A 451699-nucleotide genomic window follows, 5' to 3' on the forward strand; every position below is an offset into this window, starting at 1 on the left:
GCGTCATAGCGCCACGGCAGACCACCCTCCGCGACCTGGGTGCCACCACCGGTCGCGGTGAAGAACGCCGCGATCCCAGAACCACCCGCACGCATCCGCTCGGCCAACGTGCCCTGCGGGGTCAGCTCCACCTCGAGCTCACCGGAGAGGTACTGGCGCGCGAACTCCTTGTTCTCCCCCACGTAGGAGGCCACCATCCGCCGGATCCGCCTCTGCCCCAGCAGCAGGCCCAGCCCCCAGTCATCGACCCCCGCGTTGTTCGAGAACGCCTCCAGATCGGTCGTCCCGGCCTCCAGCAACGCCCCGATCAGCACCGACGGGATCCCGCACAGGCCGAACCCACCCACCGACAACGACGCACCATCACCAATGTCCGCGACCGCCTCAGCCGCACTACCCACAACTTTGTCCACTGTGACCTCCCAGCTCAGGTCCCCGATCCTGCCACGTCTCGGCCGTCCTGACGTGGCCCACGTCACTCGGCAGCGCGGCACGCGCGGCTACCCTCGACCCATGCCCGTCCAGCCGACGCCGCCGTCCGACCCCAAGCGGCCGGGGCGACGACCCGAGGAGCAGCGTTCCGGCTCCGGTCCCGACTCCGCTTCCGACTGGCCCGGCGTGCAGCTGCACGTCGTCACCGGCAAGGGCGGCACCGGGAAGACCACGGTCGCCGCGGCCCTGGCGCTCGCCCTCGCCGCCCGCGGCAAGAGCGTGCTGCTCTGCGAGGTCGAGGGTCGCCAAGGGATCGCGCAGCTCTTCGACGTACCCCCGCTGCCCTACGAGGAGCGGCTGCTCGCCCGGGGCACCACCGGGGCCGGCGACGTCTACGCCCTCTCCATCGACGCCGAGTCCGCCCTGCTGGAGTACCTCGACATGTACTACCGGCTCGGCCGGGCCGGCAAGGCACTCGACCGGTTCGGGGTGATCGAGTTCGCGACCACGATCGCCCCCGGTGTGCGCGACGTGCTGCTCACCGGCAAGGTCTACGAGGCCGCCAACCGCAACCGCCGCAACAAGGGCTCGCGGCACTACGACGCGATCGTGCTGGACGCACCGCCCACCGGCCGGATCGCCCAGTTCCTCAACGTGAACAACGAGCTGGCCGGGCTGGCCAAGGTGGGCCCGATCAAGTCCCAGGCCGACACGGTCACCACCCTGCTCCGCTCTCCGCGTACGGCGATCCACCTGGTCACCGTGCTCGAGGAGATGCCGGTCCAGGAGACCGGGGACGGCATTGCCGAGCTGCGCGCCGCGGACCTGCCCGTCGGCGGCGTGATCGTCAACATGGTCCGGCCCCAGGACCTCGACGCGACCGCGCGTGAGCAGCTGCTCGAAGGCACCGTGGACCGCGGCCAGCTCGTGACCAGCCTGGACAAGGCCGGGATCCCGGCCGAGGACGAGCTGGTGGACGCGCTGCTCACCGAGGGGCGCCACCACGCCGAGCGCCGCCGCCTCGAGGACGGCCAGCGCGAGCTGATCGAGGCGCTCGACGTCCCCTCCTACGAGCTGCCGCTGCTGCCCGGCGGTATCGACATGGGCGGGCTCTACGAGCTCGCCGAGGTTCTCACCGAGGAGGGGATGGCGTGATGGCCAGCCGTGCCGCCACTCACCGCAGCAGCCGCTCCAGCGCCCGGATCGGACCGCTCGTCGCGGGGCACGACCCCGAGACCACCCTCGACGTCGACGCCCTGCTCGACGACCCCGCTCGCGGGATCATCGTGTGCTGCGGCTCAGGAGGGGTGGGCAAGACGACCACGTCGGCCTCCCTGGCGCTGCGCGCGGCCGAGCGCGGCCGCAAGGTCGTGGTGCTGACCATCGACCCGGCCCGGCGGCTCGCGCAGTCGATGGGCATCGAGGCGCTGGACAACACACCCCGGCCGGTGCCGGGGGTTTCGACAGGCTCAACCACCGACGGTGGCTCGCTGGACGCGATGATGCTGGACATGAAGCGGACCTTCGACGAGGTCGTGCAGAGCCAGGCCAGCCCCGAGAAGGCGGCGCAGATCCTGAGCAACCCGTTCTACGTCGCGGTCTCCAGCTCGTTCGCGGGCACGCAGGAGTACATGGCGATGGAGAAGCTCGGCCAGCTCGACCAGGACGCGCGCCGCACGGGTCGCTGGGACCTGATCATCGTGGACACACCCCCCTCGCGCAGCGCCCTGGACTTCCTGGACGCGCCCGACCGGCTCTCCAGCTTCCTGGACGGGCGGTTCATGAAGCTGCTCCTCGCGCCCGCCCGTGGCCCGGCCCGGCTGATGACAGCAGGCTTCGGGCTGGTGACCAACGCGATCACCAAGCTCATCGGCGCTCAGGTGCTGATGGACATGAAGGCGTTCGTCGCCGCCTTCGACACCCTCTTCGGCGGCTTCCGCCAACGGGCGCAGCGGACCTTCGAGCTCCTCCAGGACCCGCGTACGGCGTTCCTCGTGATCGCCGCGCCGGAGCCCGACGCGTTGCGCGAGGCGGCGTACTTCGTCGAGCGCCTCCGCCAGGAGCAGATGCCGCTGGCCGGGCTGGTGATCAACCGGGCCAGCACCGAGCCGCCGGGAGACCTCTCCGCACACGCCGCCAGCACCGGAGTGGAGAAGCTGCGCTCACAAGGCGAGGGCCAGGGCCTCGCCGCGGGGCTGCTGCGCCTGCACGCCGACCGGCTGGTCGTGGTCGCCCGCGAGAAGCGTCTGACCGACCGGTTCCGGACCAGCCACCCCGACGTACCCACGGCCGTGCTGCCGGCCCTGTCGACCGACGTGCACGACCTCGACGGTCTGCGGCGCATCGGCGACCTGCTGGCTGACCAGCAGGGCCGGGCCGGGGAGTCCGAGAGTGCGTGACCCTCGGCGACGCCCGCCCCGACGACCTGCCCGAGGCCCCGAGCAGCAACCCGACCAGCGACCCGCACAGGGGTCCGGTCAGGCAGTCTCGACGGCGCCCGCGGTCTCGTGCTCGGACTTGGCGGTCTCCAGCAGCTGGCGCCACGAGGTGACGTTCGGCCGCTTGCGCAGCAGCGCCCGGCGCTCACGCTCGGTGAGTCCACCCCAGACGCCCCACTCGATCTGGTTGTCCAGCGCCTCGGCCAGGCATTCGGCGCGCACGGGGCACGCCCCGCACACGGCCTTGGCCTTGTGCTGCTCGGCTCCGCGGACGAAGAGCTCGTCCGGCGACGACTGCTGGCAAAGGGCTACATTGGCCCACATTTCGTTCCAGGACATGTTACCTCCACAGTTCAGGTCCTGGGCATTTCCGGCTCGTCCCAATACGTCCGTTATCAACCCATCTAGAGACTAAAGAACACGAGCGTCTCGATACAGACACATGGGCGTCATTCTCGTATAGTCCGAAATGACTAGATCTTCCGAGCCATCCGGTCGAAAGTCAGGGCCCGCCACTAGGATTGTGATATGCCACGACGCCGCCCCCCGCTCACCTTCGGCACCGTGATCTCGCACCTGGGGGTGGTGGTCGCGGTCTCCGTGGTCCTCGGTGTCCTGACCGCCGGGCTCGCGGTCCCGATGCTGGCTGCGGTGGGCTACGGGGCCGGGGCGACCAAGCGCTCGATCGAGAACCTGCCGGCCGAGCTGAAGGCGGCACCGCTGGCCCAGCGCACGCGCGTGCTCGACCGCACCGGCAAGCAGGTGGCGATCTTCTACGACGAGAACCGCGTCAACGTCTCCCTGGACAAGGTGGCGCCGGTGATGAAGAAGGCGATCATCGCGATCGAGGACTACCGCTTCTACGAGCACGGCGCCCTGGACCTCAAGGGCACCCTGCGCGCCTTCGTGAGCAACCAGACCTCCTCGAGTGGCACCCAGGGTGGCTCCTCGATCACCCAGCAGATGGCCAAGCTCACCCTGCTCTCCCAGGCCAGCACCCCCGAGGAGCGCAAGGCGGCCACCGAGAACACCTACCAGCGCAAGATCCAGGAGCTCCGGCACGCGATCGCCTTCGAGGAGAACTACTCCAAGGACTGGATCCTGGAGCGCTACCTCAACCTCGCCTACTTCGGCGACGGCGCCTACGGCATCCAGGCAGCGGCCCGGCACTACTTCTCGGTCAACGCCTCCCAGCTCAACCTGGTGCAGGCCGCCACCCTCGCCGGCCTGGTGAAGAACCCGGTCGGCTTCGACCCCACCCGGTTCAAGGACCGTGCGTTGGCGCGTCGCAACATCGTGCTGAACCGGATGGCCGAGCTCGACATCGTCGACCAGACGGCCGTGATGAAGCTGACCAAGCAGCCCCTGGGACTGAAGGTCAGCCGGAGCCGCAACGGCTGCCTGGGCACCGAGGCCGCGTTCTTCTGCGACTACGTACGCCGCTACCTCCTCCTGGACCCCGCCCTGGGCAAGACGGTCGCCGACCGGGCACAGCTGCTGACCAGCGGCGGGCTGACCATCAAGACGACACTCGACCTGGAGAGCCAGCGCGCGGCCGACGCCGCGACCAGCGCCGCGGTCAACCCCCAGGACCAGGCGATCGGCGCCCTCGCGATGGTGCAGCCGGGCACCGGGGCGGTGCAGGCGATCTCGCAGTCGCGGCCGATGGGACGTGCGGCCAAGGAGGGCCAGACGTTCCTCAACTACATCGTGGACAGCAAGTACGGCGACTCCGGCGGCTTCCAGGCCGGATCGACCTTCAAGGTCTTCGTGCTCGCTGCCGCCCTCGAGCAGGGCCTGCCGATCTCGACCAGGTTCCCCTCCCCCGAGCGGATCAGCATCCCGCAGAACGACTTCAGGACCTGCAACGGCGCCTACCCGGTCTACTCGGCCTGGAACCTCGGCAACTCGACCGGCAGCGGCACCTTCGACATGGTCAGCGGCACCCGCAAGTCGGTGAACACCTACTTCGCCCAGCTGGAGCGCCGGACCGGGCTGTGCGAGCCCTACGCGCTCGCGAAGGCCATGGGGGTCGACCTCACCTCACCGCAGACCGAGCGGGTCCCCTCCTTCGTGCTCGGCGTGGCCGGGGTGAGCCCGCTGGAGATGGCCGGCGCCTACGCGACCTTCGCCGCGCGCGGCGAGCACTGCGAGAACCGTCCCGTCAGCCAGATCCTCAACAGCGACGGCAAGGTCTTCAAGGACTACCCGAAGAAGTGCACGCAGGTGATCAAGCAGACCACCGCCGACACGGTCAACGCCATCCTCGCCGGCGTGCTCGCCCCCGGCGGGTTCGGCCAGGCGCTGGCCCTGAGCCAGCCCGCCGCCGGCAAGACCGGCACGATCAACAGCAACATGGCGGTCTGGTTCAACGGCTACACCCCCAACATGTCGACCGCAGCGATGATCGCGGGCGCCAACTCCAAGGGGGAGCCGATCTCCCTGAACGGCCAGAGCGTGGGCGGCCGCACCATCGGGCAGGCCTTCGGGTCCACCGTCGCCGGCCCGATGTGGGCCTCGGCGATGCGGGCGATCCAGGGCAAGCTCCCCAACGAGAGCTTCGTGCGACCCGGGACCGGCTCCAGCGCCCCGGTCAAGCTGGAGATCCCCGACGCGGTCGGGATGCCCACCCGCCGCGCGGCCCAGGTCCTCGCCGAGCAGGGGTTCTACGTCAACATCGAGGGCGACGACGCCGGTGACGCCCCGGGCACCGTCCGGGAGATGCGCCCCGCCGCCGGCGAGAGCGCCTCCCGCGGCCAGACGGTCACCCTCGTCCCCACCCGCGGCTGACCCGGCGCTCCCTCTCCAGAACCCGCCGAGACGTCACATCTGAAATCCCACAGCCCGCCGAGACGTCGCGTCTGAAAGCCGACAGCCCGCCGAGACGTCGCGTCCGGAGGGCTTTCAGCGCCCGAGCGCGCCCATGCTGGGCGCCGGGCTCAGGAGGAGAGCTGGGAGCGCACGGCCGCGGCCACGGCCCCGCCGTCGGCGCGACCCTTGGTCTTCGGCTGCAGTGCACCCATCACGCGGCCCATCGCCTTCATCCCGTCCGCGCGCACCCCGAGCTCGTCGATGGTGGCGGCGACCAGGGCCTCGATCTCCTCGCCGCTGAGCTGCTCGGGCAGGTAGCCCGCGATCACCTCGGCCTCGGCCCGCTCCTTGGCGGCCTGCTCGGTGCGGCCGGCGGCGTCGAACGCCTCGGCTGCCTCGCGTCGCTTCTTCGACTCGCTGGTGAGCACCGAGAGCACGTCCTCGTCGCTGAGCTCGCGCGCCTCCTTGCCTGCCACCTCGGCGTTGGTGATCGCGGAGAGCACCATCCGCAGCGTGGAGGACCGCAGGGCGTCACGCGCCTTGATCGAGGTCGTGAGGTCGCTACGCAGCTGGTCCTTGAGAGCACTCATGTCGGCCATTGTGGCAGCCTTGCCCCATGCCTCTCCCCTCGGTTTCCGGGCCCGCCGTGTCACGCACGCTGCGCTCGATCGGGTACGGCGCCGGGCTCGTGACCCTCGCCGGCGCGGGCACGCTCGCCTACTCCGCCGGGATCGAGGTCCGCAACTTCGCCGTACGCCGGGTGGAGGTCGCCGCCCTGCCCCCGGGGCGCCGGCCGCTGAAGGTCCTGCACCTCAGTGACCTGCACCTGACGCCGTCCCAAGGACGCAAGCAGCGCTGGCTCAGCTCCCTGGCCGACCTGGAGCCCGACCTGGTCGTCAACACCGGCGACAACCTCGCCCACCTCGACGCCGTGGAGCCGGTGGTGGCGAGCCTGGGCCGGCTGCTGGACCTGCCGGGCGTCTTCGTGTTCGGGTCCAACGACTACTTCGCCCCCTCGATGCGCAACCCGCTGTGGTACCTCTTCCCCGACGACGGGCGCCGGAACACCGCTACCTCCAAGCTGCCGTGGGGTGACCTGCGGGACGAGTTCGAGTCCCGGGGGTGGACCGACCTCACCAACACCTCGGCGCGACTGGAGGTTGGCGGCAGCTCGCTCGCCTTCGCCGGGGTCGACGACCCGCATCTGGAGTACGACGACCTCGGCTCGGTCGCAGGGCCCGCCCCCGCCGATGCGGACCTGCGCATCGGGGTGGCGCACGCTCCCTACCTGCGGGTGCTCGACCAGTACGCCCGCGACGGCTACGACCTCACCCTCGCCGGGCACACCCACGGCGGCCAGGTCTGCCTTCCGGTCAAGGGCGCGATCGTCACCAACTGCGATCTCGAGCCGGCCCGGGCGAAGGGTCTGCACCGGCATCCGGCGGACTCCCGGCCCGGCGATCCGGGGAGCTCGTGGCTGCACGTCTCCGCCGGTGCCGGGACCTCGCCGTACGCTCCGGTGCGCTTCTGCTGCCGCCCGGAGGCCACCTTGCTGACCCTCCTGCCGCGGACGCCATGACCCGGTTCGGCGCCGCCGTCATGCTCCGGTAGACTTCCCACGCCTTCGGGGTGTGGCGCAGCTTGGTAGCGCGCGTCGTTCGGGACGACGAGGCCGCAGGTTCAAATCCTGTCACCCCGACCGTGTGATGTCGCAAGACATCACGAGGGCCCGGACCCACCTGTGGGTCCGGGCCCTCGCCGGTTCTCCGGCCGGCTCTCGCGGGCCCGCTCTCCCCGGCTGGTCTCGTTTTCGAGCGTTCCTGGGCCGGATCGAGTCGATCCGGAGCCCTGTCATGGCACCATTCGCAGCATGGCTGACGAACCGGACAAGGGTGGGCTGGAGCCGAACCTGGAGTTGCCGCCCCTGCTCGGGTTCGGGCGGAGCAAGAAGAGGAAGCGCTCGCGCGACCTCGAGCAGCAGCCCGCACCGGCATCCGGCCCGGGGCCCCGCGGCAGCGAAGCCCCCGCCGAGGAGCCCACCGAGGTCACCGACCCGTTGGTGGCCGACCCGGTGGCCCCACCGCCGGGACCCGAGGAGCCGTCGGCCACCCGCGCGCCCGGCACCGGGACCGGTCTCGCGCCGGCACCCGGGGCTGCCAGGCGGCTGCCACCGGTCCCACCCCCGCCACGCCTGACCGAGGACCAGTCGCCGCCCCAGCCGGTCGAGCCCATCGAGCCGCCCGAGCCCAGCGAGCCCGTCGCGCTGGCTGAGCCCATCGAGACGGCCGAGCCGGTCGAGCCGGTCGAGCCGGTCGAGCTCGTCGAGCCGGTCGAGCTCGTCGAGCCACCCGCCGCGCTGGCTGAGCCCAGCGAGCCGGCCGAGCCGGTCGAGCTCGTCGAGCCACCCGCCGCGCCGCCCGAGCCCATCGAGCCGGCCGAGCCGGTCGAGCTCATCGAGCCACCCGCCGCGCCGCCGGAGCCCATCGAGCCGGTCGAGCCGGTCGAGCTCGTCGAGCCACCCGCCGCGCAGCCGGAGCCCAGCGAGCCGCCTGAGGCGGTCCAGCCACCCGAGCCGATCGAGCCGCCGGAGCAGGCGCCCGAACCCATGCCCGAGCCGGGGCCTGCGCCGCACACCCCGGTCACCGCGTCCTCCTACGACCCGTTCCCGGCGCCAGACGCGGACACGGACACGGAGGAGACCACCGTGCTGCCGAGCCTGCTCGTGTCCTCGCCACCCGAGAACGAGGCTGCGGCCGCCCCTGCGCAGGCAGCGAGGGCCGAGACCGTCCCGATCCCCCCGATCGCGCCGGCCACCCCTGCTGGGCCGGCCGACACGACCGCGCCGGCAGCCGCGAGCAAGTCTCGTTCGGTGCGGCTCCCCAGGATCGACGCCCGGATCGCGGTGCTGGTCACCGGCGCGCTGGTGGGACTCGCAGCGGTCCTCCTCACCGCGCTGGCGAGCCGGGGCTGCGAGGCCGTGCGTGGGGTCGGCTCCTGTGGGGGGATCGGCCTGGTGGCACTGCTGGCGATCACGGCCGTCTCCATCGTCCTGGGCGCCGTGCTCCTCGAGGCCTGGCGGATCCCGGACCCGACCAGCACCAGCTTCCTCGCCGTCGGAGTCGCCGCCGTGTTCGTGCTGCTCTTCCTGCTCGGGTCGCTGGAGTCTCCGTGGATGCTGCTGGTGATCCCGGTCCTGACAGCGCTCACCTACCTGCTGTCGCTGTGGGTCACCAGCACCCTGGTCGAGAGCACCGAGACCGGGACCCCTCCGCGCTAGGCGCGAGGAGCCCCTCGATAGGCTTGGCACATCGCGATGCCGTCATCCGACGTCGGCCGGCTCGATCCTCGATGAGAGCCCAGGAACCACGTCAGCGCAGAGGATCGCCCGCCCCCATTCCTTAATTCGGACAAAAGCCTAATACCACCCTTTTTCAGGTCTTCGTCGGATATCTTGGTATTGATTCCCCCGACGTACGACCTGGAGACGACGATGCCCAACGTGCGACGCAGTGCCCTGGGTGCTGCCCTGACCGTCCTGCTCGCGATCGGGATGCTGCCCGGCAGCCCCGCCTCCGCGACGTCCGCCGCCCGGACCGCACCCGCCCAGGCGCCCGCCGTACAGGGCGCGACGGCCCTGACCGCGGCCACGATGGTCTCGGCGCGCAAGAAGAAGAAGGCCAAGAAGAACAAGCGCAAGGCGCGCAAGAACAAGGCCCGCAAGAACAAGGCCCGCAAGAGCAAGGCGCTTGCCCGGCCCCAGAACTTCGCCCGCCGCACGGTGCGCACCGTCCGCGGGGTCAACCAGATCACGGTGAGCTGGCCCCAGCGCCTGAACACCACCGGCTACACGGTGACGTGGTCCCCCCTGATCAACCGGATCCCCAAGTCCCCGGCCACCTGCTACTCACCGTGCAAGCGTCGGTTCACCCGGGGCACCTCGATGACCCTGTCCGCGGCCGACCTGAGCTCCTACGCCCGCCGGGTCTCCTCGAACTCCGGCAACGCGGTGCACTTCAAGATCTTCTCCCACAACGCCACCCTGCTGAACTGGACCGGCACCACCTACCCCTACGACGCCTGGATCTCGCCGGCCAGGGCCGCGGCGGTGGACTGGCTGCCGACCATGAGCTCGCAGATGCCGCTCCCCCTGCCGCCCGCCAAGGGGCGCGACGTCGCCGTGACCAGCTTCAACGTGCTCGCGGCCAGCTCGACCGGCGTGCCCTCGTGGCCCAGCCGGGCGCCGAAGATCGTCAAGCAGATCAACGGCACCGGCGCCTCGATCGTCGCGACCCAGGAGAACTCCAACTCCCACACCGGCGTGGGCAGCGGCGTGGGTCAGTACACCGACCTGGCCAACCGGCTCCGGCCCAGTGGCTGGGCCCTGGCCGACGGCCGGGACTGGGACCTGGCGAGCGGCCTGTCCCGCTCCCACTCCACCCAGGCCGTGCGCACCTACTACAAGACCGGCGTCTGGCAGCAGGTGGCCAACGGCGCACTGATGACCCACGTCCCCATCGGCGGAAAGAACTCGGGCACCAACGTGGACCGTTGGGTGTCGTGGACCAAGCTGCGCGCCCGGGACAACGCCTCGACCCAGATCTGCGTGATCAACGCCCACCTGCTCTCCAACCAGGGCAACTACGACAAGGCGTCCGCTGCGCACCGCAACACGGAGACCGGGCAGATCCTGTCCCAGCTGAACAACCCGAAGAGCAACCTGCGCCGGGTCGGGACCCGGGTCGGGCAGGCCTGTGCGGGGACTCCCACGGTCTTCGCGGGCGACCTGAACTCCGCCCAGGAGCACGTGTGGGGCAACCAGCCGCAGGCCATGATGACGGCCAACGGGTTCGTGGACACCAAGAACGCCGGCCGGCGCTACAACACCCGGCTCAGCGGTCCCGGGCCGGTGACCGGCTGGCACCCGACCTGGGGGACGCAGATCGACTACCTGCTCACCAAGGGCATGGGCGGGGCGAAGAGCTTCCGGGTCGACATGATGCACCCCAGCAGCACGGGTTCGGACCACTACCCGGTCACGGCCGTGGTGAGCGTCCCGAACTCCTGACCCAGGGGCTCCAGCGCGGAGAACAACGACGGCGCGGGCACACCGAGAGGTGTGCCCGCGCCGTTGTTCGTGCGTGTGTGGGTGCTAGCGGGCGGCCAGCAGCTCGGCGATCTGCACGGTGTTCAGGGCAGCGCCCTTGCGCAGGTTGTCGTTGCTGATGAACAGCGCGAGGCCACGCTCGTCCGGCACGCCCGGGTCCTGCCGCAGCCGGCCGACGTACGACGGGTCCTTGCCGGCCGCCTGGAGCGGTGTCGGGATGTCGCTGAGCTCCACGCCGGGCGCGTCCCGGAGGATCTCGCGAGCGCGGGCCACGGTCATCGTGGAGCCGAACTCGGCGTTGATCGCCAGGGAGTGACCAGTGAAGACCGGGACCCGCACGCAGATGCCGGAGACCAGCAGTTCGGGCAGGCCGAGGATCTTGCGGGACTCGTTGCGGAGCTTCTTCTCCTCGTCGGTCTCGCCGAGCCCGTCGTCGACGATGCTCCCGGCGACCGGGACCACGTTGTAGGCGATGGTGCGCTCGTACTTCACCGGGGCGGGGAACTCGATCGCCTCGCCGTCGTAGGAGAGCTCGCGGGCCTTGTCGCCGGCGGCCTCGACCTGACCGGCGAGCTCGTCCACGCCGGCCACGCCGGACCCGGAGACAGCCTGGTAGGTCGACGCAATGAGCCGGACCAGGCCTGCCTCGTCGTGCAGCGGCTTGAGCACGGGCATCGCGGCCATCGTGGTGCAGTTCGGATTGGCGATGATCCGCCGCCCCGACAGGGCGAGCTCGATCGCCTCGGGGTTGACCTCGCTCACCACCAGCGGCACGTCGTCGTCCATCCGGAAGGCGGAGGAGTTGTCCACCACCACGGCGCCGGCCTCGGCGAACCGCGCCGCCTGGGCCCGCGAGGTGGTCGCCCCGGCGGAGAACAGCACGATGTCGAGCCCGCTCGGGTCGGCGGTGGCCGCGTCCTCGACGGTGACCTCGCGGTCGCCGTACGGCAGCACCGTGCCGGCGGAGCGGGCGGAGGCGAAGAACCGGATCTCATCGGCCGGGCCGATCGAATTGAACGGGGCGCGCTCGAGCAGGATCTGGCGCATGGCGACGCCGACCTGCCCGGTGGCGCCGACGATGCCGAGGCGTACGCCGCTCATCGTCCGGTCCCGCCGTAGACGACCGCCTCGACGTCCTCGGAGTCGAGGTCGAAGGCGGTGTGGGTCGCGACGACGGCAGCGTCGACCTGGGCCTCGTCGACGACGACCGAGATGCGGATCTCCGAGGTGGAGATCATCCCGATGTTGACCCCGGCCTCCGCGAGCGCGTTGAAGAACTTCGCGGTCACCCCCGGGTGGGAGCGCATGCCGGCCCCGATCAGGGAGACCTTGCCGATCTTGTCGTCGTAGAGCAGCGAGGCGAACCCGATCTCGTCCTGGAGCGCGGCGAGCGCCGCCATCGCGGTCTGCCCGTCGGTGCGCGGCAGGGTGAAGGAGATGTCGGTCAGGTTCGTCGCGGCGGCCGAGACGTTCTGCACGATCATGTCGAGGTTGATCTGCGCCCGGGCGAGCGCGTCGAAGATCCGGGCGGCCTCCCCGACCTTGTCGGGTACGCCGACGACGGTGATCTTGGCCTCGCTGCGGTCGTGTGCGACGCCGGCGATGATCGCTGCTTCCATGGTGGCCTCCTGGTGGGCCTCGTCGTTGATGCTGCCCTTCACGAGGGTGCCCTCGAGATGGCTGAACGATGAGCGGACGTGGATCGGGATGTCGTAGCGGCGGGCGTACTCCACGCAGCGCAGGTGCAGGATCTTGGCACCGCCGGCCGCGAGCTCCAGCATCTCCTCGTAGGTGACCTGGTCGAGCTTGCGTGCCGTCGGCACGATCCGCGGGTCCGCGGTGAAGACGCCGTCGACGTCGGTGTAGATCTCGCACACGTCGGCACTCAGGGCGGCCGCGAGCGCAACCGCCGTGGTGTCGGTGCCGCCACGACCCAGGGTGGTGATCTCCTTGGTGTCCTGGCTGACGCCCTGGAACCCGGCGACGATCACGATGTGCCCGTCCTCGAGCGCGGCGGAGATCCGCCCCGGGGTGACGTCGATGATCTTGGCCTTGCCGTGCACGGAGTCGGTGATCACCCCGGCCTGCGAGCCGGTGAACGAGCGTGCGGTCAGGCCGAGGTCGGAGATCGCCATCGCGACCAGCGCCATCGAGATGCGCTCACCGGCGGTGAGCAGCATGTCGAGCTCACGGGCCGGGGGCAGTGGGCTGACCCCCTCGGCGAGCTCGAGCAGCTCGTCGGTGCTGTCACCCATCGCGGAGACCGCCACCACGACGTCGTGGCCGTCCTTCTTCGCCTGCACGATCCGCCGGGCCACCCGCTTGATGGCCGAGGCGTCTGCCAGCGAGGACCCGCCGTACTTCTGCACCACGATGCCCACGGCGCTGCTCTCCTCCTGGTGGTCGGATATGAGGCCCGGCTCCGGAGAGCCGACTGCTGGCCGCCGACGATTCTACGTGGGGTCAGGCGGTGCCGACGCCACGGTCCAACGCGGCCGCCGCCGCGGCGATCTGGTCGCTCTCGTCCGCGAGGTCCGCGTCGAGCCGGTCGTGGGCGATCACCGACTGCAGCGCCCGCAGCGCCGCGCTCGCGTTGTCCCCCCAGCTGGCCAGGTAGGAGAACTGCCACCACCACAGCGCCTCCGAGACGTCACCGGAGCGGAAGTGCCGCAGCCCGTTGGCGAGGTCGGTGGCGATGCTGGTGAGGTCGTCGGAGAGCTGGCCCTGGACGATCTCGGGGACGTAGGGGTCGAAGTTGTAGGTGTAGGTGTCGACGGCATCGAGCAGCCGCGCCAGCCGTAGCCGCATCGCGTCCAGGTCGGGGTCGGGACCGACGTCGGGCTGGTACTCCAGCCGCGGCGCGAAGTCGCGCTGCGCGCCGAGACGCGCGCCGGCCAGGAGGATCTGGCTGACCTCGACGAGGAGCAGCGGCAGCACCGTCCCGCCGTTCTCCTCGCGCGACATCGCCTGCAGGGAGACCAGGAAGGACTCCACCGCGTCGGCGATCTGCTGCGCGAACTCCTCGAGCTCGGCATCCACCACGATCTCAGTCACCTGCGTTTCGCCTTCCTGCGAATGCCCGGCCGAGAGTGACCTCGTCGGCGTACTCGAGGTCTCCCCCCACAGGCAGTCCACTCGCCAGACGCGTCACGCGCAAGTCCATGTCCTTGAGGAACCTGCTCAGGTAGGCCGCGGTCGCGTCCCCCTCGATGTTGGGATCGGTCGCCAGGATCACCTCGGTGACCACTCCGTCGGCCAGCCGGGCCATCAGCTCGCGGATCCGCAGCTGCTCGGGGCCGATGCCCTCCAGGGGCGAGATCGCACCGCCGAGCACGTGGTAGCGCCCGCGGAACTCGCGCGTGCGCTCGATCGCCACGACGTCCTTGGGCTCCTCCACCACGCAGATCAGCGCGGGGTCACGGCGCGGGTCGCGACAGATCCGGCACAGCTCCTCCTCGGAGACGTTGCCGCAAACCTTGCAGAACTTGGCCTTGGCCTTCATCTCCATGAGGGTGTCGGCCAGACGGCGTACGTCGACCGGGTCGGCCGCGAGCAGGTGGAACGCAATCCGCTGGGCGCCCTTGGGGCCCACGCCCGGGAGCCGCGCGAGCTCGTCGATCAGGTCCTGGAGGACGCCCTCATACACCGGGGCTGCCCAGGCCTCCCGGCAGTCCGCCCGGCTGGTCCCCCGGGCCACCGAGGGCGCCACCGGCCAGCGGCCCCAGGGTGCTTGCGGCGAGCGCGTCGACCTGCGTCTTCGCGTCGCGGTAGGCGGCGACCACGAGGTCGCCGAGGTCGGCCAGCGACTCCGGGTCGGTGCCGTCGAAGGAGCCCGGGGTAATCGTGACGCCGGCGAGCTCGCCGGTGCCGGTGACGGAGACCGCGACGCCTCCGGCCGAACCCTCCAGGGTGGTGGCGGCCAGCTCCTCCTGGGCTGCGACGAGCTGGGCCTGCATCTGCTGGGCCTGCTCGAGCATGGCCTGCAGGTCGAAGCCGCCCTCGCCTGCGAGGTTGCCGAAGGGGTTGTCCGTCATCTCATCTGCTCCCGGTGTTCGCTCTGGTGTCACAACTCTGGGTCGCGGTCGCGCCGCGGTCAGTCATGGGGGATCTCCTCGATCACGGTGGCTCCGAGCTCGCGCTCGAGGAGCTGCGTGGTGTCGATCCCGTTGTCCTCGTCGGAGGGGTCGTCGCGGCTGGCGTCGGCGTCGAGGTCGGGGCCCTGGGCGTGGGCGGGGACCGGCTCGTCGCCCCGGCGGGTGGGGGCGATGTTGTTGCGCGCCGCGGCGACACCGGCCGGGCGGACCCGCTCGGCCGCGGGCTGGCCTTCACCGCGGGCCTCGTCGCCGGCCCAGGCCGGCGGGCCTCCGGGCGAGCTGTCGGCGCCCGGCTCGGGGGCGCTCGCCGCGGCGGGGCGGATGACCCGAGGGGCTGTCTCCTGGCCCGGCTGGGCCGAGGGGTCGACGGCCACCTCGACCTTCCAGTCGACCCCGATCATGTCGATCGCCGCCTGGCGCAGGATCTCCTGGCTCCCCCCGCCGACGAAGGAGTCGCGTGCACCCGCGGTCTTGAAGCCGATGGTCAGGCTGGTCGCGTCCACCCCGATCACCTGGGCGTTCTGGCTGAGCAGGATCCAGGTGAACCGCCGCATCTTCTTGACCGCCTCGAGCAGGTCGGGCCAGATCCGGCGTACGTCGGCCAGGGACAGGGTCCCCGAACCGGCGCCACCGCCATCGGACGCCGCGGCGACAGCAGGCTCGGCTTGCGGTGCAGGCGCCGACGCGGACGCAGCCGGTGCGGCGGGCGCCTGAGGAGGCGAAGCGGGTGCAGGGGGCGCTGCCGCCGGCTGCGGCGGAGCAGGCCGGGTGGGTGGGGAGGGCGGGGTAGGCGCAGGCTCCGCCGGCGCCGGGGTGGACGGCCGCTGCGGCTCGGCGCCACGTCCGCGGACGTCCTCGGCGGGTGCCCCAGAAACAGAACCGGGAACAGAACCGGAAACAGGACCGGTGACGGCGGCCCGGCGCTCGAGCCGGTCCAGCCGGGCTCCGAGGCCCAGCGAGTCGTGGTCGGCCGCCGGGAGCAGCAGCTTGGCGCAGATGAGCTCCAGGAGCAGCCGCGGCGTGGTGGCCCCGCGCATCTCGGTGAGGCCGCTGGCCACGATGTCGGCCGCGCGGACGAGCTCGGCCCTGCCGAACCGGGCGGCCTGGGAGACCAGCCGTTCGGCCTGGTCGGCCGGCACGTCGATGAGGCCGGTGGTGGCCGCGTCGGGGACGGCGGCGACGATGACGAGGTCGCGCAGGCGGCGGAGCACGTCCTCGGTGAAGCGGCGGGGGTCCTGCCCGGTCTCGATCACCTTGTCGACCACCCCGAAGACACCCGCGCCGTCGACCGCGGCGAACGCGTCCACCACCTCGTCGAGCAGGTTGTCCGGGGTGTAGCCGAGCAGGCTGGTGGCCACCTCGTAGGTGACCCCGTCGGGGCCGGCCCCGCCCAGCAGTTGGTCGAGCACCGAGAGCGAGTCGCGAGCCGAGCCCGCACCGGCCCGGACGACCAGCGGCAGGGCGGCCGGGTCGATCCGGACGCCCTCCTTCTGGCACAGGTCGGCGAGGTAGTCCGAGAGCGTGCGCGGCGGGATCAGCCGGAACGGGTAGTGGTGCGTGCGCGAGCGGATGGTCGCGATGACCTTCTCCGGCTCAGTCGTGGCGAAGATGAACTTCAGGTGCTCCGGAGGCTCCTCGACCAGCTTCAGCAGTGCGTTGAAGCCCTGGGAGGAGACCATGTGGGCCTCGTCGATGATGTAGACCTTGAACCGGCTGCTGACCGGCGCGAAGAACGCCCGCTCCCGCAGGTCACGGGCGTCGTCGACGCCACCGTGGCTGGCCGCGTCGATCTCGATGACGTCGATGGAGCCGGGGCCCCCGCGGGCGAGGTCGCGGCAGGACTGGCACTCCCCGCACGGGTCCGAGATCGGAGCCTTCTCACAATTCAGCGCTCGCGCCAGGATCCGGGCGCTGGTGGTCTTGCCGCACCCACGCGGTCCCGAGAAGAGGTAAGCGTGGTTGACCCGGTTGTTCGCCAGTGCCGCTCGGAGCGGCTCGGTGACATGGTCCTGACCGATCACCTCGGCGAACGTCTCCGGCCGGTAGCGGCGGTAGAGCGCGAGGGTTGGTTCCACACCTGAACCCTAGACGGCCGGGACGACACCTGGCACAGGTGGCGACCACGGCTGCTCCTCCTGGACCGCACGGATGATGCGGAGGAGCCCCTGTTCGCCCCTGCGGACCCCGCCGGGCACCCCTTCTGCATCTTCGTGGCCTGAGGCCGGCACCGGGCGGCCGTCTAGGCTCGCGACCGTGAGCGACCACCAACTGCGACAGATCCTGGACCGACTACCCCCGGAGCCGCGCGTCGTGGTCTCCGGCAACTTCGCGACACCGTGGCACCTCGTCGCCGAGGTCGACCGGCTGCTCCCGACGTACCGGCTGTGGGCCCTGAACGGACAGCCCGGCCTGCCCGACCGCGAGGGAGTCGTCCTGGAGACCTCGTTCGTCGGCGCCGGGATGCGGCGCAGCCCCCGGCTGCGCTACGTGCCGTCGCGGCTCTCGATGGTGCCGGCGCTGTTCAACCGCAACATGGCGCCCGACCTCGTCGTGCTGCACACCTCGCTGCCACGCGACGGCATGATCTCGCTCGGCACGGAGGTCAACGTGCTCCCCGCCGCGATCGAGGCCGTACGCCGGACCGGCGGCGCCGTGATCGCACAGGCCAACCCGCGGATGCCGTTCACCTTCGGCGACGCGGTGATCGCGCTCGAGGACGTCGACCTGGTCATGGAGGTCGACCAGCCCCTCGACGTGCACCACCAGCTCGCGGTCGACGAGGCCTCCGTCGCGATCGGTACCGCCGTGGGGGCACGGGTCCCGGACGGCGCGACCCTGCAGGCCGGCATCGGCGCCGTGCCCGACGCCGCGCTGCTCGGGCTGACCGACCGTCGCTCCCTGCGGGTGTGGACGGAGATGTTCAGCGACAGCGTGCTCACCCTGGAACGGGCCGGGGCGCTCGACCGGGACGTCCCGATCGCCACCTCGTTCGTGTTCGGCTCCGAGGAGCTCTACGCCTGGCTGGATCGCAACGAGCGCGTGCACATGACCCGTACCGAGGTCACCAACGACCCCTCCCGGATCTCGGCGAACCCGGCGATGTTCAGCATCAACTCCTCCCTGGAGGTGGACCTGTACGCCCAGGCGAACGCCTCGCGCGTCCGCGGGCGGATCTACTCCGGGCTCGGCGGTCAGGCGGACTTCGTCGTGGGCGCGATCCACAGCCCCGGCGGCCAGGCGCTGATCGGGCTGCGCTCGTGGCACCCCCGCGCGGGCCGCTCCACGATCGTGCCGATGGTCTCCGCTCCGGTGACCTCCTTCCAGATGACCGCGGTGATCACCGAGCAGGGCACCGCGGAGATCCTCGGGCACGACCAGGAGCGCCAGGCAGCGAACCTGATCACCTACGCCGCCCATCCCGACGCCCGCGAGGAGCTCACGGCCGCCGCAGGCGACCTCTTGCTGCGAACCAGCCATCAGGGTGACCGCTAGCCAGAGCGGTCTGGGTCACCGACACAGACAAAGGCCCCCCATGCACCCGGTAGAGCTCGCCTGCCCTTGCTGCCTTCCGGCCCTGGGGGATTCAGCGAGGTACCGCCGCATGGGGGGTTGGCAGGAAGTCTAGGAGGTCGATTTCGCTACGGCCAATCGGGGCAGGTAGCCTTCGCGACGGAGGATTCGCCTAGTGGCCTATGGCGCTCGCTTGGAAAGCGGGTTGGGTTAACGCCCTCAGGGGTTCGAATCCCCTATCCTCCGCCGATCGACGCCGGCCGAGCCCCCCGAGGGCTCGGCCGGCGTCGCTGTTCGTGGCGGGCCCACGAAGACCCGTGACCACCCCGCGTCCGGCCCCTGCTCTCAGAGCGTGAACGCCTTCCGGAAGGCCTCGACCGCGGCGTCGCTGTCACCGCTCGCGAAGGCCTCGAGGCCCACGACCCCGTCGTACCCCTCGGCGGCCAGCGCACGGGCGACCGCCGCGTAGTTGATCTCCCCGGTGCCCGGCTCGCAGCGCCCGGGTACGTCGGCGACCTGGATCTCCCCCACCCAGGGCAGGGCCCGGCGGACCAGCTCGATCAGGTTCCCCTCGCCGATCTGGGCGTGGTAGAGGTCGAGGTTCATCCGCAGGTGCGGGCTGTCCACGGCGCGGACGAGGGCGAGCGTGTCGGCGGCCCGCGCGAACGGGGTGCCCGGGTGGTCCACTTCGCGGTTCAGGTTCTCCAGGGTGAACACCACGTCGTGGCGCCGGCCCAGGTCGGCGACCCGGTGCAGCGTCTCCAGGGCACGCAGCCACATCTCGCCGGTGACGACCTCGACCGGCCGGACCGGCAGGCCACGGCCGTCCAGACCGGTGCCGTGCAGGTTCAGGCTGGGCGAGCCCAGCGCGCGGGAGGCCTCGATCGAGCGCTCAGCGGTGCGCAGGAGCGTGTCGGCCCCGTCGGGATCGACCAGCTCGCCCTCGACGTACCCGGTCATCGAGGTGAACCGCGCCCCCGTGGCCGCCAGTGCGGGGAGGTCCTTGGCCGTCCAGTCCCAGATCTCGACGGCGAAGCCCTGGTCGCGCAGCCGGCACACGCGCTCGACCAGCGGCAGGTCGAGATGGACCATCTCCGCGCTGACCGCGAGCACGAAGCTCACTGGACCACCGGCACCGGCGCGTTGGCCCGGACCGAGTCCACGCACGCCAGCGCCACGGCGAGCGCCCGCCGCGCATCCACCCCGGTCACGGCCGGCGCCCTGCCCTCGCGCACGGCGTCGGCGAACTCCACGAACTCGGCCACGTAGGCATCACCGAAGAGCTCGACGTCGCCCCGTGGGGTCGGTGCGTGCCGACCACCGGCGTCGTAGTGGGTCACCGGGGCCAGCGCCGCGCCACCGGCGGTCACCATCCCTGCCGACCCGAACACCTCCGCCCGGACGTCGTAGCCGTACGCCGCCGAGAAGCTCGCTTCCGCAACGGCCCGGGTGCCGTTGTCGAAGGTGATCACGACCACCGCGGTGTCCAGCAGGCCGGAGTGCTTGTGCTCGGGAGCCACCAGCGCGTCCGCGGTCGCGTAGACCTCGACGGCCGCGGCGCCCGGGTTGAGCCACAACAGCGTGTCGAAGTCGTGGATCAGGGTCTGGGTGAAGATCGTCCACGGCGGTACGCCGCCGGGGTCGGCCAGCCCCGGGTCACGCGTCAGCGACCGCATCAGGTGGGGGGCGCCGATGCCACCCGCCATGACGAGGTCGTACGCGGCAGCGAAGTCGGCCGCGAAGCGCCGGTTGAAGCCGACCTGGAGCGCCACTCCGGCCTTCTCCGCCGCCGCGATCGCCCGGTCGGCCTCCGAGAGGGTCATCGACATCGGCTTCTCGCAGAACACCGCCTTGCCGGACCCGGCCGCGGCCACCACGAGCTCGCAGTGGGCCACGCTGGAGGCGGCGATCACGACTGCCTCGACGTCGTCGGCCGCGAACAGCTCCTCCGGGGAGGTCATCGCCCGGGCGCCCAGCGGCGCCCCGAGCGCCTCGGCGACACCGGGGCGGGGATCGGCGACGGCGACGAGGGTCGCTCCCGGGACGTGCCTGGCGATGATCTCCGCGTGGGAGGAGCCGATGCGCCCGGCACCGACCAGCCCGACGCGGACCTGACGAACTGGCTTCACGGCCGTACCCACCTCTGCTCGGAGATCGAGGTCTGCATCGCGTCTACGAGCTCGGCTGCCCGGAGCGCGTCCTGCACGGTGGCCCCCACCGGGTCGCCCGACTGGATCGACTCGACCAGCCGGAGCGCCTCGATCACCTTGAGGTCGTCGTACCCCATGGCGATGCCGCCGCCCGGCTGGAACGCGGCGAGCTCACCGTGACGGGGGCTCACCAGCACCGTCGAGTACGCCGCGTCCTGGTAGTCAGACCCCAGGCACAGGCGCAGCTCCCCCATCCTGCGGAAGTCCCACGCGAACGCACCGAGGTCCCCGTGGACCGAGATCTCGTAGCCGCACTGCTCACCCACGGCGGTGCGGCCGGCCACCAGGGTGCCGCGGGCTCCGGAGGCGAACCGCAGCAGCGCTCCCACGTAGTCCTCGTTCTCGACCTCGCCCAGGGTCCCCTTCACCCCGCGCGCGAAGTGGGAGCCGGCGCCGGCCGGCAGCGGCCGCTGCGTGACGAACCGGCCCTCGTCGGCGACGAGCTCGACCACCTCGCCCGCGATGTGGCTCGCGAGGTCCACCGCATGGCTGGCGAGGTCCCCGGAGACCCCGCTGCCGGCCTGGTCCTGGAGGAAGCGCCACGACAGGGCGCCCTGGGGGTGGGCGGCGTAGTCGGCGAGGAACCTGACCTCCACGGTCTGGAGGCTGCCCAGCGCTCCTTGGAGCACCAACTGCCGGGCGTGCTCGACCGCGGGGGCGTTGCGGTAGTTGAAGCCGGCAGCCGACCGCACACCCGCCTTCTCGACGGCCGCGACGATCTCGGCGGTCTCCGCCGCGTTCCGCCCGGCCGGCTTCTCGATCCACAGGTGCCGGCCCGACTCCGCCACCGCGACCGCCATGTCCCGGTGCAGGTGGTTCGGGCCGCAGACCGAGATCACGTCGAGGTCGGCACGCGCGATGAGGCTGCGCCAGTCGCGGTGCAGCTCGGCGAAGCCGTGCCCGCGCACGGAGCGTTCCAGCTCCGCGTCCGAGAGGTGGTCAGCCACCGCGACCAGCCTGGGACGGACCGGCAGCTCGGGGTAGTGCGCCGAGAGCCGGCTCCACGCGCGCGCGTGCAGCCGTCCCATCCAGCCGAAGCCGATCACGCCCACGCGCAGGTCGCGGCGTCCGGTCATGATGGCCTGCTCACAGCCATCGGACCTGCTCCTGCTTGGCCTCGTCGTAGGCCTCGCGACCGCTCAGGGAGCCCGGCACCCCGGTCTCCCACCAGGCGCCCGCCTCGGTCCAGGCGGCGGGGTGCGTGCGGCACACGACGACGGCCGGACGGCGCTTCTCCCGGGCAGCGTTCCGCGCGCGGTCGTACGCCGCACGCAGCTCCTCCACGCCGGCGTCGGCCGGCACGTCCTCGACGAGGCACCCGAGCGACCGGGCGTGGGCGGCGAAGTCGACGTGCACGCTGCCGTCCGCGCCGGGACCACGCGAGTCCGAGAGCAGGTTGTTGAACCCCTCGGCGCCCTGGTTGGTCTGCAGCCGGTGGATCACCGCGAAGCCGGAGTTGTCGCACAGCACCGCCACGAAGGGGTGGCCCGCGAAGGCGGCGGAGTAGAGCTCGGAGTTGAGCATCAGGTAGGACCCGTCGCCGAACAGGCCCGTGACCAGGCCGTGGGGGTGGGTCTGCGCACGCGCCATCGCCGCGCCCCAGGGAGCGACGACCTCGTAGCCCATGCAGGAGAAGCCGTACTCGAGGTCCATCGTGGCGCCGGAGGTCGGGGACTGGTCGTGCTTGACCACCCCGGTCCGCCAGCCGCCGTGCAGCTCGCCGGGCATCCCGCCGGAGGCGGTGAGCACGTAGTCCTCCGGGCCGCTGGCGTCGTTGACCACGCCGACGACCTGCGCATAGGTCAGGGACCCGTCCGGGGCGGCGCCCTCACGGAGCCGGTCGACGTGCGCGTCCCAGTCGGTGAGCCGGGCACCGGCCTGGGTGGACCACGCGGTGTCCGCGCTCCACTCGCCCAGCGACTCCGAGAGCTCCGCGAGCGTCACCCGCGCATCGCCCACGACCGCCTGCGCGGAGTGCTTCACGGCGTCGAACCGCGCGGCGTTGACGGTCACCAGGCGCACCCCCTCGGCGAACCCGGTCCACGAGGAGGTGGTGAAGTCCTGCAGTCGCGTGCCCACGGCGAGGACGACGTCGGCCTGCGCCGCGAGCTCGTTGGCGGAGGTGGCGCCGACGATGCCGAGCGCCCCGCCGTAGAGGCGGTGGTCGTGCGGGACCAGGGTGCGGCCCGCCACGGTCTCGACGACCGGGACCCCGTGGGAATCGGCGAACGCGATCGCCTGCATCGCCGCGCCGGAGTAGCGCACCCCGCCGCCCAGGACCAGCAGCGGACGCTCGGCCTGCCGCAGCGCCGCCGCAGCCTCCTCGAGGTCGTCCCGGTCGGGGCGCTGCCGGGGGACGCGGTGCACCCGGGGCTCGAACATGGCGAGCGGGAAGTCGAACTCCTCGACCTGGGCGTCCTGCGGCATCGCCAGCACGACCGGCCCGCAGTCGGCCGGGTCGGTGAGGACCCGCGCCACCTGCGGCAGCGTGGCGAGCAGCTGCTCGGGCCGGGTGATCCGGTCGAAGTAGCGCGAGACAGCCCGGAAGGAGTCGTTGACCGAGGTCGTCGGGTCGCCGTAGTGCTCGACCTGCTGGAGCACCGGATCGGGCGCCCGCCCGACGAAGGTGTCCCCGGGGAGCAGCAGCACCGGAAGCCGGTTGGCGTGGGCCACCCCCGCCGCCGTCACGAGGTTGAGCGCACCGGGCCCGATCGAGGTGGTCACGGCCATCACCTGCCGGCGGTCCATCGCCCGGGCGAACCCGACCGCGGCCAGGCCCATCCCCTGCTCGGTCTGCCCGCGCCAGGTGGGCAGCTCCTCGCGGTGCTCGTGCAGCGCCGTGCCCAGCCCGAGGACGTTGCCGTGCCCGAAGATGGCGAAGATCCCCGGGAACAGCGGCACCTCGGTCCCGTCGAGCAGCTCCGAGCGCTGCGCGATCATCCACCGGACCAGGGCCTGCGCCGTGGTGAGTCGGATCGTGCCGGTCATCGTGCCTCCTCCGGGTGGGCTGGATCGTCGTACGACGGGACCAGGCCGTCGGCGCGCCCGGACGCCGAGGTGACCGGGCAGCGCGGATCGAGCTGCTGGTCGGCCCAGCCGTCCCGGATCCACGCGTGGTCGGGGTCGTCGCAGAACGCGAGAGCTCGCTCGGCCCCCGGGCCGGCCATCACGTTCAGGTAGTACATCGGGTATCCAGGGGCCGCCATGCACGGACCGTGGTAGCCGTGCGGGACGAGGACGACGTCGTGGTCGCGCACCTCGACGGTCTCGTCGAGCGGCGCCAGGCCGGCCTCCTCGTGCTCGGGGCCGGTGTAGGTCCGGTGGTAGCCGACGCCCGTCCGGGAGGGAGTCACCTGGTCCGGGCCGGCGATCCGGTAGTAGTAGATCTCCTCGTTGACCACCTCGCACGGCGCCGACGCGTCGTGCTTGTGCGGCGGGTGGCTCGACCAGTTGCCCGGCGGGGTGACCAGCTCGCAGCAGACCAGCTTCTCGGCGTGGTCCCACACCCCGGGGACCCCGAAGTTGTTCACCTGGCGGGTCGCCGTCCCCGCCCCGCGGACCTCGACCGGCACCTCGGCGGCGGCGCCGTAGCGCGGCTCGAGGCGGTGCTCGCAGCGTGCGGCCGGGAGGGCCACCTCGGCCACCGTCTCGGACCGCAGGGTCAGCAGGCTGTCCCGGCCCACGTAGGCGAAGTCCGTGACGGCGCTGAACACGCTCGCCCGGCCGTCGAGGTCGAACTTCGCCTCGCACGTCGCGGGCGACTCCGCGAGGGACACCTCCGCCCGCACCGAGCCCCGCAGCGGCAGCACGAAGACCTCGCTCGGCCCGGTCTCCACCTGCACCGCCTGGCCGGGGGCCAGCCGCAGGACGCGTAGCCCGGTCCACTCCCAGCCGGCGTCCTGCGGCGTCAGCGCCACCAGCTCGGCGGCGCCCCCGGCGGACCCGGGGAAGGGGCGGTGGAGGGTCACCTCACTCACCGTCCTTGGCGGAGCGGAGCACCTCGGCCGCAGCGTGTACGGCGGCGCCGACGTCTCCGTCGGGTGGGTAGAGCAGGCTCCGGCCCACGACGAGCCCACGCACCGCCGGGTGGGAGAGGGTCTGCCCCCAGGACTCGAGGGCGGCGGCAGGGTCCGAGCTCGGCACTCCGCCGAGCACGACACAGGGCAGCGTGGTCGACCCGAACACGGTCTCGAAGTCGTCGCAGGAGGGCATCTTGAGCCAGGTGTAGGCGCTCGTCGTACCCAGCCCCGAGGCGATCGTGACCGCGCGGGACAGCGCGGGCGCGTCCTTGCGCAGGAACGGGGTGCCGTCGGCGTCGCGCTCGTAGGGCAACGGCTCCACCATCGCGACCAGGCCCCGATCGGCGAGCTCGCTCACGGCGCGCGCGCAGGCCTCGATCGTGGTGGCCGTCCCGGAGTCGGTGTCGTCGATGCGCAGCAGCATCTTCCCGCCCTCCAGGCCCCACCGGGCGATGCTCTCGGCGTCGTAGCCCGTGAACCGGTCGTCCATCGTCCAGGTCGCCCCGTCGAGGCCGCCCCGGTTCATCGACCCGATCACGACCTTGTCGTCGAGGGCGCCGAGCAGCAGCAGCTCCTCGATCACGTCGGGGGTGCCGAGCACCCCGTCGACATCGGGGTGGTGCAGCGCCTCGACGAGCCGGCCGAGCAGGGACCGGCGATCGGCCATCGCCATCGCGTCGCCCCCGGACGCGAGCGCGCCGCGGGCAGGGTGGTCGGCGGCGACCAGGAACAGCGTCCCCCGCTCGGAGAGGAAGTGGGCCGGGCGTCGCCGGGCGGCATAGGCCTTGGCGACCGCACCCGGGTCGCGGGCGCGCAGCCGCAGCAGGTCCCGCCACTGCTCGGTGGTGATCTTCGGTCCCCGCCGCTCCACGATCGGCTCGACCTCGCTGGCACTCATCAACGATCCCCTCCCCGCGCGACGAGGTCGGTGAGCTCGGCGAGCGTCGGCATCGCGTCCGCGCACGCCAGCCGGGAGGCGACGATCGCCCCGGCCGCGTTGGCGTGCCGCGCGATGTCGGCCGGCCCCCACCCGGCGAGGAGCCCGTGCACGAGGGCAGCGCCGAAGGCGTCCCCGGCCCCGAGGCCGCAGACGACCTCGACGGGGTGGGGCGGTACGACGTCACGGCCCTCGGCGGTGGCGACCAGGACACCCTCGGCGCCCATCTTCACCAGCGCCAGCTCCACACCGCGGTCGAGCAGCCGGGTGGCCGCCCGGTCCGGGTCACCGGTGCCGACGGCGACCTCGACCTCGGCCCGGTTGCCGACGGCCACGGTGACGTGGTCCAGCATCGCGTCGTACTCCGCGCCGGCGTGCCCGGGTGAGGACCAGAACATCGGCCGCCAGTCGAGGTCGAGCACGGTGTGCCTGCCCGACCCGGCCTCCGGACGGCCCCGGTGCTTGAGCATGGTCAGCTGCGAGGTGCGCGCCGGCTCAGCGCTCACGCCGGTCCCGGTCACCCAGAACACCGGCACGTCACGGACCACGTCCCAGGGGATGTCGTCCTCGCCGATGGTGAGGTCGGGCGCGACCGGCTCCCGGTAGAAGACCAGGCCGGGGTCCTCGGGCGGGTCCAGCTCGCAGAACACCACGGGTGTGAGCAACCCGGGGGCGGTCCCGACGTACGACGCGTCCACCCCGAACCCGGTCAGGGCCTCCCGGACGAACTCGCCGAACCCGTCCGGGCCCACCTTGGTGAGCACGGCCGTACGCCGCCCCAGCCGTGCCGCGCCCACGGCGACGTTGGTGGCCGTGCCGCCGAGGTACTTGGCGAACGTTGCGACGTCCTTGAGGGGTCCGTCCTGCTGGGGGTAGATGTCGACCCCCACCCGGCCCACGGTGAGCAGCTCGAGCTCCCCCGCGACGCTCACCAGGACCCCACGTAGGAGTCGATGGTCTTGCGCATGAAGCGGCTGGAGTCCTGGGCCCGCTCCTCCCAGGCGAAGACGCACGAGGTCATCACGTTGCCCTCACGGGAGCCGAAGCCCAGCTGGTGCAGGGTCGCGAAGAACTCGTCCCAGCGGACCTCGCCCTGGCCGATGTCGAGGTGCTGGTGCACCCGGACCGGGTTCCCGGGCGGGTTGGTGATGTAGCGCAGGCCCGAGGACCCGGTGTGGTCGAAGGAGTCGGCCAGGTGCAGGTGGGTCATCAGGTCACCGGCGTAGGTCATGATCTCGGCCATGTTCCCGCCCATGTGGAAGGTGTGCGGCGCGCAGTAGAGGAAGGACACGAGCGGGGAGTTGATCCCGCGGATCATGTCGACCGCGACCAGCCCGTCCTCGACGAAGTCGTCGGGGTGGGGCTCGAGACGGAGCTCGACGCCCTCGCGCTCGAAGACCGGGAGCAGCTCCTCCATCGACCGCCAGAACTGCGCCTCGGACCTGCTCGCCGCCTCGGGGCGGCCGTTGAACTCCGAGTTCATCACCCGGCAGTCGAGGTCGACGGTGATCTCGATGGCGCGCTTCCAGTAGCGGACCGCGGCCTGGCGCTCGTCCTCGTCGGGTCCGGACCAGCGGTAGAGCGGCAGGTGCGAGGCGACCTTCACCCCGGCAGCGTCGAGGGCCTTCTTGAACGAGCGCACGGTGGCGTCGTCGGCGCGGGGGTGCAGGAAGAACGGGGTGAAGTCCTCGCGGGGCGAGAGCTCGAGGTGCTCGAAGCCGAGCTCGGCCACCACGCCGGGGAGCTCGAGCAGCGGGGTGCTGCGCAACATGTACGGGTCGAGCGCGATCTTCATCTGCATCTCCTGCCTGCTGCGGAGGTCATTTAGACGTCGGGAAGTGGAAGCTGGCGTCGCTGGCGTTCTCGCTGCGCGGCCAGCGGGAGGTGACGACCTTCGCCCGCGTGTAGAAGCTCACGCCCTCGGGCCCGTGCACGTGCAGGTCGCCGAACAGGGAGTTCTTCCAGCCCCCGAAGGAGTAGTAGGCCATCGGCACCGGGACGGGCACGTTGATGCCGATCATCCCCACGTGCACGCCGCGCTGGAACCGCCGCGCGGCCTCACCGCTGTTGGTGAAGATGGCCGTCCCGTTGCCATAGGGGTTCGCGTTGACCAGGGCGATGGCGTCATCCACCGTGTCGAGGCGTACGACGGAGAGCACCGGCCCGAAGATCTCCTCGGTGTAGACATCCATGGCCGTGGAGACGTCGTCGATCACCGTGGGGCCGACGAAGAACCCGTCCTCGTGACCGGGTACGACGTGCTCGCGGCCGTCGACGGCGATCCGGGCGCCCTGCTCCTCGCCGGCGCCGATCAGCCCGACGATGCGCTCCTGCGCGGCACGGGTGACCACCGGACCCATCTCGCTGTCGGCCTCGCGGCCGTCGCCGACCTTGACCGCGCGTGCCCGGTCGTTGACGGCCTCGACGAGGCGGTCCGCGACGTCACCGACCGCGACGGCGGCCGAGATCGCCATGCAGCGCTCGCCGGCCGAGCCGAAGGCCGCGGCGGCGAGGTGGTCGGCGGCGAAGTCCACGTCGGCGTCGGGCAGGACGATGGCGTGGTTCTTGGCCCCGCCGAGCGCCTGGACCCGCTTGCCGTTGGCCGTGCCGCGCTCGTGGATGTACTTCGCGATCGGGGTCGAGCCCACGAAGGACACGGCGGCCACGTCGGGTGAGTCCAGGATCGCGTCGACCGCGACCTTGTCGCCGTGCACCACGTTGAAGACGCCGTCGGGGAGGCCGGCCTCCTGCCACAGCTGCGCGAGCAGCATCGACGCGGAGGGGTCGCGCTCGCTCGGCTTGAGCACGAAGGTGTTCCCGCACGCGATCGCGACCGGGAACATCCACATCGGCACCATCGCGGGGAAGTTGAACGGGGTGATCCCGGCGACCACCCCGAGCGGCTCGCGGAACGAGAACGTGTCCACGTCGGTCGAGACCTGGTCGGAGTAGTCGCCCTTGAGCAGGTTGGGGATGCCGCAGACGAACTCCACGACCTCGAGGCCGCGCTGCACCTCGCCCAGCGCATCGGAGAGGACCTTGCCGTGCTCGCCGGTGATCACCTCCGCGAGCTCCGCGGAGCGGGCGTTGACGAGCTCGCGGAAGGCGAACAGCACCTTGGCGCGCTTGTTCACCGACGTCTGCGACCAGTCCTCGAACGCATCCCTCGCCGCGGCGACGGCAGCCTCCACGTCGGCCACGTCGGCGAGCAGGACCTCGGCCTGCTGCTCCCCCGTGGCCGGGTCGTAGACCGCGGACGCGCGCTCCGAGACTCCGGAGGTCGGCTTGCCGCCGATCCAGTGCTCGATGGTTCTCATACGGACCTCCTACTTTGTACTTACATTCTGACTTTAACAGTGGGTGCGCGTTCAGGCCACCCCTGCGTCCTCGGCCGCGGCGAGCAGGTGCTGCGCGGCGAACTCCAGCCCCTCCACCTGCCCGAACGAGGCGTCCTCGTGCTCGATGTTCACCGGCATCTCGGGGTCGACCTTGTAGATGGCGGCGAGGAAGCGCGCCCAGAAGCCCACGTCGTGGCCGCGGCCCACGGCGACGAAGGACCAGCCGGGCACCTCGGGCCACCTGGTCACCGTGTAGCGACCGCCGAGACCCACGGGGTCCTCCTCCGCCGGGATCCACTCGAAGCGGTCGTCGAGCACGCCGTTGACGGCGGCGGTCTCGTGGATCAGCGTGTCCTTGGCCGCGGCGAAGAACACCAGCGGGCCGAGGTCCTCGATCGCCCTGACCGGGTCGATGTGCTGCCAGAAGAGGTGGCTGGGATCCATCTCGGCGCCGAGGCGGTTCCTGCCGTCAGCAGGCGTGGTCCGCTCGACCAGTCGCTTCATCGTCGCCGGGTTGAAGACCAGGTTGTGCGGGTGCATCTCGATCGCGACCCTGACGTCGTGCTCGGCCGCGAGCTCCTGGATCTCCTTCCAGAACGGGACCGCGACCTCGTCCCACTGGTAGTCCAGGGTCTCCTTGTGGACGCTGTCCCACGGGATGACCGTCCAGGCCGGCCGCGAGCCGCCGGGGTCGGTGGCGGGCAGGCCCGACATGGTGATCACGGTCCTGATGCCGAGCAACCCGGCCAACCGGATGGTCCGCCTCAGGTCCTCGGCGTGGTGCACCTCCGGATCGGGGTGCAGCGGGTTTCCGTTGCAGTTCAGCGCCGTGAGCTCGATGCCGTACTTCGGGAAGATCGCGAGGTACTCCTCGCGCGCCTCCGCGCTCTCCAGCAGCTCATCCACGGGCAGGTGCGGCGTCCCGATGAACCCTCCGGCGTTGACCTCGGCGCTGTTCAGGCCGAGGTCGCGCATGATCGCCAGCGCCTCCTCGAGGGGCAAGTCGTGCAGGCAGGCGGTGTAGGCACCGATCTTCATCGCGGCCGACCTCTCTCTTGGTGGGGTGACGTCAGGCCAGGGAGACGGCCTGGCCGCCGTGGAGCGCGGACTGGGTGACGGCGGCGAGGATCTCCAGGTTGTGCAGGCCGTGCCGCAGCGTCGGAACGGGCGGCAGCCGGTCGAGCCCGGCGACCTGGTCGAGGAACGCACGCGCCTGCCAGGCGAAGAAGTCGTTCTGCCCGTGCCCCACCGAGGGGAAGTCCATCGGCAGGCCGCGCGCCAGATAGGGGTGCCCGGGACCGAGCAGCACCTGCCGGGGGCCGTTCACGAGCCCGTCCGGCCCCAGGTCGGCGAAGGTGAACTCCCCGGGCCGGCCCAGGTCGTACGCCGCCGAGCCGACCTCCGCGGACACCTCGAAGCCGAGCCCGTTCGGCAGGCCGTGGGCGACCCGCGAGACCGAGAAGGTCCCCACGGCACCGTTGGCGAACGTGGCGGTGAACGTGGCGATGTCCTCGTTCTCCACGGGCGCCAGCTCGTCGCTGACCGCGCCGCCGGCGTGGCCGACGGTGACGCCGAGGGGCACCGGCCGCTGGTCGGTGAAGGTCGCGAAGACGGCGCCGCTGACGCTGGTCATCGGCCCGCAGAGGAACTCGCCGATGTCGATCAGGTGGCTGCCGATGTCGGCGAGCGCACCGCTGCCCGGGCCGCCGCGGTAGCGCCAGCTGATCGGGTTGCCCGGGTCCTGGCCGTAGTCGCACCAGTAGTGGCCGTTGAAGTGGCGCACCTGCCCGATCGAACCGGCGATGACCTGCTCGCGGATCGCGTTGATCCCCGGCGCCCGGCGGAAGGTGAACCCGATGCCGGCATGCGTATCGGCGGCCTCGGCCGCGGCCACCATCGCCTTGGCGTCCTCCACCGAGGGGGCCAGCGGCTTCTCGCACAGGACGTGCTTCCCGGCAGCGAGCAGCGCCTCGACCACCTCACGGTGCAGGTCGTTGGCGACGGCGACGCTCACCACGTCGATGTCGGGCGCGTCCACGACGGCCTCCCAGGAGGTCTCCGCCCTCTCGTAGCCGAACCGCTTGGCCGCGTCGGCAGCCGCGGGCGCGTGCGCGTCCGCCACCGCGACGAGGCGGGTGTCGGGACGGTCGAGGTCGAACAGGGTCCCGGCGGTGCGGTAGCCGGCGGCGTGCGCTCGCCCGACCATGCCGACGCCGATCACGGCGACACCGATGGGGTCGATGGGGTGGGTCATCGCGGTTCCTCCTGCTGGTGACGAGGGAAGGGTCGGACGGTGGTCATCGGTAGAGGCCGGGTCGCTCGCCCAGCACGATCTCGACCCGCTCCCCGCCGTAGAGGGACTGCACGCCGGCGTCGCACACCTGCTGCGCGGCGTACCCGTCCCATGAGCTCGGGCCGGTCAGCGGCACCCCGCCGGCCACCTCGTGGATCCACTCCTGGAACTCCACGTCGTAGGCCGCCACGAACCGCTCACGCCAGTCCGCCGGGACCGCGACGCCGGCGCTGTTGTCGCGGCGGAGGACCACCTGCCCGGTGTCGGCCAGCGCGGCGGTGCCGTCCTCCCCGACCACCTCGCCGCGGATGTCGTAGCCGTAGCGGATGTTCACGGAGGTCTCCACGTTGACCAGCACGCCCGACTCCGTCTCCAGGATCATCAGCAGCGGGTCCTGCAGGTCGCCCCCGTGGCTGTTCGGCTTCGCCGCCACCACCCGGATCGCCCGGAGCTCCTCGCCGAGCAGCCACCGCGTCACGTCGAAGTCGTGCACGGCGGTGTCGACGATCGCCATGTCCCGCGTGTAGTGGTCGGGCACCGACGGGTTGCGGTGGCCGGAGTAGTAGATGAGGGGCGCCCCCACGGCGCCGGAGTCGATCACGCGCTTCAGCGCTCGGTACGACGCGTCGTAGCGGCGCATGAACCCCACCTGCACCAGGCGGCGGCCACCTGCCAGCTCCGCATCGATGATCCGGCGGCACGCGTCGGTGGTGGTCGCCAGCGGCTTCTCGCAGAAGACCGGCTTGCCCGCCTCGATGGCCGCGACGACGTACTGCTCGTGCGTCGGCCCCCAGGAGCAGACGATCACCGCCTGCACCCGGCTGTCGGCGATCAGCTCCTCGCCCGTGGCGTGCACCCGCGCGCCCGGCAGCCCTGCGGCCACCTCCTTGGCGACGACCTCGTCGGCGTCGCTGACCGCGACCACGTCCGCCCCCGAGACGACCTTGGTGAGTCGACGGACGTGGTCGCGGCCGATCATCCCGGTTCCGATGACGCCGACGTCGAGGGTCATGGCTGGCGCTCCTTCATCGATCCGCGGTCTCAGTAGGGCCAGCGGCGGACGGGACCGAGACCGCAGCCGACGTAGTAGCCGGCGGTGCGTGCACCGATGGGCAGGGGGATGTGCGGCTCGACCGGGTAGAGGTCCTGCTCGATCACCGCGTAGATCTCGCGGTCGAGCCTCCCGAGCTCGTCGAGCAGCGGCGGCATGTCCGGCTCCCCGTAGGGCGGCTCGCACATGATCCCGAGCTTGACCGACTCCGAGAGCGGCATCCGCTCCGCGAGCGCCCGAGCCCGTACGACGGGGTCCACCGACTTGAGGTGCACGTAGGTGATCCGCTCGGGGAAGCGCCGGATGATCTCGACGTTGTCGCCCTCGCAGTAGGCGACGTGGCCGGTGTCGAGGCACAGGTTGACCAGCTGCGGGTCGGTGTCCTCCAGGAAGCGCTCGATCCGGTCCTGGGTGTCGACGTGGGTGTCGGCGTGCGGGTGGAAGACCAGCTTCACGCCGTACTCGCCGGCGATGACCTTGGCCAGCTCGTTCGTGCCGGAGACCAGGTCGTGCCACGCCTCCGGGTCGAGCTCTCCCGACCCGGAGGCGGCCCCGGTGTGCTGGTCGGTGTACTGCTCCGGAAGGTGGACGAGGTACTGCGCCCCGACCGCCGCCAGCAGCGCCGCCTCCTGGCTGAACTCCGCGATCGCCGTCTCCAGCGCCTCCTTCCCCCGGTGCAGGCCGGCGAAGACCGTCCCTCCGCATGCGGTGAGGTCGCGCCGGGCCAGCTCCTCCTTCAGCTGCGCGGGGTCCTGCGGCATGAAGCCCTGCGGACCGAGCTCGGTGTACAGGTAGCCCGCCGCCGCGATCTCGTCGAGGTAGACGTCCCAGGTGACCTGGTGGGGATCGCGGGCGAACCAGACGCCCCACGAGTCGGGCGCGGTGCCGAGGCGGATCTTGGAGAGGTCTGACATGGCTGCTCCGAGCTTGTCCGGGTGGTGCGTGGGCGGGTACGGGCGAGGTGTGCCCCGCGTCACAACCATTCCACCGAGGAGCCGGAGTGCTGTCAAGGGTTTGTTCTTACATTCTGTCGGCCTAGCAAACTTCTCCACATGCTCCGAACTTAAGTATGTTAGAACAAAGTCTTGACAAGCCAACTTGGGCGGGACGACTGTGACGGAAGACACACTCCAGCCCCGCGCCGGGGCACTGCGGTCCTCGAGGAAAGGAACACCGACCATGAAGCAGACCCGAGCCCGAAGAGGCGGTCCCCTCGTCGTGGGGGCAGTGCTCGCTGTGATCCTGTCCGCCTGCGCCTCCGGTGGACGCACGGACATGGAGGACGACAGCTCCGAGGCCAGCGGTGGCGCCGGCGACAACTCCGGCTACACGATCGCGATGATCACCCACGAGACGCCGGGCGACACCTTCTGGGACAAGATCAAGTCGGGGGCCCAGCAGGCGGCGAAGAACTACGGCATCACCCTGAAGTACGCCAACGACCCCGACCCGGGCAAGCAGGCGACGCTGATCCAGAACGCCATCGACTCGAAGGTCGACGGGATCGCCACCACCCTGGCCACCCCGGACGCCCTGGCGTCGTCGGTGAAGGCCTCCGAGAGCGCCGAGATCCCGATCGTCGCGTTCAACTCGGGCATCGACCAGTACAAGGACCTCGGCGCCTCGATGTACTTCGGCTCCGACGAGGAGCTCGCCGGTGAGACCGCAGGGCAGCGGATCGTCGAGGACGGCGGCCAGAAGCCGCTGTGCGTGATCCAGGCCTCGGGCTCGGTGGCGCTGGAGACCCGCTGCGCCGGCGTGAAGTCCAAGGCGCCGGGCACCACCAACATCCAGGTCAACGGTGCCGACGACTCCGCGGTGGTCTCCTCGCTGCAGGCGAAGCTGGCCCAGGACAAGTCGATCGACTACATCGTGACGCTGGGCGCCCCGATCGCCCTCGACGCCATCAAGGCGAAGGAGGCCTCCGGCAGCAAGGCGAAGCTGATCACCTTCGACCTCAACGCCGACGCGGCCCAGCTGATCAAGGACAAGAAGATCGAGTTCTCGATCGACCAGCAGCCCTACGTCCAGGGCTACCTCGCTGTGACCTCGCTGTACCTCAACCGGAAGAACGGGAACGACATCGGCGGTGGTGGACCGGTCCTCACCGGCCCCTCGTTCGTCGACGCGTCGAACATCGACACCATCCTCCCGTTCGCGCAGAAGGGCACCCGGTAGGCGCCCCGCGGGTGGCCGGCCACCACGGCCGGCCACCCGCACCAACCGAACCACGGAGGAACTCATGAGTCAGACGTCTGAAAGACCGGCCGCCGAGGCCGCCCCGACCGAGGCATCGAACCGGGTCCAGCTCAGCTTCACCAACAGGCTCCTGGCCCGCCCCGAGATCGGTGCCCTCGTCGCCGCGGTGGTGATCGGCATCTTCTTCCTGGTGGTGGCGCCGCCCTTCCGCTCGGCGGAGTCCCTGGCCACCGTGCTCTACCAGAGCGCCACCATCGGGATCGTGGCCGTGGCCGTCGGCATGCTGATGATCGGCGGGGAGTTCGACCTCTCCGCCGGCGTCATGGTGACCACCGCGGGCCTGTTCAACGCGATGTTCTCCTACCAGTACAACCTCAACCTGTGGGTCGGCGCGGTGCTGAGCCTCGTCGTCGCGCTGGCGATCGGGTTCCTCAACGGCTTCCTGGTGATGAAGACCGGCATCGCCAGCTTCCTGATCACCCTGGGCACGTTCTTCGTCCTCCAGGGCGCCAACCTGGGCGTGACCAAGCTGGTCACCGGCTCGGTCTCCACCCCGAACATCAACCAGATGAACGGCTACGACCAGCTGCAGAAGGTCTTCGCCTCCTCCTTCGAGGTCGGCTCGGTACGCGTGAGCATCATCGTCATCTGGTGGTTCCTGTTCGTGGCCATCGCCTCGTGGGTGCTGCTGCGGACCAAGATCGGGAACTGGATCTACGCGGTCGGCGGCAACCAGGCCAGCGCCCGCGCCGTCGGCGTACCGGTGACCGCGGTGAAGATCGGCCTGTTCATGACCGTGAGCTTCCTGGCGTGGTTCATGGGCATGCACACGCTCTACAACTTCAACACGATCCAGGCCGGCAACGGCGTGGGCAACGAGTTCCTCTACATCATCGCCGCGGTCGTGGGCGGCACCCTGCTCACCGGCGGCTACGGGAACGCCATCGGTGTCGCGATCGGCTCGTTCATCTTCGGCATGACCAGCCTGTGCATCGTCTACGCCGGTTGGGACCCGAACTGGTTCCGCGCCTTCCTCGGCGTGATGCTCCTGCTCGCGGTCCTCGTCAACCTCTACGTCAAGAAGCTCTCGACCACCAGGAAGGTGGCCTAGCCATGACCGACACCATCACCGAGCACGCCGACGAGACGCTGAGCCAGGGCGAGCCCCTGGTGGAGATGAAGGACGTCGGCAAGAGGTACGGCGCGATCCGGGCCCTGCGCGGCATCAACCTGACCGTCCGCGCGGGAGAGGTGACCTGCGTGCTCGGTGACAACGGAGCCGGCAAGTCGACCCTGATCAAGATCATCTCGGGCCTGCACCCCTACAACGAGGGCATCCTCGAGGTGGACCGCAAGGAGGTGCACTTCTCCTCACCGCGCGAGGCCCTGGAGCACGGGATCGCGACCGTCTACCAGGACCTGGCGGTGGTCAGCCTGATGGAGGTGTGGCGCAACTTCTTCCTGGGCTCCGAGCTGACCAAGAGCCGGGTCCCGCTCTCGGGCCTGAAGGTCAAGGAGATGAAGCGGATCGCCGACGAGGAGCTCCGCAAGATGGGCATCGTGGTCAAGGACATCGACCAGCCCATCGGCGAGCTCTCCGGCGGCCAGCGGCAATGTGTGGCCATCGCCCGGGCCGTGTACTTCGGCGCCCGGGTGCTGATCCTCGACGAGCCGACGGCCGCCCTGGGGGTCAAGCAGTCCGGGGTGGTGCTGAAGTACACCGCCGCAGCCCGGGACGCGGGCCTGGGCGTCGTGTTCATCACCCACAACCCCCACCACGCCCACCTGGTCGGCGACCACTTCGTGATCCTCAAGCTGGGTGAGGCGGTGCTCGACAAGAAGCGCAGCGAGGTCACCCTCGACCAGCTGACGCGTCAGATGGCTGGCGGCGACGAGCTCACCGAGCTCTCCCACGAGCTGCACCGATGACCGTCGCGGTGGCACACCAGGTCTCGGAGACCGCTCGCCTCGCGTTGTCGCACGCGGTCCAGGAGGCGGTGTTCCGGGGCACCGACCTCGCCGTGCTGCACGTGGTCGACTCCGGGATCGACGCCGACCGCGAGGACGCCTACCGCGCGGGTGTCTCCGACGACATCGAGCGGGTGGTGGGCAAGGACGTGGAGATCAGCTGGCAGCTCCACCTCGCGACCGGGAGCCGGGACGACGTCGGCCAGCTGATCGTCGGCCTCGCCGACCGGACCCGGGCGGACCTCCTCGTCCTGGGCGCGCGGCGGCGCTCCCCGGTCGGCAAGGCGCTGCTCGGCAGCGTGGCGCAGACGATCATCCTGGAGGCCAACGTCCCCGTCCTCGTGGTGAAGGCACCCCAGAAGAAGACCCAGTCGCAGGGCAGCAGTGGGGCCCGCTGAGCTGACGCTCGGCGGGTGGTTGTGGCTGGCGGCAGCTGCGGTGCTGGTGGGCATCGCCAAGACGGCCGTCAGCGGGCTGGGGTCGGTCGCCGTGGTGATCTTCGCCGCCGTGCTCCCGGCCCGGGAGTCGACCGGCGCCCTGCTCCCCCTCCTGGTGTGCGGCGATCTCGTCGCTGTCACCTGGTACCGCCGGCACGCCCGGTGGAGCACCATCTGGCGACTGCTGCCCGGGGTGGCACCGGGCCTCCTGCTGGGGGCGTGGTTCCTGCACGTGGTCGACGACGAGGTGATGCGGCGCACGATCGCCGTCATCCTGCTGGTGATGTGCGTGCTGCAGCTGGGCCAGCTCACCCGTCGCACGGCACCCCTGGCCGGCGTACGGCCGCACCGGCTGACCACGGTCGCGGCCGGCGCGGGCGCCGGGTTCGCCACGATGACGGCGAACGCCGCGGGCCCGGTGACCACGGTCTACCTCGTCCGTGCCGGCTTGCCGATGGTCCAGCTGGTCGGTACCGGCGCCTGGTTCTACCTGATCGTGAACCTCGCGAAGCTGCCGTTCAGCGCGGGCGTGGGAGTGATCACCCCGGCCACGCTCGCCCGGGACGCGACCCTCGTCCCGGCACTCCTCCTCGGCGCGGCGGTGGGGATCGGGGTGCTGGGACGCCTGCGTCAGCGACAGTTCGAGGTCGCGGCCCTGCTGTTCTCCGCGGCCGCGGCGGCGTTGCTGCTCGTGTGACGGCGCTTGCGACACCCTCAGCCTTTGACAGTTAGTTCTGACATAATGAGCTCCATGTCCGTGTCAGCTCCCCGTGTCGACTCGCTGCCCCGCTTCGCGGTCGACCGCACCAGCCCGGTCCCCCTGTACTTCCAGGTGGCGCAGCACCTCGAGGACGCCATCCAGTCCGGTGCCATCCCCACCGGCACCCTGTTCCAGAACGAGGTCGACCTCGCGGCCTCGCTCGGCCTGTCCCGGCCAACCATGCGCCGGGCGATGCAGCACCTCGTCGACAAGGGCCTCGTCGTACGCCGGCGCGGCATCGGCACCCGGGTGGTGCAGCCCAAGCTGCGGCGGTCGCTGGAGCTCTCCAGCCTCCACGACGACCTCGCCCGTGCCGGCCGGACGCCCACGACCGAGCTCTTGGCCTTCGACCGGGTGGAGGCGGCCGACACGGTCGCCGAGCGTCTCGAGGTCCCCGAGGGCACCACCGTCCTGCGACTGGTCCGGCTGCGCCGGGCCGACGGCGAGCCGATCGCCCGGCTGACCAACTACCTGCCCGAGCAGGTCGCCGGGTTCGACGAGGCAGACCTCGTCGAGCACGGCCTCTACGACCTGATTCGCCAGCAGGGCATCTCCCTGCACTCGGCCACCCAGACGCTCGGCGCGCGGACCGCCACCGCCGCCGAGGCCCGGCTGCTCGACGAGCCCCGCGGCAGCGCGCTGGTGACGGCGCAGCGCGTGACCTACGACGACGGGGGCGTCGCGGTCGAGTACGGCACCCACATCTACGCGGCCAGCCGCTACACCTTCGAGATCAACCTGCTCACCTGAGAGGCCCCTCACCAGGCGAGCCAGCTTCAGCCCCAGCCGCAGCCCATGACGTGCGCCTCTGCGAGAAGGAATAGTCGTACCCATGGCTGATCGGCCGGGCCAGGAGCCTGAATATCTCGACCAGGTCGCGGAGCGCGTTGACGCGACGGTGGCTGCGGTGGCGGCCGGCTCCACGGGCCCGGACGGCGCCTGGCCGGTGGACGTCCTCAACCCCGAAGCGGGTCACCACCACATCACTGTCGACCCCGGGGAGCTCCGGGCGGCCCTGCGCGCCGGGGAGCAGAGCCGACGGCGTTTCGCCTACTACGAACGCAGGTACGGCGAGCGAGGGCGGCGCTTCACCCAGAGCGACAGTGCCTGGATCGTCACCCTGGTCACACAGCCCCGAGACATTGCCGAGGGCCAGCTGCGCTGGCTGGGTGCGCTGCTCGCAGCTCGGGGGATGCCCCGCTGGCTCCTGGAGGAGCACCTCGCCGTGCTGCACTCCGAGCTGGTCCGGGGCCTGCCCGACCGTCCGGCGGCGTACGACGAGCTGCGCCGCGTCTCGGTGGTGCTCCGGGACGAGCGACTCAGCCACCTGGACGCGGAGACGACCTCGGCACTCGTGCGGGACTTCGACCGTCGCGTCGACCCGGCCCCCGTGACCGGGGTGCCCGAGGCCGGCTCACTCCTGGTCGCGGCCGTCGCCGACGAGCTCGCGGGAGTGGACCGGGCCGTCGAGAGCCTGCTGGCCTGGCTCGCCGATCCAGCGCGCTTCCCCGAGCGGTGGGTCACCGCCGCGACCGCGGTCGTCGCGGCCGCACGCGAGGCGGGCAGCTGACCCGAACCCGGGTGCGCACGGCTCACCTCGAGGGTCTCGCCGAGAGCGACTCCAGCGCCGCCTCGACGGTGCGGTCGACGATGGTGTCGTCGACCGGCGGCAGGCCGGGCAGGACGGCCCTCATCAGGATCGGTCCGGTGAGCAGGTCGCAGATCCACTCCCAGTCGTCGTACGGCGCGATCTCGCCACGATTCGCGGCCCGGCGCAGGATGGCCGCGGTCGCGGCCCGTCGGGGCTCGAGGAACGTGTCCACGAAGGCATCGGCGAGAGCAGGCTCGGCCCGCAGGGCCACGAGGAGGCCGGGCAGTGCCCCGGTCACGACGGGGTCCACGAAGAGGTCACGTTGATGGCGCTGGAGCGCCTCCAGGTCGCCGCGCAGCGTCCCGGTGTCGCGCGTCGGGTCAGCACCGAAGCGCCCGACCAGGGCCGCGACGACCAGCTCGGCCGCGTTGCGGTGGCGGCGGTAGATCGTGGGCTTCGTGGTGCCGGCACGTTCCGCGACAGCGCTCAGGGTCGCGGCGGCGTACCCCCCCTCCGCGAGGAGCTCGCAGACCGCCTTCAGCACCGCTTCGTCGATGCGTGCGTCCCTTGGCCGACCACTCTTGACCACCATAGTTTACGCATCGTAACGTAATGAAATGACGACCACCGCGACGACCCGCGAGACCCACACCTTCGAGGGAGTCGACGGGGTCCCCCTCCACTGCTGGGTGCACCGTCCGGCCGCGCCGCCCTCGGGCCGGTTGCCCGTCGTGGTCCTGGCGCACGGCATCGGCGGGGTCAAGGCAGCGGGGTTGGCGCCCTTCGCCGAGGCGTTCGCCGCAGCCGGTCACGTCGCCCTCACCTTCGACTACCGACACTGGGGCTCATCCGGCGGGGAACCCCGCGAGATGCTCTCGATCAGGGCCCAGCTCGACGACTACCGCAGCGCCCTCGCCCATGCGCGGACCCTGCCCGACGTCGACCCGAACGCGGTCTTCGTGTGGGGCACCTCCTTCGCAGGGATGCACGTGCTCGAGCTCGCCGCCTCCGAGGACGGCCTGGCCGGGGCGATCGCGCAGTGTCCTCTCGTCGATGGGGTGGCCGGCATGGTGAACATCGCGCCGATCACCGGGCTCCGCCTCACCGCCTCGGCCGTGCGGGACCGCGTGGGTGCAGCCCTGGGCCGTGAGCCGCGCTACCTGACCCTGATCGCGGCACCCGGCGAGCAGGGCGTCATCACCACACCTGACGGTCTGCCCGGACAGGCCCAGATCGCCCCTCGTGACGGATCACCCTGGCCGAACCGGATCACCGCCCGCAGCCTGCTCGACGTGAGCTTCGCCCGACCGGTTCGTCGGGCCCGGCATGCTCGTTGCCCGCTGCTGCTCGTGGTGGCCGAGTCCGACTCGATGGCGCCGGTGGCTCCGGCCCTGCGCGCAGCGGCACGCGCTCCGCGAGGCGAGCTCTACCGCAGTGCAGGCGGTCACTACGACGTCTACGAGGGCGGAGCCGACCACGCCAACGTCCTCGCCGTGGAACTCGGCTTCCTCGCCAGGCACGCCTCCCGCACCTGAGGGCTGCCGCCTCAACCGAGCTGGTCGCGCAGCTCGCGGCGCAGGATCTTGCCGGTGGTGGTCTTGGGCAGCTCGTCGACGAACTCGACCGAGCGCGGGTACTTGTACGCCGCCAGCTGCTCCTTCGCCCAGGCGATCAGCTCCTCCTCGCTGAGCTGCTTGCCGGGCTTCAGGGAGACGAAGGCCTTCACGCTCTCCCCGCGGTACTCGTCGGCCACACCCACGACGGCGACCTCCCGCACGGCCGGGTGCCCGTAGAGCACGTCCTCGACCTCACGGGGCCAGACCTTGTAGCCGGACGCGTTGATCATGTCCTTCTTGCGGTCGACGAGGTAGAACCACCCCTGCTCGTCCATGAACCCGACGTCGCCCGTGCGCAGCTCCCCGCCGGGCAGTGACTCCTCGGTGGCCTCCGGCTTGTCCCAGTAGCCGGCGATCACCTGGGGCCCCGAGGTGCAGATCTCGCCGAGCTCGCCGACCGGGGCCTCGTTGCCCTCCTCGTCGCGGATCCGGACGACCGTGCTGCACACCGGCACGCCCACCGAGAGCGCTCCGGTGTTGGGGTCCACCGGCGCCTCGACGCCCCGCGGGACCGCGTGCGAGGGCGAGTTCGTCTCGGTCAGCCCGTAGATGTTGTGGATGTAGAGACCGGTCTTCTCCTGGAACGACTTCGCCACCGCCGGGGAGATCGGGGCTCCGCCGGAGTAGACGGTCCGAAACGACGACCAGTCGTCGCGGTCCGACCCCTCGATGCCTCCGAGCGCGATGAAGACCGTGATCGCCCCGACCGTGAAGGTCGGGCGCTGCTCCCGGATCGTGTCCAGCACGACGCCGGGCTCGAACCGGTGCGCCAGCACCAGCGGGCATCCGGTGAGCAGGGCGACCCCGACGTGCCCGACCAGGCCGGTGATGTGGAACAGCGGCGCGATCCCGAGCACGGAGTCGTCGGGGCCCAGGCCCATCCAGTCCCGGTAGACCTGGGAGTTGAACGCGAGGTTGGCGTGGCTGTTCATCGCCCCCTTCGGGACCCCCGTGGTGCCCGAGGTGTAGGTGAGCATCGCGACGTCCTCGCCCTTGATCGAGACGGGCGGCGGGCTCTGTCCGTCGTACTTCTCGAGGAGCTGGGACAGGTCGGAGGTCTGCTCGTCGCGGATGCGCTCCATCCCCCCGAACAGCCGCTCGTCGTCGCGCCCCTGGCCGTCGAGGGCCGAGCAGGTGATCACCGTGCGCACCCGCACCTCGTCGGCGTCCACGACCCCGCGGCCGACGTCACGCCACAGGTCGTCGAGGCAGAGCATCGCCGTGGCGCCGGAGTCGGCGAGGAGGTAGGTCAGCTCTCGCGACTTGTTCATCGGGTTGATCGCCACCCCGGAACCGCCGGCCTTCCAGGCGGCCAGCAGCCCGAGCACGAACGCAGGGTTGTTCTGCACGTAGACCGCCAGCCGGTCCCCTGCCGCGAACCCCTCCTCGCCCAGGGCCACCGCGAGCGCGTCCGACTGCCGGTCGAGGTCGGCGAAGGTGAGGTCGGTGTCGAAGTAGCGGATCGCGACCGCCTCGGGGTCCCGGGCCACCGTGGTCCCGAACAGCCCAAGCATGTCGGCGTACTCCTGCTCGAGGTCAGCGGGTACGCCGTCCTGGTAGAGCTTCAGCCACGGGCGGTCGTCGTAGACACTCACTTGATCGCGAGGGGGTTGACCGGTGAGCCGCTGGCCTCGTGCACCTTCAGGGGTGCCGCGGCGTAGAGGAAGGTGTACTGCTTGTCCTCGGCGCAGGAGGCCGCCAGCTTCTCGAGGTCGCAGATCTCGGTGAGGGTGATCCCGAGGTTGCGCATCAACGCGCAGTGCAGCGGCAGCGCGGTGCCGTTGTTGGGGTCGTAGGTGACCTCGTTGGCGATCGTGTCGGTCACCAGGTTCGGGATCTCCATGTCCTGGAACCACTGCACCAGCTCCGGGCTGTAGACCAGCCCGGCCTCGCAGAAGTCCTCGTAGAACGCGTCACCGAGCTCGAAGAACTGCTGGAGGAAGTTGGTGCGGATCACCAGGATGTCGTGCGGCTCGATCGTGACGCCCTGAGACTCCGCGCAGGCCATCAGGTCCTCGTGGTTGAAGGTCTCGGCCTTGTCGAGCATCTCCTTGCCGCGGAACCGCGCCATGTCGAGCAGGATCCCGCGACCGACCACGCCGCGCTCGGCGATGGGTGCGACGCTCGCCTTGTCGAGTCCCCCGACAGTGGTGCGGGCCTCGTAGCCGTTCCAGATCTGCCCGCCGTACCAGACGTGGCCGAGGGCGTCGTACTGAGTGGAGCCCTGCAGGAAGGCCGAGATCTTGTCGTCGGCGTAGTGCAGCCCGCCCGGGAACGCGGGAGCCTCGTCGCTGTCCCAGCTGGACTCGTCGAGGACCATCGTCTTCTCCGCCGGGGTCCGCCCCGGCCACACCGGGTCGCCCTTGGGGTCGCCGATCAGACGCTGGAGGGTGAACACCGTGCCCGAGGTGATGTGCCGGACACCGCGCATCACCTCATCGACCGTGAGGTAGTTCAGCGCCCCGACTTCGTCGTCGTCACCCCACTTCCCCCAGTTGGTGGGAGCGTCCTTGAGCAGCTCGGTCATGTCGGGTGCGTCGGTCATCTGGCCCTCCATCTGGCGGCCGGAGTCCGCCAGCTCGTGGCAGTTGTGGGGTGTGATCACCGTCACACGCGCTCGCGCGGGCTGTCAACGAGTCGGGTCAGCAAGGTTCCCCGGCCCCCGATCCGGCCCCCGGCCCGGCCCTCGACCCGGGGCTCACCAGAGCTGCAGCGAGCCTCGGAACACCGAGGCCAGGACGTCCTCGTCCACGTCGCGGGGGCAGGTCGCCAGCAGGCGCTGCTGCTTCATGCTGCCCTCGACGAGGTCGTCGATGTCCGCGGCCTCGAAGCCCACCGCCGCGATGCCGTTGGGGATCTCGATGTCGTGCATCAGGGAGATCACCACGTCGGCCAGGGTGTTCTCGTCGCCCTTCTCGGGATCGACCGAGGGGTCCAGGAGGTGGGCCGCCCGGAGATGCCGCTCAGGCGAGGCCTCGAAGGTGAACCGGAACGCCTCGGGTGCGGTCAGGGCAACCGACATCCCGTGCGGGACCATCGCCTCGTCGCCCGGGTACTGCGGCGGGTGGTAGCCAGTGACCCGGCCCGCGATCGGGTAGCCGTTGGCGTGCGGGATGTGCACCCCGGCGTTGCCGAACCCCATCCCCGCGAACGTGGCCGCCAGCGCCATGTTGGTGCGCGCCTCGCGGTTGTCGCCCTCGTGCACGGCCGTGCGGAAGGACTCGCCCAGCAGTCGCATCGCCTTCTCCGACCACATGTCCGCGATCGGGTTGGAGCCGCAGTAGGGGACCCGCTGCTCGGGGCGCTTCTTGTCATAGCTGGTGTAGGCGCGCGCCGTGTAGCTCTCCAGCGCGTGGCAGAGGATGTCCATCCCCGAGGACGCCGTCACCATCGGCGGCTGGGTCATGGTCAGCTCCGGGTCGATCACCGCCAGGGCGGGCCGCAGGCGGGGGTGGCTGATCCCGGTCTTCACCTTCAGGCTGAGCACGTCGAGCACGCACACCGTGGTGCTCTCCGCGCCCGTCCCCGCGGTCGTGGGTACGGCGACCAGCGGCTTGAGCACGTTGACCGGCGCCTTGCCCTCCCCGACGGGTGCGTTGACGTAGTCCATCAGCTCGCCGGGGTTGTTCATCAACAGGTTGATCGCCTTGGCGGTGTCGATGCTGGACCCGCCGCCCACCGCGACGTAGGCGTCGAAGTCGCCCTGGTCGCGGGCGAAGGCGATGGCGTCGCGCATGCTCTCGTCCGTCGGCTCGACCCGGGCACCGTCGTAGAGCACGGCCTCGATCCCGAACCCGCTCATCTGCTCCGCGACCCGGCCCGGCAGCCCGGTCTTCGCGAACTCGGCGTCGGTGACCACCAGGACGCGGGACGCACCGAGCTGGGAGAGGTCGTAGCCGATCTCGTCCGAGGCGCCCGGGCCGAACTTCAGCTGGGGGGCGCCGTAGGTGAAGACTGTCTCGGCTGTGCTCGTCATGTCGCTCTCCTCCGATGGGGTTCCTCGTGTCACCTAACCACTGGGCCCAGGTGTTGGCGAGGGTCGGGACGCCCCGGAGCGCGAGAGCTAGGAGTTGCGCCGTGCGATGGCGCTGTTGAGCACCGTGGCGAACCCGCACCAGGCCGGGTACGGCGCCAGCGCGGCACCCAGCGCCGGATCCACCGCGGCGACCCGCCGGGTCAGCGCCCCCGAATGGGCAGCGAGCACGCCGCACCACGCCGCCGAGAGCCACGGCCGGCGCACCCGCCAGAACAGCACGCTCCAGCCGGTGTTCAGCACCAGGTTGGTCGCGAGCGCCCGTCGCAGCGCGGCCACCTCGTCGTTGCGTCCCTCACCCTCGAGGATGGTCAGCGCGGCGGCGGTGGTCACCGCGATGTCGGCGTACAGCGGCGTCCAGACGAGCGGGAACACGATCGGCGGCGGGTCCCAGGACGGCTTGTCCAGCCCGGCGTACCAGTCGCTGTCAGGGGTGGTCGCCGCAGCGCCGAGCGCCGCGCTCACCCCGGCAGCGGCTCCGGTGCCGGCCAGGTTGCGCAGGCCCCGGGCCCGCCCCGGTCCCCGGGTGAGCTGCGTCCACGCGCTCACCGCGAGGCCTGCTCCGTGACCTCGGCGCCGGCTCGGTCGGCCGTGTCCCCGGGCGCCCGGTCCTCGAGCCCGGCCATCCCCCACCGCACCAGGGAGGTCGACAGCGAGCCTGCCCGCGAGGCCAGGGCGACGCCCGGCCCGTAGACCGGCAGCCGGAGCCCGGTCCGGGCCCAGGCCGGGAGCAGCGCCACGCCGCCGGCCGCGATCAGTGCGTACCCCGGCCGTGCGACCAGCGGCACCGGCGGGTTCAGCAGCATGAACCTCGTCGCCTCCCGCGCGGCCGCGGTGCTGGCCAGCTCGGGGCGGTACGCCGCGATCACCTCGTCGAGCTCGGCGACCGTGCTCGGCAGGTCGGTGGCGCCGAGCAGGGTGGCCGCGACGTTGGCCTGCTCGACGTAGAGGTCGGCCTCGCCCGGGGTCAGCGGCTGGGCCGAGTAGGCCTGGAAAGCGCGCAGGAACGACCAGATCTCGGCCACGTGCACCCAGCGCAGGAGGTGGGGGTCGCCGGCCGCGTAGGGACGGCCCCGCTCGTCGGTCCCCCGGACGAACCGGTGCACCGAGCGCACGTGCTGGATGGACCTCTCGGCGTCGGCCACGGTGCCGAACGTGGTCACGGCGAGGTAGTGGCTGGTGCGCTGCAGCCGCCCCCAGGGGTCGCCCTTGTAGCCGCTGTGGCCGGCCACCCCGGCCATCGCGGACGGGTGCAGCGACTGGAGCAGCAGCGCACAGATGCCGCCGGGGAACATCGCCGCGTCGGCGTTCACCCGCCAGATCGGGTCCTCGCTGGTGAACCAGCGCTCGCCCTCGCTGCCCCAGATCCTCCGCGCCCGTTCGGGGGCGTCGTCCCCGGCGACCCGGGAGCGCAGCGCCAGGCCCAGCCGGCGCTGGACGGAACGGGTGGCGGACGAGGCGATCAGGCGAGGTGGGACCACGTGCTCGACACTAACCAGCCGCCACAACGCTCAGGCGTCGTACGCCGTGCCGCGCTTGACCTGGTAGGAGGTCAGGTCGGCCGTGGACATGCTCATCTCATAGGTACGCCGGTAGCCGGTGTGCGCGATCCGCCAGCCGTCCGGCGTACGCACGTAGCGGTCGGTGTAGAACGCGGCCCCCTCCAGCACGAAGTCGAGCTCGGGGACGATCACCTTGTCCTCGAGGTACCAGACCCCGGTCGCCTCGTCCCCGTCGACGACGACCTCGGGGTGGTGGGCGTGGTGCATCGAGATCAGCCCCTCGCCGAGGTTCTCCCGCATGTAGGAGACCAGCGCGTCGCGGTTCTCGAAGACGAGCCCCGCGTAGTCGCAGGTCACCTCGGGCAGGAAGCACTCGGCGTACTCGTCCCACTGCTTGAGGTCGAGGGTGCGCAGGTAGCGGTACTTGAGCTGCTTGATCTGCTCGATGTCGTCGTGGGTCACACGATGCTTCTACCACTCAACGGCCACGATCGGAGCAGATCCGGCCTCGGGTCCTGGTCAGGAGCCCGGCCGGGGACCGGTCGCTGGATAGGGTGGCGGCGTGATCTTCAAGCGCGTGGGGGACGGACGTCCGTACCCGGACCACGAACTCGGGCCCCGCGAGTGGGCGTCCCTGCCTCCCCGCCCGGTCCGCCTCGACGAGCTGGTGACCACCAAGGACACCCTCCAGCTCGCGACGCTGCTCGACGAGGACTCCACGTTCTTCGGCGACCTGTTCGCCCATGTCGTGGAGTGGCGCGACGACCTCTACCTCGAGGACGGGCTCCACCGTGCCCTGCGGGCGGCCCTCCAGCAGCGCCACGTGCTGCACGCACGCGTCTTCGTGGCGGGGGACTGATCGCGGTGCGCGGGCGCAAGCTGACCACGGCGGTGACCATGACGGTCCTCGTGGCCGTCCTCGTCGCGATGGCGGTCTTCGGGTTCCAGGCCCTGACCCAGCCGGTGGACCGGCCGACGGCGGTCGAGACCTGCTCGGAGGTGGAGAAGGAGGTGCAGGACTTCCTGCGGCGCAGCGAGGTCCAGGTGAGCGTCTTCAACGCCGGCACCAAGAAGGGTCTCGCCAGCACGACGCTGGCCCGGGTCGAGGCGGCGGGCTTCCGCGCCGGCGAGGCGGGCAACGCGCCCCAGAGCGCCGAGGTCCCCCGTGCCGTCGTCTGGACCACCGAGCAGGACGACCCGGCCGCCGCGCTGGTGGCCCGCGCCCTCGGGCGCCGGGTCCAGGTGGAGATCACCGAGACCGATCTCGGCCCGGGGGTCGACGTCCTCGTCGGGGACCGCTTCCGCGGACTCGACCCGAAGGCGCCGCGAAAGATCCGGCTGGCCGAGCCGGTCGAGACCTGCGTCCCGGTCGACTGAGACCGGAGCGGGCCCGAGCCCTCAGCTCGGCGCCTGCTTGCCGTACCACTGCGCGAGGCGGCCGCCCACCGATACCGCCCGGAGGCGCTGCTCGGTGGCCTCCCTGCCCCGGCGGGGGGTGACCACGAGGACGTCGTCACCCCGGCGCAGGACCGTACGCCGCTCGGGCACCAGGGTCTTGCCCGCCCGCACGATCAGGGCCACCGAGGAACCGGGCGGGAGCCGGAGCTCGCCCACCTCGACACCGTGCATCAGCGACTCCGGGGAGATCGTCAACTGCAGCAGGTCGGCCGCCACCCGCTCCAGCGGCGCGGCCTCGACCTCGAGGTCGCGGGGCTCGTTGCGCCGGGCAACCCGGAGCAGCTTCGCGGCCAGGGGCAGCGACGGAGCCGTGAGCAGGGTGTAGATGACCACGAAGACGAAGACGATGTCGAAGAGCTGCGTGGCACCGTCGATCCCCTCCGAGAGAGGGATGGTCGCCAGGACGATCGGGACGGCCCCCCGCAGTCCCGCCCACGAGATGAACGCCAGCTCGCGCGCGCGCATCGGCTGCACCATGGCCGAGACGGCCACCGAGATCGGCCGGGCCAGGAACGTCAGGGCCAGCCCGGCGACCACGGCGGTGAGGACGGTGTTGAAGTCGATCCGGCTCGGGGTGGCCAGCAGGCCGAGCATCACGAACAGCCCGATCTGGGCCAGCCAGGCGACCCCCTCGGAGAAGGACCGGGTGGCCGCGCGGTGCGGCAGGTCGGCGTTGCCCAGGATCAGCGCCGCGACGTAGACCGCCGCGAAGCCCGAGCCGTGGAGAGCGGCCGACCCGGCGTAGGCCAGCACGGTGAAGGAGAGCACGGCGAGCGGGTAGAGGCCAGAGCTCGGCAGTGCCGAGCGGCGCAGCAGCCAGGCACCACCGAAGCCCACCACCAGCCCGCCCAGGACGCCGACGCCCAGCTCCAGGACGATCTCGCCGAGGAAGCCGAGCACCCCGTGACCACCGCCGACGCTGACCAGGGTCACCAGCACCACGGTCGGCGCGTCGTTGAGTCCTGACTCGGCCTCCAGGGAACCGGTGAGCCGGCGCGGCAGTGGCACCCGCCGCAGCACGGAGAACACGGCCGCCGCGTCGGTCGGGGAGGTGATCGCCCCGAGCAGCACCGAGAGCTGCCAGCTCAGGCCGAGGACGTAGTGGCTGAAGACCGTCATCACGATCACGCTCACCGCGACGCCCACCGTGGCCAGGGAGACCCCGAGGCGCATCACCGGGCGGATCTCGGGCCACTGGGTGGTGAGGCCGCCTTCGGCCAGGATCAGGATCAGGGCCGCGAACCCGAGCGCATGGGCGAGCTCGGCGTCGTCGAACTTCAGCCCCAGGCCCGAGGAGCCCAGGGCGACGCCCATCAGCAGGTAGAGCAGCAGGCTGGGCAGGCCCACACCCACGCTGAGCCGCACCGCCAGGATGCCCAGCAGGAGCACACCGGTCCCGACCAGGAGCACCTGGTCGAGCGTGTGTACGTCGAGCGTCATGAGGGCCCTCGGCGGTCGGTGGCGGAGTGCCCGAAGTCTATGGTCGCGGGGGGACCGAGACCGGCGGTGGACGACGTGGCGGGCAGGTGGCCTGCCACTTCGGTGAGGGTACCGGCCCCGCGGCCTCCGACGGGTTCTGGACAGCTGCTTCCGCGTGGCCCCGTGCGCTGACACGATCCTTGGGCATGGCCGGGACCTGGCTGCTGTGGACCGCGGGCGACGGGCCTGCGACCACTGCCCTGCGCAGCGGGCTCAACCGGATGCTCGGTGGCCTGCTCCTCCTGTCCGGGGTCGTCTGCCTCTCCGGGACGTGGCAGCTCGCCCTGGCCCCGGACCGGCTGGCAGCCGCGGCCGCGAGCGCCCTGCTGGGGATCAGCGCCGTACGTTTCCTGCGTGGTCCCGTGGTCGTCGCAGACCTGGTCCCGGCGGGGATCGCGGTGGTCGTCATCGTGCCCTCCGCCGATCCCACCGGTCCGGGCCCCGGCTTCACGGGTCACCTCGTGCTCACCCTGTGGCTGCTCGCCGTCGTGGCGAACCTGCACCCGCGGGTCGCGCGGTGGGTGCTCGCCCTCTCCGCCCCGACCTACCTGCTCGTGTACTGGGTCGGGGCCGGCGACTCGGTGGCCACCGTCGCCGGCCTGGTGATCCTGGACTTCGGGATGTGCATCGCCGGGATCGCCTTCCTGGGCGCCCTCGTGCGCAGCTCACGGTTGCGCGACGAGCTGGCGGAGCAGGCGACGGCGCTGGAGATCGCGGCCGCGCTGCGCGAGCTCGAGCAGACCTCCGGGAGTGCTGTGCGACGGCTCCTGCACGACGAGGTGATCAGCGCGCTGCGCGCGATCGCCGACCTGCCCCCTGAGCGGCAGGACCAGGTCCGTCAGGTCGCCGGCAACGCAGTCGCGGCCGTCCGCGGGCAGGTGGCCGAGCCGTGAGGGACCACGCCGGCCGCACCGAGTCCTGGCGGCGGCTGGCCGCGGCGATGACACACGACGCCGGCATCCCGGTCGAGACGCACCTCCACGTCTCGGCTCCCCGCGAGGGCGTCCCCGAGGACGTGCTCGACGCGCTGGTCGGCGCGGCTCGCGAGTCGCTGCGCAACGTCGCACGTCACGCGGGAGTGGGCCGGGCAGAGCTCGTCCTGCACGCCACCTCACGCGGCATCGGGGTGGAGGTGACCGACCAGGGGCGGGGGCTGCCCGCCGAGGCCCCCCACGGCTACGGCCTCAGCGAGTCCGTCCTCCGCCGGATGGAGCAGGTGGGGGGCAGCGCGGAGATCGGACCGGGCAGGAACGGTGCCGGCACACGCGTGCGGCTCCGCTGGCACGCCTCGGAGGAGACCCACGACGAACGGATCCGACGGGCGTACGCCCTCACCATGACCTCGACGGGAGGGGTGTCGATCCTGGCGATGGTGGCCGGACCGATGCTCGCGGCCCAGGTCACGGTCGCCGGGGGCGTCATGCTCAGCACCGCCGGGCACTGGACCGCCCACCAGTGGGCGACGCCGGGCGTCGTGGTCGCCCTCGTGGCCGCGACGATGGTCGCGAGGGGCCAGCTGGAGCGAGGGGCGCCCAGCCTGCTGGGGCTGACCGGGTGGGGCCTGGCGATGGCGGTCACGACCGCCACCGGACTCTGGGTCGCCGGTCCGGGGGCGATGGCCACGATCGAGTCCTTCGTGGTCGGGTTCGCGTGCCTGCCGCTGCTCTTCTTCGCCTGCGTGGCCCCGGTGCGATACGCACCGCTCCTGATCATCCCCGTGTTCGCGGTGGTGGCGCTGGACCCGCTGGTCGAGGTGCTGGACGCCCTCGGCTGCTTCACCCCGGCCGTGCTCGGTCCCGGCGCAGCGGCCGGCACCGGCGCGCTCATGCGCCGCTCCGCGGCGCAGACCGAGGGCCAGCGCGCCCGGGTCGTCCGCGCCCACCGGGAGGCGCAGCAGGTCGAGTACCTCGCGCGTGCGCGCAGCCAGTACCTCCACCACACCGAGGAGCGCATCCTGCCGTGGCTGGAGGAGGTCGCGTCCGGTGGCGCCGACTGCACCTCGGCCGCAGCCCGGGAGCGGGCGCGGCTGCTCGGCCTCGAGGCGCGCGACGACCTCTACGCTCCCGGGTTCTTCGACGGCGAGCTCCGCGAGCTGGTGACCGAGTACCGCCGAGGCGGCGGCGAGGTGGTCGTCCGCTCGGGGGTCGCCCCCGGTGCCTCCGAGAGGACCTCGGGCCGGGTGCTGCGTGGCCTCGTCGAGACGCTCCCGCCGTCGTACCGGCTCACGATCTCGGCGCAGCCCGGGACCGACGAGCTGCGGCTGGCGGTGGTCCCCGCCCTCCCCGCGGCCGTGCGGGCGCAGGTCGCGGGCCTCCCCCCGCGTGCCTTCATCACGGGCGACGGGTTCGTGACCGTGGTGCGCTTCCCCGACGTCCCCCTGAGTGGGGATCCCCGTGCGGTCACCGAGCAGGTATGACGTAATCGTGACCTCTCTCCCCCACCCCGGCCGGACGAGCCTGGTCGTGATCGACAACCACCCCACGATGCGGCGTGGGGTGGAGGCGCTGGCAGTCGAGCACCCTGAGCAGTTCGCGGTGGTGGGGTCCTACGACGACGTGAGCCAGCTCGACCTCGAGCGCGACCCGGCACCGGACGTGGTCGTCCTCGACCTCCGGCTCGGGCGCGACGACGTGCTGTCCACACCCTCGATCCCGAGCCTGCGGGAGTGGGGGGCGAAGGTCCTGCTGCACACCTCCGAGGAGAGCCCGGTCCTGCTCCGTGACGCCGTCGCCGCCGGTGCGAACGGACTGGTCCTCAAGAGCGACCGGCCCGAGTCGCTGCGCGAGGCGCTGCTGGCGATCAGCACGGCGGAGTACGTCGTCTCCAGCACCCTGGCCCAGGCGCTGCTCGAGGACCCGGGCCTGACGGCCGGGCTGACCCCCCGCGAGGTGGAGATCCTCCAGGCCGTCGACGACGGCCTGGCCCACAAGCAGATCGCCAGCAGGCTGGGGATCAGCCCAGAAACCGTCAAGAGCCACCTGAACAACGCTTGCCTGAAGTACCGCGAGCTCGGCCGCCAGGTCACCAACACCATCTCGGTGGCGAGGATGGCGCGCGACGACGGCTGGTTCGGCGCCTGAGCGGACGCCTCCGGCTGCCCGACGTCCGAACCTGCGGCGACCAGCCTGCTAGAACTTGTTCTAGTTTGTTCTACACTCCGCCCATGAGCCTCGACCTCCCCGCACCGCTCCCCGAAGCCGACGTGGACACCTGGAGCGACGAGACCGACGTCGTCGTGGTCGGCTTCGGCATCGCCGGCGCGTGCGCGGCGCTCGAGGCCGCCCGCGCGGGCGCCAGCGTGATCCTGCTGGAGCGGGCCGCGGAGTACGGCGGCACCAGCGCCATGGCCGGCGGTCACTTCTACCTCGGCGGCGGGACCGCGGTGCAGCAGGCGGTCGGCGTCGAGGACTCCGCCGAGGAGATGTTCAAGTACCTGATGGCGGTCAGCCTGGACCCCGACGAGGACAAGGTGCGGGCGTTCTGCGAGGACAGCGTCGAGCACTTCGAGTGGATCGAGGCGCTCGGGATGACCTTCGAGCGCTCGCTGTACGAGAAGAAGGCCGTGATCCAGCCCGGCACCGAGGGCCTGATGTTCACCGGCAACGAGAAGGTGCACCCGTTCCGCGACCTCGCCAAGCCGGCACCGCGCGGCCACAAGGTCCCCAAGCCCGGCGACACCGGCGGCGCGAAGATCGTGCTCGACCTGCTGGCCGAGCAGCTCACCAAGGCCGGCGTCGAGGTGCGCTACGAGACCGGCGCCAGCCAGCTGGTCGTGATGGTCGGTCCGGAGGGTGGCGGCAGCGTGGTCGGCGTCGCCTGGCGCCGGTTCGAGGAGCGCGGTGCCATCCGGGCCCGCTCGGTGGTGATCGCGGCCGGGGGGTACGTCGGCAACGAGACCATGGTCAAGGAGTTCACCCCCCAGCTCGGCTCCAAGCTGTTCCCGCTCGCCTCGACCTACGACGACGGCCTCGGCATCCGGCTCGGCGCCTCGGTCGGGGGCGAGCTGCGGTGCATGGACCAGGCGTTCATCACCGCCCCGTTCTACCCGCCCTCCAAGCTGGTCACCGGCCTGGTGGTGAACAAGGAGGGCAACCGGTTCGTCGCCGAGGACTCCTACCACTCGCGCACCTCCGGCTTCGTGATGGACCAGCCCGGCCAGGCGGCGTACCTGATCGTGGACTCCAACCACATCGAGCACCCCGACTTCCCGCTGTGCCCGTTCATCGACGGCTGGGAGACGCCCGAGGAGATGGAGCAGGGACTCGGGATCCCTGAGGGTGCGCTGCAGGCGACGCTGGCGGCGTACAACCAGAACGCGGCGCGCAAGGAGGACCCCGAATTCCACAAGCACCCCGACTGGCTCGAGCCGCAGGACACCGGGCCGTGGGGCGCCTACGACCTGACCCTGGGCAAGGCGATGTACGCCGGGTTCACCATGGGCGGCCTCAGCGTCAGCGTGGACGGGGAGGTGCGCCGCGAGGACGGCTCCGTGGTCACCGGGCTGTACGCCGCGGGCGCCTGCGCGGTCAACATCGCCAAGGACGGCAAGAGCTACGCCTCCGGGACCCAGCTGGCCGAGGGCTCCTACTTCGGCCGCAGGGCCGGACGCCACGCCGCCTCCTGAGCTCCGTCTGCTCGATCCACCCAAATCGGGGATGCCCCGGCTCCCCGACAACGACCTAGGTTCATCAGGACAACGAGAGGGGGGACGTTGTTGAGGTGTGGCGAGTGCTCGCGCTTCCTGGTCGACTGCGTGGTCTGCAAGGGAGGACGCCTGCCGCACGTCGACTGCGACGCGTGCGCGGGCACCGGCTCGGTGTGCCCGCTGCACGGCCTCACCCGGCCCCGCGAGCGGTGACGGTTTGGAGCCACGGTCGTCCTCGGCTGGAATGAGGGGATGGCCAACCCGCCCGCGCAGCAGCCCAGCACCGCTCCCCACCTCGTCGAGCCCCGGCTCGAGAACGTCACCGACGCGAGCTTCCAGGAGTACTGCGCCGCGGTCTCGCGGGGGTTCCAGGAGACCTACCACCCCGAGACGCTGGACCTCGACCGCGCGGTGTTCGACAACGACCGGACGTTCGGGTTCAAGGTCGGCCCGCGCTGGGTCGCGACCTGCGCCGACTTCGCCCGCAGCCTGACGGTGCCCGGCGGGGCCCAGGTCCCCGTGGCGGCCGTGACCGTGGTGACCGTGCACCCGCCGTACCGCCGGCGCGGGCTGCTCACGGCGATGATGCGCCACCAGCTCGAGCAGGTGGCCGGGCGCGGCGAGCCGCTGGCCGCGCTGTGGGCCTCGGAGTCCCTGATCTACGGGCGGTTCGGTTACGGCCCGGCCGTCAGCAGGAGCGTGCTGTCCGGCAGCACCCGGAGCCTCGGGTACCTGCCCGGCAGGGCCATCGCGGGATCCAGCGACGAGGTGAGCCGGGAGCAGTACCTTGCGGCCGCACCCGCCCTGCACCAGGCGATGCGCAAGGAGCGCCCGGGGGCGATGAGCCGCGATGACACGGCATGGCAGCTGGCCCTGTTCGACCTCGAGTTCGCCCGCCGCGGGTCCTCGGAGCTCCACTACGTCCTGCACTACGGCGAGGCCGGCGACCCGGACGGGTTCGCGACCTACCGGTTCAAGGAGAAGTTCGGGGAGGACCCCGAGGGGGAGGTCCAGATCAAGGACCTGTGGGCCGAGGACCCGCAGGCGTACGCCGGCCTGTGGCGCTACCTGCTCGACCTCGACCTGGCGCGGACCTTCCAGTGGTGGAACGGGGCGACCGACGAGCCGCTGCGCCACCTGGTCGCGGACGCCCGGGCGGTGCGGACCTCGGTCACCGACAGCCTCTACGTCCGGGTGGTCGACGTCGCGACAGCCCTCGCCGCGCGCGAGTACGCCGCGCCGGTGGACGTGGTGATCGCGGTCGAGGACCCGCTCCTGCCCGCCAACACCGGCTGCTACCGGGTGCGGGCCGGATCGCACGGGTCACCCGCCGAGGTGACCCGGGTGGACACCGACCCGGACATCTCGATGGGCATCCGCGAGCTCGGGACGGTCTACCTCGGCGGCGTACCCCTCGACCAGCTGCACCGCGTCCGCCGGGTCACCGAGCACACCCCCGGCGCCGTCGCCGCCGCCTCGGCAGCATTCGGCTGGTCGCGCGCGCCGTGGTGCCCCGACATGTTCTAGAGCCGCCCTGCGTTGCAAGCAGGAGTCGGGTGCTGCCTAGTCGGTGGTTCCCCGGCGGGCCTGCTGGCCGAACTCCTCCTCGAGGAGCCGGAGCACGGCGACCGAGTCCTCGGCGCCGTGGCCGGCGACCACGGCCCGGTCGTGCAGCTCACAGGCGGCCAGGCCCACCGACAGCTCGAGGCCGAGGCCCGCGGCGAGCTGGACGGCGAGGTCGTTGTCCTTGCGGACCAGGTCGAGGGAGAACGTCGGGGTGAAGTCGCCGTCCACGGCTCGCGGGGCGATCGAGCGGAACAGCCCGCTGACCGTGGCGGCGCCGGAGTCGACGACGGTGTCCACGAAGACACCGGGGTCGAGCCCGGCCGCCTTCGCCAGCAGCAGCGCCTCGGCCGTGACCGCGTTGATCACGCTGAACATCAGGTTGTTGGCCACCTTCAAGGTGGCGGCCGCGCCGACGTCCCCGACGTGGACCACCTTCTTGGCCAACGGCTCGAACACGTCGGCCACGGCGACGTACGCCGCAGCGGGACCGCCCATCGGGATGGTCCACGCGCCGACCACCTCGGGACGACCGAGCACCGGGGTGTCCAGGTAGGTCGTCCCCGCCCCGAGGGCGAGGGCCGCGATCCGACGAGTGTCGTCGGGGCCGATCGTGCTGGTGTCGAGGATGAGACGTCCGGGCGCGGAGGCGGCGATCTCCTCGACCACCTGCTCGACGATCTCGGCCGACGGCAGCGACAGCAGGATGGTCCGGCACTCCTGGGCGAGCTCGGCGACCGAGGCGGCGACGGTGACTCCGTCTCCGGCCGCGCGCTCACGGGCGGCCGGGACCGCGTCGTACGCCCTGACCGGACGCACGCCGGTGAGCGTGCGCGCGATCGGCAGGCCCATGGCGCCGAGGCCGACGACCCCGACCGGGAACACCCGGGCGGGGCCGTCGACTGCAGAGGCAGTGGTCACTGGGCTGTCCTCATTGTGACTGGGCCACCTCGATGAACAGGCTGGTGTCGAAGAACTCCTTGGGGTCGACGAACTTCGGGACGCCACCGAGCTCGACGTAGGCCTTCTCCGCGTCGCCGACCCACTTCAGGACGTCGCCGTTCTCGTAGGCGGCCAGCCACTCGTCGTTGGTGTAGTCCTTCTGGAACTCCACCTGGTGCTGCAGGTCGGTGAGCTTGGCCGCGTCCTTGTAGCCGATCTCGTGGACCTTCTCCAGCGATCCCTCGGGGTCGGCGCGGAAGGCCTCGTTGATCTTCAGCCAGGCGCCGATGATCTTCTTGATGGTCGGCTTGTTCTCGGCGTACCAGTCGTTGTTGGCGATCCAGCCGTCACCGACGCCCGCGTCGGGGTAGTTGCCGGCGTTGTCGATCTCCTTGGCGCCCTTGCCGGACTCGTTCACGCGGAGGTCGAAGGGAACCCACAGTGCGATGGCCGGGACGCTGCCGCCGATGAAGGCCTGCACGGCGTCGGGCATCTTGGCGTTGACGACCTCGACGTCCTCGCGGGTCAGCCCCGCCTTGGTCAGTGCACGGTGCAGGTAGATGTCAGCGGTGGTGCCGGTCGTGGTGATGACCTTCTTGCCCTTGAGGTCCTCAATGGAGTCGATGCCGCTGTCCTTCTGCACGAACAGGCGCGCCGTGGCGGTCTCACGCGAGTTCAGCATGAAGATCTTGCCCTGCCCCTGGGCCGGGAAGTTCGAGGTGACGCCACCCATGATCGCGACGTCGATGCTGCCGCCGGCGAGGGCCTGGCTGAGCTCGATGCCGGTGTCGAACTGGGTGGTCTTGAGCTTCAAGCCGGCGTCGGCCCACTGGCCCTCAGACTGCCCCAGCCACAGCTTGTCGTCGACCGCGATGGTGTGCAGGTAGCCGATCCTGACCTCCTCGGCACCGGAGTCGGCCTTCGCGGCGTCCGTGTTGTCACCGCCCTCGTCGAGCGCTCCGCAGGCAGCCAGGATCAGGGCGAGTACGGCGACAAAGGCCGTCCCGATCAGTCGTCGCAGGATTGTCATCGTCGTTCCTTCTCTCGGTGGTTCACACGGGTTCTTGGTTGAGGGGGCTGCCGGGCGTGCTGGCGGCGGAGCTCCTGACCGGGCGGCCGGCCATCGACCGCATCACCTGCTCGAGGTGCTTGCGCACCTCGATGAAGGCGGGTGTCGTCCGCGACTCCGGCGTGCGCGGCCACTCCACGTCCACGGGGACGATCTCGTGGACGGACGTGGGCCGGTTCCCGAGCACGACGATGCGGTGGCTCAGGAAGATCGCCTCCTCCACCGAGTGCGTGATCAACATGGCCGCACGCCGGTCCTGCTGACTTGTCTCGTGCAGCAGCTCCTGCATGAACTCGCGCGTCTGGGCGTCCAGGGCGGCGAACGGCTCGTCGAGCAGCATCACGTCGGGGTCGGTGGCATAGGCGCGGGCTAGCGCGACCCGTTGGCGCATCCCGCCCGAGAGAGTCTTGGGCAGCGCCTTCTCGAAGCCGCGCAGGCCCATCAGGTCGACGTACTTCGCCACCACCTCGGCGATCTCCGCGCGTGGGCGCTTGTTGCCCTTCAGCGTCAGCCCGAACGCGATGTTCTTCTCCACGGTGAGCCACGGGAAGATCGCGTACTGCTGGAAGACGACTCCGCGGCGGGCATCCGGTCCGGTGACCTGCGTGCCGTCGACCTCCACCAGGCCGGACTCGGGCCGAAGGAATCCCGCAGCCAGGTTGAGCAGGGTGGACTTGCCGCAGCCACTGGGGCCGAGCACGCTGACGAACTCCCCGGACCCCACACCGAAGCTGACGCCGTCGAGCACCTCGCGGCGCTTCTTCCCGGTCCCGAACCCGAGGCGTACGTCGGAGAAGCGGATGCGCTCCTCGTTCAGGTTGTTCATCGGACCACCCGCTCCTGCCAGCGCACGGTTCGCGCCATCGTCAGCTGCACGACCCGGTCCATCAGCAGGGCGCAGATGCCGATCAGGATGATCCCGGCGAAGACCTCGTCCTGACGGAAGAAGTTCTGGGCATCGCGCATCATCCAGCCGAGCCCCCGTTGGGCCGCCACCAGCTCGGCCGCCACCACGGTCGCCCAGCACACGCCGAGCGCGACCCGGACGGCGACGAAGATCTGCGGCACCGTGAGGGGGACGACGACGCGGTGGAACAGCTCGAACTGGGTGGCCCCGAGCGCCCGCGCCGCGCGAACGTAGACGTCGTCGACCGCGGTCACGCTCTCGTAGATCACGATCACCGCGGAGAAGAACGCCGCGTAGACCAGCAACGAGATGCGTGCCGACTCACCGATGCCGAGGTAGACGATCACCAGCGGGATCAGCGCGAGCGGCGGCAGCGCGCGGAAGAAGCTGACCAGCGGGTCGAACATCTCGCGCACCGGCCGGAACCACGCGAGGGCGAACCCGACGGGGATGGCGGCCGTGCAACCGATGGCGATCCCGATCAGCACCCGGAGCACGCTGAGCCGGGTGTCGAGGAGCAGCCCGTCGCTGGAGCTCAGGCCCGCGACGAGCTTGTCCAGGACCGCCGCCGGGCTCGGCGTACGGTCATCCACGGTGCTGGCGATCCACCAGACGCCGATCGCCAGGGCGACCCCCAGGACCGGCAGCACCACGCGCCGTACGGTGACCAGCACCAATGCCTCCCCCTGATATACAACAATTTCAGTGCACAATAGGGCCCACCCAGAGGAAAACTGCATGCGACTCGCCATCGAGTACGGCGACGGACACGTCGACGTCGAGCTTCCGGACGACACGACCGTGATCTCCCCGGACCACGCTCACCTGCTCACCCACCACGAGCCGACCCCGTTGGCGGACCCGGTGGCCGCGACCCGTGAGGCGCTGGCGAACCCGCTCGGCACCGGCCCGATCGGCGACCTGGTCAAGCGCGGCTCGACGGTGACGATCGCCTTCCCCGACCGGGTCAAGGGCGGCGCCCAGGCCACGGCACACCGCAAGGTGGTGATCCCACTGCTCCTCGACGAGCTCGAGGCGGCCGGCGTACGCACCTCCGACATCAGGCTGGTCTGCGCGATCGGGCTGCACCGCAAGAACCGGCGCGAGGAGTTCCTCGACTACCTCGGCCAGGAGGTCCTCGACCGGCTCCCCGCCCACCAGGTCGTCAACCACGACGCCGAGGACCCTGCCGGGATGGCCGACCTGGGGCTCTCCGCGCTGGGCGACCCGGTGCAGGTGAACAGCGCGGTCGTCGACTCGGACCTGTCGATCATGATCGGGCACACGGCGGGGAACCCGTACGGCGGCTTCAGCGGCGGCTACAAGATGCCGGCCACCGGACTCACCTCGTGGCGCTCGATCGCCTCCCACCACGCGCCGAAGTCGCTGTACCGCGACGATTTCGTGCCGGCCTCGACGCGCAGCCACTTCCGGGACCAGCTGACCGCGATCGGGCAGGGCATGGAGGCGCGGATGAGCCAGCCGTTCTTCACCGTCGACGCCGTGCTCGACTCCCGCTCACGCCAGCTCGGGGTCGCTGCGGGGCTGATCCCCGAGGTGGAGCAGGCGACCTGGCCGCTGGCGAGCCAGCGCACGGACCTGGTGGTGACCGAGGAGCCCGCCGACGTGCTGGTGGTCGGGATCCCCCGCAACTTCCACTACGGCCCGGGCATGGGCAGCAACCCGATCCTGATGATGCAGGCGATCGGGTCCTCGCTCGTGCGCGCCAAGCGCGCCTTGGTGGACCGGCCCATCGTGATCGCCGCGGCGGTGTGCGACGGCTGGTTCAACGACCTGGAGTTCCCGCCGTACAAGGCCGCCTTCGACCTGCTGCAGCAATGCCAGCACCCCGCCGACATGGTCGCGCACCAGGAGACGCTGGCGACCGACCCGGAGTGGGTCTACCGCTACCGCCACCACTACGGCTACCACCCGTTCCACGCGTTCTCGATGATCTACGTCGGCGGCATCGCCCGCGACCACTCCAGCGCGGTCTACATCGCCGGAGCCAAGCGCCCCGACCTGGCCCGCGCGATGGGCGCCCGCACGACGCCCACCGTCGAGGAGGCGCTGCGCGAGGCCGAGGCCTCCATCGGGCGCCGGCCGCGCGTGCTCGCCGTACCCGCTCTGTCGAAGCCCGCGTTCCACCTCGCGACCGGGGGCGGAACCACCTGACCCGCATGTAAATCGGGGTTATGGACGCTCATCAAGGCTCCTGCCGGGCTCCGACCGTCCATAACACCGCGTTACATGCCCGATGCCGCCCACCTAGCCTGAGTCCATGACCTCTCGACTCCAGGTGGCGCAGCGTGCCGACGTGCCTCCCTTCCACGTGATGGACCTGCTCGCGGCGGCGCAGCAGCGCCAGCTAAGCCACGGCGACCTGGTGAACTTCGTCGCCGGCCAGCCCTCGACCGGCGCCCCGGCGGCGGTGCGCGAGGAGGCGAAGCGGCTGCTCGACGAGGAGACCCTGGGCTACACGGTGGCCACCGGCGTACCCGCGCTGCGTGAAGCGGTCGCGGCCCACCACCACCGGGCCAGCGGGATCGAGGTCGGCCCGGACGACGTCGTGATCACCACCGGGTCCTCGGGCGGGTTCCTGCTCGCGTTCCTCGCGGCCTTCGAGGTCGGCGACCGGGTGGTGATGGCCCGGCCCGGCTACCCCTGCTACCGCAACGTGCTCACCGCCCTGGGCTGCGAGGTCGTCGAGATCGAGTGCGGCCCCGAGACCCGGTTCCAGCCGACGGTCGAGCAGCTGGACGCGATCGAGGGCCCGGTCGCGGGCCTGGTGATCGCCTCCCCGGCCAACCCCACCGGCACGATGCTGATGGCCGAGGAGCTCGCCGCGATCGCACGCTGGTGCGAGGACCGCGGCGTCCGGCTGGTCAGCGACGAGATCTACCACGGCATCACCTACGACGGCTCGCAGTCGCAGAGCGCCTGGCAGACCTCGCGCACCGGGGTGGTGTTCGGCTCGTTCTCGAAGTACTTCTCGATGACCGGCTGGCGGCTCGGCTGGATGCTGGTCCCCGAGGACCTGCGCCGCCCGATCGACGTCCTCACCGGCAACTTCACCATCTGCCCGCCGGTGCTGAGCCAGTACGCCGCGATCGCGGCCTTCACCCCGGAGTCCTACGCCGAGCTGGACGGCCACGTCGCGAGGTACGCCGCCAACCGCGCCCTGCTCCTCGACGGCCTCCCCCGCCTCGGCATCGACCGCCTCGCCCCCGCGGACGGCGCCTTCTACGTCTACGCCGACATCGGCCACCTCACCACCGATTCGCACGCGTGGTGCCTGCGTCTGCTCGACGAGACCGGCATCGCCACCGCCCCGGGCATCGATTTCGACACCCGCCGCGGCAACGAGTTCGTCCGGATCTCCTTCGCCGGCAGCGCAGACGAGATCACCGAAGGGCTGGAGCGGCTCGGGCGCTGGCTGGGGTGAGGGGGGTGCGGGGCGGCCACTTCCCCGCAATTGCTGGCAGATGTCACGTCTCGCAGCGAGACGGCTGCCATTTCCCAGCAATTGCGGGGAGATGACACCCCAGCTCACGCCTGGGTGATCGCGCTCCGGCCCACGGCGAGCCACACCCCGGCGACCAGGAGCCCGATCGCGGAGGCGAACGGGAGCCCGGACGAACGGGCTCGGACGGCTGGGTCGCTGGGGTGGATCTCGCGCAGTGCTGGCGACCCGCAGCCCACAATTGCTGGGAAAAGTCATCGTGAGCGGCCAGACGACTGTCATTTGCCAGCATTTGTGGGAAACGGGGCACCGCCGCAAGCGACCACCAGCAGCAGCCTCCCCAGTCCCTACTTCCCCCGGTTGAGGAACGCCGCCATCGCCTCCTTGGCGCCCTCCGAGGCGAACAGCCGGGCGCTGAGTGCGGCCATGGCCTCGGCGTTCGCGTCGAGGTGGGCGACCACGGGGGCGGCGAGCAGCGCCTTGGTCTCCTCCAGGCCCTGCGGGTGACCCTGGGCGAGGTCGGTGCAGACGGCGAGGACCGCCTCGTCGAGGGACTCCGCCGGGACCGCGCGGGTGACCAGGCCCATCGCGACCGCCTCGGCGGCGCCGAAGCTGCGGCCGGTCAGGAAGGTGTCCGCGGCCCCACGGCTGGTGAGCCGTGGGAGCACGCTGAGCGAGATCACCGCCGGCGCCAGCGCCAGCCGCACCTCGGTGAACGCGAAGGTGACCTCCTCGCTGCACACCACCACGTCGCTGGAGGCGACGATGCCCAGCCCGCCGGCCCGGACCGGGCCGGCGAGGCGGGTGACGACCGGGCAGCGGTGGGTCAGCAGCCGCCGCTGCAGCGCCACCAGCGCCCGGGTGCCGTCCTCCATCCCGCCCGCGCCTGCCTCAGCGAGGTCGGCGCCTGAGCAGAACACCCGGTCGGCCGAGCGGAGCAGCACGACCCTCACGGCAGGGTCGGCCTCCGCCCGGTCGAGCGCGTCGAGCAGCTCGGTGACGAGCCGCCGCGAGAGCGCGTTGCGGTTGTGCGGCGAGTCGAGCGTGATCGAGGCGACCGCCCCGTCGAGGTCGAGATGGACGAGCTCGTCGGTCATCGGTTCCTCCTCAGTAGGACTTGGGCAGGCCGAGGGAGTGCATCGCGACGAAGTTCAGGATCATCTCGCGACTCACCGGCGCGATCCGGGTCACCCGCGAGGCCACCAGCAGGCCCGCGATGCCGTACTCCTGGGTGATGCCCGCGCCGCCCAGCGCCTGCACCGACCGGTCGACAGCGTTCACGCACGCCTCCCCGGCGGCGTACTTCGCCATGTTCGCGGCCTCGCCGGCACCCACGTCGTCGCCCGCGTCCAGCAGCGCCGCCGCCTTCTGGGTCATCAGCCGCGCCATCTCGATCTCGATGTGCGACTCCGCCAGCGGGTGCGCGATCGCCTGGTGGGCGCCCAGCGGGGCCTTCCACACCTGGCGCTCCTTGACGTACGCCGTGGCGCGGTCGAGCGCGAGCCGGGCGATGCCGGTGGCGAAGGAGGCGGCCATGATCCGCTCGGGGTTGAGTCCGGCGAAGAGCTGGATGATCCCGGCGTCCTCGTCGCCGACGAGGGCGGCGGAGGGCAGCCGCACGTCGTCCATGAACACCTGGAACTGCAGCTCGGGGCTGACGATCTCCATGGCGATCGGCTGGTACTCCAGGCCGGCGGCGTCGGTGGGCACCACGAACAGGCACGGCTTGAGGTTGCCCGTCTTCGCGTCCTCGGTGCGCGCGATCACGAGCACGTTGTCGGCCTCGTCCATGCCGGAGATGTAGATCTTGCGACCGGTCAGCAACCACTCGTCACCATCGCGACGAGCCGTCGTGGTGATCCGGTGCGAGTTCGAGCCGGCGTCGGGCTCGGTGATCGCGAACGCCATCGTGCTGGAGCCGTCGGCGATCCCGGGGAGCCAGCGCCGCTTCTGCTCGGGCGTCCCGAAGCGGCTGATCACGGTGCCGCAGATCGCCGGGCTGACCACCATCATCAGCAGCGGGCAGCCCTCGGCGGCGAGCTCCTCGCAGACCGCGGCGATGTCGCCGAGGCCGCCACCACCGCCGCCGAACTCCTCAGGGATGTTGATCCCGAGGTAGCCGGTGCGGCCGATCTCCTGCCACAGCTCGGTCGTCTTCTCACCCTTGCGGGCCTTCTCGGCGAACCACTCGCGTCCATAGCTGGAGGCCAGCTTGCGGACCTGCTTGCGCAGCTCGCGGCGCTCGTCGGACTCGGTGAAGGTGCTCATCAGTTGTTCTCCTCGGTGGTGGTGGCAGATGACTCGGGTGGGGTCACGACGGCGAGGACCTCGCCGGCCGCGACCTGGCTGCCCACGGCGACGGCGACCTCGCTGAGCGTGCCGTCGGTGGGAGCCGTGATCGTGTGCTGCATTTTCATGGCCTCGAGGACCAGGACCGGCTCTCCCGCCGTGACCTGGGCGCCGACCCCGTGGGGTACGGCGATCACGGTGCCCGGCATCGGGGCGAGCAGCGATCCCTCCTCCACGACATCGGCCGGGTCCACGAAGCGGGGCCGCTCGACCAGGGTGAGCGAGCCGGAGGGGCCGTCGACATGGAGCTGACGGGCAGCCCCTCGCGCGCCGGAGCCGTGCGCCCCGTCGTACCTGGACCGGACGCCGTCGATCTCCAGCACGACGGCCGTCGTCGAGGACGAGACGACCACGACGTCCTCGCGGGTCGCGTGCCGGAGGCCGTCGCGACCGCCGTACCACTCCACGACGATGCCGTCGCCGTCCTCGGCGTTGCCCGGGGCGTCGAAGACGGTGCGCTGCGGCTGGGAGACCACGTTGCGCCAGGCGATCGGCGCGGCCTGCTGCACGCGGCGTTCCTGTCGGTCCTGCTCCGCGAGCATCACCGCCGCGGCGAAGGCAGCCGAGTCCACGTCGACCGGACGGCCGGCGAGCACCTCCGGGTGGAGGTCGAAGAAGTCGGTGGAGAGGTCCCCGGACAGGAAGGACTCGTGGCGTAGTGAGGCGACGAGCAGGTCCCGGTTGGTGACCAGGCCGTGCAGCCGGGCGCGGTCCAGGACGCCGGCGAGCCGTCGGGCGGCCTGCTCGCGCGTCGGCGCCCAGCAGATCACCTTGGCCAGCATCGCGTCGTAGTGCGTGCCGACCTCGCTGCCCGACTCGAAGCCCGAGTCGAGCCGCACGCCCGGTCCGGACAGCTGCCCGAACTCCACGTCGACGCCGGGGATCTCGAAGGTCTCGAGGAGCCCGCTCTGCGGCTGGTAGTCCGCGGCCGGGTCCTCGGCGTACAGGCGCACCTCGATCGCGTGCCCCCGTGGCTCCGGCGCCGCGGCCAGCGAGTCGACGCGTGCCCCCTCGGCGACGGCGAGCTGCGCGGCGACCAGGTCGATCCCGAACACGGCCTCGGTTACCGGGTGCTCCACCTGGAGCCGGGTGTTCATCTCCAGGAAGAACGCGCGGCCTCCCCCGGTGGTCGAGCTTGCTCCCCCGGTGGTCGAGCTTGCTCCCCCGGTGGTCGAGCTTGTCGAGACCATGAACTCAACCGTGCCCGCACCCACGTAACCGACCGCGGCAGCGGCCTTGCGCGCCGCCTCGTGCAGCGTCGCGCGCACCTCCTCGGAAAGCCCTGGGGCCGGGGCCTCCTCGACGACCTTCTGGTGGCGACGCTGCAAGGAGCAGTCCCGCTCGCCGAGGACGAGCACGCCGCCGTGGGTGTCCCCGACGACCTGGACCTCGACGTGGCGGCCGTGCTCGAGGTAGGGCTCGATGAACACGGTGCCGTCACCGAACGCCGAGGCGGCCTCGGCCTGGGCCGCGGCGACCTCGTCGGCGAGGACGTCGAGCGAGCGCACGATCCGCATCCCGCGGCCACCACCACCGGCGGAGGCCTTGACCAGCACGGGCAGGTCGGCCTCGGTCACCTCGGCCGCCGCGAGCTCGGTGAGCACCGGCACCCCGGCCCGGGCCATCAGCAGCTTCGCCTCGACCTTCGAGCCCATCGCCTCGACCGACTCGGGCGTGGGACCCACCCAGGTAAGGCCGGCCTCGATCACGGCACGGGCGAACCCGGCGTTCTCGGAGAGGAACCCGTAGCCGGGGTGGATCGCGTCCACGCCGGCACTGCGCGCAGCCCGGAGGATCAGGTCGGAGCGGAGGTAGGTCTCAGCAGGCGCGTTGCCGGGCAGGCGTATGGCGAAGTCGGCCTCCCGCACGAACGGCAGGCCGGCGTCGGCGTCGGAGTGCACCGCCACGGTCTCGATCCCGAGGGACCGGCAGGTGGCGAAGACCCGGCGGGCGATCTCGCCGCGGTTGGCCACGAGCAGTCGGGTGATCATGTCTCTCACATCCTGAAGACGCCGAAGGCGTCGGCGCCCTTGACGGGCTGGTTGGCGGTGATCACGGACAGGCAGATGCCGAGGATGGTGCGGGTGTCGCGCGGGTCGATCACGCCGTCGTCGTAGAGCATCCCGGAGAGGAAGAACGGCAGGCTCTGCTCCTCGACGCTGGCCTCGATGAACTCGCGCATCCCGCGGTCACCGTCCTCGTCGTACGCCTTGCCCTTGGCCTCGGCCGCGGCCCGCGCCACGATCGAGAGGACGCCGGCGAGCTGGGCAGGGCCCATCACCGCGGACTTGGCGCTGGGCCAGGTGAACAGGAAGCGCGGGTCATAGGCGCGGCCGTTCATCCCGTAGTTCCCGGCGCCGTAGGAGGCGCCCATGATGATCGAGATGTGCGGCACCTTGGAGTTGCTGACCGCGTTGATCATCTGGGCGCCGTACTTGATGATCCCGCCCTGCTCGTACTCCTTGCCGACCATGTAGCCGGTGGTGTTGTGCAGGAACAGCAGGGGTACGTCGATCTGGTTGGCCAGCTGGATGAACTGGGTGGCCTTCTGCGCCTCCTCGGCGAACAGCACGCCCTGGGCGTTGGCGAGGATGCCGACCTGGTGGCCGTGGATCTTCGCCCACCCGGTGACCAGCGAGGGGCCGTAGAGCGGCTTGAACTCGTCGAAGACCACCGAGTTGCCCGCCGACACCCCGTCCGCGACCAGCTCGACCACCGCACGCGGGTCGAACGGCTCCTTGAGGTCGCTCGGGATCAGGTCCAGCAGCTCCTCTGGGCTCCCGGCCGGCTCCACGAACCGCCGAGACGTCCCATCTGAAAGCCCAGAGCCCGCCGAGACGTCACAACTGAAAGCCCGGTCCTTGTTCAACCGGGCCACGATCCGCCGCCCGATCCTGATGGCGTCGTGCTCGTCGACCGCGAGGTAGTCCGCGAGCCCCGACGTACGCGCGTGCATCTCCGCACCGCCGAGCGACTCGTCGTCGGACTCCTCACCGGTGGCCATCTTCACCAGCGGCGGACCGCCGAGGAACACCTTCGCCTGGTCCTTGACCATCACGGTGTAGTCGCTCATCCCGGGGATGTAGGCGCCGCCGGCCGTGGAGTTGCCGAAGACCAGCGCGATCGTGGGCACGCCCGCGGCCGAGGAGCGGGTGATGTCGCGGAACAGCTTCCCGCCCGGGATGAAGATCTCCTTCTGCGTCGGCAGGTCGGCACCGCCGGACTCCACCAGCGCGATCTGGGGCAGTCGGTTCTCCTCGGCGATCTGCGAGGCGCGGAAGATCTTCTTCACCGTCCACGGGTTCGAGGCGCCGCCCTTGACCGACGGGTCGTGGGCGGTGATCAGGCACTCCACCCCCTCGACGACGCCGATGCCGGTGACCACGCTGGCCCCGACGGTGAAGTCAGAGCCCCAGCCGGCCAGCGGGGACAGCTCGAGGAAGGCGCTCCCGGGGTCGATCAGCAGCTCGATCCGCTCACGCGGCATCAGCTTGCCGCGGGCGCGGTGCCGGGCCACTGCCCGTTCGCCGCCACCGGCGACGGCGACCGCGTGCTGCGCGTCGAGGTCGGCGACCTTGGCCAGCATCGAGTCGCGGCGAGACGGTGCGGCCTCTTTCAGATGCGACGTCTCGGCGGGTTGTGGGGTTTCAGTTGCGACGTCTCGGGCGGTCATATGAGCTCCTCGGGGATGTCGACCAGGCGCGACCGGAGCCACTCGCCCAGTGCCTTGGCCTGCGGGTCGAACCGGGTACTGGCCGCGACGCCCTCGCCGAGGAGGCCGTGGACCAGCACGTTCACGCCGTACAGGTTGGGCAGCGCGAACACCTCGATGTCGAGGTCGTGTGCCTCCGGGGCCAGGGCGCGGACCCGGTCGGCGGTGATGAAGCCAGCCAGCCAGCGGGCGCGCTCGGCCTGGCGGTCTCCCGCACGGACCCACAGGCCCACGTTGGCGTCGCCGCCCTTGTCGCCGGACCGGGCGTGCACGAACGTGCCCAGCGGCACCCGACGAGTGGGCGTCTCCCCCGAGGCCGCAGCCGCGGTCGTGTCCGGACGCGGCGCTGCAGTGACCGGGGCAGTGACCTGTTCAGAGACCGGCGGGTCGGGGATCACCTCGGTGGTCCCGTCGGGGAGGTGCACGGTGTGGGTGACCTGGTCGCGCTCGACGTACGCCGGCCGGTAGACGCCGTACGGCGAGGCCGGTCCCGGGGGCGAGGTCATCGTGAACCCGGGGTAGGAGCCCAGCGCGAGCTCGACCAGCGGTGCCGTGAACCCCTTGCCCGCGACCTTGGCGTCGGGGTCCTTCACCACGCAGCGCAGCAGGCAGGAGGCGCCTTCCTCGGTCTCGGCGTCCGGCAACGGCGCGGGCCCCATCGTCCAGGTCACCGACGAGGCGGGGATCCGGCCGTCGAGCTGGGCACGGAGCCAGGCCGCCTTCTCCTCGATGTCGAGGCCGGTGAGCACGAAGTCCATCTGGTTGCTCCAGCCGCCGAGCTCGTTGACGCACACCTTGAGCCGGGCCGGCGGCGCCTCCCCGCGGACACCGGTGACCCGGACCCGGTCGGGTCCGTCCTCGGAGAGCTCGATGGTGGTGAGGTCGACGGTGACGTCGGGGCCGAGGTAGCGCTCGGACTGCACCTCGTACATCAGCTGGGCGGTCACGGTGTCCACCGAGACCAGTCCGCCGGTGCCCTCCTGCTTGGTGATCACGCAGCTGCCGTCGGCGGCGATCTCCGCGACGGGGAAGCCCAGCGCCCTGCCGTCCCGGGGCAGGTCGAGGAAGCCGGAGAAGTTGCCGCCGGTCGCCTGGGTGCCGCACTCGATCACGTGCCCGGCCACGACGGCGCCCGCGAGCTCGTCGAGATGCTCCGGGGTCCAGCCGAACCTCCAGATCGCGGGTCCCACGACGACCGAGGCATCGGTCACGCGGCCGGTCACCACGATGTCCGCGCCGGCCTCCAGGGCGCGAGCGATGCCGAAGCCGCCGAGGTAGGCGTTCGCGGTCAGCGCCCCGTCCAGGCCGAGCTCGGTCGCGCGGGGACCGAGGTTGTCGCCGTCGACCCACGCGATCCGGGGCGCCAGCCCGAGCCGGTCGGCGACCTCCTGCAGCTTCGTGACCAGCCCCGAGGGGTTGAGGCCCCCGGCGTTAGTGACGATCCTGACGCCCTTCTCCAGCGCGAGGCCCAGGCAGTCCTCGACCTGGCTCACGAAGGTGCGGGCGTAGCCCAGCGAGGGGTCCCTCATCTGGTCCTTGCCCAGGATCAGCATCGTCAGCTCAGCCAGGTAGTCGCCGGTGACGACGTCGAGCTCCCCTCCCAGGATGAGCTCGCGCATCGCCCCCAGGCGGTCGCCGTAGAAGCCGCTGCAGTTTGCCACACGCAGGGGGCTGGGGAGGGGGGGTCTCGACTGTCCGCTCGCTTCGCTCGCTGCTCGACCGCCGGGGGTGCTCGCTTCGCTCGCTGCTCGACCACCGGGGGTCCTCGCTTCGCTCACTGCTCGACCACCGGGGGCGCGACCGCCGGGGGCGCTCACTTGGCCGACTCCTGCGGGTCGCGGCCGGGGCCGGGAGGGCCGGCGAACGCCTGGGCGAGGTCGAGCCAGCGGTCGGCGTCGGGGCCGTGCGCGACGAGGTCGAGGTCGTCGCGGTGGCGGCGCTGGGTGACCCGCAGGCAGAAGTCGTACGCCGAGCCGCGGACCGTCTGGGTCGCGTCCTGCGGCCCCCACGTCCAGAGCTCGCCCGACGGGGCGGTCAGCTCCACGCGGAACTCCTCGGCCGGAGCATCGAGGCCGTGGACGCCGAAGGAGAAGTCGCGGGTGCGGACGCCGAGGTGCGCGACGTGCCGGATCCGGTCGGTCGGGGCGGGATCGAGACCCAGCCCCTCGGCGATGTCGAGCCCGTGCGCCCACGTCTCCATGAACCGGGCCGTCGCCATCGAGGTGGCGCTCATCGGCGGGCCGAACCACGGCATCTTGTGCCTGTCAGGGAGGTCCCGCAGCGCCTGCTGGAGCGCGGGGCGGGCCTGGCGCCACCGGGTGAGCAGCTCCTCGGGGGGCATCTGGGCGCCCTCGATCGCCTGGGCGTCCACGAAGCCCGTGGGATCGGCGATCGCCTCGAGCACGTAGCCGTCCCAGCGCTCCTTGTCGGTCGCGGCCGCCACCGCGACCTCGTCGGTCCAGGTGAGGTGCGCGACCTGGGTGGCGACGTCCCACCCGGCGGCCGGGGTCGGCGTACGCCACCCGTCGGCGTCGAGCAGGCTGACGGTCGCATCCAGCGCCGAACCCTCGGCATCGAGGTCGGCCAGCACCTGGTCGAGGACGTCGTTCATGGTTGCCTCAGCTCTGCATCGAGGGTGTGTGCCCAGGCCGTGAGGATCCGGGCCCGCCGGGCGGTGTCGTCGGTGATCGTGTTCGCCAGCCCGAGGCCCCGCACGAGGTCGAGGGTCGCCTGCACCAGCTCACGGACCCGCGGCTGCGACTCGTCCACGTCGAGGGCAGCCACCGCGATCGCGTGCGCCTCGCGACCCACCCGCTGCTCGAGCCGCATCACGGCGTCGTGCAGCTGGGCATCGGTGCGGGCGGCGACCCAGAGCTCGAGCGCGGCGCTGAACACCGGCGAGGTGAAGTGGTCCCCGAACATCTCCAGCACCGCGCGCGTACGCCGCTTGCCACCCGGCAGCCTCTTCGCGGCAGCGCGCAGCTCCTCGCCGCGCAGCTCGCTGAGGTGCTCGACGGCCGCGAGGACGAGGTCGTTCTTGGTCGGGAAGTGGTGCAGCTGCGCGCCTCGGCTGACCCCCGCCCGCTGCGAGACGAGCGTGGTCGACGTTCCGCTCCAGCCGTGCTCCACCAGGCAGTCCACGGTCGCCTCGAGCAGACGCTGGCGCATCGCCCGGCTCCGCTCCTCCTGCGGCACGCGCTGAGTGGTCACGCCGCCATCCTGAGCCCCTGGGAACAAACAGTCAAGACTGACTTTAAATGGCCGCCGAATCCTCGTGACATCGGCACGGCGCAGCCTGACTGCACCACCTGCCGCATCACCGGAGCGTGATGCGGGGAATGCCCCTTTCCCCGGGGCTCGGCGTGGGGTGGCTGGCTAGCCTTGGACCAACGGCTGCATCGATAGTCCACAAGCACGTGTGTGGCGTGACGCCCGTGGGACAACCTCCCCCCGGTCGCAGGACCGATCCCCCCCGAAGCAGGCATTGCGCAGGCCTCCCTCCCCCGATGGGCCGGAGTGCCATCGGCTGCAGATCCGTTTCGGAGCGCCCTTCCGCGCGCTTCCCGTGACTACGGAGTCCCGCATGCACCGCTTCCTGACCACGACCGCACTCGGGCTGGCCCTCCTGCTCGCCGGCTCGATCTCCTACCTGAACACCCTGACCTCCCCCGATCCCCCGGACGCACCCACCGCGGCCAAGCGCTCCGCCTACGTCAAGGCCGCACTCAAGGACGACCCGGTCGCCTTCCTCCAGAAGCGCCGAGACCTGACCGGGAGGGGCGGCGCCGCCACCCCGATCGGCAACCCGACCACCACCCGGCTCCCCAACGGGGACTCCGCCGCGAAGTTCAACGGCCGGGGGCAGTTCCTCCGGTTCCCCGACCGGAGGGCGTTCGAGGTCGACGCGACCGGCGTGCTGACGATCGAGTTCTGGATGCGTCCGGACACGCTCCAGTTCGCCAACCAGGAAGGCAGCGGCTACGTCTACATGCTGGGCAAGGGCAACCCCGGAGCCCACGAGTGGCACATCCGGATGTACTCGAAGTCCAACCGTGAGTCCCGGCCGAACCGGATCAGCGGCTACGCGTTCAACCCCAGGGGAGGACTCGGCGCCGGCTCCTACTTCCAGGACCCGGTCACGGTCGGCAAGTGGATCCACGTCGCAGTGGTGATCAACACCAGGAAACGCAGCAAGAAGTACCCGACGGGCTACACGCGGATCTACAAGAACGGCGTCCTGCGCGACACCGACTCCCTGAAGAGCTACAACATCAAGCCGAGGAGCGGCAAGGCACCGCTGCGGATCGGCACCGGCTACAAGGGCAGCTTCTTCCAGGGAGCGATCGGCGACGTCGCGTTCTACCACCACGAGCTCGGCGCCACCCGGCTCAAGGCCCACTACCGCGCCATGCAGCGCTGAACCGGCGACCTACCCGGGCCGGCCGAGCAGGACGTCGGGCCGGCCGGCCTTGATCTCCCGGATGCTCGCCCACTTGTAGACCAGGCCGGCCGGGGCGATGCCGTCGCTGCGGAAGTACACGCTGAGGTTCGGCTTCCCCGACTCCGACCCCACCCGCTCCGGCGACCGCGTCAGCGCCATCCGCGGGTCGATCCCCTCGGCGCACGGGACGTTCCCGAACAGCTTGCCGTTGTCGACCACCTCGCCGAGGAGCTTCCAGTCCCCACCGCCCCGGCCGTCGGTCCGGTCGAGCCACAGCTCGAGGTGGACCCCGTCCTTGGCGTCGTAGACGACGTACTTGAGCCCGATCCACACCCCTGAGGGAAGTCCGCCGGCGAAGACACGGGTGTTGCCGATCGCCTCGTTGCGCGGGTGCGCGGTCTCCTTCTCGAAGTCGGCGTGCCCGTCGAAGCGCAACCGTCCGCCGTACCCGCGGGTGTCGCAGAGGTCCGAGGGTCCCTCCTCGGTCTGCAGGTGGTTGGACCGGGCGACCGCCGTGATCCCGGCGAAGGGGATGCCTTCGTCCTTCACCCGTTTGGCGTAGACGGTGACCTCCACGTCGCGCCACTGCCGCACGTTGGCGGGGTCGTGCACATACATCCGGGGAGTCGAGCCGCTGATCGCGAGCTCACCGCCCCCGGCGCGGTAGCTGCCCGACCCGTGGTCGGCGTCGAACCAGGTGTCCTTGGGATCGACGCCGGAGAACTCGCGCTCCGGACCCCACCGGGAGATCCAGTAGGTGCCCCGGGGAAGGGTGCCGTGCAGGTAGCTGATCCCGAACACGTCGCTCGTGGCCCGTACGTCGGCGGCGGAGGCCTGGTTGGGCAGCGGTGGGTCGCCGTTCCCCGAGGGTGGCGACGCTCCCCCGCGGGACAGTCCGGGCACGACGGCCAGCAGAGCGACGACGGCGATCCCTCCCAGCAGGAGCAGCCGCCGTCGTTTGGGCATGGCACCGCCCCGCCTCCTCCGGCGGCGCCACGGGGCGACCGGAGCCCGGTGGCTCACGGGCCGTCGGCGTCGAAGGGGCGGACTGCGTGTCTCGTCTTCATCGTCGTGCCTGCACTCATCTACTACTACTACCCATCGTGGCGTCTCCGCCACCGATGGAGACCGCGACGCTCGGTACGGCGATCACCTCTCGGGTGTGCCAGGAAGTGGACTTGAGCTTGGTCAGCGACCAGTACGCGGCCGGCCTGAGGATCACCAGGCCGAGCAGCGGGTAGACCGGCGAGAGGACGAACTGGGTCAACCGCTGGGCCATGGTGAACCCTGGCCGGTAGATCGCGTAGATCGCCGTCTGGGTGACCGAGCAGACCAGCCACCACACGACACCGTGGAAGAACACCGGGCTGTCGTACCTGACCGCCAGGGTCAGTAGCGCGGCGACGATGATCGGCCACATGATGCAGAAGACCAGCGGCATCACGTAGAAGAAGACCGTCAGGGCCCGCAGGTTGGTGATCACGAAGCCGACCCCCAGCCAGGCGGACTTCGACCAGCGCATCCGCTGGTGGAAGGCACCGCCCCACGTCGTCGGGAGCTCGGTACTCGCGATCGCCTCCGTCACCCCGACCACCTGCCCGCGCAGGAGCGCGTAGAAGGAGAGCCGGCGGTCGTCGCCGGCGGTGCCGGAGGTCAGGTAGTCGTCGAGGTTGTCGTAGACGACGGCCGACCGGTAGATCGCCAGCGCACCGGAGGTGGGGCTCACGATGCCCAGCCACGACCGTGCCATCCGGAACAGCAGGCACGAGGTCACCACGTTGATGTCGGTCAGCCGGGAGAGGAAGTTCGTGTCCCAGTTCCTGACCAGGATCATCCCGGTGGCTGCCTGCACCCGCTCGTCACGCATGGACCGGAGCATGTGCTCCAGCGCGTCGTCGTCGAGGACCGAGTCGGAGTCCACTGTCAGGATGAAGTCGAACTCGTCGGGCTGGTAGCTGCGCAGCACCTCTGCCTGCGCGTGCCGCTTGCCCGAGTTCTCGATCCGGTGCCAGGTGACCAGCGGGTCGTCGAAGGTCTCCAGCGGCACCACCGAGCCGTCGTCGATCACGTGGATGGCGTCGGGCAGGATCGTCTGCCGCAGCAGCGAGCGGACCACCTGGTGGACCAGCTCGGGCTCCTCGTTGTAGACCGGGACGATCGCCAGGACCCGCCCCGCCGCGGGCGGCAGGTGGGTGAAGCTCTTCCAGAAGATCGCCGACAGCATGAAGTAGGTGATCAGCACCGCCATCAAGCCGAAGAAGGCTGCCAGGAACGCCGTACCGGGGCGGAAGCCCCAGCGGATCTGGGACCAGAGCACGTAGGTGAGGAACGCCGCGAGGGAGGCGAAGGCGAGAGCCCGCCGCGCTCCGCGCAGCGGCTCGCTGCGGTCGAGCAGCCGGCCACTGGGCCGGTCACTGGGCCCGTTACTGGGCCCGTCACTGGGCATGACGGTGTCCCTTTGTCGCGAGCCGGAACGTGACGACGATCGCGATGCTCACGAGTACGCCGGTGAAGATGATCTGGGCCTGTCCGATGCCGAGGCCGAGCACGGACCATGCCGGCGCCTTGGACAGGGGCTCCTTCACCCCGATGGCCGGCGAGGGATCGGCCACGAGGCGCTTCAGCGGCACCCCGCGCACCGGCTTCAGCGGTCCTCCCATCACCTGGTCCACCGTCTTGACCACGGTGGACTCCGGGCGGTCGCCGAGCCACTGCACGAAAGCCGTGAAGTCGCCGGGACTGATCGCCTTCGGCTCCTCGGGGCACACGCACACCTTGGTGAACACCAGGGTCACCCAGCCCCCGCCCGCCTTCTCGGCACGCGTCACCCGCGCTTCGAGGTCGGCCAGCCTCCTGGACTGCGAGGCCGTCCGGATCCGGAAGTCGTCGCTGGGCGGAAGCATCTCGGACGCCGGGCAGCTCGAGCACTGGGTCTCGGACTCGTAGAGGCCGGTGTAGCGGCGCGCAGCGTTGTAGCCACAGCGCTGGACCGCGGCCTTGACCGTCGGGTCGGCGTGCCCGTACGGGTAGGCGAACGTGGTCACCTGGAAGCCGAGCTGGGCCAGGGTCGCCCGGTCGTCGCAGATCTCCCGGCTCGCCTTGGACTCCGTGAGCTTCGCGAGATCGTCGCCGTGCAGCGAGGCACCCCCGATCTCGTTGCGGTTGCGGGCGATGCTGCGCAGTTGCTCGACATTGAGGTACGCCGGGTAGTTCAGGTACCCGGAGTTCACGTAGAAGGTCCCGGCCATGTCGTGCTCGGCGAGCACCTCGGAGAACGTGTCCTGCGACTTGTAGGTGCCGTCGAAGGTGAGCGAGACGACCGTCTCCCCGTCCGCCGGTGCGGCGTACGCGGGTGGGATCAGCAACAACGCCAACGGTGCCAGCAGAAGCAGGAGGAGAGTCCTGGTCACAGGGCGACCACGTTCGCAGCAGCCGGCATCGCGTGGCGGCAGTCGAGCACGACCCGGGCCTCGCGGGCGATCTTCTCGTAGTCGAACTCGGGGTGGTCGGTCGTGATCACGACGGCGTCGAAGCGCCCGACCGCACCCGTCAGGTCCTCGAGCCCGAGCATCGGAGTCATCGACCACGTGCCGACGTGCGGGTCGGAGACGGTGACCTCGACGCCGCACTTGGTCAGCGCCTTGACCACCTCCACCGCAGGCGACTCGCGCAGGTCGCCCACGCAGGGCTTGTACGCGAGCCCGATCACCAGCACGTGGGCACCCCGGACCGGAAGATCGCGCTCCCGGAGCAGCGCGACCGTCCGCCGTACGACGTAATCGGGCCGGTCCTGGTTGATCTCGTCGGCGAGCTCTGCGATCCGGAACGGGCGACCCAGCCAGGTGCGGGACTGCCAGGCGAGGTACATCGGGTCGATCGGCAGGCAGTGACCGCCCACTCCGGGACCCGGCACCCAGCGGGCCATCGAGTGGCCCTTGGTCATCGCCGCGTCGATCATCTCGTGCACGTCGATCTCCAGGTCGTGGCAGATCTCCGAGAGCTCGTTGATCAGCGCGATGTTGACGTAGGCCTGGGTGTTCTCGAAGACCTTGGCCATCTCGGCGACCCGCGGGCTCGAGACCGGCACCGTCCTCTCCACGATGGTGGAGTAGAAGGAGTCGATCACCTCCAGGCCGGCGGGCGTGGTCGCCGAGACCAGCTTCGGGGTGTTCTCCAGCGTGTACTGCTTGTTGCCGGGGTCCACCCGCTCCGGAGAGAAGCCGAGGTGGAAGTCGACACCGGGCACGAGCCCGGAGACGTCCTCCAGCGTCTTGGCCAGCAGCCCTTCGGCCGTGCCGGGGTAGGTGGTCGACTCCAGCACCACAGCGGCGTGCCGCCGCAGGATCTGCCCGATCATCCGGCCGGCCGACTCGACGTAGGACAGGTCCGGCACCCCCAGCTTCAGGGGCGTGGGCACCGTGATGATCGCGATGTCGAAGTCGATGTCGATGTCGAAGTCGGCGGGCGGGCTGACCGAGAAGTCGGTGTTCCAGCCGAGTCGCGCGGAGAACCGGCCGCTCGCGGCGACCTCCGCGATGCGCTCGTCGCTGACGTCCTCGGTGTAGGTGCGCGCCACCTGGAGCAGCGCGACCCGCTGGGCGTCCAGGTCGAGTCCCACGACGTCGTGACCGACCTCCGCTGCGCGCACCGCCAACGGCAGGCCGACGTAGCCGAGTCCGACAACCAATACCTTGCTCATGCGAACACCTCTTGTTGGGCCGTCCCCGTGGCGGGGACGGGAGTCGAATGCTGGTCCTGCTGCTCCTTGCTCTCGGCCAGGACGACCGACAGCGGATCCTCGAAGTCGAAGAGCACCGAGAGGATCGAGTCCCCGGTGACGTGCTGGTGGCGCGACCAGATCACCGGGATGCCTGCGTCGGTGAACTCCTGGCAGTCGCCCATGTAGGCGCGGCCTCCGGCGCCGGAGAGGTACTCCATCGGGCCGTTGAAGGCCTGGATCACCGAGATGATCCCGGCGGAGCCCCGCAGCCCCGGCGCGGCCGGCCTGCTGAAGGTGAGCGGGGTCTCGATCCCGAGCAGGTCGCGCACCATCAGGATCAGCCGGAAGTTGAACTCCCAGAGCAGATCGGTCTTGATCGACAGCACCTCGTCGCAGACCCTCGGGCCGTACTCGTCCCAGAACCGCGGCTTCCTGGCCCCGTGGGTGTACCGCTTCACGATCGAGTCGGCCAGGTATCCGGCCGCCTCGGGCGTCACGTGCTTGGTGTTGATGGGGTCGGTGGCCGAGCTCTTCACCAGCGGCAGGGAGACCCACTCGCCGCGCATCATCACCCGGCGCTGGTAGCCCTTGTGGATGAACTGGTCCCAGATCTTGAGGTCGAAGACATCGGCCTTCGCGACCTTGTACCAGAAGCCGGAGTAGGGCAGCAGGTCCGGCTGGTGGGCGGAGTAGAGCGTCATACCCGCACCCCCCGCACCAGCGAGAAGGGCTCGGCCCAGTGCACCTGGCGCGCGTGGCCGATCACCGCGGCGAGCTCCTTGACGCTGTTGACCGGGTGCGGTCCGGTCACCGCCTGCGAGCCGTAGGCGCGCAGTGCCTCGACCTTCCGGTCGATGCTCTCCTCCTCGAGGGCCTCGAAGACGTTCCAGTCGAGGTTGCTGGGGTAGAGCGAGACGTCGTACGCCGCGACGTCGTAGACGTAGAGGGACGGGGTGAACCAGTGCCCCTCGCTCATCGAGAGGCGCCCGGCGCGGATGCCGGCCTCGTAGGTGGCGATGTGGTCCTGGTGGATCGAGGGGAACGGCAGGTAGAGCTCCTGGGGCCGCAGGTCCGAGACCACCCGGTCCAGGATCCCGACCAGGCCGTGCATGTCCTCGCCGATGTTGCCGTCGGGCAGGCCGAGCAGCATCGCCGCGCCGTACCCCAGGATCTCCTTGGCCGCCTCGAACTCCTTGCGGCGGACGTCGTCCGGGGTGGCGAGCACGACCACGGAGCACTCGTCGGGGTACTTGGCCAGCAGGCCGCCGCAGCCGAGGGTCTCGTCGTCGCAGTGCGGCGCGAGCACGACGCGCTTCATCGCTGCGTCGCCTTCACGGCGGCAACGTCTCTGGGGTGGGCCATCAGGCGCTCCTTGTGGTGATCGCGACGGTGGTCGCGTAGGCATCAACGTAGGAATTCGCGGGGCTCGTCGCGCCCCTCGCAGTGGTGGTTTCCGGCTACGTCAATCAGACGAGCGGCGGGCCGGCATGCTGGAGAGGACGCTGAGGAGCTCGTCGTTCGCGCGCTGGTCGCCGGCCTCGGCGGCCAGCTCGGCGATGCCGACCAGCGCGACGTCGTACCAGCGGTCAGCCGGGATCCCGACCCTGACGAGACCGTCACGCAGGCAGCTCTGTGCCGTGCGCGGGAACCACCCGGCGCCGAGCAGGGCGCCGGCGAGCGCATGGGCACCGGCCCCCCAGCCGGAACCCCAGCCGGTGGTCCGGCTGAGCGCGCCGCCGCGCGCCGTCCTGGTGCGCTGGTCGAGGAGCTGGGAGTAGCGCAGCGCGAACCGTACGACGTCACGCAGGGGCCATCCCTCCGGCTCGCCCCTGGCCCAGTCGACCACTCCGCTGACCTCGCCGTCCTGGAGCAGGAGGCTGGCGGGCGAGAAGTCACCGTGGACCGCAGTGCGCTCCACCAGGTGCCCGTCGAGCCGCTCCCCCGCGGCGGTCAGGCGGGCGAGGGCGAGCGGCAGCAGCGGGTGCCCCGCGGAGCGGTTGCCCAGCGCCTCGACCACCTCCGCCACCCAGGTCAGGGGTGCGGTCCCGGCGGCTGAGGCCTCCTGGAACCGGGAGAGCCAGCCCGAGGCGCGCCGGAAGTCACGCCTGACCAGGTCGGGCCGGACCAGGTGGATCAGCCGGTCGCACTCGACCGCCATCGGCAGGCCGGGGAGCGTGGTCGCCATCGCGACGAGACGGCCGTCGAGCTGACGGACACCGACGTGGCGCGGGATGGTCCGCTCGATCGGGCCGAGTCCACGGCGGCGCAGCTCCACGAGCAGTCTCGCCTCCTGGTGCACCCAGTGCGCCGCCTCGAGGCTGGTGGGCACCCGGACCGAGAGTGGCTCGGCCGGGGAGTCACCCGGGTGCACGCCGGGGAACGTGTAGGTCAAGGTGCCGAGGAACTCGTCACTGGTGATCAGGACGCCGCCCGCAGCCTCCCCGAGAAGGGCTCGTACGTCGGCCCGCAAGGGCCCCTCGTCGGCAAGAGTCGTCATCGCCGCCTCCCCAGGACCACCCGTTGCCGGACCAGCAGTCCCGTCCAGGACCAGGGCAGGGACCGGACGACCTCCAGCGGCAGCACGCCCAGCAGCGTCCGCGTCCCCAGGGAACGCTGCACGGCTATGGCGGTGTCGGTGCGCCAGAAGGCCCGCACCGCCCACTCCGTGTCCTCGACCACCGCGACGGGCGCAGCGATCGACGGCATCACGACCAGCTCCCGCTCGACCGCCAGACCGGCGCGGCGGGCGAGCCGGCGCAGCCGGAACCGGCTCAGCACCCGGTCGTCGGTGATGCTCACCGAGGCCTGCGGCCCCAGGTCGCGGAGCGCTCGGACGCACTCGTCGAAGCGATGGAGCCTCGTGTCCACGGTTGGGTCCTGGCTCCCCACGAGGGCGGCCCAGGGCAACGGCGTCGCAGCGACGTTCCCGGCCTCGCCACCCGAGTGATGTGTGGGGTTCCAGGGTCCGCGCCCCCGGCCTGGCGGGCAAGGCGACGCGACCGGGTCGCGATCGCCTCGTGGGGGGGGTGTCCCACCAACTCGCCGCTCAGGGACGGGCGATGAACCGAGGACGCGGACGTCTGGGGCCCCCACCATCACTCGACCGCCGGGCTGGACGGGCGACGGCGCGCGTTCCGGCATTCGCCGGGCCGGGAACTCCCGGCCCGGCTCGTGCGTCACCTCACCCATCGCCAACCTCCAGCCATCAGCAGTCTGGGTCTGACGCTAGGGACGCGATCGCCGGTTGGCCTCCGGCAAGGGGATGACTTCGGCGTACGTCATCGGGGTGAGTGTGCCGCCGCGGTCTCCCCTGCTCCGGCCTACTCGTCGATGCCGCGTACCCCCAGATCGCGGGCAACCGCGATCAGCGCCAGGGTGGAGTGCACTTCGGCCCGCTTCATCAGCGCCTGGACGTGGGTGCGGACCGTGTTCACCGAGAGGTAGAGGCGTTGGGCGCACTCGAGCCGGGACATGCCCGCCACCAGACACCGCAGGACCTCGACCTGACGCGGCGAGAGCTCGTCGACGAAGCTGCGCGGCGCGCGTCGGCGGCGAAGCAGGTGCCGCAGCACCGGGCTCAGCGACTGTGGGGAGAGGTACATGTCGCCGCGGGCGACCTCGTTGACCGCGGCCATCAGCGTCTCGAAGCGCGCGGTCTTGCTCACCCACCCGTCGACGTAGGCGTCGAGGGCCTCGATGACGTACTCGACGCTGTCGCTGCCGGACAGCATCAGGACGCGAGGAGGGTCCGGCATCTGGTTCAGGTCACCCAGCAGGTCGAGCCCGACCTCGTCCCCGAGCTGGTGGTCGAGCAGGACGAGGTCGGGGCGTGAGCGCCGCAGCGTGGCGCGCGCCTCGGTGAGCGAGGTCGCCACCTCGACCTGTCGGACGTGCGAGTCCTGCCGCATCCGGCTGGCCAGCACCTCGGCGAAGATGCGGGAGTCGTCGACGAGGAGGACCTGGTGCCCCAGCTGGGCGACAGGTGCCAGGCGTTCGGGGACCTGCGTCATCGCGCACCGCCGAGGCTCTTCTCGGTCATCTCTGCCGCGACTCCCAGACTCGCTGCCTTGGCGCGGGTGTTCACGCCGAGCTTGCGCAGCACGCTCTGGACGTGGGTCCGCACGGTGTGGGTGCTGATCTCCAGCTCGACCGACATCTCCTCGGTGGAGGCCCCGCGCACGAGGAGCTTCAGGACGTCTCGCTCGCGGTCGCTGAGCGGGGTGGTCAGGGACCCCGACGAGGCGTGCCTCGAGGGACGCGAGAACCGCTCCACCACGCGCTCCCCCTTACGGACGCGCTCGATCGCGCGGACCACCGTGGACATCTCGCAGAGCTTGCTCACCACGCCGTCCACGGTGTGGCGCTCGTAGGCCGACCACACCTCCGGACCAGCGGTCGCCGTGAGCAGGAGCACCGCGATCCCGGGGTGCCGCTCCCGGATCACCTCGGCCGAGGCGATCACCGACTCACCTCCGAAGTCGACGTCGAAGAGGCAGAGCTCGGGCTGGCGGGCCTCCACCAGGTCGACGAGCCCGTCGAGGTGGTCGCTGGCGGCGACGACGTCGTAGCCCCGCTGGGCGAGACCCGCACCCAGGGCATCGAGGAACATCTGGTGGTCGTCGGCGAGCGCCAACCTCATCGCACTGCTCGCAGTGCGACCGGGAAGCTCATCCGGACCGAGGTCCCGCTGGCTGGCGCCGTCTCGATCCGGAGCTGCCCGTCGCCGGCCCACACCGTGGCGCGCACGATCTCCAGCCCGAAACCGGTCCGGCCCGGGATCTCACCGAAGCCCGGCCCGTCGTCGACGACCTCGACCCAGCATTGGGTTCCCGAGGAGCCCACGCACACCTGGACCCCACCGGCCACCGCGGTGGCGCGCAGCGCGTTGTCCAGCAGGTTGGCGATGGCGCGACGCAAAAGCACAGGATCGAGCGCGACCACGTGGTCCTCGCCGTCGACCTGCAGCGTCACGTCGTGGGCCGTGGGCATCGAGTTGACGCACTGGCGGCTCAGCGCCACCAGGTCGGCCCGGAAGTGGACGCGTGCGCCGTGCTGGTCGCTGAGCGCCGTGACCAGGTCACCGACCTGCAGCCACTGCTGATGGAGCATCGCGAGCCTCCGGCGCTCGTCGGCGTCGAGCTCCTCGTCGTCCATCGGCTCCGAGAGCAGCAGACCCGTTGCGATGTGCTGCCTCAAGTCGTGGCAGACCTTGTCGATGTGTTGCGCGTTCGACGGACCTCGTTCGAGTTCCTCCGTCATGGTGACCCCTAATCCCACCCAGGCGGAACGCAAGCTTCCGTCTGGCCCCTTGGTGATCTGCAGTTGTGATCGAGCCGCCCGCGGGCACCGCCCGGCCGGCGTCGGGAACCTTCCCCGACCCACGGGTCGGCTGGCGAACCACCGTCGGTGCCGGAATGTGTCTGGATCAGACGTCATCTGCGGCGTCGCGACGTGCGTCAGCGATTGCACTGGCGGTGGACCCCCGCCGTGCACGTTGCTCTCTCTTGCGAACTGACTGGCCCGGCCCCTCGGGGCCGGCCATGCAGGCGCTTATCCACACCCTGTCCCGAAACATAGACGGAGCCGTCAGCGCTGCACAAGATGCTGTCCAGCGCCGGACGTGCACGTCTCGAAACTCCCCGTAATGGGGGCATGCCCTCGGAGCATGTTGCTCGTTAGAGTTCTCGAGACGGCGCCAAGGGAGACGGTGGGCGATGCTCGTGGAGATCAGTGCCGACCGGGGAACAGGTGACAGCGGCAAGCCGCTCAACCTCCTCGCGGCGTACGCCAACCTGTATGACCTGCTCCTCGAGCAGCCGAGCACGGAGGCGTTCCTGCGCCGCATCGGGGAGCTCGCCGTGTCGGTGGTGCCCGGTGTGCGGTGCTCGCTCATCCTCCACGAGACCGAGGCCGAGACCGTGGCGGACGCCGCGCTGTCCGTGCCCGGCACCGAGATCCCCCGTCAGCCGAGCGGGGACCACCATCGGGGCGCGGAGGACGCCGAGCCCCGGATCACCAGCGACGGCGTCTCCCTGCCCCTGCTGGTGGACGGGGTCGTGATCGCCACCCTGGACCTGCACACGGACCCCTCGCGCCCACTGCGTGATGCCGACATCGTGCGGGCGCGCACCTTCGTCCACCAGGCCGCCATCGCCCTCGCGCTGCTCCTCCGCGAGTCCGCCCACCTCGTCCTCGACGACCAGCTGCAGGACGCGCTGGTCACCCGCTCGGTCATCGACCAGGCGATGGGAGTGCTGATGCACGCCCGACGGATCCGGGGGCGGGAGGCGCTGCGGATGCTGCGGCGGATCTCGCAGACCACCAACCGCAAGGTCAGCGAGCTCGCGCACGAGGTGATCATGACAATGACCGGACATCCCCCGGAGAGGCCCCGTCCCCTGGCCCGCCGCAGGACCACCCTGAACCATCACCGCCAGGGCGAGAAGACCCGCGGCCGCTGAGCCCGGCCGCGCCGGCCTACCGCAGGGTCACGCGCGAGCCGGACTCCGAGGCGCAGTTGGGCGCCGCGCAGTACTGCACGAAGAAGGGGCGGCTGCTGTCCGGCGAGGAGGACAGGGTCACCGCGGCAGTGGTCCGGTTCCCCGGGGCCCGGTGGATCGGCTCGTGCAGGGTCACCGTGGTCCCGGTCGCGGGATCGAAGACCACCGTGTCGGCGACGCGCAGGACCAGCCTCAAGGTCTGCCGGTGTCCGGTGCAGCGCTCCGCGCCGGTCCCGCTCAGCTGCTGGGTCGCGGTGATGCCCTGGTCCTCACCGGCCAGCTGCGGGATCGACCTCGGGTCGCGTTCCGCGATCAGGGCGCTCCCGGTGATGGTCTCGCCCCGAGGGCAGTTGATCTGCACCTTCCACCGGACCGTCCAGCCGTCGCGGGACACCTTCGCGACGTCGGCCACGCGCAGGCTCGCACCCGTGCTCTCGTAGGGGTCCGAGGAGGTGAGCCAGCGCGCCAGCGCCGGCGCAGCGCTCACCAGGAGTACGACGATCGCGGCAGTGGCGCCGAGAAGGATCCGGATGCGCATGAGCGGCTCCTGACCGGGAGGGAACTTCTCTGGGACGTTGTGCTGGCGGACAAGGACTCGAACCTTGACCATCTCCTCGAACGAAGGAGTGCTCTGCCAATTGAGCTACCCGCCATGGTGGCTCACAGCCCGCTGTCCGCCGAGACGAACGCGACCGTGTTGCCGGTGATGCGGATCGTGGACACCGCCACGTTGTTCGACTCGTCCTTCTCCTTCCAGAACCCCTGCCAGTCGGCGGTCACCCGGACCTTGTAGGTGCCGTCCGGGAGGCCGGTGATGTCGATGGCCTGGTCGGGGAGGCTCGAGGGATAGGTGTCCCCCCAGCCGACCGAGAGCCCGTGCACGATGCTGGTGGCGTTGGGCTGCGCCTGGCCGCACGAGGTGGCGTTGGGCTGCGCCTGGCCGCACGAGGTGGCGTTGGCGTACACCGGGAAGCTCGGGACCGGGCCGGACGGGGCCTGGCTCCACGTGCTGCTGCGGGAGGTGTTGTCCTCGAAGCAGTAGCCGTGCTTCTCGCCCACCTTGACGAACTTGCCGGTGCTGTCCAGCAGCTCGTACTTGTCGAAGTCGCGGATGTGCCAGTGGTTGTGCCCGTCGCCGGCGTAGAAGAACGAGGCACCCGAGTCGCCCAGCGTGGTGGACGAACCGTCGCTGCTCATCACCACCTGACGGCCGACCCAGTCCACAGCTGAGGTGCTCGAGCGGGTGCCGCGGATCTCCAGGGGCCCGTCACCGACGTTGGCGGTGATCACCGGGAACTTGAGCAGCTTGGCTCCACCGGAGTTGGTCACGAAGTACCCGTGGCCACCGCTGGGGTCCTGGCTCAGGGTGCGGTCCAGCTTGTGCACCCGGACGTCGGGGTACAGCGGCGTACCGGTGCCACCACCCGGCGGGGGCGGCGGCGGAGGCGGGGGCGGCGGCGCCGATCCGTCGGTGTCCAGGATCGCGCTGAAGCCGACCTGGGCGTTGGCCTTGAGCCAGGTCGCGGCCGTCCCGTGCGCGGAGAGCACGTAGCCGTTGCCGGTGGGGATGGTCATGTTGCCCACCCGGTCCTGGACGCGGGTCACCTTCTGGTTGACCACCTCGACCTCGACGCCGTACTCGTTGGTGTCCGTGGTGGTCCCGTAGGCGGCGGTGTAGCGGATCAGCTGGTTGCTCAGGCGCCGGGCGTTGTTGGCGTCGATCACCCGGGAGTTGGATCCCGCCGAGGGCCCCGCGATGGTCACCCTGGTCGCGTTCTCCGGGGTGGAGCCGCCCGGAGGCGGGACAGTGCCCTCGGTGACCGGCGCGTTCAGGACCGCGTTCGTCTTCAGGAAGCTGCGACTCGTGCCGTGCCCGGACAGGACGAACCCGTTGGTCGGGATCGTCATGTTGCCGACCCCGTCCTCGAACTTGACGACCTTGCCGCCCACCACGGCTGCCTCGAACCCGTAGGAGTTGGTGCCGGTCCTGGCCCCCCTCGCGGGGGTGTACTTGATCAGCAGGTTGGCACCGCGGTAGACGTCGACGCCGTCGATGGAGTGGCCCCTGGTCCCGACGACGACGGTGCCGGCCGCCTGGGAGGCGCTGGTCAGCAGCACCGTGAACATCGCTGCGACGATCACGAGCGTCAGCCCGAGAACCCCGAGCCGTCGCCGCGAGGGCAAGGTCTGGACACGCATGGAAACTCCTGAGCGGTGGGCCGTGGATCAGGGCCAACCTAGGGACCACACCAGGAGCGGCACATCAGCCGTTCGACGTAGTCAGTGGTGAAAGCTGCGGCTCACCCGCGGGCGGCGGCACGCTTGCGCGAGCGCTTCTGCTCCTTGAGGATCTCCGCCCGGTAGGCGTGGAAGTCGACCTGCAGGGTGTGGCGCTTGGAGGCGACGTAGCGCTTGCGCAGCCCTTCGTCGTACGACGCGATCTGCCGGCGCATCTCTTCGGCGGAGGGAAGGGCCCCTCGCCCGGTGAGGAGGTCGGCCACCCACACCGACTGGGCCTCGGCCAGCGGCATCAGCGCGCCCAGTGCCTGGATCAGCCCGATGAAGTAGAGCCCGGGGTGGTCCGGGTGCACGACTCGGCGGTAGAGGTCGACGTGGTTGTCCTCGGCGCGCACCACCTCGTCGGTGAAGAACGGGAACGTCACCTTGTAGCCGGTGCAGTAGATGACGACGTCGTACTCCCCCGAGGTGCCGTCGACGAAGAAGACCTTGGAGCCCTCGAAGCGGTCGATGTTGGGGCGAACGGTGATGTCGCCGTGCCCGAGGCGGTTCAGGAGGTCCTGGTTGATGGTGGGGTGGGCGTGCAGCACCTTGTGGTCCGGCTCGGGCAGGCCGTAGTCGGTCACCTTGCCCTGGCTGAGCCGGAGCAGCGTCGCCATCGCCAGCTGCTGCAGCTTGAGCGGGCCGCGCGCGAGGGGTGAGTCGGTGAGGTGGTCGGTCGGCATCCCGAACATGTACTTGGGCAGGATGTGCGCGCCGCGGCGCATCGCGAGGTCGGTGCTCGCGGCGACCCGGCTGGACTCGACCGACAGGTCGCAGGCGGTGTTGCCGATACCGAGCACGAGCACGCGCTTGCCGACCAGCGGCTCGGGCGTGCGGTAGTAGTGGGCGTGGAGCTGCTCGCCCGGGAACGTGTCCGCCCCCGGGAACGACGGCTCGGGCCAGCGCGGGTCCCAGTGGTGGCCGTTGGCCACGATCACGTCGCGGTAGGTGCGCGTCTGCGGCTCGCCGCCGTCGCGGGACCGGAAGGTGACCTCCCAGCGGGCGTCGTCCGCCCGGGGAGCCGCCGGGCGGACTCGCGTCACCTCGGTGCGGAACGTGATCTTGTCCCGGAGGCCGAAGTGGTCCACGAACGACTCGAAGTACGCCGCGATCTGGCGGTGACTGGGGTAGACGGGCAGCGACTCGGGCATCGGGTAGGCGGCGTACTGCATCAGCTGCCGCGAGGTGTTGATGTGCAGGGACTCGTAGGCCGAGGACATCTCGTTGTCGTTGTCGTAGCGCCAGTTGCCGCCGACCCCGCTGCCGGCCTCGAAGCAGTCGAACTCGACGCCGGCCGCCTGGAGGGACTGTGCTGCGGTGATCCCCGACGACCCCGCGCCGATGATGCAGACGGATGCGGTCATCGCGCGCAACGTGTCGGGAGGCTCATGGGGCGAGAGCCTAAGGCCGCGCCGGGGTGGAGGCGACGTATAGGTTGGCGCCGTGACGATTCTCGACGACGCCCGCGAGGGCATGAACCCGGCCATCCGCCCACAAGACGATCTCTTCGGTCACGTCAACGGCACCTGGCTGGAGACCGCGGAGATCCCCGCCGACCGCTCCTCCTGGGGCCCGTTCGTGCTGCTCTCCGACGCCGCCGAGGAGCACGTGCGCGAGATCATCGAGGCCTGCGCGAGCGGGGTCTCGACCGACGGATCCGAGACCGGCGAGGACTCCACCCCCGCGCGGGCCGACGAGGCCCGCAAGATCGGGGACCTCTACGCCAGCTTCATGGACGAGGAGCGGGTCGAGGCGCTCGGCCACACCCCCATCCTCCCGCTGCTCGAGCGCATCGACGCCCTCAGCGACGTCAGCGAGCTCGGCGAGTTCCTGGGCTACTTCGAGCGCCGCGGCGGCGGCGGGGTGTTCGGGTCCTACGTCAACGCCGACGACCGTGACTCCGAGCGCTATGTGGTCAACGTGGTGCAGGGCGGCATCGGCCTGCCCGACGAGAGCTACTACCGCCAGGACGAGTTCGCCGAGATCCGCGAGAAGTACCTCGCCTACCTGGCCCGCATCCTGAGCCTCGCCGAGCGCCCCGACCCCGACGGCTCCGCGGCCCGGGTGCTCGCCCTGGAGACCCGGCTCGCCAAGGGCCACTGGGAGCGGGCCGAGACCCGTGACGTGATCAAGACCTACAACCTCACCACGCTCGAGGAGTTCAAGGCCACCGTGCCGAGCTTCGACGTCGACGCGTGGGTGACGGCGCTGGGCGGGTCCGAGGAGACGATCAAGGAGCTGATCGTCCGGGAGCCGTCGTACCTGACGCACCTCGAGACGGTCCTCGCCGACACCCCGATCGAGGACTGGAAGGCGTTCCTCTCCGTGCGCGCCATCCGCACGGCCGCGTCGTACCTCTCCAGCGGGTTCGTGGAGGCCAACTTCGACTTCTACGGCCGCACGCTCTCCGGCACCCCCGAGCTCCGGGCCCGCTGGAAGCGCGGCGTCGGCCTGGTCGAGGGCGCGCTGGGCGAGGCCGTGGGCCGGGAGTACGTCGCCCGGCACTTCCCGCCGCGCTCGAAGGAGATGATGGACGAGCTGGTGGAGAACCTGCTCGAGGCCTACCGCCGCTCCATCACCGACCTCGACTGGATGAGCGAGGAGACCAAGCAGCGCGCGTTCGAGAAGCTGGACAGCTTCCGGCCCAAGATCGGCTACCCGGAGAAGTTCCGCGACTACTCCGACCTGCAGATCAGCGCCGACAGCCTGGTCGACAACGTGCTGGCCGCGACCGCCTTCGAGACCGACCGCGAGCTGAACAAGATCGGCTCGCCGGTGGACCGCGACGAGTGGTTCATGCTGCCGCAGACCGTGAACGCCTACTACAACCCCGGGACCAACGAGATCTGCTTCCCCGCGGGCATCCTGCAGCGGCCGTTCTTCGACGCCGACGCCGACCCGGCCGAGAACTACGGCGGCATCGGCGCGGTGATCGGTCACGAGATCGGTCACGGCTTCGACGACCAGGGCGCGCAGTACGACGGCGCAGGCAACCTCAACGACTGGTGGAGCGCGGACGACAAGGCCGCGTTCGAGGTGAAGTCCAAGGCGCTGATCGAGCAGTACGACGCCTTCGAGCCGCGCGACCTGCCCGGCGAGCACGTCAACGGCGCGCTCACCGTCGGGGAGAACATCGGCGACCTCGGCGGCCTCACCATCGCCCACAAGGCCTACCTGATCTCCCTCGAGGGATCCGAGATGCCCGAGCGCGACGGCCTCACCGGCGAGCAGCGGCTGTTCCTGAGCTGGGCCTACGTGTGGCGCACCAAGCGTCGCCTCGAGCTGGCCAAGCAGTTCCTGACCACCGACCCGCACAGCCCGCCGGAGTTCCGCGCCAACATCGCCCGCAACCTCGAGGAGTTCCACCGCGCCTTCGAGACCCAGCCCGGCGACGGTCTCTGGCTCGACCCCGAGGACCGCGTCCGCATCTGGTGACCTCGCGCGTCGTACGGCGGCGACCGGGCAATTGCGTCCCGCCGTACGACGCCGACCGGGCAATTGCGTTCCGTCGCGCCCTTGTCGCGGGCGGTCCGGCGCGTTAGCGTGAACCCCTCAGCGCTGCGTAATACGAAACGAGTCTCATCATGCGCAACAAGACGGTGGCTCGGAACCAGACCCTTCATCGCCTGCTGACCCATGCCCGCTACGAGGTCCTGCCGACGGCGACGACCGAGGAGAAGGTGCTCGCCTCGGTCCCACGCGACGTGCCGGTGACAGTGACCGCCTCGGGCGCCAAGGGCCTCGAGGCCACGCTGTCCCTCGCCGAGACCCTGGCCGGCCACGGCTACGTGAGCGTGCCCCACCTCGCCGCCCGGATGATCAGCGGCCGCTCCGAGCTCGCGGAGATCTGCGCCCGGCTGGCGCAGTCCGGCATCACCCAGGTCTTCGTCCCCGGAGGCGACGTCGACCCGGTCGGTGACTACCCCGACGCGTTCAGCCTGCTGGAGGACCTCACTGCACTCGACGCGCCGTTCGACCACATCGGCGTCACCGGGTATCCCGAGACCCACCCCAAGATCACCGACGACCTCACCGTGCAGGCGATGTGGGACAAGCGCCGCCACGCCACGCACGTGGTCAGCAACCTGACCTTCGACGCCGGCGCCATCAAGAACTGGGTCGGGCGGATGCGCGGCCGTGGCGTCACGATGCCGTTGCTGCTCGGCATGCCCGGGCCGATCGACCGCGCCAAGCTGCTGGCGATGGCGACCAAGATCGGCGTCGGCGAGTCGACGCGGTTCCTCGCCAAGCACAAGAGCACCTTCGCCCGCCTCGCGGCGCCCGGCGGGTTCACCGGAGAGCGGTTCCTCGAGGAGTGTGCGGTCACCGCGGCGCGCCCGGAGTCACTGATCGAGGGCCTGCACATCTTCACCTTCAACCAGATCGACGCCACCGAGCAGTGGCGTCAGGAGCTGCTGGCGCGCCTCTGAAGCTTCCAGATGCGACGTCTCGGCGGGTGCTGGGGTTTCAGATGGGACGTCTCGGCGGGCGCTGGGGTTAGGTGAGGAGGCTTTCCAAGGCCTGTTCCAGGCCCCCTTGGCCGGTGGGTACGACGGTGAGGGGGAGGCCGATGCGGAAGGCGGCGGCCTCGGCGGCCTCGCGCAGCTCGGGGGTCTCGTCCTGGGCGAGCCAGACCATCCGGGTGTAGTGGCGGAAGTAGTCGTCGCGCAGCTCGGGCCACCGGTCCAGGCCGAGCTCGGTCTCCACCGTGCGGGCGAACGACTTCACCAGGAAGTCGGTGAGCAGGTAGGTGCCGGGCTGGTCGGCGAAGAAGGACTCGATCCGGCTGGCCCCGGCGTACACGTCGTAGCAGTGGAGTCCCTCGAGGCGCCGCAGGCCGAGCCGGTCGCAGACCTCGTCGAGGGCGCCGTAGGTGCCGCAGTCGGCGTACCCCACCGCGACGGTGTCGTACGACGAACCGAGCCGGCCTGCGAGCACCGCGACAGCCCCGGCGATCAGGTGCGGCTGGTTGTGCAGCAGCGGCGGCAGCGGGTGCACGTCGACTGGCCACCCCTGCTGCTCCACGATCCGGGCCGCCGGCTGGGCGATCGCGCCGCAGGCGATCAGGGCGGTGGTGGTGACCTGCTCGTGAGGGTCTCGACCATCCGCTCGCTGCTCGACCAGGTCACGTGGGGAAGGAGAGCTGGTCGACGAATTTGTCGTTGAAGTCGGGTCGGTCGGAGAGCTCGACATACTTCACCTCCTCCAGCAGCGTGGCTGCGCCGGCGCGCTCGCGCAGGGAGAGCAGCGCCATCTTGGCGCCCTCCCCGGCGACGTTGCCCGCGGAGACGATGCGCAGCACCGGCAGCTTGGGCACCAGCCCGATCCGGACCGCGGCGGCCGGTGAGAGGTAGGAGCCGAACGAGCCCGCCAGCAGGACCTGCTGGACGTCGGCGTGCTCGAGGCCGAGCTCCTCGAGGAGCAGCGTCCACCCGGTGGCGATCGCGGCCTTGCCGAACTGCAGCTCGCGCACGTCGCGCTGGGAGAGGTAGACGCTGTCGCGGACCTCGGTCTCCGGATCCGGACGGTCCAGCACGAAGACCCGCTCCTCGCCGATCCGCGCGAACCGGTCGGCGAGCCCGGGCGCACGCAGCGCCGCGTCCTCGTCGGGCACGAACCGGCCGCTGGCGTCGAGCAGCCCGAGCCGCGACAGCTCCGCGACGGCGTCGACCAGTCCGGAGCCGCACAGTCCCTTGGCGGGGACGTCGCCGATCACCTGCAGGGTCACCCCCGCAGCCGGGTCGAGCCTGACCACCTCGATGGCCCCCTCCGCGGCGCGCATGCCGCAGCGGATGGCACCACCCTCGAAGGCCGGCCCCGCCGGCGCGGCGGTGGACAGGATGGTGTCGCCGTTGCTGAGCACGATCTCGCAGTTGGTGCCGACGTCGATGAACAGCCGGGTGCGCTTGTCGCGGTCCATCCCGGTGGCGAGCATGCCGGCCACGATGTCGCCGCCGACGTAGGCGCCCAGCGCCGGGAACATCACCGCCTGCGCCCGCGGGTGCAGGCCCAGGCCGAGGTCCCGGGCGAGCACGACGGGCGGCTGGGCGGTGGTCATCACGAACGGGGCCACCCCCAGCGGCTCGGGGTCGATGCCGAGCACCAGGGCGGTCATCGTCGCGTTGCCGGCGATCGCCACCTCGTAGACGTGCAGCGGGTCGACACCACCCTCGGCGCACACCTCTCGCGCCAGCTCGTCGAGCGTCTCGGAGGCCAGCGCCTGCAAGCGTCCCAGCGCGTCGGGATCCATCATGGTGGCGCTGATCCGGGTGATCACGTCTCCACCGAAGGGCTGCTGCTTGTTCATCCGCGAGGCGACCGCGACCGGGGTGCCGGTGTTGAGGTCGAGCAGGGTGGCCACCACGGTGGTGGTGCCCAGGTCGAAGGCGATCGCGTGCCGGTGGCCGGTGGTGTCGCCGGGCTCCACGTCGATCAGTGTCTCGTCGACGACGACCGCGGTCACCTTGAAGTCGGCCTCCCGCAGCACCTTCGGCAGCCGGCGCAGCACCTCGAGCTCGATGGTCAGCTCGAGGTCCTCGATCGCGTCGGTGAGTCGCTGCAGGTCGCTGCGCTGGTCCGAGAGCGACGGGTCCGACAGCTCGACGTACCGCTTCTGCACCGCGGGACGAAGGATCACCTGGCGGCCGACACCGACCGTGGCGGCCTTGGGTCGGGTGGTCAGCGGGGGGACGCTGATCTTCAGGTCCCGGGTGGCGGTGGCCAGGCAGGCGAGGCGCCAGCCGTCGGCCAGCTCGGCCTCGCTGAACGTACGCCGCTCGTGGCGCGAGACCGGCAGCCCGGAGGCGTCACCCGTGTCGATGCGCACCTTGCACTTGTGGCAGGTGCCGTGGCCACCGCAGGTGGAGTCGATCGCGATCCCGTTCCAGGACCCCGAGTCGAACACGGTGACGCCGGGCGGGACCCGGACCTCGCGGTCCTGCCCGTCCTCGACGGTGAAGGACAGCTGGACCCGCCCGACCCCGTCCTGCGGGGTGGGCGACTCCTCGACCACCGGGACCCCGGTCACGCCGACGCGGCCGCCTGGGCCGCCGCCTGAGCCGCCCGGTGGCGGGAGATCCAGGCCATCCCCCACTCGTCGTGGCCCATCAGGAGGTCGGTGGCCTTGACCATGGAGACCACCTCGGGGGTGCGGGTGTCCATGATCGCGCTGGTCAGGCCGGCGGTCATCGCCATCGACAGGAAGGTGCCGTTGAGGACGTGGCGCCCCGGCATCCCGAAGGAGACGTTGGAGGACCCGCAGGTCATGTTCAGCCCGTGCTTGTCGCGGATCCCGCGCATGGTCTCCAGCGTCGCGAGCCCGTTGGTCACGTCGGCACCGATCGGCATCGCCAGCGGGTCGATCACGATGTCCTCGATCGCGATGCCGTACTCGGTGGTGGCGACCCGGACGATCTTGTCCACCAGCGCCAGTCGCTTCTCCGGCTCCATCGGGATCTCGTCCACGTCGTTGGGAAGCGCGATCACCGCGGCGTCGTACTTCTTGACCAGCGGGAGGATCTGCTCCATCCGCTCGTCCTCGGCGGTGATCGAGTTGACCAGCGCGCGCCCGTTGTACGCCGCAAGGCCTGCCTCGAGCGCCTCCACGACCGAGGAGTCGATGCACAGCGGGAGGTCGGTCAGCTCCTGCACCATCGTGACCACCTTGGCGAGCAGCTCGGCCTCGTCGACCAGCGGCACGCCCATGTTCACGTCGAGCACGTCGGCGCCGCCCTCGACCTGGGCCTTCACGTCGCGCTCCACCGCGGAGAGGTCCCCGGCCCGGATCTGCTCCTGGAAGATGCGCCGCCCGGTGGGGTTGAGCCGCTCGCCGATCAGGCAGAAGCGGTGCTGGCGCCCGATCACGACCTCGCGGGTGGCCGAGCGCAGCCGGGTCTCGTGCATCGGCGCGGTCATGCGGACACCTTGGCGCGACGCTCCTGGAGCAGGGCCTTGGCCTTGCGCACGCAGCCGGAGGCGTCGGCGGCGTACCCGTCCGCGCCCACGGCGTCGGCGTACTCCTGGGTGACCGGGGCGCCGCCGACCATCACGATCACGTCGTTGCGCATGCCGGCCTTCTCGAGCGCGTTCATGTTGGCCTTGAACATCGGCATCGTGGTGGTCAGGAACGCCGAGAACCCGACGATGTCGGGCTGGTGCTCCTCGATCTTGGCGATGAAGGTCTCCGGAGCCACCTGGACGCCGAGGTCGATCACCTCGAACCCGGCCCCCTCGAGCATGATGTTGACGAGGTTCTTGCCGATGTCGTGCACGTCGCCCTTGACGGTGCCCATCAGGAACTTGCCGACGGTCTCCACCCCGGTCTCGGCGAGCAGCGGGCGCAGCACCTCCATGGACCCGGCCATCGCGCGTCCGGCGATGAGCATCTCCGGCACGAAGAAGTCACCTCGCTCGAACCGGGCACCCACCTCCTCCAGGGAGGGGATCAGCGCGTCGAAGAGCAGGTTCTGCGGCTCCATGCTCATTCCCAGCGCTTCGTGGGTGAGCTCGAGGACTCTCGGGGCGTTGCCGACCAGGGTCTCGTCGTAGAGCCCCTGCAGGATCTCTTCAGGTGTCATGCTGCGCCCCTTCCTGGGCCTCCGTGCGGGTTCCGTGGCGAAGGAGCCGGGACAGCGCCTCCGTCTGTTCCATCAGGAGCCGACCCACATGGTCGGTCCTGTCCTCGAGCCGGGCCGTGGGGCCGGAGACCCCGATGGCGGCGACCGCGATGGTGTCCGGGCCGAGGACCGGCGCCGCGACCCCGGCGAGCCCCACCTCGAGCTCGTCGATGGTGATCGCGAAACCACGGCCGCGGGCGAGACCGAGGTCCGCCTCGAGCTCGGTCCGCGTCGGCAGCGTCTGCTCCGTGCACTGCTCCAAGGGGTCCTCGGGAGTCTTCAGCACGTTCCAGGCGAGCATCACCTTGCCCAGCGCCGAGCAGTGCGAGGGGACCTCGACGTCGGTCCAGTCACGAGCCCCGAGCAGGAACGTCGAGTCCACCTGGGCGATGTGGGCGACCCGGCCGCCGTTGGCGACCGCGAGGTGCACGGACTCACCGGTCTCGGCACCGATCTTCTCCAGCATCGGGGTGGCGAGCCGGGCCAGCTGTGCGTTGCGGTCGTGCCGGGCGGCGTACAGCACGAACAGCGGCCCGCCGATGTACTCCCCGCTGGGCAGCCGCTCCACGAGCCGGGTGCGCTCGAGGGCCGCGAGCAGTCGCGACGTGGTGGACCTGGCGAGGCCGGTGGTCTCGATCAGCTCACCGAAGCTCACCGGCGCGTCCGCCTCGACCACGAGCGTGACCAGCAGGGCGGCCCGGTCCACCGCCTGGGTGCCGCCGACGTTCTCGATGACCGATGTGCTGGCCACTCTTGACCTGCCTTCCCGGTTCAGTCCAGTGTGTCGGTGGAAGCCTGCTCCCACGATGTGGAACTCTGTGCCCACATGGTGAGGCTAGGTTTCCTCAACCGCCGGGTCAAGCACCTCGGGCCGCGAACCACAGGGAGTGACGATGTTCCGCAACCAGATGCCCCGTTACGAGATCCTTTCCGAGCAGGCGATGGCCACCCTCGACGCGGGCTGGCGCCGGTTGGTCTCCGAGCTCGGCGTGGAGTTCATGAGCCAGCGGGCCCTCGACCTCCTCGGCGCCGCGGGCCAGCGGGTGGAGGGCGACAAGGTGTTCTTCGACCCTGAGTTCATTCTCGAACAGGTGGCCAAGGCACCCCGTGAGTTCGACCTGCAGGCCCGCAACCCGGCGAACAACCTGCACATCGGCGGCGACATGATGGCCTTCGGTGCGGTCTACGGCCCGCCGTTCGTGCGCGAGGGCGCCGTACGCCGCGACGCGACCATGGACGACTTCAAGAACTTCACCAAGCTCGCGCAGTCGTTCCCGATCATGGACTCCGCCGGCGGTGTCATCTGCGAGCCGAACGACACCCCGCTGGACAGCCGCCACCTCGACATGACCTACGCGCTGGCCACGCTCACCGACAAGGTGTTCATGGGCAACGTGGTCTCCGGTCCCAACGCCCGCGACACGATCGAGCTGACCTCGATCCTGCTCGGCGGCAGCAAGGGCCGCGAGGCCGGCCGCGCGAGCATGGAGCAGACGCCCGCCCTGATCTCGCTGATCAACTGCAACTCCCCGCTGCGCTGGGACGACCGGATGCTCGACTCGCTGTTCGAGTACGCCGAGGCCAACCAGGCCGTCGTGCTCACGCCGTTCATCCTGATGGGCGCGATGTCGCCGGTCACGATCCCGGCCGCCCTGGTCCAGCAGATCGCGGAGGCCCTGACCGGCATCGCGCTGGCCCAGCTGATCCGGCCCGGCTGCCCGGTGGTCTTCGGCTCGTTCCTGTCCAACATCGACATGCAGTCCGGGTCCCCGACCTTCGGGACCCCGGAGTCGGGCATCGGCCTGCTCTGCACCGGCCAGATCGCCCGCCACTTCGGCCTCCCGTTCCGCTCCGGCGGCACGCTCACCTCCTCGCAGGTCCCGGATGCGCAGGCCGGCTACGAGGCGCTGATGACCCTGATGCCGACCTTCCTGGCCGGCGCCAACTGGGTGATGCACTCCGCCGGCTGGCTGGAGGGCGGACTGGTCGCCGGCTACGAGAAGTTCATCGTCGACATCGAGCTGCTCCAGATGATGCAGGCGGAGTTCACCCCGCTCGAGATCAACGAGGACTCGCTGGCCTTCGGGGCCCACGAGGAGGTGGGCGCCGGCGGCCACTTCCTGGGCGCGATGCACACCATGGAGCGCTTCCGCACCTGCTTCTACCGGCCGCTGCTCTCGTCCTCGGAGAACTTCGAGCGCTGGACCCGCAACGGGGGGAACGACGCCGCAGCGAGGGCCTCTAAGATCTACCAGGACAGGCTCACCGCCTACGAGCAGCCGGCGCTCGAGGAGTCGATCAGGGCCGAGATGGAGGAGTTCGTGGTACGCCGTCGCAAGGAACTCGGCGACTGATGGCAGCGATCTCGCTCGACCGGACCTCCGCCAACGCGGGCAACCCCTCCGGTGACTTCGTGCTCATCCTCGACTGCCCGGACCAGCCCGGCATCGTGCACGCGGTCTCGGGTTTCCTGTTCGAACGCGGTGGCAACATCGTGGAGAGCCAGCAGTTCTTCGACCGGCTCAACGGCCGCTTCTTCATGCGCATCGACTTCGCGCTGAACGAGCCCGGTGTCACGGCGGAGTCGCTGCGCACCGACTTCGCCGAGATCGGTCGCAGCTTCGCGATGACCTTCGAGATCTGGGGTGCCCGGGTCCCCTACCGGACCCTGGTGATGGTCAGCAAGCAGCTGCACTGCCTCAACGACCTGCTCTTCCGCACCGCGAACGGCGACCTGCAGATCGACATCCCGGTGGTGGTCTCCAACCACCCCGACGCCGAGGCGCTGGTGCGCAGCCACGGCATCGACTTCCGCCACATCCCGGTCACGCCCCAGACCAAGGCCGAGGCGGAGGCCGAGCTCCTGGCGCTGCACGACGAGCTCGACATCCAGCTCGTCGTGCTCGCGCGCTACATGCAGGTGCTCTCCGACGACGCCTGCCGCCGCTTCGAGGGGCACGCGATCAACATCCACCACTCGTTCCTGCCGAGCTTCAAGGGCGCCAAGCCCTACCACCAGGCCTTCGAGCGCGGGGTCAAGCTGATCGGCGCCACCGCCCACTACGTCACCGCGGACCTCGACGAGGGCCCGATCATCGAGCAGGACGTCATCCGGGTCGACCACAACCACAACCAGGCCCAGCTCACCGCGGCGGGCCGCGACGTGGAGGCACAGGTGCTCTCCCGGGCCGTGCGCTGGCACTCGGAGTCCCGGGTGCTCCTCGACGGCAGCCGGACGGTCGTCTTCCGCTAGCCCACCTCAGTCGAGGTCGGCCTCAGTCGAAGTCGGCCTACTCGAAGTCTGCTTGGGTCCAGGGCTTCTGCTCGACCAGCACCATCCAGTTCCCGGAGTTGTCGCGGCACACGGCCTCGACGCCGTACGGGCGCTCCTCGGGCTCCTGGAGGAACTGCACACCCTTGGCCTTGAGCTCCTCGGCGGTCTTGCGGCAGTCGTCGACGGCGAGCCCGAGCCCGTTCATGCCGCCCCCGTCCAGCGCACGGTTCATCGCCTCGACCAGGTCCGGGGCGAACGGCGGGCCGGGCGTGGTCAGGTGCACCTGGAGCTCGGGCTGGTTGGGCTGCACCACCGTGCACCAGCGGTAGTCGTCCCCGAGGGTCAGGTCGGCGCCCTCGACGAAGCCGAGGACGTCGAGGTAGAACCGCTTGGACGCGTCGATGTCCTTGACGAAGACCGAGGCGAGGCTGATGTTGGTGATCATGTCCTCACGCTAGGACTCGGGACCGACGTCCGGCTTCTCCTCGCTTGCGCAACGTTCGGCCAGCCCCCACATGAACACGTAGCAGCCCGGGATCCGCGGGGCCTGCGCTCCCCAGCGCGACTGGAACTCCCGTGGGCTCTCCCCCACGACCTGGCGGAACCTGCTGCTGAAGGAGCCCAGGCTGGAGAACCCCACCGCATGGCAGACCTCGGTCACGCTCAGCGTGGTGGCCCGCAGCAGGTCCTGGGCCCGCTCGATGCGCCGCTCGGAGAGGTACGCCGCCGGCGTGACGCCGTACGTCGCCCGGAACAGCCGGTGGAAGTGGTACTTACTCAGGCCCGCCGTGCCCGCGAGGAGGTCGAGGTCGATCGGCTCGGCGTAGTGCCGGTCCACGTGGTCCCGCGCCCGGCGCAGGTGCACGAGCACGTCCCCGGGCGCCCGGCTCGCCGGGCGGCTCCCCGTCCTGGCGGGGCCCGGAGGCTGCGGTGGCGTCACGTCCGGCTCCGTCCCTCGGCGGCTCGGGTTCCAGGGCTCAGCAGTCGGGCCCCGGCTCTCGCGGCTCAGGGGGCGCTGAGGTCCCGCACGAACACATCACCGTACCCACCGTTGGCGTCGCTCGCCACGAGGTCGGTCGCCTCGGAGAAGAACGCGAGGTAGGTCCCGTTGGCCGAGAGCCTCGGCGCGGAGCTGTGACCGTTGCCGGCAGCAGATCCCGAGACGTTGCGGGAGACCAACTCGATCGTCCCGGTCCCCGAGCGCCACACGTACACGTCGTCGAAGACGTTCTTGTCGGCGGTGGAGAGGTCTCTCTCCTCGGAGCGGAACGCCACCAGGGAGCCGTTGCCGGAGATCGAGGGCGCGTCGCTGGAGATCCGCGAGCCGCTGCCACCGGGACGGCGGGAGACGAGCTGGGGGGCGCCCTGCGTCATCTGGCGCAGGTAGACGTCGGGCTGGCCGTCGGCGTCGCTGGCCGAGATGTTGGTCGCCTTCGAGGAGAACGCGACCACGCTCCCGTTCGCGGAGATGGCCGGCTCCTCGGAGTCTCCGTCGGCGGGCCCCCCGGCCGAGCTGGTGGACACCAGCCGCTGCTCACCCTCGTCGAGGTTGCGCACGAACACGTCGAGGCGGTCGTTGGTGTCGCCCACGACCAGGTCCGAGGCCGCGGAGGTGTAGGCGACATGGGTGCCGTCGTCGGAGATGACCCCTTCATAGGTGGCGCCGTTAGTCGGTCCACCCTCGGTGTCCAGGGAGACCATCCGGATCCCGGCGTTCTCCCGGTCCCAGACGAACAGGTCGCGGACGCCGTTGGTGTCCCCCGCGATCAGGTTGGAGCCCTCGGAGACGAAGGTGACGAAGCGGCCGTTGCCGGAGACCGACGGACGCTCGGCGCGGACGAAGCCACTGGTGTTGTTCGGGTTGACGCGGGTGACGGCACCGTTGGTGCGGTCCCACAAGAAGACGTCGGCGGCGTTGTTCGTGTCGCCCGTGACGAGGTCCGAGGCAGATGATCGGAAGGCGACCCAGCGCCCGTCGGCTGAGATGTCGGGCTGGGTGCTCGCGCCGTTGCCCGGGCGGCCGGCACGGGAGCGGGACACCAGGAGGGTGGCACCGGTGGCGCGGTCCCACACGAACACGTCACTGGTGCCGTTGGTGTCGTTGGCGACCAGGTTTGCGACGCTCGACTCGAAGACCACGAACCGGCCGTCCGCCGAGGGGGACCCGTCGAAGCTCGCCCTCTCCACGCTCTTCGCGGGGAGCCCGGAGGTGGGCGATGCCGTCCGGGCATAGGTGAAGGTCGGCGCCACGGCGGGACTGCCGACGGTCGCGGCTCCGGCCGAGGCCAGCGCGCGGGCACGGTAGGAGATGCGGCCGGGGACCCGGTTGCGGAACGTGAAGCTCACCCGGCCCGCGGCCGACTCCCGGCCGCCGGCGACGTAGGCCCAGGCCGAGCCGGTCCAGCGCTCCAGGTGGACGGCGCGGCCGGTGCGGGCCGGCGTGAAGGCCGCGCTCGCCGTGGAGGGCTCACCGACGCGTCCCGCCGACAACGTCAACCAGCCCCGCTGCGGCAGGGTGCGCACGCCGCGCGCCACCGAGACCGCGAGCTTCAGCTTCTTGCGCTTGACCTTGATGGCGGGGACGTAGGCCCGGTAGACCGTCGAGGCCGAGAGCGCCCGGGTGGAGAGGCGGTAGCTGCCGTCGCGAGCCGACCGGGTGGAGGTGACCGGCACCCAGCGGCGCCCGGCCAGGCGCTGCAGCCCCACGGGCCGGGAGACCCTCGGGGAGACCGTGCCCCGGAAGCTGAGCACCTCGCCTGCGATGGCGGTGGTGCGGGCGGCGTACAGGCTGATTTTGGACCGGACCGCGGCCTCGGCTGGGGCGCCGACCCCCACCAGCGTCGTCAGGGCGGTGACGACCGCCAGGGCCGCGACGCCGGCGCGCCGGTGGGTGCGGTTGCGCCCGGAGGCGGTCGCGAGAGGACGCTCGATGGCGCGCATGAGGACTTCCTCGGTTCGATTCTCGAGCCCGGCACGATGGACCTCGGACCGATGGCAACGACAATCTAACGCGGCTCGGATCCGCCATCACCGTGAATTCGAATTCCTCGGCACCGCTCAGCCGGGGTTGTGGCTCGCCTCCACCGCCAGCTGGTCGACGAGGTCGTTCATCGGGTGCCCGGAGTGACCCTTGACCCAGCGGAAGGTGACGTCACCGCGCTCCTCGACCAGGTCGATCAAGGGCTCCCAGAGATCGCGGTTGGCGACCGGCTTCTTGGCCGAGTTCACCCAGCCGCGAGCACGCCACCCGGTCCACCAGTTGTTCTTGAAGCAGTTCACGACGTACGTCGAGTCGCTGACCACCACCAGCTCGCCGGGCAGGGAGCGGATCGCCTCGTAGGCGGCCCGGACCTCCATCCGCTGGTTGGTGGTCGCCGGGTCGTGGCCGGAGTCCTGGGGCCCCCCCTCGACGGCCCACGCCCAGCCGCCGGGTCCCGGGTTGCCGCGGCAGGCGCCGTCGGTGAACACCACGGTGGCGCCCTCGGGGATCGGCTCGTCGGGTGCCTGCACCCGCGGGGCCTCCTTCGGCGTTCGCTTGCGTGCAGCGCTGCTGCCCCCCGAGGCGCTCGCCGTCGGCAACGTGGCTCCGGCGCAGGCGGCGTGCACCCACGTGGAACCGTCTGCGGAGCGGGCGATCTCGGCCGCCGGTTCGATGCGTTTCGCGCATGCCGCGCACTGCCCGGCATATCTCGCCTGCATCAGTTCTGGATCCCTTCGGTCGACGCCCCGGGTCGGGGCCGGTCACGGTCCGGATCATCCCACCCGCCCCTCCGGCCCGACTCGGCTGCCGGGGCCCGGACGCCGCAGGGTCTACGGTTGCGCGATGAGCAACTCGGCCCCCGAGGCAGGTGTCGGCGTGCAGTCCGTGGATCGGGCGCTGCGGATCCTCGAGATCCTGGCCCGCTCCGGCGAGTCGGGCGTCACCGACATCGCCGCGATGCTCGAGGTCCACAAGAGCACCGCCTTCCGGCTGGTCGCCACCCTGGAGCAGCACGGTCTCGTCGAGCAGGTCGAGGGACGGGGCAAGTACCGCCTCGGCGTGGGGCTGCTCCGTCTCGCCGGCGCGACCAGCGCCCGCCTCGACGTGGTCCAGGAGGCGCGTCCCCTGTGCAAGCAGCTGGCCGCCAGCACCGGGGAGACGGTCAACCTGGCCACGCTCAGCGGCCACAGCGCGCTCTACCTCGACCAGGTCGCCGGCCCCTCCGCGCTGCAGCCGCACAACTGGGTGGGCCAGCACATCCCGCTGCACGCGACCAGCAACGGCAAGGTGCTGCTGGCCTGGCTGCCACCCTCGGAGCTCGACGAGCTGCTCGGCGGGCTGCCGGCGTTCACCGGCTCCACGATCACCACCAAGGCCCAGCTGCGGCGCGCGCTCGAGCACGTCCGGGAGCAGGGGTACGCCGTGGCGGTGGACGAGCTCGAGGTCGGGCTGACCGCGATCGCCGCTCCGGTGCGCAACGCCCACGGCGACGTCATCTCCTCGATCAGCCTCTCCGGACCGACCTTCCGGCTGCCTCCCGAGCGGGTCAGCGAGGTGGTCCCCCAGCTCCTCGACGCGGCCGACGAGCTCTCCCACCGCCTGGGCTGGGGCGAGAGATGACCGGCCCCAATGCCGCTCCGCCCGGTTCAGACCGCTTGGTCTCGATCCGTGCACGAACCTTGACGGGACCGTCCGGGTTCTCCATTGTGTCTCAAATAGCGCCGAGGCGTTGCGAACAGCGCAACGACTAGGCGAGGACGGAACCTGATGCCCGAGAATTTCATCGACGGAGAATGGGTCTGCGCCCGCGAGGGCGGAAGACGCGAGATCCGCTGCCCGGGCACCGGCGAGCTGGTCGCCGAGATCGACGAGTCCACCGAGGTGGACACCGTCGCAGCGATCGGCGCAGCCCGAACGGCCTTCGACAGCGGGCCGTGGCCCGCCACCAGCGCACGTGAGCGCGGGGACCTGCTCCTGCGGGTCGCGGACCTGCTGCAGCGGGACAAGGCGGAGCTGGCCCGGATGGAGTCGCTGGACACCGGCAAGCGCCTGGTGGAGAGCGAGTACGACGTCGACGACGTCACCAGCGTCTTCGCGCACTTCGGCCGGACCGCCGACATCGACCCCGGCCGCGTCGTGGACACCGGCCGCGCCGACGTGGTCAGCCGCGTCGTCCGCGAACCCGTGGGGGTGTGCGGGCTGATCACGCCCTGGAACTACCCCCTGCTCCAGGTCTCGTGGAAGGTGGCCCCTGCCCTGGCGGCCGGCTGCACTTTCGTGCTCAAGCCGAGCGAGCTCTCCCCGCACACCGCGATCCACCTGATGCGCCTGCTCGACGAGGCCGGTGTGCCGGCCGGCGTGGCCAACCTCGTCGTCGGGGACGGCCCCGGCGCCGGAGGACCACTGAGCGAGGACCCGCGGGTGGACCTGGTGTCGTTCACCGGGGGCCTGCAGACCGGCAAGCACATCATGGCCGTCGCCTCGGGGACGGTGAAGAAGGTCGCCCTCGAGCTCGGTGGCAAGAACCCGAACATCGTCTTCGCCGACGCCGACCGGGAGAGCGCGCTGGACATGGCGCTGACCGCGGTCTTCCTGCACTCCGGGCAGGTCTGCTCCGCCGGCGCCCGGCTGCTCGTGGAGGACTCGATCCACGACGAGTTCGTCGCGGAGCTCGTCGAACGCGCGCGGAAGATCCGGCTCGGCGGCCCGTTCGACGAGTCGGCCCAGACCGGCGCGCTGATCTCGCTGGCCCACCTCGACAAGGTGACGGCGTACGTCGATGCCGGCATCGCCGAGGGCGCCACGCTCCTGCTCGGCGGGCAGCGGGTCACCGACGGCGACCTCGAGAACGGCTACTTCTTCGCACCCACGATCCTCGGCGACGTCGAGTCGCACATGAGCGTGGCGCAGGAGGAGTCGTTCGGTCCGGTGCTCACCGTGGAGCGGTTCACCGACGAGGACGACGCGGTACGGATCGCGAACGACTCGATCTACGGTCTCGCCGGCGCCGTGTGGACCCAGGACAGCGGCAAGGGCCAGCGCGTCGCGAGCCGGCTCCGGATGGGGACGGTGTGGATCAACGACTTCCACCCCTACGTGGCCCAGGCCGAGTGGGGCGGCTACAAGCAGTCCGGCATCGGGCGTGAGCTCGGCAGCGCCGGGCTCGAGGAGTACCTCGAGACCAAGCACGTGTGGCACAACATCGCGCCTGCACCGCAGGGCTGGTTCGGGGGTGGGGCATGAGGTCTCGACTGGGCTCGACCACCGGGGGTGGGTCATGACGCACTGGGACTACGTGATCGTGGGCGGGGGGTCGGCCGGGTGTGCGCTGGCCAACCGGCTCAGTGCGGACCCGGGCACCTCGGTGCTGGTGCTCGAGGCGGGACGCAGCGACGCCCGGATCGATCCGTTCATCCACATGCCCGCCGCGCTGCCCTTCCCGATCGGCAACAAGCTCTACGACTGGAAGTACGAGTCCGAGCCGGAGCCGTTCATGGACGGCCGCAAGGTCTACCACGCACGCGGCAAGGTGCTCGGCGGGTCGAGCTCGATCAACGGGATGATCTTCCAGCGCGGCAACCCCCTCGACTTCGAGCGCTGGGCTGCCGACGAGGGGATGAGCTCCTGGGACTACGCGCACTGCCTGCCGTACTTCAAGCGGATGGAGACCTGCCTCGCCGGGGCCGACACCTGGCGCGGTGGCAGCGGGCCGCTCGTGCTCGAGCGGGGCCCCGCGACCAGTCCTCTCTTCGGCGCCTTCTTCGAGGCCGTCCAGCAGGCCGGGCACCCGCTGACCGACGACGTGAACGGCTACCGCCAGGAGGGGTTCGCGGCCTTCGACCGCAACGTCCACCGCGGCCGCCGGCTCAGCGCCGCACGCGCCTACCTGCACCCGGTCCGCAAGCGGCCCAACCTGCGCGTCGAGACCCTCGCGATGGTGACCGGGCTGGTGACCGAGGGCGACCGGGTCACCGGCGTCGACTACCACCGGGCCGGACGCGGCGACCGCCGCGTCACCGCGTCCGAGGTGATCCTGTGCGGCGGGGCGATCAACTCCCCCCAGCTGCTCCTCCTGTCCGGCATCGGTCCCAAGGACGACCTCGAGAAGCTCGGGATCCCGGTCGTCGCCGATCTGCCCGGCGTCGGTGCCAACCTCCAGGACCACCTGGAGGTCTACATCCAGTACGCGAGCCTGCAGCCGGTCTCCATCGGCCCCTGGCTCAAGCACCGGCACAAGCCCCGGATCGGTGCGGAGTGGCTGTTCCTGCGCAGCGGTGTCGGCGCTTCGAACCACTTCGAGGCGGGCGGCTTCATCCGCAGCAACGACCGGGTCGACTACCCCAACCAGATGTTCCACTTCCTGCCGATCGCGATCCGGTACGACGGGTCGAAGCCGGCCGCCGACCACGGGTACCAGGTGCACATCGGCCCGATGTACTCCGACGTACGGGGCAACCTGACCCTGAAGTCCCGGGACCCCTACGAGCACCCGGCGCTGCAGTTCAACTACCTCTCCACCGAGAACGACCGGCGCGAGTGGATCGAGATGGTGCGGGCCGCTCGCGACATCCTCAACCAGCCCGCGTTCGCTGCGTTCAACGCCGGCGAGATCTCCCCCGGCCCCTCGGTCGAGACCGACCAGGAGATCCTCGACTGGGTGGCCAAGGACGCCGAGACAGCACTGCACCCGTCCTGCACCGCCCGGATGGGCACCGACGCGAACTCGGTCCTCGACCCCGAGACCATGCGAGTCCACGGGGTCCGGGGACTGCGGGTCGTCGACGCCTCCGCGATGCCCTACGTCACCAACGGCAACATCTACGCGCCGGTGATGATGCTCGCCGAGAAGTCCGCGGACCTGATCCTCGGCAACACCCCACTGCCCCCCTCGCAGGCTCCCTTCTACCGCTACCGCGAGGGCTCACCGCTCTACCCGCCCGGCGACCCGCGCAACGCGGGTCAACTCCAGAGCACTGCTCCTGACGGTGAGGACAGCCCATGACGAGCACCACGATCTCCGAAGATCCCACCGAGCGCGCCGAGAGCGGCGCGGCCCTCGAGGTGCGCGAGCTGTGGAAGATCTTCGGGCCGCGCGCCGACAAGATCATCGGCACCCCGGACGCCGACCTCTCGCGCAGCGACCTGAAGGAGAAGACCGGCTGCGTTGCCGGCGTCAAGGACGTCTCCTTCGACGTCGCCCCCGGCGAGGTCTTCGTCGTGATGGGGCTCTCCGGGTCGGGGAAGTCCACCCTGGTGCGCTGCCTGACCCGGCTGATCGAGCCGACCGCCGGCACGATCCGGATCGGCCAGGAAGACGTCACCGGCGCCAGCGCCGCCCAGCTGCGCGAGATGCGCCGCAAGCGGGTCTCGATGGTCTTCCAGCACTTCGGGCTGCTGCCCCACAAGCAGGTCATCGACAACGTCGCCTACGGCCTCGAGGTCCGCGGGATGGGCAAGAAGGAGCGCCGGGCCCAGGCGGGCAAGGTCGTCGACCTCGTCGGCCTGACCGGCTACGAGAACAACTACCCCGACCAGCTCTCCGGCGGCATGCAGCAGCGCGTCGGGCTGGCGCGGGCCCTGGCCGGCGACCCGGACATGCTCCTGTTCGACGAGCCGTTCTCGGCGCTGGACCCGTTGATCCGGCGCGACATGCAGAACGAGGTGATCCGCCTCCACGAGGAGGTCGGCAAGACGATGGTCTTCATCACCCACGACCTCGCCGAGGCCCTGAAGCTCGGTGACCGGATCATGATCCTGCGCGACGGCGAGGTCGTGCAGATCGGGACGCCCGACGAGGTGGTCGGGGCACCGGCCGACGAGTACGTCGCCGACTTCACCTCCGACGTACCCCGCTCGCACGTGCTCACCTTGAAGTGGGTGATGCGACCACCGCGCGAGGGCGACTCCACCGAGGGCCCGGTGATGCCGTCCACCACCGTGATCCGCGAAGCCGCGCAGGCCGCACTGGCCTCCGCACACCCGCTGCGGGTCGTCGACGACGGCCAGCTCGTCGGGATAGTCGACGACGAGGCGATCCTGCGTGTGGTGGTCGCCGAGGAGCGGGTGACGCCGATGGTCGAGAAGCCATGACCGCGGTCACCGAGGCCCCCGTCGCACCCGAGGGCCCCGGGAAGGAAGCACCACCCGAGGACGTGCAGTCGCGCGGCGTGCCCAAGTGGGCGTACGTGCTCGGGATCCTCGTGGTCTGGTACCTCGTCTGGACCTTCACCAAGGGCACCAACACCCTCGCCGTGCCCGGCCGCGAACGCACCGACTTGTGGAACGACCTCAGCGAGTTCCGCAACTCCGTGCTGGCCGGCCGCGACACCAACCCACTGATCCAGTTCACCACCAACATCGCCGAGATCTTCCGCAGCGTCTTCGACTGGCTGCAGCGGATGGTCTCCACCCCCGACTTCCCCCGCCCGGTCCCGCAGATCGGCTGGCTGGGCGTCACCGCTGTCGCCACCTGGGTCGGTCTCGCGGTGGCCAACTGGCGCATCGCGGTGCTGATCGCGGCCACCTTCGTCTCCTTCGGACTCCTCGGCTACTGGCAGGACTCGATCGACCTGCTGCTCGTGACGGGGCTCTCGGTGGGCCTCGCTGTGCTCATCGGAATGCCGCTCGCGGTGCTGGTCGGCACCCGGCCCCGCGCTCGTACGGTGATCACCTGGTTCCTCGACCTGATGCAGACGATGCCCACGTTCGTCTACCTGATCCCGGTGGTGCTGTTCTTCGGCATCGGCGTCTCCGGCGCGGTGGTGTGCACGCTGGTCTACGCGCTGCCACCGCTGGTCCGCATCGGCGGCTACGGCATCAGCAGCGTCTCCGCGACAACGATCGAGGCGACCGACTCCGCCGGCCAGAACGGCTGGCAGCGGCTGACCAAGGTGCAGATCCCGATGGCTCGCAAGACCATCATCGTCGGGCTCAACCAGACCACGATGGCGGCGCTGTCGATGGCGATCATCGCGTCGTACGTCGACGGTCCGGGGCTGGGCAAGCCGGTGCTCCGTGCGCTGGTGCGCAGCGACGTCGGCGGGGCGATCGTGCCGGGGCTCCTGATCGTGGCTATCGCGATCATGCTCGACCGGGCCACCACGGCGGCGAGCGAGCGAGCCGAGCTCGCCACCCGCGGACGCGGCCTCACCGGCCGCACCCGCCAGCTGGTGCTCGGGATCGGGGCCGCGGTCACCCTGGTCCTGCTGTGGGCCTCGCGCACCTACCCCGACGCCGCGGGCTTCCCCGCCTCGAAGCTGGGCTCCCGGCTCGCGGACACCCTGGACTCGTTCGTGAACGGGGTCGTGAACGTCATCGACGGCCCCGCGGGGAGCTTCAAGGACCTGGTCAGCGCCGTGCTGCTCAACCCGATGCAGGAGCTGCTCGCCGAGTCGCCGTGGTGGCTGGCCGGGCTGGCGATCGCCGGGATCGCCGTGGTGCTGGGGGGCGTGCGCGCCCTGGTCCCGACGCTGGTCTGCCTGGCCGGCATCTGGTTCTTCGACCTGTGGCACAACGCGATGATCACGCTGAACATGACCCTGGTCGCGACCCTGCTGGTGATGCTCCTGGCCGTGGTCCTGGGCGTCTGGATGGCGCGGCGCCCTCGCGCCGACCTGGTGCTGCGCCCGCTGCTCGACGCGGGACAGACGATCCCCGCGTTCGTCTACCTGATCCCGGTGCTGGCCCTGTTCGGTCCCAGCCGGTTCACCGCGATCGTCGCCGGCGTGGTCTACGCCGCCCCGGCCGCGATCAAGCTCGTGGCCGACGGGATCAAGGCCGTCTCGCCGACCACGATCGAGGCGTCGCGTTCCTCGGGCACCACCGCCTGGCAGGAGATCACCCAGGTACAGCTCCCGATGGCCAAGGGCTCGCTGGTGCTGGCCACCAACCAGGGCCTGCTCTACGTCCTGGCGATGGTCGTCATCGGCGGGCTCGTGGGCGCCGGCGGGCTCGGGTACGACGTCGTGCTCGGCTTCTCGCGCAGCGAGGAGTGGGGCAAGGGCGCTGCCGCAGGCATCACCATCGTCTTCCTCGGGATCATGATCGACCGGATCACCAAGGCCGCGGCCGCGGGCACCGGCAACGTCTCGACCGAGCGACGCCAGTGGTGGCGACCCGCTCTCTAACAGGTCTCGGAAAGGCCCCGACCGGGGCGAGAAGTGTCCGACAACGAACGAGCGGGAGATCGAAGATGAGATTGAGAAGCAGAAGCACCGGACGCGTGCTCGCCCTGGTGGCAAGCGCGACGTTGGTCCTCGCCGGCTGCGGCAGCGGTGGCTCCATCGATGAGCAGACCAAGGAGAACGAGTCCAACGCCGCCAGCAAGGGCGACTGCGGCGAGCTGAACATGGCGGTCAACCCGTGGGTCGGCTACGAGGCCAACGCCTACGTCGTGGGCCGGCTCGCCGAGACCGAGCTGGGCTGCAAGGTGAACTACAAGGAGCTCAAGGAGGACGTCTCCTGGCAGGGCTTCGGCACCGGGGACGTCGACGTGGTGATCGAGGACTGGAACCACCCCGACCTGGAGAAGAAGTTCTTCGCCGAGAGTGGCGACGGCAGCGCCGAGGACGGCGGGCCGACCGGCAACATCGGGATCATCCACTGGTACGTGCCGCCGTGGCTGGCCAAGGAGTACCCCGACATCACCGACTACAAGAACCTGAACAAGTACGCCGACAAGTTCAAGACCTCCGAGTCGGGCGGCAAGGGCTCCTTCCTCGGGGCCGACCCGTCCTACGTGCAGTTCGACGAGGCGATCATCAGCAACCTGAAGCTGAACTTCAAGGTGACCTTCTCCGGCTCCGAGGCCGCCAGCATCGCGGCGTTCCGGAAGGCGGAGAAGAACAAGGAGTTCCTGATCGGCTACTTCTACGACCCGCAGTGGCTCTTCGCCGAGGTCCCGCTGGTGCCGGTCAAGCTGCCGGAGTACACCGAGGGCTGCCAGGACGACCCGGGCAAGGTCGCCTGCGACTACCCCGAGACCCCGCTGAAGAAGATCCTCTCGACCTCCTGGGTCAAGGAGGGGTCACCGGCCGTCGACCTGGTCAAGAACTTCAAGTGGACCAACGAGGACCAGAACCTGGTCGGCAAGTACATCGCCGGCGACGGCATGTCCGGCGAGGAGGCCGCTGACAAGTGGATCGCCGACAACCCCGACAAGGTCAAGGCCTGGTTGAGCTGACCACGACCCGATAGTTGGCCCGATAGCTGCAGGTGGGGGCCCGGCACCCTTGACAGGTGCCGGGCCCCTGACCGATTCTGGACTTGTTTCGTATCGCGCATCATGTTGCTTATTGCGCAACACCTAAGGAGGCCCTCGTGGCTACAGTCCCCGCCACCGCCAAGGTCGTGGTCATCGGCGCCGGCATCGTCGGCAACAGCCTCGTCCACCACCTCGCGAAGCTCGGCTGGACCGACATCGTCCAGCTCGACATGGGGCCGCTGCCCAACCCGGGCGGATCCACCGGGCACGCCTCCAACTTCATCTTCACCGTGGACCACTCCCGCGAGATCACCGACCTCACCCTGGACTCGGTGCGCCAGTACAAGGAGATGGGCGTCTTCACCCAGTCCGGCGGCTTCGAGGTCGCGCGGACCGAGGAGCGGATGGAGGAGCTGCGCCGGCGGATGTCCAGCGCCAAGGCCTGGGGCATCGAGTCCGAGCTGGTCTCGCCCGAGTTCGTCGCCGAGAAGGTGCCCTTCCTGGACCCCGACCAGATCGTCGGCGCGTTCTGGACCCCCGGCGTCGGCGTGGTCGACTCCCTGCGCGCGGGCACGATCATGCGCGAGGCGGCGCTGGCAGCCGGCGCGCTGACCGTCGTACCCAACGTCGAGGTCGAGGACCTCGGGGTGGAGGCCGGCCCCCACGGCACGCGGATCACCAAGGTGGTCACCAACCAGGGCGACATCGAGGCGGAGTACGTCGTGATCGCCGCCGGCGTGTGGAGCCCGAAGATCGGCGACATGGCCGGCGTGAACATCGCCCTCACCCCGGCGGTGCACCAGATGATCTCGGTCGGCCCCTGCCCCCAGCTCGCCGAGACCGACGGTGAGATCAGCTTCCCGATCGTCCGCGACATGGACACCTTCTGCTACGAGCGCCAGCACGGCGCCGACATGGAGGTGGGCTCCTACGCCCACCGCGCGATCCTGCACGAGCCCGAGGACATCCCCTCGATCGACCAGGCCAAGCTCTCCCCGACCGAGATGCCGTTCACGGAGGAGGACTTCGACCCCCAGCTCGAGCAGGCGCTCGAGCTGATGCCCGAGCTGCTCGGCGCCGAGGGGGCCGAGATCCGCTACGCCATCAACGGGCTCCTCTCGCTCACCGCCGACGGCTCCCCGATCCTCGGCGAGAGCGAGGTCAAGGGACTGTGGGTCTGCGCCGCCGTGTGGATCAAGGAGGGTCCCGGCGTCGGGCGCGCGGTCGCCGAGTGGATGACCCACGGTCACTCCGAGATCGACATCCACCACAGCGACATCGCGAGGTTCCACCCCCACGAGACCACCCGCGAGCACGTCCGGGCACGCACCAGCGAGTCCTTCATCAAGACCTACGGGATCGTGCACCCCTCCGAGCAGTACGAGTCGGACCGCGGCGTGCGCTGGTCGCCGATGGCGGAGTCCCAGAAGGCCCTCGGCGCCGTCTTCTACGAGACGGTCGGCTGGGAGCGGCCGTGGTGGTACGAGTCCAACGCGCCTCTCGTGGAGAAGTACGGCGACGCCGTGATGCCCCGCGAGCACGAGTGGGACTCGCGCTGGTGGAGTCCGATCATCAACGCCGAGCACCTCGCGATGCGCGAGAACGCGGGCGTGATCGACCTGACCGCCTTCTCGATCTTCGACATCACCGGTCCCGGCGCCCTGGCCTCGGTGCAGCAGACCTGCGTGGCCCAGTGCGACGTCGCCGTGGGCAAGGTCATCTACACCCCGGTCCTCGACGCCAAGGGCGGCTTCATCTCCGACCTCACCGTGATGCGGCTCGGCGAGGATCACTTCCGGGTGGTCACGGGCGGCGCCCACGGCCGGGCCGACCTCCAGTGGTTCACCCGCCACCTCGCCGACGACCCGTCCGGGGAGACCCGGATCCAGGACCTGACCGAGGAGCTGTCCACGATCGGGCTGTGGGGTCCCCGGGCCCGCGACATCCTGGCCGGCCTGACCGGTGACGACGTCTCCGACGCCGGCTTCGGCTTCCTGAGCAGCCGCGAGATCACCGTCAAGGGGGTCGACGGCCCCGTGCTGGCGTCGCGGATCTCCTACGTGGGCGACCTCGGCTGGGAGCTCTACGTGCCGTTCGCCTCCGCGGCCCAGCTCTGGGACGCGCTGCTCGCCGCGGGCAAGGACCACGGCGCCGTACCCGTCGGCATCGGCGTCTACGGCACCACCGGACGCCTGGAGAAGGGCTACCGCGCCTTCGGCGCGGAGCTCGACGCGGAGCGCACCATCGTCGAGGCCGGGATGCAGCGGCCGAAGGTGAAGGCGGCAGACTTCGTCGGCCGTGAGGCCTACCTGGCGCAACGCGAGGCAGACCCGGCCGCCGTGCTGTGCACCCTGACGGTGGAGGACCACACCTCGGCCAGCGGCGTGAAGCGCTACATGCTCGGCGGCGAGCCGATCCTCACCCGTGAGGGCGGCACCCTGACCGACGGTCACGGGCACCACCCCTACGTCACCTCCGCGGGCTCCGCGCCCTCGCTGGGCAAGCACGTCCTGCTCGCCTACCTGCCTCCGGAGGAGGCCCGGATCGGCAACGAGCTCGCTGTCTCCTACATGGAGGAGCTCTACCCGGTGACGGTCGGTTCCGTGGACGCGACTGCGCTGCTGGACCCCGCGAACGAGCGGATCCGGTGAGTGGCGTGAACGTGCTCGTCTGCGTCAAGCGGGTGCCGGACTTCTCGGGCGAGGTGCTGCTCGCCGAGGACGCCCAGTCCACCGACGCGCGCTTCGTCGGGTACACGCTCAGCGACCACGACAACTGCGCGGTCGAGCTGGCCGTCCAGGTCGCGACCGCGACCGGCGGCCAGGCGACCGTGCTCACCGTGGGGGCCGCCGACTCCGTGGAGCAGCTGCGCTCCGCCCTCGGGGTCGGTTGCTCCGCCGCAGTGCTCGTCGAGGCCGACCCGGTCGCCCTGGGCCCGATCGACGTGGCCCGCGAGATCGCCTCGGTCGTCCGCGAGCACGAGGCCGCCGGGACGACCCACGACCTGGTCCTGGTGGGCAACGACGCGGCCGACTCCGGCGACTTCCAGGTCGGTATCCGGATCGCGCACGAGCTCGACCGCCCGGTCGTGACCGGCATCAAGAACATCACCGTCGAGGACGGCTCGGTCCGCCTGCAGGGCGACGGCCCCGAGGGCCTGGAGACCTATCTGGTGCCGCTGCCCGCCGTGGTCACCGTGATGGAGGGCGGCGTCGAGCCGCGCTACCCGACGATCACCGGCCGGATGAAGGCCAAGAAGGTCGCCGTCGAGACCCGGGCTCCCTCCGCCGAGCTGGTCGGCAGCGGCCGGGTCCGGCTGGACGTACCACCCCCCGCACCGTCCTCGGCCGAGGTGCTCGGCGAGGGTCCCGAAGCCGCCACCGCCGTGGTGGACCTGTTGCAGAAGCTGGGGGTCGGGCGATGATCCTGGTCTACGTCGAGACCACCGAAGAGACCGTCAGCGAGGTCTCCCTGGAGACGGTCACCCTCGCTCGTGACCTGTCCGCGGCCGGGGGCGGCGTCCCCGTCGACGCGGTCGTGGTCGGCCCTGCCCCCGGCAGCGTGGCGACCGAGCTGGCGACGTACGGCGTCCGCACGGTGTACCACGCCGGCGGCGACGACTTCGACCTGTTCTCCGGTGCGGCTACGGCGACCGCGGTGATCGCGGCCCGCCAGGCCGCCGGCGCCGTGGTCGTGATGGCCGGCGGCACCAACCGCGGCAACGAGGTGCTGGCGCGGGTCGCCACCCGCCTCGGCGTGCCGATGGCAGCGAACGTGGTCTCCTTCGGCGGCCTCTCCCCCTTCGTGGTCACCCGGCAGGTCGTCGGTGGGGCCGCCCTGGAGGAGGTGCGGCTGGCCCAACGCCCGGCCGTGTTCACCGTCGCCGGGCACGCCCTCGAGCCCACCCCCGCCCCGGAGCCGGTCACCGCCCCCGAGGGCGCGAGCGTGACCCCGCTCCCGGTGGAGCTGACCGCGGCCGACCTCGCCGTCCGGGTGGTCTCGGTCGAGAAGGACTCCGCCGAGGACGACAGCGGCCTGCGATCGGCCCGGATCGTCGTGGGGGCGGGTCGCGGCGCCGGTGGCCCCGACGGCTTCAAGGGCGTCCTCGAGCTCGCCGACCTCCTCGGCGGCTCGCTCGGCGTCTCCCGCGTGGTCACCTCCCTGGGCTGGCGCCCGCACCACGAGCAGGTGGGCCAGACGGGCAGCAGGATCGCGCCCGAGGTCTACCTCCCCTGCGGCATCAGCGGTGCGATCCAGCACTGGGCCGGCTGCGCGAGCTCGAAGGTGATCATCGCCATCAACACCGACGCCGAGGCGCCGATGATGACCAAGGCCACCTACGCGGTCGTCGGGGACATGCACGAGGTCGTCCCCGCGATCAACGAGGAGCTCCGCCGACGACGGGCCTGATCCGCAGGTCAGGCTCGCGTGCCCGGAGCTCGGGGACGCACGGCAGCTCGCGAAACCACTGGCCGCACAACGCGCTGGACCCGACCCCGGGAACTGCTACTCCTCGTGGCAGGAAGAGTCCGGCCCTACGCTGTCCGGCGTGAGCAGACGCGCCTGGATCATCGGCACGGTGGCCGGTGTCGTGGCGCTGGCCACCGTGGGGGCTGTCGCGGCTCCCAGCCTGATCCCCGGCCGGGGCACCGATTGCGGCAAGCAGGTCGTGTCCGTCCCCGGGGCGCGTTCCGAGTCGCCCTTCCTGGATGCGGCGCGGCGCACTGAGCAGCCCGATCGCGACCGGGACGCGCTGGTCGCGGCGATGGAGGCCGCCCCGGCCCCGTTCGGGGACGTGCTCGGGGCGGTGGGCTACCACTACGAGCAGTGGGCCCAGGTGTCGGCGTTCGCGCAGGGCATCGGGGTGCGCACCCGCGACAACCCCGACTTCACGATGCTCGACGACCGCACGCTGGAGCCACGGTGGAGCGTCCAGGTGAGCAGTCGCCGGTCGGCGTACGACGCCAGCGACGAGCGCTACCTCGTCGCGACGATGCCGGGCGGCCGGGCGCCGACGCTGGTCTCGCTCGACGCCGGCACGGGCAAGCGGAAGTGGTGCAGCGAGCTGGGCGGGCGTGCGGTGAAGGCCTCGGACGCCTTCGCGACCCAGCTGCTCGACGGCGAGGACGTCGTCGTCCTCGCACCCGGCAGCGACCAGGACGAGCGGGTGCGCAGGCTGAGCGGGGCGGACGGCTCGCAGAAGTGGGAGCGTGACCTCGACGCCGACTCCGGGGACTTCCTGGGAGCGCTGGACGAGGAGACGCTGCTGGTCGGCGGCAGGGCGCAGTTCGACCTCGTGGACACCGAGTCGCTCGCGAAGCGGCCCGCGGGACCTGCCCTCGCGCTGCTCTCGGCGCGGGACGGAAGCACGATCTGGGAGCGGGAGGCCGCTCCGGGCTCCGGGCTCCACGTCATCGGCACCGACCCCGACGCCGAAACCGACACAGGGCAGGGTCTCGCGGTGGTCCAGGAGTGGGACGCCCGGGCCGGCAAGGCCCGGTTGACGGCGATCGACCGCGAGGGAGAGACGGTCTGGTCGACCGTCCCAGCCACGGGCGTCTTCTTCGATGCCGCCCTGCGGTCAGGGCGGGTGCTGGTGCGGGTGGGCAACCGGTTCTCGGCGTACGCCCTCGGTGACGGGCGGCGGCTGTGGAGCCGGTCGCTGCCCGAGCGCCCACAGCCGCTGCCGTACGGCTTCGAGGTCGGCGCCGTCCCGCTGCTCGACGAGGACCACGCGCTCATCGGCGGCACCACTGCGCTGCACACCCTGGACCTGCGCACGGGCGCGATGACCTCCGCTGCCCTGCCCACCGACGGCATCAACACCACCTACTGGCCCTACCAGGTGGTCGTCAGCCCCGGGCTGGTCGCGGTCGCGACCAACACCGGGGCTGTCGTCCTGCGGCGGGAGTAGGGCTCAGCGGCGACCCGACCCCAGGGTCTTCTTGATGATGAAGTGCAGGTCGGTCTGGTCGATCAGGCCGACCACGTTGGCCGCGCCGGGACCGTAGCCGGCGACCCGGACCTGGCTGCCGGTGTGCTGCTGGCTGCCGCCGGCGGCCGAGGTGCCGTAGGCCACGACCATGTCGGAGCCGTCCTTGGTCCGGAGCCGGGTCGTGAGCCCGGGGGTGTTGCCGTCGACGACCTGGCTGGTGTGCGCGTGGTCGGCAGTCACGATCACCAGGGTGTTGCCGTCCCGGCGGGCGAAGTCCAGGGCCGTGGCGACGGCCTCGTCGATCTGCTGGGTCTCGCCGATCTGCCCGCAGGCGTCCGCGGCGTGATCCTTCTTGTCGATCGAGGCGCTCTCCACCTGGAGGAAGAACCCGTTCTTCTTCCCCGAGGCGTTCCTGGAGAGCAGGTCGATCGCCTTCCCGGTCATCGACCTCAGGTCAGGCACCGAGCCGAACGCCGGCTCGGGCCTGCAGGTCTGGGCGGTTCCGTTCGCCCCACCCGGGGTGGCCACCAGGGGTGCGAACTTCACCGGCAGGTTGCCCGGTGCGAACAGTCCGAGAAGTGGCCTCTTCTGATCCGCGCTCGCCACTGCAGCGAGGTCGTTCTTCGCGGTCAAGTAGTTGTAGCCACGCTCCCTGGCCTGTTGCTCGAGCGTCTTTCCCTTCCAGCTCCCGGCCGTGGCGACCTCCGCGAACGTCGCGGAGCCGCCTCCCAGCGTCACGTCCGGCCGGGCGTCGAGCAGCTGCTCGGTGATCGAGCCGCGACCACCGTTCTCCCTGGCCGCCTCGGGGCACTTGCTCGAGGTGGCGACGGGTCCGTAGCAGCTGCGCTGACTGATGTGGCTGACCTGCACCGCAGGGGTGGCGTCCTGGATCTCGGAGGTGCTCACGTTGCCGGTCGCCTTGCCCTGCTTCTTGGCCAGCTCGAGCAGCGTCGCGTGCGCCTTCCCATGGCGATCCACGCCCACAGCGTTGTCGTAGGTCTTCACCCCGGAGGCCCAGGCGGTCCCGGTGGCAGCCGAGTCGGGCGCGTAATCGGGCTTCCCGGTGGCCTTGTCGACGCTGTAGTGGGTCATCTGCCCGGTCAGCGGCAGCGCGTCGAGGCCCTTGAAGGCCCCGCCGGCTCCCTCGAGGTAGTTGCGGGCTATGGTGATCTCGGAGTCACCCATCCCGTCACCGATGACCAGGATGACGTTCTTCGCCTTCCCGGACTTGATCGAGCCGGCGATCAGCTTGCTCTGGTCGCCCTCGAGGCGGGCAGCGCCGCCGTACTGGTCGACGTTGCCACCTGCCGAGCGTTCGATGAGAGGGAGTCGCCCGCCGGCGACGACGGCCGAGGAGCCGAGTGCGCCGAGCGAGAGGACCGCGGCGCCGAGTACGAGCGCTGAGTGCTTGAGCTGCATGGGGAACCTTTCCTGGAAAAGAACTGGTGTGGTCCCGACGCTCCAGCAGCCAGGTGTCTGTCGGGGAGCGCGCCGATGAACATGTCGCTCCCTCTTGGTAGACAGGGGCCCATGACGACGACCACCAGTGCCCGCCACGAGGCCGAGCAGCACCTACGGGCGCTCGTCGGCCGCGAGGACGCCCGCCTCCACGACGACCAGTGGGCGGCGATCGAGGCACTGGTGGTGGAGCAGAGCCGGGTGCTGGTGGTGCAGAAGACCGGCTGGGGCAAGTCCGCGGTGTACTTCGTGGCCACGGCGCTGCTGCGCGGCCTCGGGGCCGGGCCCACGGTGATCATCTCGCCGCTGCTGGCGCTGATGCGCAACCAGATCGAGGCCGCCGAGCGGGCCGGGATCCGGGCGGCCACGATCAACTCCACCAACATCGAGGACTGGCAGGCCATCCGAGCGCGGGTCGACGCCGGCGAGATCGACGTCCTCCTGGTCAGTCCCGAGCGGCTGAACAACCCGACGTTCCGCGACGAGGTGCTGCCCCAGCTGACAGAGACCGCCGGGCTGCTGGTGGTCGACGAGGCGCACTGCATCTCCGACTGGGGCCACGACTTCCGGCCCGACTACCGCCGGATCCGCCAGATGCTCACCACGCTGCCCGCCGGGATCCCGGTGCTCGCCACGACCGCGACCGCGAACTCGCGGGTGACCGGGGACGTGGCCGAGCAGCTCGGCCAGGATGTGCTCGTGCTGCGCGGGTCGCTGGACCGCGAGTCGCTGCACCTCGCCGTGCTGCAGCTCGAGCGCCCCGAGCAGCGACTGGCCTGGCTCGGGGAGCACCTCGGTGACCTCGAGGGCTCGGGGATCATCTACACGCTCACCGTGGCTGCCACCCAGGAGGTCGCCGAGCACCTGCGCTCGCGGGGCCACGCCGTCGCGGCGTACTCCGGCCAGACCGAGACCACCGAGCGGCTCTCACTCGAGCAGGACCTGCTCGCGGGGCGGCTCAAGGCGCTGGTCGCGACCAGCGCGCTCGGGATGGGCTTCGACGCCCGGCTCGGGTTCGTGGTCAACCTCGGGGCACCTTCCTCGCCGGTCGCCTACTACCAGCAGGTCGGCCGAGCCGGCCGCGGGACCGAGCACGCGAAGGTGGTGCTGATGCCCGCCCAGGAGGACCGCGACATCTGGCGCTACTTCGCCTCCCTGGCCTTCCCTCCCGAGCAGCACGTCCGCGCCACCCTGCGAGCGCTCTCCGAGGCCGGCGCCCCGCTGTCCACGGCCGCGCTGGAGACCCATGTCGACCTGAGCCGGACCCGGCTGGAGACGATGCTCAAGGTGCTCGACGTCGACGGGGCCGTCAACCGGGTCCGCGGCGGGTGGACCGCCACCGGGCAGGAGTGGCACTACGACCAGGAGCGCTACGACCGGGTGGCCGCCGCCCGGCGCGACGAGCAGGCGGCGATGCTCGCCTACATCGCGACCGACGGCTGCCGGATGAGGTTCCTGCGTGAGCAGCTCGACGACCCGGGAGCGCAGGACTGCGGGCGCTGCGACAACTGCGGCGGGATCGACCTGCCCGCGGGGGTCTCGGGCGAGGCCGTGCAGCAGGCCGGTGAACGGCTACGCCGCCCCGGGGTGACCCTGGCTCCCCGCAAGATGTGGCCGAGCGCACTGGCCAACCTCGGCATCGACCTGCGCGGCAAGATCGCCGAGGGCGCCGAGGAGGGGCGGGCGGTGGGCCGGCTCACCGACCTCGGCCACGGTCAGCTGCTCCGCGAGCTCTTCCGCCCTGACGCCGAGGACGGACCGGTCCCCCGCCCCCTGGTGGACGCGGTCCTCGAGGTGCTCGGCGACTGGCACCCGTCGTGGCCGGCTCGGCCCACCGGGGTGGCCTACGTCGACTCCGCGCGGCGCCCCCAGCTGGTCCGCGACCTCGCGGAGGGGATCGCGCGCTACCTGCACCTGCCGCTGGTGGCCCGCTGGGAGATCGTGGACCCCGAGGTCCCCCCGGGCCAGGGGTCGGCCAACTCCGCGCAGCGCGTTGCGGCCGTGGGCCGCCGCTACGCCCTGGCCGTGGACCAGCCGCTGGACGGAGGACCGGTGCTGCTGGTCGACGACCTGATGGCGACCGGCTGGACCCTGACGATGGCCACCCGCGCGCTCCGCGGCGCCGGCGCCTCCGCCGTCCTCCCCCTCACCCTGGGAGTCGAGAGCTAGGCGGTCGAGCCCTAGGCGGTCGAGCAGCGAGCGCAGCGAGCGATCAGTCGAGACCCCTCCAGCCGAGCCAAGCGCCCAGTCGAGACCCCTCAGTGCCCCATCATCGCGGTGGGGTCGACGGGGGTCTCGCTCTTCTTGCGCGGCAGGAAGAACGCCGGGATCAGGCAGCAGGCCACCAGGATGGTCGCCACGATGAAGACGCTGCTGAAGGCGTCCGCCATGTCGACGAGCGCGCGGGCTCCCAGCTTGTCGAGGTCGGCCGGGGTGAGCCCGGCCTTCTCCAGCAGCGCCGCCAGCCTGGACGGGTCGTCCTTGGCCTCGGCCACCGCGCCGGAGAGCTTGATCGCCTCGCTGCTCTTGAAGCCGTTGGTGAGCAGCACCGAGAACAGCGCGGTACCGATCGAGGCCGCGACCTGCTGGGTGATGTTGAGGAACGTGGACCCGCGGGCGATGTTGTGCCGGGTCAGGGTGCCCAGGGCCGCGCTCATGATCGGCATCATCGTGGCGCCCATGCCCAGGCCCATGATGAACAGAGCGGTGATGATGTAGGGGTAGTGCGTGTCCGCACCGATCTGGGTGAACATCGCCATGCCGACGGTGATCACCGCGATGCCGGTCATCACGACCTTGCCGGGGCCGATCTTGTCGGCCAGCAGGCCGGCGAGCGGCATCGTCAGCATCGCTCCGATGCCCTGCGGGGCCAGCAGTACGCCGGCCCGGAGGGCCTCCTCGCCACGGACCTGCTGGAAGTACAGCGGGAACAGCAGGCTGGCCCCGAAGAAGGCGATCGCGAACAGCATCATCGCCAGCACCGAGACCGTCATCGCCCGGTTCTTCAGCAGCCGGAGCTCCACCAGCGGGTGGATGTTCTTGGGCCGCAGCGCCCACGGGACGAACGCGATGATCAGCACCGTGCCGACCGCGGTCCAGGTGATCACGCCGGTGTCCAGGATCGTCCCCGCCTCAGGGATCGAGGAGACGCCATAGAGGAAGGCGGCCAGACCCGGCGAGAGCAGCAGCATGCCGACGAAGTCGAAGGACTCGGAGGGCTCGACGTTGTCCTTCTCCAGCACGAGCAGGGCGTAGATGAACGCGATCGCGCCGATCGGCAGGTTGATCAGGAAGATCCAGTGCCAGCTCAGGGAGTCGATCATCCAGCCGCCGAGGATGGGGCCGAAGATCGGGCCGAGCAGCATCGGGATGCCGAGCACGGCCATCACGCGGCCGATCCGGTCGGGACCGGCGGCACGGGTCAGGATCGTCATGCCCAGCGGCATCAGCATGCCGCCGCCGAGACCCTGCACCACCCGGAAGGCCACCAGCATCGAGAGCGAGTCGGCCATGGCGCAGAGCACGGAGCCCGCCGTGAACAGCGCCACCGCGAGCAGGTAGAGGCGCTTGGTGCCGAACCGGTCCGCAGCCCACCCGGTCAGCGGGATCACGCTCGCCAGGGCCAGGGTGTAGCCGGTCATGGTCCACGCGACCTGGGCCGCGGTGGCGTCGAACTCCTGCTGGAAGGTCTGCAGCGCCACCGAGACCACGGTGATGTCGAGGATCGACATGATTCCGCCGAGGACGACCACCCCCGCGACGAGCAGCACCCGCTTGTCCAGCCGGTCGCTCGGGTCCGCGTCGGGAGTGCGCTGGCTCACATCGATGTTCTGGGTCACCGGCCAAGACTAGGGGTGAACAGGCGTGCACTGAACAGGTTTGTACGGTGGCCTTGGTCACGATGGTTGTCCGGCACAATCAGCACATGACCGGGCTCCGCCGCATCGATCCCGACCGGCTGCACCTGGTGCTGATGCTGGTCCTCACCTTCGGTACCGGGATCGTCGACGCCGTCGGCTACCTCGGGCTGGACAAGGTGTTCACCGGCAACATGACCGGCAACGTCGTCATCCTGGGGATGGCCCTGGTGGGCGGGGACGGCCTCCCGATCCTCGGCCCGCTGCTGGCCCTGGCCGGGTTCATGGCCGGGGCGGCCCTGGGCGGCCGCGCCCTCCGCGGGGCCCCGCACGCCTGGACCGGGAGGACCACCGCCCTCCTCGCCCTGGTCGGCCTCTCCGTGCTCGCCCTGGCGCTGCCCCTGGCCCTGGTGGAGGACCCGTCCGCCGAGGCCCTGTTCGTGGTCACCACCGTGCTCGGCGCGGCGATGGGGGTCCAGGCCGCGACGGCGAGGTTCATCGGGGTCAAGGACGTGACCACGGTCGTGGTCACCTCCACGATCACCGGTCTCGCGGCCGACTCCGTCCTGGGCAACGGCAGCGGCAGGGGCGCCAGCAGCGCGCGTCGCGCTGCCGCGGTGCTGCTGATCGTCGCCGGGGCGGCGGCCGGCGCCGCGCTCCTGCACTGGCACCTGTGGGCAGGGCTCGTGGCCGAGGGCGTCCTGGTGCTCCTCGTCGTCCTCGTCGGCTTCCTGCACGCCCGCGTCAGCGCCGACGAGCCGCTCAGCTCCCCAGGTGCTCCTTGACCGGAGGCGTGGCCAGCTCGCCGCGCTTGCTCGTGCGCAACCCGAGCCGGACCAGCTGCTCGACCGTCGTGACCGCGGCGGCCACCCCGTCGACGACCGGAACCTCCAGCTCGGCCGAGAGCCAGCCGCAGAGGTCGGCCATTCCGGCGCACCCCAGGACGACCACGTCCGACCCGTCGGTGGCGAGGGCCGAGCGGGCGGCGGCGATGATCTTGGCCCGCGCGGCCGGATCGGTCTCGAGCTCCACGACGGGGATCTCGCAGGCGTGCACCCCCGCGCACAGGTCGGAGACCCCGTAGGAGCGGGCGATGTCGCGGGTGTGCCCGATCGTGCGCTCCAGGGTGGTGACCACGCTGAAGGAGCGGCCCAGGTACGCCGCAGTACGCATCGCTGCCTCCGCGATCCCCACCACCGGGCCCGACGCGACCTCACGAGCGGCGAGCAGGCCGGGGTCGCCGAAGCAGGCGATCACGTAGCCGTCGTACCCCTCGACCTCACCGCTGAGCACCTCGCGGACCACGCCAGGCGCGCTCATCACCTCGTCGTAGTGGGACTCGATCGAGACCGGACCCGTCGACGGGCTGACCGCATCCACGGTGACGCCCGGGCCGGCGACGGCCCGGGCGCACTCACCGATCGTCGCGGTCATCGACGCCGTGGTGTTCGGGTTGACGACCTTGATCCTCATCTGGAGGCGGTCGCCTCGCTCGCGGTCCCGGTCGGCTCGATCGATGCCGGGCCGACTCCCATGGCCCTGGCCAGGAAGTAGTAGGTCACGAACCCGAGCGCACACCCCAGGAACCAGCTGTAGTCCGGCAGCCAGGTGAGCACGTCGCCCACCTTGGGGACCACCACGGAGAGGATGCCGATGGCGCCGGAGACGGCGACCGCGATCACCGCGGCGGGGTTGTAGCCGCGGCTGTAGTAGTAGGAGCCGGACTCCTCGAGGGTGAACAGGTCGTCCACCACCACCTGCTGGTCCCGGATCAGGTAGTAGTCGGCGATCAGGATCCCGAAGAGCGGCCCGATCATCGCGCCCAGGATGCCGAGCGTCCAGAAGATCGCGTCCGGCTCGTTGTACCAGTTCCAGGGCGTGAGCAGCACCGAACCGACCGCGGCGATCATGCCGCCCATGCGCCAGCTGATCTTCTGCGGCGCGACGTTGGAGAAGTCGAAGGCCGGCGAGATGAAGTTGGCCACGATGTTGATGCCCACGGTGGCGATCACGAACGTCAGGCCGCCGAGCAGGACCGCGGTGAAGGTGTCGATCCGCTGCACGGTCTCCACCGGGTCGGTGAGCAGCTCACCGAACACCGGCACGGTGGCGGAGGCGGTGACCACGACCAGGAGCGAGAAGAACACGAAGTTGACCGGCAGGCCCCAGAAGTTGCCCTTCTTCACGGTCTCGAAGCTCTTGCCGTAGCGCGAGAAGTCACCGAAGTTCAGCATCGGTCCGGAGAAGTACGACACCACCAGGGCGATCGCGCCGAGCATGGTGGTGATCGTGGCGCCGGTGGAGAGGTCCTTGTCGGTGAGGGTGAAGCTGACGTCCCAGTTGGCGCGGGCCAGCATGTAGATGCACACGGCGAACATGGCGACGTACACGGCCGGGCCGCAGAAGTCGATGAACTTGCGGATCGCCTCCATGCCCCGCCAGAACACCGCCGCCTGCGCCACCCAGAGGATGGCGAAGCTGAGGTAGCCGAGCGCTGAGAGGCCCAGGAAGCCGTGGGTCTCGACGTCGGCGTACGGCGCCAGCCCGGGCCAGAGCTTGAGGAAGACGATGTTCAGCGACCCGGCGGCGAGGAAGGTCTGCACGCCGTACCAGGCCACCGCGATCAGGCCGCGGATGATGGCCGGGATGTTCGCCCCCAGCACCCCGAACGACGCCCGGCTGATCACCGGGTAGGGAACCCCTGCCACCTGGCTCGGCTTGGCGACCAGGTTGCAGAAGAACTGCACGAGGAGGATCCCGATGATCAAGGAGACGAACACCTGCCAGCTGGTCAGGCCGAGCGCGAACAACGATCCCGCGGTCACGTAGCCGCCGACGCTGTGCACGTCGGACATCCAGAACGCGAAGATGTTGTAGGTGCTCCAGGTCTGCTCCTTCAGCGGCGCCAGGTCCTCGTTGGTCAGGCGGGGGTCGTAGCCCTGCTTGATCAACCCCGGCCCCGCAGGATGCGGCGGGGTGATGACCACGTGGTGCTCGGACTGGGTCTGTGACGGCTGCACATCGGTCATGGCGGACTCCTCGCTCGGACGTTCCGGCGAAACTAGGAGCGCGGTGTTTCAGCCGGTCTGTCGTCGCGTCACACCCGTGTCACGGGAGAGATATAGGAGAGCGGAACACCTCGGGATCATCACGGAATGCGTGGATCGCCCGCTTGAGGTGCTCGTAGTGCCGCTGGGACTCCCGGACCAGCTCGTCGGCGTCCCTGGCCACGAAGGCGGCCAGCATCCGGTCGTGGTCCTCGTAGAAGCGCTGCCGGCCGCTGCTGTCCACCCGCGACATCGGCCGGGCGGGCTCGGTGATGTTCCAGGCCGCTTCATACATGTGCGTGAGCCGTTGCATCCGGGCGGGCGCGATCAGCGCCATGTGGAAGCGCCGGGACTCCGCGTGGTAGCCCCGCTCGTCGTCGGCGTCCATCGCGGACCGCATCCCCGCGTGCGTACGCCGGACCTCCTCGTCGTCTCGCTCGCAGGCACGGACCACTGCCTGGCGCAGCGCCGAGGCCTCGAGCGCCGCCCGGACGTCGTAGAGCTCGCTGAACTCGTCGAACCCGAGCTTGGCCACGGCGTAGCCGACCCGGGGGACGTGCTCGACCAGCCCCTCTCCCAGCAGCACCTTCAGCGCCTCCCGGACCGGGATCTGGCTGACCCCGAAGAACTGCGCGACCGCGTCGATCGGGATCGGGGTGCCCGGGGGCTCGTCGCCGACGAGGATCGCGTGGCGCAGGTCCTCGGTCACCCGTGGGTGTCCACCGTCGACGGCGCTGTTCACCAGCCGGCTGGTGAAGATCGAGCGCCGCCGCGTCACGAGAGGGCCTGGTCCATGTCGAAGCGGGTCAGCATGAGGCGCTCCAGCAGCTGGGCCAGCAGGTAGAGCACGATCGAGGCAGCGGTGACGACCACGAGCAACGACCACACCAGCGAGTACTGGTAGAGGGCGAGTGCCTGGTTGACGGCCTTCCCGACGCTGTCGGGAGTGGTGTAGAACTCCGCGATCAACGCGCCCGTCACCGCGCCGGGCACGGAGATGCGGATGGCGGCGAAGAAGCTGGGCAGCGCGGTCGGGAAGGCGACGCGGCGCAGCACGTCCCACGTCGAGCCGCCGTAGACGGAGACCACGTCGTGCATCTGCTGGGTCACCGAGCGCAGCCCGAAGGAGATGGTCACCAGGGCGGGGAAGAACACGACGATGCCACTCATCACCGCCACGGTGACGAAGCCGTTGCCGAACACCAGCGTGATGATCGGCGCGAGCGCCACCAGGGGCACCGTGCGCACCACCATCGCCACCGGCATCGTGGCCGCCTCCACCCCCCGGGACAGGTAGGTGCCGACCGCCACGACCGTCGCCGCGAGCAGGCCTGCCACGAAGCCGATGCCGGCATCGAGGAGGGTCTGCCGCAGTGGGCCGAAGACGGCGGCGCGGTTCTGGGCTGCCTGCGCGTCGCTGAACAGGAACTCCATGACCTGGTCGGGCTTGCGAGCGACCAGGTCGTTGACGCCGCCCACCTCGAGCAGCACCAGCCAGGCCACCACCAGGGCGATGACCACGAACAAGAAGTTGGCCAGGGGACGCACGACCGCGCGCAGCAGCTTCATCGCGCGACGCCCTTGGACCAGGGAGTGACGACCCGGCTCACCATCCCGATCAGGAAGTAGGCCAACCCGGAGACGACGGCGCAGCCGAAGCCCAGGCTCCAGGCCAGGGCGATCTCGCGGTTGTTCTGGGCCAGGTAGAGGGAAGGGCCGACCCCGATCTCGAGGTGCTTGTCGAACCACTCGCCGAGGAGCGCGCCGAGGAACGCCGCGGGGGCGGCGAGCTGGAGCGTGGTCAGGATCGCCGGCAGGGCCGCCACGAGGCGCACCCGGAAGAACTGCTGGAGGGACCCGCCGCCGTAGACGTGGACGACGTCCAGGGCGGCCCTGTCGGCGGACCGGAAGCCGAGCACGGCGCCGACGACCGTGGTGAAGATGACCGAGATGGCCGCGAGGTCGACCGCTGTGGCCGAGGTGCCGCCCTTGACCGGGATCTCGTGGGCGAGGATCAGGATGGGCGCCAGCACCACGATCGGCAGGCAGTAGGTGATCACGGCGAACTGCATGATCACCGGCTCCAGGATCGGCACCAGCAGCACGAGCACAGTGAGCAGCAGGGCGATGAGCACGCCGTACACGTAGCCGGTGACCGCCTCCTCGAGGGTGACCGAGAAGATCCGGCGGTAGTAGCCGAAGCCGCGCTCGTGGAACTTCGCCAGCACCTCGAGTGGCGTGGGCACGCTGGTGCTCAGGACGGTCGCGGCGAGCACCCACCACGCGGCCACCACGGCCACGATGCCCAGGGTGGCGGTACCCAGGGTGCCCAGGGCGCGCCGCAGGCGTTCGGGACTCACGGCCATCAGTCGACCGCGGCGCCGTCGGCCCCGAACAGGAGCTCGGAGGCCTGGTCGTGCAGTGCGTGGAACTCCGGCGAGCGCATCATGTCCGGCGTGCGGGGACGCGGGAGGTCGACGTCGATCACGGTCTGGACCCGCCCCGGACGCGGGCTCATCACCGCCACGTGGTCGGAGAGGAAGATCGCCTCGGAGATGCCGTGGGTCACCATCAGCGTGGTCGCCGGCTTCTCGGTCCAGATGCGGAGCAGCTCCAGGTTGAGCCGCTGCCGGGTCATGTCGTCCAGGGCGCCGAAGGGCTCGTCGAGCAACAGCACACTGGGCTTGACCACCAGCGCCCGGGCGATCGAGACGCGCTGGCGCATCCCCCCGGAGAGCTGGCCGGGCTTCGCCTTCTCGAAGCCCTCCAGCCCGACCAGCTTGATCAGCTCGCTCACCAGGCCCTCGTCGGCCTTCTCCCCCGAGACGTCGAAGGGCAGCCGGATGTTGGAGACGACCGAGCGCCACGGCAGCAGCGCCGAGTCCTGGAAGGCGATGCCGAGCTCGTGGTCACGACGCAGCTCGCGTGGCGTCTTGCCCTCCACGAGCGCCGACCCCGACGTGGGTGTCTCCAGGCCGGCGAGGATGCGCAGGATCGTGGACTTGCCACACCCCGACGGGCCGAGCAGCGACAAGAAGCTGCCCTTGTCGGTGAACAGGTGAGCGTCCTCGAGCGCGGTCACGCTGCGGCGGCCGAGCGAGAAGGTCTTGCTGAGGCCGTCGATGCGGATGCCGGTGCCGGTGGACCCTGCGGACGAGGGTCCACCGGCAGCGTGCGCCCCGGCGGGCAGGTGTGTCTCTGCGCTCACGAGACCGCCATCAGCCGGTGACCTTGAGCTCGGGCTTCTCCTCGAGCAGCTCGGTGAGCGGCCCCATGTCGAAGAGCTCGTCGGGGTCGAGCTCGAGGCCGGCTTCCTTCAGCGACTTCATGTTCGCTGCGATGAGCTCGTCGCTGATCGTGAAGATGCCGTTCGTCTTGGTCTCGTCGGTGTTGACCAACGACTCGCACTGCTGGGTCGCCTGGGCGATCTCCTTGTCGAGCTCCAGCGGAGGGTCGAGGTCCTTGCCGTACTTGTTCACGGCGAGCTCGGCTCCCCGCTTGTAGCCCTCCTCGCCGTCGCAGGCGTCGCGCCAGCCCTTGATCTCGGCCTCGAGGAACGCCTTCACCAGGTCGGGCTTGCTCTTGAGGATCTCGTCGGTCGTGATGACGCTCTCCGCGACGAACGGGAGGCCGTTGTCGGCGAAGGACAGGTCCACGGTGTCGAACCCGTGTCCCTTGACGAGCAGCGACTCGTTGGTGACGTAGGCGACCAGTCCGTCGATCTTCTTGTCCTCCAGCGGCGAGATGTCGAAGCCGTTGGGCACGATCGTGACCTGCTTCTCGTCGATGTCGTTGGCGGCCAGCAGCGCCTTGAAGAGCGAGAGGTTGGGGTCCTGGACGCCGATCCTTTTGCCGATCAGGTCCTGGGGCGTCTTGATGTTGCCCTTGTCGGCGAGCGACAGGATGGTGAACGGGTTCTTCTGGTACGTCGCGCCGACGATCTTCAGCGGGAACTGGGAGTTGGAGATGGCGGCGGCGGTCGAGACCGCGTTGCTCAGGCCGAACTGTGCCTTGCCGGTGGCGACGATCTCCTCCTGGGCCACGGGGCCCGCGAGGAAGTTGACCTTGCCGATTCCGGCCTCCTGGTAGTAGCCGGCGTCGTCGGCGATGAACTCGCCGGCGAACTCGGCGTTCTTGATCCAGGAGAACTGGACGGCGATGTCGCCGAGGTCGTCACCGGAGGAGGCAGCGGCACCCTCGTCCTCGTCCGAGGAGCCGCAGCCCGCGAGGACGAGGGCCGCCGCGGCGAGCAGTACGGCTCCGCGCCTGGCGCGGCGCTGGTGGTGACGGGTGGGAAGTCGCATCTGGGGCTCCTCGTGGCGAGCGTGCGGGGGCGGGTCGGATCCTGATCGCTGCGAAACCTAGGGCGGTCGCGTTTCGCGCCCCGACGCTGGAAGTTTCGGCGGCGTTACGCCGCCCACCGGTCTAGTAGTGCGTGCGGTCGGGGTTGCGCAGCCAGGACTCGAAGGGCGCTGTGGAGGACAGCAGCCGTAGCCCCTCGATCGGGGTCGGCCAGGCGTCGCGCTCCTTGCCGAACAGCTCGTAGAACTCGCGGTCGTCGAAGCCCCCACGGGCGGCGTCGTCGCGGTCTGCTGCGTAGACCACGCGGTCGACCCGGGCCCACAGGGCGCTGGAGACGCACAGCGGGCAGGGCTCGCAGGAGGTGTACAGGACGCAGCCCGCCAGGGAGAAGTCGCTGATCGCCGTGCACGCACTGCGGATCGCCACCACCTCCGCATGGGCGGTGGGGTCGTTGTCCCGGGTCACCCGGTTCACGCCCTGGGCGAGCGCCTCCTCCCCGCGCACGATCATCGCGCCGAACGGTCCCCCGCCGGAGGCGACGTTGTCGACGGCGAGCTCCACGGCCAGGCTCAGCCAGTACTGGTCCCTCATCTGCCCTCCTGCGGGGTCGAGGCGGACTGCGCGAGCCGCCACACGCGGTCGCGGCTCATCGGCAGCTCGTGGGGCCGCACGCCGATCGCGTCGCGCACGGCGTTGGCCAGGGCCGGGGCGACCGGGTTGTACGGCGCCTCGCTCATCGACTTCGCCCCCCGCACCCCGAGCCGGTCATAGGTCTCCGCGAGGAGCACCTCGGTCTGCGGCACGTCCCCCATCTGCGGCAGCCGGTAGTCCCGGAAGCTCCGGGTGGTCACCTCCCCGAGGTTGTCGGTCGAGCCGTCCCCGGCGGTCGAACTGTCCCCGGCGGTCGAGCCTGTCGAGACCACCACCTCCTCGTACAGCGCCGACCCGATCCCCTGGGCCACGCCGCCCTCGACCTGGCCGCGGAGCTGCTCGGGGTTGATCACCACCCCCGCGTCCGCGGCCTGGACCGAGCGCAGGATGCGCACCTCGCCGGTCCCCGGGTCGACCGCGACCCGGAAGCCGTGCACGTTGAAGGCCACCGACCGCGGTGACCCCCGGTGGGCACCCGAGGCCGAGACAGGACCGAGCAACGGTCCCTCGAACCCGTCCAGCATCGTGCGCAGGTTGCGGGCCGCCTCCGCGACGGCGCGGCCCGCGACCACGGAGCCGGTGGAGCCGTAGGCCCCGGTGTCGTAGCCCGCGATCGCCGTGTCGGAGGCACGCAGCTCGATCAGGGCCGGGTCCACGCCGAGCTCGGTGGCGGCGATCTGGACGTGCACGGTCGCCGTACCGTTGCCGAACTCGGCGCTGCCGACGTCGAGCACGACCCGGCCGTCGGGGTGCATCGTGGCGGTGGCCGCGGAGTAGTGCCCCCGGGGCGGGATCGTGGCGATCATCGAGGCGGCCATGCCGTGCCCGACCTGCCACCCCTCGGGGACGCCCTGGTCACCCTCAGCCTCACCGTCGTGGTCACCGAGGGCCGCCTCCACCAGGTCCAGGCACTGGTCGAGCCCGTAGCTGCCGAACTCGAGGTCGGTGTCGGGTGGCCCGTTCACCACGAAGTCGTCGCCGGGCACGACCACGTTGCGGCGGCGTACGTCGAACGGGCTGATGCCGAGCTCGCGGGCGAGGTCGTCGAGGGCCGACTCGATCGCGAAGATCACCTGGCCCAGCCCGTAGCCGCGGAACGCCCCGGAGGGGACGGTGTTCGTGTAGACCGCCTCGGCGTCGACCCGCTTGTTGGGGCAGCGGTAGAGCGCCACCGACTCGTGACAGCCGTGGAACATCACTCCGGGCGCATGGTTGCCGTAGGCGCCGGTGTCGGTGAGCACGTCGAGCTTCATCGCGGTGAGTACGCCGTCGGCGTCGGCGCCGAGCTCGACGCTGACCCGCATCGGGTGCCTGCCGGGGACGAGGGTGAACTGCTGCTCGCGGGTGAGCTCGAGCTGCACCGGCTGGCCCAGCCGCAGCACGGCCAGTCCGACGATGTCCTCGACGAGCATCTCCTGCTTGCCACCGAAGCCACCGCCCACCCGGGCCGCGAGCACCCTGATCTGCTCCTCCGGGATCCCGAAGACGTAGGCCAGCTCCTTGCGCACCAGGAAGGGGATCTGGGTGCTGCTGCGGATCACCAGGTTGCCCAGCTCGTCGAGCCAGCCCCGGGCACCGTGCGTCTCCAGGGCGGCCTGGTTGACCCGTCCGGTGCGCCAGGTGCCGCGCACGGTGACGGCGGCCGCCGCCAGCCCGGCGGCGACGTCGCCGACCTCGCCGTGACTCTGCGCGGCGACGTTGCGCCCGGGATCGGAGACCCGTGAGGTCACGGGATCGAGGTGCCCGTGCAGCAGCGGCGCCCCCGGCGAGCGCGCCTCCTCGGGGTCGAGGACGGCGGGCAGGAGGTCGTAGCCGACCTCGATCAGGCCGACCGCCTCCTGGGCGATCGCCATGCTCTGCGCCACCACCGCGGCGATCCGCTGGCCGCGGAACCGGACGACGTCGTCGAGCATCCGGGTGTCGTCGGGGTCGTCGAGCCGGCTCTCGTGCCGGGCGCTGGAGTAGCGCACGTCCGGGACGTCGCGGTGGGTGAGCACCAGGTGCACCCCGGGCAGCGCCTCCGCGCGGGAGGTGTCGAGGTGCACGATGCGGGCGTGGGCGTGCGGGCTCTGCAGCAGCGCCATCTGGAGTACGCCGCTCTCGGGGAGGTCGAGGGTGAACGGCTCAGCACCGCAGACGATGCGGCGACCGGCGAGGGCCCCCGGGGAGCCGCCGAAGCCGGCACCGGGCTCGATGTTGGTCTTCCCCGCGAGGGCGTCGCGCACGGACCGGTAGCCGGTGCAGCGGCACAGGTTGCCCTTGAACAGCCGGGCGAGCTCCTCGTCCCCGGCCTCGACCCTGCCGTCCTCCCCGGCCAGCGCGGCGGCCGTGGTGACGAAGCCGGCGGTGCAGAACCCGCACTGAAAGCCGGCCGCCCCGACGAAGTTGCCCTGGACCGGGTGCAGCTCCTCCGGAGTGCCCAGGCCGGCGGCGGTGGTGATCTCCCGCCCCGCTGCCCTGGTCGCGGGGAACACGCAGGAGTGCACCGGCGACCCGTCGACCAGCACGGTGCAGGCGCCGCAGTCACCCGCGTCGCAGCCCTTCTTCACGGCGCGGTGGCCGTGCTCGCGCAGATAGGTGCGCAGGCACTGGCCCGGCCTGGGCTCGCAGGGCAACGCGCTCCCGTCCACGACGGCGGGCGGTGGCGGCTCGGCACTCACGGCTGCACCTCCCCGTGGGCGGTGACCTCGGCGAGGCACTCGGCACCGAGCCGGGCCGCCATCGCGGCGCGCCAGTCGGCGGCGCCGTGCGCGTCCTGGTGCCAGCAGGTGACCGCGTCCAGCGCGCCCGGGAGCTCGTCGGCCCAGTCGTCTTCCGAGAGCTCGATCAGCACCGGCCGGGTGGTGGCGGCGGTCAGCGAGAGCACGAGCGCGGTCGGCGTACGACGTGCCGCGAGGACCACCGAGGACCGGCCGAGCGGGGCCAGCGAGAGCCGGCGGAACGCGTACTGCGCGCGCAGGGAGGCGGACGGCACCTCCACCGCGCGGAGCACCTCCCCCGGCTCCAGGGTGGTGCTGCGCACCCCGGTGACGAGGTCGGCGACCGGTTGCCGGCGCTCGCCACCGTCGGCCGTCCAGACGACCGCGGTCGCGTCCAGGGCGACCAGCAGCGAGATCATCGCGCCGGCCGGGAGCGCCAGGCAGACGTTGCCACCGACCGTGGCGAGGTGCTGGATCTTGAACGACATCAAGAACGCGTCCGCGCACGAGCGGACCAGCCCGGTGGCCGTGCCGAGCATGTCGTCCGGGACGGCGAGCAGCTGCTCGATCGTGCAGGTGGCCGCGATCCGCAGGCCTTCGTCAGGGAGGCGCTCCCACGGCTCCCACCCGAGGGCGGTCAGGTCCACCAGGCCGGTGGTACCGGGCTGCGGCTCGGAGAAGAGCCAGGTGCCGCCGGAGACCACGGTCTCCCCGTGTGCGAGCGCGAGGTCGCTGCGGGCCTCGGCGCGGCGGAAGGAGGTGACCGTGGGCAGGTCCATCAGTCCTCGACCGCCTCGAGCCGGGCCGCGCCGAGGCGCGCCGTCTCCGTCCGGGCCACCTCGAGGACCGTGGCCTCGAGGGCGTCGAGGCCGCGGGCGACGTCGATCGCGCGGACGTCCTCGGCCGGGTGGTGGCTGATCCCGTCGAAGCAGCGCAGGAACAGCATCCCGGTGTCGGCCACGGCCGAGATCGCCATCGCGTCGTGCCCGGCGCGGCTCCACAGCCCCGGGGGGTCGAGGTCCCCGGTCGTGCGGATGCCGGCGACGATCGCCTCCTGCAGCCAGTCCGCGCACGGCGAGGCGGGGGCGCTGTGGTGCTCGACCGCCTCGAAGCGCAGGCCGCGGCGGTGGCACAGCTCCTCGATCTCCTCGCGCATCGCGACCCACATCGCGTCGCGCTCCTCGTCGGTCTCCGCCCGTAGGTCGAGGCTGAAGTCGGCACGGCCGGGGATGACGTTGATGGCGCCGGGGAGCACCTCGATGCGTCCGACGGTGGCGATGCACTCCGAGGCGCGGCCCAGCCGCTCGATCGCGGAGATCGCCTCGCTCGCGCCGACGAGCGCGTCCTTGCGGCGGGCGTACGGCGTACCGCCTGCGTGCCGGGCCTCGCCGTGGACCGAGAGCCGGAAGCGGCGGGCACCCGCGATGGTGGTGACGTAGCCCAGCGAGGTGTCGGCCGCCTCCAGGAACGGGCCCTGCTCGATGTGCGCCTCGAGGTAGCCGATGAGCTCCCCGGGCGCGCGGGCGGCCTCGCCGACCCGGCGCGGGTCGAGCCCGAAGTCCTTGAACGCCTTGTGCAGCGTGGTTCCGTCGCGGTCGCGGAGGTCCCAGTCGTCCTGGTCCCACAGCCCGGCCACCGCCTTGCTGCCCAGCAGGGCGGTTCCGAAGCGGGTGCCCTCCTCGTCGCTGAACCCGACCACCTCGATCGCGAACGGGAACTGCGCGACCAGGTCGCTCTCGCCCCGGGCGAGGCGTTCGACCACCGCGATCGCCATCACCACCCCGAGCATCCCGTCATAGCTCCCGGCGTCCGGGACGGTGTCGAGGTGGGATCCCAGGACCAGTGCCGGCAGGCCGGGCTCACGTCCCTCGCGGCGTCCCCACTGGTTGCCGGCCGCGTCCTGCCAGGTGGTCAGGCCGGCCTGCTGCATCCAGTACGCCGCCCTGGCGTTGGCCGCGGCGTGCTCGGGAGAGAGGTAGACCCGCTCCAGCCAGCGCGGGCTCGCGGAGAACGCATCCAGGTCCGCGCACCGGGTCAGTACTTTCTCCGCCGTGGTCATCAGCGCGTCTCCCCCGCGGCGTCCTGGTAGACCTCCCGCGCAGCGCCCACCCCGCCGCCGGCGATCACGCCGGCTCCGCAGCCGCGGAGCACCTGCTCGAGGGCGGCCAGCGTGAGCAGTACGGCGTCCTTGCGGGCGTTGTGGCCCATCGTGCCGATCCGCCAGACCTTGCCGTGCAGGGGACCGAAGGAGGTGCCGATCTCGATGCCGAAGTCCGCCAGCAGGCCAGCCCGGGCGGCGTCGCCGTCCACGCCGTCGGGGATGTGCACCGCGACGACGTTGTTCATCTTGTGCGCCAGGTCGCCGAAGACCTGCAGGCCCAGTCCCTGGACCCCGGCGAGCATCGCGGCGCCGTGCAGCCGGTGCCGCTCGACGGCGGCGTCGAGTCCCTCCTCGACGAGCAGCCGGGCGCACTCGCGGGCGCCGTACAGCATGGTGGTCGCCTCGGTGTGGTGGTTGAGCCGTCGCGGGCCCCAGTAGTCCATCACCATGGCGAGGTCGAAGTAGTTCGAGCCGATCCGCGCGCCGTGCTCGGCGTCGTCGGCCTCCCGGATGCCGGCCTCGACGTGCTTGCGCCCGTTGATCACCTCGGTCGCGCGGTCGGAGACGGTGATCGGCGCGCTGCCGGAGGGTCCGCCCAGGCACTTCTGCAGGCCGGCCGTGGCGATGTCGATGCCCCAGGCGTCGGTCGCGAAGGTGTTCCCGCCCAGGGTGGCGGTGGCGTCGCAGTAGAGCAGCACGTCGTGGCGCCGGCAGATCTCGCCGAGGTCCTCCAGCGGCTGGCGCATCGTGGTCGCGGTGTCGCCGTGCACGACCGCGAGCACCTTGGGCCGCACCTCGACCACGGCGCGCTCGACGGCGTCGGCCTCGAAGACCTCACCCCACTCGACCTCGATGGTGTGCACCTCCGCGCCGCACCGGGTGGCGATCTCGACGAGCAGGTGCCCGAAGCGGCCGAAGACCGGCACCAGCACCCGGTCGCCGGGCTCGACGAGCGAGACCAGCGCCGCCTCGATGCCCGCGCGCGAGGTCCCGTCGACGAGGAACGTCTGCTCGTTGCCGGTGCGGAACACGTCACGGTAGAGCTGCATCGTCTCGTTCATGGTCGCGGTCATGAACGGGTCGTACTGGCCGACGAGCTGCGCCGACATCGCGCGCAGCACCCGCGGATCGGCAGTGATCGGCCCCGGTCCCATCAGCAGGCGCGGCGGCGGATCGATCGGCGCGAAGGTGGTCACCCGCGGAGGCTAGGGCGGCCTCGTTTCAGAACTGTTTCCGACGACCGCCCACCCCACCACCCTCCTCGACCGCGGGTGAGAGGCGGGACTACTTGCTGAAGCCCTCGCTCAGTCCGCTGACCAGCTGGCGGCGACCGATCGTGTAGAGGACCACGATCGGCACGGTGCTCAGCACGACGGAGGCCAGCACGGCGGGGACGTTGACCTGGAACTGGCCCTGGAAGCTCCACACGGCCAGCGGCATCGTGCGCCGGTCGGGGCTCTGGGTCAGGACCAGCGGCAGCAGGAAGCCGTTCCACACGGTGACGCCGGTGTAGACGGCCACCGTGACCATCGCCGGCCGGGTGAGCGGGAACGCGAGCCGCCACAACATCATCCACTCGCTGGCCCCGTCGAGGCGCATCGAGTCGAACAGGTCGCGCGGGACGTCGCGCAGGAAGTTGGTCAGCACCAGCACCGCGAGCGGGATGGCGAAGGCGATCGACGGGATCGCGATCGCGGCCAGGGAGTCGTAGAGCCCCATCTTGATGATCATCAGGTAGACCGGGATGATCGCCGCCTGCAGCGGGATGGCCAGGCCCATCAGGAACAGGGCGTGGATGCCCTTGAGCAGCCTGCTGTGCGCTCCGCGCACGATGGCGTACGCCGCCATCAGCGCCAGCAGGACGGTCGGGATCGTGGTGCCCGCCGCGACCAGCACGCTGTTGAAGAAGTAGTGCACGAAGTCGTTCGCGATGACCAGCCGGTAGTTCTCCAGCGTCGGGTTCGCCGGTGGCGCGAAGGCGTTCTGCTGGTAGTAGTCGCTGGACGCCTTGAAGCTGGTGATCACGATCCAGTACAGCGGCACGAGGATCACCGCCAGCCAGAACCACCCGGCCAGCCCGGCGCCCCAGTTGCGGCCTGCCCAGCCACCCCCCGAAGGCTGGGAGGGAGGTGCCGCGAGCCGATCGGTCGGGTCCTGGACCGTGCCTCCTACGAGAGTGGCCATCACCTAGATCCCTTCCAGCTGGGAGTCGTCCGCGTTGCCGCCGAGCCGCCGCAGCGCCAGCGCGATGGCCAGACCGACCAGGACGAGGATCACCGCGATCACGCTCGCCGGTCCCATCTGGTTGGCGCCGAAGCCGCGGCGGTACATGTCCAGCGCGAGCACCCGGGTGGAGTCGCCCGGGCCGCCCTCGGTGAGCACGAAGATCAGGTCGAAGAACGTCAGGGACCCCACGACCATCAGCGTCGAGGAGGTGATGATCGTGTACTTCAGCTGGGGCAGGGTGATGCTGAAGAACGCGCGCACCCGGCCGGCTCCGTCGAGGGACGCGGCCTCGTAGAGCGACGCCGGGATCTGACGCACCGCGCCTTGGTAGATCAGGGAGTGGAACGGGATGAACTGCCAGGAGACGATGAAGATGATCACGCCCATGGCGAGCGCCGGCTCACCGAGCCAGTTCTGCGTCAGGAGCTCGGACCCGAGCCCGGGGCCGAGGCCGAAGTTGGGGTCGAGGAGCGCCTTGAAGGTGACCGCGATCGCCGCGGCGCTGAGCAGGAGCGGCACGAAGTAGAAGACCGCCAGCACGGCCCGGTAGCGCTGCCGGCTGGCCATGAAGACGCCGAGCAGGAGGCTGATCGGGGTCTGCACCACCCAGGAGAAGGCCATCACCTCGAAGGTGACCCACAGGGAGTGCAGCAGTGCGGAGTCGGTCAGCACCGAGCGCCAGTTGCCGATGCCGATGGGCTGGATCGCACCGAGCCCGTCCCAGCGGGTGAAGCTCAGCGCCAACACCCCCAGGAGCGGGAGGATCGCGAAGAGCAGGAAGACGGCCAGTGCGGGAAGCGCCATCCACGCCACTGAACCGCGCTGCCGCGCCCGGGCACCGCCCCGATGCCGGGTCCCGGACGTGGCAGCGTGGGCGCTCATGTGCCGATGGTCTTGTTCATCTCGTCGGCGAACGTCTGGGGACTGATGTCGAGCTGGAAGAGCTTGCCGATGTTGTCCAGCAGCGCGGTCGCCTGCGAGGGCGGCAACGCCTGGTCCCACGACTGCGCGAAGCCCGAGGCCTTGCTGGAGGTGTCGTAGACGAACTGCAGCCACGCCTTGTCGTTCTCGTCCGAGACGCCGGAGATCAGGTCACCGGAGCTCTTCACGACCGGGATGTTGCCGATGTCGACCCACTTCTTGATCTCGGTCTCGTCGAGCATCGTGGTGGTGAGCAGCTTCTTGGCGGCGTCCTGCGCCTCCTTGCTCGCCTGGGAGGAGATGGAGACGTACTGCCCGGGGTTGCCCACGGTGCTCGAAGGATCGCCCTTGCCGCCGTCGACCGCCGGGAAGTTCATGTAGCCGAGGTTGCCGCCGGTCACGAAGTCGCCACCGTCGGCCTTCATCGACCCGTAGGTCCACGCGCCGTGCAGCATCATCGCGGCCTTGCCGGTGAACAGCACCGCCTGGTCGGCGTTCTGGTCGGCGACGGTGGACTGGAACCCCTTCTGGAACCCGTCGGCCTTGACCAGCTTCTGCACCTCGCCCAGCGCCTGCAGGGCCGCCGGCTGGCTCCATGCGTTCTTCTGGCCGTCGAAGATGTTCGCGAAGACCTCTGACCCGCCGATGCGGTCGAAGAGGAACTCCAGCCACATCATGTTGGTCCACCGCGACTGCCCCGCGAGCGAGAACGGCGCGATGCCCTCGGCGTTGAACTTCGCGACGAGGTCCATCACGTCGCCCCACGACTCCGGGGGCTCGGCGCCGACCTGCTCGAAGAGCTTCTTGTTCCAGTACAGGACGATCGGCGTGACCGTCTCGATCGGCACGGCGTACAGCTTGTCGTCGACCGTGGCCGCCTCGAACGTGGCCGGGAAGCGGCCCTCCTTGAGGTCCGGGTTCTCCGCGAACCAGCTGGTCAGGTCGAGCACCTGGTCGGCCTCGACGTAGCTCTTCAGGCCACCACCGCCCCAGCCCCAGATCAGCGTCGGGCTCTTGCCGGCGCCGATCGCCGTCTTGACCTTCTGCTTGTAGGGGTCGTTGGCGATCAGGGTGATGTCGATCGCGGACTTCGGGTTGGCCTTGTTGAAGCGGGCGATCGTGTCCTTGCGGATCTCCTCCTGCGGCTTGCCCGACAGCGTCCAGTACGACGCCACCCCCTTGCCGCCGCCGGAGCCGCCAGCGGCGCCGGTCTTGCTGGGGGAGCCGCCGCAGGCCACCAGGGCCGCGCTCACGGGCACGCCCAGCCCGACCAGGCGCAGGAAGCTGCGCCGGGATGCGTTCATCGGTTCCATGTCTCTGACCTCCACCTCGACGACCGCGACCACCACGGCTCGTCAGCGTGCGACGTGTCGCCACGAGGCGAGGCGACGTCGAGCAACGTGACCGAAATATGTTTCGATCTCGACTGCATCTAGTTGCTGACCGTAGGACGGGTGCCGGAGTGTGTCAAGCATCACACTCCACTGGTTCAGCACGCTCAGCAAGCGGGCCTCGGATCGTTGCCCGGTCGTTCCCAAGTCGCTGGCGGGGCGGTACTGTGCCACGAAGTCGTCGCCTTCTTTCGGATGGATCGAAAGATCTTTCGACACTCGTCCGCGACGGCGGGCGCTCAGCCACCCAGGAGGAGCCATGACCCAGCCCACGGGCACCACGTCCGCCCCCACTCCGGAGAGCCCGGGCGAGGCTGCCCCGGAGCGCCCCTGGGCGGACCGCGACCGGCCGGCGGCGCAGCGGGTCGCCTCGCTCCTGGCCGCGATGACCCTGGAGGAGAAGGTGGGCCAGCTGGGCAGCCGCTGGGTCGGCAACAACCTCGGCGGCGACCCCGGCACCGAGGGCAGCGACCTGCAGGTGGCTCCGATGCAGGAGGTCTTCGCCGCGTCCGGGACCACCTCGCTGGGCGAGGCGAGCCGGCACGGCCTGGGCCACCTGACCCGGGTCTACGGCAGCGCTCCGGTCACGGTCACCGAGGGGGCGGCGGAGCTCGTCCGGCAGCAGCGCGTGGTGCAGGGCTCCTCCCGCCTTGGCATCCCCGCGCTGGTGCACGAGGAGTGCCTCACCGGCTTCACGGCGTACGGCGCAACTGTCTACCCCGCCGCCATCGCCTGGGCAGCGACTTGGGACCCCGACCTCGTCCGCCGGATGGCCGCCGCGATCGGCAGCGACATGGCGGCCCTTGGGGTGCACCAGGGCCTCTCCCCGGTGCTCGACGTCGTGCGCGACTACCGGTGGGGCCGGGTCGAGGAGACGATGGGCGAGGACCCGCACCTGGTCGCCACCCTCGGCACCGCCTACGTCCAGGGGCTGCAGTCCGCCGGCGTGATCGCGACCCTGAAGCACTTCGCCGGCTACTCCGCCTCGCGCGCCGCACGCAACCACGGCCCCGTCTCGATGGGGCCGCGGGAGATGCGTGACGTCATCCTGCCCCCCTTCGAGGCGGCGATCGCGCTCGGCGGCGCCGGGTCGGTGATGAACTCCTACTCCGACGTCGACGGGGTGCCCGCGGGCGCCAGCCGCTGGCTGCTCACCGAGGTGCTGCGCGAGGAGTGGGGCTTCGAGGGCACGGTCGTCTCGGACTACTGGGCGGTGCCGTTCCTGGCCTCCATGCACCGTGTCGCCGCGGACCCTGCAGGTGCCGGCGCCCTGGCCCTGGAGGCCGGCATCGACGTCGAGCTGCCCGACACCCTGGGGTACGGCGCCGGCCTGGTCGACCTGGTGCGGTCCGGCGTCGTCGACGAGGCCCTCGTCGACCGGGCCGCGGGTCGCGCGCTCCTCGCCAAGGTCCAGCTCGGGCTGCTCGACGACGACTGGTCGGCCGAGACGTCGGTGGCCGGGGCCGCGAGGGTCGACCTCGACTCGGCGGCCAACCGCGCGCTGGCGCGCGAGATGGCGGAGCGCTCGGTCGTCCTGCTGGACGCCGGCACCGCCCTGCCGATCCGCGACCCACAGCGGCCGCTGCCCCAGCGGGTGGCCGTGGTCGGGCCCTGCGCCGACAACCCGCTGACGTTCATGGGCTGCTACGCCTTCCCCACCCACGTGCTGCCGCGTCACCCAGGCTCCGATCTCGGCATCGAGGTCCCCACAGCGCTCGATGCACTGCGTGCCGAGCTGGGCGCCGAATTGGACGAGGCCGAGGTCGTGCACGAGCCCGGCTGTGCGGTGACCGGCGAGGACACCAGCGGCATCGAGGCCGCGACGGCCGCCGCCCGGGAGGCAGACCTCTGCGTGGCCTACGTCGGCGACCTCGCCGGGCTGTTCGGCCACGGCTCCTCGGGCGAGGGCTGCGACGCGGAGGACCTGCGGCTGCCGGGGGTCCAGGCCCAGCTGGTCGAGGCGCTGCTGGCGACCGGGACCCCCGTCGTGCTGGTTGTCGTCTCGGGCCGTCCCTACGCGCTGGGCGCCTTCCACGGCCGGGTGGCGGGACTGGTGCAGTCGTTCTTCCCCGGCGAGGAGGGCGGCGCCGCGATCGCCGGTGTCCTCTCGGGACGGCTCTGCCCCGCCGGACGACTGCCGGTGCAGGTCCCCCGGCGGGCGGGCAGCCAGCCGAGCACCTACCTCCAGCCGGCGCTGGGCGGCGTGGAGAGCGCCGGCATCACCTCGGTCGACTCCACGCCACTGTTCCCCTTCGGGTACGGCGCCTCGTACACCTCCTTCCGGGTGGACCAGGTGCGGGCCGGCGCGGAGGAGATCGGCACCGACGCGTCGGTGGAGGTCAGCGCGGTGGTGACGAACACCGGAGAACGGGCAGGTGACGAGGTCGTCCAGGTCTACCTGCACGACCCGGTGGCGCGCGTCGCCCGGCCCGTACGGCAGCTGGTCGGCTTCGCCCGGGTCCACCTCGAGGCCGGGTGCTCGGCCGAGGTCTTCTTCGACCTCCACGCCGACCGGACCGCCTACACTGACCCGAGTCTGGACCGCATCGTCGAGGCAGGCGACGTGGAGCTCCTCGTCGGCACCTCCGCGGCCGACGAACGGGCCCGGGTCCCCGTCCGTCTGGTGGGTCAGACCCGCGTCGTTGGTCACGACCGCCGGCTGGACACCCCCGTCCGGGTCGAGCACCACGCGTCAGAGTAGCCAGCCTGCAGGAGGAGCACCCGAGATGCCCGTGACACAGCGCCGTACGACGCTCGCCACGGTGGCCGCGTCCGCCGGCGTCTCGGTCGCCACCGTCTCCAAGGTGCTCAACGGTCGCAGCGACGTCGCCCCGGCGACCCGGGCCCGGGTGCAGGAGCTGCTCCGCACGCACGACTACGGCAGCCAGCTGCGCACGATCGAGCGGCAGCCCACCATCGAGCTGACCTTCCGCGGCACCATCGGCGCCTACTCCTCGGAGATCGTCCAGGGCGTCGCCGCCGCGGCCGCGGAGCTCGGCGTCTCGGTGACCATCGGGGTCAAGCCCGTCGACCAGCGGCCCTCGGCGAAGGTCGAGGCGACGACCTGGGCGCGCAACCTCGCAGTCAGCGGGCGCCGCGCCGTGATCGCCGTGACCGACGAGCTCGGGCCCGAAGAGTTCACCGCCCTGAGCCGGCTGCGCCTGCCCCTCGTGGTGATCGACCCGATGAACATCCCCTCGCCCGACGTCGTCAGCGTGGGCTCGACGAACTTCCGCGGCGGACAGGCCGCCGCCCGCCACCTCGTCGAGCTCGGGCACCGCCGCATCGCCTACCTGGGTGGGCGCTCGACGGCGGAGTGCAGCCAGGCGCGGCTGGCCGGGCTCCGCTCCGCTCTCGAGACGGCCGGGGTCGCGCTCCCCGACGACTACGTGCACAGCACGCTGGACTTCCGCTACCAGGACGGTCTCGACGGGGCGCCGCGGCTGCTCTCGCTCCCCCACCGGCCGACCGCGATCTTCGCCGCCAGCGACGAGCTCGCCCGTGGAGCGATCGAGGCCGCCCGCTCGATGGGCCTCTCGGTGCCGCAGGACCTCAGCGTGGTCGGGTTCGACGACACCGAGATCGCGCGGATCGCCTCCCCGCCGCTGACCACGGTGCGCCAGCCGCTCCAGGAGATGGGCGCGGTCGCCCTGCGCACGGCGCTGCGCCTCGTCGACGGCGAGAAGATCGACTCCAACCACGTCGAGCTGGCCACCGAGCTCGTCGTGCGCGCCTCGACGGCCGCGGCGCCGCCGCCACTGACGGGCGACTGACCGGACGCGGTCAGGTCAGGGGCGGAGCAGCTGCCGGCCCCAGCCGTGGTCGGGGCGTTCCACGTCGATGGCGTTGCCGCGGACCACCGAGCGGGTGATCCGGCCGCCGTAGCGGAGGCCGTCGTACGCCGAGATGGGGTTGCGGTGCGCCAGGCGGGTCGCCTCGATCCGGAAGTCCACGCCGGTGTCGTAGACGGCCAGGTCGGCGTCGGCGCCCACCTCGATCCGGCCCTTGTTGGTCAGCCCGACGAGGTCGGCGCTGTTGCGCGACATCCACCGGCTGACCCGGGCCAGCGGGATCCCTCGCCGGCGGGCCTCCTGGGCGATCGCGCTGAACCCGACCTGGAGCCCGGACACCCCGCCCCAGGCCTGCTGCAGGTCACCGTCGCCACGACCCTTCTCCTCTGCCGTGGCGGGCGAGTGGTCGCTGACGATGGTGTCGATGATCCCGTCCCGCAGCGCCTGCCAGAGCTCCTCGCGGTTGCCGGAGTCGCGGATGGGCGGGCAGCACTTGAACTGAGGGGAACCGTCGGGGATCGACTCGGCGGCGAAGCACAGGTAGTGCGGACAGGTCTCCACCGTGACCGGCAGCCCTTCTGCGCGGGCGTCCGCGATCAGGTCCAGGGCGCGGGCCGATGACAGGTGCAGGATGTGCACGCGGGCGCCGGTCTCCCGGGCGCCGTCGAGCACCTGGGCGATGGCCGCGACCTCGGCCCGGTCGGGCCGGGAGACCACGAAGTCGCGGTAGGCCCGGCTCGGCGGCGAGGGCGCCTCCTCCAGCACGCGGGCGTCCTCCGCGTGCACGATCATCCGGGCGCCGAGTCGGGCGACCTCGGTGAGCGCGGCGAGGAACTCCGCGGGGTCCAGCGGCGGGAACTCCTCGACCCCGGACGGTGAGAGGAAGCACTTGTAGCCGAACACCCCGGCCTCCCACAGCGGCTCCAGGTCCGGCAGGTTGCCGGGCACGGCGCCACCCCAGAACCCGACGTCGACCATCAGCTCGCCGGCGGCCGCGGCCTGCTTGGCGCGCAGCCCCGCCATGGTGGTGGTGGGCGGCACCGAGTTCAGCGGCATGTCGATCAGCGTCGTGGCCCCGCCCAGGGCGGCCGCCTCCGTCGCCGAGACGAACCCCTCCCACTCGGTGCGGCCGGGCTCGTTGATGTGCACGTGCGTGTCCACGATCCCCGGCACGACGTACGCCGTGTCCGGGACCCGCAGCACGAAGCCGTCGGCCTCGTGCTCGAACGGCTCGATCGAGGCGATCCGCCCGTGGTGCAGAGTCAGCGTCGCGGGGACGAACGTGTCCTCGACCAGGACCCGCTGGGCCTGGACGGCGTCGAGGCGCACCTCAGCAGAACCCGGCGACGGTGGCCCAGGCCTCGGGGACCGGGACCGCACCCGCACGCTCGACCGTGGCCTCGATCAGCCCGTAGGGCCGGTCGGCGGCGAAGAACACCTCGCCCGGGTTCTCCATCCCGAACGGCTCGAGGTCGACCAGGAAGTGGTGCTTGTTCGGGCAGGAGAGCTTCACCTCGGCGACCTCGGGATGGGTCTCGAGGATCACCTTGCCCACCGCGAAGATCGTCTGCTGGAGCGCGAGCGAGTGCACGCTCGCGAACGTCTCGAGCAGGGTCGTCCGGATCGAGTCGTAGGTCGCGTTGAAGTCCAGGTCGGCGTCCGTGTAGCGCCACCAGGCGGTCACCGACGTGGCCAGGATCCGGTCGTCGGTCTCCGCGAGGGTGGTGAACCGGTCGCGGGGGAACCCGTGGAACTCCGACCCGGTCGACTTCAGCACCGTGCAGTCCTTCAGCCCGGCCAGCACGTGGGTGGTCTCTCCGTCGATCTGGACCAGGGCGGTCCGCGTCTCCTGCCCAGTCCGGACGAAGGAGTGGTCGTGGGGCTGCCCGTCGACGAGGATGCGCTGCCAGGCGTGCTGCTCGGCCTCCCAGCGACCCCCGGTCACCCACTCGAAGCCGTCCACGAAGTGCCGGCCCAGGGTGAGCAGCAGCCGCTCGGGCGAGCCGACCCCGTGCTCCCTGGCGAAGGCGTAGAGGGTGTTCTTCTGGGTGTCGGTGGCCACCACCTGGCTGTTGTCGCCCTCGGTGTGGCAGGCGGTGAAGTCACCGCGCAGCTGCGAGGTCACGGTCAGGTCCTCGATCTCGTGCCTGGCGCTGTCCCGGGTGATCCGGACCAGGCGGCACTCGGCCTTGCCGTACTGGTTGGCGCCCAGCACGATGCTGCCGGTGGCGGCCCCAGGGATCTCAGCAGTCATCTCAGCTCCCTCGGTAGGTGGTGTAGGAGAACGGGCTCAGGAGCACGGCGAGGTGGTAGTGCTGCTCGACCGGGGAGACCACGAACGCGACCGAGATCTCCGGGAAGAACGTCGGCCGGTCAGCGGCCGCGAACCAGAGCCCGGTCTCCAGGAGCAGGTGGTACCCGCCGGGCTCGAGGTCGAGGTCGAACCTGACCCGCCCGTCGGCGTCGGTGGTGGCGGTGGAGACCGGGTCGCCACCGGGACCACCCAGGGTCATCGCCAGCCCCACGGCCGGCACCCCGAGCGCGGCGTCGAGGACGTGGCTGGAGAGGGTGCTCATGCGAAAATCGCGTCGAGTCGCAGGCCGGCGATCTCGCGCAGCGCCCGGGAGGTGGCCTCGAGCTCGGTGTCGGGATCGTTCCCCAGCCGCTGCTCGAGCTGGTCGAGGATCTCCTCCGCGCTGCGCCCCGCGGCCCGGACCAGGAAGATCCGGCCGAACCGGTCCTCGTAGGCGCGGTTCCCGGCCTCGAGCCGGGCCGCGACGTCGGTGTCGTCCCGGTCCACCCCGGACTGCTCCCGGCCGGACATCTCGGCACTGGTCCCGGAGCCCGCGTGGGACTCCCCGATGCGTGGGTGGTCGGCCAGGGCCTGCTCCACGTCGGCCGCGGACCAGCCGGCGGCGAGCTCGTCGGCGCGGGCGACGAGATGGTCCGGGGCGGCGTACGGGCGGCCGTCGACGACGGCCTGCGCCCAGCTCGGCACGTCCGCGCAGGAGCGCACCAGCTCGCGTGCCTCGGCGGTACCCATCAGGTTGAACTCCTCGATCTTCATCGTCTGGCCCCTCGCGGACGGTAGGTGGTCGTCTTTACAGCCATGGGCATCCAGTGTTTCGGACCTGTGACGCCGCGTCACCGTGCCAGCGCCCGGCAGTTCGTCCGGCAGCGCGGGTCACTCGGCGTCCAGCCGCTCGGCGAGCGCGAGCAGGTCGCGGTCCCGGCCGGGGCCGGCCACCAGCGAGGCGCCGCAGGGCAGGCCGTCCGCCGTCACCAGGGGGACGTTGAGCGCCGGGAGCCCGGCGATCCCGGCCAGGCAGGTGAGCCGCATCGTGGCGTCGCGGACCGACTGCAGCTCTGCCGCGAGCCCGGGACCGGTCGCGGGCGCCACCGACGAAGCCGAGGGCAGCACGAGGACGCGACCGGCCACCAGGTCCCGGATCTCGGCGGCGGCCTCGGCGAGGACGGCCCGCTCCCGGTCGGCCTCCGCCTCGGAGATGCGCGACGCCGTCTCGAACCGGCCGCGGACGTCGGGCCCCAGGGTGTCCATCCGGTGCTCGAGCCAGCCGCCGTCGCTCTGCCACGCCTCCCACGCCTGGACGCGCTGGAAGGCGGCCAGCCACTGGCCCAGGTCCGGGAGCGCCCAGGTCACCGCCCCGGCCTCACGCTCCAGTGCCCAGCGGTCCACGGCCTCCGCGACCTCGTCCCTGCACAGGTCCAGCAGGGCCGGGACGAGCACCAGCTCCTCGTGCAGGCTCGGCAGCGCGGTCGCCGACGGCAGCAGCGCGTCACCGACCCGGGCCAGCGTGGCCGCGTCGCGGGTCAGCCAGCCGACCGCGTCGAAGCTGGGTGCCAGCGGCAGCAGCCCCTCGACGGGTACGACGCCGTGGCTGGCGCGGAGCCCCCACAGCCCCTGGTACGCCGCGGGCACCCGCACCGATCCCCCGGTGTCGGTCCCCAGGCCGACGGTGGCGTGGCCCAGGGACACCGCGCTCGCCGACCCGGAGGAGGAGCCGCCGGAGATCCGGTGGGGCGCCTTCGGGTTCGGGGGTACGCCGTAGTGGGCGTTGGTCCCGGCGAGGCTGTAGGCGAACTCGTCGGTGCGGGCGATGCCGGCGAGGTCGGCTCCGGCGTCGAGCAGCCGCTGCACGGCCCAGGCGTTCTCCTGCTCGATCCCGGCAGCCTCGAGCCAGGCCGGGTTGCCCGCTCCGACCCGGTGACCGGCCACGGCGTACAGGTCCTTGACCGCGACCCGCTCCCCGGCGAGCGGCCCCGCGCCGCTGCCCCGGACCAGCGGGTCGCCGACCACTCGCCACACCCGGGTGTCCAGGGCGGGGGCGGACACGGAGACGTGGGCAGCAGTGACCGCCCAGCCCGTCGGGAGCCGCGCCCAGAGCTGGGTCTGCAGTCCCCGGCCGCCCCGCTCGAGCTCGGTGACCGCGACGACGAGCGCATGGTCGGCGTCGACCACCTGCACGTGGGTCTCCACGATCCGGCGCGGCGGGGCACCGCCGCGACCACCCCGGAAGGCGCTGATCCGGTCGTGGCCCACCAGGAGCCCCGCGGCGTCGCCGCGCATCGTCTCCGCGCCCGGCGCGAACAGCCGGTCGAGCGCCTCGAGGTCGTTCGACATCAGCGCCTGCTCGTAGGCCGCGAAGGCCGCCATCAGGCCCTCGGGCACGGGCTCACCCACCGGCTCGCTCACCGGCTCGCTCATCGGGTGACCTGCGCGAAGTCGTCCTTGCGGATCCGGGCGTGCACGCCCTTGACCACGTCGACGACCTGGGAGATGTCGAAGTCGGTGGCGGCGCTGAGGTAGGCCAGCGCGAGCGCGGGGTCCATCCCGTAGCGGGCCTGGAGCAGCCCGATCGCGGCCCGCACGCAGTTGGCCATCGCGAGGTCGAGGTCCTCGTCGAGGCCGGTCGGCACGAGGAACTCCGCGGTCTCGGCGAACGGGCCCGCGAGCTCCCCGAACTGCCGGACGGCTTCCTCGCGCGCCACCACGTCGAGCCGCACCGTCGCCCGCAGCGAGGCCTCCAGCGCGGTGAGCGCCACCTCGCCGTCGCCCTGGGCGAAGTGCGGGTCGCCGACGTAGACCAACGCGTCCTCGGCCTGCACGGGCAGGTAGAGAGTGGAGCCCACGGTGAGCAGGTTGATGTCGATGTTGCCGCCGTACGCCCCCGGCGGGACCGAGTGCGGCCGCTGGTCCCCCGCGACGGCGACGCCGATGATGCCGAGGAACGGGGCCAGCGGGAACGAGACCACCGGCTCGCCTCCCTGCACCAGCGGCAGCCGTCCCCGGGTGCCGGTCTCGTCCACGCTCGCGAACGCGCTGAACAGCTCGCCCGAGGCCGGGAACTCACCCGGCAGGGCGCCCTTCCCGTGCCGGTTCGAGATCACGCCGTACGGCACCCGCGGGAGCGTCTCCAGCACGGTCACCGCGATCAGGTCGCCGGGACGCGCGCCGGTGACGGCCACCGGCCGGGACACGACGTGCGGACCGTCGACGCCGAAGGTCCGCGGGTGGGTGGACCCGTCCGTGGCGGCGATCGCGATCGCGTCGGAGAGCACGTGCTCCACGCCGTACGCCGAGAAGAACGCCTCCGGATCTCGGCCCTGGTCCTCCAGGATCCCCTCGTGGCTCACCGTGTCGAAGGTGACCTCCGTGCCCGGGTCCACCCGTTCGACGGGGTCGTCAGCGGCGCACGGGAGCCGGCCCCAGAGAACGTGCTCGGGGGTCGAGGGGACGTACGTGGTCGCCCGGATCGGTCCGGATCCGGTCTCCAGCGGTGTGATCGGTGAGCCCATGCCCGGGCACTGTAGAGACTTCTGGTTACCGCAATGTTTTCCCGACTCGCCGGTAACGGGCAGCGGCAGGCAAGATGCTGGCATGACAGAGACTGCTCCACGCAAGCGCAGCGCGGCCACCAGCGGCTCCTACTCGATCACCATGCGGCTGCACACGGGCACCGACCCGTCCGTGGTCGGCCGGATCGCCACCGCGATCGCCCTCGAGGGCGGCATCGTCAGTGCGCTCGACGTGGCCGAGTCCCGGCACGACCGGCTCGTCATCGACGTCACCTGCTCGGCCACCGACTCCGAGCACGCGGAGGAGATCGTCGCCGACCTGCGCGGCCTCGACGGCGTCGTGGTGCACAAGGTCTCCGACCGCACCTTCCTGCTGCACCTCGGCGGCAAGATCGAGGTCAACTCCAAGGTCCCCCTGCGCACCCGCGACGACATGTCGATGGCCTACACGCCCGGCGTGGGACGGGTCAGCATGGCCCTCGCGGAGAACCCGGAGGACATCCCCCGGCTCACCGTGAAGGGCAACAGCGTCGCGGTGGTCACCGACGGCTCCGCGGTGCTGGGTCTCGGCAACATCGGCCCCGGTGCCGCGCTGCCGGTGATGGAGGGCAAGTGCGCCCTGTTCAAGCGGTTCGCCGACATCGACGCGTGGCCGATCTGCCTCGACACCCAGGACACCGAGCGCATCGTCGACGTCGTCGCGGCGATCGCACCCGGCTTCGGCGGGATCAACCTCGAGGACATCGCCGCGCCCCGCTGCTTCGAGATCGAGGCCCGGCTGCGTGAGCGGCTCGACATCCCGGTCTTCCACGACGACCAGCACGGCACCGCGATCGTCGTACTCGCCGCGCTGACCAACGCGCTGCGCTGCATCGAGCGCGAGCTGCCCGAGGTCAGGATCGTGGTGGCCGGAGCCGGGGCCGCGGGTACGGCGATCGTCACCCTCCTGCTCGCTGCCGGCGCGCAGGACGTCGTGGTGTGGGACCGCGTCGGCTGCCTGTCCGACGACGACGACTCGCTCCCCCCGGCGATGGCCAGCCTGGCGAAGCGGACCAACCCCCGCCGGGTCCGCGGCGACCTGCACACCGCGCTCACCGACGCGGACGTGTTCATCGGCGTCAGCGGCCCGGGAGTGCTGCAGGCGGAGTGGATCGAGGACATGGGCCCGAAGCCGGTGGTGTTCGCGCTGGCCAACCCCGACCCGGAGATCGACCCCGCCGATGCCGCGCACCACGCCGCCGTGGTCGCGAGCGGCCGCAGCGACTACCCCAACCAGATCAACAACGTGCTCGCGTTCCCCGGCGTCTTCCGGGGCCTGCTTGACGCCCGCGCCACCGACGTCACCGTGGAGATGCTCCTGCGCGCGGCCGCCGCGATCGCGAGCTGCGTCAGCGACCGGGAGCTGAACGTCAGCTACATCATCCCGAGCGTCTTCGACGAGCGGGTTCCCGAGGCCGTCGCTGCGGCGATCCGGGGCGACGACGACTGAGCGGTGGGCCGGCCGCAGGGCCTCACATTTGTTGGGTTGTGACATCCGCGAAGGCCCTGTCGACGCCACAGCCCTGTACACCGCCGCCTTGCGCGCCCGCCCGGCGGCTCGCCGCGGGACTGTCAGGTCGACCGGTTAGGTTCGACCGGCAGGATCAGGGGAGGCGAGTCGGGCAGTGAGCTTCGTGCCGTTGCAGGGTGAGGCGAGGTGGGTGCCGAGCCACCCCCCACGACTGAGCGAGGTGGAGTTCTCCGGCCCGGCGCGCACGATCCGGATGCCGATGCGGGGTGCGATCCCGGTGCTCACCCGTGCCATCCGGGTCGAGGACGCGCACCCGTCGGTCGGGCTGCTCAGCGGCGCGACCCTGCTGGCGATGAAGCTGGTGGCGGCCGGACGGGTCCGGCTCTCGGAGTCCGGTGACTCGTGGCGGGTGGGCCCGCTCCAGCCGGAGGACGACGACCGGCTGCACGCGCTGGCAACCGCGCGCGCCCACGGGGACACCACGGTCGAGGAGGCCGAGGACCTGATCCGGCAGCTCCTCGACGCCGTGGTGGACACCGTCACCCGGCCTCCGTCGACGGCACCGGCCCGACCCTCCCGGCCCCCCGAGAGCCCGGTCCGGCGACGCGTCCTCACCGGGGCCGACGAGGACGACGGCCTGCCCGACCGGGTCCGGATCACCCTTCGGGTGGAGGCACCCGAGGAGGTGCTCGAGGGCGGCGGCGTGGTCGTCGTACTCCAGGCGCACGAGGCCGAGGACGACACCCACGTCGTCGACGCGGAACGGCTCTGGCTGGGCGAGGACCACGGTTTCTCCCGCCGCGCCCGGACCAGCCTGGGGGCTGAGCTGCGCAAGGCCGCCGGCATCTGGGCACCCCTGGACCGGTTGCAGCGCCAGCCGGTGCCGGACCGGATGGTGCTCGACGCCGACGAGCTCGCCGACCTGCTCGAGCACGGCCTGGAGGCCCTCGACCGCGCCGGCGTGGAGGTGTTCTGGCCGCGAGGTCTGCGCGGGGAGCTGATCCCCCAGGCCAGGGTCGAGGTCGCGAAGACCGAGCGCGACGCCCCCCTGCACGAGGGCCTGTTCGGTCCCGGAGCCCTGTTCGAGTTCGACTGGCGACTCGCCCTGGGGGACGACGCGCTCAGCGACGACGAGATGAGTGCGCTCGCCGGGGCGACGACGCCTGTGATCCGGCTGCGCGACAACTGGATCGTGATCGACCCCGTCGTGGCCAGGCGTGCGCGCAAGCGCAAGGCCGCCCAGAAGACGGCACAGAAGATCAAGCCGGCGGCCGCGCTGGCCTCCGCGCTGACCGGCACCATCGAGCTCGACGGCGAGACGGTGCCGGTCCACCCCGGGGCGACGCTGCTGAAGGTGCGCGACCGCATCGTCGACGCGGCGAGCGTGGCGCCGATCGAGGTGCCCCCCGGCCTTCAGGCGACCCTGCGCGACTACCAGCGCCACGGCCTCACCTGGCTCGCCGAGCTCACCGGCGCGGGCCTCGGCGCCTGCCTGGCCGACGACATGGGCCTGGGCAAGACGATCACCGTGATCGCGCTGCACCTGCACCGCCGGGAGCGTCGCCTGGCCCAGGGCCCGACCCTGGTGGTGTGCCCGGCGAGCCTGATGGGCAACTGGGAGAGCGAGTTCCGGAAGTTCGCCCCCGGGGTCGCCGTACGCCGCTATCACGGCAGCTCCCGGTCGCTGGTCTCGACGAGCTCGACCGGCGGGCCTGGCTCGACCGACGCAGCGACGGGCGCGGCCGGCCTGATCGAGGACGGCGTCGTGCTCACCACCTACGGCACCATGCGGCGCGCGCACGAGGACCTGGGGACGGTGGCCTGGGACCTCGTGGTCGCCGACGAGGCCCAGCACATCAAGAACGCCACGTCCTCGACGGCCCGCAACCTGCGCACCATCGGGTCGCGCTGCCGGGTCGCGCTCACCGGCACGCCTGTGGAGAACAACCTGACCGAGCTGTGGGCCATCCTCGACTGGGCCACGCCTGGCCTGCTCGGGTCGCGCAACGCGTTCCGCAAGGTGTGGGCGGCGCCGATCGAGGCCGGCGTCGACCCCACGGTCGCCCGCCGGTTCGCCCAGCTGGTGGAGCCGTTCCTGCTGCGCCGCCGCAAGTCCGACCCGGGGGTGGCGCCCGAGCTGCCGGCGAAGACCGAGACCGACCACCTGATCGGCCTCACCAAGGAGCAGGTGGTGCTCTACGAGGCCCTGGTGCGCGAGTCGATGGACCGGATCGAGAGGGCCGACGAGACCACCCGCCGCGGTCTCGTGCTCGCGCTGCTGACCGGGCTCAAGCAGATCTGCAACCACCCCGCGCACTACCTGCGCCAGGCCGGCGGCCGGCTCACCGGCCGCTCGGAGAAGCTCGACCTCGTCGACGAGCTGCTCGGCACGATCCTGGCCGAGAACGGCTCGGTGCTGGTCTTCACCCAGTACGTCGCGATGGCCCGCCTGCTCGAGCGACACCTCGCCGCCGCGTCGGTGCCCACGCTGTTCCTGCACGGCGGCACCCCCGTCCGCGCGCGGGAGCAGATGGTGAGCGACTTCCAGGCCGGTGCGGCGCCGGTGTTCCTGCTCTCGCTCAAGGCCGGCGGCACCGGTCTCAACCTGACCCGGGCCGACCACGTGATCCACTTCGACCGCTGGTGGAACCCCGCGGTCGAGGACCAGGCCACCGACCGCGCCCACCGGATCGGGCAGACGCGTCCGGTCCAGGTGCACCGGATGGTCACCCAGGGCACCATCGAGGAGCGGATCGACCAGCTGCTCACCCGCAAGCGCAGCCTGGCCGAGGCGGTACTCGGCTCCGGCGAGGTCGCGCTCACCGAGCTCAGCAACGCCGAGCTCCGCGACCTGGTGACCCTGCGTAGCCCGGAACCCGATGCCTGACCCCCTCGTGTTCCCGCGCCTGACCCGGGTCCGGGGCACGACCGCCCGCAGCACCACCTGGTGGGGCCGCGCGTTCGTCCGCTCGTTCGAGGAGCTCACCGTGGAGGCCGGCGACCTGGTCGCCGCCCGCAGCCTGGCCAGGTCCGGCCGGCTCGGCGCGATCGTGGTGCTGGAGGCGATGTCCTCGGCGGTCGTCGACCCGGGCGGGGACACCCCGCTGATGGCCCAGGTCAGGGTCGCCCGGCTCGACGACGAGGGCTGGACCACCTTCGCCCGGGAAGCTGCCCGGGAGAGCGGCTACGCGGCGGCGCTGGAGGCGGGCGACCTCCCCGCCGACCTGGTCGAGCACGCCGACGAGGCCGGGGCCGAGGTGCTCCCCGGCACGGGCGCCATCGACACCGCCTGCGAGTGCGACGCCTGGGCCCAGCCCTGCGTGCACACCCTGGCGCTGCTCTACCAGCTCGCCTGGCAGATCGACCGCGATCCCTACGTGCTGCTCCTGCTCCGCGGCCGCACCCGGGAGGCACTCCTCGCCGAGGTCACAAACCTCGCCACCGCCGGCACGCCCCCGGGTGCCGAAGAGCTCGAGGAGGCCCGCATCCGCGCCGCACAGATCCTCGCCCTCGCCGAGCAGGCCCCCACCGGCCACGGCCTCGCGGACGCCGCAGTGGCGGCGTACGACGAAGCCGTCGCCCGCCTGCTCGACCAATAGGCGTGGTCAAGCAGCACCACCAGGTGGTCGAGCAGCAAACGCACCCCTAGGTGGTCGAGCAGCGAGCGAAGCGAGCGGATAGTCGAGACCACCCAAGGTGACGCGCCCACAGACCCGAACCCGAGCCCGGACGCCAGCCGGGGTGCTGTTGCCGGGGACCTCACCCCGAGTGGTCTCGACTGACCGCTCGCTCCGCTCACTGCTCGACCACCTTGGAGCGTGGTCTCGACTGACCGCTCGCTGCTCGACCACCTTCCTGAGCAGGCCCAGCCGGGATCAGCGCAGCGAGCGGCGTACGACGACGCAGAGCAGGTCGACCAGCAGCGAGACGCCGATCAGCGCCAGGATCGTGGTGGACATCGCGGGGTAGTCGAAGCCGGCGCGCTGCTGCTCCAGCAGCCGGCCGAGGCCACCCGCGCCGACGACGCCCACGACCACGGTCTCGCGGACGGTGACCTCCCAGCGGTAGAGGCTGTAGGAGACCAGCTGCCCGGTCGCGCCGGGCAGCGTCGCGTAGGCGAACACCTGTGCCGGGCTCGCACCGAGCTCCGCCAGCGCCTTCCCGGGACCCGGGTCGAGCTCCTCGACGACCTCGGCGAAGAGCCGGCCGAGGATGCCGAAGGTGTAGATCCCCAGCGCCAGCGCGCCGGGGAGCGGGCCGGGGAACACCACGAACAGGACCAGCAGCGCCCACACGGGCGGCGGGATCGCGCGGGTGACCAGCAGCACCGTCCGGGCCACCCACGACGCCAGCCGCCGCGCCGGGGAGCCGCCGGTACGCGCGGCCAGCAGCGCCACGGCGACCCCGAGCACGCTCGCGATCGTGATCGCGACGACCGACATCTGCAGGGTCTCCACCGACCGGGAGAGCAGCTCCGGCCACCCGCCGGCGGGCAGCCGCGGTGGCACCAGGTCGCCGACCAGCCCGCCCAGCAGCTCGAAGGTCCGCGAGGAGAACCACCGGGAGAGGTCGGGGGCGAGGTGCACCACGGACGCGATGGCGAGCACCGAGCCGAGCACGGCGGACAGCGTCCAGCGGCGACCCGGCGCCATCCCCCGGCCCTCGGCACGACGACCGCCACGCAGCCAGGAGCCCCACCGGTCCACGAGCGCCCCGAGGACGATGAGCGCGTAGAGCGAGGTCCACATCTCGGCGTACTGCAGGCCCTGGAAGCTCAGGCTCAGCTGCAGCCCCAGTCCGCCCGCCCCGATCATCCCGAGGATCACCGCGGAGCGGATCGAGCACTCGAAGCGGTAGAAGGCGTACGACGTGAACCCCGGCAGCGCCGCCGGCACCAGGCCGTAGACGATGGCAGCCAGCCGGCCCGCGCCCGCCGCGCGCAGCGAGTCGTAGGGGGCGTGGTCGGTCTCGTCGAGGATCTCGGAGTACACCTTGGCGGTGATCGCCCCGAACGGGATCGCGATCGCGAGCACCCCGACCAGCGGGTCCCGGCCCAGGACGCTGACCAGCAGCAGTCCCCACACCGCCTCGTGGACGCCGCGCGGCAGCCCGACGCCCGCGCGGGCCAGCACCAGCCCGCCGCCGCGAGCCGCCCGCTCGGCCCGCGACCGGGACCCGGCGGCCCACCAGGTCTGGCTCATCGGGAGCGCGAGGACCACCCCGATCAGCACGGAGAGGCCGGTACCGAGGACGCCGAACGCCACCGTGGTCAGCGTGGCCTCGAGAGTCGCCCGGACGAAGTCCGCCGAGAGGTCCGGGCGCAGTGCGTGGCTCCAGAACTCGCCCAGCTGCGGCAACCCGTCGACGTTCAGGACCTCCCGGTCGCCGAGCACCCCGGCCAGCGACCACGCGACCGCGAGCACCCACACCAGGGTCCACGCGCGGCCACCCCACCCCGGAGCCGTACGCCGCCGCGGGGCTGTCGAGGCCCCGCGGACGGGACCGCTGGACGCCTCCAGGGAGGCGATCTCGGCCAGATCGCTCACGAGTCGCTCACGAGCTGCTCACGCGGGTCAGGAGGCCTCGAGCGAGTACAGCTCGTCGTGGCGCCGCTGGTCCACCTCGCCGCTGGGAAGGTCGAACAGCACCCGGCCACCGCGCAGCCCGACCACCCGGTCGCAGTACCGCACCGCCAGCCCGAAGTCGTGCAGGCTGACCAGGAGCGCCCGCCCGTCGCTGGCCGCGGTCTCGCACAGCATCCGGACGACCTCGTCGGCCCGCGCCGGGTCCAGGCTCGAGACCGGCTCGTCGGCGAGCACGAGCTCGGGGTCCTGCACCAGCACCCGCGCCAGCGCCACCCGCTGCTGCTCGCCGCCGGAGAGCCGGTCGGTGCGCTCGTGCAGCTTGTCCGCGACCCCGGTGCGCGCGAGCGCCTGCCGGGCCAGGTCCACCTCGAGCGGCCGCACCAGCGAGACCAGCGCGCGCCAGGTGCTCCAGCGCCCGAGGTGCCCGCTGTTGACGTTGTGCACCACGCGCAGCTGGCCGACCAGGCTCAGCCGCTGGTGGATGGTCCCGACCCGGCGCCGCAGGTCGGCCAGCCGGCGGGGGCCCAGGCGCTGCAGCTCCTCGCCCAGCACCTCGACCTCCCCCTCGCCCGGGCGGACGGCTCCGCTGCACAGTCCGAGCAGTGTGGACTTCCCGGCGCCGCTGGGACCGATCAGCGCGACCCGTTCACCGGGGCGTACGACGAGGTCGATCCCGGCGAGGGCATGCCGGTCGCCGTACCGCACGCCGACGCCGCGCAGCGCCACCACGGGCCGTCCGGGAACGGCGGGAGTCACGACACCAGCCCCAGCTTGCGGGCGATCTCCTCGATCTGGTCGTAGTTGTCGGCCTTGGTCGCGATCACGGACTTCGCGCCGTACAGCTCCAGCACCTTGGCCTCCGCCGGGGTGGAGCCGTCGAGGTCGAGCAGCGCCTGGCGCAGCCGGTCGGTGAAACCGTCCCCGAATCGCTCGTCGACGTCGGGGCCGCTCATCCAGTGGTAGTCGTGGTAGCTCGGCGTACGGAAGACCTCCACCACCTTGTCCAGATCGACCGTCCCGGCCTTCTTGCGCGCGTCCCACACCTGCACGTTCAGGGCCCCGCCGTCGTAGGAGCCGGCCGTGACCACGTCGATGGTCTTGTCGTGCGATCCCGAGTAGCCCGGCTCGCCCTTGAAGTCCGCGGAGCTGTCCACGCCCGCCTCGTCGAGGAAGTACTCCGGCATCACCCGGCCCGAGGTCGAGGACTCGCTGCCGAAGGTGAACCGCTTGCCGGCGAACGCCTCCAGCCCGTCCACGTCGGCCACCGGCGCGATGCCGGCCTTCTTGTTCGCGATGAACACGCTCTGGAACTTCTCGTCGATGTCGCGCTGGGCGAGGAGGTTCGCCCCCGGCGTCTGCAACCGCGCCTGTACGCCGGTGAGGCCGCCGTAGAAGACCATGTCGAGGTCGCCGGCCTTGAACAGGTTCACCGAGGCGGCGTAGTCGGTCACCGGGACGTACTCCACCTCCACGTCCAGCGCATCCCCGAGGTAGTCGGCCAGGGCCTCCTCGCGGGCGCTGAGCTCGGAGGGGTCCTGGTCGGGGATGGCGCTGATCGAGAGGGTCTCCCCCGATCCGGCGGTCCCTGAGGAGTCGGAGTCCTCACCGCACGCGGTCAGCAAGAGGGAGACGGAGAGCAGCACTACTGCTCCTGCGAGGCGGATCGACATGGACACTCCTGCGTCGGACGGACGGGCATTTGCACCCTAGCGACTCGGGCGCCTCCCGTCGGTGTTCACCTGCTGGCCCGTGGACGGCCCACCTCGCCCGGGGAGGGCGGGATCTCGCGCGAGCTTGTAGTGGAGAGCTCAGCTCCAGCGCCCCGTCGGGCAGGGCTCTCGCACCACCTCGTGCACTGGTGCGACGGCGGCGAGCCACGGACGCGAACCACCCGACCAGTGACGATGCCTACCGGAGCTCCTCGAGCGCCTGCCGGGCCTCGTCACGCATCGACGTCAGCTCTGCCCGCCTCTTCGAGGTGAACCGCGAGATCTGCAGGTCGAGCACCGCCCCTTGCAGGGATGTCGCCGACGCCCAGCAGGTCGCGCACCGCGCCCACTGCATCCCCGAAGCCCTCGGCTGCGCCGACCACCTCGAGCACCTCGGCCCTCCGGGAGCAGGCGACCAGCAGCGCCTCGAGGATCTCGAGACGCGTCTCCAGGTCTTCGCGCTGCTCGGAGATGTCGGGAGGCTCCATGGCACCACCCAACACGGGTCACTCGGTCTTGTCGCCCGACTCCGTCAGAGTGGCGACCATCGGACCCGGGCAGCCCAGTGCCTGAGCCGCCATCTCCGCGAGGAGGTCGTGCATCTCGTCGCGCTCCAGGAAGGCGCTGTGCGGGGTGGAGTTCAGCAGCCCGAACGCCGCGTGCACCCTCGCGCGGGCCGGGCGGGGCGCCAGGTCGGGGTGGATGGTGCGCAGCTGCTTGACCCAGACCTCGACGTACTTGCGCTGGGTCTCACGCACCTTCTCGCGCGCCTCCAGCGGCAGCGCCGACCAGTCGCGGTCCTGGACGACGATCAGCGCCTTGTGGTCCAGCGCGAACGTGACGTGCCAGTCGATCAGCGCCCGCAGCGCCGCGGGAGCGTCGTCCGCCTCCCGGACCCGGCGCCGGCCCTCGGTGAGCAGCTCGGCGCTGATGCTGACCAGCATCTCGGCGAGCACCGCGTCCTTGGACCGGAAGTGCCGGTAGATCGCGGGCCCGGAGAACCCGCAGGCGGCGCCCAGCTCGGCGATGGAGACGCCGTGGAAGCCCTTCTCGGCGAACAGCTCGGCCGCGATGGCCATGATCTGCTGCTTCCGCTCCGTCACCCGCCTAGGTTAGCGGCCGTTAACACTGCTCCTGACACCCAGCCGGCCGAGGGGGTAGCCTCCGGTTAGCGATCGTTAACAACGGCGTACGCCGCGAGGAGGCAATCACCGTGGGTTCCGGCATGCAGGACCTCGTCGACGAGCTGCGGGAGCGCACCGCCCGGGTGTGGCAGGGCGGTTCCGAGTCCGCCCGGGCCAAGCACACCGGCCGGGGCAAGATGCTCGCCCGCGAGCGGATCGACACCCTTCTCGACCCAGGGAGCCCGTTCCTCGAGCTGAGCCCGCTGGCGGCGTACGGGATGTACGGCGCGCAGGAGGGCGACGACTTCGCCGTCCCCAGCGCCAGCATCATCACCGGCATCGGCCGGGTCGAGGGCCGCGAGTGCGTGATCGTCGCGAACGACGCGACCGTCAAGGGCGGCACCTACTACCCGATCACGGTCAAGAAGCACCTGCGCGCCCAGGAGGTTGCGCGGGCGAACAAGCTGCCGTGCATCTACCTCGTCGACTCCGGCGGCGCGTTCCTGCCGATGCAGGACGACGTCTTCCCCGACAAGGAACACTTCGGCCGGATCTTCTTCAACCAGGCCAACCTCTCCGCCGAGCAGATCCCGCAGATCGCCGCGGTGATGGGCTCGTGCACCGCCGGCGGTGCCTACGTGCCGGCGATGTCGGATGAGACCGTGATCGTCCGGGACCAGGGCACGATCTTCCTCGGCGGCCCGCCGCTGGTGAAGGCCGCGACCGGTGAGGTGGTCACTGCCGAGGAGCTCGGCGGCGGCGAGGTGCACGCCCGCAAGTCCGGTGTCGTGGACCACCTCGCCGAGGACGACGCCCACGCGCTGCAGATCATCCGGTCGATCGTGGCGACGCTGCCCCGGCAGACCGCCGAGCGACCGGCCCAGGTCGAGGAGCCGGTGAAGGACCCGGCCGAGCTCTACACCGTGGTGCCGGCCGACACCCGCACGCCGTACGACGTGCGCGAGGTGATCACCCGGATCGTGGACGGGAGCCGGTTCCACGAGTTCAAGCAGCTCTACGCCGAGACCCTGGTCTGCGGCTTCGCCAAGATCTGGGGGTACGACGTCGGGATCGTCGCCAACAACGGGATCCTGTTCTCGGAGTCGGCGCGCAAGGGCGCGCACTTCATCGAGCTGTGCAACCAGCGCAGGACGCCGATCGTGTTCCTGCAGAACATCAGCGGGTTCATGGTGGGCCGGGAGTACGAGAACGACGGGATCGCCCGCGACGGCGCCAAGCTGGTCACCGCGGTCGCGTGCTCGGTGGTGCCGAAGTTCACCGTCGTGATCGGCGGCTCGTTCGGGGCGGGCAACTACGGCATGTGCGGCCGGGCCTACGACCCGCGCTTCCTGTGGATGTGGCCGAACGCCCGGATCTCGGTGATGGGCGGGGAGCAGGCCGCGGCCGTGCTCGCCACGGTCAGGCGCGACGGCCTGGAGGCCAGGGGCGAGGAGTGGTCGGCCGAGGACGAGGAGTCCTTCAAGGCGCCGATCCGGGAGCAGTACGAGCGCCAGGGCTCGCCGTACTACTCCACCGCCCGCCTGTGGGACGACGGGATCATCGACCCGCTGGACACCCGGCGCGTGCTCGCGATGGGCCTCGCCGCGGCGGCCAACGCCCCAGTTCCCGCGCCCTCCTACGGCATCTTCAGGATGTGACCCGCATGTTCGACACCCTCCTGGTCGCCAACCGCGGCGAGATCGCCCGCCGGGTGATCCGCTCCGCCCGCGCCCGCGGCCTGCGCACCGTCGCTGTCTACTCCGACGCCGACCGGCAGGCGGCGCACGTGCGCGAGGCCGACGCGGCCTGCTGGATCGGGCCGACCCCGGCCACGGAGTCCTACCTGGACATCGAGGCGATCCTGAAGGCCGCCCGCGACAGCGGGGCCCAGGCGATCCACCCCGGCTACGGCTTCCTCTCCGAGCGCGCCGAGTTCGCCCGCGCCGTCGTGGACGCCGGCCTGGTCTTCGTGGGTCCCTCGGCCGAGGTGATGGACCAGATGGGCCGCAAGGACCGCGCCCGCACCATCGCGGTCGCCGCCGGGGTCCCGGTCGTGCCCGACCACCCGATCGACGGCGACATCGCGCCGGGCGAGTTCCCGGTGCTGGTCAAGGCCGCGGCCGGAGGCGGCGGCAAGGGGATGCGGGTGGTCCGCGAGCCCGGCGACCTCCAGCAGGCGATCACGGCCGCCCGGCGCGAGGCGCAGAGCTCCTTCGGCGACGACACCCTGATCATCGAGCGGTACGTCGAGCACGGCCGCCACGTCGAGGTCCAGGTGCTCGCCGACGCCCACGGCAACGTGGTGCACCTCTTCGAGCGCGACTGCTCGACCCAGCGCCGCCACCAGAAGGTGATCGAGGAGGCGCCCTCGCCCAGCGTGAGCGAGGACGTGCGCGCGGTGCTCACCGACTCAGCCGTCGCACTGGCCCGCGAGGTCGGCTACGTGAACGCGGGCACGGTGGAGTTCCTGGTGGACCCGGCTCGCGGCACCGACGGGGTGTACTTCCTGGAGATGAACACCCGGCTGCAGGTGGAGCACCCGGTGACCGAGCTGGTGGTCTCGACGGGCTCTGTCTCGACAGGCTCAACCACTGCGGGGATCGATCTGGTCGACCTGCAGCTGGCGATCGCGGCGGGCGAGCGGCTGCCGTTCGGCCAGGAGGACCTGTCCTGCGTGGGGCACGCCATCGAGGCGCGGGTCTACGCCGAGGACGCGTTCAACGGGTTCCTGCCCCAGGCGGGGACGGCCACCTACGTGCACTGGTCGGGGCTGGCGCGCAACGACGAGGCGCTGGCGAGCGGGCAGGACGTCGCGACCTCCTACGACCCGATGCTGGGCAAGGTCATCGTGCACGGGCCCACCCGGGAGGCCGCCCGCAAGAAGCTGGTCGCCGCGCTCGACGACACCGCGGTGATCGGGCTGACCACCAACATCGGCTTCCTGCGCGAGCTGGCCGCGAGCGAGGAGTTCCGCGACTCCCGGATCGACACCGGCTGGCTGGACCGCAACCCCGACGGCGTACGGCAGCCCGAGGACACCGTCGCCGCCGTGTTCGCGGCCTGGGTGGTGGCCTCCGACGCCCCGCGCGACCACAGCCCCTTCGGGATCGGTGACGGCTGGCGCTCCGCAGGCCCGCCGGCTCCGGTGACCGTGGAGCTCGACGACCGCTGGCTGGTCTCGGCCAACGAGGTGTCCGGTCCAGGATCAGGCACAGCCGGGACCCATGCCGTGGCGCTGGTCGACCGCGACGGGCCCGTGGTCCGGCTCGAGGTCGACGGCACCGTGCTGGAGGCGGTGGTCATCGTCGAGCCCCACGTCGTCGAGGTGGCGCACCGCGGGCACACCCGCCGGTTCACCCGCCCCGACGCGTTCGGCCCCGGCGCCGGAGCGGGTACGACGGACGGGACCCTGCTCGCCCCGATGCCGGGCACCGTCCTCGACGTCGACGTGGCCGAGGGCGATGCTGTCGAGGAGGGCCAACGACTCGGCGTGCTGGAGGCGATGAAGATGGAGCTCGCCCTCCAGGCCCCGTTCACCGGCAGGGTCACCAAGGTGGGGGCCGAGGTCGGATCGCAGGTGGCGCTGGGCCAGGTGCTGTTCGTGGTGGAAGGAGACGCAGATGAGTGAGCGTGGCACGCTCCCCGAGCGGGTGACCATCTACGAGGTCGGTCCGCGCGACGGCCTCCAGAACGAGGACACGGTCGTCCCGGTCGAGGCGAAGGCCGAGTTCGTCCACCGGCTCCTCGAGGCCGGCCTGCCCGTGGTCGAGGCGACCAGCTTCGTGCACCCGAAGTGGGTCCCCCAGCTCGCCGACGCCGGCGAGCTGATGACGCTGCTCGGTGACACGGGCCGCCGGCTCCCGGTACTGGTGCCCAACGAGCGTGGCCTCGACCGCGCGCTCGAGCTCGGGTGCGAGCACATCGCGATCTTCGGAAGCGCCACGGAGTCCTTCGCGCAGCGCAACCTCAACCGCAGCCTGGACGAGCAGTTCGCGATGTTCGAGCCCACCGTGGTGCGCGCACGCGCGGCCGGCCTCGATGTACGCGCCTACGTGAGCATGTGCTTCGGCGACCCCTGGGAGGGGGACGTGCCGATCGAGCAGGTGGTGCGCGTCGGCAAGCGGCTGCACGACCTCGGCGCCAGCCAGCTCTCGCTCGGCGACACCATCGGGGTCGGCACCGCCGGCCACGTGAGCGACCTGCTCGACGCGTTCAACGAGGCGGGGCTGGCGAACGACTCGCTCGCGGTGCACTTCCACGACACCTACGGCCAGGCGCTGGCCAACGCGCTGGCCGCGCTGCAGCACGGCATCACCACCTTCGACGCCAGTGCCGGCGGCCTCGGCGGCTGCCCGTACGCCGAGAGCGCCACCGGCAACCTCGCCACCGAGGACCTCGTCTGGATGCTGCACGGGCTCGGCATCGAGACCGGGGTGGACCTGCCCTCACTGGTGGAGACCAGCGTGTGGATGGCCGGGGTGCTGGGCCGACCGAGCCCCTCCCGGGTCGTGACCGCACTGGCACCGGGCACAATGCGCACATGAGCCGTCGGGTCTACCTTCACGTCGGGACCCCCAAGAGCGGCACGAGCTATCTGCAGGACAAGTGCTCCCTGAACCGCGCACTGCTGGAGCAGCAGGGCCTCGACTACGTGCGCACCCGCACCGGCAACCACTTCGAGGCAGCCCTCGACCTGACCGGGGAGCGGTGGGCCGGCGCGGAGCGCGCGGCACGCGGTCAGTGGGACGCCCTGGTCGTGGAGGCGCGCAAGGCCCGGCGCGACGTGCTGGTCAGCCACGAGATCCTCGCCGGGGCCAAGCCCGAGAGCGTCGCCCGGGCGATGGCCTCGTTCCCCGGCCACGAGGTGCACGTGGTGCTCACCGCGCGCGACCTCGGCCGGCAGGTCCCCGCCGAGTGGCAGGAGCGGGTCAAGCACCGGGCCCGCCGTAGCTACCACGAGTTCATCGCGGCGCTGGAGAAGAACTACACCCGCAAGGACTGGCAGATGGGCTTCTGGCGGGTCCAGCACCTGCCGCGGATCCTGGAGCGGTGGGGCGCCGACGTACCCCCCGAGCGCGTGCACCTGGTCACCGTGCCCCCCCAGGGCGCGCCGCGCGACCTGCTCTGGAACCGCTTCGCCGGGGTGGTCGGGCTCAGCGAGAACGTCGCGTACGCCGAGACGCAGACCACCAACGCCTCGCTGGGAGGCGCCGAGGTCACGCTGCTGCGCCGGCTCAACACCGAGCTGGCGGAGCGGAAGGTGTCCCGGGCGACCTACGTCGAGTGGGTCCGGGAGACGATCGTCAAGGAGGTCCTCGCCCGGCGGCCGGACAAGGTGCTCGCCACCGTCCCGCCCGAGGACCGGGCGAAGGTGGACGCGATCACCGCCGGCTGGCTGGAGACGATCCGCGGCACCGGCGTCGACGTCGTCGGTGACCTCGACGACCTGGTGCCGGTGTGGCCCGACCCGGCCGGCGACTGGCCCGACCCCGATGCCGCCGACCCCGAGGCGGTCGCGCAGGCGGCCATCGAGGCGCTGGCCCACGTGCTCGTCGAGCTGGACACCCCGCCCGGCGAGACCGGGCCGATGGCCTGGCTGACCCGACGGCTGCGTCTGTGACACCGACCGCGGAAGGCTCCGGCCTCACCTACGAACAGGCCGTCGCCGGCTGGGCCCACCACCTGTGTTCCGGCGGCACCACCGCCTGGTCGCAGTGGCTCCCGGCCGCGGCCGACCTCGCCGCGGTCCCGGCCGCCGATCCCGCGCGGCCGCTGCCCGACGCGATCCACCTCGAGCTGGTCCGCCGGATCAACCTGGCCGCCGCGGGTGGCCCGGGCGAGCAGCCAGGGCTTGCCGACCTGGTGCTCAAGACCGCCGCCCCCGGCCGTGGCCTCATCGACGTGCCGCTGCAGTGGCCCACCCACGGACGGTCCTTCGGCACGCCGGCACACGACCCGAGCGAGGTCCCCGCCCAGGAGCTGATCCGCCTCGGGGTCGGCGTGATCGCCCGGCTGCTGCCCGGCGTACCCCCGCCTCCCGCGCAGCCGCGCCCGCACTCCCGGCTGCCGCTGCCCTGGCGCCGGCGGTTCCGCCTGCACGGCGCCCCGTCCACGGTCGCGGCCGTACGCCGGGTGCTGCTCGAGCAGGGGTACGTCGAGACCGACTGGCGTCCCACCCACGTCGTGATCGCCCGGCCGGTCGAGGTGATGATGGCCGAGCAGTGGAGCGCGGCCGTGCGCGGCGGGGGCATCCTGAAGTGGTCCACCACCTGGCGCCGCGCGGAGGCCGCGGGACGGCTCCCGTCCACCATCGACGTCGCGGCCATCGCGGCGGGGCTGCGCGACCGGCCCCGCGAGCCGCTGCACGTGGTGGTCGCCCGTGACGCCGAGGACGCGCTCGCGCTGGCCACCGGGGTACTCGGTGCGCGGCCGGGCAGGCTGCACAGCGCCGGCGACGCCCACCTGTGCGACCTGCTCCGCCGGGTGAACCGGCTGACCGCCCTCACCCAGGGGCCGAGCCGCACCCGCAGCCTGGCGCGGACGCTGGCCTGGGCGCTCGCCACCGCTCCCGAGGAGTCGCGCCCCGACGCTGCCCGCACCGCGGCGCCGGTGGTCCCGGCCGCCTCGCTCCCGTGGGCCCGCGACGTCGCCGCGGCCACCGCGAACGAGCTGCTCGCGGCTGGCTACGCTGTGCACGGCGATCCGCAGGCGCTGGCTCCCAGCGAGCACGCTGCGTCCGGCGCCATCGATCGTGAACACACTCTGGAGCTGGCCGTGACGGCCTGCCTGAGGCTCTGGGAACTGGGAGGCCGAGCGTGACCCGACGCGTGCTCCTCCACGTGGGCTCCCCCAAGACCGGCACGTCGTTCGTCCAGGACATCTTGTTCACCCACCGCGACGCCCTGCGCGAGCGCGGCATCCTGTACGCCGCCGACCGCCACGACGCCCACTTCCTCGCGGCGCTCGACCTGATGGAGCTGCCCTGGGGCGGTCTGGAGCGCGAGGCCGGCGGCGCCTGGGAACGGCTGGCCGCGCAGGTGCGCGCCTGGCCGGGGACCTCGATCATCAGCCACGAGATCTTCGGCACCGCCTCACGGGTGCAGGTCGCCCGCGCCCTGGAGTCGCTGGGCGACCGCAGCGAGATCCACATCGTCTTCTCCGCCCGCGACCTCGTCCGCCAGATCCCCGCCGAGTGGCAGGAGAACGTCAAGCACCGGCGGATCAGGCGCTACGACGACTTCCTCGAGGCACTGCGCGACGAGCAGCGCGGCACCCAGGTGGCCCAGTGGTTCTGGGGAGTGCAGGAGATCCCGGACGTGCTCGACCGGTGGGCGGAGTCGATCCCCCGCGAGCGGGTGCACATCGTCACCGTGCCGCCGCCCGGGTCGAGCCCGACCCTGCTCTGGGAGCGGTTCGCAGGCCTGTTCGGGATCGACCCGGCGGAGTTCACCCCCTCCTCGCGGACGAACGCCTCGCTCGGCGTACCGGAGTCGGAGATGGTCCGGCGGCTCAACGAGCGGCTCAACGACGTGCTCCCCAACCCCCAGTACCGCCGGTTCGTGCGCGAGATCCTGGTGCACAACAACCTCTCGCAGCGTGCGGGCTCCCCGCGGCTCTCCCTGCCCGACGAGGCCTACCGGTGGGCAGCGGGGCTCGGCCGGTCCTGGATCAGCGAGATCGCCCTGCGCGGCTACGACATCGTCGGAGACCTCGACGACCTCGTCCCGCCACCACCGGTGCCGTTCACCGACCCGGACACCATCGACGAGCGCCTCGTCGCCGACGCGGCCCTCGACGGGCTGGCGATCATGACCGGCGAGGCGGCCCGACTGCGCGACGTCGAGGTCGAGCTGCACGGCGTGATCGAGGACCTGATGGGCCAGCTCGACCGGTTCCACGGGACCCGCACCTACCGGATCAAGCAGCGCCTGGTGCGGACGTCGCGCACCAACACCGCGATGCGCGCCGCCCTCGCGGTCTACCGCCGCTTGCGGGGCAGGAACTCGCGGTCGGCGTAGCGGCCGATCTTCCAGGTCGAGAACCCGTCGGTCCCCATCCCCACGAGCCCACCGACCACCGGGACCCGTCGTCCGACCGTGGTCGCGATCCGCTTGCCGGCGATCATCGTGACCAGCTCCGAGGCGACCTCGTTGGCCATGATGTTGTCCAGGTGCGGGTCGTGGACCGGCGCGGTCGCCAGCGCCATCGGGGTCCCGGGGAGCTTCTTCTTCTTGATCAGCGCCAGCATCCGCTCCTCGCCAAGCTGGCACGCCAGGATCGCGTTGCGGGTGCGGGGCTCCTCGAGGTCATAACCGCGCAAATGCGCGATCGCGGCCACCATCCGGCACTGGATCAGCGCCATCCCGGTGATGTTGGTCGGCACCGTGACCGCCATCGTCACCAGCCCGCCGATGTTGGTGACGAACCCCTGGGCGCCCGCGAGACGGACGTGGTTCTCGATCACCTCGCGGATGGCCTTGTCCACGTCGCCGTCCTGCTCGCGCAGCTGCTTGTCGGCGGCCGCGGCGGCACCGGTGAGCGGGCCGACCCCCCGGATGGCCCGGGTGAGCGCCTGCTGCACCACGCCGGCCGTGATGTTGGGCGCCAGCTGGGTGACCTTGGGCGCCATGCTGCGGCCGATGCGCTTGGAGAGGCTCATGCCCTGAAGCGTACAAAGCCTGCACACCCGGCACGTTTCACGACCCTGCGACCATGTCCCCGTGCCCCACGAACCACCGCCCACCCAGTGGGAGTTCCCGCCCGCCGACTCCACCGAGGGTGACCTCGTCGCGGTCGGGGGCGACCTGGCGCCCGGCACCCTGCTCGCCGCCTACCGGGGTGGCCTGTTCCCGATGCCGGTGGAGGGCCCGCAGGCACGCCCCTTCCGGCGGAACCGGCAAGTGGCAGCGGAGATGGCCTGGTGGTCCCCGGTGGAGCGCGGCGTGCTCCCGCTGTCCGGCCTGCGCGTCACCCGCTCCCTGCGCAAGTCCGCCCGGCACTTCGAGATCCGCGTGGACTCCGCTTTCGCCGAGGTCGTCCGCGCCTGCTCGGACCCGAGCCGGTCGGGGGGCTGGATCGACGACGAGATCCTGGCGGCGTACGTCGACCTGCACGAGCTCGGCTGGGCCCACTCGGTGGAGGCCTGGCGCGACGGCGAGCTCGCCGGCGGCCTGTACGGCGTCGCCATCGGCGGGCTGTTCGCGGGCGAGTCGATGTTCGCCCGCCAGCGCGACGCCTCGAAGGTGGCGCTGATGGGGCTGGTCGAGCTGCTCAGTGACGAGTACGCCGACGCCCGGCTGCTGGACACCCAGTGGCAGACGCCGCACCTGGCGTCGCTGGGGGTGGAGGAGATCCCGCGCGCGGAGTATCTCTCCCGGCTGCGACAGGCACTGCGGCTGCCGCTGCCCGCACCCTGGCGCTGAGGGCTGCCACCACAACGACGGGCAGTTGGAGGTCGCCCGCCCGGTGTCTCCGCGTGTCACGCCTCCGTGGCGGCCGAACTGCCCGTCCCTGTGACCGAGCAGCCGCCCCCCTGGATCAGACGACGAGCGGCTCGCCCTCGCCCTCGCGGACCATCGGCCGGTCCGCGGCACTCCACTCGACCATGCCGCCGGCGAGGTTGATCGCCTCGACGCCCTTCTCGCGCAGGAAGGCCGTGGCCTGGGAGGACCGGCCGCCGAGCTTGCACACCACGAGCAGCTGCTGGTCGGCCGGCAGCTCCTCGGTGCGCTCGGGGATCTCGGTCAGCGGGATGTGCACCGCGCCCTCGATGTGGCCGTGCTCCCACTCGATCGACTCCCGCACGTCGAGCACGGTCACACCCTCGGGAAGGGGATCCGGAACCTGGGCTACCTCGATGGTCGGTACTTCGATCATGTCTCGAGGCTACTTCAGGAACTTCGAGGTACGCCGGTCAGCCAGCGGCTTCCCACCGGTCTGGCAGGTGGGGCAGTACTGCAGGCTCGAGTCGGCGAAACTGACCTCGCGCACCGTGTCCCCGCAGACCGGGCACGCCTCGCCCGTGCGCCCGTGCACCGACATGTTGCTCTTCTTCTCGCCCTTGAGCTCGCTGGCAGCCAACCCCGAGGACCGTTTCACGGCGTCCCCGAGGACGGTGCGGATGGCGTCGTGGAGGTTCTGCAGCTCGGCGTCGGTGAGGCTGTTCGCGGGCTTGAACGGCGAGAGCCGCGCCGCGTGCAGGAGCTCGTCGGAGTAGGCGTTGCCGATCCCGGCGATGGTGCCCTGGTGCCGCAGCACCCCCTTGATCTGGGCGCGGCCGGCGCTGGTGAGGATGTCGCCGAGCACCTCGGGGGTGAACTCGTCGGCGAGCGGGTCGGGTCCCAGCCGGGCGATGCCCTCGACGTCGGCGGGGTCGCGGACGACGTACAGCGCCAGGCTCTTGCGCGTCCCGGCCTCGGTGACGTCGAGGCCGGCCCCGTTGTCGAGGACGATCCGGGCCGCGAGAGGCGACTTGTTGCTGGGCCGCGGCGGCACCGGTGGCACCTCGTCCTTCCAGCGCACCCAGCCCGCGCGGGCCAGGTGGAGCACGAGGTGGGTGCCGGAGACGTCGATGTCGAGGAACTTGCCGTGCCGGCTGACGCCGTCGACCATCCCGCCGGCGAGCGCCGTGACCGGGGGGTCGTAGGTCTTCAGGCAGCTGAACGCGGCGATGTCCACGCGTACGACGGCACGGCCGTCCAGACGACGCGACAGGTCCTGGACCAGGGCTTCGACCTCGGGGAGCTCGGGCACCGGCACAGGCTACTGCGGTAACTCCCGTCGTGGACCCTCGTTGAGGTGGCATGCGCCGCCACCTGACCCGTCCGCTGCTCGCCACCGTGGTCCTCGGGCTGCTCACCGCGGGAGCGGCGCTGGCCCCGGCCACCTCGTACGCCGCCGACCCGGAACCCGCAGTCGGGAGCCCGGCCTACGTCGCGCGGGACGCCCAGAACCTGCTCGACGCCTACGGCCGCGTCACCGGGCCGGGTGGCCAGCTGCAGAACCCGGCGTACCTCCCCTCCCTGGCACTGAGCATCACCGCGGACCAGGCCCGGATGCTCCTGGAGCAGGCCGCCTCTCCCACCCGCCTCCCGCTGACCGCCGGCCGCGTGGTGCCGGGCTGGAACGTCGGCAACCCGCTGCGGGCGGGCTGGAACGGCACCCGGGGTCTGAGCGAGCGCGTCGCGTTCACCAACCGGTACGGCGCGCTGCTCCGCGGCACGGTCCACCGGCCGCGGCCCGGCGCTCGGGACCCTTACACCGGCGAGCTGCTCCGCGGGCCGTTCCCCGGCGTCGTGCTCACCGAGGGTTCCGTGCAGGGCAGCGAGGGGATGTACCGCTGGCTGGCCCAGGACCTCGCGGAGCGGGGCTACGTCGTCCTGACCTACGACGTGCAGGGCCAGGGCAGCAGCGAGACCCTGCCGCACGAGCCGGTGCCGGGAGGCACGGCCAACGCGCTCCCGTTCTGCAACCCGTTCGCGACCCCTCGCGACGGCGAGCAGCTCGGCTGCCCCGGTGTCCCCTCCCAGCAGCTGTCCAACTTCGTCGTGGGCACCGAGGACGCGCTGTCGTTCTTCACCTCCACCCCGGCTCGGCCCTACGCCAACCCGGGGTCGGCGGGTGCGCGGACGAGCGCGTTCAACCCGTACTGGCAGCAGTTCGACCGCACCCCCGACCGGCGTACGGCGACCCCTGGCCGCACCAGCAGGATCGCGATCATCGGCCACTCGATGGGGGCTGCCGCGGTCTCGCGGGTGCAGGGCACCGACAAGCGGGTGGCTGCGGTGGTCGCGCTGGACAAGCTCACCGGCCCGGGCACCGACGGCCCGCTGGACGGCTCCGGGACCAAGCCCGTCGTACCCGCCCTGGCGCTGCAGTCGGAGTACGGCTTCACGGTCTCGCCGTACCTCCTCAGTGGCGGGTCCTCGCTCAGCCCGGCGCCGAGCCCCCAGGGTCCCGACCCGCAGCGCGAGCGCGCCACCGGGTACGACGCGTGGCGCAAGGCGGGGGTGGACAGCATGCTGGTGGTGCCCCGGGCCTCGACGCACCTGGAGTACACCGACATCCCGCTGGTGCTGCCGGCCAGCCGCTACGGCCAGGCCCTCTCCAGCCACTACGTGCAGGCCTGGTTGGACCGCTACCTCAAGCACCGCAGCAACGACGCCGCGCTGACGGGCACCTCGTTCCGCTACCTCGAGCCGGCCGGCGGCGGGGTGTGGAAGCCGGTCACGCTGCGCCGCGCGTCGCTGCTGAGCTTCTACTACTGCTCGGCCTACGGGTTCGGTTCGGGCTCGCGGGTGCTCTCCGACGGGGACCTCTCCGACGTGGGCGGTTGCCGTTGAGCACTGGTGTCCTGCCGGTGACGGAGGGAGAATCCGTCATGGCCAAGGTCGCGACGACCCCCGTGGGTGCCGAGTTCTTCCTCGACCCCCGTGGTGAGGGACGCACTCTTCGTGTCCGCTGGCACCACGCCAACGACCTGGTGGTGCTCTCGCTGTGGCGCGGCAGCGAGTGCACCGGCACCTTCCGGCTCGCCGTCGAGGAGGTCCCGGCCCTGATCGAGATCCTGCGTGCCGGGCTCGACGCCGAACCGGACGCAGGTTCCGCTACGACTCGCTAGGCAAATCTAGGGGATTTCCTAGACGGGCGGATATCTTCCTCGTCATGGACCCGATCAGGAACCCCTACGCGCCCGGCGCCGGGCAGCGCCCGCCCGAGCTGGCCGGTCGCGACCGCGAGCTGCAGCAGTTCGAGGTCACCCTCGAGCGGGTGGCCGCCGGCCGTCCCGACCGCAGCATGGTGCTCTCGGGCCTGCGCGGCGTGGGCAAGACGGTGCTGCTCAACGCCCTGCGCAGCCTCGCGGTCAAGCGCGCCTGGGGCACCGGCAAGATCGAGGCCCGGCCTGACCAGTCGATCCGCCTCCCCCTGGCCCAGGCGGTGCACGCCGCGGTGCGCGAGGTCGCCCACCGGCACCGCAACCCCGACCGGGTCGAGGAGGTGACCGGGGTGCTCAAGGCGTTCGCGCTCCGGACCGAGCTCAAGGACCGCAAGACGGGGTCCCGGCAGAACCGGTGGCAGCCGCCGCTCGACGTGCCGGCCGCGAGCGGCCGCGCCGACTCCGGCGACCTCGAGCTCGACCTCGTCGAGCTGTTCACCGACGTCGCCTCGCTGGCCGGTGACCTCGGGGTGGGCATCGCCCTGTTCATCGACGAGATGCAGGACCTGCCCCCGCACGAGCTGGCCGCGCTGTGCGGCGCCTGCCACGAGATCAGCCAGCAGGGAGCACCCCTCCTCGTGGTGGGTGCGGGGCTGCCGCACCTCCCGGTGGCGCTCGCCGCCTCCAAGTCGTACGCCGAGCGCCTGTTCCGCTACGTCTCGGTCGACCGCCTCCCCCGCGACATGGCCGAGCGCGCGTGGACCGTCCCCGCCGCCACCGAGGACGCGACCTACGAGCCCCGCGCGCTCGAGGAGCTCTACCGGCTGACCGACGGCTACCCCTACTTCGTGCAGGCCTACGGCAAGGTCACCTGGGACGTCGCCGTGGACACCCCGATCAGGTGGGACGACGTGATGCAGGCCGCCCCCGAGGCCGAGGCGGAGCTCGCGGTCGGCTTCTTCGGCGCGAGGTACGACCGGGCCACTCCCGCCGAGCGTGACTACATGACCGCGATGGCCGACCTCGGCGAGAACACCCAGGACCTGCCGGTCAGCACCGCGGAGGTCGCGCGGCTGCTGGACCGCAAGCCACAGTCGCTGTCCCCCGCCCGCGACGGACTGATCAAGAAGGGCCTCGTGTTCTCCGGGGAGCGCGGCACGGTGGCCTTCACCGTGCCCCACTTCGGGAAGTTCCTGCGCAGCCAGCGCTGAGCCCGCGCCCCACGCCGGGCAGGTGCGCAGCAGGGGCATCACTACCCTGCGTGCAGAATGGGCCCATGGTCCAGAGTCGGCCGCAGGTCATCGCCCACCGTGGCTCCAGCGCCACCAACGCCGAACACACCTTGGGCGCCTACGTGGCGGCTCTCGACGAAGGCGCCGACGCCCTCGAGTGCGACGTACGGCTCACCGCCGACGGCCACCTGGTCTGCGTGCACGACCGCAACATGCGGCGTACGGCGCACCGCGACGGCGTCGTGTCCACCATGGACCTGGCCGACCTCGAGGGACTCGACGTCGCCTCCTGGAAGCGGCCCTGGGCCGACCTGGACGACGAGGCCCCCGACTGGGACCCCGAGCTGGCCAAGCTGCTCACCCTGCGCCGGCTGCTGGAGACCGTCGCCGACTACCCCCGCCGCGTCGAGCTGGCGATCGAGACCAAGCACCCCACCCGCTACGCCGGCCTCGTGGAGCGCCGCCTGGTGGAGTTGCTGGACGAGTTCGGGTGGGCAGGGGCCAACTCTCCCGTCAGGGTGATGTCTTTCTCGTGGGTGGCCCTGCGGCGGCTGCGGCGCCTGGCACCCGACCTGGAGATCGTGCTGCTGGTGAGCACCCCGCGGCAGTGGTACCGCGCCCGCCCCTTCGTCGACGCCGACTGGAGCACCGGGGTCGACCTCGACCTCGTCCACGACCACCAGGAACTCGTCGCCCGCATCGTCGGGATCGGCAGGCCGGTGCACTGTTTCACGGTAAACACGCCCAAGGACATCGACCGCTGCCTCGACCTCGGCATCCGGGGGATCATCACCGACGTCCCAGGCGCGGCCGTGACGTATATGAGAAGTTTGGGCGGCGGCGTTTCATGATCGATTCCAAGGGGCAGAGTGCCGCTGAAAAGGTACGGGCGACCAGGCACCCGAGCGGAGGACTCATGGCGCAGAACACCGGCGCAATGCTGGAGGGTGACCCGACGGCAATCGATCTCCCCTTCGCCCCGGGGAGCGCCCGGATCGCCCGTTCCCGCCTGATCGAGTGGCTCAGCCGGGTGGACGCCCGCGACGAGCGGTGCGAGGACGCGCGGCTCGTGGTCAGCGAGCTGGTCGGCAACGCGATCCGGCACGCACGCCCCCTCGACGACGGCACCGTGCGGGTGAGCTGGACCGCCGGGCCCACCGGGCTCGACATCGCGGTGACCGACGGTGGGGCGCGCACCGCCCCCACCAAGGTCGACGCCGGGGGCTCCGACCTCGCCGGTCGCGGGCTCGCGATCGTCGAGACGCTCGCGGCGCGCTGGTGGGTGGAGTCCACGCGGTCCCGCACGACGGTGCACGCACTGCTCCCCCTGCCCTGAGGCCTCCTCGGGGGCCCCTGGGGCCGCCGCCTAGTCTTCGCGCATGGGAAAGAAGGCTCGTCAACGCAACCGCACCTCGGCCGCAACGACCGAAACCACGGCCCGGAATCAAGGACAGGCTCCGGGCGGTGAGGGTGTCGTCGGCCCCCGCCAGCCCTGCCCGTGCGGGTCGGGTCGGCGCTACAAGGCCTGCCACGGGAGCCCGGACGGTCCGCCGTCGGTCTACGTCCCCCGTCCGTTCGAAGGGCTCCGCGGGGAGGCCGACCTGGTCGCCCTGAGGGAGTTCGTGCCGGCGGCCACGGCGCCGCTGGAGGTCACCGGGACCGACCGCGACGTGCTGCTGTGCTCGCTGCTGCCCGCCGCGGCCCCGGCGCTGGTGCGCCAGGACGGCACCATCTGGCTCGGGCTTCAGGTGCAGCACTCGTACGGCGACCCGAGCCGCGACCTGGCCGCCGTACTCCTCAAGGCCCTCGACGCCGAGCCGGGCAGCATGGTCGGGCTCGCGGAGCCCCCCGGCGAGGGGCCGCGGCTCCAGGACCTCGTGGGTTCCGCCCCGCTGGAGGTCACTGTGCACGAGGGCTTCGACTACTGGGTGGCCGATCTCGAGGACAAGGACGGGTCCATGGCCGCGGCCCTGGAGCAGGCCAACGGCGCCGCCGCCCCCACGAAGCGGGTCGCCGGCGTCGAAGCGGCGTACTGGACCTCGGTGGGCAACCGGGAGTACCTCCGCTGGGTGCTGCCCCAGGACGAGGACCGGGTCCTCGACGCGTTCGCCCGCCTCCACGTCGCCGGGACCGACAGCCTGGTCGAGGGCGACCGGGTGATCGGGATGTTCCGCACCCACGGCCTCGCCGTCCCGGTCTGGGACCTCCCGGTGGGCACCGGCGCCGAGGCGCTCGCGGAGCCCGCGGCCGCGCTGGCGAAGTCGCTGGAGGAGGCGATCAGCTCCTCGGCTCCGCTGACGACCGAGGAGCGCGCCGCCCGCGCCGGACTGGCCAGTCGCCAGCTCACCATCCGGTGACGTCCAGACCAGTTGATCTGGTCCAACCCCCGGTTTCCGCGGTTTTCGTTGTCGCCACCCAGACCGTGGTTTACTTTTAGCAAGCCCCGGCCGATGTTGTCCCCCCCGTCAACACCGGCCGGGCACTTGTCTTTCCAGGCGATCACCGCCGGGAGCTCCGGAGCCGGTCCCTCGTGGGCCGGCTTCGTCGTTCGCCCCGGATCCGCCGGAAGTTCGACCTCTGTCCGGCTGCGATGATCTCGGGCATGACCACCGCCCGCTCCCTGCTCCTGTTCCTCGCAGCCGCCGTCGCCGAGATCGGCGGCGCGTGGCTGGTGTGGCAGGGAGTGCGCGAGCACCGGGGCTGGATCTGGGTCGGCGCGGGCGTCATCGCCCTGGGTCTCTACGGGTTCGTGGCCACGCTCCAGCCCGACGCCAACTTCGGACGGATCCTGGCGGCCTACGGCGGCGTGTTCGTCGCCGGCTCCCTGGTCTGGGGCATGGTCGCCGACGGGTTCAAGCCGGACCGCTACGACATCGCCGGCGCACTGATCTGCCTCGTCGGGGTCGCGGTGATCATGTACGCCCCCCGAGGCGCTGCCTGAGCAGTGCCCGATGGCAGCGCCTGCGGCAGTCAGACCTCGTCGCGGGCGATCGGGCAGGACATGCACCGGGGGCCGCCGCGTCCCGAGCCCAGCTCGGAGCCGGAGATCGCGATCACCTCGATGCCCGCGTCCTCGAGCCGGCCGTTGGTCTCCACGTTGCGCTCGTAGGCCACCGCGACCCGGGGTGCGATCGCCAGGGTGTTGTTGCCGTCGTCCCACTGCTCACGCTCAGCGGTGACCGGGTCGAGGCCGGTGTCGATCTGGTGCAACGTGTCGATCTCCATCGCCTTCGCCGCGGCCACCAGGAACGGCTCCGCCCCGGCGACGAGCAGCCGGCCGTCCTCGTCGAGGGTGACGGCGTGGGCGGTGAGGTGATCGGCGACGTTGGGATACATCACGATCTTGTCGACGTCGACCATCGTGCACACGGTGTCGAGGTGCATCGTGGCCCGTTCCTGGGCGATCGGGACCGCGAGCACGGTGTGGGTGGTCCCGTCGCCGAGGACCTGGCGGGCCAGGCGCTCGACACCTGCGGGCGTCGTACGCTCCCCGACGCCGACGGCGATCACGCCCGGCGCCAGCAGCAGTACGTCGCCCCCCTCGACGTGCTCGCGGCGCCACCCGTGGAGCTGGCCGGTGGACGCGAACCGGGGATGTCCGGTGTAGATCAGCTCGGTGAGCTGGCTCTCCCGCTCGCGGGCGGGCATCGCGAGCGACGTGATCGCCACCTTCTCCCCGATCCACACGCTGGAGTCGCGGGTGAACAGCAGGTTGGGCAGCGGGTCGACCAGGAACGCGTCCCCGGGCAGCAGGCTGGTCACCAGGCCGGAGCCACCCCTGACCTCGTCGTTGCGCAGGCCGGCGGTGAGCACGTCGGTGAGCTGCTCGGGGGCGAGCTCCCCCAGAGCGGCCTGCAGGTAGTCGCGTAGGGTTTCCCCCAGCCGGAGCGAGGAGGTGACCGCGTCCACGGCCCGCGTCCGGGCATCGGCAGCGGCCAGGGTCTCGACCAGGAGGTCGGTCAGGTAGAGCACCTCCACGCCGCGGCTGCGCAGGGTGTCGGCGAAGGCGTCGTGCTCCTCCTGGGCCCGGCTGACCCAGGGGATCGCGTCGAAGAGGAGCTGGTCGTTGTTGCGCGGGGTGAGCCGCTTGAGCTCGGGACCCGGCCGGTGCAGCAGCACGGTGCGCAGCCGACCGACCTCACTGGTGACACCCGGGCGAGGGGACGGCGTGACGGGTTCGCTCATCCCGGCAGCCTAGAGGCGCCGGACCGGATCCCGAGAGGGCTCAGGCGACGAGCTCCACCCCGGTGAGCACCGCCAGGACCAGGCAGACGGCCGCGCCGACGTAGTGCACGGTGGAGAGCTTGATGTAGCGCAGCAGCACCCGTCCGGCGAGGATGGCCAGCCCGGAGACGGTGAGCAGGGCGATCCACGCACCGAGGAAGACGCTGACCGGGTGGCCGTACTTGGCGACCATGCTGATCGTGAGCAGCTGGGACAGGTCGCCCCACTCCGCGGCGAACAGCACCACGAACGACGCGAGCACGGCCTTGAGCCCGGTACGCGAGTCGGTGGCCTTCGCCTCGAACTCCGCCTCGGTCTCCTTCTCCTCGGCGTCTGCTCCGGGCGCGGAGCGGAACAGCACGAAGGCGCCGATCAGGAACACCACCAGGGCCACCGACTTGATCAGGGTCTCCGGGAGGAAGGTCGCCAAGTGGCCGGCCAGGACCGCGATCAGGGTCTGCACGAGGAACGCGAGGCCCACACCCACCCAGACCGCCAGCGGCTTGTAGCGGGTGGAGAGCACCAGCGCCGCGATGAACGTCTTGTCCGGCAGTTCGACCACGAAGATCGCACCGAAGACGATCGCGATGACGAGAAGATCCATCAACGGACTCCGGCCGTGGGCACGTGCAGCGGTTCGGGTCCGGTCACGGGCTCAAACTATCCGGTGCTCCGCCCCCTCACTCCGGCACGTTCCCCGAGTCCTTCCCGAGGCGGTACGGCGTGGTCACGCCCTCGTACATCAGGTGGGTGACCAGGCCTTCCCGGGCGTGCTTGAGGTTGTGGCAGTGGTCCATCCACACCCCGGGGTTGTCCGCGAGGAACACCACGTCGAAGGACTGACCGTCCTGCACCTCCAGGGAGTCGAACCACCACGGGCTGCCGCTCGCCTTCTTCCCGTCCCGCGACAGCACCAGGGCGTGGTGCCCGTGCAGGTGCATCGGGTGGCTCTCCCCGCTGCCGTTGGAGATCCGCACCCGCACCACGTCGCCCTCGCGCACCACGAACATGGGCATGTCGGGGTAGAGCTTGCCGTTGACGCTCCACCAGATGCCGGGACGCCCGTCGAGGAAGCCCGGACGACGCCCGACCGAGTAGCGGAAGCTCCGGTCGGGCTTGCTGGTCTCCAGGGCGACCGGCTTCCGGGTGCCGTAGCCGAGCAGGTCGACCTCGGCGTCGGGCTTGTCCGCCGGTGCGGCCCGTGGGCTGCCCGGGCCGATCACCATCCCGGCGCTGCCGAGCAGCTCCAGGCGCACCGCGGAACCGTCCGCGGGCACCGTGACCTCGAGATCGGCCCGTCCACCGGCGGGTACGGCGACGGAGGCGTCGGTCACCGGGGTGGGTCCGTTGACCTCGGTCCCGTCGACCGCCCGCAGCAGGAACGGGCTCCGCGACCACACGTTCTGCTGGCCGTTGTCGGTGTTCACGATCCGCACCCGCAGCCGCTCCCCGGGCCGGGCCTCGACGCGCACGTCGCCCGTGCGGCCGTTGACGGTGGCCTTGCCGGCGTACAGGTGGCTCACCGCGACCACGTCGCGCACCCCGGCCTCGCGGGCCTCGGGGTGGATCACGACGGCGCCGAGCAGGCCGCCCTTGACCTGCTCGTCGGAGAGCTGGTGGGAGTGGTACCAGTAGGTGCCGGCGTCGGGTGCCACCCACCGGTAGGTGTAGGTCTCCCCCTCGGCCACGGCGTCCTGGGTGACCCCGGCGACACCGTCCTCGGCGTTGGGGACGTCCACGCCGTGCCAGTGCAGCGCCACCCCGCGCTCGACCGACTCGTTGCGCAGCCGGACCTCGACTAGCTGGCCCACGGTCGCCTCGATGAGCGGTCCCGGGGTGCTGCCGTTGAGGGAGAAGCCCGCGACCTTCTCCCCGGAGGCCAGCTCGACCTCCCCCTCGCGGGCGACCAGGTCCACCACGACGTCGGCCGGACGGTTCTCCTCGGTGCCGAGGTCGTCCACGCTCACGGGACCGGTGCCGGGCTGCCCGTGCCCGTGGCCGCCGCCGTGGCTCCCCGCGGCGCGGGAGCCGCCTCCGTGGTCGAGCTCCCCCATGGACATCGCGGAGTACGACGAGGGCAGGCGGCTGTCCCACCACATCCACGCCAGCGGCCCGACCAGCGCCAGGGTGAGGACCACCGCGACCAGGAGCCGGATCCGCTCCCTGGTCACCCGGGACCGCCCGTCACTGGCCAGCTGGGACCTCGGCACGCGGACTGCTCCCCTGGGTCACCGCGGAGACCCGGCGACCGGCCTGGGTGGCCACGCTGAACAGCACGATGGCGTTCAGTCCGTGCAGCGCCCCGGAGTACGCCGTCTCGTGTCCGAAGATCCCGAGGGCGACCTGGAGCACGACCAGTCCGAGGACGATCGCGGCCCACTTGACCCCTCCCTCGATCCTGGCGAAGAAGCTGATCACCAGCAGCACCAGCGCCAGCAGGGGCATCAGCATCATCCCGATGACGCCGTGCAGCATGAACCCGATCGAGCCGGTGAAGTCCAGCGACTGGTCCTCCATCACCGACTCGGTGAGGGTGTTCCCGGCGGTGATCCAGTTGTAGAGGCCGGCGATGGCGAACACCATCACCGCCGCCTGGACGGCGACCAGACCAGCGAGCGTGTGGGCGAGGCCCTTGTACGTGGAGCGCATCTGTCGATGCTGCGACCGGACCTACCCCGGTCGCAACGGTTCATGCAGAGATAACGGGGTCGGACTAGTCCGGAGGTCTCGGAAGGTCGCTCAGCGCGACCGGAAGCTGTCCGCCGGGTAGACGCCGAGGATCTTGATCTCGGTGGTGAAGAACGCCAACTCCTCCAGCGCGTTGCGCAGGGCCGGGTCATCGGGGTGGCCGTCGACCTCGGCGAGGAACTGCGTGGCCGCGAAGTGCCCGCCGACCATGTAGCTCTCCAGCTTGGTCATGTTCACCCCGTTGGTCGCGAACCCGCCCAGGGCCTTGTACAGCGCGGCCGGGAGGTTGCGCACGTTGAAGATGAAGCTGGTCACGACCGGCCCGCCGCCCGCGGAGGCCTGGACGAGGTCTCGGGAGAGGACGACGAAGCGCGTGGTGTTGTGCTCCTCGTCCTCGACGTCGCGCTGCAGGATCTCGAGGCCGTAGGTCTCTGCGGCCAGCGGCGGCGAGATCGCCGCCTGGGTGAGGTCACCGGACTCGGCCACCTCACGCGCGGCGCCCGCGGTGTCGCCGGCGATCACCGGGTTCAGGCCGTGCTGCCGGATCACCTTGCGGCACTGGCCGAGTGCGTGCACGTGGCTGTGCACCGTGCGCAGGCCCCCCAGGGAGGCGCCGGGCAGCGCCATCAGCGCGAACTGGATGCGCAGGAAGTGCTCCCCGATGATGTGCAGGTTCGAGCTCGGCAGGAAGTGGTGGATGTCGGCGACCCGGCCGGCGATCGAGTTGTCGATCGGGATCATCGCCAGGTCCGCGTCCCCGGCTTCCACCGCTGCGAAGACGTCCTCGAACGAGGCGCACGGCACCGACTCCCAGTCGGGGTAGTGCTGCTTGCACACGATGTGGGAGTTCGCGCCCGGCTCGCCCTGGTAGGCGATGCGTCCGCGGGTCTCGGAGCCTGTGGTGGTCACGTGGGGAGTTTCCCACGCCGTCCGGTCAGGCTTCGGCCAGCACCCGCTGGCGAGCCTGCACCGGGCGATCGGCGCGGCTATCTACCCTCGATGTCGTGGACACCGCTCTCGCCGTACTCGCCCTGCTGCTCTCCCTGGCCGCCCTGGGGGTCGCCGTCTCGAGCCGACTGACGGGCCCGGGATCGGGACGGGGCCGGCCGCGCGCCGACGCCAGCGAGCTGCCCGAGGACCCCCGCGCCCTGCGCCAGGAGGTCGCCGCCCTCAAGGCGGAGAGTGCGCAGGCGATGCGCCACGTCGCGGTGGTGCGCTACGACGCCTTCACCGACACCGGCGGCCAGCTGTCCTGGTCGATGGCGCTGCTCGACGACAGCGGCAGCGGCGTCGTGCTCACCTCGATCCAGGGTCGCGACGACTCCCGCAGCTACGCCAAGAACGTCTCCGGGTGGAGCAGCGAGACCCAGCTCTCGCCGGAGGAGGAGGACGCGATCTCCAACGCTCGCCCCTGAGCTGCCCAGTGGGCGGTCAGACCAGCGCCCCGGAGGCCGGGCGACCCTAGGATCTCGCCGTGAACCTCCTCACCCCCCTGGCGATCCGGATCGGCTCCATCTCCTGGATGCCCAAGCTGCTCCCCCAGATCACCGCCACCGACAAGTTCGTCCAGCGGGTGAGCAAGGGTCGGGTGACGATCCTCGACATCGCCGGCCTGCCCAACCTGATGCTCACGGTGAAGGGCCGCAAGTCGGGGGTGCCGCGCACCACGCCGCTGCTGTGCGTGCCCTACGAGTCCGGCCACCTGATCGCGGGCTCGAACTTCGGTGGAGAGAAGAAGCCCGTCTGGGTGGTCAACGTCCGCGCCGCGGCCGAGCGGGGCGAGACCGTCGGCGTACGCGTCGGTGGTGTCACCCGGCAGGCCAACCCGCGCGAGGTCACCGGCGCCGAACGTGAGCGGCTGTGGGCGCACATGCTCCAGACGTGGCCCAACTACGCGAAGTACGCCGAACGCACCGACCGCACGATCCCGGTGTTCGTGCTCGAGCCTGCCTGAGCCGGCTCAGCGCGCCACCCGCACCAGCACCCGGCCGTGCACGCTGGTCGCGCGCAGCTCGCGCCCGGGGGCGATCAGGTCCCCGTCGAGCTGGCGCGGCGCGTCCACGTGGGCACGTACGACGACCTCGCGCCCGGTCATCCGGGTGATCGTCTCGTCGGTGCGCCTGTTCCTGGTCATCACGCGCACCGCGAGGGGCACCCAGGACAGGAACCGGCGCGGGTAGAGCAGCACCACGTCGAGCTGGCCGTCGTCGATCGAGGCATCCGGGATCAGGGGCATCCCCGCCTGGAGGAACCCGACGTTGCCGATCACCACGGTGCGGGCCCGGTGCCGGGTGAACTCGCCACCGTCGATGGAGACCTCGAGCCGGATCGCCGGGAACATCAGTGACTTCAGCGCCGACCAGACGTAGGCGAGCCAGCCCAGCCGGGCCTTGATGTCGTCGTTGACGCCTTCCATGATCGCCGCGTCGAATCCCATCCCGGCCATCACCAGGAAGGTCGCGTCGTCCATCTTGTCGCCGCTCACCTCGACCATGTCGATCGCGCGGTCCTGGCCGTTCAGGGCGGTGTCCACGGCCGCGCGCAGGTAGAGCGGGATGTCGAGGTTGCGGGCGAGCAGGTTCCCGGTGCCGGCCGGCACGATCCCGACCGCGATCCCGGTGCCGGCGAGCTCCTCGCACACGGCGCGGATGGTGCCGTCCCCGCCCACCGCGAGGACCAGGTCGCAGCCGCTGACGGCGGCCTCGTGCGCCATCCGGTAGCCGGTGTCCTCCTTGGTCGTCTCCCACCACACGACTGAGGCGAACCCCGCGTCGGTGGCCAGCGCCTCCACGAGCGTGCGGAACTCGTCGGCGTCGTCGACCTTGATCGGGTTCAGGATCACCGCGAGCTTGCGGCGGCGGTTCGGCACGGCATCGGCCAGCGGCGCGTTCGCCAGCGCGCTGGACCGGGGGGTCGGGTCGTAGAGGGCGAGCCAGAGCAGCACGATGCCGCCGCCGAGGAGGTAGCCCGCGATCACGTCGGAGAGGTTGTGCACGCCCAGGAAGATCCGGTCGGCCCCGACGAGCAGGACCATCACCACGGCGAGGCCGCGCGCGAGCCGTCGTACGCCGCGGCGCCGCACCAGCATGCCGGTGAGCACCACGGTCACGCCCATCGCGCCCACGATCCCCGAGGAGTGCCCCGAGGGGAACGAGTAGGAGCTCAGCACCTGGAGCGGGTCCTCCCACATCGGCCGGTCCCGTCCGATGAGCCGCTTCAGCAGCAGGTTGGAGACCCCGATGGTGGTCATCACCCCGACGGTCCAGATCGCCGCGCGTCGGTGCTTGCGGCTCTCCAGGGCGATCGCGACGATCACCGTGGCCACGGCCAGGGGCAGCGTGGTGGTGGCCAGCCCGAGGTAGTGCCAGAACAGGTAGAGGCTGTGGTGCGCCTGGGTGACCGACTCCGGCCAGGCACCGACCTCGGAGTCGAGCTCGAGCAGGGGCGACCACTCGATGCTGACCAGCAGTGCCAGCACCACGAACACCAGGAAGCACAGGATGCTCCACCCCAAGCGGGTGGGGCGCAGTTCAGCAGCAGTCACGTTCGGGTCCTGTGCGGTTCGGGTTCACGGGTGGCGTCAGTCCCCCGAAGTATGCCGCCGAATGCCCCTCCCCCTTGCCACCGGGCGCGCTCCTGCCCTGCGCCCCTCACATGTGGGACCATTTTCACGAACGCACCAGGCCCCTGCCCGGTCGCGCCGCTCCAGACTCGAGGGGACCCCATGCGTCGTACGACTCCCCGGTGGATGGCCGCCCCGGCGGTCGCCCTGGCGACCTTGCTCGTCGCGGCAGGCTGCGGCGACGTGGAGGTCAAGGCCGACAAGGACCAGGACCAGCCGGACAAGGCCTCCTCGTCCGCCCCCGCGAAGCCGGACACCAGCGCCGGCGAGGGCACCTGGCTGCTCGGCATGACCACGGCCGGTGGCGCGGACGCCGAGGACTCGACGGCCACCTACATCAGCTACGACCCCTCGACCGGCAAGGCCACCGCGCACGAGCTGCCGGCGGTCAAGGGCGCCAGCGCGACCCCCGAGCAGGCCGCACTGCTGGTCAGCGCCGACCGCCTCTGGGCGATCCCCGACACGGGGATCCCGAGCAGCCAGGAGAAGAGCGGCCAGCTGAAGGTCTACTCGCTGACCGACGGCTCGGCCAAGGTCGTCGACATCCGTGAACGCACCGGCAAGGACGACGTCGCCCCGATCGGGTGGGCCTTCGACCCCGAGCGCGCGGACACCCTGCGCGTCGTGGACACCAAGAACCGGGTCTGGGCGGTCAACGTCGCCGGTGGCAAGGCCACGCCGGAGAAGTCCCTGCCCACGGGCGAGTGGGTGTTCACCAACGGCTTCAACCCCAACACCGGGGAACCGTGGGTGGAGAGCATCGACAGCGACGTGACCAGCCCGCCCGGCAACGGGCCCACCGACACCGCGCCCGTGACCCGCGACGGGGGCACGGTGCTGCCCGCCAACTCCCCCGGCTTCTCCGAGCTCCCGGCCAGCCCGTGCACGCTCGGTGCCGGCTTCACCGAGGCCTCCGGTGTGACCTGGACGTTCTGCGGTGACACGCCGACGCTGCGGACCTACTACCTCCCCGTGGACGGCAAGGAGTGGGTCGCCTACGGCAAGCCGAGCGCGGCCGTGGCACCCGAGGCCGCGAGCTTCCCGCTCGTGCTCCCGCCTGCTGAGTAGTTCCTCCCACACCGTGGCGGCTAGTCTCGGGCCGTGATCGACCCACGACTTCTTCGCGACGACCCTGACCTGATCCGAGCCGCCCAGGAGAAGCGCGGGCTCTCGGCCTCCGTGGTCGACGACGCCCTCGAGGCGGACGCCGCCCGGCGGGCCGCGATCGCGGACTTCGAGCAGCTGCGCGCGGAGCAGAAGCAGCTCGGCAAGCTGATCGCCAAGGCGCAGGGCGAGGAGAAGGCGGACCTGCTCGCCCGCACCAAGCGCCTCGCGGCGGACGTGAAGCTCGCCGAGGCCACCCAGACCGAGGCGGAGCAGGGCTGGCGGGAGGCCGTCTACGCGATCCCCAACCCGGCCGCCCCGCAGGCGCCGGCCGGCGGCGAGGAGGACTACGTCGTCCTCTCCGAGCACGGCACCCCTCGCGACTTCGAGGCTGAGGGCTTCGAGCCGCGCGACCACGTCGAGATCGGCCGGATCCTCGGCGCGATCGACGTGGAGCGGGGCGCCAAGGTCTCCGGCTCGCGGTTCTACTACCTCACCGGACCCGGTGCCGACCTGGAGCTGGCCCTGGTCAACATGGCGATGGACCAGGCGCGCTCGGCCGGGTTCACCACGATGATCCCCCCGACCCTGGTCAAGCCGCGCGCGATGGAGGGCACCGGGTTCCTGGGCCAGGCCGCCGACGACGTCTACCGGATCGAGGGACAGGACACCTACCTCGTCGGGACCTCCGAGGTGCCGCTCGCGGCGTACCACTCCGACGAGATCCTCGACGCGGAGACGCTTCCCCGCCGGTACGTCGCGTTCAGCCCCTGCTTCCGCAAGGAGGCCGGCTCGCACGGCAAGGACACCCGCGGGATCATCCGGGTGCACTGGTTCGACAAGGTGGAGATGTTCACCTACACGACCCTCGAGGAGGCCGAGGACGAGCACCTGCGCCTGCTCGGGTGGGAGATGGAGTGGCTGGACAAGCTGGAGCTGGCCTACCGGGTGATCGACGTCGCCGCGGGTGACCTCGGGCTCTCGGCCCAGCGCAAGTTCGACTGCGAGGCGTGGGTGCCCACCCAGGGTCGCTACCGCGAGCTGACCTCCACCTCGAACTGCACCGACTTCCAGACCCGGCGCCTCGACATCCGCGGCCGGTTCGCCTCCGCAGACTCCGCCCAAGGATCGTCCCAGCCCGAGGTCAAGCCGATCGCCACGCTCAACGGCACCCTGGTCGCGATCCCGCGCACCATCGTGGCGATCCTCGAGACCCATCAGCAGGCCGACGGCTCGGTGCGCATCCCCGTGGCGCTGCGGCCCTACCTCCAGGGGCGCGAGGTCCTCGAGCCGATCGGTTCCAACGGTGGCTGATCCCGGCACCTCCGGCTGGGTCCCACGCCTGGTCGCGCTCGACATCGACGGCACCCTGCTCAAGTGGGTCGAGGGCGAGGGCCAGGAGTACGAGAAGATCTCGCCGGAGGTCTACGACGCGGTGCACGCAGCCGTCGAGGCCGGGGCCCACGTGGTGCTGGCCAGTGGCCGCTCACCCCACGGGATGGACGTGATCGCCGACCTCCTCGACCTCCCCCGCGAGGGCGACGAGCGGCTGTGGGTGGTCGCCTCCAACGGTGCCGTGATCTTCCGGTACCCGCCCCTGGAAGTGGTCCACGAGGAGACCTTCGACGCGAGCGCCGCGGTCCACCGGGTGCTCGAGAAGCACCCCGAGGCGCTGGTCGCGGTCGAGGAACGCGGCGTCGGCTACCGCGTCAGCGGCCCCTTCCCCGAGGGCGAGCTGTCCGGGGAGATGATCCAGACCGACCTGCACGAGATGGTCGCCGGCCCGGTCAGCCGCGTGATCATCCGGGACCCGAGCGCCTCGGTCGAGGAGTTCGTCGAGATGGCCGCCGCGCTCGGCCTGCACGGCACCGACTACGTCGTGGGCTGGACGGCCTGGCTCGACCTGGCGCCGGTCGGTGTCTCCAAGGCCTCCGGCCTGGAGTACGTCGTCCGCGAGCTCGGCCTGACCAGCGCCGACGTGCTCGCGATCGGCGACGGCCGCAACGACATCGAGATGCTCCAGTGGGCAGGGCGCGGCGTGGCGATGGGCCAGGCCGTCCAGGAGGTCCACGACGTGGCCGACGCCACCACCGGGACCGTCCACGAGGAGGGCGCGGCGGTCGAGCTGCGCCGGTGGTTCCCGGCACCCGCCGAGACTGCATGAACCAGCTCCCCGAGCTGGTGACCTCGCAGCGACTCACCCTCCCCCTGGTCAGCCCGGAGGACGCCGAGGGGATGCTCGCCGGGCGCCGGCGCGTCTCCTGGCACCGCGACTACCCCGGCAAGGCCGACCAGGACGCGGTGGCCACGGTCCGGGCCGGTGACCCCGACGCGTCGTGGGGACGCCGGCACATCGTGCGCAGCTTCGACGGTCTCGTGGTGGGCTCGATCGGGTTCTTCGCAGCCCCGGAGCCGGGCCCCGACGACACCCTCGAGGCCGAGATCGGCTTCGGTCTCGTCGAGGACGCGCGCGGGCACGGCGCCGCGAAGGAGGCGCTCACCGCGATGCTCGAGCAGACCGACCTGGCCGGCGTACGGGTGCGCGCCTGCGTGCGCCCCGAGAACCAGTCCGGGGTCAGGGTGCTCGCCGCGTGCGGCTTCACCCAGCTCCGCGGGTCGACCGAGGACGGCGAGCTCGTGATGGTTCGACCGCTTTAGGGAACCCGGACGCGCGGGACGTAGAGTGCAGAACATGCCCCCATTCCAGGCCGTCAGGCCCGAGCACGTCCTGCTTGCCCTCGAGGAGTTCGATCGAGTCGGGTCTGAAGAGTTCCTCTCCCGCTACGGCTTCGACGAGTCGGGCGAGCACGAGCTGGTGCACAACGGCAAGACCTACGACTCGCTGGCCGTGATCGGCGTCGCCTACGTCCGCGCCACCGGCGAGCTCGCCCCCGCCGAGGACCTTCGCCACGGTCCCGAGGGTGCCGCCGAGGCGCTCCGGGCGCTGGGATTCTCCATTGCCGGCGACGACGCGGAGGACGAGGGCGAGGCCCCCGTCGACGCTGCGGACATCGGTGACGAGGCAGCCCGGTCCGCCTGGGCCGTGGCCGCACGCGAGGTGCTGCTGGAGACGGCAGCCAGGTACCACGCCGTGATCAGCACCAAGGAGCTCGCTGCCGAGGTGATGAAGCGCAGCAACATCCACACGAAGCGACCCAGCCACTACTGGATCGGCGACGTGCTGGCACGGGTCGCCGCCGACTGCGCCCAGCGCGGCGAGCCGCTGCTGTCCGCGTTGTGCGTCAACGCCGACGGCAGCGTCGGGGCCAGCTATGCCGCGACGGTGTCCGCTGCGGGCGGCAGCGTGGACGGCGACGCCGACGACCACGCCGCACGCGAGCGGCTCGAGTGCTACCGCACCTTCGGTGCGGACCTCCCCAGCGGCGGCGGCACCTGGGCCCTCACGCCGCGGCTCAGCGCCTCACGCAGCCGTGAGCGACGTGCTGCGGCGGCGGAGAAGATGCCACCGCTGTGCCCCAAGTGCCACACCGCGGTGCCCGCCACGGGCATCTGCGACTACTGCGACTGATCCCTGCGCCCAACCGCTCCGCCCGGCCCTCGGGCCATCACGGGGGTCGGCTCAGAGGTACATCCCGCCGCGGCCGTGCTCGGACCCGTCCTCGGGGCGCGCGCCCGGGTGGCCGGGCTCGACGTGCAGGCCGGGAGCGGCGCCGGGCGGCAGCGCCCTGCGCATCTGCTCCAGCTGTGAGCGCGCGGCCATCTGCTGGGCGTAGATCGCGGTCTGGATTCCGTGGAAGAGCCCCTCGAGCCATCCCACCAGGCTGGCCTGGGCGATGCGCAGCTCGGACTCCGAGGGCGTCGCGTCCTCGAAGGGGTGGACCAGCCGGTCGAGCTCCTCGTCGAGCTCGGGGGCGAGGCCGTCCTTCAGCTCGTTGATCGAGGTGTGCAGCAGGGCGGCCAGCCGCTTGCGGCCCGCCTCGTCGAGGGGTGCGGCCTTGACCTCCTCGAGGAGCTGCTGCACCATCCGGCCGATCCGCATCACCTTGGCCGGCTGCTCCACGAGGTCGGTGAGGTTGCGCTCGCCGTCGTCCTCGCCGTCCTTGTCGTCCTGGCCGGTCACGGGCTGGCCGTCGGGAGCGATCACGGTCACCTGGTCGTCTGACTGCGGCTCTCGGGGTGTCGACATGGTCCGAGCCTACTCAGCCACCGTGAGCAGGATCTTGCCGCTGTGGGATCCCGAGCCCATCAGCTCGTGGGCGCGGGCGGCCTGCTCCAGCGGGATCTCCTCGTGGACCAGAGAGCGGACCCGGCCCTCGCCGATCAGCGGCCACACGTGCTCGACGACGGCGGCGCAGATCGCGGCCTTCTCCTCGGTCGGCCGGGCGCGCAGGGAGGTCGCGATCACCGCGCCCCGCTTGCTCAGCAGCAGTCCCAGGTCGAGCTCGGCCTTGGCGCCGCCCTGCATCCCGATCACGACCAGGCGTCCCTGGGTCGCGAGCGCGGCCAGGTTGCGGGCGAGGTACTTCGCGCCCATGTTGTCCAGGATCACGTCGGCGCCACCCTCCTGCTTGACCACCTCCACGAAGTCCTCGTCGTGGTAGTTGATCGCGCGGTCGGCACCGAGCTCGCGGCACAGCTCGAGCTTCTGCGCCGAGCCGGCCGTGGTGAGCACCTTGGCGCCGAGGGCCTTGGCCAGCTGGATCGCGAAGTTGCCGATCCCGCCGGCACCTCCGTGCACGAGCAGGGTCTCCCCCGGTTGCAGCCCCGCCACCATGAACACGTTCGACCACACGGTGCAGGCGACCTCGGGGATGGCGGCCGCGCTCCTCAGGTCCACGCCGGGCGGCAGCGGCATCACCTGTCCCGCGGGCACGACCACCTTCTCGGCGTACCCCCCGGCGGCGAGGAGCGCGCACACCTCGTCCCCGACGCGCCACTGGTCCACTCCTTCGCCCACGGCGCCGATCCGGCCGGAGCACTCGAGCCCGAGCACGTCGGAGGCGCCCTTCGGCGGCGGGTAGAACCCCTGGCGCTGGAGGGTGTCCGCGCGGTTCACCGCACTGGCGACCACGTCGATGACGACCTCGCCCGGACCCGGCTCGGGGTCGGGCAGATCGACGACGGTCAGGGCCTCGGGACCACCCGGCTCGGGTGCGGTGACGGCGCGCATGGTGCCCACCCTAGGGAGGTCGCGCTCAGACCTCGACCTCGGAGTCCTCGACCTCGACCTCGACGTCCTCGAGTTCGGAGTCGACCTCGTCGGGAGCCTTGTCCCAGCGCAGCGCCAGCGCCGAGGCCAGCCCGGCCAGCCGCTCCACCTGCTGGGGGTGGCCGTCGAACGCGGCGGCGGCGTAGCCGAGCAGGAACGTGCTGACCGGTGCCGCCGGGCGCTCCACGTTGTGGGCCGCGTCGCGCGCGAGGTCGAGGATCAGGGCCTCGTCGACCTCGAGCTCGATGTCCAGCACGTCGCAGAGCTCGTCGATCCAGTCGTGGAGGTTCACGGCCACAGTCTTGGACGGTCCGCGGACCTGTGCAACACGAATGCAGAAGTTGCCCCGGGAGCCGGCCGGCTCAGCCACCCATCAGGGTGCGCAGCGCGACCAGGTCGTCCCAGGTGTCGAGGTCGTGCGCCTCTGCCGCCACGGCGGGCACCTCGGCGAGGTCCAGCCCCGCGACCAGCCGCCTCATCGCCAGGCCGTGCTGCTGCTCGGCGGGCGGGGCGGCGGCCAGCAGCGCCTCGGTCCGGTAGCTGGCGCAGACGTACTGCCGCCTTCCGGTGGGGTCGACGAGGAGCGCACCGTCCTTGCCGGGTCCGTCCGTGGTCGCGGCCGCGAGCAGCCGGCGCACGGTGTCGGTGGTGACCATCGGCATGTCCACGGCGAGCACCACGGTGTGCCGCGGCACGGCCGCGAAGGCGGCGAGCCCGGCCAGCACGCCGGCTGCCGGCCCGCCGCCCGGCGGGTCCTCGCGCCGGAAGGTCACCGGACGGCTGGTCAGGACCTCGTCGCCCACCACGACCACCTCGGGGATGCCCGCCAGCGCCGCGAGGGCGTGCTCGAGCAGGGTCGCACCGCCCACCTCGATGGAGGCCTTGTCCGCGCCGTCGATCCGCACCGCCCGCCCGCCGGTGAGCACCACGGCCCCGACGTCCGCCCGCACCGGCCCGGCGGCTGCTGGATGGTGTCCGGTGAGCCCCACGACTGGAGAGTCTGGCACCCGGACTGGCACTGTGGGAGCCATGGCCGAGACCTCCACGCACACCCAGCCGGGCGACCGGTCCGCAGCCACGGGCGGGACAGCCCCCAGCGACCGGCTCCGGGTGCGCCTGGTGCAGCGGGCCTCGGGGCTCGACCCGGCCGAGAACCTGGCCGCGCTGGAGGAGGTCGCCACCCTCGACGGCGAGCCCGACCTCGTGGTCCTGCCCGAGGCGTTCGCCCGTGACTTCGGCGAGGCCGGGTCGGACCTGGCGCCGTACGCCGAGCCGCTGGAGGGGCCGTTCACCGAGGCCCTGCGCCGCGCAGGCAAGGCGACGGGGGCTGCCTGGCTCGCAGGCATGTTCGAGGTCGCACCCGACCCCGCCCGTCCGCTGAACACGCTGGTGCTCACCGATGAGGACCGGCTCTCGGCGTACCGCAAGATCCATCTCTACGACTCGTTCGGCTACCGCGAGTCCGACACCGTCAGTGCCGGGGAGGTGCAGCCTGCCCCGGTCGAGGTCAGGGGGTTCCCGCTCGGGCTGATGACCTGCTACGACCTGCGGTTCCCCGAGCTGGCCCGCACGCTGGTCGAGCAGGGCGCCGAGGCGCTGGTGGTCCCGGCGGCCTGGGTCGCCGGCCCGCGCAAGGTCGACCACTGGCGGACGCTGCTGCGGGCGCGGGCGATCGAGAACACCGTCTGGGTCATCGGCGTGGGCCAGCCGGCCCCCCGCTACACCGGGCACTCGATGGTGGTGGCCCCCGACGGCGACGTCGTGGCCGAGGCCGACGGGGATCCCGCGGTCCTCGACGCGGTGATCGACCGCTCCGCGGTCGCGGAGGTACGCCGGACGAACCCGTCGCTGGAGAACCGGCGGATCTGAGACGGGTTGGTAATCTCACCCGGTGCCGGTGCTGAGGAGAACGCCTGGCCGTCGGCTGCTGCCCGGCGGGTACGAGGCGACCCCGGAGCACCCCGACCGCACGCGTGAGCCCGGCCCCGGTTCCCGCCGTGCCGGTGCCTCGCCGGCCACCTCCGACGTCGCCCCCCAGTGGCGCCCGTTCGCCGGGAGGCGGAGGTCGTGGGCCGTCGCGCTGGTGGTCCTCGCGGGTGCCTCGGCGCTGCTCCAGGTCCTCGACGCACCCGACCTGGTCCGGCAGTCGATCGCCGTGGCTCTCGCGGTCGTGCTCGCGGTCGGTCTCGCCGTCCGGTCGGGGACCTCGGTGCCGCTGGCGTCCGGGTTCGCACTCACCCTGGGGGTGACCGCGGTGGTCACCGGCTGGGAGCCCCTCCTGGCGGGGGCCGCGGTGGGCGCTGCCGTGGCGGGATCGTGCCTGGCGGTGCTGGGGACCCGGCCCGCGTCCGGTCCGGTCGCGGTCGCGCGGGAGGTGGTGGTCGCGCTGCTCGTCGCCGCGACCGGAGGCCTCGCCGCCGCGGGGTTCCTCGCGGACCTCGACACCGAGAGGTTCGGCTACACGGTCCTCGCGCTCACGCTGGTCTGCGCGGCCCTGCTGGTCCACCGTCCCGCCGGCGGGCTGCACCTGCTGGGCCGCCGCGGCCTCCTGCTCTTGGCCGGCGCCCTGGTCCTGCTGGTGGTGGTGGTCGTCTACACGGCTGCCCTCACCGAGTACGGCTCCCCGGAGCTGGTCACCCAGGTGCGCTCGGCGCAGGACGACCTGCGCAGGGCGCTGGCCGGCGTACCGCACCCGGTCGACTTCCTGGTCGGCATCCCGGCGCTCGCCTGGGGCGTCTCGCTGCGCTCACGGCGCCGCCAGGGCTGGTGGGCGTGCGCGTTCGGTGCCGCAACGACCGCGCACCTGGCGGCCGACCTCTCGGGGAGTGACTGGTCGGTCGGCGCGGGCCTGGCCGTCGTCTACAGCCTGGTGCTGGGCCTGCTCGTGGCGGCGCTCCTGGTCCGGCTGGAACGCGCCGTGAGCGGCCACGGGACGCCGCCGGCGCTGCGGGAGGAACCACCCCGGCTGTACCCGCTGCAGTGACGGCGGGCCCCCGCCTGGCCCGGCTCAGCAGGACCCGGGCCGTCAGCAGAGGGGGCGGGATTCGAACCCGCGGCTGACATCTCTGCCAGCGACCGCTTTCAAGGCGGTTCCGATCGGCCGCTCCGGCACCCCTCCGTGGTCCTCGCGGACCGTGCCAGAGTCTAGTGGCCTCGCGGGCCCGGTGGGCAGGCCCGGTCGGCGTCGCTGCCGCGTGCAACTAGTCCGAGCCGCCGAGCTCCAGCGAGACGGCGTCGTAGACCAGGTCGTGGAGGCGCTGCTGGTGGTGCTCGAGGTCGGCGAGGAGCCGACGGGTCTCGCGCAGGACGGCGTCGGTGTCCAGCTCGCCCAGCACCCCCGCGGACAAAGCTGCCACGCGTGTCCGGAGACGGGACCGGTCCCGGTCGGAGAGGTGGGTGCGAGCGGTCAGCCAGGCCTCCCGTGGGCGGCCCTGCGGCAGGGACAGCGCCTCCTTGACCTCCGAGAGGCGTCCCCGCACCTTCCACCGCCACTCGGGCGCCGTGCTGTCACTGGCGAGGATCTGGCCTAGCTCCCTGAGCGCGATCTCGAGTGAAGACATCCCGCACCACCTTTCGGGCCTGCGTCCGAGATGGAGAACACAGTGTGATCCAGTTCACACCATCGGGACAAGGGCCAGTTTTGTGGGGCCTGCGCGTTCGGGTGTAATCGCCGGGTGAGCAACCCCCCTGCCGACTCGTCCGGTCCCGCCCCCGGTGGTCACCTCGACTTCGCCCTCGCCCCCGTCCTGCGCGCACGGCTGCTGGGCACCGGGCTGGTCGCCATCGGCGCCGTGGTGCTGCTGGGCGCGCTGCTGGCGTGGCTGATCGGAGTGCCCTCGGCCTACGTCACCGGGTTGGTGGTGCTGGCCCTGGTGGGCGCAGCCGCCCTCGGCCTGCTCGTCGGCGTCCGGCACTGGGTGGTCCGGCTCGACGACCTCGGCTACCGGGTCCGGGTGCTGCGCTCGGCGCAGGCGAAGTCGGCCCGGTGGGTCGACGTGCTCGACCTGCAGGCGGTCAACGAGGCCGGCAACCGCCAACTGGTCCTCCGCCTGCGCGACGGGCGTACGACGAGCCTGCCGGTGGACCTCATCGAGGGGGACCCGGCCGCCCTCACGCAGGCCCTGTCGGAGCGTCTCGACCGGGGCCACGGCTACCGCAAGCTCCGCTGATCCGGCGTTCAGACCAGCCCGGTTGTCCTCCGGTGCCCCTCGGTGGGTAACCTGTGCCTGCCGGAACGGGGAGGTGTCGCCTAGCCCGGTTTATGGCGCCCGCCTGCTAAGCGGGTTGAGGGTTGTGCCCTCTCGCGGGTTCAAATCCCGCCACCTCCGCAAGATGACCGCTCCGGACCCCCAGGGTCCGGAGCGGTTCTGCGTTCCCCCCACGTGAGGGTGCGGGAAAGCAGCAGGACCCGCACCCGGGAACGGGTGCGGGTCCTGGCGGATCTGCTGGTGGGGCGGGTGCCTCAGACGCCGAGGCGTGCCTTGAGGCCGTCGAGCTCGGTCCACAGCACGGCGGGAAGGTCGTCGCCGAACTTCTCGAACCACTCGGAGATCTCGGGGATCTCGCGCTTCCACTCCTCGACGTCCACGGCGAGGGCCTTGGCGAGGTCCTCCTCGGTCACGTCGAGGCCGTCGATGTCGAGCGAGCCCGGGGCCGGCACGTGCCCGATGGGGGTCTCGACCGCAGCGGCCTGGCCCTCCATCCGGTCGATGACCCACTTGAGCACGCGGCTGTTCTCGCCGAAGCCCGGCCACAGGAAGCCACCGTCGTCGTTGCGACGGAACCAGTTGACGTAGAAGATGCGCGGCATCTTCGCCTCGTCGTTCTCCTTGCCCATCTTGATCCAGTGGCTGAAGTAGTCACCGGCGTTGTAGCCGATGAACGGCAGCATCGCCATCGGGTCGCGACGGACCACGCCGACCGCACCGGTCGCCGCGGCGGTGGTCTCGCTGGAGAGCGTCGCACCCATGAACGTGCCGTGGACCCAGTCGCGGGCCTCGGTCACGAGGGGGATGGTCGTCTTGCGGCGGCCACCGAACAGGATGGCGTCGATCGGGACACCGCGCGGGTCGTCGTACTCGGGCGCGAGGATCGGGCACTGCTTGATCGGGGTGCAGTACCGGCTGTTGGCGTGGCTGGAGGGCTCCTCGGAGTCGGGAGTCCAGGGCTCGCCCTTCCACGAGGTGGCGTGGGCCGGCGGGTTCTCCAGGCCCTCCCACCAGACGTCGCCGTCGTCGGTGAGCGCGACGTTGGTGAACACCGAGTTGCCGATGTTGATCGTCTTCATCGCGTTCGGGTTGGTGTGCTCGTTGGTGCCGGGGGCGACGCCGAAGAAGCCGAACTCGGGGTTGACCGCCCACAGCCGGCCGTCCTCACCGATCCGCATCCAGGCGATGTCGTCGCCGATGGCCTCGACCTTCCAGCCGGGGATGGTCGGCTCGAGCATGGCCAGGTTGGTCTTGCCGCAGGCGCTGGGGAAGGCCGCGGCGATGTACTTGGTGACCTTGTCGGGGTTGGTCAGCTTCAGGATGAGCATGTGCTCGGCCATCCAGCCCTCGTCGCGCGCCTTGGCGCTGGCGATCCGGAGCGCGTAGCACTTCTTGCCCAGCAGGGCGTTGCCGCCGTACCCGGAGCCGAAGGACCAGATCTTGCGCTCCTCGGGGAACTGCACGATGTACTTGGTGTCGTTGCACGGCCAGGCGACGTCCTCCTGGCCCTCCTCCAGCGGCATTCCCACGGAGTGCAACGCGGGCACGAAGTCGGCGTCGAGCTCCTCCATCCGGCGCAGCACGTTGGTGCCCATCCGGGCCATCACGCGCATGCTCGCGGTGACGTACGCCGAGTCGGTGATCTCGACGCCGAACATCGGGCTCTCGGCCTCGAGGTGACCCATCACGAACGGGATGACGTACATCGTGCGGCCCTTCATGCAGCCGGCGTAGAGCCCGCGCATGACGGCCTTCATCTCGTTGGGGTCCATCCAGTTGTTGGTGGGCCCGCAGTCGCGCTCGTCGACCGAGCAGATGTAGGTCCGGTCCTCGACCCGCGCCACGTCGGTGGGGTCGGAGGCGGCGTGGAAGGAGTTGGGCTTCTTCTCCGGGTCCAGGCGGGTGAAGGTGCCACTGGCCACGAGCGCGTCGGTGACCTCGACCCACTCCTCGTCGGAGCCGGTGCACCAGTAGATGCGGTCCGGGGTGGTGAGCTCGGCTGCCTCGCGGACGAAGGCCAGAATGCCTTCGTGCGTGGTGGGCGCGTCCTCGGTGATGGTCTGGTTCGACGTCTCGGCGGTCATGCCTTGTCTACCTCTCGAGCATTTCGCGGCCGTGCCCGGAGGGGCCAGACCGGCCGTCGAACGCATCGACGGTGTGTGTCCTTGCAAAACTGCCTGTCGGGTGCCGCGACGCTGCACCACCCAGATGGTTCACCCAAGTTACTGCCCGTTTCTCACAGAGCGGTAAGCGAGGTTGGGAGGGAATCTACGTGCCGGTTCGGAATCGGCCTATTGGATCGATCCAGCCGTCTCGTGCCCCGAGCCGGTGTGTCGAGTCTCACGTCGACACGCGGCAGCCCCCGCCCGACGAGGCGCCCGTGGGCGGCCGGTACGCCGGTGCACCCGGGGTCGCACGCCCCGGTCGGAGGCGGCCGATTTCGAGGCCACGGGGGTCGTCCGCTAGAGTTGCGCAGTCTTCTGAGGTCAACCTCGGGGACGGGCGCCTGTAGCTCAACGGATAGAGCATCTGACTACGGATCAGAAGGTTTGGGGTTCGAATCCCTACAGGCGCACAGCACAGGAGGACCCCCGGACCGGCACGCAGGTGCCGACCGGGGGTCCTTATCGTTCTCGGCTGCTGGACGAGTCGCGTTTCACGGTTCCAGACCTCGGGTACCTGCGCGCAGGAGACCCCTGGAGGCGCGCATGTCCGCTCGAGAACCGCAGGAGATGGCCGAGGTAGCCGTCGCCACCGGCGTGAAGAAGTCGAAGAAGTCGTGGGACCGGGTGCTGCTCAGCTCGTTCCTGGCCGGCGCCTACATCGCCTTCGGGGCGATGGTCGCGATCACGGTCTCCTCCGGCCTCGACCCGGAGACCTGGGGCACACTGCCCACGCTGTTCACCGGTGCCGCGTTCACCCTGGGGCTGGTGCTGGTGGTGATCGCCGGCTCCGACCTGGCGACCGGCAACATGATGCTGGTCCCGCTGGGCGCGATGCAGGGCAAGCTCAAGGTCGGTGACGTCGCCCGCAACCTCACCCTCGTGCTCATCGGCAACCTCCTCGGCGCCCTCTTCGTCGCGTTCTTCCTCGCGGTGCAGACCGGTGTCATCGGAGGGGCCGGGGCCGACGCGGCGAGCACCGCGGGGCTGACGCACGAGCGGCTCGCGACGATCGTCGGCGACAAGACCGGGCACACGGCGTGGCAGACGTTCCTGCGGGCGGTCGGCTGCAACTGGCTGGTGTGCCTGGCGGTGTGGATGTCCCTGTCCTCGAAGGCGGTCTCGGGCAAGATCCTCGCCATCTTCTTCCCGATCATGGCGTTCGTGGCGATGGGCTTCGACCACGTCGTGGCCAACATGTTCTTCCTGCCCGCCGCCATGTTCACCGACGTGCCCGGCATCGGTTTGGGTGACGTGCTGCTCAACTGGCTCCTCGCCGGCGCGGGCAACCTCGTGGGCGCGGTGATCTTCGTGTCCACGTCCTACTGGTACCTCTTCCTCAAGGACGCGCCCGAGGACTCGTAACCCGGGGGCGAAGGTCTCGTTTGAGATCTCACCACCCCCGATCATCGGAGTCTCGCCGTGCGCCGTCGACTGCTCGCTGCCGTCCTCACCACCGCGGCAGTCGCCGCCACCGCGATCACCGGCGTGGCTGCGCCCTCGGGCGCGAGCAGCACCGTGCGCTATGTCGCGCTCGGCGACTCCTACAGCGCCGCCTCCGGTGTACTGCCGCTGGACCCGAAGGCGTCACCGATCTGCCTGCGGTCCACGCGCAACTACCCGCACGTGATCGCCTCGCGGACCGCGACCCAGCTCACCGACGTCACCTGCGGCGCCGCCGACACCGACGACTACTTCAGCCCGCAGTACCCGGGCGTCCCGGCCCAGCTCGACGCGGTCACCAAGGACACCCGGCTGGTCACGATGACGATCGGGGGCAACGACAGCAGCGTGTTCATCAACGCGATCGCCCAGTGCGGTCTCGCCGGCATCTCGACGCTGGGCAAGGGCAGCCCGTGCAAGGACAAGTACGGCTCCTCGTTCACCGACACGATCAAGCAGACGACGTACCCGGCGCTGGTGAGGTCGCTGCGGGCGGTCCGCGCCAAGGCGCCCAAGGCCAAGGTCGGCATCCTCAGCTACCCCTGGATCGTGCCTGCGACCGGAGGCTGCTTCCCGCAGCTGCCGCTCGCGACCGGTGACGTGCCCTACCTGCGCAACCTGCAGGGCACGCTCAACGACGCGATCCGCCGGGCGGCGGCGGCGACCGGCGCGACGTACGTCGACCTGAACACCGTCTCCAACGGCCACGACGCCTGCAAGCCGATCGGCGTGCGCTGGGTCGAGCCCGTGGTGGGCGGAACCAACCCGGTGATCGTGCACCCGAACGCGCTCGGCGAGGCCAAGATGGCCGAGCAGGCGATCAAGGTGCTCAAGCTGAGCTGAGCACCGGGCGAGGTGACCCACCGGCAGAAGGGATCGGGCTTCGGACGCAGCCTGGCCCACCCAGGTGATACATGTTGCGTCCCCGAAAGAGGTGCGACGTGGCCCGACTCCCCAGCAAGGTCCTGAAGATCAACGACGCCGCGTGGCTGTTCGCGGAGAGCCGTCGTACGCCGATGCACGTGGGCGTGCTCGCCACGTTCTCCATGCCCGAGGACGCGGACGACTGCTACCTCGAGGACCTGATCAACGAGTGGCGGCGGGTGCGCACCTTCGCACCGCCGTTCAATTACCTGCTCCGGGGTCCCGGGGTGCCGCGCTGGAAGCAGGTCCCGGACGAGCAGATCGACATCGACTACCACCTGCGGCACTCGGCAGTCCCCTCCCCGGGCGGCCAGCGCGCGCTCGGCGTCCTGGTGTCCCGGCTTCACTCGCAGCGGCTCGACCGGCGCTACCCGCTGTGGGAGTGCCACGTCATCGAGGGCGTCGAGGAAGGGAAGTGGTCGCTCTACATCAAGGTGCACCACTCCCAGATCGACGGTGTGGGTGGGCTGCGGCTGGCCCGCCGGATGTTCTCGGTGGACCCGGAGGCCCAGGAGATGCTGCCGCCGTGGGCGATCGGGATGAGCGGTCCCGACCAGTCCGGCCTGGACGAGCCCGCACCGACGAAGACCCTGGCGACGGTCGAGAAGGACCCGGACCCGCTCGCCGGCGCGAAGAGTGCCGTCTCGGTGGCGCAGTCGCTGGCCAGGACGTACACCGAGAGCCTGACCGGGCTCGGAGGTGGCGACCGCGCCGTACCGTTCCGGGCCCCGAGGTCGGTGCTCAACTCCCGGATCCACGCACCGCGACGCTTCGCCACCCAGAACTACGAGATGGACCGGCTCAAGGCCGTCGCGAAGGCGGCGGGCGGCAGCCTCAACGACGTCTTCCTCGCCATCTGCGGAGGGGCGCTGCGCCGCTACCTGCTCGAGCTCGACGCGCTCCCCGCGCAGACCCTGACCGCGAACGTGCCGGTCTCGGTGCGTCCCGAGGGCGCGATCAGCGTCGGCAACGCCATCACGTTCCTCTACACCGAGCTGGGCACCGACATCGCCGACCCGATCGAGCGGATCCAGGCGATCCGCGCCTCCACGCAGCAGGCCAAGGAGCGGCTCCCGCAGGCGGGAGGCGCGCTGATGGACGCCTACACCGCGGTGCTGATGGGGCCGTTCCTGGCGCCGGCGGTGATCGGCGTCGGCGGCTACGGCCCCCCGGACGCCAACCTGGTGATCTCCAACGTGCCGGGACTGCGCGAGCCCCGCTACTTCAACGGCTCCCGGCTCGAGGAGTACTACCCGCTGAGCCTGCTCTTCCACGGCCAGGGCCTGAACATCACCGGGGTGAGCAACGCCAGCACCTTCTGCATCGGCTACACGGGATGCCGCGACACGCTGCCGCACCTGCAGCGGGTGGCCGTCTACAGCGGCGAGGCGCTCGAGGAGCTCGAGAGCGCGCTCGGCCTCCAGTGGCAGTCCGAGGAGCAGCACTCCGCCGCCAACTGAGCTGCTTCCCGGGGCCGGGGGGCGCCGTCGGGACCGCGCTGCCGGTGGGTCAAAATAGGGTTCGTGACAGCCGACTCCAGCCCCGGAACTCGTGACGCCGCGGAGGTCGGACCCACAGCCGCCCGCACGGCCTGGGCCGAGGCGGCGCGGCCGGCCCTGATCGAGGTGGCAGGGCGCTACCGCGCCACGATCACCTACAAGTCGCTCGCCACCGCGGTGCAGGAGTCCAGCGGCATCACCACGTCCCAGCCGATGCACCAGTGGATCGGCGACGTGCTCGAACGCGTCACCCAGGACTGCCAGTCACGCGGGGAGCCGCTGCTCTCCTCGCTGTGCGTGAGCATCCAGGGCAGCGTGGGTGCGGCGTACGCCGACGCAGTCGAGCTCGCCCGCGGCACCCGCCCCGAGGACCCGGACGAGGAGGCCGCCCACGAGCGGCTGGCCTGCTACCGGCACTGGGAGGCGGCCGGCCTGCCGCGCGACGGCGGAACCCCGCTGCGCACCGCGCACTTCAAGCCCGTCCGCAAGGCCGCCGCGAGCAAGCCCGCCGCGACGCGCGTCCCGGGGACTCCCCGCAAGGCAGCCCCCGCCGCGCGCAAGGCCGCGCCCGAGCCTCCCGCCGAGAAGCCGATCCCGCTGTGCCCCAAGTGCTTCACCGCGGTGCCGGCCTCCGGCATCTGCGACTACTGCGACTGAGCACCGGCTCGGGGAGCCGTCAGCCCTGGACCACCTCGAGCAGCGCGGCGCCCCACTTGTCGATCTTGCCGGCGCCGATGCCCGAGATGCCGGCCAGCTCGGTGGTGGTGGCCGGCATCTCGGCGGCCACCTGGCGCAGCGTCGCGTCGTGGAAGACGACGTAGGCAGGAAGGCCGGCTTCCTTCGCGGTCGCCGCACGCCAGGCGCGCAGCCGCTCGAACCGTGCCTCGCCGTCCGCGTCCAGCGGGACCTGGTCGGCCTTGCCCTTGCCCGTGCGTGAACCGCCCGAGGAGCGCTTGCGGGCAGCCTTGGGGGCCTCGGTGCGGAGCGCGACCGTGCGCTCGCCGCGCAGCACCTCGTTGGAGCCCTCGGTGAGCTCGAGGGTGCCGTACCCGTCGCCGGAGACCGCGAGCAGTCGCCGCGCGAGGAGCTGGCGGATCACCCCGCGCCACCCGGCCGCGTCGAGCTCGGTCCCGATGCCGAAGACCGACAGCGTGGTGTGGTCGAGCTGGGTCACGCGCGGGGTCTCGTTGCCGAGCAGGATGTCGACGACGTGGCCGGCGCCGTACCGCTGACCGCGCTGGTGCAGGCGTACGACGGCCGAGAGCACCTTCTGGGCGGGGATGGTCCCGTCCCACGTCTGCGGTGGTGCCGCGCAGGTGTCGCAGTTGCCGCACGGCCCCGACTCCTGGCCGAAGTAGCCGAGCAGCTGTACCCGCCGGCACTCGACGGTCTCGCACAGGGCGAGCATCGCGTCGAGGTGCTGCCCGAGCCGGCGCCTGTGGGCGGCGTCGCCCTCGGAGCCGTCGATCATCCGGCGCTGCTGGACCACGTCGGCGAGGCCGTAGGCCAGCCACGCGGTCGCGGGGGCGCCGTCGCGCCCGGCCCGCCCGGTCTCCTGGTAGTAGCCCTCCACCGACTTCGGCAGGTCCAGGTGCGCCACGAACCGGACGTCGGGTTTGTCGATCCCCATCCCGAACGCGATCGTCGCCGTCATCACCAGCCCGGGCTCGCGCAGGAACCTCGCCTGGTGCTCCGCGCGCACGGAGGCGTCCAGGCCGGCGTGGTACGGCAGCGCGGGGATGCCGTTCTTGGCCAGGAACTTCGCGGTCTCCTCGACCGACTTGCGCGAGAGGCAGTACACGATCCCCGCGTCCCCGGCGTGCTCGGTGCGCAGCAGGTCGAGCAGCTGGGCGCGGGGGTTGTCCTTGGGCACGATCCGGTACTCGATGTTGGGCCGGTCGAAGCTCGCGACGAACCGGGTCGCGTCGTCGAGGTGGAGCCGCTGCGCGATCTCGGCGGCGGTCGCGGCGGTCGCGGTCGCGGTGAGCGCGATCCGGGGGACCTCGGGCCACCGCTCGCCGAGGACGGTGAGCTGGAGGTAGTCGGGGCGGAAGTCGTGCCCCCACGAGGACACGCAGTGCGCCTCGTCGATGGCGAACAGGGCGATGGTGCCGCGCGCGAGCAGGTGCAGGGTCGAGGGCACCGAGAGGCGCTCGGGGGCGAGGTAGAGCAGGTCGAGCTCCCCGGCGACGTACGCCTCCTCGACGCGGCGGCGCTCGGAGGCGTCCTGGGTGGAGTTCAGGAAGGCGGCGCGTACGCCGAGGGCTGCCAGCGCGTCCACCTGGTCCTGCATCAGCGCGATCAGCGGGGAGATGACCACGCCGGTGCCTGGGCGCACGAGGGCGGGGACCTGGTAGCACAGCGACTTGCCCGCGCCGGTCGGCATCAGCACGAGCGCGTCCCCGCCGGAGACGACGGTGTCGATGATCGCCGCCTGCTCGCCGCGGAACTCGGGGTAGCCGAACACGGTCCGCAGGGTCTCGAGCGGGCTGGTGGTGATCGCTTCCGGCATGCCGCTCATCGTGCCCGACCCGCGTCGCCGCGCGGCGCTCGCCTCACCCCCGGTCGGCGAGGTCTGCCCGCACCAGCGCCGTCGCCAGCCTCGCGACCTCCCCACGTGGTGCCAGCTCGGCCAGGGCAGCGGGCTCGGTCGGGAGCCCCAGCTTCTCCGCCCGGCGCAGCGCCCGGTCGTCGAAGTACGGCGACACCTCCGGCCACACGTCCTGCACCTCTCGGCAGAAGATCCGCGCCCCGACCGGCCCGATCCGGGGCGTCTGCGCCACCGCCTCGAGCAGGTCCTCCACTCCCGCGTGGCCGCGGGGACGGATCCGGCGCAGGTCTCCGTCGTACTCCTCGAGCAGCCACACCGCCCCCTCCTCGAGCTTGGTGGAGGTGCTCTCGTCGTACCTCTTGTAGCCGGCGCGCCCCAGCGCCGTCACCCGCTGCCGCCAGGTCGCGTCACGCATCCTCTCCGGCGTACGCCACCCCTGCGCGAACAGCTCCCGCGCTGCAGCCACGGCGACGTCGGCCGAGATCCGCGTCGAGCTGAGCATCGTCAGCACCAGCAGCTGGTAGAGCGGGGCGGGCTCGTCCTTCAGCCTGATCCCGGCCGCCTCGGCGTACGTCGTCCCGTGCTCGTCCAGCAGCTCGTCCAGGGTTTGGGGCATGGGAGGGGTCTACCCAGAACCGGCGGCAGTTTCCCCCCACCCGAAGGAAGTGATGCCCCCCACAGCCTCCGCACCACCGGCGCAGGGGGCCGGGCGGGGATGGGATTCTGGGGCGATCCCCACGACAGGACCGAGATGGCGACCGTACGACGCACCGCACCGCGCATCGAGCCCGTGCTCCACCGCGAGCTCCGCGCCGGTGACCACGACGACCTGCGGCCGCGGGCCGACCTGGACCGGAGCCGGTTCGAGCAGGTGCACGCCGACCACCTGGACCTCGGCAACGGGTCGGCGATCAGCGAGTGCCACTTCGACGGGCTCGCCGCCGACGACCTCGAGCTGTCCAGCTCGCGGGTCAACGACACCACGCTGGCCGGGCTCGACGTCCCCGTGGCGAGGGCCAACCGCGGGGTGTGGCGCGACGTGGAGATCGGCCCCGGCCGGGTCGGCTCGTTGGAGGCCTACGACGCGCAGTGGCGCCGCGTGCACCTGGTCGGGTGCAAGCTCACCTACGTCAACCTGCGCGGCAGCGAGCTGCTCGACGTGGTGTTCACCGACTGCCAGATCGACGAGCTCGACCTGGGCCGGGCCAAGCTGACCAGGGTGGCGCTGCCCGGGACCCGGGTCGCCCACCTCGACGTGCAGAACGCCGAGCTCGAGCACGTGGACCTGAGGGACACCACGCTCACCGACGTCAGCGGGGTGAACCACCTCCGCGGGGCCACCGTCACCTCCGCACAGCTGGTGCTGCTGGCGCCCCTGCTCGCCCGCGAGATCGGGCTCGTGGTCGAGGGCTGACCCCGGTCGTGCCCACCTAGTCCCGCGACTGCAGGCGGCGGGCGAGGAACGGCACGAGCAGCAGGATGAACACCAGCCGGAACAGCTGTACCGCCATCACGTAGGTGACGTCGGCCCCGCTGTCGGCAGCGGTGGCCAGTACGGCGAACAGGCCGCCCGGCGTCGTCGCGAGGTACGCCGTCAACCCGTCGACGGGAGTCAGCCAGGCCAGCAGCGCGCCCATGCCGCCGGTGAGGGCGATCATCGCCACGATGATGGCCAGCACCAGCGGCAGCATCCGGGTGATCGAGGCGAGGCTGGCGCGGGTGAACCGCAGCCCCACCTGGATCCCGATCAGGGCGTATCCGACCCACTGGACGGGCACCGGCACCGAGACGTCCCCGAACCAGCCCGACGAGGCCAGCGCCGCCGCGAGGACAAGGGGTGCCAGCAACGTCGAGGTGCCGAACGGCACGACGCGGGCGAGCACCAGCCCGCCCACGAGCGTCACTGCAACGAAGAGGAGCTGCGCCGGCAGCGGTGCGTCGCCCGGCTCGAAGCTGCCCTGTCCGCCCTTCGGGTCGAAGACGACGGTCGTCACCAGCGGCAGCGTCAGCAGCACGAGGAGCACCCGGAGGTACTGCACCACGGTCACCACCCGGTCGTCGGCGCCGAGGTCGTTGGCGATCGCGACCACCCCGGACGCTCCCCCGGCGATCAGCGCGAAGGTGCCGGTGACCGGGGTGACGTCGTCGCGCAGGGCCAGGATCCTCCCGGCCACCAGGCTGATCACGACGGTGCCGATCGTGATCGCCACGATCGGCAGCAGCGCGCTGCCCATCGCCGCCAGGGACGAGAGGCTGACCAGGGAGCCGATCGTGACGCCGATGATCCCCTGGCCGACGCGGTAGGCCAGCCGCGGCACCCGCAGCGGCGTACGGGAGGTGAGCGCGTGCGCCATCCCGCCGAGCAGCGAGGCGAACAGCACCGCTGAGGGCAGGTGCAGCAGGCTGAAGGCCACGCCGAGGAGCACCGTCACGCCGACGACCACGAGGGCCGCGACGAGCTGGCTGCGAGGTCGCCTGGTCACCGCCGGGTCAGCCGGTGTTGCGCATCCCGGCCGCGATCCCGTTGATCGTCAGCAGCAGCGCCCGCTCGAGCTCGGGGTCCTCCTCGTCGTTCGCGCGACGCCGCTCCAGCAGCTGGACCTGCAGCAGGTGCAGCGGCTCGAGGTAGTTCTCGCGAACCTCGAGGGTCTGTCGCAGCACCGGCTCGCGGTCCAGCAGCGCGGAGTCGCCGGTGACCGCGAGCACCTGCGCGACCGTGAGCTCGAACTCCTCGCGGACGATGTCGAGGATGCCGTGGGTGTGCTCCGGCGCCAGGGCGGTGACGTAGCGCTCGGAGATGTCGAGGTCGGCCTTGGCCAGCGTCATCGCGACGTTGTCCAGGAAGGTCCGGAAGAACGGCCAGTGCTCGTACATCTCGCGCAGGTCGTCACGGTGCTCCTCGACCGCGGCCAGGCCCGAGCCGACGCCGAACCAGCCGGGCACGATCTGGCGCGACTGGGTCCAGCCGAACACCCACGGGATCGCGCGCAGCCCGTCGAGGCCGCCGTCCTGCTGCGGGCGACGCGAGGGCCGTGACCCGATGTGCAGCGAGCCGAGCAGGTCGACCGGGGTGCAGGCCAGGAAGTACTCCGGCAGCTCGGGGCGCTCGACGAGGTCGCAGTAGCGGCGGTGCGCATGCTCCGAGACCTGGTCCATCAGCTCGTCCCACCGGCTCGCCTGCTCCGGCGTACGACGGTCGGTGCGGTGGAGCAGGCTGGCCTCCAGGGTCCCGGCGACCAGCAGCTCGAGGTTCTCGCGCGCCAGGACCGGCAGGGCGTACTTGTCGCTGATCACCTCGCCCTGCTCGGTGAGCTTCACCTCGCCCTCGACGGTGCCGAAGGGCAGCGCCATGATCGCGTCGTACGTCGGGCCGCCACCGCGTCCCACCGAGCCGCCGCGGCCGTGGAAGAACCGCAGCCGGACCCCGTGCCTGGCGGCCACGTCGCGCGCCGTGCGCTGGGCCCGCTGGATCTGCCACTGCGAGGTGGCGATGCCGCCGGACTTGTTGGAGTCGGAGTAGCCGAGCATGACCTCCTGGACGTCGCCGCGGGCCGCCACGAGCTTGCGGTACGACGGGTCGCTGAGCAGGCCGTCCAGGATCGGCTCCGCACGCTCGAGCTCCTGGACGGTCTCCAGCAGCGGGACGAACCCGATCCGGGCCGTGCCCTCGGCGAGGTCGACCAGCCCGGCCTCGCGGGCGAGCAGCACCGCGGCCAGCACGTCGTCGACGTCCATGGTCATCGAGATGATGTAGCTCTCGATGGCCCGCTCCCCCAGCGCGTCCAGGCACTCCCCCACGACCGCGAAGATCTCCGCGGTCTGCTGCCCGTCCTCGTCGATCGGCGGTGGCTGGTGCGACAGCGGCCGGTGCACGGTGAGCTCCTTGCTGAGCAGCTCGCGGCGTTCGTCGCGGTCGAGCTCGGCGTAGGGCTTCTCCAGGGTGCCGAGCCTGTCGATGAGCTGGCCGACCGCGTGGTGGTGCTTGTCCGCGTGCTCGCGCACGTCGAGGGTCGCCAGGGTGAGACCCGACGCCGCGACGGTGCGCACCAGCCGGCGCAGGTCCCCGCCGGCGATCAGCGGGCCCTGGTACTTCTCCACCGAGCCGTGCAGCAGGAGGAGGTCGTCCATCAGCTCGGTGTCGTCGCGGTAGTCGCGGCCGGGCCGGTGCGGCTCGCCCTGGCGGACACGCACGTCGGTCAGCTGCAGCCGCAGGTCCACGCAGGTCAGGAACAGCCGGTAGGGCTCCTCGATGTTGAGCCGGCGGTAGCGCGGCTCCACCTCCGGGAGCCGCTCGAGCATCTCGTCGGTGCGGTCGCGCAGGTCCTGGGCGACCTCGGAGAGTCGCTCGCTGACCGAGAGCGTCCGCCGGAGGTCGTTGATCTTGCGGCGGATCACGGTGATGCCGTGCGAGGCCTGCAGCCGGAGGACCTCACGGGTCATCGCCGGGGTCACGTTGGGGTTGCCGTCGCGGTCGCCACCCATCCAGGTGCCGAACCGCAGCGGGCTGGTGGTCAGCGGCAGCTCGACGTCCCACGGGGCGAGGTTCTCCTCGAGCTCCTCGAGCACGTCGAGGACGGCGGCGGAGTTCAGGCCCTCGAGGTAGTAGATGCCGTTGCGCGCCTCGTCGATCACCTCGGGTCGCTCCACCCGCAGCTCGTCGGTCTGCCAGAGCAGGTCCACGGCCGCCTCGAGGCGGGTGGTCCGGCGAGCCGTGTCCGGCTCCTCGAGCAGGGCGGCGACCGCGCGGAGCTTGTCGAGCGTCGTACGCCGCTGGACCTCGGTGGGGTGCGCGGTGAACACCGACCGGACCGCGACGTTCGAGACGGCCTCGGCGACGTCGGAGGCCTCGATCCCGCTCTCGCGGACGCGGGCGAGTGCCCCGCTGAGCGGACCGCCGTCCTCGGCGCGGGCGTCGAGCAGCGCGCGACCGCGGTGCTCCTGCTCGGTGACGTTCGCGAGGTGGAAGTACGCCGTGAACGCGCGCGCCAGCGTCGTCGCGGTGGCCACGTCGAGCTCGGGCAGGGACAGCGTGTCGTCCTTCGCCGCCTTGCGCACGCTCTCGACGAGGTCGAGCAGGTCCTGGCCGTGGGTGCGGGTCAGGGTGTTGCCCAGCATCGAGGTCACGATCCGGATGTCGCGGCGCAGCGGGGCTTCGGCGGACTGGGGCAGGTGCTCGGACATGAGGGCCTCAGCAGAGGTCGGACGGCCGGACGGACCGTGGCACGTCGGGGGACAGGAGAGCCGGCATCTTCGGCGGCCCCTGCACACGAACCTAGGGGAGTACGCCGCCCGGCGCACGTCCAGGGGTCCACGGCGAGCTGGTTGTAACGCGGGGTTTACGTTGCCGGGTGCTCTCCCGGGAGGACACCCGGCAACGCGAACCCCGCGTCACCCCCCGCGCTCAGGCAGCGGTGGCCGTCGCGACCGGAGCCTGCTCCAGCGCCGAGGCGACGACGTCGAGCACGTCGCCGACGAGGTGCACGGTCACGTCCGCGAGCACGTCGGCGGGCACCTCGTCCAGATCGGGCTCGTTGCGCGCCGGCAGGAACACCTCGGTGAGGCCGTTGCGCTGGGCCGCGAGCAGCTTCTGCTTGGCGCCGCCGATCGGCAGCACCCGCCCGTTCAGCGTGACCTCGCCGGTCATCCCGACCTCACCGCGCACCGGGCGGCCGGTCAGCAGCGAGGTCAGCGCCGTCACCATGGTCACGCCCGCCGACGGCCCGTCCTTGGGTACGGCGCCCGCCGGCACGTGCACGTGGATCGTCCGCTCCAGCGACGCCGGGTCGATCCCGAGCCGCTCGGCGTGCGAGCGCACGAACGACAGCGCGATCTGCGCCGACTCCTTCATCACGTCCCCGAGCTGACCGGTGAGCTTGAGGTCGGCCGGCCCCGCGCTGGCGCTGGCCTCGATGAACAGGACGTCACCGCCCAGCCCGGTCACGGCCAAACCGGTCGCGACACCGGGCACCGAGGTGCGCTCGTGGGACTCCGGCTCGAACCGCGGCCGGCCCAGGAACTCCTTGAGATCCGCACGGTCGATCTCGAGCTTCGCCTCGGGATCCGTGGCCAGCCGGGTCGCCGCCTTGCGCAGCAGCTTGGCCAGGAACCGCTCCATCTGGCGTACGCCGGCCTCACGGGTGTAGTTCGCCGCGAGCTCGCGCAGCGCCTCGTCGCTGACCGTGACCTCCTCGGAGGTGACCGCGGCCCGCTCGAGCTGGCGGGGCAGCAGGAAGTCGCGGGCGATCGCGACCTTGTCGTCCTCGGTGTAGCCGTCGAGGGTGACCAGCTCCATCCGGTCCAGCAGCGCCGAGGGGATCTGCTCCACCACGTTGGCGGTCGCGATGAACAGCACGTCGGACAGGTCCAGGTCGAGCTCGAGGTAGTGGTCGCGGAAGGTGTGGTTCTGCGCCGGGTCGAGCACCTCGAGCAGGGCGGCCGCGGGGTCGCCGCGGTAGTCGGCGCCCACCTTGTCGACCTCGTCGAGCAGGACGACCGGGTTCATCGAGCCGGCCTCCTTGATTGCCCGGACGATCCGGCCGGGCAGTGCGCCGACGTACGTCCTGCGGTGGCCCCTGATCTCGGCCTCGTCGCGGACACCGCCGAGGGCGACGCGGACGAACTTGCGGCCCAGGGCGCGGGCGACGCTCTCACCGAGGGAGGTCTTGCCCACTCCGGGAGGCCCGGCGAGCAGCACCACGGCACCCGAGCCGCGTCCACCGACGACCTGGAGGCCGCGCTCGGCGCGACGGGCACGCACCGCGAGGTACTCCACGATCCGTTCCTTGACCTCGTCGAGGCCGTGGTGGTCCGCGTCGAGCACCGCCTGCGCGGCGGCGAGGTCCACGCTGTCCTCGGTGGTCACGCCCCACGGCAGCTCCAGCACCGTGTCGAGCCAGGTGCGGATCCACGCGGCCTCGGGGTTCTGGTCGCTGGAGCGCTCCAGCTTGTCGACCTCGCGCAGCATCGCCTCGCGCACCGTGTCGGGCACCTCGGCCTGCTCCACGCGGGCGCGGTAGTCCTCGGAGCCCTCGGGCTCGCCCTCGCCGAGCTCCTTGCGGATCGCGGCGAGCTGCTGGCGCAGCAGGAACTCGCGCTGGCTCTTCTCCATCCCCTCGCGGACGTCCTCACCGATCTTGTCGGTGACCTCCACCTCGGCGAGGTAGTCCGAGGTCCAGCCGATCAGCGTGGTCAGCCGCTCCTCCACGTCGGGCGTCTCGAGCAGCTGCTGCTTGCGCTCGGTGGAGAGGTACGGCGCGTACCCGGCCGCATCGGCCAGCATCGCGGGGTCGTCCATCTGGTTCACCGAGTCGATCACCTGCCAGGCGTCACGGCGCGTGAGCACGGCGACGACGAGGCGCTTGTACTCCTCGGCCAGCGTGTGCGCCCGCGCGGTCTCGTGCTCCTCGACGGGCTCGACCTCGACCCAGAGCGCGGCGCCCGGACCGGTCACCCCGCTGCCGATGCGCCCGCGGCGCTCGGCCTTCAGCACCGCGGCGGGGGCGCCGCCGCTGAACCGGCCGACGCGCTCGACGGTCGCGATCACGCCGTACGACGCGTAGCGACCCTCCAGACGGGGGGCGACGAGCAGACGGCCGTCCTCGCTGCTGCCGGCGGCGTCGATCGCCGCCTGGGAGGACTCGTCGAGCTGGATGGGGACGACCATGCCGGGCAGCACGACGAGGTCGGCGACGAAGAGAACGGGGAGGCTGGTAGCGAGAGACAAGGTCCGCACCTTTCAGAATTGAGCGATGCTGGCTCAACCCTGGCGGCGTCGGTGATGTTCCGCACAGACGCGCCGTTCACCGTTGGCGAACGGGGCTTTCAGATGCGACGGGTCGACGGGGTCTGGGATTTCAGATGTGACGTCTCGGCGGGTCCTGGGGTCAGCAGATGGCCGGCGGGTCGCCGCAGGGGTCGACGTCGACGTCCACCGGGCCGGCGGAGGCCACCCGGATCAGCAGGTCGCGGAACAGGGCGGCGTCCTCGTCGCCGAGGCCGCCGAGCAGGGAGCGCTCGATGTGGTCGATCCGGCCGGAGGCGGCGGCCAGGGTCTTCTCGCCCTGGTCGGTGAGCACCACCTGACGGGCGCGGCGATCCGCCGGGTCGGGTCGACGGGTCACCAGTCCGGCCTTCTCGAGGTCGTCGATCAGGTAGGTCATCACGGTCCGGTCGAGGCCGAGCTGCTCGGCGATCCGGGCCTGGTTCGTGCAGGCGGTCGTCGCCGCGATCGAGAGCACCTGGTAGCCCCGGGGGCCGCCGGGGAGGTCGTCGACCACGGTGCCGGCGTTCCGCAGGTAGGTGCGCCACACCGCGCCCAGGGCACGGCCGAAGTCGACGGGCAGGGCGTCTGCCTGCGTCTTCTTCTGCTCCCGGGTGTCCTCGGCCATGCCGCGAGTGTAGCCGTAAGTGTTCAGTGGTGGCGAGCATCACAAAAACAGATGATCGGGAAGTTAGATGATCCGTGTGCAATACTATAGAAGTCAGAGCAGGTCGGAGGAAACGACCGCCCACCGCCGTACGAGCACCACGAGGAGCCCCCCATGAGCACGATCTTCAGGCTGGACGCCAGCATCCGGCAGGACGGATCGGTGACCCGCGCGGTCGCCGACACCCTCGAGCAGACCGTCGTGGAGGAGCTCGGCGGCGCCGAGGTCGTCCGGCGCGACGTCGGCACCACTCCCCTGGACGGCTCCCTGTGGCAGACGGCGGCCTTCGCCGGCTACACCCCGGAGGAGTCGCGCACCGAGGCGCAGCGGACCGCGCTGGCGGCCAGCGCCCAGCTCGCCGACGAGATCGAGCAGGCGGACGCGCTGATCTTCGCGGTCCCGATGTACAACTTCGGGGTCTCCCAGCACTTCAAGACCTGGTGGGACCTCGTCGCCACCGACCCCCGCTTCGGCCCCGGCACCACCACGCTCGCCGGTCGGCCGGCCTTCCTGGTGACCGCGCGCGGCGGCGGGTACGGCGAGGGCACCCCCCGCGCCGGCTGGGACCACGCCACCGGCTGGATGCGCCGCGTGCTCGCCGACGTGTGGGGCCTGGACCTCGACGTGATCGAGACCGAGCTGACCCTGGCCGAGGTCACCCCGGCGATGGCCGAGCTGCGCGACCTGGCCCGCGCCCAGCTCGCCGAGTCCCACGAGGCCGCCCGGCGCGGTGCCCGCTCGGTGACGCTGCGCCTGGGCTCCGCAGCCTGAGCAGCCCTAGCGGCCGGGGTGCCCGTCCAGGAAGGCGAGCACCTCGGCCGGGGTGGTAGCCGTGGGGGCGTCGAGGGTGGGGTCGTAGAGGTGGCCCCAGCCGGCGGCGACGGGTACGGCCCCGGCAGCCTGGGCGGCGCCCACGTCGAGCGGTGAGTCGCCGACGTAGAGGCAGCGGGCCACCTCCACCCCGAGTGCCGCGGCGGCGGCGATCACCCCGTCCGGAGCCGGCTTCGGGCGCGGGACCTCGTCGCCGCCGATGACCACGTCGAAGTAGTCGCGCAGCCCCACCGCTCCCAGCAGGATCGCGGCGGCGCGGGCGCTGTTCCCGGTGAACACCGCCAGGGGTACGCCGCGCTCGCGCAGCTGCGAGAGCGCCTCCGGGATCCCGTCGTGGACCATCACTCCCGACGCGTTCTCCGCCAGGACCGAGTGGAACTCGTCGGCGTCCGCCGGCACGCCCTCGCGCTCCAGCATCCGCCCGATGATCAGGTGCGGGGGCCCCAGGTGGTAGAGCGCGACCACGCTCTCCCGGTCGCGCGGCTGGCCGCCGAGCCTGCGGACCGTCTCGATGATCGCGTCCGGGACCACTGCGGCCGACTCCACCAGGGTCCCGTCCATGTCCCAGATGACGCCCGCGCGTGAAGGTGTGTGCACGGGCCCACCCCATCACCCCTCCCGGTGGGGGCTCACGGCGGCGCCTGCCGGGGCGCGCGGGAACCGGCGCGCGAGACCAGCCGCGCGGAGCACAATGCTGCGCATGACCACCACCGCGTTCCGCAACGGCACCGTCTTCGACGGGCACCACTACCGCGGGGCGGTCGGTACCGTGCTGGTCGAGGACGGCCGGATCACCGCGGTCGGCCCGGAGAAGGACCCGGCCAACGGCCCGGTGGATCTCCCGCCCGGCACCGAGGTGGTCGACCTCGACGGCGGCCTGCTGAGCCCCGGCTTCGTGGACGCCCACGTGCACGCGGTGCAGGGCGGGCTCGAGCGGAACCGGTGCGACCTGACCGGAGGGACCACCCGGGAGGACTACCTCGCCACGATCAAGGAGTACGCAGAGACCCACCCCGACGCCGGCTGGATCCTCGGTGGTGGCTGGGCGATGGCCGCCTTCCCCGGCGGCACGCCACGAGCGGAGGACCTGGACGCCGTCGTGAGCGACCGGCCCGTGTTCCTGCCCAACCGGGACCACCACGGCGCCTGGGTGAACACCCGCGCGCTCGAGCTCGCCGGGATCACCCGCGAGACGCCCGACCCGCCGCACGGCCGCTTCGAGCGCGACCCCGACGGCCGGCCGACTGGCACGCTCCACGAGGGGGCGATGGCCGCCGTCGCGCGGCACACCCCGCAGACCACGGCCGAGGACTACTACCGCGCGCTGATGACGGGCCAGGCCTACCTGCACTCGCTGGGCGTCACCGGCTGGCAGGACGCGATCGTCGGCGCCTACGCGGGGATGGACGACCCGGGACCGACGTACCTCGGCGCAGCCCGGCGCGGCGACCTCACCGCCCACGTCGTCGGGGCGCTGTGGTGGGACCGCGAACGGGACGAGGAGCAGATCGACTCACTGATCGCTCGCCGCGCGGAGTACACCCACGGCCGGTTCCGCGCCACCAGCATCAAGGTGATGCAGGACGGCGTCGCGGAGAACGGGACGGCGGCGCTGACCGCGCCCTACCTGGACCGCTGCGGCCACGCGACGGCCAACACCGGGCACTCCTTCGTCGACCCGGAGGCACTGAAGCGGTACGTCGCCCTGCTGGACGCCAGCGACTTCCAGGTGCACGTGCACGGGATCGGCGACCGCGGGGTCCGCGAGGCCCTGGACGCGTTCGCCGCGGTCGCGGGCAGCGGACGCGACAACCGGCACCACATCGCGCACCTGCAGCTGGTGCACCCCGACGACGTACGCCGCTTCGGCGAGCTCGGGGTGGCCGCGAACCTGCAGGCGCTGTGGGCCTGCCTGGACGAGCAGATGGCCGACCTGACGCTGCCCTTCCTGGGCGCGGAACGGGCCACCTGGCAGTACCCGTTCGGCAGCCTGCACCGCACCGGTGCCCGGCTGGTCGCCGGCAGCGACTGGCCGGTGAGCACCCCGAACCCGCTCGAGGCGATCCACGTCGCCGTGAACCGCTGGGCCCTCGGCGAGACGCGCCCCTCGGGCACCGAGCCGTTCCTGCCCGAGCAGGCACTCGACCTGCAGACGGCCTTCGCGGCGTACACCAGCGGCTCGGCCTGGGTGAACCACCGCGACGACGCCGGCACGATCGCCGTGGGTCAGGTCGCCGACCTGGTGGTGCTCGACCGGGACCCGTTCACCGGGGACCCCGCCGGGATCGGCGCCACGCAGGTGGTCTCCACCTGGGTGGACGGCGTCCGCGTGCACGGCGCGACCGGCTGAGGGCCTGCGCGGAGCCCGCCGCGTCAGGTCGTCAGGGCAGCGTCACGACGACGCGGAGCGCAGCTTCTCCAGCAGGGGTCCGGCGACCTCGGCGAGGAACTGCTCCTGGGTCTCGCCGCCGATCTGCACCAGTGCGACATCGGTGTGCCCGGCCTCCCAGAAGGGCCGGACGCTCTCCACGATCGCGTCGAGGTCGGGACCGCACGGGATCGACTCGGCGACGTCCTCGGGGCGGACGTACTGCGTGGCTCCGGCGAACCCCGCCGTGGTGGGCAGGTCCGCGTTCACGCTCCAGCCACCGGCGAACCAGCGGAACTGGTCGTGCGCGCGCTCCACGGCCGTGTCCTTGTCGGGGTCCCAGCAGATCGGGATCTGGCCCACGGCCCGGGCGCGCTCCCCGATCTTCGGGGCCCCCTCGGTCGCGTTCCAGTCCGAGATCAGGTCTGCGTTCGGCTCGGTGGCGATCAGGTGGTCGGCCAGAGGCGCCAGCTCATTGACCGCGCGCTCACCGCCTACCGCGACGGCGAGCTCCACGCCCTCGTCGGGGAGGTCCCAGACGCGCGCGGAATCGACCTGGAAGTACTCGCCGCGGTAGTCGATCAGCTCCCCGGTGTGCAGCTCGCGGATGATCTCCAGCGCCTCGCGCAACATCGCCTGCCGGTCCTGGACCGCGGGCCAGCCCTGACCCACGACGTGCTCGTTGAGGTTCTCGCCGCTGCCCAGTCCCAGGGTGAACCGTCCCTGGGCCAGCAGCTGCACCGTCGCGGCCTTCTGGGCCACGATCGCCGGGTGGTAGCGCACGGTCGGGCAGGTCACGTAGGTCATCAGCCCCACCCGCTCGGTGGCGTGGGCCACGGCGCCGAGCACCGACCAGGCGTACGGCGCGTGCCCCTGGGCCGAGAGCCACGGGAAGTAGTGGTCGCTCATCACCTCGAAGTCGAAGCCCGCCCCCTCGGCGCGGACGGCGTGGTCCACCAGCTCGCGTGGGCCGGCCTGCTCGGTCATCAGGGTGTAGCCGAAGTTCGTCATGGCCGGACGAGTACCCGCCCGAGCACCGAGCGATGCATCCGAACACCTCAGGACTCGGTGAGGTACTGCTCCCAGTCGAGCTCCAGCAGGTCCTCGGGCGCGTCGACCACCAGCACCGCGCCGCCCTCGACGAGCTCGGCCTCGCTGTAGCCACCCGAGCGCAGCCCGATGCACTTCAACCCGGCGCGCTCGGAGGACTCCACGTCGTACGGCGTGTCCCCGATCATCACCGCCCGGCGGGTGCCGAGCGCCTCGAGGGTGACCTCGATCAGGTCCGGCTCGGGCTTGGATGCCTCCACGTCACCGGAGGTCTTGAGCACCGTGACGTCGTCGCGGATGTCGAGGTCGTCGAGCGCCTCCTCGGCGAACGCCGGGTCGCCGGAGGAGGCCAGGGCGACCAGGTGGCCATCGGCGACCAGCTTCTTGACGAGGTCGGCGGAGCCGGGGAGCGGGAAGACCTCGGCCTTGATCTTGAGGTACTCGTCCTTCCAGGCGTCGCGCAGCGTGTCACCGAGGCGGTCCTCCACGTCCTGGCCGGCGACGTCGGCGACGAGCTTGTCCCCGCCCATCCCGATGGTCCGGTGGATCCGCCACAGCGGCAGGATGATCTCGTTGCGGTCGAAGGCGCGCTGCCAGGCGATGGCGTGGTGGTAGGTCGAGTCGACGAGGGTGCCGTCGATGTCGAAGATGATCGCGGACTTCTCCGATTCGTTGCTCACGGGCTGTCCCATACCCCGATCAGCAACCGCCCAACACGACCTCGATCACTTGAAGGTGACGACCGACTTGCCCAGCGTCTTGCGGTCCTCCATGTCCTGCAGCGCGGCCCCGAACTCCTCGACGGGGTAGGTCCGCCCGATCGGCGGGTCGATCACGCCGGACTCGATCATCGGCACCAGCTCGGCCCACTGCTCGCGCATGAAGCCGGGGCGGGCCATCGCGTAGGCGCCCCAGCCGACCCCGCGCACGTCGACGTTGTTGAGCAGCAGCCGGTTGGCCTTGACGACCGGGATGCCACCGCCGGCGAACCCGACGACGAGCAGCCGGCCCTGGGGGGCCAGGGACCGCAGCGAGTCGGTGAACAGGTCGCCGCCGACGACGTCCATCACCACGTCGACGCCGGCGCCGTCGGTCAGCTCCTTCACGGAGTCGCGGAACCCCTCGACCAGGACGACCTCGTCGGCCCCGGCCTGCTTGGCGATCTCGGCCTTCTCCTCGGTGGAGACGACGGCGATCGTGCGTGCGCCGTACCCCTTGGCGACCTGGATGGTCGCGGTGCCGACCCCGCCGGCGGCGCCGTGCACCAGCACGGTCTCGCCCTTCTTGAGGTGCCCGCGCTCGGCGAGCGCGAACTGCGCGGTGAGGTAGTTCATCGGGATCGCGGCGCCCTGGGCGAAGCTCAGCGAGTCCGGCAGCGGGAACACGCTGTCCGCGCCCAGCCCGACCACCTCGGCGGCCCCGCCGTTGCCGAGCACGGCCGCGACCCGGTCACCCTCGGCGAACCCGGAACCCTCCGGCGCGGACCGTACGACGCCCGCGAAGTCGACCCCGAGCGTGAACGGCAGCTCCGGCTTGAGCTGGTACTCCCCCTTGCTCAGCAGCAGGTCGGGGAACGAGATCCCGACCGCGTGCACCTCGACGAGCACCTGCGGACCGAACGGTCCCTCGGCAGTGGGTTCGTCGATCTCCTCGATCGTGATCGCGGACGGGCCATCTGTACGGGTTACCTGGACTGCTCGCATGCAGGCAGGCTAGTGGGTCGGCAGTTTCCCAGGTTATGAACCCATGTTGCCTCTTCACACACGGTGTGAGGTGTGTGAAGAGGCAGTTCGGGTTCATAACCTGGGAAACCGACCAACCAACCAACCAACCGACCAACCAACCAACCGACCAACCGAACCGAGCCCCGGTCAGCGCTTCAGCTCGGCAAGCTCGAAGTGCATCGGGTCGGTGTAGTTCCAGTCGCCGCCCCAGGCGAAGCCCCAGCGCTTGAAGATGGCGACCACGCCGCGGTCGATGTCTCCGGGGATGCCGCGGTAGTTCGTGGAGGCGTTCAGGTCGATCGCGGTGCCGTAGGTGTGGAAGCTCAGGCCCCTGGCCGGGTTCTTGGCGATGAACCGCGGGACGTAGCAGCCGTCGTAGGTCTTGATCTTGTCGGCGCGCTTGAGGGCCACGATCTCGTTGAGCGCCCCGCGCAGCTGGGGCAGCATCACCCGGTGGCCGGTGACCTTGCCGATGATCGGCATCATCTCGGTGCGGATGTTGGCGTTCACCCAGGCGGCCTCAGGTACGACGGTGCCGTCGGGGTTCGCCCGATAGCTGAAGGAGCCCACCGCCTCGGCCACCGAACCTCCGGTGAGGACGGCCGTCCGGACGGCGCTGAGGTCGGGGTTCTGCGCCAGGATCTCGATCTGGGCGTCTTGCCCGGCGTACTTCTTCAGCTCCTTGAGCACGCTGGCCGGGGAGGCCGAACCGAGCGCGACGATCATCGAGTTGTCCTTGGTCATGTTCAGCTTCTCGGCCCACCGGTGGTTCAGCACGGCGTCGATGCGGGAGCTCCCCAGGCTGTGCAGCACCTTCGCGTACGCACCGATGTGCACCGTCTCCGCGGCGGCCTCGTTGCTGACCCGCATGTAGCCGTCCTTCTGGCCCAGCAGCTTCCCGAGCTCCGGCTCCACGGCGATCTCACCGCCGGCCACGCGGTCCCACACCTCCTGGTTCTGGGCGGTGAGCGGCGCCGCGAACCGCCGGAACGTGCCCGGGTCCACCGCCGCGTAGGTGACCTGGTTCTGCTCCACGTAGAACTGGCCCATCGAGATCGGCTCCACCGCCTCGACGCCCTTGATCGTCTTGACCTGCGCGATGGTGTCCTTGTCGAGGGTCTTCTGGCTGAAGACCAGCACGTCGGAGGACAGCAGCCGCTCCTTCAACTTCCCGGGAGCGTCGATCGCCACGTCGTCGGGCACCGGCTGGGGCGACGGCGCCGCAGCATCCGTGCCGGCACCGGGCTCGGCAGTCCTGCCCGGGGACTTCGCCGGGTCGGGATCGCTGCCGGACGGGCTCCCGCACGCAGTCGCGAGCAGCAGTACGCCGCAGGCGCACGCGCGTGCCCACCTCGACCACCCAGTCATGACCCCTGCTCCCACCGGCCCTCTGCGCCGGACAACGCGCGATCCTATCGGCCCGACAACCTCAGGCGGAGAGAATCCGCTCGGCGATCCAGGCGATGGTCTCGGCCGTCTCGGCAGGTGTCGCCGTCGGCTGCATCACGTGGCTGAGCACCAGGCGCACCACCATCTCGATGAGCACCTCGAGCCGCTGCTCGTCGAGCGCCACGTCATAGCTGGTCACGTGGGAACGGATCATCTCGCCGGCCGCGCCGAGGAGCGGCTCGGAGTTGGTCGTCAGCAGCGGGAGCAGCTCACTGTCCGCGCCCTGGCTGCTGCTGAGGATGGCGTGGAGCAGCGGGTCCGTGCTGGCCAGCTCGAGCACCTGGAAGGCCGCGGCCTCGATCGCGCGGACCAGGTCGTCGGGGTGCTCGCGGAACCCGGAGTCGACCAGCTCGAGGAACAGCTCCAGCTCGCGCAGCACCATCGCCTCGGCGAGCTGCGGCTTGCCCCCGAGCTCGTTGTAGACGGTCTGGCGGCTGACGCCGACCAGGTCGGCCAGCTTGGCCATGGTGAGCTCACCCCAGCCGTGCTCGGCGGTGAACCGCGCGGCCGCGCTGAGCAGCCGGTCACGATTGGTGACCGGGGGCGAGGTCAGCGGGCTCATGGTGACCAGCGTAGGTGGCCTGGCCAGTGCCGGTCGCAGGTCCTGCAACACCGCCATGGCGGCTGCCTACCCGTCCAGTCTCAGGGCCAGCACGGGGCACGCCTCCACGGCGGCGTGCACCTTGGCGCGCTCGGACTCCGGCGGGGACTCCTCGAGCACGGTCATCACGTCGTCGTCGTCGAGCTCGAAGAACTCGTGGGCCATCGCCTCGCACATGCCGAGGCCCTCGCACGCGTCCCGGTCGACCACGATCCTCACGAGAGCAGTCCGCTCTGCAGCTGCGACTCCACCGGGACGAAGTCGACCTTCTCACGTACGCCGCAGTCGGGGCAGCACCAGTCGTCGGGGATGTCCTTCCAGGCCGTGCCCGCGGCGAAGCCCTCGTGCTCGTCGCCGTGTGCGACCTCGTAGACGTACTCGCACCCGGGGCACCGGGCAGCCAGGACCTCGTCCGCCGCAGCAGCCGCTGCCGCCTCGGCGTAGAGCCGCTCCTGCTCGGCGCGACGTGCTTCCTCCACGCCGTACTTCGCGAACACCTTGTCCCGCTTGCGGGGGCTGATGTTGGCGCGGGAGATGTCGCCGCCGAAGTGAGCCACGACGCGGGGGTCCATCACCCGGCGCCAGAGCGGGGGCACCAGGGCCAGCACGATCATCCCGGCGTACCCGGTCGGCAGCACCGGCGACTCCTCGAAGTCACGCAGCGCCTGGTAGCGCCGGGTCGGGTTGGCGTGGTGGTCGCTGTGGCGCTGCAGGTGGTAGAGCAGCACGTTGGTGGCGATGTTGTTGGAGTTCCAGCTGTGGCTGGGGTCCACCCGCTCGTAGCGCTGACGCTCGGGGGTGCCGACCTTCTGGCGCAGCATCCCGTAGTGCTCCATGTAGTTCACGACCTCGAGCAGCGAGAAGCCGACGATCGCCTGGACGATCAGGTAGGGCAGGATCCCGATGCCGAGCACGGCGATCATCACGCCGAACAGCACCGCCGACATCAGCCAGGCGTTGAGCACGTCGTTGCCGATCTGGAACGGGTGCTTGTTCTTGCGGGCGTAGCGCTTCTTCTCCAGACCCCAGGCGCTGCGCAGCGAACCCCCGACCGTGCGCGGCCAGAACTGGTAGAAGTTCTCGCCGAACCGGCTGCTGGCCGGGTCCTCGGGGGTCGCGACCCGCACGTGGTGGCCGCGGTTGTGCTCGATGTAGAAGTGGCCGTAGAAGCTCTGGGCCAGCGCGATCTTGGACAGCCACCGCTCATGGCTCTCCTTCTTGTGACCGAGCTCGTGGGCGGTGTTGATGCCGATGCCGCCGATGCAGCCGATCGAGACCGCGATCCCGAGCTTGCCGAAGGTGGAGAGCTCCTCGGCCCCCAAGAATCCGGGGAGCCACTCCGGCTTCGCGATCCACACGAAGGCCGCCACGAACCCGGCGTACTGGATCGGCAGGTAGAGGTAGGTGATCCACCGGTAGTACTTGTCGTTCTCGAGCCGGTCGATCACGTCGTCCGGAGGGTTGGAGCGGTCGAGACCGGCGAACAGGTCGATGGCCGGCACGATGCCCAGGATCAGGATGGGGCCGACCCACAGCCACACGTCCCAACCGGTGAGCCCGTGGCCGGCGAAGGCGACCACCGCCAGGGAGGGCACCACCAGGCCGATCAGCCACAGGTAGCGCTTCTTGTCGGTCCACTGCGCGCTCGAACCTTGCGGGACCGTCGAGTTCGCGATCGTGTCGGACGCCATGGCGCCTCCTCAAGTCTGCTTTACATTTGGGCGATCGGTGTCAACCGCTTGGACAAGACCGTAGGGGATGTCAAGCGACTTGACAAGGCCTTGCCGAATGTAAAGTGATCACCGGGTCGAGCGGGGACGTTCCGGGCTCACCCGCGCGCGATCGTCGGGGTGAAGCACAACGTGCCCCGCACCTGCGTGGAGTCGCGGATGTCGGCACGGATCCGGTGCCCGGCGGTGTCCACCGCCAGCCGGAGGCCGTCCTCGAGGTCCAGCACCGCCCGTCCGGCCCGGGCGTCGCGCACCCGTCCGCGGGCGACGTACGTCGATCCGTGCACCCGCTCCAGCCCGCTCAGCGGCAACCCCGGCAGGAGGTCGTCCTCGGCGACGAGGTGCAGCGCACCCGAGACCCGCTCACCCACCCGCAGCCGGCCCGCCCACGCCTCGGGTGCCGACACGGTCAGCGTCCTGCCGTTGGCCGACAGGCTCACCAGCCCGGCGTCGACCCCGACCACCTCGTGCCGGGACCAGCGGCGCCAGCGCCTCCAGAGCAGGACCAGCCCCACGGCGAAGACCGCGTCGGAGCCCAGGGCCACCACGGCGAACACCGAGCTGCGCACCTCGCCGACCGGACGGTTCTTCGACGGCTGGCCGGGCACCACCCGCACCAGCAGCCGGTCGGTCTCCCGGGACTGGGCGTAGGTGGTCTCGTCGACCCGGGCCGAGTAGGCGACCCGGTCGGGGTCCAGCGCCCTCGGCAGCCGGTAGCTGACGAACCGGCTCCCGTCGAGGTCCTTCGCCTCGAGGAGGTCGGCCTCCACGTCCCGGCCCGAGCGCGAGATCGACCGCTCCGTGAGCGTCTGGTGCACGAACGGGAGGTTGACGAGAAACAGTGTCACCAGGCCGACCACGACACGTCTCACGAGCGCAGGTTACCGACCCCGCGGTCCGATAGCGTGCGCGCGACCACCAGCCGGTCCAGGGCACTGACCTGCGCCTAAGGCGGTCTGCGACCACGTCTGCCAGGAGGACCCATGGAGCTCGGCTCCCGACGTGCAGGGCGTTCCGGACGGGGTTGGCAGCTGAAGCGTCCGCATGCCGGGATGCTCGCGACCGCGCTCGTCCTCGGCACCCTCGCCGCCCTGCCCCAGGTCGCCCGGGAGGACGCCGGAGCGGCGACGGTCGGGCGGCCCAACGTCGTGGTGGTGATGACGGACGACATGCGCTGGGACGAGCTCCAGTTCGCGCCCAACGTCAACCGGCACGTGATCAGCCGTGGCGTGAGCTTCGCGAACTCCTTCTCCCCGCTCCCGCTGTGCTGCCCCGCCCGATCCTCCTTCCTGCTCGGCCAGTACGCGCACAACCACAAGGTGCTGACCGTGACCGCGCCGTACGGCTTCGGGGCCGTCGACGACCGCCGCACCCTCGCCACGGCGATGCAGCAACGCGGCTACAACACCGCTCTGGTCGGCAAATACCTCAACGGCTACGGGCAGATGCGCTCACGGGTGACCGGCGGGCCCTCCCGGCTCTACAAGCCCGCGGGGTGGACCGACTGGATGGCCAGCCTGGAGACGAAGTGGCCCCGCGGCTCGCGCTACTCCGGCGGCACCTACCGCTACCTGAACTTCACCCAGAACATCAACCGTCGCGTGGTGATGCACCGCGGGAAGTACTCCTCGAACGTGATCGGCGCGCAGGCCCGGGCGCTGGTCACCAAGTACCACAAGAGCTCCAAGCCCTTCTTCCTCTGGCTGACGCCGGTCGCACCGCACCACGGTGGACCGAAGGAGCCGCGGGACCCGCGCAGCTACCGCAAGGCGAACGGGATCGTGCAGAACTTCCCCACGCCGTACACCCCGAAGTGGGTCCGGGGGAAGTTCGACCGCGTCATCACCCACAGTCCCGGGGTCCCGCTGCGCCGCGCGGCGGAGCCCGACATGAGGGACAAGCCCACCTACTTCAGCCGGCTGCTGGAGAACACCCCGACCGAGAAGACCCGGTTGCGCGACGTCCAGCGGCAGCGGGCCGAGGCGATCTACGCCTGGGACGTCCAGTTCGGAAAGCTGGTCAAGCGACTGCGCGAGACACGCGAGTACAACAACACGGTCTTCATGTTCACCTCCGACAACGGCTACTACCTCGGCGAGCACCGCGCCCCGCCCGGGAAGACGGTGCACCACGAGGTCTCCAGCCGGGTGCCGCTCGTGGCCGCCGGGCCCGGGATCAGGCCGGGCATCCGCTACAGCCCGGCGATGACTCACGACCTGACCCCCACGATCCTCGCGATCGCCGGCGCCACGCCCCTGCCCCGGATGGACGGCCTCAACCTGTGGCCGGTGATGACCGGGGCCGACCGGGCCTGGAGCCGGCCGGTGCTGCTCGAGGCGCTGTTCGAGATGCGGCGCAGCAGCCCCGGCTTCCCCTCCGACCTGAGCGAGTTCGTCGTGCGCACCGCCCGCTACAAGTACGCCCGCTACGCCAGCGGCGAGGAGGAGCTCTACGACCTCGCCACGGATCCCAACGAGCTGTACGGCCTGCAGCGGAACCCGGCGTACGCGCAGGTCAAGGCGATGATGATCGCCGAGTGGAAGCGCTACCTCGGCTGCCGCGGCGCCTCGTGCAACGCACCGCTCCCCGCCAACCTGCAGGTCGACGTCCCCACCCTGCGGACGCTGCACCGCGACGCCGTACGAGCGAAGAACGCCTACTACAACTAGATTGAACAGATGACGGACCCGATCGGCATCGACTTCGGTGGCAGCGGCATCAAGGCCGCGCCGGTCGACCTGTCCACCGGTGAGTTCTCGGCCGAGCGCGAGCGCATCGAGACGCCCGAGAAGTCGACGCCCGAGGCCGTGGCCAAGGTGATGGCCAAGCTGCTGCACAAGTTCCCCGGGCACGACTCCCCGGTCGGCGTCACGATCCCGGGCGTCGTACGCCGCGGCGGAGTGGTGGGGTCCGCGGCCAACATCGACAAGAGCTGGATCGGCACCGACGCGGACGACCTGCTCAGCGAGACCCTGGGCCGCGAGGTCCACGTGATCAACGACGCCGACGCCGCCGGGCTCGCGGAGTCCCGCTACGGCGTCGCCCGCGGCCGCCGCGGCCTGGTCATCGTCACCACGCTCGGCACCGGCATCGGCTCCGCGCTGCTGTACGACGGCGTGCTCGTGCCCAACTCCGAGCTCGGCCACCTCGAGATCGAGGGCCACGACGCCGAGTCCAGGGCGGCCAACTCCGCGCGCAAGGAGGAGGGCCTGTCCTGGTCGGACTGGGCCCGGCGGCTCACGACGTACTACCGCACGCTGGAGATGCTGTTCTCCCCCGACCTGATCGTGGTCGGTGGCGGGGTGAGCAAGCACGGTCGCGAGTTCATCCCGATGATCGAGGTCGACACCGAGATCATCTCCGCCACGCTGCGCAACAGCGCCGGCATCGTCGGCGCGGCCGCTCTCGCCGCCGACATGGAGTCCTAGGCGAGCCGCACACCGCTCCGCTAGTGTCCCGGCATGGGCCGGCCCCCGGAGCACGCGACACAGCGAAGCTCGCTGGCGCTCGCGACCGTTCTGGCCGGTCTGCTCGCCCTGCTGCTGCCCCCGCTGCTTGCCGGACCGGATCTCGCAGGATCAGCGACCCTGGCGGTCGTGACCCTGGCCTTCGCCGCGGTGACCAGGTTCGGTCTCCACGGAGTCGCACGCACGACCCGCGCCGCAGCAGCGCCACCCGCCGCCCTGCGTCGCACGGTCCCGGTCCTCCATGGAGGGGCCCCGGACCCGGTTCACCACCCGCTTCGACCTCGTGCTCCTGGACTGGCCTGAGATTCGCCCCGCGCGAACCAGGTCCGTCCATCCCTTCACTCCAGGAGCACTCCCATGTCTGTTCTCGACCCGATCTCGCACGTCCTCGCAGCCACGATCGCTGCCGCCCACACCTTCCTGACCTCACTGGGGCTCGATCCCGATTCCGGTACGACCTGGGTCCTGTGCCTGATGACCGTCGTGGTCACGGTGCGGGTCGCCCTGCTGCCACTGGCCGTCCACGGCGTGCGCCAGGCCCACGCCCTGGCCCGAGCACGGCCGCAGCTCACCGAGCTCACCGACCGACACCGGCGGCGCATGCGCCACTCCCGGGACCCCGAGAGCGTGCGCGCGTTCCTGCTCGAGCGACGCCGCATCGCAGCCGAGCACAAGGTCTCCCGCTGGGGCGTGTGGCCGCTGGTCGTCCAGATCCCGATCTGGCTGGCCCTCTATCACCTGGTCGCCGACCTCGCCGGCGGGCTTTCGGTCGGCGCAGTCGGCCCGGGCCTGGCCACCTCCCTGGCTGCGGCCACCCTCCTGGGGGTCCCGCTGGCCGAGCGCGGCTATCTCGGTGGCAGCTGGACGCACTTCGCCGTGGTTGCTGCGCTGGCGGGCACAGCGGCCCTGCTCTCCTACGTCACGCAGCGGTTCCTGGTCGCGCCGAATCTGGTGGCAACCGACGTGCCGGATGCGATGGCTCGGGTCCAGCAGCTGCTGCCAGCGGTCTCCGCCATCGGTCTCCTGGTCGCCGGAGGACTCGTCCCGGTCGCGCTGCTCGTCTACTGGGTGAGCAACGCGGGCTGGACACTGGTCCAGTCAGCGGTCGTGTGGCGGTGGTTCCCCACCCCGGGATCGCCGGCGGCCACACGCACAGCCCCGAGCTGATCGGACGGGGTGGCCCTACCTACTCCTTCGTCGAGCTCGCCCACAGGTTGATGCCGGCGTCGACCGCGTGCTGGTCGATCGCCGCGAGCTCCTCGTCGCTCAACGGCGGTCCTTCGAGGGCGTCGAGGTTGGTGTCGAGCTGCTCCACCGAGGAGGCGCCGATCACCGCCGAGGTCACCCGCGGGTCGCGCAGCGCCCACTGCAACGCGAGCTGGGCCAGCTTCTGCCCGCGGGCCGCGGCGATCTCGTTGAGCTGCCGCACGTGGTTCAGCGTCGCCTCGTCGAGGTGGTCCTCGGCGATGGTGCTGCCGCTGCGGGCCGCCCGCGAGTCAGCCGGGACGCCGTCGAGGTAGCGGTCGGTGAGCAGCCCCTGGGCCAGCGCGGTGAACACGATGCAGCCCATCCCCTGCTCCTCGAGCTCGTCGAGCAGGTCCTCCTCGATCCACCGGTTCAGCATCGAGTACGACGGCTGGTGGATCAGCAACGGCGTGCCGAGCTCGCGCGCGATCACGGCGGCCTCCCTGGTCCTCGCGGCGCTGTAGGAGGAGATGCCGGCGTACAGCGCCCGGCCCGAGCGCACCGCCGTGTCGAGGGCCTGCATCGTCTCCTCGACCGGGGTGTGCGGGTCGAACCGGTGGCTGTAGAAGATGTCCACGTAGTCCAGCCCCAGCCGTCCCAGGGACTGGTCGAGCGAGGCGAGCATGTACTTGCGGGACCCGCCGCCCTGCCCGTAGGGGCCGGGCCACATGTCGTAGCCGGCTTTCGTGGAGACCACCAGCTCGTCGCGCAGGTGCAAGAAGTCGGTGCGCAGGAACTTCCCGAAGTTCTCCTCCGCGCGGCCGTAGGGCGGGCCGTAGTTGTTGGCGAGGTCGAAGTGCGTGACCCCGCGGTCGAAGGCGCGCCGCAGGATGGCGCGCTGGGTCTCCTCGGGGCGGTCCTCGCCGAAGTTCTGCCACAGGCCCAGGGACAGCGCGGGCAGCTGCAGGCCGCTCCGGCCGCAGTAGCGGTACCGATCCCCGTCGTATCGGTCAACGGACGGCTCGTAGTCACCCATCGGGCCATTGTGCAGGGTCCAACTAGGGTGTCGAACATGCCGGCAACCCGTGTGCTCCCGTCCGAGGAGGCCACCGCCCTGGTCGAGCTGGTGCGCGAGATCAGCGAGCGCGAGCTCCTCCCCACCGTCGCCCGGGCGGAGGAGACCGAGACCTTCCCGCGCGAGACGTTCCGCACCCTGGGCCGCGCCGGACTGCTCGGCCTGCCCTACCCGGAGGAGTACGGCGGCGGGGGGCAGCCCTACGAGGTCTACCTCCAGGTGGTCGAGGAGATCGCGACCGTGTGGGCCAGCGTCGGGGTCGGCGTCTCGGTGCACGCCCTGTCCTGCTTCGGCCTGGCCACCGCCGGCACCGAGGAGCAGCGGAAGGCGTGGCTGCCCGACATGCTGGGCGGGGAGCTGCTCGGCGCGTACTGCCTCTCCGAGGCGCACGCCGGCTCGGACCCCTCCGCGATGAGGACCTTCGCCCGGCGCGACGGCGACGAGTACGTGATCAACGGCGCCAAGGCGTGGACCACCCACGGCGGCCACGCCGACTTCTACAAGGTGATGGCCCGGACCTCCGAGGACCGCAACGGGATCTCCTGCTTCCTGGTGCCCGCGGACACCGAGGGACTGGTCGCCGACCCGCCGGAGCGCAAGATGGGCCTGACCGGCTCCGCCACGGCGACGATGCGCTTCGAGGACGTGCGCGTGCCCGCCGAGCGGCTCCTCGGCAAGGAGGGTGACGGCCTCAAGATCGCCCTGGCCGGCCTGGACTCCGGACGCCTCGGGATCGCGGCCGTCGCGGTCGGCCTCGGGCAGGCGGCGCTGGACCACGCCGTGGCCTACGCGGGTGAGCGGGAGCAGTTCGGCCGGCCGATCATCGACTTCCAGGGCCTGGCGTTCCTGCTCGCCGACATGGAGGCCGCGGTGCAGGGCGCCCGGGCGATGATGCTGCACGCGGCCCGGCTCAAGGACCGGGGGCTGCCGTTCTCCCGGGAGGCCTCGATCGCCAAGCTCACCGCCACCGACGCGGCGATGAAGGTGACCACCGACGCCGTGCAGGTGCTCGGCGGCTACGGCTACACCCGCGACTTCCCGGTCGAGCGGTTCATGCGCGAGGCCAAGGTGACCCAGATCTTCGAGGGCACCAACCAGATCCAGCGACTGGTGATCAGCCGCTCGCTCACCAAGGACCGCTCCGGTCGCCTGCACACCGATTCCCAGGAGGAACGATGAGCCCCGCACCCGCCGGCTTCACCGCCAAGGACCTGCCCGACCTGACCGGCACCCGCGCCCTGGTCACCGGTGCCAACTCCGGCATCGGCTTCCACGCCGCCCGCGCGCTCGCTGACCACGGCGCCGAGGTCGTGCTCGCCTGCCGCAAGACCGAATCGGGCCGCGAGGCCGCGATCAAGATGCCAGGTGTCACCACCGTCGAGGAGCTCGACCTCGCCTCCCAGAAGTCGATCCAGCGGTTCGTGGACCGGTTCGAGGGGCCGCTGGACCTGCTGGTGAACAACGCCGGCGTGATGACGCCCCCGAAGTACCGCGAGACCGCGGACGGCCACGAGCTGCAGTTCGGCACCAACCACCTCGGCCACTTCGCGCTCACCGGGCTGCTGCTCCCCTCCCTGCTGGCCGCCCCCGCCCCGCGCGTGGTCACGGTGGCCTCGATCGCCCACCACCGCGGCGACGAGTCCGTGCTCGAGGGCAACCCCCGGGCGTCGTACGAGCCCCAGCGCACCTACGGCAACAGCAAGCTCGCGAACCTGCTGTTCACCCACGAGCTGCACCGCCGCGCCACCGAGGCCAGCTCCAGGCTCACCGCCGTCGCGTGCCACCCCGGCGTCTCCGCGACCAACCTCGTCGGGTCCCCCGACGGCATGGGCGCCAACCCCGTCGTCCGCAGGCTGAGCCCACTGCTGCTGCCGCTGGTGCTTCAGTCCTCGACCGCGGGCGCCAACCCCACGCTGTACGCCGCGACGCTCGCCGAGCCGGACAGCTACACCGGCCCGACCTGGCTGATGGAGAGCCGGGGGCGGCTGGGCGCGGCCAAGCAGAGCCGGCACGCCCGCAACGCCGAGCTCGCGCGCGAGCTGTGGGACCTCTCCGAGACCAAGACCGGCGTGTCCTACGAGTTCACCGCTTGAGCGCGCCCGTGGCCACCAGGGCGCGGTAGAGGTACGGCGCGAGCGTGCGGGCGTAGGTCGCGGTGATGTGGTGGTTGTCGGCGTAGACGTTGACCCCGCCGATCACCACCGGGCACGTCCGGGCGTCGCAGTAGAACGACGTCAGGTCGACCAGCTCGGTCCTCGGCGTCTGCTGGACGGCCCCGGCGAGCGAGCTGAACACCTGGTCGTGGGCCTGCACCCGGTCCAGGGCGCACTTCTTGTTCGCCTCTCCTGCCGACACCTCGGCCAGGCAGAAGTTGGGGTTCAGCCTGGGACGGCGCTTCTGCGGGTTGTCGCGCACCGCGACCACGGGCACTCCCTGATCGGTGACCCGCTTCCAGGCGTCGCGCAGCCCCTGGACCCGGGCGGTGTGGCTGCCCCGCATCGTGGTCTCCCTCAGCGAGGTCAGCACGAGGTCGTAGTCGGTGGCCCGGTCGTCGAGGTGCTTGGCCAGCGCGGCCCGGAAGGTGCGGCAGGAGTCCGCGGTCAGCGAGTTCGGGAAGACCGGGTGGCTCGTCCAGGGGCAGTCCCCGAGGACGAACAGCTCCACGGTGATCCGCTTCGTCTCGACCAGACGGTCCAGGGCCGCCATCAGCACCCCTGCGTGGGAGTCGCCGACCAGCGCGACGTGGGGTACGCCGGGACGGGGCTTGCCGAAGCTGCAGGGGTCGAACTTCCCCTTGCGGAACTCGTCGAAGCACTCCTGGTACGGCGGACGGTCGTCCCGCGCGGTAGCGGGTGAGGGGATGACCTGCCCCACCTCCTCCGGGCACCCCTTGGCCCGGGGATCACGGGCCGCGGCACCGAAGCACGGCCCCGCGTCGTCGGCCAGCTGCTGGGCGACCCGGAGCGTCTCCGCCTCCTCGGCGGCCACCTGCTCGCGCGGCACGACGCACAGCGCCGTGAGCAGCAGGGCGCCCGCCGCGGCGTACCCGAAGGTGACGCCACTGCGGGCGAGGCCGAGGCGACGGGCGGCGCGGACCGGATCCTCCACCCAACGCTTGGTGATCGCGGACAGCCCGATCGTGGCCATCAGGACGGAGAGCTTGTCGATGGTCCGGAGCGGGTGGTCGGTGAGGTAGGGAAGCAGGATGATCAGGGGCCAGTGCCACAGGTAGACGGCGTAGCTGATGTCCCCGACGTAGCGCGCCGGAGCCTGGACCAGGAGCCGCGAGGGCGACCAGGCGACCTTCGGGTCCTCCACCCAGATCAGGACGACCGAGGCCACCACCACCCACACCGCCGCCGTCCCCGGCATCGGGGTCTTGTCGTCGAGGACCAGGGAGCTCACCAGCAGGGCCACCAGGGCCACCCAGCCCGCCAACGCGCGGGCCGCGTCCGGCAGCTTCGAGGCCGCGGCCGGGGCGAAGGCCAGCAGGGCACCGGCCCCGAACTCCCAGGCGCGGGCCGGGGTGACGAAGTAGGCCTGCGCCGGGTTGGCCGCGGTGATCCACAGGGAGAACGCGAGCGAGGCGCCCGTGGTCAGGGCCAGGACGGCGAGCACGCTGCGGCGCGCGGAGGCCACGCCGGCGCCGCGTCGGGCGCGGCGTCGGGCCAGCCACAGCCCGCCGAGCACCAGCAGCGGCCACAGCAGGTAGAACTGCTCCTCGGCCGAGAGGGTCCAGTAGTGCTGGGCCGGCGAGGGGGCGTCCTCCGAGGCGAGGTAGTCGACCGAGTTCAGCGCCAGCTGCCAGTTCTCGACATAGAGAGCCGCGGCCAGGATCTCGCCGAAGAACTGCTCCCAGAGCAGGCGCGGCACCAGCACGAGCACCCCGAGGGCGGTGACCACGAGGACGACGTACGCCGCGGGAAGCAGTCGCCGGATCCGCCGGGCCCAGAACCTGGCGAGGCTGACCGAGCCGTCGCGCTCCACCTCACGCAGGAGGTGCGCGGTGATCAGGAACCCGCTGATCACGAAGAAGACGTCGACACCGACGTATCCACCGGGCACCCGGTTGGGCCACAGGTGGAACAGGACAACCAGGAGCACGGCGACCGCCCGAAGGCCCTGAATCTCCTGGCGCACCGCCTGAGCCTACAAAAGGCCGGGACCTTCGGCCCTCCCGCCCTTGCGGAGCGTGTCGGACAATCTGGGCATGGAGCCACCGGTCGAGCTGTCCTACGCGAAGTGTCGAGAGCTGTTGGGCGGTGGTGTGTTCGGTCGCGTCGCGGTGTGTACGCCGGCAGGTCCACGCATCCTGCCGGTGAACTACAGCGTGGTCGGCGAGGCGGTGGTCTTCCGGACCTCGGCCACCGGCGTCGTCGCGACCCACGACTGGCACGCGACGATCGCCTTCGAGGTCGACCACGTCGACTACTCCGACCACAAGGGGTGGAGCGTGGTGGCCCTCGGCAAGGCCGAGCCGATCGAGGAGGCTGACGAGCTGGCAGCGGTCCAGCGCACCTGGGACCCGCGGCCGTGGGCGGGCGGGGACCGCTCCCTCTACGTCCGCCTCCGGTGGGAGGAGCTCAGCGGCAGGCGCCTGGGTCAGGGGTGGACCCACGACAACGAGATGCCCGTCCGACGCACCCTGTGACGCGGGTCCGGAGCGGACTAGAATCTAGTCGTGAACCCCCAGAACAACCTTCCGACCCAGACGCCCGTACGGCGTCCGCGGCACCTGCTCGACCCCGCAGACGTCGCGCAGAGCCACCGGCGGTCGCAGTCCACGAAGGAGTCGCTGACCAACGTCCAGCGCTGGGTGATGTCGGTCCTCGCGGTCACCACGATCCTGCACCTCGCAGGCGGCCTGGTGCTCGCCGCGGTCTACATGCCCGAGTCGCGCCTCGACGCCCGCATCGGCCTGAACGTGATCGCAGCGATCATCGGCGTCCTCGCCGTGGTCACGGCCAGGGCCATCCACCAGAAGCCACCGTTGACCCCGTGGCTGGCCCTGGGTCTGGTCCCCGGCCTCCTCGGCCTGTGGATCGTGCTCGCCTGACCCGACCCGGAACCGCCGTGGACACCGCCCGGGCGGGCTAGGCGCTGTCCGCGTGGAGGAGGTCGTCGATCTCCTCGGCGGCGATGCGGATCTTCGCCGCGAGCGGGCGCACACCCTCCGGCAGCCCGGCTCCTGAGGCACCCCCGGAGCACACCAGCAGCCCGGGATGCTCGCTGCGCAGTCGCTCGGCGACCCGGACGGCTTGGGCCCGGTCCTCCTCGGTGACCACCGCCAGCACCGCTGCCCGTGCCGCATGGCTGCGCACGGCAGTGTCCCAGCTGCTCACCGGGACGTTGGCACCGAGGTAGAGCACGTTGAGCCCCCTTCTGCGGATCGCGGTCGCGAAGGCCAGTGCCCCGAGCTCGTGCTGGCTGCCCGCAGGCAGCCCGACCACCACCGCCGGGCCGCGGGCCCGGCTCCCCGCCGCGTCGAACGCCGCCGAGAGCCGCCGGTGCACGGCGTGACTGGCCGCGTGCTCGCCGGCGACGTCGATCTCGCCTCCCGCCCAGGCCTCACCCAGCGCTTCGAGGGTCGGGAAGAGCCAGGAGTCCACGACGTGCTCGAACGAGCCCAGGGAGAACGCCTGGTCGAGGGCGCCCTCCACGAGTGCTTCGTCCAGCTCGGCCGCACCCTGGAGGAACTGCTGCATCAGCGCCATCGCGGGCGGGAGCGCGTCGGCGGGTGGAATCGCGTGGTCGGGCCGCTCGCCCTCCTCCAGGTGCTGTCGCGGGACGCGGTCCGCCGGCGGCTGCGGCAGCGCCTCCCCGCGACCGCGCACTGCTCGCGCCGCCTCCGCCGGGGACCACCCGTCGTCGACGAGCCGGCGCATGGCGGAGAGCACGGCCAGCGCCTCGGGATCGTAGAGGCGGTAGCCGGAGGCACTGCGGTGCGGCTCAACGACGGCGTACCGCTTCTCCCATGACCGCAGTGAGGACTCGGGAATCCCGGTGAGGCGTGCCGCCTGCTTGATCGTGTACATGGTTTGTGCAGAGTAAACCAGATTCAACCCTAATCAAACCCTAGACACGCCCCACGTCCCCGCTTATGTTTGACATCACCCTCATCCGTTAAATCACGGCGGACGCCCAGGAGGCTCTCGGGATGAACCCACCAGCGCGGCATGGCCATATTGCCCACCTACCTCCGCCGACCCGAGCTCCCTGGTATGCCGCCGAACGGGTGGAGCGCGTACGGCAGGAGCTGTGCAGCGAGCTGGAGTCGGCTGTCGAGTTCGCCGACTTCTGCACGTTCCTGACCGCCGGCAAGACCGAGGCCGTCGCCGCCCGGCTGGTGTGCGCGGCGCAGACCCTCTATGACCAGACGGTCGAGGACCTGGCCCGGACCGGGGGGTCGCGATGACCGGGCGCCACCGCAGGGACGTGGACCGCGCGCGGCTGACGGCAGGCCGTCGCGGCGACCGGGGCGGAGCCCACCGCATCCGCATCGGGATGAGGACCGGCTTCACGCCCGCCCAGCTGCGGCCCCAGGACGGTGCGGCCGAGGAGGCACGGAACCGGCTGCGGGCGAACGACCTCTGGGAGGGCCACGGTGCAGCGGCCTACGCCCTGGCTCGCGCCCTGCTCGGCAACGACCTCGCCGCCGCGCGGGCCGTCGAGCGCGGAATGGCCGACGTCACCGCCTCCGGAGGACAGGGGTCACCCAACGAGATCCGCCGCGACCTCGCGCGGCACGTCTACCTGCACTGCCAGGAGCTCGACGACCAGGCGCCCTGGTCGCTGCGCCTGCCCGCCTCGATGGTGTGGCTCGGACAGCTCGCCCAGCTCCAGCGTGCCTGTCTGGCGCTGTGCGTCTTCGGCGGTCACACCCACCGCGAGGCAGCCGCCCTGATCGGCGTCTCCCCGGCGACGGTGGCCCGGTCGCTGACCGCGGGGCTGCGCGAGCTCGGCGTGCTCTCGAGCGGCGGGCCCGCGGCCGCGACCGGCTGAGCCTTCCCGGACCGTTCACTCGAACGGTGCCGGGTCTCCGCCCGGCTGCCGGCGAGGCGGCCGCGTGCGCCGGCCCACGCCGGGGGCACCGCCTGCCCACCGGAGCAGGTCGGGAAGTGAACCGGCCCGGTCACCACTCTCGGGGTGACCGGGCCTCACTTCTCTGGTGCGCGAGGGGGGAGTTGAACCCCCACGCCCTCTCGGGCACACGGACCTGAACCGTGCGCGTCTGCCATTCCGCCACTCGCGCCAGAAGCGACGTCAGGCTATCCCACGTCGTCTCAGTGACCCAAACCGGGACCTGAACGGTCGCACTGTCCGGATACGATCGCGGGAACGCCCGATCGGTAGAAACCTGAGGGGAGGCCGCCGTGAGTGCACTGCAACGATTCGAGAACAGGCTCGAGCAGATGATCTCGGGCATCTTCGCCCGGACCTTCCGCAGCGCTGTGCAACCAGTCGAGATCGCCTCCGCGCTGAACCGCGAGGTGGACAACTCCGCGCAGATCCTCAGCCGCGACCGCCGACTGGTGCCCAACGCGTTCGAGGTGGAGCTCTCCGCCAGCGACCACGAGCGCCTCGAGGCGCTCGGTGCCCAGCTGCCCCGAGAGCTCACCGAGATGCTGCGCGAGCACGCCGCCCAGCAGTCCTACGTCTTCACCGGCCCGGTCAAGATCGCCCTCGAGGTCAGCGACGACCTCACCACGGGGCGGTTCCGGATCCGGAGCAAGGCGGTCTCGAGCTCCAGTCTCGCGGCAGGCGACCCCACCGACACCCAGGTACGCCGGGCCACCGCCACCTTGGCGATCAACGGGGAGAACCTCCCGCTGGCGCCTCCCGGCATCGTGGTGGGCCGAGGGAACGACGCCGACCTCCGAATCGACGATCCGGGCGTGTCGCGCAAGCACATCGAGATCCGGGTGGAGGAGGCTCTGACGCCGGGCGAGCTGCCCCGCATCACCGTCCACGACCTGGGCTCCACCAACGGCGTCCTGGTCAACGGCAAGCGAGTCGAGAAGGCCACCCTCACCGATGGTGCGACGATGAAGATCGGCAACACGACCATGTCCCTGCACCTCAACCAAGGGTGAGTGTGACTTGTCCGAGCTGACCCTGTTCCTGATTCGGCTCGCCTATCTGGCGATCCTGTGGATCTTCGTGCTCTCCTGCATCTCGGTGATCCGCTCCGACATGTTCGGTGCGCGGGTCGCCCGGCAGGAGTCCGGTCGCGGCCGCTCACGCCAGGACCGTCGGCCGAAGGCCAAGGCGAAGCCGGCCAAGCCCCGTCGCGGCGTGCCCACGCAGGTGGTCATCGTCGACGGCGGCAACAAGGGTGAGGCCGTCTCCCTCGAGCAGGCCCCGCTGCTGATCGGCCGCGGGAACGACGCCGCGATCCGCCTCGACGACGACTACGTCTCCACCAGGCACGCCCGCATCGCCAGCTCCGGGGAGCAGTGGTTCGTGGAGGACCTCGGCTCCACGAACGGCACCTACGTGGGCACCAGCAGGATCACCCAGCCCACGACGCTCCAGCTCGGCACGCAGGTCCGCATCGGGAAGACGATCCTGGAGCTGCGCAAGTGAGCATCCGACCGGGCTCCCCGTTGGGCCCCACATGAGGCTTCGCTACTCCGCGCTCTCCGACGTCGGTCGGGTGCGGCGCGACAACCAGGACTCCGGGTACGCCGGTCCCCACCTGCTGGTGGTCGCCGACGGCGTCGGCGGGTCGGCCAGCGGCGACGTCGCCAGCAGCGCCACCGTCAACGTGCTGCGCCGCCTCGACAACGCGCCCGGGGACGACATGCTCGGCGCGCTGGCGGGCTCCATCCACCGCAGCCACGACCAGATCGCTGCCCTGGTCAAGGAGACCCCGGCACTCGAGGGGACCAGCACCACGGTCACTGCGGTCATCTTCGACGGCGCCCAGATCGGCGTGGCGCACGTCGGGGACAGCCGCGGCTACCTGCTGCGCGACGGCAGCCTCTCCCAGCTGACCACCGACCACACCTTCGTGCAGAGCCTGATCGACGAAGGCCGGATCACCGAGGACGAGGCCCGGGTCCACCCGCACCGCAACCTGATCCTGCGGGCCGTCGACGGCGTGCACGAGCCCGAACCGGACGTGTTCATCCTCGAGGTCGCCGCGGGCGACCGGCTGCTGCTGTGCTCCGACGGCTGCTCGGGAGTGCTCTCGGACCAGGAGCTCACCCGCCTGCTGGGCGAGGGGACCCCCGACTCGGCTGCGGTCGCCCTGGTGAACGCCTCGCTGGACGCCGGGAGCACCGACAACGTGACGGTCGTGATCGCGGATGTCGTCTCCGACGACGCCGCCCACGACAGCGACACCTCGGCCGCGGCGACCACCGGCCCCATGCTCGTCGGCGCCGCCGCCGAGGGCCCCGGCCGCCGCTCTACGGGCTCCGCCGGCGGCTCGGCACGGGCAGCCGACACCGGCGAGCTCGACCCAATCGACGACCCAGGAGGTGGCCCAAGAGGCGGCTCAGCCGGTGGCCCAGACGGGGCCGGCACCGGGGCCGATCTCGATCCCGAGGAGGCGCGCTACGCCCCCCGGCCGCCCAAGCGGTTCATCTGGGCGAGGAGCCTGGCCGCGGTGGCGCTGGTGGCCGTCCTGGTCGGCATCGTCGCGGTGGCCGGCTACAAGTGGACGCAGGGCCAGTACTACGTCGCCAACGACGACGAGGTGGTGGCGATCTTCCGCGGCGTCGAGGCCGACCTCCCCGGCATCCGCCTGCACCGGGTCGAGGAGAGGAGCGACCTGCTCCTGGACCGGCTGCCGACCTACAACGCCCGGCAGGTCCGCGACGGCATCAGTGCGAACAGCCTCGAGGACGCCCGCGGCATCCTCACCCGGCTCGAGGGGCTCGAGCTGTGCCCAGAGCCTCCGGCACCGGCTCCGTCGTCCTCCCCCAGCGCGAGCGCCAGTCCCAGCCCGGCCCCGAAGTCGGAGAAGAAGCAGCAGCGCGCGGCCCCGTCGCCCTCGCCGTCGTCGTCCCCGACGACCAGCCCGGCCGACTGCACCGAGGTCGAGTCGCCATGAGCAACCGATCCCCAGAGCGCAGCCCGCAGGGCCTGACCGGCTTCGTCCACCGGCGCCGCCGCGGAGCCGAGCTGTTCCTGCTGCTGCTCAGCCTGGTCGTCGGCATCGGGGCGTACGCCGCCGTCGACCTCGGCGTCAACGGCACCCTGCCGGTCAACCTGCTCACCTACGGCTCGTGGCTCGCGGTCCTGGTGATCGGCTGCCACGTCGTGGTCCGGAAGTTCGCGGCGTACGCCGACCCGATCCTGCTCCCGATCGTCTCGGCCCTCAACGGGCTCGGCCTGGCGATGATCCACCGCATCGACCTGGCCCGGCAGGCCCGCAACCCCGACGCCAACGGCTTCGCCGACGCCCAGCTGATCTGGATGACGCTGGGGACCCTGCTCTTCGCGGTGGTCCTGATCGGACTTCGCGACCATCGCCGGCTCCAGGCGTTCACCTACACCTTCGGGCTCGCCGCCATCGTGCTGCTGCTGCTGCCGCTGCTCCCGGGCCTGGGGCGCACCATCAACGGCTCCCGGATCTGGATCAACGTCGGCCCGCTGAGCTTCCAGCCCGGCGAGGTCGCCAAGGTGCTCCTGGTGATCGCGTTCGCCGGCTACCTCGTGCAGCACCGCGACGCCCTGGCGCTGGCCGGGCGCAGGTTCCTGTTCGTGGACCTGCCGCGCGGCCGTGACCTGGGCCCGATCGTCGCGATGTGGCTGGTCTCCCTCGGCATCCTGGTCTTCCAGCGCGACCTCGGCTCCTCCTTGCTGTTCTTCGGGCTCTTCCTGGTGATGCTCTACGTCGCGACCGAGCGACCCGGGTGGCTGGTGATCGGTGGGGCCCTGTTCGTCGGCGGCGCCTACCTGGGCTACCTCTCCCTGAGCCACGTGCAGTCCCGGGTCGCGGCCTGGCTGGACCCCTTCGACAGCGAGTCCAACGCCTACCAGCTGGTCCAGGGCCTCTACGGCATGGGCTGGGGAGGCCTCATCGGACGCGGTCTGGGTCAGGGCCAGCCGCAGATCACCCCGCTGTCGTGGTCGGACTTCATCCTGCCCTCGCTGGGCGAGGAGCTCGGCCTGACCGGGGTGATGGCGATCATCCTGCTCTACGGGATCCTGGTCGAGCGCGGCCTGCGCACAGCGCTGATCTGCCGTGACGACTTCGGCAAGCTGATGGCCACCGGTCTCGCGGTCGTCTTCGCACTCCAGGTCTTCGTGGTGATCGGCGGCGTCACCCGGCTGATCCCCCTGACCGGCCTCACCACCCCGTTCCTGTCCCAGGGCGGCTCCAGCCTGGTCGCCAACTGGGCGATCGTGGCGCTGCTGCTGCGCATCTCCGACCAGGCACGAAGGCCACCCCCGGAGCTGCTCGAGCCCGACGACTACGACGCCGATGCCACCCAGGTGGTGAGAGTCCAACGATGAACAAGCCCATCCGAAACCTCGCCGTCGCCTCGATGTTCATGTTCCTGGCGCTGCTGGTCAACGTGACCTACGTGCAGTACTGGCAGGCCGACGACCTCACCTCGCTCAGCCAGCACCCGGACAACAAGCGCGTCCGCGACGCCGAGTTCTCCCGCGAGCGCGGCCCCATCCTCGTCCGGGGCAAGGCGGTCGCGGAGAGCAACAAGTCCGACGACGTCTACAAGTTCCAGCGCGTCTACCCCCAGGGCCTGGAGTACTCCCACCTCACCGGCTACTTCTCCCTCGACTGGGGACTGGCCGGGATCGAGGCGACCGAGAACTCCATCCTCTCCGGCAGCGACTCCAGCCTGTTCGTCACCCGCGTGATCGACCTGGTCGACAACGAGCCCCCCAAGGGCGGCAGCGTCACGCTCACGGTGAACCCCAAGGCGCAGAAGGCGGCGTACGACGGCCTCAAGGCGCTCGGCGACAACGTGCGCGGCGCCGTGGTCGCGCTGGAGCCGAACACCGGGAAGATCCTGGCGATGGTCTCCAGCCCCAACTACAACCCCAACCGGATCGCCAGCCACGACTTCGCGGCGGCCGGCAAGGCCAAGCGGAGCTTGGAGGCCAACCCGCTGAATCCGCTGGACAACCGCGCGATCGAGGAGGTGCTGCCGCCCGGGTCGGTGTTCAAGCTGGTCACCGCGGCCGCCGCCCTCGACACCGGCAAGTACGACCCCGACACCCAGGTGCCCGGCGGCGCGCGCCTCGACCTCCCGCTGACCACCCGCGACCTGGTCAACGAGAGCCGGGGTTCGTGCGGCGGCGACAAGATCAGCTTCACCCGTGCCCTCGAGGTCTCCTGCAACGTCGCGTTCGGTGACGTGGGGATGAAGATCGGCGCGGACAAGCTGCGCGAGACAGCCGAGAAGTTCGGCTTCGGCAAGCGCTACTTCCGCCAGCTCGACGACTCCCTGACCCGGCAGTCGCTGAGCCGCTTCCCCGAGGACCCCGACGAGCCGCAGACCGCCCTGTCGGCGATCGGGCAGTTCGACGTGGCCGCCACGCCACTCCAGATGGCGATGGTGGCCGCCGGGATCGCCAACGACGGAGTGGTGATGAAGCCCTACCTGGTCGACGAGACCAAGTCGCCCAAGCTGGAGAACATCAGCAAGGCCACGCCCGAGCCGATGCCCGACCAGCCGGCGATGAGCTCCTCGGCCTCGCGCGACCTGCGCCAGATGATGGTCTCCGTCGTCGACAGGGGCACCGGCCGGCCGGCTCAGATCCCGGGCGTGGAGGTGGCCGGGAAGACCGGTACGGCGCAGAGCTCGCCCGATCGGCCGCCGTACGCCTGGTTCGTCTCGTTCGCGCCCGCGCAGAACTCCCAGGTCGCGGTCGCCGTGCTCGTCCAGGACGCCGGGGTGGCCCGTGACCAGATCTCCGGCAGCGGTCTCGGCGCTCCCATCGCCAAGGCGGTCATGGAAGCGGTGATCGACCAGTGACGCCAGGACCCGACGACCAGCCCACGAGCCCCGGCGGGCCCACGGATCCCAGTGAGCGCTACCAGCGCATCTCCCGGATCGCGACCGGCGGGATGGGCGAGGTCTGGCGCGCCCGCGACGCGCTGCTGGGCCGCGAGGTGGCCGTCAAGATCCTCAAGCGCGAGTACGCCGACGACCCCACCTTCCGCGCCCGGTTCGAGGCCGAGGCCCGGCACGCCGCCGGCCTTCACCACCCCGGGATCGCCTCGGTCTTCGACTACGGCGTGCTCCCCGGCCCGAACACCCCGTTCCTGGTGATGGAGCTCGTCGACGGCAAGCCGCTCTCGGACCTGCTGGCCAACGGGCAGCCCTTCGACCCCGAGGTGGCGCGCGGCCTCGCGCTCCAGGTCGCTGAGGCCCTGGCCGTGGCCCATGCCGCCGGGGTGGTCCACCGCGACGTGAAGCCGGCCAACCTGCTGGTCACGCCGGACGGCCGGGTGAAGATCACCGACTTCGGCATCGCCCAGGCCACCAACTCGGTCGCGTTCACCCAGACCGGGCAGATCGTCGGCACCCCGCAGTACCTCTCCCCCGAGCAGGCCCGCGGCAACCAGGCCACGGCGGCCAGCGACGTCTACGCCCTCGGGGTGGTGCTCTTCGAGTGCCTGACCGGACGGCGGCCGTTCAACGCCGACACCCCGATCGCGACCGCCCTCGCACAGATCCAGCAGGACGTCCCCCCGCTGCCCGACTCGGTCCCGGCCGGCCTCGCAGCCGTGGTGACCCGGGCCCTGGCCAAGGACCCCCGGCAGCGTTACCCCGACGGCGCCGCCATCGCGACGGCCCTGCGCGAGTGCGCCGACGGCGGTATGCCGACCGCGGTCGTCCCGCTGGGAGCCCCCCTCGACGACTCGACCCAGGTGCTCACCTCCACCGCTGCGCCCCTCGCGGGAGGCGCCGCGCTCGCGGACGCCGAGGAGGAGGACGTCCCCGAGGAGCAGCCGAAGCGCTCGCGCTGGCCGTTGTACGCCGCCGGGGCGCTCGTCCTGCTGCTGCTCGCGGCCCTGCTCGTCACCAAGCCGTGGGCCGGCGACGACGCCGCCACCGAGAACGGCGTCGAGAGCTCTGCGCCCGCTGACCCGGAGGAGGAGACCGTGCGCGTGCGGCGCGCCGACTACATCGGCGAGCCCGTCGACGACGCCGTGGCAGCCCTGGAGGACCTCGGGCTGGAGACCAGGACCCGCACCCGGGACAACACCGGCGACCGGGAGGCCGGCACGGTCGCCGACCTGAACCCGACCGGGAGCGTCCCGGCGGGAGCGACGATCACCCTCGAGGTCTGGGGGGAGGCGCCGGCCGAGCCCACGGAGCCCGAGCAGGACGACGACGGCGACCAGGGCCAGGGCGACCAGGGCCAGGGCGACCAGGGTGACCAGAGCGACCAGGGCGACCAGGGCGATTCCGGCGAGGAGGACCCGGGCCAGGGCAATGGCAACCAGGACAACGGCAACCAGGGCAACGGCAACCAGGGCGGCAACCAGGGCGACGGCGACTCCGGGAACGGGAACGGGAACGGGTCAGGCACCGGCGGCACCACCGAGCAGCCCGGGACCCAGGCCCCGCAGGAGTCGACCTCACCCGGGGCGGGGGCACCGCCGGCGAACCCGCAGGGTGAGACGGTCACGCCCAGCCGGCCCGTGCCGTCGCAGAAGGGGGACTGATCGGCGATGACCGAACCGCACCGCATCGGCGGCCGCTACGAGGTGGGCGAGCTGCTCGGGCGAGGGGGCATGGCCGAGGTCCGCAAGGGCACCGACGTCCGTCTGGGACGCACCGTGGCCATCAAGCGCCTGCGCACCGACCTGGCCAGTGACGCCACCTTCCAGGCGCGGTTCCGGCGCGAGGCCCAGTCGGCGGCCTCCCTGAACCACCCCGCGATCGTCTCGGTCTACGACACCGGCGAGGAGATGTCGACCGACGGCAGCCACGTCGCCCAGCCCTACATCGTGATGGAGTACGTCGCCGGCCGGACCCTGCGCGACATCGTCCGCGAGGGCCGCAAGATCCTGCCCGAGCGCGCCCTGGAGATCACCTCCGGCGTGCTCGACGCGCTCGACTACAGCCACCGGGCCGGGATCATCCACCGCGACATCAAGCCCGGGAACGTGATGCTCACCCCCTCCGGTGACGTCAAGGTGATGGACTTCGGCATCGCCCGCGCCGTCTCGGACGCCTCCAGCACGATGACCCAGACCGCGGCCGTGGTCGGCACCGCGCAGTACCTCTCCCCCGAGCAGGCTCGCGGCGAGACCGTCGACTCCCGCTCCGACGTCTACTCCACCGGCTGCCTGCTCTACGAGCTCCTCACCGGCCGGCCGCCCTTCGTCGGCGACAGCCCGGTCTCGGTGGCCTACCAGCACGTGCGCGAGCAGGCCCAGCCGCCGTCGGCGTACGACGAGGAGATCACGCCGGAGATCGACGCGATCGTGATGAAGTCGCTGGCCAAGAACGTGGGTGACCGCTACCCGAGCGCGGCAGCGATGAAGGCCGACATCGACCGCTACCTCGCGGGCCGGCCGGTCCAGGCTCCCGCCGTGGCCGCCCACCCCACCGGCTACCTCCCGCCCGCCGGCGCCACCCAGGTGATGGGGACGCTCGGTCCGCCACCCGAGGACGACGAGCCCGAGCGCAGGAAGCGCGGACCGGTGATCCTGCTGGTGCTGCTGCTGCTCGCGCTGGTCGCGGCAGGCGTGGTGTTCGGGCCCAGGCTGCTCGACAGCGAGCCCGAGAAGCAGGCGGTGCCGACGATCACCGGCCTGACCCGCGACCAGGCCGAGCGCACCATCCGCGACCGCAACCTCGAGGTGGGCGAGGTCACCACCGCTGCCAGCAAGGAGGTCGCCGAGGGCCGGGTGATCTCGCAGACCCCGCAGGCCGGGCTCGAGGTCGACCCGCAGTCGAAGGTCGACTTCGTCGTCTCCGAGGGAAGACCCCAGGTGGAGCTGCCCAGCGTGGTGGGCCAGCCCAAGGGGGACGCCGCCCAGCAGCTGCGCGGCCTCGGGCTGCGCGTGCTGCTCAGCGAGCGCAACGCTGACGACCCGCGCGACCAGGTGGTCGCGATGCAGCCCCCCGCCGGGACGTCGGTGGCCGACGGCTCCAAGGTGACCCTGTTCTGGTCCGACGGCCCCGAGTCGGTGCCGAACGTGGTCGGCAAGACCGAGGCGGAGGCGACCCGGCTGATCGAGGCGGCCGGCTTCAAGGTCAGCCGGGTGACCGACTCCAGCACCGAGTCGCAGAAGGGCACCGTCCTGCAGCAGAGTCCCTCGGCGGGGCAGGAGCTCGACGAGGGCAGCCCCGTGACGATCGTGGTCTCGACCTACGAGCCACCGGCTCCGGCTCCCTCGCCCTCACCGACGCCGACCGAGCCCTCGACCTCGGCCCTGCCCACGCCCTGAGGCCCGCCCGGAGAGCGGCCCAGAGAGCGGCCCAGAACAGCGGCCCGGCAAGGGCTCAGTCGCGCCCGATGGTGCCGCTGGTGTCCGGCTCGGCGTAGCGCAGGTCGCTGCTGCCGCCGTACGCCGCCATGGTGAGGTCCGACTCGACCCGCACCTCGTAACCGAGGTCGTGGGCGTCGACGTAGGTCTTGTAGCCCGCGATGTAGTCGCTGGCGTCGAGGCTGGCCATCAGGGAGCCGACGTCACCGATGGCGGTGATCTCGTAGGGCGGCGCGTAGGGGACGCCGTGCAGCACGACCGTGTTGCCGACGCACTTGATGCCGGTGGTGCTGATCACGCGCTGCTCCTGCAGCGTCATCGCCTCGGCCCCGCCCGCCCAGAGCGCGTTCACCACGGCCTGGATGTCCTGCTGGTGCACGACGAGCTGGTCGGCGGTCACCTCGCCGTCCTCCAGGGCGCGGTCGATGGCGTCCTCGGGCGCGTCCTCGAGCACCACCGTCACGGCCGGCCCGCGGACCTTCTCGAACCCGGCGGGCCCACGCAGCGCGGCAACCTCGGCCTGCACGTTGCTCACCTCGGCGTCGTCGACCGCCTCACCCAGCGTGGCCACCTCACGGGTGAGGGCGGCTACCCGGCGCTGGAGGGAGTCGGTGCGCTGGCGTTCCTGGCGCACCACGGTGTCCAGGTTGGTGACGCTGGAGGCGCGCAGGTCCAGGCCGCCGGAGGCCAGGGCGCTGGTCACGAACAGGGCGCCGGCCACCACGAAGACCATCATCGCGACCAGGCGCCAGCGGATCGCCTTCAGATGACGGTTGATGCTCAACGGGGCGCCTGCTCTCGATCGGTCCTGGCGTGACTAGGCTAGTGCCTCGCGTCCGGGCTGTTTCCCGGGCCAGCGACCACTGCAACGCATTCTGGGTGCGCGGGGCTGCCCGACGTGCTCGTACCCGATGCCCCAAGGAGTCGACCGTGTCCAAGCCGTCCGCGCGCAAGCCCACCGTGATCGCCAGTGGGTACCAGACCTCGATCCCGCGGACGGTGATCGCCGTGCTGCTGGTCGTGGCGGGGATCGCCTGGATGGCGGTCTACATCAACTACGCCAAGGACGCGGCCACCTTCACGGACTTCCCGGGCGCCAAGAAGCCGGCCAACCCGCTGCCGTGGATGGCCGACCTCGGTCGCTGGAACTTCCTGATCGGGTTCGGGCTGATCTTCGCCGGCCTCGCCGCCTCCGCGCACAAGCTGACCCCCCTGGGCCGGGGGCGCGGCGTGGTGATCGGGATGCTCGGGTGCTTCCTGATCGGGCTGATCTGGATCGTGGCGTTCTACTTCATCGGCCAGGACGGGCCGGTCCCCGTGATGAAGGACCTCGACCAGTACAACCTGCTGGTCGGCATCGGGTTCATGGCGGTGGGGTTCACCTTCGCCACCAAGTGGGAGTAGCCCTACTTACACCGGTGTAGTTCTCCACAGGGTTGTACACAGCTGTGGACAACTTCCACCGGTGTAATTCTGTGGTTTCCCGGCATGGTTCAGGCGTGGCCCAGGCGTGGCCCAGACATGGCTCAGACATGGTTCAGGCGTGGTCGCCGTGTGCTTCCGGCTCAGCCGGGAGCCACGAGACCGGCACCGGAGAGCGCGACCCCGCGGGCCACGATCAGCAACACGGCGATGCCGAGCACCAGCCCGGTGGCGGTCCACTGCACCAGCGAACGCCGCGATCGCGGCGCGTAGGCCATCGCCGCGCCCAGGGCCGCCCCGCCGAGCAGGCCACCGAGGTGCCCCTGCCAGGAGATGCCGCTGAGGGTGAAGGTGAACACCAGGTTCAGTCCGATCCACATCAGGATCGACTGCACCTGCCCACGGACCTTCAACGCGACCACGGCCAGGGCGCCCATCAGGCCGAAGATGGCGCCGGAGGCTCCCAGGGTGGCCACGTAGGCGTTGGACAGCACCATCACCGCCGCGGAGCCGGTGAGGCCGGAGACCAGGTAGAGCGCCAGGAAGCGGGTCCGCCCGAGGACGTTCTCCAGCATCGGTCCCAGGAAGTAGAGCGCAAGCATGTTGAACCCGATGTGCAACGCCTGCTCGTGGGTGAACATCGAGGTGAACGGCTGCCACCAGGCGCCCATCGCGACCCCCTCCGCCAGGACCCGGCCACCGTCGCCGGTGGGCCTGCCGGTGAAGGCGGGGATCAGCGCGAGCCTGTAGAGCACCTCGCTGGTGCGCCCGCCCGTGGCCTGGATCAGCACCCACACCGCGAGGTTGAGGCCGATCAGCACGTAGGTGGTCAGCCGGGGGTCGGCGACGCGCTGGCCGCCGTACGGCGTGAGGAGCTGGCGGGAGCCCTTGTTGCCCGCCTTCACGCAGTCGGGGCACTGGAAGCCGACCGCCGCGGGGTTCATGCAGTCAGGGCAGATGGGCCGTTCGCAGCGCTGGCACCGGATCCAGGTCTCCCGGTCGGGGTGGCGGTAGCAGGTGGGTGGGGCGGTCGGCACGTTCGCCGGACCCGCCCCACCCACCGGCGGACCAACCGGAGGGGTCACCCGCGCTCGATCTCCACCGTCTCGATGACCACCGGCTCGACCGGCTGGTCGCCGCGACCGGTCGGGGTCGAGGCGATCGCGTCGACGACCTCACGGCTGGCCTGGTCGGCCACCTCGCCGAAGATCGTGTGGCGCCGGTTCAGGTGCGGGGTGGGGCCCACGGTGATGAAGAACTGCGAGCCGTTCGTCCCCGGGCCGGCGTTGGCCATCGCGAGCAGGTAGGGACGGTCGAACTGCAGCTCGGGGTGGAACTCGTCCTTGAACTTGTAGCCCGGCCCGCCGGTGCCGGTGCCGAGGGGGCAGCCGCCCTGGATCATGAAGCCCTCGATCACGCGGTGGAAGCCGAGGCCGTCGTAGAAGGGCACCCCGGAGCGGCCCGCGTCGTCCTTGTACTCCTTGGTGCCCTCGGCGAGGCCGGTGAAGTTCTCCACCGTCACGGGGGCGTGGTCGGGGAAGAGGTTGATCACGATGTCGCCACGGTTGGTCTTGAGCGTGGCCTTGAGGTCAGACATGTCTGCCTTTCGGGTATGTGTCTTACGAGGACGTCGGCATTGATCCTCCCACGCAGACCCCAGCGCGGGTCAGGCCGCCCGCAGGGGGCCTTCGGCCAGGCGCCCCAGCCGCGCCGGCGGGTGACCCGGCGCGTCCCTCGCCCGCTCACCCACGGTGGACGCGGGTTTATTTACCCCCGCACACCGGGCATGATCGGGGCTCAGCCGCACCCGAACTCCGCAGAGAGGGAGTCTTGCAACCCATGTTTGCCAAGAGCCGCAAGGAGAAGTTCGTCGAGCAGGCCCAGGACCTCGCCCACGACCTGTCAGAGGCCATCGCCCCCCACGTGGAGCGGGCTCGCGACGAGCTCGCCCCGCGCATCAACGACGCGCGCGAGCAGCTCGCGCCCCGTCTGAGCGAGGCGCGCGACCACATCGCCCCGCGCATCAGCGAGGCGCGCGACCACATCGCGCCCCGGATCAACGAGGCACGTGAGCAGCTCGCGCCCTACCTCGCCGACGCGCGCGAGCAGGCCACGCCGTACGTCGAGGACGCTCGCGAACGACTGTCCAAGGGCGCCGCAGCCGCGCTCGCAGCCGGCACCCCGGTGGCGCTCGAGGCCCAGCGCCGCGGGAGCCTGGCCGCCGCCGCCCTCAAGGGTGAGCCGGTCAAGCGCAAGGGCGGCAAGAAGAAGTACTTCGTGATCGCCGGCCTCGCCGGCCTCGGTGTCCTCGCGGTGCAGAAGCTGCGTGGCGGCAACGAGTCGGCCAACTGGCAGACGTCGTACGCCCCGAGCCCCGCACCCGCCGCCCCGGCACCCAGCCCGAGCGCCGCGGCGCCCACGGTCGGCAGCCACGCGGCTGATGTCCCGGCCGACTCCGGTCCGGTCGGCTCCAGCCCCGGTGAGTCCATCTCGGACGCCGTCGAGGAGCCGCACGAGGTGACCACGCCCGACGCTCCCGCCGAGGCCGTGGACGTCACCTCCGTGGAGGACCCCAAGAAGCCCTGAGCGAGCTCCTCAGCCGGCCCGTCGCACCTCGTGCGGCGGGCCGCTGTCGTTCTCGGAGTCGTTCTGCCCGACCGGCGTGCCCCACTCGCGGCGGACGCGGGCCGTCGCACGGTGCTCGGCCCAGAAGCTCAGGATCGGGACGGTGCCCATCAGGAACGTGACCACGCTGAACCCGGTCGGCCACCCGGCTCGGCGGGACAGCTGGAAGGCCGTGAGCACGAAGATCATGTAGAGCCACCCGTGGGCGACGCCGAGCACGCTGGTGATCCACTCGCCCACCTCGTGGCCCCGGCTGCCCTCGGCCCAGAGCGCCGGAGTGGAGTCGAAGATCCCCCACATCGCGGTGCCGTCGAAGTTGCCGAGCGGCACGCCGACCAGGATCAGCACGATCAGCAGGATCCCGACGATGGTGGCCATCACCCGGTAGCGCAGCAGCGCGGAACGCAGGTTGGCAGGAAGCTCGACCTTGGTCACGGCTGCGACGCTACCTCTCCGGCCCTGGCCGCCGGTTCCCGGGACGCCTCGAGCACGTCGCGGCACCACCGGACCCAGATGTAGATGGCGAACCCGCCGAAGATCCACCACTGGAAGCCGTAGAGCAGGTTCTTCAGAGAGGTCGTGCTGGAGACGGCCGGGACCGAGTCCGGGGACACCGCGACCAGCCCGGAGGCCTCTCCACTCACGTCGCGGGCCACCACGTAGCCGCTGTAGAGGTCGGCGTCGACGTGCTCGACCATGCTGGCGATCCGCATCTCGGGCATCACGTGGTCGTGCGGGTCGGGGTCGGGGATCCTCGCGCCCTCCGAGGCCTGCAGCCACCCCTCGACCTTCACGGGTCCGTTGGGGACCGCGACGTCGGTGTCCGGGGACCAGCCACGCACGACCGGCATCGCGCTGTCACCGATCAGGACGGGGGTGACGACCCAGTAGCCGTCCTTGCCGTCGACCTGGCGACCCTCGACGTACAGCGTGTCGCCGGGCATCCACTCACCCTCGAACGCCACCGGCTGGCCGAGGTACTGGCCCGGGAACGCACTGTCGCCGGTCATCGCCTTCGAGAGCGGGATCGGCTCGGCGCGGGTCACGTTGCGAGCCTCCGCCGTACGCGCGGAGTCCCACACGTCCAGCTGCCAGATCCCCAGCAGCGTCGCCGCCGCCAGCGCCGCCACCATCAGCAGATGAGCGCCCCAGTATCGGGGGGCGAGCAGGAGAGACACGCCCCCAGAGTACGGGGGGTCCTCAGGCCGGGCGAATTCCCTCACGCCGCATCCACACGTGCATGATGCCGTCCTCGTCGTAGGGCGCACCCACCGCGCGGAAGCCCAGGCTGGCGTAGAACCCCTCGAGGTGCGCCTGCCCGCCCAGCTCGACCGCGACACCTGGCCAGGCCTCCTCACAGAGGGCCAGTGCCTGCTCCATCAGCCGCCGGCCGAGCTGGTGCCCGCGGGCCGCCTCGTTGACGATCACCCGGCCGATCCGCGGCACCGGGTGCTGCTCGTCGGGAGCCAGGATCCGTGCGTACGCCGCGATCGCGCCACCGTCCCGGCCGACCAGGTGCCGGGTGCCGTCGAGCAGGTCCTGCCCGTCGATGTCCTGGTAGGCGCACTCCTGCTCCACCACGAAGACCGCCGACCGCAGCCTGAGCACGTCGTACAGCGTGGGGACGTCGAGGTCCGCGGGCGCCAGCAGCGACCAGGTGACGGCGAGGCTCATGGAGTCCAGTATCGCCAGTCGCCCCTATGGGGTGGAACGCACGCACCTGCTGCCGGTGATCAACCCCACAGCGGGGTGGTGGAGCCTAGGGGACTCGAACCCCTAACCCCCTGCTTGCAAAGCAGGTGCGCTACCAATTGCGCCAAGGCCCCGGGGGACTACGCCTTCTCGACGCTGTCGGTGGCCTGCTGCCACAGGGCCTGCTCGCGCTTGCCCTCGTCCATCTTCTTCTTCGCGATGACAGCGCCGAGAGCTGCTGCCGCTACGAGCAGGATCTTCTTCACGGCTGTCTCCTCCAGTGGTGGTCGGTGGGCCTAAGAGGACTTGAACCTCTGACCTCTTCCTTATCAGGGAAGCGCTCTAACCGTCTGAGCTATAGGCCCGGAAGTGCACCCGCGACTGCTGCCGGGTGGACCGAGAGGGAAGGCTACCCCATGCGCAGGAGCCCCTACAAAACGCCTCCGGAAGGCGCTCAGTTGTCCTCGGCCAGGGTGACCTCGATACCGCCGAGCAGCGCCGCGGAGAGGTTGTAGAGGAACGCTCCCAGGGTCGCGATCGCTGTGATCAAGATGACGTCGAGGACGGCCACGATCATCGTGAAACCGAGCACCCGGGAGGTGCCGACGTAGTCCTGGATCCGGAACGGGTCGTCCCCGGTGCCGCCGACGGCCTGCTGGGCGACCGAGTTCACGGCGTCCCAGACCCCCGAGGCCCCCAGCACCGCCCAGATGATCGCCACGGCGACCACCAGCACGATGCCCAGCGCGATCGAGAGCAGGAACGAGGTCTTCATCACCGACCACGCGTCGACCTGGACCAGGCGCAGCTGCGCCCGGCGGGTACGACGCGGCGCGGCCGGCTTGGTCGCCGCCTCGGTCCGGGCCCCGTTGCTCGCCTGCGTGGCAGCACCCGCGCGGGGTCGCCGGAAACCGCTGTTGCGCCCGGCCGGGGCCTCGCTGGTGCCCACCGAGACCGCTTCGGCGCCCTGCCCGCCGGAGGCCTTCGCGCGCTCCTTGTCGGCTCGCGCCTGCCTCGGCGACCTGGTCGTGGACTTCTTGACCGCGGACTTCTTCGCCGGCCGGGCCTCCGCCGGCCCAGCCTGGGACGTGGCCTCTGTTGACCGCTCCTGGGCGGGCCTGGCCTCCTGGGACTTCCCGGACTCCTCCGCCAGCCCTGGCGGAGGGGGCGGCAGGATCGGTCCGCCCAGATTTCGCCGTGAGGCGACGGAGTCGTCTTCGCGAGCCTCAGCCATCAGCTCTCGTCTCCCGGCTCGATGTCGGTGACCGTGCCGTCGTCGGTGTCGGTGTCGGTGTCGGGAGCGCCCTCGATGGCGTCCTCGACCTCCATAGTGGCACCACCCTCGAACTCGGCACCGGATCCGGCGTCACCGGCCCCCGAATCGGCGTCCGCCTGCTCCGCGGCTGCCTCGTCGACGGCTTCCTCCACGGCCTCCTCGACGGCCGCGTCCTTCTCGACGCTGCGAGCGACCACCGCGACGGTGTCCTTGCCCTTCGGAGAGACGAACTTCACGCCCATGGTGGAGCGTCCGGTGGGCCGGAACTGGTCGTCGATGGGGCTGCGGACGACCTGGCCGCCCGAGGTGATCGAGAGGATCTCGTCGCCCTCGACCACGATGAACGCGCCGACCAGGCCGCCGCGGTCCTCGTTGCTCAGCGACATCGCCTTGATGCCCAGGCCGCCGCGCGACTGGGTGCGGTAGTCGGAGATCCGGGTGCGCTTGGCGAAGCCGCCGTCGGTCATCGTGAACACGTACTGCTCGGCGACCTCGTCGGACTCGGCGGCCTCACCCTCCACGGACTCCTCGGCAGCCACCTGCTCAGCCCTGATCACCGACATCGAGAGCACCGAGTCGCCCTCGCGGAACTTCATCCCCTGGACGCCGCTGGTGGCGCGGCCCATCGGGCGCAGCTGGGTGTCGTCGGCGGGGAACCGGATCGCCTGCCCCTTGCGAGAGACCAGCAGGATGTCGTCGCCGGGGTTGACCAGCTCGGCACCGATCAGCTCGTCGTCGTCCTCGCGGAAGTTGATCGCGATCACGCCGGCCTGGCGGGGACTGTCGTAGTCCCCGAGCCGCGTCTTCTTGACCAGTCCCGCCCGGGTGGCGAGCACCAGGTAGGGGGCCTGCTGGTAGTCGCGGATCGCCAGCACCTGCGCGATGTCCTCGTCGGGCTGGAAGGACAGCAGCCCCGCGACGTGGCTGCCCTTGGCGTCACGAGACGCCTCGGGCAGGTTGTAGGCCTTGGTGCGGTAGACCCGACCGGCCGTGGTGAAGAACAGCAGCCAGTGGTGGTTGGTCGTGGCCATGAAGTGCTCCACCACGTCGTCTCCGCGCAGTGCGGCCCCACGCACGCCCTTGCCGCCCCGCTTCTGGGTGCGGTACTGGCTGGCCAGGGTCCGCTTGGCGTAGCCGCCGCGGGTGATCGTCACGACGAGGTCCTCGTCGGGGATCAGGTCCTCCATCGAGAGGTCGCCGTCGGCCGCGATGATCTGGGTACGACGGTCGTCGCCGTACTTCTCCACGATCGCGGTGAGCTCGTCGGAGACGATCTGACGCTGGCGCTCCTCGCGGGCGAGGATGTCCTCGAGGTCGGCGATCTCGATCTCGATCTCGGCCAGCTGGTCGATGATCTTCTGACGCTCCAGGGCGGCGAGGCGACGCAGCTGCATGTCCAGGATCGCGTTGGCCTGGATCTCGTCGATCTCGAGCAGCTCGATCAGGCCCTGGCGGGCGTCGTCTACCTCGGGTGAGCGCCGGATCAGCGCGATCACCTCGTCGAGCATGTCGAGGGCCTTGACCAGCCCGCGCAGGATGTGGGCGCGGCGCTCGGCCTCGGCGAGGCGGAAGCGGGTCCGGCGCTGGATGACCTCGATCTGGTGGGTGACCCACGCGCTGATGAACTGGTCGATCGTCAGCGTGCGCGGCACCCCGTCGACCAGCGCCAGCATGTTGGCGCTGAAGTTGGTCTGCAGCTCGGTGTGCTTGAGCAGGTTGTTCAGCACGACCCGGGCGACGGCGTCGCGGCGCAGCACCACGACCAGCCGCTGGCCGGTACGGCCCGAGGAGTCGTCGCGCACATCGGCGATCCCCTGGACCTTGCCGCCGCGGACCAGGTCGGCGATCTTCTCGGCCAGGTTGTCCGGGTTGACCATGTAGGGCAGCTCGGTGATGTTCAGGCAGGTGCGGCCCCGGGCGTCCTCGTCGATCTCGATGACCGCGCGCTGGGTCACCGAGCCGCGGCCGGTGCGGTAGGCCTGCTCGATGCCCTCGCGGCCCACGATCAGGGCGCCGTTGGGGAAGTCGGGGCCCTTGATCCGCTCGATCAGCGCGTCCTGGAGCTCCTCACGGCTGGCGTCGGGGTGCTCGAGCGCCCACTGGGCACCCGCCGCGACCTCGCGCAGGTTGTGCGGGGGGATGTTGGTGGCCATCCCGACCGCGATGCCGGCCGAGCCGTTGACCAGCAGGTTGGGGTAGCGCGACGGCAGCACCGTCGGCTCCTGGCTGCGGCCGTCGTAGTTGGGCTGGAAGTCGACGGTGTCCTGCTCGATGTCGCGGACCATCTCGAGGGCCAGCGGCGCCATCCGGCACTCGGTGTACCGCATCGCGGCGGCGGCGTCGTTGCCCGGCGAGCCGAAGTTGCCCTGCCCCTGGATCAGCGGCGCGCGCATCACCCACGGCTGCGCGAGACGCACCAAGGTGTCGTAGATCGCGGAGTCACCGTGCGGGTGGTACTGACCCATCACGTCACCCACGACGCGCGAGCACTTGGAGAACCCGCGGTCGGGGCGGTAGCCGCCGTCGTACATCGCGTAGAGGACCCGACGGTGCACCGGCTTGAGGCCGTCACGTACGTCGGGCAGCGCCCTGCCCACGATGACCGCCATCGCGTAGTCGATGTAGGCCCGCTGCATCGAGGTCTGCAGCTCGATCGGCTCGATCCGGCCGCCGGGGCCCGGTGCGATGGGGCCGCTGCCGTCGGTGGGGGTCTCAGTCATTCGAATTCACTCTCGTTCTTTCGGGAGTCAGGCGTTGCGAGGTGCGTGCGATGGCAAGGCCGATGAGGGAAGGCGGGCCTGGAACGGCTGAGCGGGCAAAGCGGCCCGTCGACCGACACGCTGTTGATTCCTGGGGCGCCGCCAGGGCGTGCGGATCGCGGCGCTCATCAGATGTCGAGGAAGCGGACGTCTTTTGCGTTGCGCTGGATGAAGCCGCGCCGGCTGGCGACGTCCTCGCCCATCAGCACGGAGAACACCTCGTCGGCCTGGGCGGCATCCTCGAGGGTGACCTGCAGCATCAGCCGCTGGTCGGGGTTCATCGTGGTCTCCCACAGCTCCTCGGCGTTCATCTCACCGAGGCCCTTGTAGCGCTGGACCGGGTTCTCCTTGGGGAGCTTCTTCCCCTGGGCGAGGCCGTCGGCCATCATCAGGTCGCGCTCGCTGTCGGAGTACACGAACTCGTGCTCGGCCGGCTTGTTCCAGCGCAGCCGGTAGAGCGGCGGCTGGGCCATGTAGACGAACCCGCCCTCGATCAGCGGCCGCATGAACCGGAACAGCAAGGTGAGCAGCAAGGTGTTGATGTGGTGGCCGTCGACGTCGGCGTCGGCCATCAGCACGACCTTGTGGTAGCGCAGCTTGTCGATGGCGAACTCCTCGTGCACACCGGTGCCGAGGGCGGAGATGATCGCCTGGACCTCGGCGTTGGCCAGCACCTTGTCGAGGCGAGCCTTCTCCACGTTGAGGATCTTTCCGCGGATCGGCAGGATCGCCTGGATCCGGGGATCACGTCCCTGGCGGGCGGAGCCGCCGGCGGAGTCACCCTCGACGATGAAGACCTCGCACTCCTCGGGGTTGGTCGACTGGCAGTCCGAGAGCTTGCCGGGCAGGCCGCCGCCACCGAAGAGGTCCTTGCGCGAGCGGGCCAGGTCACGGGCCTTGCGGGCGGCGACGCGGGCCTGGGCGGCCGACTGCGCCTTGCGGACGATGTCCTTGCCCTCGGCGGGGTTCTTCTGGAACCAGTCACCGAGCTGGTCGTTGACGATCCGCTGCACGAAGCCCTTGGCCTCGGTGTTGCCCAGCTTGGTCTTGGTCTGCCCCTCGAACTGGGGGTCGGCGAGCTTGATCGAGATGATCGCGGTCAGGCCCTCGCGGATGTCGTCGCCCTTGACCCGGTCCTCGGGCTTCTTGATCAGGCCCCACTCCTCGCCCCAGTTGTTGACCAGGGTCGTCAGGGAGGCCCGGAAGCCCTCCTCGTGGGTGCCGCCCTCGTAGGTGTTGATCGTGTTCGCGAAGGTGTGCACCGACTCGTTGTAGGTGGTGTTCCACTGCATCGCGAGCTCGAGGCTCATGTGGCTCTCGTGGCTCTCGGGCGTCTCGGCCTCGAAGTTGATCACCGTCGGGTTGGCGATGGTCTTGCTGCGGTTGAGGTGCTCGACGTAGTCGACGAGCCCGCGGTCGTACTTGAACCGGCGCTCCATCACCCCGCCGGGCGCGCTGTGCGCCGCCTGGGCGCCCTCGCCGCCGTCCTCGACGTCCGCGGAGACGGTGCCGTCCTCGATCGCCTCCGCGATCACCGCGGCCGAGGGCCGTTCGTCGCGTACGACGATCTCGAGGCCCTTGTTGAGGAAGGCCATCTCCCGGAACCGGTTGGAGATCGTCTCGAAGGAGTACTCGGTGGTCTCGAAGATGTCGTCGTTGGCCCAGAACCGGGTCGTGGTGCCGGTCTCCTCGGTCGGCTCGAGCTTCTCCAGGGGTCCGGTGGGGACCCCCATCTCGAACGCCTGGAACCAGCGGAAGCCGTCGCGCTTGATCTCGACCTCGACGCGCTTGGAGAGCGCGTTCACCACCGAGATGCCCACGCCGTGCAGGCCGCCGGAGACCTTGTAGCCGGAACCGCCGAACTTGCCGCCCGCGTGCAGCACGGTGAGCACGACCGTGACGGCCGGAAGCTCCTGACCTGCGGGGATGTCGACCGGGATGCCGCGGCCGTTGTCGGAGACCTGGATGGCACCGTCGGGCAGGATCGTCACCTCGACCCGGTCGCAGAAGCCCGCGAGGGCCTCGTCGACCGAGTTGTCCACGACCTCCCACACCAGGTGGTGCAGGCCGCGCTCGCCCGTGGAGCCGATGTACATGCCAGGGCGCTTGCGCACGGCCTCGAGGCCCTCGAGGACCTGGATCGCACTGGCGTCGTAGTTGCCCGCCTCCACCGAGTGCCCCTCGGTGATGCTCGCCGGAACCACCTCGGGAGCTGGTGGGTGGGTTTCGGGAAGGCCGTCGGAGGGAGTGGTGCTGGTGCTCTCGTCGGCCACGTGGGACTTCCTGTTCTGCTGTGCGCCCTCGCTTGGTTCACCAGGGCGGAAACCGGGTATGTCGGCACTGCTGCGTGCAACACAATGGCCGCCTCACAATGGGTCGGCGACCGAGCTCCAGTCTACCGCCCACGGCCCACAATCACCTCTCCCGTCCCGGGAATGTGGGGATCCGGCCCGAAAATTGCCCCTCAGAGGCCCGCAATCGGGTCCAGAGCGCCGCGCGAGGGGGTCATTCGACTCCCCATACGGCCCGGCGGCCGTTCAGCGCTGCATTTCGCGCGTGCGCGGCCGGGTCGCCGGCGCGCCGGTCCCCGGTCGCGCAATTGCTGGGAAATGACATCCCGATCCCCGATGTCGATGTCATTTGCCAGCAATTGCGGGATGGGGACCGCCCTCAGCCGCGGCCGTCGAGCGCCGACCGGGTGGCGGCGTCGGCGGGGTAGAACGCCTCGATCGCGAGCTCCGAGACGGTCACCTCCCGGGTGGTGCCGAACACCGTCGTGGCGGAGAGGAAGGAGAGTCGCCGATCCCCGTCCTGCAGGGTCAGCGGGACGAGCAGCGGGGGCGGCTCGGGCCACGGGGGAGCGGAGGCGGCCGGCGGCTGCACGTCGTACGCACGGACCAGGTCCGCAAGGCGCTCGTCGCCGGAGGTGTCGTGCTCGCGGCGGAGCCGGGAGAGCAGCGCGTCGCGCCACTGGGGCAGGTTCGCGATGCGTGGGGCGAGGCCGTCGGGCTCCAGAGTGAGTCGTACGACGTTCACGGGCGGCTCGAGCAGGTGCGCAGCGACCCCGTCCACCAGCCGGTAGACCGCATCATTCGCCGCGACCAGGTCCCAGGCGCCGTCGATGACCAGGGCCGGCCACGGCAGGTGGGCGGTCAGGATCGAGTCGATCGCGGCCGAGACCTCCGCGAGCGGGGGGTCGGCGAGGCTCAGCTCGGCGTGCGCGGGGGCGTACCCGCTGGCCAGCAGCAGCCGGTTCTGCTCGCGCAGCGGCACCTGCAGCTCCTCGCACAACCGCAGGATCATCTCGCTGGTGGGGCGGGAGCGTCCGGTCTCGATGAAGCTCACGTGCCGCGGTGAGACCCCGGCCCGGTGGGCGAGGTCGAGCTGGGAGCGGTTGCGCCGGCGCCTCCAGTCGCGTAGCAGGACACCGGCCGACGGCGAGGCCTGGACCGTGCGAGAGGTCATGTCACCACGTTCCCATGCGCCGGGAAGCGTCACGACTACCTGCGAGGTAGTCGACGCCGAGCGCGGGTGAGGGCAACGTGGACATCAGGTCGACCGCACTCCGGCGGTCGCACGACGACGAGGAGCCTCCCGTGACCACCCAGGACCGGAGCCCCACGACCCGCCCCGACACCACCAGCCCCGACACGACCAGGCCCGCCTACGCGATCGCCTATCTGCGCGAGGTGAACTTCGCCGAGGAGATCGTGGACTACCTGCAGCGCATCGACGAGACGCTGGCGCCGTTCGGCGGCCGGTTCCTGGTGCACGGCGGCGAGCTGATCGCCGTCGAGGGGAGCCTCGACGGGCGTCTGGTGGTGATCGTCTTCCCCGACGTGGCCTCGGCGACCGGTTGGTACGAGTCGCCCGGCTACCAGGAGATCCTGCCGCTGCGCACGAGGAACTCGGAGTCGGTCGCCGCGATCGTCGAGGGGGTGCCCGCCGGCTACCGCGCGGTGGACATGCTCTCCGCTGCCGGGAGCCAGGCTCAGCCGTAGGTGTCGCGCGGGCCGCGGCCCTTGACCCGGAGCCGGCCCTTCTTCCACGACGGTCCGCGGGGTCCCTCGATGTCGATCACCTGCACCGTCTCCTGCCCGAGCACCTCGTTGAGCCGGCGTACGACGTCGGGGGCGAGCAGCTTCATCTGGGTCGCCCACGCCGTGGAGTCGGTGCGTACGACGAGCCGCCCGTCGGCGTACGACTCGGGCTTCACGTGCTGGGCGACCTCGCGGCCCACGATCGCCTCCCAGCGGGAGAAGACGCCGTGCACCCGCAGCTCGGTCTCCCAGCCCTGCTCGCTGACGAAGCGCCCCAGGGTCGAGTCCATCGTCTGGGGATCGCGGTCGTCGGGGTGCGAGCCGCTGGAGCGCCCCTCGCGCTCGGTGCGCCACCGCCGGGCGGCGTCGGTGCGTGCCGGCGCGGGGCGCGACGACTTCTTCGGGGTCTTCCCGGCCAGCCCACGGGCGATCTGGCGGGCCAGGTCCAGGCCGGCGTCGTCGTGCGGCTCCTCGACCGGCCCGGCAGCGGGATCCTGCGGCTGTTCGGGGGCCGAGCCTTCGTCCTCGTCAGCCAACGGGGGTCACCTGGCCGGCGGCCACGTTGAAGCGCCGGCCGCGCAGCCCCTCGGGGATGTCGTCGGGGACCGCCGCGGTGACCAGCACCTGCTCCGCGCCGGAGACCAGCTCGGCCAACTGGGCCCGGCGACCGCTGTCCAGCTCGGCGAAGACGTCGTCGAGGATCAGCACCGGGTCGTCGCCGGTGCTGCGCAGCAGCTCGTAGGAGGCCAGCCGCATCGCCAGCGCGAACGACCACGACTCCCCGTGGCTCGCGTACCCCTTGACCGGGAATTCGCCCAGGGAGCAGAGCAGGTCGTCACGGTGCGGCCCCACCAGGGACACCCCGCGCTCGAGCTCGTCGCGGCGGCGCCGGGCGATCTCGGCGAGCATCGCCTGCTCCAGGCTGGCCACGGTGTATTGGGGGGCGGTCTCGACAGGCTCGACCCCATGGGCGGCATCGGTGGTTTCGACAGGCTCAACCCCCGTTGGAGGCTCGACCACCGTTGGCGGCTCGACCACCACGGGGTCGAAGCTGGGCTTGTAGCTGAGCACGGCGTCGTCGCGGGTGGCCCCGCGGGCCACCGCCTCGTAGGCCTTGCCGAGCAGGGGGCTCAGCTCCTCGATCACCCGCCCGCGCGAGGCCATGATCTCCGCGCCCAGGCGGGCGAGGTTGGCGTCCCACACCTCGAGGGTGGTCAGCGCCGACTCCGAGCCGGGGCCGCGCAGGCGGGCGGTCTTCAGCAGGGTGTTGCGCTGCTTGAGCACCCGGTCGTAGTCGGCCCGGGTGCCGGCGTACCTCGCGCCCTGGTGCAGCACCAGCAGGTCGTCGACGAACCGGCGCCGCTCGGTGGGGTCGCCCTTGACCAGCGCCAGGTCGTCGGGGGCGAAGACGACGCTGCGCACCAGCCCGAGCAGCTCGCGCGCTCGGGGCAGCTGGGCGCGGTTCACCCGGGCCCGGTTGGACTTGCCGGGGTTGATCTCGACCTCCAGCACGGCCCGGCGGTCGTCGCGTACGACGGCAGCGCGCACCACGGCGTTGGCCGCTCCGCGGCGGACCAGCGGCAGGTCCGAGGCCACCCGGTGGGAGCTCAGCCGGGAGAGGTAGTCGATCGCCTCGACGATGTTGGTCTTGCCCTGGCCGTTGCGGCCGACGAACGAGGTGACGCCGGGCTCCAGCTCGACCTCGAGGACCGGGTAGGAGCGGAAGTCGTGCAGGGAGAGGTGGGCGACGTACAAACGAAACTCTCGACTACTTGTCGCGGGTGGGCTTGTCGGCCGGGGAGTCGACGTCCTTGGTGGTCGGCGGACCGCCGGCCTGCACGGCGTGGCCGCCGAACTGGTTCCGCATCGCCGCCACCGCCTTCATCGCGGGGCTGTCGTCCTGGCGCGAGCTGAACCGGGCGAACAGCGAGGCGGCGATCACGTGCATGGGTACGGCGTTGTCGATCGCGGCCTCGACCGTCCACCGGCCCTCGCCGGAGTCCTCGGCGTACCCGCGGACCTTGTCGAGGTGGGCGTCGTCCTTGACCGCGGCGACCAGCAGGTCGAGCAGCCAGGACCGGATCACGGTGCCCTCGCGCCAGGAGTCGAAGACGTCGGTGACGTTGTCGACCACGTCGACGGCCTGGAGCAGCTCCCAGCCCTCGGCGTAGGCCTGCATCATGGCGTACTCGATGCCGTTGTGGACCATCTTGGCGAAGTGCCCCGCGCCCGGCTTGGTGCCGGCGTGGACGAACCCCGCCTCGCCCTCGGGGCGCAGCGCGTCGAAGGCCGGTTGGACCTTGGCGACGTCCTCCTCGGACCCGCCGCACATCAGCGCGTAGCCGTTCTCCAGGCCCCACACGCCGCCGGAGACGCCGCAGTCGACGAAGCCGACACCCTTCTCACCGAGCGCGGCCGCGTTCACCTCGTCGTCGGTCCACCGGGAGTTGCCCCCGTCGACGACCAGGTCGCCCTCCGAGAGCAGCTCACCGAGCGCGGCGATCGTCTCCCGGGTCGGTTCACCGGAGGGAACCATCACCCACACGACCTTGGGGCTGGGCAGCTGCTCGACCATCTCCTCGAGGCTGGACACGTCGCTGACCTCGGGGTTCCGGTCGAAACCGACCACCGTGAGGCCGGCCTTGCGCATCCGGGTGCGCATGTTCGCGCCCATCTTCCCCAGTCCGACGAGTCCGATGTCCATGTGCGTGAACCTTTCCGAAACGGGAGGTCTCATCGTGCAAGGGGTCGGACTGCGCTGTCCAACGAGCAGCTTGGAATGTGGGTCAGGACAGCAGGCGGCGCGGCATCAGCAGGTAGCGGAAGTCGGTCTCGGCCTCGCCCTCGAGGGATCCCACCCCCGAGAGTACGACCGGCTTGGAGGCCTGCGTGAACGCCAGCTCCACGAACGGCGACTCGATGGCGGTGAGGCCGTCGAGGAGGTACGCCGGGTTGAACCCGGTCGTGATGTCCTCACCGGTCACGTGCGCCTCCAGCGACTCGCTGGCCATCGCCTCCTCGCCCGAGCCCGCGTCCAGGGTCAGCACGCCGTCGGAGAAGGCGAGCTGGACGGCGGTGTTGCGCTCGGCGACGAGCGAGACGCGCTTGACCGAGTCGATCAGGCTGGCCTTGTCGACCCGGGCGACGGTCAGGTGCTCGCTGGGGAACAGCGAGCGGACCTTGGGGAAGTCGCCGTCGAGCAACCGGGTCGTCGTACGACGGATGCCGCCGCCGGCCGAGCCCTCGAAACCGATGATCCCCTCGCCGGCGCCGCCGCCCGAACCGTTGGAGAGCGCGATCGAGATCTCGCTGCCTCCGACCAGGGCCTTGGCGGTGTCGGCCAGGACCTTCGCCGGCACCAGCGCGGCGGAGTCGATGTCGGGGGCCGACGGGGACCAGGTCAGCTCACGTTGGGAGAGCCGGAACCGGTCGGTGGCCAGCATCGCGATCGAGTCTCCGTCGAGCTCGATCCGGACACCGGTCAGCACCGGCAGCATGTCGTCGCGGCCGGCCGCGGTGACCGCCTGGGAGACGGCGTTGGCGAACACCGAGCTGCTCACCGTGCCCCGGGCCTCGGGCATCTGCGGCAGCGTCGGGTAGTCCTCCACCGGCATCGTCTGCAGGCTGAACCGGGCAGAACCGCAGGTCAGGGTCACCTTCGAGCCCTCGATGCTCATCTCGACCGGCTTGTTGGGCAGGCTGCGGCAGATGTCGGCGAGCAGGCGCCCGGAGACCAGGGCGCGGCCCTCGTCGGTGACGTCGGCGTTCAGCGTCGCCCGCGCGGAGGTCTCGTAGTCGAACGTGGACAGCTGGAGGCCGTCAGCACCCTCGAAGGTCCCGGCCTCGATCAGCAGGCCGGCGAGCACGGGGGCACTCGGGCGGATCGGGAGCGCGCGTGCCGTCCAGGCGACGGCGTCAGCGAGAACGTCGCGTTCTACGCGGAACTTCACGGATGGTTCCTCTCGATCAGGTGCATCAGCTGTGGGGGTCCCCAGCGACTACGCAGAAAACTACGCGAAAACTGTGTTCGGCACGTTGCTGCGCACCACTCGGGTGCGCTGGAGCCTCGCTAAGTGCCGGGAGGAGCATCCTGCCACGGCCCGCTTCCTCCACAGGCTCACGTGTCCCCGGTTGTTGCGCGGCGAGGAATCAATTGGGAATTCAGCAGTAGTAGTAGGTGCGGTGGATTCTGTGGACAACCCGGGTTCGTGCAGGTCAGCGCGTACAAGTTGTGCGACCCGGCCTGTGGACGGCGCCCGTCGAAACCACAAGTTCCTGTGGTTCGGGAGAGTCCCTGTGGGTTGCGAGCACCGGCTGTCCACACGTCGTACCGGGCCAGTCCACCGAAATTGCCCGCTGGAACCACATCTTGCAACGTTGTAGTTCACGCTCACCCGGATCGCCTCGGAACAGGGCCGGGCGACCCGGGTCGGGAGGCTCAACTCTGCTTGGCCTGCTGCTTGACGCGGGTGGTGAGCTCGGTGACCTGGTGGAAGACGTTGCGACGCTCGGCGAGGTCCTTGCGGATCCGGCGGTCGGCGTTCATCACCGTGGTGTGGTCGCGGCCGCCGAACTGCTGGCCGATCTTCGGCAGCGAGAGCTCGGTGAGCTCCCGGCACAGGTACATCGCGATCTGGCGAGCCGTCACCAGCGCGCGCGTGCGGCTGGGACCGCACAGGTCCTCGATCGAGAACCCGAAGTACGACGCGGTCTGGGCGATGATCAGCCCGGCGGTGACCTCGGGCTCGCCACCTTCGGGGATCAGGTCCTTGAGCACGATCTCGGCAAGGGTCATGTCGACCTCCTGCTGGTTGATGCTCGCGAACGCGGTGACCCGGATCAGGGCGCCTTCGAGCTCGCGGATGTTGGTCTGGATCCGCGATGCGATGAACTCCAGCACGTCCGCCGGGGCCGAGAGCCGGTCGGCGGCCGCCTTCTTGCGCAGGATCGCGATCCGCGTCTCGAGGTCGGGCGGCTGTACGTCGGTGAGCAGGCCCCACTCGAACCGGTTGCGGAGCCGGTCCTCGAGCTGGGTGAGCCGCTTGGGCGGACGGTCGGAGCTGATCACGATCTGCTTGTTGGCGTTGTGCAGGGTGTTGAACGTGTGGAAGAACTCCTCCTGGGTCTGCTGCTTGCCCTCGAGGAACTGGATGTCGTCGACCAGGAGCACGTCGACATCGCGGTAGCGGCGCTGCAGCGCGGCGGTGTTGGCGTCCTTGATGGCGTTGATCACGTCGTTGGTGAACGCTTCGGACGAGACGTAGCGGATCTTGGCGCCGGTCCACAGGTTGCGGACGTAGTGGCCGATCGCGTGCAGCAGGTGGGTCTTGCCCAGCCCGGAGTCGCCGTAGACCAGGAGCGGGTTGTACGCCTTGCCGGGCGCCTCGGCGACCGCGACCGCGGCGGCGTGGGCGAACCGGTTGGAGGACCCGATCACGAAGGTCTCGAAGGAGTACCGCGGGTTCAGCGGGCTGTCCGGGATGCCCGTGGTCAGCGATGCGCTGGCCCGTGTCGACAAATCACTTTGTCGATGTGTGGTCGCACGGATGGGACGGAGGTCCTGGGGGTGGAACACGGGCAGGCTCGGGGACGCCGCGAGCGAGGCCCCCTGGTTGGGCGGGGAGGACCCGGGCGTGGAGAAGGTGCCGGCACCGCGTCCGGCGCCCTGGTCGCCGAGATGGTCTCCGAAGTGCGTCGGCTCGGGGGGTGCCACCGGGGATGCCTGCGACTCGTCGGGCTCCAGGGCGGGGTCCACGCTGACCGCGAGCCGGATCGGCTTGCCGAGGCGGTCGGTGAGCGTGTCCTCGATCCGGGTGCGCAGGCGCCCTTCGAGCTGGTTGCGGGTGAACTCGTTGGGGACGGCCACCACGGCGGTGCTCTCGGCGAGCATCAGCGGCTTGCTGGAGGTCAGCCACACCCGCTGGTTCGGCGGAAGGCTGTCCACGATCCCGGGCCAGAGCGCCTCGAGGTCACTCGCCTGGTTGTTGCTGGTGTTGTGTGTTCCATCCACGCCCCGTAGCGCTCCCCTTCTATGGCTGTGCCGCGGTGCAGCGCCGGTGAAATCACTGACTCCACACCTTTGTCCACAGGTTGTGCGATAACGCAGGATGTCCTGTTCTGAGATTCCTGCGTTGGTGTTCCCGACTGTGTCCTGCTGCGTGCTCCGGCGCTGTCGCAGCGGGAGAACGCCCGCCACACGCCGTCACCCTGGGTCGTCCGACCGCCTGTTTCGGGACCGGGCCGACTGGTGTGCTGGGGCCTGCTGGAAGGCTGACGCTAACAACCGTGACGGCTGTGGATCAACCGTTGTCCACAGGCATTGGCCCAGTTATCCCCAGGGTGCTGCGTGTGGAAGTAAACCCGGGCACCCCAAGGGTGTGGCATGTCCGGCTCGCGGAGGTTCACCGTCACACAGCGGCCGAATTGACCCCCCTGCCGCGCGGCACGTACCGTTGGCAGGTCTGAACCGGCGTCGACCGGTGCCGCATGTCCATGACAGTTCCGATCTCGCATGGGTGAGCGGTGCCAGTTGACCTGCAACTGGCGATCGATCTCGCACGCGCAATACCGGTGACCGGACTGTCAGCAACCCCCCCTGAGTGGAGTGAGTAAGTTGAGCAAGCGCACGTTCCAGCCGAACAACCGTCGTCGGCACAAGACCCATGGGTTCCGCCTCCGGATGCGTACGCGCGCCGGCCGCGCCGTGCTCGCCGCCCGTCGCCGGAAGGGCCGCGACCGCCTCGCTGTCTGAGGCGTGAGCAGCCGGGTGTGCTTTCTCCCAGCAATCGCCTGACCTCGCCGCTCCACTTTCGCGAGGTCGTGCGCCGCGGCCGGCGCTGTGGTGGTCCACTGATGGTGGTCCACCTCCGCGCGCCCGCGGTCGAGCCTGCCCGAGAACCTGCCCATGCGGGCGTGACCAACAGCCCGCGGGTGGGTTTCGTGGTCTCCAAGGCCGTGGGACCCGCCGTGGTGCGCAACCTGGTCAAGCGCCGGTTGCGTCACCTGGCGCGGGAGCGCATCGGCGCGCTTCCCCGGCGTGGGATGCTCGTGGTCCGTGCCCTCCCGGCGGCAGCGGACGCGTCCTACGACGAGCTCGAGCGTGAGCTGGACCGGTGTCTCGCCAAGGTGGGCGTGACAGCAGATTCTTCGGCGCATGTGGAGGGGGTCCGGTGAAGTTCCTGCTGATCTGGCTTCTTCGCGTATATCGGTTCGCCATCAGCCCGCTGTACGGGCAGGTGTGCCGCTATCACCCGACGTGTTCGGCGTACGCGCTCGAGGCCATCACCCAGCACGGCAGCATCAAGGGCAGCTGGCTCGCCGTACGCCGGGTCGCGCGGTGTCATCCCTGGGCGCTGGGTGGATATGACCCAGTTCCTCCACATCATCAAAAGCTGACTCGAGGAGTCTGACTTGTTGTCCTTCTTCAAGGATCTCGGCGGCTTCATCATGACGCCGCTGTACTTCGTGATCAGCGCGGTGCTGCTGGGCTGGCACCAGGTGTGGGGGTCCCTGTTCGGTGAGGCCTCGGGCATTGCCTGGGTGCTCTCGATCATCGGGCTCACCATCGTGATCCGCGCCCTGCTGATCCCGCTGTTCGTCAAGCAGATCAAGTCCAGCCGCAACATGCAGCTGCTGCAGCCCAAGGTCAAGGAGCTGCAGAAGAAGTACGGCCACGACCGGGAGCGTCTCGCCCAGGAGACGATGAACCTCTACCGGGAGACCAAGACCAACCCGCTCTCCTCGTGCCTTCCGCTGATCATCCAGATGCCGATCTTCCTGGCACTGTTCCGCCTGATCGACCAGGCCGCGAAGGACCCCGACACCGTCCGCGGCCTGATGACCGTCTCGCTCAACGAGCAGTTCGGTGACGCCGTCTTCCTCGGCGCGAAGATCTCCGACACGTTCATGAGCACCGACTCCACCGGCGTACGCGTGCTCGCCGCGGTCCTGGTGCTCGCGATGACCGCGACCACGTTCCTGACCCAGCGCCAGCTGATGAGCAAGAACATGCCGGCCGACGCCCTCACCGGTCCCTACGCCCAGCAGCAGAAGATGCTGCTCTACGTGCTCCCCGTGGTCTTCGCCGTCGGCGGCATCGCCTTCCCGATCGGTGTCCTCTTCTACTGGACCACCTCGAACCTGTGGACCATGGGCCAGCAGTTCTACGTGATCCGGAACAACCCCGCTCCGAACACCGAGGCGTTCAAGGCCAAGCAGCTCCGCGACGAGGAGAAGCGCAAGCGCAAGGGCCTGCCGGCCACCGAGGCCGCGGCGGGAACCACGATCGAGGCCGAGCCCGAGGCCCCGAAGCCGGCCCAGCGCCAGCAGCCGAAGAAGCTGACCCGTGAGCAGCGCAAGAAGCAGGGACGCCCCGGCGGCCCCACTGGCAACACCTCCAAGCCTGTAGAACCCACCACTGCACAGCAGACCGATCCCCCGAGCGATCAGGGAGAAGACAAGTGAGTGAACCCGTGAACGAGACCATCGAGGCCGGATCCCAGGCCGAGGCCGACGCCGAGAACACCCCCGAGTCGGCCCCCGAGGAGTCGGCTGCTGCTGCGGTGACCGAGGACGTGGACACCGAGGGCGACAGCGACGACAGTAACGAGCCCACCCGGCCGGGCCGGCGTGAACGCCTCGAGCAGGAGGGCGACATCGCCGCCGACTACCTCGAGGAGCTGCTCGAGATCACCGACCTCGACGGCGACCTGGACATGGACGTGGAGGGCGACCGCGCCACCGTGTCCATCGTCGGCGCCAACCTGCCCCAGCTCGTGGGTGACCAGGGCGAGGTGCTCGAGGCGCTGCAGGAGCTGACTCGCCTTGCCGTCTACCGCGAGACCGGTGAACGGTCCCGGTTGATGCTCGACATCAGCGGCCACCGTGCGGCCCGCCGTACCGACCTGGAGAAGCAGGCCGGCGAGATCATCGCTCAGGTGAAGGAGTCCGGCGAGCGCGCCACCCTGGAGCCGATGTCCCCGTTCGAGCGCAAGGTCGTGCACGACGTCGTTGCTGCTGCCGGCTTGAAGTCTGAGTCGGAGGGGGCCGAGCCGCGTCGCTACGTCGTCGTGCTGCCCTCGTGACACCGGTCGGGTGACCGGTGTTCCACGGCCACGTTTCACGTGAAACCCATGGATGACCAGCCTGCGGCTGCACCCCCTGCGCCCTCGAGTGCGCAGGGGGTGTTTTCGCGCACCCTTCCCCTAGCGGAGCAGTTCGCGGACCTGCTCGCCACCGAAGCGACGGTGCGCGGGCTGATCGGCCCCCGTGAGGTCCCCCGGCTGTGGGAGCGGCATCTGCTGAACTGCGCCGTGATCACCGACCTGATGCCGCCGGACAGCTCCGTCGCCGACATCGGGAGCGGTGCCGGCCTGCCCGGGATCGTGCTGGCGATCCGCCGCCCAGACCTCCAGGTCACTTTGGTGGAGCCTTTGCTGCGTCGGACCACGTTTCTGGACTTCGCTGTGTCCACAATGGGACTGTCCAATGTGCGCGTCCATCGGGGACGCGCCCAGGACTTGCACCGCGCAGCTGATCGGGATGGGAGGTTCGACGTGGTCACCTCTCGAGCCGTAGCCCCCCTGGACCGGCTGTCCCAGTGGTCCCTCCCGTTGGTGCGACCCGGCGGACGCTTCCTGGCGATGAAGGGGGCCACGGCTGCCGACGAGCTCGCCGGTGCCTCAGCCGAGGTCCGCCGTGCCGGCGGAGTCGACCCGGAGATCATCACTGTGGGTGCGGAGTGGGTCGATCCCCCGGTCACAGTGGTGCGGATCGTGAAATCAGGTGAAAAGTGATGCGTCAGCTCGCACACACTGCCTTCGTCGCGTGCCCCACGGTTGTTTTGCGGTTATGGACTGGCGCACCCAGTGAAGTTATCCACCGGTGGGTTGCCCATGCTTGAGCGTGCGAATCCACAGACAGAAGGGGGTTATCCACAGGTGACCCCTGTTTCACGTGAAACAGAGCTAGGGGATGACGCAGTGAATCAGGCTGACTCAGCAGTTGGGTCAATTCGGGCATCGGGGGTGCGTACCGCTGGTGATCTCGCGGACTCCCCAGGGGGCCGGACGACCTTCGACGCCTCCACGCCGATGGCGAGCGCGGTGGAGCAGCAGATCCTGGTGCGCCAGGGTCGGCGAGCCAGTGATCCCCTCCCGCGTCCGGACCACACCCGGGTGATGGTGGTCGCGAACCAGAAGGGTGGTGTCGGCAAGACCACCACCGCGGTCAACCTCGCGGCCGGACTGGCGCAGCAGGGTCTCCGGGTCCTGGTGATCGACCTGGATCCGCAGGGGAACGCCTCCACGGCCCTCGATGTCGCGCACCACCGCGGCGTACTGTCCTCCTACGACGTCCTCGTGGACGGCGTCGCGCTCGCGGACGTCGTCCAGCCGCACCTCGACATCGCGAACCTCTTCGTGGTGCCGGCCACGATCGACCTGGCTGGCGCGGAGATCGAGCTGGTCAGCGTGGTCGCCCGCGAGACGCGCCTCCGCAAGGCGATCGCGGCGCACCCCCTGGTCAACGGCGGCGGGGCCGACCGGTTCGACTACGTGCTGATCGACTGCCCGCCCTCGCTGGGGCTGCTCACGCTGAACGCGTTGGTGGCCGGCGCAGAGATGCTGATCCCGATCCAGGCGGAGTACTACGCCCTCGAGGGGCTCGGCCAGCTCCTGGAGACCGTGGAGATGGTGCGTACGCACCTCAACCAGGACCTGTGGGTGAGCACCATCCTGATCACGATGTACGACTCGCGGACCAACCTGGCGGCCAGCGTGGCCGCGGAGGTGCGCGAGCACTTCGGAGGACAGGTCCTGAAGACCGCGATCCCCCGCTCGGTGCGGGTCTCGGAGGCTCCGAGCTACGCGCAGAGCGTGATGACCTACGACCCCGCCTCACCCGGGGCGCTGAGCTACCGCGAGGCTGCTCGCGAGCTCGCTCACCGGGGCGTGATCAACGGGGGCGTCCCGGTCACGGTCAGCGCGAGCACCGACCAGCCACAGCCGGACCCCGCCACCACGGATCCCAGAGGAGACCGATGAGCAACAAGCCTGTGCCACGCCGAGGACTTGGTCGTGGGCTGGGGTCCCTGATCCCGACCGGGCCGCCGGCGCAGCCCGGTGCGCGCGAGGACGAGATGGCGCGTTCCGGCGTACGCACGGAGCAACCTGGCGGCCACGTCGGCACTCCCACCGCGCCGCAGCCCTCCTCGCCCACGTCGAACGAGGGCTCTGCTCCCGTCTTCACGCCACCGAACGCCGATCCAGGCTCGAATGCGGTCTCAGGTGCCGTGGCGCAGTCCTCGGCCGACGCTGTCACTTCCCCGGCCGAGGTCGCCGGGGCCTACTTCGCCGAGCTGCCCGTAGTCGCGATCACGCCCAACGCCCGGCAGCCGCGTCGGGACTTCGACGAGGCCGCGATGGCCGAGCTGGTGCACTCGATCAAGGAGGTCGGGCTGCTCCAGCCGGTGGTGGTGCGCCGTACTGGTGCTCCCAGCGGCTCCGGGGACGCTGCCTACGAGCTGATCATGGGCGAGCGGCGCTGGCGGGCGACGCAGGAGGCCGGCCTGGACACGATTCCGGCCATCGTGCGCCAGACCGGCGACGACGACATGCTGCGCGACGCGCTCCTGGAGAACCTGCACCGCTCCGAGCTGAACCCGCTGGAGGAGGCGGCCGCCTACCGGCAGCTGCTCGACGACTTCGGGTGCACCCACGACGAGCTCGCCTCCCGGATCGGGCGCAGCCGGCCCCAGATCAGCAACACCCTGCGCCTGCTCAACCTCTCACCTGCGGTCCAGCGTCGCGTGGCCGCCGGCGTGCTCAGCGCCGGGCACGCCCGGGCACTGCTCGCGGTCAGCGACCCGGCCTCCCAGGACCGGCTCGCCGGCCGGGTCGTCTCCGAGGGCATCTCGGTTCGTAGCCTCGAGGAGCTCGTCGCGGTGGGCGAGGTCGGCGCCGAGGACGAGGGCCCCCGCGTCCGCGCCCCCCGGCCGAGTGCTCCTGGCCTCGCCGAGCTGGGCGACCGGCTCAGCGACCGCCTCGACACCCGGGTCAAGCTCGCCCTGGGCCGCAACAAGGGTCGGATCTCCATCGAGTTCGCCTCGCTGAGCGACCTGGAGCGCATCGTCAGCGTGATCGACCCCCGCAACCGTAACGACAGGCCGATCTAGCGGTTCATCGCTTTGTCGACATTGGCGTACACGGATCGAGCAATTGCTGGGATCAGACCGTCGGCCAGACGCCGGTAGGCCGATAAGTCGACAAAGTCTTTTATCGGTTTGACGGTTTGGTGCTTTGTCCTTCTAGCGTGGTGTCGCTGAAGCGCCGTACTGACGACACGACCCCCGCATTTGCTGGCGAATGACAGTCGTCGGACCGCACAAGATGACTTTTCCCAGCAATTGCGGGCAGCAGTGCGCCTGAGCCCAACTCGGGCTGATCAGCCGACAGCCGGGTCATTGTCCTGCTCGACCGGGCCCTGCTGCGCGCGCTCGGCACGGCGGCGGGCGCGGGCGGCCTTCTCCTCGGCGTCGAGCTCGGCGGCGCGCTCCGGGGTGGGCGCGGAGCCGCCCCGCGCGGCCGGGAGCCACCAGGAGCCGGGGGGCTGCTCGTCCGCGGGGTAGGCGTCCACGGCCTCGGCCACGAGGTCGGAGAGCCGGCTGTGCAGCTCGAGGGTCTCCTTCACCGGGTCCTGGCCGGTGGGGTACATCGGCTCCCCCACGCGGATGCCGATGGTCTTGCCCCGGGAGAAGTCGCGCGGGTGGTCCTTGGTCATCAGGCGCTGGGTGCCCCACAGCGCCACCGGGATCAGCGGCACCCCGGCCTGCGCGGCGATCCGGGTGGCGCCGGACTTGAGCTCCTTGACCTCGAAAGAGCGCGAGATGGTCGCCTCGGGGAAGATCCCCACCACCTCACCGGCCTCGAGGTAGCGCAGCGCCTCGTCCATCGACGCGGCCCCGTCACCGCGGTCCACGGAGATGTGGTGCATCGAGCGCATCACCGGGCCCCCGATGGAGTGGTCGAAGACCTCACGCTTGGCCATGAACCGCACCAGGCGGTTGGAGGGCACCGCGGCGAGCCCACCGAGAATGAAGTCGATGTAGGAGACGTGGTTGAACGCCAGCAGCGCCCCACCGGTGCGCGGGACGTGCTCGGTGCCGCTCATCTGGAACCTGAGACCCAGGACGCGGAACAGGACCTTGCAGGTCGCGATGATCGGCGGGTAGGTGATGTCGCGCATGTGGGTCCTCTGGAGATGGTCGGGCGGTGCCGTCGATGGCGGGGTCGTGCGCCCGATGGTGCCACGCGGGCCGGGTCCCCCACCTGCCCGGATCCGTTCAAGGACGGGGCAGCCACCCCGGCCAGTGGTCACACGGACCGGTGACGGCTCTGCGAGACTGTCCGCATGCGCCCGATTGTCCAGAGCCGCAAGCTCCAACATGTCCGGTACGACGTCCGCGGACCCATCCTCGTCGAGGCCCAGCGGCTCGAGGCCGAGGGTCACAAGATCCTCAAGCTCAACATCGGCAACCCGGCTCCGTTCGGCTTCGAGGCCCCCGAGGCGATCGTGGCCGACATCGTGCACAACCTGCCCGAGGCGCAGGGCTACTCCGACTCCCGCGGCATCTACTCGGCGCGGACCGCGGTCGCGCAGTACTACCAGTCCCACGGGCTCACCGAGACCAGTGTGGAGGACGTCTTCATCGGCAACGGGGTCTCCGAGCTGATCTCGATGGTCCTCCAGGCCTACCTCGACGACGGCAACGAGATCCTCGTGCCGGCACCGGACTACCCGCTGTGGACCGGGGCGGTGCACCTGTCCGGGGGCACGCCGGTGCACTACCGCTGCGACGAGGAGAACGGCTGGGACCCCGACCTGGCCGACGTGGAGTCGAAGATCACCGAGAACACCAAGGGCCTGGTGATCATCAACCCGAACAACCCCACCGGGGCCGTCTACAGCGAGGACACCGTCAAGGGCCTGGTCGACATCGCCCGGCGGCACGAGCTGGTGATCTTCAGCGACGAGATCTACGAGAAGATCCTGTTCGACGACGCGGTGCACCACCACACGGCGTCGTACGTCGGTGACGACGTGCTCTGCCTGACCTTCAGCGGGCTCTCCAAGGCCTACCGGGTCTGCGGCTACCGCGCCGGCTGGGTGATGATCTCCGGGCCCCGCCACCTCGCGGAGGACTTCCTGGAGGGCCTGACCCTGCTCGCGAACATGCGGATGTGCCCCAACGTGCCCGCGCAGCACGCCATCCAGACCGCACTGGGCGGCTACCAGTCGATCACCGAGTACATCCACCCCGGCGGCCGGTTCTACGAGCAGAGCAAGACGGCCTCACGCCTGCTCAACGAGATCCCCGGCGTCAGCTGCGTGGAGCCGCGTGGTGCGCTGTACTGCTTCCCGCGCCTGGACCCCGAGGTCTACCCGATCAAGGACGACGAGCAGTTCGTGATCGACCTGCTCCGCGCCAAGAAGATCCTGGTCACGCACGGAACCGGCTTCAACTGGTTCGAGCCCGACCACTTCCGGCTGGTGACGCTGCCCGACCTCGACACCCTCACCGAGGCGATCGGTCGGATCTCGGACTTCCTGGCCACCCAGCGCGTCTGAGGGCGAGGGCGTCCCCCCAACTCCACAAATGTGGGATCGCGACGTCGAGTCGGGCCGATCCGACGTCACGAACCAACATTTGTGGGCCTGCGGCACCCCACCGGCCCACGCACCCGGACCTACCATGGGTCCATGTCGCGCAGGGTCGAGCGGTTGACGCTGGATCACCTCCAGCAGCTCCCGGGACGCTGCGGTTTGTGCGTGTTCTGGGAGCTCGATCCCGTACGCCGGGCCACGGTGGCCGGGCACGAGGCGGAGGAGAAGGCCGCCTGGGTCTCCGAGCTGCTGCGCGACTGGGGCTCGTGCGGACAGGTGGCCGTGGTCGACGGCGAGGTCGTCGGGCACATCATCTGGGCGCCGCCGGCCCATGTGCCCGCGGCGCTGAGCTTCCCGACCTCGCCGGTGAGCACCGACGCAGTGGTGCTGGCCACGGCCCACGTCGACCCGTTGCACCGCGGCGGGGGACTGGGACGGATGCTCGTGCAGGGGATGGCCAAGGAGCTCGTGAAGCGCGGGGGGATCAAGGCGGTCGAGGCGTTCGGGGAGACCCGCGCGCGCGGCGGCAGCTGCGTCGTACCGGCCGACTTCCTGCTGGCCGTGGGGTTCTCCACGCTGCGGGCGCACGCGGTCAACCCGCGGATGCGGATGGACCTGCGCACCACGCTGTCGCTCCGCGAGGAGCTCGAGCGCACCCTGGAGCGGTTCCTGGCCCCGGTGCAGCTGCCGGTGCACGGCCGCACACCCGATCCCACCTCGCGATCCTAAAGCGACCTGCGGCGCGGTCGGGCTCAGGCGGTGGGGAAGCTCCCGCGGATCTCGCTGACCCGCAGCACCCCGGTGGCGGTGTCGACCTCGGGGGTGAGGTGGAAGCGCTGCACGGCGACCACGATCGCCCCGGCGAGCAGGTCGCGGAAGGCGGGGTCGGCCAGGCGCTCGGCGTCCCCGGCGTTGGTCAGGTAGCCGGCGTCGAGGCGTACGGCGGGCATCCGGGTGCGGCGCAGCACGTCCCACGTCTTGGGGTGGCAGCGCAGGTCGACGAGGTCGCTGCGCGCGACGATCTCGCGCTGGACCAGCCCCGCGAACCGCTCCCCGTCCGAGGACCACGTCGCCCGGTCGGTGTCGCCGAAGAAGTAGCTGGAGACGCCGCACGCGGAGGGGTTGGTGGAGGAGTCCAGGGCCAGGGAGAGGAACAGGTCGGCGCCGGCCCGGTTGGCGAAGGCGGCGCGCTCGGCCTCCTCGCCGGGTGCTGCCCACCGCGGCGTGGTCAGGAAGGCCTGCACGCCGATGGCGACCAGGCGGCCCTCCACGCGCTGGGCGAGGTCGTGCAGGATCGCGTCGGAGCGCTCGGCGAGGTCCGCAGGCAGGTTGTAGCCCCGCCCGACGTCGATCACCACGATCCTGCCGCCGAGGTGGGGGCCGGCCTCCCGGATCCGCTCCTGGGCCCGCAGCCGGTTCGGGGCCCCACCCTCGACCATCGGCCGGAGCTGGGCGAGCGCCTTGAGCGTGGCCGGACCGCAGGTGCCGTCCGGGGGGATGCCGAAGTTGCGCTGGAACTCGCGGACACCGGCCTCGGTGTCGGGTCCGAAGTATCCGTCGACGCGCCCCACGCGGAAGCCCAGGTCGAGCAGCCGGCGCTGCAGGGCGTAGACGTCGTCGCCGGCGATCAGGTCGCCGGGCAGATGGGTCAGGATCCGGTCGCCGAGCCGCCAGCGGGCCTCTGCGAGGCGTCGGAAGGTGATCGGACCGACGACGCCGTCGACGCTGAGGCCGCGCTGCTGCTGGAAGCTGCGCACGGCGAGCTCGACGTGCTCGTCGAAGGTGCGGTCCAACCCGAAGCCGGATCCCCGGTCGGGGTCAGCACCCGAGGCGTCGTCAGGGCCCAGAAGGCCGATCCGCTCGAGGAGACCGACGATCTGGGCGACGGCGGGGCCGGAGTCCCCGCGCCTGACGACGACGTTCAATGCAGCCGCGAGGATCAGCCGATGAAGTCGGCGAGGTCCTTGAGCAGCGCAGCCTTGGGCTTGGCGCCGACGATCTGCTTGACGACCTCGCCACCCTTGTAGACGTTGAGCGTGGGGATGCCGTTGACGCGGTACGTCGAGGGGGTGACCGGGTTCTCGTCGACGTTCATCTTCACGAAGGTGAGCTTGTCGCCGTGCTCGCCGGCGAGCTCGTCGAGGATGGGTCCGACCTGGCGGCACGGGCCGCACCACTCCGCCCAGAAGTCCACCAGCACGGGCTTGTCGGACTTCAGGACCTCGGCCTCGAAGTTGGCGTCGGTGACGGCCTGCAGGTTGGACATCTGAGCTCCTCGTTGTGTTGACGTCTGTTCGTCGTGCGGTGGTGGAACATCCTCGCGCCGGGTTTTCTTCCCCGCGCACCGACGCGCTGACGCGCCGGTGAGGGGTCAGGCGCTGGCGCCGACCGTGGCCGCGCCGGCCGGGGTGGTCAGCGCGAAGTCGAGGTCGGCGAGGTAGCGCTCGGCATCGAGAGCCGCGGAGCAACCGGTGCCGGCCGCGGTGATCGCCTGGCGGTAGTGGTGGTCGACCAGGTCGCCGCACGCGAACACGCCGGGCAGGTTGGTGCGGGTGGAGGGCGCGTCGACGAGCACGTAGCCCTCCTCGTCGAGGCGGACCTGTCCGTGCAGCAGCTCCGAGCGGGGGTCGTGGCCGATCGCCACGAACAGCCCGGTCGCGTCGAGCTCGCGGGTCTCCCCGGTCACGGTGTCGCGCAGCGTCAGGCCGGTCAGCTTGTCCTCGCCGTGGATCTCGGCGACCTCGGAGTTCCAGGCGAACTCGATCTTGGGGTCGGCGTACGCGCGCTCCTGCATGATCTTGGAGGCGCGCAGCTCGCCGCGGCGGTGGATCAGGGTGACCTTGGACCCGAAGCGGGACAGGAAGGTCGCCTCCTCGATCGCGGAGTCGCCTCCACCCACGACGGCGATGTGCTGCTCACGGAAGAAGAACCCGTCGCAGGTGGCACACCAGCTGACGCCGTGGCCCGACAGGCGGTCCTCGTCGGGCAGGCCGAGCTTCCGGTAGCCGGAGCCGGTCGCGAGGATGATGCTGCGTGCGGAGAAGGTGCCCTCGGCGGTGGTGACCGTCTTGATCTCGCCGGTCAGGTCCATCTCGATCACGTCGTCGGAGACGAGCTCGGCACCGAAACGCTCGGCCTGGGCCCGCATCTCGTCCATCAGGGCCGGGCCCTGGATGCCGTCGCGGAATCCGGGGAAGTTCTCCACCTCGGTGGTGTTCATCAACGCGCCACCGGCGGTGACCGAGCCCTCGAAGACCAGGGGCTCGAGGCTGGCCCGGGCGGCGTACACGGCTGCCGTGTAGCCCGCGGGGCCGGAGCCGACGATGATCACCTGGCGGGTTGAGCTGGTCTGTTCGGTCACTACTGCTCCTGCGCTGGTCTGGCTGGGTCGGACCTCTGGAGAACAGATCCTAGGCACCCCGCATTCCGTAGGCACGGCCGACGCCGCCCCCCTTGAGTCGGGAGAGGGTCAGGAGAGGGAGACGAGGCGGGTGAGGTCGTCGCGGGGCAGGTCCGGTACGGCGGTGGCCTGGACGTTGACCGAGACCAGGTCCGCGCGCCCCGACTGCACGGTCAGGAACGCGGTGTCCGAGGCGTCGCGACCGGTGGCGATCCGTACCAGCGTCTCGCGGGGCGCGAGGGTGGTGGCGTCGACGACCCGCCACTGGCCGTCGATGGCCGCCTCGACGACCGCGTGGAAGTCCATCGGGGAGAGCCCGGGTGCGTAGACCGCGACCAGGCGGGCAGGGACGTTCCTGGCGCGCAGCAGCGCGATCACGAGGTGCGCGAAGTCACGGCACACGCCCTGGCGCAGCAGCAGGGTCTGGGTGGCGCCGTCGGTGGGGCGGCTGGTGCCGCTGACGTAGTAGAGCTGGGTGCCCACCCACGAGCTGACGGCGTCGAGCAGCTCCTTGCCCTCGAAGGAGGAGAACTCGCCCCAGGCGGTGGGCCCGAGCTCGTCGGACTCGGCGTAGCGGCTGGGACGGCGGTAGACGATGTCGTCGACGGGGTCGACCGCCGGCGGTGCGGCGAGGCCGGAGACCTCCGCGTCGTAGGAGAGCGCCAGCCGGCCGGGAGGGGCGGTGCAGAGGTGCAGCCGGCCCCCGTCGGAGACCCGCTGCTCCCGCACGTCGAGGCGCCGGCCGTCCACGGTGACGGTGAGCGACTCCGAGGCGAGCTCGGGTCCCTCGGCGACCGCGACCGACCACACCAGCTCCGCCTCCTCGCGCACGTCGAGCTCGACCTGGCAGGCGACGGAACGGGTGCGGGGGGCGCTCATGGGTGCAGTCTTGCGCACCACGGGGGAGTGGGCGCACGTGTCTCGCAACTAGCGAGGCGTCGCGGCCAGGGTCGTCTGGTCGAGCCTGCGGGTGCCCGCGCAGTCCCAGGCCTCCACCAGCCAGCCGGAGGCGCGTCCACGCGCGGGAAGCTCCTCGGCGTGTACGACGAGCACCGCGGGGCGACCGTCGTAGACAACCTGGCGGGTGACCGCTCCCGCGCTGGTCCTGGGCCCGCGGCAGGCATCGCCCTGCTGCGGGTCCGGCGACTGCGAGTCGGTCCCCCCGAACTCACGGGTCCCCGGGTCGGGGGTGTCGGAGGTGGCTCCCTTGCCGACTCCGGGGTCGCTGCCGAGCAGCTCCTCGACGTCGGCGGTGAACGAGGCGGAGCTGAGCCGGGGCAGCTCCGCGGACGCGGACGCGCTGTCCTGGGCGCGCTCGTCGGTCTTCGACGCGGCTCCACCGTCGGCGGAGCTCAGGGTGTCGGTGCCGAAGAGGTCGGTGCCGGAGACGACCGCGCCCCCGACCCCGACCACGATCACGGCCGCGGCGGCAGCAGCAGCGGCAGCCGGCCATCTCCGGCGCCGGCGCAGGGGTACGACGTCGGCACCGTCCGCCTCGCGCTCGGCCACGAGCCGGGCCAGGGTCTCGTCGAGCCGGGCGGCCACCTCAGGGGGCATCGACTCGCCCTCAGGCCCGGATCCGAGGTCGGCGAGCAGGGCACGGATGCGGGCGTCCGCCTCCTGGTCATCGCTCATGTCCGCTCACCTCCTTCGGTGGGTCTCCTCGATGGGACGTGCTGCGGGGGCCCGGGGTTCCCTGCGGGGCCGCATCGGGCCCCGGTGCGGACGCCGGTGCGGCCGCGGGTGGCTCGTCCAGGTCGGCCAGGAGCACCGCGAGCCGGGCCCGTCCCCGGGCGCACCTGCTCTTCACGGTCCCGGCCGGCACCTCCAGGATCTGTGCCGCCTCCTGGACCGGGTACCCCTCCATGTCGACCAGCACCAGCGCCGCCCGCTGCTCGACCGGGAGCTCGGCGAGCGCAGCGAGCACCCGGTGACGCCGGTCCCCGGCCAGCGCCAGCGCCTCAGGTCCGGCGTCCGGGTCGCTGCCGACGAGGACCTGTCCGCGCGCGGCGTGCTCCTCGAGGTCGTCGGGGAGCGGGTCGGCGGCGCGCACCTTGGCCCGGCGATGCCGGTCCAGGCACGCGTTGACCACGATCCGGTGCAGCCAGGTCGTCACCGCGGCCTCCCCCCGGAAGGACCCTGCTCGCCGGAACGCCGAGACCAGGGCGTCCTGGAGGGCGTCGGCGGCGTCCTCGGCGTTGCCGGTCGTGCGCAGGGCCACCGCCCACAACCGGTCGCGGTGGCGTGCGAACAGCTCACCGAAGGCGTCGGGGTCCCCGGCGAGGTGCGCCTCGACCAGGGCGGCGTCGTCGCGCCCCGGGCCGAGGTCCGGCTTCACGACCTGACCGAGATGTCAGTGATCTCGCCGCGGAAGCCGCCGTCCACCGCGGGCAGCCTGGTCAGCCAGACGAGCAGGTAGCGGGTCTTCGGGGCGGGGTCGAGCTGCACGGTCGCGCGCGTCGAGGCGTCCGCGAGCTCGGCGACCTTGTCGAACTGGTCGACGCTCGCCGGCGACTCGGTGACGCCGGCGGGAGCGGCGTACACCTCGAAGGAGGTGGGCTCGCCCTTGAGCTGCACGCTGACCGAGCGTGCCGTCCGGTCGGCGCCGAGGTCGACGATCAGGCCGACGCCGGGCTTGAGCCCACCCAGCGCGGGGTCTCCCCGGTAGGTCATCGTCTGCCAGGAGGTGGCGGGGTCGCCGTCGATGGCGTTCGGGGCCGACTCGGGGTTCTCCTCCGCGGGGTCGCCGGCCGGGTCGAAGTCGCGCACCCCGGCCAGCTTCAGCTGCGCTCCCGTCGCGCGGGCCGTGGCGCTGGGGGAGTCCTCGGAGCCGGAGCGGGGGGTGTCGGGCTGGCGGTTGCTGTTGATCACGATGGCGGCCCCCACCACGAGCAGCAGGAGTACGCCGACGACGACGGCGGTCCGCAGCCAGCCGCGGCCCTCCTTGCCGGTGCCCCCGTCGTGCTGTTCCTCGGCCATGTCGAAGGGCCAGAACCCGGGCGGTGGACCTCCCGGTGGGGTGTCGTGCACGAGGTCCCGGGACCCGGTGGTCGAGTCGGGGAGCCGTGGGCCCGAGGACCGACCCGTGGTGGTGGCGTGCGCGCCGGTCGTGGAGTGCGAACCCGTCGACGTGGAGCCGGTGGTGGCACCCCAGCCGGCGGCGGCCTCCTGGGCCCGGCGCCGGGCGGCTTCCTCCTCCGCCCGGAGGGTCGCTGCGGGCACCTTGCGCTCGGTGTCCGCGAAGAGGGGACGCTCGGGCAGCTCCGGGAAGGGTGGGAGGGGGGCGTTCCAGTCGGCGCGCACCCGGGGCGGCGAGTCCGCGCCGCTCGCCGAGCCGGTGAAGATCTGGGTGGCGTCCGGGTCCGTGGACGGACTCGGCGCCGGGGTGCTCGCTCCGTCCGGGGTCCTCCAGGCGCCGGTGGGGCCGGGCTCGGGGCTGGGCTCGGGAGTTGGCCTGGGGATCGCCTGGGTGGCCTCGGCAGCAGCCGTGGCCTCTGCGGCAGGGCCGGCCGGGGTGGCGCGGATCGCCTGCGTCTCCTCCGGCCCGGAGTCGGGCAGGGGCGGGACCTCAGGGGCCGCGGGGGCGGGAGGCTCGGCGTGCATCGCGGTCGCGTCGACCGGGGCCACCAGGGCAGGGTCGCCGACGTAGTCGGCCAGGGCGGCGGCGACCTCGTGGGCCGTCTCGATCGGCAGCGAGTGCTGGGCGCCCTCCTTGTGCAGCACGCGGTCGCAGATGGCGTCGAGGGTGCGGGGTATGCCCGCCCGGACCTGGCGGGGTCGCAGCGGCCGGCGGGACTCCCGTGGCGCCGGGGGGACCGAGGAGCGCGCCACCCCCGGCCAGCGGCCGGTCAGCGACGCGTAGAGGATCCCGGCCAGGTTGATCACGTCGGCCTCGCGGGCGTCGAGGTCGCCGTAGAGCGGGTCGATCGGTCCGGGGGTCTGCAGGCTGGCGTCGACGACGTACCCGATCAGCTTGACGGCGCCGGCGTGGGTGACCAGGACGGCCTCGGGGTTCAGCCGTCCGTGGGCCACGCCCTGGGCGTGTCCGGCGGCGATCGCCTCGGCCACCTCGCGGGTGAGCCAGGCAGCGCGTGCGGGCGGGAGCGTGCCCTGCTGGAGCATCAGGTCCAGCGAGATGCCGTCGCCCCACTCGTTGACCACCCAGGCGATGCCGTTCTCGTCGTCGCAGTCGAGCACCCGCAGCAGATGGGGGTCGGTGATCGTGGCGGAGATCCTGGCGGCCTCGAGCATGCCGGCGGCGCGGGGATCCCCGCTGAGGACCGCGTGCACGGCGACGCTGCGGGCCAGGATGGTGTCGGTGGCCCGCCAGAACCAGGCGCCCTCGCGCTCCGCGAGCAGGTCCTCGAGGCGGTAGCGGCCGGCGAGGACGGTTCCGTGGCAGATCGCACCGCTACTCACGACATCCCCCTCCCACGTCTCGCCCATCCTCTCGCAGGGTGATTTCCGACCCGCGCCCGAGTGCGCCCGGGACCCCTGTGCCCCTGTGCACCTGTGGCCCCGCGCCCGAGTCCCCGAGAGCTCGTCGACCTCCATCGTATGGCGGGCGTGCGCAGCACCTGACCGGTTCGGCGTTACTTCCTGCCGGGCAGACGCCGGGTGATCAACCCGATCACGTCGGTGACCTCGGAGATCCGCAGCAGCCGGGCGAGGCCGAGGTAGACCAGCACGAAGCCCAGGCCGACCACGGCGAGGTCGAGCACGGCGTACCCCTTGCCGGTGCCCGGGGTGAGCTCGGTCATCGCCTCGCGCAGGCCCCAGCCCGCCGCAGCGCTGAGCCCCACGGCGATGGCCAGGCGCACCAGGAACCGGACCAGCCGGCGCCCGGCCAGCCCGCCGACGCGGCGCGAGAGGATCACGTACGACGTGACCGCCCCCACGGCGTAGGCGCAGGCGTAGGCGATCACCAGTCGCGGTGCGGTCTCGGCGGCCGGGGCTCCCCGGGTCAGGAGCACCGCGGCGACGATGTTGGTGGCGGCGATGCCGCACTGGATGAAGAACACCAGGCGGGTCTGCTCGAGGGCGTAGAAGCCGCGCAGCATCAGGTAGTGGGCGGTGAACAGCACCAGGCCGATCCCGAACAGCGCCAGCGACGGGGCGAAGTTGGCGAAGTCGGCCGCTGCGCTGCCGTAGCCCCAGATCACGTCGGCGACGTCGAGCGACATCAGCGAGAGCAGCACCGCGATCGGGACCACGAGGGCGTACGCCGAGCGCAGGGTGGAGGACACGGCCGCGCCGATCGCGGAGAGCCGGCCGTCGGCGGCGTACGACGAGAGCAGCGGGAGCATCGCCGTGGCCAGCGAGACCGTGATGATCGAGTGCGGGACCTGGGTGAGCAGGAACGAGTTGGAGTAGACGGTGTAGCCGGTGCCCTCCGCGGCTCCCGGTGCCGAGCCGGCCACGGGATCGACGGTGCCCTGGCTGGCGAGGCGTACGACGACCGTGTAGGCGATCTGGTTGACCACCACGAACAGCACCGTCCACACCCCCAGCCGCAGGGTGTGCCCGAGCCCGGAGCCGCGGAAGTCGAAGCGCGGCCGGTAGGAGAAGCCCGCCGCCCGCAGGTAGGGGATCAGGACCAGGAACTGCACCACGATCCCGATCGTCGAGCCGATCCCGAGCAGTGCCTCGGCGCCGGGGCCGAAGCCGCCCTGCTTCTCCTCACCGCGGGCGGGACCGAAGGTGAGCAGGTAGCTGACCAGCACGACGACCGCGATCACGTTGTTCGCGATCGGCGCCCACATCATCGGCCCGAAGCTGCCCCGGGCGTTCAGGATCTGCCCGACCAGGACGAACATCCCGTAGAAGAACACCTGCGGCAGGCAGTAGCGGGCGAAGTCGATCACCGACTCCAGCTGGGCCGAGAGGGCCGGCTCGAAGAACTCGGGGGCGAGGAACAGGCGCATCAGCCACGGTGCGCCGACCACCAGCAGGATCGTGACGAGGCCGAGGAAGAGCGCCGCCAGGGTGACGATCCTGTTGGTGAACGCCTCGCCGCCGTCGGGGTCGTGCTTCTGCGACCGGACCAGCTGGGGGACCAGTACGGCGTTGACGACGCCGCCCGCCAGCAGGATGTAGAGCATGTTCGGCACCGTGTTGGCGATGTTGAACACGTCGGCGTGCAGGCCGGCCCCGAGTGCCGCGGCCAGCAGGATGCTGCGCACGAAGCCGCTGAGCCGGGAGAAGATCGTGCCGGCGGCCATCACCGCGCTGGAGGAGAGCAGGGAGCGCGACGCGTTCTCACCGGTGTCGGTGCCGGGCCCGCCCGGCGCCTGTTCGCTCACGTGGGCTCCTCCTCTCGCCAACGGTGGTTGCGGATGCGGAGCACGATCCGGCGGGCGATCATCACCGCGAGCAGCGTGCCGCCGCCGGCCATGATGTACCAGATCAGTCGACCGACCTGGCTGGTGCGCAGGCTGAACGTCAGCGGGGTCCCCGCCGCCTCGCCCTGGGCGGTGACCGGCGAGAGGGTCACCTCGTGCACCCCGATCCCGCTGGTGACCTGCAGCCGCAGCGTGCTCCGCTGCCCCGCCTGCAGGTTGACCGGGTCAGGTGTCTCCACCTTGACCTGGGTGTTGTCGGTGCGCGCTTGGATCCCGACGGTGATCGGCTGGTCGAGGCCGTTGACCAGGGTCACCGTCAGCGAGCCCGATCCTCCCGAGAGCGTGACGAAGTCCGTCCCGGTGACGCGCACCTGGTCCATCTGCCGGCGTACGTCGGTGTCGAGGCCGAGCACGAGCCCGGCAGCCAGTCCCGGGGACGCCAGGGCGCTGTACGACGAGCCCTGCAGGGCCGCCCCGGCGAGCCGGTCGCTCGCGTCGGTGTCCTCGGCGGTGAGCAGGTGGCCGAGCACCGTCCCGGTCCGGGCCAGGACGCGGGTGGCCGCGACGTTGGTGCTGGGGATCTCCTCGGCGAGCTGCTCCGGGCCGTAGGCGAGCTCCCCCTCGAAGGCGGCCGTGGGGGCGCTGTTCAGCGGGACCGTCCTGACCCACCGGTTCTGCAGTCCGCCGAAGAAGTCCGCCTGCCGCCAGTGCGGGCCGGGGTTCCACTGCGGGGGCAGCGAGACCACGATGGGCCGGGGCGCCTCGGAGCCCTTCGTCGCCTCCAGCGCCGCCTCGCTGAGGATCCGCTGCCGCAGTGCCAGCGCGTCCAGGGGCAGCGTCGGCTGCGGCCCGCCTGCGCTGGCGCGGGCGTCGGTGAGCACGAGCTCCTGTCCCGACGGCAGCCGGGACACGGGCGGGTTCGCCAGCCGGGCCCGGTCGCTGAGGACCAGGACCGACTCCTGCGAGACCTCCGTGAGCAGCTCGGGGTCGAAGTACCCGTTGGGCGGGGCGACCGCCGACGGGCCGCTCAGGCCGCGGACCTCGAGGCGGTGGGCAGCGATCTCGTCGGCTCGGGTGATCAGGTTGGGCCGGTTCCGGGCCAGCGAGGTCACGTCGGGGTCGGAGTAGCCCAGGGCGAGCAGGTCCTGGGCGCCGGCGGAGGCGACCAGGGTCTCCAGCACGGTTCGGGCCCGTGCCCGTTCCTCCTCGCTGGGGGTGCCTTCACGCGGCTCGGGCGCAGCGCTCGGGGAGGCGCCGTCGCCGGCCTCCCCGTTCTTGTCCCCGTTCTTGTCGCCGTTCTTCTCCTCGTCCTTGCCGTCGCCGTTCCCGTCCCCGTCCCCGTCCGGGCCCGCGCCGTCGGGGCCTGCCTGGCTCTGCGCGTCCAGGGAGAGGGGTGGGTTGCCGCGGGCGTAGTCCTCGAGGGCGTCGAGCACGGCCGGGTCGAGGAGCCAGGTCAGCGAGTCGGCCCCGGCCGAGGCGCCGAACTCGGCGAGGCGGCTGAGCCGGCCATTCGGCGCGGTCAGTGCCTTCCACCGCTGCGGGCCGTTGAGGCTGCCGTCGACCGCGCGGCGCGCGCGCTCGCGCAGCGGGAGCAGCACCGAGACCGGGACGCTGCGGGTGCGGGCCACCGCCGGCGGGACGAGCGGGATGAAGGTGCGGGCCCTGCCGTCCGCGACCAGGTCACGGCCGTCCGCGTTGGTGCCCAGGGCGTGTACGCCGATCCAGTACACGCCGGCCGCCCCGGAGATCGCTCCCAGCGAGGTGACCGGCACCGAGATGGTGAAGGCCGCCTGCTGTCGCGGGGCGAGGTCACCCACCGAGGCGTAGGTGCCGGCGTCGGTCAGCCGCTCGCCCACCGCGAGGTCGGGCTCGGCGGAGGCCGCCTCGGAGAGGGCGTCGCGGGTCGTGATCGGGGTGGTGGAGATGATCGGTGCCACGTTGACGTCGAGCCAGTCCTCGACCGAGACGTTGGTGACGATGCCGGTCAGGGTGATCGCGCCCTTGCGCGGGATCGAGGCCGGCGTCATCGCGGTCAGCGTCACGGCGAGGGGGGTGGTCTCGGCTTCCGTCTGAGCCGGTGCGCGTGAACCAGGTGTGCGTGCCGAGGGCTCGAGGGCGCTCGAGCCCGGCGTACGTGCCATGGCGGGGGCGGGCATCGCGAAGGTGGTCACAAGGAGGCCCACCGCTGCGACGGCGCCAAGCGCACGGGTCGTCCAGCGGCGGCTCACGCCCGCGATGTTATCTGCGCACGCTGTGCTCCTCCGGACGCCGTGCGGGGTGCGTGGCCCGGCTCACTCCCGAGCACCACCGGCCGGGCCCGTCGCCGTACGGCACTAGAGTGGTCTCCCGTGTCCGAGGAGCCTTTGCTGATCACCGACGTGCAGGCACGCGTGGTGGCGGAGCTGGCCCGGATCGCACCCGTGACCGACGCTCTCGGAGCGCGCTTCTCCGCCGCGGGCGAGCAGATCGCCCTGGTCGGCGGGCCGGTGCGCGACGCGATGCTCGGCCGGCTGCAGAACGACCTCGACTTCACCACCTCGGCGAGGCCGGAGGTCACCGAGCGGCTGCTCAAGGGCTGGGCGGACGCGGTCTGGGACATCGGCCGCGCGTTCGGCACGATCGGCAGCCGCCGCGGCGAGTGGCAGGTCGAGATCACGACGTACCGCTCGGAGGCGTACGACGCGGACAGCCGCAAGCCGACCGTCGAGTACGGCGACTCGCTGGTCGGCGACCTCGCCCGGCGTGACTTCACGGTCAACTCGATGGCGCTGACGCTGCCCGAGAAGCAGCTCGAGGACCCGTTCGGTGGGGTGGTGGACCTGGCCAACCGGGTGCTGCGCACCCCGGGCCGCCCGGAGGACTCCTTCTCCGACGACCCGTTGCGGATGATGCGCGCCGCGCGGTTCTCCGCCCAGCTCGGCTTCACCGTCGCCCCCGAGGTGGTGGCCGCGATGACCGGGATGGCCGAGCGGATCTCCATCGTCTCCGCGGAGCGGGTGCGCGACGAGCTGGTGAAGATCATCCTCTCCCCCGACCCGGTGCGTGGCCTGCGACTGCTGGTCGACACCGGTCTCGCGGCCCACGTCCTGCCCGAGCTGCCGGCCCTGGCGCTCGAGCGCGACGAGCACCACCGGCACAAAGACGTCTACGAGCACACCCTGACCGTGCTCGAGCAGTCCATCGACCTCGAGGACCGGCTCGCGGACCTCTCCGGCGGCGGGCCCGACTTCATCTCCCGGTTCGCCGCGCTGATGCACGACGTCGGCAAGCCGAAGACGCGCCGCTTCGCCGACAACAACGTGGTCACCTTCCACCACCACGACGTGGTCGGGGCCAAGCTGACCCGCAAGCGGATGCAGGCGCTGAAGTTCTCCAACGACCAGATCGACGCCGTCACCCAGCTCGTGGAGCAGCACCTGCGCTTCCACGGCTACGGCTCGGGTGAGTGGACCGACTCCGCCGTACGCCGCTACGTGCGCGACGCCGGCGACCAGCTCGAGCGGCTGCACGTCCTGACCCGGGCCGACTGCACCACCCGCAACAAGCGCAAGGCCGACCTGCTCCGGCGTACCTACGACGAGCTCGAGGCCCGGATCGCGCACCTCTCCGAGGCCGAGGAGCTGGCCTCGATCCGCCCCGACCTCGACGGCAACCAGATCATGGAGATCCTCGGCATCGGGCCCGGCCGCGAGGTGGGCGAGGCCTACAAGCACCTCCTCGAGCTGCGGCTGGACCGGGGCCCGATGAGCGAGGAAGAGGCCCGGCAGGCGCTGCTGGAGTGGCACGCCTCCCGCATGTAAATCGGGGTTATGGACGCTCATCAAGGGCCCTGCCGGGCTCTGAGCGTCCACAAGCCTTGCGCAGTCGCCCCCGAAAGCGGCGCCGTGCCTGCCCCGAGGCACAGGTACGGCGCCGCCCGGACGCTCAGACGTACAGCGTGGAGTCGGGCTGCAGGCCGATGGCCTGGGTGAGCTTGTTGGCGTAGCTGAAGAACGCCGCGACCTCGATCGCCTCGACGATGCCGGCGTTGGTCAGCCCCACCGCGCGCAGCCGCTCGTAGTCGGCCTCGCCCACCAGGTGCGCCTCGTTGGTGACCTTGACCGAGAGGTCGACCAGCGCCTGGTCGCGCTCGGAGAAGTCGACGAGGTGGTGGTCGTCGGCGATCCGGTAGGCGCGCTCCCGTTCCCCGGTGGCCTGGGCCAGCCCGTAGCGGTGGTTGGCCACGCAGTAGCCGCACTCGTTCTCGTGTGCGACCACGACCGAGATCAGCTCGCGTTCCTGGATGGTCAGGTGGTGGTTGTCGCTGTTGTCCCACAGCGGGCCGTAGATCGCGAGCAGCCGCTCGAGGGTGGCCTCGTTGACGGCGTACCCACGCAGCCAGTTCGGGACGTAGCCGTAGGTGCGCTCCGCGGCGTCGAACTGGTGCCGCAGGCGGGGCGAGACGTCCTCGCGGTCCACCCCGCCGAGGCGGGTGACCAGGGACTTGTCGAGGTGCGGGGCGACTGCCGGGGCCTGGAGGTCGGACTCGGGAAAGGTGGTGGCCATGGGGATTCCTCTGGGGTAGGTGGAGTGACGTGGTTATATATAGCATGTCACTGGACTTAAGTTATTTACATGACAATCAACGAGGGAGCCCCATGACCACCCAGCTGCAACGACCCCTGAGCACGCCCGCCGAGTCGACGTCGACACCGCGCCTGACCCCTGAGCAGGTGGTGCAGGCGGCCGGGGACCTGGCGCTGCGCCTGTCCCGGGAGTCGGTCGACCGCGACCTCGAGCGACGGCACCCGCTCGCCGAGCTGCGGGACTTCGCCTCCACCGGCCTGCTCGGGGTCACCGTCCCCGAGGCCTCCGGCGGCTCCGGCCTGCCCCGCTCCACAGCGGCCGAGGTGCTGCGGCTGGTCGCCCGCGGGGACTCCTCGGTGGCCCAGCTGGTGCTGGCGCACTTCGTGCTGCTCGACATCGCCGGCGCCGCCGGTGGGCCCGAGCTGCAGGAGATCCTGTACGCCGCCGCGACCGGCGGCGGCTGGATCGGGAACGCGACCGCCGAGCGCGGCACCGCCCACGTCTTCGACCGGCAGACCAACGCCCAGACCGACCCCGACGGCGGGGTGGTGCTCACCGGCCGCAAGTTCTACGCCACCGGCGCCCTGGGCTCCTCGATCTTCGGCGTGGCGGCCAACCTCGACGGCGACAAGGGCCACCCGGCGATCGTGTTCGCCTCCCCCGAGGACCCGGGCGTGACCATCGGCACCGACTGGACCGCCTTCGGCCAGCGCAGCACCATCAGCGGCTCGGTCATCCTCGACGACGTCCGGGTGCCTGCGGAGCGGGTGCTCGATCTCGGCGTACTGCCGGCGGACCCGCCCCGGAGCCCCGTCGGTGCCTACGACCAGCTCCTGCACACCGCGATCGACGTCGGGATCGCGCGGGCCGCGCTGGAGGACGGCGCCGCCTTCGTCCGGGACCGGTCGCGCCCGTGGGTCGAGTCGGGCGTCACCCGCGTCTCCGAGGAGCCGCACGTCCAGCTCCGGTTCGGTCAGCTGCGCACCCGGCTCGCGGCCCTGGAGGCACTGTTCGCCCGCGCGCAGGCCGCGGTCGACCGGGCCTACTCCGGCGCCGCGCCCACCGAGGAGGTGCTCGTCGACGCCTCGCTGGCCGTGGCCGAGGCCAAGGCGTTCGCCCAGGAGGTGGGCCCCACCATCGCCAGCGACGTGATCGAGCTGGCCGGCACCAGCGCGGCCGACGAGCGCCACGGCCTGGACCGGCACTGGCGCAACGTGCGCGTGCACTCCCTGCACGACCCCGCTAGGTGGAAGTACGTGCACCTCGGTGCCCACCTCCTCGACGGCACCGCACCGCCCAAGCACCCGCTCATCTGACCGGAGCCCGCCCCTTGTGACGCGGGGTTCGTGTTGCCGAGGCCCCTCCCGGGGGCACACTCAGCAGCACGAACCCCGCGTTGCAAGCGGGCCGGCGCGCAGAGGAGAGGGCCCCATGTCACTGATCCACGACCGCCTTCCGGGGTTGGACCTCGGGCACGTCGCGCTCGGGGCCGGGCCCACGCCCGTACGCCGGCTCGAGCCCGGCCTGGTCGCGGGGGCCGAGGTGTGGGTCAAGGACGAGAGCGGGTTCGGGGACGGCCCGTGGGGTGGGAACAAGGTCCGCAAGCTGGAGTGGATCATCCCCGAGGCGCAGCGTCGCGGGGCCCGGGCGCTGTTCACCGTCGGCGGGATCGGCACGCACTGGGGGCTGGCGGCGGCGCTCTACGGGCGTGAGCACGGGCTCCGGACGATCCTCGGCCTGGTCGACCAGCCGGTCGACGACCACGTGCGGGACCAGCTCGCGCGGCTCGAGGCCTCCGGCGCGCAGCTGCACCGCCACTCCTCGGCCAGGCGGCTGAAGCTGGCGGCCCCCGCGATCATCGCGGGGGCGGTCCTGCGCGACCGCCGCGTGCCCTGGTACCTCCCCCCGGGCGGCTCCAACGCCTTCGGCGCCCTGGCCTACGTCGACACCGCGCTCGAGATCGCCGCCCAGGTCCGCGCGGGCCACCTCCCGGTGCCGGGGACTGTGGTCACCGCCGTCGGCTCAGGAGGTACGGCGGCCGGCCTCGCCCTCGGCCTGCGCCTGGCCGGTCTTCCCACCCGGGTCTTCGGGGTGGTGGTCAACGACTCGTTCCCCCTCGACGCGCCCGTGGTCACGCGGCTGGCGAACCGCACGGCCGGCCTGCTGGCCGAGCGCGGAGCCGGGGAGGAGCTGCCGCGCCTGGACCCCGAGGACGTCACCATGCGCGACGACTGGCTGGGCACGACGTACGGCGACCCGACCCCCGCCTCGACGGCCGCGGTGAGCGAGGCCGCCACCCACGGGCTGGAGCTGGAACCGGTGTACACGGGGAAGTCGCTGGCCGCCATCCGAGACCTGGCCGGGTCCGGTGGGCTCGCGGAACCTATCCTCTGGCTCAACACGCACGGCCCTCGCTGAGTGGCCGGCCCGACGATCCCGGAGGACCCATGCCATTGACCGACGTCGCACCCATCGAGGCCACGATCGAGATCGCCGCGCCTCCGGCCAAGGTGTGGGCACTGGTCTCCGACCTGCGCAACATGCCGCGCTGGAGCCCGCAGTGCCGCAAGACGATCGTCCGCGGCGGCGAGGTGCGCGAGGGCGCCAAGCTGGTCAACATCAACCGGCGTGGACTGCTGGTGTGGCCGACGCAGTCGGTGGTCACCGAGTTCGTGCCACAGCAGAAGGTCGCGTTCCGGGTCAAGGAGAACTGGACCGTGTGGTCCTTCGAGCTCAGCCCCACCGGTGACGGCGGCACCCGCGTGGTGCAGCGCCGGGAGGCACCGCAGGGCATCTCGGACACCTCGGTGCGGCTCACCAAGGCGGTGCTCGGCGGCGTCGAGGGCTTCACCACCGAGCTCGAGCAGGGGATGAACCAGACCCTGCAGAAGATCAAGCGCGACGCCGAGGCCGCCTGACCGGGTGTCTCCGGGCACGGACCCGGCTCCGTGGTCACCCTGCGAGGCACGTCCTTCCACGCCACCAGCAAGAGAAACTGGGCCTCATGCACCCATGCCCTTGCTGCGGCTACCGGACGCTGCCAGGCAGAGGTGACTACGACCTGTGTCCGGTGTGCCGGTGGGAGGACGACGGCGCAGAGCCATGTGAGATGAGCGGCCCGAACGCACAGACGCTGGTTGATGCACAGCGGCAGTACTTGGCGGACACTCGCCCGTATCGTCTTCGCCCGGGCAAGGTCCGGCCTCCCAAACGGCGTGAGGCGCGCGATCCGAACTGGCGACCCTTCGAGCTGACCGAGGACCTGTTGGCTCGGGTGCAGCAGACGAAGGACGAGCACCTACATGAGTGGGAAGCGGAATGCCGTCGGACCGCTCAGGAGATTGCCGATGACCCTGAAGGGCCGTTCAAGGAGTACAACGCGGCGGTTCGCTCGTTGAGGTCGCAGGCCAGCGCCATGTCGCATCGCGAGGTCAAGGCAAGGATGCGAGAGCTTGGCCGCGAGCATGACTTCACGCTGCCCGAGGCATACCTGGAACTGCAGTCCCGGCTGGCGAAGGATGAGGTTTTCTACCGCCGTCACCCTGTTCATGGCGCCTGGTGGTTGCTTCGGCACGCACGGCCAGGGACCCTCAGGCGAAGTTGGCACGAGCTGCGAACCGGCAGCTTCCGCTTCGTCGGGTCCTGAGCTCGCCGTCTCCGCTCATTGACACCAGCGAGCGGCTTGCCGCGCCTGCAGACATCGCCTTCGAACCCATGGTGGTCGAGCAGCGAACGCAGTGGCGACCCCATGGTGGTCGAGCAGCGAACGCAGTGAGCGGACAGTCGAGACCACTTCGGCAACCCCGGGCGCAGACCTCACCCATCAGGCGGCTCTCGCCCGCCCGGGGTCATCCGGCGTACGCCGGGCGGTGGCACGAACTCGAACTCATTGGGTCCGAGGGTCCTGATCTGCCAGGGCCCGGCGTGGATCAGCCGGTGGTGATGCCCGCACAGCAGGACGAGATTCGCCAGCGACGTCTCGCCGCCGTCCACCCAGTGAACGAGGTGATGGGCGTGGCACATCACCGGGGGCCGGGTGCAGTTCGGGAAGCGGCAGTGCCTGTCCCTGGCAACGAGTGCTCTCCAGATCGCGGCGGTGACCAGGCGCAGCTGCCGGCCAACATCTAGCACCTCGCCGGCGGTGCCGAGGACGATCGGGATCACGTGGGCGTCACATGCCATCCGGCGTACGGCGGCGACGTGGAGGTCCTCGCCGGTCTCGGTGGTCCCGAACCCGGTCTGGTTGCGGAGGTCGTCCAAAGTGACGGTCACCGAGACCCGCGGACTGGCTCCGTGGCACTCCGGCAGCAGCTCCACCGCCGCGGCGCGGTCGCACAGCTCGACCAGGGCGTCGAGCATCCGGGCGCCGTGGTCCCGGGGGTCGCGGCCGTCGTGCCCGCAGCCGGGGATCTCGCAGCTGCCCGGGTCGCACACCGGACCGGCGGCGGGGACCGGCTTGGCCAGGGGGAGGAGGGTGGCGCGGAGCTTGGCGCCGTCCTCGGCCGAGCAGCGGCCCTTGATCCAGGCCCCGCCGGCAGTGTCGAACCGCACCGAGAAGTCCCGGTCAAGATGGGCGGCGCGGTCCTCACGTTCCATCTCCCGCTCGGCCCGACGCTCCTCGCCGTCAGGATCCACCAGGGTGACCAGGACCCGGCCGACCTTCGCCAGGTCGGTGGCGTCGAGTGCCTTGGCCTCAGCCAGCATCGCCTGGCACCCGCGAGCTCGTAGGTCCGGGTTTGTGGGCAGGTCCTCCACGGCGCGCTCGATCACCTGGGCCTTGGTGACCGAGAGCCAGCCGTCGGCGAGGGCCTCTCCGACCGGGGCCAGCACCGGGGTGTGCACCGCTTCGGCCAGGCGCACGGTGGCGGAGCCGGTGCCCTTGCGGCCTCCGGCGACTGAGGTGAGGAAGTCCTGGGTGGAGGCCCATCCCACCGGCTTGACCGCGTTGGTGACCTCGAGCTCGTGGACCACCTCGAGCTCAACGGCATCCAGGGTCGACTTCAGGGCTTCGATCTCGGCGACGGTGTCCATCAGCTCCTCGCCGCGCCCAGCCGCCCACAACGTGTCCTGCAGCCGCTGCACCTGTCGGCGGATCTGCGCCAGCTCCGCCGCGACCCGACCGGCGCACGAGGCGCCTGGAGGGGGGTCCGGCTGGGTGGTCATGCATCAATCCAATCAGCGCCCACTGACAGTTTCCGGCGCGATTCCCCTTGTTTGACAAGGGATTCTAGAAAAAGTTTGGCAGTTTCCTGTGTGAAGAATCAGGTCGCCACCTGAATGCTCGGGGTGATGGACACCGCGATGACCGACCACCAGCTGAGGCGCTGGAAATCCGGCTCCCGATGCAGGATGTGCTTCCAGGTGCGCAGATAGTCGTCTTACCTGACGACGTTGGTTGGGGTGGGAGCGCTCTCTTCGTCAAGACACGGGACGAAAGTCGCCAGTGCGCCGTTCGACGCCGGCGTCGGTGACGCTCGCCGGGTCGGTGCGGACTGTCGGGTTGGTCGGTTCGCCGAGCAGAAGGTCGCACCGACGAAGAGCTGCTCCGCATGGTGGGCCAGTAATCCCGCGTTCCGAACTCTGGGCGGATTGCGGCTATTAGCGGACGGTCGGACGCTTTCTCGCGAGCGAGGTTCTATTAGCCGGGCCGTACGGTTCTCGCATGTCTACTGAGCCGCTCGCCGTGCATATGGTGACAGCGGGATACGTAGTGGTCTCCCCGACGCGTCGGCCGGAAGGGTACGGCCCGGGAGTGCCGGACCCCTTTGTGACAATCAGTGGGTGCCTTGCCGACAGGTTGCGTGTGCCGGAGTTCTCTGGCTGGTTCCAGGACCTTGACGGAGCGCGGGACACGTGGAGTGCTGACCCGGAAGGGGCTCTCCTCATGGTGGTAACCATGACGCCACAGGACGCCGCCGAGCTGATACGCGAGTTGCCCGAGGAGCCTGGACACTTCGAACTGCTGCAGACCAGGAGTGCTGAGCCTGAGAACGTGCGATGGCTTGGGTTCGAGATCGTAGGGGCGGAAACCTGTCTGGCCTTTCACTCTTGGCACTGCCACGGTTACGCATCTGAAGCAGCGGCACGTCTTGGCACTCGACTTACCAACCAGGGGCTCCTAGCGACCTACGAGGAGGCAGCGGAGGTTCGGACGTGGATGCTGGGCCTGCCCAGCGATCAGCGGCCGATCTCTGTTCCTTGGGCTGTCGTCCGCCTTGGGATCGTCTCGACCTGAGGTAGCGAGCCACTTCGGTGTCGCCTCCGTCCTAGTTGAGGGAACGCGCTCCCCAGCGGGTCAGCACCCAACCGTCCGCGTCGCGCCGGAGGTCCACGGACTCGGTGTGCTCCAGCTGGCGCTCACGGGGCCAGGCCGGCGCGCGGCTGCCGGCCAGTACGGGCAGTACGGCGCGAAGGGCCGTCTGGTGTCCGATCACCAGCACGGTCTCGCCGCGGTGCTGGTCGGCGATCTCCTCGAGCTGGTCCCGATAACGCTCGAGCACCTCGCTGCCGGACTCCCCGCCCTCGGTGCAGGCGTGCAGCGAGCCGGCGCACCATGAGTCGCCCAGGTTCTCCAGGTGCGCGGCGTCGAAGGGCTGACCCTCCAGGGAACCGACCGACACCTCACGCAGCGACTTGCAGGTGGTGACCGCGACGCCGAGGCGTGCCGCGGCGATCTCGGCGGTCTGCACGGCGCGCGACACGTCGCTGGAGTAGACGGCAGCGACCCGGTGTCTCGCCAGCGACTCCGCCAGCGCGCGTGCCTGCTCGCGCCCCTCACGCGTCAGGGAACCGCCCTCGTCGGAGAAGAAGTCCTCGGTGAACGCGGCGTCGGCGTGTCGGGCGACCACCAGCGTCGCGGCGCAGAACAGGTCGGACATGGGCCATCAGACACCTTGAGGGGCCGCCGGCGCGACCTGCCCGCCGGTGAGGGTGCGGACCGTGTAGGCCTGGCTGATCAGGATCACCGGTACGGCGACCAGCAGGCCGACCCCGCACGCGATCGCCCCGAGGAGCCCGCACAGGAACGCGAGCAGCATCCACAGCAGCGTCTGCCCCGGGTGGTGGCGGACCAGGTTGAAGCTGGCCTTGATCGCGTCGATGGCGCCCAGCTTGTGGTCGACGACGAACGCCGTGGTGAACGCAGTGAGCACCGCGACCACGATGCCGGGGATGAAGCAGAGCACGAAGCCGATCAAGGTCGCGATCGAGACCAGGAGCGTCGCGACCAGTACCTGCAGCTTGTCCCAGCCCTGGAGCATCGTCCCCAGGGACACCGGTCGTCCGGAGACCGCGTCGAACGCCATCTTCAGTAGGCCGGCGCTCGCCAGCGTGGTGACGACCTGGCCGACGAAGGAGACCAGGCCATTGGCCAGCAGCCCGGTGAACAGCCCGGTGCTCTCCACTGTCGCCACGCCGGTGTCCGGGTCGATCGTGGTGGTGGATCCGGTGTCGAACACCGAGTCAGACACGAGCTGGCCCAGGTAGCTGAACAGGATGCTGATCAGCCCGACCAGCAGCGCTCCGAGCAGGAACGGTGCGGCGTTCTGGGTGAACTTGGACCAGCCGTACTTGATCGCCTCGACCGCGTCGTACCCGCCGGCGCCCGTGGGAGGCATCGGCGGAGGCGCGCCACCGCCGTACCCGCCGGACGGAGGTGGGTAGGCGGGCGGCTGGTACGGCGGCGGTTGCCCTGGCTGCTGCGCCGGGTGCGCGCCGCCGGGCGGGGGCTGCCCCGCCCCGGAGCCATAGGGGTTCTCCGGGGGCGGTGGCGTGCCTTCGCTCATGCCTGGACCTTAGGAACACCGCAGAGAGCTTGTCGACAAAGGTGTCGACCCGACTAACCCACCGAATGGGTGGCCTTGACGGGGCTCGGGTGCTGTTCTGGGTGGGGGTTGTCCCCACCCCTGGCGACCACGTCACCTGGTCTCGACACGCCTGTCGCGGCTTCGTACCTCAGCCGCGGGCTTGCTCGACCTGCGGGCGGTAAGTGGAGCGCTTCGTTCCTCAGCGCTCTACTTCGCCCTTGATGAAGGCCTCGACCGAGGCGCGGCCTTCGTCGTCGGGGCGCTGCACGGGCGGGGACTTCATCAGGTACGACGACGCCGAGAGCAGCGCGCCGCCGATGCCGCGGTCCTTGGCGATCTTCGCCGCACGGATCGCGTCGATGATGATGCCGGCCGAGTTGGGGGAGTCCCACACCTCGAGCTTGTACTCCAGGTTCAGCGGGACGTCACCGAAGGCGCGACCCTCGAGGCGCACGTAGGCCCACTTGCGGTCGTCGAGCCACTGCACGTAGTCGGACGGGCCGATGTGCACGTTGCGGGCGCCCATGTCGTGGCTCATGTTGGAGGTGACGGCCTGGGTCTTGGAGACCTTCTTGGACTCCAGACGGTCGCGCTCGAGCATGTTCTTGAAGTCCATGTTGCCGCCGACGTTGAGCTGGTAGGTGCGGTCCAGCACCACGCCGCGGTCCTCGAACAGCTTCGCCATCACACGGTGGGTGATGGTGGCGCCGACCTGGGACTTGATGTCGTCACCGATGATCGGGACGCCGGCGTCCTCGAACTTCTTGGCCCACATGGGGTCGGAGGCGATGAACACGGGCAGCGCGTTGACGAAGGCCACCTTGGCGTCGATCGCGCACTGGGCGTAGAACTTGTCGGCCTGCTCGGAGCCCACCGGGAGGTAGGAGACGAGCACGTCGACCTCGGCGTCCTTGAGCGCCTGCACCACGTCGACGGCCTCGGTGTCGGACTCCTCGATGGTCTCGCGGTAGTACTTGCCGAGCCCGTCGAGGGTGTGGCCGCGCTGCACGGTGACACCGGTCGGCGGTACGTCGGCGATGCGGATGGTGTTGTTCTCCGAGCTGTTGATCGCCTCGGAGAGGTCGAAGCCGACCTTCTTGGCGTCGACGTCGAACGCGGCGACGAACTCCACGTCGCGGACGTGGTACTCACCGAACATCACGTGCATCAGGCCGGGCACCGCAGCACTCGGGTCGGCGTTCTTGTAGTACTCGACGCCCTGGACGAGGGAGCTGGCGCAGTTGCCCACTCCCACGATGGCTACTCGTACCGATCCCATGGGGTTCTCCTCTGTGTTCACGACTTGTGCTCTGGCTGGGGGGTTGTTCGGGTCCTGGGGGTGCGGCCGGCCGGTCTTCGCTTCGACCCGGCCGCGGGGCCGGCGGGCGGCGCGATCGGCGGGCCCGTGGCGGTTGCGTCGGGGCGCGGGTCCGTGCCCCGCTCCGCGGCGATCAGGTCGGTCAACCAGCGCACCTCGCGCTCGACCGACTCGATCGCGTGCCGCTGCAGCTCGCTCACGTAGCGGTCCTGCCCGGCCGGTCCACGGCTGCTGCGGACCCGGTCGAGGCGCTCCTGCAGGCGCGAGCGCCGGCCCTCGAGGATCCGCAGGCGCACCTCGGAGTCGGTGCGCGAGAAGAACGCGAACCGCATGTTGAAGTCCTCGTCCTCCCAGGCGGAGGGACCGACGTCGGTGATCTTCGTCTCGAAGTACTCGTTGCCCGCCGGTGTGATCTGGTAGACGATCCGCTGCCGACGCGAGACCCCGGCAGGGGCGGTGGCGACCTCGGTGACCAGGCCGGCACGCAGCATCCGCTTCAGCGCGGGGTAGAGCGAACCGTAGGAGAGCAGCCGGGTCCAGCCCATCAGCAGGTTGAGCCGCTTGCGCAGCTCGTAGCCGTGCAGGGGCGAGTCGTGGAGCAGGCCGAGGACGGCCAGCTCGAGGGTCGCGGCCTTGCTGCCCATGCGCTCCCCTCCTGCCGATGCGTGGAGCGGTGTGCCCCTGAGCCTGCGATGCTATCGCCTGAACCTATCGCACCGATATATCGAGGGTGAACCAGCGCAAGGGTGTGTTTCGGGTCACCCGACGGTGTCCCCGACAGTCGCCAGAACCCGTACCCTCTCTGCGAGACGTATGACGCAGCGAGGAAAGAGTTCTCAGTGAGCGGCAGATCCAACGTGCCCGGGCCCCGGAAGCCCTCGTCGGGATCCGGTGCTGCCCAGAAGAAGTCCAGCGCCGGGAAGAACGGCACCGGCAAGCCCGGCGCCGCGAAGGGCAAGGCCAGCACCACGAAGGCCGGCGCCACGAAGGCCAGCTCAGCCAAGGGCAAGGCGGCCGCGGCCAAGGAGCCCAGGACGATCGGCTCCCGGGTCAGGTCGGCGTTCAAGTGGCTGCTGGTCGTGGGCCTGGTCAGCTCGCTGATCCTGGCCGCGATCGGCTACTTCGCCTACCGCAACACCACGATCCCCGACGCCAACAAGGCCTTCGAGGCGCAGTCGACGTTCGTCTACTACAGCGGCGGCAAGGCCAAGATCGGTCGCTTCGCCGACCAGAACCGCGAGTCCATCCCCCTGGCCGACATCCCGATGTCGATGCAGAACGCCGCGATCGCCGCGGAGGACCGCACCTTCTACACCAACAGCGGGATCGACCCCAAGGGGATCATCCGCGCGGCGTCCTCCAACGCCAAGGGCAACGCCACCCAGGGTGCCTCGACGATCACCCAGCAGTACGTGAAGATCCTCTACCTCACCCAGGAGCGCACCCTGAGCCGCAAGGTGAAGGAGGCCTTCTTGTCCCTGAAGGTGCAGCAGGAGAAGTCGAAGTCGGCGATCCTCGAGGGCTACCTGAACACCATCTACTACGGCCGCGGTGCGTACGGCGTCCAGGCCGCCGCGAACGCCTACTTCAACAAGCCGGCCAGCAAGCTGACCGTGCCGGAGTCGGCGATGCTGGCCGCCATCTTGAACTCGCCGAACTACCTGCGTCCGGACCGGGACGCCGCGGGCCGTGACGCGCTGATCCGGCGCTACGACTACGTGCTCCGCGGCATGGTCTCGATGGGCAACCTGGACCCGGCCGAGGCCGAGAACAACTACGGCAAGCTCCCCAAGGTCGTGAAGTCCGGCACCAGCAACATGTACGGCGGCCAGCGCGGCTTCATGCTCACGATGGTCAAGGACGAGCTGCGCCGGATCGGCTTCGACGACGAGGCCATCGACGCGGGCGGGCTGCGGGTCGAGACGACCTTCACCCGCAAGGCGATGAAGGCCGCCGAGGAGGGAGTGCTCGCCGAGCGCCCCCAGGGCCTGAAGAAGCTGCACGTCGCCACGGCCTCCGTCGACGTGAAGACCGGCGCGCTGGTCGGCTTCTATGCCGGCCAGAACTACCTCGACAGCCAGCTCAACTGGGCACGCCTCGGCGGCTCCCCGGGGTCGTCGTTCAAGCCGTTCGCGCTCGCGGCCGGGCTCAAGGACGGGTTCAGCCTCAAGGACACCTTCGACGGCAACGCCCCCTTCCAGCTCCCGGGCGGCGGCGGCGAGGTCGGCAACCAGGGTGAGGGCAAGGGGCGCAGCTACGGCTCCGCGATCAGCCTGCTGACCGCGACCCAGAACTCGGTGAACACCGCCTACGTCGACCTGACCACCGCGATGGACGAGGGCCCGGAGAAGGTCATCAAGATGGCCAACGCCCTCGGCGTACCCCGCAACGCGCCCGGGCTCAAGCCGTTCCCGGCCGTCTCGCTGGGCTCGGCGACCGTGAGCCCGATCGACATGGCCAACGCCTACGCCACGATCGCCAACGGCGGCAAGCGGCACAACTGGTTCACGGTGAAGCGGGTCACCCGCGGCTCGGACGGCAAGGTGCTCTACCGGGTGCCCCGCAAGAGCGACCGCGCCCTGGACGAGGACCTTGCCTCCGACGTGAGCTACGCCCTGCAGCAGACCGTCCAGAGCGGCACCGCACGCACCGCCCTGGGACTCGGGCGCCCGGCCGCGGCCAAGACCGGCACGGCGACCAACGAGGACGAGGACGTCTCCTCCTCGTGGTTCGTGGGCTACACCCCGCAGATCGCCACCGCGGTGATGTACTCGCGCGGCAAGGGCAACGAGGCACTCAACGGCTACCTCCCGAGCTTCTACGGCGGGGACTACCCGGCGTCGACGTGGACCGCGGTGATGCGGTCGCTGATGGACGGGATGGACGTCGAGAGCTTCCCGCCGCCGGCCTTCGTGGACGGGGAGGCTCCCGCTGAGGGCCACGCGCCGTACACGCCGCCGCCGAAGCCCTCGCCGAAGCCGAAGAAGAAGAACGACAGGCCGACCCCGACCCCGACTCCGACGACCCCGGCTCCGGCGCCGAGCACGCCGGACGCGCCGGCGCCGCAGCCACCCCCGCCGCCGGACCCCGGTCCTCCGGACTGCCAGCCGACTGACCCCACCTGCAACCCGTGACCCCTGCGGGCCGTACGCCGGGCGCCGACCCGCCCGGGCCTGACGGCGGAGCCATCTCCGCCGCCGAGCCCGAGGCGGTCGTCGCGCCCACGCTCACGGACCCGTTCGCGAGGGATCTGAGCGAGGTGGCGGGCGGGCCGGTCGGCCGGCACGCCCGGCCGCACCGCTGGTGGATACCGGTGCGGGTCCTGCTGGCGCTGTTCTCCGTCGGGTTCGCCCTGACGCTGGTGCAGCACCAGCCCTGCCTGAAGACCAACTGGACCGGCGACCAGGCCCGCTACGCCAAGATGTGCTACTCCGACGTGCCCTACATGTACGCCGGGCGCGGCTTCATCGAGGGACTGTGGCCCTACGAGGACAACGGCGGCCGCTACCAGGTGATGGAGTACCCCGTGGGGATCTCCTACCTGGCCTACCTGGCGGCCAAGGCGGTCCAGCTGGACCCGAGCGGTCCACCGGTCGACCAGCGGCACGAGGCGAGCCCCGACTCGCTGTGGTCCCTGCCCGGGATGACCACCGAGGTGAACACCTACTTCTTGTTCACTGCGCTGCTGCTGTGCCTGATGGGGCTGGCCTCGACCTGGCTGCTGGCCCGGGTGCATCCGCACAGACCCTGGGACGCGCTGCTGTTCGTGCTCTCGCCATGCCTGTACGCCACCGTGCTGATCAACTGGGACCTGCTGCCGGTGCTGTTCGTCGTCGGGGCGATGTGGGCGTGGTCCAGGGACAAGCCGCTGCTCACGGGCGTGCTGATCGGGCTGGGCACGGCGGCGAAGCTCTACCCGCTGTTCCTCCTCGGCCCGATCCTGGTGATCTGCTGGCGCGAACGCCGCCTGGTCCCGCTCGCCTGGGCGGCGCTGGGCACGGCCGCGGCCATGGTGGTGGCCAACCTGCCCGCCTACCTCACCGGCCCGGAGCAGTGGAAGTTCTTCTGGGAGTTCAACCAGTCCCGCGGGGCCGACCTCGGCTCGGTGTGGCTCGCGCTCGCCCACCAGGGGACGCAGCTCTCGCTTCCCACGATCAACGTGCTCTCGATGGCCCTGTTCGTGGTGCTGTGCGGCGGCGTGGCCGTCCTCGGACTCGCCGCGCCGAAGACCCCGCGCCTGGCGCAGCTGGCGCTGCTCGTCGTGGCGGCCTTCCTGCTGGTCAACAAGGTCTACTCGCCCCAGTACGTGCTCTGGCTGCTGCCGCTGGCGGTCCTGGCCCGGCCCCGCTGGCGCGACCTGCTCATCTGGCAGGCCGGGGAGCTGTTCTACTTCGCGGCCGTGTGGTGGTACCTCGGCGGCTGGCTCGAGGGAGCGGCCAACGGGAGCGTCCCGGTCTACGACCTGGCCATCTGGGTCCGGGTCGCGGCCGAGCTCTACCTGGTGGCGGTGGTGATCCGCGACATCCTGCGTCCCGAGCACGACCCGGTGCGGCGTACGGACCCGGATCCCGCGCCAGGCGCTCCGGACGAGACCGAGTCCCGGGCCGGATCGGTGTCCGACGCGGAGCCCGGGGCCGGGCCGGCCGTTCGGTCGGGGTCGACCCTCAGCTGATCTCGATGTGGTCGAACCCGGTGACGGTGAACCGCACCCGGCACTCGACCTCCTCGCCCACCTCGGGCACCCGGGTGCCCTGGGGCAGGAACAGCATCGAGGCCTGCATGTGGGGCGGCTCGGCGAACAGGCGCTGCTTGCCGTCGACGGTGTACGGCGAGCGCACCAGCCCGGCGGCGTCGAGCCCTCCGCGGGCGATCGAGACCGCCTTGGACCTGATCGTGGACTCGCCGGTGGGGGCCTCGAGCCCGATGCCGTGGGAGGTGCCGCCGGAGACCACGAGGATGGTGCCCTGCCGGGGGGCGGAGCGTCCCCGGTAGCCGTAGGCGTCGCCGCGACGCACCGGGTGCGAGTCCAGGACCGTGGCCCGGACCGAGAGGGCGCCCCGGTCACCGAGCCACAGGCTGGTGCCGATGCGCGGGCGGAACACGAAGTCGGGGTACTTGCGGGCCAGCAGGGCCAGCTCGACCTCGGCGACGTGGGAGACCCAGATGGTGCGGGCGCGCGGGTGCTCGTGCTGGGCCAGGCCCGCCGCGACCACGTCGTCCATCACCCGCTCGATCTCGCGCATGTGGGAGGTCCCCTGCGACCTCGGGGCGAGAGGAAGGTGCAGGGCGACGCCCTCGACCTGCACGCCTCCGTCGCGCAGCGCGGCCCGGCCGGCCTTGCGCAGCTCAGCGGCCGTGAACCCGTGGCGCAGCATCGAGGTCAGCCGCTCCAGCACCACCCGCGGGCGCCGGCCCTCGCTGCCGTGCTCGGCGAGGGCAGCGAGGTCCTCGAGGCGGCCGACGGTGTGGATCACGCGCGGGTCCTCGGGCGGGGGGCTGAACGGCCGCCAGGGGGTGAGCACCAGGATCGAGCCGTCGAACCGCTTCTCAACCTCTGGGAGCTCCTCGTAGGTGCCGATCGCGAGGGTGTCCGCGCGGAGCCACTCGGCCTTGCGTGCGAGCCGGCCCAGGCCGAAGCCGTAGCCGTTGCCCTTGGCCACGGGGACCAGCCCCGGGTGCCGGTCGCGGACCTCGGTGAGATGGGCTCGCCACCGGTCGCCGTTGACGCGCAGGTTCAGGGTCATCGGCTCAGCCCCGTCGCGACATGTAGAGCTCGAAGGCGCGGTAGATCGCCTTGTTCGTGGCGCCCGGCAGCGGCAGGTCCCACTCGCCGACGTACTCCACGGCCTCGCCTCCGGTGCCGACCTTGAACTGGATCAGCCCGACGTGGTCGTCGTTCGCGTCGAGGGTGGAGGTGATCCCGCGCAGGTCGTAGACGTGCGCGCCGGCAGCGACGGCGTCCCGGATCATCTGCCACTGGATGGCGTTGGAGCCGCGCACCTCCCGCTTGTCGGTGGAGGAGGCGCCGTAGGAGTACCACGCGTGGGTGCCGACCCGGATCCAGATGGTGCTCGCCACGAGGTCGCCCTCGTGCCGGGCCAGGTAGAGCCGGATCCGGTCGGGCTCCTCGGCGCCGAGCGCCTCGAACATCGTCTCGAAGTAGCTCAGCGGCCGCGGGGTGAAGTGGTCCCGATCGGCGGTGAGCACGTAGAGCTCGTGGAACGCCTTGAGGTCGGCGGGCTCCCCGCGCTCCACCTCTACGCCGAGCTTGGCGGCCTTCTTGATGTTGCGTCGCCACTGCTGGTTCATCCCCGCCAGCAGGTCCTCCTCGCTGCGGGGGTTGGAGTCCTCGTCGACCAGCGGGATCCAGAAGTTGTACTGCGGCTGGCCGGCCGCGAAGCCGCCCTCGGCCGACTGCGGCCTCCAGTCGAGCTGGCGCAGCTGGGAGACCACCTGGGCGCCGACCTGGCTGCGCTCGTACGGCGGCAGCGCGGTCAGGGACGTGACCGAGTCGTCGGCGATGCCCTCCTTGATCTGGGCGGCGCTCCAGCGCCGGGTGACCACGGGCGGGCCGATCCGGACGCCGAAGGCGTGCTGCTCGCGCAGGTACGCCGACATCGGCTCCAGCCAGGCGCCGAGGTCCTCGGTGGTCCAGTCGATGAGCGGGCCCTCGGGGAGGTAGGCCAGGAACCGCTTCAGCTTCGGGAGCTGGCGGTAGAGCACCAGCGCGGCGCCGACGATGTTCTCGTTGCCGGTGCTGCTGCGGGTGAACCAGCCGATCGACTCCGAGCGCCACTCCGGCTTCACCGCCGCCCAGGCCGGGGTCTGCAGGAAGCTGGCCGAGCCGGAAGGGGTTCCCGCGGCCGGACGGGACATCGAGCGGATCAGCGCGAGGTGCTCCTCGGCGGTGATCGTGCGCACGGTCAGGGGTTGGTTGGCCACATCAGGAGCCTAACGGGGGCACCGGACCCGGTTGCGGCGACTCAGGCCGCTGCCCGGCGGCCGAGGCCGTCCGGCGGCAGCCTCAGGAGGCCGCCTCCTCGACGGGTCGCAGCTCCGCGGCCGGGACGCCGGCCCAGACCTGGCCGGCGGGGAGGTCGTGCAGCAGCACAGCGCCCATCCCGAGCACGGAGTCACGGCCCACGTGCGTGTGCTCGCGGACCGAGGAGTTCATCCCCAGGTAGGCGCCCGACCCCACTCGCACGCCACCACCGAGCGAGACCCCGGCACCCAGGGTGGCGAAGTCCTCCACCACGTCGTCGTGGGTCAGGGTCGAGCTGGGCATCATCACGACGTGGTCCCCCACGTGGATGTCCGCGGTCAGCACCACCTGGGAGAGCAGGATCGTGCCCCGTCCCACGGTGGAGCCGGCGCCGACGTCGGCGAACGGGTGGATCACGCGGCCGAAGCGCTCGCGGCGTACGCCGAGGTCGGTCAACCGCCTGACGACCGCCCTGCGTGCGAGGGAGCTGCCCACGCACACGACCACCTCGCCCCGGGGTTCGTCGTGGACGAGCTCGAGGCCACCCTCCACGGTGACTCCCGAACGGACGGACCCCCAGATCGTGGGGTCCTCGTCGAGCAGCCGCACCCTCCGCGAGGGGGTGTCCATCCGGGTCACTGCGAGCACCTCGCGGGCCAGCCCGCTCGCGCCGACCAGGATCAGCGGCCTCACGACCGCGCCCCGGGCCGAGACACGAGTGAGGCGGATGCTTGGTGGTCCATCCCCGAGATTGAAGAACCCATACGTTGCTCCCGCGAGTAGAGCCACCATTGTTGGCCCGGCTTTTCAGGGGGGTCAATCGCTCGCGGGCAGGCCCCCACCGGCCTGGTGGGCCGTCGTCTCGTCGATTGGCCCGGCTTGTGACCGGACATAGCCCGAATAGCCGCAGATATCGGCGGGGACGAGCCGTCGGAGATGGCCCGTCCGGCAGTCCCGGAGTGGCCCGGACGGGCTAGACCGCGGCTCGCACCAGCTTCGTCAGTGTCGGGAACGACGCCGCAGCCGGGTCGACGACGGTGTAGTGGTCGCCGGGGACCACCACCCGCTCCACCACGGCGCCGGCAGCGGTTGCGGCGGCGACGTAACGCTGGCTCTGCTCGGTGGGGACGACCATGTCGTCCACCGCGTGCACGGCCCAGACCGGGCAGCCGGCCGGGACCAGGAGCGTGGGGTCGGCCCCGGCGTAGCGGTCCGGCACCTCGTCGGGGCCGCCGCCCACGAAGGCGGTCACCGGTTCGCTCGAGGCCGGCCGGGTCGCGGCCAGGGTCAGGTCGAGCACGCCGGCCAGCGAGATCGAACCCCGGAGCGGGAAGCCGGGCAGGCCTCCAGGCGTGGCGGACGTGCGCGAGGCGACCCAGGCCGCCAGGTGGCCACCGGCGGAGTGGCCGACCACGACGACGCGGCGGCTCAGCCCGGCGGGGAGGCCCGGTCCGTCCAGGTGGTCCACGGCCGCGGCCACGTCCTCCAGCGTGGCCGGGACCCCGCCGCCGGCGCCGGTACGCCGGTACTCCACGTTCCAGGTGGCGAAGCCCATCGAGGTGAACCGTTCCGCCAACGGGTCCAGCTGGTCCAGGCCGTACTGCGGGAGCCAGTAGCCGCCGTGGAGCAGGACCACAGTGGCGACCGGGTCACGCCCGGGGAGACGCAGGTCGGCGAACTGGTCGCGGTGGTCCTTGCCGTAGCGGATCCGGCGGACGCCGGTGGCCGGTGGGCGCGGCGGCACCCGGGCGACCGGCTCCTCCCCGCCGCACCCGGCGAGGAGCGGGAGGCCGGCGCCGAGTGCGAGCAGGCTGCGCCGGGAGAGTCTCAGACCCCGTGCTCGCGCAGCCACGCGAAGTCCGCCTGGTGCTCGGCTGCGCCGCCGGGGGTCTCGCAGATGACCGGAGCGCCCGCGTCGCGGACCACGCCGGCGAAGTCGTGCTCGTCGAGCTGGCCGTTGCCGAAGTTGGCGTGCCGGTCCGCGCCCGAGCCGAAGGCGTCCCGGCTGTCGTTGGCGTGCACCAGGTCGATCCGGCCGGTGATGGCACGCACCTTCTCCACGGCGGTGGGCAGGTCGATCCCGCCGGCCCAGGCGTGGCAGGTGTCCAGGCAGAAGCCGACCTGCTCGAACCCCTCGGCCGAGGAGATCGCGTCCCAGACCCCGGCGATCCGGTCGAGGTGGCGGGCCATCGCGTTGTCGCCGCCCGCGGTGTTCTCGATCAGCAGCGGGATCTTGAGGTCGGTGGCCTCGATCGCCTTGCGCCAGTTGTCGAAGCCCTTCGCGGGGTCGTCGGTCTTGTTCACGTGGCCGCCGTGCACGATCAGGCCCTTGGCTCCGATCTCGGCCGCGGCGTACATGTGCTGCTGGAGCAGCTTGCGGCTCGGGATCCGGATCCGGTTGTTCGTCGTGGCCACGTTGACGATGTAGGGGGCGTGCACGTAGAGGTCCACGCCCGCCTCCTCGGCCTCGGCCCGCAGGGCGGCCGCCCCGGCGGCGTACCGGACCTCGGGGCCCTTGTAGCTCTGCGGGTCCCCGAGGAAGAACTGCACCAGCGAGGTCCCTCGGGCCTGGGCCTCGGCGATCGGGTCGGACTGCTCGACGTGGGCACCGATGGGGATCTGTGGGCTCGCGCTCATGGCGCCATCCTAGGAGCGGCTCAGGGGTGCGGCACCTCAGAGCACCCCGCCGACAGGCTGGACCACGGCGCCGGAGGCGGCAACGTGGTCGAGGAAGGAGCGGAACCGCTGCTCGGTCCAGGAGATGTCGTCACCCTCGTCACCGACCTTGTGGAAGACGAAGCTCGCCCAGTCGCCGTTCCTGGCCGCGCCGTCGACCAGTGCGCGCACCTCGGAGTCGGCCTGATCGGCGAAGACCGAGACCGCGTTCAGCCGCTCCTCCTGCACCCAGGACAGCGACTGGTTGATCGGGTTGATCGTGCGGCCGGTGGCGAAGAACCGCCGCACCACCGCAGCGACGCGGTCGTCGACGGACCCGTTGGGGTAGGCGTAGTGCTGCCGGCCGCGGAAGTTCCGCTCCCGCAACCAGGCCGCGGTGGCGCTCACCCGCTCCAGCAGCTCCCCGTCGTCGAGGGAGCGCAGCGGGCCGTCGTCGTGCCCGCCGATGTCCCAGCCACGGTCGTGCAGGTCCTCCACCTGCGGAAGGGTGAGATAGCCCGCGGAGCCGAGCCGCTCGGGGATGACGTACGCCGTCCCGACCCACCCGTGCTGGTCCATCAGCCGCGCGGCGCGCGCCTGGCTGGCCCAGCCGTCGTCGAAGGTCAGGGAGACCACGCCGGGTGCCGGGGAGTCGGGGACCAGCACCGCGTTGCAGGCCAGCAGCTCGACCACCGTCCCGGCTGGGGACCACGCGGTGAAGGCGAGGGCGGTGATCGAGGACCACCGAGGCTGGCCCTCCCGGTCGGTGAACGCCGATCTGGGCAGCACCACCTCGGTCCACTCGCCGTCGACGCGCGCCGGGCGGGCGATCGCCGCGCCGATCTGGACGGAGAAGAACGCCTCCGGTGTCGAGTGCAGCCGGACCTGGCTCGCGCCGAGGGCCTCCCAGCCGTCGACGCGCACCCACAGCTTGAGCTGCTTCGCGGACATGTCCACCGCGGCGAACTCGCGCAGCGCGTTCGCCACCGCCTCGGAGCCGCGGGGTGTGCGGACCCGCACCGAGCCGGTGCCGGCCTTGGCCTCGGTGATGTTGCTGACCTCGCCCGCGCGGAACCAGTCGACGAAGCCGCTCGAGGTGTCGGTCAGCAGCCCGGAGGAGCGTCGGGAGACCCGGATGGGGGTGACGCGGGGGAGGTCCTCGGTGACCCAGTCGTCGACCTGGCCCTTGGCCAGGGGCGCGCCCACCGCTGCCGCGGCCGCGGCGCCGACCGCGGCACCCAGCAGCCCGCGGCGACCGCTGCGGGGGCCGTCGCCGGCTCCACCGCCCGCCACCCGGTCGCCGTCGGCGGTGCCGTCCGGGATAGGCGTCTCCACCCTGACCATCATCACCCCGGCTCCAACCGCCCACGGCGGCGCCGCGATCACTTGACGTATTGGAAAGTGATCCGATAAGTTTCCAACATGGAAACCAATGAACCGCGCGACGACCTCGTCCAGCAGCTCCGCGAGATCGAGCGGGGTGAGGCCGCCCCCTGGGTGTCCTACCCGCCGATGGCCTGGTGGTGGCCGCTGGGGTTCGGGATCTGGACCGGCACCTACACCCTGACCTTCGGGGTGCTCGACGGCGTGGAGAAGTCGCTGTCCCAGCTACTGCACGTGGTGGTGATGCTCGTGGCGGTGTGGTGGATGCGCCGGGTCCGGGGCACCTACCCCACCGGCAAGAGCCCGAGGGAGCTCCGTGGACCGTTCACGCTGCTGGTCTGCGGTGCCGTGGTCGTGGCACTGGCCGTATGGGGGGTCGCCGTTGCCCTGGGCGTGTGGTGGGGAGCAGGCACCGGTGTGCTGGCGGCTTGGGCCCTGGTCGCGGCGTACGAGCGCAGCTACGCCCGCGCGTCGGCCCGTGTCCGTGAGCGCCTGGGATGAGCGTCTCCCCACTCGCCGACCTCGACCCGGTGCTCTCCGCCCCCAAGCGGCTGGCGATCGTCGCGGTGCTGGCAGCCTCGGCCTCCACGGACTTCCCGTTCCTGCGCGACCACCTCGGGATCAGCGACTCCGACCTGTCCAAGCAGACCTCGGCGCTCGAGCAGGCCGGCTACATCACGGTGAGCAAGACCGGCCGTGGGCGCGGCGCCGTCACCAGCTACAAGATCACCAAGCCGGGCCGGGCGGCCTTCGCCCGGCACAGCGCCACCCTGCGCAGGCTGCTCGGTGAATGAGGTCGCCCAGCAGCCTGTGGACAACGATTTCGCCCCGGGGCACCCTGCTTGTTAACCTTGCGCGTCGCCCACCCCCGATGGGTGGGCCGACACCGCACAGCCCTCCTGCCACGGAAACGCCGTGGCCGCCTGAGTCCGAAGGAGGTGGAGAACGCTATGCGCGCCTATGAGCTCATGATCATCCTCGACCCGAACCTCGAGGAGCGAACCGTTCAGCCATCGCTCGACACGTACCTCAACGTCGTCCGCAACGACGGTGGAAGTGTCGACAACGTCGATGTCTGGGGTCGCCGCCGTCTCGCCTACGAGATCGCCAAGAACGCCGAAGGCATCTACGCCGTCGTCCAGCTGCAGGCCGAGCCTGCGACCGTCAAGGAGCTCGACCGCCAGCTCACGCTGAACGAGTCGGTCCTCCGCACCAAGGTTCTCCGTCCCGACGCTCACTGAGCGCATTCGATCCTGACAACAAGGAGAACCACATGGCAGGCGAGACAGTCATCACCGTCGTCGGGAACCTGACGGGAGATCCGGAGCTCCGGTTCACCCCGTCCGGTGCCGCGGTCGCGAACTTCACGATCGCCTCGACGCCGCGCGCCTTCGACAAGAACTCCAACGAGTGGAAGGACGGCGACACGCTGTTCCTCAACTGCTCGATCTGGCGCCAGGCGGCCGAGAACGTCGCCGAGTCGCTCCAGAAGGGGATGCGCGTCGTGGCTCAGGGGCGGCTCAAGCAGCGCTCCTACGAGACCCGCGAGGGTGAGAAGCGCACTGTCGTCGAGCTCGATGTCGAAGAGGTCGGACCCAGCCTGAAGTACGCCACCGCCAAGGTCGCGCGCGTCCAGCGCAGCGGCGGAGGCGGCGGCTACGGCGGTGGCAACACCGGTGGCGGCGACGACCCGTGGGCCTCCAGCCCCGCACAGGGCGGGCAGCCTGCTGCCCAGCCTGCCCAGGGCGGCGGGAACCAGGGTGGCGGGAACCAGTGGGGCGGCCAGCAGGGCGGTCAGGCTCCCAGCCGCGCCCCGCAGAACGACCCGTGGGCGACCGGAAGCTCCGACGAGCCTCCGTTCTGAGTCGTCCCACCCGCACGACCACACATTCAACCGAAACCATTCCGGCCACAGTCATCACTCTGGGCCGGGCTCAAGAAGGAGCTCCACAATGGCCAAAGCAGTGATTCGCAAGCCCAAGAAGAAGGTTTGCCAGTTCTGCAAGGAAAAGGCGTCCGGCGTTGACTACAAGGACACCAACCTCCTGCGCAAGTTCATCTCCGACCGGGGCAAGATCCGTGCCCGGCGCGTGACCGGCAACTGCGTGCAGCACCAGCGCGACGTCGCCACGGCGGTCAAGAACGCCCGTGAGGTCGCCCTCCTCCCGTACACGTCCACGGCACGCTGAGAGGAGACGACATCATGAAGCTCATCCTTACCCAGGAAGTGACCGGTCTCGGTTCCGCCGGCGACGTCGTCGAGGTCAAGGACGGCTACGGCCGTAACTTCCTCATCCCGCGCGGCTTCGGCATGCGCTGGACCCGCGGCGGCGAGAAGACGATCGAGTCGATCAAGAAGGCCCGCGAGTCCCGTGCGGTGCGCGACGCCGACCACGCCGCGCAGGTCAAGGCCACGCTGGAGGGCTCGACGTACGCCGTCAAGGTCCGCGCCGGCGAGGGCGGCCGCCTGTTCGGCGCCGTGACCGCTGCGGAGATCGCGCACGCGATCGCCGAGGCCGGTGGCGAGGTCGACAAGCGCACCATCGTGGTGGGCAACCCGATCAAGTCGCTGGGCACCCACACCGTCAAGGTGCGCGTCCACGACGACGTCGAGGCGACCGTGAACCTCAACGTGGTCCCTGCTTGAGGCAATCTGCCCACGACGATCTGCTGAGGCGATCTGCCTGAGCTGAACAGCCTTGCGAAGGCCGCCCCCCTCACCTCGAGGGCGGGCGGCCTTCGCGCATCCCGGGCCCGGTCACCGGGCCGTCCTTGGGGGCGACCTCCAGCGGGCCCGGACCGCCGAGCCACTCGCGACGGTGCACCCGGAACAAGAAGTAGACCAGCGCGACGTTCACCAGCGCAGAGAACGTGAACGTGGGCCCCTCCAGGGCCGGCACGTCGCCGCCGAGCGCGACCACCGGCAGTACGCCGGCCAGGGCGAACCCCCACACCAGTAGGCCGAACCGCTTGGCCACGTAGGGGTCTTGCGGCGACCGGCGTACGCCGAGCATGCCGATCTCGCGGCTCAGCACGAGGCAGAACGCGATCTGCGGCAGCGAGACGAACCACTCCCCGGAATCGTCGAGCCGGTGCTGCACCTGTGGGAGCCACATCGGGACGCTGACCACGGCGGCCAGCACGGCGAGCCACCGGCTGGTCTCGAACGCCTCGTCGGTGCGGGCCAGGGCGAAGACCCCGAGGAGCACCAGCACCCAGCCGACGGGGTCGGCGAGCGCGTCGTAGCTCTTCCAGGCCGGGGACGGGTCGGCCGGGAACCGCGCGCTGCCGACGATGATCACCAGGCCCATGGCGATTCTCTGGAGCGGCGACATGGCGCAACTGTAGGGTCATCGGTCATGGCGAAGGCACCGGTGCTGCTGGCCCCCGGGGTGTGGCGCATCCCCCTGCTGGGCGACTACGTCAACGGCTTCGCCCTGCGCGACTCCGACGGCCAGGTCACGCTGGTGGACATGGGCCTGGCCTCCTCGGGCCCCAAGGTGATCGCCGCGCTGCGCTCGATCGGCTCGGACCCGAGCGAGGTCACCCGGCTGCTGCTCACCCACTGCCACCCCGACCACGCCGGCGGCGCGGCGTACGTCTCCCGGGAGACGGGCCTGCCGGTCGACGTCCACGCCGAGGACGCGGAGTACGTGCGCACCGGCACCCAGCCCGACAACGACCCGTCCTTCCGCCTCGGGAGACTGTTCCGCAGGCTCCCCGACCCCAAGACCGAGAAGGTCACCGTGGGCGAGGAGCTCACCGACGGGCAGGTGATGCCGGTAGCGGGCGGCATCCGGGTGGTGCACACCCCGGGCCACTCACCGGGGCACGCGTCCTACCTGCACGAGGAGTCCGGGGTGCTGATCACCGGGGACGCCATCTTCAACGTCCTCGGGATGCGCTGGCCGATGAAGTTCCTGTGCTCCGACTTCGCGATGACCACGAAGACCGCCCACCGCCTCGGCGAGCTGGAGTACTCCACGGCCGCCTTCACCCACGGCCCCGAGATCCGCGACAACCCCCGCGGCGCCATCAGGAAGTTCCTGTCCGCCCACCCATCCTGACCCCGAGTGGTGGTTGAGCCCGTCGAGACCACGAGGGGCGAGCCGATCGATCGCTACGCCCCCATCCGCATCCACCGGTCCCCCCGGGCCCGCAGCAGCAGCGTCACCGCGCGCCCGCCCATGAACAGCACCGCGAACGCGGCCCACAGCCAGGTGAGCCCGGCGTCGCCGACCACCCAGGCCGCCGGCGCGAACAGCAACAGCGTGACCAGCTGCGCCCACGCCAGGTAGACCCCGTCGCCGGCGCCGATCAGTACCCCGTCGAGCACGAACACGATGCCGGCCAGGGGCTGGGCCGCCGCGGCGACGAGCAGCACCGGAACCAGCAGGTCGAGCACGGCCGGGTCGCTGGTGAAGCCGTGGCCGAGCACGGGAGCCAGGGCGGCGAGCAGGACACCGGTGGCCACGCCGCTGAGCCAGCCCCAGCGCTCCATCCGCCTGGTGACGGCGCGGGTGCCCTCGGCGTCGGCGGCCCCGAGGTAGCGCCCGGTGATCGCCTGGGCGGCGATCGCGACCGCGTCCAGGGTGAAGGCCAGGAAGGTCCAGATCGTCAGCGCCAGCTGCATCGTGGCGAGGTCGTCCTCGCCGAGCCGGGCCGCGGCATAGGTCATCACGAGCAGGGAGGCGCGCAGCATCAGCGTCCGCATGATCAGGGGTACGCCGGCCCGGCCCGCCGCCCTGATCCCGGGCAGGTCGGGGCGCAACGAGGCCGACTCCCGCCGGGCCGCCCGGAGCACGACCCAGACCAGCGCGACCGCCGACCCGAGCTGGGCGAGCAGGGTGCCGAGCGCGGAGCCGACGAAGCCGAGGCCGACGCCGTAGACCAGGGCGAAGTTCAGGACGATGTTCGCGATGTTGCCCACGACGGCCACCACGAGCGGTGTGCGGGTGTCCTGGAGCCCGCGCAGGACCCCGGTGGCGGCCAGCATCAGCAGCAGCGGCACCGCTCCCAGCAACGCGACCCGCAGGTAGGTGGCCGCGAGGTCGGCGACGTGGTCGCTGGGGTCGAAGAGGCGGACCAGCCGGTCGACCAGGGGGATGGTGAGCGCCGTGAGCAGCGTGCCGATCAGCGTGGCCAGCCACAGGCCGTCGATGCCCTGGGCCAGCGCGGCCCGGCTGTTGCCCGCTCCGACCTGGCGGGCGACGGACGCGGTGGTGCCGTAGGCGAGGAAGATGGACAGGCTGACCAGGGTCCCCATCACCGCGGAGACGATCCCGAGCGCGGCCAGCTCCGCGGTGCCGAGATGCCCGACGATCGCGGAGTCCGAGAGCAGGAACACCGGCTCGGCCACCAGCGCGAGGAAGGCGGGCACCGCGAGCCGGAGGATCTCCCGGTCCTGGGCCCGGTTGCGCTGCCGGCGTACCGACCGTTCATGCTCCTGCGCCGCCCGGCGGTCGCGCCGGCTGGACCCCCGAGCGGTTATCACGAGGTGAGGCTAGGCGGTCGGGAAACCTGTGTAAAACCCGGCTTTTCTGTGGGTATCCCGTCCGTCAGGGGGCTTTGTCGACAAACAAACACAGCGCCGTGAGGTGGACAACAAGTGAACACCACCGGTCCAGAAATCTTTCGTCCACAGGCTGTGCGTCAACGTTCCTGCAGGTCAGAGGGCATATGGGCAGCAAAGAATTTTGGTTGTCCACAGCCCTACCAACAGGCCGTACCCAGGCTGGTCGGCGTGTTCCACATGATCAACAGGGTTATCCACAGGGTCCTGTGGATAACGGTCTTGGTGCTCCGCCCCGATCGCGCCTACTGTGCGGCGTCCGGGTAGGCGCAGCGCCGTACGACGACCCACCCGAACACACGAGGTCGGCAGTCCCGGAGTTGTCGGTGCGGGCACCTACCTTCAACGCTACGGGCGCGAGGAAGAGGCAACGGGTGAGCATGACGGAGTCGAGCGGGATCCCCACTCAGGGGTCGAGCAGGGGCTCTTCGGGAGTCGCGGAGGGCTCCTGGACCGACGACGCCTTCGCCAGCAGCTACCCCGGCGGCTTCGGCGACGACCCCGGCGGCAACCAGGAGCACTGGTCGGGACGGATGCCCCCGCAGGACCCCGACGCCGAGCAGAGCGTCCTGGGTTCGATGCTCATCTCCAAGGACGCGATCGCCGACGTCAACGAGCAGATCGGTGGCGCGGACTTCTACCGTCCCGCCCACGAGATCATCTACGACGCGATCGTCGACCTCTACGGCCGCGGCGAGCCCGCCGACCCGGTGACGGTCTCCGCGGAGCTGCAGCGCCGCGGTGAGCTGGTCAAGGTCGGTGGCGCGCCCTACCTGCACACGCTCTCGGCCAGCGTCCCGATCGCCGCCAACGCCGGCTACTACGCCACGATCGTGCGCGAGAAGGCGATCCTGCGGCGCCTCGTCGACGCCGGCACCAAGATCGCGCAGATGGGCTACGCCGGCGAGGGCGACGTCGACCAGACCGTCGACGCGGCCCAGCAGGAGGTCTACGCGATCGGCGAGAAGCGGCAGCAGGAGGACTACGCGCCGCTGTCGGCGATCATGGAGGCAACGCTGGACGAGATCGAGGCGATCTCGAACAACGACGGCGCCGCCAACGGCGTGCCCACCGGCTTCGCGGACCTCGACGAGCTGGTCAACGGCTTCGGTCCGGGGCAGATGATCATCGTCGCCGCCCGTCCCGCGGTCGGGAAGTCGACGCTGGCCCTGGACTTCTGCCGCGCCGCCTCGGTGCACAACAACCTGACCAGCTGCTTCTTCAGCCTGGAGATGTCCAAGAGCGAGATCACGATGCGGCTGCTCTCGGCTGAGGCGAAGATCCCGCTGAACAACATCCGCAAGGGCCCGATGAGCGACGACGACTGGAACAAGCTCGGCCCCAAGATGGGTCAGGTCTCCGGGGCTCCGATGTTCATCGACGACAGCCCCAACATGACGATGATGGAGATCCGCGCCAAGGCCCGGCGCCTCAAGCAGCGTCACGACCTCAAGCTGATCGTGATCGACTACCTCCAGCTGATGAGCAGCGGCAAGAAGGTGGAGTCCCGCCAGGTCGAGGTCTCGGAGTTCTCGCGCCAGATCAAGCTCCTCGCCAAGGAGCTCCAGGTCCCGATCATCGCGCTCTCGCAGCTCAACCGTGGTCCCGAGCAGCGCTCGGACAAGCGTCCGATGATGAGCGACCTGCGTGAGTCGGGCTCGATCGAGCAGGACGCCGACATCGTGATGCTGCTCCACCGCGAGGACGTCTACGAGAAGGAGTCCCCGCGGGCCGGCGAGGCCGACATCATCGTGGCCAAGCACCGCAACGGCCCCACCCGCGACGTCGTGGTCAGCTTCCAGGGCCACTACAGCCGCTTCGTGGACATGGCGCACTGACGGGAGTCACTCCCGGGACTGGTGGATCTCGCTCCAGCTGCCATAGCCCAGCGCTAGCATCGTTGGATGCCGATGCGACGCGAGGACGGGGCCGCGTCGACGCCGGACCACGAGGCGCCCGGGCTCAGTGAAGCAGCGCTGGTGTCCACGGTCTCCCAGCACCTCGCCTGCCTCAGGGACTGCGGCCTGGTCACCTCCTCGGGGGTGCCCGCCTGATGGGGGCGGGGCACTCCCACGGGCACACCGGCCACGCCGGCGCCCGGCACCGCTGGCGGCTCGCGGTCGCGTTCGGCCTGGTCGCGTCGTTCTTCGTTGTCGAGCTCGTCGCCGGGCTCCTTTCCGGCTCCCTGGCGCTGCTCTCCGACGCCGGCCACATGGCAGCCGACGTCGTCGCACTCGGGGCGGCGCTCCTCGCGACCCGGATCGCGACCCGCGAGGACACGACGGGGCGGCGCACCTACGGCTCCTACCGGGCCGAGGTGTTCGCCTCCGGGTTCACGGTCCTGCTGATGCTCGGCGTCGCGGCGTACGTCGTGATCGAGGCGCTCCTGCGGATCGGGGAGACCGTCACCGTCGAGACCGGCCCGATGCTGGTCGTCGGCGCCCTCGGCCTGCTGGTGAACCTCGTCTCGATGCTGCTGCTCCGCGCCGGAGCCGCCGAGAGCATCAACGTCAAGGGTGCCTACCTCGAGGTCGTCGCCGACGCCGCCGGGTCGGTCGGGGTGATCCTCGCCGGGGTCCTGGTGCTCAGCACGGGAGAGTCCTACTGGGACACCTTGGTCGCGCTGGCGATCGGTGCGTTCGTCGCCGTGCGCGCGGTCCTGCTCGGGCGCGAGGTGCTGGCGATCCTGGGGCAGCACGTCCCGGCCGGGACCGACGTCGAGGACGTGGCCGCCGACCTGTGCGCCATCGACGGGGTCACGAGCATCCACGACCTGCACATCTGGACGCTGACCTCCGGGATGCACGTCGCCACCGCACACCTGGTCGCAGACTCCGCCGACGCGGGACCCGGGGTGCTGGACCGGGCCCGCACGGTGCTGAGCAGGGACCACGGGATCGAGCACGCGACGCTCCAGGTCGAGCCCGCCGAGCAACCGGGCTGCCAGGCCCTGGACTGGTGATCCACCCCTGCTGAGCGCTTCGGCGCTCCCGGCCCTCAGGGACCGTCCTGGCTGTGCCCGCCCGGAGGGCTCCACGGCTCGACCACGGCTCGACTCACCGCCGGGAGGAGGCCGCCCGCTGGTGCGACGTGGCCCGGGGCAGCCCGGACCGGTCTCGGTGCCGCAGGCCGCACTGCGATCACGACGGCACCGGCGACGTCTCGGCGCTGGAAGTACGGCGCGGCGAACAGCTCCTCGGAGAAGCTCACCCGCACCGGGCGCCAGGCGTCGGGGAAGTCGTCGACGGTGACGGTCAGGTAGAGCTCCTCGCCCGACCGGTTCAGCACCAGGCCGTCCACCGGGTCCAGCACGTTGTTGCGCAGCAGCAGCCACGCGCACCTCGCCGTGTCGCAGGCCGCGACCCGCTGCAGCAGGCGCAGTCGGGCGGCGAACTGGCCCTGGGGATGGGAGTAGATGCTCTTCCAGGTGATGAACGCGTGGGCCGGCCTGGTCGCCAGCACGTCGGCGCGCGCCGAGACCAGCACGGTCCCGGAGCGCAGCGGCTCACCGCGCAGCTCCTCCCAGGCCCGCTCGACCTCGGCAACCGAGGGTCCCGACCCGTCGGGGCGGACGCCCCACGCGTGCCAGTGCGAGTCCTCCTCCGGCGGGCCTCCCGCCGGGAAGGACCCACCGGGGTAGCGGATGTGCTGGGCCACCGCCGCCGGCCGACCGATCCGCTCGTCGAGCAGCTCCTGGACGGGCTGGGCAACCAGCAGGACGACGAGGGCGCCGACGAGGGCGCGCACCGGCAACGGCCGACCCCTGAGCAGGGTCGCGACACGGCACAGCGCGACGGCACCAGTGGCGGCCATCAGGGCGATGCACAGCTCTTCGGACTTCTCCGGCAGCAGGGCCACTCCCCAGCGCTGGGCCCGCTGACCCACCACGATGAAGGCGTACGCCGCGACCCAGGCGACGGCGAGCCCGGCGGCCAGCCGACTGCGCCACAGTGCGAAGACCACCCACACCAGCCCGACCAGTCCCAGCACCGACAGCGCGTCGCCGAGGCCCGGCTCCGGCGGTGACAGGTACCCGACCGGGCTCCACCGCCGTTGCAGGTCGTCCGAGGGCAGGCCGCGCAGGTGCTGGAGCGCCATCGGCAGCCAGCCGGGGAGCGCGACGACCAGCCCGACCGCGGCGACGACGACCGCTTGCCGGGGGGCCGGTGTGACGCGGCGCCGGAGAGCGAGGTCGAGGAGCACTCCCAGCACGCTCGCCAGGGCGAGCGGCACGAAGAAGTACGTGTGCCACAGGAGCAGCAGACCCAGCACCAGCCCGTGGACCGGTGCCGACAAGGCACGGACGTCCTCACGGCGTACGCCGCGGGCGAGCTCGAGCCACCACGGCAGCACCAGCGACAGCACCAGCCACTCGTCGGGCTTGGTGGGGATGATCGTGGCGACGCACACGACCGAAGCCACCACCGCGGCCGAGAGGTCGGGCAGCAGGCGCCGCCACAGCAACCAGGACAGCAACGGCACCAGCGCGCACAACAACAGCTCCACCGGCTTCATGGCCGCCCACCCGGGGATCCCGACGAGCGCGGCGGCACGTCCCTCCAGCCACGGCAGCGCAGGCGGGTAGTAGGCGCCCAGCCCTCGGTAGGCGTAGTCGGCGAGCGCGGGCGAGTCGGCGAACCGGGTCACGGCCTGGGTCCGGAAGCCCGCGTCGGAGTAGAGGCCGGTGAAGCCCCAGGCGGTGCCGTGCAGGGCGAGGGTCCCGCCGCCGGCGAGAAGTACGCCCGTGCCGGCGACCACGACGTGGGCAGCCTTCGCCGGGCGGAGGACCGCGCCGACGACCGCGACGACGAGGACGCCGGCCACCGTCACCCGCTGCGTCACAGGGGCGGGCAGTGGCACCGGCACCGACGTGGCGGCGTCCAGGAGCGCGGCCAGCGCCCAGCAGGTGGTCCAGCCCAGCAGCGTCAGCGCCGCCACGACGGCGGCCGCGCCCACGGTGATCAACCCTGGCCGCCTCCTCGGGGGATCAGCAGCGACCGGGACCGGGACGGGGTCAGACCCCTCTCCGGGCCCGTCTGCTCCCGCCGTGGGCAGCGTGGACGCAGACGGCACTCGGAGCCAGTACCCCGACCGCAGGGGCCACATGCCGAGGGATTTACCCCGTCGCATCGGGTACCTGAAGTCCATGCGAGGAGAGAACGGCACGGCCGAGGTGGACCCCGCCGCGCCGAGCGCTGACCTCGGCGCACCCCGCTCGAGGACGGCCTGGATCCGCGCCGTGCGTCCGCGGCAGTGGCTGAAGAACCTCCTGGTGCTGGGGGCACCGCTCGCCGCCGGCCGCCTCACGGAACCGGACGTGCTGCTGGGCGCGATGGTCGCCCTGGGGGTCTTCTGCCTGGCGGCGTCCGGCTGCTACCTGTTCAACGACGTGCGTGACGTCGAGGGCGACCGGCTGCACCCCCGGAAGCGGAACCGGCCAGTGGCCTCGGGCCAGGTCCCGGTCGCCGGGGCACTTGTGGTGAGCCTGGTGCTGACCGGGCTCTCGATCGGCCTCGCCCTGTGGTGGTCGCTCCCACTTGGACTGACGGTGCTCGCCTACCTGGGCGTGCAGGCCGCCTACACCTCCGGCCTCAAGCACCAGCCGGCCCTCGACCTGGCCGCGGTCTCCGCGGGATTCCTGCTGCGGGCGGTTGCGGGCGGTACGGCGACCGGGATCACGCTCTCGCCGTGGTTCGTCCTCGTCGCGGCGTTCGGCTCCCTGTTCATGGTCGCCGGCAAGCGCTACTCCGAGATCCGCAACCTCGGTGGGGCCACCGGCACCCGGCGCTCCCTGGAGCTCTACTCGGAGTCCTACCTGCGTTTCATCTGGACGATGGCGGCCGGCATCACCGTCACGGTCTACCTGCTGTGGGCCCTGACCGGCAGCAACGCCCCCGCTGCCGGCCACGACTGGGCGCCCCTGTCGGTGGCGCCGTTCGTGCTCGGCCTGCTCCGGTACGCCGCCGACGTGGACCGTGGCCGTGCCGAGGCGCCCGAGGACATCGTCGTCTCGGACCGCCACCTCCAGGTCCTGGGCGTGATCTGGGTGTCCACCTTGATGCTGCATGCCGCGCTCGGCTGAGGCCGGGCCGGCGGACCGGCTGCTCAGTGGATGGGGCCGCACGTCCCCGACGGTCTCGCGGGTGCACCGGCCCCGCAGCGTCGCGGACGTCGTCGGAGTGGTGAACGCGGCCGGAGACAGGGGTGTGCTGGCGCGGGGCCTGGGCCGCAGCTACGGCGACGCCGCCCAGAACGGAGGCGGTGACGTCCTCGAGCTGACCGGACTCGCGGGGGTGCACCGCATCGACGTCGACGAGTGTCGCGTGGAGGTCGACGCCGGGGTGAGCCTGGACGCGCTGCTGCGTGCGCTGTTCCCCCTCGGGCTCACCCTGCCGGTCCAGCCGGGCACCCGTCAGGTCACCGTCGGCGGAGCCGTGGCCCACGACGTGCACGGCAAGAACCACCACACCGCGGGCAGCTTCGGCTGCTACGTGCGGCGGATGGAGCTGTTCACTGCGGACGGGCAGGTGCGCTCGCTGACGCCCGAGGGGCCGGATCCCGTCCTCTTCTGGGGCACCGTGGGCGGCCTCGGCCTGACCGGGGTGATCCTCCGCGTCGAGCTGGAGGTCCGCCGGGTGGAGACGTCGTACGTGCTGGCGCGCTCCGAGCGCCGGCCCGACCTGCGCGGCGTGATGGAGGCGCTGGCCGAGCAGGACACCCGGGCGGAGTACTCCGTGGCCTGGTTCGACTCGGTGGCGCGGGGCCGGTCGGCCGGTCGTGGCGTGGTGCTCACCGGCCGGGACGCCCTGGTCGACGACCTCGACCCGCGCCGCGCCGCAGCACCCCTACGCCTCCCGGGCGAGGGCCGGCTCACGGTGCCTCCCGGGGTCCCGGGCGGCCTGGTGAACCGGCTCAGCGGCCGGGCGTTCAACGGGGCGTGGTTCCGGTCGGCGCCGCGAGAGCCCACCACGCGTGTCGAGCCTGCCTTCGGGTTCTTCCACCCCTTGGACGCGGTCGCGGACTGGAACCGCCTCTACGGACCGCGCGGGATGTGCCAGTACCAGCTCGTGGTGCCGTTCGAGGCGCAGGACGTGGTGCCGGAGGTGGTCCGCACCATCGCGGCCACCCGGCACGTGTCCTGCCTCAACGTGCTCAAGCGGTTCGGTCCCGGCACCCCGGCGCCGATGTCGTTCCCGGTGCCGGGCTGGACCCTGGCGGTGGACCTCGCGGTCCGGCCGGGTCTCTCGAGGCTGCTCGACCGCCTCGACGCGATGGTGCTCGAGGCCGGGGGCCGGCTCTATCTCGCCAAGGACGCGCGTGTCCCCGCGCGGCTGCTGCCGCGGATGTACCCCCGGCTCGCCGAGTTCCAGGCCCTGCTCGCCCGCGTGGACCCGCAGGGCGTCTTCGTCTCCGACCTCGCCCGCAGGCTGGCGATCCGTACGACGACCCCGAAGGAGCAGGCGTGTTGGACGCGGTAGGAAGACCACAGTCGGTGCTGGTGCTCGGCGGCAGCTCGGACATCGGCCTGGCGATCGTGCGGGCGTACGCCGACCAGGTCCCGGGCCTGCGCGTGCTCCTGGCGGCCCGGCCCTCGCAGCGGCGTACCGACTCGGCGCGCAGCCTCCAGGAGGCCGGGTGCCGGGTCCGGGAGATCGACTTCGACGCCGGTGAGGAGGCCAGCCACGAGCGGGCCGTCCGGGATGCCGCGACGGAGGGCGACGTGGACGTCGCCGTGGTCGCCTACGGAGTGCTCGGCGACCCCGAGCGAGCCTGGACCGAGCGTGAGGAGGCACGCCGGGTGGCGTACACCAACTACGTGGCGCCGGTGCTGACCGGAGTCGCCCTCGCCGGGCTCGTCCGACGACAGGGCCACGGGGTGGTGGTCGCGCTCTCCAGCGTCGCGGGCGAGCGACCCCGGCGATCGAACTTCGTCTACGGCTCCAGCAAGGCGGGCTTCGACGCCTTCTACACCGGGCTGGGGGAGGCGCTGCGACCACTGGGTGGCCGTGTCGTGGTGGTGCGGCCGGGGTTCGTGCACACCCAGATGACCGACGGCCTGGACCCGGCGCCGCTCTCGGTGCACCCCGACCAGGTCGCCGAGGCGGTCGTCGGGGCCGTCGCCTCGGGCCGTGAGCAGGTCTGGGTCCCGGGCACGATGCGACCGGTGATGTCGGCGCTGCGGCACCTGCCCCGCGGGGTGTTCCGGAGACTTCCGCTGTGAGGGCCCTGTGAGAGCCAGGACCACCACGGTGCACCTGCTGCGGCACGGAGAGGTGCACAACCCCGAGGGCGTGCTCTACGGACGGTTGCCGGGCTTCCACCTCTCCGACCTCGGTCGCGAGATGGCCGACCAGGTCGCCCGGCGCCTCGCCGACCGCGACATCGTGCACCTGGTCGCCTCACCCCTCGAGCGGGCCCGGGAGACCGCCGGGCCGCTCGCCGCGGCCCGCGGTCTCGACGTGCACCTGGACCCGAGGGTCACCGAGGCGACCAGCGTCTTCGAGGGGCGGCCGCTGCAGCTCGGCGACTCGCTCCTGACCCGGCCCGGGGTGTGGCGACACCTGTGGAACCCGCTGCGCCCGTCGTGGGGGGAGCCGTTCCGTGAGGTCGCCGACCGGGTCTGGCCCGCGGTGATCGATGCCCGGGGGGCTGCTCGCGGTCGGGAGGCCGTGGTCGTCTCCCACCAGCTGCCGATCTGGGTCACCCGACTCCGGGCGCAGGGCCATGGCCTCGTGCACGACCCCCGCCGCCGCCAGTGCACCCTGGCCAGCCTGACCTCGCTGGTCTTCGAGGGCGACCGGCTGGCCCGAGTCGACTACTGCGAGCCGGTCGCGGACCTGTTGCCCTCCGGGAAGGCGGCCCGGCAGGAGGTCCAGCGCGGGGCCTAGAACGGGGTCCGAAGTGAGCCCGGAAGGGAGCCCGGAAGGGAGCCCGGAAGGGAGTCCAGCGTGCGTCGCGGGGATGGGCCCGTGCCCAGATGTCGCAGGATGGGCGGATGCGTATCGCCGTGCTCGCAGACACCCACTCGCCGCGCTACTGGAAGCGGTGCCCGCCCGCCGTCGCGGCCGCGCTCGACGGGGTGGACCTGATCCTGCACGCGGGGGACGTCTGCCTGGTCGAGACGCTCGAGGAGCTCGCGAGGTTCGCTCCGGTGCGGGCGGTGCGCGGGAACAACGACGGGCCGGACATCGCCGCGTGGGGCGCCGAGGAGACCCTGGAGGTGGACCTCGACGGGCTCGCGGTCGCGATGATCCACGACAGCGGGCCGAAGACCGGCCGCGGCAGCCGGCTCAAGCGGCGCTTCCCCGACGCCGACCTCGTGGTCTTCGGCCACTCCCACATCCCGTGGGACGAGGTCCACCAGGGGCAGCGGGCGTTCAACCCGGGGTCACCGACCGACAAGCGCCGGCAACCGCGCGGGACCATGGGCGAGCTGGTGGTCGAGGACGGCGTCCTGGTGACCGCGCGGATCTTCCCGGTCACCTGAGCCGGTCAGCTCGCCCCGTCACCTCAGCAGGCTCTGCGCCCGGGCGAGCTTGACGGCCATCTTCAGCGAGGCCAGGTCGAAGGCCCCGTGGTAGCGCTGGCCGTTGATGAAGAACGTCGGGGTCCCGGAGACCCCGCTGAGGTCGGCCGACTCCACGTCGCGCGCGACCCGGGCCTGGTGGACCCCCTCGCGCAGCTCCCGGTGGAACCGTTCGGTGTCCAGGCCGAGCTCTTCGGCGTACCGGACGAGGTCCTTGGGACTCAGGTCGTCCTGGTGCGTCATCAGCACGTCGTGCATCTCCCAGAACGCGCCCTGCTCCGCCGCTGCCTCGGCTGCCTCGGCGGCCAGCTGGGCCTTCGGGTGCACATCGGTCAGGGGCAGGTGCCGCCACACGTAGCGCACGTGGGTGTCGCTGAGCAGGTCGCGTACGGCGGGCTCGGCCAGGCCGCAGTAGGGGCACTGGAAGTCCCCGAACTCGATCACGGTGATGTCGGCCTGGTCCGGGCCCCGCACGTGGTCGTGCTCGACGTCCACCTCCGGGACCAGGTCCTCGATCCGGCTGGTGTCGCCGAGCAGGGCCCGGGCCCGCCGCTCGGGAGGCAGCAGGCTCAGCGCCCGGACGATCACCCAGGTGAGCAGCGAGGCGACGACCACGGCCGAGAGGGCGCCGAGCTTGGCCTCGGCCAGCTCGGTCCCGGTGAAGGCCCGGCTCGCGATCAGCAGCGACACGGTGAAGCCGATGCCCGAGATGGTGCCGCTGCCCAGCACCGCTCCCCACCCCACGGGCGGGCGCACCTGACCCCGGGACAGCCTGGAGACCGCCCAGGTGGCGCCGACGACGGCCGCCGGTTTCCCGACGACGTAGCCGACCAGGACGCCTAGCGTGATCGGCGCCGTGTAGGCGTGGGCCAGGAAGCCGAGGTCCAGGGCGATCCCGGCGTTGGCCAGCGCGAACAGCGGCACGATCACATAGCTGGTCCACGGCAGGTAGAACGACTGCAGCCGCGCGTTCGGGGACAGGGCGGAGGTGAGCCCGGAGGTGGCGGAGCGCGCCAGCTCCGGGGTGGGCTGCTCCCGGAACTCGCGGACCATGCCGGTCGCGTCCTCGAGCTCACCGCGGTTCGGGGTGTACGCCGGAGCAGCCAGCCCGATCGCCAGGCCGGCGACGATCGGGTCGACGCCGCTGTTGAACAGGGCCGCCCAGATGACCACGCCGAGCACGCCGAACAGCCAGCGCTGCTGCATCCGCAGGGTCACCGCGACGAGCAGCACGGCGAAGACCGCCGTCGCGAGGAGCACCGGCATCAGCACGATGTCCTCGCTGTAGACCAGCGCGATCACCAGCAGCGCGACGAGGTCGTCGACGACGAACACGGTGACCAGGAAGATCCGGACCCGGTCGGGCACCCGACGGCCGAGCAGGGACAGCACCCCCAGCGCGAGCGCCGTGTCGGTCGACATCGCGACACCCCAGCCGTGGGCGCTGGACCGCCCGGCGTTGATGGCGAGGTAGATCAGCACCGGAACGGCCATCGCGACCAGTCCCACGGTGAACGGGAGGATGAAGCGCCGTCGCTCGCGCAGGTCGCCGAGGTCGAACTCGCGGCGGGCCTCGAGCCCGATCACCAGGAAGAACAGGGTCATCAGGCCGCTGTTCACCCACTCGCGCAGGTCGTGGGCCACCTGCCAGGGCCCCAGCTCGACGGAGAGCTCCGTGTGCCACAGCGCCTCGTAGGACTCGGCATCGAGGTTGGCCCAGACGAGCGCCACCACGACTGCGGCCACCAGCACGCCGGCGCTGCCGGACTCGGTGCGCAGGAACGCGCGCAACGGCGCCCCTCGGCTGTGCGACCACCGCGTCCGGCCCCGCCTGGGAGCCTCGGCGGAGTCGGGGGTCGGGTCCGGAGGGACAGCCACGCGACGAGACTACTGAGATGAGGGCCCTGTGGCGGCGTACTTCACACGGCAACCTGCCTCTTCACACACGGCGTGAGGTGTGTGAAGAGGCAGGTTGGGTTCATCACCTGGGAAACCTGCCCGGCGAAACCCCGCTGAGTGCCCGGTTGACCCGTAGGTTTCGGGCATGACGCGAACAGCACTGGTTCTCGGTGGCGGTGGGGTCACCGGCATCGCCTGGGAGCTCGGGATCCTCAAGGGGCTCGCTGACGCGGGCGTGGACCTGAGCACCGCCGACAGGGTCGTCGGGACGTCGGCGGGCTCGGTGGTCGGTGCGCAGGTCACCAGCGGCCAGTCCCTCGATGACCTCTACACGACCCAGCTCGGGCCCGCGGACACGGAGATCGGCGCCGAGCTCGGCCGGCTCACGATGCTCCGCCTGGTCCCGCCGATGCTGCTCCCGGGCAGTCAGCAGACCAAGCTGCGCCGGATCGGCAAGCTGTCCATGCGCGCGCACCGCCCGGGTGGGCAGGAACGGATCGAGGTGATCCGCTCGCGGATCGGGGCCAGCGAGTGGCCCGACCGGGACCTGGTGGTGACAGCCGTGGAGGCCGAGACCGGGGAGTTCGTCGCGTTCGACCGCACCAGCGGGGTGGACCTCCTGCACGCGGTCGCCTCGAGCTGCGCCGTACCCCTGGTGTGGCCGGCGGTGACGGTCAACGGGTCGCACTACATCGACGGGGGGATGCGCTCCACGGCGAACGCCGACCTCGCAGCCGGGGCCGAGGTGGTGGTCGTGATCGCCCCGCTGCCGCAGGCGTTCAGCAAGTCCACCTCGATCAAGGCCCAGCTCGAGCGCACCGGCGCGAGCCGTACGGCGGTGATCACCCCCGACGCGCAGGCCCTGGCCGACATCGGCAAGAACGTGCTCGACCCGGCCAAGCGCGCCGACGCGGCCCGGACAGGACTGCGCCAGGCCGCCGACGTGCTCGCGAAGGTCCGGACCGCCTGGGCCGACGGCCCGGGCTAGACCTGGCGCCCGGAGCCGTTGGCCGAGATCGGTACGACGGCCACCGGGGTGCTCGCGTGCTCCACCACGGCGATCGACACCGACCCGAAGAGCAGCTGGCTGGCCAGCCCCTCCTGGTGGGCGCCGACCACGATCAGCTCCCTGGTGGTGCCCAGCCGGACCAGCATCTCCGCGGCGCGTCCGCGTGCGGTCTCGGCGGTCACGACCACGTCGGGGTAGCTCTCCTCGAGCCCGGCCATCGTCTCGGCCAGCAGCCGGCGCTCACCCTCGGGATCGATCGCCTCGTCGGCGAGGGCGTAGCCGCCGATCGTGCTGACACCGAGGTCCCAGAAGCTGTGCAGCACCGTGAGCGGTACGCCGCGCAGCGAGGCCTGGCGGTAGGCGAAGTCCAGCACGACCCGCGAGTCCGCGGTCCCGTCCGCGCCGACGATGATGCCGTTGCGCTCGGTGTCGCCCTTGCTCGGGCGGTGCACCACCACCGGGCAGCCCGAGTGCCGTGCCACCGCCACGCTCACCGAGCCGAGCATGAGCCGGCGCACGGCGCCGAGTCCGCGTGAGCCCAGCACCAGCATGGAGGCCTGCTTGGAGGCCTCGAAGAAGACCAGCCTGGGGTCCTCGAGCCGGAGCAGCTCCTCGACCTCGAGACCGGGGAAGGCGCTCTCGACCCTCGCGCGGGTCTCGGCGAGCAGCTTCTGGCCCTGCTCCAGCAGCGCCCCGCGGGCCTCGCGGGGGTCCAGGACGGTGGCGTCGAAGTAGGCCGGCGTCACCGCGTGGATGGCGTGCGCGAGGGTCAGTGACCGCTTCTCGGCGACGGCCTGGTCCGCGGCCCAGAGGACCGCGCGTTCGGAGGCCTCCGAGCCGTCGATGCCGACGACGATGCTGCCTGCCTTGATGTCCATGGGGTCCTCCTGGGCTCGGTGCTCCTGCTCCTTCAGTATCGGGCCGCGAGATCAGGGGACATCAGGGCGAAACGGTCCCTGCTCAGAGGACCAAAGCCCCTGATCGGGCCGGGCCCGCCGGTGCCATCTTGGTGGGACCACCCGCCCCAAAGCCCGGAAGGCCCTCATGACCGAGAGACGAGACCTCAGCGTCCAGGAGTGTCTGGCCCTGTTGCGCGCGGGCGTGGCCGGCCGGGTCGGTCTCTCCACGGCCAACGGGCCCTACGTGGTGCCGGTGAACTACTCGGTCATCGACGAGTCGATCATCATCCGCACCTCGCCGTACAGCCTGCTGGGAACCTACGGCCGCGACACCACGGTCGCCTTCGAGATCGACGGCTTCGACCCGGCCCACGAACGTGGCTGGAGCGTGCAGGCGCGGGGGCGTGCCGAGGCGGTCACCGACCGCGCCGACCTCGCCCGGATCAGGGAGAGCGCGGAGCCCCAGCCCTGGGCGGGCGCCGCCCGTCCGCTCTACCTGCGGGTGCGTTGGGCGGAGCTGAGCGGTCGCCAGCTCGGGGGGCAGTGGAGTCCGCTGTCGGAGCTCTCCGCGGGCCCGGCGAACTGAGCGTCACGGGCTGACCGCTACCGGTCGTGGGGAAGACTGTCTCCATGACGTCCCCTCTCGAGAGCCAATCACTCGGTGGTGCCGCACACGCACTGCTCGAGGCCGTCACCGCGATCTCCTCGGACCTCGACCTGCGCAGCGTGCTCACCCGGCTGGTCGAGGCAGCGGCCCAGCTGACCGGTGCGCGGTACGCCGCCCTGGGCGTCATCGGCGCAGACGGACAGCTGGTTGAGTTCGTCACCACCGGGCTCAGCGAGGGGAAGATCCACGAGATCGGCGAGCTGCCGCACGGCCGCGGCATCCTGGGGCTGCTGATCCGCGAGCCCGAGGCGCTGCGGCTGCCCAAGCTCGCCGCCCACCCCGACTCGGCCGGCTTCCCGGCGAACCACCCCCCGATGGAGACCTTCCTCGGGGTCCCGGTCCGGATCCGCGGCACCGTGTTCGGCAACCTCTACCTGACCGAGAAGCGCGACGGGCTGATGTTCACCGAGCAGGACGAGCAGCTCGTCGAGGCGCTGGCGCGTGCGGCCGGGTTCGTGATCGAGAACGCCCGGGCCTACGGGCTCAGTGAGCTGCGTCGTCGCTGGCTCGAGGCGTCGGCCGAGCTCACCGAGACCCTGCAGCCCCCGATCGAGCTGGACAAGGCGCGCGCCGCGATCACCCGGATGGCTCGCTCGGTCTCGGGGGCGCGGGCGACCGCCCTGCTCAGCCACTACGACCCGTCGGACGAGGCCTCGGTGTTCTCGATCTCCGCGGACGAGCCCGACGCGGCGCAGGTGATGACGACGGTGACCCGCATCGCCGCGGAGTACGACGCGGGCGGCCCGGACTCCGTGGAGCTCCATGTCGACGGGCTCAACGTCATGCTGATCCCGTTGCGGGCCCACCTCGCGCATGCGGACGCACTGGTGGCGCTCTTCGACCCGGGCCCCGCCCTGGGGGTGGAGGAACGCGAGTTCCTCGCCTCGTTCGCCGACCAGGCCGGTCTCGCCCTCGACCGGGCCCAGGCGGTCGCCGACCGCGAGGAGCTCGCCGTGATCTCCGACCGCGAACGGATCGCCCGCGACCTGCACGACGTGGTGATCCAGCGGCTCTTCGCCACCGGACTCCAGCTCCAGGGCGTGGTGTCCCTCGTCGGCGACCCGGTCATCGGCACCCGTCTCGAGCGCGCGGTCGATGACCTCGACCTGACCATCAAGGCCATCCGCGGGACCATCTTCGAGCTGCAGCCGCGCCAGGCCGACTCCCTGCGGGCCGAGATCCGGAGCCTGGTCCGCGAGTACGTCCCGGTCCTGGGCTTCGCGCCGGTCGTGATCACCACCGGCCCGCTCGACACCGCCGTACCGCCCCGGGTGCGCCACCAGCTGCTGCCGGTGCTGCGCGAGGCGGTCTCCAACGTCGCCCGGCACGCGCTGGCCGACCAGGCGCAGGTCGAGGTGCAGGTCACCGGGCACGAGCTCCGGCTCACCGTCAGCGACGACGGCATCGGGGTCGCGGAGGGTCGCGTGGAGAGCGGGCTGAGCAACGTACGGCGCCGCGCGGCGGGGCTCGGTGGCTCCGTCGAGCTCACCCGCACCGAGCCGCGGGGCACCACCCTGGTCTGGCAGGTACCGCTCGAGTGTCCCGAGCCTGCCTGAGTACGACACCTGCCTGGGCACGACACCTGCCTGAGCACGACAAAGGGACCGGCACCCCGAGGGTGACCGGTCCCACGCTCCCATCCGGCTACCGCAGGATGGGGTGCCTCTCCACGATGCCCAGCCGTGACCACCGGGCGCCGAGGCCCCAGGTGTCGCCGGCGTTGAGCAGGGCCAGCGCCACCACGCTGAGCGCGCCGAGGATGTGGTCGTCGATGATCGGGTTGTTCTCCGGGGGGAGCACGGCGGTCCACATCAGCACGTACATCAGCGCGCCGGCGGCGGCTGCGAGCCGCATGCCGATCCCGAGGGTGAGCGCCAGGCCGATGCCGAGGAGTCCCAGCATGAACAGCCAGTCGGCCACGACGGTTCCGCCGATGGAGTTGTAGATCCCCTTGAAGGGACCGTCGGCGCCGAACTTCAAGAACCCCTCGGTGGGGCTGCCGCCGTTGATCCAGGCAGCGTCGCCGAAGCGGTCCAGCTTCCCGTCCTGGCCGTAGCCGGTGTGGAAGCCCAGGGCGAAGACCTTGTCGAAGAAGGCCCACAGGAACGTGAACCCGAATCCGATCCGCAGGGCGGCGAGCACCCGGGCGGTGGCGAGGTTGATGGTGTTGGGGGTGGTGCTGGTGGCGGAGGCGGTCGGTCCGCCTGCGACTCCAGTGGTCGAGCTACCGCGCTCTTTGGTGACAGACATGACGGCGACCTTTCTCTTTAGTTCGAGGTTTTCTCGTGCTCCAAGAATCCCGCACTGAAAGGGCCCGCGGTCAGAGGAGAATGACTGTCTGAAGCAGGGCCATAGGTCCCGCAATATCGCAATTACCTGCGCCGTGCTATATGGAAATCAGGAATGTGGCGGCGGTGCCAGCAGCTTCGAGGCGAGGACGGCGGCCTGGGTACGCCGCTCCAGGCCCAGCTTGGACAAGATGTTGGACACGTAGTTCTTCACCGTCTTCTCGGCGAGGAACATCTGCTCGCCGATCTGCCGGTTCGTCAGGCCCTCGGCGATCAGGCCGAGCAGCTTGAGCTCCTGCTCGGTGAGCGCGGCGAGCTCGGGCGCGGTCGCGGGACCGTTGCGGACCCGGTCCAGCACCCTGGCGGTCAGTGACGGGTCGATCAGCGACTGCCCGGCCGCGACCGTGCGGATGGCGCTGACCAGGTCGCTGCTGCGGATCTCCTTGAGCACGTAGCCGGAGGCGCCGGCCATGATCGCTGCGAACAGCGCGTCGTCGTCGTCGTACGAGGTGAGGATCAGCGCCTTGATCGAGGGGTCCACGGCGCGTACGGCGCGGCACACCTCGATCCCCGAGCCGTCGGGGAGCCGGGCGTCGAGGACGGCCACGTCGGGCCGCAGCGCGGGGATCCGGGCGGTGGCCTCGGTCGCGGTGGCTGAGTCGCCCACGACCTCGATGTCCTCGGTGCGTTCGAGGAGGAACCGAAGGCCCTCACGGACCACGTCGTGGTCGTCGAGCAGGTACACACGGATGGTCTCGGTCATGGGTGACTTTCTACACCGTTCTGGACCGGGCCCCTGATTGCTGGTAGAGATTTGGAATGGATCCAATTCAAGCGGACACTCGACGGATGCCCCGAGACACCGAGCAGAGGAAGTGCCTGTCATGACCCAGGAGACCCAGAACTCCCTGACCACCCGACAGGGCCACCCGGTCTACGACAACCAGAACCAGCGCACCGTCGGCGCCCGTGGCCCCGCGACGCTGGAGAACTACCACTTCCTGGAGAAGATCAGCCACTTCGACCGTGAGCGGATCCCCGAGCGCGTGGTCCACGCCCGCGGCGCCGTGGCCTACGGGCACTTCGAGGCCACCGGCAAGGTGGGCGAGGAGCCGATCACGAAGTACACCCGCGCCAAGCTCTTCTCCGAGGCGGGCAAGAGGACCGAGCTCGCGATCCGCTTCTCCACGGTCATCGGCGGTCGGGACTCCTCCGAGGCCGCTCGCGACCCGCGCGGCTTCGCGATCAAGTTCTACACCGAGGACGGCAACTGGGACCTCGTCGGCAACAACCTGGGCGTCTTCTTCATCCGTGACGCGATCAAGTTCCCCGATGTGATCCACTCCCTCAAGCCGGACCCCGTCACGTTCCGCCAGGAGCCGCGCCGGATCTTCGACTTCATGTCGCAGACCCCCGAGTCCATGCACATGCTGGTCAACCTGTTCAGCCCCCGCGGCATCCCGGCCGACTACCGGCACCAGCAGGGCTTCGGGGTGAACACCTACCGCTGGGTCAACGCCGAGGGCGTCTCCCACCTGGTGAAGTACCACTGGATCCCGCAGCAGGGCGTGCAGAGCCTGACCGAGGAGGACGCCGCCAACATCCAGGCCAACGAGCTCGGGCACGCCTCCAAGGACCTCTACGAGGCCATCGAGCGCGGCGACCACCCCAAGTGGGACCTCTATGTGCAGCTGATGGAGGACCACGACCACCCCGAGCTCGACTTCGACCCGCTGGACGACACCAAGGTGTGGCCGGAGGAGGTCTTCGAGCCCAGGCTGGTCGGCACGATGACGCTGGACGCCAACGTCAGCGACCACCACAACGAGAACGAGCAGATCGCGTTCGGCACCGGCGTGCTGGTCGACGGCCTGGAGTTCTCCGACGACAAGATGCTGGTCGGCCGCACGTTCTCCTACAGCGACACCCAGCGCTACCGCGTCGGACCGAACTACCTGCAGCTGCCGGTGAACTCGCCGAAGAACGCGACCGTGCACACCAACCAGCGCGGTGGCCAGATGGCGTACGGCGTGGACCTCGCACCCGGCCAGAACCCGTCGGTGAACTACGAGCCCTCCACGATGGACGGACTCGTCGAGGCGGAGAAGCCGGCCCACCGTGAGGTCGGCCCGGAGATCACGGGTCGCCTGACCCGCTCGGACCTGCCCCGCACCAACGACTACAAGCAGCCCGGCGAGCGGTTCCGGCTGATGGAGGACTGGGAGCGCGACGACCTCGTCGCCAACCTGGTCGCGAACATCGGCGAGGCCACCCGAGAGGTCCAGGAGCGGATGGTCTGGCACTTCTTCATGTGCGAGGACGAGCTCGGCCAGCGGGTGGGTGACGGCCTCGGCATCACCGCCGACGACGTACGCCACCTCGAGCCGCTGCCGCGCCAGCAGCTCACCGAGGACGAGCTGAACCGGCTCGCCAACCTCGGCAAGAACGGACCGCGCGACGTGGAGGGCCTCAAGATGACCCACTGCGTGCCGAACGAGCGGGTCGAGGTCGAGCGCTGAGCCCTGCCGGCCCGCAGCGCCGCCGCAGAACGAGAAGACCCGCCACGAGCACGCTCGTGGCGGGTCTTCCGCGTCCTGGCGGGCGGCCCGTACGACGGACCGCCGCAGTTGATCAGGCGCGAGTCTTGTTCTTGCCCACCAGTGCCTCGGCGGTGCCGATCAGGAGCACGGCGGCGACCACGGCAAGGACGAATCCGAGGATGTTGAGCTCCCAGATGTCCCCGGTGCCGAGGAACGACGCGATCAGGCCGCCGATCACCGAGCCGACGAGGCCGAGGGCGAGCGTGGCCAGGATGCCGAGGTTCTGCTTTCCGGGCTTGATCAGGCGTGCGAGTGCACCGATGATCAACCCGGCGACGATGAATCCGATCATGAGGTTTCCTCCTAGGTCGTCCCCCCACGCTAGCCGCAGTCGCCAGTCTCGTCAGCCCACGACCCTCTCCCGCGCCGTACCCACCGGGTCGCGGCGGTCCACTCCTCGCTTGGTGGGGGCACGGAGACTTGGGAAATGAGCCAGCGCGCACGCCTCGGAAACCGGGACCAGGACGCCTGGACCGGGGTGGCGCTGCTGCTGGCTCTGGCCGTGGTGGCCTCCCTGCTGGCGCTCGGCGCGGTGCGCTGGCTGACCGACCCCAAGGAGTGCTCGGCCACGGTGGGTGACCGGACCGTCGAGGTGACCACCGACGAGGCCGTCAGCGCCTCGGCCGTCGCGGCGCGCGCGGTGCGCACCGGCGAGTCGCTGAACAGGACCACCGACACCACGGCGGACGCACTCGAGATGGACCCCCGGAACGCCCGCGTCCTCGCCACCGCCCTGACCGGACGGGCACCGCACGCGTTCGCCTGCCTCTACGACGGTCCCAAGAGCACGGCCTCCGAGAAGCTCGACAGTGACGGGCTCACGCCGCGCGCCGCCGAGCTGCGCAAGGCGATCGACGTCGCCTTCGGGACCCAGCGCGTGGGCGGCTTCGCGCCCGGTGGCGTGTCCACCGGGCACATCCCCGGCTCGGCGCACTACGAGGGCCGCGCCCTCGACGTCTTCTTCCGGCCGGTGAACGAGGCCAACAAGGTCAAGGGCTGGGCCCTCGCGCAGTGGGCGGTGGCACAGGCCGACCGCTACGGCACGGTCACGGTCATCTACGACGACTGGATCTGGACGTCACGACGGGCCGACGAGGGGTGGCGCGGGTACGAGATCGACACCACCGGGAAGTCGGCGGAGGTAAAGGCGGTCCTCGAGCACCGCGACCACGTCCACGTAGACGTGGCCGACTGAGCCGACTGAGCCGATGTGGCCGACCGGGCCGACTCAGCCGGCGGGGTCGGTGGTGAGGCGCTCCAGCCGGGCCTGCAGCGCCGGGCGCCGGTGGGCGTTGCCCCGCAGGTCGACATAGGTCTGGCCGTAGGCGGCCAGCAGCGCGTCGTCGAGGCGACGGACCGCCCCGGGCGGGTAGCGGTAGTCCATCCGCTGCGCGATCGCCTCTTCGTCGCCGGAGCGCAGCACCTCGCCGAGCTCGTCGAGCGAGGTGATCCCGAGCTCGAGCAGCAGCCCGGAGATCCAGGCGTAGTGCTCGGTGCGCGACCATCCGGACTCGGCGTACTGCCCGGCGAGGAACGCCGCCAGCACGCGCGGGTCGATCCGGGGGTCGTTGTCGGGCTCGGCGGCTCCCTGGGGCGGGACCGGTCCCTGGAGGCCGGCCGCCGGAGCCCGCAGTGTGTCCCTGATCGAGGAGAACTCGCGGTCGGCGAGCTCGAGCAGCCCCGCGGCGAGGGTGAAGCGGCGGTCGAAGTCGCGGGCGTGCTCGTCGGGCATCGTGCCCTTGTAGCGGATGTCGTGCTCGAACTCTGCCCAAGCGTGCTGGAGGACCGTGCGGATCTGCACCTGCGCGGTCTGACCGCGCATGGCCGCGTAGGAGGGGTGACCCTCGCGCGCGGCGTCCAGCCCGATCAGCAGGTGCCGGCTGGCATATCCCCAGCGGCCCTCCTGCGCGGTCTCCAGACCCATGTCCCGGTCGTCCTTGACCACGACCTGGTCGCGCAGCAGGTCGGCCACCGCCGACACGTCGCTGTGCACGTAGGTGATCACGCGCAGACCGATGGTGTCGGTGATCTGCCGCAGTGGATCGGTGTAGAGGGGTACGCCCTCGCGGGTGCGCCGGACCTTCTCCGCGAACGAGGCGATCGACTTGGTCCGGCCGGCGACGCTGAGGTAGTTGATGCCCGCGTCGTCGAGGATCCCGGTCACCAGCGCCAGGAACTGGTCGCCGGCGGCGACGAGCTGGGGGTGGCGCCGGGTGTACTCCTGGACCGGGTCGTCAACGGGCTTGGCGGCCCTCGGCAGCCGGGGACTCGGCACCTGCCCCTCCGGGAGGGTCGGGGTGAGGATGTAGCCGGTCTCGAAGTCGCCGTAGGTGGTGACCTCGCCGGGACGGGTCTGCGCGAACAGTGCGACGTAGGCGCACACGACCGCGTCGACCTGGTCCTCGACCAGGCGCAGCTCGCTCTTGCGGGTGGCGGTCTCCACCAGGTGGCGCAGCCCGGACCAGCCGGGTTCCGGGGAGCCGGGGGCGGTGAGCCGCAGTGGCGGCGTCGCCTCCTCGAGGCTCTCGAGCAGGCCCATCAGGGTGAGCAGCTCGGTGCGGAGGCCGTCGAGGTCGCGGCCTGGCTTGTTCTTGTACTTCAGCGTGCGACCCAACCCGAACAGCGCGACCGTGGCGGGGTGCGGGTAGACCTCGAGCGCGCGCCGGCGGCGTCCCGACCTCGGGTTCATGTCCAGCCCGAGGGCCTGGCACAGCCGGGCGCCGCGGGGGACGTCGCTGAACTCGGGCTTGCCGGTGTTGGCAGGGTGGGCACCCGCGTCGAACCGGGCGAAGTCCTTGTTCAGCGCGGCCTCCGCCGGCCGGTTGCCGGTCGGGTTGGTCACGATGAGCGGGGCGTCGACGGCCACGAGGCAGTCGCCGGCGGCGTACGGCTCCAGCGCGGCGAGGATCTCCTCGTCGCTGCGGACCGTCGAGACGTGCACCAGCAGGCCGAACTCGTCGAGAACGGCGAGCCCCGTGGGTCGCTTCACACCCCAGGCGAGGTCCACACCGATGAAGAACACGTCGCCCAGCCTGCCGTATGGCGCGGACATCGGTGGAATAGGTGTACGCCGCAACAGGTTCGGACGGTGTCGGCAAAGCACGACGGGGCGTCCTGTCCGGCCGTGGCGCGACCAGACGAAGGAGTCCCATGAAGACCCTCTACACCGCTGAAGCACTCGCCACCGGAGCCGGCCGCGGCGGCCACGTGCGCTCCACGGACGGCAACCTCGACCACGACCTCTCCATTCCCAAGGAGATGGGTGGCGACGGGGGTGCGGGCACCAACCCCGAGCAGATGTTCGCTGCCGGGTACGCCGCCTGCTTCCACTCCGCCCTGCAGGGCGTGGCCCGCCGAGCGAAGGCCGACCTCGGTGACTCCACCGTCGGTGCCCAGGTCAGCATCGGCCCCAACGACGAGGGCGGCTTCCAGCTCGAGGTCACCCTCGAGGTGGTCATCCCCGACCTGCCCCACGAGCAGGCCCAGGAGCTCGTCGAGCAGGCCCACCAGGTCTGCCCCTACTCCAACGCGACCCGCGGCAACATCGACGTGCACCTCAAGGTCAGCGACGACTGAGCACTACCCCATGCCGTGCTGCGCCAGCGGGTGCAGCAGCTCTCGCTCCTCGTAGGACAGGTGTGAGAGCAGGGTGTCGGTGAGCAGGTCGACGGTGGCCGAGAGATCCTCCAGCGCCCTGGACGCCGCCCGGGGCTCGGCGGAGACCAGCCCGACGAGCGAGCGGTCCACCTGTTCCAGGACGTCGTGGATCACCACGTGCTCCTCCGCGAGCCGGTCGACGACCGGCGCCGCGGCCGGGTCGCTGGCCCGCAGGTAGCGGAACATGCTGTGGTCCTCGAGGCTGTGGTGCCCGGTGACGATCCGGCAGTAGGACTCGCAGTAGGCACCCAGCGTCCAGTTGTTCTGGCGCATCGTCATCGTGTTGATCACCGAGCGCGCCTGCCCGACCTGCATCAACCCCCGGCGGACCTGGTCCACCACGTCGCGCAGCTGGGTGAGCTCGCTGCGCAACGCGTCGTGGATGTCGATCAGGTGCTGGGGGTAGGCCTGCTGCGCCTCGGTGTACGACGCGTTCGCGGGCGCCGGGTAGGTCGGCCGGGTGGACTCGTCCCACGGCAGCTCCGCCAGGATCCGGCTGGGCGGGGGAGTGGGCGTCACCCGGATGCCGGGGGTCTGCGCGTGCGGTGCCGGCGGTGGCTGCACCCCCGGTGAGGCCGGCGTCGGCTCGGGCCCGCCGGCGCGCAGCTCGCGCTCGGCCTCCACCTGCTCGCGCACCGCGGGGGCAACCTCGAGGGCGAACCGGCGCACGTCGTCGGGGTCGTCGGTGCCGAGGACGAAGGTGGAGACGCCCTCGTCGATCGCCAGCCCCGCGAGCTGCTCGGCCCAGTCGGTGACGCTGCCCTTCAGGAACCCGCCGCCGCGACCGACATCGCCGAAGCTGCCGAAGACGTTGTACATCCGGCGGATCGCCTGCGGGCCGCGGCCGTTCTCCTCCGCGGCCGCGTCGATCACCGCGTTCATCTCCGCGAGGGCCGGCGGGTCGGCGTACCCCATGGAGGGGATCCACGCGTCGGCGAGGTCGGCGGTGAGCCGCAGCATCCGGGGCTTGTAGGCGCCGATCCAGATCGGGATCTCGTGGGCCGGCTGCGGCCCGGCGTGCAGCCCCTGGACCCGGTAGTGCTCGCCGGTGGCGCGGACGCTGCCGGTGCCCCAGACAGCTCGGATGATCCCGATCGCCTCGGCCAGCGCCTCGACCGCCTCTCCCGGCGTACGACGGGGGCCGCCGGCGGCCACGACCGCGTCCCAGAACGCCCCCGCGCCGAGGCCGAGCTCGACCCGGCCGCCGCTGAGCACGTCGAGCGTGGCGGCAGAGCGGGCGAGCACCACCGGCGGTCGCAGCGGCAGGTTGGCCACGTTGGGTGCGACCCGGACGGCGCTGGTGCGGGCGGCGATGACCGAGAGCAGCGTCCAGGTGTCCAGGTGCCTGGCCTGGTAGGGGTGGTCCTGCAGCGAGACCAGGTCGAGGCCGCTGACGTCGGCCAGCTGGGCCAGCTCCAGGGTGCGTTCGGCAGTGGCGGCGTCGGGGCTGGGGAAGATCCCGAACTGGAGGTCGTGTCCGTAGTCCGGCATCCGGTGAGCCTAATTCGCCGAAGGGGCCCGGCCGAGCCCGGGCGTGCGGGTCGCCGTCCATGGGGGAAGCAGGGTGCCCGTGGCAGTCTTGGAGGCGTGAACACGGGCGTCGCCCGGCCGAACGAGGGGAAACTGATGAGCGACATCAACGAGACCTTGAAGAAGAAGATCGACGAGCTCGACCTCGACCGCCGTCTCAACGACTTCGTGGACCAGGCCGAGACCGTCCTCAAGCGCGCCGTGGCGACCGCCGCCGACTACGCCCACGACCACCGTGACGACGTGGACCGCACCCTGGACAAGATCACCACCCAGATCGACGAGCGCACCGACGGCAAGTACGCCGAGAAGGTCGACCAGGTCCGCGGCCGGCTCGAGCAGGGCCTCACCAAGCTCGCCGAGCGCCGCCCCGACAGCGACCGCTAGCTGCTGCCGGGCTCAGCCAGCCGGGCGAGATCGCGCCGCACGTAGCGCAGGTGGGCCCACTCCTCCTCGAGGATCACCCGCAGGCAGTCACCGACGGTGGGCTGCCAGTCGTCGCCGCCCCAGGGGGTTCGCGCGCGGCTCGGCGAGCAGGTCGGCCGTGACGGTGTCCAGGAAGTCGGTCACCAGCTGCTGCCGCTCCGCGCGCACGGCGAGGACCTCCGCGTAGTCGGGTTGCTCGCTGCGGAAGACCGACATGTCGAAGCCCATCTCGCCGGCCCCGGTGAACACCAGGCCGATCTCGTGGAACGGCTGCGGCAGCCCCAGGATCCCGCCCCGGAGCCAGGCGTCGGTCGCCAGGACGAGGTGCCGCAGGGTCTGGGCCAGGGACCACTCGTCCTCGACGTGGGCGTCGACCAGGTCCGGTGGCGTGCTCGCCACGGTCGTCGCCCAGGCGGCCTGCACGGCGACCCAGGCCTCGCGCAGACCCTCGGGTGCCTGCGCGTTCTGCAGCTCACGCCCCGGGAAGGCCCGGTTGAGCTCGGCGTCCACCAGCGGCACCACGTCGACACCGTTGACGATGAGGCTGCCCATGAACAGGTCGTGGCTGTCGATGTCGAGGCCGTCGACATCGACCCCGCGCATCGTCACCCCGCTGACGTCTGAGAACCGAAAGGTGGCGCCCCTGAGCCGGGCCCTGAGGAAGCTCGCGCGCTCGAACTCGTCGCCGGAGTAGGTCGTCATCGCGCCATCATCACCCCGGTCGGGGACGCCTGACCCCGATCGTGTCCAACTATCAGGAATGAACCCCTTTGACCCGGTTCAGGACCCTAGGCTTCCCCCGCCCTACTCCCCCGGGGTGACCGCAGTCGGCACCGCCCGGCCGGGCACGCCCCGACTGCAGAGAGTGAACCGAATCGTGAGAGTCCCCCGTGTCCACCTGGCCCGTCGAGGATGTCGCACCGGGGTCACCGGCCTGCTCCTGGCGGCGCTCGTCCTCACCGGCTGCGGCGGCCAGGACTCCGGCTCCACGGAGTCCCGGGGCGACGGCGGCAGCACCTCCACCCCGTCACCCGAACCCTCGCCCGAGCTGAAGAAGCTCAACGACGCGTGGGACGACTTCAAGAAGAGTGCCGAACGACTCCCGGCCAAGGAGCTGACCCTGCCGGAGCTGACGCCGACCAAGGCGTTCTCGGCGCGGGACGTGGGCGTGTTCGCCCGGATGGCCCAGCGGATCACGCTGCGCTCGATCGACCCGGAGCTGAGCTCGATGAGCCCGGGTGCTGCCTTCGACCACGTGCTCGACGGCTCCTTCCCCGCGACGATCGACGACGCGCGGAAACGGTTGCGCAGGAAGGTCCTCGGCTCCTGGGCGCACGAGGCGGTCAACCTGTTCCCCAGGGAGGCCGAGCTCGGCGAGCCGGAGATCATCGACGCGCGCTGGCAGTGGGGTGAGAACAGCGGCACCGACGATGCCGGCAACGCGGCGCCGATCCTGTGGATCGGCCTGCAGACCTTCACGCGGACCCCGGTCACCGTGGCCGGGGAGACCTATCCCATCGTCGTACGGCGCACGGTCCAGGTGCGCGGCTTCCGTCCGGGAGGCGGACCCGCCTGGTGGCCGGCCGTCGACTTCGACAGCTACCCCTTCGGCAACGACGGCTGCTTCCTGGACAAGGGGTCCAGGCTCGTCCCCACGCGCCGCGCGGACCGGTTGCTCGGCGACCTGAAGTACCTCGACGAGTGGCTCTCCCCACAGGCACTGACACCGGGCAGCAAGGCGAGCAAGAAGATCTTCTGGCCCAACTACGTGGCCCTGGACGAGCTGCGCAAGAAGCACTCCCCGGCCGAGCTCCGGGCGATGAACGCGAAGGCGATGAAGTACTGCCAGAGCCCGACCCCGTGACCCGGAGCCCGGCGCAGATCCAGATGAGCGAGCGCGCTATGCCTCGGGCTCCTCGCGCAGCCGCGGCGTGGTGAACGAGTCGGGGCGGATCCCGCGCTTGTCGGCGTAGAACTCGCGGACGAGATCCATGTCGGCGCGCACGTTGCCGCTCGGGGTGAACGTGGGACCCCAGCCCACGGTGCGGGTGGGGGCGTCGAGGAAGGCGAGGGTGATGGGCAACCCGGTCTGCTCGGCGATCCGGTAGAAGCCGGACTTCCAGTACTCGCCCTTGCCTCGGGTGCCCTCGGCAGCGAGGCCCAGCACGAACGGCTCGTCGCCCTCGGCCTCGCGCAGCAGCGCGTTGATCGTCTCCGCCGGCTGGTCGCGGTCCAGCGGGACCGAGCCGGAGGCGCGCAGCAGGGGACCGAGCGGGCCCCTGAAGAACTCCTGCTTGACCAGCAGCTTGATCTGGAGGTCGTAGTCCCAGCCCAGGAGCAGGGTGATCACCCAGTCCCAGTTGGAGGTGTGCGGGGCACCGACGAGGACCGCCCGCTCCGGAACGGTGCCCACGGTCTTCCAGCCGGCCACCCGCAGCAGCAGGCGGGCGAGGTTGCGGCGAATCAGGAAGCGTCGGTTCACCGCGCGACGATACCGCCCGGACCCACCCGCGCCGTGAACCGAGGGTCAGCGGCTCACCGCGGCGAACCGGCTCTGGCCCACCCAGCGGGGCAGCGAGCGGCGTACGTCGCTGGAGGCCTCGATCGCGAGCAGCCCGGTCCTCATCGCCTGGTCCCAGGACCGGTCTCCGCGCCAGACCTCGGTGAGCGTGCGCAGCGTGGTGCGCACCGAGGCGGCCTGCTCGAACCCGGGGTCGAAGTCGCAGGCGTCCGCCTCGCCGCCGTCGACCATCAGCCACCAGGACCCGACGCGCGGCGGCACGTCGCTGAACCGCAGTCCCACCACGCTCCGCGTGCGCGGCCACTCGTCGATCGCGAGGTTGCGCTTGATGTCCCACATCAGCAGGTGCGGGTCGAGGTCCTGGTCGCCCAGCTCCCCGATCCAGCGCGTGCCCCACATCCCCAGGGCCAGCACCACGTCCATCAGGTCGCGGCCGCTCTCGGTGAGCTCGTACGACGCGTGCGACCCGACCAGCTCCCGGCGGACGATGCCGGCCCGCTCCAGGGTGCGCAGCCGTTTGGAGAGCAGCGCGGGAGACATCCTCGGGTTGCCGCGTCGCAGCTCGTTGAACCGGGTGCTCCCGGCCAACAGCTCGCGGACGACGAGCAGGGTCCACCGCTCGTCGAGGACCTCCATCGCCTTGGCGACCGGACAGAACTGGCCATAGCCGGACATCGGCTGCTCCCTTCACCCGGCCACCAGTAGACGCCCGATCCGGGCCGAGGGCCAGTACAGATTCAGTACCCGTGCCGGTACAGATCCGGAACTGGATCGGCGCCCGCCGCCGACCGAATGTGGGGGTATTCGAAAACCACGAGGGAGTACACAGATGAGCAGCCAAACCTCCACCGGAAACGACGTCACGGCCGACGCGGAGCTCAAGGACCGGCTCCGCAGGGTCTGGGCGATGGGGGACTACCCCTCGGTCGCCAGCGAGGTCATCGCCGAGCTCGGTCCGGTCCTGGTCGACGCGGTCGGCCTCGCGCCGGGCGACCGGGTCCTCGACGTGGCCGCCGGGAGCGGCAATGCCTCGGTCCCGGCGGCGAGGGCCGGCGCCGAGGTCGTCGCCAGCGACCTCACCCCCGACCTGCTCGACGCCGGTCGGGCAGTCGCGGACGCCGACCTGTCCATCGACTGGCAGGAGGCCGACGCCGAGCACCTGCCCTACGAGGACGCGGCCTTCGACGCGGTGATCTCGTGCGTGGGCGTGATGTTCGCCCCGCACCACCAGCAGGCGGCCGACGAGCTGTTGCGGGTGTGCCGCCCCGGCGGCCGGATCGGCCTGGTCAGCTGGACCCCGGAGGGGTTCATCGGCCGGATGTTCGCCACGATGAAGCCCTACGCGCCGCCGCCACCTCCCGGTGCGCAGCCGCCCCCGCTGTGGGGCTCCGAGGACCACCTGCGCGACCTGCTCGGTCAGGGCGTCGACGGCCTCGAGCTCACCCGGCGCACCCTGGCCGTGGACCGGTTCGAGTCCCCCGCCGGTTTCCGCGAGTTCTTCAAGAGCCGCTACGGACCCACGATCGCGGTCTACAAGGCGAACGCCGACGACCCGGAGAGGTGCGCCGCGCTGGACCGCGACCTCGACGAGCTCGCGGAGCAGGCAGGAGCCGGCGCCGGACCGATGGAGTGGGAGTACCTCCTGGCCACCGCTACCCGGCGCTGAGCGAGCGCACCACCCGGGCCACGAGGTCGTGCGGCACCGGCCGGTCGAGCGGGAACTTCAGGGTCCCCTTGCCGCCGGCGTACGGCGCGACCTCCTCGGCGAGGTCGGGGTCCTCCGGCGCCGGGTAGAGGCTGACGTGGTGCTTCCACCCGGCGTAGTGGACCACCCGGCGACCGTCGAGCACGACGGTCGGGATGTTGTAGCTGATCGTGTCCTGCGCACCGGGCAGGGCGGCGTGGATGGTCGCCCGGACCGCCTCGAGCACCTCCCTGACCTCGGGCCCGAGGGAGTCGAGGTAATCCTCGACCGTGGTGAACTTCTGGCCCATGGCAGCGACTCAGGGGGGCGGCAGCAGGTCGTTGAGCGCGGTGAGCCAGTCGACCAGCGTGGGGACGGCGCCGTCGCCGACGGCGGTGTCGATGCCGAGGTAGCGCAGGCCGACCAGGGCCAGCGCGATCAGGGAGATCACCATGCCCAGCGACGCCAGCAGGCTTCCGGAGACGCCGCGCCGGCTCGCCTTGGCGAGGCCGATCACCGAGCTGACCAGGCCGAGGGCCCCCAGTCCGACACAGACCGCGAGCATCAGTGAGAAGGGCGTGGCCAGGAAGGCGACCAGCCCGGCGATGAAGCCGACCTCGGCGGCCGCCGAGGTGCGCTCCACCCGGGCCGGTGAGGTCTCGAACAACCCGCCCAGCTCGTCCTCGACCAGCAGGGGCTCCTCGGCGGTGAGGGCCCGGTCGCTCCCGAGATCCTGGGTCGTCATGGACCCAGCGTAGGTCGGTCAGCGCATGCTTCCGGCGAACCAGCTGTTGGAGAAGGGCGTGTCGAAGCGGACCTTCTTGCCCGAGCCGGGTGCGTGCACGATCTGGGGAGTTCCCTGCTTCCACCGCAGGAACATGGCGGTGTGGTAGACCCGGCCGCCGCGGGTGAAGTACAGGAGGTCGCCGGGGCGCATCTTGCTGCGGGCGATGCGGTGTGCGCGGCCGGACTGGGCAGCGGCGGTGCGGGGGATCTTGATGCCGGCCTTGGCGAAGCTGTACTGCATCAGCCCGGAGCAGTCGAAGGATCCGGGACCGGAGGCACCCCACTTGTAGGGGTCACCGACCTGCTGGACAGCGATCTTCATGGCGCGGTCGACGCGGCTGGCACCCGTGGCCGCCGGCTGGGCGGCCGCGGCCGCCGCGGCGGCCCGCTTCTTGGCCTGGCGCGCCTTCTTGGCCCGGATCTTCTTGGCCCGGATCTTCTGGGCCCGGACCTTGGCGGCCCGGGCCTTCTTCGCCCGGAGCTTCTTGGCCCGCAGCTTGCGAGCGGTGTTCTTCTTGCCGGCCTTCTTCTTCTTGGCCTTCTTCTTGTGCTTGCGCTCGGCGCTGTGGTCGGCGGTGGCGGTGCCGGGCCCGGACGAGGGGTTCGGCGAGGGGGCCGGAGCAGGGGCGGCCGTGGCGGCGGGTCCGACGAGGGAGAGGCCGATCAGGAGCAGCAGCGACAGGGCCGGGAGCAGCAGGTATCGCGAGAGGGGCTTGTGGAGGGGGGCGTTGCTGGGCACAGGAGTCCTTCCGACGCCTGCGGGGTCAGCTGTCGGGTTGGAGCTGAAAGTGCTCCGTCACAGTCTCGTGACTTCACCCCGAGCCCCGGCCCCCGGAGGAGCCGATGCATGGAACCTGTGGGTCCCCCGCTCCTGCCCCAGGAGTTCGGTTGGACACCCGGGACTGGGCAGGATTCGGCGGTCCCGGGCGGTGTTCGACCGCACAAGACTAATAGGACGCCGGAGCGGGTGTCCGTCATATCACCAATTGATATGATTTTGCTGAGACGTGCCTCAGAGGTCGACGGTGGCGTTCTTCCCCACGTCGGGCTCGTCGCCGGTGACCTTCGACTTCACGAACGCCAGCGCCGTGGCGACCCGGCCTCCGGGGCTGTCCCAGTACTCCGCGGAGTCGGCCTCGACCAGCATCAGCTGCACGTTCCCGGAGTCCTTGCCGTCGGGGAACCACGCCTCGACGACCGGGTTCCACAGCTCGTCGATCTTCGCCCGGTCCCGGTGGAGGCTGGCGTGGCCGGAGACCGAGAGCCAGGTGGAGCCGTCGGCGAACGCGAGGTTGACCCGCTTCTCGGCCTGCACGTTCGCGGCCTGCTCGCTGGTGGCGTCGACGAAGAACCACACGTCGCCGCCGTCGGTGACCTCCTGCGGCGTCATCGGGTGGGAGTGCAGCCGGCCCTGGTCGGCGACACCGACCGAGGTGAGCATGCAGAAGCGGTCGCCTCGCATGATCTTGACGACCTTGTCCTGCTCGAGGTCGTGACCTTGGTGCTCCGACATGAGGGTCCTCTCGGTGTGTCCGCAGTGGCCCGGAGTGGCCTGGAGTGGCCCCGCCAAACTAGCCACGCGCACCTAGTACCCAGGTCCCTTGTGGTGCCACGTGGGGGTCCACCCCGGGACAGGCGCTCGTTTGCGTCCGGTCCGGGCCGGGTACTCCGAGCCGATGACACCGCCTCCCGACCCGACGGGGTCCGCCCAGCTGCCCGAGCACCGACGGCCCGAGGGGGTCAGCGACGCCACGGTCTCCGCGCTGGGCAAGTTCTCCGAGGCCCTCGAGGCGGTAGAGGTCGCCCGGGGCCACCTCTACGCGTTCCACCGGCTCTGCGGCACCGCCGACCTCACCCTGGGCGATGCGGTCGAGGAGCTGCGCGAGGCCGGTCACGGCGAGCTGGCCGACCGGGTCGAGAGCGAGCTGGTCGGGCGCAACATCCTCGAGGGCCGGTGGAGCTTCCAGCTCGTGGAGGAGTACGACGAGACCTACTACTCGCCGTTCAAGGACCTCGAGCAGCACGCGCGCGAGGAGCTGGTCCAGGGCCGGCGACACCTGTTCGAGGCGGAGATGAAGGAGGACCGGCGTACCCACGGGGCCCGGCACCACGAACCGCTGCCGCCGGACGACGGCCCCCAGGGCGGCTGACCGCGCACCGACGCGGGGAGGGCGGCGCGCACCGGCTGGCTACGTTGGCGGCCATGACCTTCACCCAGAGCCTGGCCCGCGGCGTGGACACCCTGCTGGACCGCGCGGTCGTCCCGGGATTCACCCGGATCGGCCCGGCGGTGCGGCGCAGGCTGCCCACCTGGCCCGCCGACCCGGCCGCCGGGGCGCTCTCCGGGAAGGTCGCGGCGGTCACCGGCGCGACGTCGGGGCTCGGCATGGCGACCGCCGAGGGGCTCGCCCGGCTGGGCGCGCAGGTGCACCTCGTCGTACGCGACCTCGAGAAGGGCGCCCGGGTCAAGGCCGAGCTGGAGGCCGACGTGCCGGGCGCGCAGGTCGTGGTGGAGCGGTGCGACGTCTCCGACCTCGACGACGTACGCCGCTTCGTCCGCGAGCTCGACCTCGACCGGCTCGACGTGCTGGTCCACAACGCCGGCGCGATGCCGCCCGCACGCACGGAGTCACCGCAAGGTCACGAGCTGACGATGTCGCTGCACGTCCTCGGCCCCGTGCTGATGACCGACCTGCTCCGCCCGGCGCTGTCCGGCCACGACGCCCGGGTCGTGCTGGTGACCTCGGGCGGGATGTACGCCCAGGCGCTGCGAGCCGACGACCCGGAGTACACCGACGGGCCCTACTCGCCCACCACGGCCTACGCCCGCAGCAAGCGGGCCCAGGTCGAGCTGCTCCCGGTGCTTGCCGACCGCTGGGCGCCCCAGGGGATCGGGGTGCACGCCACGCACCCCGGGTGGGCCGACACACCTGGCGTGGCCGACTCGCTGCCGACCTTCCACAAGCTCACCGGACCGTTGCTGCGCGACGCGGCCGCGGGAGCCGACACGACGCTGTGGCTGGCGGCCGCGCAGCCGCAGCCGCCCGGGGGCCGGCTCTGGCACGACCGCCGACCCCGGCCCACCCACTTCGGCCGGCGCACCCGCACCGCGGACTCCGAGCGGGTCGAGCTGTGGGACTGGGTCGGCGACCAGGCGGGCCTCGAAGAGTCTGACCTCTGACCGGTATGCCTCAGCGATCCGGGGCGGTCAACAGGTTAGGTTGTGCCGATGGACTCCAGCCTGGACGAGGAACTCTCGTCGGCCGAGGCCCGCGGGGCCGAGCTGGTCCGTGCCCACCTGCGTCGGGTGCTCGATGAGGGTCGACGCATCGTGCGGCAGGGAGACCAGCAGATCGAGGTCGTCGAGGTGGCGGCGCTGAGCGAGATCCTCGAGGACGAGACCTCCTCCTAGCTCAAGGCTCCGAACGCAGGGGTACGGCGTCGACGTCCTCCGGCGAACCGCCACGCCGTGCGATCTCCGCCTGCGCGCGGTCGATGCCGCCGTGCTCCAGGGCGGCGACCGACGACTCGCCCTCCCAGTGGGGCCGCCCCCACCGCCGGACGCTGACCTTCATCGAGGCCCCGAGGTGCTCGATCGCACCGGCGATGTTGCGGTGCTCGGCCGGGAGCGGGACCGGGAGGACGTGCGCCGCGTCGAGTGCGCCGTACCCCTCCACGTCGACCTGCCACTGCGCACTGCGGCCGCGCAGCAGCCAGCGCTCGTCGGAGACCTCGGCGTGCACGGGCGAGACCACGGGGTCGCCGAGGCGCAGCAGCCGGCCACCGGGCAGGAGCACGACGAGACCGGTGACCCGGGTCCGCAACGGGCCCGCGTTGACGTCGCCGCCGGCGAAGGCGACGCACACCTCCGGGTCCTCGAACCCCTGGGCCTGGCCCCACCACCACGAGTCGGGGAAGCCGCCCCGGCCCCAGTTCTTCTCGCCGTAGACCGACCACCCGTCGAGGTCCCAGGTGGTGTCCCCGATGACGGCCCGCCCGTGGGCGGAGCCGCCGAGCAGCCACGGGTGCCAGTACTGGTTCAGGGCCGGCACCGACTGGAACACGCTGGAGCCGCCGACGCTGCGCCGCGACCAGGGGACGGCGTCGGAGACGGTCACGTCCACCCGCGCGTCGGGACCGAGGTCGACCTCGAGGCGGTCCGCGGTCCCCCGGAAGGCGCCGCCGGCGAACGCGCCCAGCCCGGTGGTCGAGGCACGCCCGACCGGGTGCACGGTGGTGCGCAGGAAGCCGGTGGGGTGGCTGGCCAGTCCCAGCGTCGACCAGTGATCCCCGGCGGGGCCGCGGTTCACGCCGTTGAGCGCGATCAGCACCCGGCCCGTCTCCGGGTCGGTGAACCGCCAGAAGTAGCCCTCCATCGCGACGTCGTGCGCCGGCAGCGGATCCCCGAAGGGCAGGTCCGCGCCCGAGGAGCGGTAGGCGGCGAGGCCGCGGCCGAGAACGGCTGCACCGGGAACGTTCATGGAGCAGATGATGCCAGCGCGACCCGGTGCGGTGATGCGGGAGCGACGACCATCTGGCATGTTGGCCAGATTCGGTTCACGACGGTTCCGGACGCACCGGTCGGGAGGACTGCGTGAGACACACTGACTGGCTGCTGACCAGGTCCGAGCGGGCCAACGCCGACACCGTCCTCGACGACCGGCACCCCGGGGAGGCCGCCTGGTCCGAGGGCAACCTGGTCCGGCCGCTGATCCACGGGGCGACGTACTTCGCCGAGCTGTGCGAGCGGATCGAGGCGACCCGGGCCGGCGACCTGCTGCTGTTCACCGACTGGCAGGGCGACGCTGACGAACGGCTCACCGGAGAGCCCGGCAGCGAGGTGGTCGAGGTGCTGGCCACCGCCGACGAGCGCGGCGTGGACGTGCGCGGGCTGATCTGGCGCTCGCACACCGAGAAGCTCAACTTCAACGCCTCCGAGAACCGCCTCCTCGGCCGCCAGCTCCAGGCCCGCGGCGCGGAGGCCCTGCTGGACATGCGGGTGCGGATGGGCGGCTCGCACCACCAGAAGCTCGTGGTGATCCGGCACCGCGGTGAGCCCGAGCGCGACATCGCCTACGTGGGCGGCATCGACCTGTGCCACTCGCGCCGTGACGACGCCCGGCACCTCGGGGACCCGCAGGCGCTGGAGATGGCACCGGAGTACGGCGACACCCCGCCGTGGCACGACGTGATGGCGGCGATCACCGGACCCGCCGTCCACGACGTGGAGACGGTGTTCCGCGAACGGTGGGAGGACCCCACCCGGCTGACCCGCCACCCCCTCTACTGGGCCCAGGACGTGGTCCTGCGGATGGACATGGATCCCGACCCGCTGCCCGAGCAGGCCCCGCCGCCGCCGTCGCCGCAGGGGGCCACCCAGGTCGTGCAGCTGCTCCGGACCTACCCCAACCTGCGGCACGGCCGCGACTACCCGTTCGCGCGGGGCGGCGAGCGCAGTGTCGCCCGGGGGTACTCCAAGGCCCTGCTCCGGGCCCGGAACCTCGTCTACGTCGAGGACCAGTACCTGTGGGGGCAGGCGGTCGGCAACGTGTTCACCGAGGCGCTGCAGCGCAACCCCGACCTGCACGTCGTCGCCGTGGTGCCGCTGTTCACCGACCAGGCGGGCTTCATGGCGCGCACCCCGCAGATGCTGGGCCGGGCCCGGGCGATGGAGCAGATGGCCGAGGTCGCCCCCGACCGCGTCGCGATCTACGGCATCGAGAACCACGAGGGCACGCCGGTCTACGTGCACGCCAAGGTCTGCGTGATGGACGATGTCTGGGCCACCATCGGCTCGGACAACTTCAACCGCCGCTCGTGGACCCACGACTCCGAGCTGTCCGCGGTGGTGGTCGACCCCGCCGCCGAGGACCACAGCCCCTACGCCCGCCGGCTGCGGCTCATGCTCGCGGCCGAGCACCTCGACCGCGAGGTCGACCCCGACGACGCTGACTCACTGCTCGAGGTGATGGAGGACTCCGTCGAGGCGACCGGCATGTTCGCGGCGTACGCCGAGTCGGCTCGCCGGCTCGACGAGTGGCACGCCGCCGGCCGGCCGGGGGAGCGGCCTCCCGGCCGGCTGCGCCGGTTGCAGCCGCCCGACCTCAGCCGCTGGGAACGCCTCGTCGTCACGATTCCCTACCGGGTGCTGCACGACCCCGACGGCCGCCCGAAGCCGCTCAAGCGCAGCGACGACTTCTGAGACTGCGCTCTTGAGGCCGATTCCGGATTAGCGGACAAATAACCCTATTAGTGTAAAACTGCGCAAGGCACTCTGAGCATTGACCCAGTGCGGGGGCCAGATCCACTCGGAGGGACCCCCATGCAGCACGCTGCGCACGACCGACCCCGCAGGTCGGGAGCCACACCGATCCGCCCCCTCGCGCTCCTGCTGAGCCTGCTGCTGGCCGTGGGCACGCTGGCACTCGGAGCCCCGGCGGTCGCGGCCGAACCGGGCGGGCCGCAGTTCGGCCCGGTGAGGACCGCATCGCTGCACGTCGGTGAGAAGGGCGAGATCCTCGACTTCATCCCCACGGGTGGGACCAACACCGTGGTCCGCAGCACAGGCGTCTGGAACGGCTCGCTGCAACTCGAGCCCGACGGCCGGCTCTGGACGGACGGGCCTCCGTTCGCCGGCACGCTGCAGCTGCGCCTGCAGGCGATCGACGACCAGGGCCGCACCGACGAGATCACCGTGGCCCTGACGATCTACGAGCGGCCCACGTTCTACAACGACGAGACCGCCGAGTTCCGCGAAGGCATCGAGTCCGACTTCACCATCACCACCTTCGGCTATCCCGAACCGAGCTCGCTGACCGCGGTGGGGCTGCCCGAGGGGTTCACCCTCGTCGACCACGGAAACGGTCACGGTGTGATCACCGGCAAGCCGGCCATAGGTACGTCGGGCGCCTACCCCGTGACCCTGACCTCCAGCATCGCCGGCGGCCCCTCGACCGTGCAGAACCTGATCATCAACGTCAGCCACAGCACGTTCAGCTCGCCACCCGTCGCCGAGATCACCGGAAACGGGCGGGTCGGCTCCACCCTGACCGCCACCCACTTCAACAACAACCCGACCGAGACCAGCGCCACCTACCGGTGGTTCCGCAACGGCGGCGCGATCCCCGGTGCCACCGGACGCACCTACGTCCCGGTCGCAGACGACCTGCATGCGAACCTCCACGCGAGCGTCACCGTCCACCTGGTCGGCTACCGCAGCGCCTCGGACGACACCGACGCCATCACGATCACCGAGGGCGCCATGAGCTGGACCGAGTACCCGTACGTGGCAGGCACCGGCAAGACCGGCTCCACGGTCAAGGTCACCGGCGGCACCCTGGACCCGGACGCCGACTCCTACACCTACCAGTGGGCCCGCGGCGATACGTACTCCCCCATCGTCGGCGCCACCTCCGTGGACTACGTCGTCAAGCCGGCCGACGTCGTGGCCGGATTCGTCTCGGTGAACGTCACCGCGCGCAAGGCCGGGTACGCACCCACCTCCGTGAGGATCCAGACCTCGACGTGGGACGCCGAGTTCGACACCGCACCGACGGTCACTCTCGAAGGCACCTTGTCCACCGGGAACACGATCACCGCGAAGACCACGGACGCCTCGCCGGCCCCGGACACGACGAGCCTGCTCTGGTTCCGCGACGGTGAGGAGTTCGCCAACGCGGAAACCACCTACACGCTCACCCCTGCCGACGCCGGCCACGAGATCAGGGTCGACTACCTCAACACCCGGGTGGGCTACACACCCGCCACCGCGACCGACAAGGGCGTCAGCGAGCACGGGACCGCCCCAGACCCTGTGGCGACCATGTCCGGAGACCCGGTCGTCGGCAACGAGCTGACGGTGAACCTCGCTCCGCGCACACCGGCCATCGAGACGGTGACCTACGAGTGGTCCCGTGACGGCGTCGTCATCGAGGACGAGACCGGGAACGGGTACACCCTGGTGCCGGCAGATGCCGGCACGTACCTCTCCGTCGTTGTCCGCGCCTCCTCACCGGGGTACTACGACACCACCGCGTACGTCGAGGCCTCCGGCATCACCACCGGCGGCATCTTCACCGTCAGCCCAGTCGTGCACATCACCGGTTCCCCCGCGGTGGGCGCCGAGCTGCGCGCGGTCGTCGAGGCCACCACACCCGCTGCTCAGGACGTCACCTTCGCGTGGCTGCGTGACGGTGTCGCCATCGCCGGTGCGACCAGCGACTCCTACACGGTCACCGTCGACGACGTCGGGACCCGGCTGAGCCTGCGTGTGATCACCGGCGCGGCCGGCTTCCAGGACGCGACCGGCACCTCCACGGCGATGGTCCCGGTCCCGGACCCGACGCCGACACCGACACCGACGCCGAAGCCGAAGCCGACGCCGACACCGAAGCCGACCCCGAAGCCGACCCCGAAGCCGACCCCGGCGGCCCCGGGACTGGGCAGGCTCGAGGTGACCGTGGCCTCCCCGACCTCCATCCGACGCGTCAGCACCACGGTGCGGGTGGCGGGTCTCGCACCGCGCGAGAAGTACCGGATCACCATCGGTCGCATCACGCTCAGGGGTCAGGCGTCCGCCTCGGGGACCGTGGCGCGCAAGGTCTTCCTGCCCAGGTGGATGTCCCTGGGCGCCAAGTCCGTCACCGTCACGGCCCTGGGCAGCAAGCGCGTGGCCCGTACCCCGATCCGCCTGGTCGCCGGGCGCAACCTGCAGGCGCGGCCGGCAGCGAAGGTGCTCGACCGGTGCGCGAGGACCACGGTCCGGGTCCGCGGCCTGGCCCCCCGCGAGCGGGTCACGGCGCGGTACGGCGGGATCCGCGTCTCTGGTAAGCGCGCCCACGCGAACCGCCGCGGCGTCTACATCGCCCGGTTCAACGTCGGCTGCAAGGCCGGGGTGCACCAGCTTGTCGTGCGTGGGAAGTACCCGCTCCGTGTCGCCCAGGTGAGCCTCCAGGTGCGCCGCACTCGGTGACCTCGGGCTCCGGTTCCTGGCTTGACCGCCGGGGCACGATGAGTGCATGGCTGATGTCGAAGTGAGGAACAACCCGTCCGAGAACCGTTACGAGGCCTACCTTGACGGCGAGCTCGCCGGCTTCGCGGCGTACGAGCTCGACGACCGGCGCATCGTGTTCACCCATACCGAGGTGGACGACCGGTTCGAGGGCCGGGGAGTGGGCTCGAAGCTGGCCCGTGGAGCGCTCGACGACGTGCGCGCCGAGGGCTCGCACCGAGTGGTCCCGCGGTGCCCGTTCATCAAGTCGTGGATCGAGAAGCACCCCGACTACGAGGAGCTCCTGGGGAGCCGCGACGCGGCGAGCTGAGGATCCCGGCATGGCACTGCCCTTGTCTGCGCCCGTTCTGTGAGCAATGGTCGGGGGATGGCTGAGAACTCAATCACTGTGGAACGAACCATCAACGCCCCCAGCGCCGAGATCTTCGAGGTGCTCACGAACCCCGAACGCCACGTCGAGCTCGACGGATCGGGCTTCGTCAAGTCCGACGAGAAGTCCAACCGGATCCAGGGGACCGGCGAGGTGTTCACCATGAACATGGAGGGTGACCACATGGGCGGTGAGTACCAGACCGAGAACCACGTCGTGGGCTATGACGAGAACAAGCTGCTCGCCTGGAAGACCGCTCCCGCCGGGGTGGAGCCTCCCGGATGGCAGTGGGTCTGGGAGCTCCAGTCCGAGGGGTCCGACTCGACCCACGTCCGGCTCACCTACGACTGGGACGCCGTCACCGACCAGGACCTCCTCAAGAAGGTCGGCTTCCCGCTGGTCAAGCAGGACCAGCTCGAGGACAGCCTGGTCCGGCTCGACGAGGCCGTCACCGGAGGCTGACCCGGCCGGGCACACATGCGGGCTAGCGTGCGGGCATGAACGAGCAGTCCGCACCCGCCGTCCTGACCGAACAGCGTGGCCCCGGTGGCCACGTCCTGCTGGTCACGCTGAACCGGCCCGAGGCACGCAACGCCGTCGACGCCGCCCTGGCCCGAGGTCTGGGTGACGCGCTCGAGCAGGCCGAGGCCGATGCGGCGATCCGGGCGGTCGTCCTCACCGGCGCGGGGGACAAGAGCTTCTGCGCCGGTGCGGACCTCAAGGCGCTCTCGCGCGGGGAGCCGCTGAACCCACCGGGCACCGAGCAGTGGGGCTTCGCCGGCTTCGTGAACCACCCGATCAGCAAGCCGGTGATCGCTGCAGTGCAGGCGACGGCGCTGGGCGGAGGCACCGAGCTCGTGCTCGCCTGCGACCTGGCTGTGGCCGCCGAGTCGGCCCGGTTCGGCCTGCCCGAGGTGCGCCGCGGCCTGATGGCTGCAGCCGGCGGGCTGATCCGGCTGCCCGAGCAGCTGCCCCGCAAGGTGGCGATGCGGATGATCCTCACCGGTGAGCCGATCGACGCGGAGACGGCGCTGCGCTGGGGACTGGTCAACGAGGTCGTCCCCGACAACCGGCTGCTGGACGTGGCCCTGGACCTCGCCGAGGTGGTCGCGGCCAATGCCCCGCTCGCGGTGCAGGCCAGCAAGCGGGTCGCGCTCGGGCTCCGCCCGGCGCAGGACGGGCGCCTGGAGCAGGTGGGCGAGCTGGACGCCTGGCGCGCCAACGACGACGAGATGGTGACGCTGATGGGGACCAAGGACGCACTCGAGGGCCCGACCGCGTTCGCCGAGAAGCGCGAGCCGGTGTGGAAGGCTCGCTGACATGAGCGCCACCGAGTCCCTCTCCGGGTCATCTTCTGGGTCATCTTCTGGGCACCTCGACGTCCTCGTGGTCGGCGCCGGGCTCTCCGGCATCGGTGCGGCGTACCGGCTCAAGACCGAGTGCCCGGGCCGCTCCTTCGCGGTGATCGAGGCGCGCGAGGTGATCGGCGGCACCTGGGACCTGTTCCGCTATCCCGGGGTCCGCTCGGACTCCGACATGTACACGCTGGGCTACGAGTTCAAGCCCTGGACCGGCGAGAAGTCCCTCGCCGACGGCACCACGATCCTGGACTACATCCACGAGACCGCCCGCGAGTTCGGCATCGAGGAGCACATCCGGTTCCGGACCCGGATCGTCGCCGCAGACTGGTCGACCGAGCACGCCCGCTGGACGGTGCGGCTCGAGACGCCCACCGGCCCTGAGGAGCTCACCTGCGGGTTCCTCTACTCCTGCGCGGGCTACTACGACTACGACGAGGTCTACCGGCCCGAGTTCCCCGGCGTGGAAACGTTCAGCGGTCAGGTGGTGCACCCGCAGTTCTGGCCCGCGGACCTGGAGTACGCCGGCAAGCGGGTCGTGGTCATCGGCAGTGGCGCCACCGCCGTGACCCTGGTGCCCGCGATGGCGCCCGAGGCAGCCCACGTGACGATGCTCCAGCGCAGCCCGAGCTGGATCGGCTCGGTCCCCCAGCAGGACAAGGTGGCCGACCTGCTCCGGCAGGCACTCCCGGCCCAGCTCGCGCACCAGTTGATCCGCACCAAGAACATCGCCCAGCAGCTCGCGCTCTACAACTTCTGCCAGCGGTTCCCCGGCCGCGCACGCAAGGTGCTGACCGGGCTGGTCGTGAAGCAGCTCAAGGACCCCGACCTGGTCGCCGAGCACTTCAACCCCACCTACGACCCCTGGGACCAGCGGTTCTGCGCCGTACCGGACGGCGACCTGTTCCGCACGATCCGTCGCGGCGACGCGGAGGTCGTCACCGACCACATCGACTCGTTCGTGCCCGAGGGCATCCGGCTGCGCAGCGGGCAGGTGCTCGAGGCCGACCTCGTGGTCACGGCCACCGGGCTCAAGCTCAAGCAGCTCGGCGGCGTCTCGCCCACGATCGACGGCCAGGCCCTCGACCTGCACGACCGGTTCGTGTGGCAGGGCGCGATGATGTCCGGCGTCCCCAACCTGGCGTTCTGCATCGGCTACACGAACGCGTCGTGGACCCTGCGTGCCGACCTCACCCACCGCCTGGTCTGCAAGGTGCTCAACCACCTTGAGCGGCACGACCTCGCCGCCGCGGCCCCGGTCGCGGACGAGGGGCTCGGGACCCGGCCCCTGCTCGACCTCTCCTCGGGCTACATCCAGCGGTCCATCGAGGAGTTCCCCCAGCAGGGCGACCGCGGGCCGTGGCGGGTGCGGCAGAACTACCTGCTCGACTCCTTGACCACGATGCGCCGGCGGCTGAGCGACTCGATGGAGTTCACCCCGAGGTCGGAGGTCGCCGCGGGGTCGCAGGTCACCGCGGGGACGCCGGTCACCGCGCCGCGCTGACCACCCGGTAGCGGACGAAGGCAGGGAGGGCGACCGCGGCCACCACCGTGACCACGATGACCAGCAGTCCACCGCCCGCAGCGGTCGCGGCCGCTCCGATCGAGACCGCGACCGCACCGTGGGCCACGTCGGCCACCCTGGGCCCACCGGCGACCACGACGGTGAAGATGCCCTGGAGCCGCCCGCGCACGGCGTCGGAGGCGGCGCTCTGCAGCATGCTCATCCGGAACGCGGCCGAGGCCATGTCGGCGGCGCCACCGACGACGAGCAGCAGCACCGCGGCCACCAGCATCGGCCACCGCCAGGTGTCGGCCAGCGCCACCGCCACGCCGAACCCGAACATGGCCGCGCCCCAGACCAGCACCGAGACGATCACCGCGAGGCCCTGGCGCTCGACCCGGGACACCCAGCCGGAGAAGACCCCGCCCAGCACGGCACCGATCGGGATCCCGGCGAAGAGCAGCGCGAACGCGAGCCCTCCACCCTCGGGGCCGCCGAAGTCGAGGTGGGCGATCTCGGGGAACAGCGCCCGGGGCATCCCGAAGACCATCGCGATCAGGTCCACGAGGAACGACATCAGCAGCACCGGCTGGCCCTTGAGGTAGGCCAGCCCGTCGAGCACCGCACGGATCCCCAGGGTCCCGGTCACGCCCTCGATGGGGAGCGGCGGGAGCAGCAGCACGGCGAACAGCGTCGGGATCAGCGTGAGCGTGTCGATCAGGTAGAGCCAGGAGAACCCGAAGACGGGGATCAGCGCCCCGGCGACGAGCGGTCCGCCGATCGCGCCGGCCTGCATCACGGTCATGTTCAGCGAGTTGGCGGCCGGCAACAGCGACATCGGCAGCAGCCGGGGGAGTACGGCGCTGCGCGTGGGCTGGTTGACCGCGAAGAACGCCTGTTGGACCGAGAACAGGCACAGCAGCAGCCACACGTCGACCGATCCCACCCACGCCTGGAGCCAGAACAGGGCGCTGGTGAGGATCAGCCCGAGGGTGGAGACGATCAGGATCGTGCGCCGGTCGATGACGTCGGCGAGCGCGCCGCCCCACAGGCCGAACACGACGAGCGGCACCAGGCCGAAGACGCCGGTGAGTCCGACGTACGCCGAGGAGCCGGTCTCGGCGTAGATCTGTGCCGGGACCGCCACCACGGTGAGCTGGGCGCCGATCACCGTGACGATGTTCGCGGCCCAGAGCCTGCGGAAGTGCGCGTTGCGCAGCGGCCGGGTGTCAGCCAGCCAGGAGCTCAATCGAGGGTCACGACTCCTTGACCAACGCCCGCACCTGCTCCACGCTGCCGCAGCCCTCGTCGAGCATCCGGTTGCGCTCCGCGGCCCAGGCGGCGCCGAGCTTGCCGCGCTCCTGCGGGGAGACGTCCTCGCGGGCCGGGTTCAAGATGTCGCGCTCCTCTTCGTCGAGGTGGTGCAGCAGGGTCTCGCTGAACTCGTGCACGGCGTTGCTGAAGTCCTCGTCGTAGAGCTCGGTCGCCTCCAGCAGCGGCAGCAGGGTCTCGTAGCCCTCCTGGTGCTCCTTGGCGCCGTGCTCGGCCTCCTCCTCGTCGATCGCGTCCTTGCGCTCGAGCTGCGGGTAGACCTTGCTCTCCTCGGCCTCCCCGTGGGCGACCAGCAGCTCGGAGATCTGGCGACGCAGCGCGTCCCGGTCGTTCTGCTCGTTGCGCAGCTCCCGCAGGAGGGCCTCGAAGAGGCGGTGGTCGTCCAGGATCAGCTCGACGACGTCTCCTGACTCGGGGCGCGGGATCTCGACGGGGGTCTGGTTGGGGGTCTCGTTGGCCATGGCGACAACTCTAGGCATCCAGGCGGCCTCTCAGGTGCGCCGGTCGAAGTCGATGGAGCCGTCGGGTCGGTACCGGTGCCGGTAGCCGGGGTCGTGGACGCGCTGGTGGTGCCAGTGGCACAGCGGCACGGCGTCCGCCAGGTCTGTCCTCCCGCCGAGGCGCCAGGCTCTTCGGTGGTGCAGCTCGCACCAGGCGTAGGGGCGCTGGCACCCCTCGGCCGCGCAGGTGTCGTGCTCGAGTCCCTTGGCGACTCGCTGGGCCTGGGAGAACAGCCGGCTCTCCCGGCCGAGGTCGAGGGCGACCGACCCGGTGCCGAGGACGGCCGGGATGATCCCGGCCGAGCAGGCCAGCCGCCGCGCCTCTCCAGCGGAGAGCGCCTGGCCGGTGTCGAGGTGGGCCGCTCGCAACGCGTCCTGCAGCACCTCGTGGCCGATCGTGACCACCACGGTGGCGGCGGTCTTGTCGTGGAGGTGGTCGGTGGGCAGGTGCTCCAGCAGCTCGGCGAACGCCAGGCCACGGCGCAGGTCCCAGTCGTAGGGCCGCGGAGCAGTCCGGTCCTGCGTGGCCTGGCTCCTGGCAGGCATCCGGCGGGGTGCGGTCATCGCGTCGATGATCTTGCGCAGGTGCGCGACCGCGGTGGTGGGCACGGTGAAGTGCCCGCTGGTGGTGCCGTCCCCGTTGTCGTGGAAGCTGAGTCGGGACCTCGAGCGCGCGATCTCCTCCTCGCTCCGCAGCTGACGGTCCTCGTGGGCGTCCACGACGGCTTGGTCGGGCTCGATCGCCTCGATGGCGCGGCGGGCCTCCCGGCGCAGCTGCTCGGGGGTGAACCTGGCGGCCTTCTCCACGAGCGCGGCCTCGACCGTGCGGCGCTGGGCGTCGCTGACCCCGTCGGGGAGCTGCCGGTCGGCGTGCAGGATCACCGCGGCGTGATCGGGGGAGACCAGTCCGGCGTCGAGCGCGTCCGCGGTGGTCTCGTGGTCCCCGGAGCTCAGCTCACGAGCGAGACCGACCTCCTTCGCGGCGCTGGCCCGCGAGGTGGTGGTCGTCGTCGCCACCCAGGCGGCGGTCCCGGTGAAGCCGGCGTCGGCAGCGCTCCCCGCCCTGTCGGCGGCGGCGACCAGCCTGAGCTTCACCGCGTCGATGCGCCGGCCGATCCGTTCGAGTCGGCGCACGGCCGCGGCGTACTCCCCGGACGCCAGCGACACAGGAGCCCCCGCCATCTCGTCCAGCGCTGCCTCGATCACAGCCAGACCCCCGAACGCGGGGTGCCCCGCGTCGGGGTGAGGGTCGAGGAGTGCCGTGGTCATGGGTTCATTCTCGCTCGCACACATGTTCGATAACAATGGGTGATCGGCGATCTGTGGAGAACTTCTTCCCGTCCCAGCTCGGGATCGTCCGCGTCGTCCGCGTCGTCGTACTCCCCGTCAGGGGCGACCGCTGTCGCGCAATTGCTGAGAAATGACACTCGATCTCGCGAGAACACTGCACTTTGCCAGCAATTGCGCGGCCGGTGCCGGCCCGCAGACCCCACCCCTCGCCAATCCGCTCCGCCGGCCCCCAACTCCGCACTTGCGCCAACAGCAGCGACACAGGGCCGCATCTGCGGCTACTCTGCCCGGATGGCGACGTACCGGATCAGGCAGGCGGCCGACCTGCTCGGGGTCAGTGACGACACCGTGCGGCGGTGGGCGGACTCCGGGCGACTGCGTACGACGACCGAGGGGTCGCGGCAGGTGGTGGACGGGGCCGAGCTGGCGACGCTGGCCCAGGAGCTCGCGGAGAGCGGGGAGCGACCCGGCCCGGGGCCGGTCGTCTCGGCCTCGGCGCGCAACCGGTTCGTCGGGCTGGTGACCAGGGTGGTGCGGGACGGCGTGATGGCCCAGGTGGAGATCCAGGCGGGGCCGCACCGGGTGGTCTCCCTGCTCAGCCGGGAGGCGGCCGACGAGCTGCAGCTCGAGCCGGGTGTGCTGGCGATCGCCACCGTGAAGTCCACCAACGTCGGCATCGAGCTGCCGGAGCAACGGTGAGCCCCAGATGAGGCCCACTGCGAGGCCCGCCCTGCTGGCGCTCGCTGCGTGCCTGGCGCTCACCTCGCTCGCCGGCTGCGGGTCCGGGTCGGAGGGGAGCGAGGTCACCGTCAGGGTGTTCGCGGCGGCCTCGCTGAGCGAGCCGTTCACCGAGCTGGCCGAGCAGTTCGAGGAGGACCACCCCGGCACCGAGGTCGAGCTCAGCTTCGGGCCGAGCTCCGGGCTGGCCCGCCAGGTCACCAACGGCGCGCCCGCGGACGTGTTCGCCTCCGCCGCCCCGGCCGAGATGGACACGTTGGTGCGTTCCGGCGAGGCCGAGGACCCGGAGGACTTCGCCACCAACACGATGGAGGTCGCGGTCCCGCCTGCGAACCCGGGCAAGGTCACCCGGCTCGCCGACCTCGCCCGTCCGGGCGTGAAGGTCGCGCTCTGCCAGGCGCAGGTCCCCTGCGGCAAGGTGGCGGCCGAGGTCTTCGCCAAGGCCGGGTTGAAGGTGCGAGCGGTCACCGAGGAGGTGGACGTGAAGTCGGTGCTCACCAAGGTCTCCCTCGGCGAGGTCGACGCCGGGGTCGTCTACGTGAGCGACGTGCTCACCGCCGGCGACAAGGTCGAGGGCGTGGAGATCCCGGCGGCGGTGAACGCCTCCACCACCTACCCGATCGCGGTGCTCAGCCGCTCCCGGCACGCGAGCCGGGCAGCGGAGTTCGTCGATTTGGTGCGCTCCGCCCGCGGCGCGGAGGCACTCCGCGACGCCGGATTCCAGGGCCCGCCCTGAGCGCGTCCCTGGGCGCCGCCCCGGGCCCGGCCCCGAGGACCGGCGCCCGGCGTCCTCCGTGGCCACTGGCCGTGCCCGCCCTGGCCGGCGCGCTGCTGCTCGTCGTACCCCTGCTCGGGTTGCTGCTGCGCGCTCCGTGGAGCGGTCTCGGCAGGATCCTGGTCACGCCCGAGGTGGTCGACGCCCTGTGGCTCTCGCTGCTCTCGGCGACGCTCGCGACCGCGATCTCGCTGGTGCTGGGCGTGCCGCTGGCCTGGGTCCTGGCTCGGTCCACGGTGCCGGGCATCCGCCTGCTGCGGGCGCTGGTCACCCTGCCGCTGGTGCTGCCGCCGGTCGTGGGCGGGGTCGCCCTGCTGCTCGTCCTGGGCCGCAACGGGATCGTGGGCCAGCACCTCGACCAGTGGTTCGGCATCACGATCCCGTTCACCACCGCCGCTGTGGTGATCGCCGAGACCTTCGTGGCGATGCCGTTCCTCGTGGTCGCGGTCGAGGGGGCGCTGCGGACGGCGGACCAGGGGTACGACGAGGCCGCGGCCACCCTCGGAGCCGGGCGGCTCACCGTGTTCTGGCGGGTCACCCTGCCGCTGATCCGGCCGGCGCTGGTCGCGGGTGCGGTGCTCTGCTGGGCCCGGGCGCTGGGGGAGTTCGGGGCCACGGTCACCTTCGCCGGGAACCTGCCCGGGGTGACCCAGACGATGCCGCTCAAGGTCTACCTGGCGATGGAGACCGACCCGGACGCGGCCCTCGCGCTGTCCCTGGTCCTGCTGGCGGTCTCCGTGGCGGTGCTGTTCGCGCTGCGGGGCCGCTGGTTCGGCGCGGGCGGTGCCGGGTGAGCGAGCCGTCGGCCCAGGGGCTGCACTTCGACGGTGCCGTACGCCGGGGCTCCTTCGAGCTCGCGGTGGACTTCTCCGTGGGACCGGGGGAGGTGCTCGCCGTCCTGGGGCCCAACGGCGCCGGCAAGTCGACCCTGCTCCGCGCCATCGCCGGGCTCGAGGAGCTCAGCAGCGGGTCGGTCACGGTGGCCGGCACGGCCTGGCAGCGGCCCGGGCGGTTCCTGCCGGTCGAGCAGCGAGCCACGGGGATGGTCTTCCAGGACCACCGGCTCTTCCCCCACCTCGACGTGCGCGACAACGTGGCGTTCGCGGCCAGGTCGCGCGGGGTCGCCCGCGCCGCCGCCAGGGAGCAGGCCACCGACTGGCTCGACCGGCTCGAGCTCGGCGCCCTGGCCTCGCGCCGGCCGCACCAGCTCTCGGGTGGCCAGGCCCAGCGGGTCGCGCTGGCCCGCGCCCTGGCCCGGGACCCCGAGGTGCTGCTGCTCGACGAGCCGATGTCCGCGCTGGACGCGGGGGCCCGGATCGAGGTGCGGGCGTTCCTGCGCGCGCACCTGGCCGAGTTCGCCGGCCCGGTGGTGCTGGTCACCCACGACCCCCTCGAGGCGATGGTGCTGGCCGACCGGCTGCTCGTCGTCGAGGGCGGCGGCGTCCTCCAGCAGGGGCCCCCGGCCGAGGTGGCCCGCCGCCCGGCCTCGTCGTACGTCGCCCGGCTGGTCGGCCTGAACCTGTGGACGGGCGTCCTCGACCCGGACGACGGCACCGTGCGGCTCGACGAGGGCGGCCGCTTCGCCGTCTCGACCGACGCCCCGGGGGGACGTGTGCTGGTCTCGCTGCGCCCGAGCGCGGTCACGGTGCACACCCAGCGGCCCGAGCACACCAGCACCCGCAACGTCTGGCAGGGGACCGTCTCGGACCTCGAGCTGCTCGCGGACCGGGTCCGGGTGCGGGTCCTCGGCGAACCCTCGGTGCTCGTCGACGTGACCGCCGCGGCCGTCGCCGAGCTCGGGCTCGACGTGGGCACCGAGCTGTGGCTCTCGGCGAAGGCGACCGAGGCGGAGGCCTATCGGGAGACGGCCCCGCAGAGTGGCCCGAAGACTGGCCCGGGCGCTGGGAGCCTGCTGTAATCGCGCTGTGAGAGAGCGCTCACGCCCAGAACGGGCGTCACCGGCCACTGTCGTGACAAGATGCCTCGTTAGTCGGTCTCAAGCGAGCGGGAACGATCTCTGCTAACCAAGGGGATGCCCACATGACCACGCCTTTCCTGCCCGAGTTGACGACCACGTTCAGCTCGTTGGCCGAGGTCATCTACTCGGGTCAGTCCTACGAGTCCATCTACGAGACGCTCTGCCACAGCGCCGTCGAGCTCATCGACGGCTGTGACCACGCCTCGATCATGCTCCGCCGCCACGGGCGCCACGTCACCGGGGCCGCGTCGGACGAGGTGGCCCGTGCCATCGACGAGCTGGAGAAGGCGCTCGACCAGGGACCCTGCATCGACGTCCTCGACGAGGACATGCCCGACCAGCACCTGTGCCCGGACCTGACGCTGAGCAGCCCCTGGCCCGAGCTGGCGGCCCGGATCCTTGCTGGGACCGAGGTCAAGGGCATGGGTGGGTTCCGGATCCGTCAGGACGGGCAGAAGGTGGGCGCGCTGAACATCTTCAGCGACAACGTGGACGCCCTGAACCAGCGCTCGCTCGACCAGGCGGTCATGCTCACGGCGTTCGCGTCGGTGGCGTTCGCCGCCCTCGACCGGGGCGAGGAGGCCAGCACCCTGCGCCGCGGGCTGCAGAGCAACCGCGAGATCGGCAAGGCGATCGGCCTGATGATGGCCACGCACAACATCGACGACGACCAGGCCTTCGAGATGCTCTCCAAGGTGTCCCAGGAGATGAACATCAAGCTCGCCCAGGTCGCCAACCAGGTCATCGCCCACCACCGCAAGTGATTAGCCGGCCTGCGGAGCGGGTACATGAAGGGCCGGTGGGTCCAGCTTCGGGCCCGCCGCGACTGTGCGGCGTACGCATCGGTGCCTCTCACTGACACTTCTCGGGGCCTTGCGTCCGTCGCACGCCCGTTCACCCCGATCAGACGAGGAGTGCCGAGACATGGCTACTGAAGACAAGGCCGCACACAAGGCCGAGGACATCAAGGGCAAGGTCAAGGAGACCGCGGGCAAGGCGACCGGCGACGACTCCATGGAGACCGAGGGCAAGGCCGACCAGAGCAAGTCCTCGCTCAAGCAGGCCGGCGAGAACGTCAAGGACGCCTTCAAGGGCTGAGCCCCCAGCAACGCCACGGGGCCGAGACAGGCCCGTGGCGACTTGGCAGCCCCCGCTGAGCATGGTCGGATCGACCGCATGTGTCCCTTTGCATCGCGTAGATCCGTGAAAGCCATGGCCGGCGGGGGCTTCCTGCTGCTGGTGCTCAGTGCCTGCAGCCTCCCCGGCACCGGCCCGGACCCCGAGGAGACGATGGGGGACCTGGCCACGGCGCTCTCGGCGGGCGACGTCGCCAAGATCGACTTCACCGGGGACGACGACGCCGCCGCCAAGGCGTACAAGACCGTGACCGCGGGGCTCGGCCGTCCCGAGGTCTCCGCGGGCGAGGTCACCGAAGGCACGGGGGACGGCGACGAGAGCGACACAGCCACCGGCACGCTGAAGTGGCGCTGGAAGGTCGGGGCGAAGACCTGGTCCTACGACACCGAGGTCGCGCTCGCCCGTGCCGAGACCGACGACGGCAAGGCCTGGCTGGTGCGCTGGAGCCCCAGGATCGTGGAGCCGTCGCTCGAGGCCAACGAGGTGCTGGACCAGACGTCGGTCAAGCCCCAGCGTGGCAACATCCTCGGCGCCGGCGACAAGCCCGTGGTGGCCCCACGGCCCGTGCTCCGGGTGGGGATCGACAAGACCCGGATCTCCCCGGCCCAGGCCGAGCGCTCGGCCGAGACCCTGGCGGGGCTCGTCGACATCGCCGCTCCGCCGTACCTCAAGCAGGTCGCGGCCGCCGGGCCCAAGGCCTTCGTCCAGGCGATCGTCTACCGCCGCGAGCAGGCGCCCCGCGGGATGCTGCTGGGGCTCGAGGACATCCCCGGCGCCCGGGCGATCTCCGACCGGCTGCCGCTCGCCCCCACCAAGGACTTCGCCTCCGCCCTGCTCGGCAGCGTCGGCAGCGCCACCGCGGAGCTGGTCGAGGACAGCGACGGGCGGATCAAGGCCGGCGACGAGGTCGGCATCTCCGGCCTGCAGCTGCGCTACGACGAGCAGCTGTTCGGTACCCGCGGCACCACCGTCGCGGCCGTGGCGCCCCAGGGCGTACGACGCACCCTGTTCACCGCCCCGCCGGTGGCCGGGCAGCCGCTGCGGACCACCCTCGACCTCTCCGCCCAGCGGGCCGCGCAGGACGCGCTCGCCGGCGTCGGCCCGGCCAGCGCCCTGGTCGCGATCCGGCCCTCCACCGGGGAGCTCGTCGCCGTGGCGAGCGGACCCGGCTCCCAGGGCTACAACACCGCCACCGTCGGCCAGTACGCACCCGGCTCGACGTTCAAGATCGTCACCGCGCTCGCCCTGCTCCGCTCGGGCCTGACGCCGACCTCGCAGGTCGACTGTCCCGCCACCACGGTCGTGGACGGCAAGACCTTCAAGAACTACGACGACTACCCCTCCTCTGCCCTGGGCCGGATCACCCTGGCGGAGGCGTTCGCCAACTCCTGCAACACCGCCTTCATCGGCCAGCGCGACCAGGTCGGCGACGACGAGCTCGCGCAGGCGGCCGCCGCCCTGGGCCTGGGCGTGGACCAGGACACCGGCTTCCCGTCGTTCTTCGGCAAGGTCGGCCGGGCTGGGAGCGAGACCCAGGCGGCGGCCAGCCTGATCGGGCAGGGCTCCGTGCTCGCCTCGCCGATGGCGATGTCCGCCGTCACCGCCTCGGTGGTCAAGGGTTCAGCCGTCGTACCGACCCTGCTGCCCGAGCACGAGGCGGACGAGAAGGAACCCGCCCAGCCGCTCACCGCGGCCGAGGCCGACCAGCTGCAGTCGCTGATGGCCGGGGTGGTCGAGCGCGGGAGCGGCGCCCTCCTCAAGGGCCTCCCCGGCGGCCGGGTGATCGCCAAGACCGGGACGGCCGAGTTCGGCGAGAAGCCGCCGCTGCCGACCCACGCGTGGATGGTCGCCGGCCGCGACGACCTGGCCGTCGCGGTCTTCGTCGAGCGCGGCGAGTCCGGATCGGGTTCCGCCGGCCCCGTCCTGCGCCAGTTCCTCGCTAGGGTGCGCTGATGCAGCCTCGCAACCACTGGGTCCGACGCAGTGAACAGCTCGACCCCGTGGCCGACAGCCACGAGATCAGCCTGCACGTGTCGGCCTACGACTTCCCGTGGGACAACCTGCAGGCGCTCTCGTTCGCGCTCTTCCGCACCTACGCGGTCCCCTCGATCGGGCGTCTCCTCGACCAGACCCAGGAGTTCACCGGCCAGGTCCAGAAGAGGTACGACGACACCGGGCTGCTGCTCGAGGAGGTGCAGCGGCACGGCCTCGACAGCACCCGCGGGCGCTCCGCCGTACGCCGGATCAACCAGATGCACGCGATGTACGACATCAGCAACGACGACTTCCGCTACGTGCTCGCCACCTTCGTCGTGGTGCCCAAGCGCTGGATCGACGACTTCGGGTTCCGGTCGCTGAGCCCCAACGAGGTCGCCGCCGTGACCAACTACTACATCGAGCTCGGCCGGCACATGGCGATCAAGGACATGCCCGCCGACTTCGCCGGCTTCGAGAAGCTCCTCGACGACTACGAGCGCGAGCACTTCGCCTTCGACCCGGGCGGCCGCCGGGTGGCCGACTCCACCCTGGACCTGATGACCACGTTCGCGCCCAACAAGTACGCCCCCAAGTGGGTGGTGAAGCGGTTCGCCTACTCGCTGATGGACGAGCCGCTGCTGCGCGCGTTCCGCTACCCGGTCCCGGGGCGGATCGAGCGGGGTTTCTTCCGCGGCGCGATGGCGGTGCGGGCGCGGCTGCTGCGGCTGTTCCCGGCCCGCTCGAAGCCGAAGTGGGTCAGCGAGTACGGCTACTTCCGCACCTACCCCGCGGGCTACGACATCGCCCACCTCGGGACGTTCCCCGCCTCGGATCACTAGTCTCGGCGCATGCCCAGCCTCCAGCACGCCGTCGTGACCCGAGTGGTGCCGCTGCTGCGGCGCAACCTCTCGCCCGACGACCTGCCGGCGATGCGTACGGCGATGACCGAGCACAACCGCACGATCGTGCAGGGCCCGCCGCGCGACGTACGTCGCACCCACCAGCTCTCGATCAGCAACGTCCACGGCTTCCCGGCGCACACGATCTGGAGGGCCGGGGCCGAGCTGCCCGGCCGCACCGTGCTCCATCTGCACGGAGGGGCCTACGTGCGCCCCTCCAGCCCCCAGCACTGGCGGTTCCTCGCCCGGTTGTCCGACGCCCTCGGCGCGAGAGGCGTGCTGCCCGCCTACCCGCTCGCGCCGGAGTTCACCGTCGAGGACTCCTTCGACGCGATGGTGGCGCTGTTCGACGACCTCGCGGCGACCTCGCCGCAGGGCGTCACGTTGGTGGGGGACTCCGCCGGGGGCGGCTACGCACTCGCGTTGGCTCAGGCGCTGCGCGACCGCGGCGGTCCCCAGCCCGACCGGTTGGTGCTGATCGCTCCCTGGGTCGACCTGACCGGCACCACCCCCGGGACCCGGGAGGCCGCCGACCGCGATCCGTGGCTGTCCTATCCGCACCTGTCGGTCTACGCCTCCTTCTGGGCGGGCGGCACCGAGCCCGGCCGGCTCGCCGACCCGCGGGTCAGCCCCGGGCTCGGCGACCTCGCCGGGCTGCCCCCGGCGCTGATGCTGTGCGGCACCCGCGACCTGCTGCAGCCCGGCTGCGACGCGCTGTTCGAGCGCGCGCAGGAGTCGGACTGGGAGCTGGAGTACGTCGTGGCGCCCGACCTGATCCACGTCTACCCGCTGCTGCCGATCCCGGAGGCCCGCGAGGCCCTGGAGTCGGTGATCGAGTTCTGCAGGCACGGCTGAGGGGCCGAGCGCAAGCACTTGCGGAGTGTCGATCCCGGCAGCCGTTATCTGGTCCAGACCATGGATTGTCCGTTTCTGTATGGAATGCGGGCCAGGGTGATACTTCGCAGCAATGGACGCCACCGACGTGGCCGTGATCGGCTCGGGAGTTTCCGGGCTCACCTGCGCGCGGGCGTTGGAGGAGTCCGGTCTGTCCGTGCGCGTCCTGGAGCGCTCGGCCCGGGTCGGGGGGCGCGTCGGCACCGACATCGTCGACGGTTTCCGCTGCGACCGCGGCCTGCAGTGGCTCAACGTCACCCACCCGGACCTGCGCAACAGCGTCGACGTCGCGGCCCTCAACCCCCGCCCGATCGAGCGGGGCATGGTGCTCGCCCACCCCGATGGATACCGGGTGCTGCAGGGCTCGCAGACCGCTCTGATCGCCGCGATCAGGTCCGGGCTCGGGGCACCGCAGGACATCGCCCGGCTGCTGCGGTGGAGCGACCCGATGCGTCGGGGCACCGACCGGCTGCTCGCCGGGGCCGACATGACGCTGGAGGAGTCGCTGGACCGGCACCGGATCTCGGGCCGGCTCCGCGAGGAGGTGCTGCGGCCGTTCTTCCGCCTCGTCCTGGCCGACGAGGACCTGCGCACCTCCTACCAGTTCACGATGCTGAGCATGCAGGAGCTGTCCACCGGGACCCCCGCCCTGCCCGCGCTGGGGATGCAGGCGCTGCCCAACCAGCTTGCGCTCGCCCTCGAGCAGCCGGTGGACCACGGGGTGGACGTCCTCGGCGTGAAGCGCAACGCCGGCAGCGGGGTGCGCGTGCTCACCGACGGCGGCGAGGTGCAGGCCCGTGCCGTCGTGGTGGCGACGGATCCGGTCAGCGCCTCCTCGATGCTCGGTCTCGGCGCCCCGATGATGCGGGGCACCTCCACCTGGTGGTTCTCCACGGAGGTCCCGCCCACCACGATGAAGATCCCGTTCGTGAACCCGATCGGTCCCTCCGCGGGCCCGGTCTCGCACGCGGTCGTGGTCTCCAACATCGCCTCGCGCTACGCCCCCTCGGGCAGGCACCTCGTGGCAGCCAGCTCGGTCGCCATGCCCGGGAGCGACGCCGGCACCGAGACCGAGGCGGCGGTGCGAGCCCAGCTGGGCCAGATCTTCCACACGAACGCAGGGTCCTGGGGCCTGGTCGCCCGGCACGTCAGGTCGGCGGCGGTGCCGGCGGTGCGCCCGCCGCTCATCCTGCGCCGCGAGGTCGACCTCGGTGACGGAGTGTTCGTGTGCGGGGACCACCGGGAGCTCCCCGGGATCCCGGGTGCGATGCGCTCGGGCCGCCGCGCGGCGGCGGCCGTCCTCGAGGAGCTGGGCCAGACGGCCAAGCCCTGAGCCGGGGCCGGGGCCGGGGCCGGGGCCAAGCCCTGAGCCGGGGTCTGGGTCTGGGTCCGGGCCGGTCCTAGAGCCTGACAGCGGCGGCGAGCTCGAGCGCGCGCTCGGCGGCGGGCCGGGCCAGGTCGCGGTCCTCGGGAACCAGGCCGACCCGCGTACGCCGGTCGAGGAGGTCCTCGACGGTCCTGGCCCCCTCGTGGGTGACCGCGAAGACCAGCTCGGCGAGCGTGACGGCCAGGCCCGGCGCGACCGGGGCGAGCAGCTCGTCGGTGCCCAGCCCCGTGACGGCGACGGCTTCGGCGAGCACGGCCCGCGCCTCCGTGCCGAACCGCCGCACCAGACGGGCCGGGGCGTCCAGCGCCGCGAGCCGGTCGCGGGAGGCGGCCCCGACCAGCGGAAGCGTCCGGGTCCGGCAGGGGCCGGCCGTGAGGTGCGAGGTCTCCACGGCCCGGTCGACGGCGTCCTGCGCCATCCGGCGGTAGGTGGTCAGCTTCCCGCCGACCACGGTGACCACTCCGCTGCTGGAGACGAGCACCGCGTGCCGGCGCGACAGGTCGGCGGTGGTGGTGCCCGTGTCGAGCAGGGGCCGCAGTCCGGCGTACGTCCCGACGACCTGGTCGCGGCGTACGTCGCTCTGCAGGACGCGGTTGATCACGGAGAGCAGGAACGCGACGTCCTCCTCGGGGGCGACCGGGACGTCGGGGACCTCGCCGTCGACCTCCTCGTCGGTCAGGCCGACGTAGAAGGTCTGGTCGGGCTGGGGCAGGGCGAACACGAACCTGTTGCTCGCTCCCGGCACCGGAGCCATCACCGCGCACCGGACCCCGGGGAGGGTCTCCTTGCGCAGCACGAGGTGGGTGCCGCGGCTGGGGCGCAGCCGGATCTCCGGGACCAGCTGGCCGGCCCAGACCCCGGTCGCGTTGATGACCGCGCGGGCGTTGATCCAGCGCGACGCCCCGGTGGTGGAATCGGTGAGCATGGCCCCCTCGCCGAGGGCCTCGCTGACCCGGACCCCGGTGTGCAGGTGGGCGCCCTGGGTGGCGGCGGTGCGGGCCACCGCCAGCACGAGGCGGACGTCGTCCTCGAGCTGGCCGTCCCAGCTCAGGATCGCCCCACGCAGGCCTTCCCGGCGTACGACGGGGGCCAGCGTCAGCGTCTCGGTGACGCCGATGCGCCGTGGGCAGGGCAGCGTCTCGCGGCGGGTGCGGGCGGCCAGGCGCAGCAGGTCCCCCGCCCGGATGCCGCTGCGGGCCAGCCCGGCCTGGACGCGGCCGACCTCAGGGGTGAGCGGCATCAGCATCGGCAGGGCGTGCACGAGGTGGGGAGCGGTGGTCTGCATCAGGATGCCGCGCTCGACCGCGCTCTCCCGGGCCACGTCGAGCTGCCCCCGGGCGAGGTAGCGCAGGCCGCCGTGCACCAGCTTGGAGCTCCACCGGCTGGTGCCGAACCCGACGTCGTGGGCGTCGACCGCTACCACGTCGAGCCCACGGGAGGCCGCGTCCAGGGCGACCCCGGCGCCGGTGATCCCGAGCCCGATCACCAGCACGTCGGTGCTCTTCGGGATCCCGTCCAGCCCGACCTGGATCCTTCCCGGCGACGGGGTCGGGGTCGTGGTCGGTCGAGCGTCCCCCGTCGGTCGAGACTGTCGAGACCCGCTCACGGCGCGAGGTACCGCTCCACGAGGCGCGCCAGCTCGTCGTCGAGGCCGGTGAGGTCGGCGTCCCGCGAGGGCGCGACGCCGTCGGCCATGGTGTGGGCGGAGAGCACGAACCCGTGGCAGGCGAGGAGCAGCGAGCGGGCCATGGTGTCGGCGGCCCCGGCCCGGACCGAGCCCGCGGCCTGGCCCTCGCGGATGACCTCGGCGACCGCGGTCGCGATCTGGTCCTGGGTGCGGCCACGGCGGTCGAGCAGGTAGGGCAGCAGCAGCTCGGGGTCGACGTCGATGATCCGGCGCAGCAGCGGGTTGGTCCGGAGCCGGCGCACGGTGGCCACCACGCCGTCGGCGATGGATCCCGGCGTGCGCCCTTCCGCCTGTTCTTCGGGCGGGGCGAGGCCGGGGGCCGCCCCCACGACGGCGCCCAGCTCGCGGGTCATCAGGTCGGCGAGCAGGGTCTGGGTGTCGGGCCAGCGCCGGTAGAGGGTCATCCGGCTGACCCCCGCGCGGCGGGCGATGTCGGTCAGCGTGGTCCGGCTCCAGCCGACGGCGAGGATCGCCTCGCGGGCAGCGTCGAGGTAGACCTCGTCCGACTGATTGTGACGAATAGACGTCATGTGTCACAATGTAACACATGAGCCCCACATCCCCGGAGATGCACTGGTCGCGCTGGGGCGACCCGGCCCAGGCCGGACCACTCTCGGCGAACGCCTTCGAGCTCGTCGACGCGTTCGTCGGGACCAGCGAGGCCCCCTCGGTGGACCCCGGCTCGGTCCGCCTCTCCGCGGCGCTGGGCGACCAGCTGGTCGAGGACCTGGTCGCGATCGTGGGCTCCGAGCACGTCCTGACCGACCACGACACGCGGCTGCACCACACCCGCGGGAAGTCGACCACCGACCTGCTCCGGCTGCGCGCCGGGGACGGCTCGGACTCCCCGGACGCGGTCGTGCGGCCGGGCAATCACGACGAGGTGGCGGCCGTGATCACCTGGGCCGAGGAACGCTACGTCGCGCTGGTGCCCTTCGGCGGCGGGACCTCGGTGGTCGGCGGGCTGGTCGCGGAGCGCGACGGCTTCGCCGGGGTGGTCTCCCTCGACCTGGGCCGCCTCGACCGGCTGCTCGCGGTCGACACCGAGTCGATGACCGCCATCCTGGAGCCGGGCCTGCGCGGGCCGCAGGCCGAGGCGCTCCTCGCCGAGCACGGCCTGACCCTGGGGCATTTCCCGCAGAGCTTCGAGTACGCCTCGATCGGCGGGTTCGCCGCCACCCGCTCCTCGGGGCAGTCCTCGGCCGGATACGGCCGCTTCGACTCCGTCGTCCTCGGGCTCCGGGTCGCCACGCCGCGGGGCGAGCTCGTGCTGGGCAGCTCGCCTGCGAACGCCGCGGGGCCCGACCTGCGCGAGGTCGTCCTCGGGTCCGAGGGGGCGTTCGGTGTGGTCACCGCGGTGACCGTGCGCGTACGCCGGGTGCCGGCCGTCAAGGTCTACGAGACCTGGCGCTGGGACTCCTTCGTCGCCGGCGCGAACGCGATGCGCACGCTCGCCCAGACCTTCACCGCGCCCGGCCTGCTCCCCACGGTGCTGCGGCTCTCCGACGAGGCCGAGACCTCGGTCAACCTCGCCAAGCCGGCCGAGGTCGGGTCGGCCTCCTCGGGTGGCTGCCTGATGGTGACCGGCTACGAGGGCAGCGAGGCCGACGTCGCCGCGAGGCGGGTCGCCGTGAGCGCGGTGCTCTCCGGCCTTGGCGGCACCTCCCTGGGCGAGGACGAGGGATGGGCGGAGGGCCGGTTCCACGGTCCCTACCTGCGCGACTCGCTTCTCGACGTCGGCGTGCTCGTGGAGACCCTGGAGACGGTGACGTTCTGGTCCCGGCTGCACCAGGTGTACGCCGCCGTCTCGGCCGCCCTGACCGGGTCGCTCGGACCCGGCACGCTGGTGCTGTGCCACGTCTCGCACGTCTACGAGACCGGCGCCTCCCTCTACTTCACCGTCGCCACCCGGCAGGCCGTGGACCCGATCGCGCAGTGGGCCGCGGCGAAGGCGGCCGCCAGTGACGCGATGATCGACAACGGCGCCTCGATCACCCACCACCACGCCGTCGGCCAGGACCACAAGCCGTGGCTGGCCCGCGAGATCGGGCCGGTCGGCGTACGCATGCTGCGCGCGCTCAAGGCCGAGCTCGATCCTGCGGGTGTGCTCAACCCCGGTGTGCTGATCCCCTGAACGCCCACACGACGAGCTCGGTGTCGTCCTCGGCGGTGACCAGGCGACCGCCCTCCTCGTGCAGCCGCGCGGCGTCGCCCGGCTCGAGCTGGCGCTCGCCGAGCAGGATCCGCCCGCGCGCCACGAACAGGTGCAGCCGCGGGGCCCAGGGCAGGGCGAGGCGCTCACCGGTGGCGAGGCCGGAGGCGTACAGGGACGTGCCGCGCGACGAGATCGGCACGCCGTCGCCGGCGTCGCCGTCCGCCACGCAGGTCCAACCGCCGTCGACGTCGACCTCCTCGCAGAGGTAGCTCGGCTGCCGGCCCGGCTCGTCGGGACGCACCCACGCCTGCAGGAACCGGGTCTCCTCGGGACCGTCCGCGACCTCGGAGTGCACCACCCCGCTGCCGGCGGAGAGGCGCTGCACCTGACCGGGGCCGATCACCCCGGAGCCGACCGTCGAGGTGTGCCGCAGCGCCCCGCTGATCACCCAGGTGACGATCTCGAGGTCGGAGTGCGGGTGGTCGGGATACCCCGTGCCGGACGGCAGCAGCTCGTCGTTGTGCGCGACCAGTGCCTCGAACCCCACGTTCGCGGGGTCGTAGTGCGCCCCGAACGAGAACGAGTGCCACGTCGTACGCCCGTCCGCGACGGTGCGCGCCCTCCCGCCTGCCGGCCGGTACTCGATCACCGTGCCATTCTCCCGCACGGATGGTCCCGGTCGTTTCGCCGGTCAAGTCCGGCCTCGGGCCTGCCGAACGATCGGGACTATCCGGCTCGGCGGATCACTTGTTTACTCCCACCCATGGCAGTGAACCTTCCGAGTGACTTCGTGTTCGGGACCAGCACCGCGTCGTACCAGATCGAGGGGGCGTGGGACGAGGACGGGAAGGGGCTGAGCATCTGGGACACCTTCGCCGCCGAGCCTGGGCGGATCCACGACGGCAGTGACGGGAAGGTGGCCTGCGACCACTACCACCGGTACGCCGAGGACGTCGCCCTGATGCGGGAGCTCGGCACCGACGCCTACCGGTTCTCGATCTCCTGGCCGCGGGTACAGCCGCAGGGCCGGGGCGCGGTGAACGCCGCCGGGCTCGACTTCTACGACCGGCTCGTCGATGAGCTGGTCGCGGCCGGGATCGAGCCGATGGCGACGCTCTACCACTGGGACCTGCCGCAGGCGCTGCAAGACGGGGGCGGCTGGGAGGTGCGGGAGACCGCCGAGCGGTTCGCGGAGTACGCCGCCGTGTGCGCGGCCCGTCTCGGCGACCGGGTCGGCAAGTGGGTGCCGGTCAACGAGCCCAACGTGGTGACCCTGCTCGGGCACGGCAACGGCGAGCACGCGCCCGGCAAGGCCCTCGGCTTCGGCGCGCTGCCGGTGGCCCACCACGTCAACCTCGCGCACGGGCTCGGCGTGGCGGCGCTGCGCGCCAACGTCGCCCGCCAGGTCGGTACGGCGAACAACCACACCACCGTGAGCCCGGCCACCACCTCGCCCGGGGACGTGGAGGCGGCCGACCTCTACGACTCCCTCTACAACCGGATCTTCGCGGGGCCGATGCTGCTGGGCGCCTACCCGGACGGCTTCGCCGAGCTGATGCCGGTGCGCCCCGGCGACCTGGAGACGATCGCGGCACCGCTCGACTTCTACGGGCTCAACTACTACAACCCCTCGCTGATCTCCGCGGCCGAGGAGGGCGCGGAGATCCCGTTCGTGCAGGAGGAGATCCACGGCTACCCGCTCACCGACTTCGGCTGGCCGGTCGTGCCGGAGGGCCTGCGCGCCGTCATCGCCCAGCTGCGCGAGCGCTACCCCGACCTCCCGCCGATCCACGTCACCGAGAACGGGTGCTCCTACGGCATGGGCCCCGACGAGGACGGTGTGGTCGACGACCAGCCGCGCATCGACTACCTGGCCGGGCACCTCGGTGCCGTCGCGGACGCGATCACCGACGGCGCCGACGTCCGCGGCTACTACTGCTGGTCGCTGCTCGACAACTTCGAGTGGGCCGAGGGCTACCGGCAGCGCTTCGGCCTGGTGCACGTCGACTACGACACCCTGGTGCGTACGCCGAAGCGCTCCTTCCACTGGTACGCCGACCTGATCCGCTCCACCCGGGAGGGCGGCCGGTGAGCGACCCGGTGAGCGGTCCGGTGAGCAGCGCCGTCGGCGGACCTCCGCAGGGGGTCGACCTCGCCGCGCTGGGGGACCCGGTCCGCCCGGTCAGCAAGGTATGGGTGCTGTGGCTCGCGATGATCAGCATCGGGGTGTGGTCGGGGTTCTTCGGCCCGATCCAGGTGCTGCTCGCCCAGCAGGCCGAGGTGCTCAACCCCGAGCACAAGGAGGCCACGCTCTCGCTGGTCACCGGCGTCGGCGCAGCGGTCTCCACGATCCTCAACCCGCTCTGGGGGGCGTTCTCCGACCGGACCGTGCTCCGGATCGGGCGCCGGATCCCGTGGGTGCTCGGCGGCCTGGCCGGCGGCGTGGTCGCGATGGTGGTGCTCTCCGCGGCGGGCTCGGTGCTGGTGATGGTGCTCGGCTGGGCGCTGGCCCAGGCGTCGCTGAACGCGATGCTGGCCGCAATCACCGCGACCGTCCCCGACCAGGTGCCCAGCCGCACCCGCGGGGCCGTCGGCGGGTGGCTCGCGATCGCCCAGACCCTCGGCGTGGTGGGCGGCTCCGGGATCGCGGCCGCGACCGGCAGCATCGCCGCGGGCTACCTCGCGACGGCGGGCGTGCTCGTCGTGCTCGCGCTGCCGTACTGCCTCGACAGCCGCGACATCGCGCTGGACCCGGCGGCACGTGAGCCGTTCGTGCTCGGCACGTTCCTGCGCTCGTTCTGGATCTCCCCGCGTCAGCACCCCGACTTCGCCTGGGCCTGGATCACCCGGTTCCTGATGAACCTGGGCAACGCGCTGGTGATCCTCTACATGCTCTACTACCTCAAGGACGCCATCGGGCTCAGCACCGACGAGGCCGAGGACAAGGTCTTCGTGCTCACCGCGGCGTACGGCGCCTGCACCCTGCTCACCGCCGTCGCGGGCGGGATCTGGTCGGACCGCCTCGGGCGGCGCAAGGTCTTCGTGATCGCTGCCGGCCTGGTCGCTGCCTGCGCGCTGCTGCTGCTCGCGTTCGCGACGACGTGGACCGCCGCCCTGGTGGGCGCGCTCATCCTGGGCATCGGGTTCGGCATCTACACCGCGGTCGACTTCGCGATGATCACCGAGGTGCTGCCCTCGGCCGGCGACCGGGCCAAGGACCTCGGCGTCATCAACATCGCCAACGCGCTGCCCCAGGTGCTCGCGCCGGTCGTCGCCGCCGCGGTCCTGGGCCTCGGCCTGGGGTACTCCTCCCTCTACGTCCTCGCCGCAGCGGTCAGCGTCCTCGGCTCGGTGCTCGTGGTGAACATCAGGTCGCTGCGCTGACCCGCCGCGTGCCGCCGGCCCGGGGCCCCCGCCACCCGGACAGGGGGTGCCAATCGGACGACCTGCCCAAAAAAGCCCTGACAGGGTCGACGTGGTTGGACCGATGAGCAAGGCTTGACCTACCCGAGACGTGGCTGCTGGGATCGGCCGCGAGTGCGGAGCGCATCTCGTGAGGGAATTCCTTGATGAACGCTGGGCCCAGGTCTTCACACTGGCGTGGGGCCACGCGCTGCTCGTCGCCGTCGCGGTGCTGCTGGCGACCGTCATCGGGATCGCGGTGGCCGTCGGCGTCACCAAGGTGCCGAAGCTGGACCCCGTCGCGAACGCGATCAGCTCGATCGGCCTGACGATCCCGTCCTTCGCGCTGGTCGGGCTGCTGCTGCCGATCCTCGGCCTCGGCTTCTGGCCCTCGCTGTTCGCGGTCACCTTCTACGCGATCTTCCCGGTGCTGCGGAACTCCGTCGTGGGGCTCCAGGGCGTCAGCCGCGACCTCCTCGAGTCGGCGCGCGGCATGGGGATGAGCGAGACGAGGTCGCTGTTCGCCGTACGCCTGCCGCTGGCGTGGCCCGTCATCCTCGCCGGGGTCCGCGTGTCCACGCAGATGTCCATGGGGGTGGCCGCCATCGCGGCGTACATCCTCGGTCCGGGCTTCGGCTCCTGGATCTTCATCGGGCTCCAGCAGGCCGGTGGCAAGAACGGCGTCAACTACGCGCTCAGCGCGACGGTCGGCGTGGTGATCATCGCGCTGGTCTTCGACCTCCTGCTCCTGCTGCTCGGCCGAGCGACCACCTCGAAGGGAATCCGGGTCTGACATGACTGCCACCGACACGCGCACCGAGGGCTCCACCCCCGAGATCAGCGGCGCCGAGATCCGGCTCGACGGCGTCACCAAGAAGTACGCCGGCCAACCCGTCCCGGCGGTCGACGGGCTCAGCCTGGTCATCCCCGCGGGCGAGATCGTGATGTTCGTCGGCCCCTCGGGCTGCGGCAAGACGACCTCGCTGAAGATGATCAACCGGCTGATCGAACCCACCTCGGGCACGATCGAGATCGGCGGCGAAGACATCCGGCACAGCAGCGTCGACGATCTGCGCCGCCACATCGGCTACGTCATCCAGGGCGGCAGCCTGTTCCCGCACATGACCGTGGCCAAGAACATCGCGATCGTCCCGGGGATGCTCGGCTGGGACGGCGCCCGGATCACCGAGCGGGTCGACGAGATGCTCGACCTCGTCGGCCTGGACCCGGCGAAGTACCGCGACCGCTACCCCCGTGAGCTCTCCGGTGGCCAGCAGCAGCGCGTCGGCGTTGCCCGCGGGCTCGCCGCGGACCCGCCGGTGCTGTTGATGGACGAGCCCTTCGGGGCCGTCGACCCGATCACCCGCCAGCGGCTCCAGGACGAGCTGCTCTCGATCCAGCGCGAGGTCCGCAAGACCATCGTGTGCGTCACCCACGACATCGACGAGGCGATCAAGCTCGGCGACCGGATCCTGATCCTCCAGGAGGGGGCGCGGGTCGCGCAGTACGACACCCCCGACGTCATCCTGGCCTCGCCTGCGAACGAGTTCGTCGAGGACTTCGTCGGCGCCGGGTCCTCGCTCAAGCTGCTCAGCCTCGCCCGGATCTCCGACGTCGAGCTGCACAACCCCACCACGGCGACGATCGGCGAGAGCACCGTGGAGGTCCGGCGCCGGGCCCAGGCCGCCGGCGACCGGGCCGTGGTGGTGCTGGACCGCAACGGGCGCCCGATCGCGTGGCCGTGGGTACGCCGCCTCGTGGGCGAGACGATCCACGCCGGCCAGACCGAGCTGATCGAGCTCGACCACCGCGCGACCCTCAACGACGCGATGGACACGATGCTCACCAGCAGCCACGGGGGAGCCGTGGTCACCGGCGACCGGGGCCGCTACCTCGGCGTCGTCGACTTCGCCGCGGTGACCGGGTACATCCACGCCCAGCAGGAGAAGAGCGAAGCGGCCACGCACGACGACGGGGCGCAGTCGTGACCTCGTCCGCCCCCGAACGCGCCACCGAGACCGCCGCCGACCCCGGCGCCGGAGGCACCGGGGCCACGCAGGTCCCGGCCGGGGGGAAGAAGCGCGGGCGGCTGCGCGGCGGCCTCGACGCCGAGACGCTGATCGTGCTGTTCGCGATCCCGGCCATCGTGGTGGGTGGCTTCGCCGCCTATGCGATCTGGCACGCGACCGCCACGATGGACTCGGTCGTGGAGAGCTCGCTGGCCTGGCCGACGATCTGGCGCCAGATCTGGGAGCACGTGCGGCTCACGTTCGTCTCGGCGTTCTTCGTGATCGTGATCGCCGTACCGCTCGGGGTGCTGCTGACCCGGGGCAGGGCAAGGCGCCTGGCCCCGCTGATCGTCGGGTTCGCCAACGCCGGTCAGGCGGCGCCCTCGGTGGGCCTGATCGTGCTGTTCGCGATGTGGATCGACTTCGGCTTCCGCACCGCGGTCATCGTGCTCACGATCTACGCGGTGCTGCCGGTGCTGCGCAACACGATCGTCGGGCTCCAGGGCGTGGAGCCGACCCTGGTCGAGGCCGGGCGGGGCATGGGCATGTCGGCCACGGCCGTGCTGTTCCGGGTCGAGCTCCCGCTGGCCCTGCCGGTGATCATGTCCGGCATCCGCACCGCGCTCGTGCTGCTCGTCGGCACCGCCACGCTGGCCACGTTCATCAACGGCGGTGGCCTCGGCGGCACCCTGCAGGCCGGCATCTCGCTGCTGCGCTACCCGGTGATCGTCTGGGGTGCCGTCCTGGTGGCGCTGCTCGCGCTGCTGATCGAGTGGGTCGGGCGCGTCCTGGAGCTCGTCGTCCGGCCGAAGGGGGTCTGAGCGATGCGCCGCTCCCGCGGGATCCTCGCCATGCTGCTCGCCGTGACGATGTGCGCCCTGCTCGCGGCGTGCAGCCTGCCCACGGCCGGCGGGTTCGTCCCGACCGGGAAGCTCGCCGGTCCCCTCAAGGACGTGAAGCGGCTCGACGGAGCCTCGATCTCGGTCGGCTCGAAGAACTTCACCGAGAACGTCCTGCTCGGCAAGATGGCGATCATCTTGATGCAGTCGGCCGGCGCCAACGTCACCGACCTGACCAACATCCCCGGCAGCGCGGCCGCCCGGCAGGCGATGATCGACGGCTTGGTCCAGACGATGTGGGAGTACACCGGCACCGGCTGGATCACCTACCTCGGCCACGACAAGCCCATCCCCGACGAGAAGGGGCAGTACGAAGCCGTCCGCGACGAGGACCTGAAGGCCAACAAGCTCGTCTGGCTCCAGCCGGCGCCGATGAACAACACCTACGGCTTCGCGGTCACCAAGAAGGTGGCCGACAAGTACAAGATCACCAAGCTCTCCGAGATGAGGAAGGTGCCGGTCAAGGACCGCACCTTCTGCGTGGAGTCCGAGCTGATCAACCGCCCCGACGGCCTCAAGGGCATGCTCGAGAAGTACGGCGTCCCGCTGAACAGCCCGCGCGGCGTGCCGGAGGACAACCTGAAGACCTTCCAGACCGGGGCGATCTACGACGCCACTGCCAAGGGGGCGTGCAACTTCGGCGAGGTGTTCACCACCGACGGGCGGATCCTGGCCCTGAACCTGAAGGTGCTCGAGGACGACCGGAACTTCTTCCCCAAGTACAACGTCTCGCTCGTGCTCACCGAGGCCGTCGACCGCAAGTACCCGCAGCTGCAGGAGCTCGTCGCGCCGGTGAGCGAGAAGCTGACGAACGAGGTGCTGCTGGAGCTGAACGCCAAGGTCGACGTCGACGGCGAGGTTCCCGCCGAGGTCGCGTTCGACTGGCTGAAGAAGGAAGGCTTCGTCACCGACGAGTAGCCTTCCGCGGACGTGACGGGAAATGAGTAGGAATGCTCATCCCCCCAGGCTCTGGGGGCGGCACCATTGCGCCATGACCCCACCGGTGGCTCCCTCCCCCGACCGCGTCGTCGACGCCCTGATCGCGCGTGACCTGCTCGCACCGGCGGCGCGCGAGGACGCCATCGGCGTCGTGTACGGCGCCCTGCGGGAGCCGGGTTCGGAGGCGCCCTCCCAGGCACCTGGACGTCAGGCACCTGGACGTCAGGGCCTGCCGCAGCTCGTCGAGGTGGTCGCCTACCTCGGTGGCGCGCTCGTCCTCGCTGCCGGTGGACTCTTCGTCGCCGAGGCGTGGTGGGACCTCGGGTTCGGTGCCCGGGTCACGATGCTCGCGGTGGTCGCGGTCGTGCTCGGCATCGCCGGCCTCGTCGCCTCCCGGGCCGGCGGGCAGGGCGGCATACGCCACCAGGGCGACGACTCCCGGCGTCGGCTGGCCGGGACCCTGCTGAGCGGTGCCGCGCTCACCGCTGCCTTCCTGGTGGGCGTGGTCGTCGACGACCTCCTCGAGACCGGCGACGGCCTCAGCCCGGACATCTACTGGCCGGCCGTCGCAGGAGGGCTGGTCGGTGTCCTCGTCGCTGCAGTCGGCTACCGGATCGCTCCCACCGCGCTCGGCCTGCTCGGGATGCTCGCCGGGGTGGTGACGGTGGTGCTGAACCTCGTCGGCGCGATCGACCGGAACGAGGGCGTCGTCTCGGCGGTGGCGCTCTACCTGCTTGCCGGCGGCTGGCTGGCGCTGACCGAGCTCGGCCGGTTCCGCGAGCTGACCGTGGCCCGCGCGGCCGGTGTCGCGACCGCGTTCTGCGGGGCGCAGATGCTGGTGATCGAGGGCACCTACTCCTGGCCCGGCTACCTGCTGACGCTGCTCGTCGCGGTGATCGGGATCGCGATCTACCTCGCCCGGGTCGCCTGGCCCTACCTCGCCGGTGCCGTCCTCTCGGTGACGGTGGTCGTGCCCGAGGCGGTCTCGGACTGGACCGACGGCTCGGTCGGGGTGATCGGGGGCGTCCTGGTCACCGGGATCACCCTCCTGCTCGCCTCGTTCGCCGGCTACCGGCTGCGGGCGCGCACGGTCGACTGAGCGCCGGGCACTGGGCTCGGGCACGGGGCTCTGGGCACTGAGCTCTGGGCGGGGCCTCAGGCCCCGGCCGCCACCCGCACGCCCTGCTCGATCGCGCGCTTGGCGTCGAGCTCGGCGGCCACGTCGGCGCCACCGATCAGCTGGACCTGGCGGCCGGCCGCCACGAGCTCGTCGTAGAGGCCGCGCACCGAGTCCTGCCCGGCGCAGACGACGACGTCGTCCGCCTCGATCAGCCGGGACTGCCCGTCGACGGTGAGGTGCAGGCCCGCCTCGTCGATCAGGTCGTACGCCGCCCCGGTGACCTGCACGACCCCGGACTGCTTGAGCACCGCGCGGTGGGCCCAGCCCGACGTCTTGCCGAGGTCCTTGCCGATCATCGAGGTCTTGCGCTGCACGAGGTGCACCTCGCGGGCAGGGGTGCGTGGCTTGCGCTCGGTGAGGCCGGCGGGGAACAGGCTGGGGTCGCCCACGCCCCAGTGCGCCAGCCACTCGTCGAGCTCCTCGCCGTCCGGGGCGGGCGTGTGGGTCAGGAAGTGCGCGACGTCGACGCCGATGCCTCCGGCGCCGATCACCGCGACCCGGCGGCCCGGGGTCGCGGAGCCGTCCAGCACCTCGGCGTAGGACAGCGCCCGCTCGATGCCGGGGATCGCCGGCATCCGGGGCTCGACGCCGGTGGCGACCACGACCTCCTCGAACCCCTCCAGCTCGGCCAGTCCCGCGGCCACGCCCAGCCGGACGTCCACGCCGAGCACCTCGAGCCGGCGCGCGTAGTAGCGCAGCGTCTCCGCGAACTCCTCCTTGCCCGGGATCTGCATCGCCAGCCGGAACTGCCCCCCGAGCTCGGTGCCCTTCTCGAACAGCGTGACCGCGAACCCACGCTCGGCGTACGCCGTGGCAGCGCTCAGCCCCGCGGGACCGGCACCCACCACCGCGACCCTGCGCGCGGGGGCCGAGCCCCCACCGGTGGTTGAGCCTGTCGAAACCAACGGCAGCAGCACCAGCTCGGTCTCCCGGCAGGCGCGTGGGTTCACCAGGCAGCTGGCGCGCTTGTTCGCGAACGCGTGGTCCAGGCAGGCCTGGTTGCAGGCGATGCAGGTGTTGATCTCGTCGGCGCGACCGGCGGCCGCCTTGTTCACGAACTCGGGGTCGGCCAGCAGCGGGCGGGCCATCGAGACCAGGTCGGCGGTGCCGTCGGCGATCAGCTGGTCGGCGAGCTCGGGGGTGTTGATCCGGTTGGAGGCGCACACCGGGATGCCCACCTCCTGGCGCAGCCGCCTGGTCGTCCACGCCCAGGCCCCGCGCGGGACCTGGGTGATGATCGTCGGGACGCGGGCCTCGTGCCAGCCGATGCCGGTGTTGAGCACGGTCGCGCCGGCCTGCTCCAGGAGCAGCGCGAGCTCGACCACCTCGTCCCAGGTCTGCCCGCCCTCGACGAGGTCGAGCAGCGAGCTCCGGTAGACGATCGGGAAGCCGTCGCCGACCGCCTCGCGGGTACGCCGGACGACCTCGACGGCGAACCGCATCCGCCGGGTCGGCGTACCGCCCCAGGCGTCCTCGCGGTCGTTGGTGCGGGCGGCGAGGAACTGGTTGATCAGGTAGCCCTCGGAGCCCATCACCTCGACGGCGTCGTAGCCCGCCCGCTGGGCGAGCGCGGCCGTCCGGGCGAACGACGAGGCGACCCGGTCCACCTGCTTGGTCGACATCGCGCTCGGCGCGAACGGCGTGATCGGCGACTTCTTGTCGCTCGCCGACTGCGAGAACGGGGTGTAGCCGTAGCGACCGGCGTGCAGCACCTGCAGGGCGATCGCGCCGCCCTCGTCGTGCACCGCGCCGGTGACCTGCTTGTGCCGCTCGGACTGGAGCCGGGTGGTCAGCTCGCTGGCGAACGGCTTGAGCCAGCCGCGCTTGCCGGGGGCGTAGCCGCCGGTGATGATCAGGCCGACAGCGCCTCGGGCTCGCTCGGCGAAGTACGCCGCGAGCTTGGGGGCGTCCCACGCGGCGTCCTCGAGCCCGGTGTGCATCGAGCCCATCACGCTGCGGTTGCGCAGGGTGAGGTCGCCGATGGTGATCGGGGCCAGCAGGTGGGGGTACTCGCTCATGCCGCACCGCCGCTCGCCGCGCCGGCCGCACTGGTCGCGGGGCTCCAGGACTGGAGGTACTCGGTGAGCCACTCGATCCAGAACTGCTCCTGCTTGATGCCGCCGCGCAGCACCAGCCAGGTGTCGAGGCGCTGGCCGGTCAGGACGCCCGGGTCGGGGAACTGGGTCCGCTCGAGCTGCTCGAAGTGGGCCTGCCGGGTCCGGTGCTCGGCGAGCAGGTCGCGCACCTGGTCGAGCAACTCGGCGCGGTCGCCGTACGCCGCCCCGCGCATCTTCACCGCGATCTCGGAGCGCATCACCATCGGCTGGGCGGGCGTCTCGATCCAGGCGGAGAGCACCTGCCGGCCCGCCGGGGTCACGCTGTAGCGGCGCTCGGTGCGCCGCGACTCGCCTGCCTCCACGTCGAGCCAGCCCTCGGACTCCATCCGCCGCAGCACCTTGTAGATCTGCTGGTGGGTGGCCCGCCAGAAGAACCCGATCGACCGGTCGAAGCGCCGGGTCAGCTCGATCCCGGTGCCGGGACGTTCGCTCAGGGAGACCAGCAGCGCGTGCTCGAGTGCCATGCGAGGAGTCTGGTGCTCGCCGAGGCGTTGTGCAACTAGTTGCACAGGTGGTGAGCGTCACTGTCCAGTGGTGCCTGCGGGGCGTCCCGACTCGCGTTACGAGCGAGCCGGGGGGCACGATGACAGATCTGCTGTCACAATCACCGGCATGACTTACGAACTCGGTCAGGGAAGCGGTCCGCTCAAGGGGATCAAGGTCGTGGAGATCGCCGGCATCGGGCCCAGCCCGCACGCCTGCATGATCCTGGCCGACCTCGGCGCGGACGTGATCCGGGTGGAGCGTCCCGGGGGGCAGGCGCTCACCGGCGGCGCGAACGACCTGCTCAACCGCGGCCGGCCCAGCGTGGCGCTGAACCTCAAGGACCCCGAGGCGATCGCGACCGTGCTCGACCTGGTCGCCGAGGCCGACGTACTCATCGAGGGAATGCGTCCCGGCACCACCGAGCGCCTGGGCCTCGGGCCCGAGGAGTGCCACGCCCGCAACCCGCGACTGGTCTACGGGCGGATGACCGGATGGGGCCAGACCGGGCCGCTGGCGAAGGCCGCCGGCCACGACATGAACTACATCGCGATCACCGGCGCCCTGTTCGGCATGGGCCAGGACCCCGCGAAGCCACATTTCCCCGCCAACCTCGTCGGTGACTTCGGCGGCGGCTCGACGTACCTCGTGATCGGGGTGCTCGCAGCCCTGCTGGAGGCGCGCATCTCGGGGAAGGGCCAGGTGGTCGACGCGGCGATCGTCGACGGCACCGCGAGCCTGAACGCGATGTCCTCGGGGATGCTCGCGGGCGGCAACCTGCGCGAGGAGCGCGGGGTCAACCTGCTCGACGGCGGGATGCCGTTCTACGACCTCTACGAGACCTCCGACGGCCGGCACATGTCGGTGGGCCCGCTGGAGCCGCAGTTCTACGACGTGTTCGTGAAGCTGCTCGGCATCGAGGACGCCCCGGACCGCTTCGACTTCGAGCAGACCCCCCAGCTCCGCGAGCGGATCGCGACCACGTTCGCCACTCGCACCCAGGCCGAGTGGTCCGAGGTCTTCGAGGGCACCGACGCCTGCGTGGCGCCGATCCTCCCGCTCTCGGAGGCGATGGACCACCCGCACATGGCCGCCCGTGAGGTCTTCGTCGAGCACGAGGGCATCCGCCAGCCGCAGCCCGCCCCCCGCTTCTCCCGTACGACGGCCACCCTGTCCACCCCGCCCCCGGTCAAGGCCGGCATCAACACCCGCGACGCCCTCACCGCCTGGGGCGTGGCCGACGTGGACGGGCTGATCGAACGCGGGGCCGCGGTCCAGGCCTAGGGGTGTTCTCCGGGTTTTCGGGGTAGTCCGAGACGTAACCGTCGTCGAATGTCCGAATTGACGACGGTTCTGTCTCGGACTATCCGGCTGCGGGCTGCCAAACGGACACCGGGTGATCTCGCCCACAGCAACCCCGGATTGACGATGACAGCGTTACTGTCACAATGAAGTACCTCATCGCCGCGCCTCGCCGCGCCCGCGTGAGTCCGCCCGCCGAGTCCTGGACTCGACCGAGAAGTTGGGAAACACATTCATGGCAACAGAAGCGTTCGTGTACGACGCGCTGCGCACGCCCCGTGGCAAGGGAAAGAAGAACGGCAGCCTCCACGAGGTGAAGCCGGTCGACCTGGTGGTGGGGCTGCTGGACGCGGTCCAGGAGCGGAACCCCTCCCTCGACGTCAACCGGATCGACGACGTCGTCCTCGGGGTCGTCTCGCCCGTGGGTGACCAGGGCGGCGACATCGCCAAGACCGCCGCTCTCGCGGCCGGCCTCCCGGACACCGTTGCCGGCGTACAGCTGAACCGCTTCTGCGCCTCCGGCCTCGAGGCGGTGAACCAGGCCGCCTCCCGTGTGCGCGGCGGCTTCGAGGACCTGATCATCGCCGGTGGCGTCGAGTCGATGAGCCGCGTGGCCATGGGCAGTGACGGTGGCGCGTGGGCGATGGACCCGGCCACCGCGTTCAGCACCGACTTCGTGCCCCAGGGCATCGGTGCCGACCTGATCGCCACCATCGAGGGCTGGTCGCGTGAGGAGGTCGACACCTTCGCCGTGGAGTCGAACCACCGTGCCGCCAAGGCGTGGGCCGACGGCCGCTTCGCCAACTCGGTCGTCCCCGTCCGGGACCGCAACGGAATCGTGGTGCTCGACCACGACGAGTTCATCAAGCCCGAGTCGACCGTCGAGGGCCTCGCGCGCCTCAAGCCGTCCTTCGCCGGCATCGGTGACCAGGCCGGGTTCGACTCGGTCGCGCTGGAGAAGTACCACTGGATCGAGAAGATCGACCACGTCCACCACGCCGGCAACAGCTCCGGCATCGTCGACGGCGCCGCGCTGACCCTGATCGGCAACGAGCAGGTCGGCCAGGACCTCGGCCTGACCCCGCGGGCGCGGATCATCGCCACCGCCGTGTCCGGTGCCGACCCGACGATCATGCTCACCGGTCCCGCCCCGGCTGCCCGCAAGGCGTTGGCCAAGGCCGGCCTCCAGGTCGAGGACATCGACCTCTTCGAGATCAACGAGGCGTTCGCCGCCGTCGCCATGCGGTTCATGCGCGACATGGGCATCGACTCCGAGATCACCAACGTCAACGGCGGCTCGATCGCGATGGGTCACCCGCTGGGTGCCACCGGCGCGATGATCCTCGGCACGCTGATCGACGAGCTCGAGCGTCGTGAGCTCAAGCGCGGCCTCGCCACGCTGTGCGTCGGTGGCGGCATGGGCATCGCCACGATCGTTGAGCTGGTCTGACTCCGTCAGACCAGCTGATGGTGGTCGAGCAGCGTCGGAGAGCGAGCTTGCGAGCTCTCCAAGAGCGTGTCGAGACCCGGTGACCCGACCTACGGGGTCAGCCGAAGTGCCAACGCAACCCAAAGACTTGAAGGAAGAAAAATGACGGAATCCGCAGTCAAGTACGACAAGGGTGAGGACGGCATCGTCGTACTCACCCTCGACGACCCCACCTCCAGCGCCAACACGATGAACGACCTGTACACCGAGTCGATGCGCAACGCGGTCGACAAGCTGTACGCCGAGAAGGACGACATCGCCGGCGTGGTGATCACCTCGGCGAAGAAGACCTTCTTCGCCGGCGGCAACCTGAAGAACATGCTGAAGGCCACCCCCGAAGACGGCCAGGCGATCTTCGAGATGGGCCAGACGATCAAGGCCGACCTGCGTCGCCTCGAGCTGCTCGGCAAGCCCGTCGTGGCCGCGATCAACGGTGCAGCCCTCGGTGGCGGGCTCGAGATCGCGCTCGCCTGCCACCGCCGCATCGTGGTCGACGACCCCAAGGTCTCCCTGGGCCTGCCCGAGGTCACCCTCGGTCTGCTCCCCGGTGGTGGCGGCGTCACCCGCACCGTCCGGATGCTCGGCATCCAGTCGGCGCTGATGGACGTCCTGCTCCAGGGGCCGACCTTCAAGCCGGCCCAGGCCAAGGAGAAGGGCCTCGTCGACGAGCTCGTCGAGAGCCGTGAGGACCTCGTCCCCGCCGCGAAGAAGTGGATCGAGGCGAACAAGGACAACGCCGAGGCCGCCACCAACCCCTGGGACCGCGACGGCTTCAAGATCCCCGGTGGCACCCCCTCCAGCCCCAAGCTGGCGGCGTTCCTCCCGGCGTTCCCGGCGATGCTGCGCAAGCAGACCAAGGGCGCGAACTACCCGGCCACCCGCGCGATCATGTCCGCCGCGATCGAGGGCGCCCAGGTCGACTTCGACACCGCCAGCCGGATCGAGTCGCGCTACCTCGCCGAGCTGATCACCGGGTCGAACAGCAAGAACATGATCCAGGCGTTCTTCTTCGACCTCTCCGCGATCAACGGCGGCTCGCTGCGTCCCGAGGGCGTCGCGAAGTACACGCCCACCAAGGTCGGCGTGCTCGGCGCCGGGATGATGGGAGCCGGCATCGCCTACTCCTGTGCCCGCGCCGGCATGGAGGTCGTGCTCAAGGACGTCAAGCAGGAGGCCGCCGACAAAGGCAAGGCCTACAGCGAGAAGATCCTGGACAAGGCCGTGCAGCGCGGCAAGATGGACGAGGCGAAGAAGGCCGAGATCCTCGGCCGGATCACCGCGACCACCGAGGCCAACGACTTCAAGGGCTGCGACCTCGTGATCGAGGCCGTCTTCGAGGACCCGTCGCTCAAGGCCAAGGTCTTCGGCGAGATCCAGGACGTCGTCAACCCCGACGCCCTGCTCTGCTCGAACACCTCCACGCTCCCGATCACCGAGCTCGCCGAGGGCGTCAACCGTCCCGACGACTTCATCGGCCTGCACTTCTTCTCGCCGGTCGACAAGATGCCGCTGGTGGAGATCATCCGCGGCGCCAAGACCACCGACGAGGCGGTCGCCAAGGCGCTCGACGTGGTGATGGCGATCCGCAAGACCCCGATCGTGGTCAACGACAGCCGTGGCTTCTACACCAGCCGCGTCATCGGCACGATGGTCAACGAGGGTCTCGCGATGCTCGGAGAGGGCGTCCACCCGATGTCGGTGGAGCGCGCCGCGACCCAGGCCGGCTACCCGGTCGGGACGCTGCAGCTCTCCGACGAGCTCAACCTCGAGCTGATGGCCAAGATCCAGAAGGCCACCGTCGAGGCCGCTGCCCGCGACGGCATCGAGCTGCCCGACCACCCCGCCACCTCGGTCATCTCCACGATGATCGAGAAGGAGCGTCCGGGCCGCCTGCGCGGCAAGGGCTTCTACGACTACGACGAGAACGGTCGTCGCGGGTCGCTGTGGCCGGGCCTCAAGGAGCTGTTCCCGTCCAACGACGAGCCGGCCGACATCGAGGACCTCAAGGACCGCTACCTGTTCATCGAGGCGCTCGAGACCGCGAAGTGCTTCGAGGAGGGCGTCATCGAGTCGGCGGCCGCGGCCAACATCGGCTCGATCATGGGCATCGGCTACCCGGCCCTGACCGGCGGCACCGTGCAGTTCATGCAGGGGTACGACGGCAAGACCGGCCGCGGCCTGAAGGGCTTCGTCGCCCGGGCCGAGGAGCTGGCCGCGAAGTACGGCGAGCGCTTCGCTCCCACCGAGCGGCTCAAGGAGATGGCGGAGAAGGGCGAGTCCTTCCCCGCCTGATCCCAGGCCTGATCCACCCGCCTGATCCCGGGCCCTGATCTTCAGGGCCTCACGAACCATCCGACTGGGGAGTCCCGGTCCGCGCACAGCGGATCGAGGCTCCCCAGTTGGGCATTTCGGACACATCACCCGCTCCGGTCGGCGAGACTGGGCGGGTGGACGAGGCCAGGCACACCGGGCAGGCGCGGGTCGAGATCGAGGGCCTGTGGGTCCGGTTCGGCGCCGTGGCCGCCGTACGCGGGATCGACCTGAGCGCCGAGGCGGGCCGGGCGACCGCGCTGCTGGGACGCAACGGCGCCGGCAAGTCCACCACCATGCGCGTGCTGGCCGGGGTGATCCCACCCACCGAGGGCCGCGTCGAGGTCGACGGGATCGACGTCGGCCGGGACCCGCTGGCGGTGAAGCGGCGTACCGGCTACTGCCCCGACGTCGGCGGCCTGGTTCCGCGGGCGACCCCGTGGGAGCACCTCCAGCTCGCCGCGCGCCTGCGCCGGCTCGAGGGCTGGGAGGCCCGCGCCCACGACCTCCTCGAGCGCTTCGAGCTCGGCGACGCGGCCCACCGGGTCACCTCGGGGTTCAGCCACGGCATGGGCCGGCGGCTCTCGGTCATCCTGGCCACCTTCCACGAACCCTCCGTCCTCCTGCTCGACGAGCCGTTCGACGGCGTCGACCCGCTGGGGGTGGAGGCCACCCTCGAGGTGATCGCCGACGCGCGGGCCCGGGGCGCCGCCGTACTCGTCTCGACGCACCTGCGCGACCTCGCGATGGAGGCCTGCGAGAACGCGCTCGTCCTGCGAGGCGGGTCGACCGTCGCCGCGCTGAGCGCCGCGGAGCTCGTCGGTGAGGAGGGCGCCGGTGTCTACCGCGCTCTCCTGGACTGAGCTGCGCACCAGCCGCGAGGACCTCGCCGCGGTCCTGGCGTTCCGGCGCTCCGGGCTCTCGCGAACCGGACGTCAGCGGATGCGGTTGGCCGGCGGGCTCGTCGCGCTGCTCACCGTCCTGGTGGTGCTGGTCCCTGCCTACCTCGGCGGCGAGACCCCCCGCGAGCGCAGCGGCCAGATCCTGGCGGTCCTGCCCTCGCTGTCCCTGGGATTCCTCGTCCTGGCCGCCATCACCGCGGTCGCCTCGGCCGGCGGCCGCGAGATCATCCCCCGCGACCAGGCGGTGGCCTTCCCGGTCTCGGCCACCACCGACCACCTCGGCGCCCTCCTGCTCGCGCCGCTGAACATCGCCTGGATCGCCCAGGCCTGGGCGCTGCTCGGGATGACCTCCTACGCCCTGGGCCCGGAACGGTGGTGGGCCTACCTGCTGCCGGTGGTGCTGTGGATCCTCGCGGCGACCGCGCTGGCCCAGGTCGTGGGCTGGCTGGCCGAGGGCGTACGCCGCGGCCGGCACGGGATCGCGCTCTTCCGCGCGTTCGTGCTGGTGCTCGCCCTGTCCGCAGGCGCCCTCGTGGTCACCGGCCGGGTCACGTCCCTGCTCGACCGCAGCCCGACCCGGCGGATCCTCGAGCTCGTCCTGGACGGGCACGCCGCCCGGTGGACCGCGTGGTGGGCGGGGGTGCTCCCGCTGCTGGTCCTGGGTCTCGTGGCCGTGGTGCTGGGCGCGCTGCCCGCACGCTGGGCGCTGCACCGCCCCATGCGCGAGGAGCTGCGCCTGGAGTCCGGCCGGCATCCGGCCCGACGGCTGCCCGGTTCGGACTTCGCGATGACGCTGCGCATCGACCGGGCCGCGGTGTGGCGCTCGGTGCCGTTGCGCCGCGGGCTGATGGTGCTGGCGCTGATGCCCGGTGCGGTCGCGCTCGCCGGCGACCTCGAGTGGCAGATGCTGACGATCCTTCCCGGGTTGGTGGCCTCCGGTGCCGCGCTGCTCTTCGGGGTGAACACGTGGTGCCTGGACGGCAAGGGGGCGCTGTGGCGCGACAGCCTGCCGATCGGTCCGCGGACCGTCTTCTACGCCAAGGCCGTGGTGATGCTCGAGGTGCTGCTGTGCTCGGCGGCGGTCACGGTGGTGCTGGCCTCGCTGCGAGCCGGACGCCCGACGGCGGGGGAGGTGACCGCCCTGCTCTGCGCCACCGCCGTGGTCTCCGCCCAGGTGGTGGGCGCCGGGATGCGATGGAGCATCGCCCGGCCGTTCGCGGTCGATCTGCGCAGCGCCCGTGCCACGCCCGCACCACCGGTGGTGATGGCGGGGTACAGCACCAGGCTGGCCCTGGTGACGACGGTGACCGGGCTGATCTTCTCCGGCCTCGCGGAGCTCGACGACGTCCGCTACGCGCTGGCCGTCGCGGTGCTGATGGTGACCTGGTCCGGGTGGCGGCTGGAGCGCTCCGCCCAGCAGTGGCAGGATCCGGTGGTGCGGTCGCGGGTGGTGTCCGTCGTCTCCGGGGGCTAATACCACGACTTGTCCTGATTTACCTACCGTGACGTTCAACACATGTAGACCAGACGTGTCGGCAGCCGAGATGAAAGGGGCCTGATCAGCGGTGGTTGTGCCATCCTTCCGGGACTTGAGCGATCAAGTCTCTATCTATGGGGGAACCATGAACAAGATCATCGCTGGCGGATCCATCGCCCTCGTGACCGGCTTGACCACGTTCGGCCTCGTCGGGACGGCCAATGCCGACACCTACGTCGCTGGCCCCAAGCCGCCGGGTGCAGTGACGCCTCCCACCGTGGTCTCGCCCCCCAAGTTCAACACCCAGGTCTCGCCGCCCGCCGCGACGAGCACTGTCGACTCCTCGGTCGCCGGCGCTCTGCCCAGCACCGGTGGTCCCGACGGCACGGTCCTCGCGGGTGGCGTCCTGCTGCTCGCCGCCGGTGGTGCAGCCGTGGTGGTTGCCCGTCGCCGCCAGACCAGCTGACAACCTTTGGCTGAAGACGTCGAGGCCCGGGACGAGCGCGCCCCGGGCCCTTCGTCGCGCCCGAACCGCAAGCGGGTAGCGGCCCTCGTCTGCCTCGCCCTCCTGGGCGTGACGGTGGTCGTGTTCGCGTTCCAGGCGGCGCGCACGACTCTCGCCCTGCGGGAGGCGAAGGCCCAGGCGACCCGGGCGCAGACCGAGCTCACTGCCGGCGACCTCGACAGTGCCCGTCGTTCCCTGCGCGGCCTGCGGGAGAGCGCCGAGACCGCGCGCCGCTCCTCGGCCAACCCGCTGTGGGACCTCGCCTCCGCGCTCCCCCTCGTCGGAGGCAACGTCGAGGCCGTGCAGCTGATCGCCTCGGCCCTCGACGGCATCGCCGGTGACTCGCTCCCGGCCGCCCTCGAGGTCGTGGCCGACGCCCAGAAGGGCACCTTCCAGCAGCGGGACGGTCGCGTCGACCTCGCCGAGGTACGCCGGGTCACCCCGGCCCTGACCGGGGCCGCGGACCGCATCGCGACCGAGAACCGCCGGCTGGCCTCCCTGGAGCCGCGACGGCTGGTCTCGCCCCTGCGTGGACCGGCCACCGAGCTGCGGCTGCGGATGGCCGACCTGGACCGGGCGATGGGGTCGGCGGCCTCCGTGGCCGGGGTGCTGCCGGCGATGCTCGGCGGCGACGGGGCCCGCAACTACGTGCTCGTGGCCCAGAACACCGCCGAGCTGCGTGCCACCGGAGGCCTGCCGGGGGCGCTGTCGATCATCAGCGCCCGCGACGGGAAGCTGCACCAGGGCTTCCGTGGCTCGGCGGCGGACTTCCCGATCCTGACCAAGCCGGTGCTGCCGGTCATCGGCGACGAGCGGGACCTCTACGGCCCCGACCTCGGCCTCGACATCCGCCAGACGAACCAGACCCCGGACTTCCCCCGGGCCGCCGAGCTGATCAGCGCGATGGTCTCCCGCGAACGTGGGATCAAGGTGGACGGGGTCATCTCGGTGGACCCGATCGCGCTCTCCCAGATCCTGGAGGTCACCGGCCCGATCGAGGTGGGTGGCGAGAAGTTCACCGCCGGCAACGTGGTGGCCAAGGTGCTCCACGAGGCCTACAAGCGGCTGCCTGACCCCGAGACCCAGAACGCGTACTTCGCCGCCGCCAGCGGGTCGATCTTCGACGCGCTGATCAACGGCCGTGGCGACGTACCGTCCCTCGTCCGGGGGGTCTCCGCCGCGGCCCAGGACCGCCGGTTCCTGGTGTGGAGCCGGCACCAGGCCGAGCAGCGGGTCCTCGAGCGGGGCAACGTCTCGGGCCGGCTGCCGATCGACACCGGGCCGGACCCCCAGGTCGGGATGTACCTCAACGACTACTCGGTCGCGAAGATCAACTACTTCCTCGACTACGGCGGCCAGCTCGAGGCCGTGAGCTGCGCCCCCGACCGCAGCCAGCGACTGGTGGCCAGGATGCAGCTGACCTCCTCGGTGCCGCAGCCGGTCTCCCAGCTCTCCGACTACATCGCCGGGACCGGGACGGTGGCGCCGAAGGGGACCAACAGCCTCTTCCTGCGGATCTACGCCCCGCTGGGCGGGAAGCTCACCGCGATCAGCGTCGACGGACGCGCGGCGGAGGTCGATCCCGGCAAGCACCACGGCCGCGAGGTGTGGACCGTTCGTCTCCAGATCCCGCCGGGCAAGAAGTCCGAGGTGCTGGTCGAGCTGCAGACCCGGCCGGGCCAGGCAGGCAACCCCGTCCTGGAGTGGACGCCCGGAATGCGCCGGACGATCAACGCATTCGGCGCCAAGAGCGCCTGCATCTGAACCCCCATTGGTGGGTATGGTCCTGAACATGGACTTCGCCCCCTCACCGCGTGCCGCAGAACTCATCGAGCTGGTCTCCGCGTTCGTCACCGACGAGATCGAGCCGGTCACCGAGGAGTACCACCGGCAGGTGAGCGAGGCAGCCGCTGGCGGGACCTGGGCGGAGTCCCCGATCATGGGGGAGCTGCGGGCCAAGGCGCGTGCGCAGGGGCTGTGGAACCTGTTCCTGCCCGTGGAGCACACCGGCCACTACGCCGAGAAGTACGGCACCCACGGCGGTGAGGGTCTCTCGAACACCGACTACGCCCCGCTGGCCGAGCAGATGGGCCGGGCGACGTTCCTGGCGCCGTACGTCTTCAACTGCAACGCGCCGGACACCGGCAACATGGAGGTGCTGCTCAAGTACGGCACCGACGCGCAGAAGTCCGAGTGGCTCGAGCCGCTGCTGGACGGCCAGATCCGGTCCGCGTTCACGATGACCGAGCCCGGGGTCGCCTCCTCCGACGCCACCAACATGGAGGCCACCGCCGTCGTGGACGGCGACGAGGTCGTGATCAACGGCAGCAAGTGGTGGTCGACCGGCGTGGGTCACCCGGACTGCAAGATCTTCATCTTCATGGGGCTCTCGGACCCCGAGGCGGACCGTCACCACCGGCACACGATGGTGCTCGTCCCGCGGGACACCCCCGGGGTCAAGGTGGAGCGGCTGCTGTCCACCATGAACATCTACGACGAGCCCGTGGGCCACGGTGAGGTCAGCTTCGACGACGTCCGCGTGCCCAAGGACAACATCCTGCTCGGCGAGGGCCGGGCGTTCGAGATCGCCCAGGGGCGCCTCGGGCCGGGCCGGGTGCACCACTGCATGCGGCTGATCGGACAGGCCGAGATGGCGCTCGAGCTGGCGATCAAGCGCGGGCTGTCCCGCTCCGCCTTCGGCAAGCCGCTGGTCAACCTCGGCGGCAACCGGGAGCGGATCGCGGATGCCCGGATCGCGATCGACCAGGCCCGGCTGCTGGTGCTCAACGCCGCCTGGAAGCTCGACGTCGGCGGCCCGCTGAACGCCGCCAGCGAGGTCAGCCAGATCAAGGTGATCGTGCCCAACGTCGCCCAGCAGGTCATCGACATGGCGATCCAGCTGCACGGCGGCGGCGGGCTGTCCAACGACGTCCCGCTCTCGGCGATGTGGACCAACGCGCGGGCGCTGCGCCTGGCCGACGGCCCCGACGAGGTGCACCGCGGCGTCGTCGCCCGGCTCGAGATCGCGAAGCACCAGTGAGGGTCCTCGTCACCGGAGGTTCCTCCGGACTGGGTCAGTCGCTCGCGGCTGCGTTCCTGGCGCGCGGCGATGACGTGCTGGTGGGGGACCTGAACGAGCCGGACCCTCTAGGTGGTCGAGCAGCGAGCGACGCTTCTTCGGTGGTCGAGCAGCGAGCGCCAGCGAGCGATGCCCCTTCGGTGGTCGAGCAGCGAGCGCCAGCGAGCGAACAGCCGAGACCCGACTACGTCCGCCTCGACGTGCGCTCCGACGAGGACTGGGCCGCGGCGCTCGCCTGGGTCGAGGAGCACTGGGGCGGTCTCGACGTGCTGGTGAACAACGCCGGTGTGGCCGGGGGCGGCCGCCTCGACGTCGCCACGATGGACGAGTGGCAGTGGATCACCGAGATCAACCTGTTCGGGGTCGTCCGCGGGACCCGTACGTTCACGCCGATGTTCAAGCGGCAGGGCGCGGGCCACATCGTCAACGTCGCCTCGCTCGCCGGTCTGGTGCACCCGGCCGGGATGGGCTCCTACAACGCGGTGAAGGCAGCCGTGGTGGCGCTCAGCGAGACGACCGGCCACGAGCTCGCGGAGTACGGCGTCCGCTGCTCGGTGGTGTGCCCGTCGTACTTCAGGACGCGGCTGATCGAGAACATGCAGGGCGCCGACACCGCCGTCGGCCAGATGATCGGTGGGCTCGTCTCGAAGGCCCCGCTGGGTCCCGACGACATCGCCGCGGCGGTGCTCGACGGGATGGAGCGCGGCGAGGAGCTGATCATCCCCGACGAGGCGGCCCGCTCGGCCTACGAGCTGAAGCGGACCGACCGGGCGGCGTACGACCAGGTGATGCGCAAGCAGGCCAAGCGACTCAACGCGATGGGTGGAGAAGTGACGTGAGCCAGATCGAGGGCGCAGATGATGTGCGCGAAGAGGACAGCTTCGACGTGGACGCGGTCCGCGCGTGGCTGGCCGAGCAGGGCACCGAGCTGGGGCCCGACGTCGAGGTGCGGCAGTTCGGCGGCGGAGCCTCCAACCTGACCTATTCGCTGCGGGACGGGTCGCACGACCTGATCCTGCGGCGGCCGCCGAGCGGGCAGAAGGCCAAGGGCGCCCACGACATGGAGCGCGAGTTCCGGATCCAGGACGGGCTCGCCGGCGTCTTCCCGCTGGTGCCGAAGATGGTGGCGCTGTGCGAGGACGAGTCGGTGATCGGCGCGCAGTTCTACGTGATGCAGCGCGTCGACGGGATCATCCCGCGACGCGACTTCCCGCCCGGCGTCGAGCTCGACGAGAAGCAGGCGCGGACCTTGTGCACCAACGCCCTCGACGTGCTGATCGACCTGCACGGCATCGACGTCGACTCCACGCCGCTGGCGGCGATGAACAAGGGGGAGGGGTACGTCGAGCGGCAGATCTCCGGGTGGTCGCGGCGCTTCCGCGACGCCCACACCGAGGACATCGGCGACTACGAGACCGTGATGGCCTGGCTCGACGAGCACCAGCCCAAGGACGTCGCCAGCTGCCTGATCCACAACGACTTCCGCTTCGACAACCTCGTGCTCGACCGCGACGACCCCACCCGCCCGGTGGGGGTCCTCGACTGGGAGATGGCCACCGTCGGCGACCCGTTGATGGACCTCGGCGGGACCCTGGCCTACTGGGTCCAGGACGACGACGAGGAGTTCTTCCGGATGTTCCGGCGGCAGCCCAGCAACCTGCCCGGGATGCTGTCGCGGGCCGAGGTGGTGGACTACTACTGCGAGCGCACGGGCTACTCCCTGACGCCCGAGCAGTGGCGCTTCTACGAGGTCTACGGGCTGTTCCGGCTCGGGGTGATCGCCCAGCAGATCTACTACCGCTACTTCCACAAGCAGACCACCAATGAGGCCTATGCGGTCTTCGGTCCGGCGGCCAACCACCTCGAGCAGCGCTGCAACGCGATCATCGGCGGCTCGCAGTAGTGGGTCAGCTGCTGCTCGTGCGGCACGGCCAGGCGTCCTGGGGATCCGACGACTACGACGTGCTCTCGGAGACCGGCTGGGAGCAGGCACGGTTGCTGGGCAAGTCCCTGGCCGCGCGCGGGATCGTCCCTGACGTCGCGATCGTGGGCGGGATGCGCCGGCACCGGGAGACCGCGCAGGCCTGCCTCGGTGAGCTCTCCGCCTCGGTGGAGACCGCGGTTGACCCCGACTGGGACGAGTTCGACCACGTCTCCATGCTGGGCAAGCTGAAGGCCCCCTTCGAGGGACGCTCGCCGACGAAGGCGGAGTTCCAGGAGTGGTTCGAGGCGGCCACCGACCGCTGGACCGGTGGGGAGTACGACCACGACTACACCGAGTCGTTCACCGACTTCTCCGGTCGGGTCGATGCGGCGTTGCGGCGTACGGCGGAACAGGTCGGGTCCGGCACCGCGCTGGTGTTCAGCAGCGGGGGACCGATCGCCTGGGCCACCGCCGCGCTGCTGTCCGCCGACCCCACGATGGCCCGCCAGCTGTGGCGCCGGCTGAACCCCGTCTGCGTGAACTCAGGCCTCACCCGCCTGGTCACCGGCCGCCGCGGCACCACGATGGTCAGCTTCAACGAGCACGGTCACCTCGACGGCGTACCCGAGGTCCTGACCTACCGCTGAGAATCGGGTAGTCCGAGACAGTCCCGTCGTCAAACTGGTCGATCGGGAACGGAAACGTCTCGGACTATCCCGCCGGGGCGGGCGCCGACTCGCTGGTACGCCGCTCCGGCTGGTTCGCCGCGGGGATCTTCCGGGGCCACCAGAACTTGTCACCGAGGATCAGCGCGAGCGCGGGGACGAGGACGGTGCGGACCAGCAGGGTGTCCAGGAGTACGCCGATGCAGATCACCACGCCGACCTGGGCGAGCACGACCAGCGGGAGCACGCCGAGCACCGCGAACACCGCGGCGAGCAGGATGCCGGCGCTGGTGATCACGCCACCGGTCGCGGCGAGCGCCCGGAGCATGCCCTCCCGGGAGCCGTGCCCCGGTGTCTCCTCCCAGGCTCTGGTGACCAGGAAGATGTTGTAGTCCACGCCGAGGGCCACGAGGAACAGGAACGAGTACAGCGGGGTCGCCTGGTCGAGCGCACTGAAGTCGAAGACGTACTTGAAGATCCACCACCCTGCGCCCAGCGCGGCGACGTAGGTCGCGAGCACGGTCAGCACCAGCAGGACGGGGGCAACGATCGAGCGCAGGAGCAGCAGCAGTGCCCCGAGCACCAGGCCCAGCACGATCGGGAAGATCAGCCATCGGTCACGCGCGGAGGCGTCGGCGAGGTCGAGGCTCTCACCCGCCGTACCTCCGACATAGCTCTTTCCGTCGACCTCGGCGAGGGCGTCGCGCATCCGTTCCACGGTCGCCCGGGCGGCAGCGCTGTCGGCCGGGTCCTCGAGCACCACGTTGAGCTCGGTGTAGCCGTTGCCCTCCGCGCCCTGGCGGGAGCTGGCGACGCCGTTGAGGTCCTGCAGCGCGGCGTTGGCCTCCTTGGGCGAGTCGGTCATCACGACGGTGGGGTCCGAGCTGCCGGCGGGGAAGTAGTCCGAGAGCCGCTCCGCGGCGCTGATCGCCTCGGGCTTCTGCAAGAACTGCTCGGCCTCGGGCAGCCCGATCTTGGTGTCGACCAGCCCGAGGGAGAGCACGGCGATCACGGCGAGCGTGCCGGAGGCGAAGACGGCGGGGCGGGAGGCCACCGCGTCGCCGACCCGGCGCCAGAACGTGCGGCCCTCGGCCAGGGACTTGGATCCCACGCGCGGGGCCTTGGGCCAGAACACCCAGCGGCCGAAGAGGACGAGGGTCGCCGGGAGCGCGACGAGCGCGAAGGTGAGGGCGGTCAGGATGCCGACGGCGCAGGCGATGCCGAGGCCGCGGGTGTTCGGGGTCAGCGAGAGGGCGAGGGTGAGTACGCCGACCACGACCGTGGTGGCGCTGGCGAGCACGGGTTCCGCCGTACGCCGCAGGGCCAGCCGCATCGCCTCGTAGCGGTCCTCATGGGTGCCGAGCTCGTCGCGGTAGCGGGATATCAGCAACAGGGCGTAGTTCGTCCCGGCGCCGAAGACCAGCACCGAGAGGATGCCGGTGACCGAGCCGTCGAAGGGGATGTCGAGCCAGGTCAGGACCCGGGTGGCGAAGACCGAGGCCACCTGGTCGGCGATGCCCACCACGGTCAGGGGGATCAGCCACAGCACCGGGCTGCGGTAGGTGATCACCAGCAGCAGCGCCACCACGGACGCGGTAGCGGTGAGCAGGCGGAAGTTCGCTCCGTCGAAGACCGCGGAGAGGTCGGACTGGACCGCGGCGGGACCGGTGACCTCGGCCCGGATGCCCTTGGGTGCCTCGTCGTCGAGTGTCTTGCGGAGCTTCTCGACCGGGGTGGAGAGCTGGTTGCCGCCCTTGGCGTCGATGGACACGATGCTGATCGCCGCTGCCTTGTCCTCGCTGGGCAGCAGCGGCGGTCCCTCGGGGCCGGAGACCTTCTTGATGTCGAGGTCGGAGATCAGCTTGGCCAGCTCGCCGAGCTGCTGCTGGTCGAGCGGGGAGTCGCCGCCCTTGGTCTGGGTGAACAGCACCACCGCGGTGGAGCCGTCCTCCTCCGGCAACTGGTCGCGCAACTGGGCCGCGCGGGTGCTGTCGTAGCCGCGGGGGAGCTGGTCGTCGACGGCGGTGGCGTTGTCGAGCGACCCGACGCCCACGATCATCATGATGCCGAAGCCGAGCAGGAGGATGCTGACGAGGGCGCTGGCGCGGCCGACGATCAGCCGTCGAAGCTTCGACATGGGTTACACTCCTGAGACCGTTAACTTGATTAGTAACTAAGTGAGCAATCTAGTGACAGAACCTAGCATGGAGTACCCGACGGGGTCCAACGGTTCCGGCGCGCCCGCACAGGTCGAGCAGAGCTCGACCCTCAAGGCGCTGCACCAGCTGACCACTCTGTCCGCGCAGGTGGCGCCGAACGTGGCCCGTCGCGCCTCCCTGACGCACAACGAGCTGCGCGCCCTCGAGCTCCTCATCGACGAGCCGCTCGGTCCGGGCCAGCTGGCCCGCCTGCTCGGCGTGAGCTCCGCGGCGGCGTCCGGGATCATCGACCGCCTCGAGGCACGTGGGCACGCGCAGCGCGCCTCGCACGCCAGCGACGGGCGGCGTACGTCGGTCACGCTGAGCCAGAGCGGCCGGATGGAGGTCGTCAGCCACCTGATGCCGATGTTCCGTGAGCTCGCCGTACTCGACGCCTCCCTCTCCGACGAGGAGCGTGAGGCCGTGGACCGGTTCCTGGCCGGCGCGATCCGGGCCCTGCGCGCGGTGCTCTGACTCGACGCCCGGGTAGTCCGAGACGATTCCGCTCCGAATTGTCCGTTCGCACGACGGAAACGTCTCGGACTATCCGAAACGGTGGCCCCATAGGGACGGCGAGGACCAGGGGTTGGCAGGATGCCTGCATGGCTGAACCAAAGCGCAAGACGGTCCTGATCACCGGCGCGAGCAGCGGGCTGGGGGCGGAGATGGCGCGGCAGCTGGCAGCCCTGGGACACGACCTGGCCCTGTGTGCGCGCCGGGTCGAGAAGCTGGAGCTGCTGAAGGCGGAGATCTCCGCCGCTCACCCGGACCGCCGGGTGGAGATCCGCACGCTCGACGTCAACGACGACGACCAGGTCTTCGAGGTGTTCCGCGCGTTCAAGACCGACTTCGGCACCATCGACCGGGTGATCATCAACGCCGGTCTCGGCAAGGGCGCTCCGCTGGGCACCGGCCGGTACGACGCCAACAAGGAGACCGCGATGACCAACTTCGTCGCGGCGCTCGCGCAGTCCGAGGCGGCGATGGAGATCTTCCGCGAGCAGAACGCCGGCCACTTCGTGATGATCAGCTCGATGTCGGCGATGCGCGGCATGCCGAAGTCCATGACGACGTACGCCGCGACGAAGGCCGGCGCGGCCCACATCGCCGAGGGACTGCGCAACGAGCTGTACGGCAAGCCGATCAAGGTGACCGTGCTCTACCCGGGCTACATCTCCTCGGAGATGAACGACCAGGTCGACCCGGCGAAGGTCCGCGGCATGGTGAGCACCGAGGTCGGCGTACGCGCCATGGTCGACGCGATCGAGAAGGAGAAGGACTCCGCCTGCGTCCCGCCCCTGCCCTGGAGCCCGCTGAGCGTCGTGATGAAGCACGCCCCGCTCCCGGTGCTCAAGCGCCTCATGTGACCGACCCGCCGACACGTCGCAACTGAAAGCTCAAACCCCGCCGAGACGTCACATCTGAAAAGTCTTCTCTTTCAGATGTGACGTCTCGGCGCATCCTGGCCTTTCAGTTGTGACGTGTCGGCGGGGCCTCGGCGGATCAGGCGGGGGTGATCGGGAGGCTCATCCGGGGTTCGAACGCGAAGGTCGCGCCGGTGCTGAACTTCGTGACCGCGACCTCGCCGGCTTCCCGGGCCGGAGTCTCGCCACCGATGACCTCCAGGGACCACTCGGACGGCGAGCCAGTCACCACCACGTCGTACGACGGGTCAACCGCCCGGACCAGCGCCTGGAGCGGGCGCAGCTCGACGGAGCCGTCGGAGAGCGCACCGACCAGCGTGATCCAGCCGCCGTCCTCGTGGGCGGGCGAGACCACGACGACGCCCCCTGAGAGCGAGACATAGGCAGCCGGGTTGAACAGCGGGTGCAGCGAAAGCACCTGGCGGGCCCCCTCCAGATCAGAGGAGAGCCCGAGCGCCCGATGGATCCGCCCGGCCGCCACCCCGGCGATCCCGGTGAGCTGTTTTACGCAGATCTCCCGCGCCTCCGAAGCAGGCAGCCGCAGGCTCACCGCCCGGACGAAGCCGAGGTTGAGCAGGTGCATCTGCAAGCAGACCTCGTCGGCGAGCCGGGCCAGGGCCGAGTGCGAGAACTCCGCGAAGTCGAGGTCGGAGAGCAGCGGACCGGCGTACGACGGCATCCCGGGCGAGGCCGGGTCGATCGGCGCCAGCGGCAGGGTGGCCGCCCGCGACGAATTAAGAGCCACGCACCCCGAAGAGAAGGCGACCGGCTCGTGCGACTCGTCGATCACCACCGTCCACGCACAGTGCGGCCCCTCGGTCGAAGCCCGCGGCGGCCGGTGGATCGGCCGCACCTGCGCCCTTGCGTTGGTGGCCACCGCGGTCGCGTCGAACGTCGGGTCCTCGATGTCGTGGCACATCGTGCGCACGAACTCCGGCCCCATCGGCTCCACGTCCATCAGCGCCCCGCAGTGCGCGAGCTCGAAGCGCCCGTGCCACGGATCCTCCACGGTGTAACGGAAGTCCATGAACTGCGGCGGCGCCCCGATGTCGAGCTGCAGCCCCTTGAAGATGGTCACCACGTCGTCGCCGACGAAGTCCAGCGCGCGCTGCATCCGCCGGGTGTAGATCGGCGAGGCCGCCATCCACTCCTCGATCGCGATCTCGCCCATCGCCTCGCGGCCCAGCGCGGAGATGCACCACGCCATCCCCGACCGGTCGATCAGCTGCCCGATCAGCAGCAGCTCCGGCACCAGGACCGCGAGCTCCTCACGGGTCAGGTCCGCGAAGCGACCAGGCACGGGCGCGCTCACGAGGAGACCGAGTACGCCGTGCCCCGCTCCTGCCGCTCCCACACGGGGTCGGAGAACTCAAGCCCCTGCTTGACCAGCTCGCGCTTGAGCACCTTGTTGGTCGCGGTGCTTGGCAGCTCGGTGGCGATCCGCACGTAGCGCGGCCACCCCTTGGTGGAGAGGTCCTGCTGCTCGGAGAGGAACTTCTCGAACTCTGGCGGGTCGAGCAGCGGGTCGTCGAGCAGCACGAGCGCGGCGACGAGCTGGTCGCCCACGCGCGGGTCGGGTACGGCGTACACCGCGGCCCGGCTGATCGCGGGGTGGCGCATCAGCACCTGCTCGATCATCCCGGCGGCGAGGTTCTCCCCGTCCACGCGCAGCCAGTCCGAGGTGCGCCCGGCGAGGAAGACGTAGCCGTTCTCGTCGCGGTAGGCGAGGTCGCCGGACCAGAACATCCCGCCGTCGAGGCGCTCCGCGGTGGCCTGCTCGTCGTTGTAGTAGCCGCCGAAGTAGCCGCCGCCGGTGGTGTTCACCAGCTGCCCGACCGCCTCGTCGAGGTTGGTCACCATCCCGAACTCGTCGAAGACCGCGCGCGGGCACTCGGTGCGGGTCTCCCGGTCGTAGACCGCGACGCCCTCGAACGGCGTCCCGATCGAGCCGGGCGGGTCGTCGTCGCCGCGGGTGATGATCACCGCGGTCTCGGTGGAGCCGAACCCGTCCCAGACCTGGCAGTCGAACCGCTCCGCGAAGGCGCCGATGTCGCGGTCGGAGGCCTCGTTGCCGAAGGCGTACTTCAGCGGGTTGTCCGCGTCGTCGTCCTTCGGCGGAGTCTCCAGCAGGTAGGCGAGCGGCTTGCCGACGTAGTTCATGTAGGTCACGTTGTGGCGGCGTACGTCGGGCAGGAACCGCGTCGCGCTGAACTTGCGCGCGAGCACCATCGTGGCGCCGCTGGCGATCGCCACCGCGTAGCCGGACAGCACCGCGTTGGAGTGGAACAGCGGCATCGAGAGGTAGCACGCGTCCTCGGAGGTGAGCCCGAACTTGTCCACCAGCATCGCGCCGGCGAAGACCGTGATCAGGTTGGAGACCTGCACCGCCTTGGGCGCCCCGCTGGTGCCGCTGGTGAAGATCAGCATGAACGTGTCCATGGTCTCGACCTCGCGCGGGTCGCGCACCGGGCCGGCGCCGTCGGCGACCAGCGAGCGCCACTCCTCGCCGTCGACGTTGACCACGCGTACGCCGGACAGGTCGAGCCCCTCGAGCAGCGGCAGGTGCTGGTCGTCGGTGAGCAGCACCTGGCAGTCGGCCCGCAGCACGTCGGTGCGCAGCCCTTCGCCGCGCCGGGTCAGGTTGATCCCCGCGGTGACGTGGCCGCCCATTGCCCCGGACGCCAGCGCGAGCGCCATCTCGTCGGTGTTCTCCAGGAGCACGCCGACGTGTCGCACCCGGTCGTCGTCCATCAGCCCGGCGAGTGCGTTGGCGCGGGCACTGGCGTCGGCGACGTACTCGCGCCACGACCAGCTCCGGTCCTCGAAGACCATCCCGGGGGAGTCGTCCTCGGCCCTGGCGCGAAGCAGCTTCTGCACGGTGTCGCTCATTTTGTCCCCTGTCCGATCACGGTCTCGACGATGCTGTTCATCCGCGCGGCCACGGGCCAGCCGGCGTAGTGGGCCAGGAAGACGACGCTCTCCCGCAGTGCCTCCGCGTCCAGCTCCCCGGCGCGCTGAGCGGCGCCGAGCTGGATCTCGAGCACGTCGGTGGCGCCCTGCGCCGCGAGCATGCCGATCAGCAGCAGCCGGCGGTCGCGCGTCTCCAGGCCGGGACGGCTCCAGATGTCGGCGAACAGGTGGTCGGCGGTGAGGCCGAAGAAGTCGCCCGGCCCGTCCTGGAACTCCCAGCCGTAGACCTCGCTCATCTTCTCCAGACCGCGCTTGCGGCGGTCCTCGGGCGTTTCGTCAGTCATGGGTGCCTTTCGGGGTGAGTCCGAGAGCGGGTCGCAGGTGGGTGAGGGCGTGCTGGGCCAGGGGTACGTCGACCCCGAGCTGGTCGGCGAGCTCGATCGCGAAGCCGAGGTCCTTCTCTCCGAGCGCCGAGACGTGGTCGAAGACCCCGTGCCAGAAGTCGTCGGCAGCGATCGGGGCCGTCGTGCGACGGTGCATGATCGCGCCGGGACCGCCGGTGATCGCATCCGTGTGCCGGACCACCTCGCCCAGCGCGACCAGGTCGAGCCCCGCGGCCTCGGCGAGCCGCTGGGCCTCGGTGACGGCGGTGAACGAGACGAAGTGCAGCAGGTTGCGGGCCAGCTTCATCTGGGTGCCGGCGCCGATCGGTCCGGCGTGCACCACCCGGGTGCCGATCAGCGCGAACGTCTCCTCGCACGCGGCGAACGCCTCGTCGGCGCCGCCGACCAGGATCGCCAGGGTGCCGTCGGCCGCGCCCATCGCGCCGCCGCTGACGGGTGCGTCCACGAGGAGTACGCCGTGCCGGGCCGCCTCCTTCGCCAGCTCGGCCGGGGTTCCGGGGGCGACCGTGGAGTGGATCGCGACGGTCAGCGTCCCCTCGGGGCGGTCGGCGCCCAGGATCTCGGCCAGGACCTCGCGGACCTGGTCGTCGTCGCGGACCATCACGCAGACCAGGTCCACCTCGGCGGCCAGCTCCGCGAGGCTGGAGGCCACGTTGGCACCGGCCTTCTCGAGCTCGGCGAGTGGCTCCGGCATAACGTCGTACACCCAGAGCGGGATGGGGCCGGTCGCCAGGCGCAGCGCCATCGGCTTGCCGATGTTGCCGAGCCCGACGAAACCGACGCCCCTCACCGAAAGACCTGTCCGCCGTCGACGTTGACGATCTGGCCGGTGATCCAGGAGGCCTCGTCGGAGAGCAGGAACAGGCAGGCGCCGACCATGTCGTCGGTGGTGCCCATCCGCTTGAGTGCCATCGACTTGACGAGCTCCTTGCTCGCACCGCCGGCCTGCTTGCGGGTGGCCTCGGTGTCGGTCGGCCCGGGGGCGATCGCGTTGACGCGGATGTTCATCCCGCCGAGCTCGTGGGCGAGCTGCTGGGTGAGGCCGTTGATGCCGACCTTGGCCAGCGCGTAGAACCCGGCATAGAGCCAGGCCGCGGTGGAGCTCTGGTTGACGATCGCGCCGCCGCCGCGGGCCTGCATGTGCCCGTAGACGGCGCGGGTCACCACCAGGGCGCCGTCCATGTTCACCGACATGAACTTGCGGTAGTAGTCCCAGTCCACGGTGACCAGCAGGTCGAAGGCCATCTCGCCGTAGATCGCGGCGTTGTTGACCAGCAGGTCGATCCCGCCGAGCTCCTCGACCACGCGGTCGGCCATCGCCTTGGCGGACTCGTGCGAGGACACGTCGGTCTCGACGAAGATCGCGCGCCCGCCGTCGGCGACGATCGAGTCAGCCACGTCCTTGCCCTTCGGGCTCAGGTCCGCGACCACCACGGCCGCCCCCTGGGCGGCAAGCCCGCGGGCGTACGCCTCCCCGATCCCCTGCGCGGCCCCGGTGACGATGGCCACCTTGTTCTCGAACCTCATCTTGCTTCTCCTTGTCGGCTCGGTCACGGGCTCACACACCCTCTGCGATCAGCTTGGTCTCGAGGTACTCCTCGAAGCCGGCGAGACCCATCTCCCGGCCGATGCCGGACTGCTTGTAGCCACCGAACGGCGCGTCCGGGGCGAACCACACGCCACCGTTGATCGCGAGCGTCCCGGTGCGGATCCGGTTGGCGACCGCGCGTGCGCGCTCGGCCGAGCCGGAGTCCACGGACCCGGAGAGCCCGTAGTCGGAGTCGTTGGCGAGCCGGACGGCGTCGTCGTCGCCGTCGTGGGGGAGTACGACGAGCACGGGCCCGAAGATCTCCTCGCGCGCGACGCGGGACTCCGGCGAGAGGTCGGCGATCACGGTCGGCTCGACCCAGAACCCGTCCTGGTCGATCACGTTGCCTCCGGTGGCGAACCGGCCGCCGTCCTGCTCGGCGAGCTCGAGGTAGCCCGCGATCCGCTGTCGCTGGGCGGCGTTGATCACCGGGCCGCAGATCGTGCCGGGGTCGGTCGGGTCCTTCGCGCCGATCATCGCCATCGTGTCGGCGGCGACCTGCACGGCCTCGTCGTACCTCTCGCGCGGGACCAGCAGCCGGGTGGTGAGCGCGCAGCCCTGGCCGGCGTGCATGCACACCGCGAAGGCCACGCCACCGACGGCGGAGGCGAGGTCGGCGTCGTCGAGCACGATCGCGGCGGACTTGCCGCCGAGCTCGAGGAAGACCTTCTTCAGCGTGGGCGCCGCAGCGGCCATGATCGCGCGGCCGGTCGCGGTGGAGCCGGTGAACGAGACCAGGTCGACGCGCGGGTCGGTCGCGAGCACCGCGGCGACGGTGTTGTCGCGCGGGGTGACCACGTTGAGCACGCCGGGCGGCAGGTCGGTGAGCTCGACGGCGAGGCGGCCGAGCTCGGCGGCGACCCACGGGGTGTCCGGGGCCGGCTTGAGCACGACGGTGTTGCCGGCGAGCAGCGCCGGGCCGATCTTGGCGAGGTTGATCTGGTTGGGGAAGTTCCACGGGGTGATCGCGGCGACCACGCCGATCGCCTCGCGGCGCAGCGTGCGCTGCGACTTCATCCCCATCGGCTTGGCGACACCGAGGTCGGTCTCCCACGCATAGCTCTCCGCGAGGTCGGCCATCCAGGTCAGGCCGCTGACCGGCACGTCGTACTGCGGGCCCGCGGTGAGGAACGCCGGGGCGCCGACCTCGGCCGTGGTGAGCGCACGCATCGACTCCGCGTTGTCCACCAGCGCCTGGTGCAGCTGTCGCACGCAGCGCACCCGCAGCTCCACGTCGGTCGACCAGTCGGTCTCGTCGAAGGCGCGCCGAGCGGCGTCGATGGCGGCGTCCACGTCCGCGGCGGTGGCGTCGGGCGCGACCCCGATCTCCAGCCCGGTGGCCGGGTTGAAGATCGGGTACGTCGCCCCGTCGGACGCCTCGACCAGCTTCCCGTCGATCAGCAACCGCGCCTCGGGAGCCAAACGCTGATCGAGCTTGTCGAGATCACTCATCCCCGACCACCGGAGGCCACACGGTCGACGGCAGGTCAGCATGCCGGTAGTGCCCCGGCTGCTCGATCCCCTTGAGGTGCATCCGGTCGATCAGCCCTTTGGGTGCCTTGCCGGAGCCGGCGATCTCCAGGAACGTGTGTCCGGTCGAGCCGAGGTCGAACCAGTCGCGCTGCCAGGCGAAGTGCAGGCCGCCTTCGCCGTTCTCACCCAGGCCGAACCAGGAGCCGCCGATCCCGCGGATCTCGTACTCCTTGCCGGTGGCGTCGTCGATGATCCCGGCGCGCTGTTTCCAGAAACCGACGACCATCCCGTTGGACTCGTCCATCACGGTCGCGGCGTAGTCGTAGTGCCACCCGTCGAGCCCGGCCATCTCGGTGCCGAGCGCGTAGGCGCGGATCTCCTCGCGGCCCATCGCCATGAAGTGCTCGTCAGGGGTGTACATCCACCCGTAGGTGGCGTCCTCGGCGTAGTGGTCGGCGAGCTTGCTCCAGTCGCGTCGCTCCTCGGCCTCCCTGTTGGCAGCCAGCCACCCGTCCCAGAACTCCTGCATCTGCGCGCGGTCCATCAGCTCTCCTCCATGCTCAGGGCCATGGCCGGGCAGTAGCGCACGGCCAGATTGACGTTGTCTCGCTCGGACTCGTCGGGGTTCTCTTGGAGTACGACGACCTTGTCGGCGGCCTCGTCGAACTCGAAGACCTCGGGCGCCTCGGTGACGCAGACCTGGTGCCCCTGGCACAGGTCGAGGTCGGCGACTGCTCTCACGAGGCGTCTCCGTGGGGGAACGGGCACCCCGCGGCCTCGGGGTCCTGCTCGGAGGCAGCCGGGCCGATGCGATTCACCGCGGCCCCACTGGCGGTCGAGCTTGTCGAGACCCGGCGGCGATACCGCACCCGGCACGGCTGCTCGAGCTGGATCACCATCTTGGTGCAGTCGTCGCGGTAGTCCTCGCTGGGCTGGGCCATCTCGAACTCCCAGTCGCGCAGCATCACCGAGAAGATCGCCTTGAGCTGCATCATCGCGAACGCGTTGCCGACGCAGCGGTGCCGACCGGCGCCGAACGGGATCCAGGTCCACCGGTTGGCGAGGTCCTCCTGGCGCGGGTCGAGGTAGCGCCCGGGGTCGAAGGCGTCGGGGTCGGGGAAGTCCTCCGCGATCCGGTTGGAGACCTTGGGGGTGGCACCGACCATGGTGCCGACCGGGACGGTGTGCCCACCGATCTCGAACTCCTGCTGGGCCACCCGCAGCAGCAGGATCAGCGGCGGGTGCAGCCGCAGGGTCTCCTTGAGCGAGGCCTCCAGGCGGGGGATCTCGCGCAGCGCCTGGAAGGAGACCTCCGAGCCGTCGGCGTACAGCGCGTCCAGCTCCCCGATCACCTCGGTCATCAGGTCGGGGTGGCGCAGCAGCTCGATCATCGTCCACGCCGCGGTGCCCGAGCTGGTGTGGTGCCCGGCGAACATCATCGAGATGAACATCCCGGTGATCTCGCTGGCGGAGAAGTGCTGGCTGCCGTCGTCGTCCTTCAGCGAGATGAGTACGTCGAGCAGGTCGCGGTCGGCCTTCGCCGGGACGGGTTCGCCCAGCCTCTCGGTGATGATCTCCTGGACCAGCTCCACCAGCGATTCCCGAGCCGCGTCGCGCTTGCGGAAGGACTCGATGTCGGCGTACGCGTCGACGAAGGCCAACGCATCGGTGCCGCGCTCGAGGTCGTGGTAGTGGCTGGCAAACCTGGCGTCGATCTGCTCGCGGAAGCGCTTGCCGATCAGGCACGCGGAGGTGGTGTAGATGGTCAGCTCGGCGAAGAAGTCGAGCAGGTCGATCTCACCCTCGTCCGACCAGCCGGCGACCATCCGGCGGATCTCGGCCTCGATGGTGGTGGCGTGCCCGCGCATCTGCTCACCGCGCAGCGACTGGTTCTTCAGCATCTCCTGGCGGCGCTCGGGGGAGGCGTCGAAGACCACGCCCTCACCGAAGATCGGCGTCATGAACGGGTACGCCGCGGCCTGGTCGAGCACGTCGTCGGGGGCCCGGAAGAACGCCTCGTTGACCTCCGCGCCGCTGACCAGGACCACGTCCTTGTCGACGAGGCGGAACCTGCCGACGTCGCCGCACTCCTCGCGCACCCGGTTGAGCAGCGCGATCGGGTCGGTGCGCAGCTCCTGGAGGTGCCCGTGCGGGTCGTCGGGGAAGAGCGCTGACACCTCGCGGATGTCGTCGGTGGTGGGGCCGGTCGCGGTCCCTGTTGCTGGGGGGGTCATCGTTCCTCCACCCGGTCGGTGACCGGTGCCTCGGGGGTTACTTCGATCAGGTTCAGGTGCACGCCGCGCGGGGCGCCGACGATGGTGGCGATGGCGTTGGCCAGGGCCTCGGGCTTGAGGAAGTGCGGGTGTCGCGCGAAGCCGAACCGCACCCACTGCTCGATCACCTCGGCGGCGTCCGCGTCGTCCCAGGTGGTGCCCATCTCGCTCCAGGTGGGCCCGGGACGAACGACGCTGGCGCGGACGCCGGTGCCCTCGAGCTCCATCTGCATCGCGCCGACGAGCCCTTCGAGGCCCCACTTGCTCGCGGCGTACGCCGCCATGAACGGACGTGGCCGCACGGCGACGTCGGAGGAGACGAACACGATGTCGCCGCGCTGACGTTGGACCATGCCGGGGACGAAGGCCCGCACCAGCCGGTGTGCCCCGAGAAGGTTGAGGTCGAGCTCTTCGCGGATCCGCTCGGTCTCGATCTCGTGGATCGTGCCGGGCCCGACGGCGCCGGCGTTGGAGACCACGACCTCGACGTCGCCGAGGTCCGCGGTCACGCCGGCGGCGAACTTCGCCACCGAGTCCTCGTCGGTGAGGTCGAGCGGGTGCGCGACGGCCTCACCGCCGTTCTCCCGGATGCGGGCAGCGATCTCCTCGCACTTCTCCACCCGGCGAGCGCCGAGGGCAACGGGGTGACCGGCCGCGGCGAGCGCGATCGCCGTGGCGGCGCCGATGCCGGAGGAGGCGCCGGTGACGACGGCTGGCCGACGTGTGGGCTGGTCGTACTTGCCCATCAGCGGACCTCGACCTTCACTGGCAGCGCCGCGAAGCCGCGGACGTTGGCGGAGTAGAACCGGGTGGCGTTGTCGCGGTCGGCCTCGATCGTGCGCACCCGGCGGACCACCTCGCGCAGGGCGACCTGCGACTCCAGCCGGGCGAGGTTGGCGCCGAGGCAGAAGTGCCGGCCGCCGCCGAAGCTGAGGATCTGGCGCAGCTCGGCGTCGGGGCGGTGGAGGTCGAAGGTCTCCGGGTCGGTGAACACCCGGTCGTCGCGGTTGGCCGAGCCCAGGCAGAACAGCAGCTTCGACCCGGCTGGCGCGGTCTTGCCGTGCAGGGTGAGGTCGGCGGTCAGGTGCCGGGCGAGCAGCTGGGTGGAGGTGTCGTGGCGCAGGGTCTCCTCGACCCAGCGGTCCACCAGGTCGCCCTCGGCGCGTCCGTCGGCGAAGACCTCGGCGAGCTGGTCGGGGTGCGCGGTGAGGTGGTACATCGCGTTGCCGAGCAGCTTGGTGGTGGTCTCGTTGCCGGCCACGACCATCAGGAACAGGAACGCGATGATCTCCTGGTCGGTCATCTTGTCGCCCCCGTCCTCGGCGCCGAGCAGCGCGCTGGTGAGGTCGTCGGCCGGGTGCTTCTTGTGGTCCTCGAGCAGGTCGGCGTAGTAGCCGAAGAGCGTCATCGCGGCCTCGATGCCCTCGGGCGGCACGTCGCGCAGGCCGGGCTCGCGGTGCACGAGGAGGTCCGCCAGGCGGCGTACCTCGTCGCGGTCGGCCTCCGGCACCCCGAGCATCTCCGAGATGACGTCCATCGGCAGCTTGCCGGCGAAGTCGTGGATCCAGTCGAACTCGGGGTTCTCCAGCGCCTGGTCGAGGTAGGTGTCGGTGATCCGCTGGATCTGCGGCTCCAGCCCGGCGACCCGCTTGGGGGTGAACCCCTTGGAGACGAGCTTGCGCAGCCGGGTCTGCTCGGGCGGGTCCATCGCCAGGAACGACATCGTGTGGTGCGCGTACGGCGACCAGGCCGTCGCGTCGAGCGAGACCCCCATCGCGTTGGAGTAGATGCCGTCGGTGCGCACCGCCTTGTGCACGTCGGCGTGCCGCGACATCACCCAGAAGTCGTGCTCCTCGTTGTGGTGCAGCGGGTCCTCGTCGCGCAGCCGCCGGTAGACCGGGTAGGGGTCGTCCTGGAGCGCGTAGTCGTAGGGGTCGAAGACGAGCCTCTCGCTGACAGGTGCGCTCATCGCCGCCTACTTCGTCTCGGTGGGGGAGTCGTGGCCGGCCATGATCACGGCGACGACGTCGTCGAGCCGGTCGGCGAGCTCGGGGTAGGTGAAGATCCCCATGCCGGTCTGCAGCAGGGCTCCGGAGAACGCCATCAGCAGCGCCTCCAGGACGCGCGGGTCCACGGGATCACCGATGGCGGCGCGGAACCGGTCGGCGAAGATCGCGCCGATCCGCAGCCGCAGTTGGTCGACCGAGTTGTCACTGCCGAGCAGGCTCTTGGTCGCAGCGGCCGCCAGCGGGGGTGCGCTGGCGATCGTCTCCGCGAGGTGCCGCGTGGTCTCCTGCAACCGCCGAGTGGCGGTGTCCCCGGTGAGCGTCGGCCCCCCGGTCTCGGTGAGGTGGCGCCAGAACAGCTCGGCGATCAGGTGGTCGCGGGAGGCGAAGTAGTTGTACGCCGTCGCCGCCGACACCCCCGCCCGCGCCGCGACGGTCCGGATCGTCAGCGCCTCGTCCCCGGACTCGTCCAGCTCCTGCCGTGCCGCCTCGAGCAACTTGTCCAGCGTCTCGACCTGCCGCGAACCCAGCTCACGCCGGGACGGGTTGGACACTTGGCTGGACACCTGTCCAACCTAGAACGTGTTCTCGTTTCTTGGCAAGGATTTCCGGGAGGTGGTGTCGGCCCCGCCCTTCCCGCGTGCGCGTGTGGGGACTCGCCTCACTAGGGTCGGCGTGTGCGCTTGGTCGAGATCGCCGCTGCTTACGACTCGCGTGCAGACGAGTACATCGAGAAGCTCGGTTCGATCGATCAGATGGCGCCGGAGGATCGAGCGACGATCGCGGCATGGCGAGACGGGGTGGAGGGTCGGCTCCTCGACGCCGGCTCCGGCCCCGGGCACTGGAGCAACGAGCTCTCTGCCGGCGGACGGCGCGACGTGATGGGGGTCGACGCTTCCGCTCGATTCGTGGTCTCGGCCCGGCACCGCTTTCCGCACGTTGGCTTCGTGGTTGGCGATCTTGCCGCGCTTCCCATGGCACCGGGGTCGGTCGGGGGCATCCTCGCGTGGTTCTCGCTCATCCACATGGCACCGGCAGACGTGCCCGTGGCCCTGCGCGAGTTCGCGCGCGTCCTTGTGCCGGGGGGGATCCCTGTTGCTTGGGTTCTTCGACGGCGAAGCTGGGGCACCGCTCGACCATGCGGTGACGACCGCGCACCACTGGTCCGCCGAGGCACTTCGCGAACTTCTCGGGCAACGCGGGCTAGTTGTCGAGTGGGCTGAGGCTCGCCAGGATCCGGGAGTACGGAGACAAGGTGCGCTCCTCGCGACGCTCAATCCCGACGTCTAAAACGCGCTGGGGCATGACGTCCCCTCAACGCTAGATAGGCGCGGCACTCGCGGTGGTATGACGCATCAACGCTTAGAGGTATCCACGATGAGCAAGGATCCTCTGAAGGGCCTCTTCGGTAGCCCTACGGCAAGGCATCGGTGGGCCTCTAGGGGCGAGAACTGTCCCGGCATCATTGAGGTCGAACTGTTGAGCCAGCATGAGCTTGAGGTCGATGGCCATAACCATGACGTCGATACCTGCATAGGCCTGGTCTCCGGTGTCGATGATGGATTCGAGGCGGGCAGCGACGTACTCCTGGCTCCCCTGACGGTTGTCCGTTGGGCCCGCCGCTCGCCGCATTCGTGGGCGAAGAAGGTTTCCACTCCGAGTGAGGCGCCCCGCCTGCTTTGACAAGTATCGAGACTTGACTTCCACTGCCGTCAAGATGTCGTCGATGATGACCAGCAGGTCAAGATCCTGACGGCCTTCATTCCTCGGCATGCCGGCATCGCCCATCGTGACGATCGTCCCGTCAAGTTCGGTTTCGATCAGGGTGCCCGCTGTTTCCTCCCCGAGGGCGCCGATCTGAGCATCGGTAGCCCCGGCAAGGTGCGTGCTCAACGGGAGGGTCTCGGGTTGATCGTAGCGATTGCGAAATGTCTCAATAGCGAAGCTGTCCGCAGAGACGACACCTAACGTGAGAAAGCCGGGCACGTCGGTGTCGTCGATGTAGTGCGCGAGCACGAACATGTGCGAGTCGGGTGCGGCGGCAATGGCTCGCTGTTCCAGTTGCCTATATCTCCTCCCCTCTTCTGACCACCCTCGGTTCAGCGCTCGGTCTTGGACGAACAAGTTGGGTCCATAAAGGCCACCCGACGTGTACGGGATGAAGTGACCCCGATCAATCGCCCGCTGGTCACGGACCTGCGGCAACGGGTAGCCGCGCTGGTAGGCCACCTCCCGTGCTCGAGGAGGTGCGGCGGGACGTCCCACGGCAAGAATCGTGCGTTCGGCTTGCGGGTCGCCCGCGACATCGAACAGATAGTCAGCTGTTCCGTGTGAAAACTGCACGACGTCAGCGCTGGGTGCGTAGGCGCGATAGAGATCCTCGGCCAGGTTCAAGAGGCGGTTCTGCCATCCCCCACCTCGAGCTGGGACGGGACTCCCGCCCCCAGTCTTCCCAAGTTGACCCCGCTGCAGGATTTCCCGGACAAGCTCAGTTGCCCGATGGGCACCCGCTTCGTGATCAGGGCGAGGCACGCAATCACTTCCTCCGGGCCGGCGCCGGCAGGCGACCGTTTCTCACCCGAGAGTATTCCCTCCAAGCAGGCGCAATTGAACTTGCGCCAGAAGACAACACTCTTCATGCCCCCAACATCAATCGGCGTCGCACCGGTCGCCGCGGCTGCTCCTTCAGTATCGTGGTCCCACTTCAGGAGCTGATGATTGGGAAAGGTCATGGCGGACGCGGAAAAAGTAGCGTTGAAGACGCTGGCCTTAAACATCATCCGAGGCCAGACAAACGCATACATCAAGGAGCTGCTGCGCGAGAACGGTGTGAAGATCGGAGCCACTAAGGAGGACTTCGACCGCAACCTAACGAAAGCGATCGACGAGGGCACGCTTACTCGAGAAATCATCGAAAAGTGGCTTAACCAGGTCGAAGGCTGGGGGCAGCAGCATGTCTACGTCTATCAACTGACCGACGAGCTCAAGAACGCGTTCGGTACCGCAGCTAAGGCAAAGGAGCAGGTGGCGCGAGCCGGCCTCTCTCAATACTGGAACCAGCCCACGACCGGCAAGGTGGACTGGCCCGCGGATCAGGACCTTCACCTGGTCTCGATCACATATGAGGACTCGCTCCGGTTCCATTGGTACAAGGGCACGCAGTATTGGGTCAGAACACGGGAGGAGGAGAAGCTGGACAAACCGATCGAGCAGATCGAGGGCTTCTTCTACCAGTTCCGGGCCTATCGAGGACGGGCACTGCGCGAAGTGATGCGGTTCGAAATCCGCCCGCAAGATGGGATGGCAGCCCTGTTCATTCCGCAGTCAAGAACATCAAAAGATCACGCAGCAGCCAACGAGCAGGCGCACCAGATGATCGGCAAGGTTCTTGACTGGGCGGCCTTGGCGCAATACCCCATGTTGGTCGGGGCCATCATCAGAAACTTCGACCAGGAGCTGTCGCTTCAAGACGCGAACGATCGCATCGCGAGTCCTCAAACGACTCGGCTACGGAGCGGAGTCGCATACGTCGAGTTCGGCGCCATCGGTGAGGCCGGCAGCTATCTCGACTCCGCCGAAGTGAAGAACCTTCGCGGAGGGCTTCGCAGCAAGGACGACATCGCGGGCTACCAGGGCACCTCGGCGAAGTTCGTGTTCAAGGAGGGCCTTGGCAGAGTGGAGTTATTCGACAGCGACGGCCGTATCAAGCTGTGGTCAAGCCTTACCGCAGAGCGCGTATGGCAGATCCTGAGGACTCTCAAGAAGTTCGAAACCCTAGGACCTCAGAAATGACGCAGCCGGACTGGCCCCGGCTGTATGCACAGCACCCGGAGCCGCTCGTCGCCGAACTCAAGAAGGCATTCGAACGCGGCAGCATCGCCTACACGGCCGCAGAGTTGGCCGGCGACGCGTCCACTGCGACACACAAGCTCACCGCGCAGCAAGCGCAGACGTTGTTGGAGAGCGCCGGGGACTGGCTCGTCCAGGAGCCGATACCCGGTGAGATCGATCCCGACTTCCCGGACGAGACACCACCACCCCAGGGAGTGCGCTTCGTCTGGCGGGGTGCACCACGCCGTACCACCGAGTGGCTACTGCTCATCCACGGCATGAACACAAAGGGCGCCTGGCAGCAGTACCTCTCGTTCGACCTGGGCCTCTGGCACGGGCTCAGCATCCCAACCTTCGTGCACAAATACGGCGTGATCCGACTCGGCGTGATCTTGCCTTGGCGGCGGCGCAAGTTCAAAGGTGACCTAGCTAGAGAAATCGTGCAACTGAGCGAGCAAGCTCCGGGATTCGGCGTGGGACGCATCCCGGACGTGGTGGCCCACAGCTTCGGCACCTGGCTGATCGGTCACATCCTGCTCGACGAGCTCAAGCGCAAACGCCAGCAAGAGACGGGCCAACCCAGTAAACCCCTCGGGCTAAAGCTAGGGCGAGTAATCCTGACCGGCTCGATTCTGCGACCGGACTTCGACTGGTCATCGCTGCAGGCAGCGGGTCTGGTCGAAGACGTTCTAAACATCTACGGCACCAAGGACGTCGTCGTTCCACTAGCGCACTGGACGATCTTCGACTCCGGACCCTCCGGCCAACGTGGCTTCGACATCCCTGCAACGCGGTCGGTCGCCAACGAGGTCGTCAATGTCAAGGCAGACTTCGCCCACTCACAGGCCCTCTCCGACTCAGAGCGCTATGAGGGCCACAAGAAGACGTGGAAGCCCTTCCTGACCAATCCCGTGGAACAGGCGTCTCTCGGGCTAACAACTACCAACCCGCGGCAGATCTGGAGGCCCGCCTGGTGGCCGCTCAGAGGAACGGTGCTACCCCTCACTGGCGCGCTAGTGCTGCTCTCCGTGTTTGTGGGGGGTGCGCTCGCGCTTGGATCTCCGCTGGCGTCGCTCGACCAGCACTTTGGGGACGAGGTGTGGCAGATGGCCGCCTACTTCGGCTTTGTTGTCCTCGGACTTGGCATCCTCCACTTGTTGTACCTGGTGTGGTCCACGATACGGAGAGCCTGGAACTGAGCCCTCCTATAGGAGGCGTCAGCGTCTAAGACCGCTTGGCAAGGGCACCCGATCGCGGCGGAGAGACGCTGCTCTACGACGAACGCGAACAGCAGACCAGTTGTGGCCGACCCCTGCCATCCCAGCGCAGCTGGGCGACTAATCTGCATGCTCAAGTGCTCGACTAGGAGGGGCCATGTCGGACGTAACGCGACCGCTCGCCGCCGATGACGCCCAAGTCCCCTCTGAGGACGATCTGCGAGGCCTATGCGAGGACTTGTTGCGTAGCTGGGCTCAGGACTATTCCGACATTGGCTCGATCGAGCTTGGCAGTGAGGACCAAGCGCCCGACGCTGTCCGGTTCACCATCGTGCTGGCGTTCGTCGCGCACAGCCACCACGTGACTACCGCCGCCGCTGACCTAATGCATGCCGGCGACTACCTCTCTGCCATTCCGCTCCTTCGCCTCGGCTACGAGTCGGCTCTGACGGCTGCCTGGGCGGCGCACTCGGAGGACGCTGCCCGGGCGTTGCAGGTCCAGTACGTAGAGACGGCGCGGAAGCTGCGAAGCAATGCGGACAGGACGGGTTGGTTTGACGGCCTCCTGAGCGATCCGCCCGCCTTTGATGTCGTCGATGCAGCTCCGAGCGCCAGAGGTCAAGCTGCGAGATTCGCCGATCTTTGTCTTGCTCTTGAGCCCCACGGTGAATGGCTCTACACCCTGTATCGACTCCTGTCTGGGTACTCCCACCCTTCCGGAAGCGTCCTTCGAGCATTCGCCCCGGGAGAAGTAGGCGACTCGGTCTCGCTGAGCCCAGATCAGCCCAACGAGCATCGGTCCTGGTGGCACGCTGCAGCGACGAACCTTCTCCACGCTGGGCAGGCACTCGATCGACTCGACGCATCCCGTTCTCGTCAGGATGTGCTTGCTAAGGCCGGCGAGGTCGTCGGCTGGTCCGAGCCGCTCAGATTGTCTGACCTGGCGGCGGCCAAAGTGGCGGAAGCACGAGCTCAGCGGTAGCTCCGATCGAGGGTGTGGTGCGTGTGCTCGTGCCCTTGGGCCCAGCTGCCGAGCATGCGGCGGAATGACGCACCCAGCCGCTACGGTGTTCGGCCCCGCGCCGACCGTTGCCTGCCGCGAAGTTAGATCAAGCGTGAATGATGAAGGTGGGGGCGTATCCCGCCCCTGCACCTAGGTGCTCGTAGACGATCGTCGTCGTGACCGCGTTCCAGCGGTGCCCGAGGAAGATCGCGAGTCCATTCGGGCCTGCGAGGAACAGGTGCACTTTTCGGTCTGTGCCTCCAGTTGTCAGCGCAGCGCGCACTCGCTGGCGAACCTCGCCCACGATGCCGACTGAATGACCAGCGCCATCGACCGAGTGGTCGTGCTCTCCTTCATCGGGTATGTATGTCCGGAGTTCGGAAACTGGGATTCGTTCAACTGCGAGGAAGTTCAGCACGTCGTCTGTTGCTCTCGCTGCTGTGGCGACGAGGACAGCCAGGTCGTCTCCTTGGCCCACGTCGTAAGTGCGTTCCTGGATCCGAGGGTCCTGTCGGGTCGCGTCCGTTGCCCACCGTGTGGGCCCTTGCGTGTACACGAGGTCGAAGCCGCGGGTCCTGGGGAACGTGCTCCCTACGACGAATGCGGAGGCTTGCCGCATGTGGCCACGGAGGAAGACGCGCCGGTACCCCTGGGCTTCGATGGAGTCAGCGGCGGCACGGAGGTCTGATGCGGCTTGTTCGTAGAGGGCTGGCGAGGTGCGGGCCCGGCGTAGCGCTGGTTCGTTCTCGTTGTAGTGGGAGACCCAGTTCATGCGAAAGGTGGCTGCTTCTGGGCTGCGGTCGTGGTCGATGTCCTCGACCAGCAGTGTTGCGGTCGGTGGCTGTGCGGACAGCCCGAGAGTTTCCACGACCGCGAGGACGTCTGCCGCGGCGACTTCTCGGCGGCCGTCGCGGACCCAGGCGCCAGCGGCGCTGATGCCGCTGTTGAGTGCGTCGTCGCTGGCGGCGAGGCCCGCTGCGAGCATCAGGGTTCGTGCCTGTTCGCGTTCTCCTGCGAGGTCTCGGCCGGCACGGATGCGGAGCTTCGACAGCATCGCCAGCAGCTCGTCACGCTCAACTTCGAGATGATCGGCCCAGCCTGCGAGTGCCTTGCCTGCGGCAGATCCAGGCGCCGCGTTCGCGGCGAAGGGCATGAGCATGCCGGTGCGGCCGTCGGTCTGAGACAAGAGCGGATGCTCCGGGTCCACCGGTCTGTTGGACATGACTTGCATGTGGAAGGGCGCGCGCCCCGCCCGGTCGCGGATGACGACGTACGAGTCGTAGAGCTTCTTCAGCAGAGACCTTGTCCCGTTTCTTGGGACTGTCGTCAGGTACTTCTCATCGAGAAAGTTGGACTCTCGGATGGTCCACTTGAGCTGCTGGAACAGGTCACCTACTTGGTCCAGATCTTTGGAACGCAGAACGACGTCGTCGAGGTTCCCGAGGCCGTTCATCTCCATCTGGACGGACTCGTACCGGGCTGCGGGCAGGATGAGTTGGAGGGCAGCCGCCCATGCTGCGAGGTCTTGGTATTCGTCGCCCATGCGTCTCACGGCGGATGCGGATGCTGGCCCTGTCGCAGGTTCGGTGTCGCTCAACTTGCCTTCTCCTGTTGGTTGTCCTCCCCGTACGGGGTCAGGGTGGTGCGCGCCGCGATTCCTCGTCGGGCGGTAAGGACGTCGAGCCTCTCATCGCTGCGGTGCACGATGAGCACGAGCGGCCGCCGCATCACTCGTGAGTCTTTCTTGAGCGAACGCTTGTCGGTTTGGCTGGGGCCCACGGGGGCTGGGTGGGCGTGCCAGTCGCCAACGTAACCCAGCCATGGGTGCTCGGCTCTGACGAGGAACTGAGTGAGCGCTTCGTTGGCCCGCGTCTCGCTGCGCGTCCAGCTGGTCTGTGTGGCATCGGGGTCCGGGACCTCAAGGATGTGGCGGACGACGATGGTTTCGCCATCGATCCAGCCGATGAGGAGACCTCCGGTCTCCTTCGGTTCGCTGCGTTGGGCGGTTGTGGTGAGCGCCGGAGCGACACTGGGGTGGAGAGAAACGCGCTGCCGCCGCCCGATCATTCCGGTTCCCCACAGGTCAGTGATGTCACTCGTCCGGCCACGTCATACGGCGCTTCGGGTTGTGCAACCAGCACGTCTACGGTCGTGGGCGGCGCGGACCCCTTCTCTTGAAGTTCAAGGGTCGCGACCTCGACAACAAGGGTTGCTGCGCGCAGCACTGACGCTGGCGACGTTACCGATACCGGATCCCCGCACCCCTGGTCTTCGAGCGCGACCTCGTTCGGGTCTCGCTTAAGGGGAGGTAGGTGCTCTTCCTCAATGCCGATGGTCAGCCGGTCAACGCGGACCACCTGTCCTTGACGCTGCAGGCAAGCGGAGAGGACGGAGCAGTCACCGCCGCTGGCTTCTTGGTCGCCGGCGGCCACGGCGAACACGCTTGTCGCGCGGGCGTCTGCGGTGGCATCCACGACCAGGTCATGGCAGGCGACTATGCGGCGGGCAACCGCGAGGGTGTTCACGCTCGTCGGGTAACGCTCCACTGCATCCTTATCGGCCCCAAGGCGAACCAGTTGGTTTCGTACGACATCAACCTTCAAGAACCCGACCTCTTCGAGAGTCCCCGCGTGTCGCACCACGTTCCCTGGCAGCAACGTGTCGGCGTCGTAGAGCGCAAATTCGCGGACGCCGGAACGATAAAGAAGGTCGGCTGCGAACGACCCGATGGCACCGCACCCGACGATGGCGACCGATGCCGGAGCCAGACCTTGGGCCTGCGGACCGGCACGCAAAGACCTACCAGCGGGCGATTCGTCAGCACACTCGCACGCCTCGAGAACCCCTCGCGCTCCCAGACGAACAACGAGCACCCCCGGCTTGCCGTTCCGGGTGTAACGAAGGTGGATGTACCTAACCGCACGGAGACCTGCCAACGACACCAACCGGTACGAGTCCGCGACGGTACCGAGAAGGTCCTGCCAGGAGCTGATCGGTCGGCTCAGTTCGCCGACGTCTTCGATCCAGCAGGCGCCCACGTCCTTGCGGCGCAGCTTGCTGGGCTTCTTCGGTAGCGCTTGTGCGATACGAGCGACTTCACTAGTCATGCGGACCGTCGCGGGAGCTCCAGTCGTCGCGACCCGAACTGCGGCACGGTCGCGCCTTGACGTGGCATCGGAGTCGAACAGGACTAGCTCCTGACACCTGGGCAGGTACCGCTCAAGGTCGCACGCGTCGTCGTCGAGCCAACCGGAATCGGTTTCTTCCAGCCAGCCCCGGACACGAACGAGGAGGGCGTCCGCCGTCAGCCACGGCGCTAGCTCCACGGGGTGGTTTCGCTCCCACAGGCAGAGGTTCCCCGACAAGGCCGGGTCAACGCCCGATTCTGGCCGATCGACGTGAAAGGTGACGTCGACGCCAGGATCACCGACGAGGTTCACAGTCGGCGGCGCGAATGGAAACGCTTCACCGAACGTGACTTGGACCTTCGTCGTGCGCGTCTGGCCCGAAGCTGGCGTCCACTCAACCTCACCGCGCAGCCGTACTCCGTTGTCCGAGAACCCTGCTGCGACTAGTTCTTCGGCGTAGGTCTCGCGGCTCGGTAGGAAGAAGTCATAGATCATGCGTACCGGCCGTCACCCGCCGGAACGGTGGATGAACCGGGCAGGATCGACGACGTAGTCTTCTGGGTGCCGTCTGGATTACAGTAGTCGGGCAGCGGGAACACGTACTCTTCGTTCTCCGTGAACTTCGTGACGCCCAAGAGCTTGCGCCACTTGACCGCCGCTTGACAGGTGCTCTTGTCTTCGAGCGCCTCCTCGGCCAAGGTCGCTGCCTCTGAGAGCGTGACGGCTGCGGCGTCGATCTCGTCGTCCGTGGCCTTCGTAGAAATGATCTTCCCCTCCAGGGTCGGGTCGGCGAGGCCGCCGTCCTCGACAATGGTCGCCATGGCGTCCGCGACCCCCCGAAGAACCTCAGTCAGATAGTTGGCGACCGTCTTATGGTCGGGCTCAAGGTCGTTGAAGACCTGCAAGGTGAGGACCTCGATGTAGAACCCACCGGGGTGGTCGTCAAGCCAAGTGCGCCGGATCTGCCGCATCAGCTTCACCGTCGGCACGTAGATGCCGGGGTTCTGGTCGCTGTCGTCGAGGACGAATTCCTTATTGGCCTCGGTGGACAGCTCAGTCATCCGCGTCGGGTTCGTCTCCACCCAGGTTGCGTTGCCGTCGTCCTCAATCCGTTCCGGAATCTGCCAGTGGTCGTCCGGATGGTCAACACACGGGCGCGCGATGACGACATCGACCGACAGGTCGAAGCCGGGGAAATCGACCTTCACCGACCGCCGCTGCCGTTCAACCACCCCCGGGAAGGCGTCCTCGAGCACAGCGGTCACGTGGTCCAAAATGTCGCCTGGCCGCAACGTCTCGTCCGCCTTGTTCAGCCGCGCAAAAACATCCACATCCTTGATGCGTTTGATGGACACGTGCCGCTTGTACGAGCCGATGAGAATCGGGTCCACCCCGAGCTTCTTCAGCCGATCGTCGGCCTTGAGCGCCTTGGCGACATCCTTATGTGCCTCGATGGCGTGTTCGACGTCGGCGTCTGGCTCGACGTGGCTAAGCGCGTCGGCGAACTGTGCTGCGAGGGTGGCCATCGACCGTCCTTGATCTCGGGGACCTCAGGATACGAGGTCCCTCCGACACATCTGGGTCTTGCATAAAGGTGACTTTGCAACCTGTGCCTCAAGTCGAATAAATCTCGCAAATTGGAAACGCGGCGTAAACCAACCGATTGTAGGGGCTTCCGGCGCAATGCCTCGCGTCATTCTGGGTGGTAAGACGCCGGTTGCGGCGGCAGTGATGCCTCGGGCACCTCTTGAGCCTGGGCTTCCTTAAACTTGCACCTCGCGGGCGAGAGGTGATGCGCATGGCAAGTAGGCGGGCGAGCAACAGGCGTGCACAGGTGTTCGATGGTCGGTTAGCAGGCCGCCCATTTGTCGTTGAAGGCGTGTTGTGCGCCGACTGCGGCGCTCCCATGCTTGAGCGTGCGCGCAGCGATGAAGCCGGCCGCTGGATCCACGCGGACTGTAATGTGCTTCCGCCGCGCACAGCCATTGAAGGACACATTCTGCTGCACCGTGCGCAGCAGTTAGGGGTAGCGATCGAGGACGGACAAGACATCATCTCGGAGGAAGAACTCGGGGCTCTGGCAGATGATTGGATCCGGAATTGGTCGATCGTCAGAGCATCGGCCGGTGTTAGTGACTGTCCCGTATGCAGAAATCCCATGGTCCGTGGTGAACCGCTCGCGATCACATCGTCAGGTGCGGTAGCGCACAGCGGGTGTCCCACCCACCCCATCAGTGCGACCGCAAGGCAAGACGCTTGGGTAGGGCCCGCCGGAGTCCGGAATAGGGGCGGCGTCGTCGCGTTTCCAGGAGCAGTGGGCGACGGCGAACCAATGCAGGCGCGCATGTCGCACGTTGCGGCAGCGCTTGTTCAGAGAATTGGCAGTGCACCCTTGGGAAAGGTGACGATTTCAACTTGCGCTTGCGCCCAGATCGGAGCGCATATCCAGGCCCTGCTGGGCGACATCGCCACGGTTCGGTTCGGATGGCCCTCAGAGAATGCCCTGCTTCTGGGAATCGACGCGAAACATCGAGCGGCTGCCGTGTCTCGACTTCAACGGCTCTCACACGGGTAGTGACCCCGGGCCTGCGTCAACGCGGTTGGTCATTCGGTGCCATCAGCAGACGAGCACACGTGGGTTGAGTGCACGGAGTGAGATCACGATTCCCATCGGGAACGACGCACGCGCCCCGCTCGAGGGGTCGCCCGCGTCGAAGCATGAGTCCTTCTGGACTACCTGATCCCGTCCCACACCCCCCGCTCCTCGCCATCAGGATCATCAACCACCGCGACCTGCTCGGAGATCACACCGGTGGTCCGGGTCGCGCCGGTGTACGGCGCCCAGCCCGGGCCTCCCGAGGTCACGAACGCCACCCACGCCGCGTGCGCGGTGTCGGCGACCTTCTGAGACGGGGTGTCGCCGATCAGCGGCTTGGTCTGGTCGAGGGCGATGTTGTCGAAGACGAACGGGATCTCGACCGCGTGGCAGGCGCCGTAGTTGTTGTTGTCGGCCCGGCCCGGGTGGTCGAACCGGTAGGCCCACGTCTCGCCGCCGCCGGTCTCGCGGGCCTCGGCGTGCCGGATCGCGGGTACGGCGAAGAACCAGTCCGTGATCACCGCTGACAGCACGTCGCCGGGGGAGGCGTCGGGGCGGTTCTTGCGGTAGAGCTCCAGGCCCTCCGGCGAGAGGCCGTACGCCGCTGCGGTGCCCGCCAGCGTCGGCTCGTCCACGAAGTCGATCACGCCCGGCGCGAGCAGGAAGAGCCGGAACTCCTCGCGGTTGGTGCCGAGCAGCACAGGGACCTCGGCGGAGGCGCCGGCGGCGAACGCCTCCAGCGGGGCCTCGGGGAGCGCCGTGCCGTCGACCACCGGCGCGAACGGCAGCAGGTTGAGGGTCAGCGATCCCCAGGTAGTTGGGTCGGGTGCGTTGCGCACCTCGAGGATGAGCGCGGTCGCGGCGGCGACCAGCTCGGCCGGCTCCACCCCCGCGAATGCCTCCCGCGTGGGCTCGATCCCGAGGTTCGTGGCGAGGGCGCGCGAGACCTTCAGCCCGAGGTCGGGGGTCAGGGTGTGCGAGCCCGCGCCCGACTGGGTGATCGCCTGGGCGAACAGGCCGCGCGCCGACGGCATCGCGAGCAGGGTGGTCACGCTCATCGCCCCGGCGGACTCGCCCGCGACGGTCACCCGCGCCGGGTCGCCGCCGAAGGCCGCGATGTTGTCCTGGACCCACCGGAGCGCGGCGACCTGGTCCTGCAGGCCGAGGTTGACGGTCCCGGCGGCCAGGTCGTCCTCGGTGTAGAGGAATCCCTCGGCCCCGAGCCGGTAGTTGATGGTCACGCAGACCACGCCGTCGCGCGCGAACGAGGTCCCGTCGTACTCCAGCACGGAGCCGGAGCCGTTCATGAACGAGCCGCCGTGGATCCACACCAGCACCGGCAGCCCGCCGCCGCCGGTGAGCGCGGTGCTCGGGGTCCAGACGTTCAGGTTCAGGCACTCCTCGCCCGGGATCACCTGCTCGGGCAGCAGCGGCTGGTACGGCACCGGGTAGTCGCCCTTGGGGCAGGTCGGCCCGTACGCCGTCGCGTCCCGCACCCCGTCCCACGGCAGCACGGGCTGGGGCGGAGCCATCCGCCGCTCGCCGAACGGCGCCGCGGCGTACGGGATCCCGAGGAACGCCGCCACGCTCCCGTCGTCGCTGCCCCGGACCTGACCGCCACTGACCTGTACGTCCATGCTCGCCCCAGTTCCCGCGACGTGTTCGCTGATGCATCGCAGTCTGCTCCCAGGGACGAGACCGGTCCAGCAATCAGCTCTGGTTCAGCTCCTGCGCGAGCATCACGATGATGCCGCTGGGGCCGCGGACGTAGGTGAGCTTGTAGACGTCCTCGTAGTTCGCCACGCCACGCAGCGGGTGGCAACCGTGCCGTGCCGCGATCTCCAGCGCCTCGTCGATGTCGTCGACGGAGAAGGCGTCGCGGTGCATGCCGATCTCGTTGGGTTGGGTGGGCTCGGTCTCGATCGCCTCTGGGTGGAGGTACTCGAACAGCTCGAGACGACCGTTGCCGTCCGGTGTCTGGAGCATGGCGATCTTCGCGTGGTTGCCGTCGAGGCCGCGGCCGTATCGGTCCACTCCCCGCTGACCTCGGCACGGCCGAGGACGGTCAGTCCGAGGTCGGTGAAGAACGCGATCGTCGCCTCGAGGTCGCGTACGGCGATGCCGACGTTCTCCAGCCTGATGGGCATGCCTGGCACGTTACCGGGCCGCGAGGCCACGCGGTCCGCACGCCGGGGGTGGACCGAACCGGGCATGCGGCATCCCTTGACTTGTGGCCCTGATCACTGCAATCCTTGCAATGATTGCTTTGTTAGCAGTGAAAAGGAGACACATGTCTGCCCCCGAACGTGCTCAGGTCGAGGCCGCCGTCGCGCAAGCGAACGTCAGCGTGCTGCGCATGGCCCTCTACCAGCTGACCCGCGACCCTGAGCTTGCGGAGATGCAGGTCAACCAGGAGCCGCGCCGCGGTGGCGCCTTCCACTCACCGATCGTCGACGAGCGGCACGCCGAGACGATCCGGCGCAAGGCCGTGGAGTTCCTGCTCTCGGGGGAGGCGACCCAGGAGCGAGCGCTGCCGAGCGACGACGAGCTGCGCTCGATGATGCAGCTGATGACGGGCACCGCCCCGGACGACGTCGAGTTCCGGCACGGCCGGGAGGAGCTCGCCTTCGACGAGTTCCCGCGCGAGGCCACCTGGCACGACGAGAAGCCGTCGATCCCCGAGGGGTTCTCGGTCGCGATCATCGGCGCCGGCCCGAGCGGGATCGCCGCCGCGGTGCAGTTCGAGCGGCTCGGCATCCCCTACGACGTGTACGAGCGTGAGCCGGCGGCCGGCGGCACCTGGCAGGTGAACAGCTACCCGGAGGCCCGGGTCGACACGAGCAGCTTCCTCTACCAGTTCAAGTTCATCAAGAACTACCCGTGGTCGGAGTACTTCGCCGCCGCGGACGAGGTGAAGAAGTACGTCCAGCACACCGCGGACGAGTTCGGCGTCACCCCCCACATCCAGTTCAACTCCTCGCTCGAGGGCGCGTCCTTCGACGACGAGACGAAGTCCTGGACGCTCACCCTGAAGAGCCCGAACGGGAGCGTGCGGCAGGCGACCGCCAACGTGATCGTCAGCGCCGCCGGACAGTTCTCCACGCCCCGGTTGCCGGACATCCCCGGTGTCGAGGACTTCCAGGGTCCGTTCTTCCACACCACCGCGTGGGACTCCTCCTTCGACCCGAGCGGCAAGGTCGTCGCGGTGATCGGCAACGGGTCGACCGGCGTCCAGCTCACGCCGTGGCTCGCCGAGCACTCCGAGAAGCTCTTCGTCCTGCAGCGCACGCCGCAGTGGATCTCTCCGATGGAGGGCTACCGGGCAACGATCACGCCTGAGATCCGCTGGCTCTTCGACCACGTTCCCTACTACTGGAACTGGTACTGCTTCCACACCCAGGTCACGACCAACGGGATGCAGCTGGCCCAGGAGTACGACCGCGAGTGGCAGGCCGGCGGCGGGCTGATCAGTGAGCGCAACGACGCCCTCCGAGCCGCGCTCACCGACTACATCCAGGAGCAGCTGGCCGGGCGGCCCGACCTCATCGAGAAGGTCACGCCCGACTACGCCCCGCTGGCGCGGCGGCTCGTCGTCGACAGCGGCTGGTACGAATCGCTGCTGCGACCCGACGTCGAGCTCGTCGCCGAGGGCATCGACCACATCGAGGCCGACGCCATCGTCACCAAGGACGGCCGCAGGCTCGAGGTCGACGCGATCGTGTTCGCGAGCGGGTTTGACGTCAGCAAGTACCTCTACCCCACGGAGTACGTCGGGTCGGGCGGCGCGGACCTCCAGAACCTGTGGTCCAAGGACGGTCCGCGTGCCTACCTCGGGATGACGCTCCCCGGCTTCCCCAACCTGTTCGTCTTCTACGGCCCGAACGCACAGCCCCGCTCGGGGGCGTTCGTCACCTGGAGCGAGATCTGGTCGCGGTACGCCGCCCAGGGCGTCGTCCACCTCCTGGAGAACGGCGCCTCCTCCTTCGAGCTGCGTCCGGAGGTCTTCGACGACTACCAGGCGGAGATCGACGCCGCCCACAGCGACCTGATCTGGCTGGGCGAGGCCCCGGCCGACAAGAACTACTACGTCAAGGACGGTCGCCAGATCGTGCACTGGCCGTTCCGCAACGAGGACTACTACAACCGGGTGTCGTCCTTCGACCCCGGCGACTTCACCGTCTCCTGAGCCCGCACGTCGCCCGACCCGAACCCAGACCGAAAGAGGACTGCATGAACACGCTCGTGATCGAGCAGCAGGACCGGGTGGTCACGGTCACCCTCGACCGCCCACCCGTGAACGCAGTGACCCTGGAGATGCAGCGTGAGCTGTCCTCCTTCTTCGCCGGCCTCGCCGAGGACAAGAGCATCGGTGCCGTCGTGCTGGCGGCGGCCGGCGATCGCGCCTTCTGCGGAGGCATCGACCTCAAGGAGGTCGCGGCCAAGGGCGCGGCCGGCGACTCGCTGCAGGCGCTGACCAACCCCGGGTGGCAGTGGCGCGCGACGCAGCACGTCATCCGCCACGCGGCCGTGCCGGTCATCGCAGCCGTCGAGCGGCCCGCGATCGGTGCCGGCTTCGGGCTGATCGGGGTCTGCGACCTCATCATCGCCGCCGAGCGCGCGACCTTCGCCCTGACCGAGATCAACGTCGGCCTGCTCGGTGGCGGCAGCAAGGCGATGAACCTGCTCGGCCCGCGCAAGGCCCGGATGATGATGTTCACCGGCCGGCCCGTGACCGCCGCGGACATGCACCGTCTCGGCGCCGTCGAGGAGGTCGTCCCCGACGGCCAGGCGCTGAGCGTCGCCCAGGAGCTCGCCGCGGAGATCGCGTCCAAGAGCCCGCTCGCGATCCGGATGGCCAAGGAGTCGCTCGTCCGCATCGAGGGCGACGAGATCGAGCGGCAGTACCGCACCGAGTGGGACTACACGAACCGGCTCGGGCACCTCAACGACTCGCGCGAGGCGATGAGCGCCTACCTCGAGAAGCGCGAGCCCCAGTGGACCTGGTCATGAGCGAGCCGAAGCTGCTCGCCGAGCAGGTCGCCGTCGTCACCGGCGGCGCGAGCGGGATCGGCCTGGCCGCCGTACGCCTCCTGTGCGAGGACGGAGCCCGCGTGGTGATCGTCGATCGCGACCCCGAGGCGTCCCGCAACGCCGTGCAGGACCTGACCGACGCCGGGTACGACGTCCGCAGCGAGCTCGTCGACATCTCCTCGCAGGAGAGCGTCGACGCGCTGGCCGAGACCCTGCTCGCCGAGCTCGGGCGCGTCGACATCCTGGTCAACAACGCCGGCGTCAACGCCGAGGCGATGAAGCTGTGGGAGACCCCGCCCGAGATCTTCGAGAAGATGTGGCGGGTCAACCTGTTCGGCACCTACCTGATGTGCCGGGCCTTCGTCCCGGCGATGCTGGAGCGGGGCTACGGCCGGATCGTCAACGTGGCGAGCGTCGCGGGCAAGGAAGGCAACACCGGCAGCAGCGCCTACTCCTCTGCCAAGGCGGCGGCCATCGGCATGACCAAGTCGCTCGGCAAGGAGCTCGCCGGCAGCGGCGTGATCGCCAACGCGGTCACGCCCGGCGTGATCCGTACGCCGCTCGCCATGCGCACGACGCCGGAGCACATCAAGCGGCTCGCGGCGAAGATCCCGATGGGACGCATCGGCGAGCCCGAGGAGGTCGCCGAGATCATCCGGTGGGCCGCGAGCCCGCGCTGCTCCTTCACCACCGCGTCCGTCATCGACGCCAGCGGCGGCCGGACCACCTACTGAACGCCGGTCGCGGAGACGTTCCGCGACCCGACACACCACTGATGAAAGCAGGACGAGCGTGAGCCTCGACAACAGCCCCATCGCCGACTACGTAGCGAAGGCCTCCCTGGTCAACACCTGCGTGATCGTCATCGGAGCCGGCAACGGAATCGGCCGTCAGGCGGTCCACGCGCTGGCCCAGGTCGGCGCGAGCGTGATCTGCGTCGACCTCGACCGCGAGCGTGCAGAGGCGGTCGCGCGGGAGGTCGGAGGCACGGCACTCGTCGCGGACGCCTGCGAGCGCGACGGGGTCAAGGAGATCCTTGCGGCGGCAGCCGAGCACGAGCACCCGCTGGGGAGCATCGTCGACATCATCGGCATGGCGGCGTTCGGCAACCTCGACGAGCACACCGACGAGATGTGGGCCCGCAGCGAGCGGATCAACCTGCGCCACGCGGTGCTGGTCGTCGAGCTCGGTGGAGCCGCGCTGGCCGCGGCCGGGGGCGGCACCATGGTGTTCGTGGCGTCGATCAGCTCGACGTACGGCACCCAGCACCACGGGGCGTACGGCGCCCACAAGGCCGCCCTGATGTCGCTGGTGAAGACCGCTGCCGTCGAGCTGGGACCGAAGGGCGTCCGCGTCAACGCCGTGGCTCCGGGCGTCATCTGGACCGAGCGGATGGGCTCCGCCATCGGAGAGGACAACCGAGCCGTCTTCGCGGCGAACACGCCCACCGGTCGCCTCGGCGAGGCGAGCGACGTCGCCGGCCCGATCTCCTTCCTGGCCACCGAGCTGTCCTCGCACGTCAACGGTCAGTCCGTCTTGATCGACGGAGGCGTGGGCGTAAGGTTCCCGTACCCGGTGGACCTCCTGGTATGAGTCCCCCGGTCCGGACAACATCTCGACGGGGCGCCACGCGGCAGGATCCTGCGTCGTACGGCGCGACAAGGAGCGAGCGGCATGGCCACGAATCGAGTGCGGATTCCGAAGGCATCGGACGTGATCGTTTCGGAGATCCGCGAGCGAATCCTCTTCCACCGGTTGCCGGTGGGCACGCGGCTGCCCAACGAGACCGAGCTGATGGAGCATTACGGCCTCGGCCGGGTCACGGTCCGCGAAGCGCTGCGCCTGCTGGAGCGCGACGGCCTGGTCGAGATCAGGCGGGGCCCGACGGGCGGCATCTTCGTCCGGCACACGGACATCACGCAGGTCAGCGACGCGATGGCGATGCTGTTCCGGTTCAGCGACACCACGCTCGGGGAGGCCTCGGCCTTCCGCTCGCTCGTGGAGCCTCGAGTGGCGCACCTCGCGGCGCTCAACGCGACGGATGCCCAGCTGAAGGAGATCGCCAAGATCGCCAACGGCGACTACGACGCGGTACGCCTGGCCGAGTTCCACGCGCTGCTCACCGCAGCCTGCGGCAACAAGGTCTTCCAGATGACGCTCAAGGCCCTGCACGACTCGGCCGCCGGTCACTACCACTACGACCTGATCGAGTTCGAGCTGCCGGACGGCGGCACCCACGACCACGTCGAGATCGCCAAGGCGGTCGTGGCTCGTGATGCGCAGGCCGCGGACGAGGCGATGCGCCGCCACCTCGCGACCTACGACCAGTACCTGCGCGACAACGATCTCGACGGTTCCCCGACGATTCCGGGAAAGCACGACACCCGCTTGCGGTGAACCCCCGCCGCCCTCGGGCGGCAAGCGACCGAACCACTCTCGGCGATCGGTCTCGCGACCCTTCTCGCACCGCTTGGCTGCGAGGGCGTCCGCGACGCCGTACGCCCCTTTTCCAGAGGTGAACACCTGCCATGAACGTGCCCTACCGCGACCTTCCTGCCGGCGACGCCCGCGGCGTCTTCGGTGACGACGACGTCCTCGGGACGCTGAACCGCCAGACCCCGGAGGCTGTGGCCTCCGCTGCGGCATCGGTGCGGACCGGGAAGGTCTTCAGCCTGAACGCTCCGATGGAGCTCCCGGACCCTCCCCTGTTCGACCGCCAGCCGTTCGAGCACCACGTCTTCCGCACCAAGATGGGCAACCGCGACGACTGGGTCGACCACTTCTACCCGCAGAGCTCGTCGCAGTGGGACGGTTTCCTGCACATCAGCGACCCCGAGATCGGGTCCTACAACCACCTGCCACCCGAGCGCCTCGGCATCGAGAACTGGGCGCGGCGCGGGATCGCCGGGCGCGGTGTGCTCGTCGACGTCGAGCGCTTCCTGCGCGGCCGTGGGGAGGAGCTGCACTGGCACACCTCCCGACCGATCTCGGTGCGTGAGCTCGATGACGCGCGGCTGGCGCAGGGCGTGGAGTGGCGCGAGGGCGACGTACTGCTGCTGCGCACCGGCTGGTGGACCGGCTACCTCGCCGCGAGCACCGAGGAGCGGCACGACGTGCGCACCCGGCACGACTCGCCCGGCCTCGAGGCCTGCGCCGAGATGGCCGAGTACCTCTGGGACAACGGGATCAGCGCGGCCGCCGCGGACAACATCAGCGTCGAGTCGATGCCGCTGGGGTCCGAGCTGCTCCACCACCGGACGCTGGTCCGCCTCGGGATGCCTTGGGGCGAGATGTGGTGGCTGGACGCCCTCGCCGAGGACTGCGCCGCGGAGGGTCGCTGGGACAGCCTGCTGGTCTCCGCGCCCTGGAACCTCAAGGGCGGCATCGGCTCTCCGGCCAACGCCCTGGCCCTGCGCTAGCGCCGCGCAGCCACCTGATTTCCGGACTTTCCACGGAAGTTCGTCTCGGTACTTGACCTGTGACCGCGATCACGGGCAGGATACCTAGCAAGGATCACTTAGATAGCAATGATTAGCCGAGAAGAGGCAGGCATGACCTTTTACGCTCGTTCGAAGCGGTGCGCGACCCTGGCCACCGGACTGGTGCTGCTTGCCGCGACCGCGGCCTGTGGCAACAGCGATGGCAGCAGCGATTCGTCCGGACCGATCAAGGTCGGGGTCCCTCTCGGGATCACGGGTCCTGCGGCCGGTACCGCGGACTGGGACCGGATGGGCGTCGAGCTCTCCGTGAAGCAGATCAACGCGGACGGTGGCATCGACGGCCGCAAGGTGAAGGCCGTCTTCGTCGACACGGAGCTGGACCCGGCCAAGGCCGTGACGGCCATGAACCGCCTCATCAACGAGGACAAGGTCGACCTCGTCGTCGGACCGATGACCAGCGACGAGACGCTGGCGACGCTGCCGTCTCTCACCCGCGCCAACATCCCCTCGATCAACGGTGCCGGCAGCAAGATGAACCCGAAGGTCGCGCCGTACTCCTTCGGCATGCTGCTCAACGCCGAGCACCAGGGCGAGAAGATGGTCGACTACGCGGTGAGCAAGCACAAAGCCAAGCGGGTCGCCGTGATCAGCTACTCCGCCACCCAGGGCAAGGAAGGCCGTGGGGCGATCGAGCGGCAGCTCAAGGCCAAGGGAGTCGAGCTGGTCGCCGGCCAGGAGTACGACATCCCGGTCACCGACCTCAGCTCGCAGGTGCTGACCCTGAAGAAGGGCAACCCCGACGTCGTCCTCGTCTTCCCCCAGACCGGCCACGACGCCGGCCTGTTCGTGCAGGCGATGCGCGACGCCAACCTGGACGTCCCGGTCATCGGCAGCTACTCGACCACCTACTCGGGGCAGGCCAAGTCCGTCGCCGGTCCCGACGCCTACAAGAACTTCTCCTCCGTCACGTGGCCGGCGTTCAGCGCCTGCTCGCCGGAGGACGTTCGCAAGGAGGCCACCGACTTCATCGCCGAGGTCAAGAACACCTATGGCGAGAAGCGCACCAAGGGTGCCGCCTTCGACAACATCGCCTCCTTCCGCGACGCGCTGTGGCTGCTGAAGGCCGGCATCGAGGGGTCGGACTCGATGGACGCGAAGAAGGTCACGGACTGGCTGGCCAAGAACCAGACCGAGGCCGCGAAGGACCAGCCGCTCGTGCACAACGCCTACGCGTTGAGCGAAGACAGCCGGTTCCTGATGGACCCCAGCTCGCTGACTCTGGTCAACGCGGGTGAAGAGGTCGCGCCGGGGATCTCCCAGCGCATCGACGGCTGCTGATCAGAGACGTGAGGGAACCACTGCGATGAACGATCTTCTGGTCATCGTGATCCGCGGCGTGGGGGTTGGCTCCCTGTACGCGCTGGTCGCCATGAGTCTCAACTTGGCGTACAACGCGACAGGGGTGCTCAACTTCGCCCAGGGTCACCTGCTGATCACGGCCGGTGTCTGCACCTACCTCTGGATGCCGGATGGTGCCGGGCTCTCGTCGCCGCAGTGGTACTTCACGCTCGTCGCCGCCGTCGTGGCGACAGCCGTGGTGGGGGTGATCCAAGGCCTGATCACGCTGGCGCCGATGCGGCGCGACGGCGGTAGCCATTCATGGGTGGCAACGACCATTGCCGCCTCGATCGTGATGGGTGCCCTGATCACGCTCTGGATCGGGCCACAGGTGGTCACCGTGCCCAACTACTTCGGGTTCGTGCCGCTCCCCGACGGTCGGGTCCCCGGGGTCTACCCGGTGCTGCTGGTCTGCGCGGTGGCCGTGTGGGCGGGGTTGCGCTGGTACCAGCGCTCGTTCCTCAGCGGCGTGGCGCTCAATGCCCTCAGTCAGGACGTCGACGCGGCTCGGGCCGCCGGCGTACCGACTCTGCGCTTCCAGATGCTGGCTTTCGGCATCGCGGCCGCCATCACGGCCGTGGCCGGGTTCGTCGGCGGAAGCGCCGTGGAGCTCTCGGGCAGCAGCGGTACGAACTACGTCATCTTCGGGTTCATCGTCGCCGTGATCGGCGGCATCGGGAACAACAAGGGCGCACTGATCGCCGGGCCGCTGTTCGGCGTCCTGATGATGTACGTCTCATTCGAGCTGGGCGGCGGGATGCAGGTGGTCACGGCTCTGGCCGTCATCGTCGCGGTCCTGCTTCTCCGGCCCCAGGGAATCTTCGGGCGTCCCCACGCCCGTCGGGTATAGGCGAGGTAGCGATGACAACGAAGCAAGCGAGCCCACGGCGTTGGATCCGTCGTGAGCTGCGCAGGGACCTGGTCGTCGGGTCGGTGCTGATCAGCGCCGCCACCCTGGTGCCGACCCTGATGGGGAACCTCTTCTGGCAGCAGGCGATGCTCCTCGCCGCCGTCTACGTGATCGCGGCCGTCGGGCTCGACGTGCTGCGCTCACAGGCGGAGCAGATGTCGTTCGGACAGGGAGCGGTGCTCGGGGTCGCGGCGTACGTCACGGCCCTCGGTAACGGGGTCTGGGAGATGTCGCTGCCCGTCTCCGCCGTCCTGGGGCTGGTCGCGGGCATGGCGACCGGCATGCTGATGGCGCTGCCCTCACTGCGGGTGCAGAGCTTCTACCTGGGATTCGTCACCCTGGCAGGTGCCTTGGCGCTGCCGGACCTGATCATCAAGTTCAAGGACCAGACCCAGGCACTCACCGGTGTCAACGTCTTCCTCACCGGGATCAACGACCCGATCGTGGGTTCGCTGAACTGGCTGACGATCGGCGTGACCGTCCTGGCCGTGGTCTCGATCTTCTGCGCCGCGATCCTCCGGTCGTCCCGGTTGGGCCGAGCCATGCTGCTGGCCGGCGAGAGTGCCGAGGCCGCCGAGACGGTCGGCCTGCGTCCCGGGCAGCTCCGCCTGCAGGCGTTCGCGCTGTCTTCCTTCGCCGCGTCCGTGGCCGGCGTCTGCTACGTCGGCGTCATCCAGTACGTCGGCGCGGGCTCCTTCACCATCGCGCTGTCCGTGATGCTGTACTTCGTCGTCATCGTCGGCGGCCCCGGCAAGGTGCTCGGCCCGATCCTGGGTGTCATCCTTCTCTACGTCGTGCCGGACCACCTGCTCGCCGGCCTGCTCGACTACCGCCTGCTCATCTACGGCACGCTGGTCATCGTCGTGATGCTGCTGATGCCGGAAGGGATCGCCGGTGGCCTCGACCGGCTGGTGAAGCGGCTCTCGAAGCACTCGGACGACCGGAACAGGAACCTGATCTCCCTCGCTCCGATCCTCGCGGCGGCGCCCCCGGCGACCGAGGCGTCGCAGGACGGTGACGACTCCACGTTGCTGGTGGTCGACGACGTACGGCGCAGCTTCGGGTCGGTGAAGGCGCTCGACGGTGCCTCCATGACCGTCAAGCGCGGCACCGTGCACGCGATCGTCGGGCCCAACGGCTCAGGGAAGACGACCCTGCTCAACGCGATCTCGGGCCTGATCTCGGTCGACAGCGGCACGGTCGAGCTCGAGGGCCGCGACATCACCAAGATGTCGTCCAGCGCCCGTGCCCGGCTCGGGCTCGGACGCACCTTCCAGCAGCCACGCGTCCTGGACTCGCTCTCGGTTTGGGAGAACATCGACTGCGGCCGCACATCGGCCCGCCAGATCGAGTGGTTCGAGGAGGCGCTCGCCTCCTACGCCGACGAGTGGGACACGCTGAACAGCGGGATCCTCCCGCACGGGCAGCGTCGCTTCGTCGAGGTGCTCCGGGCACTGCACGCCGGACCGAGCATCGTCGCGCTGGACGAGCCGGCCGCGGGTCTCTCGCACGGCGAGCGTCGCGAGTTCGGTCAGCTGCTGCGCGACGTGGCCAAGACCACCTCGGTCACCGTGCTCCTCGTCGAGCACGACCTCGACCTGGTCTGGAACATCGCGGACACGATCAGCGTCGTCGACGCAGGCCGCGTGATCGCCTCCGGCACCCCGGCGGAGCTCCGCAACAGCACGACCATCGCCCACCTCTTCGTCGGAGTCGACCATGTTGCAGGTTAAGGATCTCAGTGCCGGCTACGGCCGGATGACAGTGCTCCGGGACGTCTCGTTGCAGATCGAACCCGGTCAGCTGTCCCTGTTGCTCGGCCCGAACGGCGCCGGCAAGACCACGCTGCTGAGCACGGTCGCCGGCCTGCTCAAGCCGCAGTCGGGCACTGTCGAGGCCGAGGGCACGACGATCGCCGGCTGGGCGCCCGAGCGGGTCGCGCGTCACGGCGTACGGCTGGTGATGCAGGGCCACCGCGTCTTCCCGGAGACCTCCGTCGAGGACAACATCCGGCTCGGCCAGATCAGCCTGCCCCGCAAGCAGCGCAGGACCGAGCAGGAGATCTTCGAGGAGGCCTTCGGCGTCTTCGACATCCTCGGCCAGAAGCGCCGCCAGCCTGCACGCGACCTGTCCGGAGGGCAGCAGCAGATGCTGGCCCTGGTGCAGGCGTGGGTCGCGCGTCCCAAGTTCATGCTCTGCGACGAACCCTCGATGGGCCTCGCGCTCGCGCTGGTGCCGGAGATCCTGACCTTCCTCAAGCGCCGCACCGACGAGGGGATGGGGATCCTCCTGGTCGAGCAGTCGATCGACCAGCCGCTGCGCTTCGCCGACCGCGTGATGGTGATGCGGCAGGGCGAGATCGGGTTCAACGAGGACATCGCGAACGTCACCGGGGTCGAGCAGATCACCCGCGAGATGTTGGGCGGGGCGTCCGCCGCCTCGGCCACCAGCGATTCCCGCTAGGGCGCACACAAGCAATGTCATGGAGCGATCCCCTTCGGGGTCGCTCACGATCCGCGCGCCCATACGGGCGCCGAGCTCTTGGAGGCGATGTGAGTACCGCAAGCACGGCATCCGAGGTGGTCAGCCTGCTGCTGCACGCCTCCGGGATCGCGATCGTCGGGGCGTCCGACGACGGCAGCAAGGCGTCGGGCCGGACGATGCGCTACCTGCGCAAGTACGGCTACAAGGGGGAGATCTACCCGGTCAACCCGCGACGTGACACGGTGCAGGGCGAGCCGGCGTACGCCTCGATCGAGGACCTCCCCGGCGTGCCCGACGTCGCCGTGATCGTTCTGCCGAAGGCCGCCGTCCCCGCGGCGATCACCTCCTGCGGCGCGAAGGGCATCAAGTTCGCGATCGTCTTCGCCGCCGGGTACGCCGAGGTGGGTGCCGAGGGTGCGCAGGAGCAGGCCGAGCTCGCTGCCGTCGCGGAGCGGGCAGGCGTCCGGTTCCTCGGGCCGAACTCGGTCGGTGCGGTGATGGCGGCCGAGGCCGTCACCACCGCGTTCATGACAGGGCTGGACCAGGACCGCTTCGCCCTGCGTGACGACGGCATCGCCTTCGTCTCCCAGAGCGGGGCGATGGGTGGCTTCGTCCTGAACATGGCCCAGAGCGACGGCCTCGGCGTCGGGCGCTTCTTCAGCACCGGCAACGAGGCCGACCTGGCGCTCGGCGAGCTCATCGAGGGACTGGTGGACGAAGGGTCCACCCGGGCGATGCTCGCCTACGTCGAGGGCGTGCGTGACGGCGACGCCTTCTGCCGGGGGCTCGAGAAGGCCCAGCAGAAGCGGGTGCCCGTCGTGGTGATGAAGGTGGGTCGTTCCGCGCGCGGAGCGGTCGCTGCCGCCTCCCACACCGGCGCCCTGGCCGGTTCCGACGCGGTCCTCGACGGCATCCTGGAGCGGTACGGCGCCCAGCGCGCCGAGGACGTCGAGCAGCTGGTCGACTTCGGCCGGGTCTTCGCCTCCGACCGGATCCCGCGGGGTCGCAACGTCAGCATCATCACGATCTCGGGCGGCGCCGGCGTGCTGATGACCGACTACGCCGAGGACCTCGGTCTCGACGTGTTCGAGTGGGACGCGGAGTGGCAGGGCCGGATGGCGGCGATCCTCCCGGCGCACGCTCCGGTCGGCAACCCGATCGACACCACCGGCGCGATCGCCGCGGACCAGCAGATCCTGACCGACGGCCTCCAGCTCTGCCTGGACAACCCCCAGACGGACATCGCGATCGTGCTCCTCGGCAACCTCGAGATGGAGGAAGTCGGGTTGTGCGACCGGATCATCGAGGTCGCCGAGCGCTCGGACAAGCCGGTCCTCGTGGCCTGGGTCGGCGGCTCGGGCAACCCGCGCCGGATCCTGTCTGCAGCCGGTGTGCCGACGTTCACCGACCCGGTCCGCGCGATGCGCGCGGCCGCGGCGCTGGCCGACTGGGCGCTCGCCGAGGCTCCGGCTCCGGTGCCGAGCGCGTCGACGCCCGAGCTGGCGGCCATGTGGGACCGACTGGGCGACCTGGCCGGTGAGGGCGTCTCGATGCTCGACGAGATGGAGAGCAAGCAGGTCCTCGCCCTGTGCGGGGTCCCGGTGACCCGGGAGGTCGAGGCGAGAAGCCCGGCGGAGGCCCGCGCGGCGGCAGCCGAGATCGGACTCCCCGTGGTGCTCAAGCTGCTCTCCGACGAGGTGGAGCACAAGTCGGACCTCGGCGGGGTGAAGCTCGGGCTCGGTGACCTCGACGCCGTCGAGACCGCCGCCGCCGACGTGCTGGCACTCGCCGAGAGGCTGGAGCTGGCCGAGCGTCGCGTCGTAGTCCAGGAGTCCGTGTCCGGCGGCGCCGAGCTGATCCTCGGTGCGACCCACGACCCGACGTTCGGGCCCGTGGTGCTGGTCGGGCTCGGCGGCATCTTCACCGAGGTGCTCCGCGACGTCGCGATGCGACCGGCCCCGGTGGACCCGGCCGAAGCGGGTCGGATGCTCTCCTCCCTCAGCGGGGTCGCGCTACTGCGCGGCACGCGGGGACTGCCCGTGGCGGACGAGGAGCGCGTGGCCGCGGTCATCAGCGAGTTCTCCCGGGCCTTCGTGGAGATCTCGCCGGCGGTGGCGTCGATCGACGTCAACCCGCTGGTGATCACCGGCTCCGGCGGCGTGATGGCCCTCGACGGCGTGGTCACCCTGCGGAGCGGGGATCAGCAGTGACATCCCGGACGCGGGCGGCAGTGGTCACGGGCGCCGCCGCCGGCATCGGCGCCGGCATCGCCGACAGCCTGCTCCAGGCCGGCTGGCACGTGCTGGCCACCGACATCGACGAAGCGACGCTCGCCGACTTCGCGGCGACTCGGTCCGAGCACTCCACGCACCTGCGGACCGTGCAGGCCGACGTGTCGTCCGAGACGGACTGGACCGAGGTCGTCGTCGAGGCCGACCGGTGGGTCGGCGGTGTCGACGCGCTGGTCAACAACGCCGCGATCTCGCCCAAGCACGACGGCGTGAAGCTGCTCACCAGCGACATCCCCGCCGAGGAGTGGGACCGCGTCCTCGCGGTCAACCTCACCGGCGCCTTCTACGGCCTGCAGGCGGTCCTCGACCCGATGCGCGAGCGCGGCTGGGGCCGCATCGTGACGCTCTCGTCGCAGGCAGCGCACACCGGTGCCCGGGTGGCCGGCGCGCACTACGGCGCCACGAAGGCCGCACTGCTCGGACTGACCCGGACCGTGGCGCACGAGTACGGCCCGTCCGGGATCACCGCCAACGCGATCACGCCCGGGCGCATCGAGACCCCGATGGCCGCGGGCGTCAGCGACGAGGTCAACGACGCCTGGCGCCGCGCCATCCCCGTGGGCCGGCTCGGCGTACCCGCCGACATCGGTGCCATGGCCGCGTTCCTGCTCTCGGAGGAGGCCTCGTTCGTCAACGGCGCGACCTTCGACGTCAACGGCGGCAGCAGGATGGGCTGATGCGGGCGATCGCCATCGCCGGCCAGGGGGACACGGCGACCCTCGAGGTGGTCGAGGTCCCCGAGCCGGTCCTCGCCCCCGGTCAGGTCCTGGTGCAGGTCGCCGGGGCCGGCGTGAACCGCGCCGACACCGTCCAGCGACGCGGCGCCTCGCTGACCTCGGCAGGCGGGTCGCTGTTCCCGGGCCTGGAGGTCTCCGGGACCGTGGTCGCGACCGGGGCGGACGTGCGTCGCTGGCAGGTCGGCGACCGCGTGTGCGCCCTGCTCACCGACGGGGGGTACGCCGAACAGGTGGCCGTCCACGAGTCGCACGTGCTCGCCGTACCGGACTCGCTGGACCTCGTGGCCGCCGCCGCGCTGCCCGAGGCCCTCGCGACGGTGTGGTCGAACCTCGTCGACCTGGTCGGCCTCCGTTCCGGGGAGCACCTCCTGGTCCACGGCGGAGGCTCGGGGATCGGCACGACGGCGATCCAGGTGGCCAAGCTGCTCGGCGCGCGCGTCCTGGTCACCGCCGGTTCGCAGGCGAAGCTCGGCATCTGCCGCGAGCTGGGCGCCGACGTGGGCATCGACTACCGCACCGAGGACTTCGTCGCGTCCGTGCACGAGCACACGGGCGGCCGGGGTGTCGACGTCGTCCTGGACATCCTCGGTGCCGACTACCTGTCCCGCAACGTGGCGGCGCTGGCGACCGGCGGCAGGGTCGCCGTGATCGGGCTGCAGTCGGGGTCGGTCACCGACCTGGACCTGCGCGACGTCCTGCGCAAGCGGGCCGTGCTCACGGGCTCACTGCTCCGCCCACGTCCCGCGGAGGAGAAGGCGCAGATCCTCGAGGCGGTCGCCACCCACGTGCTCCCCGCGATCGCGGACGGCCGGGTCCGCCCCGTCATCGACTCCCTCATCCCGCTGGCCGACGCCTCGCGCGCACACGCGCGCCTGGAGGCCTCCGAGCACGTCGGCAAGATCGTGCTGGTGCCGTGAGCCGGCCAGCCCGCACCGAGAGGACACCCACATGAGCGCCTACGTCGCACCTGACCTGAGCGAGCTGGGACTCGACCGGCTCACCTCCCTCGCAGGCCGGGGCGCCCTCGTCACCGGAGGCGCCCGCGGCATCGGGGAGGCCGTCGCCGCCCGCCTCGCCGAGGCCGGCGCCCGGGTCGTGATCGCCGACCGTGACGGCGCCGAGTCCACCGCTCGCCGTATCGCCGAGCGGACCGGGCAGCAGGTCACCGGGATCGCCATGGACATCGCCGACGAGGCGTCGGTGCGGTCGGGTGTCGCCGCCGCGGCGGAGCAGGGCTCGCTCGACGTACTGGTCAACAACGCGGCCGTCCTGACGCCGACCGGCGATCCGCTGACCGCGACCGCGGAGCACCTGCGCCAGATGCTCGAGGTCAACGTGATCGGCACGTTCCTCGTCACGCGGGAGGTCGCGGCCCGGATGGCGCCGGGCGGCAGCATCGTCAACGTGGTCTCGACCTCGGGGCTGCGCGTCTCGAAGGGCACGATGGCGTACGCCGCCTCGAAGCACGCGCTCACGGGCCTGACCAAGAGCCTCGCGCTGGAGCTCAGCGACCGCGGCATCCGGGTCACCGGGGTCGCCCCCGGGCTCACGACCACCCCCGGGGTCGACGAGATCGCCGGCAACCTCGCGGCGGCGGGCTACGGCAACGGCCGTCCGCCTCTGATGCCCTTCGGTCGGCACGGGGTCCCCGACGACATCGCCCGAGTCGTGTACTTCCTGTGCACCGACCTCGCATCGTGGGTCTCCGGATCGGTGATCGGCGCCGAGTCCGGCCGGCTCGAGGTGCTCGCATGAGCCGCCCGGTGCTGATCACGGACACGGTGGAGGCGGTCGCCGACGGCCGGGTCCTGCGCATCGAGATCAACCGTCCAGCGGTGCGCAACGCGATCGACCTGCCGACCGCCCGCGCGATCGAGACCGCCGTCGACGCCTTCGAGGCCGACGACGACCTCAGCGTCGCAGTGCTGCACGGCCGGGGCGCCAACTTCAGTGCCGGGATGGACCTCAAGGCGTTCAGCGCCACCGGGGAGCGCCCGGTCACCGAGCGCCGCGGGGCGATGGGGATGGTGGCGGCGCCACCGAGCAAGCCGATCATCGCGGTGCTGCACGGCGTCACGCTCGGCGGAGGCTTCGAGCTCGCTCTCGCCTGCGACCTGATCGTGATGGAGGAGGGGTGCGAGGTCGGGCTCCCCGAGGTGACCCGCGGGCTCGCCGCCGGCGGGGGAGGGGCGATCCGGCTGCCGCAGCGGATCCCGCACCACGTGGCCCTGGACCTGATCCTCACCGGTCGGCGGATGCCGGCCGCCGAGGCGGAGCGGTGGGGTCTGGCCACGCGGCTGGTCGCCGCCGGAGAAGGGTTGCAGGCGGGTCTCGACCTTGCCGCCGCCGTGGCCGCCAACGCCCCGCTCGGCACCCAGGCCTCCAAGCAGATCGCGGTGCAGAGCCGCACGCTGGCCTTCGACGAGGCGCTCGCCGCGCAGGAGCCGCTGATGCAGGTCGTCCGGACCTCGGAGGACGCGGCCGAGGGCGCCCGCGCCTTCGTCGAGCGGCGCGCCCCGCGCTGGAGCGGGCGCTAGGCGCCGTACTCCTCCGTCACGTGCTCGAGCCAGGTGACGATCTCGCCGGCTTCGTCGGCCTCGTTGAGGGCGACGTGGGCCATGAACCGGTCCGGGGTGGCGCCGTGCCAGTGCTCCTCGCCGGGCTCGATCAGCACCACGTCGCCGGGGCGGATCTCCTGGACCTCGCCGCCGCGGACGCCGACGTACCCGATGCCATCGGTGACGTAGAGCGTCTGGCCCTTCGGGTGGGTGTGCCAGGCGGTCCGGGCGCCGGGGGTGAACCGGACGTGCCCGCAGCTGATCGAGGTGGTGCCGTCGGGGGACCGGATGCCGTCGATGTAGACGGTGCCGGTGAACCAGTCGGCCGGGCCCAGGGTGCTGGTGCCGCCGCTCTTGACGAGCTTCATGGTGCCTTCTTCCTGGTGGACTTCGGGTCAGCGGTCGCTGACCCGGAGCAGGGACTTGATCGTGGTCCGGTCGTCCATCGCGGCGTACGCCTCGGCGACGTGGTCGAGGTCGGTGGTCAGGGTGAAGACCTTGCCCGGGTCGATCGAGCCGTCGAGGACCGAGGAGAGCAGCTCGGGCTGGTAGGCCCGTGCCGGAGCGGGGCCGCCGCGCATGCCGACGTTGCGGAAGAACGTGCGCTCCGCGTCCACCATCGTGCCGTGCGGGACCCCGACCCGCCCCACGACGGCGCCGGCCCCGGCCACGGCGAACGCGGCCTCGGTGGACTCCATCGTGCCCACGCACTCGAGCACGGCGTCCGCGCCGTACCCGTCGGTCAGGTCCCGCAACGCCTGGACCGCCTCGTGGTCGCGGACGGTGATCACCTCGCTCGCGCCCCACTCCCGGGCGAGCGCGTTCCGGTCGTCGTAGGGGCTGCCGAGCATGATGATGCGCTCGGCTCCCAGCATTTGCGCGGAAAGTACGCCGCACAGCCCGACCGCTCCATCACCGACGACCGCCACCGTGTCGCCGGGCTTCACCCCGGCGCTGACCGCCGCGTGGTGGCCGGTGCACATCACGTCGCTCAGCGCGAGCAACGAGGCCATCGTCTCCTCGGAGAATTCGCCGCCCGGGATCTTCACCAGGGTCCCGTCCGCCTGTGGGACCCGGACGAACTCGGCCTGGGCGCCGTCGCCGTCGCCGCCCTGGCCGAAGAAGCCCGCGTTGACGCAGGCGGTGTGGAAGCCGCGGCGGCAGTTGCGGCAGGTGCCGTCGCTCCACGAGAACGGCGAAAGCACGAAGTCGCCCACCGCCAGGTCAACGACCTCGCTGCCGACCTCGTCGACCACGCCGATGAACTCGTGGCCGACCGAGCCGTGCGGGATCTCGGAGATGCCGCGGTAGAACCACAGGTCGGAGCCGCAGACGCACGCCAGGACCACGCGTACGACGGCGTCGGTCGGCTGCGCGATGGCCGGCCGGGGCCGTTCCTCGACGGTGATCAGGCCCTTGCCCCGGAAGATGGCTGCCTTCATGGTGGGTCTCCCGTTCCGGTCGCTCGACCATGAGGGGCCACCGGCGGGCGGACCCACCTCTTCGAGGTTAGGAAGCCGTTCGACGCAAATCAAAGGCCGGCCCCTAGGCTGCTTGCGGCCGGGATCTTGCCGGCCGATGCTGCACCCGATCCTCCTCGCGCAGGAGATGCCCCTGCGGCGAAGGCTCCCGTTCCACCCAACGACCCGTCAGTGAGGCAAAACCATGTGCCGAGTACTCGCCTACATCGGGCCGGAGATCCCAGTCGAGAACCTCCTGCTCAAGCCCGAGAACAGCCTGGTCAACCAGACCCTCGACCCGGAGCGGCACCCGCTGCTCCAGCTGGCCGGATGGGGCTTCGCGGCCTGGGGCGAGCACCTGCTGAAGCAGGAGGCGCCGTTCCGCTACCGGCGGCCGATGGCTGCCTTCTACGACGACAACGCCGAGGGGATCATCCCGAGCCTCCAGGCCAGCACGCTGCTCGCCCACGTGCGGGCAGCCGACTACAACGCGGGCACGGTGCTGGCCGACGAGAACTGTCACCCGTTCGCCTACGAGGAGACGCCCTGGATCGTCGCCCAGAACGGCGACCTGCCGAACTGGATCCAGCTGCAGCGAGAGCTGCTGCAGCACTGCAAGGACGTCTACCTCACGCAGATGCGGGGCACCACCGACACCGAGTTCCTCTACATGCTGCTGCTCTCGCTGCTCGAGGGTGACAGCGACGAGGACGTGCAGCGTGCGTTCGAGAAGATGCTCGGGCTCATCGTGGACGCGATGAAGAAGCTCGACCTCGCGGCGCTCGCCAAGCTGAAGATGGCTCTGGTCTCCCCGAACCGCATCATCGGCGTCAACTTCGGGTGTGGGCACCAGGGCGAGACCGATCCCTCCGGGGACTGGAAGGAGCTGCTGAAGTCCGAGCCGGGCAGTGACGACCACGCCCTGGCCATGCTCCTGGAGCCGATGTACCTGCTGATGGGCCGCAACTTCGAGGAGAACGCGACGACGTACGACTTCGAGGACTGCGGCGAGGACGAGGCGACGGCGGTCATCTTCGCCTCCGAGCCCCTGACCGAGGCCGACGAGTGGCTGAGCCTGGAGTTCGGGGAGATCGTCTTCCTGGAGAGGAAGGGCGACAGCATCTCCAAGCGCGTGAACAAGCTGAAGGTGTAGCGCCCGCGGGGTGGGTTCAGTCGAGGACCCGGACGGTCGGCTGGTGGCGCACCGGGAAGTTGACGCTGTTGGCGATGAAGCACAGCTCGTTGGCGCGGTGGTGCGCCGCCGTGGCCGCCTCGACCATGCCCGGGTCGGTGACCGTGACCTGCGGGTGCAGCACCACCTCGGTGAACCGTCCGCTGCCGTCCGGGTCGGTCGTCATCGATCCGGTCGCCGTGTCGGCGTACTCGGTAACCACGACGCCAGCCTCGACGCACACATGGAGGTAGGACAGCATGTGGCACTGCGCCAGCGAGGCGACCAGCAGCTGCTCGGGGTTCCACCGCTCGCGGTCGCCGTGGAAGGTGCGGTCCGCGGACCCCAGGAGCTCACCCGGACCCTCGGCGGTGACCGTGTGGGCGCGGCTGTAGCCCCGGTAGGAGGCGGTGCCCTCCCCGTTGTTGCCGGTCCAGGTCACGGTCAGTGCATAACCGTGATCCATCGTCAGCCGATCGAGGGCGTCGCCTTGCGCACGGCCTTCTTCGAGCTCTTCAGGCCCGACTTCACGCCCGACTTGGCGGCGCCGAATATGCCCTGGGTGAGCAGGGTGAGGCCGGCACCGAGGAGCCACACGTCCTTGGCCACGGCGATGCCGTCCGGGGTGGGGCGGATGCCGTCGTCGAGGGTCATCCCGGGGGACTTGAGGTACATCCGCACCAGGCTGCCGCCAAACCCGGTCAGCGCGGCACCGGCGACGGTGGAGGGCACCATCGGGGCGAGCAGGGCGGTGCCCACGGCGATCTCGCTGTAGGCGAGCAGCTGGGCGAAGCTCTGCGGCTGCATGTCCTTGAACAGCCCGGGGTAGGTCCGCGCGGCGGCGCTGTGCAGGAACTCGGCCGTGCCTTCGTCGGCGCCGAGCTTGCCGATGCCGGAGTTGAGGATGAACGCGCCGGTGGCGACACGGAGCGGGATGTGGGTGGGGTGCACGGGGAACTCCTCGGTAGGGAAAGCACTTGGTTCGACCATAGTCAGGCGTTCCAGACAGGGGAACCCGTGGACGCGTTCAGCCTGCGGTCCTCGACCCGACCGGAGCCTCCCGCCCACGGCGTACGACGGCCAGGGCGACCGCCGCGAGCACGACCGTGAGTGGGACGACCCCGAGGGCTGCCTCGAGCGAGGTCGCGTCCGCCAGGGCGCCCACCGTCAGCGGCGCGAGCAGGATCGCCGCCGAGGTCATCAGCACGATCCGGCCGCTGGCGGCCGTGGACCGGCCGGGCGCCAGTGAGACGGCGACCGAGAGGCCCATCGGGAACAGGTTGCCCAGGCCGATCCCCAGCAGGGTCAGGCCCGCCGCCGCCTGGGCCGGTCCGCTGGAGGGCCACAGCACCGCGAACCCGACCAGCGTCAGGGCGAGCGCCCCGGCGAACAGGGAGGCTGCGTCGTACCGCCGGGCCAGGCGACTGCCGAGCACGCGGCCGAGGACGACCCCGGCGAAGTAGCCGCCCATCGCCCCCACCGCCGTCTCCGGGGAGGAGCCCGCCACCTCCTCGACGAACGTCGCGCCCCAGGCGGTGACGCACCACTCCGCGGCCACCGAGCACATCAGCATCACGACCGCGACCCAGAACACCGGCGGCAGCCGCCCCTGCTCGTCGCCGGCGGCAGCCGGGGCGGCGTCCACCCGCAGTCCCCGGTTCGCGCCCCAGGTCATGACCGGCACGACCAGCGAGGCGAGCAGGGCCACCCGCCAGTCCACCCCGAGGGCGCTCGCGAGGGACAGGGCGCCGACCAGCACCAGGTAGGACAGCGCCGCCGCCACGTTGGCCTCGGCCAGCGCCACGCTGCGCCGTTCGCCGTGATGGTCGGCCAGCCCGGCCTGGACAGTCGCCAGCACCAGTCCGCCACCCGCACCCATCACCACGATCGAGCCGATCGTCGCCGGGGCCGTCGAGCCGAGGGTGAGCCCCACAGCGCCGAGCGCCAGCACCGCTGCGGCCAGCCACAGCAGGTGGGCGCGGCCCAGGGCTCGCTCCATCCGCGCCGCGAACAGCCCGGCCACGGTGCTGCCGGCCGCGAACGCCGCGACGTGCAGGCCGCCGACGGCATAGCTGAAGTCGAGCTCGTCGCGCAGGCGCGGGACGACCAGGCCCGGTGAGGCCTGCAGGAAGGCGAACCAGGCGAGCAGGACGTAGAGCACCCAGGTCTGGCGGTCACGGACGATCCCCGGCATGTTGTGTAACGTTACACAGTAGGCTCCAGGGCATGGCTGGAGATCGGCCCGTCCGGGTGACCCTCGCGCAGGTGGCCGAGGCCGCGGGGGTCTCGGTGATGACCGCCTCCTACACCTACAACCAGCCCGGTCGCGTCTCCGCGCAGTCACGGAGCCGGGTCCTGGAGGCGGCCGCGAGCCTGGGGTACGCCGGACCCGACCCCAGCGCGCGGTCCCTGCGGCGGGGCTCGGCCAACGCCCTCGGCGTCGTCCTGGGGGAGCACCTCAGCTATGCGTTCGAGGACCCCGGGGCCGTCTCCTTCCTCGCCGGCGTCGCGGAGGTGTGCGCCGGACAGGGGGCCGGCATGCTGATCGTGCCGATCACCGGCGCCGAGCACGACGTCGCCCGGGTGAGCGAGGCCGCGGTCGACGGGTTCATCGTGTGGACCACCGCCGACGACGACCCGGTCCTGGCCGCGGTCCGGGCCACCCGGCGGGCCGCGGTCCTGCACGGCAGCGCCGGCCCACCCGGGCTGCCGGCGGTGAGCATCGACAACCGCGCGGCCGCCCGCGCCGTCGGCGCCGTGGCGTTCGCGGAGTCCCGCCGCCCCGCCGTGCTCAGCCAGCCCCTCGACCGCGACCGCGAGGCCGGCGTCGGTCCCGGCCCCGACCTGGCCGAGGTCACCTTCCCGGTCACCCGGGAGCGGCTGGCGGGCTTCCGCGACGCAGCACTCGGGGCCGGGATCGCCTGGCGCGACGTGGTGGTGGCGGCCTGCGGCCGGAACAGCGCCGAGGAGGCCGAGTTCGCGGCTCGCGCGCTGCTCACGAGCGAGGAGCCGCCCGATGCGATCGCGGCGATGAGTGACGAGCAGGCGATCGGCGTACTCCGCGCGGCCCGGTCGCTGGGGCTGCGCGTCCCCGAGGACCTCGCGGTCACCGGCTTCGACAACCTTCCCGCCGCCGCAGAGGCCGGCCTGACCACGGTCGCGCAGTCGCTGCGCGAGCAGGGGGCGGCCTGCGCCCGGGTGGCGCTCGGGCTCCAGGCCGAGGTGCCCGAGCCGGAGTGGTCGGTGGTGGTCCGGGACAGCACGCGTCGACCCGGGTGACCTCTCAGCCCCACGCTCAGGTGCTGGGGACCTCGACGCGATGGCGCCCGATCGGCAGCATCAGCGGGCGTCCGGAGAGGGGGTCGGTGATCACACTGCAGGGGAGACCGAAGACCGCGTTCACCATCTCCTCGGTGAACACCTCGTCCGGGGCGCCAGCGGCGTAGAGGCGGCCGGCGGCGAGGGCGATCAGGTGGTCGGCGTACCTCGCGGCGAGGTTGAGGTCGTGCAGGACCATCACGATGGTGGTGCCGCGGCTCTGGTTGAGGTCGGTGAGCAGGTCGAGCACCTCGACCTGGTGGCTGACGTCGAGGTGGGTCGTCGGCTCGTCGAGCAGGAGGACGTCGGTCTGCTGGGCCAAGGCCATCGCGATCCACACCCGCTGACGTTGACCTCCGGAGAGCTCGTCGACCGGCCGGTCGGCCAGCTCCTCGGTGCCGGTGGCGTCGAGCGCCGCGGCCACCGCGGCGTCGTCCTCGGCGTTCCACCGCGACATCAGCCGCTGGTGCGGGTTGCGGCCGCGCCCGACGAGGTCGCTGACGGTGATGCCCTCCGGAGCGATCGGCGTCTGCGGCAGCAGGCCGAGCGTCCGGGCGAGCTGCTTGGCGGGGAGCTTGTGCACCTGCTCGCCGTCGAGGAGCACCTGACCGGTGCGGGGGCGGAGCAGTCGGGACATGGAGCGCAGCAGCGTCGACTTCCCGCAGGCGTTGGCGCCCACGATCGCGGTCACCTGGCCGGGCGGCACGATCAGGTCGAGGTGCTCGATCACGGTGCGGTCGCCGTACCCCAGCTCGAGGTTCTCGACGGTGAGAGTGTGGCGGTCGGTCACAACGAGCCTCCGGCGCGGTTGGTGCGGACGATCAGGTAGATGAGGTACGGCGCACCGAGGACGCCGGTGACGACGCCGACCGGGTAGCGGTGGCCGAACGCGTACTGGCCGCACAGGTCGGCCACCAGCACCAGCAGCGCACCCACGAGCGCCGAGGGCACCAGCAGCGACGCACCCGGACCCACCAGCCGCGCCGCGATCGGCCCGGCGAGGAACGCGACGAAGGCGATCGGTCCGGCGGCCGCGGTGGCGAAGGCGATCAGGCCCACCGCAGCCACGATGACGATCACCCGGGTCAGCTCGACCCGGACGCCCACCGCGGAGGCGGTGTCGTCGCCGAGCTGCAGCATCTCGAGGTCGCTGGCCCGGCTCAGCAGGATCGGACCGAGCACCACCAGCGCCAGGAGCGTGGGCAGCACCTCCTCCCACCGCGCACCGTTCACGCTGCCGGTCAGCCAGCGGGTGGCCTCCTGGAGGTCCCAGGCGGCGGCGCGGCTCAGCACGTAGGCCGTCACGCTGTCCAGCATCGCGGCGATCCCGATGCCGATCAGGATCAGCCGGGTGCCGGCGACGCCGTCACGGTAGGAGAGCAGGTAGATCAGCACCGCGACGCCCAGGCCCGCGCCGATGGCCACCACCGAGACGGCCGTCCCGGAGAGGCCGAGGGTGATGATGGCGAAGGCCGCAGCCGCACTGGACCCGGCGCTGATGCCGATGATGTCGGGGCTGGCCAGCGGGTTGCGCAGCATGGTCTGGAACGTGACGCCACCGAGGCCGAAGCAGAGCCCGACCAGCAGCGCGAGCACCGCGCGCGGCAGCCGCAGCCGACCCACGGTGAACGAGGCCCCGGGCACGTCCTGGCCCTGGATGACGGCGAGCACGTCGCCGATGGGGTAGAACGTGTGGCCCACCATCAGGCTGGTGACGAACACGGCCGCGACGAGCACCGCCAGGACGATCAGGACGGTCCGGCGCCGGGCGGAGCGGCGTACCCGGCCCCGCGAGACGCGTTCGATGGTCTGGACGCTCACAGGCCACGCACCTTCTTGCGGCGTACGACGTGGATGAAGAACGGGGCGCCGATCACCGCGGTGATGATGCCGACGTCGATCTCGCTCGGCCGGGCGACGATGCGACCGACGACGTCGGCGGCGGTGAGCAGCGCCGCTCCGCCGATGGCCGAGAACGGCAGCAGCCACCGGTGGTCGACGCCGATGAGCATGCGGCACAGGTGGGGCATCACCAGGCCGACGAAGCCGATCGGTCCGGCAACGGCCGTGGCCGCCCCGCACAGCAGCACCGCCCCGATCGCGGCGGCTGCGCGGGTGAGTGCCACCCGCTCGCCCAGTCCGGCGGCGACCTCGTCGCCCAGGGCCAGGGAGTTCAGCCCGCGGGCCGAGGCCATCGAGACCAGGAACCCGACGGCCAGGAACGGCAGCACCAGCGTGGTGGAGTCGTACGACGCACCGCCGACGCCGCCGATCTGCCAGGACCGCACCCCGCCCGCGATGTCGGTGCGCGGGAGCACCACGGCGGTGATGAAGGACGCGAACGCCGCGGAGGTGGCGGTGCCCGCGAGGGCGAGCTTGAGAGGTGTCGCGCCGCCACGGCCCAACGACCCGACGGCGTAGACGAAGACAGCGGCCAGCGCCGCGCCCGCGATGGCGGCCCACACCTGGCTGGCCGGGGCGGAGAGGCCGAACCACGCGATGCCGGTGACGACCGCGAGGGAGGCGCCCATGTTGACGCCGAGGATGCCCGGATCGGCCAGCGGGTTGCGGGTGACGCCCTGCATCACCGCACCGGCCAGGCCGAGCGCTGCGCCGACCGCGACCGCGAGCAGCGTGCGGGGGATCCGCTTGGTCACCGCGGCCTCCTCGTGCGTCTCGCTCGACCCGAGGAGTGCGCCGACGATGTCGGACCAGGAGACCTCGCGCGAGCCCACGGCCACGGACACAGCCATCAGGGCGGCCAGGACGGCGATCCCGGCCAGCAGCCAGAGGGCATGCCTACGCCCCGGATGCCGGGTGGTGCCGGCAGCCGGGGCGGAAGCAGTTGCGACGACGGTCGCAGTGGTGTCCTCAGGCACCGGCCGCGTCGGCCAGCATGGTGACGTACTCCTCGAGCACGTAGGAGATCGAGAGCGGAGTCGGGTTGGCGGCGGTGCCCAGCGGGTTGTTGGGCAGCAGCACGATGGCGTCGTTCTTGACCGCGGGCATCTTGGAGAGGAGCGGGTCGGACTTGAGCGTCTTGACGAGCTTCTCGTCGCCGTAGGTGACGATCACCTCGACGTCGTCGAGGGTGTCGATCTGCTCGGAGCTGAGCGTGCCGGAGAACTCGTCGGTCTTCGCCGAGGCGGTCGCGATGCTCCCGGGGGTACCCAGCCCGAGGTCCTCGAAGAACTTCGCCCGGGTGTCGTGGGTCGTGTAGTAGCTGACCTCGCTCAGGTCGGCGGGGTCGACGTGGGTCAGGAACATCGCCTTCTTGCCCTTGAGCTCAGAGCGCTCGGCAACGGTCGAGGCGATCTCCTTCTCGAGGTCGGAGACGAGCTCCTCGCCCTCGGTGGCCAGGCCCATCGCCTTGCTGCTCTGCAGGATCATGTCGCGCCACTCCGTCGACCACGGGGCCTCGGGGTAGGCCACGACGGGGGCGATGTCACTCAGGGTGTCGTAGTCCTTCTTGGTGAGGCCGGAGTACGACGCGAGGATCACGTCGGGGTCGGTGTCGGCCACGGCCTCGTAGTCGATGCCGTCGGTCTCGTCGAAGAGGACCGGGGTCTTCGCGTCGAGCTCCTCGAGCTTGTCCTTGACCCAGGGGAGCACGCCGTCGCCGTCGTCATCACCGAAGTTGGCCGACGCCATGCCGACCGGCACCACGCCGAGGGCCAGGGGCACCTCGTGGTTGGCCCAGTTGACCGCAGCGACCCGCTTGGGCTTCTTCTCGATCGTGGTGGTGCCGAGCGCGTGCTTGATGGTCATCGGGAACTCGGCGGAGGAGTCGCTCTTCGCGGCGCCACCGTCGGAGTCCTTCTCCGAGGAGCCGCATCCGCTGAGGACGAGGGCCATGGCTGTGAGGGAGCCGGCCAGGAGGTTGAGTGAACGCACAGGGGGCCTTTCAGTACGAGCGGACGGCAGAGCGCCCGGAACAGGAGGGGGAAGGCAGCTGGAGGATGCGAAGACATCACTCGGTGTTGGTGAGGCTAACCTAAGTTCATTCAGTGTTCAGAGGAGGCCCCATGCATGCACGAGTGATGTCAGTCACCTGGCTGACCCCCGCGATGGTGCGCGTCGAGCTCGGCGGTGAGGGGCTGCAGCAGTTCCAGATGTCCGACTCGACCGACGCCTACGTCAACATCGCGGTGCCGCCCCCCGGCGCGCCGTACGGACCGGTCTTCGAGCCGGCCGAGGTGCGCGAGACCCACGACAAGGCCTGGTGGCCGGCGCGCCGCCGGTTCACCGTGCGCTCCTGGGACCAGGTCGACCGCCGGCTGACCATCGACTTCGTCGTCCACGGCGACGAGGGGGTCGCGGGGCGCTGGGCCGCGGGCGCTGCACCTGGCGACGTGCTGGTCCTCGAGGGCCCCGGCAGTGGCTACCGTCCCGATCCGACCGCGGACTGGCACCTCATGGTCGGCGACGAGTCGGCTCTGCCCGCGATCGCGGCTTCCATGGCCGTCGTGCCGGCCGGTTCGCCCGTCGTGGTGCGGCTGGTCTGCGACGACCCCACCCAGGAGCTGCCACTCGAGAGCCCCGGACAGCTGGACCTGCGCTGGCTGCACCGAGTCGGCTCGGAGGATCCCGCCACCCTGCTGGTGGCCGAGCTCGAGCAGCTGGAGTTCCCTGCGGGGCGGGTGCACGCCTTCGTGCACGGTGAGGCCGAGGAGGTCCGCGCGATCCGGCGCCACCTGCTCGGCGACCGTGGGCTGAGTCGCGGCGACATGTCCTGCTCGCCGTACTGGCGCCGGACGATGACCGACGACGCCTGGCGGACAGTGAAGGCCGACTTCGTGGCCGCCATGGAGGCCGACGTCGCTCCCGCCGCGAGCTGAGTGGCTCCCCGGCTGTCGGCCCGCGGCACCACCGAGGCTCCCGGATGAAGATCGATGAGATCGCCCGCGAGTGAGGTGAACGCGTGTGCCGAGGTCTCGCCCACCTCGGACCCGAGATCCGGGTGCAGAACCTGCTTCTCAACCCCCGGTGAACAGTCTGGTGACGACTGGCTGCACCTGGAGCTCGGCGAGATCTCTCCTGAAGGAGGCCGGCGACAAGATCACCAGGACCGTGAACAGGCTGAAGGTGTAGGGCTCCTGTTCACGCGAGGAACTGCGTGACCAGTCCCGGCACCGCCTCGTCGGCGAACCCGATGGCCATCGACTCGGGGATGTCGATCGCGGCGTACTCCTGGCGGCCCGCGGCCGTGGTCGCGACCAGGGTGGCGAGGCCGGCACGGCGCTGGAACCACGACTGCTGGACGTTCCAGCCGATGATCCCCGAGCGTTGAAGGACGTCTCGACGCCCGCGCAGGCTGCCGGAGCGGACCACCAGGTGGTCGCCGCTCAGAGCGTGGCCCAAGCGGCGCGAGCGGTCGGCGGCCAGGGCGACCCCGACCGGGAGCGCGAGCAGGGCCGGCAGCAGGACCCACCAGGGGAACGCGCTGAGGAGAACCAGCCCCAGCACGACCGCGGGCACGACGGCCGAGCCCGCCAGCGCGCGGGTGTAGCGGCGTCTCCGGGCGAGTGGCCCGTGCGGGACCAGGGGAACGTGCAGCGGGTCGCGGTGCCCGAGCACCGCCTCCCCGGTGGCGTCGATCACCTCGCGCGGTGCCGGCGGCACCAGCTGGGAGCTGCTGGACTCGTCGCGGGAGACCCCGGTGACGATCGCCGCCAGCCGGCCCGCGCCGACCAGCCGCAGCCCCAGCGGCTCCAGGACCTCGAGGCCGCGCAGGCGCTCGCGCTCGAGGCTGACCTCGGTGGTGGTGAGCAGCCCGCGGCGTACCCGGAACGTGCGTCCGCGGGAGTCCCGGGAGAGTGTGAACCCCCAGTTGGTGATCAGGTAGCCGGCCACCGAGAACACCGCCCCCAGGATCAGGAACGCGACCACGAGCCCGACCGTGACCAGCGGGACCAGCGTCTCGACGGGGCGCTCGGCGAGCCAGCCGAGCACGTCGACGTCGGCGAAGAACCGGTCCCCGACGCTGTCGAAGAACTGCCCAAGCACCGCCATCAGGCCGGCCGCGATCACGTTGCCCGACGAGGTGAGCGGGGCGTACCGGACCCAGCGCTTGTCGAAGTCGAGCAGCACCTCGTCCTCGGCGTACGCCGCCCGCGGGGCCGCCTCCCGGGACGGTGCGTCGCCCGTGAGGTCGACCCCCGGAGTGAGTGCATCGGGCGTCGGGGGAGGCCGGTCGTCTGCCCGGTGCAGCAGCGAGACCCGCAGCTCGCGCGCCTGCGGGAGCGCCAGCCCGTCCAGGGCGAACTTGTCCTCGCCCTGGGCACCGCCGCTGGCGGTGCCGATCTCGACCTTCGCCAGGCCGAGGACGCGGTGCATCGGGGACGCGGTGACCTCGACGGCACGGACGCGGTCGAGGCGTGCGGTGGACACCTTCTTGCCGATCAGTCCCCGTTCGAGCTCGATCTGGGTGGGCGTGATCCGGTAGCGGGTGGTCAGGAACTGCAGCACGCCGAGCACGATCGGGATCGCGATGCCGGTGAGCTGCCACCAGCTGCCGCGGGTGCTGCCGAGCACGACGATCCCGACCAGCAGGGGCAGGAACCTGATCAACTCGGTGACCGGGTGGACCAGCAGCATCCGTGGGTCGAGCCGCCGCCACGGGTAGGGCTCCAGCGCCACCGGTGGCTGGGTCATGTGGCGTCCCCGGCCTCGGCCTCGGTACGACGGGTGAGGTCGTCGACGAGCCGGTCGGCCACCGGCTTGTCGATCATGCTGATCTGCACGGGCCCGGCCGCCGACGCGGTGGTGACGGTGACCGAGGCCAGCCCGAACAGGCGCCCCAGCACGGTCTGCTCGAAGTCCACGGTCTGCACCCGCGACATCGGCGCGATCCGGCGCTCCCGGGACAGCCACCCCGTCTGGGTGTAGACAGCCGTCTCCGTGCTCTCCCAGCGGTGGGTGCGGTAGCGCAGCGTCGGCATCACCGCGACGTAGCCGACCGAGGCCACGGCGTACACCGGCCACACCCACACCGGCACGTCCCACCAGCCGATCAGCTTCACCCCGATCAGCACCGCCAGGAAGAACAGTCCCTGGAGCGTGGCGCTGACCGCCCACAGCGCCGGCGCCCGCGGCGAGACCTGGTGCGCGGGCTCGCGCAGCATCCGGCGGGCAGGCAGGCTCTCCGGGGTCTCGGGGAGGCGCTCGGGTGCAGGGTCGGTCACCGGCCCAGCCTCCCATCCCGCCTGTGAGGATCACCGCATGGATGCAGACGTCGTCGTCGTCGGGTGCCGGGTGCCGGGTGCACCGGGGGAACCGGGTGATCCCGATCGTTCCGCAGGTCTG

The 451699-nt window shown here is 70.9% G+C and carries 422 protein-coding genes, 9 tRNA genes, 1 other RNA gene and 1 riboswitch; of the genes, 206 read left to right on the forward strand and 226 right to left on the reverse strand.

What is annotated here, in order from left to right; all coding sequences use genetic code 11:
* Positions 1-413: CoA transferase subunit A (locus AC4BGB_RS10705; RefSeq protein ID WP_490546813.1), on the reverse strand; the 413-nt coding region annotated here is incomplete at its 3' end.
* Between the two features lie 100 nt (positions 414-513).
* Here AC4BGB_RS10705 and bagA point away from each other — a divergent pair.
* Complete coding sequence (gene bagA, locus AC4BGB_RS10710; RefSeq protein WP_490546814.1) at positions 514-1587, forward strand: ATPase BagA; 1074 nt, start codon at positions 514-516, stop codon at positions 1585-1587.
* A complete protein-coding gene (bagB, locus tag AC4BGB_RS10715; protein ID WP_490546815.1) occupies positions 1587-2831 on the forward strand; it encodes an ATPase BagB in 1245 nt (414 codons plus the stop codon). The genes bagA and bagB overlap by 1 nt, the downstream gene beginning before the upstream one ends.
* Positions 2832-2909: 78 nt before the next feature.
* Here the strand turns inward: bagB and AC4BGB_RS10720 are convergent, their stop codons facing one another.
* Complete coding sequence (locus AC4BGB_RS10720; RefSeq protein WP_490546816.1) at positions 2910-3209, reverse strand: WhiB family transcriptional regulator; 300 nt, start codon at positions 3207-3209, stop codon at positions 2910-2912.
* 189 nt (positions 3210-3398) lie between these two features.
* Here AC4BGB_RS10720 and AC4BGB_RS10725 point away from each other — a divergent pair, with 189 nt between their 5' ends.
* Positions 3399-5660 carry a penicillin-binding protein gene (locus AC4BGB_RS10725; protein WP_490546817.1) on the forward strand — a complete coding sequence of 754 codons (2262 nt, stop codon included), beginning with the start codon at positions 3399-3401 and terminating at the stop codon, positions 5658-5660.
* 149 nt (positions 5661-5809) lie between these two features.
* Here the strand turns inward: AC4BGB_RS10725 and AC4BGB_RS10730 are convergent, their stop codons facing one another.
* Complete coding sequence (locus AC4BGB_RS10730; protein ID WP_490546818.1) at positions 5810-6271, reverse strand: GatB/YqeY domain-containing protein; 462 nt, start codon at positions 6269-6271, stop codon at positions 5810-5812.
* 26 nt (positions 6272-6297) lie between these two features.
* Between AC4BGB_RS10730 and AC4BGB_RS10735 the strand changes: the two genes are divergently transcribed.
* From AC4BGB_RS10735 to AC4BGB_RS10750, 4 genes are all read left to right on the forward strand, one after another.
* Complete coding sequence (locus AC4BGB_RS10735) at positions 6298-7260, forward strand: metallophosphoesterase (protein WP_490546819.1); 963 nt, start codon at positions 6298-6300, stop codon at positions 7258-7260.
* Positions 7261-7306: 46 nt separating this feature from the next.
* A tRNA-Pro gene (locus tag AC4BGB_RS10740) sits at positions 7307-7380 on the forward strand.
* 171 nt (positions 7381-7551) lie between these two features.
* A complete protein-coding gene (locus AC4BGB_RS10745; protein WP_490546820.1) occupies positions 7552-8958 on the forward strand; it encodes a hypothetical protein in 1407 nt (468 codons plus the stop codon).
* Positions 8959-9171: 213 nt separating this feature from the next.
* Complete coding sequence (locus tag AC4BGB_RS10750) at positions 9172-10746, forward strand: endonuclease/exonuclease/phosphatase family protein (RefSeq protein ID WP_490546821.1); 1575 nt, start codon at positions 9172-9174, stop codon at positions 10744-10746.
* A gap of 84 nt (positions 10747-10830) precedes the next feature.
* Here AC4BGB_RS10750 and AC4BGB_RS10755 read toward each other — a convergent pair whose 3' ends face one another.
* The 6 genes from AC4BGB_RS10755 to AC4BGB_RS10780 all read right to left on the reverse strand — a co-directional run bounded on the left by AC4BGB_RS10755 (position 10831) and on the right by AC4BGB_RS10780 (position 16954).
* On the reverse strand, positions 10831-11886 hold the full coding sequence (locus AC4BGB_RS10755) for an aspartate-semialdehyde dehydrogenase (protein ID WP_490546822.1): 1056 nt from the start codon (positions 11884-11886) through the stop codon (positions 10831-10833).
* Positions 11883-13166 (reverse strand): aspartate kinase, encoded by a 1284-nt coding sequence (locus AC4BGB_RS10760; RefSeq protein ID WP_490546823.1) that lies wholly within the window; start codon positions 13164-13166, stop codon positions 11883-11885. Before AC4BGB_RS10760 ends, AC4BGB_RS10755 begins: the two co-directional genes overlap by 4 nt.
* Positions 13167-13248: 82 nt before the next feature.
* A complete protein-coding gene (locus AC4BGB_RS10765) occupies positions 13249-13839 on the reverse strand; it encodes a DUF5063 domain-containing protein (RefSeq protein WP_490546824.1) in 591 nt (196 codons plus the stop codon).
* Positions 13832-14431: a recombination mediator RecR gene (recR, locus tag AC4BGB_RS10770; RefSeq protein WP_490546825.1), complete on the reverse strand. Its 600-nt coding sequence runs from the start codon at positions 14429-14431 to the stop codon at positions 13832-13834. Before recR ends, AC4BGB_RS10765 begins: the two co-directional genes overlap by 8 nt.
* On the reverse strand, positions 14424-14819 hold the full coding sequence (locus AC4BGB_RS10775) for a YbaB/EbfC family nucleoid-associated protein (RefSeq protein WP_490546826.1): 396 nt from the start codon (positions 14817-14819) through the stop codon (positions 14424-14426). The genes recR and AC4BGB_RS10775 overlap by 8 nt, the downstream gene beginning before the upstream one ends.
* Positions 14820-14878: 59 nt before the next feature.
* On the reverse strand, positions 14879-16954 hold the full coding sequence (locus tag AC4BGB_RS10780) for a DNA polymerase III subunit gamma and tau (protein ID WP_490546827.1): 2076 nt from the start codon (positions 16952-16954) through the stop codon (positions 14879-14881).
* 178 nt (positions 16955-17132) lie between these two features.
* Here AC4BGB_RS10780 and AC4BGB_RS10785 point away from each other — a divergent pair, with 178 nt between their 5' ends.
* Entirely contained in the window at positions 17133-18371 is a 1239-nt protein-coding gene (locus tag AC4BGB_RS10785) for an acetyl-CoA hydrolase/transferase family protein (protein WP_490546828.1), read from the forward strand.
* 29 nt (positions 18372-18400) lie between these two features.
* Here AC4BGB_RS10785 and ffs read toward each other — a convergent pair.
* Positions 18401-18490: signal recognition particle sRNA small type (gene ffs, locus AC4BGB_RS10790), an RNA gene on the reverse strand.
* Between the two features lie 60 nt (positions 18491-18550).
* On the opposite strand from ffs, the gene AC4BGB_RS10795 reads away from it, so the two are divergent.
* Positions 18551-18635, forward strand: a tRNA-Ser gene (locus AC4BGB_RS10795).
* Between the two features lie 99 nt (positions 18636-18734).
* Here the strand turns inward: AC4BGB_RS10795 and AC4BGB_RS10800 are convergent.
* Genes AC4BGB_RS10800 through AC4BGB_RS10860 form a run of 13 tightly spaced genes read right to left on the reverse strand, consistent with a single transcriptional unit; the run spans position 18735 to position 33151 of the window.
* Complete coding sequence (locus AC4BGB_RS10800; RefSeq protein ID WP_490546829.1) at positions 18735-19511, reverse strand: TIM barrel protein; 777 nt, start codon at positions 19509-19511, stop codon at positions 18735-18737.
* Entirely contained in the window at positions 19508-20518 is a 1011-nt protein-coding gene (locus AC4BGB_RS10805; protein ID WP_490546830.1) for a Gfo/Idh/MocA family oxidoreductase, read from the reverse strand. The genes AC4BGB_RS10800 and AC4BGB_RS10805 overlap by 4 nt, the downstream gene beginning before the upstream one ends.
* Positions 20515-21675 carry a Gfo/Idh/MocA family protein gene (locus AC4BGB_RS10810; protein WP_490546831.1) on the reverse strand — a complete coding sequence of 387 codons (1161 nt, stop codon included), beginning with the start codon at positions 21673-21675 and terminating at the stop codon, positions 20515-20517. Before AC4BGB_RS10810 ends, AC4BGB_RS10805 begins: the two co-directional genes overlap by 4 nt.
* A 10-nt stretch (positions 21676-21685) precedes the next feature.
* The gene (gene iolD / locus AC4BGB_RS10815) at positions 21686-23587 is read right to left on the reverse strand and encodes a 3D-(3,5/4)-trihydroxycyclohexane-1,2-dione acylhydrolase (decyclizing) (RefSeq protein ID WP_490546832.1); all 1902 of its coding nucleotides are present in this window, start codon (positions 23585-23587) and stop codon (positions 21686-21688) included.
* Positions 23584-24567, reverse strand: coding sequence for a 5-deoxy-glucuronate isomerase (gene iolB / locus AC4BGB_RS10820; RefSeq protein WP_490546833.1), 984 nt, complete (start codon positions 24565-24567; stop codon positions 23584-23586). The genes iolD and iolB overlap by 4 nt, the downstream gene beginning before the upstream one ends.
* Before the next feature lies 1 nt (position 24568).
* Positions 24569-25516, reverse strand: a complete 948-nt coding sequence (locus AC4BGB_RS10825; RefSeq protein ID WP_490546834.1) for a Cgl0159 family (beta/alpha)8-fold protein — start codon at positions 25514-25516, stop codon at positions 24569-24571.
* The gene (gene iolC, locus AC4BGB_RS10830; RefSeq protein WP_490548430.1) at positions 25516-26490 is read right to left on the reverse strand and encodes a 5-dehydro-2-deoxygluconokinase; all 975 of its coding nucleotides are present in this window, start codon (positions 26488-26490) and stop codon (positions 25516-25518) included. Before iolC ends, AC4BGB_RS10825 begins: the two co-directional genes overlap by 1 nt.
* The gene (locus AC4BGB_RS10835; RefSeq protein WP_490546835.1) at positions 26484-27350 is read right to left on the reverse strand and encodes a sugar phosphate isomerase/epimerase family protein; all 867 of its coding nucleotides are present in this window, start codon (positions 27348-27350) and stop codon (positions 26484-26486) included. Before AC4BGB_RS10835 ends, iolC begins: the two co-directional genes overlap by 7 nt.
* Positions 27351-27375: 25 nt before the next feature.
* Positions 27376-28872, reverse strand: coding sequence for a CoA-acylating methylmalonate-semialdehyde dehydrogenase (locus AC4BGB_RS10840; RefSeq protein ID WP_490546836.1), 1497 nt, complete (start codon positions 28870-28872; stop codon positions 27376-27378).
* A gap of 51 nt (positions 28873-28923) precedes the next feature.
* Complete coding sequence (locus AC4BGB_RS10845) at positions 28924-29931, reverse strand: sugar phosphate isomerase/epimerase family protein (RefSeq protein ID WP_490546837.1); 1008 nt, start codon at positions 29929-29931, stop codon at positions 28924-28926.
* Between the two features lie 31 nt (positions 29932-29962).
* Positions 29963-31147, reverse strand: a complete 1185-nt coding sequence (locus AC4BGB_RS10850; protein WP_490546838.1) for a Gfo/Idh/MocA family protein — start codon at positions 31145-31147, stop codon at positions 29963-29965.
* 43 nt (positions 31148-31190) lie between these two features.
* Positions 31191-32198 carry a Gfo/Idh/MocA family oxidoreductase gene (locus AC4BGB_RS10855; protein WP_490546839.1) on the reverse strand — a complete coding sequence of 336 codons (1008 nt, stop codon included), beginning with the start codon at positions 32196-32198 and terminating at the stop codon, positions 31191-31193.
* A 29-nt stretch (positions 32199-32227) separates the two neighbouring features.
* Positions 32228-33151, reverse strand: coding sequence for a TIM barrel protein (locus AC4BGB_RS10860; RefSeq protein WP_490546840.1), 924 nt, complete (start codon positions 33149-33151; stop codon positions 32228-32230).
* 265 nt (positions 33152-33416) lie between these two features.
* Between AC4BGB_RS10860 and AC4BGB_RS10865 the strand changes: the two genes are divergently transcribed.
* The 7 genes from AC4BGB_RS10865 to AC4BGB_RS10895 all read left to right on the forward strand — a co-directional run bounded on the left by AC4BGB_RS10865 (position 33417) and on the right by AC4BGB_RS10895 (position 39171).
* Positions 33417-34415, forward strand: a complete 999-nt coding sequence (locus AC4BGB_RS10865) for a substrate-binding domain-containing protein (protein WP_490546841.1) — start codon at positions 33417-33419, stop codon at positions 34413-34415.
* 64 nt (positions 34416-34479) lie between these two features.
* On the forward strand, positions 34480-35547 hold the full coding sequence (locus tag AC4BGB_RS10870) for an ABC transporter permease (RefSeq protein ID WP_490546842.1): 1068 nt from the start codon (positions 34480-34482) through the stop codon (positions 35545-35547).
* A 2-nt stretch (positions 35548-35549) separates the two neighbouring features.
* Positions 35550-36365, forward strand: a complete 816-nt coding sequence (locus AC4BGB_RS10875; protein WP_490546843.1) for an ATP-binding cassette domain-containing protein — start codon at positions 35550-35552, stop codon at positions 36363-36365.
* The gene (locus AC4BGB_RS10880) at positions 36362-36802 is read left to right on the forward strand and encodes a universal stress protein (RefSeq protein ID WP_490546844.1); all 441 of its coding nucleotides are present in this window, start codon (positions 36362-36364) and stop codon (positions 36800-36802) included. The genes AC4BGB_RS10875 and AC4BGB_RS10880 overlap by 4 nt, the downstream gene beginning before the upstream one ends.
* The gene (locus tag AC4BGB_RS10885; protein WP_490546845.1) at positions 36789-37538 is read left to right on the forward strand and encodes a sulfite exporter TauE/SafE family protein; all 750 of its coding nucleotides are present in this window, start codon (positions 36789-36791) and stop codon (positions 37536-37538) included. The genes AC4BGB_RS10880 and AC4BGB_RS10885 overlap by 14 nt, the downstream gene beginning before the upstream one ends.
* A 54-nt stretch (positions 37539-37592) precedes the next feature.
* The gene (locus AC4BGB_RS10890) at positions 37593-38351 is read left to right on the forward strand and encodes a GntR family transcriptional regulator (protein ID WP_490546846.1); all 759 of its coding nucleotides are present in this window, start codon (positions 37593-37595) and stop codon (positions 38349-38351) included.
* Positions 38352-38433: 82 nt separating this feature from the next.
* Complete coding sequence (locus AC4BGB_RS10895) at positions 38434-39171, forward strand: hypothetical protein (protein WP_490546847.1); 738 nt, start codon at positions 38434-38436, stop codon at positions 39169-39171.
* Positions 39172-39193: 22 nt separating this feature from the next.
* Here the strand turns inward: AC4BGB_RS10895 and AC4BGB_RS10900 are convergent, their stop codons facing one another.
* Entirely contained in the window at positions 39194-39784 is a 591-nt protein-coding gene (locus AC4BGB_RS10900) for a TetR/AcrR family transcriptional regulator (protein WP_490546848.1), read from the reverse strand.
* Between the two features lie 25 nt (positions 39785-39809).
* On the opposite strand from AC4BGB_RS10900, the gene AC4BGB_RS10905 reads away from it, so the two are divergent.
* A complete protein-coding gene (locus AC4BGB_RS10905; RefSeq protein ID WP_490546849.1) occupies positions 39810-40727 on the forward strand; it encodes an alpha/beta hydrolase in 918 nt (305 codons plus the stop codon).
* A gap of 11 nt (positions 40728-40738) precedes the next feature.
* Here the strand turns inward: AC4BGB_RS10905 and AC4BGB_RS10910 are convergent, their stop codons facing one another.
* From AC4BGB_RS10910 to AC4BGB_RS10935, 6 genes are all read right to left on the reverse strand, one after another.
* Entirely contained in the window at positions 40739-42403 is a 1665-nt protein-coding gene (locus AC4BGB_RS10910; protein WP_490546850.1) for a class I adenylate-forming enzyme family protein, read from the reverse strand.
* Positions 42400-43413, reverse strand: coding sequence for a cyclase family protein (locus AC4BGB_RS10915; RefSeq protein WP_490546851.1), 1014 nt, complete (start codon positions 43411-43413; stop codon positions 42400-42402). The genes AC4BGB_RS10910 and AC4BGB_RS10915 overlap by 4 nt, the downstream gene beginning before the upstream one ends.
* A 93-nt stretch (positions 43414-43506) precedes the next feature.
* The gene (locus AC4BGB_RS10920) at positions 43507-44784 is read right to left on the reverse strand and encodes a hydroxyacid-oxoacid transhydrogenase (RefSeq protein ID WP_490546852.1); all 1278 of its coding nucleotides are present in this window, start codon (positions 44782-44784) and stop codon (positions 43507-43509) included.
* 87 nt (positions 44785-44871) lie between these two features.
* Complete coding sequence (locus tag AC4BGB_RS10925; protein ID WP_490546853.1) at positions 44872-45390, reverse strand: TspO/MBR family protein; 519 nt, start codon at positions 45388-45390, stop codon at positions 44872-44874.
* Positions 45387-46322 (reverse strand): oxygenase MpaB family protein, encoded by a 936-nt coding sequence (locus AC4BGB_RS10930; protein ID WP_490546854.1) that lies wholly within the window; start codon positions 46320-46322, stop codon positions 45387-45389. The genes AC4BGB_RS10925 and AC4BGB_RS10930 overlap by 4 nt, the downstream gene beginning before the upstream one ends.
* A 30-nt stretch (positions 46323-46352) precedes the next feature.
* The gene (locus AC4BGB_RS10935; protein ID WP_490546855.1) at positions 46353-46805 is read right to left on the reverse strand and encodes a nuclear transport factor 2 family protein; all 453 of its coding nucleotides are present in this window, start codon (positions 46803-46805) and stop codon (positions 46353-46355) included.
* A gap of 100 nt (positions 46806-46905) precedes the next feature.
* On the opposite strand from AC4BGB_RS10935, the gene AC4BGB_RS10940 reads away from it, so the two are divergent.
* Both AC4BGB_RS10940 and AC4BGB_RS10945 read left to right on the forward strand, forming a co-directional pair.
* On the forward strand, positions 46906-47202 hold the full coding sequence (locus AC4BGB_RS10940; RefSeq protein ID WP_490546856.1) for a type II toxin-antitoxin system VapB family antitoxin: 297 nt from the start codon (positions 46906-46908) through the stop codon (positions 47200-47202).
* Positions 47203-47207: 5 nt separating this feature from the next.
* Complete coding sequence (locus AC4BGB_RS10945) at positions 47208-47720, forward strand: LytR C-terminal domain-containing protein (RefSeq protein WP_490546857.1); 513 nt, start codon at positions 47208-47210, stop codon at positions 47718-47720.
* A 21-nt stretch (positions 47721-47741) separates the two neighbouring features.
* Here AC4BGB_RS10945 and AC4BGB_RS10950 read toward each other — a convergent pair whose 3' ends face one another.
* A complete protein-coding gene (locus AC4BGB_RS10950) occupies positions 47742-49241 on the reverse strand; it encodes a potassium/proton antiporter (RefSeq protein ID WP_490546858.1) in 1500 nt (499 codons plus the stop codon).
* Between the two features lie 185 nt (positions 49242-49426).
* Here AC4BGB_RS10950 and AC4BGB_RS10955 point away from each other — a divergent pair, with 185 nt between their 5' ends.
* The 5 genes from AC4BGB_RS10955 (at position 49427) to AC4BGB_RS10975 (ending at position 55452) form a co-directional block, all read left to right on the forward strand.
* Positions 49427-50173, forward strand: coding sequence for a hypothetical protein (locus tag AC4BGB_RS10955; protein ID WP_490546859.1), 747 nt, complete (start codon positions 49427-49429; stop codon positions 50171-50173).
* A complete protein-coding gene (locus tag AC4BGB_RS10960) occupies positions 50170-51696 on the forward strand; it encodes a sensor histidine kinase (RefSeq protein ID WP_490546860.1) in 1527 nt (508 codons plus the stop codon). The genes AC4BGB_RS10955 and AC4BGB_RS10960 overlap by 4 nt, the downstream gene beginning before the upstream one ends.
* A gap of 7 nt (positions 51697-51703) precedes the next feature.
* The gene (locus tag AC4BGB_RS10965; protein WP_490546861.1) at positions 51704-52360 is read left to right on the forward strand and encodes a LuxR C-terminal-related transcriptional regulator; all 657 of its coding nucleotides are present in this window, start codon (positions 51704-51706) and stop codon (positions 52358-52360) included.
* A gap of 83 nt (positions 52361-52443) precedes the next feature.
* On the forward strand, positions 52444-53904 hold the full coding sequence (locus tag AC4BGB_RS10970; RefSeq protein ID WP_490546862.1) for an FAD-binding protein: 1461 nt from the start codon (positions 52444-52446) through the stop codon (positions 53902-53904).
* A 273-nt stretch (positions 53905-54177) separates the two neighbouring features.
* Positions 54178-55452 carry a GNAT family N-acetyltransferase gene (locus AC4BGB_RS10975; protein WP_490546863.1) on the forward strand — a complete coding sequence of 425 codons (1275 nt, stop codon included), beginning with the start codon at positions 54178-54180 and terminating at the stop codon, positions 55450-55452.
* A gap of 36 nt (positions 55453-55488) precedes the next feature.
* Here the strand turns inward: AC4BGB_RS10975 and AC4BGB_RS10980 are convergent, their stop codons facing one another.
* The 4 genes from AC4BGB_RS10980 to AC4BGB_RS10995 are packed head-to-tail and all read right to left on the reverse strand — an operon-like array spanning position 55489 to position 59080.
* Positions 55489-56409 carry an NAD(P)-dependent oxidoreductase gene (locus AC4BGB_RS10980; RefSeq protein WP_490546864.1) on the reverse strand — a complete coding sequence of 307 codons (921 nt, stop codon included), beginning with the start codon at positions 56407-56409 and terminating at the stop codon, positions 55489-55491.
* Positions 56410-56419: 10 nt separating this feature from the next.
* Positions 56420-57460, reverse strand: a complete 1041-nt coding sequence (locus AC4BGB_RS10985; protein ID WP_490546865.1) for an ABC transporter substrate-binding protein — start codon at positions 57458-57460, stop codon at positions 56420-56422.
* Between the two features lie 22 nt (positions 57461-57482).
* Positions 57483-58325 carry an ABC transporter ATP-binding protein gene (locus AC4BGB_RS10990; RefSeq protein ID WP_490546866.1) on the reverse strand — a complete coding sequence of 281 codons (843 nt, stop codon included), beginning with the start codon at positions 58323-58325 and terminating at the stop codon, positions 57483-57485.
* Entirely contained in the window at positions 58322-59080 is a 759-nt protein-coding gene (locus AC4BGB_RS10995) for an ABC transporter permease (protein ID WP_490546867.1), read from the reverse strand. Before AC4BGB_RS10995 ends, AC4BGB_RS10990 begins: the two co-directional genes overlap by 4 nt.
* A 64-nt stretch (positions 59081-59144) precedes the next feature.
* Here AC4BGB_RS10995 and AC4BGB_RS11000 point away from each other — a divergent pair, with 64 nt between their 5' ends.
* Both AC4BGB_RS11000 and AC4BGB_RS11005 read left to right on the forward strand, forming a co-directional pair.
* The gene (locus tag AC4BGB_RS11000; protein ID WP_490546868.1) at positions 59145-60581 is read left to right on the forward strand and encodes a lactate racemase domain-containing protein; all 1437 of its coding nucleotides are present in this window, start codon (positions 59145-59147) and stop codon (positions 60579-60581) included.
* 106 nt (positions 60582-60687) lie between these two features.
* Positions 60688-61851: a pyridoxal phosphate-dependent aminotransferase gene (locus AC4BGB_RS11005; RefSeq protein ID WP_490546869.1), complete on the forward strand. Its 1164-nt coding sequence runs from the start codon at positions 60688-60690 to the stop codon at positions 61849-61851.
* A gap of 365 nt (positions 61852-62216) precedes the next feature.
* On the opposite strand, the gene AC4BGB_RS11010 is transcribed toward AC4BGB_RS11005, so the two are convergent.
* From AC4BGB_RS11010 to AC4BGB_RS11040, 7 genes are all read right to left on the reverse strand, one after another.
* A complete protein-coding gene (locus tag AC4BGB_RS11010) occupies positions 62217-62966 on the reverse strand; it encodes an enoyl-CoA hydratase-related protein (protein WP_490546870.1) in 750 nt (249 codons plus the stop codon).
* Positions 62967-62976: 10 nt separating this feature from the next.
* Positions 62977-64137: an acyl-CoA dehydrogenase family protein gene (locus tag AC4BGB_RS11015; protein WP_490546871.1), complete on the reverse strand. Its 1161-nt coding sequence runs from the start codon at positions 64135-64137 to the stop codon at positions 62977-62979.
* On the reverse strand, positions 64137-66209 hold the full coding sequence (locus AC4BGB_RS11020; RefSeq protein WP_490546872.1) for an acetyl/propionyl/methylcrotonyl-CoA carboxylase subunit alpha: 2073 nt from the start codon (positions 66207-66209) through the stop codon (positions 64137-64139). The genes AC4BGB_RS11015 and AC4BGB_RS11020 overlap by 1 nt, the downstream gene beginning before the upstream one ends.
* A 5-nt stretch (positions 66210-66214) precedes the next feature.
* Positions 66215-67804, reverse strand: a complete 1590-nt coding sequence (locus AC4BGB_RS11025; protein ID WP_490546873.1) for an acyl-CoA carboxylase subunit beta — start codon at positions 67802-67804, stop codon at positions 66215-66217.
* 83 nt (positions 67805-67887) lie between these two features.
* Positions 67888-69591: an acyclic terpene utilization AtuA family protein gene (locus AC4BGB_RS11030; protein ID WP_490546874.1), complete on the reverse strand. Its 1704-nt coding sequence runs from the start codon at positions 69589-69591 to the stop codon at positions 67888-67890.
* A gap of 152 nt (positions 69592-69743) precedes the next feature.
* Positions 69744-70541: a TIGR03084 family metal-binding protein gene (locus AC4BGB_RS11035; RefSeq protein ID WP_490546875.1), complete on the reverse strand. Its 798-nt coding sequence runs from the start codon at positions 70539-70541 to the stop codon at positions 69744-69746.
* A complete protein-coding gene (locus AC4BGB_RS11040) occupies positions 70538-71140 on the reverse strand; it encodes a TetR/AcrR family transcriptional regulator (RefSeq protein WP_490546876.1) in 603 nt (200 codons plus the stop codon). The genes AC4BGB_RS11035 and AC4BGB_RS11040 overlap by 4 nt, the downstream gene beginning before the upstream one ends.
* Positions 71141-71513: 373 nt before the next feature.
* Between AC4BGB_RS11040 and AC4BGB_RS11045 the strand changes: the two genes are divergently transcribed.
* Positions 71514-72350 carry a LamG domain-containing protein gene (locus tag AC4BGB_RS11045; RefSeq protein WP_490546877.1) on the forward strand — a complete coding sequence of 279 codons (837 nt, stop codon included), beginning with the start codon at positions 71514-71516 and terminating at the stop codon, positions 72348-72350.
* 9 nt (positions 72351-72359) lie between these two features.
* Here the strand turns inward: AC4BGB_RS11045 and AC4BGB_RS11050 are convergent, their stop codons facing one another.
* From AC4BGB_RS11050 to AC4BGB_RS11100, 11 genes are all read right to left on the reverse strand, one after another.
* Complete coding sequence (locus tag AC4BGB_RS11050) at positions 72360-73337, reverse strand: hypothetical protein (protein ID WP_490546878.1); 978 nt, start codon at positions 73335-73337, stop codon at positions 72360-72362.
* 115 nt (positions 73338-73452) lie between these two features.
* Positions 73453-74817 (reverse strand): glycosyltransferase family 2 protein, encoded by a 1365-nt coding sequence (locus AC4BGB_RS11055; protein ID WP_490546879.1) that lies wholly within the window; start codon positions 74815-74817, stop codon positions 73453-73455.
* On the reverse strand, positions 74807-75736 hold the full coding sequence (locus AC4BGB_RS11060; RefSeq protein ID WP_490546880.1) for a polysaccharide deacetylase family protein: 930 nt from the start codon (positions 75734-75736) through the stop codon (positions 74807-74809). Before AC4BGB_RS11060 ends, AC4BGB_RS11055 begins: the two co-directional genes overlap by 11 nt.
* Positions 75737-75777: 41 nt before the next feature.
* Positions 75778-77070 carry a nucleotide sugar dehydrogenase gene (locus tag AC4BGB_RS11065; RefSeq protein WP_490546881.1) on the reverse strand — a complete coding sequence of 431 codons (1293 nt, stop codon included), beginning with the start codon at positions 77068-77070 and terminating at the stop codon, positions 75778-75780.
* Positions 77067-77792: a WbqC family protein gene (locus tag AC4BGB_RS11070; RefSeq protein ID WP_490546882.1), complete on the reverse strand. Its 726-nt coding sequence runs from the start codon at positions 77790-77792 to the stop codon at positions 77067-77069. Before AC4BGB_RS11070 ends, AC4BGB_RS11065 begins: the two co-directional genes overlap by 4 nt.
* Positions 77789-78409 carry a PIG-L deacetylase family protein gene (locus tag AC4BGB_RS11075; protein WP_490546883.1) on the reverse strand — a complete coding sequence of 207 codons (621 nt, stop codon included), beginning with the start codon at positions 78407-78409 and terminating at the stop codon, positions 77789-77791. The genes AC4BGB_RS11070 and AC4BGB_RS11075 overlap by 4 nt, the downstream gene beginning before the upstream one ends.
* A 144-nt stretch (positions 78410-78553) precedes the next feature.
* Complete coding sequence (locus AC4BGB_RS11080) at positions 78554-79588, reverse strand: phosphotransferase (RefSeq protein ID WP_490546884.1); 1035 nt, start codon at positions 79586-79588, stop codon at positions 78554-78556.
* Positions 79585-79959: a hypothetical protein gene (locus AC4BGB_RS11085; RefSeq protein WP_490546885.1), complete on the reverse strand. Its 375-nt coding sequence runs from the start codon at positions 79957-79959 to the stop codon at positions 79585-79587. Before AC4BGB_RS11085 ends, AC4BGB_RS11080 begins: the two co-directional genes overlap by 4 nt.
* A 452-nt stretch (positions 79960-80411) precedes the next feature.
* Positions 80412-81101, reverse strand: a complete 690-nt coding sequence (locus AC4BGB_RS11090; RefSeq protein ID WP_490546886.1) for a response regulator — start codon at positions 81099-81101, stop codon at positions 80412-80414.
* A complete protein-coding gene (locus AC4BGB_RS11095; protein WP_490546887.1) occupies positions 81098-81730 on the reverse strand; it encodes a LuxR C-terminal-related transcriptional regulator in 633 nt (210 codons plus the stop codon). Before AC4BGB_RS11095 ends, AC4BGB_RS11090 begins: the two co-directional genes overlap by 4 nt.
* Positions 81727-82350 (reverse strand): sensor histidine kinase, encoded by a 624-nt coding sequence (locus AC4BGB_RS11100; RefSeq protein WP_490546888.1) that lies wholly within the window; start codon positions 82348-82350, stop codon positions 81727-81729. Before AC4BGB_RS11100 ends, AC4BGB_RS11095 begins: the two co-directional genes overlap by 4 nt.
* Before the next feature lie 455 nt (positions 82351-82805).
* Here AC4BGB_RS11100 and AC4BGB_RS11105 point away from each other — a divergent pair, with 455 nt between their 5' ends.
* Positions 82806-83552 (forward strand): GAF and ANTAR domain-containing protein, encoded by a 747-nt coding sequence (locus AC4BGB_RS11105; protein ID WP_490546889.1) that lies wholly within the window; start codon positions 82806-82808, stop codon positions 83550-83552.
* Between the two features lie 16 nt (positions 83553-83568).
* Here the strand turns inward: AC4BGB_RS11105 and AC4BGB_RS11110 are convergent, their stop codons facing one another.
* The 4 genes from AC4BGB_RS11110 to AC4BGB_RS11125 all read right to left on the reverse strand — a co-directional run bounded on the left by AC4BGB_RS11110 (position 83569) and on the right by AC4BGB_RS11125 (position 87235).
* On the reverse strand, positions 83569-84129 hold the full coding sequence (locus tag AC4BGB_RS11110) for a hypothetical protein (RefSeq protein ID WP_490546890.1): 561 nt from the start codon (positions 84127-84129) through the stop codon (positions 83569-83571).
* Positions 84130-84171: 42 nt separating this feature from the next.
* A tRNA-Asn gene (locus AC4BGB_RS11115) sits at positions 84172-84244 on the reverse strand.
* A gap of 7 nt (positions 84245-84251) precedes the next feature.
* Positions 84252-85790, reverse strand: a complete 1539-nt coding sequence (locus AC4BGB_RS11120; RefSeq protein ID WP_490546891.1) for a lysyl oxidase family protein — start codon at positions 85788-85790, stop codon at positions 84252-84254.
* Between the two features lie 101 nt (positions 85791-85891).
* A complete protein-coding gene (locus tag AC4BGB_RS11125; protein WP_490546892.1) occupies positions 85892-87235 on the reverse strand; it encodes a flavin-containing monooxygenase in 1344 nt (447 codons plus the stop codon).
* 109 nt (positions 87236-87344) lie between these two features.
* Between AC4BGB_RS11125 and AC4BGB_RS11130 the strand changes: the two genes are divergently transcribed.
* A complete protein-coding gene (locus AC4BGB_RS11130; protein WP_490548431.1) occupies positions 87345-89306 on the forward strand; it encodes a M13 family metallopeptidase in 1962 nt (653 codons plus the stop codon).
* A gap of 149 nt (positions 89307-89455) precedes the next feature.
* Positions 89456-90301: a methylenetetrahydrofolate reductase gene (locus tag AC4BGB_RS11135; RefSeq protein WP_490546893.1), complete on the forward strand. Its 846-nt coding sequence runs from the start codon at positions 89456-89458 to the stop codon at positions 90299-90301.
* Positions 90302-90368: 67 nt separating this feature from the next.
* On the opposite strand, the gene AC4BGB_RS11140 is transcribed toward AC4BGB_RS11135, so the two are convergent.
* From AC4BGB_RS11140 to AC4BGB_RS11160, 5 genes are read right to left on the reverse strand one after another with little or no spacing between them, the layout of a single operon-like run.
* A complete protein-coding gene (locus tag AC4BGB_RS11140; protein WP_490546894.1) occupies positions 90369-91064 on the reverse strand; it encodes a DUF1638 domain-containing protein in 696 nt (231 codons plus the stop codon).
* Positions 90997-92898, reverse strand: a complete 1902-nt coding sequence (locus AC4BGB_RS11145; RefSeq protein WP_490546895.1) for an ASKHA domain-containing protein — start codon at positions 92896-92898, stop codon at positions 90997-90999. The genes AC4BGB_RS11140 and AC4BGB_RS11145 overlap by 68 nt, the downstream gene beginning before the upstream one ends.
* Entirely contained in the window at positions 92895-93785 is an 891-nt protein-coding gene (locus AC4BGB_RS11150; RefSeq protein WP_490546896.1) for a dihydropteroate synthase, read from the reverse strand. The genes AC4BGB_RS11145 and AC4BGB_RS11150 overlap by 4 nt, the downstream gene beginning before the upstream one ends.
* The gene (locus AC4BGB_RS11155) at positions 93782-94447 is read right to left on the reverse strand and encodes a corrinoid protein (RefSeq protein ID WP_490546897.1); all 666 of its coding nucleotides are present in this window, start codon (positions 94445-94447) and stop codon (positions 93782-93784) included. Before AC4BGB_RS11155 ends, AC4BGB_RS11150 begins: the two co-directional genes overlap by 4 nt.
* Entirely contained in the window at positions 94437-95237 is an 801-nt protein-coding gene (locus AC4BGB_RS11160) for an IclR family transcriptional regulator (RefSeq protein WP_490546898.1), read from the reverse strand. Before AC4BGB_RS11160 ends, AC4BGB_RS11155 begins: the two co-directional genes overlap by 11 nt.
* A gap of 136 nt (positions 95238-95373) precedes the next feature.
* Here AC4BGB_RS11160 and AC4BGB_RS11165 point away from each other — a divergent pair, with 136 nt between their 5' ends.
* Positions 95374-96840, forward strand: coding sequence for a trimethylamine methyltransferase family protein (locus tag AC4BGB_RS11165; RefSeq protein WP_490546899.1), 1467 nt, complete (start codon positions 95374-95376; stop codon positions 96838-96840).
* Positions 96840-97739 carry a formyltetrahydrofolate deformylase gene (gene purU / locus AC4BGB_RS11170; RefSeq protein ID WP_490546900.1) on the forward strand — a complete coding sequence of 300 codons (900 nt, stop codon included), beginning with the start codon at positions 96840-96842 and terminating at the stop codon, positions 97737-97739. Before AC4BGB_RS11165 ends, purU begins: the two co-directional genes overlap by 1 nt.
* A 37-nt stretch (positions 97740-97776) precedes the next feature.
* Here the strand turns inward: purU and AC4BGB_RS11175 are convergent, their stop codons facing one another.
* The 4 genes from AC4BGB_RS11175 to AC4BGB_RS11190 form a co-directional block, all read right to left on the reverse strand.
* Positions 97777-98205 carry a VOC family protein gene (locus tag AC4BGB_RS11175; protein ID WP_490546901.1) on the reverse strand — a complete coding sequence of 143 codons (429 nt, stop codon included), beginning with the start codon at positions 98203-98205 and terminating at the stop codon, positions 97777-97779.
* 9 nt (positions 98206-98214) lie between these two features.
* On the reverse strand, positions 98215-98700 hold the full coding sequence (locus AC4BGB_RS11180; RefSeq protein WP_490546902.1) for a helix-turn-helix domain-containing protein: 486 nt from the start codon (positions 98698-98700) through the stop codon (positions 98215-98217).
* A 65-nt stretch (positions 98701-98765) separates the two neighbouring features.
* Positions 98766-100700 carry a TolB family protein gene (locus tag AC4BGB_RS11185; protein WP_490546903.1) on the reverse strand — a complete coding sequence of 645 codons (1935 nt, stop codon included), beginning with the start codon at positions 100698-100700 and terminating at the stop codon, positions 98766-98768.
* Positions 100701-100817: 117 nt separating this feature from the next.
* A complete protein-coding gene (locus AC4BGB_RS11190) occupies positions 100818-101459 on the reverse strand; it encodes a ribonuclease H family protein (RefSeq protein WP_490546904.1) in 642 nt (213 codons plus the stop codon).
* A gap of 124 nt (positions 101460-101583) precedes the next feature.
* Between AC4BGB_RS11190 and AC4BGB_RS11195 the strand changes: the two genes are divergently transcribed.
* From AC4BGB_RS11195 to AC4BGB_RS11240, 10 genes are all read left to right on the forward strand, one after another.
* Complete coding sequence (locus AC4BGB_RS11195) at positions 101584-102360, forward strand: IclR family transcriptional regulator (RefSeq protein WP_490546905.1); 777 nt, start codon at positions 101584-101586, stop codon at positions 102358-102360.
* Positions 102361-102507: 147 nt separating this feature from the next.
* Positions 102508-103983: an aldehyde dehydrogenase family protein gene (locus AC4BGB_RS11200; protein ID WP_490546906.1), complete on the forward strand. Its 1476-nt coding sequence runs from the start codon at positions 102508-102510 to the stop codon at positions 103981-103983.
* A gap of 34 nt (positions 103984-104017) precedes the next feature.
* The gene (betA, locus tag AC4BGB_RS11205) at positions 104018-105742 is read left to right on the forward strand and encodes a choline dehydrogenase (protein WP_490546907.1); all 1725 of its coding nucleotides are present in this window, start codon (positions 104018-104020) and stop codon (positions 105740-105742) included.
* Complete coding sequence (locus tag AC4BGB_RS11210) at positions 105739-106830, forward strand: quaternary amine ABC transporter ATP-binding protein (RefSeq protein ID WP_490546908.1); 1092 nt, start codon at positions 105739-105741, stop codon at positions 106828-106830. Before betA ends, AC4BGB_RS11210 begins: the two co-directional genes overlap by 4 nt.
* On the forward strand, positions 106827-108866 hold the full coding sequence (locus AC4BGB_RS11215) for an ABC transporter permease (RefSeq protein WP_490546909.1): 2040 nt from the start codon (positions 106827-106829) through the stop codon (positions 108864-108866). Before AC4BGB_RS11210 ends, AC4BGB_RS11215 begins: the two co-directional genes overlap by 4 nt.
* Before the next feature lie 65 nt (positions 108867-108931).
* The gene (locus AC4BGB_RS11220) at positions 108932-109921 is read left to right on the forward strand and encodes an ABC transporter substrate-binding protein (protein ID WP_490546910.1); all 990 of its coding nucleotides are present in this window, start codon (positions 108932-108934) and stop codon (positions 109919-109921) included.
* Positions 109922-110058: 137 nt separating this feature from the next.
* Positions 110059-112593 (forward strand): GcvT family protein, encoded by a 2535-nt coding sequence (locus AC4BGB_RS11225; protein WP_490546911.1) that lies wholly within the window; start codon positions 110059-110061, stop codon positions 112591-112593.
* On the forward strand, positions 112590-113366 hold the full coding sequence (locus AC4BGB_RS11230) for an electron transfer flavoprotein subunit beta/FixA family protein (RefSeq protein ID WP_490546912.1): 777 nt from the start codon (positions 112590-112592) through the stop codon (positions 113364-113366). The genes AC4BGB_RS11225 and AC4BGB_RS11230 overlap by 4 nt, the downstream gene beginning before the upstream one ends.
* Positions 113363-114352: an electron transfer flavoprotein subunit alpha/FixB family protein gene (locus AC4BGB_RS11235; RefSeq protein WP_490546913.1), complete on the forward strand. Its 990-nt coding sequence runs from the start codon at positions 113363-113365 to the stop codon at positions 114350-114352. The genes AC4BGB_RS11230 and AC4BGB_RS11235 overlap by 4 nt, the downstream gene beginning before the upstream one ends.
* Before the next feature lie 139 nt (positions 114353-114491).
* Entirely contained in the window at positions 114492-115856 is a 1365-nt protein-coding gene (locus AC4BGB_RS11240) for an outer membrane protein assembly factor BamB family protein (RefSeq protein WP_490546914.1), read from the forward strand.
* Between the two features lie 3 nt (positions 115857-115859).
* Here AC4BGB_RS11240 and phoA read toward each other — a convergent pair whose 3' ends face one another.
* Positions 115860-117296 (reverse strand): alkaline phosphatase, encoded by a 1437-nt coding sequence (gene phoA / locus AC4BGB_RS11245; RefSeq protein WP_490546915.1) that lies wholly within the window; start codon positions 117294-117296, stop codon positions 115860-115862.
* 111 nt (positions 117297-117407) lie between these two features.
* Here phoA and AC4BGB_RS11250 point away from each other — a divergent pair, with 111 nt between their 5' ends.
* On the forward strand, positions 117408-119504 hold the full coding sequence (locus AC4BGB_RS11250) for a RecQ family ATP-dependent DNA helicase (protein ID WP_490546916.1): 2097 nt from the start codon (positions 117408-117410) through the stop codon (positions 119502-119504).
* A gap of 89 nt (positions 119505-119593) precedes the next feature.
* On the opposite strand, the gene AC4BGB_RS11255 is transcribed toward AC4BGB_RS11250, so the two are convergent.
* Positions 119594-121174 (reverse strand): DHA2 family efflux MFS transporter permease subunit, encoded by a 1581-nt coding sequence (locus AC4BGB_RS11255; RefSeq protein ID WP_490546917.1) that lies wholly within the window; start codon positions 121172-121174, stop codon positions 119594-119596.
* Between the two features lie 86 nt (positions 121175-121260).
* On the opposite strand from AC4BGB_RS11255, the gene AC4BGB_RS11260 reads away from it, so the two are divergent.
* Complete coding sequence (locus AC4BGB_RS11260; RefSeq protein WP_490546918.1) at positions 121261-121977, forward strand: YoaK family protein; 717 nt, start codon at positions 121261-121263, stop codon at positions 121975-121977.
* On the opposite strand, the gene AC4BGB_RS11265 is transcribed toward AC4BGB_RS11260, so the two are convergent.
* From AC4BGB_RS11265 to AC4BGB_RS11335, 15 genes are all read right to left on the reverse strand, one after another.
* Entirely contained in the window at positions 121955-122665 is a 711-nt protein-coding gene (locus tag AC4BGB_RS11265; protein WP_490546919.1) for an aspartate/glutamate racemase family protein, read from the reverse strand. The two genes, AC4BGB_RS11260 and AC4BGB_RS11265, sit on opposite strands and share 23 nt — an antisense overlap.
* Positions 122662-124221: an NCS1 family nucleobase:cation symporter-1 gene (locus tag AC4BGB_RS11270; RefSeq protein ID WP_490546920.1), complete on the reverse strand. Its 1560-nt coding sequence runs from the start codon at positions 124219-124221 to the stop codon at positions 122662-122664. The genes AC4BGB_RS11265 and AC4BGB_RS11270 overlap by 4 nt, the downstream gene beginning before the upstream one ends.
* A gap of 79 nt (positions 124222-124300) precedes the next feature.
* Positions 124301-125017 carry a GntR family transcriptional regulator gene (locus AC4BGB_RS11275; protein ID WP_490546921.1) on the reverse strand — a complete coding sequence of 239 codons (717 nt, stop codon included), beginning with the start codon at positions 125015-125017 and terminating at the stop codon, positions 124301-124303.
* On the reverse strand, positions 125014-125808 hold the full coding sequence (locus AC4BGB_RS11280) for an ABC transporter permease (RefSeq protein WP_490546922.1): 795 nt from the start codon (positions 125806-125808) through the stop codon (positions 125014-125016). Before AC4BGB_RS11280 ends, AC4BGB_RS11275 begins: the two co-directional genes overlap by 4 nt.
* Positions 125805-126599 carry an ABC transporter permease gene (locus AC4BGB_RS11285; protein WP_490546923.1) on the reverse strand — a complete coding sequence of 265 codons (795 nt, stop codon included), beginning with the start codon at positions 126597-126599 and terminating at the stop codon, positions 125805-125807. Before AC4BGB_RS11285 ends, AC4BGB_RS11280 begins: the two co-directional genes overlap by 4 nt.
* A 5-nt stretch (positions 126600-126604) precedes the next feature.
* The gene (locus AC4BGB_RS11290; RefSeq protein WP_490546924.1) at positions 126605-127447 is read right to left on the reverse strand and encodes an ABC transporter ATP-binding protein; all 843 of its coding nucleotides are present in this window, start codon (positions 127445-127447) and stop codon (positions 126605-126607) included.
* A 10-nt stretch (positions 127448-127457) separates the two neighbouring features.
* Positions 127458-128543, reverse strand: a complete 1086-nt coding sequence (locus AC4BGB_RS11295) for an ABC transporter substrate-binding protein (protein WP_490546925.1) — start codon at positions 128541-128543, stop codon at positions 127458-127460.
* Positions 128544-128664: 121 nt separating this feature from the next.
* The gene (locus tag AC4BGB_RS11300) at positions 128665-129132 is read right to left on the reverse strand and encodes a nucleoside deaminase (protein ID WP_490546926.1); all 468 of its coding nucleotides are present in this window, start codon (positions 129130-129132) and stop codon (positions 128665-128667) included.
* Entirely contained in the window at positions 129129-131852 is a 2724-nt protein-coding gene (locus AC4BGB_RS11305; RefSeq protein WP_490546927.1) for a molybdopterin-dependent oxidoreductase, read from the reverse strand. Before AC4BGB_RS11305 ends, AC4BGB_RS11300 begins: the two co-directional genes overlap by 4 nt.
* A complete protein-coding gene (locus AC4BGB_RS11310; RefSeq protein ID WP_490546928.1) occupies positions 131849-132670 on the reverse strand; it encodes an FAD binding domain-containing protein in 822 nt (273 codons plus the stop codon). The genes AC4BGB_RS11305 and AC4BGB_RS11310 overlap by 4 nt, the downstream gene beginning before the upstream one ends.
* On the reverse strand, positions 132670-133950 hold the full coding sequence (locus tag AC4BGB_RS11315; protein ID WP_490546929.1) for an allantoate amidohydrolase: 1281 nt from the start codon (positions 133948-133950) through the stop codon (positions 132670-132672). The genes AC4BGB_RS11310 and AC4BGB_RS11315 overlap by 1 nt, the downstream gene beginning before the upstream one ends.
* Complete coding sequence (locus tag AC4BGB_RS11320; RefSeq protein ID WP_490546930.1) at positions 133950-135188, reverse strand: pyridoxal-phosphate-dependent aminotransferase family protein; 1239 nt, start codon at positions 135186-135188, stop codon at positions 133950-133952. Before AC4BGB_RS11320 ends, AC4BGB_RS11315 begins: the two co-directional genes overlap by 1 nt.
* An 88-nt stretch (positions 135189-135276) precedes the next feature.
* Positions 135277-136176, reverse strand: a complete 900-nt coding sequence (locus tag AC4BGB_RS11325; protein WP_490546931.1) for a carbohydrate ABC transporter permease — start codon at positions 136174-136176, stop codon at positions 135277-135279.
* A 3-nt stretch (positions 136177-136179) separates the two neighbouring features.
* A complete protein-coding gene (locus tag AC4BGB_RS11330; protein ID WP_490546932.1) occupies positions 136180-137100 on the reverse strand; it encodes a carbohydrate ABC transporter permease in 921 nt (306 codons plus the stop codon).
* Entirely contained in the window at positions 137097-138452 is a 1356-nt protein-coding gene (locus tag AC4BGB_RS11335; protein WP_490546933.1) for an extracellular solute-binding protein, read from the reverse strand. Before AC4BGB_RS11335 ends, AC4BGB_RS11330 begins: the two co-directional genes overlap by 4 nt.
* A 337-nt stretch (positions 138453-138789) precedes the next feature.
* Between AC4BGB_RS11335 and AC4BGB_RS11340 the strand changes: the two genes are divergently transcribed.
* The gene (locus tag AC4BGB_RS11340; RefSeq protein ID WP_490546934.1) at positions 138790-141231 is read left to right on the forward strand and encodes a glycoside hydrolase family 3 N-terminal domain-containing protein; all 2442 of its coding nucleotides are present in this window, start codon (positions 138790-138792) and stop codon (positions 141229-141231) included.
* A 25-nt stretch (positions 141232-141256) separates the two neighbouring features.
* Positions 141257-142303: a LacI family DNA-binding transcriptional regulator gene (locus AC4BGB_RS11345; protein WP_490546935.1), complete on the forward strand. Its 1047-nt coding sequence runs from the start codon at positions 141257-141259 to the stop codon at positions 142301-142303.
* 15 nt (positions 142304-142318) lie between these two features.
* On the opposite strand, the gene allB is transcribed toward AC4BGB_RS11345, so the two are convergent.
* From allB to AC4BGB_RS11375, 6 genes are all read right to left on the reverse strand, one after another.
* The gene (gene allB, locus AC4BGB_RS11350) at positions 142319-143650 is read right to left on the reverse strand and encodes an allantoinase AllB (RefSeq protein ID WP_490546936.1); all 1332 of its coding nucleotides are present in this window, start codon (positions 143648-143650) and stop codon (positions 142319-142321) included.
* A gap of 1 nt (position 143651) precedes the next feature.
* The gene (gene pucL / locus AC4BGB_RS11355) at positions 143652-144575 is read right to left on the reverse strand and encodes a factor-independent urate hydroxylase (RefSeq protein ID WP_490546937.1); all 924 of its coding nucleotides are present in this window, start codon (positions 144573-144575) and stop codon (positions 143652-143654) included.
* A gap of 1 nt (position 144576) precedes the next feature.
* Positions 144577-144897, reverse strand: a complete 321-nt coding sequence (gene uraH / locus AC4BGB_RS11360) for a hydroxyisourate hydrolase (RefSeq protein ID WP_490546938.1) — start codon at positions 144895-144897, stop codon at positions 144577-144579.
* Positions 144894-145388 (reverse strand): 2-oxo-4-hydroxy-4-carboxy-5-ureidoimidazoline decarboxylase, encoded by a 495-nt coding sequence (gene uraD / locus AC4BGB_RS11365; protein ID WP_490546939.1) that lies wholly within the window; start codon positions 145386-145388, stop codon positions 144894-144896. Before uraD ends, uraH begins: the two co-directional genes overlap by 4 nt.
* A gap of 117 nt (positions 145389-145505) precedes the next feature.
* Complete coding sequence (locus tag AC4BGB_RS11370) at positions 145506-147047, reverse strand: amidase (RefSeq protein ID WP_490546940.1); 1542 nt, start codon at positions 147045-147047, stop codon at positions 145506-145508.
* Complete coding sequence (locus AC4BGB_RS11375; RefSeq protein WP_490546941.1) at positions 147044-148138, reverse strand: acetamidase/formamidase family protein; 1095 nt, start codon at positions 148136-148138, stop codon at positions 147044-147046. The genes AC4BGB_RS11370 and AC4BGB_RS11375 overlap by 4 nt, the downstream gene beginning before the upstream one ends.
* 82 nt (positions 148139-148220) lie before the next feature.
* Between AC4BGB_RS11375 and AC4BGB_RS11380 the strand changes: the two genes are divergently transcribed.
* The 3 genes from AC4BGB_RS11380 (at position 148221) to AC4BGB_RS11390 (ending at position 153247) form a co-directional block, all read left to right on the forward strand.
* On the forward strand, positions 148221-149627 hold the full coding sequence (locus AC4BGB_RS11380) for an NAD-dependent malic enzyme (protein ID WP_490546942.1): 1407 nt from the start codon (positions 148221-148223) through the stop codon (positions 149625-149627).
* A 211-nt stretch (positions 149628-149838) separates the two neighbouring features.
* On the forward strand, positions 149839-152535 hold the full coding sequence (locus AC4BGB_RS11385; protein ID WP_490546944.1) for a DEAD/DEAH box helicase: 2697 nt from the start codon (positions 149839-149841) through the stop codon (positions 152533-152535).
* Positions 152528-153247, forward strand: coding sequence for an SWIM zinc finger family protein (locus AC4BGB_RS11390; RefSeq protein ID WP_490546946.1), 720 nt, complete (start codon positions 152528-152530; stop codon positions 153245-153247). The genes AC4BGB_RS11385 and AC4BGB_RS11390 overlap by 8 nt, the downstream gene beginning before the upstream one ends.
* Before the next feature lie 276 nt (positions 153248-153523).
* Here AC4BGB_RS11390 and AC4BGB_RS11395 read toward each other — a convergent pair whose 3' ends face one another.
* The 5 genes from AC4BGB_RS11395 to AC4BGB_RS11415 form a co-directional block, all read right to left on the reverse strand.
* Complete coding sequence (locus tag AC4BGB_RS11395) at positions 153524-155194, reverse strand: PhnE/PtxC family ABC transporter permease (protein WP_490546948.1); 1671 nt, start codon at positions 155192-155194, stop codon at positions 153524-153526.
* A gap of 27 nt (positions 155195-155221) precedes the next feature.
* Entirely contained in the window at positions 155222-155989 is a 768-nt protein-coding gene (locus tag AC4BGB_RS11400) for a phosphonate ABC transporter ATP-binding protein (RefSeq protein WP_490546950.1), read from the reverse strand.
* Positions 155986-156903: a putative selenate ABC transporter substrate-binding protein gene (locus tag AC4BGB_RS11405; protein WP_490546952.1), complete on the reverse strand. Its 918-nt coding sequence runs from the start codon at positions 156901-156903 to the stop codon at positions 155986-155988. Before AC4BGB_RS11405 ends, AC4BGB_RS11400 begins: the two co-directional genes overlap by 4 nt.
* Positions 156904-157175: 272 nt before the next feature.
* Positions 157176-157430, reverse strand: coding sequence for a hypothetical protein (locus AC4BGB_RS11410; RefSeq protein ID WP_490546954.1), 255 nt, complete (start codon positions 157428-157430; stop codon positions 157176-157178).
* Between the two features lie 18 nt (positions 157431-157448).
* A complete protein-coding gene (locus tag AC4BGB_RS11415) occupies positions 157449-158045 on the reverse strand; it encodes an SACE_7040 family transcriptional regulator (protein WP_490546956.1) in 597 nt (198 codons plus the stop codon).
* A 122-nt stretch (positions 158046-158167) separates the two neighbouring features.
* On the opposite strand from AC4BGB_RS11415, the gene AC4BGB_RS11420 reads away from it, so the two are divergent.
* From AC4BGB_RS11420 to AC4BGB_RS11445, 6 genes are read left to right on the forward strand one after another with little or no spacing between them, the layout of a single operon-like run.
* Entirely contained in the window at positions 158168-159724 is a 1557-nt protein-coding gene (locus AC4BGB_RS11420; RefSeq protein ID WP_490548432.1) for a carboxyl transferase domain-containing protein, read from the forward strand.
* Positions 159725-159729: 5 nt separating this feature from the next.
* Entirely contained in the window at positions 159730-161694 is a 1965-nt protein-coding gene (locus AC4BGB_RS11425) for an acetyl/propionyl/methylcrotonyl-CoA carboxylase subunit alpha (protein WP_490546958.1), read from the forward strand.
* On the forward strand, positions 161687-162610 hold the full coding sequence (locus AC4BGB_RS11430) for a hydroxymethylglutaryl-CoA lyase (protein ID WP_490546960.1): 924 nt from the start codon (positions 161687-161689) through the stop codon (positions 162608-162610). Before AC4BGB_RS11425 ends, AC4BGB_RS11430 begins: the two co-directional genes overlap by 8 nt.
* A complete protein-coding gene (locus tag AC4BGB_RS11435; protein WP_490546962.1) occupies positions 162607-163686 on the forward strand; it encodes a hypothetical protein in 1080 nt (359 codons plus the stop codon). The genes AC4BGB_RS11430 and AC4BGB_RS11435 overlap by 4 nt, the downstream gene beginning before the upstream one ends.
* Complete coding sequence (locus AC4BGB_RS11440) at positions 163683-164885, forward strand: hypothetical protein (protein WP_490546964.1); 1203 nt, start codon at positions 163683-163685, stop codon at positions 164883-164885. Before AC4BGB_RS11435 ends, AC4BGB_RS11440 begins: the two co-directional genes overlap by 4 nt.
* On the forward strand, positions 164882-166084 hold the full coding sequence (locus AC4BGB_RS11445) for a hypothetical protein (protein WP_490546966.1): 1203 nt from the start codon (positions 164882-164884) through the stop codon (positions 166082-166084). The genes AC4BGB_RS11440 and AC4BGB_RS11445 overlap by 4 nt, the downstream gene beginning before the upstream one ends.
* On the opposite strand, the gene AC4BGB_RS11450 is transcribed toward AC4BGB_RS11445, so the two are convergent.
* Positions 166045-166725 (reverse strand): EcsC family protein, encoded by a 681-nt coding sequence (locus AC4BGB_RS11450; protein ID WP_490546968.1) that lies wholly within the window; start codon positions 166723-166725, stop codon positions 166045-166047. The two genes, AC4BGB_RS11445 and AC4BGB_RS11450, sit on opposite strands and share 40 nt — an antisense overlap.
* Positions 166726-166786: 61 nt before the next feature.
* On the opposite strand from AC4BGB_RS11450, the gene aat reads away from it, so the two are divergent.
* Positions 166787-167488 (forward strand): leucyl/phenylalanyl-tRNA--protein transferase, encoded by a 702-nt coding sequence (gene aat / locus AC4BGB_RS11455; protein ID WP_490546969.1) that lies wholly within the window; start codon positions 166787-166789, stop codon positions 167486-167488.
* A 115-nt stretch (positions 167489-167603) separates the two neighbouring features.
* Here aat and AC4BGB_RS11460 read toward each other — a convergent pair whose 3' ends face one another.
* The gene (locus AC4BGB_RS11460) at positions 167604-167942 is read right to left on the reverse strand and encodes a rhodanese-like domain-containing protein (protein WP_490546970.1); all 339 of its coding nucleotides are present in this window, start codon (positions 167940-167942) and stop codon (positions 167604-167606) included.
* A gap of 9 nt (positions 167943-167951) precedes the next feature.
* Positions 167952-168818 carry an Fpg/Nei family DNA glycosylase gene (locus AC4BGB_RS11465; RefSeq protein ID WP_490546972.1) on the reverse strand — a complete coding sequence of 289 codons (867 nt, stop codon included), beginning with the start codon at positions 168816-168818 and terminating at the stop codon, positions 167952-167954.
* A 50-nt stretch (positions 168819-168868) separates the two neighbouring features.
* Here AC4BGB_RS11465 and AC4BGB_RS11470 point away from each other — a divergent pair, with 50 nt between their 5' ends.
* The 7 genes from AC4BGB_RS11470 (at position 168869) to AC4BGB_RS11500 (ending at position 174894) form a co-directional block, all read left to right on the forward strand.
* Positions 168869-170407, forward strand: coding sequence for an alpha/beta hydrolase family protein (locus AC4BGB_RS11470; protein ID WP_490546973.1), 1539 nt, complete (start codon positions 168869-168871; stop codon positions 170405-170407).
* 38 nt (positions 170408-170445) lie between these two features.
* The gene (locus AC4BGB_RS11475; protein WP_490546974.1) at positions 170446-170685 is read left to right on the forward strand and encodes a hypothetical protein; all 240 of its coding nucleotides are present in this window, start codon (positions 170446-170448) and stop codon (positions 170683-170685) included.
* Between the two features lie 44 nt (positions 170686-170729).
* Entirely contained in the window at positions 170730-171932 is a 1203-nt protein-coding gene (locus AC4BGB_RS11480; protein ID WP_490546976.1) for an ATP-binding protein, read from the forward strand.
* A 65-nt stretch (positions 171933-171997) separates the two neighbouring features.
* On the forward strand, positions 171998-172804 hold the full coding sequence (locus AC4BGB_RS11485; protein WP_490546978.1) for a glycerophosphodiester phosphodiesterase: 807 nt from the start codon (positions 171998-172000) through the stop codon (positions 172802-172804).
* 65 nt (positions 172805-172869) lie between these two features.
* On the forward strand, positions 172870-173289 hold the full coding sequence (locus AC4BGB_RS11490) for an ATP-binding protein (RefSeq protein WP_490546980.1): 420 nt from the start codon (positions 172870-172872) through the stop codon (positions 173287-173289).
* Between the two features lie 43 nt (positions 173290-173332).
* Complete coding sequence (locus AC4BGB_RS11495) at positions 173333-174310, forward strand: DUF5926 family protein (protein WP_490546982.1); 978 nt, start codon at positions 173333-173335, stop codon at positions 174308-174310.
* A gap of 245 nt (positions 174311-174555) precedes the next feature.
* Positions 174556-174894: a YnfA family protein gene (locus AC4BGB_RS11500; protein WP_490546984.1), complete on the forward strand. Its 339-nt coding sequence runs from the start codon at positions 174556-174558 to the stop codon at positions 174892-174894.
* A 29-nt stretch (positions 174895-174923) separates the two neighbouring features.
* Here AC4BGB_RS11500 and AC4BGB_RS11505 read toward each other — a convergent pair whose 3' ends face one another.
* From AC4BGB_RS11505 to AC4BGB_RS11525, 5 genes are all read right to left on the reverse strand, one after another.
* A complete protein-coding gene (locus AC4BGB_RS11505; protein ID WP_490546985.1) occupies positions 174924-176138 on the reverse strand; it encodes an arginine deiminase in 1215 nt (404 codons plus the stop codon).
* Positions 176139-176178: 40 nt separating this feature from the next.
* Positions 176179-176781: a TMEM165/GDT1 family protein gene (locus AC4BGB_RS11510; protein ID WP_490546987.1), complete on the reverse strand. Its 603-nt coding sequence runs from the start codon at positions 176779-176781 to the stop codon at positions 176179-176181.
* A gap of 76 nt (positions 176782-176857) precedes the next feature.
* Entirely contained in the window at positions 176858-178387 is a 1530-nt protein-coding gene (locus AC4BGB_RS11515) for a multicopper oxidase family protein (RefSeq protein ID WP_490546988.1), read from the reverse strand.
* Complete coding sequence (locus AC4BGB_RS11520) at positions 178362-178826, reverse strand: hypothetical protein (RefSeq protein WP_490546989.1); 465 nt, start codon at positions 178824-178826, stop codon at positions 178362-178364. Before AC4BGB_RS11520 ends, AC4BGB_RS11515 begins: the two co-directional genes overlap by 26 nt.
* A gap of 90 nt (positions 178827-178916) precedes the next feature.
* Positions 178917-179774 carry a prephenate dehydratase gene (locus AC4BGB_RS11525; RefSeq protein WP_490546990.1) on the reverse strand — a complete coding sequence of 286 codons (858 nt, stop codon included), beginning with the start codon at positions 179772-179774 and terminating at the stop codon, positions 178917-178919.
* 95 nt (positions 179775-179869) lie between these two features.
* Between AC4BGB_RS11525 and AC4BGB_RS11530 the strand changes: the two genes are divergently transcribed.
* Both AC4BGB_RS11530 and AC4BGB_RS11535 read left to right on the forward strand, forming a co-directional pair.
* Positions 179870-180280 carry a DUF4446 family protein gene (locus AC4BGB_RS11530; protein ID WP_490546991.1) on the forward strand — a complete coding sequence of 137 codons (411 nt, stop codon included), beginning with the start codon at positions 179870-179872 and terminating at the stop codon, positions 180278-180280.
* Positions 180281-180339: 59 nt separating this feature from the next.
* The gene (locus AC4BGB_RS11535; RefSeq protein WP_490546992.1) at positions 180340-180819 is read left to right on the forward strand and encodes a nitroreductase family deazaflavin-dependent oxidoreductase; all 480 of its coding nucleotides are present in this window, start codon (positions 180340-180342) and stop codon (positions 180817-180819) included.
* Positions 180820-180825: 6 nt separating this feature from the next.
* Here AC4BGB_RS11535 and AC4BGB_RS11540 read toward each other — a convergent pair whose 3' ends face one another.
* Positions 180826-182409, reverse strand: a complete 1584-nt coding sequence (locus tag AC4BGB_RS11540) for a bifunctional phosphatase PAP2/diacylglycerol kinase family protein (protein ID WP_490546993.1) — start codon at positions 182407-182409, stop codon at positions 180826-180828.
* Positions 182410-182589: 180 nt separating this feature from the next.
* Here AC4BGB_RS11540 and AC4BGB_RS11545 point away from each other — a divergent pair, with 180 nt between their 5' ends.
* Genes AC4BGB_RS11545 through AC4BGB_RS11565 form a run of 5 tightly spaced genes read left to right on the forward strand, consistent with a single transcriptional unit; the run spans position 182590 to position 187120 of the window.
* Positions 182590-183555 carry a hypothetical protein gene (locus tag AC4BGB_RS11545; RefSeq protein ID WP_490546994.1) on the forward strand — a complete coding sequence of 322 codons (966 nt, stop codon included), beginning with the start codon at positions 182590-182592 and terminating at the stop codon, positions 183553-183555.
* 33 nt (positions 183556-183588) lie between these two features.
* Positions 183589-184905, forward strand: coding sequence for a serine--tRNA ligase (gene serS, locus AC4BGB_RS11550; RefSeq protein ID WP_490546995.1), 1317 nt, complete (start codon positions 183589-183591; stop codon positions 184903-184905).
* The gene (locus tag AC4BGB_RS11555; RefSeq protein ID WP_490546996.1) at positions 184898-185755 is read left to right on the forward strand and encodes an HAD family hydrolase; all 858 of its coding nucleotides are present in this window, start codon (positions 184898-184900) and stop codon (positions 185753-185755) included. The genes serS and AC4BGB_RS11555 overlap by 8 nt, the downstream gene beginning before the upstream one ends.
* Positions 185752-186249 (forward strand): GNAT family N-acetyltransferase, encoded by a 498-nt coding sequence (locus tag AC4BGB_RS11560; protein ID WP_490546997.1) that lies wholly within the window; start codon positions 185752-185754, stop codon positions 186247-186249. The genes AC4BGB_RS11555 and AC4BGB_RS11560 overlap by 4 nt, the downstream gene beginning before the upstream one ends.
* 34 nt (positions 186250-186283) lie before the next feature.
* Positions 186284-187120, forward strand: coding sequence for a ScoMcrA-related endonuclease (locus AC4BGB_RS11565; protein WP_490546998.1), 837 nt, complete (start codon positions 186284-186286; stop codon positions 187118-187120).
* 51 nt (positions 187121-187171) lie between these two features.
* On the opposite strand, the gene AC4BGB_RS11570 is transcribed toward AC4BGB_RS11565, so the two are convergent.
* The 4 genes from AC4BGB_RS11570 to mobA all read right to left on the reverse strand — a co-directional run bounded on the left by AC4BGB_RS11570 (position 187172) and on the right by mobA (position 189750).
* Positions 187172-187738: a bacterial proteasome activator family protein gene (locus AC4BGB_RS11570; RefSeq protein ID WP_490546999.1), complete on the reverse strand. Its 567-nt coding sequence runs from the start codon at positions 187736-187738 to the stop codon at positions 187172-187174.
* A 9-nt stretch (positions 187739-187747) separates the two neighbouring features.
* Positions 187748-188722 carry an NAD(P)H-quinone oxidoreductase gene (locus AC4BGB_RS11575; protein ID WP_490547001.1) on the reverse strand — a complete coding sequence of 325 codons (975 nt, stop codon included), beginning with the start codon at positions 188720-188722 and terminating at the stop codon, positions 187748-187750.
* Between the two features lie 25 nt (positions 188723-188747).
* On the reverse strand, positions 188748-189053 hold the full coding sequence (locus tag AC4BGB_RS11580) for a DUF6457 domain-containing protein (protein ID WP_490547002.1): 306 nt from the start codon (positions 189051-189053) through the stop codon (positions 188748-188750).
* 70 nt (positions 189054-189123) lie between these two features.
* The gene (mobA, locus tag AC4BGB_RS11585) at positions 189124-189750 is read right to left on the reverse strand and encodes a molybdenum cofactor guanylyltransferase (RefSeq protein ID WP_490547003.1); all 627 of its coding nucleotides are present in this window, start codon (positions 189748-189750) and stop codon (positions 189124-189126) included.
* A 40-nt stretch (positions 189751-189790) separates the two neighbouring features.
* Between mobA and AC4BGB_RS11590 the strand changes: the two genes are divergently transcribed.
* Both AC4BGB_RS11590 and AC4BGB_RS11595 read left to right on the forward strand, forming a co-directional pair.
* The gene (locus tag AC4BGB_RS11590; RefSeq protein WP_490547004.1) at positions 189791-190630 is read left to right on the forward strand and encodes a carbon-nitrogen hydrolase family protein; all 840 of its coding nucleotides are present in this window, start codon (positions 189791-189793) and stop codon (positions 190628-190630) included.
* Between the two features lie 22 nt (positions 190631-190652).
* Positions 190653-191744: a hypothetical protein gene (locus tag AC4BGB_RS11595; RefSeq protein ID WP_490547005.1), complete on the forward strand. Its 1092-nt coding sequence runs from the start codon at positions 190653-190655 to the stop codon at positions 191742-191744.
* A 46-nt stretch (positions 191745-191790) separates the two neighbouring features.
* Here the strand turns inward: AC4BGB_RS11595 and AC4BGB_RS11600 are convergent.
* Together AC4BGB_RS11600 and AC4BGB_RS11605 are read right to left on the reverse strand one after the other, a co-directional pair.
* A tRNA-Ser gene (locus AC4BGB_RS11600) sits at positions 191791-191879 on the reverse strand.
* Positions 191880-191961: 82 nt separating this feature from the next.
* The gene (locus tag AC4BGB_RS11605) at positions 191962-192321 is read right to left on the reverse strand and encodes a hypothetical protein (protein WP_490547007.1); all 360 of its coding nucleotides are present in this window, start codon (positions 192319-192321) and stop codon (positions 191962-191964) included.
* Positions 192322-192435: 114 nt separating this feature from the next.
* Here AC4BGB_RS11605 and AC4BGB_RS11610 point away from each other — a divergent pair, with 114 nt between their 5' ends.
* The gene (locus tag AC4BGB_RS11610; protein ID WP_490547008.1) at positions 192436-192930 is read left to right on the forward strand and encodes a hypothetical protein; all 495 of its coding nucleotides are present in this window, start codon (positions 192436-192438) and stop codon (positions 192928-192930) included.
* 69 nt (positions 192931-192999) lie between these two features.
* Positions 193000-193089: transfer RNA gene (locus tag AC4BGB_RS11615), tRNA-Ser, on the forward strand.
* Positions 193090-193223: 134 nt separating this feature from the next.
* Here AC4BGB_RS11615 and AC4BGB_RS11620 read toward each other — a convergent pair.
* A complete protein-coding gene (locus tag AC4BGB_RS11620) occupies positions 193224-195053 on the reverse strand; it encodes a phosphoenolpyruvate carboxykinase (GTP) (protein ID WP_490547009.1) in 1830 nt (609 codons plus the stop codon).
* A gap of 418 nt (positions 195054-195471) precedes the next feature.
* Between AC4BGB_RS11620 and AC4BGB_RS11625 the strand changes: the two genes are divergently transcribed.
* The 5 genes from AC4BGB_RS11625 to AC4BGB_RS11645 all read left to right on the forward strand — a co-directional run bounded on the left by AC4BGB_RS11625 (position 195472) and on the right by AC4BGB_RS11645 (position 199654).
* Positions 195472-195544: transfer RNA gene (locus AC4BGB_RS11625), tRNA-Arg, on the forward strand.
* A gap of 133 nt (positions 195545-195677) precedes the next feature.
* Positions 195678-196496: a formate/nitrite transporter family protein gene (locus AC4BGB_RS11630; RefSeq protein ID WP_490547010.1), complete on the forward strand. Its 819-nt coding sequence runs from the start codon at positions 195678-195680 to the stop codon at positions 196494-196496.
* A gap of 57 nt (positions 196497-196553) precedes the next feature.
* Positions 196554-197417 (forward strand): SGNH/GDSL hydrolase family protein, encoded by an 864-nt coding sequence (locus AC4BGB_RS11635; RefSeq protein ID WP_490547011.1) that lies wholly within the window; start codon positions 196554-196556, stop codon positions 197415-197417.
* Positions 197418-197515: 98 nt separating this feature from the next.
* On the forward strand, positions 197516-198958 hold the full coding sequence (locus AC4BGB_RS11640) for a WS/DGAT/MGAT family O-acyltransferase (RefSeq protein WP_490547012.1): 1443 nt from the start codon (positions 197516-197518) through the stop codon (positions 198956-198958).
* A 63-nt stretch (positions 198959-199021) separates the two neighbouring features.
* The gene (locus AC4BGB_RS11645) at positions 199022-199654 is read left to right on the forward strand and encodes a hypothetical protein (protein WP_490547013.1); all 633 of its coding nucleotides are present in this window, start codon (positions 199022-199024) and stop codon (positions 199652-199654) included.
* 19 nt (positions 199655-199673) lie between these two features.
* On the opposite strand, the gene recQ is transcribed toward AC4BGB_RS11645, so the two are convergent.
* Entirely contained in the window at positions 199674-201509 is a 1836-nt protein-coding gene (gene recQ / locus AC4BGB_RS11650; protein WP_490547014.1) for a DNA helicase RecQ, read from the reverse strand.
* Positions 201510-201552: 43 nt separating this feature from the next.
* On the reverse strand, positions 201553-202164 hold the full coding sequence (locus AC4BGB_RS11655; RefSeq protein WP_490547015.1) for an endonuclease: 612 nt from the start codon (positions 202162-202164) through the stop codon (positions 201553-201555).
* Positions 202165-202299: 135 nt separating this feature from the next.
* Here AC4BGB_RS11655 and AC4BGB_RS11660 point away from each other — a divergent pair, with 135 nt between their 5' ends.
* Positions 202300-202962: a pentapeptide repeat-containing protein gene (locus tag AC4BGB_RS11660; RefSeq protein ID WP_490547016.1), complete on the forward strand. Its 663-nt coding sequence runs from the start codon at positions 202300-202302 to the stop codon at positions 202960-202962.
* 16 nt (positions 202963-202978) lie between these two features.
* Here AC4BGB_RS11660 and AC4BGB_RS11665 read toward each other — a convergent pair whose 3' ends face one another.
* From AC4BGB_RS11665 to AC4BGB_RS11680, 4 genes are all read right to left on the reverse strand, one after another.
* Positions 202979-204031 (reverse strand): AbrB family transcriptional regulator, encoded by a 1053-nt coding sequence (locus tag AC4BGB_RS11665; protein ID WP_490547017.1) that lies wholly within the window; start codon positions 204029-204031, stop codon positions 202979-202981.
* Between the two features lie 7 nt (positions 204032-204038).
* Positions 204039-206729 (reverse strand): phosphoenolpyruvate carboxylase, encoded by a 2691-nt coding sequence (ppc, locus tag AC4BGB_RS11670; RefSeq protein WP_490547018.1) that lies wholly within the window; start codon positions 206727-206729, stop codon positions 204039-204041.
* A 220-nt stretch (positions 206730-206949) separates the two neighbouring features.
* Positions 206950-209280 carry an endopeptidase La gene (lon, locus tag AC4BGB_RS11675; RefSeq protein WP_490547019.1) on the reverse strand — a complete coding sequence of 777 codons (2331 nt, stop codon included), beginning with the start codon at positions 209278-209280 and terminating at the stop codon, positions 206950-206952.
* Between the two features lie 151 nt (positions 209281-209431).
* Positions 209432-209935 (reverse strand): MarR family winged helix-turn-helix transcriptional regulator, encoded by a 504-nt coding sequence (locus AC4BGB_RS11680; RefSeq protein WP_490547020.1) that lies wholly within the window; start codon positions 209933-209935, stop codon positions 209432-209434.
* Positions 209936-210088: 153 nt separating this feature from the next.
* Between AC4BGB_RS11680 and AC4BGB_RS11685 the strand changes: the two genes are divergently transcribed.
* Entirely contained in the window at positions 210089-210745 is a 657-nt protein-coding gene (locus tag AC4BGB_RS11685; protein WP_490547021.1) for an FMN-dependent NADH-azoreductase, read from the forward strand.
* Positions 210746-210751: 6 nt separating this feature from the next.
* Here AC4BGB_RS11685 and AC4BGB_RS11690 read toward each other — a convergent pair whose 3' ends face one another.
* The gene (locus AC4BGB_RS11690) at positions 210752-211402 is read right to left on the reverse strand and encodes an HAD family hydrolase (RefSeq protein WP_490547022.1); all 651 of its coding nucleotides are present in this window, start codon (positions 211400-211402) and stop codon (positions 210752-210754) included.
* Between the two features lie 103 nt (positions 211403-211505).
* On the opposite strand from AC4BGB_RS11690, the gene AC4BGB_RS11695 reads away from it, so the two are divergent.
* Positions 211506-213155 (forward strand): amidohydrolase, encoded by a 1650-nt coding sequence (locus AC4BGB_RS11695; RefSeq protein WP_490547023.1) that lies wholly within the window; start codon positions 211506-211508, stop codon positions 213153-213155.
* A 42-nt stretch (positions 213156-213197) separates the two neighbouring features.
* Here the strand turns inward: AC4BGB_RS11695 and AC4BGB_RS11700 are convergent, their stop codons facing one another.
* From AC4BGB_RS11700 to AC4BGB_RS11735, 8 genes are all read right to left on the reverse strand, one after another.
* Entirely contained in the window at positions 213198-214184 is a 987-nt protein-coding gene (locus tag AC4BGB_RS11700) for an LLM class F420-dependent oxidoreductase (RefSeq protein WP_490547024.1), read from the reverse strand.
* 47 nt (positions 214185-214231) lie between these two features.
* Positions 214232-214903, reverse strand: coding sequence for an HAD family hydrolase (locus tag AC4BGB_RS11705; protein WP_490547026.1), 672 nt, complete (start codon positions 214901-214903; stop codon positions 214232-214234).
* Between the two features lie 45 nt (positions 214904-214948).
* Positions 214949-215926: an NADPH:quinone oxidoreductase family protein gene (locus tag AC4BGB_RS11710; protein ID WP_490547028.1), complete on the reverse strand. Its 978-nt coding sequence runs from the start codon at positions 215924-215926 to the stop codon at positions 214949-214951.
* Positions 215927-216094: 168 nt separating this feature from the next.
* The gene (locus AC4BGB_RS11715; RefSeq protein WP_490547030.1) at positions 216095-217315 is read right to left on the reverse strand and encodes a M15 family metallopeptidase; all 1221 of its coding nucleotides are present in this window, start codon (positions 217313-217315) and stop codon (positions 216095-216097) included.
* A 61-nt stretch (positions 217316-217376) separates the two neighbouring features.
* The gene (locus AC4BGB_RS11720) at positions 217377-217958 is read right to left on the reverse strand and encodes a TetR/AcrR family transcriptional regulator (protein ID WP_490547032.1); all 582 of its coding nucleotides are present in this window, start codon (positions 217956-217958) and stop codon (positions 217377-217379) included.
* Between the two features lie 66 nt (positions 217959-218024).
* Complete coding sequence (locus AC4BGB_RS11725) at positions 218025-218216, reverse strand: ferredoxin (protein WP_490547033.1); 192 nt, start codon at positions 218214-218216, stop codon at positions 218025-218027.
* The gene (locus AC4BGB_RS11730) at positions 218213-219688 is read right to left on the reverse strand and encodes a fatty acid desaturase (protein ID WP_490547034.1); all 1476 of its coding nucleotides are present in this window, start codon (positions 219686-219688) and stop codon (positions 218213-218215) included. The genes AC4BGB_RS11725 and AC4BGB_RS11730 overlap by 4 nt, the downstream gene beginning before the upstream one ends.
* 137 nt (positions 219689-219825) lie before the next feature.
* Complete coding sequence (locus AC4BGB_RS11735; protein WP_490547035.1) at positions 219826-220599, reverse strand: hypothetical protein; 774 nt, start codon at positions 220597-220599, stop codon at positions 219826-219828.
* Positions 220600-220710: 111 nt separating this feature from the next.
* On the opposite strand from AC4BGB_RS11735, the gene AC4BGB_RS11740 reads away from it, so the two are divergent.
* The 4 genes from AC4BGB_RS11740 to AC4BGB_RS11755 are packed head-to-tail and all read left to right on the forward strand — an operon-like array spanning position 220711 to position 224361.
* Complete coding sequence (locus tag AC4BGB_RS11740) at positions 220711-222396, forward strand: sulfatase family protein (RefSeq protein WP_490547036.1); 1686 nt, start codon at positions 220711-220713, stop codon at positions 222394-222396.
* Between the two features lie 9 nt (positions 222397-222405).
* Positions 222406-223155 (forward strand): polyphosphate--glucose phosphotransferase, encoded by a 750-nt coding sequence (gene ppgK / locus AC4BGB_RS11745; RefSeq protein ID WP_490547037.1) that lies wholly within the window; start codon positions 222406-222408, stop codon positions 223153-223155.
* 33 nt (positions 223156-223188) lie between these two features.
* Entirely contained in the window at positions 223189-223497 is a 309-nt protein-coding gene (locus tag AC4BGB_RS11750) for a hypothetical protein (RefSeq protein ID WP_490547038.1), read from the forward strand.
* Between the two features lie 54 nt (positions 223498-223551).
* Positions 223552-224361 (forward strand): YidC/Oxa1 family membrane protein insertase, encoded by an 810-nt coding sequence (locus AC4BGB_RS11755; RefSeq protein WP_490547039.1) that lies wholly within the window; start codon positions 223552-223554, stop codon positions 224359-224361.
* Between the two features lie 19 nt (positions 224362-224380).
* Here the strand turns inward: AC4BGB_RS11755 and mgrA are convergent, their stop codons facing one another.
* Complete coding sequence (gene mgrA / locus AC4BGB_RS11760; protein ID WP_490547040.1) at positions 224381-225415, reverse strand: L-glyceraldehyde 3-phosphate reductase; 1035 nt, start codon at positions 225413-225415, stop codon at positions 224381-224383.
* Between the two features lie 36 nt (positions 225416-225451).
* Here mgrA and AC4BGB_RS11765 point away from each other — a divergent pair, with 36 nt between their 5' ends.
* Both AC4BGB_RS11765 and AC4BGB_RS11770 read left to right on the forward strand, forming a co-directional pair.
* Positions 225452-226633, forward strand: coding sequence for an acyl-CoA dehydrogenase family protein (locus AC4BGB_RS11765; protein WP_490547041.1), 1182 nt, complete (start codon positions 225452-225454; stop codon positions 226631-226633).
* On the forward strand, positions 226630-227547 hold the full coding sequence (locus tag AC4BGB_RS11770; protein WP_490547042.1) for an oxidoreductase: 918 nt from the start codon (positions 226630-226632) through the stop codon (positions 227545-227547). The genes AC4BGB_RS11765 and AC4BGB_RS11770 overlap by 4 nt, the downstream gene beginning before the upstream one ends.
* On the opposite strand, the gene AC4BGB_RS11775 is transcribed toward AC4BGB_RS11770, so the two are convergent.
* Positions 227537-229594 carry an acyltransferase family protein gene (locus tag AC4BGB_RS11775; protein ID WP_490547043.1) on the reverse strand — a complete coding sequence of 686 codons (2058 nt, stop codon included), beginning with the start codon at positions 229592-229594 and terminating at the stop codon, positions 227537-227539. The genes AC4BGB_RS11770 and AC4BGB_RS11775 overlap by 11 nt on opposite strands.
* Before the next feature lie 70 nt (positions 229595-229664).
* Between AC4BGB_RS11775 and AC4BGB_RS11780 the strand changes: the two genes are divergently transcribed.
* Both AC4BGB_RS11780 and AC4BGB_RS11785 read left to right on the forward strand, forming a co-directional pair.
* Complete coding sequence (locus AC4BGB_RS11780) at positions 229665-230105, forward strand: pyridoxamine 5'-phosphate oxidase family protein (protein ID WP_490547044.1); 441 nt, start codon at positions 229665-229667, stop codon at positions 230103-230105.
* A gap of 30 nt (positions 230106-230135) precedes the next feature.
* Positions 230136-230510 (forward strand): hypothetical protein, encoded by a 375-nt coding sequence (locus AC4BGB_RS11785; RefSeq protein WP_490547045.1) that lies wholly within the window; start codon positions 230136-230138, stop codon positions 230508-230510.
* 37 nt (positions 230511-230547) lie between these two features.
* Here the strand turns inward: AC4BGB_RS11785 and AC4BGB_RS11790 are convergent, their stop codons facing one another.
* The gene (locus tag AC4BGB_RS11790; RefSeq protein WP_490547046.1) at positions 230548-231489 is read right to left on the reverse strand and encodes a MerR family transcriptional regulator; all 942 of its coding nucleotides are present in this window, start codon (positions 231487-231489) and stop codon (positions 230548-230550) included.
* A gap of 200 nt (positions 231490-231689) precedes the next feature.
* Here AC4BGB_RS11790 and AC4BGB_RS11795 point away from each other — a divergent pair, with 200 nt between their 5' ends.
* Both AC4BGB_RS11795 and AC4BGB_RS11800 read left to right on the forward strand, forming a co-directional pair.
* Positions 231690-231869, forward strand: a complete 180-nt coding sequence (locus AC4BGB_RS11795) for a hypothetical protein (protein WP_490547047.1) — start codon at positions 231690-231692, stop codon at positions 231867-231869.
* Positions 231866-232456, forward strand: a complete 591-nt coding sequence (locus AC4BGB_RS11800; protein WP_490547048.1) for a sigma factor-like helix-turn-helix DNA-binding protein — start codon at positions 231866-231868, stop codon at positions 232454-232456. The genes AC4BGB_RS11795 and AC4BGB_RS11800 overlap by 4 nt, the downstream gene beginning before the upstream one ends.
* A gap of 164 nt (positions 232457-232620) precedes the next feature.
* On the opposite strand, the gene AC4BGB_RS11805 is transcribed toward AC4BGB_RS11800, so the two are convergent.
* Positions 232621-232706: transfer RNA gene (locus AC4BGB_RS11805), tRNA-Leu, on the reverse strand.
* Between the two features lie 121 nt (positions 232707-232827).
* On the opposite strand from AC4BGB_RS11805, the gene AC4BGB_RS11810 reads away from it, so the two are divergent.
* The 7 genes from AC4BGB_RS11810 to pknB are packed head-to-tail and all read left to right on the forward strand — an operon-like array spanning position 232828 to position 241844.
* Positions 232828-233547 (forward strand): FHA domain-containing protein, encoded by a 720-nt coding sequence (locus AC4BGB_RS11810; protein WP_490547049.1) that lies wholly within the window; start codon positions 232828-232830, stop codon positions 233545-233547.
* A 7-nt stretch (positions 233548-233554) separates the two neighbouring features.
* Positions 233555-234040, forward strand: a complete 486-nt coding sequence (locus tag AC4BGB_RS11815; protein WP_490547050.1) for an FHA domain-containing protein FhaB/FipA — start codon at positions 233555-233557, stop codon at positions 234038-234040.
* Positions 234041-234071: 31 nt separating this feature from the next.
* On the forward strand, positions 234072-235514 hold the full coding sequence (locus AC4BGB_RS11820; RefSeq protein ID WP_490547051.1) for a PP2C family protein-serine/threonine phosphatase: 1443 nt from the start codon (positions 234072-234074) through the stop codon (positions 235512-235514).
* Positions 235511-236923 (forward strand): FtsW/RodA/SpoVE family cell cycle protein, encoded by a 1413-nt coding sequence (locus AC4BGB_RS11825; RefSeq protein ID WP_490547052.1) that lies wholly within the window; start codon positions 235511-235513, stop codon positions 236921-236923. The genes AC4BGB_RS11820 and AC4BGB_RS11825 overlap by 4 nt, the downstream gene beginning before the upstream one ends.
* On the forward strand, positions 236920-238410 hold the full coding sequence (locus tag AC4BGB_RS11830; RefSeq protein WP_490547053.1) for a peptidoglycan D,D-transpeptidase FtsI family protein: 1491 nt from the start codon (positions 236920-236922) through the stop codon (positions 238408-238410). Before AC4BGB_RS11825 ends, AC4BGB_RS11830 begins: the two co-directional genes overlap by 4 nt.
* Positions 238407-240110: a serine/threonine protein kinase gene (locus AC4BGB_RS11835; RefSeq protein WP_490547054.1), complete on the forward strand. Its 1704-nt coding sequence runs from the start codon at positions 238407-238409 to the stop codon at positions 240108-240110. The genes AC4BGB_RS11830 and AC4BGB_RS11835 overlap by 4 nt, the downstream gene beginning before the upstream one ends.
* A gap of 6 nt (positions 240111-240116) precedes the next feature.
* Complete coding sequence (gene pknB / locus AC4BGB_RS11840; protein ID WP_490547055.1) at positions 240117-241844, forward strand: Stk1 family PASTA domain-containing Ser/Thr kinase; 1728 nt, start codon at positions 240117-240119, stop codon at positions 241842-241844.
* 55 nt (positions 241845-241899) lie between these two features.
* On the opposite strand, the gene AC4BGB_RS11845 is transcribed toward pknB, so the two are convergent.
* Positions 241900-242667, reverse strand: a complete 768-nt coding sequence (locus AC4BGB_RS11845) for a DUF881 domain-containing protein (protein ID WP_490547056.1) — start codon at positions 242665-242667, stop codon at positions 241900-241902.
* A gap of 95 nt (positions 242668-242762) precedes the next feature.
* On the opposite strand from AC4BGB_RS11845, the gene AC4BGB_RS11850 reads away from it, so the two are divergent.
* A complete protein-coding gene (locus AC4BGB_RS11850) occupies positions 242763-243287 on the forward strand; it encodes a cell division protein CrgA (RefSeq protein WP_490547057.1) in 525 nt (174 codons plus the stop codon).
* A 161-nt stretch (positions 243288-243448) separates the two neighbouring features.
* Here AC4BGB_RS11850 and AC4BGB_RS11855 read toward each other — a convergent pair whose 3' ends face one another.
* Positions 243449-244249, reverse strand: coding sequence for a rhomboid family intramembrane serine protease (locus AC4BGB_RS11855; protein ID WP_490547059.1), 801 nt, complete (start codon positions 244247-244249; stop codon positions 243449-243451).
* Between the two features lie 137 nt (positions 244250-244386).
* The gene (locus tag AC4BGB_RS11860; protein ID WP_490547061.1) at positions 244387-244902 is read right to left on the reverse strand and encodes a peptidylprolyl isomerase; all 516 of its coding nucleotides are present in this window, start codon (positions 244900-244902) and stop codon (positions 244387-244389) included.
* 242 nt (positions 244903-245144) lie between these two features.
* Between AC4BGB_RS11860 and AC4BGB_RS11865 the strand changes: the two genes are divergently transcribed.
* The gene (locus tag AC4BGB_RS11865) at positions 245145-245891 is read left to right on the forward strand and encodes a DUF5324 family protein (RefSeq protein ID WP_490547062.1); all 747 of its coding nucleotides are present in this window, start codon (positions 245145-245147) and stop codon (positions 245889-245891) included.
* 9 nt (positions 245892-245900) lie between these two features.
* Here AC4BGB_RS11865 and AC4BGB_RS11870 read toward each other — a convergent pair whose 3' ends face one another.
* The 10 genes from AC4BGB_RS11870 to AC4BGB_RS11915 all read right to left on the reverse strand — a co-directional run bounded on the left by AC4BGB_RS11870 (position 245901) and on the right by AC4BGB_RS11915 (position 255122).
* The gene (locus AC4BGB_RS11870; RefSeq protein ID WP_490547064.1) at positions 245901-246365 is read right to left on the reverse strand and encodes a DUF3817 domain-containing protein; all 465 of its coding nucleotides are present in this window, start codon (positions 246363-246365) and stop codon (positions 245901-245903) included.
* A complete protein-coding gene (locus tag AC4BGB_RS11875) occupies positions 246362-247108 on the reverse strand; it encodes an SURF1 family protein (RefSeq protein WP_490547066.1) in 747 nt (248 codons plus the stop codon). Before AC4BGB_RS11875 ends, AC4BGB_RS11870 begins: the two co-directional genes overlap by 4 nt.
* Before the next feature lie 22 nt (positions 247109-247130).
* Entirely contained in the window at positions 247131-247604 is a 474-nt protein-coding gene (locus tag AC4BGB_RS11880; protein ID WP_490547067.1) for a GNAT family N-acetyltransferase, read from the reverse strand.
* 76 nt (positions 247605-247680) lie between these two features.
* A tRNA-Ala gene (locus AC4BGB_RS11885) sits at positions 247681-247756 on the reverse strand.
* 6 nt (positions 247757-247762) lie between these two features.
* Entirely contained in the window at positions 247763-247888 is a 126-nt protein-coding gene (locus AC4BGB_RS11890; protein ID WP_490547068.1) for a DLW-39 family protein, read from the reverse strand.
* A gap of 25 nt (positions 247889-247913) precedes the next feature.
* Positions 247914-247987 (reverse strand) — tRNA-Ile (locus AC4BGB_RS11895).
* An 89-nt stretch (positions 247988-248076) separates the two neighbouring features.
* A complete protein-coding gene (locus AC4BGB_RS11900; RefSeq protein WP_490547069.1) occupies positions 248077-248856 on the reverse strand; it encodes a DUF3566 domain-containing protein in 780 nt (259 codons plus the stop codon).
* A complete protein-coding gene (gene gyrA / locus AC4BGB_RS11905) occupies positions 248856-251618 on the reverse strand; it encodes a DNA gyrase subunit A (protein WP_490547070.1) in 2763 nt (920 codons plus the stop codon). Before gyrA ends, AC4BGB_RS11900 begins: the two co-directional genes overlap by 1 nt.
* A gap of 167 nt (positions 251619-251785) precedes the next feature.
* The gene (gene gyrB / locus AC4BGB_RS11910; protein ID WP_490547071.1) at positions 251786-253930 is read right to left on the reverse strand and encodes a DNA topoisomerase (ATP-hydrolyzing) subunit B; all 2145 of its coding nucleotides are present in this window, start codon (positions 253928-253930) and stop codon (positions 251786-251788) included.
* A 397-nt stretch (positions 253931-254327) separates the two neighbouring features.
* Positions 254328-255122: a helix-turn-helix domain-containing protein gene (locus AC4BGB_RS11915; RefSeq protein WP_490547072.1), complete on the reverse strand. Its 795-nt coding sequence runs from the start codon at positions 255120-255122 to the stop codon at positions 254328-254330.
* 131 nt (positions 255123-255253) lie between these two features.
* On the opposite strand from AC4BGB_RS11915, the gene AC4BGB_RS11920 reads away from it, so the two are divergent.
* On the forward strand, positions 255254-255658 hold the full coding sequence (locus AC4BGB_RS11920) for a DUF1330 domain-containing protein (protein ID WP_490547073.1): 405 nt from the start codon (positions 255254-255256) through the stop codon (positions 255656-255658).
* Here the strand turns inward: AC4BGB_RS11920 and AC4BGB_RS11925 are convergent.
* From AC4BGB_RS11925 to dnaA, 5 genes are all read right to left on the reverse strand, one after another.
* On the reverse strand, positions 255649-256233 hold the full coding sequence (locus AC4BGB_RS11925) for a DciA family protein (protein WP_490547074.1): 585 nt from the start codon (positions 256231-256233) through the stop codon (positions 255649-255651). The genes AC4BGB_RS11920 and AC4BGB_RS11925 overlap by 10 nt on opposite strands.
* Positions 256226-257452: a DNA replication/repair protein RecF gene (recF, locus tag AC4BGB_RS11930; protein WP_490547075.1), complete on the reverse strand. Its 1227-nt coding sequence runs from the start codon at positions 257450-257452 to the stop codon at positions 256226-256228. The genes AC4BGB_RS11925 and recF overlap by 8 nt, the downstream gene beginning before the upstream one ends.
* A gap of 13 nt (positions 257453-257465) precedes the next feature.
* A complete protein-coding gene (gnd, locus tag AC4BGB_RS11935) occupies positions 257466-258434 on the reverse strand; it encodes a phosphogluconate dehydrogenase (NAD(+)-dependent, decarboxylating) (RefSeq protein ID WP_490547076.1) in 969 nt (322 codons plus the stop codon).
* Positions 258435-258483: 49 nt separating this feature from the next.
* Positions 258484-259647: a DNA polymerase III subunit beta gene (gene dnaN, locus AC4BGB_RS11940; RefSeq protein ID WP_490547077.1), complete on the reverse strand. Its 1164-nt coding sequence runs from the start codon at positions 259645-259647 to the stop codon at positions 258484-258486.
* A 488-nt stretch (positions 259648-260135) separates the two neighbouring features.
* Positions 260136-261707, reverse strand: coding sequence for a chromosomal replication initiator protein DnaA (dnaA, locus tag AC4BGB_RS11945; RefSeq protein ID WP_490547078.1), 1572 nt, complete (start codon positions 261705-261707; stop codon positions 260136-260138).
* 603 nt (positions 261708-262310) lie between these two features.
* On the opposite strand from dnaA, the gene rpmH reads away from it, so the two are divergent.
* From rpmH to AC4BGB_RS11985, 8 genes are all read left to right on the forward strand, one after another.
* Positions 262311-262448 (forward strand): 50S ribosomal protein L34, encoded by a 138-nt coding sequence (gene rpmH, locus AC4BGB_RS11950; protein ID WP_490547080.1) that lies wholly within the window; start codon positions 262311-262313, stop codon positions 262446-262448.
* Positions 262449-262465: 17 nt separating this feature from the next.
* On the forward strand, positions 262466-262870 hold the full coding sequence (rnpA, locus tag AC4BGB_RS11955; protein WP_490547081.1) for a ribonuclease P protein component: 405 nt from the start codon (positions 262466-262468) through the stop codon (positions 262868-262870).
* The gene (gene yidD / locus AC4BGB_RS11960; RefSeq protein ID WP_490547082.1) at positions 262867-263106 is read left to right on the forward strand and encodes a membrane protein insertion efficiency factor YidD; all 240 of its coding nucleotides are present in this window, start codon (positions 262867-262869) and stop codon (positions 263104-263106) included. Before rnpA ends, yidD begins: the two co-directional genes overlap by 4 nt.
* Before the next feature lie 37 nt (positions 263107-263143).
* Positions 263144-264160 (forward strand): membrane protein insertase YidC, encoded by a 1017-nt coding sequence (gene yidC, locus AC4BGB_RS11965; protein WP_490548433.1) that lies wholly within the window; start codon positions 263144-263146, stop codon positions 264158-264160.
* A gap of 8 nt (positions 264161-264168) precedes the next feature.
* On the forward strand, positions 264169-264780 hold the full coding sequence (locus AC4BGB_RS11970) for a Jag family protein (protein WP_490548434.1): 612 nt from the start codon (positions 264169-264171) through the stop codon (positions 264778-264780).
* Between the two features lie 48 nt (positions 264781-264828).
* Positions 264829-265491, forward strand: a complete 663-nt coding sequence (gene rsmG / locus AC4BGB_RS11975) for a 16S rRNA (guanine(527)-N(7))-methyltransferase RsmG (RefSeq protein WP_490547083.1) — start codon at positions 264829-264831, stop codon at positions 265489-265491.
* Positions 265492-265722: 231 nt separating this feature from the next.
* Positions 265723-266739, forward strand: a complete 1017-nt coding sequence (locus AC4BGB_RS11980) for a ParA family protein (RefSeq protein WP_490547084.1) — start codon at positions 265723-265725, stop codon at positions 266737-266739.
* Complete coding sequence (locus tag AC4BGB_RS11985) at positions 266736-267869, forward strand: ParB/RepB/Spo0J family partition protein (RefSeq protein ID WP_490547085.1); 1134 nt, start codon at positions 266736-266738, stop codon at positions 267867-267869. The genes AC4BGB_RS11980 and AC4BGB_RS11985 overlap by 4 nt, the downstream gene beginning before the upstream one ends.
* A gap of 269 nt (positions 267870-268138) precedes the next feature.
* Here the strand turns inward: AC4BGB_RS11985 and AC4BGB_RS11990 are convergent, their stop codons facing one another.
* Entirely contained in the window at positions 268139-268939 is an 801-nt protein-coding gene (locus tag AC4BGB_RS11990; RefSeq protein WP_490547086.1) for a lysophospholipid acyltransferase family protein, read from the reverse strand.
* A 165-nt stretch (positions 268940-269104) separates the two neighbouring features.
* Between AC4BGB_RS11990 and AC4BGB_RS11995 the strand changes: the two genes are divergently transcribed.
* Positions 269105-270322: a pyridoxal phosphate-dependent aminotransferase gene (locus AC4BGB_RS11995; RefSeq protein ID WP_490547087.1), complete on the forward strand. Its 1218-nt coding sequence runs from the start codon at positions 269105-269107 to the stop codon at positions 270320-270322.
* Between the two features lie 132 nt (positions 270323-270454).
* Positions 270455-271087, forward strand: a complete 633-nt coding sequence (locus AC4BGB_RS12000) for a GNAT family N-acetyltransferase (protein ID WP_490547088.1) — start codon at positions 270455-270457, stop codon at positions 271085-271087.
* Positions 271088-271110: 23 nt separating this feature from the next.
* Here the strand turns inward: AC4BGB_RS12000 and AC4BGB_RS12005 are convergent, their stop codons facing one another.
* The 9 genes from AC4BGB_RS12005 to AC4BGB_RS12045 all read right to left on the reverse strand — a co-directional run bounded on the left by AC4BGB_RS12005 (position 271111) and on the right by AC4BGB_RS12045 (position 282327).
* Complete coding sequence (locus AC4BGB_RS12005; RefSeq protein ID WP_490547089.1) at positions 271111-272283, reverse strand: N-acetylmuramoyl-L-alanine amidase; 1173 nt, start codon at positions 272281-272283, stop codon at positions 271111-271113.
* Positions 272284-272297: 14 nt separating this feature from the next.
* Positions 272298-272624, reverse strand: coding sequence for a thioredoxin (trxA, locus tag AC4BGB_RS12010; protein ID WP_490547090.1), 327 nt, complete (start codon positions 272622-272624; stop codon positions 272298-272300).
* A 105-nt stretch (positions 272625-272729) separates the two neighbouring features.
* Positions 272730-273719, reverse strand: a complete 990-nt coding sequence (trxB, locus tag AC4BGB_RS12015) for a thioredoxin-disulfide reductase (RefSeq protein WP_490547091.1) — start codon at positions 273717-273719, stop codon at positions 272730-272732.
* A 108-nt stretch (positions 273720-273827) separates the two neighbouring features.
* Entirely contained in the window at positions 273828-274637 is an 810-nt protein-coding gene (locus AC4BGB_RS12020; RefSeq protein WP_490547092.1) for a transglutaminase-like domain-containing protein, read from the reverse strand.
* 48 nt (positions 274638-274685) lie between these two features.
* On the reverse strand, positions 274686-275393 hold the full coding sequence (locus AC4BGB_RS12025; protein ID WP_490547093.1) for a hypothetical protein: 708 nt from the start codon (positions 275391-275393) through the stop codon (positions 274686-274688).
* Positions 275383-276096 (reverse strand): RNA polymerase sigma factor SigM, encoded by a 714-nt coding sequence (gene sigM / locus AC4BGB_RS12030; protein ID WP_490547094.1) that lies wholly within the window; start codon positions 276094-276096, stop codon positions 275383-275385. Before sigM ends, AC4BGB_RS12025 begins: the two co-directional genes overlap by 11 nt.
* Entirely contained in the window at positions 276093-278177 is a 2085-nt protein-coding gene (locus tag AC4BGB_RS12035; protein ID WP_490547095.1) for a protein kinase family protein, read from the reverse strand. The genes sigM and AC4BGB_RS12035 overlap by 4 nt, the downstream gene beginning before the upstream one ends.
* Before the next feature lie 173 nt (positions 278178-278350).
* Positions 278351-280060, reverse strand: coding sequence for a murein biosynthesis integral membrane protein MurJ (gene murJ, locus AC4BGB_RS12040; protein ID WP_490547097.1), 1710 nt, complete (start codon positions 280058-280060; stop codon positions 278351-278353).
* On the reverse strand, positions 280057-282327 hold the full coding sequence (locus AC4BGB_RS12045) for a DUF6049 family protein (RefSeq protein WP_490547098.1): 2271 nt from the start codon (positions 282325-282327) through the stop codon (positions 280057-280059). Before AC4BGB_RS12045 ends, murJ begins: the two co-directional genes overlap by 4 nt.
* A 120-nt stretch (positions 282328-282447) precedes the next feature.
* Between AC4BGB_RS12045 and AC4BGB_RS12050 the strand changes: the two genes are divergently transcribed.
* Positions 282448-283899 (forward strand): CCA tRNA nucleotidyltransferase, encoded by a 1452-nt coding sequence (locus AC4BGB_RS12050; protein ID WP_490547099.1) that lies wholly within the window; start codon positions 282448-282450, stop codon positions 283897-283899.
* A 124-nt stretch (positions 283900-284023) separates the two neighbouring features.
* Here AC4BGB_RS12050 and AC4BGB_RS12055 read toward each other — a convergent pair whose 3' ends face one another.
* Complete coding sequence (locus tag AC4BGB_RS12055; RefSeq protein WP_490547101.1) at positions 284024-284644, reverse strand: peroxidase-related enzyme; 621 nt, start codon at positions 284642-284644, stop codon at positions 284024-284026.
* Between the two features lie 92 nt (positions 284645-284736).
* Between AC4BGB_RS12055 and AC4BGB_RS12060 the strand changes: the two genes are divergently transcribed.
* The 4 genes from AC4BGB_RS12060 to AC4BGB_RS12075 all read left to right on the forward strand — a co-directional run bounded on the left by AC4BGB_RS12060 (position 284737) and on the right by AC4BGB_RS12075 (position 288311).
* Complete coding sequence (locus tag AC4BGB_RS12060) at positions 284737-285981, forward strand: acyl-CoA dehydrogenase family protein (RefSeq protein ID WP_490547102.1); 1245 nt, start codon at positions 284737-284739, stop codon at positions 285979-285981.
* Between the two features lie 115 nt (positions 285982-286096).
* Positions 286097-287083 (forward strand): 1-aminocyclopropane-1-carboxylate deaminase/D-cysteine desulfhydrase, encoded by a 987-nt coding sequence (locus AC4BGB_RS12065; RefSeq protein WP_490547103.1) that lies wholly within the window; start codon positions 286097-286099, stop codon positions 287081-287083.
* A gap of 29 nt (positions 287084-287112) precedes the next feature.
* Entirely contained in the window at positions 287113-287583 is a 471-nt protein-coding gene (locus AC4BGB_RS12070; protein ID WP_490547104.1) for an SRPBCC family protein, read from the forward strand.
* A gap of 86 nt (positions 287584-287669) precedes the next feature.
* Entirely contained in the window at positions 287670-288311 is a 642-nt protein-coding gene (locus tag AC4BGB_RS12075; RefSeq protein ID WP_490547105.1) for a CPCC family cysteine-rich protein, read from the forward strand.
* A gap of 170 nt (positions 288312-288481) precedes the next feature.
* Here the strand turns inward: AC4BGB_RS12075 and AC4BGB_RS12080 are convergent, their stop codons facing one another.
* Complete coding sequence (locus AC4BGB_RS12080) at positions 288482-289828, reverse strand: HNH endonuclease signature motif containing protein (protein WP_490547107.1); 1347 nt, start codon at positions 289826-289828, stop codon at positions 288482-288484.
* A 499-nt stretch (positions 289829-290327) separates the two neighbouring features.
* Here AC4BGB_RS12080 and AC4BGB_RS12085 point away from each other — a divergent pair, with 499 nt between their 5' ends.
* Positions 290328-290900 carry a hypothetical protein gene (locus tag AC4BGB_RS12085; protein WP_490547108.1) on the forward strand — a complete coding sequence of 191 codons (573 nt, stop codon included), beginning with the start codon at positions 290328-290330 and terminating at the stop codon, positions 290898-290900.
* A gap of 31 nt (positions 290901-290931) precedes the next feature.
* Here the strand turns inward: AC4BGB_RS12085 and AC4BGB_RS12090 are convergent, their stop codons facing one another.
* From AC4BGB_RS12090 to AC4BGB_RS12105, 4 genes are all read right to left on the reverse strand, one after another.
* Positions 290932-291543: a histidine phosphatase family protein gene (locus tag AC4BGB_RS12090; RefSeq protein WP_490547109.1), complete on the reverse strand. Its 612-nt coding sequence runs from the start codon at positions 291541-291543 to the stop codon at positions 290932-290934.
* Positions 291544-291549: 6 nt separating this feature from the next.
* Positions 291550-292449, reverse strand: coding sequence for a YciC family protein (locus AC4BGB_RS12095; RefSeq protein WP_490547110.1), 900 nt, complete (start codon positions 292447-292449; stop codon positions 291550-291552).
* A 220-nt stretch (positions 292450-292669) separates the two neighbouring features.
* Positions 292670-293749: an inositol-3-phosphate synthase gene (locus AC4BGB_RS12100; RefSeq protein WP_490547111.1), complete on the reverse strand. Its 1080-nt coding sequence runs from the start codon at positions 293747-293749 to the stop codon at positions 292670-292672.
* A gap of 17 nt (positions 293750-293766) precedes the next feature.
* The gene (locus AC4BGB_RS12105) at positions 293767-294432 is read right to left on the reverse strand and encodes a PadR family transcriptional regulator (RefSeq protein ID WP_490547113.1); all 666 of its coding nucleotides are present in this window, start codon (positions 294430-294432) and stop codon (positions 293767-293769) included.
* Between the two features lie 195 nt (positions 294433-294627).
* Here AC4BGB_RS12105 and AC4BGB_RS12110 point away from each other — a divergent pair, with 195 nt between their 5' ends.
* On the forward strand, positions 294628-296922 hold the full coding sequence (locus AC4BGB_RS12110; protein ID WP_490547114.1) for a transglycosylase domain-containing protein: 2295 nt from the start codon (positions 294628-294630) through the stop codon (positions 296920-296922).
* Entirely contained in the window at positions 296919-298460 is a 1542-nt protein-coding gene (locus tag AC4BGB_RS12115; protein WP_490547115.1) for a glycosyltransferase family 87 protein, read from the forward strand. Before AC4BGB_RS12110 ends, AC4BGB_RS12115 begins: the two co-directional genes overlap by 4 nt.
* On the opposite strand, the gene AC4BGB_RS12120 is transcribed toward AC4BGB_RS12115, so the two are convergent.
* The 6 genes from AC4BGB_RS12120 to AC4BGB_RS12145 all read right to left on the reverse strand — a co-directional run bounded on the left by AC4BGB_RS12120 (position 298453) and on the right by AC4BGB_RS12145 (position 304760).
* Positions 298453-299532, reverse strand: coding sequence for an alanine racemase (locus AC4BGB_RS12120; RefSeq protein ID WP_490547116.1), 1080 nt, complete (start codon positions 299530-299532; stop codon positions 298453-298455). The genes AC4BGB_RS12115 and AC4BGB_RS12120 overlap by 8 nt on opposite strands.
* Positions 299533-299536: 4 nt before the next feature.
* On the reverse strand, positions 299537-300664 hold the full coding sequence (locus tag AC4BGB_RS12125) for a lipid II:glycine glycyltransferase FemX (protein WP_490548435.1): 1128 nt from the start codon (positions 300662-300664) through the stop codon (positions 299537-299539).
* Positions 300665-300812: 148 nt separating this feature from the next.
* Positions 300813-301463, reverse strand: a complete 651-nt coding sequence (locus AC4BGB_RS12130; protein WP_490547117.1) for an acetyltransferase — start codon at positions 301461-301463, stop codon at positions 300813-300815.
* A 280-nt stretch (positions 301464-301743) separates the two neighbouring features.
* Positions 301744-302622 (reverse strand): alpha/beta hydrolase family protein, encoded by an 879-nt coding sequence (locus AC4BGB_RS12135; protein ID WP_490547118.1) that lies wholly within the window; start codon positions 302620-302622, stop codon positions 301744-301746.
* Complete coding sequence (locus AC4BGB_RS12140; RefSeq protein ID WP_490547119.1) at positions 302598-303407, reverse strand: deoxyribonuclease IV; 810 nt, start codon at positions 303405-303407, stop codon at positions 302598-302600. The genes AC4BGB_RS12135 and AC4BGB_RS12140 overlap by 25 nt, the downstream gene beginning before the upstream one ends.
* A 36-nt stretch (positions 303408-303443) precedes the next feature.
* Positions 303444-304760 carry a polysaccharide deacetylase family protein gene (locus AC4BGB_RS12145; RefSeq protein ID WP_490547120.1) on the reverse strand — a complete coding sequence of 439 codons (1317 nt, stop codon included), beginning with the start codon at positions 304758-304760 and terminating at the stop codon, positions 303444-303446.
* Between the two features lie 87 nt (positions 304761-304847).
* On the opposite strand from AC4BGB_RS12145, the gene AC4BGB_RS12150 reads away from it, so the two are divergent.
* The 6 genes from AC4BGB_RS12150 (at position 304848) to rplI (ending at position 307455) form a co-directional block, all read left to right on the forward strand.
* A complete protein-coding gene (locus AC4BGB_RS12150; RefSeq protein WP_490547121.1) occupies positions 304848-305309 on the forward strand; it encodes a hypothetical protein in 462 nt (153 codons plus the stop codon).
* Positions 305306-305602, forward strand: coding sequence for a winged helix-turn-helix domain-containing protein (locus tag AC4BGB_RS12155; RefSeq protein WP_490547122.1), 297 nt, complete (start codon positions 305306-305308; stop codon positions 305600-305602). Before AC4BGB_RS12150 ends, AC4BGB_RS12155 begins: the two co-directional genes overlap by 4 nt.
* A gap of 156 nt (positions 305603-305758) precedes the next feature.
* Complete coding sequence (gene rpsF, locus AC4BGB_RS12160) at positions 305759-306049, forward strand: 30S ribosomal protein S6 (RefSeq protein ID WP_490547123.1); 291 nt, start codon at positions 305759-305761, stop codon at positions 306047-306049.
* 32 nt (positions 306050-306081) lie between these two features.
* Positions 306082-306672, forward strand: coding sequence for a single-stranded DNA-binding protein (locus AC4BGB_RS12165; RefSeq protein WP_490547124.1), 591 nt, complete (start codon positions 306082-306084; stop codon positions 306670-306672).
* 88 nt (positions 306673-306760) lie between these two features.
* On the forward strand, positions 306761-306997 hold the full coding sequence (rpsR, locus tag AC4BGB_RS12170; protein ID WP_490547125.1) for a 30S ribosomal protein S18: 237 nt from the start codon (positions 306761-306763) through the stop codon (positions 306995-306997).
* Positions 306998-307011: 14 nt separating this feature from the next.
* Positions 307012-307455, forward strand: a complete 444-nt coding sequence (gene rplI, locus AC4BGB_RS12175; protein WP_490547126.1) for a 50S ribosomal protein L9 — start codon at positions 307012-307014, stop codon at positions 307453-307455.
* A gap of 70 nt (positions 307456-307525) precedes the next feature.
* Here rplI and AC4BGB_RS12180 read toward each other — a convergent pair whose 3' ends face one another.
* Positions 307526-308143: a hypothetical protein gene (locus tag AC4BGB_RS12180; RefSeq protein WP_490547127.1), complete on the reverse strand. Its 618-nt coding sequence runs from the start codon at positions 308141-308143 to the stop codon at positions 307526-307528.
* Between the two features lie 24 nt (positions 308144-308167).
* On the opposite strand from AC4BGB_RS12180, the gene AC4BGB_RS12185 reads away from it, so the two are divergent.
* Entirely contained in the window at positions 308168-308875 is a 708-nt protein-coding gene (locus AC4BGB_RS12185) for an MBL fold metallo-hydrolase (protein ID WP_490547128.1), read from the forward strand.
* A gap of 53 nt (positions 308876-308928) precedes the next feature.
* Here AC4BGB_RS12185 and AC4BGB_RS12190 read toward each other — a convergent pair whose 3' ends face one another.
* Positions 308929-310302: an MATE family efflux transporter gene (locus AC4BGB_RS12190; RefSeq protein WP_490547129.1), complete on the reverse strand. Its 1374-nt coding sequence runs from the start codon at positions 310300-310302 to the stop codon at positions 308929-308931.
* 458 nt (positions 310303-310760) lie between these two features.
* Here AC4BGB_RS12190 and dnaB point away from each other — a divergent pair, with 458 nt between their 5' ends.
* From dnaB to AC4BGB_RS12205, 3 genes are all read left to right on the forward strand, one after another.
* Positions 310761-312218 carry a replicative DNA helicase gene (gene dnaB / locus AC4BGB_RS12195; protein WP_490547130.1) on the forward strand — a complete coding sequence of 486 codons (1458 nt, stop codon included), beginning with the start codon at positions 310761-310763 and terminating at the stop codon, positions 312216-312218.
* 66 nt (positions 312219-312284) lie between these two features.
* Positions 312285-312434 (forward strand): ArsR family transcriptional regulator, encoded by a 150-nt coding sequence (locus AC4BGB_RS12200; RefSeq protein WP_490547131.1) that lies wholly within the window; start codon positions 312285-312287, stop codon positions 312432-312434.
* The gene (locus tag AC4BGB_RS12205) at positions 312434-313342 is read left to right on the forward strand and encodes a cation diffusion facilitator family transporter (RefSeq protein WP_490547132.1); all 909 of its coding nucleotides are present in this window, start codon (positions 312434-312436) and stop codon (positions 313340-313342) included. The genes AC4BGB_RS12200 and AC4BGB_RS12205 overlap by 1 nt, the downstream gene beginning before the upstream one ends.
* 35 nt (positions 313343-313377) lie before the next feature.
* Here the strand turns inward: AC4BGB_RS12205 and AC4BGB_RS12210 are convergent, their stop codons facing one another.
* Positions 313378-315336, reverse strand: coding sequence for an arabinofuranosyltransferase (locus AC4BGB_RS12210; RefSeq protein WP_490548436.1), 1959 nt, complete (start codon positions 315334-315336; stop codon positions 313378-313380).
* A 190-nt stretch (positions 315337-315526) separates the two neighbouring features.
* Here AC4BGB_RS12210 and AC4BGB_RS12215 point away from each other — a divergent pair, with 190 nt between their 5' ends.
* The 5 genes from AC4BGB_RS12215 to AC4BGB_RS12235 all read left to right on the forward strand — a co-directional run bounded on the left by AC4BGB_RS12215 (position 315527) and on the right by AC4BGB_RS12235 (position 319867).
* The gene (locus AC4BGB_RS12215) at positions 315527-316462 is read left to right on the forward strand and encodes a decaprenyl-phosphate phosphoribosyltransferase (RefSeq protein WP_490547133.1); all 936 of its coding nucleotides are present in this window, start codon (positions 315527-315529) and stop codon (positions 316460-316462) included.
* Positions 316446-317858 (forward strand): decaprenylphosphoryl-beta-D-ribose oxidase, encoded by a 1413-nt coding sequence (dprE1, locus tag AC4BGB_RS12220; RefSeq protein WP_490547134.1) that lies wholly within the window; start codon positions 316446-316448, stop codon positions 317856-317858. Before AC4BGB_RS12215 ends, dprE1 begins: the two co-directional genes overlap by 17 nt.
* Positions 317843-318601 (forward strand): decaprenylphospho-beta-D-erythro-pentofuranosid-2-ulose 2-reductase, encoded by a 759-nt coding sequence (gene dprE2 / locus AC4BGB_RS12225; RefSeq protein WP_490547135.1) that lies wholly within the window; start codon positions 317843-317845, stop codon positions 318599-318601. The genes dprE1 and dprE2 overlap by 16 nt, the downstream gene beginning before the upstream one ends.
* A 7-nt stretch (positions 318602-318608) precedes the next feature.
* Positions 318609-319268 (forward strand): histidine phosphatase family protein, encoded by a 660-nt coding sequence (locus AC4BGB_RS12230; protein WP_490547136.1) that lies wholly within the window; start codon positions 318609-318611, stop codon positions 319266-319268.
* 107 nt (positions 319269-319375) lie between these two features.
* Entirely contained in the window at positions 319376-319867 is a 492-nt protein-coding gene (locus AC4BGB_RS12235) for a metallophosphoesterase family protein (protein WP_490547137.1), read from the forward strand.
* Positions 319868-319885: 18 nt separating this feature from the next.
* Here the strand turns inward: AC4BGB_RS12235 and nhaA are convergent, their stop codons facing one another.
* Complete coding sequence (nhaA, locus tag AC4BGB_RS12240) at positions 319886-321784, reverse strand: Na+/H+ antiporter NhaA (RefSeq protein ID WP_490547138.1); 1899 nt, start codon at positions 321782-321784, stop codon at positions 319886-319888.
* A 166-nt stretch (positions 321785-321950) separates the two neighbouring features.
* Between nhaA and AC4BGB_RS12245 the strand changes: the two genes are divergently transcribed.
* Positions 321951-322793: a patatin-like phospholipase family protein gene (locus tag AC4BGB_RS12245; protein WP_490547139.1), complete on the forward strand. Its 843-nt coding sequence runs from the start codon at positions 321951-321953 to the stop codon at positions 322791-322793.
* Here the strand turns inward: AC4BGB_RS12245 and AC4BGB_RS12250 are convergent.
* Positions 322790-323692 carry a universal stress protein gene (locus tag AC4BGB_RS12250; protein ID WP_490547141.1) on the reverse strand — a complete coding sequence of 301 codons (903 nt, stop codon included), beginning with the start codon at positions 323690-323692 and terminating at the stop codon, positions 322790-322792. The genes AC4BGB_RS12245 and AC4BGB_RS12250 overlap by 4 nt on opposite strands.
* 166 nt (positions 323693-323858) lie before the next feature.
* Between AC4BGB_RS12250 and AC4BGB_RS12255 the strand changes: the two genes are divergently transcribed.
* Complete coding sequence (locus AC4BGB_RS12255) at positions 323859-324299, forward strand: pyridoxamine 5'-phosphate oxidase family protein (protein ID WP_490547142.1); 441 nt, start codon at positions 323859-323861, stop codon at positions 324297-324299.
* A 44-nt stretch (positions 324300-324343) separates the two neighbouring features.
* Entirely contained in the window at positions 324344-325936 is a 1593-nt protein-coding gene (locus AC4BGB_RS12260; protein ID WP_490547144.1) for a GAF domain-containing sensor histidine kinase, read from the forward strand.
* An 88-nt stretch (positions 325937-326024) separates the two neighbouring features.
* Here AC4BGB_RS12260 and AC4BGB_RS12265 read toward each other — a convergent pair whose 3' ends face one another.
* Both AC4BGB_RS12265 and AC4BGB_RS12270 read right to left on the reverse strand, forming a co-directional pair.
* The gene (locus AC4BGB_RS12265; protein ID WP_490547145.1) at positions 326025-326630 is read right to left on the reverse strand and encodes a hypothetical protein; all 606 of its coding nucleotides are present in this window, start codon (positions 326628-326630) and stop codon (positions 326025-326027) included.
* A 147-nt stretch (positions 326631-326777) separates the two neighbouring features.
* Positions 326778-327431, reverse strand: a complete 654-nt coding sequence (locus AC4BGB_RS12270) for a response regulator (protein WP_490547146.1) — start codon at positions 327429-327431, stop codon at positions 326778-326780.
* Between the two features lie 121 nt (positions 327432-327552).
* On the opposite strand from AC4BGB_RS12270, the gene AC4BGB_RS12275 reads away from it, so the two are divergent.
* Positions 327553-329187 (forward strand): catalase, encoded by a 1635-nt coding sequence (locus AC4BGB_RS12275; protein WP_490547147.1) that lies wholly within the window; start codon positions 327553-327555, stop codon positions 329185-329187.
* Between the two features lie 112 nt (positions 329188-329299).
* Here AC4BGB_RS12275 and AC4BGB_RS12280 read toward each other — a convergent pair whose 3' ends face one another.
* Entirely contained in the window at positions 329300-329560 is a 261-nt protein-coding gene (locus tag AC4BGB_RS12280) for a GlsB/YeaQ/YmgE family stress response membrane protein (RefSeq protein ID WP_490547148.1), read from the reverse strand.
* A 135-nt stretch (positions 329561-329695) separates the two neighbouring features.
* Here AC4BGB_RS12280 and AC4BGB_RS12285 point away from each other — a divergent pair, with 135 nt between their 5' ends.
* Positions 329696-330463 (forward strand): VldE C-terminal domain-containing protein, encoded by a 768-nt coding sequence (locus AC4BGB_RS12285; protein ID WP_490547149.1) that lies wholly within the window; start codon positions 329696-329698, stop codon positions 330461-330463.
* Between the two features lie 33 nt (positions 330464-330496).
* On the opposite strand, the gene AC4BGB_RS12290 is transcribed toward AC4BGB_RS12285, so the two are convergent.
* Positions 330497-332320, reverse strand: a complete 1824-nt coding sequence (locus AC4BGB_RS12290; protein WP_490547150.1) for a DUF429 domain-containing protein — start codon at positions 332318-332320, stop codon at positions 330497-330499.
* A 98-nt stretch (positions 332321-332418) separates the two neighbouring features.
* Between AC4BGB_RS12290 and AC4BGB_RS12295 the strand changes: the two genes are divergently transcribed.
* Positions 332419-332844, forward strand: coding sequence for an organic hydroperoxide resistance protein (locus AC4BGB_RS12295; RefSeq protein ID WP_490547151.1), 426 nt, complete (start codon positions 332419-332421; stop codon positions 332842-332844).
* 3 nt (positions 332845-332847) lie between these two features.
* On the opposite strand, the gene AC4BGB_RS12300 is transcribed toward AC4BGB_RS12295, so the two are convergent.
* A complete protein-coding gene (locus AC4BGB_RS12300; protein WP_490547152.1) occupies positions 332848-334416 on the reverse strand; it encodes an LLM class flavin-dependent oxidoreductase in 1569 nt (522 codons plus the stop codon).
* A gap of 135 nt (positions 334417-334551) precedes the next feature.
* Here AC4BGB_RS12300 and AC4BGB_RS12305 point away from each other — a divergent pair, with 135 nt between their 5' ends.
* Positions 334552-334842, forward strand: coding sequence for an antitoxin (locus AC4BGB_RS12305; protein WP_490547153.1), 291 nt, complete (start codon positions 334552-334554; stop codon positions 334840-334842).
* A gap of 87 nt (positions 334843-334929) precedes the next feature.
* Here the strand turns inward: AC4BGB_RS12305 and AC4BGB_RS12310 are convergent, their stop codons facing one another.
* The gene (locus tag AC4BGB_RS12310) at positions 334930-335583 is read right to left on the reverse strand and encodes a DinB family protein (protein WP_490547155.1); all 654 of its coding nucleotides are present in this window, start codon (positions 335581-335583) and stop codon (positions 334930-334932) included.
* A 175-nt stretch (positions 335584-335758) separates the two neighbouring features.
* Between AC4BGB_RS12310 and AC4BGB_RS12315 the strand changes: the two genes are divergently transcribed.
* Positions 335759-336745: a hypothetical protein gene (locus tag AC4BGB_RS12315; RefSeq protein ID WP_490547156.1), complete on the forward strand. Its 987-nt coding sequence runs from the start codon at positions 335759-335761 to the stop codon at positions 336743-336745.
* A 36-nt stretch (positions 336746-336781) separates the two neighbouring features.
* On the opposite strand, the gene AC4BGB_RS12320 is transcribed toward AC4BGB_RS12315, so the two are convergent.
* Complete coding sequence (locus AC4BGB_RS12320) at positions 336782-337363, reverse strand: 1-acyl-sn-glycerol-3-phosphate acyltransferase (RefSeq protein WP_490547157.1); 582 nt, start codon at positions 337361-337363, stop codon at positions 336782-336784.
* Positions 337364-337408: 45 nt separating this feature from the next.
* Positions 337409-338077, reverse strand: coding sequence for a winged helix-turn-helix transcriptional regulator (locus AC4BGB_RS12325; RefSeq protein WP_490547158.1), 669 nt, complete (start codon positions 338075-338077; stop codon positions 337409-337411).
* A 154-nt stretch (positions 338078-338231) separates the two neighbouring features.
* Between AC4BGB_RS12325 and AC4BGB_RS12330 the strand changes: the two genes are divergently transcribed.
* Positions 338232-339068 (forward strand): class I SAM-dependent methyltransferase, encoded by an 837-nt coding sequence (locus AC4BGB_RS12330; protein ID WP_490547159.1) that lies wholly within the window; start codon positions 338232-338234, stop codon positions 339066-339068.
* Here the strand turns inward: AC4BGB_RS12330 and AC4BGB_RS12335 are convergent.
* The 4 genes from AC4BGB_RS12335 to AC4BGB_RS12350 all read right to left on the reverse strand — a co-directional run bounded on the left by AC4BGB_RS12335 (position 339055) and on the right by AC4BGB_RS12350 (position 341385).
* A complete protein-coding gene (locus AC4BGB_RS12335) occupies positions 339055-339396 on the reverse strand; it encodes an iron chaperone (RefSeq protein ID WP_490547160.1) in 342 nt (113 codons plus the stop codon). The two genes, AC4BGB_RS12330 and AC4BGB_RS12335, sit on opposite strands and share 14 nt — an antisense overlap.
* Positions 339397-339405: 9 nt before the next feature.
* A complete protein-coding gene (locus tag AC4BGB_RS12340) occupies positions 339406-339831 on the reverse strand; it encodes a hypothetical protein (protein ID WP_490547161.1) in 426 nt (141 codons plus the stop codon).
* An 18-nt stretch (positions 339832-339849) separates the two neighbouring features.
* Complete coding sequence (locus tag AC4BGB_RS12345) at positions 339850-340611, reverse strand: C40 family peptidase (RefSeq protein ID WP_490547162.1); 762 nt, start codon at positions 340609-340611, stop codon at positions 339850-339852.
* 2 nt (positions 340612-340613) lie between these two features.
* Positions 340614-340770: riboswitch (cyclic di-AMP (ydaO/yuaA leader) on the reverse strand.
* A gap of 114 nt (positions 340771-340884) precedes the next feature.
* The gene (locus tag AC4BGB_RS12350; protein WP_490547163.1) at positions 340885-341385 is read right to left on the reverse strand and encodes a pyridoxamine 5'-phosphate oxidase family protein; all 501 of its coding nucleotides are present in this window, start codon (positions 341383-341385) and stop codon (positions 340885-340887) included.
* A gap of 163 nt (positions 341386-341548) precedes the next feature.
* Here AC4BGB_RS12350 and AC4BGB_RS12355 point away from each other — a divergent pair, with 163 nt between their 5' ends.
* From AC4BGB_RS12355 to AC4BGB_RS12365, 3 genes are read left to right on the forward strand one after another with little or no spacing between them, the layout of a single operon-like run.
* Positions 341549-342022, forward strand: a complete 474-nt coding sequence (locus AC4BGB_RS12355; protein WP_490547164.1) for a hypothetical protein — start codon at positions 341549-341551, stop codon at positions 342020-342022.
* A 53-nt stretch (positions 342023-342075) separates the two neighbouring features.
* Positions 342076-343053 (forward strand): SDR family NAD(P)-dependent oxidoreductase, encoded by a 978-nt coding sequence (locus tag AC4BGB_RS12360; protein ID WP_490547165.1) that lies wholly within the window; start codon positions 342076-342078, stop codon positions 343051-343053.
* A gap of 48 nt (positions 343054-343101) precedes the next feature.
* Positions 343102-343284, forward strand: a complete 183-nt coding sequence (locus AC4BGB_RS12365; RefSeq protein WP_490547166.1) for a hypothetical protein — start codon at positions 343102-343104, stop codon at positions 343282-343284.
* Between the two features lies 1 nt (position 343285).
* On the opposite strand, the gene AC4BGB_RS12370 is transcribed toward AC4BGB_RS12365, so the two are convergent.
* Complete coding sequence (locus AC4BGB_RS12370) at positions 343286-344353, reverse strand: tocopherol cyclase family protein (RefSeq protein WP_490547167.1); 1068 nt, start codon at positions 344351-344353, stop codon at positions 343286-343288.
* Between the two features lie 113 nt (positions 344354-344466).
* Here AC4BGB_RS12370 and AC4BGB_RS12375 point away from each other — a divergent pair, with 113 nt between their 5' ends.
* From AC4BGB_RS12375 to AC4BGB_RS12400, 6 genes are all read left to right on the forward strand, one after another.
* Positions 344467-346074 carry a phospholipase D family protein gene (locus tag AC4BGB_RS12375; RefSeq protein ID WP_490547168.1) on the forward strand — a complete coding sequence of 536 codons (1608 nt, stop codon included), beginning with the start codon at positions 344467-344469 and terminating at the stop codon, positions 346072-346074.
* Positions 346075-346194: 120 nt separating this feature from the next.
* Positions 346195-348843: a hypothetical protein gene (locus tag AC4BGB_RS12380; protein WP_490547170.1), complete on the forward strand. Its 2649-nt coding sequence runs from the start codon at positions 346195-346197 to the stop codon at positions 348841-348843.
* Between the two features lie 46 nt (positions 348844-348889).
* Positions 348890-349192: a GNAT family N-acetyltransferase gene (locus AC4BGB_RS12385; RefSeq protein ID WP_490547171.1), complete on the forward strand. Its 303-nt coding sequence runs from the start codon at positions 348890-348892 to the stop codon at positions 349190-349192.
* A gap of 57 nt (positions 349193-349249) precedes the next feature.
* Positions 349250-349714, forward strand: a complete 465-nt coding sequence (locus AC4BGB_RS12390; RefSeq protein WP_490547172.1) for an SRPBCC family protein — start codon at positions 349250-349252, stop codon at positions 349712-349714.
* Between the two features lie 35 nt (positions 349715-349749).
* Positions 349750-350571 (forward strand): crotonase/enoyl-CoA hydratase family protein, encoded by an 822-nt coding sequence (locus tag AC4BGB_RS12395; RefSeq protein ID WP_490547173.1) that lies wholly within the window; start codon positions 349750-349752, stop codon positions 350569-350571.
* A gap of 1 nt (position 350572) precedes the next feature.
* Positions 350573-352114, forward strand: a complete 1542-nt coding sequence (locus tag AC4BGB_RS12400; RefSeq protein ID WP_490547174.1) for a flavin-containing monooxygenase — start codon at positions 350573-350575, stop codon at positions 352112-352114.
* On the opposite strand, the gene AC4BGB_RS12405 is transcribed toward AC4BGB_RS12400, so the two are convergent.
* The 3 genes from AC4BGB_RS12405 to AC4BGB_RS12415 are packed head-to-tail and all read right to left on the reverse strand — an operon-like array spanning position 352098 to position 355215.
* A complete protein-coding gene (locus tag AC4BGB_RS12405) occupies positions 352098-353363 on the reverse strand; it encodes an MFS transporter (RefSeq protein ID WP_490547175.1) in 1266 nt (421 codons plus the stop codon). The two genes, AC4BGB_RS12400 and AC4BGB_RS12405, sit on opposite strands and share 17 nt — an antisense overlap.
* Positions 353364-353370: 7 nt before the next feature.
* Positions 353371-353907, reverse strand: a complete 537-nt coding sequence (locus AC4BGB_RS12410) for a hemerythrin domain-containing protein (RefSeq protein WP_490547176.1) — start codon at positions 353905-353907, stop codon at positions 353371-353373.
* A gap of 30 nt (positions 353908-353937) precedes the next feature.
* Positions 353938-355215, reverse strand: coding sequence for an HNH endonuclease signature motif containing protein (locus AC4BGB_RS12415; protein WP_490547177.1), 1278 nt, complete (start codon positions 355213-355215; stop codon positions 353938-353940).
* Positions 355216-355527: 312 nt separating this feature from the next.
* On the opposite strand from AC4BGB_RS12415, the gene AC4BGB_RS12420 reads away from it, so the two are divergent.
* The 10 genes from AC4BGB_RS12420 to AC4BGB_RS12465 all read left to right on the forward strand — a co-directional run bounded on the left by AC4BGB_RS12420 (position 355528) and on the right by AC4BGB_RS12465 (position 364967).
* Positions 355528-355935: a TOBE domain-containing protein gene (locus tag AC4BGB_RS12420; RefSeq protein ID WP_490547178.1), complete on the forward strand. Its 408-nt coding sequence runs from the start codon at positions 355528-355530 to the stop codon at positions 355933-355935.
* A 7-nt stretch (positions 355936-355942) separates the two neighbouring features.
* Positions 355943-356710, forward strand: coding sequence for a molybdate ABC transporter substrate-binding protein (gene modA, locus AC4BGB_RS12425; protein WP_490547179.1), 768 nt, complete (start codon positions 355943-355945; stop codon positions 356708-356710).
* Between the two features lie 71 nt (positions 356711-356781).
* Positions 356782-357543: an ABC transporter permease gene (locus AC4BGB_RS12430; RefSeq protein ID WP_490547180.1), complete on the forward strand. Its 762-nt coding sequence runs from the start codon at positions 356782-356784 to the stop codon at positions 357541-357543.
* The gene (locus tag AC4BGB_RS12435) at positions 357540-358667 is read left to right on the forward strand and encodes an ABC transporter ATP-binding protein (RefSeq protein WP_490547182.1); all 1128 of its coding nucleotides are present in this window, start codon (positions 357540-357542) and stop codon (positions 358665-358667) included. The genes AC4BGB_RS12430 and AC4BGB_RS12435 overlap by 4 nt, the downstream gene beginning before the upstream one ends.
* 122 nt (positions 358668-358789) lie before the next feature.
* Entirely contained in the window at positions 358790-359491 is a 702-nt protein-coding gene (locus AC4BGB_RS12440) for an ANTAR domain-containing response regulator (protein WP_490547183.1), read from the forward strand.
* Positions 359492-359651: 160 nt separating this feature from the next.
* Positions 359652-359825, forward strand: a complete 174-nt coding sequence (locus AC4BGB_RS12445; RefSeq protein WP_490547185.1) for a CsbD family protein — start codon at positions 359652-359654, stop codon at positions 359823-359825.
* Between the two features lie 114 nt (positions 359826-359939).
* A complete protein-coding gene (locus AC4BGB_RS12450) occupies positions 359940-361817 on the forward strand; it encodes a penicillin-binding transpeptidase domain-containing protein (protein WP_490548437.1) in 1878 nt (625 codons plus the stop codon).
* Positions 361817-362680 (forward strand): oxygenase MpaB family protein, encoded by an 864-nt coding sequence (locus tag AC4BGB_RS12455; RefSeq protein ID WP_490547186.1) that lies wholly within the window; start codon positions 361817-361819, stop codon positions 362678-362680. The genes AC4BGB_RS12450 and AC4BGB_RS12455 overlap by 1 nt, the downstream gene beginning before the upstream one ends.
* Before the next feature lie 9 nt (positions 362681-362689).
* A complete protein-coding gene (locus tag AC4BGB_RS12460; protein ID WP_490547187.1) occupies positions 362690-363595 on the forward strand; it encodes an alpha/beta hydrolase fold domain-containing protein in 906 nt (301 codons plus the stop codon).
* A 112-nt stretch (positions 363596-363707) separates the two neighbouring features.
* Positions 363708-364967, forward strand: a complete 1260-nt coding sequence (locus AC4BGB_RS12465) for an NAD(P)/FAD-dependent oxidoreductase (RefSeq protein ID WP_490547188.1) — start codon at positions 363708-363710, stop codon at positions 364965-364967.
* A 67-nt stretch (positions 364968-365034) separates the two neighbouring features.
* Here the strand turns inward: AC4BGB_RS12465 and AC4BGB_RS12470 are convergent, their stop codons facing one another.
* Together AC4BGB_RS12470 and AC4BGB_RS12475 are read right to left on the reverse strand one after the other, a co-directional pair.
* Positions 365035-366627: a glycerol-3-phosphate dehydrogenase/oxidase gene (locus AC4BGB_RS12470; protein ID WP_490547189.1), complete on the reverse strand. Its 1593-nt coding sequence runs from the start codon at positions 366625-366627 to the stop codon at positions 365035-365037.
* Positions 366624-367238, reverse strand: coding sequence for a TetR/AcrR family transcriptional regulator (locus tag AC4BGB_RS12475; RefSeq protein ID WP_490547190.1), 615 nt, complete (start codon positions 367236-367238; stop codon positions 366624-366626). Before AC4BGB_RS12475 ends, AC4BGB_RS12470 begins: the two co-directional genes overlap by 4 nt.
* 17 nt (positions 367239-367255) lie before the next feature.
* Between AC4BGB_RS12475 and AC4BGB_RS12480 the strand changes: the two genes are divergently transcribed.
* Complete coding sequence (locus AC4BGB_RS12480; RefSeq protein ID WP_490547191.1) at positions 367256-368842, forward strand: FAD-binding oxidoreductase; 1587 nt, start codon at positions 367256-367258, stop codon at positions 368840-368842.
* On the opposite strand, the gene AC4BGB_RS12485 is transcribed toward AC4BGB_RS12480, so the two are convergent.
* Positions 368817-369512 (reverse strand): pirin family protein, encoded by a 696-nt coding sequence (locus tag AC4BGB_RS12485; protein WP_490547192.1) that lies wholly within the window; start codon positions 369510-369512, stop codon positions 368817-368819. The genes AC4BGB_RS12480 and AC4BGB_RS12485 overlap by 26 nt on opposite strands.
* A 114-nt stretch (positions 369513-369626) precedes the next feature.
* Between AC4BGB_RS12485 and AC4BGB_RS12490 the strand changes: the two genes are divergently transcribed.
* The 7 genes from AC4BGB_RS12490 to AC4BGB_RS12520 all read left to right on the forward strand — a co-directional run bounded on the left by AC4BGB_RS12490 (position 369627) and on the right by AC4BGB_RS12520 (position 377211).
* The gene (locus AC4BGB_RS12490; RefSeq protein ID WP_490547193.1) at positions 369627-370955 is read left to right on the forward strand and encodes a GH1 family beta-glucosidase; all 1329 of its coding nucleotides are present in this window, start codon (positions 369627-369629) and stop codon (positions 370953-370955) included.
* On the forward strand, positions 370952-372247 hold the full coding sequence (locus AC4BGB_RS12495; protein WP_490547194.1) for an MFS transporter: 1296 nt from the start codon (positions 370952-370954) through the stop codon (positions 372245-372247). The genes AC4BGB_RS12490 and AC4BGB_RS12495 overlap by 4 nt, the downstream gene beginning before the upstream one ends.
* A gap of 169 nt (positions 372248-372416) precedes the next feature.
* Positions 372417-373058, forward strand: coding sequence for an ABC transporter permease (locus tag AC4BGB_RS12500; RefSeq protein WP_490547196.1), 642 nt, complete (start codon positions 372417-372419; stop codon positions 373056-373058).
* A gap of 1 nt (position 373059) precedes the next feature.
* Complete coding sequence (locus tag AC4BGB_RS12505; protein WP_490547197.1) at positions 373060-374253, forward strand: ABC transporter ATP-binding protein; 1194 nt, start codon at positions 373060-373062, stop codon at positions 374251-374253.
* Positions 374250-375095, forward strand: coding sequence for an ABC transporter permease (locus AC4BGB_RS12510; protein ID WP_490547198.1), 846 nt, complete (start codon positions 374250-374252; stop codon positions 375093-375095). Before AC4BGB_RS12505 ends, AC4BGB_RS12510 begins: the two co-directional genes overlap by 4 nt.
* Before the next feature lie 3 nt (positions 375096-375098).
* The gene (locus AC4BGB_RS12515; protein ID WP_490547199.1) at positions 375099-376091 is read left to right on the forward strand and encodes a glycine betaine ABC transporter substrate-binding protein; all 993 of its coding nucleotides are present in this window, start codon (positions 375099-375101) and stop codon (positions 376089-376091) included.
* Between the two features lie 73 nt (positions 376092-376164).
* Positions 376165-377211 (forward strand): hypothetical protein, encoded by a 1047-nt coding sequence (locus AC4BGB_RS12520; protein WP_490547200.1) that lies wholly within the window; start codon positions 376165-376167, stop codon positions 377209-377211.
* A gap of 56 nt (positions 377212-377267) precedes the next feature.
* On the opposite strand, the gene AC4BGB_RS12525 is transcribed toward AC4BGB_RS12520, so the two are convergent.
* Both AC4BGB_RS12525 and AC4BGB_RS12530 read right to left on the reverse strand, forming a co-directional pair.
* Positions 377268-379310: an oxidoreductase gene (locus tag AC4BGB_RS12525; protein WP_490547202.1), complete on the reverse strand. Its 2043-nt coding sequence runs from the start codon at positions 379308-379310 to the stop codon at positions 377268-377270.
* Entirely contained in the window at positions 379307-379873 is a 567-nt protein-coding gene (locus AC4BGB_RS12530) for a PadR family transcriptional regulator (protein WP_490547203.1), read from the reverse strand. The genes AC4BGB_RS12525 and AC4BGB_RS12530 overlap by 4 nt, the downstream gene beginning before the upstream one ends.
* Before the next feature lie 148 nt (positions 379874-380021).
* Here AC4BGB_RS12530 and AC4BGB_RS12535 point away from each other — a divergent pair, with 148 nt between their 5' ends.
* The 11 genes from AC4BGB_RS12535 (at position 380022) to AC4BGB_RS12585 (ending at position 393527) form a co-directional block, all read left to right on the forward strand.
* Entirely contained in the window at positions 380022-381176 is a 1155-nt protein-coding gene (locus AC4BGB_RS12535; protein ID WP_490547204.1) for a CaiB/BaiF CoA transferase family protein, read from the forward strand.
* A gap of 253 nt (positions 381177-381429) precedes the next feature.
* The gene (locus AC4BGB_RS12540) at positions 381430-382644 is read left to right on the forward strand and encodes an acetyl-CoA C-acetyltransferase (RefSeq protein ID WP_490547205.1); all 1215 of its coding nucleotides are present in this window, start codon (positions 381430-381432) and stop codon (positions 382642-382644) included.
* A gap of 141 nt (positions 382645-382785) precedes the next feature.
* Positions 382786-384975: a 3-hydroxyacyl-CoA dehydrogenase NAD-binding domain-containing protein gene (locus AC4BGB_RS12545; RefSeq protein ID WP_490547206.1), complete on the forward strand. Its 2190-nt coding sequence runs from the start codon at positions 382786-382788 to the stop codon at positions 384973-384975.
* A gap of 155 nt (positions 384976-385130) precedes the next feature.
* Positions 385131-385856: an ABC transporter ATP-binding protein gene (locus AC4BGB_RS12550; protein ID WP_490547207.1), complete on the forward strand. Its 726-nt coding sequence runs from the start codon at positions 385131-385133 to the stop codon at positions 385854-385856.
* Entirely contained in the window at positions 385831-387369 is a 1539-nt protein-coding gene (locus AC4BGB_RS12555) for a hypothetical protein (RefSeq protein ID WP_490547208.1), read from the forward strand. Before AC4BGB_RS12550 ends, AC4BGB_RS12555 begins: the two co-directional genes overlap by 26 nt.
* 148 nt (positions 387370-387517) lie before the next feature.
* Positions 387518-387838 carry an LPXTG cell wall anchor domain-containing protein gene (locus AC4BGB_RS12560; RefSeq protein WP_490547209.1) on the forward strand — a complete coding sequence of 107 codons (321 nt, stop codon included), beginning with the start codon at positions 387518-387520 and terminating at the stop codon, positions 387836-387838.
* 6 nt (positions 387839-387844) lie between these two features.
* Positions 387845-389641: a DUF4012 domain-containing protein gene (locus AC4BGB_RS12565; protein ID WP_490547210.1), complete on the forward strand. Its 1797-nt coding sequence runs from the start codon at positions 387845-387847 to the stop codon at positions 389639-389641.
* A gap of 28 nt (positions 389642-389669) precedes the next feature.
* Positions 389670-390917 (forward strand): acyl-CoA dehydrogenase family protein, encoded by a 1248-nt coding sequence (locus tag AC4BGB_RS12570; RefSeq protein ID WP_490547212.1) that lies wholly within the window; start codon positions 389670-389672, stop codon positions 390915-390917.
* On the forward strand, positions 390914-391795 hold the full coding sequence (locus tag AC4BGB_RS12575) for an SDR family NAD(P)-dependent oxidoreductase (protein WP_490547213.1): 882 nt from the start codon (positions 390914-390916) through the stop codon (positions 391793-391795). The genes AC4BGB_RS12570 and AC4BGB_RS12575 overlap by 4 nt, the downstream gene beginning before the upstream one ends.
* Positions 391792-392859 (forward strand): phosphotransferase family protein, encoded by a 1068-nt coding sequence (locus tag AC4BGB_RS12580; protein ID WP_490547214.1) that lies wholly within the window; start codon positions 391792-391794, stop codon positions 392857-392859. The genes AC4BGB_RS12575 and AC4BGB_RS12580 overlap by 4 nt, the downstream gene beginning before the upstream one ends.
* A complete protein-coding gene (locus tag AC4BGB_RS12585) occupies positions 392859-393527 on the forward strand; it encodes a histidine phosphatase family protein (protein ID WP_490547215.1) in 669 nt (222 codons plus the stop codon). Before AC4BGB_RS12580 ends, AC4BGB_RS12585 begins: the two co-directional genes overlap by 1 nt.
* A gap of 64 nt (positions 393528-393591) precedes the next feature.
* On the opposite strand, the gene AC4BGB_RS12590 is transcribed toward AC4BGB_RS12585, so the two are convergent.
* Positions 393592-395682 (reverse strand): MMPL family transporter, encoded by a 2091-nt coding sequence (locus AC4BGB_RS12590; protein ID WP_490547216.1) that lies wholly within the window; start codon positions 395680-395682, stop codon positions 393592-393594.
* A 67-nt stretch (positions 395683-395749) separates the two neighbouring features.
* Here AC4BGB_RS12590 and AC4BGB_RS12595 point away from each other — a divergent pair, with 67 nt between their 5' ends.
* Positions 395750-396217, forward strand: a complete 468-nt coding sequence (locus AC4BGB_RS12595) for a MarR family winged helix-turn-helix transcriptional regulator (protein WP_490547217.1) — start codon at positions 395750-395752, stop codon at positions 396215-396217.
* A gap of 128 nt (positions 396218-396345) precedes the next feature.
* A complete protein-coding gene (locus tag AC4BGB_RS12600) occupies positions 396346-397110 on the forward strand; it encodes an SDR family oxidoreductase (protein WP_490547218.1) in 765 nt (254 codons plus the stop codon).
* Between the two features lie 136 nt (positions 397111-397246).
* Here the strand turns inward: AC4BGB_RS12600 and AC4BGB_RS12605 are convergent, their stop codons facing one another.
* From AC4BGB_RS12605 to AC4BGB_RS12660, 12 genes are read right to left on the reverse strand one after another with little or no spacing between them, the layout of a single operon-like run.
* Positions 397247-398479 (reverse strand): hypothetical protein, encoded by a 1233-nt coding sequence (locus AC4BGB_RS12605; protein ID WP_490547219.1) that lies wholly within the window; start codon positions 398477-398479, stop codon positions 397247-397249.
* Positions 398476-400056, reverse strand: a complete 1581-nt coding sequence (locus tag AC4BGB_RS12610) for an AMP-binding protein (protein WP_490547220.1) — start codon at positions 400054-400056, stop codon at positions 398476-398478. Before AC4BGB_RS12610 ends, AC4BGB_RS12605 begins: the two co-directional genes overlap by 4 nt.
* Positions 400053-400421 carry a carboxymuconolactone decarboxylase family protein gene (locus AC4BGB_RS12615; RefSeq protein WP_490547221.1) on the reverse strand — a complete coding sequence of 123 codons (369 nt, stop codon included), beginning with the start codon at positions 400419-400421 and terminating at the stop codon, positions 400053-400055. Before AC4BGB_RS12615 ends, AC4BGB_RS12610 begins: the two co-directional genes overlap by 4 nt.
* The gene (locus AC4BGB_RS12620) at positions 400414-401271 is read right to left on the reverse strand and encodes an NAD(P)-dependent oxidoreductase (RefSeq protein ID WP_490547222.1); all 858 of its coding nucleotides are present in this window, start codon (positions 401269-401271) and stop codon (positions 400414-400416) included. The genes AC4BGB_RS12615 and AC4BGB_RS12620 overlap by 8 nt, the downstream gene beginning before the upstream one ends.
* A complete protein-coding gene (locus AC4BGB_RS12625) occupies positions 401268-402008 on the reverse strand; it encodes an SDR family oxidoreductase (protein WP_490547223.1) in 741 nt (246 codons plus the stop codon). The genes AC4BGB_RS12620 and AC4BGB_RS12625 overlap by 4 nt, the downstream gene beginning before the upstream one ends.
* Positions 402009-402039: 31 nt before the next feature.
* Positions 402040-403521: an aldehyde dehydrogenase gene (locus AC4BGB_RS12630; RefSeq protein ID WP_490547224.1), complete on the reverse strand. Its 1482-nt coding sequence runs from the start codon at positions 403519-403521 to the stop codon at positions 402040-402042.
* Positions 403514-404086, reverse strand: a complete 573-nt coding sequence (locus AC4BGB_RS12635) for a nuclear transport factor 2 family protein (RefSeq protein WP_490547225.1) — start codon at positions 404084-404086, stop codon at positions 403514-403516. The genes AC4BGB_RS12630 and AC4BGB_RS12635 overlap by 8 nt, the downstream gene beginning before the upstream one ends.
* Positions 404086-404283, reverse strand: a complete 198-nt coding sequence (locus AC4BGB_RS12640) for a ferredoxin (RefSeq protein ID WP_490547226.1) — start codon at positions 404281-404283, stop codon at positions 404086-404088. The genes AC4BGB_RS12635 and AC4BGB_RS12640 overlap by 1 nt, the downstream gene beginning before the upstream one ends.
* Positions 404280-405776, reverse strand: a complete 1497-nt coding sequence (locus AC4BGB_RS12645) for a cytochrome P450 (RefSeq protein ID WP_490547227.1) — start codon at positions 405774-405776, stop codon at positions 404280-404282. Before AC4BGB_RS12645 ends, AC4BGB_RS12640 begins: the two co-directional genes overlap by 4 nt.
* Entirely contained in the window at positions 405773-406561 is a 789-nt protein-coding gene (locus AC4BGB_RS12650) for an SDR family oxidoreductase (RefSeq protein WP_490547228.1), read from the reverse strand. Before AC4BGB_RS12650 ends, AC4BGB_RS12645 begins: the two co-directional genes overlap by 4 nt.
* Positions 406561-407784, reverse strand: coding sequence for a cytochrome P450 (locus tag AC4BGB_RS12655; RefSeq protein WP_490547229.1), 1224 nt, complete (start codon positions 407782-407784; stop codon positions 406561-406563). The genes AC4BGB_RS12650 and AC4BGB_RS12655 overlap by 1 nt, the downstream gene beginning before the upstream one ends.
* Before the next feature lie 6 nt (positions 407785-407790).
* Positions 407791-408387, reverse strand: coding sequence for a TetR/AcrR family transcriptional regulator (locus AC4BGB_RS12660; protein WP_490547230.1), 597 nt, complete (start codon positions 408385-408387; stop codon positions 407791-407793).
* A gap of 111 nt (positions 408388-408498) precedes the next feature.
* Here AC4BGB_RS12660 and AC4BGB_RS12665 point away from each other — a divergent pair, with 111 nt between their 5' ends.
* Positions 408499-409044 (forward strand): class I SAM-dependent methyltransferase, encoded by a 546-nt coding sequence (locus AC4BGB_RS12665; protein WP_490547231.1) that lies wholly within the window; start codon positions 408499-408501, stop codon positions 409042-409044.
* Between the two features lie 139 nt (positions 409045-409183).
* Here AC4BGB_RS12665 and AC4BGB_RS12670 read toward each other — a convergent pair whose 3' ends face one another.
* Positions 409184-410215: a hypothetical protein gene (locus AC4BGB_RS12670; RefSeq protein WP_490547233.1), complete on the reverse strand. Its 1032-nt coding sequence runs from the start codon at positions 410213-410215 to the stop codon at positions 409184-409186.
* A gap of 336 nt (positions 410216-410551) precedes the next feature.
* Between AC4BGB_RS12670 and AC4BGB_RS12675 the strand changes: the two genes are divergently transcribed.
* The 3 genes from AC4BGB_RS12675 to AC4BGB_RS12685 all read left to right on the forward strand — a co-directional run bounded on the left by AC4BGB_RS12675 (position 410552) and on the right by AC4BGB_RS12685 (position 413851).
* Entirely contained in the window at positions 410552-411613 is a 1062-nt protein-coding gene (locus AC4BGB_RS12675) for a hypothetical protein (RefSeq protein WP_490547235.1), read from the forward strand.
* Positions 411610-412851, forward strand: coding sequence for a hypothetical protein (locus tag AC4BGB_RS12680; protein WP_490547237.1), 1242 nt, complete (start codon positions 411610-411612; stop codon positions 412849-412851). Before AC4BGB_RS12675 ends, AC4BGB_RS12680 begins: the two co-directional genes overlap by 4 nt.
* Positions 412852-413026: 175 nt before the next feature.
* On the forward strand, positions 413027-413851 hold the full coding sequence (locus AC4BGB_RS12685) for a hypothetical protein (protein WP_490547238.1): 825 nt from the start codon (positions 413027-413029) through the stop codon (positions 413849-413851).
* Between the two features lie 127 nt (positions 413852-413978).
* Here the strand turns inward: AC4BGB_RS12685 and AC4BGB_RS12690 are convergent, their stop codons facing one another.
* From AC4BGB_RS12690 to AC4BGB_RS12715, 6 genes are all read right to left on the reverse strand, one after another.
* The gene (locus AC4BGB_RS12690; protein ID WP_490547239.1) at positions 413979-415415 is read right to left on the reverse strand and encodes an SAVED domain-containing protein; all 1437 of its coding nucleotides are present in this window, start codon (positions 415413-415415) and stop codon (positions 413979-413981) included.
* Positions 415416-415465: 50 nt separating this feature from the next.
* The gene (locus AC4BGB_RS12695; RefSeq protein WP_490547240.1) at positions 415466-415939 is read right to left on the reverse strand and encodes a Mov34/MPN/PAD-1 family protein; all 474 of its coding nucleotides are present in this window, start codon (positions 415937-415939) and stop codon (positions 415466-415468) included.
* Positions 415936-417495, reverse strand: coding sequence for a ThiF family adenylyltransferase (locus AC4BGB_RS12700; RefSeq protein WP_490547241.1), 1560 nt, complete (start codon positions 417493-417495; stop codon positions 415936-415938). Before AC4BGB_RS12700 ends, AC4BGB_RS12695 begins: the two co-directional genes overlap by 4 nt.
* On the reverse strand, positions 417492-418526 hold the full coding sequence (locus AC4BGB_RS12705; RefSeq protein ID WP_490547242.1) for an SMODS domain-containing nucleotidyltransferase: 1035 nt from the start codon (positions 418524-418526) through the stop codon (positions 417492-417494). The genes AC4BGB_RS12700 and AC4BGB_RS12705 overlap by 4 nt, the downstream gene beginning before the upstream one ends.
* 1207 nt (positions 418527-419733) lie before the next feature.
* Positions 419734-421233: a carboxylesterase/lipase family protein gene (locus AC4BGB_RS12710; protein WP_490547243.1), complete on the reverse strand. Its 1500-nt coding sequence runs from the start codon at positions 421231-421233 to the stop codon at positions 419734-419736.
* A gap of 73 nt (positions 421234-421306) precedes the next feature.
* On the reverse strand, positions 421307-421630 hold the full coding sequence (locus tag AC4BGB_RS12715; protein ID WP_490547244.1) for a VOC family protein: 324 nt from the start codon (positions 421628-421630) through the stop codon (positions 421307-421309).
* A 256-nt stretch (positions 421631-421886) separates the two neighbouring features.
* Between AC4BGB_RS12715 and AC4BGB_RS12720 the strand changes: the two genes are divergently transcribed.
* The 15 genes from AC4BGB_RS12720 (at position 421887) to AC4BGB_RS12790 (ending at position 438424) form a co-directional block, all read left to right on the forward strand.
* Positions 421887-423782, forward strand: a complete 1896-nt coding sequence (locus AC4BGB_RS12720; protein WP_490547245.1) for a flavin-containing monooxygenase — start codon at positions 421887-421889, stop codon at positions 423780-423782.
* Between the two features lie 44 nt (positions 423783-423826).
* Positions 423827-424606, forward strand: a complete 780-nt coding sequence (locus tag AC4BGB_RS12725; protein WP_490547246.1) for an enoyl-CoA hydratase-related protein — start codon at positions 423827-423829, stop codon at positions 424604-424606.
* Positions 424603-425361 (forward strand): SDR family NAD(P)-dependent oxidoreductase, encoded by a 759-nt coding sequence (locus AC4BGB_RS12730; RefSeq protein WP_490547247.1) that lies wholly within the window; start codon positions 424603-424605, stop codon positions 425359-425361. The genes AC4BGB_RS12725 and AC4BGB_RS12730 overlap by 4 nt, the downstream gene beginning before the upstream one ends.
* A 58-nt stretch (positions 425362-425419) precedes the next feature.
* Positions 425420-426220: an SDR family NAD(P)-dependent oxidoreductase gene (locus tag AC4BGB_RS12735; protein WP_490547248.1), complete on the forward strand. Its 801-nt coding sequence runs from the start codon at positions 425420-425422 to the stop codon at positions 426218-426220.
* An 81-nt stretch (positions 426221-426301) separates the two neighbouring features.
* Positions 426302-427024: a FadR/GntR family transcriptional regulator gene (locus AC4BGB_RS12740; protein WP_490547249.1), complete on the forward strand. Its 723-nt coding sequence runs from the start codon at positions 426302-426304 to the stop codon at positions 427022-427024.
* Between the two features lie 131 nt (positions 427025-427155).
* Positions 427156-428046, forward strand: a complete 891-nt coding sequence (locus AC4BGB_RS12745; protein WP_490547250.1) for a cyclase family protein — start codon at positions 427156-427158, stop codon at positions 428044-428046.
* 132 nt (positions 428047-428178) lie between these two features.
* Positions 428179-429405 carry an ABC transporter substrate-binding protein gene (locus AC4BGB_RS12750; protein WP_490547251.1) on the forward strand — a complete coding sequence of 409 codons (1227 nt, stop codon included), beginning with the start codon at positions 428179-428181 and terminating at the stop codon, positions 429403-429405.
* A gap of 25 nt (positions 429406-429430) precedes the next feature.
* Positions 429431-430315 (forward strand): branched-chain amino acid ABC transporter permease, encoded by an 885-nt coding sequence (locus AC4BGB_RS12755; RefSeq protein WP_490547252.1) that lies wholly within the window; start codon positions 429431-429433, stop codon positions 430313-430315.
* A gap of 11 nt (positions 430316-430326) precedes the next feature.
* Positions 430327-432108, forward strand: a complete 1782-nt coding sequence (locus AC4BGB_RS12760) for a branched-chain amino acid ABC transporter ATP-binding protein/permease (protein ID WP_490547253.1) — start codon at positions 430327-430329, stop codon at positions 432106-432108.
* The gene (locus tag AC4BGB_RS12765; protein WP_490547254.1) at positions 432095-432838 is read left to right on the forward strand and encodes an ABC transporter ATP-binding protein; all 744 of its coding nucleotides are present in this window, start codon (positions 432095-432097) and stop codon (positions 432836-432838) included. Before AC4BGB_RS12760 ends, AC4BGB_RS12765 begins: the two co-directional genes overlap by 14 nt.
* 89 nt (positions 432839-432927) lie before the next feature.
* Complete coding sequence (locus AC4BGB_RS12770; protein WP_490547255.1) at positions 432928-435069, forward strand: acetate--CoA ligase family protein; 2142 nt, start codon at positions 432928-432930, stop codon at positions 435067-435069.
* Entirely contained in the window at positions 435066-435827 is a 762-nt protein-coding gene (locus AC4BGB_RS12775) for an SDR family oxidoreductase (protein ID WP_490547256.1), read from the forward strand. The genes AC4BGB_RS12770 and AC4BGB_RS12775 overlap by 4 nt, the downstream gene beginning before the upstream one ends.
* On the forward strand, positions 435827-436804 hold the full coding sequence (locus tag AC4BGB_RS12780) for an NAD(P)H-quinone oxidoreductase (RefSeq protein ID WP_490547257.1): 978 nt from the start codon (positions 435827-435829) through the stop codon (positions 436802-436804). Before AC4BGB_RS12775 ends, AC4BGB_RS12780 begins: the two co-directional genes overlap by 1 nt.
* A 31-nt stretch (positions 436805-436835) precedes the next feature.
* Entirely contained in the window at positions 436836-437642 is an 807-nt protein-coding gene (locus AC4BGB_RS12785) for an SDR family NAD(P)-dependent oxidoreductase (protein ID WP_490547258.1), read from the forward strand.
* On the forward strand, positions 437639-438424 hold the full coding sequence (locus AC4BGB_RS12790) for a crotonase/enoyl-CoA hydratase family protein (protein ID WP_490547259.1): 786 nt from the start codon (positions 437639-437641) through the stop codon (positions 438422-438424). The genes AC4BGB_RS12785 and AC4BGB_RS12790 overlap by 4 nt, the downstream gene beginning before the upstream one ends.
* Here the strand turns inward: AC4BGB_RS12790 and AC4BGB_RS12795 are convergent.
* Positions 438421-438813: a (R)-mandelonitrile lyase gene (locus tag AC4BGB_RS12795; RefSeq protein ID WP_490547260.1), complete on the reverse strand. Its 393-nt coding sequence runs from the start codon at positions 438811-438813 to the stop codon at positions 438421-438423. The two genes, AC4BGB_RS12790 and AC4BGB_RS12795, sit on opposite strands and share 4 nt — an antisense overlap.
* A gap of 27 nt (positions 438814-438840) precedes the next feature.
* Positions 438841-439887 (reverse strand): alcohol dehydrogenase catalytic domain-containing protein, encoded by a 1047-nt coding sequence (locus tag AC4BGB_RS12800; RefSeq protein ID WP_490547261.1) that lies wholly within the window; start codon positions 439885-439887, stop codon positions 438841-438843.
* Positions 439888-440110: 223 nt separating this feature from the next.
* On the opposite strand from AC4BGB_RS12800, the gene AC4BGB_RS12805 reads away from it, so the two are divergent.
* Positions 440111-441058, forward strand: a complete 948-nt coding sequence (locus tag AC4BGB_RS12805) for a class II glutamine amidotransferase (RefSeq protein ID WP_490547262.1) — start codon at positions 440111-440113, stop codon at positions 441056-441058.
* Positions 441059-441074: 16 nt separating this feature from the next.
* Here the strand turns inward: AC4BGB_RS12805 and AC4BGB_RS12810 are convergent, their stop codons facing one another.
* From AC4BGB_RS12810 to AC4BGB_RS12820, 3 genes are all read right to left on the reverse strand, one after another.
* Positions 441075-441518, reverse strand: coding sequence for an OsmC family protein (locus AC4BGB_RS12810; protein WP_490547263.1), 444 nt, complete (start codon positions 441516-441518; stop codon positions 441075-441077).
* A 26-nt stretch (positions 441519-441544) separates the two neighbouring features.
* Positions 441545-442027, reverse strand: coding sequence for a hypothetical protein (locus tag AC4BGB_RS12815; RefSeq protein WP_490547264.1), 483 nt, complete (start codon positions 442025-442027; stop codon positions 441545-441547).
* A gap of 76 nt (positions 442028-442103) precedes the next feature.
* Positions 442104-443270: an MFS transporter gene (locus AC4BGB_RS12820; protein ID WP_490547265.1), complete on the reverse strand. Its 1167-nt coding sequence runs from the start codon at positions 443268-443270 to the stop codon at positions 442104-442106.
* A gap of 32 nt (positions 443271-443302) precedes the next feature.
* Here AC4BGB_RS12820 and AC4BGB_RS12825 point away from each other — a divergent pair, with 32 nt between their 5' ends.
* A complete protein-coding gene (locus tag AC4BGB_RS12825; RefSeq protein ID WP_490547266.1) occupies positions 443303-444355 on the forward strand; it encodes a LacI family DNA-binding transcriptional regulator in 1053 nt (350 codons plus the stop codon).
* A 16-nt stretch (positions 444356-444371) separates the two neighbouring features.
* Here the strand turns inward: AC4BGB_RS12825 and AC4BGB_RS12830 are convergent, their stop codons facing one another.
* From AC4BGB_RS12830 to AC4BGB_RS12845, 4 genes are read right to left on the reverse strand one after another with little or no spacing between them, the layout of a single operon-like run.
* Positions 444372-445184 carry an ABC transporter ATP-binding protein gene (locus AC4BGB_RS12830; protein ID WP_490547267.1) on the reverse strand — a complete coding sequence of 271 codons (813 nt, stop codon included), beginning with the start codon at positions 445182-445184 and terminating at the stop codon, positions 444372-444374.
* On the reverse strand, positions 445181-446215 hold the full coding sequence (locus tag AC4BGB_RS12835) for a FecCD family ABC transporter permease (protein ID WP_490547268.1): 1035 nt from the start codon (positions 446213-446215) through the stop codon (positions 445181-445183). The genes AC4BGB_RS12830 and AC4BGB_RS12835 overlap by 4 nt, the downstream gene beginning before the upstream one ends.
* Positions 446212-447273, reverse strand: a complete 1062-nt coding sequence (locus tag AC4BGB_RS12840) for a FecCD family ABC transporter permease (RefSeq protein WP_490547269.1) — start codon at positions 447271-447273, stop codon at positions 446212-446214. The genes AC4BGB_RS12835 and AC4BGB_RS12840 overlap by 4 nt, the downstream gene beginning before the upstream one ends.
* Complete coding sequence (locus AC4BGB_RS12845; RefSeq protein WP_490547270.1) at positions 447266-448249, reverse strand: iron-siderophore ABC transporter substrate-binding protein; 984 nt, start codon at positions 448247-448249, stop codon at positions 447266-447268. The genes AC4BGB_RS12840 and AC4BGB_RS12845 overlap by 8 nt, the downstream gene beginning before the upstream one ends.
* Positions 448250-448419: 170 nt before the next feature.
* Here AC4BGB_RS12845 and AC4BGB_RS12850 point away from each other — a divergent pair, with 170 nt between their 5' ends.
* Complete coding sequence (locus AC4BGB_RS12850) at positions 448420-449232, forward strand: siderophore-interacting protein (RefSeq protein WP_490547271.1); 813 nt, start codon at positions 448420-448422, stop codon at positions 449230-449232.
* A gap of 262 nt (positions 449233-449494) precedes the next feature.
* On the opposite strand, the gene AC4BGB_RS12855 is transcribed toward AC4BGB_RS12850, so the two are convergent.
* Together AC4BGB_RS12855 and AC4BGB_RS12860 are read right to left on the reverse strand one after the other, a co-directional pair.
* A complete protein-coding gene (locus AC4BGB_RS12855; RefSeq protein WP_490547272.1) occupies positions 449495-451048 on the reverse strand; it encodes a PH domain-containing protein in 1554 nt (517 codons plus the stop codon).
* On the reverse strand, positions 451045-451578 hold the full coding sequence (locus AC4BGB_RS12860) for a PH domain-containing protein (protein WP_490547273.1): 534 nt from the start codon (positions 451576-451578) through the stop codon (positions 451045-451047). The genes AC4BGB_RS12855 and AC4BGB_RS12860 overlap by 4 nt, the downstream gene beginning before the upstream one ends.
* Positions 451579-451699 lie beyond the last annotated feature (121 nt).

Source organism: Nocardioides sp. Z30_9, from assembly GCF_058215735.1.

Bases quoted from the DNA above. Each gene is read 5' to 3' on its own strand.
- bagA (WP_490546814.1), top strand. From the start codon at position 514: ATGCCCGTCCAGCCGACGCCGCCGTCCGACCCCAAGCGGCCGGGGCGA.
- bagB (WP_490546815.1), top strand. From the start codon at position 1,587: ATGGCCAGCCGTGCCGCCACTCACCGCAGCAGCCGCTCCAGCGCCCGG.
- AC4BGB_RS10720 (WP_490546816.1), bottom strand. From the start codon at position 3,209: ATGTCCTGGAACGAAATGTGGGCCAATGTAGCCCTTTGCCAGCAGTCG.
- AC4BGB_RS10725 (WP_490546817.1), top strand. From the start codon at position 3,399: ATGCCACGACGCCGCCCCCCGCTCACCTTCGGCACCGTGATCTCGCAC.
- AC4BGB_RS10730 (WP_490546818.1), bottom strand. From the start codon at position 6,271: ATGAGTGCTCTCAAGGACCAGCTGCGTAGCGACCTCACGACCTCGATC.
- AC4BGB_RS10735 (WP_490546819.1), top strand. From the start codon at position 6,298: ATGCCTCTCCCCTCGGTTTCCGGGCCCGCCGTGTCACGCACGCTGCGC.
- AC4BGB_RS10745 (WP_490546820.1), top strand. From the start codon at position 7,552: ATGGCTGACGAACCGGACAAGGGTGGGCTGGAGCCGAACCTGGAGTTG.
- AC4BGB_RS10750 (WP_490546821.1), top strand. From the start codon at position 9,172: ATGCCCAACGTGCGACGCAGTGCCCTGGGTGCTGCCCTGACCGTCCTG.
- AC4BGB_RS10755 (WP_490546822.1), bottom strand. From the start codon at position 11,886: ATGAGCGGCGTACGCCTCGGCATCGTCGGCGCCACCGGGCAGGTCGGC.
- AC4BGB_RS10775 (WP_490546826.1), bottom strand. From the start codon at position 14,819: ATGACGGACAACCCCTTCGGCAACCTCGCAGGCGAGGGCGGCTTCGAC.
- AC4BGB_RS10810 (WP_490546831.1), bottom strand. From the start codon at position 21,675: ATGACCGGACGCCGCGACCTGCGCGTGGGCGTGATCGGCTTCGGCTGG.
- iolD (WP_490546832.1), bottom strand. From the start codon at position 23,587: ATGACCGGCACGATCCGACTCACCACGGCGCAGGCCCTGGTCCGGTGG.
- AC4BGB_RS10825 (WP_490546834.1), bottom strand. From the start codon at position 25,516: ATGAGTGCCAGCGAGGTCGAGCCGATCGTGGAGCGGCGGGGACCGAAG.
- AC4BGB_RS10835 (WP_490546835.1), bottom strand. From the start codon at position 27,350: ATGAAGATCGCGCTCGACCCGTACATGTTGCGCAGCACCCCGCTGCTC.
- AC4BGB_RS10840 (WP_490546836.1), bottom strand. From the start codon at position 28,872: ATGAGAACCATCGAGCACTGGATCGGCGGCAAGCCGACCTCCGGAGTC.
- AC4BGB_RS10845 (WP_490546837.1), bottom strand. From the start codon at position 29,931: ATGAAGATCGGTGCCTACACCGCCTGCCTGCACGACTTGCCCCTCGAG.
- AC4BGB_RS10850 (WP_490546838.1), bottom strand. From the start codon at position 31,147: ATGACCCACCCCATCGACCCCATCGGTGTCGCCGTGATCGGCGTCGGC.
- AC4BGB_RS10855 (WP_490546839.1), bottom strand. From the start codon at position 32,198: ATGACCCTCGACGTCGGCGTCATCGGAACCGGGATGATCGGCCGCGAC.
- AC4BGB_RS10860 (WP_490546840.1), bottom strand. From the start codon at position 33,151: ATGTCAGACCTCTCCAAGATCCGCCTCGGCACCGCGCCCGACTCGTGG.
- AC4BGB_RS10865 (WP_490546841.1), top strand. From the start codon at position 33,417: ATGAAGCAGACCCGAGCCCGAAGAGGCGGTCCCCTCGTCGTGGGGGCA.
- AC4BGB_RS10870 (WP_490546842.1), top strand. From the start codon at position 34,480: ATGAGTCAGACGTCTGAAAGACCGGCCGCCGAGGCCGCCCCGACCGAG.
- AC4BGB_RS10875 (WP_490546843.1), top strand. From the start codon at position 35,550: ATGACCGACACCATCACCGAGCACGCCGACGAGACGCTGAGCCAGGGC.
- AC4BGB_RS10880 (WP_490546844.1), top strand. From the start codon at position 36,362: ATGACCGTCGCGGTGGCACACCAGGTCTCGGAGACCGCTCGCCTCGCG.
- AC4BGB_RS10890 (WP_490546846.1), top strand. From the start codon at position 37,593: ATGTCCGTGTCAGCTCCCCGTGTCGACTCGCTGCCCCGCTTCGCGGTC.
- AC4BGB_RS10895 (WP_490546847.1), top strand. From the start codon at position 38,434: ATGGCTGATCGGCCGGGCCAGGAGCCTGAATATCTCGACCAGGTCGCG.
- AC4BGB_RS10900 (WP_490546848.1), bottom strand. From the start codon at position 39,784: ATGGTGGTCAAGAGTGGTCGGCCAAGGGACGCACGCATCGACGAAGCG.
- AC4BGB_RS10905 (WP_490546849.1), top strand. From the start codon at position 39,810: ATGACGACCACCGCGACGACCCGCGAGACCCACACCTTCGAGGGAGTC.
- AC4BGB_RS10920 (WP_490546852.1), bottom strand. From the start codon at position 44,784: ATGACGAGCACAGCCGAGACAGTCTTCACCTACGGCGCCCCCCAGCTG.
- AC4BGB_RS10950 (WP_490546858.1), bottom strand. From the start codon at position 49,241: ATGACGCTCGACGTACACACGCTCGACCAGGTGCTCCTGGTCGGGACC.
- AC4BGB_RS10955 (WP_490546859.1), top strand. From the start codon at position 49,427: ATGGCCGGGACCTGGCTGCTGTGGACCGCGGGCGACGGGCCTGCGACC.
- AC4BGB_RS10970 (WP_490546862.1), top strand. From the start codon at position 52,444: ATGAGCCTCGACCTCCCCGCACCGCTCCCCGAAGCCGACGTGGACACC.
- AC4BGB_RS10975 (WP_490546863.1), top strand. From the start codon at position 54,178: ATGGCCAACCCGCCCGCGCAGCAGCCCAGCACCGCTCCCCACCTCGTC.
- AC4BGB_RS10985 (WP_490546865.1), bottom strand. From the start codon at position 57,460: ATGACAATCCTGCGACGACTGATCGGGACGGCCTTTGTCGCCGTACTC.
- AC4BGB_RS10990 (WP_490546866.1), bottom strand. From the start codon at position 58,325: ATGAACAACCTGAACGAGGAGCGCATCCGCTTCTCCGACGTACGCCTC.
- AC4BGB_RS11000 (WP_490546868.1), top strand. From the start codon at position 59,145: ATGCGACTCGCCATCGAGTACGGCGACGGACACGTCGACGTCGAGCTT.
- AC4BGB_RS11005 (WP_490546869.1), top strand. From the start codon at position 60,688: ATGACCTCTCGACTCCAGGTGGCGCAGCGTGCCGACGTGCCTCCCTTC.
- AC4BGB_RS11010 (WP_490546870.1), bottom strand. From the start codon at position 62,966: ATGACCGACGAGCTCGTCCATCTCGACCTCGACGGGGCGGTCGCCTCG.
- AC4BGB_RS11015 (WP_490546871.1), bottom strand. From the start codon at position 64,137: ATGAGCACCTTCACCGAGTCCGACGAGCGCCGCGAGCTGCGCAAGCAG.
- AC4BGB_RS11020 (WP_490546872.1), bottom strand. From the start codon at position 66,209: ATGATCACCCGACTGCTCGTGGCCAACCGCGGCGAGATCGCCCGCCGG.
- AC4BGB_RS11025 (WP_490546873.1), bottom strand. From the start codon at position 67,804: ATGCTGGCCAAGGTCGCCGACCTCGACGCGCAGCACGCGGTCGCCGTC.
- AC4BGB_RS11035 (WP_490546875.1), bottom strand. From the start codon at position 70,541: ATGAACGACGTCCTCGACCAGGTGCTGGCCGACCTCGATGCCGAGGGT.
- AC4BGB_RS11045 (WP_490546877.1), top strand. From the start codon at position 71,514: ATGCACCGCTTCCTGACCACGACCGCACTCGGGCTGGCCCTCCTGCTC.
- AC4BGB_RS11050 (WP_490546878.1), bottom strand. From the start codon at position 73,337: ATGCCCAAACGACGGCGGCTGCTCCTGCTGGGAGGGATCGCCGTCGTC.
- AC4BGB_RS11055 (WP_490546879.1), bottom strand. From the start codon at position 74,817: ATGCCCAGTGACGGGCCCAGTAACGGGCCCAGTGACCGGCCCAGTGGC.
- AC4BGB_RS11065 (WP_490546881.1), bottom strand. From the start codon at position 77,070: ATGAGCAAGGTATTGGTTGTCGGACTCGGCTACGTCGGCCTGCCGTTG.
- AC4BGB_RS11070 (WP_490546882.1), bottom strand. From the start codon at position 77,792: ATGACGCTCTACTCCGCCCACCAGCCGGACCTGCTGCCCTACTCCGGC.
- AC4BGB_RS11075 (WP_490546883.1), bottom strand. From the start codon at position 78,409: ATGAAGCGCGTCGTGCTCGCGCCGCACTGCGACGACGAGACCCTCGGC.
- AC4BGB_RS11080 (WP_490546884.1), bottom strand. From the start codon at position 79,588: ATGACGACTCTTGCCGACGAGGGGCCCTTGCGGGCCGACGTACGAGCC.
- AC4BGB_RS11090 (WP_490546886.1), bottom strand. From the start codon at position 81,101: ATGACGCAGGTCCCCGAACGCCTGGCACCTGTCGCCCAGCTGGGGCAC.
- AC4BGB_RS11095 (WP_490546887.1), bottom strand. From the start codon at position 81,730: ATGAGGTTGGCGCTCGCCGACGACCACCAGATGTTCCTCGATGCCCTG.
- AC4BGB_RS11100 (WP_490546888.1), bottom strand. From the start codon at position 82,350: ATGACGGAGGAACTCGAACGAGGTCCGTCGAACGCGCAACACATCGAC.
- AC4BGB_RS11105 (WP_490546889.1), top strand. From the start codon at position 82,806: ATGCTCGTGGAGATCAGTGCCGACCGGGGAACAGGTGACAGCGGCAAG.
- AC4BGB_RS11110 (WP_490546890.1), bottom strand. From the start codon at position 84,129: ATGCGCATCCGGATCCTTCTCGGCGCCACTGCCGCGATCGTCGTACTC.
- AC4BGB_RS11120 (WP_490546891.1), bottom strand. From the start codon at position 85,790: ATGCGTGTCCAGACCTTGCCCTCGCGGCGACGGCTCGGGGTTCTCGGG.
- AC4BGB_RS11125 (WP_490546892.1), bottom strand. From the start codon at position 87,235: ATGACCGCATCCGTCTGCATCATCGGCGCGGGGTCGTCGGGGATCACC.
- AC4BGB_RS11130 (WP_490548431.1), top strand. From the start codon at position 87,345: ATGAACCCGGCCATCCGCCCACAAGACGATCTCTTCGGTCACGTCAAC.
- AC4BGB_RS11135 (WP_490546893.1), top strand. From the start codon at position 89,456: ATGCGCAACAAGACGGTGGCTCGGAACCAGACCCTTCATCGCCTGCTG.
- AC4BGB_RS11140 (WP_490546894.1), bottom strand. From the start codon at position 91,064: ATGTCGAGCTCTCCGACCGACCCGACTTCAACGACAAATTCGTCGACC.
- AC4BGB_RS11150 (WP_490546896.1), bottom strand. From the start codon at position 93,785: ATGACCGCGCCGATGCACGAGACCCGGCTGCGCTCGGCCACCCGCGAG.
- AC4BGB_RS11155 (WP_490546897.1), bottom strand. From the start codon at position 94,447: ATGACACCTGAAGAGATCCTGCAGGGGCTCTACGACGAGACCCTGGTC.
- purU (WP_490546900.1), top strand. From the start codon at position 96,840: ATGGCAGCGATCTCGCTCGACCGGACCTCCGCCAACGCGGGCAACCCC.
- AC4BGB_RS11175 (WP_490546901.1), bottom strand. From the start codon at position 98,205: ATGATCACCAACATCAGCCTCGCCTCGGTCTTCGTCAAGGACATCGAC.
- AC4BGB_RS11185 (WP_490546903.1), bottom strand. From the start codon at position 100,700: ATGCGCGCCATCGAGCGTCCTCTCGCGACCGCCTCCGGGCGCAACCGC.
- AC4BGB_RS11190 (WP_490546904.1), bottom strand. From the start codon at position 101,459: ATGCAGGCGAGATATGCCGGGCAGTGCGCGGCATGCGCGAAACGCATC.
- AC4BGB_RS11195 (WP_490546905.1), top strand. From the start codon at position 101,584: ATGAGCAACTCGGCCCCCGAGGCAGGTGTCGGCGTGCAGTCCGTGGAT.
- AC4BGB_RS11200 (WP_490546906.1), top strand. From the start codon at position 102,508: ATGCCCGAGAATTTCATCGACGGAGAATGGGTCTGCGCCCGCGAGGGC.
- betA (WP_490546907.1), top strand. From the start codon at position 104,018: ATGACGCACTGGGACTACGTGATCGTGGGCGGGGGGTCGGCCGGGTGT.
- AC4BGB_RS11210 (WP_490546908.1), top strand. From the start codon at position 105,739: ATGACGAGCACCACGATCTCCGAAGATCCCACCGAGCGCGCCGAGAGC.
- AC4BGB_RS11215 (WP_490546909.1), top strand. From the start codon at position 106,827: ATGACCGCGGTCACCGAGGCCCCCGTCGCACCCGAGGGCCCCGGGAAG.
- AC4BGB_RS11220 (WP_490546910.1), top strand. From the start codon at position 108,932: ATGAGATTGAGAAGCAGAAGCACCGGACGCGTGCTCGCCCTGGTGGCA.
- AC4BGB_RS11235 (WP_490546913.1), top strand. From the start codon at position 113,363: ATGATCCTGGTCTACGTCGAGACCACCGAAGAGACCGTCAGCGAGGTC.
- phoA (WP_490546915.1), bottom strand. From the start codon at position 117,296: ATGCAGCTCAAGCACTCAGCGCTCGTACTCGGCGCCGCGGTCCTCTCG.
- AC4BGB_RS11250 (WP_490546916.1), top strand. From the start codon at position 117,408: ATGACGACGACCACCAGTGCCCGCCACGAGGCCGAGCAGCACCTACGG.
- AC4BGB_RS11260 (WP_490546918.1), top strand. From the start codon at position 121,261: ATGACCGGGCTCCGCCGCATCGATCCCGACCGGCTGCACCTGGTGCTG.
- AC4BGB_RS11265 (WP_490546919.1), bottom strand. From the start codon at position 122,665: ATGAGGATCAAGGTCGTCAACCCGAACACCACGGCGTCGATGACCGCG.
- AC4BGB_RS11270 (WP_490546920.1), bottom strand. From the start codon at position 124,221: ATGACCGATGTGCAGCCGTCACAGACCCAGTCCGAGCACCACGTGGTC.
- AC4BGB_RS11280 (WP_490546922.1), bottom strand. From the start codon at position 125,808: ATGAAGCTGCTGCGCGCGGTCGTGCGTCCCCTGGCCAACTTCTTGTTC.
- AC4BGB_RS11295 (WP_490546925.1), bottom strand. From the start codon at position 128,543: ATGCGACTTCCCACCCGTCACCACCAGCGCCGCGCCAGGCGCGGAGCC.
- AC4BGB_RS11300 (WP_490546926.1), bottom strand. From the start codon at position 129,132: ATGAGGGACCAGTACTGGCTGAGCCTGGCCGTGGAGCTCGCCGTCGAC.
- AC4BGB_RS11310 (WP_490546928.1), bottom strand. From the start codon at position 132,670: ATGGACCTGCCCACGGTCACCTCCTTCCGCCGCGCCGAGGCCCGCAGC.
- AC4BGB_RS11315 (WP_490546929.1), bottom strand. From the start codon at position 133,950: ATGACCACGGCGGAGAAAGTACTGACCCGGTGCGCGGACCTGGATGCG.
- AC4BGB_RS11325 (WP_490546931.1), bottom strand. From the start codon at position 136,176: ATGGCCACTCTCGTAGGAGGCACGGTCCAGGACCCGACCGATCGGCTC.
- AC4BGB_RS11330 (WP_490546932.1), bottom strand. From the start codon at position 137,100: ATGAGCGCCCACGCTGCCACGTCCGGGACCCGGCATCGGGGCGGTGCC.
- AC4BGB_RS11335 (WP_490546933.1), bottom strand. From the start codon at position 138,452: ATGGAACCGATGAACGCATCCCGGCGCAGCTTCCTGCGCCTGGTCGGG.
- AC4BGB_RS11340 (WP_490546934.1), top strand. From the start codon at position 138,790: ATGACCCAGCCCACGGGCACCACGTCCGCCCCCACTCCGGAGAGCCCG.
- AC4BGB_RS11345 (WP_490546935.1), top strand. From the start codon at position 141,257: ATGCCCGTGACACAGCGCCGTACGACGCTCGCCACGGTGGCCGCGTCC.
- pucL (WP_490546937.1), bottom strand. From the start codon at position 144,575: ATGACTGCTGAGATCCCTGGGGCCGCCACCGGCAGCATCGTGCTGGGC.
- uraH (WP_490546938.1), bottom strand. From the start codon at position 144,897: ATGAGCACCCTCTCCAGCCACGTCCTCGACGCCGCGCTCGGGGTGCCG.
- uraD (WP_490546939.1), bottom strand. From the start codon at position 145,388: ATGAAGATCGAGGAGTTCAACCTGATGGGTACCGCCGAGGCACGCGAG.
- AC4BGB_RS11370 (WP_490546940.1), bottom strand. From the start codon at position 147,047: ATGAGCGAGCCGGTGAGCGAGCCGGTGGGTGAGCCCGTGCCCGAGGGC.
- AC4BGB_RS11375 (WP_490546941.1), bottom strand. From the start codon at position 148,138: ATGGGCTCACCGATCACACCGCTGGAGACCGGATCCGGACCGATCCGG.
- AC4BGB_RS11380 (WP_490546942.1), top strand. From the start codon at position 148,221: ATGACAGAGACTGCTCCACGCAAGCGCAGCGCGGCCACCAGCGGCTCC.
- AC4BGB_RS11390 (WP_490546946.1), top strand. From the start codon at position 152,528: ATGCCTGACCCCCTCGTGTTCCCGCGCCTGACCCGGGTCCGGGGCACG.
- AC4BGB_RS11405 (WP_490546952.1), bottom strand. From the start codon at position 156,903: ATGTCGATCCGCCTCGCAGGAGCAGTAGTGCTGCTCTCCGTCTCCCTC.
- AC4BGB_RS11410 (WP_490546954.1), bottom strand. From the start codon at position 157,430: ATGGAGCCTCCCGACATCTCCGAGCAGCGCGAAGACCTGGAGACGCGT.
- AC4BGB_RS11420 (WP_490548432.1), top strand. From the start codon at position 158,168: ATGCAGGACCTCGTCGACGAGCTGCGGGAGCGCACCGCCCGGGTGTGG.
- AC4BGB_RS11425 (WP_490546958.1), top strand. From the start codon at position 159,730: ATGTTCGACACCCTCCTGGTCGCCAACCGCGGCGAGATCGCCCGCCGG.
- AC4BGB_RS11430 (WP_490546960.1), top strand. From the start codon at position 161,687: ATGAGTGAGCGTGGCACGCTCCCCGAGCGGGTGACCATCTACGAGGTC.
- AC4BGB_RS11435 (WP_490546962.1), top strand. From the start codon at position 162,607: ATGAGCCGTCGGGTCTACCTTCACGTCGGGACCCCCAAGAGCGGCACG.
- AC4BGB_RS11450 (WP_490546968.1), bottom strand. From the start codon at position 166,725: ATGAGCCTCTCCAAGCGCATCGGCCGCAGCATGGCGCCCAAGGTCACC.
- AC4BGB_RS11460 (WP_490546970.1), bottom strand. From the start codon at position 167,942: ATGATCGAAGTACCGACCATCGAGGTAGCCCAGGTTCCGGATCCCCTT.
- AC4BGB_RS11470 (WP_490546973.1), top strand. From the start codon at position 168,869: ATGCGCCGCCACCTGACCCGTCCGCTGCTCGCCACCGTGGTCCTCGGG.
- AC4BGB_RS11475 (WP_490546974.1), top strand. From the start codon at position 170,446: ATGGCCAAGGTCGCGACGACCCCCGTGGGTGCCGAGTTCTTCCTCGAC.
- AC4BGB_RS11480 (WP_490546976.1), top strand. From the start codon at position 170,730: ATGGACCCGATCAGGAACCCCTACGCGCCCGGCGCCGGGCAGCGCCCG.
- AC4BGB_RS11485 (WP_490546978.1), top strand. From the start codon at position 171,998: ATGGTCCAGAGTCGGCCGCAGGTCATCGCCCACCGTGGCTCCAGCGCC.
- AC4BGB_RS11490 (WP_490546980.1), top strand. From the start codon at position 172,870: ATGGCGCAGAACACCGGCGCAATGCTGGAGGGTGACCCGACGGCAATC.
- AC4BGB_RS11495 (WP_490546982.1), top strand. From the start codon at position 173,333: ATGGGAAAGAAGGCTCGTCAACGCAACCGCACCTCGGCCGCAACGACC.
- AC4BGB_RS11500 (WP_490546984.1), top strand. From the start codon at position 174,556: ATGACCACCGCCCGCTCCCTGCTCCTGTTCCTCGCAGCCGCCGTCGCC.
- AC4BGB_RS11505 (WP_490546985.1), bottom strand. From the start codon at position 176,138: ATGAGCGAACCCGTCACGCCGTCCCCTCGCCCGGGTGTCACCAGTGAG.
- AC4BGB_RS11510 (WP_490546987.1), bottom strand. From the start codon at position 176,781: ATGGATCTTCTCGTCATCGCGATCGTCTTCGGTGCGATCTTCGTGGTC.
- AC4BGB_RS11520 (WP_490546989.1), bottom strand. From the start codon at position 178,826: ATGCGCTCCACGTACAAGGGCCTCGCCCACACGCTCGCTGGTCTGGTC.
- AC4BGB_RS11545 (WP_490546994.1), top strand. From the start codon at position 182,590: ATGCGTCGTACGACTCCCCGGTGGATGGCCGCCCCGGCGGTCGCCCTG.
- AC4BGB_RS11560 (WP_490546997.1), top strand. From the start codon at position 185,752: ATGAACCAGCTCCCCGAGCTGGTGACCTCGCAGCGACTCACCCTCCCC.
- AC4BGB_RS11565 (WP_490546998.1), top strand. From the start codon at position 186,284: ATGCCCCCATTCCAGGCCGTCAGGCCCGAGCACGTCCTGCTTGCCCTC.
- AC4BGB_RS11570 (WP_490546999.1), bottom strand. From the start codon at position 187,738: ATGTCGACACCCCGAGAGCCGCAGTCAGACGACCAGGTGACCGTGATC.
- AC4BGB_RS11575 (WP_490547001.1), bottom strand. From the start codon at position 188,722: ATGCGCGCCGTCACCGCACCCGAGCCGGGTGGTCCCGAGGCCCTGACC.
- AC4BGB_RS11590 (WP_490547004.1), top strand. From the start codon at position 189,791: ATGGCCGAGACCTCCACGCACACCCAGCCGGGCGACCGGTCCGCAGCC.
- AC4BGB_RS11605 (WP_490547007.1), bottom strand. From the start codon at position 192,321: ATGTCTTCACTCGAGATCGCGCTCAGGGAGCTAGGCCAGATCCTCGCC.
- AC4BGB_RS11620 (WP_490547009.1), bottom strand. From the start codon at position 195,053: ATGACCGCCGAGACGTCGAACCAGACCATCACCGAGGACGCGCCCACC.
- AC4BGB_RS11630 (WP_490547010.1), top strand. From the start codon at position 195,678: ATGTCCGCTCGAGAACCGCAGGAGATGGCCGAGGTAGCCGTCGCCACC.
- recQ (WP_490547014.1), bottom strand. From the start codon at position 201,509: ATGCCGGAAGCGATCACCACCAGCCCGCTCGAGACCCTGCGGACCGTG.
- AC4BGB_RS11655 (WP_490547015.1), bottom strand. From the start codon at position 202,164: ATGCCCCAAACCCTGGACGAGCTGCTGGACGAGCACGGGACGACGTAC.
- AC4BGB_RS11660 (WP_490547016.1), top strand. From the start codon at position 202,300: ATGGCGACCGTACGACGCACCGCACCGCGCATCGAGCCCGTGCTCCAC.
- ppc (WP_490547018.1), bottom strand. From the start codon at position 206,729: ATGTCCGAGCACCTGCCCCAGTCCGCCGAAGCCCCGCTGCGCCGCGAC.
- AC4BGB_RS11680 (WP_490547020.1), bottom strand. From the start codon at position 209,935: ATGGCCGAGGACACCCGGGAGCAGAAGAAGACGCAGGCAGACGCCCTG.
- AC4BGB_RS11685 (WP_490547021.1), top strand. From the start codon at position 210,089: ATGAGCACGATCTTCAGGCTGGACGCCAGCATCCGGCAGGACGGATCG.
- AC4BGB_RS11695 (WP_490547023.1), top strand. From the start codon at position 211,506: ATGACCACCACCGCGTTCCGCAACGGCACCGTCTTCGACGGGCACCAC.
- AC4BGB_RS11700 (WP_490547024.1), bottom strand. From the start codon at position 214,184: ATGACGAACTTCGGCTACACCCTGATGACCGAGCAGGCCGGCCCACGC.
- AC4BGB_RS11710 (WP_490547028.1), bottom strand. From the start codon at position 215,926: ATGCGAGCAGTCCAGGTAACCCGTACAGATGGCCCGTCCGCGATCACG.
- AC4BGB_RS11715 (WP_490547030.1), bottom strand. From the start codon at position 217,315: ATGACTGGGTGGTCGAGGTGGGCACGCGCGTGCGCCTGCGGCGTACTG.
- AC4BGB_RS11720 (WP_490547032.1), bottom strand. From the start codon at position 217,958: ATGAGCCCGCTGACCTCGCCCCCGGTCACCAATCGTGACCGGCTGCTC.
- AC4BGB_RS11730 (WP_490547034.1), bottom strand. From the start codon at position 219,688: ATGGCGTCCGACACGATCGCGAACTCGACGGTCCCGCAAGGTTCGAGC.
- AC4BGB_RS11740 (WP_490547036.1), top strand. From the start codon at position 220,711: ATGGAGCTCGGCTCCCGACGTGCAGGGCGTTCCGGACGGGGTTGGCAG.
- ppgK (WP_490547037.1), top strand. From the start codon at position 222,406: ATGACGGACCCGATCGGCATCGACTTCGGTGGCAGCGGCATCAAGGCC.
- AC4BGB_RS11750 (WP_490547038.1), top strand. From the start codon at position 223,189: ATGGGCCGGCCCCCGGAGCACGCGACACAGCGAAGCTCGCTGGCGCTC.
- AC4BGB_RS11755 (WP_490547039.1), top strand. From the start codon at position 223,552: ATGTCTGTTCTCGACCCGATCTCGCACGTCCTCGCAGCCACGATCGCT.
- mgrA (WP_490547040.1), bottom strand. From the start codon at position 225,415: ATGGGTGACTACGAGCCGTCCGTTGACCGATACGACGGGGATCGGTAC.
- AC4BGB_RS11765 (WP_490547041.1), top strand. From the start codon at position 225,452: ATGCCGGCAACCCGTGTGCTCCCGTCCGAGGAGGCCACCGCCCTGGTC.
- AC4BGB_RS11770 (WP_490547042.1), top strand. From the start codon at position 226,630: ATGAGCCCCGCACCCGCCGGCTTCACCGCCAAGGACCTGCCCGACCTG.
- AC4BGB_RS11780 (WP_490547044.1), top strand. From the start codon at position 229,665: ATGGAGCCACCGGTCGAGCTGTCCTACGCGAAGTGTCGAGAGCTGTTG.
- AC4BGB_RS11790 (WP_490547046.1), bottom strand. From the start codon at position 231,489: ATGTACACGATCAAGCAGGCGGCACGCCTCACCGGGATTCCCGAGTCC.
- AC4BGB_RS11800 (WP_490547048.1), top strand. From the start codon at position 231,866: ATGACCGGGCGCCACCGCAGGGACGTGGACCGCGCGCGGCTGACGGCA.
- AC4BGB_RS11820 (WP_490547051.1), top strand. From the start codon at position 234,072: ATGAGGCTTCGCTACTCCGCGCTCTCCGACGTCGGTCGGGTGCGGCGC.
- AC4BGB_RS11825 (WP_490547052.1), top strand. From the start codon at position 235,511: ATGAGCAACCGATCCCCAGAGCGCAGCCCGCAGGGCCTGACCGGCTTC.
- AC4BGB_RS11830 (WP_490547053.1), top strand. From the start codon at position 236,920: ATGAACAAGCCCATCCGAAACCTCGCCGTCGCCTCGATGTTCATGTTC.
- pknB (WP_490547055.1), top strand. From the start codon at position 240,117: ATGACCGAACCGCACCGCATCGGCGGCCGCTACGAGGTGGGCGAGCTG.
- AC4BGB_RS11855 (WP_490547059.1), bottom strand. From the start codon at position 244,249: ATGAACCCCGCGGCGGTCGGCTTCCAGTGCCCCGACTGCGTGAAGGCG.
- AC4BGB_RS11860 (WP_490547061.1), bottom strand. From the start codon at position 244,902: ATGTCTGACCTCAAGGCCACGCTCAAGACCAACCGTGGCGACATCGTG.
- AC4BGB_RS11865 (WP_490547062.1), top strand. From the start codon at position 245,145: ATGTTTGCCAAGAGCCGCAAGGAGAAGTTCGTCGAGCAGGCCCAGGAC.
- AC4BGB_RS11880 (WP_490547067.1), bottom strand. From the start codon at position 247,604: ATGAGCCTCGCCGTCACCTGGTCGCTGCTGGCGCCCGCGGACCTCGAC.
- AC4BGB_RS11900 (WP_490547069.1), bottom strand. From the start codon at position 248,856: ATGGCTGAGGCTCGCGAAGACGACTCCGTCGCCTCACGGCGAAATCTG.
- gyrA (WP_490547070.1), bottom strand. From the start codon at position 251,618: ATGACTGAGACCCCCACCGACGGCAGCGGCCCCATCGCACCGGGCCCC.
- AC4BGB_RS11915 (WP_490547072.1), bottom strand. From the start codon at position 255,122: ATGACCTCTCGCACGGTCCAGGCCTCGCCGTCGGCCGGTGTCCTGCTA.
- gnd (WP_490547076.1), bottom strand. From the start codon at position 258,434: ATGAGACCTCCCGTTTCGGAAAGGTTCACGCACATGGACATCGGACTC.
- yidC (WP_490548433.1), top strand. From the start codon at position 263,144: ATGACGCCGCTGTACTTCGTGATCAGCGCGGTGCTGCTGGGCTGGCAC.
- rsmG (WP_490547083.1), top strand. From the start codon at position 264,829: ATGGATGACCAGCCTGCGGCTGCACCCCCTGCGCCCTCGAGTGCGCAG.
- AC4BGB_RS11985 (WP_490547085.1), top strand. From the start codon at position 266,736: ATGAGCAACAAGCCTGTGCCACGCCGAGGACTTGGTCGTGGGCTGGGG.
- AC4BGB_RS11990 (WP_490547086.1), bottom strand. From the start codon at position 268,939: ATGCGCGACATCACCTACCCGCCGATCATCGCGACCTGCAAGGTCCTG.
- AC4BGB_RS11995 (WP_490547087.1), top strand. From the start codon at position 269,105: ATGCGCCCGATTGTCCAGAGCCGCAAGCTCCAACATGTCCGGTACGAC.
- AC4BGB_RS12000 (WP_490547088.1), top strand. From the start codon at position 270,455: ATGTCGCGCAGGGTCGAGCGGTTGACGCTGGATCACCTCCAGCAGCTC.
- trxA (WP_490547090.1), bottom strand. From the start codon at position 272,624: ATGTCCAACCTGCAGGCCGTCACCGACGCCAACTTCGAGGCCGAGGTC.
- AC4BGB_RS12020 (WP_490547092.1), bottom strand. From the start codon at position 274,637: ATGAGCGCCCCCCGCACCCGTTCCGTCGCCTGCCAGGTCGAGCTCGAC.
- AC4BGB_RS12025 (WP_490547093.1), bottom strand. From the start codon at position 275,393: ATGAGCGATGACCAGGAGGCGGACGCCCGCATCCGTGCCCTGCTCGCC.
- AC4BGB_RS12055 (WP_490547101.1), bottom strand. From the start codon at position 284,644: ATGGCCACCACCTTTCCCGAGTCCGACCTCCAGGCCCCGGCAGTCGCC.
- AC4BGB_RS12060 (WP_490547102.1), top strand. From the start codon at position 284,737: ATGACCACCCAGCTGCAACGACCCCTGAGCACGCCCGCCGAGTCGACG.
- AC4BGB_RS12065 (WP_490547103.1), top strand. From the start codon at position 286,097: ATGTCACTGATCCACGACCGCCTTCCGGGGTTGGACCTCGGGCACGTC.
- AC4BGB_RS12070 (WP_490547104.1), top strand. From the start codon at position 287,113: ATGCCATTGACCGACGTCGCACCCATCGAGGCCACGATCGAGATCGCC.
- AC4BGB_RS12075 (WP_490547105.1), top strand. From the start codon at position 287,670: ATGCACCCATGCCCTTGCTGCGGCTACCGGACGCTGCCAGGCAGAGGT.
- AC4BGB_RS12080 (WP_490547107.1), bottom strand. From the start codon at position 289,828: ATGACCACCCAGCCGGACCCCCCTCCAGGCGCCTCGTGCGCCGGTCGG.
- AC4BGB_RS12085 (WP_490547108.1), top strand. From the start codon at position 290,328: ATGTCTACTGAGCCGCTCGCCGTGCATATGGTGACAGCGGGATACGTA.
- AC4BGB_RS12090 (WP_490547109.1), bottom strand. From the start codon at position 291,543: ATGTCCGACCTGTTCTGCGCCGCGACGCTGGTGGTCGCCCGACACGCC.
- AC4BGB_RS12095 (WP_490547110.1), bottom strand. From the start codon at position 292,449: ATGAGCGAAGGCACGCCACCGCCCCCGGAGAACCCCTATGGCTCCGGG.
- AC4BGB_RS12100 (WP_490547111.1), bottom strand. From the start codon at position 293,749: ATGGGATCGGTACGAGTAGCCATCGTGGGAGTGGGCAACTGCGCCAGC.
- AC4BGB_RS12105 (WP_490547113.1), bottom strand. From the start codon at position 294,432: ATGGGCAGCAAGGCCGCGACCCTCGAGCTGGCCGTCCTCGGCCTGCTC.
- AC4BGB_RS12120 (WP_490547116.1), bottom strand. From the start codon at position 299,532: ATGACCCTGAACCTGCGCGTCAACGGCGACCGGTGGCGAGCCCATCTC.
- AC4BGB_RS12125 (WP_490548435.1), bottom strand. From the start codon at position 300,664: ATGTCCCGTCCGGCCGCGGGAACCCCTTCCGGCTCGGCCAGCTTCCTG.
- AC4BGB_RS12140 (WP_490547119.1), bottom strand. From the start codon at position 303,407: ATGAGCGCGAGCCCACAGATCCCCATCGGTGCCCACGTCGAGCAGTCC.
- AC4BGB_RS12150 (WP_490547121.1), top strand. From the start codon at position 304,848: ATGGAAACCAATGAACCGCGCGACGACCTCGTCCAGCAGCTCCGCGAG.
- AC4BGB_RS12155 (WP_490547122.1), top strand. From the start codon at position 305,306: ATGAGCGTCTCCCCACTCGCCGACCTCGACCCGGTGCTCTCCGCCCCC.
- rpsF (WP_490547123.1), top strand. From the start codon at position 305,759: ATGCGCGCCTATGAGCTCATGATCATCCTCGACCCGAACCTCGAGGAG.
- AC4BGB_RS12165 (WP_490547124.1), top strand. From the start codon at position 306,082: ATGGCAGGCGAGACAGTCATCACCGTCGTCGGGAACCTGACGGGAGAT.
- rpsR (WP_490547125.1), top strand. From the start codon at position 306,761: ATGGCCAAAGCAGTGATTCGCAAGCCCAAGAAGAAGGTTTGCCAGTTC.
- rplI (WP_490547126.1), top strand. From the start codon at position 307,012: ATGAAGCTCATCCTTACCCAGGAAGTGACCGGTCTCGGTTCCGCCGGC.
- AC4BGB_RS12180 (WP_490547127.1), bottom strand. From the start codon at position 308,143: ATGTCGCCGCTCCAGAGAATCGCCATGGGCCTGGTGATCATCGTCGGC.
- AC4BGB_RS12185 (WP_490547128.1), top strand. From the start codon at position 308,168: ATGGCGAAGGCACCGGTGCTGCTGGCCCCCGGGGTGTGGCGCATCCCC.
- dnaB (WP_490547130.1), top strand. From the start codon at position 310,761: ATGACGGAGTCGAGCGGGATCCCCACTCAGGGGTCGAGCAGGGGCTCT.
- AC4BGB_RS12200 (WP_490547131.1), top strand. From the start codon at position 312,285: ATGCCGATGCGACGCGAGGACGGGGCCGCGTCGACGCCGGACCACGAG.
- AC4BGB_RS12205 (WP_490547132.1), top strand. From the start codon at position 312,434: ATGGGGGCGGGGCACTCCCACGGGCACACCGGCCACGCCGGCGCCCGG.
- AC4BGB_RS12215 (WP_490547133.1), top strand. From the start codon at position 315,527: ATGCGAGGAGAGAACGGCACGGCCGAGGTGGACCCCGCCGCGCCGAGC.
- dprE1 (WP_490547134.1), top strand. From the start codon at position 316,446: ATGCCGCGCTCGGCTGAGGCCGGGCCGGCGGACCGGCTGCTCAGTGGA.
- AC4BGB_RS12235 (WP_490547137.1), top strand. From the start codon at position 319,376: ATGCGTATCGCCGTGCTCGCAGACACCCACTCGCCGCGCTACTGGAAG.
- AC4BGB_RS12245 (WP_490547139.1), top strand. From the start codon at position 321,951: ATGACGCGAACAGCACTGGTTCTCGGTGGCGGTGGGGTCACCGGCATC.
- AC4BGB_RS12250 (WP_490547141.1), bottom strand. From the start codon at position 323,692: ATGGACATCAAGGCAGGCAGCATCGTCGTCGGCATCGACGGCTCGGAG.
- AC4BGB_RS12255 (WP_490547142.1), top strand. From the start codon at position 323,859: ATGACCGAGAGACGAGACCTCAGCGTCCAGGAGTGTCTGGCCCTGTTG.
- AC4BGB_RS12260 (WP_490547144.1), top strand. From the start codon at position 324,344: ATGACGTCCCCTCTCGAGAGCCAATCACTCGGTGGTGCCGCACACGCA.
- AC4BGB_RS12265 (WP_490547145.1), bottom strand. From the start codon at position 326,630: ATGTCTGTCACCAAAGAGCGCGGTAGCTCGACCACTGGAGTCGCAGGC.
- AC4BGB_RS12270 (WP_490547146.1), bottom strand. From the start codon at position 327,431: ATGACCGAGACCATCCGTGTGTACCTGCTCGACGACCACGACGTGGTC.
- AC4BGB_RS12275 (WP_490547147.1), top strand. From the start codon at position 327,553: ATGACCCAGGAGACCCAGAACTCCCTGACCACCCGACAGGGCCACCCG.
- AC4BGB_RS12280 (WP_490547148.1), bottom strand. From the start codon at position 329,560: ATGATCGGATTCATCGTCGCCGGGTTGATCATCGGTGCACTCGCACGC.
- AC4BGB_RS12285 (WP_490547149.1), top strand. From the start codon at position 329,696: ATGAGCCAGCGCGCACGCCTCGGAAACCGGGACCAGGACGCCTGGACC.
- AC4BGB_RS12290 (WP_490547150.1), bottom strand. From the start codon at position 332,320: ATGTCCGCGCCATACGGCAGGCTGGGCGACGTGTTCTTCATCGGTGTG.
- AC4BGB_RS12295 (WP_490547151.1), top strand. From the start codon at position 332,419: ATGAAGACCCTCTACACCGCTGAAGCACTCGCCACCGGAGCCGGCCGC.
- AC4BGB_RS12300 (WP_490547152.1), bottom strand. From the start codon at position 334,416: ATGCCGGACTACGGACACGACCTCCAGTTCGGGATCTTCCCCAGCCCC.
- AC4BGB_RS12305 (WP_490547153.1), top strand. From the start codon at position 334,552: ATGAGCGACATCAACGAGACCTTGAAGAAGAAGATCGACGAGCTCGAC.
- AC4BGB_RS12310 (WP_490547155.1), bottom strand. From the start codon at position 335,583: ATGACGACCTACTCCGGCGACGAGTTCGAGCGCGCGAGCTTCCTCAGG.
- AC4BGB_RS12325 (WP_490547158.1), bottom strand. From the start codon at position 338,077: ATGTCCGGCTATGGCCAGTTCTGTCCGGTCGCCAAGGCGATGGAGGTC.
- AC4BGB_RS12330 (WP_490547159.1), top strand. From the start codon at position 338,232: ATGAGCAGCCAAACCTCCACCGGAAACGACGTCACGGCCGACGCGGAG.
- AC4BGB_RS12335 (WP_490547160.1), bottom strand. From the start codon at position 339,396: ATGGGCCAGAAGTTCACCACGGTCGAGGATTACCTCGACTCCCTCGGG.
- AC4BGB_RS12340 (WP_490547161.1), bottom strand. From the start codon at position 339,831: ATGACGACCCAGGATCTCGGGAGCGACCGGGCCCTCACCGCCGAGGAG.
- AC4BGB_RS12350 (WP_490547163.1), bottom strand. From the start codon at position 341,385: ATGTCGGAGCACCAAGGTCACGACCTCGAGCAGGACAAGGTCGTCAAG.
- AC4BGB_RS12355 (WP_490547164.1), top strand. From the start codon at position 341,549: ATGACACCGCCTCCCGACCCGACGGGGTCCGCCCAGCTGCCCGAGCAC.
- AC4BGB_RS12360 (WP_490547165.1), top strand. From the start codon at position 342,076: ATGACCTTCACCCAGAGCCTGGCCCGCGGCGTGGACACCCTGCTGGAC.
- AC4BGB_RS12365 (WP_490547166.1), top strand. From the start codon at position 343,102: ATGGACTCCAGCCTGGACGAGGAACTCTCGTCGGCCGAGGCCCGCGGG.
- AC4BGB_RS12370 (WP_490547167.1), bottom strand. From the start codon at position 344,353: ATGAACGTTCCCGGTGCAGCCGTTCTCGGCCGCGGCCTCGCCGCCTAC.
- AC4BGB_RS12380 (WP_490547170.1), top strand. From the start codon at position 346,195: ATGCAGCACGCTGCGCACGACCGACCCCGCAGGTCGGGAGCCACACCG.
- AC4BGB_RS12385 (WP_490547171.1), top strand. From the start codon at position 348,890: ATGGCTGATGTCGAAGTGAGGAACAACCCGTCCGAGAACCGTTACGAG.
- AC4BGB_RS12390 (WP_490547172.1), top strand. From the start codon at position 349,250: ATGGCTGAGAACTCAATCACTGTGGAACGAACCATCAACGCCCCCAGC.
- AC4BGB_RS12395 (WP_490547173.1), top strand. From the start codon at position 349,750: ATGAACGAGCAGTCCGCACCCGCCGTCCTGACCGAACAGCGTGGCCCC.
- AC4BGB_RS12400 (WP_490547174.1), top strand. From the start codon at position 350,573: ATGAGCGCCACCGAGTCCCTCTCCGGGTCATCTTCTGGGTCATCTTCT.
- AC4BGB_RS12410 (WP_490547176.1), bottom strand. From the start codon at position 353,907: ATGGCCAACGAGACCCCCAACCAGACCCCCGTCGAGATCCCGCGCCCC.
- AC4BGB_RS12415 (WP_490547177.1), bottom strand. From the start codon at position 355,215: ATGACCACGGCACTCCTCGACCCTCACCCCGACGCGGGGCACCCCGCG.
- AC4BGB_RS12420 (WP_490547178.1), top strand. From the start codon at position 355,528: ATGGCGACGTACCGGATCAGGCAGGCGGCCGACCTGCTCGGGGTCAGT.
- modA (WP_490547179.1), top strand. From the start codon at position 355,943: ATGAGGCCCACTGCGAGGCCCGCCCTGCTGGCGCTCGCTGCGTGCCTG.
- AC4BGB_RS12440 (WP_490547183.1), top strand. From the start codon at position 358,790: ATGACCACGCCTTTCCTGCCCGAGTTGACGACCACGTTCAGCTCGTTG.
- AC4BGB_RS12445 (WP_490547185.1), top strand. From the start codon at position 359,652: ATGGCTACTGAAGACAAGGCCGCACACAAGGCCGAGGACATCAAGGGC.
- AC4BGB_RS12450 (WP_490548437.1), top strand. From the start codon at position 359,940: ATGGCCGGCGGGGGCTTCCTGCTGCTGGTGCTCAGTGCCTGCAGCCTC.
- AC4BGB_RS12455 (WP_490547186.1), top strand. From the start codon at position 361,817: ATGCAGCCTCGCAACCACTGGGTCCGACGCAGTGAACAGCTCGACCCC.
- AC4BGB_RS12460 (WP_490547187.1), top strand. From the start codon at position 362,690: ATGCCCAGCCTCCAGCACGCCGTCGTGACCCGAGTGGTGCCGCTGCTG.
- AC4BGB_RS12465 (WP_490547188.1), top strand. From the start codon at position 363,708: ATGGACGCCACCGACGTGGCCGTGATCGGCTCGGGAGTTTCCGGGCTC.
- AC4BGB_RS12475 (WP_490547190.1), bottom strand. From the start codon at position 367,238: ATGACGTCTATTCGTCACAATCAGTCGGACGAGGTCTACCTCGACGCT.
- AC4BGB_RS12480 (WP_490547191.1), top strand. From the start codon at position 367,256: ATGAGCCCCACATCCCCGGAGATGCACTGGTCGCGCTGGGGCGACCCG.
- AC4BGB_RS12490 (WP_490547193.1), top strand. From the start codon at position 369,627: ATGGCAGTGAACCTTCCGAGTGACTTCGTGTTCGGGACCAGCACCGCG.
- AC4BGB_RS12505 (WP_490547197.1), top strand. From the start codon at position 373,060: ATGACTGCCACCGACACGCGCACCGAGGGCTCCACCCCCGAGATCAGC.
- AC4BGB_RS12515 (WP_490547199.1), top strand. From the start codon at position 375,099: ATGCGCCGCTCCCGCGGGATCCTCGCCATGCTGCTCGCCGTGACGATG.
- AC4BGB_RS12520 (WP_490547200.1), top strand. From the start codon at position 376,165: ATGACCCCACCGGTGGCTCCCTCCCCCGACCGCGTCGTCGACGCCCTG.
- AC4BGB_RS12525 (WP_490547202.1), bottom strand. From the start codon at position 379,310: ATGAGCGAGTACCCCCACCTGCTGGCCCCGATCACCATCGGCGACCTC.
- AC4BGB_RS12530 (WP_490547203.1), bottom strand. From the start codon at position 379,873: ATGGCACTCGAGCACGCGCTGCTGGTCTCCCTGAGCGAACGTCCCGGC.
- AC4BGB_RS12535 (WP_490547204.1), top strand. From the start codon at position 380,022: ATGACTTACGAACTCGGTCAGGGAAGCGGTCCGCTCAAGGGGATCAAG.
- AC4BGB_RS12540 (WP_490547205.1), top strand. From the start codon at position 381,430: ATGGCAACAGAAGCGTTCGTGTACGACGCGCTGCGCACGCCCCGTGGC.
- AC4BGB_RS12545 (WP_490547206.1), top strand. From the start codon at position 382,786: ATGACGGAATCCGCAGTCAAGTACGACAAGGGTGAGGACGGCATCGTC.
- AC4BGB_RS12560 (WP_490547209.1), top strand. From the start codon at position 387,518: ATGAACAAGATCATCGCTGGCGGATCCATCGCCCTCGTGACCGGCTTG.
- AC4BGB_RS12570 (WP_490547212.1), top strand. From the start codon at position 389,670: ATGGACTTCGCCCCCTCACCGCGTGCCGCAGAACTCATCGAGCTGGTC.
- AC4BGB_RS12590 (WP_490547216.1), bottom strand. From the start codon at position 395,682: ATGTCGAAGCTTCGACGGCTGATCGTCGGCCGCGCCAGCGCCCTCGTC.
- AC4BGB_RS12595 (WP_490547217.1), top strand. From the start codon at position 395,750: ATGGAGTACCCGACGGGGTCCAACGGTTCCGGCGCGCCCGCACAGGTC.
- AC4BGB_RS12600 (WP_490547218.1), top strand. From the start codon at position 396,346: ATGGCTGAACCAAAGCGCAAGACGGTCCTGATCACCGGCGCGAGCAGC.
- AC4BGB_RS12610 (WP_490547220.1), bottom strand. From the start codon at position 400,056: ATGAGCGACACCGTGCAGAAGCTGCTTCGCGCCAGGGCCGAGGACGAC.
- AC4BGB_RS12615 (WP_490547221.1), bottom strand. From the start codon at position 400,421: ATGACTGACGAAACGCCCGAGGACCGCCGCAAGCGCGGTCTGGAGAAG.
- AC4BGB_RS12625 (WP_490547223.1), bottom strand. From the start codon at position 402,008: ATGAGGTTCGAGAACAAGGTGGCCATCGTCACCGGGGCCGCGCAGGGG.
- AC4BGB_RS12630 (WP_490547224.1), bottom strand. From the start codon at position 403,521: ATGAGTGATCTCGACAAGCTCGATCAGCGTTTGGCTCCCGAGGCGCGG.
- AC4BGB_RS12635 (WP_490547225.1), bottom strand. From the start codon at position 404,086: ATGGACCGCGCGCAGATGCAGGAGTTCTGGGACGGGTGGCTGGCTGCC.
- AC4BGB_RS12645 (WP_490547227.1), bottom strand. From the start codon at position 405,776: ATGACCCCCCCAGCAACAGGGACCGCGACCGGCCCCACCACCGACGAC.
- AC4BGB_RS12650 (WP_490547228.1), bottom strand. From the start codon at position 406,561: ATGGGCAAGTACGACCAGCCCACACGTCGGCCAGCCGTCGTCACCGGC.
- AC4BGB_RS12655 (WP_490547229.1), bottom strand. From the start codon at position 407,784: ATGAGCGCACCTGTCAGCGAGAGGCTCGTCTTCGACCCCTACGACTAC.
- AC4BGB_RS12675 (WP_490547235.1), top strand. From the start codon at position 410,552: ATGGCGGACGCGGAAAAAGTAGCGTTGAAGACGCTGGCCTTAAACATC.
- AC4BGB_RS12680 (WP_490547237.1), top strand. From the start codon at position 411,610: ATGACGCAGCCGGACTGGCCCCGGCTGTATGCACAGCACCCGGAGCCG.
- AC4BGB_RS12685 (WP_490547238.1), top strand. From the start codon at position 413,027: ATGTCGGACGTAACGCGACCGCTCGCCGCCGATGACGCCCAAGTCCCC.
- AC4BGB_RS12690 (WP_490547239.1), bottom strand. From the start codon at position 415,415: ATGGGCGACGAATACCAAGACCTCGCAGCATGGGCGGCTGCCCTCCAA.
- AC4BGB_RS12695 (WP_490547240.1), bottom strand. From the start codon at position 415,939: ATGATCGGGCGGCGGCAGCGCGTTTCTCTCCACCCCAGTGTCGCTCCG.
- AC4BGB_RS12700 (WP_490547241.1), bottom strand. From the start codon at position 417,495: ATGATCTATGACTTCTTCCTACCGAGCCGCGAGACCTACGCCGAAGAA.
- AC4BGB_RS12705 (WP_490547242.1), bottom strand. From the start codon at position 418,526: ATGGCCACCCTCGCAGCACAGTTCGCCGACGCGCTTAGCCACGTCGAG.
- AC4BGB_RS12710 (WP_490547243.1), bottom strand. From the start codon at position 421,233: ATGGACGTACAGGTCAGTGGCGGTCAGGTCCGGGGCAGCGACGACGGG.
- AC4BGB_RS12720 (WP_490547245.1), top strand. From the start codon at position 421,887: ATGTCTGCCCCCGAACGTGCTCAGGTCGAGGCCGCCGTCGCGCAAGCG.
- AC4BGB_RS12725 (WP_490547246.1), top strand. From the start codon at position 423,827: ATGAACACGCTCGTGATCGAGCAGCAGGACCGGGTGGTCACGGTCACC.
- AC4BGB_RS12730 (WP_490547247.1), top strand. From the start codon at position 424,603: ATGAGCGAGCCGAAGCTGCTCGCCGAGCAGGTCGCCGTCGTCACCGGC.
- AC4BGB_RS12740 (WP_490547249.1), top strand. From the start codon at position 426,302: ATGGCCACGAATCGAGTGCGGATTCCGAAGGCATCGGACGTGATCGTT.
- AC4BGB_RS12745 (WP_490547250.1), top strand. From the start codon at position 427,156: ATGAACGTGCCCTACCGCGACCTTCCTGCCGGCGACGCCCGCGGCGTC.
- AC4BGB_RS12750 (WP_490547251.1), top strand. From the start codon at position 428,179: ATGACCTTTTACGCTCGTTCGAAGCGGTGCGCGACCCTGGCCACCGGA.
- AC4BGB_RS12755 (WP_490547252.1), top strand. From the start codon at position 429,431: ATGAACGATCTTCTGGTCATCGTGATCCGCGGCGTGGGGGTTGGCTCC.
- AC4BGB_RS12760 (WP_490547253.1), top strand. From the start codon at position 430,327: ATGACAACGAAGCAAGCGAGCCCACGGCGTTGGATCCGTCGTGAGCTG.
- AC4BGB_RS12765 (WP_490547254.1), top strand. From the start codon at position 432,095: ATGTTGCAGGTTAAGGATCTCAGTGCCGGCTACGGCCGGATGACAGTG.
- AC4BGB_RS12780 (WP_490547257.1), top strand. From the start codon at position 435,827: ATGCGGGCGATCGCCATCGCCGGCCAGGGGGACACGGCGACCCTCGAG.
- AC4BGB_RS12785 (WP_490547258.1), top strand. From the start codon at position 436,836: ATGAGCGCCTACGTCGCACCTGACCTGAGCGAGCTGGGACTCGACCGG.
- AC4BGB_RS12790 (WP_490547259.1), top strand. From the start codon at position 437,639: ATGAGCCGCCCGGTGCTGATCACGGACACGGTGGAGGCGGTCGCCGAC.
- AC4BGB_RS12795 (WP_490547260.1), bottom strand. From the start codon at position 438,813: ATGAAGCTCGTCAAGAGCGGCGGCACCAGCACCCTGGGCCCGGCCGAC.
- AC4BGB_RS12800 (WP_490547261.1), bottom strand. From the start codon at position 439,887: ATGAAGGCAGCCATCTTCCGGGGCAAGGGCCTGATCACCGTCGAGGAA.
- AC4BGB_RS12805 (WP_490547262.1), top strand. From the start codon at position 440,111: ATGTGCCGAGTACTCGCCTACATCGGGCCGGAGATCCCAGTCGAGAAC.
- AC4BGB_RS12820 (WP_490547265.1), bottom strand. From the start codon at position 443,270: ATGCCGGGGATCGTCCGTGACCGCCAGACCTGGGTGCTCTACGTCCTG.
- AC4BGB_RS12825 (WP_490547266.1), top strand. From the start codon at position 443,303: ATGGCTGGAGATCGGCCCGTCCGGGTGACCCTCGCGCAGGTGGCCGAG.
- AC4BGB_RS12845 (WP_490547270.1), bottom strand. From the start codon at position 448,249: ATGGCCCTCGTCCTCAGCGGATGCGGCTCCTCGGAGAAGGACTCCGAC.
- AC4BGB_RS12850 (WP_490547271.1), top strand. From the start codon at position 448,420: ATGCATGCACGAGTGATGTCAGTCACCTGGCTGACCCCCGCGATGGTG.
- AC4BGB_RS12855 (WP_490547272.1), bottom strand. From the start codon at position 451,048: ATGACCCAGCCACCGGTGGCGCTGGAGCCCTACCCGTGGCGGCGGCTC.